Here is a 450,710-nt window from a genome sequence, read left to right on the forward strand (position 1 = left end):
GCCGCAAAGGCCAGCCCGATCTCGGAGGCTGCCCCGGTCAGCGGCACAGACTGTCCCAGCACGATGCGGCGCGCGGCGCCTGCCGGCTGGGCCAGGGCGGCGGGGCCGGCCAGCGCGCCCAGGGTCAGCGCCAGTCCGGCGCGGTGGAAGTGGCGACGATGCAGATTCATGGGATCTCCAGGAGGGGCGTCAGCAGGAAACGACTTCGCAATAAGCGTGCCGGATGGGCGCGATGGCCAAGTGCGAGACGATAGTCCAATCCGGCCCGCCCTGCCAGAGCCGGGCCTTGCCAATCTGCCATCGGGGCATGCCGTTTGTGCATCGGCCGCCGGTTCGATCCGCCAGGGGGGCGGGTCAGACGCGGCGAAACACCAGGTCCCAGACGCCGTGGCCCAGCCGCAGACCGCGGTTTTCAAACTTGGTCAGCGGCCGGTAGTCGGGTTTTGGGGCAAAACCGTCCGCGCGGTCGGCGGCGGTGTTCACCAGCAGCGGCTCGGCGCCCAGCACATCACGCATCTGCTCGGCGTAGGGCTGCCAGTCGGTGGCGCAGTGCAGGATGCCGCCGGGCCGCAGGCGCGTGGCCAGCCGGGCCACCAGCGGGGGCTGGATCAGGCGGCGTTTGTGGTGCTTTTTCTTGTGCCAGGGGTCGGGAAAGAAGATGTGGATGCCGTCCAGCGAGGCTTCGGCCAGCATGTGATCGACCACCTCCACCGCGTCATGGGCCAGGATGCGGATATTGCCCAGGCCCTGTTCGCCGATCCGTTTGAGCAGCGCGCCCACGCCGGGCTCGTGCACCTCGCAGCACAGGAAGTTGTCCCCGGGGCGGACCGCGGCGATATGGGCCGTGGCATCACCCATCCCAAAACCGATTTCCAGGATCAGCGGCGCCACGCGGCCGAACGCGGCGGCCGCATCGAAGGTCTGGCCAGGGGTGTACGGCAGAAGAAACTGCGGCCCCAGCACCTCCAGCGCCCGCTCCTGGCCCGGGCCCATGCGCCCGGCACGCAGCACATAGGTCTTGATCTGGCGCAGATGGGTGCCCTCGGCCGGGCCGGGGCGGGGGTGGGCGTGGCGGGGATCGGTCATGGCGCAGCGAAGGGCACGCAGAATGTGGCCCAGAGTGGGGCCGTCGGGACGGCGGGGCGCCGATTGTAGGGTTTGCCGGCGCCCGTGCCGGTCGCGGGGCGGGCCCCGGCCGATGCAGGGGCGTCCGGTCGGGTCAGGCGCGGCACCAGCGCGCCCGCCAGGCCGCCGTCCAGAACGCCAGGGCTTCGGCCACGGTGCTGCCGGCCGCCGGTGGCAAGGTCAGCGTGGCGGCGGCGGCGTTCAAGGCAGCCTGCGGATCGCCGGTGTCCACGGCGGGCGCGCCATGCTGTTTGGAGAGTTTTTCGCCGTCGGCGGCCCGTACCAGCGGCGTGTGCAGGTAGCGCGGCGTGGCCAGGCCCAGGGCACGCTGCAGCAGGATCTGCCGGGGGGTGTTGTCGGCCAGGTCTTCGCCGCGCACCACATCGGTGATGCCCTGCTCGGCATCGTCGACGACCACCGCCAGCTGATAGGCCCACAGACCGTCAGCCCGGCGCAGCACGAAGTCGCCCACCTCGGCGCCAACGTTCTGCGAGCCGGGCCCCAGGCGCCGGTCGAACCAGGTGACCGGCGCGGCGCTCCGGGTCACCGGGATTTCACTTTCGATAGCTGAAAGTGACCTTTTTACGCTGGGTACGGGCAGTTCTGACAGGAAAACGTCGGACCGCAGGCGCCAGGCCCGCGCCGAGCCCCCCCGCAAACCGTCGCGGCAGGTGCCGGGGTAGACCAGCTCGGCGTGGCGACCCCGCTGGACGCCGCGGCGCGCCCACTCGGCTTCGATGTCCTTGCGGGTACACCCGCACGGGTAGGCCAGGCCGGCGGCGGCCAGCTGGTCCAGTGCCTGCTGGTAGAGCGGGTGGCGGCGCGACTGCCACTGCGGCGGCGCGTCGGGCATCAGCCCGCAATCGGCCAGCTGGCGCAGGATGACCCGGTCCGCCCCGGGAGCGCAGCGCGGCGGATCGATGTCTTCGATCCGTACCAGCCAGCACCCCCGGTGGGCCCGCGCGTCCAGCCAGCTGGCCAGGGCCGCCACCAGCGAGCCGGCATGCAGTGGACCGGTGGGAGAGGGCGCGAAGCGGCCCCGGTAGGGCGAGGGCCCGGCCTGCGCCGTTTCGGCGCCTGGCGCGCTGCTGGCCACGGCGCTACAGGGTGGCCAGCGCCAGTTCCAGGCCGGAGACGAAAGCGTTTTCGACGCGGTGGCCCAGGCACCAGTCGCCACACAGGCCGATGCCGGCGCGGCGATCCCACAGGTGGGACGGGCCCAGGGCTTGCTGGGTCTTGGCGTAGCGCCAGCGGTGCACTTCGGCATGGCCCGGTTCGGCACGGATGCCGGTGACCTCGGCGAAGGCTTTCAGCAGCTTGCCCTGGACCCGCTCCGGGGTATCTTCCAGGTGTTGCTGCGACCATTCGGAGCTGGCCTGCACCGTCCAGCGTTCGATCGGCTCGCGCCGGGGTTTGGACGACTCCCGTGCCAGCCAGGCCACGCGGTGGTGGGTGCTGCGGGCAGCGTTCCATTGCGGGCCGAAGCCGGTGCGTCCGCCCTGGGCCGCGTTGGGGTAGGCGAGCATCAAGGTCCAGCACGGCGCCATGGTCACACCGGCCAGCTGGGTGACCCAAGCGGGAGCCAGCGACGACGCGCCCAGCAACGCCGCTGCCTGTGGCGCGGGGATGGCCAGCAACACCTGGTCGAAACCGGCATGCACATGCACCGCGCCATCCGCGGCCTGGGTGTGCAACTGCCAGCGACCGCGCGCCAGCGGATCGGCCTGGATGCGGGTGACCTGGGTCTGCAGCTGCACCGCGCCGGATTGTTCCAGCGGCGCGGCCCATTGATGGACCAGCGTACTCATGCCGGGGATGGGCACCCAGTGGGGCTCGCGAGAGGGGGGCGCGGCCTCCAGCAGGCGGCCGGCGGGGTCCAGCACCCGCACGGCGTTGGCGCTCCAGGCGCGGCACAGGCCGGGGGTGGTGGCCAGCGCGCGCTCCAGCCGGGCGTCGCGGACGGTGAAATACTGGGCGCCGTGGTCGAAGGAGCCAAAGGGCGAACGCCGCGTGGCCATGCGGCCGCCGTAGCCGCGGCTCTTTTCGAACAGCGTCACCGCATGACCGGCCTGGGCCAGAGTGCGCGCGCAGGCGATGCCGGCCATGCCGGCACCAACGATCGCGACACGGCGGTTCGGGGGGGGCGGTTTTTTCATCAGGTTGCTCCGTCGCGCATGCCGATCACGCGCCATGGCATGCACTCTACACCCGCCGCGCAACCGGTTGCCCGAGCCGCAACAAGGCGGCGCGGGTCGCGGGCTGGTCCAGCCGCTGCAGCCACCACTGCAGCGCCCGGCCGGCGGCGACCCCCCGCCCGCTGCGCCAGGCGTAACTCAGTGGCGCCTCGCGCGAAGGGCGCTGTACCGCGCGGACCACCAGCCGCCCGCTTTCAATGTACGGCCGGGCCAGGGGCTCGGGCAGGAAACCGCCGCCCAGTCCCCGCAACTGCGCGTCAAGCTTGGCGTCCATGGTCGATACGGTGAGCACATCCTGGCCCGCGAGCAGGCCCACAGTAATGCCACCACCCACGGGCACCGAATCGGCCACGGCCACGGCGCGGTGGCGCTGGATCAGCTCATCGCCCAAAGGTTCGGGGGCCGTTGCCAGCGGGTGGTGTGGCGCCACGGCGTAAACAAAGGCCACCCGCCCCAGCGGCTGGTGGACGATGCCGGCCAGCGTGCTGGTGTCCAGCCCGACACCGATGGCCAGGTCTGCCATGCCCGAGGTCAGGGCTTGCAGCGTGCCCGACAGGGTTTCGTCGCGCAGGCGCAAGCGCGTGGGCGGTCGCAGGGCCAGGAAATCCGCACACAGTTCCATGATCACCGGCTGGGCAATGATGCTGTCCACCGCCACGGTGAACTGCGACTCCCAGCCGGTGGCTACCCGTCGCACGCGGTTGGCCACCGCTTCCATCTCGGCCAGCAGGCGCTCGCCTTCGCGCAGCAACTCGCGACCCGCCTCGGTAGGGCGCGCCTGGCGGGCGCTGCGGTCGAACAGCAGCACGTCCAGCGCCTCTTCGATCTGGCGCACCCGGTAGGTCAGTGCACTGGGCACCACACCCAGCTGGCGGGCTGCGGCGGCAAAGCTGCCAGCCTGGGCGATGGCCTGCAGCAGTGTCAGCGCCTCCGGGCTCAGGACGTCGCGGGGTGATTGCACGGTCATTGTTTGATCATTCAAAATTTTCGAATGATGCCATCAAAACCCCAGCACCACCCGTGGCGCCCGGACGCCTACAGTCAGGACATCGGCAGCGGCCTTCACCGCATGTCCCCCACCCACCGGAGTTTTCACCATGCTTACCCTGCGCAAAGCCAGCGACCGCGGCCATGCCAACCACGGATGGCTCGACTCGTGGCACAGCTTCTCGTTTGCCGAATACTTCGACCCGGCGCACAGGGGCTGGGGCAACCTGCGCGTCATCAACGAAGACCGCATTGCCCCCGGCACCGGCTTTGGCACCCACGGCCATCGCGACATGGAAATCATCAGCTATGTGCTGCAGGGCAACCTGGCGCACAAGGACAGCATGGGCAATGTCAAGGGCATTCCACCCGGTGATGTGCAGCGCATGAGCGCCGGCACCGGCGTGATGCACAGCGAGTTCAACCACGCCGTTGGCCAGACCACCCATTTCCTCCAGATCTGGATCGAGCCTTCGGCCCGGGGCATTCCCCCCGGCTATGAGCAGCAGGCCGTGCCGCCCGCTGGCAAACGCGGCGCACTGTCCCTGGTGGCGGCGCCACCGGGCAAGGGCGGTGTGGTGGCGATGCATGCCGATGCCTGGCTCTACGCCGGACTGTTCGACGGGGATGAAAGTGCCACGCTGGCGCTCAATCCGGCACGCAAGGGCTATGTGCACCTGATCCGCGGCGCGCTGGATGTCAACGGCCAGGCCCTGTCCGCCGGCGACGCCCTTTACGTGGCCGGCGAAACCCAACTGCAGTTCAGCGCCGGCCGTGACGCCGAGGTGCTGGTGTTCGATCTGGCGCCCTGACCGCGCCTGCCGTCCGCGTTCCCTCCGGTTTTCCTGTGTTTTCTGTTCACCCATCCTTGAGGAGCTTGTCATGACCCGTATCGCAGTTGTTTTCCATTCCGGCTACGGCCACACCCTTCGTATGGCCCAGGCTGTGGCCGACGGCGCCGGCGCCGAACTGGTGCCCATCGATGCCGACGGCAACCTGCCGGACGGTGGCTGGGACCAGCTCAACGCCGCGGACGCCATCATCATGGGCAGCCCCACCTACATGGGCACCGTGAGCTGGCAGTTCAAGAAGTTTGCCGACGCCTCCAGCAAAGCCTGGTTCACCCAGGCATGGAAAGACAAGCTGTTTGCCGGCTTCACCAACAGCGCGACCATGAACGGCGACAAGTTGTCCACGCTGCATTACCTGTTCACCCTGGCCATGCAGCACAGCGGCCTCTGGGTGGGCACCGGCATGATGCCCAGCAACAGCAAGGCCGCCCAGCGCAACGACCTGAACTACGTGGGCTCCTTCAGCGGCGCCATGGCGCAAAGCCCGTCCGACGCCAGCGCCGCCGAAATGCTGCCCGGCGACCTGGAAACCGCACGCCAGTTCGGCGCCCGGGTGGCCGCCACCGCCGCCCGACTCAAGGGCTGACCGCCCGCGCCGGGCGCCGTGCACGCGCCGCGCCCGGGCGCTACCATGGACGCATGAAAATTTTTGCGCTCCTGCCGCTGGTGGACTGGCTGGCCCTGGCGGCTTTTTTTGGCCTGTGGATCGGCTACGCCTGGTTTGCCCGTTTCTGGGGCCAGCGCCAGCGCTCGCTGATCATCACGACCAACCGCTGGCGCAGCGAGTGGATGCTGCAGGCCACCGCGCGCGACCCGCGCATGCTCGACGGCCTGATCACCCAGAACCTGTCGCAGACGCCGGCATTCTTTTCGTCTACGTCCATCATCATCATCGGCGGTCTGTTTGCCGTGCTCGGCACCACCGACAAGGCGGCCGAGCTGGTGCGCGAAATTCCCTTCGCCCAGCCCACGCCGCTGCTGGTGTTCGAGTTCAAGGTCCTGGTGCTGGTGGCAATTTTTGTCTATGCGTTCTTCCGCTTCTCCTGGTCCATGCGGCAATACACCTTTGTGGCGCTGCTGATCGGCGCCATGCCGCCTCCCGAAGCCTTTGCCAGTGGCCAGGCCGACGCGGCCGCCTGGGCCCGCCGCGCCGGCGCTCTGGTGGGCTCGGCCGCGGAAACCTTCAACGACGGGCTGCGTGCCTACTATTTTTCCTTTGCCGCCATGGCCTGGATTTTTTCCCCGCTGGCCATGACCGGCGCGGCCGTGCTGGTGGCCGCCGTGCTGTACAGCCGCGAATTCCGCTCCGACGTGCTGCAGGTGCTGCGCGAATGAGGTTTTGAGGTCCAATCGGGCAATACCCAGCGTAAAAAGGTCATTTTTCGCTATGAATATCGAAGTCGAATGCGGCCGTCGGGTTTGCCCCGGGGGTCGACTGTGGGCCGCTGTCCAGGTTCTATGGCGACATGCAGGCACTGTATGACCGCATCGGCGGCACCTACGCCACCACCCGCCGCGCCGACCCGGCCATTGCCCAGGCGCTGGCGCGAGCGCTGGGCCTGACGCCCGGCGGCGCCTATCTGGACCTGGGCTGTGGCACGGGCAATTACACCCTCGCCCTCAGCCGCCTGGGCGGAACGTGGACTGCCATTGACGTTTCCATTCGCATGCTCACGCAGGCGCGGCCGCAGTCCGATGACATTGCCTGGGTGCAGGCGGGCGCGCAGGCACTGCCGTTTCCCGACGCCGCTTTCGATGGCGCCATCTGCACCTTGGCCATTCACCACTTCGCCCGTCTGGAGGCACCGCTTGCCGAGGTGCATCGCACGTTGCGTCCCGGCGCCCCGTTTGTCATTTTCACCGGCCTGGCCGAGCAGATGCGGCAGTACTGGCTGTGTCATTACTTCCCGGAAATGATGGCCCGCTCCATGGCCCGGATGCCGACCGGGCCACGCCTCTGTGAGGCGCTGCGCCAGGCCGGCTTTGCCGCCATCGCCCTCACACCCTTTTCGGTGACCGACTCGCTGCAGGACCTGTTTCTGTATTCCGGCAAACACCGGCCCGCCCTCTACCTGGACGGGGCCATCCGCGCCAACATCAGCTCGTTTGCCAATCTGGCCCCGCCGGACGAGTTGCGCAGCGGGCTGGAACGCCTCGCTGCCGATCTGGACCGTGGCGCTTTCGCCGCCGTCCAGGCCCGGTACGCCAGCGACGCGGGGGACTACGCCTTCATCACCGCCAGGTCCAGCGCAACTTGTTGATGTGAAACAAATTTCTGTCGCCGGGCTTTGCAAGAATCCGGTGGTTCACCCGGTTTCACGGTGCCGCGGCCAGCAAGCCGGTTCGCCAGCGCCCACCCGCCCTTCGCCGATCCCATGACGCCTGACGCCCTGATCCATATCGTCGCCCTGTGTGTGGTGCTGGCCTGCGCCGAAACCCTGCACGGCATCGCCCGCATCAAGCTGCTGATCCCGCGCCTGGGCAAAGAGCGGGCGATCAAGCTCAGCGCCGTGACCGGCACGCTGCTGGCTTTTGTGCTGTGCTGGCTGCTGGTGCCCGGCATCGGCCTGCAGGGCGCCGGCGCGCACGCCGCCCTGGGGCCGGTGCTGGCCGTTTTCATGGCCAGCTTCGACATCGCGATCGGCAAATGGCTGATGCACAAGCCCTGGCACAAGATCCGCCCCGACTTTGACCCCCGCACCGGCAATTACCTGCTCTACGGCCTGATCGCCCTGTGTGGCATCCCGCTGGCCGTCTGGGCGCTGCGCGGTGTCGCCTGACCGGCCGGTGGGGCGGTTGGTGGCGGGAAATCTGGCCAAAACTGACCATACCCAGCGGTAAAAGGTCGTTTTACGCTATATATTTGATACCGCCGGGGCAGCCGTTTCCCCTGCCCACGCGGTCACCGGCGCCCACCCGGCCTCCTACAATGCAGCCATGTTCATTCACCTGCGCCTGCATTCCGAGTTTTCTGTGGTGGATGGCACCACCCGTATTGACGACGTGGTCAAGGCCGCTGCGGCGGACCGGCAGCCTGCCCTGGCGCTGACCGATCTGTCCAACCTGTTCGGGGCGGTCAAGTTCTACAAAGAGGCGCGTGGCAAGGGGGTCAAGCCCGTGCTGGGGGCCGAGATTTTTCTCGAGGGCCTGGGCGCAGACACGGGCGCCACCTCGCGGGTGTTGCTGCTGGTGCAAAACAGCCAGGGCTATCTGAACCTGTGCGAGCTGCTGGCCCGGGCCTGGACGGGGCAGGTGCACAAGGCCCAGGCGGTGGTCAAACTGGCCTGGCTGCGCGAGCGGGCCGAGGGCCTGATCCTGCTGTCGGGCGCACAGGCGGGGCCGGTGGGTCAGGCCCTGGTGCAGGGCGATGCGGCCCGCGCCGCCGAGGCCGCGCTGGCACTGGCCGGGCTGTTTCCGCACCGTTTCTACCTGGAACTGCAGCGCGCCGGCCGCCCCGATGACGAAACCCAGGTGGCGGGCGCGGTGCAACTGGCCGCGCGGCTGAAGCTGCCGGTGGTGGCCACCCAGCCGGTGCAGTTTCTGCAGCCGGAGGACTACGAGGCCCACGAGGCGCGGGTCTGTATTTCCGAAGGCGAAATTCTGGCCAATCCGCGGCGGGTGCGCCGCTTCACGCGCGAGCAGTACTTCAAAAGCGCCGCGCAGATGGCCGCGCTGTTTGCCGACGTGCCCAGCGCACTGGCCAACACGGTGGAGATTGCCCGCCGCTGCAGCCTGACCCTGGTGCTGGGCAAGCCGCAGCTGCCCAACTTCCCGATCCCGCCGGTCGACGGGCGCGTGATGTCGGTGGACGAGTATTTCCGCCACGTCTCCTTCGAAGGCCTGGAAGAGCGCCTGCGCCACCTCTACCCCGACCCGGCGCGACGCGAAGCCGAGCGGCCGCGCTATGTGGAGCGGCTGGAGTTCGAACTCGCCACCATCCTGAAGATGGGTTTTCCGGGCTACTTCCTGATCGTGGGCGACTTCATCCAGTGGGCCAAGGCCAACGGCTGCCCGGTGGGGCCGGGGCGGGGCTCGGGCGCGGGCTCGCTGGTGGCCTATGCGCTCAAGATCACCGACCTGGACCCGCTGGAATACGCGCTGCTGTTCGAGCGTTTCCTGAACCCCGAGCGGGTGTCCATGCCCGACTTCGACATCGACTTCTGCCAGGCCAACCGCGACCGCGTCATCGACTACGTCAAGCAGAAATACGGCAAGGACGCGGTCAGCCAGATCGCCACCTTCGGCACCATGGCCGCCAAGGCGGCCATCCGCGACGTCGGCCGGGTCATGGACATGAGCTACACCTTCTGCGACGGCATCTCCAAGCTGGTTCCGGCCAAGCCGGGGCAGACCTACACCCTGGCCTACCCGCCCAAGCCGAAAAAGGAGGGCGACAAGGCCAACTACGCGCTGGAGCTGGAGCCGCTGCTGGCAGAACGGGTCGAGAAAGAAGAAGACGTGCGCACCGTCATCGAGATGGCGCAGAAACTCGAAGGCATGACGCGCAACATCGGCATGCATGCCGGCGGCGTGCTGATTGCCCCGGGCAAGCTCACCGACTTCTGCCCGCTGTACCAGCAGCCCGGCAGCGACTCGGCGGTGAGCCAGTACGACAAGGACGACGTGGAGGCCATCGGCCTGGTCAAGTTCGACTTCCTGGGCCTGGCCACGCTGACCATTCTGGAGATCGCGCGTGAGCTGATCCGCAAGCGCCATCCCGGGCAGGAGAACTTTGCCTTCGAAAACGTGGCGCTGGACGACGCTGCCACCTACAAGCTGTTTGCCGATGGCCGCACCGAGGCGGTGTTCCAGTTTGAAAGTCGCGGCATGCAAGGCATGCTCAAGGACGCCCGGCCCACCCGGCTGGAAGACCTGATCGCCCTGAACGCGCTCTACCGCCCCGGCCCGATGGACCTGATCCCCAGCTTTGTGGCGCGCAAGCACGGCCGCGAGCCGGTGGAGTACCCGCACCCGGCGGTGGCCGAGATGTTGTCCGAAACCTACGGCATCATGGTCTACCAGGAACAGGTGATGCAGACCGCGCAGATTCTGGGCGGCTACACCCTGGGCGGCGCCGACCTGCTGCGCCGCGCCATGGGCAAGAAAAAGCCCGAGGAAATGGCCAAGGAACGGGTGAAGTTCCGCGCCGGCGCGCTGGCTACCCATGGCATGCCCGAGGCCAAAGCCGACGAAATCTTCGACCTGATGGAGAAATTCGCCGGCTACGGCTTCAACAAGTCGCACGCCGCCGCCTATTCGCTGCTGGCCTATCACACCGGCTGGCTCAAGGTCCACTACACGGCCGAGTTCTTCTGCGCCAACATGACGGTGGAGATGGACGACACCGACAAACTCAAGGTGCTGTTCGAGGATGCGCTGAAATTCGGCCTGCGTTTTGACCCGCCGGACGTCAACCGCGGAAGTTACCGTTTCGAGCCGGTATCGGACGCCGTCATCCGTTACGGGCTCGGCGCCGTCAAAGGCACCGGGCAGCAGGCCATCGAGGCCATTGTGCGCGCCCGCGACGCCGGCGGCCCGTTTGCCAGCCTGTTCGACTTCGTGCGCCGGGTGGACCGGACGCGGCTGAACAAGCGCACGGTGGAGGCGCTGATCAAGGCGGGCGCGTTCGACTCCTTGCAGCGCAACCGTGCGGCGCTGCTGGCCTCTGTCGACCTGGCCTTCGAATTTGCGTTGGCCGCCGAAGCCCATGCCAACCAGGGAGGGCTGTTCGACCTGGACGACGACGCCCACGGCTCCAGCACCCAGGAGCCGGCGCTGGTGGACACCACGCCCTGGGGCATCAAGGAGCAGCTGGGTTTTGAGAAGACGGCGATCGGCTTTTACCTCTCCGGCCACCTGTTTGACGAAGTGGTGCGCGAGGTGCGGCAGTTTGTGCGCCGCCCCATTGCCGATCTGAGCGACAGCCGCGAGCCGCAACTGCTGGCCGGCATTGTGGGTGAGCTGCGTGTCATCAACGGCCAGCGCGGCCGGCTGGCGCTGTTCAAGCTGGACGACAAGTCGGGCACGATCGACGCCCGCGCCGACGAGGCGCTGTTCGATGCCCACCGCGCCCAGCTCAAGGACGACGAACTGGTGGTGGTCATGGGCAAGCTGATGCCCGACCGCTTCTCCGGCGGACTGCAGCTGACGGTGCAGCAGGTGTGGGACCTGCCCGCCGCGCGCTGCCGCTTCGGAAAACACATCCGGGTCGCCGTCAACGGCCGCGCGCCGGACGTGGCCCGCCTGCTGGCCGACCATCCACCCCGCCGTGTCAGCACCGAGGCGGGCGACCTGTTGCGTGGTCTGCCGGTGCGACTGGCGCTGACCCGCCCCGCCAGCGCGGAGCTGCCCGACGTGCAGGCCGAACTGGAGCTGGGCGAACACGCCCGCTGTTACCCCAGCGACGACGCCCTGGCCGCCTGGATCGCCCAGGCCCATCAGGGCCAGGCGCAGGTCGTCTACGAAAGCTGAACGGCGCCCGGGCGCTGCAACCCCAACCGGAGAATCCACCCATGACCCACGCGTTCAAGATCGCGCTGATTCCCGGTGACGGCATCGGCAAGGAAGTGCTGCCCGAGGGGGCGCGTGTGCTCGATGCCGCCGCCCAGCGCTTTGGCCTGGCGCTGCACTACACCCCGATCGACTGGGCCAGCTGCGACTGGTACCAGCAGCACGGCCAGATGATGCCGGACGACTGGAAGGCGCAGCTGCAGGGGCAGGACGCGCTGTTTTTTGGCGCCGTGGGCTGGCCCGCGACCGTGCCGGACCATGTGTCGCTGTGGGGCTCGCTGCTGAAATTCCGGCGCGAATTCGACCAGTACATCAACCTGCGCCCGGTGCGCCTGTTCGACGGTGTGCCGTGCCCGCTGGCGGGGCGCAAGGCCGGTGACATCGACTACCTGGTGGTGCGCGAAAACACCGAAGGCGAATACACCAACCTGGGCGGCGTGATGTACGCCGGCACCGAGCGCGAGATCGTGATCCAGGAGTCGGTCTACTCCCGCCATGGCACCGACCGGGTGCTGAAGTACGCCTTCGAGCTGGCCCGCAGGCGCGAGCGCAAGCACCTGACGGTGGCCACCAAGAGCAACGGCATCGCCATCAGCATGCCCTGGTGGGACGGCCGCGCCGATGCGGTTGGCCGCGGCTACCCCGAGGTGACGGTGGACAAGCAGCACATCGACATCCTGAGCGCGCGTTTTGTGCTGCAGCCGGGGCGCTTTGACGTGGTGGTGGCGTCCAACCTGTTCGGCGACATCCTGTCCGACCTCGGCCCGGCCACCACCGGCACCATCGGCCTGGCCCCGTCGGCCAACCTGAACCCCGAGCGCAACTTCCCCTCGCTGTTCGAGCCGGTGCACGGCTCCGCGCCCGACATCGCCGGCAAAGGCATCGCCAATCCGGTGGCCATGATCTGGTCCGGCGCGCTGATGCTGCAGTTCCTCGGCTGCCAGGCCGCCCATGACGCCATCGTCAAAGCCATTGAAGACGTCATTGTCCGCGGCCCGCGCACCCCCGACCTGGGCGGCAACGCCACCACGGTGGAGATGGGCGAGGCGATTGCGCGGGCGGTGGCGCAGGGGACCGGGTCGCCCTGAAGCGGTCGGAGGCGGCCTGGCGGCGGGAAAACCGGCTCGGGGCAACGATTTCTGGCCATAACCGGCCATACCCAGCGTAAAAAGGTCGTTTTTTGCTATCGATATGATAGTATTTGTGGCGCCTGTGGTGTCACGGCAGTGGCCCTGGGCGGGGGCCGGGCGCCGCCAGCAACGCGCGCGCCGCATCAATGCGCTGCGGCAGGGGCACGCCGGGGTCGTTCATGACGGCGAGGAGGAAGTCGCGCGGGTCAGTGTAGGGGCCGGCAGATGCTCCCGACGCGTCGGCGGGGGCGACCGGCGCCGGCATCGTGCCCCAGGCAGGCGGGGGGCAGGCGATTGGCGGGTTCGCGGGCGGGTTGGCAGGCGGCGCCGGTGGGCGCAGGCTTGCGTGCACACGGACCAGGTCGGCGGCGGGGGTGGGTGTCAGCCGCATCAGCAGGTCGGCCTGCGCGTCGTCGCCCGGGGCAAGGTCCAGCCAGGGTTCGTCGTCGAACAGGGGCGCCAGGTCGGGCGCGACAAAGGCAGACCAGTGGCCGGTTTCGGCGTGCCGGCAGGGAACCCGGCGGGGGGAGGCCGGTGCCGCGGGGGCGCCGGCCGGAAGGCAAGCGCCGCCGGACTCGGCCGGGTCACACGCCACCCGCTGGCGCGGCAAGGGCACCACATAGCGGGCAAGCAGCGCCTGCGCGAATGCGGCGCGCTGATCGGCGGCCAGCGGCTGCGCCAGCAGGAACCACAGCTGAACGCCATCGCGCCCGTTGACGGCAATGGCGGGGGCGGGCAGGCCCCAGTCCGCCTGCACACCGCGCCACAAGGGGGCCAGGGCAGTCCACGGGGCCGGGCCGGTCAACTCCACCACCAGCATGCGGGCGGGGTCGTCCCCGGTCAGGCGTTGCCATTCGGTGTGCAGGCGGGTCATGGTCGGGGCGGTCGGCGGTGGGTCTGGGGTCGGGGGTGCAATCTACCGCATGTCAACAAAAAAAGGCCCCGAAGGGCCTTCTTTCTGGCATGGGCAGGCGGCTTACATGCGCTCGAAAATTGCCGCGATGCCCTGGCCGCCGCCGATGCACATCGTGACCAGCGCGAAGCGGCCGTTGGTGCGCTGCAGTTCGTACAGGGCCTTGACGGTGATGACCGCGCCGGTGGCGCCGATGGGGTGGCCCAGCGAAATGCCCGAGCCATTGGGGTTGACTTTGGCCGGGTCGGCGCCCAGACCGCGGGTGACGGCGCAGGCCTGCGCGGCGAAGGCTTCGTTGGCTTCGATCACGTCCATCTGGTCCAGCGACAGGCCGGTGCGCTGCAGCGCCAGCTTGGACGCCGAGATCGGGCCCACCCCCATGATCTTGGGCTCCAGGCCGGTGTGGGCGTAACCCACCAGGCGGGCCAGCGGCTTGGCGCCGCGGGCCTTGGCCACACCGGCTTCCATCAGCAGCACCGCGGCGGCGGCGTCATTGATGCCGCTGGCATTGCCGGCGGTGACGGTGCCGTTTTCCTTGACGAACACCGGCTTCATTTTCTGGAAGTCTTCCAGCTTGGCACCGGGGCGGAAATGCTCGTCCTTGTCAAAGGCGACCTCGCCCTTGCGGGTCTTGAGCATCACCGGCAGGATCTGGCCGGCGAAGCGGTTCTCGGCCCAGGCGCGCTCGGCGCGCTGGTGGCTTTCCAGCGCCAGGGCGTCCTGGTCTTCGCGGGTGATGTTGAATTCCTTGGCCACGTTCTCGGCCGTCACACCCATGTGGATGGTGTGGAAGGGGTCGTGCAGCGCGCCCACCATCATGTCCACCATCTTGGTGTCGCCCATGCGGGCGCCGAAACGGGTGGCCAGGCTGGCGTAGGGGGCGCGGCTCATGTTTTCGGCGCCGCCGCCGATGGCCACGTCGCAGTCGCCCAGCAAAATGGACTGGCTGGCCGACACGATGGCCTGCAGGCCGGAACCGCACAGGCGGTTGACGTTGAAGGCCGGCGTTTCCTTGGCGCAACCGCCATTGACCGCCGCGACGCGGCTGAGGTACATGTCCTTGGGCTCGGTGTTGACGACGTGGCCGAACACCACATGGCCGACGTCGGCGCCGTCCACACCGGCGCGCGCCAGCGATTCGCGCACCACCATGGCGGCCAGTTCGGTGGTGGGGATGTCCTTCAGGCTGCCGCCAAAAGTACCAATGGCGGTGCGCACACCGCTGACAACAACAACTTCACGGCTCATGGTCTGTCTCCAGGTTTGTGGGTGGTGAAAACCCTTATTGTCATACGAAACGGTGACTCGGGGCTGACAGTTTGCGGACCGGATACGCTTCGCCAGACACGGTTCTGTCATCAATCCGTCACGGGCGCCCGGCAGACTGCGGCGGCATGAAACCTGAAGATTCTCCCCCCACCGCAGCGGATGAGTCGATCGACGCCGCCCTGATGGACCGCATCCACCGCGACCTGATCGACGGCTACGACGAAGAGCTGGAGCTGGAATTCGAAGACCGCACCCTGGCCCAGCTGGCCGGTGACACCTCGCCGGATTTCACCCTGGAAAGCCGCGAGACCCGCCGCCACTATTTTCGCGAGCTGTTCCGCCTGCAGGCGGAGCTGGTGAAGCTGCAGGACTGGGTGGTGGCCAGCGGCCACAAGGTGGTGATCATCTTCGAGGGCCGCGACGCGGCGGGCAAGGGCGGTGTCATCAAGCGCATCACCCAGCGCCTGAACCCGCGTGTGTGCCGGGTGGCCGCGCTGCCCGCGCCCAACAACCGCGAGCGCACGCAGTGGTACTTCCAGCGCTACGTGTCGCACCTGCCGGCGGCCGGCGAGATGGTGCTGTTCGACCGCAGCTGGTACAACCGCGCCGGCGTGGAGCGGGTGATGGGGTTCTGCTCGGAGGACGACGTGGAGGCCTTTTTCCGCGACGTGCCGGAGTTCGAGAAGATGCTCGTCCGCTCGGGCATCCAGCTCATCAAATACTGGTTCTCGATTTCGGACGACGAACAGAACCTGCGCTTCCTGGGCCGCATCCACGACCCGCTCAAGCAATGGAAACTTAGCCCGATGGATCTGGAAAGCCGCCGCCGGTGGGAGGACTACACCCGCGCCAAGGAGGCGATGCTGGAGCGGACCCATATGCCCGACGCACCGTGGTGGATCGTGCCCGCCGACGACAAGAAAAAGGCGCGCCTGAACTGCATCGCCCACCTGCTGGGTCAGATGGACTACCAGGAGGTCGAGCGCGCCCCCGTGGTGCTGCCCCCGCGCGAACGCCACGAAGACTATGTGCGGCACCCGGTGCCGGCGGAAATCATCGTGCCGCAGGTGTACTGAGACCGGGCCGCTCGGGCCGATTCCGGCGATCAATCCTGATTTGATAGCGTAAAAGCACCTTTTTACGCTGGGTATCGCCACTTTTGACCGGAAAACCGGCCCAAACGGCCATCGCGGGCCGGCCCGGGCTCAGTCGCGCACGTCGGCCACCGGGTTGACGCCGAAATCCGCTCGGTTCAGGAAGGCCAGCACCCGCGCAGCGGCGTCGTCGGGGGTGGCCAGCTGGCCTTTTTCCTTCATGCCGGTGAACGCGGCACGGTCCGGAAAGACGGCCGGATCGGCGCCGCGCAGCTGCACTTGCATGTCGGTCTCGATCACGCCGGGGGCGAGCGAGCAGACCTTGGCACCGTGGGGCTTGAGGGCTTCATCCAGGGCCAGGCAGCGGGTGAAGTGGTCCAGGCCGGCCTTGGCCGCGCAGTAGGCGGCTTGCGACGCCATCGCGCGCCGGCCCAGGCCCGAGGAGATGTTCAGCACCTTGCGCGGCCCGCTCCAGTGCGCCGTGGCGCCCAGAAAGGCGGCCGTGAGCGCCATCGGCGCCTCCAGCCCGACCCGCAGCGCCCGGGCCAGATCGGCCGGCTCGGCGTCGGACAGCGGGCCGATGCGCGCGATGACCCCGGCGTTGTTGATCAGTGTGGCGCTGGCAAAGGTGTCCGGCGCCTGCTGCCCCAGCCAGTGGCCCAGCTGCGCGGCAGCGGCGGGGGCATCGGCCAGGTCGGTCGGCCATTGCAACAGGGTCGCGCCCCGGGCAGCGGCTTCGTCCGCCAGGGCGTGGTTGACCTGTCGGGACAGACCAACCACAGTGTGACCGGCGGCCAGCAGCTGGCGGGCCATGGCCAGGCCCATGCCGCGCGAGGCGCCGGTGAGGAGGGTGAGGGACGGTTTCATGGCGTGATGGTACCCAAGCGGCGTGGTGGATGGCGCAAGCGCTGCACCGGCTCAGAACGGTGGCGGGCTGTCGAACACCAGGGGCTCGCCCGTTGCCGGGTGGAACAGGGCCAGTCGCCGGGCATGCAGCAGCAGGCGCGGCGCCGCCGCCAGGGCAGCGGCTGGTGCATACAGCGGATCGCCCAGGATGGGGTGGCCCAATGCCAGCAGATGCACGCGCAGCTGGTGCGAGCGGCCGGTGACCGGCTCCAGCAGCACGCGGGTGGTGCCGGCTTGCGGATCGTGGCCGAGCACCCGCCAGCGGGTGCGGCTGGGTTTGCCGATGGTGTGATCGACGATGCTGCGCGGGCGGTTGGGCCAGTCGACGATCAGTGGCAGGTCGATCAGGTTCCAGCGGTCGTCGGTCACCGCCGGCTCCAGGCGGCCCGAAACGACAGCCTCATACTGTTTGTGCACCTGGCGCTTTTCGAACGCCAGGTTGAGCGCCCGCTGCGCCGGGGCGCCTCGTGCCAGCACGATCAGGCCGGAGGTTGCCATGTCCAGCCGGTGGACCACCCGCGCATCGGGAAATTCCGCCTGGGCGCGGGCGGCCAGGCAGTCCTGTTTGTCGTCACCTCGGCCGGGCACGGCGAGCAGGCCGGCCGGTTTGTCAAACACCAGCAGCGCCGCATCGGCATGGACCAGCGCCAGGCCCGGCGGCGCCGGCGGCCCGAGCGACCAGGGGGCAGGCTCGCGCGCGGCTGCCATGTTCAGGCGGCCAGTGCGGCCCGCAGTTCCTGCGCGTCGACGCTGCGGGCGGCACCGAATCCCGCCACCTGGCGCGCCCCCTGGGGCTGCAGCAGCACAAAGCGGAAGTCGCCCAGTTCGGTCATCGGCGCGGCTTCCGGAAAACGATCCAGATACGTGCTGCGGGCGGCCTGCCAGTCGGCGCTGCCGCGTTCGGGCGTGTGGGCGAGCACGTCGAGGGTGACCCGTTGCAGCGCGTGGACCGGTTCGCCCGCGACCTCGGCGGCCATGACCAGCAGCGAGGCGCGCGGCTGGGCTTGCAGGTTGCCGGTGTGTGCCGCCAGGCCACTCAGGTGCACCACCAGCGCGCCGCCGCCGCTCCAGACCGCGTAGGGCACCATCGAGACAAACGGCTGCGCCGGATCGGCGGCATCCAGGGTGCCCAGTGCCGCGACGCGACGGCTGTGCAGGAGGGTGCGCAGTTCGCGCGCAAGGCGGCTTTCGTGGGACATGCTCAGCGGGACATCGTCAACGGGGTGGGCGCAGCGGGGTGGGGCAGCGGGCGGCTGCGATTGTGGCACCGCTGCGGCGCCCGCACCCCAACCGGCAGGCCCATGGGGCGGTGCCGCACCGGCCGGAGCGGTATCGCGGGCGCTTTTATGTCATTTTGGTCCATACCCAGCGTGAAAAGGTCGTATCCCGCTATCAAATGCGAAGTTTTCGCACCTCGGGGATCAATGCGCCGGGGCACCGGCACGCACCTGGTGAACCTGCAGCGTGGTCACGGGCGGCCCCTGGTTGCCCCATTGGGTGCGCAGATGGGTAAGCACGGCAGCGATTTCCGCGTCACTCAAGGTCAGGATGAATGGCGGCATGCCGTGCGGTTGCGGGTTGCCGGCGGTGGCGGGCAGGTAGCCACCGTAAAGCACGGTTTGCACCAGGTTCGGCGTGGCTGCCGGCAGTGTCACGGCGCGGTTGCCTGCCAGCGCCGGCCAGGCGCCGGGGTGTCCCTGGCCGCTGGTGCCGTGGCAGTCCGCGCAGTGCCGTTCGTACAGCCGCGCGCCGTTGGCCGCCACCGTGGGCTCGACCGGTGGGTGCGGCGCCAATCCGGCAAGTGCCGCGGCTGGCGCCGGGGCGGTGCTGCCACCCGGCGCCTGCAGATACACCGCCATCGCGCGCAAGTCGGCTTCGGGCAGATGGCTGGTCCCCAGGCGAACCACATCACCCATGGGCCCCCGGGTGCTGCCCCGGGCCGAGATGCCGTCGCGCAGCAGGGCCACGATGTCGGTGACCGCCCAGCCCCCCAGCCCGGCTTCGGCCGGGTCGTACAGGCTGGGCGCGTACCAGGTGTGCTGGGGCAGCAGACCGCCGGCGAGGTCGCCGCCGGCTCGCTGCCCGCCCAGCGCGTCGCGGCTGCCATGGCAGCTGCCGCAATGCGCCAGGCCATGGACCAGGTAGGCGCCCCGGTTCCATTCGGCGCTGCGGGTGGGCTCGGGCGGCAGCGCACCGGGGCGGAAATACAACGCCCGCCAGACCGCCAGCGCCGGCTGGGTGCCCAAAGGCCAGCGCAGGCTGTGCTCCGGTCGTGCCTGATGCACGGGCGGCAGCCTGCGCAGGTAGGCAAACAGGGCGTCGCTGTCGGCCCGGCTGACGCGGGTGAAATGGGTGTACGGAAACGCGGGCACCAGCAGCCGGCCATCCCGGGACTTGCCCCAGTGCAGTGCGCGCCAGAAATCATCGGCGCTCCAGCGACCGAGCCCGGTGTCCGGCTCGGGCGTCAGGTTGCCGGCCCATACCGCGCCGAAGGGGGTCTGGACCGCGCGGCCACCCGCAAACGGCGCACCGCCCCGGGCGGTATGACAGGCCAGGCAATTGCCGGCGCGGGCCAGCACGGCGCCGTGGGCCACCTGGGCCGCCGGGTCGGCCACCGGACCGGAGGCCAGGAGCGGCGTGGCCGCCTCCCGCACCCCCCACGACCAGACGGCCAATGCCACCAGGCTGAGCGTGGCCAAAAGGAGGGCCGCCCGGCGAGCCCGTGCCGGCACCCTCATGGCGGCCCCTGCGTGGCGACACGGTCGCTGCCACAGGCGGGGCGGGCCGCAGTCGCCGGTGGGGGGCTTTTCGCCGCCGGTGCGGCAGGGACCGGGACCGGCTGGGCCGCGAGCCAGGCGGCCACGGCAGCAAGGTCGGCCGGCGCCAGACGTTCGACCACCTCACGCATGCAGTCGGGCGCATGGGCCCGCCGCTGACCGGAGCGCCAGGCGCCCAGCTGGGCGTTCAGGTAGTCCTGCGGCAGCCCCAGCAGGCCGGGTGTGGCCGGCAACATGCCGGTCAGGCGCTCGCCGTGGCAGTGGGTACAGGCGGGTACGCCCCGCTGCGGCTCGCCTTGCACCGCAATACGGCGGCCGTGTGCCAGCACCGAGTCGGACACCACCGGCCGGGCTGGCGGCGGATACGGCACCTGCAGGTCGGCAAAGTACCGGGCAATCTCCATCAGGTAACGGTCGGTCAGGGGTTCGACCAGGGTGGACATGAGTCCATAGTGGCGCCGCCCGTCGCGAAAATTCAGCAACTGGTGGTAGAGATAGCCCGCCGGCTTGCCGGCCAGCCGGGGGTAATAGCCATCCGGTCCCGCGCGGCCTTGCTCGCCATGGCAGGCAGTGCAGGCCTTGACACGGGCCGCCAGAGTGTCTGCGCCCAGGCTGGCCCCCCACAGGGGCCTGCCGGCCAGGAAACCGGCCAGGGCGCAGAACAGCGCGACCCGGTACAGGGTCATCATGGTCCGGAACGTCAAGCCTGGCCCAGCGAGACGCCGATTTCCCGGGCGGTCGTCAGCAAGGGGTGATCCAGGGGGATGCGTCGGTTGCGTCCGGCCACGGCATCCAGCGCAATGCTGCTCATGGCGCCGCCCTGCAGGGTCACCATGTGGTCGAACCGGCCTGCGGCCACCAGATGGGCGGCATGGTTGCCGAACTGGGTGGCCAGCACGCGGTCAAACGGCGTGGGCGATCCACCACGCTGCACATGGCCCAGCACGGTTGATCGCACCTCGCTTTTCAGATGCGGTTGCAGTGCTTCGCGCAACGCGTGGGCGACGCCACCCAGCCGGATCGGGTCCGGGCTGTCAGCGATGTGCCGCTCGATGGTCAGTGATCCACCCGCCGGCTTGGCCCCTTCGCCGATGCAGATCACGGTGAAACGTTCGCGGTGCTCGCGCGCGCGGCAGACGTCAATCACCGCCTGGAGGTCGTAGTCCAGTTCGGGCAGCAGGATGATGTCGGCGGCGCCGGCAAGCCCCGCTTCCAGCGCAATCCAGCCGGCGTAGCGGCCCATGGTTTCGACAATCATGACCCGGCCATGGCTCTGGCCGGTCGTCTGGACCCGTTCCAGGGCTTCGGTGACGGTGGCAACGGCCGTGTCGAAACCGAAACTCTGCTCACAGCCTTCAATGTCGTTGTCGATGGTCTTGGGCACGCCCACCATGGGCAGCCCATGCTGCGACATGCCATGGGCAATCTGCATGGTGCCGTCGCCGCCGATGGCCACCACCGCGTCAAGCCCCCAGTGTCGAGCCCAGCCCAGGGCCGCTTCGGTACTGGCGGCGCTGGCCAGCGGATTGGCCTTGTTGCTGGTGCCGAGGATGGTGCCGCCGGAGAACAGGATGCCACTGACGGCACCCCAGTCCAGTGGTCGGCCGCGACCCTCGACCAGACCCTGGAAACCGTCGGCGATGCCTATCACCTCGGCCTGGCAGCGTCCGAGCAATGACTTGGTGACGGCGCGGATTACCGCATTGAGGCCCGGACAGTCGCCGCCGCCAGTGAGCAGACCGATACGCATGAAATTCTCCGTAGCCGATGCAAGGGCTCCAAGCATACTGCCGCGCCGGCTGCATCCGGCATGAGCGGCGACAATGGCGGCGTGCGGGCACCTACGGTGCCCCGACTTTTGTGTTCCGTCCTGCCGCCGGCCGGGCGGGTTGCCTTTCCAGAGCTTGTGCCTGCACCGACCGTGTCCCCCGATTCGCCCGACCCCTTGCCGCCGCCTGCCCGGCGGGGCCTGATCCTGCTGGCGCCGATGGAAGGGCTGCTCGATCACCGCTTGCGCGCCGTGCTGACCCGGGTGGGGGGTGTGGATCGCTGTGTGTCGGAGTTCATCCGGATCACTGATCAGCTGTTGCCCGAACGGGTATTTCTGCGCATCGTGCCGGAATTGCGCTCCGGCTCACGCACGGGGGCCGGTGTTCCGGTGCGGCCACAGTTGCTGGGATCGGATCCGGCCTGCCTGGCGGACAACGCTGCCCGCCTGGCCGGGTTGGCGCCCGAGGGGATCGATCTGAACTTCGGTTGCCCGGCGCGGACGGTGAACCATCATCGCGGCGGCGCCATCCTGCTCGACGAACCGGAACTGGTCGGCCGCATTGTCGCGGCGGTGCGCCGCGCGGTGCCGCCCTCGGTACCGGTATCGGCCAAGATGCGGCTGGGCTTTCAGGATGGCTCGCGAACCCTGGAATGCGCACTGGCCATCGCCGAGGCGGGCGCGCAGGAGCTGGTGGTGCATGCCCGCACCCGTGCCGATGGGTACCGGCCACCGGCCTATTGGGACCGGATCGCCGCAGTGGTCGAGGCGGTGGCGCTTCCCGTCGTCGCCAACGGCGAAATCTGGTCGGTGGCCGATGCGCTGCGCTGCCGTCGCGAATCCGGCTGCCACAACCTGATGCTGGGGCGCGGGCTGGTCGCCGATCCCGCTCTGGCGCTGGCGTTGCGCGCCCACGATACGGGCGGGTTATCCGAGAGCCTGTCCTGGCACGACTTGCTGGATCTGATGGCGGACTACTGGCAGCGCGTGGCGGTGGGTGTGGAAGCGCGGCACCGCCCGGGACGGCTCAAGCAATGGCTGTTCTTGTTGCAGCGGCGCTATCCGGACGCGGCACGGGCCTTCGACACGCTGCGCCGGGTCGGTGACCCCCGGGACATCGCGGCCTGGCTGGCGGCCGAGGCGCGCGCGGGACATTGATCGGCGGCGGAGCTGTGAGCGTCCGTCAAACCTGTTTCAGTGTGTTTCCGGTAAGCAAATGCGACGCAATGTAGTGGCAGACTGATTTTTGTCAGTCGTTTGCCGCTTTTTGTCAGAGTCGTCAGAAAGTGTAGAGCGGGCTGACAAGAAACGTTACTGCCAATTTGTCATGCGTGCCGCGTCCCGTACCCTGCAGATCTGCTCCGAGGAAGCACTCGCCGGGGCGGGTATTGCCTTGCAGGCCTGTATCGACCGGGTCATTGTGCTGCTGCGCGCCGAAGAGGCCGCAGCGCAGAAGATTGCAGTCCGCAATGAATTGGCGCTGGCCTGGCTGGCCCTGCAAAAAGGGCGTGACGAGTTGCGCCAGGCGTATGTGGATTCGTTGGGGCGTGTGCTGGAGCGGACACTGCGCAATCCGGCCAAGACCGGTTTCGGCGGTTCCGATTTCGGTGCTCTCGATGCACCCGTCAGCGCACCGGGCGAGTTGACCCTGGTCGGGCACCATCAGGTCGAAAAAGACTTGGCGGTGCGCCGCCTGCTGCAGCAGGTCGCGCCGCTGGTTGATGCGCAGGTCGGCGAACTGGACGGACTGGTCAGTGGCGCGCTGGGGCTGGACGGTATCGACCCGGAGCGCAATCCGTTCCGCCCTGAACTGTTTGTGCCGGTATTGCAGAGCCTGCTGGATGATCAGCCGCTGGACCCCGGCCTGCGGGCGCACTGGAGCCGCCATCTGGGCGGCGCGTTCGGGCGTGAGTTGGGCGCCGTGCTGACCCGCATCGCGGAGGTGTTGTCCGAACGGGGTGTCGAAGCGCCCGGATACCGCACCCGCCGTGCCGACGACAGCGGTATGGCGCGCCCATTCGACTCCGGTCGCGGCGGCGCAGTGGACGCCGGCCGGCAGGAAAGCGGCGGACTGCCAGGCGGCGTTTCCGCTGCCGCGGGCCATGGCGGTGATGGCGCGGGGGGCGAGGCGGCGCGGGGCGGCTCGGCATCGGCTGCCGCAACGGACCCCGCCCGTGCGATTGACCCGGTCCAGGGGTTCGGCCACTGGGTGCGCAATCTGCTGCAAGGGGCACTCGGGCATCTTCCGGGGCGGCTCGCGCCGGACTATCACCAGCGGGCGCAGGCTGAATATGAGCGCCTGCTGGACCACACCGAGCCGGCGGGCGATACCCGCGCGGGGGAGGTGCCGGACTACCGCGAACTGCCGCCGGTGAACCGGCCCGCCCGGGTGGTCAGCACACGTGATGAACTCGATCGCCATCGTTGGGGTCAACTGGCCCATGCCCGCGAGCGCGCCCTGGTCCGTGCCGACCTGCGCCAGCAGGTCAGCGATGTCGCCCAGGCCACCGCACTGGAGTGTGTCCATCGTCTGGTCGATCAGGTCGGGCAGGATGAGCGCTTGCTTGCACCGGTGCGCGAGGCGATGGTGGCGCTGGAGCCTTCGCTGGTTCGCCTGGCGATGGCCGATCCGCAGTTTCTGGCCGACACACAGCATCCGGGTCGGCAGATGCTGGAACGCATTGCCCAGCGCAGTCTGCGTTACAACGACGAATACGGCGCCGCGTTTGCCGATTTCATGTTGCCGGTCTCCCAGGCCATTGCCCGACTTTCGGAGCAGCCGGTCGAATCGGCTCAGCCCATTGCCCGCTGCCTGGAGGGGCTGGAGCAGGGGTGGGCCGAGGAGGATGAAGCCGAAAACCGGCGCCGCTTGCGCGCCCAGGCGGCCGTGCAGTTTGCCGAGGAGCGCCAGCGTCTGGCCGACTCCATCGCCTTTGAACTGAGTCAGCGCACCGACCTGGCGGGCGTTCCCGGCCCGGTGCTGGATTTCCTGTACGAGCGCTGGGCGCTGGTGATGGCCCACGCGCGCCTGATTGACGAGCGCGGGCTGATGGACCCGGGCGGCTATGGGGTGCTGGTTTCCTCCCTGCTGTGGAGCGCCAAGCGTGAATTCACACTGCGCCAGCCCGGTCAGTTGATCGAGATGATTCCGTCCTTGCTGGGGAAGATCAATGAAGGACTGGACCTGATCGGTGCAGATACCCTGGAGCGGACCAGCTTCCTGGATCAGCTGATGGAGTTGCACAAGCCGGTCCTGGACCTGACCCGGCGGCGGGGTCGGCGCGAACCGGGCTCCCATCCTCCCCCCGCAGCCCCGGCGGAATCCGTGGTGCCGCCCCGCGTAACGCCCGGTATCCCCGGGACGCCCTGGCTGTCGGCGGCAGAGCGCGAGGTCGCCGGTTTCAGCCCGGAACCGGACAGTGCGGGCGTTCCGCTCGACTCGGTCGGTTCCCCGGCGCCTTCCCCGGTGACGGTGGCCCATGCCGGGGCACCGGATTCCGCGCCTGCCTCGCTTGACCTCCCGGCGGCGGGCGTGTCCGATCCTTTGGCCCCCCCCGAAATCGCTGATCCCCAGGGGCAGGTGCTCGCGGCGATGCGCACCGGCGACTGGGTTGACCTCCAGATGGGCGGCGAGTGGTTGCGGGCGCAGTTGCAATGGCGAAGCGAGAAAGCCAGCCTTTTCCTGTTTGTCAGCCATGGGGGGCGCGCGCACACCATGACCCGGCGCAGTTGCCTGCGCCTGCTGTCGTCTGGCCGGCTGCGCGGTGTCCGCAGTGGCCCGGTGGTGGAGACGGCTCTGGACGCTGTTCTGGCGCAGGCCGAAGCCGCGCCCTGAGTGATGGGCCGGCGACCTGCCCGCCGGCGCAGCCGCCATGGGCCGCCCTCTGCCCGGCCTTCAGTCGTCGTGGGCCGTGGAGTCGGCGGGGGCACCCTGCATGACCAGCTTGTCGCGAACCCTCTTGTACAGCAACTCGATGGTTTGTATCTCGGGTCGGGGGCTCGTCGCGGTCCATTCGAGCTCAAAGCGCACTACCGTACCGTTCAGTTCGGTGCTCAGCTGTGCGGGTTCTCCCAGCCGTGACCGCAACAAGGCACGGGCCTGTTTCGAATCGCGGCCGGGCAGGAGAAGGGCATACTCGTTGGAGCCCACCCGTGCAGCGATGGCTGCGCCACCGGAACGGGCGGCAATGACGCGCAACGTGCGCCCCATCAGCCGAACGGCAGCCTGGCGACCCAAGAGTCGCTCCGCGCCGGCGCGGTCACGGTAGCGTACCAGGGCGATGGCGATCGGCTCTTCGCTGCGCACATGCTGTGACATCAGGTCGCGCCCGTTGGCCAGCAAGCCGGCTGCGTTGTAAAGGCCCGAAGATTCATCACTGAGGCTGGCTTCGATCTGGGCCACGCTCTGATGCACCGGGCGGGCCAGGATCATCGACACGATCGGCCAGACCAGCACGATTCCCAACGATGCCAGGGCAGATTGGAGGCTGGCTCCCGAAATGCCCAGCAAGGCGGTTGTCGCGCCGAATTGCAACAGGCAGATCAGCAGGATGGCAATGGCCCAGCGCCGCTCGGCGATGAGCGCATAGCCGGCGGCCAGCACCACCGGCCAGAAGCGAAAGAGGCTGTGCGATGCGGCGCCGTCCAGCGACAGTTGCACGGCCGTCAGTCCCACCAGCAGAATGCTGGCGCGCAGCATCATCATGGCGGTGTGCTGGGCCGGGTACTGCCGGCACCAGCCTCCGATCGCCAAAGCCAGCAGGGCCAGAACCCAGGGTGCGTACTGGCCGGGAAGCTCCAGGGTGGCGACCCAGGCGGTCGAAAGGGCCAGCCCCCAGGCAATCACGTATTCCTGCCGGCGGATGCGCAATGGAACACGGGTGTGCCGTTCGGCGGCGGCGAGTACCTCGCTGCTCACGGCGGCCGGAGTCAGCCCGCGTTGCAGTTTGGCCCACCCGGACATGGCCGGCGTACTCGCCCGGCGGATTTTTTTCTTGTCGTCGCTCATGGAGGGCGCAAGTGTACCGGGCCGTGGTACCGGGCCGTGGGGCGGGCCGGCCGCCCGCGGCCAGCATCCGACCGGGCGTCAGTTGAGGCGCTGGCGAAGCTCGCGCTTGAGCAGCTTGCCGCTGGGGTTCTTGGGCAGGCTGTCGGCAAACACCACGCGCTTGGGCGCCTTGAAGCCGGCCATGTGGGTCGTGCAGTGGGTGATCACCTCGTCCTCGGTCAGGGTCTGCCCGGCCTTCACCACGATCACCGCGGTCACGGCTTCGACCCACTTCGGATCCGGCAGGCCGATCACCGCGACTTCGCTGACCTGTGGCAGGCGGTAGATCATCTCTTCGACCTCGCGGCTGGCGACGTTTTCGCCGCCGGTCTTGATCATGTCCTTCTTGCGGTCCACCACGCTGATGTAGCCCTCGGCATCGATGGTGGCCAGGTCGCCGCTGTGGAACCAGTCGCCGCTGAAGGCGGCCGCCGTCTTGTCAGGATCGTTGAAATAGCCCAGCATCAGGTGGGGCGACCGGTGCACGATCTCGCCCACCTCGCCCACGGCCACTTCCTGCATGGCATCGTTCACCACCCGGGTTTCGACATTGATCACCGCCTTGCCGCAGGAGCCGGGTTTGCGCAGCTGGTCCTGCGGGCCGAGCATGGTGGCCAGCGGCGCGATTTCGGTCTGGCCGTACAGGTTCCACAGCCGCACCCTGGGCAGCCGCGCTGCCAGCTCCTGCAGCACCGCCACCGGCATGATCGAGGCGCCGTAATACCCCTTGGCCAGCGCCGACAGGTCGGTGGTGTCGAACTGCGGCGAACGCAGCAGCGCAATCCAGACCGTGGGCGGGGCGAAGAAGCTGGTGATGCGGTGGCGGCTCATCAGCGCCAGCAGGTGGTCCGGCACCGGTTTGCCGGTGATGACGTTGGTCGAGCCGATGTAGATGGCGGGCCCGAAGAACACATCCAGCTGGGCGCAGTGGTACAGCGGCAGCGCGTGCAGCGCCAGGTCGCTCTCGGCGATTTCGGCGTTGATCACGCAGCTGACGTACTGCCACAGCACGGCGTCGTGCGTCAGCATCGCGCCTTTGGGCATGGATTCGGTGCCGCTGGTGTAGACGATCTGGGCCAGGTCGGTGCTGGTCAGTGTGATCTCGGGCAGGGGCTCGGTGCAGGCGGCCAGTTCGTCGAACCGGGCCATGCCGGAGGCCGGCTCGCTGGGGTCCTCGGAGGGCAGCCAGACGAAATCTTGCACGGCGGTGTCCAGGGCGGCGGCCGCACGGGCGAGGTCCCCCAGGCCGCTGTCGGTGGCCAGCGTGCGGGCGCCCGCATGGCGCAGGATGTAGGCCACTTCGTCGGCCTTGAGCATGAAGTTGATCGGCACCAGCACCGCACCCAGCCGGGCCAGCGCAAAACGCAGCGCGGCAAACCCGTGCGAATTGCGGGCCAGCACCGCCACGCGGTCGCCCTGGCGCACGCCGCGCCCGGCCAGGCCCGCCGCCAGGCGCGTGACCAGGGCGTCAAACTCGGCATAGGACCAGGAGGTGTCGCCACAGACGATGGCGGTCTTGGCCGGCAGGCGCAGCGCGGTGCGGCGCAAGGCGTCGGCGATGGTCTGGCGGCGGACGATGGGGTGCATGGCGGTTTCTCTGCGATCAAAAGCGGCTGTTTTAGCGTGAAGCGGGGCGGACGTGAACACACGGTTTCACCGATAGCCGGGCTGCGACGGTTTTCAGGCAAACAGGGATTCGAACCCGTCGATGGGTTCAAAGCGTTGCGCGCGAAAACGCAGCCGTGTCGGGCCGGGCAGGGCGCGTTCGGCCACCGGGTGGCGCGGGTCGCCGGGGTAGCACAGGATGCGGTCCTCGCCCTGGGTGAACGAGGCGGGCTGGATCACCGGCGGGCGGCGCGCGCGGGCCGCGCCCAGCACACTGTCCACCCGCTGGTGGCGCGCCAGGTGCGCCAGGCTCATGATCTGCGGCGCTGCCATGGTGATCAGGCCGTCGCGGTACTGCTCCAGCGCGGTGCGCGGCGGCAGCCACACGCTGTGGGTGGTTTCAAAGTTGTCGTGGCGGGCGGTCTGGTCGGACGGAACCGCGGCGACAAAAAAGCGCGTGTCGAAGCGCTTGTTCATCATGGTCGGCACGTGCGGCGTCACCCAGCGCGACCACGGGGCCACGTCGCGGGTGCGAAGGCGCAGGCCCATGGCCGCCAGCAGCGCTGCAAAGGACTGGCCGCCGCGCAGCCGGGCCGCGGCGGCGTCGGCGTCCACCGCCGATGCCGTGTAAGCGTCTTCCGCAAACAGGATGCCCGACTCTTCGAACGCCTCGCGCAGCGCCGCCACGTAGAGACTGGCCGCGGTGGTGGCGTCCAGCTCCGGCTCGCCCAGCGCCTGGTGCAGCGCGTCCGGGGCCTGGTCCAGGTGGGCGGCCATGTCCAGCCGCGCGTCGTCTGCGTCCAGCTTGCCGCCAGGGAAGACGTAGGCACCGCCCAGCACGTCGGATTCGCCGTGGCGGCGCATCAGGAACACCTCCAGCCCGCCGGGGGCGTCGCGCAGAAGGACCACGGTGGCGGCGGGGCGCGCGGGCGGGGGCGACGAGGGTGATTCCGTAGCGACCATGGTGGACATGATGGGCGGCGTCCTTGCGGTAAATTGCGGTAGGTATCCTGTGCTTCAGGCTACCAGAATAAAGGCTGAAGGCTCCCACCCGCAGTTGCGCGGGACCTCGGAGAAAGGACAGGGTCATGAAGCATGCTCGTTGGCTGCCCTCCCGGCGCGGCGTATTGGCCCTGCTGGCGGGCGGGGCTTTGGTGTCCTGCGGGCGCAAACGCGCCAGGGCGCGCCCGGTGCCGAAGGGCGCCTTGGTGATCGCGCTGGGCGATTCGCTGACCTTTGGCACCGGCGCCACCCCCGACACCGCGTATCCGGCCGAACTGGCCCGCCTGACCGGCTGGGAGGTGGTCAACGCCGGCGTGCCGGGCGACACCGCCGCCCAGGCGCGTGAGCGCCTGCCCGCGCTGCTGGACACCGCCGGGGCACAGTTGCTGATCCTGAGTATTGGTGGCAACGACTTCCTGCGCCGCCTGCCCGAGGCCGAGACCCGCGCCCACATCGAAGCCCTCTGCGACACCGCCCTGGCCCGTGGCCTGCAGGTGATGCTGCTGGCCGTGCCGCGGCCCTCGCTGTCCGCCGCCATCGGCTCGCTGACCGACCACCCGATGTACGCCGACATCGCTGCCGCGCGCGCGGTGGTGCTGCAGCGCGAAGGCTGGTCCGAGGTGCTGGCCGACGCCGAGCTGCGCTCGGACGCGATCCATGCCAACGCGCGCGGTTACGCCCAGCAGGCGCGCAACATCGTGGCCACCGCCCGCGCGGCCGGGCTGCTGCCACTGTCCTGACTCCTTCCACCTCACGAGACCACCCCCATGTCCACCATCGCACCGCCGGCCAATCCCGAAGCCGATCCGCGCGTCAAAGCCGTTTTTGACGACATCCGCGCCACCCGCCGCACCGATTTCATCAACAACATGTGGCGTTACCTGGCGTTCGATCCGACGCTGCTGGAGCAGACCTGGGCCGAGGTCAAACGCGTCATGGCCACGCCGTCGGCCATCGATCCGCTGACCAAGGAGATGGTCTACATCACGGCGTCCATCCTGAACGGCTGCAGCTACTGTGTGCATTCCCACACCGCCGCCGCCACCGCCAAGGGCATGACGGCGGCCCAGCACGCCGAACTGCTGTCCATCATTGCCCTGGCCGCCAAGACCAACCAGCTCGCCACCGGCCTGCAGGTGCCGGTGGACGCGGCGTTCGAGCGCGGTTGATCGGCAAATCGCTGCTGAGCGGCCAGTTGACGGCGTTAAAAAAGATAGCAAACAACGACCATTTCACGCTGGGTAAACAGCAAAAAAGGTGAGGAAACGGCGTGCTGCGGCACTGCCGCCGGAAAGCCAGCCGCCCATCCCCCTTTGCACTCCCCTTCGTTTGAACACGCGGCCAGATCGGCTGTTCAGGCTCCCTCTTTCGCCCCGGCGGGGGCGAGAGAGGGCGGGGGGAGAGAGGGGGGAAAGTGAGGAAGCCGCCGGGAAGGCAATTCCACCCGTTCAGCGTGAAATGGGCCTTTCCCCGATCCATGCCGCGCTGATTCCACCCCCTATCCCCCCCGCCCCTTTCCACCCTCGCCAGGGCGGAAAGGGGAGCCGAACAGCCGATCTGGCCTTGTCATTGAACAAGGGGGAGTGCACGCGCCAAGGGCGGCAGAGGAAGCGCGCTACTGCATCAATAGCAAACCATCACCTCTCCATGCTGGGTATCGGCTGTTTTGGGCCGGAATTTCGGCGATGGCGGTGTTGGCGGCGGTGGTGAGCGTTCTTGCTCCGCCCGGGACTGCTCGCCTACGCCCCCGGCCCGGCCAGCGTCACGTCGTCGTCCGCAACCGCCACACAGGCCAGAAAACAGCCATCGGCCTTTTCGTCGGCCGACAGGCCGGGCCAGGGGATGGTGTGGCGCACCCGGCCCGCGGCCAGGCGGCCGATGCAGGTGCGGCAGGTGCCGTTTCGGCACGAGGCCGGCCAGGGCAGGCCGGCGGCTTCCAGCGCGGCGAGCACGGTCTGGCCGGGCGCGAGCGTCAGGTCCGGGTGGCCAGGCCAGTGCAGCAGGGGCGGGGCAGGGTTGTCCGAGGCGGGGCCGTCACAATCGGGGGCTTTCATGCCTGCAACATACCGCAGGCGGCAGGACGAAGCGCAACAACAAGGCGGACGATGGCGATTCAGTGGTTTCCCGGGCACATGCACCTCACACGCAAGGCGATTGCCGAGCGGGTGAAAGAGATCGACGTGGTGATCGAGATGCTCGACGCCCGCCTGCCGGGCTCCAGCGCCAACCCGCTGCTGACCGAGCTGACGGCGGGCCGGCCCACGCTCAAGATTCTCAGCAAGCAGGATCTGGCGGACCCGGCGCGCACCGAGGCTTGGCTGGCGCACTACAACGCCCGGCCCGGCACCCGCGCCATCGCGCTGGAGGCGGGCGCGGCCACGCCGGTGAAGGCGCTGATCGCGGCCTGCAAGGCACTGGCGCCCGGACGCGGCGGGCTGGCCAAACCGATGCGGGTGCTGATCTGCGGCATCCCGAACGTGGGCAAGTCCACGCTGATCAACGCGCTGGTGGGCCGCAAGGTGGCCAAGACGGGTGACGAAGCCGGCATCACCAAGATGGAGCAGCGCCTGACGCTGGCGGATGACTTCTACCTGTACGACACCCCCGGCATGTTGTGGCCGCGCATCGCCGTGCCGCAAAGCGGCTTTCGCCTCGCGGCCAGCGGCGCCATCGGCCGCAACGCCTACGACGATGACCTGGTCGCGCTGGAGCTGCTCGATTACCTGCGCCAGCACTACCCGGCCGGTCTGCAGGCGCGCTTCAAACTGCCGCTGACGCCCGAGGCGATTGCCGCGCTCAAGGACGACGCCTTGCTCGAAGCCATCGGGCAGCGCCGCGGCGCCCTGCTGGGCAAAGGCCGGGTGAACCTGCAAAAGGCCGCCGAAATCGTGATGACGGACTACCGCGCGGGCGAGATCGGCCGCATCACGCTGGAGACGCCGGAGGAATTTGCCGCCTGGACCGAAGCCGGCCAGCGCGCCGACGCCGAGCGCGCGGCGAAGAAAGAGGCGCGGGCGCGGCGGGGCAAGCCGGGGGGCAAGGGGCCGGTCGCTGACGGCGAACCGGTCGAATAAGCCCTTCTACGGGCTCCGTGCCAAGCAAGTCGGTCGCTGACGGGGCGATGCGGCGCAATGACCCCGGCGCCGTCCTGCGTAGGTCTGCCCGTTTGGCAGGCAGTGTGAAGAAAATCCTGTCGAATCAAGCACTTGGCGCAGCCTTACCGTGCTGGCCCGTACTTTTCCACACCCTTGTCCACGGCCAGGCGGGATAACCGCTGGGTCATTCCACCTCGCCGCCGAAGCGCTCGATCAGGTTGTCGATGTAACGCTCGATCAGTTGTTCGAACTCGACATTGACCACCGGTTCGACCAAGGGTTTCATCAGCGCGGGCAGATCCACGGTGATCTCGGCTTCGATATCGAGACGAATCGCCGTGGACCCCCGCTTGCCCTTGATGGCCCAGCTGCCGCCCACCAGGGCATTGCCTATGCCTTCGACCGGTGTCCAGATCACCGAGCCTTTGGCGCGGTTGCTCGCATACCGGCTCGCATAGATCGTCTGGATATGAATCTGTTCGGTGCCCACCTTGGCCATGTCCCAGCGGTAGACGCCGCTGCCCAGGTCGGTGAGCTGCTCCACTTTGGGAAAGTGGCTGGCCGACAGCGGCACGTCGGCGAGCACGGCAAAGACATCGGCCGCTTTGGCGCGGACCTCGAATTCGTAGCCCAGGTCGACGGGGACAGTGATGGACATGGGGTATTCCTTTTGCGGCGTTGCTGGCCGCGACTGTAATGGCTGCGGCGATAGGATACCGAGGGTAAACCCGAGTTGTGTCGCTTGGGCGACGAAGTGACAATCAAAAAAGCACGAGCGTTCGTTTTTGATCGGGTGGTATCGACCGGTCTTGCCGTGTTCCCATTTACGACCCGAGGAGACCGACATGTTCCACCGCCTTTCACCCGTCACTAACCGCACGACCCGTCGCCTGTTGGCCGCAACCGCCTTGTTGGCTGGTGTGGCAGGTGCCTTGCACGCCACCAACTATTCGTTGTGGATCAACGGTCGCACCGGCGGCGGACAGCCCGGCAACCATGCCGACTTCACCTATTGGGGACCATCCGGCACCGCCGGCGGAGTGAACAAAAAATCGGTCAACTGGGATGGTTTCAACCGCGTTGCCGACCAGAACTATCGCATTCGCGACGCGCTCGATTGTTATTGCACCGGCAACAACTGGTGCTACATCGCCGCCCACAGTGCCGGCAACTTGCAGATCGGGTACGCCCTGTCCTTGTACGGCGGCACGGCGCGCCAGAAGAAAAACGCCACTCCCAACGCCAGTGGTGTCTGCGGCAACACCGACGGCACCACCCAGACCGGCTGGAACATCAAGTGGGTGAACGTGGCCGCGGGTGCGGGTGGCGGCAGTGAACTGGCCAACGTGGGCAGCTGGGCAGTGTCCGATCCGCTTACCTCCGACCTCAAGACCGCAACGGCCCGTGCCATGTACGACCACAACCAGACCCGGGCCAAATGGTTCTATATGTATGCCGGGGCTGCCGGCACACTTTACTCGGCCGTGTTGCCGGGGCAGGATGACGAGGCCGTGGCCTATCACTCGGCCGGGGGGGTGTCGGGCAGTGGTGGAGCGGGCTTCTGCAACCCGTCCGACTGGTTCTGCAACGACCTGACCCTGGGGACGGCCGCCAACGAGGGCGGACGCGCCAAATGGTCTTTCCACTCGGTGGTTTTCCGCGATGACACCGAATCGTTCAACCACTACACCAACGGCAACTGGGGTGGTGTGGTGTCCAAGGTGCGCGCCGACATGGCGGCCAATGCCAACTGATCGCCTTCGCCGGGCGGCATCGGTTTGACGCGCGCGAACACCTGGCTTTTGGGCGGCGCCGTGGCGCTGCTCCTGGGAGCCAGTGCCGCCTTCCTGCTGGCGGACGCCGGTGCGGTTGACACGTCGGGCAAGGCAGCCTCTGGCGCTGCTGGCTCCAGCGGGGCAGCGGCCGGCGCTGCGGCGACGGCGGGCGGACCGGGCGGATCGGGGCCCCGGGGTGGTCCCGCTGCGCCCTTCAGTGCCGAAGGGCAATTGCAACGGCAGGCGCAACTGGCCATGTGGCAAGGCCGCTATGAGCGGGCCGAGCAGGTCTACCTCGCCTACCGCGACGCGACGCGGTATCCGCATGATTCCCGCCCGATCGCGGAGCACCCCGATCAGGTTCGGCCGTTTGCGCCGGTGGCCGAAGAAGTGTCCTTGCGCAAGCCCAATGGCGAACCGGTGCGGGGCGTGCGCCTGCGCACCACCCAGGAACGGGTTTTCCTCAGTGGCGCCGAGACCGTGCGCTTTACCGTCGAAGGGGTCAATGAAGAGGGACGCGCCATGCCGCTGCTGGTTACCCGGGCTGCGGCGCAATCGGTGCCGGACACCCGAACACCGGTCCCCCTGATCTCGGCCGGGCTGACTTTTGTCGACAACGGCTCCGGCGCCGACCAGCAAGCCGGTGACGGTGTGCATTCGGCGCAACTGAGCCCTTCGCAGCAAGGTTTCAGCGCCTACGCGGGCACCATCCGCGTACTCGCGCAGGTCACGGCGGGCGGCGAGTCGGGTGTCGCGCATTTCGACGTGATCTACACACCGGGTGTGCCAGCCACCTGGGCGGGTTTCCGGGAGGCGGTCGAAAACGGTTCACTCAACTTTTACCTCAAAGTCAATGTCAGCCGCCCGGGCCGCTATGTCGCATCCGCCCGGGTGGATGACGCGAATGGCAACCCATTTGCGCTGCTGCAGTTCAATGAAGAGGTTGCAGCCGGACCTCAGGAGTTCCGGCTGCAGGTCTTCGGCGCGCTGCTGCGCGACAAGGCCCCGGTCTTTCCGCTGGGACTGCGGGACGTTGAAGGTTTCCTGCTGTTGCCCGACCAGTTCCCCGACCGGGTCATGATGGCCCGGCAGGTTGGCACCGTCTACCGCAGCGCGTCCTATGCGCTGAGTCGCTTCTCGACCGACGAATGGCGCAGTGAGGAAAGAGACCGACACCTGGCTGAATACGCCAGGGACGCCGAGGCGGCCAAGACGCAGGTGCAGCGACTGCAGGGCCGCTGATGGTCTGCGCGAACGGGTCAGGCCATCGAATGCAGTCCGATCGTGTTGCCTTCGGTGTCGCCGACGATGGCGATGAAGCCGTAGGGACCGATGCTCATTTTGGGCTGGAACACCTGCCCGCCGTGCTCGGCAGCACGCGCGGCCTCCACTGCGCAGTCCGCACAGGAAAAGTACACCAGGGTGCCGCCAGCGCCGGGTTTCATCATGTCATCGCACACCAAAGCACCCGCCGACCCCATGCCTTCGGGGTTCATGCTGAATGCACACATCTTCATGGGGGGGCTCCCCGGCGGTGCGGCCAAGTCTTCCATAGGCCGCTGAAAGACCGCGGCATAGAATTTTTTTGCGCGTTCGAAGTCGGCAACATAGATCTCAAACCAGCCGACTGCGTTGGATGCAGAACTCATGGGAGCCTCCTGACAGATACCGGCCACGTTGCCGGTCGCAGGCAGTGTAGGGCGACGTCCTTCCAGGGGCAAGCGACGCGGCGAAATTGGGCGGCGGGCCGGGGCGCGTACCATAGTGGCCGAACGATGGCTTGACGAGGAGAACCGATGACAGAGCCACAGAAGGCCAGCACAGACTGGCGCGAGCAGAGCGGTGCCGACGATGAGGCTCGGTACGCCGGGTATGGCCGGCAGTTTGCGCAGTTGCAAGCACGCAAATCCCGAAAATGGGGTGTCGGGCGCGCATTGCACCGCAAGCAGCTCACCGCAGCGCGTGGCACCCTCACGGTGGGCAATGGCCTGCCAGAGTGGGCGGCGCAAGGTTTGTTCTCCCATTCCGGTTCTTACGAAACTTGGGTTCGGCTGTCCAATGGCGGCATGGACCGCGCCAGTGACCGCATTCCGGACATCCGGGGTTTGGGCCTGCGGGTATTGGGCGTGCGCGGCGAGTCGGCGCTCGGCGGACCGGCGGTGGCGCAATGCTTTACCTTGATCAACCATGAGGCCTTTGCCTTTGCGCGCAGCGATGAATTTGTGGACTTCGCGATGGCCGCCAGTGAAGGTGGCGGCGCGTTGTTGCGGTATCTGGTCCGACGATACGGCCTTTTCGGCGGCAGCGCACGGATGCTGCAGCTGGCCAAGACGGTAGGGAAGGCTTTCGGCGGTTTTGCCACGGAGCCGCTGTTCAGTGCGGTTCCCATGGCCAACGGTCCTTACGCGGTGCGGGTTCGGCTCCTGCCCGACGCGGCCAATGGCGAGCATCGGGCCGGCGCCGCGGCTGACTGGGGCGGGGATTTTGCCGCCCGCCTGGCGGCAGGCCCGTTGCAATGGGACCTGCAGTTGCAACCCTTCGTGAGCGAAAACCTCACCCCGATCGAAGACGCGTCGGTCAACTGGCCCACACCGTATCGGACGGTGGCGCGACTGACCCTGCCGCGCCAGAACACCGCCTCCGAAGAAGGCCGCCAACTGCTGGCGGACGCCGAAGCCGCCGTGTTCGACCCGTGGCAAGCCCTGGCCGCGCACCGGCCGCTGGGCGATGTGCAGCGAGCCCGCAAGGTGGTCTACTTCGAAAGTCAGAAGGGCCGTGGCGCGGCCTGAACCCGATCGAAAGCCGGTGAGTCCCGCGCCGGTGGCCGCATGGGCCTACGATGGCGGCATGAACGCACCAACCGCCCTCTCCGCCGCTCCCCGCCTCGACGTCCTGCCCCGCGACCTGTCGGCCTACCGCGCCGGCAACACCGGTGTGCCCTATGTGCACCGGTTCGAGTCCGGCCGGCCGGGGCCGAACCTGCTGGTCAACGCGCTGACCCATGGCAACGAGTTCTGCGGCATGGTCGCGGCCTGTGACCTGCTCGACCGCGGCGTGCGCCCGCGCATCGGCTCACTCACCGTCAGTTTTGCCAACGTGGCGGCCTACGAGAGCTTTGATGCGGCACGCCCCTTCGACAGCCGCCAGCTGGTGCACAACCTCAACCGCGTCTGGTCCCCCGAATGGCTGGACGGGCCCGACGACAGCCCCGAGCTGCGCCGCGCGCGTGAACTGCGTCCCGTGGTCGCCGCGGCCGATGTGCTGCTCGACCTGCACTCCACCAGCCAGGACGTGGTGCCGTTCTGGGTCTATCCCGGTTTTGCCCGCAACGGCGCGCTGGCGCAGGCCGTGGGCCTGCCGGCGGTGCATCTGGTGATGCCGGGCGGCCTGGGGTCGGGCACGCCGGTGATCCAGTTCGGCCCTTTCGGCGAACCGGACGGCACCGGCATCGGCCTGGTGGCCGAATGCGGCCAGCATTTCCTGCAGGCCACGGCCGACACCGCCCGGGCCGTCACGCAACGCTTTCTGGCGCAGCTGGGCCTGATCGACGCCGACCCCGCCTGGGCAGCGCCCGCGCCGCCGCGCCGCTACGAGCTGCTGCGCACGGTGGTCATCCGCACGCCGGACTTCGCCTTCACCCGCCCGAGCATCGGCTTTGAAACCTTTGCCGAGGGCGAGCTGATCGCCACCGACGGGCCGGACGAGATTCGCGCCCCGTGCGCGAACTGCACCATCCTCATGCCCGCGCGGGTGGTGGTGCCCGGGCGCGAAGGCGTGTATCTCGCCCGGCCGCTCGACTGACGGCCGCCGCGCCTGCCGCCATGTGCACCAACTACACCCCCAGCGCCCGCGACCGCCTGCGCGCCGCGCGGCTGGGCGTGGACCACCTGCCGCCGCAGGACTGGCCGGCCGAGGTGTTTCCCGGCTTTGAGGCGCCCATCGTGGTGCGCGCCGGCGCGGCCGGCGACACGGCCCGTGGCGTGCGCTGTGATCTGGCCCGCTTCGGCCTGGTGCCGCACTGGGCGGCCGACGCGGCCAAGGCGCGCGCGCTGTCGCGCCACACGCTGAACGCCCGCAGCGAAACCGCCGCCCTCAAGCCCAGCTTCCGGGGCGCCTGGCGCCAGCGCCACTTTGCGCTGGTGCCGATGGAAGCGTTTTTCGAACCCTGCTGGGAAGACGCCGCCGCGCACGGTGGGCGCAGCGTGCGTTGGCGCATGGCGGCGGCCGACGGCGAACTGCTCACGGCCGCCGGCCTGTGGGACCGCTGGACCGACCCGGCCAGCGGCGAAATCGTCACCAGTTTCACGCTGCTCACCGTCAACGCCGACGGCCACGCCGTGATGGGGCGCATGCACCGCCCCGGTGACGAAAAGCGCATGCCGGTGTTCATCCCGCCCGCCGACCGCAGCGCCTGGCTGCATGCCAGCGCCGACGACGCCCACCACTGGATGCGTGCGTTGCCGGCCGCAGAGCTGTCCGCCGCGCCCGCGCCGCTGCCGCCACGCCCCACCCGGGCGCCGCGCGCCGCACAGCGGCAGACCGCGCCGCCCAAGGCTCCGCCCGCGCCCGACACCCCCGACCTGTTCGGCCCCTGAAACCCTTTGCAAAGCCCACCGCCATGTCCCGCCTGCCGCCCCTGCCGCCCGACACCACGCCCGAGCTCAAGGCCCACTTCGACTTCTTCCTCGGCACCCTGGGCTTCACGCCCAACAGCGTGCTGACCATGCAGCGCCGCCCGCGCCTGGTGCAGGCTTTTGCGCAGCTCAATGCCGCGGTGATGGACCCGGCCGGTGAGGTGGACCTGGGGTTTCGCCGCCTGATCGGCCACATCGCCAGCCATGCCGCCGGCTGCCACTACTGCGAGGCCCACACGCTGCTGGGGGCACAGAATTTCGGGGTCAGCGAAGCCAAGCTGGCGGACATCTGGGCTTACGCCCACAGCCCGCACTACAGCGAGGCCGAGCGGGTGGCGCTCGATTTCGCCCTGGCCGCCGCCAGTGTCCCCAACGCGGTGACGGACGAACTGTTCGCGCGCCTGCGCAGCCACTGGAGCGAGGGGCAGATCGTCGAAATCCTCGGTGTGGTGGCGATGTTCGGTTTCCTGAACCGATGGAACGACAGCATGGCCACGCCGCTGGAGGCCGTGCCGCGCGCGGTGGCGGACAAGGCGGTCGGCGCCCAGGGCTGGACGCCCGGCCACCACGCCTGAATCACGCGGCGCTCAAGCCGGCTGGTCGAGCCAGGCGCCCACGCGGTGGTGAAAATCGTCGGGCTGGTCCAGCATCACCCAGTGGCCGGTGCGCATCGGCACCACCGCGCTGCCGGCCTGGGCGGCCAGGCGCTCCAGCCACGCGGGCGACTGGAACTGGAACGGCTTGCGTTTGCCGTAGAAATACAGCACCGGACAGGCCGGCCGCACCGGCGCCAGGCCGCGCAAACCGCCCTTGAGCCCGAACCAGGCCATGGCATAGGGGTAGTTCATCATCCACGACACCTGTTGCGACGGTGCGGGGCAGCGCATGGCCCGCGCCATCCACCGCGTCATGCGGTTGCCCAGCCCGGCGCTGAGCCGCCCGATCTGCCAGGCCAGCGCCAGCCAGACCTGGTAGGCCAGCACCATCAGCTTGGCTTTCACGGGCAGCGCGCGCGCCAGCGCACCGGAGTTGTGGTCGCCAATGTCCACCGCCACGATGCGGGCCACGCGGCCAGGGTGGCGCATGGCGTATTCGTAGCCGAAGACACAGCCCCAGTCGTGCTGCAACAGCGTCACCGGCTGGTCGGGACTTACCGCATCGGCCACGGCGGCGATCAGCGCCGTCATGTCCGCCACGGACGTCGGGCGTGGCGGCAAGCCCGGGTCAAAGCCGGGCAGCGTGAAGCGCACGCAGCGGTGCCGATCCTGCAGCGCCGCCACGGTGGCGTCCCACAGCCGGTGGGTGTCAGGCCAGCCGTGCAGCATCAGGACGGTGGACGGCCCCGTGCCGTCCAGATGGATGTCGATGCCCTGGACGGGTCGCTGCGTGCGGAACGGCGTGGTCACGGAGAAGCCTTTCAGTGCGGGTTCAATGGCGCATCGTACGAATGCTCGCAACGCGGCGACCAACGCAAGGCCGCTTTATCCTTGTTATGGCTGATACCCAGCGTAAAAAGGTCATTTCTCGCTACGAAAAACAGACCGTTTGGCGGAATCTGCGCGCAGCCCCTGCACCAGGCCGCCCGCCGCAATGCCGGCCAGTGCCCACAGCAGGCTCCCGTTGCCGGCGCCCAGGCCGGCGATGGCCGGGCCGGGGCAGACACCGCACAGGCCCCAGCCGATGCCGAACAGCGCCGCGCCGGTGGCGGTGTCACGGTTCCAGGCGCTGGGGTGTTGGCCGAAGCTGCCGCCCAGCAGCGGTCGGGTCATCAGGCGCGGCGCGAGGGTGTAGGCCACCAGCGTCACCACCACGGCGCCGCCCATCACCAGCATCAGGCCCCAGTCCTGAAAGCGCAGGAAGCTCAGCACCACCTCCGGCCGGATCATGGTGGACAGCGACAGGCCGAAGCCGAACAGGGCGCCGGCGACCAGCACGACGAGCAATTTCGCTGCGCTCATTTGGAAACCTCCGTGCTGCGCACTGCGGTGCGAGCTTGCTTGGGGCGGCCCGGCGCGGCGCTCATGCCATCCACCGTGCGGTCAGGTTGGCGGTGAGGAAGGCAGTGGCCATGAAGGTCAGCACCGCCAGCAGCGAGGGCCATTGCATCGAGCCCAGCCCGCAGATGCCGTGGCCGGAGGTGCAGCCGTTGCCCAGGCGGGCGCCGTAGCCCACCAGAAAACCGCCCGCCACCAGCTGCCACACCGGCACTGCCGTGGTTTCGGGCACACCGCCCCCGAAGGCCAGCCACCACACCAGCGCGCCCAGCACCAGCCCGGCCGCGTACACCAGGCGCCAGGTGCGCGAGGCGGTGAAGCGCTCTTGCTGGAAGAACGGCCGCCGCACCACAAACGACCAGGTGGAGGAAAACACCGTGCTCATGCCGCCGATCAGGCCGGTGAACACAAACAGCAGCGCCACACCGGCGCCGATCAGCAGGCCGCCCAGCAGGTAGTGCTGCCAGCCCAGGGGGAAAAGGGAAAGGGTCAAGTCCATGCCGGTGATTATCCCGGCAGGGCCGATCAGGACTTGATGTAGGCCTCCAGCTGCTCGATGGTGGCCTCCTGGTCGGCGATGATGTCGTCCAGGATGTCCCGGATCGACAGCATGCCCACCGGCTGGTCACCATCGACCACCGGCAAGTGCCGGATGCGGCGGCTGCTCATCAGCGCCATGCATTCGCGCGAGCGAGACCGCGGGCTGACGACCACCACATCCCGGGTCATGATGTCCGACACCCGGATATCGCGCGAGTTCTTGCCCTGCAGCGCCACCTTGCGGGTGTAGTCGCGTTCCGAAACGATGCCGGCCAGACGGCCGCCATCGACCACCAGCAAGGCGCCGACTTCGTGTTCGGCCAGCACCTGCAGGGCTTCGAACACGGTGGCATCGGGGGTGATGGTACGCAGGGGGTGGCTATGGAGCTTGAGCAGATCGGCGACGGATTTCATGGTGATTCCTCGGGTACGGTGGCGGCGTCTGAGCGGGAAATGGGTCTCTGGTGGATTCAGGTGCCGTTGCCTGCCATGGTACGGCCTTTGGGCCCTGACGAAACAACGGGGCAACCCGATTGTGGCGTCCATGCCGCAATGGCCCTCGGGCCTGGCAGCGCCAGGGGATGCCGCTGTGGCGTGGCTGTTCCGGCTGCGCCGCGCAATCGCAGCGTCAGGCGGAAGCCACGTCCGACAAGGTGTAGCTGACCATCTCGCTTTCAATCCGGCCGAAGAACTCGTCGGCTTCGTCCTCGTCGTCGGTGGTGGACCAGGTGTCCTCGGGGTCGGTGGCAAACAGCGGCTCCACCGCGATGTCCAGATACCGGCCGTCGGGCAGCTTGAGCACCGGTGTGCCTTCCGAGGTGTCGACCACGGCCCAGTCGTCGGGCACGGTCAGCTCCAGCTGCAGCGTGATGGTGAGTTTTTTCATGGGGTTTCCGTCGGGGGTGAGGTTTCTGGGGTCTTTTCGATCATACCCAGCGTGAAAAGGTGCTTGTTTGCTATTGAATCAGGATTTTTCGATCACCCGCTGCCACACCAGCAGCAGGTTGTTGGCCGGCATGGCGTGGCGCTCGGCCAGGACCAGGCCGGCACGGGCGGCTTCGGCGACCACGTCTTCGCGCCGGCGCAGTCCCCAGGCGGGGTTTTCGGCGCGCAGGCTGGCGTCGAACGCGCGGTTGCCCTCGCTGGTCGGCACGCCGTCTTCCAGATACGGCCCGTAGGTGACCAGCCGCCCGCCCGGTGCCAGGTGCCGCGCCGCGCCCGCCATCAGGCCGGCGCAGCAGGCCCAGGGGGCGATGTGCAGCATGTTGGCGTTGTAGACCAGGTCAAACCGTGGCGGCGGGTCCAGATCGGGAAACCAGGCCTGGGCCGTCACGTCCAGCCGCCGCGGCGGCGCCACGTTGGCCACGCCGGCCCGCGCCACCCAGGCGGCGATGCTGGCAAAGCCGCGGTCCTGCCAGTCGGTCGGCTGCCAGTGCCAGCCGGGCAGGGCAGCGCCAAACCAGGCCACATGCTGGCCGGTGCCCGACGACACCTCCAGCGCACGCCCCTGCGCGGGCAGCCGTGCCCGCAGCACGGCGGCAATCGGCGCGCGGTTGCGCTCGGCGGCGGGACTGAAGGCGGGTTCGAAGTTGGATGGATCGGCTGGGTCGGACATGGGGCGGGGCGGATCGGGTGGTGGCGCTCAGGCCGGATGATGACGGATCGGCACCGCACGCGGGCGCTTGCGTACCATGGCGTCATGAACGCCCCCGCCTGACCGGTGTCGGGGATCGGGGGCCGGAGATCTGGATCTTTTCAGCCCTTTCCCATCGTCAAAAGGTCATTGTCTGCTATGAAAACAGGAATTGATACCCTCCGCCACAACGCCAACACCGCTGTGCCGCTGGATGTCGCGCCCGAGGTCCACGCCGCGCTGGACGCCCGCCGCCCGGTGGTGGCGCTGGAGTCGACCATCATTTCCCACGGCATGCCCTGGCCGCAGAACGTGGCGACCGCGTTGCACGTCGAGGCCGAGGTGCGCGCCCATGGGGCGGTGCCGGCCACGGTCGCCGTGCTGGACGGCCGGCTGAAGGCGGGGCTGTCCGACGCCGACATTGAACGCCTGGGTCGCGCCGGCCCGGCCGTGCCCAAGCTCAGCCGGCGCGACCTGGCGCTGGCCCTGGCGCGTGGCCAGACCGGCGCCACCACGGTGGCGGCGACCATGATCGTGGCGGCCCGGGCGGGCATCCGGGTGTTTGCCACCGGCGGCATCGGTGGTGTGCACCGCGGCGCGGGCGAGAGCTTCGACATCTCGGCCGACCTGCTGGAGCTCGCGCACACGCCGGTGGCGGTGGTGTGTGCGGGCGTGAAGTCGATCCTGGACATCGGCCTGACGCTGGAAGTGCTGGAAACCCAGGGTGTGCCGGTGATCGGCTACGGCACCGACCGGCTGCCCGCGTTTTTCGCCCGCGACAGCGGCTTTGGCGTCGACGCGCGGCTGGACACACCCGCGCAGGTGGCGCAGGTGCTGCAGGCCCAGTGGGCCCTGGGCCTGGCGGGCGTGCTGATCGCCCAGCCGGTGCCCGAGGCGCACGCGCTCCCGCGCGAGCGGGTGGACGCCGCCATCGCAGCGGCGCTGGCCGACGCATCGGCGCAGGGCGTCACCGGCAAGGCGGTCACGCCGTTCGTGCTGGCGCGGGTGAATGAGCTGACGGGCGGCAACAGCCTGGCCGCGAACATCGCGCTGATCCTGAACAACGCCCGGCTGGCGGCGGCGGTGGCGGGCGAACTGGCGCGGCTCGCTGGCTGATGGCTACAGGCCGCGCATCCAGGCCGGGCGCAGCGGGGCGGCCTGCGGTGCGGCGATGGCGGCGCGCACCTGGGCCAGCAGGCGGTCTTTTTCGGCACCCAGCGTGCCCTTGAGCACCAGCCAGTTGGAGGCGTGGTCGCTGCGGAACACGGTGCGGCGCAGCTCCAGCGCCTGCAGAAAGGTCTCCATCTCGCGGAACAGCGCGGGCAGGTCCAGCGGCTCCCATTCGGGGAAGTTGGCCCGAAAACGTGCCTCGCCCTGCGGAAAACTCACCACCAGCGTCGCCAGGAACTCCGGCTGCGTGGCATTGGCCAGCCGGGCGGACTGCTCGGCGTGCGCGCGTGACAGCGTCGGCCCGCCCAGGCCGTTGAGCAGCATCACCGAGCGGGTGATGCCGGCGGAGCCCAGCTTGTCCAGCGCGTCGCGGGTGCTTTCGAAGGTCTCTCCCTTGTTCACCTTGCGCAGCACCTCGTCGTCGCCGGACTCCGCGCCCACATAGGCCAGCGACAGGCCGGCCTCGCGCAGCGCGGTCAGGTCGGCCACCGATTTGCCGCGCACGTTGCGCGGCAGGCAGTAGCTGGAGATACGCCGCACGCCCGGCAGGTGGGTGCGGATGGCGTCCAGCACCGTCATCAGGCGCCGGGTGGACAGCACCATCGCGTCGCCATCCCCCAGGAAGACGCGCTGCACGCGGCTGCCGTACAGCTCGCCCAGGCGGCGGATGGCGGTGAGCGTCTCGTCCTCGTCCCGCAGCGCGAATGTCTTCTGCGGCGCGGTGTACATCTCGCAGTAGGTGCAGCGGTTCCACGAGCAGCCGTTGGTGACGGGCAGGATCACCGAGTCCGCCTCGCTGGGCGGGCGGAACACCGGTTCGATGTAGCGGATGGGGAAGGTGGCGGCCATGGCAGTGGCCATTGTGCCGTGGCGCAGCGCGCTACACCGCCTGCGGGTCTTGTTCCGGGGTGGCTGGTTTGGCAATCAGTCGCACCGCATAGTGTTCGCTGCCGGTCGCCCAGGCGAACAGGCGGTCGATGTTGGGGTGTTTGCCGGGGTGGGCGCGCGCGTCGGCGGTGTGCTCGGCATACCACTCCAGCCCCTGGGCGGCCGCTTCTGGCGAAAGGTTGCCGCCGTATTGCAGTGCCAGCGCGTGGTAAACGGCCAGCGATCCGGCCTGGCCGGGCCGGTTTTCGATGGTCGCGACCACCTGACCGTTGGAATCCAGCAACTCCAAAGCCTTCAGGTGAGAAACGAATGGCAAAGTATTCAAAATTTCGACAAATGTCATGAGGGTGTCCCTTCAGGAATCGGCTCGGCATGGTAGGGTATGCCACTTTGGAATGTGAACCGGCCTGTTGTCTGAATCCGATGCACTCCGACCTTTCGGCTACACCCGTCTCCCGCCCCGGTGAACCCTGGGGCGTTGCCGAGCGCCGCGCCTGGCGCCAGCGCCAGCGCGTGCAGCGCCGGTATGCCGACGATGTGCTGAAGCCCCTTCTGGCCCTGATTCCCCGCTTCGAAGCCGTTCCCTACGGAGAACTGGCGGTCGGGATCGAGCGTTTCGAACTGCTGGCCATGCGCAATGGCCCCTGGTGCCCGGGTCGCCCGGGTGTTCTGGTGACCGGTGGTGTGCACGGCTATGAAACCAGTGGTGTGATGGGTGCGCTGCGTTTCCTGCAGACCCAGGCGGAGCAGCTGTCGGCCGGTGTCAACCTGCTGGTGGTGCCCTGTGTCAGCCCGTGGTCGTATGAGCGGGTCCAGCGCTGGAACGCCGACGCCCTGGACCCCAACCGGTCATTTCTGCCTGACAGCCCCGCGCGCGAAGTGGCCGCGCTGCAGCGGCTGGTGTCGCTGTGGGCGGGGCAGTTCACGCTGCACATTGACCTGCACGAAACCACCGACACGGACGAGTCCGAATTTCGCCCGGCCCTGGCTGCCCGCGACGGCAAGCCCTTTGAACCTGGTCTCATCCCGGATGGCTTCTATCTGGTGGATGACGCCGAAAACCCCCAGCCGGCGCTGCAGGCGGCCATCATCGACGCCGTTTCTCGGGTCACCCACATTGCCGAGCCTGACCACAAAGGGCAGATCATCGGCTGTCCGGTGGTGGCGCCGGGGGTCATTCGTTACCCGGTCAAAGACTGGGGTCTGTGCACGTCGGTGACCGGTGCGCGCTACACCAGCATCACCGAGGTCTACCCCGACAGTGCGCGCACCAACCCTGAGCAATGCATTGCCGCCCAGGTGGCAGCGGTCTGCGCGGCGGTGGCTTTTGTGTCCGACAGCGCCCGCCGATGACGCGAGCGCTCAGGCTGCGGCGGCGCAGGCCAGCGGCTGCTCGGCCAGGGCCTGGCCCAGCAGGTCGAACACCACGCGGAACCGCCGCGCCGTGTGCAACTCGCGGTGCGTGACCAGCCAGATCGGGAACCGCACCACGGGCAGGTCGTCCAGTACCCGCACCACCTCCGGAAAAGCGCCCGCGATGTCGTCCATCATGACCCCGATGCCCAGGCCCTGGCGCACCATTTGCCAGGCCACCACCGAGTTGTCGGTCAGCACCGTGCAGTGGCGTGGCGACAGGGGCAGGCCATGGCCGTGCAGATACGCCAGAAACTGCCCACTCCGGTCCGCGCCGACAAAACGGTGCGACAGGGCCTGCTGGGCCGAGTGCGGATGGCCGTGTTCTGCCACCCAGCGGCGGGCCGCGTAAAAGCCGGCGGTGGCGTCGCGCACCAGGCGGCCGATCAGGTCGGGCTGCTCGGGGCGCACATGGCGGATGGCAATGTCCGCCTCGCGCCGGCGCAGGTCGCTCAGCCGGTTGGACGCCACGACCTCGACCACGATGCCCGGCGCCACCGCACCGATTCGGGCAATCAGGGGCGGCAGCACCCAGGTGGCCACGGCATCACTGGCCGACACCGACACCAGTCCCTCCACCGCCTGCGACTGCCCGGTGGCCGCCAGGGCCAGATCGTCGGCGGCGGCGCCCATGGTGCGCGCATGGTCCAGCAGGCTGAGCCCCGCGTCGGTCGGCCGCAGGGTGCGGCCCACCCGTTCGAACAAGGTCACCCCCAACTGCTGCTCCAGCGCGGCAATCTGGCGGCTGAGAGTCGGCTGTGTCAGCCCCAGCGTGCGCGCCGCGCCGGAAAGGCTGCCCCGTTGGGCCGTTTCCAGAAAAGCGTGCAGGTGGTTCCAGTCCATGGTGCGAAAAGACGTATGAAATGCCTGCAAATTTACCGCTTATCTGCCAATCGATGCATGGTTACCATGGCGTCCATGACTTGTTACCTCACCGGTTTCTCTCGATGAACGCTCCAATTCCTGCTTCGGGTGCGACCCGTTCCGCGCCCCATGCGGCCGCCAAGGCCCGCTTCTGGGACCGTGTCGCCCGTCGCTACGCGGCCGCCGCCATCAGTGACCTGCCCGGTTACGAGCGCAGCGTGGAGCGCACCCGCGCCTTGCTCACACCCGGCGACGCGGTGCTGGAACTGGGCTGTGGCACCGGTTCGACCGCCCTGCGTCTGGCCTCGGCCTGCGGGCCGTACCTGGCCACCGACATCTCGCCGCGCATGATCGAAATTGCCGGGCAACGGCTGGCGGCCAGCCCGCAACCGCAACTGCGCTTTGTTGTGGACGATGCCGATGTGGCGCAGCCCGCGCTGGACGGCCCGTTCGATGCCGTGCTGGCCTTCAACATCCTGCACCTGCTCGACGACCTGGACGCCGCCGTTGGGCGCTGCGCCCGGGTGTTGCGCCCGGGCGGGCTGCTCATCTCCAAAACCCCGTGCCTGCGCGAAATGAACCCCTTGATACCGTACCTGGCGCTGCCGCTGATGCGGGCGCTGCGCCTGGCGCCCCCGGTGCAAAGCCTGGCGGAAGCGGATATCACCGCCGCCTGCCGGCGCCAGGGGTTGGAGGTTTTGACCGTCGAGCGCCACGCCAGCAGGGGGCGCGACGTGCGGCCTTTTGTGGTCGCCCGCAGGCCGATCGCGGCCGGCCAGGCCGGGGCGGCGGCTCAGGCCTGCCAGACACCGAAGCCGGCGGAGCGCAAGTCGATCGCGATGTCGATTTCCCGCTCCTGAGCATCCCGGTAGGGCATCGGGTTGAAGCCCTCGTACAGGTCGGGCAGCAGGCGCAGACCGTAGCGGAACACATAGCGGTTGGACTGGATGCCGGCCTTGTGCTTGTCAAAGCGCACATCCGGGTCCAGGCCGGTCATGCCCACGTAGACACAGGGTTTGCCGTCCACGTAGCCCGGGTTGCAGCGGCGAAAGCGGGCTTCGCGCAGCACATCGGGGTGCAGTTCGATCACGTAGACATGGTGGTGCGGGCGAGGCATGTGGCGGACAGACTACGGCGCGTGCCCCCATTGTGGCGTCTCCAGCTGCCGGGGGAGTGCCGGCAGGGGGCCTGAGCACCGGTTATGGCATAAAAATGGCCGTTACCCAGCGTGAAAAGGTCACCTTGCGCTACTGTAAATATAGCGTCCGGACCCTCCGCGCACGACCTTGCCGCAGGTCAAGCCACGGGCGGTGCCACTTGGTGCATCATGCGCGCCAGGGAAGAACCAACAACATTCGAGCCATGGCTACCTTGATCCCCGCGCTCGGCGCCTGTGTGGCGCGCATGACCAGCGGCGAGCGCCGCACCGCCGAGCGGCTGGAAGAAAAACTCGACGCCGACTACCTGCTCTGGTACGACGTGCCGGTCGGGCCCCGCTACCAGCACCCGGATTTTGTGGTGATGCACCCGCGCCGCGGCATCCTGATCCTGGAGGTGAAGGACTGGCGCCTGTCCACCCTCATCCAGGCCAACAAACAGACCTGGGACATCCACACCGAGACCGGCCCCAAAACCGTGCCCAACCCGCTGGAGCAGGCGCGCCAGTACGCGCACCAGGTGGTGGACGCGCTGGAGCGCGACCCGCAGCTGGTGCAGCCCGGCGGGCGCCACCAGGGCAAGCTGGCGTTTCCGTGGAGCTATGGCGTGGTGCTGCCCAACATCACCCGCGCGCAGTTCGACCGGGCCGAACTCGGCCACGCCATCGAGCCGCACCGGGTGCTCTGCCAGGACGAAATGGGCGAGGCCGTGGCGCCGGAAGACCTGCAAAGCCGCCTGTGGGGCATGTTCCCCTACCTGATGGGCGGCGTGATGTCGCTGCCGCAGCTGGACCGCGTGCGCTGGATCATGTTCCCCGAGGTGCGCGTGCCGGTGCAGGGCGCGCTGTTCGAGGCGCAAGCCGGCGGCGAGGCCGACGCCGAGCTGCCCAGTCTGATGCGGGTGATGGACCTGCAGCAGGAGCAGCTGGCGAGATCCCTGGGCGACGGCCACCGCGTCATCCACGGTGTGGCCGGCTCCGGCAAGACCATGCTGCTGGGCTACCGGGCCGAGCACCTGGCCAAGGCGGCCACCGCCGCCAAACCCGTCCTGATCCTCTGCTACAACGAGCCGCTGGCCGTGCAGCTGGCCAGCGTGATGGCCGCCCGGGGCCTGGCCGGGCGGGTGCATGCGGTGCACTTTCACAAATGGTGCCGGGAGCAGCTGGTGGCCTTCGGGCAGGAACTGCCCCGACAGAATCTGCCCAAGGACCAGTTCTTTGCCGACATGGTGCAGCGCGTCATCTCCGGCGTGGAGCGCCGCCAGATTCCCAGCGGGCAATACCAGGCCGTGCTGATCGACGAAGGCCACGACTTTGCGCCCGAGTGGCTCAAACTCGTTGTGCAGATGGTGGACCCGGCCACCAACAGCCTGCTGGTGCTGTACGACGACGCGCAAAGCATCTATGAGCGCGCGCAGAAGAAAAATTTCAGCTTCAAGAGCGTCGGCATCCAGGCGCAGGGCCGCACCACCATCCTCAAGATCAACTACCGCAACACCCGGCAGATCCTGCAGACCGCCAGCCTCGTCGCAGCTGATTTCTTGACCGCCGAAGACCACGACGACGACGGCGTGCCCCTGCTCAAGCCCGTGAGCTGCGGGCGCGAGGGCGAAGCGCCCCTCATCATCCGCCTGCCCACGCTGCGCGAAGAAGCCTGGCAAGTGGCCGACCTGCTGGCCGCCGCGCACCAGGAGGGCCACGCCTGGGGCGACATGGCGGTGCTGTGCCCCACCCATGAGATCCGCGACCTCTGCGCCCGCGCGCTGGCGCAGCGCCAGCTGCCGCTGGAAAACCGAATTCGCACCGGCGACTTCGACCCCGCCAGCGACAAGATCAAGGTGATGACCCTGCACGCCAGCAAAGGGCTGGAGTTTCCGGTGGTGGCGCTGGTGGGTGTGGGCCAGATGCCCGCAGCCGGCGAAGACGAAAAAGAGGCCGCCCGGCTGATCTACGTGGGCGCGACGCGCGCCTCGCACCGGCTGATTCTGGGCGTGGGCGGGGAGGGGCGGTTCGGGCAGCGGCTGGGCGGTGAATTGGGCTGATCAAGGGCTTCCCTGGCGCACCAAAGCCACTCTGACGCGCATTCTTTCATTTGCGCTTCAAGTGCGAAGCGTAAATATCTAAAATACGCTTCATGTGGATCTGGCAAGCCCCCGAATGGCCGCAATTTCAGGTAGACGCGCAAGCGCTGCAGCCCGCGCTGGCGGCGGCGCGGCTGGCGCAGGGGCGCATGCTGGGGGTGGTCAGCGGCCTGCAGCTGGTGGACTTGGGCGAGCTGCAACTGGCCGAATGGGCTGACGAGGCCGTCGCCACCGCACAGATCGAGGGCGAGGCGCTGCAGATCAACTCGGTGCGCGCCTCAGCCGCGCGCCGGCTCGGCCTGACGCAAAGCGGCCGGGCGGTGCTGCAACAGCGTGAGCCGCGCGTCGAAGCCACACTGGACGTCATCGAAGCCGCCGTACAGCACTGGTCCGAGCCGCTGAGCGCCGAGCGCCTGTTTGGCTGGCATGCGGCGCTGTTTCCCACCGGGCGCAGCGGCATCACCCCCATCGTGGCGGGCGGCTGGCGCGAGCACCCCGAGCCCATGCAGATCGTCACGCCCCGGCTGGGCCAGCCGGATGTGGTGCATTACCAGGCCCCTGATTCGCGCGACGTGCCCGCGCAGATGGCGGGCCTGATCGGCTGGTTCAACGACGCCGCTGTGGCCAGCCGCCTGGACGGCCTGGTGCGTGCCGCCATCGCCCACCTGTGGCTGGAAGCCATCCACCCCTTTGAAGACGGCAACGGCCGCATCGGCCGCGCGCTGGCCGACCTGGCCATGGCGCAAGACCTGCGCAGCGGGCAGCGGGTGTTCAGCCTGTCACGCCAGATGTGGCTGGACCGCGCCGGCTACTACCGCGAACTGCAGGCCGCCACCAGCCAGCCGGCACTGGACGTGACCCCTTGGGTGCGCTGGTTTGTGGGCTGTGTGGAGCAAGCCTGCCTGGCCACCGTGGCGCAGGTGCAGGGCGCGGCCCGGAAAAGCGCCTTCTGGGCCGCGCTGCACGCCGCCCACCCGCAACTCACGGCCAGCCAGCGCAAGGTGCTGCACAAGCTCTACGAGGCTGTCCCCGATGGCTTCATCGGCGGCATGAGCACCGAGAGATACACCGCCATCGCCCAGGTCTCGCGCGCCACCGCGTATCGCGAACTGACCGACCTGGTGGCGCTGGGCGCCCTGGTGAAGCGTGGGCAGGGCCGGGGGACGCGCTATGCGCTGGCCGGAGTGCTGGAAGGCGTCGGGGGTTGAAATTTCGTCACTGTTCAGGCCCCCAGTCTGACTCCCTCTCCCTCTGGGAGAGGGCGGGGGAGAGGGCGTTCCCAGTCCCAACAGCACCGCCTGTGGCAAGGCTGCCGGCCCTCACCCTGACCCTCTCCCCGAGGGAGAGGGAATAGAGCCGCAATGCCTCAGCGTCCTGAGTCGTGACCAGATTTCAAGCCAGATTGGCCGATACCCATCGAGAGACGGTCATTTCTCGCTATAAAAAGAGGAATAAATTCAGCCTTCTGGCCGCCAACAAGCCAGCTGAAAATCCTGAGGCCAGAGGAAATAGGGGCCGTCGGGTAGGGCGCTCGGTTGGGTGGACGGGTTCATGTCGCTGGCCTTCCTGGTTCCACTCAGGCCCAGGCCGCCCGTGGCGACTGCAACGCCTGAGCCCAAGCCGTCAGGTGCTTCCACAGCGTCTTGGGCGGTGTGTGCGTGCGCTCTGCCACTTCCGCCACACCGGCCACGATCAGTGGCAACGGCGCCTCGTCCAGCAGCGTCGCCACCTGCGGCACCAGCGCGGGGGGCAGGGTGCCGGCCACCAGCGCGTCGGACAGTGCGCCGGGCGACAGCGCCTGCCTGTAGCTCACGCTGGCCGTCTGGCTCAGCAAGGCCAGCGCGTGCGCCTGCGGCGGCCGTTGCTGCGCGGCCAGATCCAGGCCCAGCAGGTTCAGCAGCGCCAACAGCTTGGCTGCGCCCAGGTCCACCAGAGAGCCGTTTTCCAGTTGGTTGATGGTGGCGCGCGACAACCCGGCCAGCCGAGCCAGCCGCGCCTGCGAAAGGCCCAGCGCCTCCCGCCGGGCTTGCACGAGTTGACCGATGTCCGCGAGGTTCATGGGCTGGAGTGGAGCACTAGGGCGAAAAAATGTCAAACATGTTCGACATGTTTGAACGCTTGGACCCGACGAGTGACAGCATCAACGTGTGATGCGCTGTTTGGGGTGCTGAGGGTGCCGGGGGCCGAAATTTCAAGCCAAATTCGCCAATTCCCATCGTGGGATGGTCACTGGGTGCTATCAAAATTATACCGATATTTGATCCGGGGTCGCATCACAACCGCTTGCCATCGCTGCCGAAGTTCGTGCAGCTGAAGCAAATTGGAGTCTGACCCTGATTTCCCCCTCGACCCCAATGCCCTTCGCTTGCTGCAAGAGCTATCGGACGTACTTCATTCTGAGTCCCGTTTTATACAGTTGACCTACTCTCCACCAACCGGCAAAGCCAGGTCTATCTTCAAACATCCGGATTGCCTTCATCTGCCGAAGAGATTCACGTACGGATAGCTCAGTAAACGATGTCCGCTTTACAAGATCTTCAACAAGCTGATCATATTCAAAGGGGGTACTTAGGCCATCAAAAGCCGATACAAATTTTGATACCTTTGCTTGGTCGTCTTCTCTTGGTTGGGTAGATTTGTTGTATGTGAGTGCTAAGAGAAATGTGAGTTCTTGCTTTGTTTCATTTATGAACTCGCTAGAAGCTTCGTCATAAGCATTGTTTAGAAGTGAAGAAATGATTCTTCCATCCTCTGTCATTGGTGCGTTGCTCTGATTCGCCAGATTGTCTAATTTCTGCAAAAAAGATAAGTACAGCCGAGGATAAAATGTTGCTTTGTTGGTGTCGTCTCCGCCGGCATCTGAAAAATACAGACGAAGGAAAGTTGCAGTGGAAAGATTGTTTCTTCTAATTCTTGATGGAAAGATTCTTAGAAGTAGCTCCATTGCCTCCTGTTCCGGTAGGGTGCTTCGTTGAATTTCTGAAGTCTTTTTCAGAATATCATTGCATACCTCTTTGAATCTTGAGTTTATCCATGGCAGATATGGAAGTCTGGATACGGCAAAATTCAATATGGAGGTTGAACTCCACTTTAGGCGTAGCAATCTTCCTTCCATTTGCTGCTCAACGTTTTGGATAGAGTCTGATGCTAGATCTTCACGCACAAAGGCTCGAATCGTGAGCCGTGACGACATTTGGGGATCGTTTTGAATGGATGCCATCGCTTCGAACAACCCGCTCACGAATGATTTAATTTTATCTGCAGGGACAAGGTTTTCTAATCCATCCACAAGCAGTGAATGTTTCTTATCAAGGCCTAGAATCGTTTTTTTTGCCTTGAGAGGATTGGATAGACTGCTTATCTTTTCAGGCGATTCTAGGGCCGTTGTGACCATCTCCTTAACGGTTTGTCCAGTCGACAGTCCTTGAACAGCAAGATGAATAAGGGACCACCAAAAGTTGGAGGCGTTTCCATTGCATTTGGATAGCCAGGAATTAGCTTCCACAGACTGACTCCGCATCGCAGGTTGGGTAGTCTCATCGCTAGCGACGAGGACAGGCGTTCCAAGTGCGCGGACTGCTACCTCGCGAAGTAGTCTGGTTTTGCCAGTCCCCTTTCTACCTAGAATGTACGAATACGGATTTCCGTCCACAAATAGTCGCTCTACATCCGGTATATGGATGAATTGCCCTTGATCTTTTGCTCCGGAGACTGATAAGAACAAGTCTTGAGAGGCAATTGATTGGCCGGTGCTTCCTATTTGGGTGCTCCTTCTCCCAAGCGGTAGCCCCAAGACTTCTCGAAGTCTATTGAGTGACGCGATATTGTCTGATTGGAGTTTTGTGACATCTGGCAGGTTGGGTTCGAGCATTGCTCGATCTAGATACCAATCTATCCAGTTTTCTGACATTTCGCCTGCAGATGTGTTGAATTCCTCAGAATTTGATGAGTGCTTGTTTCTCTCTTCTACGGTAAAGGCTAGTTCTGAGAGTAAAGCTTCGCGAATTCTTGCGCTATTGCCATGAAAATTTTGTTCGGTCTTTTGATTGGTATCTAATGAAAATGAAACGTATGCGCCGGGGAGTTCGGGTGAACTGGAAAAAATTGACCTAATTACACGCTTTAGATCGGAGGGAATAGTCGATAGATTTGAATCAGTTCGCGCGAAAACTACTGATGGTCCAGGTAATTCGTGAAGTATGGGAAGTACTGAGGAGGCAATTCCAGTGCGGTGATCTACAAAAATAACATCATATTTGTGATCAGGTCCATCAATGAATGAGTCTAGATGACGAGCTGCACGCTCGTACATTCTCACGTCCATAGGGGCTGTCGCAACTAGTAGGGCAAAATCTAAGTCAAATGATTCGCCTCGGGGACGGCAGGGAATAACATCAATCCGTCCGCCGTTTTTTCCTGAATAGGCACCGCCTATGGGTTTGATTTCCGATCCCCAGCCGCAAACCCCCATAAGAGACTGATTGAAATCTTCGGCGAAAACGCCCAAGAGGTTGTCAATTGATGGCGCCTCGATATCGGCGTCGACAATCAATACATCATATCCATCGTCAGCCATTAATTTTGCCAAGAGGCCTAACACAGAGGATCTCGCTTGACCTCCTTTGTAACCATAAAAATGGATGTACTGATGTGTTGATTTTTGGGTCTTCTTTGATCGACTTTTACTTTCTTCTTCAAGGAAACTTGATACCCATGAATTTTGTGACCTATGCTGTGTCCACGCGGTTTTCTCTAACGCCTCATCTTTTGAAAGCGTGTTTATTACGACAGGGAGCCCGGCCACAGATGCTTCAATGTCATAATTTTCTATTCCGCTTGTCTCTGTAAGCTTTCGGGATAACAGCTCGCGCCGCTCATCAATTGAGAGTGTTGCAAATTGGTTGTTGATTACATCAATATGAAGTGTCGGTGCAATGTAGTTTATTTGTATTGTGAATTGGCTCGGCGCACCTCTTGTTTCTCCAAGTTTTCTTAGATGTGCAATCGTTTGGGATACTGATTTCATATTTGCACTCCAAATGTTGCGCCATTGGCTCTTAGTTGCGAAATTAAGTTTTTGCTTGTAAATAGGAGGTCGTAAAGGCGTGAGTCGACCGTTTCTGAATGTCCACCCCAATCACCGGTGCAGCGCGTGTATCTCATGTATGGGTAGCTATATGTTGGCACTGGTCCTGGAGTATTGTTCTGTCTCGTGCATGTCACATTCGACAAGCCGGTTCTCAGCTGGGTTTCAAGGGAGTTTAGTTGTGCGGAAATCGCTGTATGACCGAGTGCTGCAACTGTCTGAGATAGTTTGGCAAGCATTTCAGGAATGTCATGGCCACCTTGCCCGCTTTTGTATCCCCCATCCTTGAGTGCTAACTCAATTGCGACAAGTGCGGAATATGCGTCATAGAGGGCGTGGGGTTTAGTAATTTGAAGAAACGCTCTTATGTTGGTCTTGTGTGTCACTCAGCTGCTCCCTACTTTCGCTTTTACTTCCCCCAAGAATCCTTCAATCCCGTCACCCGGTTGAACACCACCTTGCCGCCCACGCCGTGGTCCTGGCGGTCGGCCACAAAGTAGCCAAATCGCTCGAACTGGAACTTGTCGTCCGGCTTTGCGGCGGCCAGGGACGGCTCCACGTAGGCGCTCACCACCTTCAGGCTGTCGGGGTTCAGGGCTTCGATGAAGTCTTTCCCGCCGGCGTCGGGGTGCGGGTCTTTGAACAGGCGGTCGTACAGGCGCACTTCGGCCGGCACGCCATCGGCCACGCCCACCCAGGTGATGGCGGCTTTGGCTTTGACGCTGTCGGCTCCGGGGGTGCCGCTTTTGGTGCCGGCAATGACCTTGGCGTGCACTTCGGTGACCTTGCCGTCGGCGTCTTTGGCGCCGGCGCCGGTGCATTCGATCACGTAGCCGCCTTTCAGGCGCACCACGTTGCCGGGGAACAGGCGCTTGTAGCCCTTGGGCGGCACTTCTTCGAAGTCTTCGCGCTCGATCCACACCTCGCGGCCGATCTTGAACACGCGCTCGGGCGGCGGGGTCTGCCCCTCGGCCAGGGCGCTGTGGGGCAGGGCGGGCTGCGTGCAGTCTTCCAGGTAGGCGTCGCTGCCAAAGACGTCGCCCCAGTTGGTCAGCACCAGTTTCACCGGGTCCAGCACGGCCATGCCGCGGTGGGCCTTGTTCTCCAGGTCTTCGCGCAGGCAGCCTTCCAGCGTGCTGTAGTCGATCCAGCTGTCGGATTTGGTCACGCCGATGCGCTCGGCAAAGAGCTGGATGGCTTCGGGCGTGTAGCCGCGCCGGCGCAGGCCCACGATGGTGGGCATGCGGGGGTCGTCCCAGCCGCTGACCTTGTGGTCGTACACCAGCTGGGCCAGCTTGCGCTTGCTGGTGATGACATACGTCAGGTTCAGCCGCGCAAATTCATACTGCCGCGGCGGCGGAACTGCCAGCAGGCCGCCGATGACCCGCCCATCGGACAACGTGACCGTTTCCGAGAGGCGCTCCAACAGCCAGTCGTAGAACGGGCGCTGGTCTTCAAACTCCAGCGTGCAGATGCTGTGGGTGATCTGCTCCAGCGCGTCTTCGATCGGGTGGGCGTAGGTGTACATCGGGTAGATGCACCATTTGTCGCCGGTGTTGTGGTGGGTGGCGCGGCGGATGCGGTAGATGGCCGGGTCGCGCAGGTTGATGTTGGGGCTGGCCATGTCGATCTTGGCGCGCAGCACCATGGAGCCGTCTTCGTGCCGGCCGTCGCGCATTTCGCGAAAGCGCGCCAGGTTGTCGGCCGGGGTGCGGCTGCGGAAGGGGCTGTCCACGCCGGGCTTGCCGAAATCGCCGCGGTTGGCGCGCATTTCTTCGGCGGTCTGCTCGTCCACGTAAGCGTGGCCGGCTTCGATCAGGTATTCCGCCGCGCGGTACATGAAGTCGAAGTAGTCGCTGGCCTGGTAGAGGTGGTGCTCGGTCTGGCCGTTGAAGGCCGAGTCCCAGCTGAAGCCCAGCCACTGCACCGCGTCGAGGATGGAGTTGACGTATTCGGTGTCTTCCTTCTCGGGGTTGGTGTCGTCAAAGCGCATGTGGCACACGCCGCCGTAGTCGCGCGCCAGGCCAAAGTTCAGGCAGATGCTTTTGGCGTGGCCCACGTGCAGGTAGCCGTTGGGCTCGGGCGGAAAACGCGTGCGGATTTTGGCCGGGTCGGGCTGGCCCGCGGCGTGGTGGGCGGCGTCGCCGGGGCTGCCGGCCCAACGGCGGGCGGCGTAGGTTCCTTGATCCAGATCACGTTCGATGACCTGGCGCAAAAAATTGCTGACTTTTGAATTAACGGCGGTGGAAGGCGTGTTGTCGGGCGAACTCATTTGTTGATTTTAGGCGGCGCCAGCCCTTGCGGACGCTGTCACGCTACGGCACAGTTTCATCCCAGAGAGGACCACCATGCTCAGCCGCGACACCATTCCAGACCCCAGTGACACCCGATGGGGCGAAACCGTGCTTCCCGACGACGGCGGCGTGCCCCGAGGCGCCGTGGCGTTGCGCCAAGTCGATCTGGAGACGGCCGTGCTTGCGGGTGTGCTCAACCGCGAGCAGGCCGAGACGCTGTGGCTGCGCCTGGCATCGCCCGACTTTGCCGCGCACAAGGCCTCGGCCCAGCCCTTGCCGATGCCATCCACCGCTGGCGGCGTCCTCAAGCCGTGGCTGTTCGGGCTGGGTGGTCTGGTGGTGGGTGCCTTGCTCGCCTTTTTGCTACGCTGAGCGCGCGGTTACAACTCGCAACGATCTTCACCAGCCGGAAGGCAACGCCGGGCGTGTCTGGCGCGTTGGAACAGGGCAGGCAAGTGCCGCGCCCCGCAAGGGTCGGTCCGCGGGGTCGCCTGCACCCACCGACAACGCAGCAGGAGATCGTCATGAATCGCTTTTCACCATTCGTCCGCGCCGGTGTGGCTGCGGCAGGACTCTGGCTCAGCGGGGCCGCCATGGCATCGCCACCGGTGGCCTGGTCCATTGGCGTGCAAGGCCAGGGGGTGCACGTCACCGCCACCAGCGGGCGGCCGGTGCTGGCCTACCCGATGCCGGTCCATGCGTGGCCCGTACCGGTGCATGCCGTGCCCGCACCGGTGTGGGTGGCGCCACCGCGCCCCTATGGCTCGGCGTGGGGATACGCCTACCCGGGCCGGCACCCGCATGCGGTGCGCCACAGCCGCGACCTGAACCGTGACGGCATTCCCGACCGTCGCCAGGACGCCAACCGCGACGGCGTGCCCGACGCCCGGCAGGACCGCAACCGTGACGGCTGGCCAGACTGGACGGCAGTGCCCGTTCCGGCGCCCCGGCCGTATTACTACCGGCACTGAAGCAGGCTTACCAGGCGTCGGACCGGACCAGCGACTCCCATTGCTGGGTCTTGGCGCTGATTCCGTACACGCCGATGACGCCGTAGCGCTGCTCGCCTTTGGCGTCGAACTTCATGGAACCGGTCACTGGCGCGTAGCCGTCAATGCGGCGCAGCGCCTCGACGATGGCGTTCGGCTCGGCGGATTCGGCCCGCTTGATGGCCGAGGCCAGCACATGGGTCGCGTCGTAGCTGTAGTGGCCGCCGTAGGCCGGATCGATCTTGAATGCCGTGCGGTAAGCCTCCAGAAACTTCGCGCTGGCCGGAAACTCGCTGGCGTCCAGAACGGGCGAGGTGGCGTACAGCCCGGCAAGTTTGCCGGCGCCTTTGAGCATGGCGGTGGTCTTGATGGTGTCGCCGCCGAGCACACTCACCTGGGTGTGACCGACTTTGACCAGCGCGTCGATCAGCGCCAGGACCTGGAAATCGTTCAGGGTCGAGACGATGCCGTCGATGCCGCCGTCCTTGAGTTTGGCCGCCAGTTCGTCGAAGGCGGTGGTTTTGTCGTCGAAGCTCTGGCGCAACGAGACGACTTTCTTGCCCGTCAGCTGGGCCGCGGCCAGGTCGGCCAGGCCTTTGCCGTAGGGTGTGCCGTCGTCCACCACGGCGAACTTGCTGGCGCGCAGCTGCCCGGCGGCAAATGAGCCCATGGCCTTGGCCTGCAGGTTGTCATTGGCCACCAGGCGGAAGGTGGTGGGCAGGTTCAGCTCGGTGAATTTGGGGTTGGTGCTGATCGCCAGTTGCGCAATGCCCTTGGCGGCGTACATCGGGGCGGTTTCGATGCTGACACCGGAGTTCAGGTGCCCGATGACGGCAACCACACCGGCGTCGATCAGCTTCTGGGCAACCTCTTTGCCGGTGGCGGCATTGGCGCGGTCGTCGACCGCCACAATCTCCAGCGTGACGGGTTTGCCCTTGATCTTGAAGCCCTGGCGGTTGAGCTCGTCGACGGCGAGCTTGACGCCGTTGTGCATGTCCTGGCCCAGCGCGGCGAGGTTGCCGGACAGGGGCTGCGCCACACCGATGTGGACGACGGAGGGTGTGCGGTCGCAGCCCGCCAGCAGACCGGCTGCGGCAAGTGCTCCAAGGGCCAGGATGCTTTTGGCAGTCTGGCGGCGGGTGGTGAGGTGCATGGTGAGCTCCGTCGGGTTGGGGTAGCGCAATGTAGGTTTCGCGACGCCACCCGTCCTTCGGGTTTTCACCAGAAGTTATGGAAGTTCATGTCTCATCAGTCTGACTGATGGTATTTGGCCGCAGGAGGGGCGGACAAGGCCGCCGCCGTCTACCAGGCCTTGAACAGATGGGCGTACAGCCGGCTGACGGCCACCGGCTCGCGCAGGCCGTGCAGCGTCAGGCTCAGGCGTCCGGCCTCGTCGCGGGTGACGGTGTCGATGGCGGTGGCGCGCACCACGGCGCCGCGGTGAACCTGCCAGAAAACGGCCGTGTCCAGTTGGGGCAACAGCTCTTTGAGCGGGGTGCGGATCAGGTATTCGGCCCCGGCGGTGAGCACCCGCACGTATTTGTCGGCGGCTTCGAACAGCAGCACCTCGTCCACCGGCACCATGCGCACGCTGGCGCCCGCGCTGCCGGGCAGGCTGGCGGGGATGAGCGTCAGGCGGGCGGGCGCGGCGTGGTCGGGCGCCCGGCCCGCTGCGGCGCCGGTCAGCCCCTCGGCTGCCAGCAGGCCCCGCAGACGGCTCATCAAGGGCGCCATTTCCGCTTCATTTTCAATAGCAGATGGTGACCTTTTTACGCTGGGTATGGCGAGTTTTTGCAGCTTTTCCACCGTTTTGGCCAGCCGGGCGGCCTGCACCGGCTTGAGCAGGTAGTCCACCGCCTGCGTTTCAAAGGCCTGGACGGCGTAGTCGTCGTAGGCGGTGACAAACACCAGGGCGGGAAACGGGCCGTCACGGCTGTCCCAGGCGTCGGCCAGCGCGGCGGCGGCGTCCAGGCCGGACTGTCCCGGCATGCGGATGTCAAAAAACAGCACCTGCGGGCGCCGCGCCAGCGCTTCGCGCACGGCGCTGAGGCCGTCGCCCACGGTGGCGACGATCTGCAGCGCCGGCCAGGCGCGGGCCAGCTCGGCCTGCAGCGCGGCGGCCAGCAGCGGTTCGTCTTCGGCGATCAGGGCGGTGGTGGGGGTGTTGCTGTCGTCGGTCATGGCGGTTTTCAGCTGCGCAGGCGCCTCCACAGGCGCGGCTCCTGGGTGGCGGCAGCCATCAGCCCGCCCATGGCCGCGCCCTGGATGCCCAGACTGCTCACGTCTTGCCCGGCCAGCAACAGGCCCGGCACCGGGCTGCGGGCGTGCAGCGCGGGCGCCATCAACCGCTCGGCCGACAGGCGCAGGCCGTACATCGCGCCCTGCGCGGCGCGTGCGTAGGCGGCGTGGCTCAGCGGGGTGCCCAGTTCGTGGAACACCACCCGCTCGCGCAGCGCAGGGAACAGCTCGCCGAACTGGCGCAGCAGGCTTTCGGCAATCCAGGCCTTGGTGGCCTCGTAGTCTTCGGGACGGTGGCCCAGCGCACTCTCCTGCCAGCGGCGAAAGAAGGCCCAGCTGGCCGGCGCCAGCACTTCGGCGGTGTGGCCGCCACGGTGGGCCGGGTCGTTGAGCGCGCCAAACGAAACAAACAGCGAGGGCGCGTCCCCCTCGGTCGGGTCGTCCCACTCCAGCTGCTGCGGCCCCTGGCGGTAAATCCAGTGGTTGGCGCCGTCCACACCGGCGTCGCGCAGCGAACCTTCGAAGCCGAGAAACAGCGCCAGGTAGCTGCCGCTGGGCGGCAGGGCGGTGATGGCGGCCTGCCAGTCGGGGGCGGTCTGCGCCGGCAGGGCGCGGACGGTGTTGGCCGCACCCATGGCGGAAACCACGGTGTCGGCGGTCAGCCTCTCGCCGCTGTCCAGCTCTACGCCGCGGGCATGGCCGCCGTCCACCACGATGCGGCGCACCGTCGCGCCGGTGCGCAGGGCGCCGCCGGCGGCGGTGACGGTGGCGCCCAGGCTTTCGCTCAGGCGCTGGGGGCCGCCCTCGGGATACCAGGCACCCCATTCATAGCTGCCCAGCACCAGCGCGTGCACCACCAGCGGCGCCTCCTGCGGGGCCAGGCCGTAGTCGCCGCCGCGCGCGGCCAGCAGGTCGCGCAGCACCGGGCTGCGGATGCCGGACAGCGCCTCGGCCACGGTCACGCTCGCGGCCCGCTGCAGGCTGGCGCCGCGCACCCAGCGCATCACGGTGGCGGCGGGGCCGGGCAGGCCGTGCAGCGGCAGGATCTGCATCGCTGTGCGCTGGGCGTCTTTCCAGGCGGCGTCGTAGCGGGCCAGGCCCTCGGCCTCGTCCGGGAAGCGCTCGGCCAGCCGCGCCAGGTTGTCTGCCTGCGGGTGGCCGAAGTCGAAGCGCAGTTCGCTCCCCTGCGGCCCGGCGCCCAACAGGCGCACCGCATCGAAGGGGTTGGGCAGAGGGGCAAAGCGCAGGCTGCCGTCGCCCAGCCACTGCAGCAGGCGGCGGAAGTGCCCCGCCGGGCCGGGCGCGTCGGCGCAGCCGCCGATGTAGTGCAGCCCGGTGCCGAAGGTGAAGCCCTGGCGCGAGAAGGTCTGCGTCATGCCGCCGAGCGTGGTGTGCTGCTCCAGCACGGTGACGCGGTGGCCGCAGCGGGCCAGGGCGGCGGCGGCGGTCAGGCCGCCGATGCCCGAGCCGATGACAAGGGTGTGGTGGGTCATGGTGGGGCTCCTTGCCCGTCGGGGCATGGGGTGGAAGAAACGGGGACTCTCAGCTGCTCCAGTGGCAGACCGATACGCACCGTGGTGCCCTGGCCGGGCTGGCTGTCGACCCGCACCTGGCCGCTGCCGCCGGTGACACCGGCGACACGCTCGCGCACCTGGCCGAGGCCGAAACCGCTGTCGGCGCGGCCGGGGGCCGGGGCGGCCGGTTCAAACCCGGCGCCGCTGTCCCGCACGGTCAGCCACAGCCAGTCGCCGTCCTGGCGGGCCGACACGACGAGATCGCCGCCGTCCACATGGGGCTCCAGCCCGTGGCGGATGGCGTTTTCCACCAGCGGCTGCAGCAGCAGCGGCGGCACCGGCTGCCCGCGCAGCGCGGCGGGCAGGTCGAGCCGGGCGCGCAGGCGCGGGCCCATGCGCACCGCCATCAGCGCCAGGTAGTCGTCCAGCCGCTGGAACTCCAGCGCCAGGGTGTGGGCGTGGCTGTCGGTGCGCGAGGCGGCCAGCGTGGCGCGCAGGTAGTCGTTGAGCCGGTCGAGCATGTCGACCGCGCGGTCGGGGTCGAGCCGGATCAGCACCCGCAGGTTGGCCAGGGTGTTGAACAGCATGTGCGGCTCCAGCTGGCTTTCCAGCAGCTTGAGGCGCGCTTCGGTGGCCAGGCGCTCCAGCGCGTGGGCCTTTTCCCGATGATAGAAAAAGAAGACGAATCCGGCACTGATGGCAACCGATCCGAGCAAAAAGCGCCAGAAGCGTGCGGGCGACAAACTCATCAGGTCCCAGGTGGAGTGTCCCGCGACCGCATCGCCGATGCTTGTGCCGATGGCATAGCCCACCACGATGGCGAGCAGCAGGTAGGCGACCGCGCGAAAGTTGAAGGTCCAGAAATGGGGTGGCTCGGCATGCAGCCAGCGGCGCAGCACGATCCGCATCGGGTCCATCAGGAACCAGATCGCGGTGCTGATGGCGTAGCTGTAGACCAGCGACAGGCCGATCGGGTGCTGCTCCGGGCTCAGGAACCGCTGGGACAGCGCGATCAGCGCCGCCACGCCCCAGACGATCAGGGCCCGGCGCTGCACACCGGCTCGGCAGTCGGCGGGCAGCCAGCGCAGCCACCAGGGGCCTGTGGTGTGGTTCATGGCAGGGGCAACAGGTGTTGGCGGTGGAACGCAACGATTCTGGCATGGGCGGCCTCGCGGGCCTGCGGATCGAACCCCGGCTGGGGCAGGCCGCCGCGCACCTGTTGCGCCGCCACCTCGCGCGCCACGCTGTCGGGCCAGGGCCAGAGCACGTCGAAATGGCCGGCGCCGGGCAGCTCGGCCAGGCGTGAGCAGGTGGTGCAATGCTGCAGCAGGTGCTCCGAGTGGAAGCGCGGCACCAGCACCTCGTCGCGGTCGGCACTCACCACGCCGACCGGAATGCGGATCGCGGCCAGGCTCTCGCGGCTGAAGATCACCGCCAGCGGCACGGCCAGCGAAACGGCGGCCACCCGGCGGTCGGGTCGCGGGTCAGGCAGTTCCGCGACGCCGCCGTGCCAGCCGGTCAGGTCGCCGGGCAGGAAGAGTTCGGGCACGCCGCGCGCCCGCTCGTACGCCGCCTGGCGGCCGGCACGGGCGGCGCCGTCCCTGGCGCCCTGGAAACAGAAGCCCTCGTCGTCGGTGGCGTGTTGCTGGCAGTGGCGCACCAGGTTCAGCATGCGCCAGCGCCCGCCGGCGAGGGCGATGCCGGTCACGCCGCCGGCCGACATGCCGTGGACACCCACCTTGTCCAGCGCCAGGCGGCCCGACCAGGCCGGGTCGCGCGCCAGGGCGTCGATGAGCCGGGTCACTTCCGGCGGGCGGCGGCGGAACGAATCAGGGCCGGCCAGGCGCTGGTCGCGGAAGTTGTCGCCCTCGTGCAGCGGCTGGGCCACGACAAAACCGGCCTGCGCCAGACGGGCGGCCAGCGCGTGGTCGGCGAAGGCGCTGCCGCCGGTGCCGTGCGAAATGACGACCAGGCGGTGCAGGCCCTCGCGGGGCGGTGCATCGGGGGCGACCACCAACGTGAACGGGCCGGACGTGACGGTTCGCGCCGTTACCGCGGTCGGGTACACCAGGGTGACGGGCATGGGGCCGCCGCGCCAGTCGGTCATGCCGATCTGGGCCAAGGCGGCCTGGGCGAAGGTCAGCAACATCAGGCCGGCGGCGAGCATACGGCTGCCTGCGAAGGAAAGAACGGTCATGAGGGCACTCCTTGAGAATCGGCGACGGTTCTCACCACGGGTCGCGGGACAGTCGCGCCCGTTCCTGCTCCAGCAGCCGCTGATGCAAGGCGGCGCCAGGCGATGCCAGCAGAACCACGGCGCCGTGAATCGCCAGTCCCAGCCCCCATCCCAACAACGGGAACACGGCCCAGTGCCGCCCGGAAGCGAATGCCACGGCGGCCAGGCCAAGGTTGACGACAACATACACGGTGGCGTGGATGATCCAGCCCATGCGCAGGCCGGCGCGGCGGCGCGCCTGGCGTTCCAGATCGGGGGTAAGGGTGTTGGTCATGGTGAACTCCGGTGGGATGAGACGACAGGGGAGAAAGTGACTTTCAGAGCAGGCCCAGCCACTGGCCCCAGACCAGCTGGCCGAGAAAGCGCGAGGGCAGCAGCGTGAAGAGACCGGCGCCGATGCAGGCCTGGAAATACAGGCCGCGCATGGCTTTGCGGTGGCCGGCGATGTTTTTCTGTGCCAGAAACCAGAATGCCCCGAACAGGCCAAAAAGGGTAACCGGCACCAGCAGGTGAATGGGGGTGTAGCCGGCGATATTGGGCAGGCGGTAATCCCGGATGGCGAGCGCCGACAGGGCGGAGGCCACCATCAGCGTCACCCAGGCGTAGCCGGCGGCGCGGTGCAGGCGCGGGTGGGCGGCACCGGCGCGTCGTGCCCACAGGGCCACCGGGCCCAGCACCAGCGCGCCCAGCGAGGCGCTGAGGTGGATGGCAACGGCGGGGGGCAGGGTGGAGAAGGTGGTCATCGAGCGCTCCTTTTCAGCAATGGACTGGACTGTGCCGTTGGACCCGCCGCTCCACCACCGCGATGCGACCGACTGCGTTGGCGCGGCGTGAAATGGCGCTGGCCGGGGTGAAATGCGGACGCTTGGCGTGGACGGCACCGTAGCGGCGTGCGGCTTCGCCAGCTTTGCCGGGGCTTTACACGGTCATCACCGTCCGGCGGGAGGCCCTTCCTACAATGGCTGTCATGAGCATGAACAAGACGACCTGGATCGCTGGCGCCGTGGTGCTGGCCCTGGCGGGCGGTGGCGCCTGGTGGTGGATGCAGCGCAGCGGGGCGGACGCGGTGCAGTACCGCACCAGCAAGATCGAGCGGGGGCCGATTTCGGCCACCGTGTCGGCCAGCGGGGCGGTGAACCCGGTGACGCAGGTGTCGGTGGGCACGCAGGTCAGCGGCCAGATCCGCGACCTGTATGTGGACTTCAATTCCGAGGTCAGGGCCGGCCAGCTGATCGCCCAGATCGACCCGGAAACCTTCGAATACCGGGTGCGCCAGTCACAGGCCGATGTGGATGCCGCCCGCGCGGCGGTGCTGACCGCCCAGGCCAATGCCGCCGCCAGCCGGGCCAGCGTGTCGCGCGCCGAGGTCGATCTGGCCGAGGCCCGGCGTGATCTGGAGCGCAAACTGAGCCTGGTGGAAAAGCAGTTCATTGCCCAGAGCGAGGCCGACAAGGCCCGGGCGCTGGTCAACACGACGACCGAATCGCTCAAGTCCGCCCAGGCGCAGGCGGGCGTGACCGAGGCCCAGATCAAGAGCGCGCAGGCCACGGTGGCCCAGCGCGAGGCCGCGCTGGCACAGGCCCGCATCGACCTGCAACGCACCCGCATCACCTCGCCGGTGAACGGCATCGTGATCAAGCGGGCTATTGAAAAGGGCCAGACGGTGGCGGCCAGCCTGCAGTCGCCCGAGCTGTTCGTCATCGCGCAGAACCTGCAGGACATGCAGGTGGACGCCAGCATCGACGAATCCGACGTGGGGCGCATCCGCACCGGCCAGAAAGCCAGCTTCACCGTGGACGCCTTCCCCGGCCAGACCTTCGAGGGCGAGGTGCGCCAGGTGCGCAAGGCGGCACAGAACGTGGCCAACGTGGTGACCTATGTGGCGGTGATCGGCTTTTCCAACACCGGCTCTCGCCTGCTGCCCGGCATGACGGCCAACGTGCGGGTGGTGACCGACACGCGCGAGAACGTGCTCAAGGTGCCCAATGCCGCCCTGCGGGTGCGCATTGCCGGCATCGAGCCGGCGGCCCCGGCCGCGTCGGGCGCCGCACCGGCAGCTTCAGCCACGCAGACCGGGCGTGCCGGTGGCTTCAGCTGGCTGTCCGAGGCGCAGGCCCAGCCGGCCGGCGGCGGGCTGGCCACGCTCAAGGACCGTCTCACCGCCGAACTGGGCCTGAGCACCGAGCAGCAGGGCAAGCTGGACGCCCTCCTGACCGAGCTGCGCCCGCGCTTCATGGCGCTGCGCGAGATGGGCGAAGACGAACGTGCCGCCGCCCGTGAAAAACTCACCGGCGAACTGCGCGCCCGGGTGACCGCCCTGCTGACCCCGGCCCAGCGGGAAAAATACCTGGCGCTGCAGGCCCAGAACGCCGGGGGTGGCCGCACGGAGACTCCTAAAACAATAGCAAACAATGACCGTTCCACCATGGGTAATGGCCAAAAAGACTCAAAAAGTGGCGGAGCAGGGCCTTCCGGGGCGGCTGCGGCGGTGGCGGCGGCTTCCAGGCCCGGCGTGACCGCCTCGGCTGCCGCCGCGACGCCACCGGCCGTGGCGACCGCGCCGGCGGCCGGTGGCGCGACCGCCGTGCCGGCACCCCCGCCCGGCGCGGGGGGCGGCGGCCCGCTGGCCGAATTCCGCAACCGGCTGGTGGCCGAGCTGGCGCTGACGGCGCCGCAGATCGAAAAGGTGGACGCCATCTTTGCCGACGCCCGGCCCAAGTACGGCACGCTGCGCGACCTGCCGGCCGAGGAACGCCCCAAGGCCCGCGAACGCATCACCGCGGAGGTGCGTGCCCGTATCCAGGACATCCTGACGCCGGAGCAGAAACCCAAATACGCCGCGCTGGTGGCCCAGGCCGCCAGCCGCCAGAGCACCCGCGGGCGCATCTACCTGATGGGGGAGGACGGCAAACCGGTGGCCTACAACGTGCGCCTGGGCATCACCGACGGCACCAGCACCGAACTTCTGGTGGCGCCGGGCTCCCCCGACGCCGCCGCGCTGAAAGAAGGCGCCGCCGTGATCACCGGCACGCTGTCGGCGGGCGCCTCGGGCGCAGGCGGCGCGGCGCCGCGCCCGGCCAGCACCGGCCCGCGGATGCCGTTCTGAGCGGGGCGACCACCATGGCCCTGATTGTTGCCGCCGACCTGGTCAAGACCTACACCATGGGCGACCAGACGGTGCACGCGCTGCGCGGGGTGTCGCTCAGCATCGATGAAGGCGACTTCGTGGCCATCATGGGCGCGTCCGGCTCGGGCAAGTCCACGCTCATGAACATCCTGGGCTGCCTGGACCGGCCGACCAGCGGCCGCTACTGGCTGGCCGGTGAGGAGGTGGAAGACATGGCGCCCGATGCGCTGGCCTCCATCCGCAACCGGCGCATCGGGTTTGTGTTCCAGCAGTTCAACCTGCTGCCGCGCACCAGCGCGCTCGAAAACGTCGAGCTGCCCATGGTGTATGCCGGTGTGAAACCCGCCGAGCGGCGCACCCGCGCCCAGGCCGCCCTGGACCGCGTGGGGCTGGGCGCGCGCGGCGGCCACACCCCGTCGGAGCTGTCGGGCGGCCAGCAGCAGCGGGTGGCGATTGCCCGCGCGCTGGTGAACCAGCCCTCACTGATCCTGGCCGACGAGCCCACCGGCGCGCTGGACTCGAAAACCAGCGAAGACATCATGCGACTGCTGACCGACCTGAACCACCAGGGCATGACCGTGGTGCTGGTCACCCACGAAAACGACATCGCCGCCTGGGCACGGCGCCGGCTGGTGTTCCGCGACGGCGCCATCGTCGAGGACGTGCGCCAGCCGGGGCATGCCGAGCCGGCGGCATCGGCGCCGACGGCGGAGGCCCGGGCATGAGCTGGCTGGCCCCGTTGCGGATTGCGCTGCGCGCGCTGGCGGCCAACAAGCTGCGCTCGGTGCTGACCATGCTGGGCATCATCATTGGTGTGGCGGCGGTGATCACCATGATTGCCGTGGGCAGCGGTGCCACGCGCCGCGTGCAGGAGCAGATGAAGGGCCTGGGCTCGAACATCATGCTGGTGATTCCCGGTGGCATCACCGCCGGCGGGGTGCGCCTGGGTGCCCAGACCGGCCAGGGCCTGACCGAGGAAGACGCGCTGGCCATCGCCCGCGAGGTGCCCGAGGTGCAGGTGGCCGCGCCTAGTTCCCGCACCGGCGCGCAGGTGGTGGCGGGCAACACCAACTGGAGCACCAGCATCTTTGGCACCACCAACGACTACCTGGAGGCGCGCGAATGGCCGCTGGCGGCCGGGCGCGGCTTTGACGCCGCCGACCTGCAAGGCTCGGCCAAGGTGGCCATCATCGGCCAGACGGTGGCGCGCGAGCTGTTCGGCGACGCCGACCCGCTGGACCAGGTGATCCGGGTCAAAAAAGTGCCGGTGACGGTGATCGGCCTGCTGGACAAAAAAGGCCAGAACTCCATGGGCCAGGACCAGGACGATGTGGTGATCGTGCCCATCTCCACCTACCGCAACCGCATCCAGGGCGGCACGGCCGGCAAACTCAAGCGCATCGGCTCGATCAGCGTCAAGGTGCGCGAAGGCCAGGACATGAAGGTGGCCGAGGAAGGCATCAAGGAACTGCTGCGCCAGCGCTTCAAGGTGCAGCCGGGGGCGGAGGACCCGTTTTCCATCCGCAACCTGACCGAAATCCTGCAGGCGCAGGAGGCCTCCAGCCGCATCATGACGATGCTGCTGGCGGCGGTGGCCGGCATCAGCCTGGTGATCGGCGGCATCGGCATCATGAACATCATGCTGGTGAGCGTGACCGAGCGCACCCGCGAGATCGGGCTGCGCATGGCCGTGGGCGCGCGCGGGCGCGACATCCTGGCGCAGTTCCTGATCGAGGCCGTCACGCTGAGCCTGATCGGCGGCGCCATCGGTGTCGCCCTGGGTGCGGTGGCGACCTGGGCCGTGGGCGCCTTCGCCGGCTGGCAGGTCAGCATGACGCTGTCGTCGGTCGCACTGGCGGCGGGTTTTTCGGCCTTTGTCGGGATCTTTTTCGGTTTCTACCCGGCGCGCCGGGCCTCGCAGCTGCTTCCCATCGAGGCTTTGCGACACGAATAGGCGGGCCCCGCCGGGGATGTTGCGGCGACAGCGATAATCGCCGGCTGTTTTGTCAGCCGGGAGCGGGTGTGGATTTTGTTGTACTGATCAAGGCCGCCATCATGGGGGTGGTCGAAGGGCTGACCGAGTTTTTGCCCATCTCGTCCACCGGGCATCTGATCCTGGCGGGGGCCTTGCTGGGTTTCGACGACGACAAAGCCAAAGTGTTTGACATCGCCATCCAGACCGGGGCGATCCTGGCGGTCATCATCGTCTATTGGCAAAAGCTGCGCGATACCGTGGTGGCCCTGCCCACCAGCGATCAGGCGCGACGCTTCACGATGAATGTGGCGATCGCCTTCTTTCCGGCCGTGGTTCTTGGGCTGCTGTTTGGCAAGGCGATCAAGGCGCACCTGTTCACGCCGGTGGTGGTCGCCAGCGCATTCATCGTCGGTGGTTTCATCATCCTGTGGGCGGAGAAGCGACCGCAGAGCCAGGCGCGCATCCAGAATGTGGACGACATGACGCCGCTGGACGCCATCAAGGTGGGGCTGGTGCAGTGTCTGGCGATGATTCCCGGCACCAGCCGCAGTGGCGCGACCATCATCGGCGGCATGTTGCTGGGCCTGTCTCGCCGTGCCGCGACCGATTTTTCGTTCTTCCTGGCGATTCCGACCCTGGTCGGCGCGGGGGCTTACAGCCTCTACAAGGAGCGGGCGCTCTTGTCGATGGCGGACCTGCCGATGTTCGGGGTCGGGCTGCTGTTTTCGTTTCTCAGCGCCTGGCTGTGTGTGCGCTGGCTGTTGCGCTACATCTCGACGCACAGTTTTGTGCCGTTTGCCTGGTATCGCATCGCGTTCGGCCTGGTAGTGCTGATCACCGCCTGGACGGGCGTCATCAGCTGGAAGGGCTGACGGTTTGATGGGCGGTGCGCTCTCCACAACGAGCGGCGGCCGGTTTTTCACCCGATCGCGCACCAAAGCTGGTAGATTGGCGGCATGAACCCGACGCCCCGTTTCCTCTCGATCTTCCTGTTCGCCCGGTTTCCCGGCGTGCGAGTCGTACTGGCCCTGCTGTTCGTGGCGGTTTTGTCCGGTTGTGCGAATGTCATCTCGGCCAAGGTCACGTCCTTCAATGATTGGCCGGCCGATGCGGCCGGCGGTACTTTTGCCATGGCGCCGCACAGTGGCAAGGGCTCGGAACTGGAGCAGCGAACCTGGGACAACCACGTCGCGGCCGAGCTGCGGCGCCTGGGCCTGGTTCCGGTGGCCGCCGGTCAGACTCCCCGTTTCTGGGTAGACACCACGGCAACCCGCGAGTCCCGGGTCAAACACGCGCGCGAGCCCATCTACCAGCAGGACACGGTCTATGTGCCGCCTTACCGGGACGCCGCGGGTAACGTCATTGCAGGTCACTGGGCGCCCGACCCGTTCGGCCCGCGCTGGGTGGGTGACCGTGATGTGGCCTACACGGTGCAGGTGAGCAGTGTGCGGGTGCGGATCCACGAAAGCGCTTCGACGCCGGGCGTTCGCGCCCGTTCGGTGTTTGATGCCACGGCCGCGCACCAGGGCGGTGAGTCGCGGGAGCTGCCTCAGCTGGTGCCGTTCCTTGTCAAGGCGATCTTTGACCGGTTCCCCGGTGCGAACGGTCAGGTGCGTGAGTTGCAATTTGACGTGGAAACCGGTCAGCCGGTGCGGCGCTGAGCAACCGGCGGGGCGGGCCCGCCCGGTTCAGGCCTGCAGGTTGCGCAGGCTGGCTTCGATGGCCGCTGCCGTCGCCAGCGGTTTCTCCATGGGGAAAAGATGGGTGCCGTCGAGCATCATGCAGCGGCCCCGGATCAGGCGATGGGTCATTTCCATGCCGACCTGGCGCATCTCCTCGGAGCGGATGCCGCCAATGAAGGCCACCGGGCATTTGAGTGGGTGACGGCGCAACAAGCCGTCCAGATTGTCGGGCAGGGTGTTGTAGATGGCGGTTTCCACCTCGCGCTTGAAATGCAGGATGCGTTCGCCCTGGTCATCGACCGTTCCGTGGTCGATGTAGTCGGCCAGCACCGCCGGGTCCCAGGCAGCAAAGGCGCGTTTGCCCTGGAAATGCGCGAGCGCGGCATCGCGGTCGGGCCAGCGGTCCCGCCGGGCGCGGCTGACGCGGCCGGGTGAAATCGAGCCGACCAGCTGGGTGCGTTTCATCACCCCCAGTGTGGTGGCCTTCCAGCCGCCAAGCACCGGTGAATCGATCAGCAGCACACCGCGGGCCAGCTCCGGGTGGCGAGCCGCACACATCAGGCTGAGAAACCCTCCCAGCGAGTGCCCGACCAGGAAGGGCGCGGGCGCACCGGCTTTGATGCCGGCGCGAACAAAATCGGCCAGCTGCTGCACCAGATGGGGCCAGTTGTCGGTGACCGGATAGCGGCTGTCGTGGCCGAAACGGTCGACCGCCCGCACAGAGTAGCCGCGATGGCGCAGGTCGCGGAAAAGGATGCGGTAGGTGCTGGCCGCGAAGCTGTTGGCGTGGGAGAAAACGATCGGGGTCATGGGCTCAGATCAGGCGTTCCTGCGGCGATGAAATCTTGCGCAGGGCGCGGCTGCGCCGGCCATTGACCATCAGGGGAACCTCGGTGGCGCCGCCGTCCCACACCGGATGCTCGATGCTGTCGAACACCTCGCGCAGTCGCTGCCCCCAGGTGTCGTGCAGCATCCGGAAGTAGGGGTTGGTCTCGTCAATGCAGACGATCCGGTCCGAGGCCAGCCGGCCTTCCTCGTAGACCACCAGGTCCATCGGCAGGCCGACCGACAGGTTGGACTTGAGGGTGGAGTCCATCGATACCAGCGCACATTTGGCGGCCTCGTCCAGGGGGGTCTCCGGGGTCAACACCCGGTCCAGCACAGGTTTGCCATATTTGGACTCGCCGATCTGGAAGTAGGGCGTCTCGGGCGTGGCCTCGATGAAGTTGCCGGGCGAATAGACCTGAAACAGGCGCATGGCCTCGCCTTTAATCTGGCCGCCGAAGATCAGCGAGACGTTGAAGTCCACACCGGCGGCCTTGAGCGCCGCGCCGTCGCGCTGGAAGATGTGGCGCACGGCGCTGCCCAGCACCCGGGCGGCGTCGAACATGCTTTTGGCGTTCCAGATGGTGATCGGCTCGCCGCCTTCGTGGTCGGTGATCTGCTCGACCTGCAGGATTTCGCGCACCGACTGGGAAATGGACAGGTTGCCGGCCGACAGCAGCACCATGAAACGGTCGCCCGGCTTTTCGTAGACGATCATCTTGCGAAAGGTGCTGATCTGGTCCAGGCCGGCGTTGGTGCGCGAGTCGGAGAGGAAAACAAGGCCGGCGTTGAGCTTGATGGCGACGCAGTAGGTCATGGTTGTTGCAGTCTTTTGAGGGAGTAGAGGGCTTCGAGTGCTTCGCGGGGCGAGAGCACATCGGGATCGATCTCGGCCAGGCGGCGCTCCACCGGGCTGGGCGGGGGCGTATCGCTGGCTGGAGGCGGCGCAAACAGGTCGACCTGGGCGCGGCTTTCGCTGGCGCCGGATTCGAGCGCGGCCAGCACGTGGCGGGCGTGGTGGAGCACGGCGGCCGGCATGCCGGCCAGGCGGGCGACCTGGATGCCGTAGCTGCGGCTGGCCGGGCCGGGCTGGATTTCATGCAGGAACACGATGTCGTGCCCCGATTCGGCCGCGCTGACATGAACGTTCACCGCCGCGTGGTGCGTGGCGGGAAACTCGGTCAGCTCGAAATAGTGGGTGGCGAACAGCGCGAACGCCTGCGTGCGGTCGTGCAGCTGGGTGGCGATGCCGCTGGCCAGCGCCAGGCCGTCGAAGGTGCTGGTGCCGCGGCCGATTTCGTCCATCAGCACCAGGCTGTGGGGCGTGGCGCTGTGCAGGATCTGCGCGGCCTCGGTCATCTCCAGCATGAAGGTGGACTGGGCATTGGCCAGGTCGTCGGCCGCGCCGATGCGGGTGTGAATGGCATCGATGGGGCCGAGGCGGCAGGCGCTGGCGGGAACAAAACTGCCCATGCTGGCCAGGAGCACGATCAGTGCCACCTGGCGCATGTAGGTGCTTTTGCCGCCCATGTTGGGCCCGGTGATGATTTGCAGGCGCTGTTTGGGCCCGAGCACCGTGTCGTTGGCGATGAAGGCGCCGCCGGACAGCTCGGCCAGGCGCGCTTCCACCACCGGGTGGCGCCCGCCGCGGATTTCGATGCACGGCTCGCGCACGAAGGTGGGCGCACACCAGTTCAGCGTGAGCGAACGCTCGGCCAGCGCGCACAGCGCATCCAGCGCCGCCAGCGCCTGGGCCAGGCGGGTGAGGGCCGGCACAAAAGACTGCAGGTGGTCCAGCAACTGTTCGTACAGCCATTTTTCGCGCGCCAGCGCCCGCTCCTGGGCCGACAGGGCCTTGTCTTCGAAGGCCTTGAGTTCCGGCGTGATGAAGCGCTCGGCGTTCTTCAGCGTCTGGCGGCGGCGGTAGTCGTCGGGCACCTTGTCCAGCTGGCCCTGGGTGACTTCGATGTAGAAGCCGTGCACCTTGTTGAACTGCACCCGCAGGTTGGCGATGCCGGAGCGGGCTTTCTCCCGGGTTTCGAGATCGAGCAGAAAGGCGTCGCAGTTCGTCTGGATGGCGCGCAGCTCGTCGAGTTCGGCATCCAGTCCGGGGGCGATCACGCCGCCGTCGCGGACCAGCGCGGCGGGCTCCTCCATCAGCGCCTGGGCCAGCAGGCCGGCACAGCCCGGCGGCGGGGTCAGCTGGGCACAAATCTGAGCCAAAAGTGGCTCTTCCCAGCGTGAAATGGTGATAGTTTGCTCGGCTTTTTGTAGCGTCTGGCGCAACGCCACCAGCTCGCGCGGTCGCACCTGGCGCAGTGCGATGCGGGCGGTGATGCGCTCCACGTCGCTGCTGCCCTTGAGCTGGGTGCGCAACACCTGCCACGGGCCGCCGCCGCCGTCGCCGCGCAACGCCGCCACCGCCAGTTGCCGCGCCGCTGCCACACCGCGTTCGCGCGGGGGCGCCAGCAGCCAGCTTTTCAGCGCACGGCTGCCCATGCCGGTCATGCAGGTGTCCAGCAGCGAAAACAGCGTCGGCGCCTCCTCGCCCTTCAGGGTCTGCACCAGCTCCAGGTTGCGCCGGGTGGTGGGGGGCAGGTCGATGTGCTCGCCCCGCCGCTCGACGCGGATGCCCTGCAGATGCGTCAGCGCGCGGCCCTGGGTGTGCTCGGCATAGGCCAGCAGGGCCGAGGCGGCGGCATGCGCCTGGGGCAGATCGTCGGCGGACCAGGCGCCCAGGCTGGCGACCTGCAGCGACTCCAGCAGTCTGCGCCGGCCCAGATCGGCGTCGAACTGCCACGAGGGCCGGGTGGTGCAGGACGGGCCGGTGCCGCCCGCGCGGCGCAGCGTGTTCAGGCGCTGCTCGAAACTGTGGGTGACGCCGCCACTGGCCAGCATCTCGCTCGGTCCGATGCGCTGCAGCCAGTCGCCCAGCTCGTCCAGCGGGCATTCCGCCAGATGCAGTTCACCGCGGGTCACGCTCAGCCAGGCCAGGCCGCAGGTGGCGCGCGGCCCCTGGTGCACCGCCAGCAGCAGCGTTTCCGTTTTTTCAGACAGCAGTTCGGCATCGGTCAGCGTGCCGGGCGTGACCACCCGAACCACTTTTCGTTCCACCGGGCCTTTGGCCGTGGCCACATCGCCGACCTGCTCGCAGATGGCCACCGATTCGCCCAGGCGGATCAGCCGGGCCAGGTAGTTTTCCACGGCATGAAACGGAACCCCGGCCATGACCACCGGCTGCCCGGCCGACTGGCCGCGCCGGGTCAGTGTGATGTCCAGCAGCCGCGCGGCCTTTTCGGCGTCGGCCCAGAACAGCTCGTAGAAATCCCCCATGCGGTAAAACACCAGCGTGTCCGGGAAATCCGCCTTGATGGCCAGGTACTGGGCCATCATGGGCGTATGCCCGCAAGCGGAAGACGGGGCCGGCGAAGAATCGGCAGGGGTGGTCAAGGCAGGTGGGGCAGTGATCGGCGGGTGACCGGACGTCCGGTGCGGACGTGCGGCCAAAAGACAAGGCCGATTTTCACCGAAATGCCCGGCTGCCCCGGGCCGGCCTCAGGATGATGGGCTGCCGTCACGGCGGCGCAACTCCAGCTGCCGGCGGCTGTTGGTGTTGATGACCCGCAGTTCGGCCAGGGTTTCGTCGATTTTCGCCCGCTTCGCCTCAAGGTCTCGTATGGCGGTGTCGGTCCGGGCGATGACATAGTCCAATTGCTGGGCCCGCCCCTCACCCCGGTCGCCGTAGAGGTCGAGGTAGTGTTTGATCTCCGACAGGGGCGAACCGATTTCTTTCGCGCGCAGTATCAGCGCGAGCCTGGCGCGGTCGCGGCGGGTGTAGACCCGCGCCCCGTTGACCCGCATGGGTGCGAGAAGGCCTTTGTCCTCATAGAAGCGCAACGCCCGCAAGGTGATGCCGAACGCCTTGCACAGCTCGGTGATGCCGAACAGCTCGGTGGTGGCGTTTTCCTGGTGGGACGCGACGAACGCACGGGCATCCGCCGGCCCCAGGCTGTGCTCCTGGGAGCCCGCCTCGGGGTCGTCCAGCGACGCACTGGCACCAGTCGCGGTCATGGATGTGGCCCGTAGGTCAGATCACCCGCTGCAGACGGAGCGCGACGCTCATGTCGCCACTCACCTTGAGTTTGCCCATCATGAACCCGGTGGCCGGGTCCAGATCGCCTTCGAGCATGGCGGTCAGGTTCTCCAGCGTGATGCCGACGGTGCAATCGGCTTCCTTGTTGTCATTGCTGACTGAATTGGGCGTGCTTTTGCCGTCCACATACACGGTTCCGTCATTGCCGCAGTCGAACTTGAGGCTGGCGTTGAGGCCGCTGTCGCTGCCCACTTTCGCGCGGATGGCTTGGGTGCATTCGTCGAGGGTCATGGTGGGTTCCTGTTCGGGTGAAGTCTGATGGAAAGCGAGAAACGGCGCGATCCTACCGTTTGCACATTCCGCAAAGCATAGGTAAATTCCCTAATAGGTATTTGGTTGACGTTAACGTCACCTTCGTTTCCAATGCAGCACATTCAACCGAAAGGGATCCGTTCGCATGCCTGTCATCCGTTCCAAGATCAATCCCCGCAGCGAGGCCTTCGCCGCCAACGCCACCCGCATGGGCGAGCTGCTGGCCGAGGTCCAGCGGCTGGAGAACCTGGTCATCGCCGAATCCGAATCGAAACGCGACAAGTTCGACAAGCGCGGCCAGCTGCTGCCGCGCGAACGCGTCGCGCGCCTGCTGGACCGCGGCACGCCGTTTCTGGAACTGAGCCGGCTGGCCGGCCTGAACATGCACGACGACGACGGCAAGAAGGCGGTGCTCGGGGGTGGCTCCATCGTCGGTATCGGCGTGGTGGCCGGTCGCCGATGCCTGATCTCCGCCAGCGACAGCGCCGTCAAAGGCGGAACCGTCGCCCCCATGGGCCTGAAAAAGGCGTTGCGGGCCCAGGGCATCGCGGTGGAAAACAAGCTGCCCGTCATCTACCTGGTGGAAAGCGGCGGCGCCAACCTGATGTACCAGGCCGAAATCTTTGTCGACGGCGGGCGCAGCTTTGCGAACCAGGCGCGCATGTCGGCCGCCGGCATCCCGCAGATTTCGGTGGTGCACGGCTCCAGCACCGCGGGCGGTGCCTACCTGCCGGGCCTGTCGGACTATGTGATCCTGGTGCGCGGACGTTCCAGCATCTACCTGGCCGGGCCGCCGCTGGTCAAGGCCGCCATCGGCGAAGACTGCACCGACGAAGAACTCGGCGGGGCCGAGACCCACGCCCAGGTCACCGGCCTGGGCGAATACCTGACCGAGGACGACGCCCATGCGATCGCGATGACGCGCGAAGTGATGGACAAGCTGCGCTGGGACACGGTGCAACCGCCCACCGGTTTTGCGGAACCCCTGTTCGACGAGCAGGAACTGATGGGCATCGTGCCGGCTGACGACCGCGAGCCCTACGACGTGCGCGAGATCATCGCGCGCCTGGTCGACGGCTCGGATTTCCTGGAGTTCAAGGCCGGCTATGCCAGCGAGACGATGTGCGGCCACGCCCGCATCCACAGCCACCTGGTGGGCATCCTGGGCAACAACGGCCCGATCCAGCCCAGCGGCTCCACCAAGGCCGCGCAATTCATCCAGCTGTGCGACCAGAGCGGCACGCCGCTGGTCTTCCTGCAGAACACCACCGGCTACATGGTGGGATCGGTGGCCGAGCGCAGCGGCGCGATCAAGCATGGCTCCAAGATGATCCAGGCGGTGGCCAACGCGCGGGTGCCCAAGTTCACCATCGTGATGGGTGGCTCGTTCGGCGCCGGCAACTACGGCATGTGCGGCCGCGGCTTCGACCCCCGCTTCATCTTCGCCTGGCCCACGGCGCGCACGGCGGTGATGGGCGGCGCGCAAGCCGCCAAGGTGATGGACATCGTCAACCGCGCCAAGATCGAACGCATGGGCATGCCGGTGAATGACGAGGCCTTGCAGGCCATGTCGGACGGCCTGCGCCAGCGCCTCGACAAGGAGAGCGCGGCCCTGTTCGGCACCGCCCGGCTGTGGGACGACGGGATCATCGACCCGCGCGACACCCGCCGCATCCTGGGCCTGTGCCTGGCGATGGCCGCCGAAGCCGAAGGCCGCGCACTCCATCCCAACACCTTTGGCGTGGCTCGCCTGTAGCCCGCCGATCCGGCCCGTTTTTCCGATTCCAACCCGAGACTGCCCCATGAAATTCACCGCCGAGCACAACCAGATCTCAGACACCGTTCGCAAGTTCGTCGCCAACGAAATCAACCCGTTCACCAAGGAATGGGAAAAAGCCGGGCAGTTTCCGGCCCGTGAGCTGTTCAAGAAGCTGGGCGACCTGGGCCTGCTGGGCATCAAGTACCCCACCGAATTCGGCGGCATGGGGCTCGATTTCAGCTATTCGATGGTGATGGCCGAGGCGCTGGGCGACTGCAACGTCGGCGGCGTGCCGATGGCCATCGGCGTGCAGACCGACATGTGCACGCCGGCGCTGGCGCGCTTCGGTTCGGATGAATTGCGCAAGGAGTTCCTGGCCCCTGCCATCGCGGGCGACAGGGTCGGATGCCTGGGCGTCAGCGAAGTCACCGGGGGCTCGGATGTGGCAGCGCTCAAGACCACCGCCCGCAAGGAGGGCGACGACTACGTCATCAACGGCTCCAAGATGTGGATCACCAACGGCATGCAGGCCGACTGGTGCTGCCTGCTGGCTAACACCAGCGAAGGGCCCGCCCACAAGAACAAGTCGCTGATCATGGTGCCGATGGACGCGCCGGGCATCACGCGCCAGAAGATCGAGAAGATCGGCATGCATTCCAGTGATACCGCGCAGCTGTTTTTCGACAACGTGCGCGTACCCCGGCGCAACGTCATTGGCCAGGAGGGCATGGGCTTCATGCTCCAGATGCTGCAGTTCCAGGAAGAGCGCCTGTACGGCGCTGCGGGCTCCTTGCGCTCGCTCGACAACCTGATCGACCAGACCATCGAGTACACCCGCCAGCGCCAGACCTTCGGCCAGCCCATCCTGAACAACCAGGTGGTGCATTTCCGCCTGGCCGAACTGCGCACCGAGGTCGAGGCGCTGCGGTCGCTGACCTATCGCGCGGTGGAGTCCTACGTGTCGGGCAAGGACGTGACCAAGCTGGCCTCGATGGCCAAGCTCAAGGCCGGCCGCCTGACCCGCGAGGTGGCCGACAGCTGCCTGCAGTACTGGGGCGGCATGGGCTTCACCGCCGACAACCCGATTTCGCAGTCGTACCGCGACGGTCGGCTGATCTCAATCGGCGGCGGCGCCGACGAGATCATGCTGGGCATCATCTGCAAGCTCGAAGGCACGCTGCCGGGCAAGCAAGGCTGAGGCGGGAGCGAATCGCCATGACATTCGAAACCCTCATCGCGCAGCGCCAGGGGTCGGTGCTCGGCCTCACGCTGAACCGCCCCGAGTCCCGCAACGCCATGTCGCTGGCCATGGTGGGCGAGCTGCAGCAGGCGCTGGCGCAGGCCGAGCAGACCGTCGGGGCGGCCGACGCCGTGCGCGTCGTGGTGCTGCGCGGCGCCGGCGGCCACTTCTGCTCCGGCGGCGACCTCAAGGACATGGCGGCCGCGCGCATGCGCGCCCTGCAGGGCGGTACCGACGGATCCGACCCGATCGCCGAGGTCAATGCCCGCTTCGGCCACCTGTGCGCCGCCTTTGCCAATTCCCCGCTGGCCATCGTCGCGCTGCTGGAAGGCACGGTGATGGGCGGCGGCTTCGGCCTGGCCTGCGTGGCCGATGTGGCCATCGCCACGGAGACCGCGAGCTTCCGCCTGCCCGAGACCTCGCTGGGCGTCGTGCCCGCGCAGATCGCGCCGTTCCTGGTGGAGCGGCTGGGCTATTCGCAGGCCAAGCGGCTGGCGGTCACCGGCGGCCGGCTCGACGCCGCGGCGGCGCTGCGGATCGGGCTGGTGCACCAGCAGGTGGAGGCCGCCCAGCTGCAAGCAGCGCTGGACGCGGTGCTCGCCGACATCCTCGCCTGCGGTCCGGGTGCCCTGGCCGCCACCAAGGCCTTGATGGCCAAGGCCCGGCTGCAAACGCCCGCCTCGCTGATCGACGAGGCCGCCGCCATCTTTTCCCGCGCCGCCCAGGGGGCCGAGGCCATGGAGGGCATGGGCGCATTCCTGCAGAAGCGCAAACCGAACTGGGTGCCGGGATGAGTTGTTCAAAGACAAGGCCTTGCGGGCGGCGTTTGGGCGACACAGCAATTTGCTCCGTGGACGCACCTCAGCCAGAGGCTACGGCTCTTCAATCCGTCCAAGCCTGCGCAGGCAGGCTCGGAGCCGCGGATTTCAGCCCCGCCCGCTGCGCGGGCTCCTCCTCTACCTGCGCAAATCGCTGTGTCACCCAAACGCTGACGAAGGTATTCGATGTTTAACAAAATTCTGATTGCCAACCGGGGCGAAATCGCCTGCCGCGTCATTCGCACCGCGCGCAAACTCGGCTATGCCACCGTGGCGGTTTACAGCGACGCCGACCGTGACGCACCCCATGTGGCGCTGGCCGACGAGGCGGTGCATATCGGCCCCTCCCCGGCGGCCGAGTCCTACCTGAAGTTCGACGCCATCCTGGACGCCGCGCGCCAGACCGGGGCCGACGCGCTGCACCCCGGTTACGGCTTCCTGAGCGAGAACGCGGCCTTTGCCCAGGCCTGCATGGATGCCGGTCTGGTGTTCATCGGCCCACCGCCGTCCGCGATCGAAGCCATGGGCGACAAGGCCCTGGCCAAGAAACGCATGCTGGCCGCCGGCGTGCCCTGCGCGCCGGGCTACCTGGGCGAAGACCAGAGCGATGCCACCCTCATTGCAGAGGCGAAAAAACTGGGTTATCCCCTGCTGGTCAAGGCGGTGGCCGGCGGGGGCGGGCGTGGCATGCGTCTGGTGCGCGCCGACGACGAATTGCAGGGCGCCATCGACGGGGCCCGGCGCGAGGCCACCAGCGCTTTTGGCGACGGCACCCTGATGCTGGAGCGCCTGATCGACAACGGCCGCCACATCGAAATCCAGGTGTTCGCCGACGCCCACGGCCACGCGGTGTACCTGGGCGAGCGCGACTGCACGGCACAACGGCGCCGGCAGAAGGTGATCGAGGAGGCCCCGTCGCCGGTGGTCTCGCCGGCCATGCGCGAGGCCATGGGGCGCGATGCCGTGGCGGCTGCGCTGGCGGTGGGCTACCGGGGGGCCGGCACGGTGGAGTTCATCGTCGACGCCGACCTGAAGCACTATTTCCTGGAAATGAACACCCGCCTGCAGGTGGAACACCCGGTGACCGAGTGCGTCACCGGCTACGACCTGGTGGAGTGGCAGCTGCAGGTGGCGGCCGGTGACCCGCTACCCGCCCGGCAGGAGGATGTCCGCATGACCGGCCACGCCATCGAAGCCCGCCTGTATGTGGAAGACCCCTACAGCGGCTTCGCCCCCCAGACCGGCACGGTGCTGTGGTGGAAGCCTGAAGCCGCCGTGCAGGGCGGCGTCGAAAGCGGTCACATCGCCAGTGGCGTTCGCATCGATCACGGCATTCGCGAAGGCGCGGTGGTGTCGCCGTTCTACGACCCGATGGTGGCCAAGGTGATCGTGCACGGGCGCGACCGCACCGATGCCATCCGCCGCCTGCGCGCCGCGCTGGCGCAGGCGCCCCTGCTGGGCCTGAAGAACAACGGGCGTTTCCTCAGCGACCTGGTGGATCACTCGGCTTTCCGGAAGGCCGAGATGACCACCACCTTGATCGATCAGTGGCTCGATGCCGGTGAGGCCTTGCTCACGACGCCCGTCGCCGACGACGACGCCTGGCGCGTGGCGGCCATCGCCTTCGCCTCGCAGCACGGCGACAGCTGGCGTGCCAACAGCGTGTCCGCCTACGGCTTCAGCCTGCGGTGCGGTGAGCAGACCCGCGCGGTGCGCGTCCGGCCCGACCACGCCGGGGGTGTCTCTGTCACGCTGGACGGTGCCACCGAAGCGGCCCGCGTGCTGTCGTACGCGGACGGCGCCTTGCGCTTCGCGTTGCACGGAGTGCAGCAGAGCGCCGTGGCCTTGATCGCCGGCGCGCAGGTGCATCTGGCCTGGCGGGGACACAGTTTCGTCTTCGAGGAAGTGTCGCCCTTCCCCAGCGCCGATGCATTGCAGGATGCGAGCCGCGCGCTGTCTCCGGTGGCGGGCAAGGTCACGCACGTGCCGGTGGCTGCCGGCGACCCCGTGACCGAAGGACAGCAACTGGTGTGCGTCGAAGCCATGAAGATGGAAATGTGGCTCTGCGCCCAGGCGGCCGGAACGGTCAAGGCGCTGCACGCCAAGGCCGGCGACCAGGTGGAATCCGGCGCGCTGCTGGTGGAACTCGACATCAACCCAACGAAGGAATCATGATGGAAAAAGCCATCCTCACCTGCGCGCTCACCGGCGTGCTCACCAACCCGAAGCAGCACCCGGTGCCGGTGACCCCGGCGCAGATGGCGGCCGAGGCGCGCGACGCGTTCAACGCGGGCGCGTCCATCATGCACGTGCACCTGCGCATGCAGGAGGAAGGCTTCGGCCACATGCCCTCCTGGGACCCGGACGTGGCGGAGACCATCGTCAACGCGATCCGCGAAGCCTGTCCCGGCGTGATCATCAACCTGACCACCGGCGTGGTCGGCAAGGACATCTCCGGCCCGCTGGCGTGCATCCGCCGGGTCAAGCCCGAAATCGCCGCCTGCAACGCCGGCAGCCTCAACTACCTGAAGATCAAGGAGAACGGCGAGTGGGCCTGGCCGCCCATGGTGTTCGACAACCCGGTGGCCAAGGTCCAGCAGTTCCTGGACGTGATGGGCGAATGTGGCACCCACCCCGAGTTCGAATGCTTCGACGTCGGCATCGTGCGCTGCGTCACCATGTATCTCAAGGCTGGCATGCTCAAGCCGGAAATGGGCACGCCCGAGTACAACCTGGTCATGGGCGTGGCGTCGGGCATGCCCTGTGACGCCGACTTGCTGCGCCTGATGCCGCAGTGGATGGCCCCGGGCAGCATCTGGCAGGCCACCCTGATCGGACGCCAGGAGATCTGGCCGGTGCATCAGGCGACGGCGGACCTCGGGGGCATGTTGCGCACCGGCCTGGAGGACACCTTCTACCTGCCGGACGGATCGCGCGCGTCGGGCAACGGGGTGCTGATCGAGGCGCTGGCCACCTGTGCCCGAAACGCCGGCCGTGCCATCGCCAGCCCGACCGAGGCGCGTTCGATGCTGGGTCTTTCCCAGCAGGCCACGGCCTGACGGTATCGCGGGAATCGACCATGCCTTACCAATCCATCTTTGCGTCGGCGCTGTTCAAGGACCAGGTCATCGTCGTCACCGGCGGCGGTTCCGGCATCGGCCGCTGCACCGCGCATGAACTCGCGGCACTGGGCGCACGCGTCGTGCTGGTGGGCCGCAAGCCCGAGAAGCTGCAGGCCGTCGCGGCGGAAATCGCCGAGGATGGCGGCCAGGCCAGCGCGCAGGTCTGCGACATCCGGCAGGAAGACGCGGTGCGCAGCCTGGTCACGGCCGTGCTGGCCGAACACGGCCGCATCGACGGCCTGGTCAACAACGCCGGCGGCCAGTTCATGACCCCGCTCGAAGCCATCAGCGCCAAGGGCTGGGAGGCCGTGGTCAACACCAACCTCACCGGCGGCTTTCTGGTGGCGCGCGAGTGCTTCACCCAGTGCATGTCGCGCCAGGGCGGCGCCATCGTCAACATCGTGGCCGACATGTGGGGCTCGATGCCGGGCATGGGCCACAGCGGCGCGGCGCGCGCGGGCATGGTCAGCTTCACCGAAACCGCCGCGGCCGAATGGGGGCCGCGCGGCGTGCGGGTCAACGCGGTGGCGCCCGGCTATGTGGCGTCCAGCGGCATGGACAACTACCCCGCGGCGATGGCCCCGATGATCCGCGAAATGGCCAGGACCCTGCCCATCGGCCGCTTCGCCACCGAGGCCGAAATCTCCGCCGGCATCGTCTACCTGCTGAGCCCGGCGGCCAGCTTCGTCAACGGCAGCACGCTGCGCATCGACGCCGGTCGGCCGCAGGTGCGCCTGGGATGGCCGATGCGTCCAGCCGACGAAAAGACTCGCGAGCGCGCCGCCATCCGGCCCTTCGAAGGCTTTCACCGGGCCACGCTGCCCAGGCTGTTTGCCGACCCCACCAACTGAGAACCCCGATGTCCGACGCCACGATCACCCACGAAGACCTGCAGCTGCTGGCCGAAACCGCCGAACGGTTCGCGAAGACCGAAATCGCCCCCAACCTCGAAGCCTGGGAGAAAGCCGGTGAACTGCCGCGCAGCCTGCACCGCCGCGCCGCCGAACTCGGCCTGCTGGGCCTGGGCTACCCCGAAGCGCTGGGCGGCACCCCCGCGCCCTGGGCGCCGCGCAACGTGCTGGCGGCCACGCTGGCCCGTCATGGCGCCAGCGGCGGCCTGATGGCCAGCCTGTTCAGCCACAACATCGGCCTGCCGCCGATCCAGCGCCACGGCAGCGCGACGCTGCAAGCCGAGGTGATTCCGGGCGTGCTGCGCGGCGAGCAGATCGCGGCGCTGGGCATCACCGAGCCCGGTGGCGGCACCGACGTGGCGTCCTTGCGCACCACGGCCGTGCGCGACGGCGACGAGTACGTGGTCAACGGCGAAAAGATCTTCATCACCTCGGGCATGCGCGCCGACTGGATCACCACCGCGGTGCGCACCGACCCCAAGGTCAAGGGCCCGATGGCCGTGTCGATGCTGGTGATTCCCGGAAACGCGCCCGGGGTGTCGCGCAGCCGGCTGGACAAGATGGGCTGGCACTGCTCCGACACCGCGCACCTGCGCTTCGACAACGTGCGGGTGCCGGCGCGCTACCTGGTGGGCGAGGAAGGCCAGGGCTTCAAGATGATCCTGACCAACTTCAACGGCGAGCGCCTGTCGATGGCGGCGATGTCGCTGGGATTCTCGGAGCGCTGCTACGACGACGCGCTGGACTGGGCGCGCCAGCGCAAGACCTTCGGCATGGCCATCATCGACCACCAGGTGATCCGCCACAAGCTGATGGACATGAAGATGCGCATCGAATCCACCCGCGCCTGGCTGGACGCGGTGACCGCGCGCGCCGACAGCGGCGACAAGGCGGCCAAAGGTGCCGAGTGGGTGGCCCAGGTCTGCCTGCTGAAGAACCACGCCACCCAGACGATGCAGTTCTGCGCCGACGCCGCCGTTCAGATTCTCGGCGGCATGGGCTTCATGCAGGGCACGGCGGCCGAGCGCATCTACCGCGAGGTCAAGGTGATGATGATCGGCGGCGGCACCGAGGAAATCATGAAGGAGCTGGCCTCGCGCCAGTTGGGCCTGTGAGCACGCCCAGACCTCGCCGCAGCCACGTGACGCGGCACCAGAACGAAGGGCCGCCCGATCGGCTGCATTCCCTGCTGGAGCTGCGGGCCTTTGCCGAGTTCGCCAGCCTGCCGCTGGCCTGGCCGCTGCTGCGCCAGGCGCCACAGGGAGACGGTCATCCGGTGCTGCTGGTGCCCGGCTTCATGGCCTCGGATGCGGCCCTGTTTGTGCTCAAAGCCTACCTGCAGCGTAAAGGCTACGAAGTGCACACCTGGGGTCTGGGTCGCAACCTTGGCTTTCGCAGCAAGCTGGCCACCGCCTTGCCGCAGAAGATCCGGTACCTGCACCACGTCACCGGGCGCAAAGTCAGCCTGGTGGGCTGGAGTCTGGGCGGGGTTTTTTCGCTCTACGGCGCCCAGCATGCACCGGATTGTGTGCGCAACATCATCACCCTGGGCAGTCCCGTCACGGTGGACAACGCAGGCAACCAGTCGCCGCCCCTGGTGCGGGCCCTGTACCGGCTGATTTCCCATCGCCTGGGCGCTTCCGCGCACCTGATGCAGCCGCGGGCCAAGGCCCTGCGGGAGCGACGTCGGCCGGCGATCCCCACGACCTGCATCTACTCCCTGACGGACGGGGTTGTTCCGCCGCAGGAGGCCACGGTCGATGGCGATGCGCGGCTTCACGAGAACCTGCGCGTACCGGGCAGCCACTGCGGACTGGTTTTCAACGGCATTGTGCTGTCCATCATCGCCGACCGGCTGGCCCAGCCGGAAGGAGACTGGAAGCCCTTCGCCCCCGGAGGCCTGCTGGAAACCACATTGGACTGGATCGCCGGTCCGGCCTCTGCCGTGACCTACCCGGCCCGGTTCTGACCGCCCGGAGACGCCCATGCGACAACTCAGCGAACACGACGCAGCCTACATCTACTCGGACACGGCCCACGCCAATTCCAACGTCACGCTGGTCCACATTTACGACCAGTCTACCGCGCCCGGCGGTGTCGTGCGGTTCCGCCAGATTCAGGCCCATGTCGAAAGCCGGCTCGACCGGCTCGCCTTCTTGCGGCAGAAAGTGGTGCAAGTGCCGCTGAACCTGGACTATCCCTACTGGGTCGAAGACGACCATTTCGACCTGGACCACCACATCCGGCACATCGCCCTGCCCAAACCGGGCGACTGGCGCCAGTTCTGCATCCAGAGCGCGCGTATCCATGCCCGTCCGCTTGATCTCGGGCGACCCCTGTGGGAGATGTACGTCATCGAAGGGCTGGACAGCTTTCTGGACCTGCCGGCGGGCAGCTTTGCCATCCTGCTCAAGATTCACCACGCGGCCATCGATGTCGAAAACGGCAACGAAATCACCCGCCTGCTGCACGACCTGACGCCCGAGGTCAGCCCGCCCCAGCCGACCGCGCCCTGGTTTCCGGAGGACCCACCCAGTGATCTGACCCTGCTGTGGCGCGCCGGCTTCAACCTCGCGACCTGGCCGATGCGCTTGAAACAGCCGATCGACAGCGCCTGGAGCGCCATCAAGACCACCGCGCAGGCCGTTGTCCGGGAATATCGTGGCGAGGCCCCCGCGTTTCCGGTCACGCGGTTCAACACCGAGGTTTCGTCCCAGCGGGTGTTTGAAACCCGGCGTTTCTCCCTCGACGAGTTCAAGCAGATCCGTTCGCTGGTCGCCGATTGCACGGTGCATGACGTGGTGCTGGCCGTCTGTGCCGGCGGCATGCGCCGTTATCTCGAACTGCAGGACGAACTTCCTCCGACCAGTCTGGTGGCCGCCGTTCCGATGGCCGTACACAGCGAACGCGCGGGCCTGACCTCGCCGCGCCTGTCCTGGGTCCGGGTCGGCCTGCACACCCATGTCGAAGACCCGGTGGCGCGTCTGACTGCCATTCACGCCAGCAGCACGGCCAAATCCCAGGCCCGCCAGGCGCTGAGCGCCCGCGAACTCAGCGCGCTGGCGGAACAGTCGCCGTCACTGGCCATCGCCGCCACCAGCAAGATGCTGCGTTCGGCCTCGGCCCTGCTGGGCGAGTGGGCGCCGCTGGCCAACTGTGCCATCACCAATGTGCCCGGTTCGCGCGAGCCCTTGTATCTGCAAGGGGCCAGGCTGACCTACCTGTCGGCCATCATGCCGGTGCACGACGGCATGGGGCTGGTGTTCTCTGTCACCGGCTACGGCAACACCATTGTGGTGTCGTTCACCGCCTGCGCCGAGCAGGTGCCCGACCCCGAGGTGCTGGCCCAGTGCATTCGCGACAGTTTCCAGGACTATCTGGCGCTGGCCCGTCGGGCGTTGCCGCGTCGCCCGGCCGACGACAAGCCGCCGACGAAGAAAAGGCCGCCCCGTTCCCGGGCGGCCGAACCGGCCAGCCCGGGCCCCGTCGCCACCGCGGCCCGAGGGCGCAAAGCCGCGCGCGCAACGCCGGGCTGAGGTCTCGCAGGCCCCTGGCACGCCCCGAAAAGCGGGTTTTCCGCGAATCTATGGTGGTTTTGGCCATTACCCAGCGGGAAAAGGTCGTTCGTAGCTATAAATAATATAGCGAATTTCGCCCGCCGATGCCGGTCCCAACCGGCCCCGACGGGCCGGCTTCCGACCCTGCCGCGGCGGCGGTCAGATCCAGACCACCTTTTTCCCGGCACCCACCCAGCGGTCGTAGTTGCGGGCAAACAGGTCTTCGATCCGGTTGCGTTTGACCTTCATGGTCGGCGTCAGGATTTCGTTGTCGACCGACCAGGGCTCGGCGGTGATGACCAGGCAGTCCAGTTGCTCGTGCGGGTCAAGCTGTGCGTTCACCGCGTCCAGATGTTCGGCCAGCGAAGCCTCCAGTGCGCTGCGCCCGTCGGCGCTGGCGGCCTTGGCCGTTGCCTCCGGGTTGAGCATCAGCAGTGCCAGCGGCTGGCCCAGATTGGCGCCGGTCACACAGCAGGCCTCAATGGCGGGATGGGTCGAAAGCCGGTTTTCGATCGGCGCCGGTGCGACGTATTTGCCTTTGCCGGTCTTGAACAAGTCCTTGACGCGACCGGTGATCGTCAGGTTGCCCTCGGCGTCCACGGTGCCTTTGTCGCCGGTCTTGAGCCAGCCGTCGGCGGTGAACGTGGCGGCGGTCACCTCGGGATTCTTGTAATAGCCCAGCATCAGGCAATCGCCTTTCATCTGAATCTCGCCGCTGCCCGCTTCGATCCGGCAGGAAACGCCATCGTAGGTGGTGCCCACGGACCCGGGCCGGGGTTTGCCGCGCAGGGTGGAGTGCGACAGGCCGCAGTTTTCGGTCATGCCATAGACCTCCACAATGTCCAGACCCAGGCTGCGATACCAGTGGAGCAGGGCAGGGGGCATGGGCGCCGCCCCGCCGGCGGCAAACTGCACCTGGTCCAGCCCCAGGCCGGAAAGCACTTTCTTGCGGACGATGCCGCCAATGACCGGAAGTTTCAGCAGCAAGGCCATTTTTGCCGGGGGCAACTTGGCCTGCACACCCTGCTGGAACTTGACCCACAGGCGAGGCACCGAGAAGAACACCGTCGGTCTTGCCCGCTGGATGTCGGAAACAAAGGTGTCCAGACTTTCGGCGAAGAACGCCTGCATCCCCGTGGCCAGCAGGCCATGCTCGACCAGCATGCGCTCGGCCACGTGCGCCAGCGGCAGGTAGCTGAGCATGCGGCCGCTGGAATCGAGCGGAACACGTTTGAGGCCCGAACTGATCGACCAGGCGAAGGTGCCAAAGCTGTGCATCACCCCTTTGGGCGTCCCCGTCGTGCCCGAGGTGTAGATCAGCGAGCACAACTCGTCGGCGTCCCGCACCGGGCTGTCGGCCAGCGGCGGTGTGCGCGCCAGGATGTCGTCCCAGGACCGGGCACCGTCGACCGGCGGCGCCAGTGGCAGGGCAATCAGCGGCAGCCCCTCGGGCACCCCTGGCTTCATGCTGTGCCACAGATCGAGCTTGCCGACAAACAGCAGCCGCGATTCGCTGTGTTCGAGAATCTGGCGTACCGAGTTCGCCGCCAGCGTGGGGTACAGCGGCACCGAAACATGGCCGGCCATCCAGATCGCCCAGTCGGCCATCATCCAGTGGGCGCTGTTTTTCGCCAGCAGCGCGATACGCGAGCCCGCCGGCAGGCCCAGACCCATCAGGTAGGCGGCCATGCGCCGCACCTCGTCCACCGCCTGTTTCCAGGTCCATTCGCGCACCACGCCGCCGCCCATGGGTTGCGTGAAGACGGTTTTGTCCGGAGCCTGCCGCTCCCAGTGATAAATGCGCTGCAGCGCCAGCGTTTCGGGCAATGCGGGAGAGGCCATGTTCAGTGCTCCGGGTCAGGAAAACCCCCGCCGGGAACCGGCGAGGCCTCTGACTCTAGTGGCGCAGGCTTTCGCCCCGCCACAGGGCTTTCCCGCCTCCCCGGGGCCGCCCGCTCGCGCCGGCGGCGGTGTGGCGCCGATTGAACCGGTGCCGGCGGGCTGCCTGTGGGCTCCGCCGGGCGTGTTTACTCGGTCGCCGGGTCGGCTGACAGCGACAGGGGCTGGGACGTGGCCGCGCTGACCGCCACCTTGTCGGCCACACCGGCAAACTTGCTGTACTTGCCCAGCAGGGCGACCAGTTGACCGTAGATGCGCGGCGCGCCGGCCAGGCACTCGTTCTGGTGCAGGAAGTCGGATTCACCGGTGAAGTTGCCCACCAGACCCCCCGCTTCGGTCACCAGCAACGAACCGGCCGCCACATCCCAGGGCTGCAGCCCGGTCTCGAAAAAACCGTCGGCGAAGCCGGCGGCCACATAGGCCAGGTCCAGCGCGGCCGCGCCAGGACGGCGCAAACCCGCCGTGCGCTGCATGACGTCGCTCATCATGGCCAGATACAGCGGGAAGTTGTCGCCCTTGCGGAAGGGAAAACCGGTCGAGATCAGGCATTCCTGCAGCCGGGTGCGTTTGGAGACCCGGATGCGGCGTTCGTTCAGATAGGCCCCGCGGCCCCGGGTCGCGGTGAACAGGTCATTGCGCGTCGGGTCGTAGATCACGGCCTGTTCCACCCGCCCCGCCACCGCCAGCGCGATGCTGACGCAGTAGACCGGGAAGCCGTGGATGAAGTTGGTGGTGCCGTCCAGCGGGTCGATGATCCAGATATGGTCGGAATGGGGGTTGCCGCGCGACTGCCCGGATTCCTCCGCCAGAATGCCATGGTTCGGATAGGCCGTCAGCAGGGTCTCGATGATGGCCTCTTCGCTGGCGTGGTCCACTTCGGTGACAAAGTCGTTGACCTGCTTTTGCGAAATCCGGACGGCCTCGACGTCGAGGGCGGCGCGGTTGATGATCGCGCCAGCGGCGCGGGCGGCCTTGATGGCCACGTTGAGCATGGGATGCAGGTTGGACGACATATTGTGAGGAAGAGCGAAACGGCAGATCCGGCGGCGCCGTCGATGCGGGCAGCGACAATGTGGATTTTAACCGGCCACCGATGAAAACCCGTTTTGTCCTGATCGAACCCAGCCACGCCGGCAACGTGGGCGCGGTCGCCCGCGCGATGAAGGTCATGGGATTTGACGATCTGGTGCTGGTTGCTCCCCGCTGGCCCAATGTGCTGCGCCGCGACGAGGCGATCCAGCGCGCCAGCGGCGCGGTCGATGTGCTGGCGGCCGCCCGGGTGGTGCCGCGGCTGGACGATGCGCTGGACGGCATCACCCACCTGTGCGCCACGGCCATGACACCGCGGGATTTCGGCCCGCCCACCCGCGCCCCCCGGGCCCATTTCGGCGAGTTGCTGGGCCGGGCAGGCCATGCACACGGCGAGCCGGGTGTGGCCTTTCTGTTCGGTCCGGAGCGGTATGGCCTGAGCAATGACGACGTCTACCGCTGCCACGTCGCGCTGTCGATTCCTACCAATCCCGCCTTCGGTTCGCTCAATCTGGCGGCGGCGGCGCAGGTCATCGCTTACGAATGGCGCCAGGCCCTGGGTGGGTTTGGGGTCGACACGCCCGCCGATGCGCCGGACCGTGCCGACGCGCAAGCCATCGCCGGTCTGCTGGCGCATTGGCACCAGGCGCTGGTGGCGATCGGGTTTCTGGACCCGCAGGCGCCCAAAAAACTGATGCCTCGGCTCAACCAGCTGCTGCTGCGTGCCCAACCCACGGTGACGGAAATCCACATCCTCCGTGGCATCGCGCGCAATCTGTTGCGTCTTCGCCCCCATCCGGGCGAACAAGCGCACAAAAACGACCCGGTCTGACGACGTCCCTGCACCGTGTCACCGATTGTTACCGGATAATCGCGCTTCATTCGGTTTTCCCCGGAGTGTGAATCGTGGTTCGTTTCCTCAAACAGCTTGTGCTGGGGCTGACACTGGCCCTGCTGGCGCCCGTGATGGCGCTGGCGCAAACCTGCGCGCCGCCCAGCGCGTTCCAGACATCCATCCCGGCCGGGGTCATCAACGACTATTACCAGGGTAGTGGGCAGCCCACGCTCAATCCCGGCTCCACGGCCATTACCCTGGGCACCCGCGATACGCGCGGCGCGACCACCACCCTGGCCGTGGGTGACCTGCTGATGATCATCCAGATTCAGGACGGCAGCTACAACACCGCGAACAACAGCACCTACGGCAATGGCAGCGGCTCCGGCAACGGCTCCACCAGCCTGGGCAGCGTCGGGCGCTATGAATGGGTACGCATTACCGGCGGCACCTTCCCCAACATCACTTTCACCCCGGCGCTGACCAACCAGTATTTTGATTCCGACGCCACCGCGTCGGCCAACCAGCGGCGCTACCAGGTCGTTCGTGTGCCGCAGTACACCAGTGGCACGGCGGCCGGGGTGGTCGCCCCGCCTTGGAACGGGCGGACCGGCGGGGTCGTGGCCATGGATGTGCGGGGTGCGCTGACGCTCGGCAGCGGTCCGGTCGACGGCGGTGTATTCAACCGGGCCGTTTTTGTCGGAGGAAAGGGATTTCGGGGCGGGCTGGGTTTGGGCTCAGCCACCGATGTGGCGGGCACGACGACCGCCATCGCCACCTGGCGCATGACCTCTACATTGGCTGCGCCCTTTTCCCCCCATGCCTCCAAGGGTGAAGGCATCCACGGCACGCCGCGCCATGTCGCGGTCAAGAACAACAACTGGGGCTTCCAGGGAACCAATGCACTGACGGCGGTGGGTAACCTTGGTAGCGTTTCGCAGGCCGTTGAGGGATATCCTGACGGCAGTTATGCTCGCGGAGCTCCAGGCAATGCCGGCGGCGGAGGAAACGACTCCGATATCGGTGGGACGAACCAGAACAATTCGGGCGGCGGCGGCGGTGGCAACTATGGCGCCGGTGGCATCGGCGGCCGGCCCTGGAATGATCCCCTGATCGATATTGGCGGACGCGGTGGCGCCAGTTACGCGGGTTCCCTCGCCTTCAACCGCATATTCATGGGCGGTGGCGGGGGGGCTGGCAGTACCAACAACGAAACGTCTGACAACGTTTCTTACACCAATCAAGGCATCAACTGCACCCTGACTCTGGGTCGTTGTTCTTCTGGCGCCGCCGGTGGCGGAATTGTGGTGATTCGTGCCCGTTCCGTCGATGGGTCCGGAACCATCGATGCGCGGGGTGCGCATGGCTACAACGTACAGAACGATTCCGGCGGCGGCGCCGGGGCCGGCGGTTCGGTGGTGCTCGAAACTGTTGTCGGCGGCAATGCCTCGATTGATGTATCCGGCGGTGACGGCGGCAATGCGTGGGCGGGCTCGGGCGGTTGGCCCGGCGGACGCCATGGCCCGGGTGGCGCGGGCGGCGGCGGCTTCATTGCGTATGCGCCCAACACCATGGCGATCAGTGCCGCGTTCGCCGGGGGAACCCCCGGTGAAACCATGAACGATGCCGGCTTTGAAGAGTATTACGGCGGCACCGGCTTCAACGGGGGGCTGACCACCTTCCAGACGCCCAATACCCCCGGCGTTCCACAGGCGGCGCTGTGTGATCCGAACCTGCAATTGCGCAAGTCGGATGGTGTGACCTCGCTCACCTCACCGGGTACCACCACTTTCACGTTTACCGTGACCAACAGCGGCGCCAGCGCCACATCGGGCACGATCTCGCTGGCGGACAGCATCCCGACCGGCCTGTCGGTGGCCACCGGTACGCTGACCCTGGGCGGCGCCAATGCGGCCCAGTGGACCTGCAATGCGCCGACCACCCAGACGTTCAGCTGCACGTCGACAACGTCGATTACCGGCTTCGGCACGTCGATCTTCACCATCCCGATGGCGATCAACGGGGCGAACGGCCTGTCGGTGATCAACCGGGCGCAGGTCAGCGGGGGCGGCGACCCGAACAAAACCACCACGGCAACCCCGGTGACGGCGGCCACCTGTACGTCCAACGACACCCCGCTGGGCGGGTGTGCCGTGGACGCCGGCACCATTGTCGCGCCCAGCCTGTCGCTGACCAAGACGGACGGCACCACCACCGTGGTGCCGGGGCAGACCCTGACCTACACCCTGGTGGTGACCAACGGTGGGGCAACCCCCACCACCGGCACCATCACGATTGCCGATCTGCTGCCAACGGGGCTGACGTTCAACGGCGCTTCGCCGTTCATCATGAACAGTTTCACCTGTTCGACCGTCACCGGCCCCGGTATCCTGTGCAACCGCACGGTGACACTGGCCGCCAGTGCCGCGGCGACCGTGACGTTCTCCGTGGTGGTGGCCGCCGCGCCGCCGTCGGCGCTGACCAACCGCGCCCGGGTGGGTGGCGGCGGAGACCCGGCGCCCGGAAAGACGACACGGCCGACCACCACCACGGCGGCTGTCTGCCCGGCGCCCGTGTCCCCGGCCACCGAGGCGGTGGATGACGCGCTCGGTTGCGCCAGCGACTCGGATGCGGTGCTTTACGCGCGCCTGGACATGACCAAAGACGACGGCCAGGTGTTTGTCAACCGCGGGGGGTCGACCACCTACCGCTTCACCATCCGCAACGTCGGCACGGCAGCGACGGTGGGTACCTTGACCTTCGGCGATATTCTGCCGACGCTGGGCACCGGCTCCATCACCTTCACCACGGCGGGTACCTTCAACCCTCCGGGACCGAACGGCGCCAACTGGACCTGCACGCGCAATACTTTCACCTACACCTATTGCATTTCCACCACCTCGATTCCGGCGGGGGAGTCCTCGTCGTTTGACCTGGGTGTCACCGTCAACGCGACTGTGCCGCTGGGCACGCAGACCCTGAACCGGTCGCGGGTGGTGGGCGGAGGCGATCTGGTGGCCGGAACCCTCAATACCGCGACCTTTACCGATATCACCAGTTGCAATGCGGACGGCAGCCCCCACACCGGCTGCGCCATCGACCTCAATACGGTCCAGGGCGCCCCAGAGGTGCGGATGACCAAGAGCCACCCCGACCCGCAGGCCCGATCGCCGGGTGATGCATTTGCCTTCACGCTGAACGTGACCAACACCGGTGGCGCGGCGGCGGCGGCGAATACCGTGCGGGTGGTCGATGTGTTGCCGGCCGGGTTGACCTTCGGAACCATCACACCGTCGGCGCCATTTACGTGTGGGGCGCCCGTCGGGCAGGCGGTCAGTTGTACGAACACGGCTGGCGCGCTGAACACGGCCACCTCCGTGAACATTACGGTCAACGTCACCGTTGCGGCCGGTGCGACCAATACCCTGGTCAACCGGGCACGGGTGACTGCCAGTGCGGACCCGCAGAACAACACCCAGACCACCACCGTGACGGCCGCCTTGTGTGAAGCCACCGATGTGCCGTTCCTCGGTTGTGCGGGTGATCCCGTGCCACTGAACAGTGATGTGCGCACGCTCAAGGAGCAGCGAGCCTTGCCGGCCGGAAGCTTCCAGACCACCTTGCTCGGGGTGAATCTGGCGCAGACCGTGCAGTTCCGCATCAGCGCGATCAATGGTGGTCCGTCCGCGGTGTCGACAGTCACCTTCAGTGACCTGATTCCGTTCAACTTCACCAGCCTGAGCGTGGGCACGGCGACCATCGGGGGGTCGGTGGCGGGCTGTACCGCGACACTCGCGGGCAGTTTGCTGCAGGGCACGGCAACCGGCATGGCATCGGGTTCGACCTGTTCGGTGGTGGTTCAGGGCGTGGCCACCACCAACACCAACGGGGTCACCAATACCGTGGCGATATCGATCCCCAGTGGAATATCGGACACCAATACCGCCAATAACACGGCGACCGTGGTGACGGCGGTCGGATCGGCCAATCTGTCGGTCAGCAAAACCAACAACACCACCACCCTGGTGGCGGGTAGCACAACAAGCTACACCATCACGATCTCGAACCTCGGCCCGTCGGCGGCGGACAACACCCGTGTCTTCGACCCGGTGGCGCCGGGGCTGTCCTGTGTCACCGATCCGATCTGTACGGCGTCGGGATTGGCCACCTGTCCGGGCGGGTTGACCATCGGGCAATTGCAGAACACCACACCCCCACAAGGGGTGGCGATTCCGACCTTGCCATCGGGTGGTGGAATTACCCTGAATCTGACCTGCACCGTGACTGCAACCGGCCAGTAGCGCCGCCCGCGCGCCGGCCGGGATGGTCCTGCCGGACAGCCGGATGCCCCGGGTCCCCGCCCGGGGTTTTTTTCGACTCTACACTTGGCGCATGTTTGCCCGCCTTCGCTCCGACATTCAGTGCATCCTCGATCGTGATCCTGCCGCGCGCAGCACCTGGGAGGTCATTACCTGTTATCCCGGCCTGCACGCGATCTGGCTGCACCGGCCGGCGCATTGGTGCTGGAACCACGGCTTGAAATGGCCGGGGCGTTTCATCTCGCATGTCGCGCGCTGGTTGACCGGGATCGAAATCCATCCTGGCGCCCGCATCGGCGATCGGGTTTTTTTCGACCATGCGATGGGTGTGGTGGTGGGCGAGACCGCCGAGATCGGTGACGGTTGCACCATCTACCAGGGGGTCACGCTGGGCGGGACGTCACTGTACAAAGGGACCAAACGCCACCCCACCCTGGGCAAGGATGTGGTTGTCAGCGCCGGTGCCAAGGTGCTGGGCGGCTTTGAGGTCGGCGACGGGGCCAAGATCGGCAGCAATGCGGTGGTGATCAAGCCGGTACCGCCCGGTGCCACGGCGGTGGGCATACCGGCCCGCATCATCCCGTCCAAAGAAGGCGCCAGCGCGGACGTGACCGTGGCCGAACCGAAATTCACCGCCTATGGCATCACGCAGGACGACGACCCGGTCAGTCAGGCATTGCGGGGACTGATCAGTGGGGCCGCGGCACAGGACCACCAGATCGCCTTGTTGTGGCAGACGATCGACCGATTGCTTGCCGAGCGCACGCAAAGCGGGCCCATGCCGCAGGACGCGGCCCGGCAGGAATGTTTTCCGGCCGAGCGGCTCAACGACCTCGTCGGGAAGTGACCAGCGGCGGCAGCAGGTCACCCGATTCGGGGTGGGCGGGCTTCTGTCGGGGTGGGGTGGGGCGGGACATGGCCGCCAGAAGGTCCAGGGACATCGGCTCGGTCGCTGCGTACTCCGGCGAATCGGCCGCGGCAGGTGAAGGCGCCTTTGCTGGTCTTCCGGTCGGGTGCATGCGGTCCAGATCGGCCAGCGTCATCGGCCGGGTGGGAGCAAACTCCGCCGGGCCCCGCGCCGCCGCTGCGGCGGCCTGTCGCGGATTCATCTGGACGGTGGGCTGGAAGGCCACCGCTTGCGGCGCCATCTGGACGGTGGGCTGAAATGTCGCCGGCTCCGGTGGGGCGGCGGCCGGACGAGACAGCGCCGCGTGGAGCTTCTGCTCCAGGCTGCCCATTTCCGACGTCAACGATTCATTGATCGCCGAGATTTTGCGCAGCTTTTCGGTGGTCACCCTCAGCTTCTGGCTGACCCGCTGCAAGATCACACTCAGCAGCTTGGCAGAAACGGCGGGCTTTTCCGCCATCAGCTTTTCGAGGTGTTCCTGGCCCATCAACGCGGCATACATCTCGGACGCCGCGGTACAGGTCGCCGAGCGGGGCTCGCCGTCGAACATGCCCAGCTCGCCGATCAGATCGCCAGGCCCCAGCAAAGTGACCAGCAGCGGCTCGTTGGCGTTGTCGGTTTCCGTCTCTACCGCCGCTTCGCCCTGGAGAATCAGCATCATCTGGTTGCTGCTGGACGAGCCCTGCTGGGTGAGCACAGCGCCTTCCTTGATGCGCACGGGCTTCATGCAGGTGACGACCGCCAGGGCCTCGTCGTGGCTCAGTTCGCTGAAGGCTTTGCGTCCGCGCAGCAACGCGGCAACATCATTTCGGCTGAATCGCCGTTTGTCGGTGAGGTAGCTGTCCATGGTGACTCAGGATCCCGATGCGGCAAGGGGTTGGAGGACAAACATCGAGTCGGAAATCGAAATGCCCCAGTTCATGTGGATATCCAGCTGGTACAGGCCCAGATCGAGTTCCTGGCCGCTGTCGGTGCGCGCCGTCAGGCGGGCAAAGTACATGCCCGGTTTGATTTCGGTTGGCAGCTGGAGGTTGGGCGCGGTGGCCTCGGCTTTGCCCACGACCTGGTTGAGCGCCCGGTCGTGGGCCAGAACCATGGCGTAGCCCCGGATTGCGGTCGCCGCGATCCCGGAATAGGCGGGTTCGAAACGCAGGCTGGTCTGCCCATTGCGCAGGCTCATGGATGAGCTGACCACACGGGCGCTGACCGCAGGCGGCTGCGGGGCGGGTGCGGGTGCCGGCGGTGCATCGGCGATCGCTACCGTGCGGCTTGCGTCGAAGCCTTCGAGTCCGTTGGGGTCAATCCGGCGGACGCGAACGTGCCAGGTGCCATTGGGGATGCCGGACAGGTCAACGGCGGGCGTGGTGGTGCGCAGGTCGCCCATGATTCGCTCGAACTTCTCATCCTGAGCAACCTGAACCCGATACGCCTGCGCATCACCCAAGGCCGGCAGGCCCCAGACGGGCGTCGGGCGGCGTACCTGGCTGGCGGCGGCGGTCAGGTCGGGTGCGGACAGCAGGGCGACCACGCGGACCTCCTTGCGTGTCGGGTCGACAACGGCGCCCGTGCCGGCCGGAAGGTCGGCACCACTGGCTTGTACCGGGTTGTCGGCGCGAACCAGGCCTTCCAGAACTTCCGAGCGACTGCTTCGGCCGACCGACTCGTCATAAGCCACACGAAAACGGGTGCCGCGGACGCCGACCAGGGCGGTCGGTGTCTCGACCTGGAGCGGGGTGGCGCGCCGGCTGAGTTTGGAGGCCAGCGTCTCGACCGAACCTTGAACGAGGCGCACGGTACCGGAGAACCAGGTGCTGGAGCCGCCGGCAGAACCATCGCGCATGCGGTATTCCCGTTGCCGGGCGAGCTCGGCGACGCTGCCGGGCAACAGTTGCACCCGGCTGCCGTCAGCCAGTTCGACCACGGCGGAACTGTTGGGGCCGGTGGTGATGCGGCTGGCCTCGCCAAGGCTCTGGCCGGCCTGGGCGCGGCTGCCGGCGACTTGAACGTCCCCGGCGGCCGCCACGACCTTCGCTTCCAAGGGCTGCGACTTGAGCATGCGGACCGGAACCTGCACGGTCTGGCCCGGTTTGATGACGTTCGGGTCCGGCATGCCGTTCAGCCGCGCGATGGCTTTCCAGTCAGCGGGTTGCACCAGCATGTCTTTGGTCACGCGGATCAATTTGTCGCCCTTTTGAACCGTGTAGGACAGTGTGGGTTCACTGGCCATCGCCACGACCGGTACAAAAAGCAGAGCAAAAAGTGACCAGTTGACGCTGGGTTTCAATTGAAAATGCATAGAAAGCCGTTCAGAAACGCTTTTTTGTTTATGTCAGCTCCCTGGCCGGATGGCGCTCTTGGGCCGGAATGCCTTGCAGACCGCCTCATCGGTGACCAGATACGGACCGCCGATCAGGTCAATACAGTAGGGGACCGCTGCAAAAATACCCGGCACAGTTTGCCCATGGGCTGTCATTTTGACACCTTCGAGCGTTTCTTGAATACTTTTTGGTTGCCCCGGCAGGTTGATGATCAGACTTTTGTGACGAATGACGGCTGTTTGTCGCGAAAGAATCGCGGTGGGCACGAAATTCAGCGAAATCTGCCGCATTTGTTCTCCGAAGCCGGGCATTTCACGGTGCGCCACGGCCTGTGTGGCTTCGGGAGTGACGTCCCGCGGGGACGGGCCCGTACCGCCGGTCGTCAGGATCAGCGCGCAGTCGCGGTTGTCAACGAGGTCAATCAAGGTGGCGCTGATCTGCGCCTGCTCGTCCGGGATCAGCTGCAGGACAAATTCGATGGGGTTGCGCACGGCGCGCTCCAGCCACGCCTGCAAGGCAGGAAGGCCTTTGTCTTCATAGACGCCGGCCGAAGCGCGGTCGCTGATGGAGACCAGGCCGATTCGGACGGGTTCAAGGGGCTGGCTCATGGTCGAAAAAGATGGTGGGTTCAGTGGTCGGGGCGCAGGCCTGGCGCTCATTGCGCGTCGGCGGGCTGGTCAGCGGCGGCGGCCGCGGTGGTGCGCAGCTGCTCTCGCACCAGCTGGAACAATTCACGGAAGGCACGACTCTGGCGAGGCGCCAGGCCGCGGGATTGCTGATCCCGGTCGGCCGGCGGGGCATCCTTGCGCGCCTGGCGGATCAGGGCCCGAAGCTGCTGGGCATCACTTTCGGGGTGCTGTTCCAGCCAGACTGCCAGCGCCGCATCGTCGGCGATCAGACGCTCGCGCCAGTGTTCTGCGGCATGAAGCGCCGCCGTTTCGGCGGCCGAACCCCGGTGTTGTTCGTCCAGGGCGGCGCGAATGGCCTCCATTGTTTCGGCATCGAGCCGGCGCATGAGTTTGCCGATGAACTGCATCTGCCGGCGACGCCCCTCGAAATGGGTGATTCCGCGCGCTTGTGCCAGCGCTTCGGTGAGGGTGTCGGGCAGTTCCAGACGGGCCAGCAGCTCGGCCCGCAGATCCAGCAAGGCTTCGCCCAGGGCCTGGCGATCGGCACTTTCGCGCTTGAGCTCGGTTTTGCTGGGTTCGTCACCGCCTTTGAGCTCGCGTTTGAACTCAAGATCAAGTTCGCTGCCTTCGGCAACAAACTGGCCGCGGACGAAGTAGCCACGCTTCGGTTTTCGGGACATAAAAAAGGGGGCGCTCACGGTGCGGAGGGGGCAAGTATCATAGCCGCCACGATGAAAAATGCCCCGCAACCGACCTCAGCCTCCCATGGCTTCAGTTTTTCCCGCCGCCATTTCGAGGGCCTTGTCGACGAAGCCCTGGCCCATGCCCGCCGGCTGGGCGCGACCGATGCCGGTGCCGAGGCCTCCGAAGGCTGCGGTCTGTCCGTGAGTGTGCGTAAAGGCGCGGTCGAGACGGTCGAGCGCAACCGGGACAAATCCCTGGGTGTCACCGTCTACGTCGGACACCGACGCGGCAACGCCAGCACCTCGGATTTTTCCTCCAGCGCCATTGCCCAGACGGTGCAGGCGGCCTATGACATTGCGCGCTTTACCGCCGAAGACCCGGTGGCCGGACTGCCGGAGGAGGAGCTGGTGGAGCGTCAGCCGTGCGACCTGGATCTGTTTCATCCGTGGGCCATCACCAGCGAGGACGCCGTGGTGTTGGCCCAGCGGTGCGAGGCGGCGGCTTTCGCGACCGATCGCCGCATCACCAACAGCGAAGGCGCTGCGGTTTCGGTGCAGCAAAGCCATTTCTTCAGCGCCCATACCCACGGATTCCGCGGTGGCTATGCCAGCTCGCGACACACGCTGTCGGTTGCGCCCATCGCCGGCCGGGGCGCGGGCATGCAGCGTGACGCCTGGTACAGCTCGATGCGCGACCCCCGGGGACTGGCCGCACCCGAGGCCGTGGGCCGGTATGCGGCTGAACGCGCGCTCAGCCGTCTCAAAGCCCGCAAGATTGCCACCACGGAATGTCCGGTGCTCTTCGAATCACCGCTCGCGGCGGGTTTGTTGGGCAGTTTTGTCCAGGCGGTCAGCGGAGGCGCGCTGTACCGGCGCAGCAGCTTCTTGCTCGACAGCCTGGGCAAGCGGGTATTTCCGGCGCATCTGGATGTGGATGAAGACCCGTTCGAGCCCGCCGGAAAGGGCAGTGTGCCGTTCGATGATGAAGGTGTGCGCGTGGCGCCGCGCCGGATCGTGGACGCCGGCCGGGTGGCCGGATACTTCCTTTCAACCTATTCTGCCCGCAAACTGGGCATGACCACGACCGGCAACGCCGGGGGCTCGCACAACCTGCGGCTGACTTCGCGGCGCACGCGGCCTGGCGATGACCTGGACGCGATGCTGAAGAAGCTGGGCACCGGCCTGTTCGTGATCGAACTGATGGGCCAGGGGGTGAACTACGTGACCGGCGACTATTCCCGCGGCGCCAGCGGCTTCTGGGTGGAAAACGGCGAAATCGCCTTTCCGGTCGAAGAGATCACCATCGCCGGCAACCTCAAGACCATGTTCAAGGGCATCGAGGCGGTCGGGGCCGACGCCTACAACTACGGCGCCAAGACCGTGGGTTCCATCCTGATCAACCCGATGAAGGTGGCCGGCTCCTGAAAACCCGCACGTCGCGCAGTGGCGCGCGGCCGGTTTCGCTGTTCGTTGCTCAGGGGTTCAGCGCAGCCTTGACGGCGGCGGAAACCTGGCCCATGTCGGCCTTGCCGGCCAGCCGGGTCTTGACGGCGCCCATCACCTTGCCCATGTCGCCCGGGCCGGCGGCGCCGAGTTCGGCGACGATGGCGCGGACCTCGGCAGCAATGTCTTCGGCTGACAAGCGGGCGGGCAGATAGGCCTCCAGCACCTTCATTTCGGCGCTTTCCCGGTCAACCAGGTCTTGCCGGCCGGCCTGGCCGAACGCGGCGATGCTGTCCTTGCGCTGCTTGATCAGCTTGTCGACGATGGCCACCACGGCCACGTCGTCCAGCGTGATGCGCTCGTCCACTTCCTTCTGTTTGATCGCCGCCTGCAGGAGGCGGATGGTGCCCAGGCGCTCGGTGTCTTTGGCGCGCATGGCGGTCTTCATGTCGTCGGTGATCTGGTCCTTGAGGCTCATGGCAGGGTTCCGGTGGCAAAAAAGGAGGGCGAAAAAACGAAACCCGCGCCTGGCGTCCCGAGCGCGGGTTGGGGAGCACAGGAAGGCAGGGCCCTCCGCTGCACCGCTGCGAGATCAGTACAGCTTCTTGGGCAGCTGCATGCTGCGCACGCGCTTGTAATGGCGCTTGACGGCAGCGGCCTTCTTGCGCTTGCGCTCAGCGGTGGGCTTTTCGTAGAACTCGCGGGCGCGCAGGTCAGTCAGCAGGCCCAGCTTTTCAATGGTGCGCTTGAAGCGGCGCAGGGCCACATCGAAGGGCTCGTTCTCTTTAACACGGATCGTCGTCATCAGGTAATGATTTCCAAAATGTGCCGTCAGAGGGTGGCCGGGAAGATCGGGCCCGGACGCCATGACAGCGAAGTTCCCCGCCTGTAACTAGTATTGGCCGGCGGGGTCATGCCAGCAAAGCCTCAAATTATAGCTTTGAAGGCACGGTTGACAACCGCAAGGGCGCGGATTCGACGGCAGGCGCCGTCGACAGGGGTAATGCCTGTGCGCAGGCCTGGGCGCTGGCCCAGGCCCACTGGAAGTTGTAACCACCCAGCCAGCCAGTGACGTCCACCACCTCGCCGATGAAATACAGGCCGGGCTGGGTGGACTCCATCGTCTGCGACGACAGGTCGCGGGTGTCCACACCGCCGAGGGTCACCTCGGCCTTTTTGTAGCCTTCGGTGCCGGTGGGCACCAGTTCCCAGCGGGACAGCCGTTCGGCCAGCCGGGCCAGCGCCTTGTCGCTGCATTCGGCCACCGGGCGCTGCCAGTCGGGGTCCTGCGCGACCCAGGCTTCGGCCAGGCGCGCCGGCACCCACTGCGCCAGTTCGTTCACCAGCAGTTTGCGCGAGCGGCGTTTGGCATCCGCCAGCTGTGCAGGCAGGTCGATCTCGGGCGCGAGGTTGATCTGGATCGGGGTGCCGGGCTGCCAGTAGCTCGACATCTGCAGCACGGCCGGCCCGGACAGGCCGCGGTGGGTGAACAGCAGGTCTTCGGCGAAGGTGATGCGGTGCTTTTTCTCCCCGGTGCTGATCAGCACCGGCAGCGACAGGCCGGCCAGATCCGCGTAGGGTGCCCAGGCGGCGCCGTCGAAGGTCAGCGGCACCAGGCCCGGGCGGGGCGGGACCACACGCAGACCGAACTGTGCCGCCACGCGGTGCCCGAAATCGCTGGCGCCGATGGCGGGAATGGACAGGCCGCCGGTGGCCATGACCACCGATCGGGCACCGATCACTCCTTGATCGGTCATCAATTGATAGCAAACGTCGACCTTTTCACGCTGGGTAGCAGGCAAAAAGGCGATGGAACGGACGGCGCAGGGTTGCCAGCGCGTCACGCCGCCGGTCGCGCACCCGGCCAGCAGCATGTCGATCAGATCGGCGGCCGAGTGGTCGCAGAACAGCTGGCCCTTGTGCTTCTCGTGAAAGGCGATGCCGTGTTGTTGCACCAGCGCGATGAAGTCCTGCGGGGTGTAGCGCGAGAGTGCCGAGCGGCAGAAGTTCGGGTTGGCGCTGATGAAATGTTTGTGCGGCTGGCGCACATCGATGTCGCGGTTCGTGAAGTTGGCCCGTCCGCCGCCGGAAATGCGCACTTTCTCGGCCACTTTTTCGCTGTGGTCCAGCAGCAGCACCCTCAGCCCGCGCTGGCCGGCCGCGCCGGCGCAAAACAGGCCGGCCGCACCGGCACCCACGATCACCACATCGAAACTCAGCATGGCGCGCAGTGTATGCGGGCCAGCCGCCCGGGCCCCGGGCGGCGGGGGTGGCGGCGGCTCAGGCGGCGCGCCGCTCGCAGGTCGGGTGCACCGCCGCGATGCCGCGCACCACGTCGCCGACCACGATCACCGACGGGCTGCCCAGCTGCTCGGCCACCAGGGTGGCGTGCAGGCGTTCCAGTGTGGTGGTGGCGTGGCGCTGTGTGGGCAGGGTGGCGCTCTGGATCACGGCCACGGGGGTGTCGGCGGCAAGGCCGGTCAGCAGGTCCTGCTGGATGCGCGCGGCGCCGCTGACCCCCATGTAGATCACCAGTGTCAGGCGGGCGTCTCGGGCGGTGGCCGCCAGTTGCTGCCAGTCGGTGCCGGCGTCGCCGGGTTTGGCATGGCCGGTGACGAACACCACGCCGTGGGCATGGTCGCGGTGGGTGAGCGGCGCGCCCAGCGATGTCAGCGCCGCCAGGCCGGCGGTGATGCCGTTGACCACCTGCACCGGAATGCCCTGCGCACGCAGGTGTTCCACCTCTTCCCCGCCGCGGCCGAAGATGAACGGATCGCCCCCTTTGAGACGCACCACCACCTCGCCCTCACGGGCCGCCATCACCATCAGCTTTTCGATGAAGGCCTGCGGCGTGCTCTTGCAGCCGCCGCGCTTCCCGACATGGATGATGCGGGCGCCGGGCCGGGCGTGCACCAGCACGGCGTCGTTGACCAGGTCGTCGACCAGCAGCACGGTGGCGGCGGCAATGGCCCGGACGGCCTTGAGGGTGAGCAGTTCCGGATCGCCCGGTCCGGCGCCGACAAGGGCGACGGTGCCGGGCAGGAACTCGGACGGTTGGGGCGCGGGCTGGGGGGCGGGCTGGTTCATGTCGGTGGGACGGCCGGCTGGCCGCAGGTCTCCGTGGTGTTGTGCTGACGCCGTTCTTGCAGGATGTGTGCCACCTGATGTGCGATCGGAACGGGAACCGGGCGACGCCCGTCCAGCACGTCGCGGATGTACGCGGCGGTGGCGTCGGCCGAGATGTCGCGGGGCAGCTCCGGCACGCTGGCCAGCGGGCCGTCCTGCGCGGGCCGCAGCAGGTGGCGCTGCCCGTTGCGGAACGCGTCCATCTGCGGCGTGCGGCGGGCATCGGCCACCGGCTCGCCTTCGGTGCCGCGCAGCAGCAGCGCGTGGGCGCCGACCAGGGCAAAGCTGTCGGCCATCGAGACCGCGTACTCCGGGTGCGTGTAGCTGCCCACGATCAGCGCCGCGCCCTCGCAGGGGTTCATCAGCTTGACCAGGCTGTGGGCCGGGTTGCGCAGGCCCACGGTGCGGCGCACGTCCAGCAGGTGTTTCAGGCCGGGGCAGAGCGTCCCGGTGGGGACAAAGGCACACCGGCCCGGGGCCAGGGGCGCCACACCGGTGGCGGCCGGTTGACCGAGCGCGGCGAACACCGCCTCGCTGGTGATGCGCCGGTCTTCGGTGGCGGCGCCGTGCACCAGCACCGGCACGCCCTCGCGGGCCAGCAGCAGCGCCAGCAGCGGGGTCAGCACCGGGAGTTTGCGTGCGCCGTTGTAGCTGGGCAGCACCACGGTGACGGCGCCGTTGTCCGGCAGGCGGCGCAGGCGTGTGTGGGTGGCGTCCAGGAAACCGGCCATCTCGGCCGGGGTTTCGCCCTTGATGCGCATCGCCAGACAGAAGGCGCCGGTTTCCAGGTCGGTGACGGCGCCGTCCAGCACCTGGCCGAACAGGTCGGCCGCCTGTTCGCGGGTCAGTGCCCGGGCACCGTCCTTGCCGCGGCCGATCTCCTTGAGGTAGTGGCTGATTCCCATGACGGCAATTGTGGCGCAGCTCTGATGACTTCGGGTTATATGGCAAATGCTCCGGCGCCGGTCGTGGCGGGTTCGGCGGCCCGAACCAGGCGGCGCAGCTCCGGCAGGCAGGAGCCGCAATTGGTGCCGCATTTCAGCTGTTCCTGCACGGCAGCCAGGCGCTGGTCTTCGCTGCCGGCGCAGTGGGCCAGCGTGGACTGGATGGTGTCTTCGGCCACGTTGAAACAGGTGCAGACCTGGCGGCCGCGCGCGGCCACCGTCACCGGCGCCCGGGCGCCCGGGGCCAGCAGCAGGCGCCCGTAGGCCTGCGCCGGCAGCTCGTCCTGCAGCACGGTGCGAATCCAGGCCTCGGCGCGGGTGTCGCCCGCCAGCACGAAGGCTTCCAGCCGGGTGTCACCCGCGACGCGGGCCAGCCGCATGGCGCGGCGCTGGCCCTGTTTGCGGTCGGCATAACGCAGCACCTCGGTGCCGGACAGGCCCAGCAACTGTTCGATGCGGGCGAGCAGGTCGTCGGGCGGGGCCTCGTAGGCCGCCGCGCGCAGCAGCACACCGCTGCGCTCGCGCCCGAACGGCACGCAGGTGGCAAACGCAAATGCCGGCATCAGTGCGCGCAGCGCGTCGCGCACCGCCAGCGCCTGGGTGTCGGGCAGCCAGGCCAGTGCCAGCAGCGACCAGGGAAGCTCGGCCTTCAGGACCTTGACCGCCGTGTGCTTGAGCTCGGGCTGCTTCGAGCTGGGACAGAACGCCGGTGTGGTGAGGGTGTTGACCCCGGCCAGCGGCGCGCCGGTGCTGCTGCGCCCGCCCAGGTACTCGCCCCCCCAGTGCATGGCCATGAAGGCCTGCCCGGGGGCGAGCTCGCCGCTGCTGTGCGCCGGGACGATCAGGGAGCCGTGCCGGCTGGTGACATGCACCAGGTCGCCCTCGGCCAGGCTGCGGGCGGCCATGTCGGCGGCGTTCAGCTGCAGGGCCGGCTCGGCCACGTGGCCGAACAGGCGGCCGAGCGTGCCGGTGCGGGTCATGCCGTGCCACTGGTCACGCAGGCGGCCGGTGGTCAGGGCCAGCGGGTAGCGCGCGTCGACGGGCTCGGCCACCGGGCGCCAGGCCTCGGCCACAAAGCGGGCGCGCCCGTCGGCGGTGGGAAACACCGCGTCGGTGTACAGACGCGCGCGGCCCTCGGTGGCCCCGTCCGGGCAGGGCCAGGGCTGGGGCGAATGCTCCAGCCGCGCATAGCTCAGGCCGGTGATGTCCAGGTCGCGGCCGCGGGTGGACTCGCGGTGCTCGTTCCAGATGGCTTCCGGGCTGGCGTAGGGGAACAGCGTGGGTTGCCCCGGCCGCAGCAGGGGTTCGAGCCGGCGCGCGAGGTCCACGGCAATCGACCAGTCGTGGCGCGGCCCGTCCGTCAACGTGCCGGGGGGGCTTACGGCGGCGCGCACGCGCGAAATGCAGCGCTCGCTGTTGGTGACGGTGCCGTCCTTCTCGCCCCAGGTGGAGGCGGGCAGCAGCAGATCGGCAAAGTCGCAGGTGGCGGCGGTGGCAAAGGCCTCCTGCACCACGACGAACTCGGCCCGCTGCAACGCGCGGCGCACGGTGGCCTGGTCGGGCAGGCTTTGCGCCGGGTTGGTGCAGGCGATCCACAGCGCCTTGATCTCCCCGTCGGCGGCAGCCTGGAACATCTCGATCGCGGTCTTGCCGGGCGTGGCGGGCACGTCGGGCACCCCCCACAGCGCCGCCACTTCGGCCCGGTGCGCCGGGTTGGCCAGGTCGCGGTGGGCCGACAGGAGGTTGGCCAGACCGCCGACCTCGCGCCCGCCCATCGCGTTGGGCTGGCCGGTCAGCGAGAAAGGGCCCGCCCCCGGGCGCCCGATCTGCCCGGTGGCCAGGTGCAGGTTGATGAGGGCGGCGTTCTTGGCCGTGCCGCTGCTGCTCTGGTTCAGACCCTGACAGTACAGGCTGAGCGTCGGGGCGCGCGGCCCGCCGGGTGGATTCGTGGTCCCCGCGAACCAGCGGGCGGCGGTGGCGAGGTCTTCAGGGGCGATGCCGCAGACCTGGGCCACTCGCTCGGGGGGGCAATGGCGAACCAGGCTTTCGAGCGCGTCGAAGCCGCTGGTGTGGGTGGCGATCCAGGCCGGATCGGTCCGGCCCTCGCGCAGCATCAGGTGCAGCAGGCCGTGAAACAGCATCACGTCGGTGCCGGGGTGGATGCGCAGGTGCAGGTCGGCGATCTCGGCCGTGTCGGTGCGGCGCGGGTCGACCACCACGATCTTCAGCGCCGGATTCGCGCGTTTGGCATCCTCGATGCGCCGGAACAGGATGGGGTGCGCCCAGGCGGCGTTGCTGCCGGCGATGAACAGGCACTGCGCGTGGTTCAGGTCGTCGTAGCAGGCGGGGGGCGCGTCGGCGCCCAGTGTGGCTTTGTAGCCGGCCACCGCGCTGCTCATGCACAGGCGGGAGTTGGTGTCGATGTTGTTGGTGCCGATCAGGCCCTTGGTCAGCTTGTTGAAGACGTAATAGTCCTCGGTCAGCAACTGGCCGCTGACGTAGAAACCCACCGCATCGGGGCCGTGCTCAGCGATGGTCGCTGCGAAGCGCCGGCTGGCGAGGTTCAGCGCCTCGTCCCAGGACAGGGGTTCGGTCGCGGCGCCGCGCTGCAGCCGCTGCATCGGGCGCAGCAGGCGGGTCTGCCGCGTCACCGCGGCCGACGCCGTCTGCGCCAGCGTGGCGCCCTTGGTGCACAGCCGCCCGAAATTGGCCGGATGCGCCGGGTCGCCGCGCACCCCGGTGATCTGGGTGCCGTCGGATTCGATGATCACGCCACAACCCACCCCGCAGTAGGGGCAGGTGGAGCGGGTTTCGTGCAGCGTCATGCTTTTCTGCAGACAGGCCCGGCCACCGGGCGGGTCAGGTCGGTGGCGTGGCTGGCGAGCTCATCGGTGCGCAGCGACACCACACCGTCGTCCACTTTCACCGCAAAGCGCGGTGTGCAGCCTTCGTCCGGTGCCTGTGCCAGACCGTCGGACAGGCCGATGGTCCAGTTGTGCAGCGGGCAGGCGACGCGGTTGCCGAACACGATGCCTTGGCTCAGCGGGCCGCCCTTGTGCGGGCAGCGGTCCAGCAGCGCATAGACCTCGCCCTGGTCGTTGCGGAACACGGCCACGTCCAGCCCGTTGTCGCGGCGCACGCGGCGCGAACCCAGCACGGGAATGTCCTCGACCCGGCAGACGGCTTTCCATTCAGACATGAAATACTTTCAAGTTAATAGCAAACTATGACCATTTGACGATGGGTAATGGCACTTTTCGTTCGATATTCAGCTCTTGATGGCCGAATACAGCCCGGTCACGCGGTCCATCACGGCCAGCAGGTTCTCGCTGGCCACAAACACGTCCGACAGCGGCTTGCCGCTGGTGCCGGGCTGGAGGCGCTTGAGCGCGTTGTCAAAGAACACCCACTGGCCGTCGGCGAGTTGCAACTCTTCGCGGATGCGCTGCGTGGCTTCCGGCGCGTTGCGCAGCACCTCGGTGGCGGCCAGGAATTCGGTGCGGGCCTTGCTGATTTCGGCGGTGGCGGTGGCGGCGTCCACCGGCAGCGTGGCGGCCAGGTAAAACTTGGCCATGCGCTGGCTCAGCATGCGCTGGCGCCCGGCAATGTTCACCAGCTTGCCCACCGGCTTGCCCGACGCCGTTTCATATTGCACCGTGCCCTGGTGCGCCAGCGCCAGCACCCGGGCGTCAGCGGCCAGCACGGCAGCGGCGCCGCCTTTGCCCGGCACGCTGCCCACCAGCGTGGCCTTGTAGTCGCTCCAGGCGGATTCCAGCTTGTTGTAGGTGTCGCGAATCTCGGGCGTGGGGGCAAAGGCCTTGAGTTCCACCAGCTGGCGGTCGAACAGCGCCATGGAGCGGTCGAGCACCGGGCGGGCCGTGTTCGGCTCCACCTCGTGCACCAGGGCCAGCCAGGCCTTGCCCATGCGCTGGCTCAGCATGCGCTGGCGGCCGGCCTTGTTGATGGCGTCGTTCAGGTCGGTGACTTGGGCGAATGCCGAGAAAGGCAGGGCGGCGCTGGCGGCCAGCGCGGTCAGGACATGACGGCGTTGCATGGTGAGACTCCTCAGGCGTTGACGGGGGTGAACTGGCGGGTGTCGACGGCGGCCTTGTCGAACTCGAACCAGGGGTCGGGCTCGCCGTCGAGGGCGGCCTGCAGCCGCGCCCACAGGGCCTGGCGGCCCTCGGCGTCCTCCAGGATGCGCTTTTTCACATGGTCCATGCCGACACGGCCCACGTAGTGCACGGTGCGCTCCAGGTACCAGCCTTCTTCGCGGTACAGCTGCATGAAGGCGCCGGTGTACTCCAGCACCTCCTCGGCGGTTTTCAGCTTGACCAGGAAGTGCGCCACCTCGGTCTTGATGCCGCCGTTGCCGGCGATGTGCATCTCCCAGCCGCTGTCCACGCCGATGATGCCGACGTCCTTGATGCCGGCCTCGGCGCAGTTGCGCGGGCAGCCCGAGACGGCGAACTTCACCTTGTGCGGCGCGTACATGCGCCACATGGCGCGCTCCAGGTCCTTGCCCATCTGGGTGCTGTCCTGCGTGCCCATGCGGCACCACTCGCTGCCCACGCAGGTCTTCACCGTGCGCAGCGCCTTGGCGTAGGCGTGGCCGCTGGGCATGCCGATGTCGCGCCAGACGGCCTGCAGGTCTTCCTTTTTCACGCCCAGCAGGTCGATGCGCTGGCCGCCGGTGACCTTGACGGTGGGGATCTGGTACTTGTCCACCGCGTCGGCGATGCGGCGCAGCTCATCCGCCGTGGTTTCCCCGCCCCACATGCGCGGGATCACGCTGTAGGTGCCGTCCTTCTGGATGTTGGCGTGGCTGCGTTCGTTGATGAAGCGGCTTTGCGGGTCGTCCCTGGCCTCCTTGGGCCAGGTGCTGATCAGGTAGTAGTTGACGGCCGGGCGGCAGGTTGCGCAGCCGTTGGGCGTTTTCCAGTCCATGAAGCGGAACACGTCGGCGATGGTCAAGAGCTTTGACGACCGGATCGCGTCGCGCACCGCCTGGTGGCCGTGGTCGGTGCAGCCGCACATGGGCTTCATCGTCGGCGTGGCCGAGTAGTCGCCGCCGGCGGTGGCCATCAGCAACTGCTCCACCAGGCCGGTGCAGGAGCCGCAGCTGGCGCTGGCCTTGGTGTGCTTGCGCACCTCGTCCAGCGTGAACAGGCCTTTTTCCTTGATGGTCTTGCAGATCGTGCCCTTGGTGACGCCGTTGCAGCCGCAGACCTCGTCGGTATCCTGCATGGCGGCGGCCTTGTTGTGGCCCTCGTGGCCGGCGTCGCCGATGTTCGATTCGCCGAACATCAGCTTGTCGCGCAGGTCGTGCACGCTGCGGCCTTCGCGCAGCAGCTTGAAATACCAGCTGCCGTCCACCGTGTCGCCGTACAGGCAGGCGCCGACCAGCTTGTCGTCCTGGATGACCAGCTTTTTATAGACGCCGCCGAACGGGTCGCTCAGGACGATCTCTTCCGTGCCCGCGCCACCCTGGAAGTTGCCGGCCGAGAACAGGTCGATGCCGGTGACCTTGAGCTTGGTGGAGGTCAGCGAGCCGGTGTAGCGCCCGATGCCGAACTGCGCCAGGTGGTTGGCCGCCACCTTGCCCTGCTCGAACAGCGGCGCCACCAGGCCGTAGGCGATGCCTCGGTGCGCGGCGCATTCCCCCACGGCGTAGACACGTGCGTCGGTCACGGTCTGCAGGGTGTCGCTGACCACAATGCCGCGGTTCACGTGCAGGCGCATCTGTTCGGCCAGCGCGGTGTTGGGGCGGATGCCCACGGCCATGACCACCAGATCGGTCGGGATCTCGCTGCCGTCCTTGAACTGCAGCGCCATCACCCGCCCGGCCTTGCCGCCGTCTGCATCGCCGATCAGCGCCTGGGTCTGGCCGCCCATGATGAAGCGCAGGCCACGCTCTTCCAGCGACTTCTGCAGCAGCTTGCCGGCCACCTCGTCCAGCTGACGCTCCATCAGCGTGGGCATCACGTGGATCACCGTCACCTGCATGCCGCGCTTCATCAGGCCGTTGGCCGCTTCCAGGCCCAGCAGGCCGCCACCGATGACCACGGCGCGGGTGTACTTCTGGCTGGCCTCGATCATGGCGTTGGTGTCGGCGATGTCGCGGTAGGCGATCACGCCCTCCAGATCCTTGCCCGGAATCGGCAGGATGAACGGGTTGGAGCCGGTGGCCAGCAGCAGGCGGTCGTATGCCGCGCTCAGGGTTTCGCCGGCGGCGTTGCGGGCGTGCACCATCCGGCGCACGCGGTCCACATCGGTCACCGTCCAGCCGGCGTGCAGCGTGATGCCGTGCTCCTGGTACCAGGACCAGTCGTTGAGCACGATCTCGTCCAGCGTCTGCTCGCCCGCCAGCACCGGCGACAGCAGGATGCGGTTGTAGTTGGGGTGCGGCTCGGCGCCGAACACCGTGATGTCGTAGAGGTCGGGCGCGATCTTCAGCAACTCTTCCAGCGTGCGCACGCCCGCCATGCCGTTGCCGATCATCACCAGTCGCGGTTTCATGCCTGGGGGGGCGGTCATGTCCATGGTCGGGCCTCCTTATGCGGCTTTCTCGACATGCGCCTGTCGCGTGTACAGGAAATCGATCACGGCCTTGCGGCAGTGCAGGTAGTCGGGGCTGTCGGCCAATTCGACGCGGTTGCGCGGCCTGGGCAAGGGGACCGACAGCACTTCGCCGATGGTGGCGGCGGGTCCGTTGGTCATCATCACGATCTTGTCGGACAGCAGCACGGCCTCGTCCACGTCGTGGGTCACCATCACCACCGTGCTGTGGGTGCGGGCGACGATCTCCAGCAACTCGTCCTGCAGCTTGGCGCGGGTCAGGGCGTCCAGTGCGCCGAAGGGTTCATCCATCAGCAGCACTTTGGGCTCCATGGCCAGGGCGCGGGCGATGCCGACCCGCTGTTTCATGCCGCCCGATATCTCGCCAGGGCGCTTCTGGGCCGCATGGGTCAGGCCCACCAGGGCCAGCGCCGCATCGGTGCGAGCGCGCAACTGGGCTTTGGTCTCCGAGGGTGCGCCCGTACTCTTGTTGGCAGCACCGAAGACCCGCTCCACACCCAGGTAGACGTTTTCAAAGCAGGTCAGCCAGGGCAGCAGGGAGTGGTTCTGAAACACCACGGCGCGCTCGGGGCCGGGGCCGGCGATTTCCCGGTTGGCGCACAGCAGGGCACCCGCGGTCGGCGTTGTCAGGCCGGCGATCAGGTTCAGCAGCGTGGACTTGCCGCAGCCCGAGTGGCCGATGAGCGCAACGAACTCGCCTTTCGCGATCGTCAGGTCGATGTTGCGCAGTGCCTGGAACGGCCCCTTTTTTGTCTTGAAGGTCTGTTCCACACCCTGGATTTCTATGAATCGGGTGGTCAGCGATTCGCTCATGATTTCACCTCGTCGAATGTGAAGGCGGAGGCCAGCTTGATGAGGGCGAATTCGAGAATCAGCCCGACGATGCCGATCACGAAGATGGCGATGATGATGTTCTTGACGTTCAGGTTGTTCCACTCGTCCCAGACCCAGAAGCCGATGCCCACGCCACCGGTCAGCATCTCGGCCGCCACGATCACCAGCCAGGCGGTGCCCACCGCCAGGCGAACGCCGGTCAGCATGTAGGGCAGCACGGCGGGGAACAGGATCTTCGTCAGGATCTTCCACTCTGACAGCTGCAGCACGCGGGCCACGTTCATGTAGTCCTGCGGCACGCGCTGCACACCCACGGCGGTGTTGATGATCATCGGCCAGATCGAGCAGATGAAGATGGTCCAGATCGCGGCCGGGTTGGCACCCTTGAACACCAGCAGGCCGATCGGCAGCCAGGCCAGCGGCGAGACCGGGCGCAGCAGGCTGATCAGCGGGTTGAACATGCGGCTGAGGAACTCGAAGCGGCCAATGGCAAAGCCGGCTGGAATCCCCACCAGCGCCGCCAGCCCGAAACCCAGCGCGACACGCTGCAGGGACATCAGGACATTCCAGCCCACCCCCTGGTCATTCGGGCCTTTGCGATAGAAAGGGTCGCTGAACACCTCCACCGCCTGTTTCCAGGTTTCCAGCGGGCTGGGGATGCTGCTGGCGGTAGAGATGGAGACCAGCGCCCACAGCCCGATCAGCAGTCCCAGACCGAGCGCCGGCGGCAGTGCCACAAGCCAGAAATCGCGCGCCAGGCCGCGGCCGGCGACGACCGGGGCAGGGGTGGCCTGGGGAGAGGCAGATTTTTCGCTTTTTGGCATGGTACCCAGCGTATTTTGGTGCTTTTCAGCTATCGATTCGGGATTGAAAGACGGGGTGGGCGGGGGGTCGAAAGGCCCATGAAAGACGGCGCTGACCATGGTGTGCTCCGGTGGATTGACAGGCCTCAGGCCCGGACCTTGAACGAATCGGCGTATTTCTTCGGGTCTTTGCCGTCCCAGACCACACCGTCGATCAGCTTGCTGCCGCGCATGTCGCTCTTGGGCAGCGGCGCCTTGGCGGCGCTGGCAGCCTGTTTGTAGAGGTCGATCTGGTTGATCTGCCGCGCCACCGCCAGGTAGTCGGGGTGGTCCTTGATCAGCCCCCAGCGCTTGTGCTGCGTCAGGAACCACATGCCGTCGGACAGGTAGGGGAAGTTCACCGCGCCGTCGTTGAAGAACTTCATGTGGTTGGGGTCGTCCCAGGTTTTGCCCAGGCCGTTCTGGTAGCGGCCCAGGATGCGCTGGTTGATGGCGTCCACGCTGGTGTTCACATACGCCTTGTCGGCGATGGTTTCGGCCATCTTCATCTTGTTCTGTAGCCCGGTGTCGATCCACTTGCCGGCTTCGATGATGGCTGCCGTCACGGCGCGGGCGGTGTTCGGATACTTCTTCACGAAGTCGGCCGTGGTGCCCAGCACTTTTTCGGGGTGGTCTTTCCAGACGTCCTGGGTGGTGACAGCGGTCACGCCGATGCCGTCGATGATGGCGCGGTGGTTCCAGGGTTCACCCACGCAGAAGCCGTCCATGTTGCCGACCCGCATGTTCGCCACCATCTGCGGCGGCGGCACGGTGATGACCTTGGCGTCCTTCATCGGGTTGATGCCGGCGCTGGCCAGCCAGTAGTACAGCCACATCGCATGGGTGCCGGTGGGGAAGGTCTGGGCGAAGGTGTACTCGCGCTTTTCGCTGGCCATCAGCTTGGCCAGACCCGCACCGTCCACCGCGCCCTTGTCGGACAGCTTTTTGGACAGCGTGATGGCCTGGCCGTTGTTGTTGAGGGTCATCAGCACGGCCATGTCCTTCTTGGGGCCGGCAATCCCCAGGTGCACGCCATAGACCAGGCCGTACAGCACGTGGGCAAAGTCCAGCTCGCCGTTGACCAGCTTGTCGCGCACGCCGGCCCAGCTGGCTTCCTTGGTCGGGATGATCTTGACGCCGTATTTCTGGTCGATGCCCAGCACCGAGGCCATCACCACACTGGCGCAGTCGGTCAGCGGGATGAAGCCGATCTTCACTTCCTTCTTCTCCGGCGCGTCCGAGCCTGCGGCCCAGGCGCCATGGTGGCCAAGAGTGGAGAAAAGGGCGGCGGTCCCGGCGGCGCCGGCCGTGCGCAGTACGTCGCGGCGGGACAGCGCGGGAACGTGGGGGGTCGGTTGGCTCATTTCAGGCTCCTTCGAAGTGAAAAACAAATCCAAAAAACGAAACGGCGCCCATCTCCAGCTCGGCGGATGCCGCCGGGAAATGGACGCCGTTGTCCTGTGTCGGGTCAGACCCGAGGAACCCGGCCGTCATTGGCCTGATTCCACGGGGTAAGTTAAGCAGGTTGCGTGCCAGTACCCTTCATTCCCCGAAATGCTGTTTCACGTCCCATTCGGGTCCTGGAGTGCCCCCCGGCGCCCCCATCGGTGGCCGTCAAAAGGGCTCCCTGGCTCATCTTGGTGCGGGCGCCGGTGTCGACTCCCGGTTTTTGTGCGTTGCAGCATGATTGCGACCGGCCGCGGCGCGGAGGTGCTCGCGCGGGATTCAGGCCTTGGGTGAGGGCAGCAGATCGGCCGAGGTCAGCAGGGCATCGGCGACGTCGACCAGGCGGCGCTTCTGGTTCATGGCCATCTGGCGGAGGGTTTTGTGGGCTTCCTCCTCCCCCATGTTGCGGCGCGCCATCAGCAATCCTTTGGCCCGCTCGATCAGTTTGCGTTCGTTCAGGCTGGAGCGCACGGTGCTGAGTTCGTCACTCATGGACTGCAGGCGGCTGGACTGCTCACGCAGCAGTTCCAGCGTGGAACGCTGCAGCGACGGGTTGTAGGGCTGGTCGGGCGTGTCGGCACTGGCGCTGCCGTTGTCTTCAAAGAAGGCAAGGAGGTCGCCGACGTCGCTCGGAGGCGTCGTCTGCTTTTCCAGGATGGCCAGTTCCGCCTCCGCCGCGCGAATGCGGGCGTCGCAGCCGGCCAGAAGCTCGGCGCCGAGTTGCTCTTCCACGCGGCGCAGGGCGTCCATGCGTTGCGTTGCGGTTCCGAACCATTCCGCACTGTGCTGTTCGTCCAGGGGCACTCCCGGCGTGGCGGTGCACAGAATGCGGCGCAATCGCTCCAGCGGGGCCAGGGTGCTCGGGTCCTGCGCTTCATGCCAGGCCGGCAGAACCTTGTTGGGGGCAAATTCGGCGAACACCCGCAGGCAGCGTTCCTGGGCGTCAATGAAGTGCAGCAGGCGCTGCTGCTCCGAAGTCCGCTCGCAGGCCGATGCAAACAGCAACACGCCCGAGGCGCGTTCCCGGCCCGCATATTCCTTGCCTTGCATCAGGTTGAACAGCGCCACCAGCAGCCGTGACAGCCCCGGATCGCCGGCGCTGTCGGCTGCCTCAAAGACGGTTCCCAGCAGACCGGCAATCAGGCTGACATAGGCGCGGGTTGCCCGGGCGGGTGTCCAGGCCAGCGTGTCGACACATTCGCGCAGGCGCGGCAGCGCGTCCAGCCCCTGCAGCACCCAGGCAATACGGCTGAACAGGCGCGCGCTGTGGCCGGCCAGGGAGGCTTCGGTATCCAGGCGGTCGAACAAGGCACGCAACTGGGTGGCGCAGCGGTCCGTTTCCCGGGCCTGCAACGGGCGCTCTGTGGTGAAGCCGGTGCCGCCGGAACCCAGATACAGGTTGGAAAGCCCCCGCTCGCGCTGGAGTGCATGGATCAGGCGGCCGGTGGCGTCGACCAGGGCGCAGTTCAGCGCCAGTTGCTGCAACTCGGAGATTTCGCTGCGGCGCGCCGCCACGAGGAAACTCAGACCGCTTTTCATCGGAACAGGCAGGAACAGGGGCTCATGTGGACGTGAAAGCAAGTTGGGTGCCACAGACGAAGACGGGAGACTGCGGCGCTTAAACTCGCCGCATGCTGATCCTGGGTATCGAATCTTCCTGCGACGAAACCGGCGTGGCGCTGGTTGAATCCTCCGGCCCCGGTGTGCCGGTGCTGCTGGGGCATGCGCTGCACAGCCAGATCGAGATGCACCAGGCCTACGGCGGTGTGGTGCCCGAGCTGGCCAGTCGTGACCATATCCGGCGCGTCCTGCCCCTGACCCGGCAGGTCCTTGCCCGGTCCGATCGTGATCTGGCGGCCGTCGACGTGGTTGCCTACACACGGGGGCCCGGTCTGGCCGGTGCGCTGCTGGTCGGTGCCGGTGTGGCCTGCGCCCTGGGCGCAGCGCTGGACCGTCCGGTGCTGGGGGTGCACCACCTGGAGGGGCATCTGCTTTCGCCCTTCCTGAGCGCCGATCCGCCCCAATTCCCCTTTGTGGCCCTGCTGGTCTCCGGCGGGCATACCCAGCTGATGCGGGTCGACGCGGTGGGTGACTACAGGCTGCTGGGCGAAACCATCGACGACGCGGCGGGCGAGGCTTTTGACAAGTCCGCCAAGCTGCTCGGTCTGGGTTATCCCGGCGGGCCGGCGCTGGCGCGTCTGGCCGAACAGGGCGATCCGGCATCGTTCCGTCTGCCCAGGCCCCTGCTGCGCAGCGGCGATCTGGACTTTTCGTTCGCCGGCCTGAAAACCGCGGTGCTGACCCAGGTGAAGAAGCTCGGCGACGAACTGGCGAGCCACAGGGCGGATCTCGCGGCCTCGACCCAGGCGGCCATTGTGGACGTGCTCTGCCGCAAATCGATGACGGCGCTCGAGCAGACGGGGCTGGCACGCCTGGTGGTGGCCGGCGGTGTCGGGGCGAATCGCGAACTGCGTCGCCAGCTGGACGCGGCCTGCGCAACGCGGGGGGTGCGGGTGCACTACCCGGAACTGCATCTGTGCACCGACAACGGGGCCATGATCGCACTGGCCGCCGCCATGCGGCTGCAGGCAGGCATCCAGCTTCCCAACCGGCGTTATTCATTCGATGTCCTGCCGCGTTGGCCCCTGAATGCCATCGCTGACGGCAAAATCGGCCCATATCCAGCGTAAAAAGGTCTTTGTTTGCTATCGATTTCGTAGATATCGCCGGTGAAATCGGAATCTCCGCTTCGTTCGGCGGGCATTGCCGGGGTCTCCGGCGAGGCCGATACACTGCGCATCGTTTTTCAACTCCATGAAACCGGTTGCCGGTTCACGTCATCTATGGTTCCTCTGAACAACTCACGTCGCCGGGCGCTGCAAACCTTGGCGGCGCTGCCACTGGGGTGGTCGGCCGCTTATGCCCAGGGCGTAGCGCCCGTCCGCCTCGCCTTGATCGAAGGTCTCAGCGGCGCGTTTGCCAACACCGGCGAGGCGGTCTGGCGAAACCTGGTCTGGGCGGTGGAGCGGGTCAATGCGCGTGGGGGGGTGCGGATTGGCGGCGTGAGCCGTCCGCTGCAGCTCGACCGGTATGACAGCAAAGGCCAGAGTGAAGACGCCCTGTCGGCGCTGCGCTCGGCCATCGACGACGGTGCTGGCTTCGTGTTGCAAGGCAATTCGTCGGCAACCGCGGCGGCACTGATCGATGCGATCGGCAAACACAACGAGCGCGAGCCCGGACGACGGGTGCTGTTCCTGAACTATTCGGCGGTCGATCCGGTGCTGACCAATGAACGATGCAGCTTCTGGCATTTTCGCTTCGATGCCCATGCCGACATGCGCATGGCGGCCCTGATGGAATTGCTGCGTGACGACAAGGGCGTTCGCAGTGCCTATCTGATCGGACAGGACTACAGCTTCGGTCAGGCGGTTTTGCGCGAGGCGCGCCGCCAGCTGGCGGCGCAGCGCCCCGACGTGGCCGTAGTGGGCGACGAGCTCCACCCCTTGGGCCGTGTCAAGGACTTTTTGCCTTATGCCACGAAGATCAAGAGCAGCGGCGCGCAGGCCGTCATCACCGGAAACTGGGGTAATGACCTGACCTTGCTGGTTCGCGCGGCCCGCGAAGTAGGGTTTGATGGCAAGTTCTACACCTTCTACGGTAACGCCCTCGGGGCGCCGGCCGCCATCGGCGAAGCGGGTATCGGCAAGGTCATTGCCGTCGCCGACTGGCTGCCCAATTTGCCGACCGCCGGCAGCGAGACCTTCTACCAGGCTTTCCGGCAGCGGTTTCCGCGCCCCCAGGACGACTACGTGCACATGCGCATGCAACTGATGCTGGAGGCGCTGGCGCAATCCATCGAAAAAGCGGCCAGTGTCGAGGCGCTGGCGGTCGCCCGCGAACTGGAGAAAAGCCAGGTCAGCCTTGCCGGCCAGAGCGGACGCATGCGGGCCGCGGACCATCAGTTCCAGCAATCGCTGGTGGTCGGCGTGATGGATCGGGTCGGCAGCCCGGGCGTGAAGTTCGATGTCGAAGGTTCGGGCTATGGGTTCCGGGTGGTGCGCCGCATCACGGCGGAGCAGGCCGAACTGGGCCACAGTTGCCGCATGGTTCGGCCCGGTTGAGTCAGGCTGTCGCCGCTCAGGACGCGTAGCCGAGGCAGGCGCCCGCGTTCGGGCGTCCCTTGCATTCGCGCTGCAGGCGCCGTTCCCGCTCGCGGGTGGTCTCGCCGCTGCCCTTGTCGAAGCGCACTTTGCCGGCGGCCTTGGCTTTGTCCTTCTGCTTCGATGTTTTGGCCGGTTTCTCGGCCCCCGGATCCTTGGCGGCGACCGCTGGCGGAGCCAGCACCAGGCTGGCGGCCAGGACCAGTCCGGTGAGAATTGGTCGGAAAGGGTGGGTAATGACCATCGGGAACTCCTCGCAAAGTGGTGCGGGCCAATGGTACGCCGGGCGTTGTGGCCAACGCAATGGCACATCGAGCCGCCCGCCGGCCCTGCCGGCAGGATATAATCTGCGGGTTTTGCAGTTCGCAAGGCACACGCGGCCGGTTGTTCCACTGGCCTGCGCAAGTCAATTCAACCCACAGGAAACACAATGATCGCATCCTCCGTCAAGGCCGAGGTCGTCAAGGCCAATGCGCGCGCCGCCAATGACACGGGTAGCCCCGAAGTCCAGGTCGCGTTGCTGACTGCCCGTATCAATGAGCTGACGCCTCATTTCAAACAACATGCCAAAGATCACCACGGCCGTCGCGGCCTGTTGCGCATGGTCAGCCGCCGTCGCAAGCTGCTGGACTACCTCAAGGACAAGGACGCCGACCGTTACGTCGCGCTGATCGCCAAGCTGGGCCTGCGCAAGTAAGCGCACCATGATCCGAAGCGCCTGAGTTGGTTCGCTGGCTCAGGCGCTTTTTACTTCGGAGTTTGATCGGACGAACCCGCGCTGTGTCATTCCACAAGAAATCAGCGATTTTTTCTGGAATGGCATCGTGTTCAGCCCGTCGGATTCCGGGCCTCCAGGGCGGCCTCTTGCCCTTGTTTCATCAGGAAAATTGAACATGTCGCTTTTCAACAAGGTCACCAAGACGTTCCAGTGGGGCCAGCACACGGTCACCATGGAAACCGGCGAGATCGCCCGGCAGGCCACCGGCGCCGTGCTGGTCAACATCGACGACACCGTGGTGCTTGCCACCGTGGTGGCCTCCAAAGGCGCCAAACCGGGACAGGATTTCTTCCCGCTGACCGTCGACTACATCGAGAAGACCTACGCCGCCGGCAAGATTCCGGGCAGCTTCTTCAAGCGCGAAGCCAAGCCCAGCGAACTCGAAACCCTGACCAGCCGCCTGATCGACCGTCCGATCCGTCCGCTGTTCCCCGAGGGGTTTTTCAATGAAGTGCATGTGGTCATTCACACGCTGTCGCTCAATCCCGAGGTGGATGCGGACATCGCCGCCATGATCGGCACGTCGGCCGCGCTGGCGGTTTCCGGTATCCCGTTCAACGGCCCGATCGGCGCGGCGCGCGTGGGTTATGTCAACGGGGAATACGTGCTCAACCCAGGCCAGACCGCCCGCAAGAACAGTCAGATGGATCTGGTGGTGGCGGGTACCGAAACCGCTGTCCTCATGGTGGAGTCCGAGGCCCTGCAGCTTCCGGAGGAAGTCATGCTGGGTGCCGTGGTCTTCGGACACGAACAAGGCAAGGTTGCCATCAATGCCATACACGAACTGGTGCGCGACGCCGGCAAACCGGTCTGGGACTGGCAGCCGCCGGCCAAGGACGAGGCCCTGATCGCCAAGGTCACGGCATTGGCCGAGGACAAATTGCGCGCGGCCTACCAGATCCGCAACAAGCAGGCACGCACCCATGCCTGCCGCGAGGCCTATGCCGTGGTCATGGCCGATCTGAAGGAAGCCGGCGTCGAATTCGATGCGGTCAAGGTCGAAGGCATGCTGTTCGATATCGAGGCCCGCATTGTTCGCAGCCAGATCCTCGCCGGCGAGCCGCGCATCGACGGCCGCGACACGCGTACCGTGCGTCCGATCGAAATCCGCAACTCCGTGTTGCCCCGCACGCATGGTTCGGCGCTGTTCACGCGGGGCGAAACCCAGGCGCTCGTCGTGTCCACGCTGGGCACCGAGCGCGACGCCCAGCGCATCGATGCGCTGGCCGGGGAGTTTGAAGACCGCTTCCTGTTCCACTACAACATGCCTCCCTTTGCCACCGGCGAGGTGGGTCGCATGGGTTCGACCAAGCGTCGGGAGGTGGGCCACGGCCGTCTGGCCAAGCGGGCCCTGGTGGCCTGTCTGCCGACGAAGGAAGAGTTCCCCTACACCATCCGCGTGGTGTCGGAGATTACCGAATCCAATGGTTCGTCGTCCATGGCCTCCGTCTGCGGTGGCTGCCTGTCGATGATGGACGCGGGTGTGCCGATGAAGGCCCATGTGGCCGGTATCGCCATGGGCCTGATCAAGGAAGACAACCGCTTTGCCGTGCTGACCGACATCCTGGGCGATGAAGATCATCTGGGCGACATGGACTTCAAGGTGGCAGGCACCACCAACGGCATCACCGCCCTGCAGATGGACATCAAGATCCAGGGCATCACCAAGGAAATCATGCAGGTGGCCCTGGCTCAGGCCAAGGAGGCGCGCATGCACATCCTGGGCAAGATGCAGGAAGCCATGGGCGAGGCCAAGACCGAGGTCTCCAGCTTCGCGCCCAAGCTCTACACCATGAAGATCAACCCGGAGAAGATCCGTGACGTGATCGGCAAGGGTGGCGCCACCATCCGTGCGCTGACCGAGGAAACCGGCACCCAGATCAATATCGAGGAAGATGGCACGATCACGATCGCTTCGACCGACGGCGCCAAGGCCGACGAAGCCAAGCGCCGTATCGAGCAGATCACGGCAGAAGTCGAAATTGGCAAGGTCTACGAAGGCCCGGTGACCAAGATCCTTGATTTCGGTGCGCTGATCAACCTGCTGCCCGGCAAAGACGGACTGCTGCACATCAGCCAGATTGCCCATGAACGGGTGGAAAAGGTGACCGACTACCTCAAGGAAGGCCAGGTCGTGCGCGTCAAGGTGCTGGAAACCGATGACAAGGGCCGCGTCAAGCTGTCCATGAAAGCTCTGCTCGACCGCAATGCCCCGGCCGGCGAACCGCAGCAGCAACAGCAGCAGTAAAGTACTATTGTTTTTATAGCTGAAAGCGACCTTTCTACGCTGGGTATTGATGGAAATCGTCATGAAAGTCATCGAAATCAGCTCCCCCGGGGCGCCGGATGTCCTGGTGGCGGCCGAACGGCCGCTTCCGGTCCCCGGTGCCGGTGAGGTGTTGATTCGCGTGGCGGCAAGTGGGGTCAACCGGCCCGACGTACTCCAGCGCAAAGGGGCGTATCCACCGCCGCCGGGTGCGTCGGACATTCCGGGGCTGGAGGTGGCGGGAGTGATTGAATCCGGTGACGCCGCCGCCATGGCCGCGGCGGGCATCGGTATCGGCGACCTTGTCTGCGCATTGGTTGCCGGTGGCGGTTATGCGCAGTATTGCGTGGCACCGGTCGCGCAGTGCCTGCCTGTTCCCGCCGGCCTGGACGCGGTAGCGGCGGCCTCGCTGCCAGAGACCTTTTTTACGGTCTGGAGCAACCTGTTTGACCGTGCCCGTTTGCAGGCGGGCGAGTCCTTGCTGGTGCAGGGCGGCAGCAGCGGCATTGGCGTGACGGCGATCCAGATGGCCAAGGCTGCGGGTGTGACGGTCATCGTCACGGCGGGCAGCGATGAGAAATGCGCCGCCTGCCTGGCACTGGGCGCGGATTTCGCCATCAACTATCGCAGCGCCGACTTTGCCGAGGAAGTGCGTCGAATCACGGCGGGCCGCGGTGTGGACGTCATCCTGGACATGGTGGCGGGCGACTACGTCTCCCGCGAAGTGCAGTGCATGGCCGACGATGGTCGCCTGGTGATCATTGCGGTCCAGGGCGGGGTGGCCAGTTCCTTTGACGCCGGTCTGGTTCTGCGCAAACGACTGACCATTACCGGTTCCACGCTGCGGGCACGCTCGGTGGCGTTCAAAGGGGCAATCGCTCAGGCCTTGCGCGCCAGGGTTTGGCCGTGGCTGGAGCAAGGGCGTATCCGTCCCGTGCTCCATGGCGTGTTTCCGGCGATTGAGACCGCCATTGACGGTTCGCCCACTGGCGCAGCGCGTGCCCATGCGCTGATGGAAAGCAACGCCCATGTGGGCAAGATTGTTTTGCGATGGAGTTGAGCATGAAGAGAAAACTGATTGCCGGCAACTGGAAGATGAACGGCAGCCTTGCCGCCAACGAGGCACTCGTTGCGCAACTGTTGGCCGAGGCCTGTGTGGTGTCTTGTGATGCGGCCTTGTGTGTGCCTGCGCCTTACCTGGCGCAGGTTCGTGCCCTTCTGGGGGAGGACTCGCCGTTCTCGCTGGGCGCCCAAAACGTGTCCCAGCATGAGAACGGGGCATTCACCGGTGATGTATCGGCGACCATGCTCAAGGATTTCGGGGTCCGCTATGTCATCGTCGGACACAGTGAACGCCGCTTGCACCAGGGTGAAAGTGACACCCATGTGGCGATCAAGGTTCGCCGCGCCCTCGCCGAGGGCATCACGCCGATTGTCTGCGTTGGTGAATCGTTGGCCGAACGCGAGGGCGGCATGACCGAACTGGTGGTGAAACGCCAGCTGGCATCGGTGATCCACCTGAACGGGCATTGCATCAGTGAGATCGTTGTTGCCTACGAGCCGATCTGGGCCATTGGCACCGGGAAGACCGCCACGCCGCAGCAGGCTCAGGATGTGCATGCGGTCTTGAGGGCGCAGCTGAAAGCGGCCAGTGACCACGCTGACCGGATTCCGATCCTTTATGGCGGCAGCATGAATGCGGCCAATGCGGCCGATTTGCTGGCGCAACCGGATATTGACGGCGGGCTGATCGGTGGCGCATCGTTGAAGGCACCTGACTTCCTGACCATCCTGAAGGCGGCCAGCTGACCGGCCCTTGATTGAAATTTCAAAGAGAAAAGCAGATGAACGTACTTTTGAACATATTGCTGGGCATCCAGCTGACCACTGCGGTGGCAATGATCGGGCTGATTCTTGTCCAGCACGGCAAGGGCGCCGACATGGGAGCCGCATTTGGCAGCGGCGGCTCTGGCAGCCTGTTCGGCGCCACGGGCAGTGCCAACTTCCTCTCGCGCATGACGGCCGCCCTGGCGACCGCATTCTTCGTCTGCACACTGTTGCTGGCTTACTTCGGCAATGTTCGTCCGACCTCGTCGGGAAGCGTGCTTGAGAAAGCGCCCGTCACAGCGCCCGCCGTGCCGCCGTCTCCTGCATCGCAAATTCCAGGTTCGGCCAACAATGCCGGCAGCAACGTTGCAGTGCCACCGGCACCAGCTGCCTCGGGTGCCGCCCAGATCCCGACCAAGTAATCGAAAATCCCGCTTGCCCGATGTCAAAAACCGGGGTGTTTCAGGGTAAACTCTTAGCTTGATCGTAGGGGTGGCCGGGTTCGGAAATACGAGCCGCCCACGAGTCAACAGACTGCCGTCGTGGTGAAATTGGTAGACACGCTATCTTGAGGGGGTAGTGGCGAAAGCTGTGCGAGTTCGAGTCTCGCCGACGGCACCAGAAATAATGATCCGCGCTGCTCTCCGCAGGGATGGGCCGGTGCGCAAACGAGTACCACGAGCCTGTCATGATGAGCCTTGACCAGTACCTGCCTGTCCTCCTCTTCATTCTGGTCGGTATTGCAGTGGGTGTGCTGCCCCAGGTTCTCGGCTATGTACTCGGTCCGAATCGTCCGGATCCGGAAAAAAACTCCCCCTATGAATGCGGTTTTGAGGCGTTCGAAGACGCGCGCATGAAGTTTGACGTCCGCTACTACCTGGTAGCGATTCTGTTCATTCTTTTCGACCTGGAAATTGCGTTTCTTTTCCCTTGGGCCGTCGCACTCAAGGAAGTCGGCCTTGCCGGCTTTGTCGCCGTGGTGATTTTCCTCACGATTCTCGTGGTTGGTTTTGTGTACGAATGGAAGAAGGGCGCACTCGACTGGGAGTGAGCGTTTCATCGCAAGGACTTCGCAATGATTGAAGGTGTACTCAAAGAAGGCTTTGTCACCACGAGTTATGACACCGTGGTCAACTGGGCCAAAACCGGTTCGCTGTGGCCGATGACTTTCGGCTTGGCCTGCTGTGCTGTCGAAATGATGCACGCAGCGGCAGCCCGTTACGACATTGGGCGGTTCGGGGCGGAGGTCTTCCGCGCAAGCCCCCGACAGAGTGACCTGATGATTGTTGCTGGCACGCTGTGCAACAAGATGGCGCCGGCGTTGCGCAAGGTTTATGACCAGATGAGTGAACCGCGCTGGGTTCTCTCAATGGGCTCGTGCGCCAACGGTGGTGGCTACTACCACTACAGCTATTCCGTGGTGCGGGGGTGTGACCGAGTTGTTCCGGTTGACGTTTATGTGCCCGGATGTCCTCCTACGGCGGAGGCGTTGATATACGGAATCATTCAGCTGCAGCAGAAGATTCGCCGCACCCAAACCATCGCTCGCGCCTGAGGAGCCGTAATGTCCGTTTTTGCAGTTCAGCCGGAGGAAGTGCTTGACCGTGTTCGGCATGCCTTGGGGGATGCCCTGATTCAGGCCACGGTCAGCCGCGGCGAAGTTACGGTGGTCGTGGCGGCGGTGGCCTATCGCGACGCCATGGTCAAGCTGCGCGATGACGCGAATTGTCGTTTCGAGCAACTGATTGACCTGTGCGGTGTTGACTATTCTTCCTACGGTGATGGTGTCTGGGAAGGAGGGCGGTTTGCGGTCGTCTCCCATCTGCTGTCGGTCAGCCTCAACCAGCGGGTGCGCGTGCGGGTCTTCTGCCCGGACGATGATTTCCCGGTTGTTGATTCGCTTGTCGACATCTGGAGCGGTGCCAACTGGTATGAGCGCGAGGCTTTCGATCTTTTCGGGATCGTCTTCGAGGGCCACGCGGATTTGCGACGCATCCTGACCGATTACGGATTTGTCGGGCATCCCTTCCGCAAGGACTTTCCGTTGTCCGGTCATGTCGAAATGCGCTACGACAGTGAACGTCGACGTGTCATCTATGAGCCGGTATCGATTGAACCGCGCGAAATCACCCCTCGTGTCATTCGGGAAGACCAATACGGAGGCCTTCACTGAGGCTTCGGCCGGTGGTGTTCAAACATGGCTGAGATCAAGAACTACACACTCAATTTCGGGCCGCAGCACCCTGCGGCGCACGGTGTTTTGCGCCTGGTACTGGAACTCGACGGGGAGGTGGTGCAAAGAGCCGATCCGCATATTGGTCTGCTGCACCGCGCGACTGAAAAACTCGCCGAGCACAAGACCTACATCCAGTCGCTGCCCTACATGGATCGGCTGGACTATGTGTCCATGATGTGCAACGAGCATGCCTATTGCCTGGCAATCGAGAAATTGCTGGGAATCGAAGTGCCGATTCGTGCCCAGTACATCCGGGTCATGTTCTCCGAGATCACACGCCTGCTCAACCACCTCATGTGGTTGGGCTCACATGGCAACGACTGCGGTAGTTCGACGATTCTGATCTATACCTTCCGCGAGCGCGAAGATCTTTTTGACATGTATGAGGCGGTTTCCGGGGCCCGCATGCATGCCGCCTATTTCCGCCCTGGCGGCGTGTACCGCGACTTGCCGGAAACCATGCCCCAGTACACCGTCAGCAAGATTCGTAACGCAAAGGCTTTGAATGCCTTGAACGAAAACCGGCGCGGCAGCTTGCTCGATTTCATCGAGGACTTCACCCGCCGCTTCCCTGCATACGTTGACGAGTACGAGACGTTGCTGACCGACAACCGCATCTGGAAGCAACGAACGGTGGGCATCGGCGTCGTGACCGCAGAGCGGGCTCTGAACCTGGGGCTGTCGGGTCCGATGCTTCGTGGGTCGGGAATAGCGTGGGATCTTCGCAAGACGCAGCCGTACGACACCTATTCCAGCGTCGACTTCGATATTCCGGTCGGAAAGACTGGTGACAGCTATGACCGCTATCTTGTCCGGGTGGCGGAAATGCGCGAGTCCAATCGGATCATCAAACAATGTGTGGACTGGCTACGGGCGAATCCGGGGCCGGTGATCACGGATAACCACAAGGTTGCTCCGCCCGCCCGTGAGGCCATGAAATCCAATATGGAAGGGTTGATTCACCACTTCAAGCTTTTCACGGAAGGCTTTCATGTTCCCCCTGGCGAAGCCTACGCCGCTGTGGAGCACCCGAAAGGTGAGTTTGGCATATACCTGGTCAGCGATGGTGCCAACAAGCCCTATCGCCTGAAGATTCGTGCCCCTGGCTTCGCCCACCTGTCCGCGTTGGACGAGCTGGCCAAGGGGCATATGTTGGCGGACGCGGTGGCGATCATCGGTACGCTGGACATTGTGTTTGGAGAGATTGACCGATGATCACCGAAGCGACCAGGGCCCGTTTTGCGGCCGAGGTGGCCAAGTTCCCGCCGGAGCAAAAGCAGTCGGCTGTGATGGCCTGCTTGTCGATTGTTCAGCAGGAACAGGGCTGGGTCAGCCCCGGCAGTGAGAAGGAAGTGGCGGACTACCTTGGCATGCCCGTGATGGCCGTGCATGAGGTGACGACGTTCTACAACATGTACAACCAGGCACCGGTCGGGAAGTTCAAGGTCAACGTTTGCACCAATCTTCCTTGCCAGTTGCGTGGCGGTGCCCAGACGCTGGAGCGGCTCTGCAACACCTTGAATGTGCGCGTCGGTGAAACAACGGCCGACGGCCTGTTTACGGTCCAGCCCAGCGAATGCTTGGGTGCGTGTGCGGATGCGCCAGTGCTTTTGGTCAATGATCGTGCCATGTGCAGTTTCATGGGCGCAGAGCGGCTTGACCGGTTGATTGATGGCCTGCGCAACTCGGAGAGCCAGGCATGAACGTGCAGTCTTTTCTGAACACTTTTCAGGCCAGCGGTCTGGAGACCTGCTTTCACGGTCGCCATATCAATCCGCAGATCTATGCCGGACTCAATGGGGAAAACTGGCGGCTCAAGGACTATGAGGCCCGTGGCGGGTATCAGGCTTTGCGCCGCATTCTCGGGCGAGATGGCGGTGAAGGAATGACGCAGGATCAGGTCATCGCAACGGTCAAAGAGTCCGCCCTTCGCGGGCGCGGCGGTGCCGGTTTCCCCACTGGCCTGAAGTGGAGCTTCATGCCCCGCCAGTTCCCGGGACAAAAGTATCTGGTTTGCAACTCCGATGAAGGCGAGCCGGGGACCTGCAAAGACCGTGACATCATGGAATACAACCCCCACATCGTTATCGAAGGAATGGCGATTGCCGCCTATGCGATGGGGATTTCGGTAGGGTACAACTACATTCACGGCGAAATCTTCCACACCTACGACCGGTTTGAAGAAGCACTTCGGGAGGCCCGAAGCGCCGGCTATCTTGGCGATGGGATCATGGGCAGCGCGTTCAACTTTCAGCTGCACGCCTCGCATGGCTTTGGCGCCTACATTTGCGGTGAAGAGACCGCATTGTTGGAGTCGCTGGAAGGCAAGAAGGGTCAGCCTCGATTCAAGCCGCCGTTTCCAGCCAGCTTCGGCCTGTATGGCAAGCCGACGACCATCAACAACACCGAAACCTTTGCGGCGGTGCCCTGGATCATTCGCCATGGTGGTCAGGCTTACCTCGAATGTGGAAAGCCCAACAACGGTGGCACCAAGATATTTTCGGTCAGTGGTGATGTTGAGAAGCCCGGCAATTTTGAGGTGCCGATGGGTACACCGTTCTCCACATTGCTGGAACTGGCCGGTGGTGTGCGAACGGGCCGCAAACTCAAGGCGGTGATTCCGGGAGGATCATCGGCGCCCGTTCTGCCCGCTTCGATCATGATGGACTGCACGATGGACTATGACTCGATCGCCAAAGCGGGTTCCATGTTGGGTTCGGGCGCCGTCATCGTGATGGACGACAGCCGGTGCATGGTCAAGTCCTTACAGCGCTTGTCTTATTTCTACATGCACGAATCTTGCGGCCAATGTACACCCTGCCGTGAGGGTACCGGCTGGCTCTGGCGCGTCGTCGATCGCATCGAAAACGGGCACGGAAAGCCCAGCGACCTGGCCCTGCTCGATAACGTGGCGGAAAACATCATGGGGCGGACCATCTGCGCCCTCGGCGATGCCGCTGCCATGCCCGTGCGCGGCATGATCAAGCATTTCCGGCACGAGTTTGAGCATCACATCGAACACAAGACCTGTGTGGTCCCGGCATACGTCTGACAAGAGCAGCATGATGGTTGAAATAGAACTTGACGGCCGGAAGGTCGAGGTCCCGGCAGGCAGCATGGTCATGCATGCGGCCGAGAAGGCGGGTACCTACATTCCCCATTTCTGCTACCACAAGAAGCTGAGCATCGCAGCCAATTGCCGGATGTGCCTTGTGGACGTCGAAAAGGCGCCAAAGCCGATGCCCGCGTGCGCGACGCCCGTCACGCAGGGCATGATCGTTCGCACGAAAAGTGACCGAGCCATCAAAGCCCAGCAATCGGTCATGGAGTTTCTCCTGATCAACCATCCGCTGGACTGCCCGATCTGCGACCAGGGCGGCGAATGCCAGTTGCAGGATCTGGCCGTCGGATATGGTGGCACCGGCTCGCGGTATGAAGAAGAAAAGCGCGTGGTCTTCCACAAGGACATCGGCCCATTGATATCCATGGAAGAGATGAGCCGCTGCATCCACTGCACGCGCTGTGTGCGCTTCGGCCAGGAAGTCGCCGGTGCGATGGAACTCGGGATGTCCCATCGCGGTGAACATGCCGAAATCGAGACATTCCTTGGTGAGACCGTCGACTCGGAACTGTCGGGCAACATGATCGACCTGTGCCCGGTCGGCGCGTTGACCAGCAAACCTTTCCGGTACAGCGCGCGGACATGGGAAATGTCCCGCCGCAAGTCGGTCAGTCCACACGATTCGACTGGTGCAAACCTGATTGTGCAGGTCAAGAACAACGCCGTCATGCGTGTGGTTCCCCTGGAAAATGAAGCCATCAACGAATGCTGGATTGCTGACCGCGACCGCTTTTCGTATGAGGCCCTCAACAGCGAGCAACGCCTTGACCGTCCCATGCTCAAACAAGGTGGCGTCTGGCAAGAGGTTGACTGGCAGACGGCGCTGGAATACGTTGCCAATGGGCTGTCTCGTCTTGTCTCCGAGCATGGGGCTTCAGCGATAGGCGCTTTGGTCAGCCCCCACTCGACGCTCGAGGAGCTGTACCTCGCCGCGCAGCTGGTGCGTGGGCTCGGGAGCGACAACATTGACCACCGCCTTCGCCATGCCGAGTTCGCGAATGACGCCGGGGTACATTGGCTCGGCACCAGCATCGCGTCGTTGTCAACGCTGCAAAGCGCGTTGATTGTCGGCTCCAACCTGCGCAAGGACCATCCGCTTTTTGCCCAGCGAATCCGCCAGGCATCCCGGCACGGATGCGCTGTGTCGGCGGTGACATCGGCAGCTTTGTTGAAGCGACCGGATGCGTGGGCCCTTCCGGTGAATGCCATGCTGGGTACGCCGAGTCAGTGGTTGGACCTTCTTGCCGGCGTGGCAACAGCGATTGCTGAAGTCAAAGGCGTCGTGAGTCCGTTGGCCGGCACCGTGACCGAAGCGAGCCGCCTGGCGGCACAGTCGCTCATGGCCGGTGAACGCAAAGCCGTGTTGTTGGGCAACGCGGCTGCCCACCACGCCCAAGCCTCGTCGATCCTGGCACTTGCCGGATGGATTGCGCAGGAGACAGGGGCAACGGTAGGTTACCTGACCGAGGCGGCGAACACCGTCGGGGCGCAATGGGTACAGGCGCATCCGGTTCAAGGCGGCGCCCATGCCGCTGCCATTCTCGGGGGCGCCGTCAAAGGAGTCCTCCTGTTGGGCGTGGAGCCGGGGGTGGATACGGCAAAGGACGCAAAGGGGCTCGCGTCATGTGACATGGTGGTGACCCTCAGTCCGTTCAAGACGAATCTGGATATCAGCGATGTCCTGTTGCCTATCGCGCCATTTACCGAAACATCGGGCAGTTTCGTCAATGCCGAGGGGATCTGCCAGAGTTTTCATGCCGTAGTCCGTCCCCGAGGCGAGACCCGGCCTGCGTGGAAAGTGTTACGGGTGCTCGGCAGCTTGCTGAAGCTGCCCGGTTTCGACTTTGAGACATCTCAGGATGTTCTGGCAAAGGCCCGCGCTAAGCCTTTGCAGCTCGATAACCGGTCCTCGGGGCCTGTGCAATCGCCGCATGTGGTCCCTGATCCGGTCGTTGCGTCGATCTATCAACTCGACGGGCTTGTACGACGTGCCCCGGCGCTGCAGGCGACAGCCGACGCGCGAGAGGAGGCAGGCGCATGATTGACGCACTCTACAACGGCGGTCTCGGACTGATTGGCGCCACGTGGTGGGCCAATGCGGCGTGGCCCGTGATCTGGAACCTCCTGAAGATTGTGGCTGTGCTCGCGCCCCTGATGGGTGCTGTGGCCTATCTCACCTTGTGGGAGCGCAAGTTCCTCGGATTCATGCAGGTGCGTTATGGGCCGAACCGTGTTGGCCCTGCCGGTCTGTTGCAGCCGATTGCTGACGCGCTGAAGCTGTTGACCAAAGAATTGATCCAGCCGTCCGCAGCCTCGAAGGGACTGTTCATACTCGGTCCGATCATGGCCATCATGCCCGCCCTGGCGGCGTGGGTGGCGATTCCGTTCGGCCCCGACATGGCATTGGCCAACGTCAACGCCGGTCTGTTGCTGATCATGGCCATCACCTCGATTGAGGTGTATGGGGTGATCATTGCCGGCTGGGCCTCCAACTCCAAGTACGCTTTCCTTGGCGCCTTGCGCGCATCGGCGCAAATGGTCAGCTACGAAATCGCGATGGGTTTCTGTTTCCTGGTGGTGCTGATGGTCTCCGGCAGCATGAACCTTTCGGAAATTGTGGCGTCGCAAGGGCGGGGGATGGCTGCCGAACAAGGACTGAACTTCCTTTCCTGGAACTGGCTGCCACTGTTGCCCATTTTTCTGGTGTACCTGATTTCGGGTGTCGCTGAGACCAATCGGCATCCTTTCGACGTCGTCGAAGGCGAGGCGGAAATCGTCGCCGGGCATATGGTCGAGTATTCCGGTATGGGATTTGCCATCTTCTTCCTGGCCGAATACGCCAGCATGTGGCTGGTTTCCATCCTGGCGGTCCTCATGTTCCTGGGCGGGTGGCTGCCGCCAATTGACAGCGCTCTGTTCAACTGGATTCCAGGATGGATCTGGCTGGGTTTGAAGACCTTTGTGGTGGTTTCCATGTTCATCTGGATTCGGGCGACCTTCCCCCGCTTCCGGTACGACCAGATCATGCGCCTGGGCTGGAAAATCTTCATTCCGGTCACACTGATCTGGCTGCTGATCGTGGGGGCCTGGATGCATACCCCTTGGAACATCTGGCATTGAACGGGTAAATCCTATGTCGACTGTTGTAGCTGCCCCATTCTCGTTCGGTGATTTCTTCAAGAGTTTCCTCCTGGTGGAACTCTTCAAAGGCATGGCGCTCACCGGGCGTTACGCTTTCCGCCGCAAGGTGACGGTCCAGTTCCCGGAGGAGAAGACCCCTCTTTCACCCCGATTCCGTGGATTGCACGCCCTGCGCCGCTATGAAAACGGCGAAGAGCGTTGCATCGCCTGCAAACTATGCGAGGCCGTCTGCCCCGCGATGGCTATCACCATCGAATCCGATGTTCGCGACGATGGCACTCGCCGCACCACCCGGTATGACATCGATCTGACCAAGTGCATCTTCTGCGGTTTCTGTGAGGAAAGCTGTCCGGTCGATTCGATCGTCGAAACCCATATTTTCGAATATCACGGCGAAAAGCGGGGCGACCTGTACTTCACCAAAGACATGCTGTTGGCCGTTGGCGACCGCTACGAATCAGAAATCGCCGCGGCGAAGGCAGCCGATGCGCCGTACCGCTGATGCCCCAGCCGACTGAACCAATGCCTATAAAGAGACTTCATTCATGGACGTGAAGACCGGCTTCTTTTACCTGTTCTCGGTGGTGCTGCTGTTTGCCGCCTTCCGGGTCATTACAGCCCGCAATCCGGTACATGCCGTGCTGTACCTGATGCTCGCTTTTTCGCAGGCGTCTGCCGTATGGCTGTTGCTCAAGGCGGAGTTTCTCGCCATTACGCTGGTCCTTGTCTACCTGGGCGCGGTCATGGTGTTGTTCCTGTTTGTCGTGATGATGCTCGATATCAACGTTGACAGCATGCGCAAGGGTTTCTGGAAACATTTCCCGCTGGCGGGGGGACTGGGCGCATTGGTCGCGCTTGAGATGGCCGCAGTGCTCCTGACCGGTTTTGACCAGGCACGTATTCCCACCGTGGTGAACCTGTCACCAGCAGGCGTGCCTATGGGCAACAGCAAGGCGCTTGGGGTACTGCTCTATACCGAATATCTCTATCCGGTCCAGATCGCCGCTTCCATTTTGCTCGTGGCGATGATCGCTGCCATTGCACTGACTTTGCGTTCGCGCAAAGACTCCAAGGCCATCGACCCCGGCATCCAGGTCCGGACCCGCGCATCCGACCGGCTCGAAATGGTCAAGGTGCCTGCCACCGTTGCGGCACCCAAGACGGAGTCAAAAGAATGACGCTGACACTCGGACACTTTCTGACGCTGGGGGCGATCCTCTTCGCCCTGGCGGTGATTGGCATCTTCCTCAACCGCAAGAACCTGATTGTTCTGCTGATGGCGATCGAGTTGATGCTTCTGGCCGTCAACATGAACTTCGTGGCGTTCTCCCATTACCTGGGCGACATGCACGGACAGGTTTTCGTTTTCTTCATTCTTACGGTGGCGGCGGCCGAATCGGCCATCGGCCTGGCGATCCTGGTCTTGTTGTTCCGTAACAAGTCCAGCATCAACGTGGATGAACTCAACACGCTCAAGGGTTAACAGAACATGAGTCAAACCCTCTCGGCCGCCACGTTGTTGGCGGTTCCCCTGGCGCCGCTCGTCGGTTCGGCCGTCGCCGGATTGCTGGGTACCGCGTTTGCCGGCAATCTCATTGGCCGCCGGGCGTCCCATACCGCCACCATTCTTGGCGTGTTCGTGGCCTTTGTTCTTTCCGCGATGACGCTGTGGGACGTCATGCACGGAGCCCGTTTCAACCAGACCATCTACGAATGGATGGTGGTGGGCGGCCTCAAGATGGAGATCGGCTTTCTTGTCGACGGCCTGACGGCCATGATGATGGTGGTGGTGACCTTTGTTTCGCTGATGGTCCACCTCTACACCATCGGCTACATGCAAGAAGACGAAGGCTACAACCGCTTCTTTGCCTACATTTCGCTGTTCACCTTCTCCATGCTCATGCTGGTCATGAGCAACAACCTTTTGCAGCTGTTTTTTGGCTGGGAAGCGGTAGGCCTGGTGTCCTACCTCCTGATCGGATTCTGGTTCAACAAACCCACGGCCATTTTTGCCAACATGAAGGCCTTTCTGGTCAACCGGGTCGGCGACTTCGGCTTCATTCTGGGCATTGGCCTCATAGCCGCCTATACCGGCACGCTGAACTACGGCGAAGCCTTCGCCAAGGCTGCGGAAATCGGAAAACTGGGTTTCCCAGGGACCGACTGGTCGCTCGTGACCGTGATCTGTATCTGCCTCTTTATCGGCGCGATGGGCAAGTCGGCGCAGTTCCCGCTGCATGTCTGGCTGCCTGACTCGATGGAAGGCCCCACGCCCATTTCGGCGCTGATCCATGCCGCCACGATGGTGACTGCCGGCATTTTCATGGTCGCCCGGATGTCGCCGTACTTTGAGTTGAGCGACACCGCACTGAACCTGATCCTCATCGTCGGGGCGATCACGGCGCTGTTCATGGGCTTCCTGGGCATCATCCAGAACGACATCAAGCGGGTGGTCGCCTATTCCACGCTGTCCCAACTCGGCTACATGACGGTGGCGCTTGGTGCCTCGGCCTACTCGGTTGCCGTTTTCCACCTCATGACGCATGCGTTCTTCAAGGCGCTGCTGTTCCTGGGTGCCGGCTCGGTCATCATGGGCATGCACCACAACCAGGATATCCGCTGGATGGGCGGGGTGCGCAAGTACATGCCGATCACCTGGATGACCTCCTTGCTCGGTTCGCTGGCCCTGATCGGGACCCCGTTCTTCTCGGGCTTCTACTCGAAAGACGAGATCATCATGGCCCTGCATGCCAGCCAGTTGCCGGCAGCCGGCGTGGCCTACTTTGCCGTCGTCGTCGGTGTTTTCGTCACAGCGTTCTACTCGTTCCGGATGTATTTCCTGGTGTTCCACGGCAAGGAGCGGTACGACCAGAATCCAGACGCACACCATGACGACCACCATGCCGATGACCACCATGGGGCCCACGACCACAGCCCCCATGAGTCGCCCTGGGTGGTGACGCTACCCCTCATCCTGCTGGCCATTCCGTCGGTGCTGATCGGATATTTCACCATCCAGCCCCTGCTGTTCGGTGAGTTCCTCAAAGACGCCATCTACGTCAATCACGAAATCCATACCGCAATGGAAACGCTGCGGCGCGACTTCCACGGAGCCTTCGCCCTGGCGCTTCACGGCTTTGTCACCTTGCCATTCTGGCTGGCTGCCGGGGGCGTGGCCACGGCGTACTACTTCTACATGGTCAACCCGGCACTGCCGGCCCGCATCAAGTCAGCCGTCGAACCCCTCTATCGCGTGCTGGAAAACAAGTACTACCTGGACTGGTTCAACGAGAACATTCTCGCCCGGGGCGCACGCATGCTGGGAACGGGTTTGTGGAAGGGTGGTGACCGTGCCCTGATCGACGGTCTGGTGGTCAACGGTTCGTGGCGCGTCGTGGGCTGGGTTTCCGGCGTCGTGCGCTGGTTGCAGTCGGGATACCTGTACCAGTACGCGCTGGTCATGATTCTGGGCATTTTTGTCCTCATGACGTACTTTGTCTGGCTCAACAAGTAGGAGTAAGAAGAAAAATGGGATTGTTGAGCCTTGCCATCTGGACGCCCATCGCCTTTGGCGTGGTGCTGCTGGCCCTGGGACGGGATGATCAGGCGCGCGCGGTCCGCTGGATCGCGTTGATCGGTGCCATAGCCGGACTGTTGGTGACGATACCGCTGTACACCGGTTTCCAGATCGGAACCTCCGCGATGCAGTTCGTGGAAAAAGTCTCCTGGATCGAACGCTTCAATGTGCATTACCACCTGGGTGTGGACGGGATTTCGTTCTGGTTCATTCCGCTGACCGCGTTCATCAACCTGGTCGTTGTCATCGCTGGCTGGGAGGTCATCACCACCCGGGTCAACCAGTACATGGCGGCATTCCTGATCCTGAGCGGCCTGATGATCGGGGTCTTCGCCTCGCTCGACGCCATTCTGTTCTACGTGTTCTTTGAAGCAACACTGATACCGATGTACCTGATCATCGGCATCTGGGGCGGTCCGAACAAGATTTACGCGGCATTCAAGTTCTTCCTGTACACCTTGCTGGGCTCGCTGCTCACGCTGGTTGCGCTGATCTTCCTCTACACCAAGTCCGGCGGCAGCTTCGACATCCTGACCTGGCACAAGCTGCCTCTGTCCAGCACGGCCCAGACGCTGATCTTCTTTGCGTTCTTTGCCGCGTTCGCCGTCAAGGTGCCCATGTGGCCGGTGCACACCTGGCTTCCCGATGTGCACGTGGAAGCGCCGACCGGCGGCTCAGCCGTGCTGGCCGCCATCATGCTCAAACTCGGGGCCTACGGTTTCCTGCGTTTTTCCATGCCCATCGCACCCGATGCCGCCCGCGAATTCGCCTGGCTGATGATTGCCCTGTCGCTCATTGCGGTGGTCTATGTCGGCCTGGTTGCCATGGTCCAGCAGGACATGAAAAACCTCGTCGCCTACTCTTCGGTGGCGCATATGGGTTTCGTCACATTGGGTTTTTTCATCTTCAACCCGCTCGGTGTCTCCGGCGGTCTGGTGCAGATGATCGCGCACGGCTTTGTCTCCGGTGCCATGTTCCTGTGCATCGGCGTGCTCTATGACCGGGTCCACTCCCGCGAGATCGCCAGTTACGGCGGCGTGGTCAACACCATGCCCCGATTTGCCGCGTTTGCGCTGCTGTTTGCCATGGCCAACTGCGGATTGCCGGGAACCGCCGGATTCGTGGGCGAGTGGATGGTCATTCTCGGCGCCGTCAAGGCGAACTTCTGGGTCGGTTTCCTTGCGGCCACTGCCTTGATCTTCGGCGCGGCCTATACGCTGTGGATGTTCAAGCGGGTGTATCTCGGTCCCGTGACCAATGATGACGTTCGCGGCCTCACCGACATCAACGGGCGCGAATTCCTTGTGCTGGCGTTGTTGGGCGCCGCCACCCTGTACATGGGCGTCTACCCGAAACCCTTTACCGACGTGATGGACGCCTCGGTGCTCGACCTGCTCAAGCACGTGGCCGCGACCAAACTGAACTGAAGCAAGCGACATCATGGACAAAATCAGCCTGATCACCGTCTACCCGGAGATCATTCTTCTGGTGATGGCCTGTGCCATCGCGCTCATCGACCTGTTTGTGCGCAGCCCGCGGCGCGGCCCCACCTACCTCCTGACCATGGCAACGCTGCTGAGTGTGGCGGCCATTCAGGCCGTCTATGCCAGCGGCAACCAGACCCTGTATGGCTTTGGCAACCTGGTCGTCAGCGACCCCATGGCCAACTGGCTCAAATGTTTCGCTGCATTGGCCATGGCCGCCACGCTGGTCTACGCCCGCCCGTATGCGGCCGATCGCGACATGCTGCGCGGCGGTGAACTCTTCACCCTGGGTCTGTTCTCGCTGCTGGGCATCTTCATCATGATCTCGGGCAACCATTTCCTGGTGATCTACCTGGGCCTGGAACTGCTCACGCTGTCAAGCTACGCGCTGGTGGCGCTGCGCCGCGACAATGCGGTCGCCACCGAAGCGGCCATGAAGTACTTTGTGCTCGGTGCTCTGGCCTCGGGCTTCCTGCTGTACGGCATGTCCATGATCTACGGTGCGACCGGCTCGCTGGAAATCGGCGAAGTGTTCAAGGCCATCAGCACCGGCCAGATCAAGCACCAGGTGCTGGTGTTCGGTCTGGTCTTTGTGGTTGCCGGGCTGGCGTTCAAGCTGGGCGTGGTGCCTTTCCACATGTGGATACCGGACGTCTATCACGGCGCACCGACGGCCGTCACGCTCATGATCGGTGGCGCGCCCAAACTCGCCGCGTTCGCCATTGCTATCCGCTTGCTGGTCGAAGGCATGTTGCCCCTGGCGTTCGACTGGCAGCAGATGCTCGGCATCCTGGCAATCGCATCGCTCCTGATCGGCAACCTCGCGGCGATCGCCCAGACCAACCTCAAACGCATGCTGGCGTACTCGACCATCGCACAGATGGGTTTTGTCCTGCTGGGCCTGCTGTCCGGTGTGGTCAACGGCAACACGCTCTCCGCTGCCAACGCCTACAGTTCCGCCATGTTCTACACCGTCAGCTATGTGCTGACCACCCTGGCATCGTTCGGCATCATCCTGCTGCTGGCCCGTGACGGCTTCGAAAGCGAAGAAATCAGCGATCTGGCCGGCCTCAACCAGCGCAGCCCTTTGTATGCCGGCGTCATGGCCGTCTGCCTGTTCTCGCTCGCCGGCATTCCGCCGCTGGTCGGGTTCCACGCCAAACTGTCTGTCCTGCAGGCCCTGGTGGCGTCGGGCCAGGCCACCTATATCGCCCTGGCCGTGTTTGCCGTCATGATGTCGCTGATCGGCGCTTTCTACTACCTGCGCGTGGTCAAGGTCATGTACTTTGACGATCCGGTCACGGCCACCACCGTCTCGGCTGGCCTGGACGTCCGGGCGGTGCTGTCGCTCAACGGCGCATTGATTCTTGTCCTTGGCATCCTGCCCGGCGGCCTGATGGCGCTGTGCGCCCAGGCCATCGTCAAGATGCTGCAGACCTGACCGGCGCCCGCCGATCGTCGTCAGCGTCCTTCTTCGCCGGCAACTCACTGCACAGCATGAACACCAGCCTTGCGGTCTTTTCGGTCATCGTGCTGGCTGCCCTGGCGGCCAATCTCCCGTTCGTGACCCGCCGCTTTCTCGGCGTGCGCGCCATGCCCCAGGGCAAAACCGTGCTGCACCACCTGATCGAGTTGGTGGTCCTGTACGCCGTGGTCGGGTTGGTCGGCATGCTGCTTGAACGGCAGATCGGTCAGAACGCGCCCCAGCGCTGGGAGTTCTATGCCGTCACCGGCGCGCTGTTCCTCACGCTGGCCTTTCCCGGGTTTGTGTACCGCTACCTGATGCGTCACCCCCGCCGCTGAGCCCCCGCGGCCCCGCATGACCCGCAACGACGAACCCGGCGCTGCCCGCCCCGAAGCGGCAGACCCCCACCTGACCGAATCCCCGCTGCACGGCGAGACCGTCTTCCACGGTCGCCTGCTGCATGTCTGCCGCGATACCGTGCGCCTGCCCGACGGCGGCGAGGCCACCCGCGAATACGTGCGCCATCCCGGCGCGGTGCTGGTTGTCGGCCTGCTGGACGATCCCGACACCGGCGCCGGAGCGCGCGTGGTGGTCGAGCGCCAGTACCGCTACCCGGTCCGCCAGGTCATGCTGGAACTGCCCGCCGGCAAGATTGACCCCCGCGAGCCCCCGTGGGCCTGTGCGGTCCGCGAACTGGCCGAAGAAACCGGTTACCAGGCCCGCCAGTGGGCCCGCGCCGGGTTGATTCACCCCTGTGTCGGTTACTCCGACGAAATCATCGAAATCTGGTTTGCCCGCCACCTCACCGCCGGCCCCGCCCGGCTGGACCCCGGCGAATTCCTGGACGTCGGCACGGCCAGCCTGGCCGAACTGGACGCCGCCCTGGCCAGCGGCCAGCTGACCGACGGAAAAAGCGTTGCGGCCTTGCTGTGGCTGCACCGGCTGCACCGCGGCGAGTGGCACCCCGATTGGCAGGCCGCGCCGGTCGCCACGCTTGCCGATGAGCCGCACCCCCCGGCCTGACACCACCGATCGCCCGGCGCCACACGGCAGGGCGGATAATCACCGCACCATGAAGGTTCTGAATCTGGAATGCGCCAACGGGCACCTCTTCGAAGGCTGGTTTGCCTCCGAAGAGGACTTCCACGCCCAGATCAGCCGCCAGCTCCTGACCTGCCCGGTCTGTGGCGAGTTGCATGTTGAGCGTCGCCCCTCCGCCCCACGCCTGAACCTGGGCGCCGGCCGCTCCGAAGCATCCCCGCCCGATCGTCGTCGGCCGGATCACCCGCCCGCCGGACCGGACAGTCCGACCCTCATGCACCCCGGCCCCGGGGGCGAGCCCACCCGCGAAGGCTTGCAGGCTGCCTGGATGCAAATGGTGCGCCGTGTGCTCGAACAGACCGAAGACGTCGGCCCCCGCTTTGCCGACGAGGCCCGCCGCATCCATCACGGCGACGCCCCCGACCGCGCCATTCGGGGCCAGGCCAGTGCCCGGCAGGCGGCCGAGCTGGCGGAAGAGGGCATCGACGTCCTTCCCCTGCCCATTCCCGACGCGCTCAAAACTCCGCTGCAATAGCGCTACCGCCTGCGCTGCCGTCCGCGCCGCCTACCGCGCCGCCCATCGCATCCAGCACACACCGTGCGGCGGCCAGATCCTCCAGCGCCGTCCCCACCGATTTGAACAGCGTCACGTCCGCCGCCGACTGGCGCACAAGCCTCTCCCGCCGCAACACCTCGGCCAGTTCAGCCCGCACATGGCTGCGGTCGATCACCCCCCGCTGCATCGGCTGCACCAGATCACCGGCTTCGCTGAGCGCGCCGGCATAGGTGTCCACCACCACTCGCGCGCGCGCCACCGCGGCATCGTCCACCTCCCGCATGGCGGGTTTGAAGCCGCCCACCAGATCCAGGTGCGTGCCTTCGGCCAGCCAGTCGCCCCGCACCAGCGGTTCGGTCGACGTGGTGGCGCAGGAAATCAGATTCGCCTGCCGGCTGGCGGCCTCCAGCGAGGCCACGCTGTCGAATTCGATGGACGGTCCGGGGTGAAGCGCCGCCAGGCGGCCGACCAGGGCGCGCGCACGCTCGGGCCGCCGCCCCCAGACCAGCACGCGCGCAATCCCCGGCACCAGCGCCACATGCGCGCGCACCAGCCACTCGGCCAGCCGCCCGGTGCCCACCATCAGCAAGGTCGTGGGTAAGGGCGCACACAGCGCCCGGGCGGCCAGCGCCGAGGTGGCCGCCGTGCGGCGCAGCGTCAGCGCCTCGCCATCCATCACGGCGCGCACCGCTCCGGTGGCGCGGTCCAGTGCCACCACCGTGGCCTGCACCGTGTGCGCGGCGCCGGGCATCACCGTCACCAGTTTGGTCAGGATCAGCTCGTTGTCCCACGCCGGCATCAGCAACAATGTGTCCTGATCCGACAGCGCATGGGCGTGCCGCACCGGCACACAGGCGCCGGCAACAAAGGCTGCCTCCAGGGCGGCAGCACAGGCATCCCAGGGGAGGGCGGCATGCACCGCATCAGCAGAAAAGACGTGCACCATGCGTGACAGTGTACAAACCGCTTCGCCGCCCGCCGGCGCCGTCACCGCGCCGGTGCTGATCGTCGGCGGCGGGGTCATGGGTTGCGCCACCGCGTATTTCCTGGCGGCCGGGCACGGCATCGCCGCCACCGTGGTCGAGCGCGACCCCACCTACACCCAGGCATCCAGCGCGCTGTCGGCCAGCTCGATCCGCCAGCAGTTCAGCACACCAGTGAACATCGCCCTGTCGCGCTGGAGCTTTGACTTCCTGCAGCGTGCGCCGGAGCTCCTGGCCGTGGGCGACGACGCCCCGCCGATCTCCCTCGTCGAGCGCGGCTACCTCTACCTCGCCTCCGCAAACGGCCTGTCCGCTCTGCAGGACAACCACCGCGTCCAGTGCGCGCAGGGCGCCGACATCCGCTGGCTGGCGCCGGCCGCGCTGGCGGCGCAGTACCCGTGGCTGTCCACCGAAGGCATCGCGGCCGCCACCTGGGGTGCACACGGGGAGGGCTGGTTCGACGGGCCCGCGCTGCACCAGGCCTTGCGCCGCAAGGCCGCCGCGCTGGGCGTGCGGTTTGTGCACGACGAGATTGCCACCCTCCAGCCGCTGCCCGGCCCGGCCTGGCACCTGCAGGGCCGATCCGGCGCGCGTTACCACGCGCCGCAGGTGGTGCTGGCCACCGGCGCGCACATCAACCGGTTGACACACACGCTGGGGGTGCCGCTGCCGGTGTCGGCCAAAAAGCGCGATGTGTTTGTCTTCGACGCCCCGGCGCGGCTGGACGGCTGCCCGCTGGTCATCGACCCCAGCGGCCTGTGGTTCCGCCCCGAAGGCCAGCCGCAGCCCGGGGGCGGCCAGCGCTTTCTGTGTGGCCTGCCGCCGCGCACCCGGCCGGGCCAGCCCGCCGACCCCGACGACGCCCCCCTGCACGCCATCGACCACGGCCTGTTCGACGACGTGGCCTGGCCCGCACTGGCCGCCCGTGTGCCCGCGTTCGAGGCGCTGCGGCTGCGCAGCGCCTGGGCGGGCTACTACGAGATGAACACCTTCGACCACAACGGCCTGGTCGGCCCCCTGCCCGGACACGAACACCTGTGGGTCGCGGCCGGCTTTTCCGGCCACGGCATGCAGCACGCGCCCGCCATCGGGCATGCCCTGGCCCGCCTGGTGGCCGGTCAACCCGCCCCCGAAGTGGCGGCCCTCGCACTGGAACGGATCGCCCGCAATGAACCCATTGTGGAAAAGAACGTCATTTGAAACCCCGCCACGCGGCGCCGTCGCTCGCCCCAACGAACCATGAAAACAATAGCAAGAACCAACCATTTGACGCTGGGTACCAGCCAAAATGTCCGAAAAACGGGCAAGACCGGGACCCCGCAATTGACGGGTTTCATCCGCCGCGCCACCGGCGCTTTGCTGGTGCTGTTTTGCACCAGCGCGTGCACCCAGACCCATTCCGACGCCGGACCACAGGGATTCGGCACCGCAGGACCGCAGCCCCCGGCTCTGGAGCTCGTCAAAACCATCCGGGTGCGTTCTTCCGATGCGCCAGAGTACGCCCACATGAAATGGAGCCCCTTTTCCCTGGCCTGGAGTCCCGATGGCAAAAAAATCGCCTACACATCGACCGGCATGCGGCGATTCGGGGTGATCGATATTGAAACCGGAAGCAATACTGAAATTGTCAGCGAATACAGGGGGGGCGCCGATGTTCTATGGTCGCCGACGCTGAATTATCTGGTGATCCTGCACGCCACGGCCTTTATCGTTTTCGACATGTCAGTGCACCCTTTTCGTCGACTGTATAACGTCGAAAACAATACTTCAGAAAACTGGCTGTATGCCGGATCAGGCGCGCATAACACCGGCGGTGCCGGCATTGTTAACGTGCTGGGTAAAGACCAGTTGGTGATTGCAGGATCTACAAGTTGGCGAGTAAACGGAAAAAGTCCACATGTTGCGGTATATGACCTCGCTAGTGGTGCGCGTTTGGAGAAATTCAATTATCAATTCCGAAACGAGCCCTATCAAGAAACGCATGCGGTACGACCAGACGGCACGCCTCGTTTCGGGGTGCTGAAGGCAGTTGTCGGCTTGAGCAGCAAACAAGAAATTCTGGTTACGGTTTATGCCATGCGTGATTTTGATAAACCACGCGCCTTAGTACCAGGGGACGAACGGTCTCTCACCTATTACGAAAAAGTCGTCTGGACAGTCAACCTTCACACGAAAAAAATTATTTGTGATCTGAAAGGGCAGCAGGACACCTATGAATTGGATGGCACCCGGATAAGGCATGTTGATCATTATTTGAGCAGTGGTTTTAACGGCGCGCATGTGCTGTATTCAGGCCCCTTTTCGCAAAGTCTCGTTGATGTCGAACATTGCCTGCCGTTACATGCAATGCCGGAAAATTCAGAGATTTTACCGGTACGTGCAGGCGAAAAAAGAAACCGAGTGAAAAGCTATGCGAGTCAGTTAACGATTTCGCCGGACGGGCGTTATATATTTGGATTCGACTATAACGGTGTTGATCCGAAAAATGCTCCCTTCAGGCTTTGGAACTTTCAAGACGGCAAACTCATTCATGATGCATACTGGCATTTTAATGGTGGCATTGCTCAAGCGGCTTTCAGTCCGGATTCCCGCTATCTGGCATGGGCCACGACAGATTCGATAAATATCTATCGCGTCAAACAATAAAGACCTGAATCGTGATTTGAAAGGAGGGGAAAAGTCATGGACACTCGCGCAGACCATCGCCGGTTGCGGCCGGCTTTTGGCCCATTTCGGTTGCTCCTCCAGGTGATCGCGATCGCCGCGTTGGCTTCGTCGCTGGTCGCTTGTGCGGTCGGGCCGCGGCAGGTATGGCAGCAATTCACGTTCAGCGGTGACTTTGACGGCTGGGATCGCACCATTGACCTGCTGGCCTATGAGTACGGCACAAACGACCGTATGACGAAAAACAGTGTGGATAAGCCGCGCGGGCCGGTCTGGAAAGATGGTTCGAGTATCGCGCCCACCACCAACATCAACGGCCCCATGCCCGTCGGCGAATTCCTGTATGTGCGCTGGCGCGTCAAGGCCACGGGTCAGCTCTACGAAGAGCGGGTCGATCTGCGCGAGCGCCTGCCCGCCGACATGAAAGACCACGGCCTGACCTTTGTGATCGACGGCCCACGGCTCTACGTCTACGTCATCACTCCCAGGCCCAAGCCCTACTACGAGGCGCCACCGCTCAACCGCAGCTGGCACTCCAAATCCTATGTCACCTACGAAATTTTCCCCACCCTCACCAAACCCTGAAGGACCGCAGCCATGGGAACCGCAGTCATTGGAGCACTGAGCACCAACCGTCTGGCCCGCCTGCCCGCCGCGGCCGAAATCCACAAGGGCCGGCGCAGCGTCGTGCAAGACCTGCTCAGCCCGGTGCAGACGGTGGCGGCCGAGGCGGGGCGGGAGCGGTAAACGCTATGAGTGTCATAGCAAACAACGACCTTTTGACGCTGGGTATGGGGCGAAGAAAAAACTGGTGACTGCCCGGTGGCAGGCCGCCGACCACCGATTCTCACAGTCGTTGTCCATTAATACATTGAAGATGCAAGGCGTACCTCAACCGTCAAACAGATGACTGCCTCATAAATATTCGACATGGCAGAAACAGCCGATGCCTGAAATGAGACTTCAAATTTCAGGAGATTGCAATGAATAAAAAGGAAAAAATGTGCAAAATCTGAGAAATTGTCTATCTGTTAATAATGTATTTGTTGGTATTTTATTCGCAATTTTCGTATTTCAATCGCGTGCACAACCTGCGCCGGATCGAAATTCCATCGATTACAGGGCGACCACCCGAGGCAAATTGGAGGCAGCACGGCAAGTTATAAAGTCGATGATTGATGACGACTTCAAAATAGCGCAACACTTCGGAAAACGTCCTCCCCCTTGGGTTATAGCAGACGATCAGGCAGGCTATGACTGTGGTTCGATAAAGGTAATTGCAAGGGCGATTGAGGTAGAGCAGCCATATTTCAATAACCCGGATGCTACACCTGCCAATCAGCGGATCGCTATCGTTCCCGTTCGCGCGGAGATACTGATGATTGAAACGAATGGTGAGGAAGGCGGTAAAAAATCACCGATGAATTTTAAAGTTGGCGGAGATTGTGGGTTTGAATATGAGCGATGGTCTTTTGTCAACAGGCGGTACGAAAAAATACCCGGATTCCGTAGTCGTAACCATGACGAAGAATTTGTCAATTGGGGAGAGAGTGTTTCGGAAGTTGGTCGGCGGCCAAAACGTTTTATAGCCGTCGATTTCGACAAGCGGTATGTGCGCTTTGTAACACGTGTGCGAGTTTCTTCACCAGTGCCCTATCAGCTGAGTCCTCAATTCCCGGTTCATTTTAACGCGCAACATTCACTAAGTTTAATGATTAAATCTGACAGTGAAAGATCGGCGCTCTTGGAGCTTGGAAGATCAGATAGAGATCCATCTGCATTTGGTTTGGAACTTGCCAATGATCTAACTCGAATAAGTCGCCAGCGAATTGATACCAGATGGAAAATAGAAAAAATTGAAAGAGCGCTTGAGCGCCTGAAAGATATTAATCCCTTCGAAGAAATTCGCCCATGAGTGCGCAATAAAAAGCCCTAAACAACAGTTATCGCTTTTCGGCGGCGAATTTTGTGAACGTAGATGTGGCAGGATACAACAGAGGCCAATGAACCAATGATGGTCGATTTAAATTCGGTTGCTCCGGTTTCTTCCAATACGTGTTCAGCAATTGTGTCTTTCAGGTGCCCGAATATTTGGCAATGCGGTGGGAAAGCGCTGAAACGCTCGGAGAATCGAATCCACTCCAGCATTCATAGCAAACAACGACCTGTTGACGCTGGGTATGGGGCAAAGAGACCGTGAAAAGCGCTTTGAACGGCGTTTGGGCGCCAGTCAGGGCGGCAAAGCGGGGCGCCTGGCGGCTTGTCTTGCGGACGGGGCATCAGGAAAGGGAACCAGGATGAAAAAAACCATAGCAAGGAATGACCGAATGACGCTGGGAACTGGCAAAAGAGGCTTGAAACCATTGCCACTGGCCCCCCTGGGGCGCCTGATGCCGGTGCTGGGTCTGGCGGCGGTCCTCGGGCCGCTGGCCGTACAGGCGCAGGGCACTGCGGCGCCAGCGGCCGTTGCGGTGTCGGCACCCGCTGCCAGCTCGGTCACGCCCACTTCGGCCACGCCCACTGCGGCGACGACCGCCAAGTGGGGCGAGGGCGTGCTGGAGCGGGAGTTTCTGATCAAACTGCGCACGTTTCTGGAAACCGATCCGTTTGATTTCAAGGCCATGAATGCGCTCCTGGGCAACATGGAAGTTGTGCCCAAGGACGGTCCGTATCCCGACGGTTCCTGGGTATTCAGAACCGTGAGGACCAGAGAGCCCTTGGGCGGCGAGTACGGCAATCGAGGCCCCGGGGGAGCCAACTTTGCCTGGAACCACCTTCGGACGGGGTCGTACCTGAGACTGGAGTTCGTCAAGATGCCCCCCGCCGGCAAACGCGACGGGGATGGGTTGCCGTGCATGACGCCGGAGCTCATCAAGGAGGTGTTCGCCGCCAAATGGGTTGGAACGACGACATACACCGATTTCTCGCCCATGTATCCGGGCCGCTTGCCCTACCCCATTCCCGCGAATCAGATCTTCCGATGGCTGCCCGATACGCCGGAACAGGTTTTCTTGGTTTACCAACTGAATGAGATCTGCGTGCCTGGCCTGACCGCTGAATTCAAGAAGCTTCCACCCCATCCCGCCGTTCGGTAATTGGAGAAACCTGCATGCCTACACCGATGACCAGTAACTCCCCTGCGCTTGCTGCCATGGTTGCGCAACACGGTGCAGACGGTGGCGGCAGCGGCGGGGCGGAAGCGGTGATTGCTATGGTGTTCATAGCAATCAATGACCTTTTGACGCTGGGTATGGGGCAAAAAGACCGTGAAAGGCGCTTGGAGTGGCGTTTGGGCGTCGTCCGGGCGGCTCGGCGCTGCCGGACGCCCCATCTGTTCCGGCCCAATCAACCGAAGAGATTGAAATTGATATGAGAAAAAGAGCGGTAAACGACGTTTTGACGCTGGATACGTTCGGAATCGGCGCTCAATTGCAGGGTGCGAGCCAGGCGCCCGCCCCCACGTCCACGGGCGGCTCCATCCGAGTCCTGTTCGTGGCGCTTTTCTTGATGTACTGCGGCGGGATCGTGAACGCACAGACCGGATCCGTTGGCGCGCCAAAAACCTACGACGACGCCATCAAGGCCGACTATGAGGCCCTGCGCGGCGACATTTATGCCAAGCAAGGCTACCCCCGGGAGCAAAGCGCCGCGATGTTGGACCCACAGGTACGTCAGTTGCTCGATGCCGCGCTGCGCCTGTACCGGGAGCCCGGACTGTTCACCAACCGCGCCAAGGCGTTGGAACTGCTGGGCGTGACGCAGACCAGCCGGCGCTGGAGCGACACGCCACCGGTGGAGGGCGGCCACCGGGCGTTTGTGGACACCTTCGCCAGAGACGGTCTCTTTGCGCGTCCCGCTTGGACGGGGGAATACCGCTACAACGGCAAAAGGGAAGGGCGTTTGGATGGCTGGCACGCTTTCATTCTCATCAAGGTAGACCCCAGGCAGGAATGCCAGAACAGCCGCGCCGTGGAGGGATATCTGGATCTGGTTCTGGACCCCGGGATCAAGGGGTTCGCCCATCCCGTGACGGAGCGGCTGCGTCGGCATGAGGTGCCGTTCGCACGCCCTTCTGCGAAAGAACTGACGCCCGTCACTCCCTTGCTCTTGCTGACTTTCACAGATGGCTGTCTGGCCGAGCTGGGCTTGGTCAAAATCTTCTCCTTCAAGGACATCACCGATGAGCACGCTCACGATTGACAACGCGATCTTCTCGACCCTGCGCGCAGACCCGGGCGTCAACCCGGCGGCCCTGCAACGCTTCGTGGCCATCGCCGACAGCCATCCGGTGTGGAATGCCGCGCCCTCAGCCGTTCCTCACCCAGCCGCCGGTCGCGAAGCCGGCTCTTCGTCGCCGGTGAACTGCAAGGCCGCCAGCCGGGCGTAGGGGCCGCCGGCGGCGACCAGTTCGGCGTGGGTGCCGGTTTCGACGATGCGGCCGTGGTCCAGCACCACGATGCGGTCGGCACGTTTGACGGTGGCCAGGCGGTGGGCGATGACCATGGTGGTGCGGCTGCGCATGGCGGCATCCAGGGCGGCCTGCACCATGCGTTCGCTTTCGGCGTCGAGCGCGCTGGTGGCTTCGTCCAGCAGCAGGATGGGGGCGTCGCACAGCATGGCGCGGGCAATCGCCACCCGCTGACGCTGCCCGCCGGACAGGCGCAGGCCGCGCTCGCCGACAAAGGTGTCGTAGCCCTCGGGCAGGGCGCTGATGAAGTCGTCGGCAAAGGCGGCGCGGGCGGCGGCGCGCACGGCCTCGTCGCTGGCGTCCGGGCGGCCGTAGCGGATGTTGTCGCGCACCGAGGCGGAAAAGATGGTGCCGTCCTGCGCCACCAGCGCCATCTGCGCGCGCAGCACGGCGGGTGGCAGATCGGCGACGAGCTGGCCGCCCAGCCGGATCTGGCCCTGCTGCGGCCGGTAAAAGCGCTGCAGCAGCTGGAACACCGTGGTTTTGCCGGCGCCGCTGGCGCCCACCAGGGCCACGGTTTCGCCGGCCCGCACGGTGAGCGAAAAATCGGCCAGCGCCGCCTGCGCCGGGCGCGAGGGGTAGTGGAAGCGCACCGCGTCGAAGCGGATCACCGGGCCGTCACGCGGCAGCAGCAGCGCCGGGGCGGGTGCGGATGCCGGCCTGTCGGGGGCCGGCGCGTCGTCTTCCACCGGCGCGTGCAGCAACTCCATCAGCCGTTCGGTGGCGCCGGCGGCGCGCAGCAGGTCGCCGTAGACCTCGCCCAGCACGGCCACCGCGCCGGCAAAAATGGCCACGTACAGCGCGGCCTGGCCCAGGTCGCCGGCCGACAGGGTGCCGGCCAGCACGGCCTGGGTGCCCTGGTACAGGCCCCACAGGATCAGCGCCGCGTTGGCGATGATGATGAAGGCGATCAGCGCCGCGCGGGCGCGGCTGCGGCGCACGGCGGTGCCGAAGGCGCGTTCGCTGGCGTCGGCAAAGCGGCGGCTTTCGCGCGCCTCGGCGCGGTGGCTTTGCACCACGGTGACGGCGTTGAGCACTTCGGCCGCGATGGCGCTGGAGTCGGCCACGCGGTCCTGGCTGGCGCGCGACAGGCGCCGCACCCGGCGGCCGAACCAGGTGGCCGGCAGCACCACCAGGCCCACCACCAGCAGCACCTGCACCATCACCGCCGGGTGGCTCCACACCAGCATGCCCAGCGCGCCCAGGCCCATGACGGCGTTGCGCAGGCCCATGGACAGCGATGAGCCGACCACGGTCTGCACCAGTGTGGTGTCGGCGGTCAGGCGGCTGAGCACCTCACCGGTCTGGGTGGTCTCGAAAAACGCCGGGTTCTGGCGCAGCATGCGGTCGTAGACGGCGTTGCGCAGGTCGGCGGTGATGCGCTCGCCCAGCCAGCTGACCAGATAGAAGCGCACCGCCGAAAACAGGCCCAGCGCCACGGCCACACCAAACAGCGCTGCAAAGTGGCCGCGCAGCGCCAGCACCTGCGCGCCCCGGTCGGTGGGCGCCAGGCCCTGGTCGATCAGCTGGCGCAGCACCACCGGAAAGGCCAGCGTGGCCGCCGCCGCCAGCAGCAGGAACACGCCGGCCAGCGCGATGCGGGCGCGGTAGGGCCGCAGGAAGGGCAGCAGGCCGCCCAGCGCACGGGGTGCGGCGGTGGGCGGGGAGGCAGTGGATACGGAGGCGGACGGGGCGGGCGCGGCGGCGCAGCGGGTAGCAGGCTCGGACATGGTCCGAGCGTAGCAGTGTTGCCGCCGGCGGGGGAGGTCAGCCCACGTTGTTGGCGAACAGGCGGCGCACCAGCAGGTCCTTGAAGCTGTGGGCGTCGTCCAGGCCCAGGCGCTCCAGGTAGGCCTTGGGCACCGGCTTTTCTTCGAACAGCGCGCGCACCGCCATCAGCAGGAATTCGCTGGGGTGGTGGCTGGCGTGTTTGAGTTTCTTGAGCGCGCGCACCATGCGCAGCTCGTCGTCGGTCAGGTCGGTGCCGAAGGGGAAGTCGGGCAGCAGGCCGGCTTCGGTCCAGGGGTGCAGCTTGGCTTCCAGCACCTCGGGCAGGTTCTGGCGGTATTGCTCGGGGATTTCATAGTCCTTGGCCAGCTTGCCGTGGTCCTTGGCCTGTTTCAGCAGTTCGTCCTGGAAGCGCGAATCGGCAATACACAGCATGCGCTTGATGCATTCGCTGTCGCTGCGGCCGCGCAGGTCGGCCACGCCGTATTCGGTGATGACGATGTCGCGCAGGTGGCGCGGGATGGTGATGTGCCCGTAACTGAAGACGATGGAGCTGCGCAGGCCGTCCTTGTTGTCGTGGGTGGCGCGCAGCATCATGATCAGCCGCGCATCGGGCAACGCATGGGCCATGGCCACAAAGTTGTACTGCCCGCCCACGCCGCTGACCACCTGGCCGGATTCGAAGGCGTCGCTCACCATCGCGCCGCCCAGCGTGGCGATCATGGTGGTGTTCATGAACCGGGCCTTGGCCCGCTGGGCGCGTTTGAGATCCTCGCTGCCATACAACTGATTGATGAAGTCGATGCGCGTCATGTCGATGTGCGCCAGCTCCTGCGGCGGCATCGTGCGCAGCCGCTCGTAGAAGTCGCGCGGGCCGATGAAAAAGCCCCCGGTCATGAAGATGCCGCCCTGCAGCCGCGCGCCCAGCAGGATCTTGCAGACGGCGTCGAACTGCGCCTCGCCGCGCAGGTCGTTGGGCAGCGGCACGCCGTCGAACACCAGGTGGTCGCCCTTGAGGGCCACCCCCGGCTTGAAGATGCCAAAGCGGGTGAGGAAGTCCAGGTCGGCCTGCGTCAGCGGCGAGTGGATGCGCCCGGCGTCCAGCAGGGCCTTCAGCGTGGCGGGGGTGACCTTGGCGTCGGCGATGGCGCCGGTGTTCAGCAGGGTCTGCAGCGTCACGTCGTTGAACACTTCGCGGCGGATGATGCCGGCCTCGATCAGGCGCAGGAAACCGTTGACGAACATTTCCGAGCAGCCGTACAGGCCCTGGTCGAAGCGGCCCAGGCTGCGGCCGTCCAGGCCGTCCGGGCACAGCGTCTCCAGAATGGTGCGGTATTCGGCGCCGTGGCGGTCGCGCACGATCAGGGACTGGCCGATGGCGTCACCCAGCGAGCCGATGCCGATCTGCAGCGTGCCGCCGTCCTCGACAAAACTCGATGCATGCAGGCCGATGGCGTAGTCGGCCGCGGTGACCTTGTTGTTGGGCGGCGCAAAAATGGTGTGCGTGCCGGCCGGGTCGGTGACCACCACGTCGAAGAAGTCGGGCGACACGTCGGCGGTGTTGGGCATGAAGGGCATCTTGTGGTTGATGACACCCACGGCAATGATCGGCGTCTTGCGGGCGCGGAATTTCTCCATCACCTCCAGCACCACGTCGGGGTTGCTCGACAGGCTCAGGCGCAGGCCGCCTTCGGTTTCGCGCGCCGCCACCGCCTGGGCCATGACGTTCATGCCCATCAGTTCCATGTCGCGGGCGACGAAGGTGTAGTTGGTCGAGATGTAGTTCTGCTGCGCCGGCTCATTGCCCAGGTAGTCGCCGGTCTTCATGAAGAACTCGCAGACCTCGATGTTGGGCGGCAGTCCGGGGCCCCGCAGGTCCTTGACGTATTCCAGATCGGGATAGTCCTCGAACACCCGCTCCACCAGCGGGTCCAGGAAATGCTGTTCCAGCTCGGACTTGCCCACCGGGCGTTCCAGCGAGAGCGCGGTGATGATGCGCAGCTTGCGCGCCGGGTTGGCCTTGATGCGCCGGTACAGCGTGTTCACGAACGGGTTGGGCTTGCCGATGGCCAGCGGAATGCCCAGCACAATTTCGCCGGGAATCTTGTCGAGCACGTAGTCGACGGCAGCGTCGATGGAATCAATGCGGATGGCAGCAGTCATGGTCGGTTGTCTCCGGGGTTTCAAGGGTGGAAGGATTCCGTCTCACGACCAATGTAGAGCGCACCGCGCGGGTGCATCTTGCTCTGAATCAAGTTTTTCTGGTCCTGGAGTGCGCTCACAAGCGCAGGGGCGCGGCGTAACCGGTCATTTCCAGATAACCCAGCCCCACCGGCTGGCCGTTGGAGTCGACCAGTTCGCTCAGCCCTTCCCAGTACAGGGCGCCGGTGGACGCGCGGCTGTCCATCTCCTGGGCGTCCAGCAGGGCGCGCACGGTATAGAAGTCGGCAGGGGTGCGCACGATCCATTCCACCGGGTAGCGCGCGCGGGACAGCGGGCTGGTCCAGAAGCGCTGCGGGGAGAACTCCACCTCGCCCGGCCCGGCAATGAAGGTCTGCACGCCGCGGCTGTTGCGGGTGCGAAAGGAGCCGCCGCTCCACAGCGTGCTGCCGTCGCGCCGGCGCAGGCGAAAGGCGGTCAATGCGCTGCCGTCGTGGTAGTTCATGCCGATCCAGTCCCAGCCCACGGCCTCGGGGTGCAGCAGGGCCTCGCTCCATTCATGGTCCAGCCAGGCCTTGCCGGTCACGGCAAAGCGTTCGGACTGAAAGCCCAGCTCGCCGCGCGCGGCCAGTTGCGGCAGGCTGTAGTAATAGCTGGCCTGCTCGGGCTGCGGCCCCTTGCGCGACAGGCCCTCGCGCCCCTGCAGCAGCAGCGCCTGGGTGGGCTCGAACCGCAGGTCCATGGCCAGCGCGTCGCCGCGGATGCGGGCATGGTAGTGGCCGCTGGCCGGGTCGCGGCGCAGGCTCCAGCCGTCCACCAGCAGGTCGGTGTCCTGGGTGGCCGCGCGCGCGCCGCCCGGGCCTTCGCGGGCGATGCGCTGGTCGTGCCACAGGCGTTGGCCGGCCAGGTCGGTGATGGCCGCATGGGCGAACAGCAGCTGCCGGGCGGCCAGCCGCGACTTCAGCGCCTGGGTGCCGTCCACCCGCGAGCGGAAAAACGTGACCTGAAAGCCGAACCGCCGCCCGCCCGATTCGGCATGGCCGGTGATGTACCACCACTCGGTGCGCAGCTCGGGGTGGGCGCCGTGGTCGCGCGGAAACACCAGCCGGCGCGGGGGCAGGGCGGCGGCGCCGGTGGGCAGCCCGGCCGCCGTCAGGGCGGCGAGCGCCGCCGGGGCGCCGAGCACCAGGGCCCGGCGCAGGCCATGGACCGGGCGGGCGGGCTGCGTCATGGCGGGGCGGTTGCCGGGCGCCGGCTCAATCGAGCCCGGCCTCCAGCGCCGCTTCGGCCGCCTGGCAGTCGCCGAAGCGGGCCTCTGTCCAGGCGCTGTTGTGGTAGGTGGGCAGGTAGCGCTCGCCCGAATCACACAGCAGCGAGGCGATGGAGCCGGTCTGGCCGGCCTTTTGCATCTGGCGGGCCAGATCGACCATCACCGCGAAGTTGGTGCCGGTGGACGGACCCACCCGCCGTCCCAGCCGGCGCGACAGCACCCGCATGGCCGCCAGGGACAAGCCGTCGCTCACCGGCACCAGGCGGTCCACCACGGTGCGGATGAAGCTGGGCTCCACCCGCGGGCGGCCGATGCCTTCGATGCGTGAACCGGGCGCGGTCAGGCTGGCGTCGCCGCTGGCATGGTAGGCGGCGAACACCGAACCTTCGGGGTCGGCGACACACAACTGGGTGGCATGTCGCTGGTAGCGCAGGTAGCGTCCGATGGTGGCGCTGGTGCCCCCGGTGCCGGCGCCCACCACGATCCAGCGCGGCACCGGGTGGCGCTCGCGGCTCATCTGGGAAAACAGGCTTTCGGCAATGTTGTTGCTGCCGCGCCAGTCGGTGGCGCGTTCGGCGTAGGTGAACTGGTCCATGTAATGCCCCCCGGTGCGCCGGGCCACGGCCATGGCCTCGTCATAGACCAGGCTGGCGTTGTCCACCAGGTGGCAGTGTCCGCCATGAAATTCGATCTGCGCGATTTTTTCCGCCGAGGTGCTGCGCGGCATCACGGCAACAAAGGGCAGGCCGATCAGGCGGGCGAAATAGGCTTCGCTGACGGCGGTGGAACCGCTGGACGCCTCGACCACGGTCGAGCCCGGGTGCAGCCAGCCGTTGGACAGCGCATACAGGAACAGCGATCGCGCCAGGCGGTGCTTGAGGCTGCCGCTGGGGTGGGTCGATTCATCCTTGAGGTACAGGTCGATGCCGTGGCGGGCCAGGCCGGGCAGTTCCAGTGCCAGCAGGTGGGTGTCGGCGCTGCGCTGGTAGTCGGCTTCGATGCGGTGGATGGCCCGGTGAACCCAGGCGGTGTCGGCAGAGGGGGTGTGCATGTCCGCATTGTGACCCGGTGTCGCCCGGCTGTGTGCCAGGCCGAGTGTCGGGCGGGCCGGGTTTACCAGTCTTCTTTCACCGCCATGACGGCCGACGCACTGGCGGCGCTGCGACCGGCCAGCCAGGCCGTCAGCGTGCCGGCGGCGGCCACGGCGGCACACAGGGCCGCGAGCCGCGCCCAGGGCGGCGCCATCTCCATCGTCCAGTGAAAGCTTTGCGGATTGACCACATGCACCAGCACCACACTGACGGCCAGCCCCAGCGCCAGCCCGGCGGCTGCCCCGAGGAGGCTCCAGGCCGCGCCTTCCAGCGCCACCAGCCGCAGCACCTGCGCGCGGGTCAGCCCCAGATGGCGCAGCAGGCCGAATTCCTTGCGCCGCGCCAGCACCTGCGCGGCGAAGCTGGCCGCCACGCCGAACAGGCCGATGCCGATGGCCACCGCCTGCAGCCAGACGGTGACGGCAAAGCTGCGGTCGAAGATCTGCAGCGAGGCCTCGCGCACCTGCGCGGCGGCGGCAAACTCCAGCGGCAGTTCGCCGCTGGCGCTGGCCTGTGCGGCCAGCGCGCGCACCCGGGCCTGCACCGCCTGCGCATCGGCCCCCGGCGCCAGCCAGATCGCCAGGTCGTTGATGCGGGCGTCGCCGGTCAGCCGCTCGTAGTCGGCCCGGCGGATCACGATGGCGCCGTTGGCCCGGGCATAGTCGCGCCAGACGCCAGCTATGAAAAATGGAGCTGAAGAAGACCTTTTCTCGCTGGGTAGGGCCTCAAATGCCCTGGAAAGCGGCTCCAGCGGCTGTCCCGGGGTCCAGGCCATGCGCCGTTGCAGCGTTTCGCTGATCCAGACCGGTATCTGGCCTGCCGGCGGGCTGTGCGCGGGCCCGAGTAGCGGCAGCTCGGTGGCCGGCTCGCCCAGGTCGCGGGCCAGAAGGGTGACCGGCGGTTGACCGGCGCTCAGCTCCAGGCTGCGCAGGCGCTGCACCTGCACCGTGCGCACTCCGGGCAGCGTCGCCACCTGCGCTGCCAGGCCGGGGGGCAAGAAAGCGGCGTCGGCGGCCTGCGCGCTGCGGGCAGTGCGGGCGTACAGGTCGGCGGGCAGCACCCGGTCCAGCCACTGCGAGACCGAGCCGCGAAAGCTCGCCACCATCACCGTGAGCGCCACCGCCAGCGCCAGGGCGGCCACCACACCGCCCACGGCCACCGTGGCGGAATGGCGGGAGCGCCGGGTACGGGCCAGCGCCAGCAAGGCCAGCACTCCCTGGCCGGCGGACGGCATCAGTGCGCGGCACAAGGCCCAGACCAGCGGCGGCAGGGTGGCGATGCCACCCACCAGCAACAGGCCGACCGACAGGTAGGCCGCCAGCGGCAGATCGCCCAGCGGCGGCAGCAGCGCCATGACGGCCCCCAGGGCCATCAGCGCCGGCCCGCGCCAGGCGTGCTCGCCCGAGGCGGCGCCCGGCTCGGCCACCAGTCCCTGACCCTTGAGTGTGCGCGCCGGCGGCAGGCGGGCGGCCGTCCGTGCCGGCCACCAGCCGCCCGCCAGCGCGGCGGTCAGCCCCAGGGCGCCGTAGGCCAGCAGGCCGGATAGCGTCCACCGCAGGGTCGGGCTGACCCCTGCGAAGAAGCCGCCCCCCAGATCGCCCCCCAGCTGGCGCAGCGCCAGCTGGGCCAGCGCGAGCCCGCCGGCCAGCCCGATCAGCGTGCCGACCACGCCCAGCAGCGCCGACTCGGCCAGCACCAGCCGCAGCCGCCCGACCGGGGTGAGCCCCAGCACACCCAGCAGCGCCAGTTGCGGCGCCCGGCGCGCCACGCCCAGCGACAGCACCGAAAACACCAGATAGGCGCCGGTGAACAGGGCGACCAGCGCCAGCACCGTCAGATTGACCCGGTAGGCGCGGGAGATCTGGGTCAATCGCTCGCCGGCGGACTGCGCATCGGCCACCTGCACGGTGGGCGGCAGCGCCAGATCGCGCACCAAGGCGGCCCGGTCCGCGCCGGGCTGCAGCCGCAGGTCGATGCGGGTGAGCAGGCCAACGCGGCCCAGCAGGTCTTGGGCGGCGCCGATGTCCATCACCAGCAGGGGCGGTCCGCCGGCGGTGACCTGTCCGCGCAGGCGGATGGTGCGCACGCCGTCGGGTGTTTGCAGGCGCAGCGTGCCACCGGGTCCGGCCAGCGCTCGGGCGGCCGGGTTGGCAAAGCCGCTGTCGGGGGCGAACAAGGCCAGGCGGTCGGCGTCGGCATCGGGCAGCGGCATCAGCGCGGGGGCGGTGCGCGCCACCACCAGCGCGTCCACGCCCAGCACCCGAAGGCTCTGGCGCGTGCCCGCGCCGTCCGGCGCGAGCGCGTAGGTGGCCACCTCCAGCACCGGGCTGGCCGAGCGCACATCCGGGTGGGCCGCCAGGTGGTCCAGCAGGCGGTCGTCGAAACCGGCGCCCCGGTCGCGCAGCTCCACATCGGGTTCGCCGTTCACGGCGCGGGTGGCGCCGGCAAATTCCTCCAGCGCCGACTGGTTGATCAGGTGCACCGCCCAGGCCAGCGCCACCCCCACGGCGACCGCGACCACGGCGGTGAGGCTGCGCCAGGGGTTGTGGCGCAGTTCGGGCCAGGCCCAGGAGAGCAGCAGCAAACGCATGGCGGCCATTGTCGCGTCCGGCGCGATCGGCGGTGCCCGCGGCGCCACGGCGTCCCTGCGGGCAAGGGGTTGATCTGGCGCAAAAAGTGGGCACACCGCTCTTGAAGGAAAGCGGCCGGCCTCCATATCGTATTCATGGCGGCAACGCCTTGTTCAACCCCTCGGAAAGGAGAAACCCATGAACTCTCTGGTCAATCGCGCAAGCCTGTTCGACGATTTCTTCAAGGACTTCGCGCCCGGCTTTTATGTCCGTCCGCTGCATGGCGACCCGCTGCCGACCCCCGCGCAGATTCGTGTGGACGTCAAGGAGTCCGACAAGGCTTACACCGTGCACGCGGAAGTGCCCGGTGTCAGCAAGGACGAAATCCACGTCAGCATCGACGGCAACGTGGTGACCTTGCGTGCCGAAATCAAGCAGGCCGACACCCAGACCAGCGATGAAAAAGTGCTGCGCAGCGAGCGCTACTACGGCGCCGTGGCCCGCAGCTTCCAGCTCGCGTCAGACATCGATCAGGCGCAGGCCAAGGCAAAGTACGAAAACGGCGTGCTGACGCTGACCCTGCCCAAGAAGGCCGCGGGCGGCTCGCAGCGGCTGGCGATCGAATAAGCACCCTTGTCGTGATGGACGAAGGCGGCGGGCTGTGAAGCCCGTCGCCTTTTCTCTGCCGCAGCCGTCCGCTGCTGATCGGGTCTGGCATCATGACCGCATCCAATTCCAAAGGGGTGCGTGATGCCTGCTCGACGCCGGGTTTTCGGGGTTTTCCGCCGTGTTTCGGTCTGGTTGGCGGGCCTCGCCGTCGTGGCGCCGGTCGCCTGGGCCCAGCCCCTGAGCCTGGCCAGCGATCCGGCCGTGATGGCCCGCGTGGCGCTGGGCGAACTGCGGCACGGTCAGGCGGCCGCGGGCGTGTGGCGGGATGGCAAGGCCGCCCAGGCGCTGGTGTCGGCGGGCGACCCGGTGCCCGCCGCCGAGCCGGGCGCGGGCGCGCCGCCGCTGTTCGAGATCGGCTCCATCAGCAAGGTGTTCACCGGGCTGCTGCTGGCCCAGGCGGTCGAGCGCGGCGACCTGCGCCTGGACGACCGGCTGGGCGACGTGCTCGCGGGCAAAGTGGCTTTCAGCTCGCCTGCTGTCGCGTCGATTACGCTGCGCCAGCTCGTCACCCACAGCTCCTGCCTGCCGCGCCTGCCGCCGGATTTCCGCGAGGCCGGCCCGCCCGAGAGCCCCTACCGCCGCTACGACCGGCCCCGGATGTGGGCCGCGCTGGCGTCCCTGCAACTGGCGCAGGCGCCCCCGTGCGAGGCCCGCTACAGCAACCTGGGCTTCGGCGTGCTCGGCGAAATCCTGTCGGAGCGCTCTGGCAAGCCCTGGAGCGAGCTGGTGCGCGAGCGCATCACGGCGCCGCTGGGCATGACCGACACGGTGCAGCACCTGGGTGAGCAGGCGCCGCGCCTGGCCCCGGGCTTTGACGGGCGCCAGCCCACCACACCCTGGGACATGTTGGCCTTTGCCGGGGCCGGGGCCTTGCGCTCCACCGTGCCCGACCTGCTGCGGTTCAGCCGGGCGGTGCTGGCCGGGCGTAACGGGCCGCTGGGCCCGGCGGCCGAACGCATGCTGACGCCGCTGGGGCGCATCGACACGGGCGAGATCGGCTACGGCGTCTGGATTCGCGGGCCGAAAGAGCGGCGCAGCTATTTCCACGAAGGCTGGACCAGCGGCTACCGCTCGGTCTGGATGGTCCTGCCCGCGACGCAGGAGGCGCTGGTGTTGCTCACCAGCAATGGCCAGGCCCAGCCCTGGCGGGTGCGCAATGCCATCGCCGGCAGCTACTACCCGGTGGCGGCAACACCGTTCACGCTCCCGGCGGATCAGCTGGCGGCCTACGCGGGCCTCTACCGCTCCAGCGTCGGCGGCACCATCACCGTGGTGGCGCAGGACGGCGTGCTGTACCGCCGGCCCGTCAACGTGGCCTATCGCCCGCTGAGCCCGGCGGGCCCGGACCGCTTTGTGGATCGGGAGCAGGGCCTGAGCTACCAGTTCGCCCGCCAGGACGGCCAGCCGGCTTCGGCCACGGTCACCCAGGGCGGCGGCGAGCAGACGCTGACCCGTATCGATGCCCACGCACCGACACTGGCCGTGCTGCCAGACGCCGTGGCAGCCGGCTATGCCGGGCGTTTTGTGGCCCGACGGGTGTTCGGCGCCGACCTGGTGCTGGACGTGCGCGCGAGCGACGGCCAGCTGGCGGTGCAGTCGGGCAACTTCCCGCGGGTGCCGGTGTTCCCCATGCCGGGGCGGCCGGACCGTTTTGCCTACGAGGTGGTCAGGGCCGAGCTGCAGTTCGAGCGCGACACCAGCGGCCGGGTGGTGGCGCTGGTGCTGCACCAGAACGGCGAGCACCGGGCCGAGCGCGTGGCGGACTGAAGGGCGACGGCGGCCCGGTGCCTGCCCCCGGCGCCGACGGCGGGCGCCGCCCGGCCCGATCAGGCCCGGATGCCGTCGGCCGTCAGATGCAGCACCCGGTCCGCCCGGGCGGCGGCCGCTTCCGAGTGGGTCACCAGCACCAGGGCACTGCCGTGTTCACGCGTCTGCGCCAGCAGCAGGTCCAGGATGCGGGCGGCCGTGCCGGGGTCCAGGTTGCCGGTGGGTTCGTCGGCCAGCAAAAGGGCCGGGCGGTGCACCAGGGCGCGGGCAATGGCCACGCGCTGCAACTGGCCGCCGCTGAGCTGCTGCGGCAGCCGGCCGCCCAGGCCCGCCAGACCCACCGCATCCAGCATCGCCGCCACCCGCGCGGCGTCCGGGCGGCCCAGCAGCAGCAGCGGCAGGCCCACGTTCTGCGCCACATCCAGGTGCGGCAACACGTGGAAGGCCTGAAAAACAAAGCCGGTTTGTTCGCGCCGCAGCAGGGCGCGGCCGGTTTCATCCAGCGCGCCGATGTCGACGCCGCCCAGGCTCACGGTGCCGCGGTCCCAGTCGTCCAGGCCGGCCAGGCAGTTGAGCAGCGTGGATTTGCCCACGCCCGACTCGCCGACGATGGCGACAAATTCGCCCGGCGCCACCTGCAGCGACACCTGTTCGAACACGGTGCTGTCACCGTAGCGTTTGGCCAGGCCGCGGACCTGCACCAGGCTCACGCTGCGTGTCCCTGCAGCAGCGTCGCCACCCGGTCCAGCACGGTGTCCAGGGCCTGCGGCGCATCACAGGCCACCACGGTGCGCGCCGGCATGCTGCGCAGCCAGGTCAGCTGGCGTTTGGCCAGCTGGCGGGTGGCGAAGATGCCGCGGTCGCGCAGCTCGGCCAGCGGCAGCGTGCCGTCCAGCGCCTCCCAGGCCTGGCGGTAGCCCACGCAGCGCATCGCGGGCAGTTCGGCGTGCAGATCGCCGCGCGCGCGCAGCGCCAGCACCTCGTCCAGAAAGCCCGCCGCCAGCATGGCGTCAAAGCGCCGGGCGATGCGCTCATGCAGCCAGGCCCGGTCTTGCGGTTCCAGGGAAAAAAGGGCGATACCCAGCGCAGAAAGGTCGCTTTTTGCTCCTGTGTTTGAAGTGTGAAACGCCGACATCGGCCGCCCCGACACCCGCCACACCTCCAGCGCGCGCTGGATGCGCTGGCTGTCGGCCGGTGCCAGCCGCGCCGCCGTGACCGGGTCCACCCGGGCCAGCTCGGCGTGCAGCGCGGGCCAGCCCCGGGTGGCCGCTTCGGCTTCGAGGGCGGCGCGCACCGCCGGGTCGGCCGCGGGCATGTCGTCCAGGCCGTCGAACAGCGCCTTGAAATACAGCATGGTGCCGCCCACCAGCAGCGGCAGACGGCCGCGCCCGCGAATGGCGTCGATCAGCGCCTCGGCGTCGCGCACGAATTCGGCCGCGCTGTAGGCCTGTTGCGGGTCGCGGATGTCGATCAGGTGGTGCGGCACGGCGGCCCGCTCGGCGGCGCTGGGTTTGGCGGTGCCGATGTCCATGCCGCGGTAGACCAGGGCCGAGTCGACGCTGATGATCTCTGCCGGCCAGCGCGCGGCGATGGCCAGCGCGGCGGCGGTTTTGCCGGCGGCGGTGGGGCCCGCCAGGCACAGGGCACGCAGAGGCGGCGCGTTTTCAGGCGCTTGTGGTGTCGCCATCGCGTTGCACCAGGGTCCAGGCGGTCAGGGCGATCACCGCGCACCAGAAGGCGATACCCCAGACCATGGGGAACACGGTTCCGTTCATCGCGCGGCCCAGCCAGCCGCCGGTGAGAAACGCGGCCACCATCATCAGAAAACCGTTGACCGCCGAAGCCGTGCCAGCCATCTGCGGAAACGGGCCCACCGCGCCGCTCTGGCCACAGGGTTGATGCACACCGTGGCCCAGCATGAACAGGTAAAACGGCCCCATCACCGCCCACGGCCCGTACCAGGGCTGGCCGGCGCCGGCATGGGCCAGGATCAGCAGCAACAGGCCGGAGGCCAGCGTCAGTCCCCCGGCGACCGCCACGGTGTGGCGCAGCCCCAGCCGGGTGAGCAGCCGCCGGCAGATGAAGGTGCCGGCGATGTACGACGCCGACATCGAAAACATCAGCAGGCCGTAGCCGGTGCGGCTCAGCCCCATGACCTCGATGAACACGAACGACGATGTGGCCAGAAAGGTGAACAGCCCGCCGTAGGACGCGATAGTGAGCAGCGACCAGGCTCGGAAAGTGCGGTCACGCAGAATCTGCACCCAGCTGCGCGCCAACTGGCCCAGGTGCAGCGAGCGGCGATGGGCCGGCGCAACGGTTTCTTCCAGGCGCAGCGCAACAAACGCCAGCGTGACGGTGCCAAACGCGGCCAGGGCGCCCAGGGCGACACGCCAGCCCGCCCAATCGGTCAGCAAGCCCCCCAGCGGCGCACTGATGCAGGCAATCACCCCCAGGCCGGTCAGCCCCTTGGACATCACCCGCGCGCCTTCGGCCGGCTGGTACAGGTCGCGCACCAGTGCGCGGGCCGTCATCACCCCCGCGCCCATGGCCACACCCTGAACCGCACGCCAGGCGATCAGGGCCTCGATCGATGGCGACCAGGTGCTGCCCAGGGAGGCCAGCACATAGGCCGCTGTTCCGCCCATCAGGATCGGCCGGCGGCCGAACCGGTCAGACAATGGGCCCCACACCAGTTGCGAGATGCCGAAGGCCAGCAGCAGTGCGGTCAGCGTCAGCTGCGCCTGCGGCATGCCGGCGCCGAAACCCTGGGTGATCGAGGGCAGGGCCGGCAGGTACAGATCGGTGGTGACCGGTTGCAGCCCGAGCAGCAGGGACAGCAGCAGGACAACGGTCAGCGCGGACATTCCGGCATGCCGTGCGGCTGACCGGACACTCAAGGGGGACGACATCCGTCCGAGGGTATCAGAACCGGCTGGCTGAAGCAGTCGTGGGTGTGCTGCCTGCATTCACGCCGAACAAGGCAACCAGCGCAGCGCGGTATTGCGCCTGCCCCATGGCGTTGGCGTTGTGGTGCGACGCGCCTTCGACCAGCTCGAAGCGTTTGGGTTCGGCGGCGGCGTCATACAAGCGCCGGCCCAGCGCGGGCGCGATGGTGCGGTCGTCGCTGCCGTGCACCACCAGCAGCGGCGAGCCAATCTGGGCCACCCGCTCCACGGCCGCAAAGCGCTGCGTGATCAGGGGCCCCACCGGCAGCCAACCCCAGCGATAGGACGCCACCACGTCGGGAATGGACGTGAAGGTGCCTTCCACCAGGGTGCCGGCCTCGTCACCGACCTGCGCGGCCAGGCTGATGGCGATCGCGCCGCCCAGCGAGTGGCCGAAGATGTAACGCGGCCGGTCGGGGTACTGCCGGGCCAGCCAGTCCCAGGCGGCGCGGGCGTCTTCGGCGGCCATGGCCTCCGACGGCAGGATGTTGGTGCTTTTGCCAAAGCCCCGGTAGTCGACGGCGAGCACGGAGAACCCCAGCTCCTGCATGCGCCGCATGCGAAAAGCCGAGCCCACCACGTTGAAGCGCGCGCCGTGCAGGTACAGCAGCACCGGCGCTTTCGGGTCGTGTCCGAAGCGCTCGTGCGGGCTCCACAGGCCGTGCAGCCGCACCGGCGCGCCGGTTTCGCGCGAGGAAAAGTCGATCCAGACGTCGGCCATGCCCTGCGCGGCTTCTTCACCCCGCCACCAGCTGCGGTCGGAAGGCTGGAAGATCCATTGGCGCTGCCGCTCGTCCAGGCTGGCGCAGCCGGCCAGCAGCATCAGCGCGGCGAAGAGGGCAAGAAGATGTCGTACGGGGGCCATGGGAATGGGTGATTCCGCCGTCCGGGCGAAAGTTCCGCGCGCTCCTTCAGCGCCCGCGCAGGAACAGGCCGTCGAGCTCGGCCATGGTCAGCTGGCGCCAGGTGGGGCGGCCGTGGTTGCACTGGTCGGAGCGCTCGGTGGCTTCCATCTGGCGCAGCAGGGCGTCCATCTCGGGCAGCGTCAGGCGCCGGTGGGCGCGCACGGCACCGTGGCAGGCCATGGTGGCCAGCAGTTCGTTGCGGGCGCGCTGCACCACGGTGCTGGCGTCGTGCTGGGCGAGTTCCGCCAGCACGCTGCGGGCCAGCTCCACCGCGTCACCCTGGGCCAGCGTCACCGGCACGGCCCGCACCGCCAGGGTGCGCGGCGAAAACGGGGTGATCTCCAGGCCCAGCAGCGCCAGGGTGTGGGTGGCGGCCTCGGCCGTGGCCACTTCTTCCGGGGTGGCGGCGAAGGTGGCGGGAATCAGCAGCGGCTGGCTGGCCAGCGGCGCGGCGTCCAGCTGGTGTTTCAGGCGCTCGTACAGGATGCGTTCGTGGGCGGCGTGCATGTCCACCAGCACCAGCCCGTGCCGGTTTTCGGCCAGGATGTACACGCCATGCACCTGCGCCACGGCGCGGCCGAGCGGCCAGTCGGCGGGGGGGCTGGCGGCTGCTTCGGGCGGGAAGGGCGGTGTCGCCTCACCGGCGCTGGCGGCGGGTGTCGCGCCCGCCCAGGGCGGCTGCGCCGCGCCGGTGGCGGTGTCAGCCGGGGCGTCGCCGCGGGGCGGGCCCCACAAAGCGTCCAGATCCGAGACCCGGTGGCCGCTGGTGGGTCCCAGATTGATAGCAGACTGTGACCATTTGACGCTGGGTATCGGCAATTTTTGTTCCGAAACCGGTGTTTCGGGGCCGCTGGCGGCCGGCGCCACCGTGCCGGGCGGGCCGGCGGGGCGGTCCATGCCGGTGGTGGCGGCCAGCGCCTGGGCCCGGGGCACCGCCAGGGCGTTTTCGATGGCATGGCGCACCGCCTGGTGCACCTCGCGGCTGTCGCGAAAACGCACCTCGATCTTGGTCGGGTGCACGTTCACGTCCACCCGGGTCGGGTCGATCGTCAGGTACAGCACATAGACCGGCTGTTTCTGGCCGTGCAGCACGTCTTCGTAGGCGCTGCGCGCGGCGTGGGTGACCACCTTGTCGCGCACAAAACGGCCGTTGACATAGGCAAACTGCTGGTCGGCGCGCGAGCGGGCGGCGTCCGGCAGGCCGGCGCGGCCACTCACCCGCAGCGGGCCGGCCCAGTGGTCCACCGCGATGGAGCCGGTGATGAAATCCTCGCCCAGCACATCGGCCAGGCGGCGGGTCAGGGCGTCCGGGCCCTGATGGGCGCGCCACTGCTCGGCCAGCTTGCCCTCGTGCCAGATGGCAAACCCCACGTCGGGCCGGGCCAGCGCGTGGCGGCGCACGGCCTCGATGCAGTGGGCCAGTTCGGTGGCGTCGGTTTTGAGGAATTTGCGCCGCGCCGGGGTGGAAAAAAACAGCTCCTTCACCTCCACCGTGGTGCCGGTGGCGCGGGCGGCGGGGCGCAGCTCGCCGCTGCGGCCGTCGAGCAGGAAGGCGCTGGCTTCGCCGTCGGTGCGCGACAGCAGCGACAGCTCGGACACCGAATGGATGGCGGCCAGCGCTTCGCCGCGAAAGCCCATCGTGGCCACCGACTCCAGATCGTGCAGGTTGCCGATCTTGCTGGTGGCGTGGCGCTTGAGGGCCACCGGCAGCTCGGCGCGGGGAATGCCGCCGCCGTCGTCTTCCACCGCCACCAGCCGCACACCGCCGGCCAGCAGCCGCACGGTGATCTGGGTGGCACCGGCGTCCAGCGCGTTGTCCACCAGCTCGCGCACCACGGCGGCCGGCCGCTCGATGACCTCGCCGGCGGCAATCTGGCTGATCAGCTCGTCGGGCAGTTCGCGGATCGGGCGGCGGGCGGCGGGTTCGGCTTGGACTTGGCTCACGCGGGGATTCTAGGCGGCGGCGCGGCCCGCCGCGGCGCGCCGGGGATAATTGCCGCCCATGGAAATCGCCGCCTTTCTGATTGACTTCATCTTGCACGTGGACAAACACCTGCAAGCCTTTGTGCAGGCCTACGGTGCCTGGGTGTACGCTCTGCTGTTCCTGATCATCTTTGTCGAAACCGGACTGGTGGTGATGCCATTTCTGCCCGGTGACTCGCTGCTGTTTGTGGTCGGCGCGTTGTGTGGGGCGGGCCTGCTGGACGTGCAACTGGCCATCGGCCTGATGCTCGCCGCGGCGATTCTGGGCGATCAGGTCAACTACACCATCGGACGGTATTTCGGGCCCAAGGTATTCCAGTGGGAGAACTCGCGCTTTTTCAACCGCCGCGCCTTCGATCAGGCCCACCAGTTCTATGAGACCTACGGCGGTATCACCATCATCCTGGCCCGCTTCATGCCGTTCGTCCGCACCTTTGCGCCCTTTGTGGCCGGTGTGGCGGAAATGACCCGCAGCAAGTTCACCGCCTACAACGTGATCGGAGCGTTCATCTGGGTGGTCGGGCTGACGCTGGCCGGCTACTGGTTCGGCAATCTGCCCTGGGTGCAGGCCAACCTGAGCAAGATCATCTGGGCGCTGATTCTCATCCCTGGTTTGATCGCCTTGTTCGGCGCCTGGAAAGGCAGCGGGCGCGCCAGCGCCTGACCCCGACGGCTGCCCGCGATGGAATCCCCCGACGCGGTACCGCAGCAAACGGCAGCCCACCCGGCCTTTGCCCCCACCCGCGTGCACGCCCGCCGCCTCCGCGAGGTCTATCGCTCGGCCGGCTGGCCCTGCCAGGACCTGGTGGAGGTGGAGCTGCTGGCCGCCGGTCTGCTGCAGCGCGTCACGGCCGCCAGCGGCCATGAAACCCTGCGGGTCACCGACGCCGGCCTCCGGCTGATCGCCGCCTCGCTGCAGACCAACCGCGCGGCGCGCTCGGCGCACGAAGCGCTGGTGGACACCGTCGCCCGCGAAATGACCCGCGCCGGGCGCCTGGCCTGGACCGGCCTGACCCTGCGCGCCTGGGTGGCGGACCCCGGCGCGCCCCTGCCCGACGACACCCGCCCGGTGCCGCCGCCTGAGCCCGCCGACGCGCCGGCGCCCCTGGACCCGTTGGCGCCGCCGCACCCCCCCGCCGGCCAGTGGGTGCTGGCCATGCCCGATGTGTTTTCCATCCGCCGCACCACGGTGGAGGCCTACCTGCACCCGGTGGTGCACGAGATCAAGGTGCGCCGCGCCGACCTGCTGGGCGACCTGAAAAAACCCGCCAAACGCGCCGCCTACCTCGACATGGGCGGTGAGTGCTGGTATGTGCTGGGCACCGACGCCCGCGGGCGCCCGATCGGCCAGCCGGACGACATTCCGCCCGAATGCGGCGTGATGCTGGCCGCCGGGGCGGTGCTGACCGTGGCCCGCCCCGCGCCGCGCCGACCGGTGGAGCGGCTGCCGCTGGCGGTCTGGATGGCACTGGCCCAGAGCACACCGTGCCGCTTCGACGACGGCGCCCAGGCCCCGCTGACCCCCTGTGATGCCCCCTGACACGCCAGGCGCCCTGTCCGGCGCCGCCCCGCTGGCGGTGGTGGCGGTGCGCGCGCTGTGTGAATTCACCGCCCGCCACGGGGACCTGGACCTGCGCTTCACCCCGTCACCCACCGGCGCCGAGGGGGTGGAGGGACACGGCGCCGTCACCGCGCGGCGCGGCCCGGGCTACCAGCGCGAGGTGCCGGTGTCAGCCGACTTCGGCACGCTGCGGGTGCGCGGCCGCGCCGACGGCTGGGACCCGGCCGCCCACCGGCTGGAGGAGATCAAGACCCACCGCGGCGACCTGGCCCGCCAGAGCGCCAACCAGCGCGCGCTGCACTGGGCCCAGGCGCGGGTCTACGGCTGGCTGATCTGCCAGGCCAACCGGCTGGAGCAGGTGGAACTGGCGCTGGTGTACTTCAACATCGACACCCGGGCCGAAACGGTGCTGACCGAGACCGCTGACGCGCCCGCGCTGCGGGCGTTTTTCGAAGACCAGTGCCGCCGGTATCTGGCCTGGGCTGCGCAGGAGGCGCCGCACCGCGCGGCGCGCGACGCGGCGCTTGCGGCGCTGGCGTTTCCGCGGCCCGCCTTCCGCGCCGGCCAGCGCGATCTGGCCGGCGCCGTCTACCGCGTGGCCCGGGCCGGCCGGGTGCTGATGGCGCAGGCGCCCACCGGCATCGGCAAGACGCTGGGCACCTTGTACCCGCTGCTGCGCGCCATGCCGCCCGACCCGCGCAAGGCCGACGGCAGCGCCCCGGGGCTGGACCGGGTGTTTTATCTCGCGGCCAAAACCCCGGGCCGGCGCCTGGCGCTGGATGCCCTGGCCTCGCTGCGCGAGCGCCCGGGCCAGGCGCCGCTGCCGTTGCGGGTGCTGGAGCTCACCGCCCGCGACAAGGCCTGCGAACACCCGGACAAAGCCTGCCACGGCGAATCCTGCCCGCTGGCGCGAGGCTTCTGGGACCGGCTGCCCACCGCCCGCCAGGCCGCCGTGGACGCCGTGCAGGGTGCTGGTGGCACCTTGCTGGACAAGGCCGCGCTGCGCACCCTGGCGCTGGCGCACAGCGTCTGCCCCTATTACCTGGCGCAGGAACTCAGCCGCTGGGCCGATGTGGTGGTGGGCGACTACAACTACTGGTTCGACAGCGCGGCACTGCTGCACGCGCTCACCGTGCAGGAGGGCTGGCGCGCCGGCCTGCTGGTGGACGAGGCGCACAACCTGACCGAGCGCGCCCGCGCCATGTACAGCGCCAGCCTGGACAGCGGCGAGCTGCGCCGCCTGCGGGTGGTGGCGCCACCGGCCCTGCGCCGCCCGCTGGAGCGCCTCTCGCGCCGCCTCGGTGACCTGCGCCGGAGCCTGGCCGGGACGTACCAGGCCTTTGACGCGCTGCCGGACGGCCTGGTGGACACCCTGCACACCACGGTGGCGGCGCTCAGCGACCTGCTGGCCGAACACCCCACGCTGCCGGCCGCGGTGGCGCAGGCCGGGGCGGACCTGCAGGGCTTTTACTTCGACGCGCTGGCCTTTCTGCGCCTGGCCGAGAGCTTCGGGCCGCACGCCCTGGTCGACGCCACGCTGGCCTGGCCACCCGAGCCCGGGCGCCGTCCGCCGCCGCTGCGGCTGACGCTGCGCAACCTGGTGCCGGCGCCGCATCTCGCGCCCCGCTGGGCGGCCGCCCACACGGCCGTGCTGTTTTCCGCCACGCTCAGCCCGCGCGAGTGGCATGCCGACCTGCTGGGCCTGCCGGAGCGCAGCGCCTGGCTGGACGTGCCATCCCCCTTCGCGGCGGGGCAGCTGACGGTGCATGTCGCCACCGGCCTGTCCACCCGCTGGCAGGACCGCGCCGCCTCCTGCGCGCCCATCGTGGCGGTGCTGGCGCGCCAGTTCGGGCAGGCGCCGGGGCAGTACCTGGCGTTTTTCAGCAGCTACGAATACCTGCAGCAGGTGTTTGACGCGCTGGCGGCGGCACACCCCGACATCCCCGCCTTTGCCCAGCAGCGCGCGATGGACGAGCCGGCCCGAGAGGCGTTTCTGGCCCGCTTCACGCCCGGCGGACGCGGCATCGGCTTTGCGGTGCTGGGCGGCGCCTTTGCCGAAGGCATCGACCTGCCCGGTGACCGGCTCATCGGCGCCTTCGTCGCCACCCTGGGTCTGCCCCAGGTCAACCCGGTGAACGAGCAGATGCGCCAGCGCCTGGAGGCCCGTTTCCCCGGCCGTGGCTACGACTACACCTACCTCTACCCCGGCCTGCAGAAGGTGGTGCAGGCCGCCGGCCGTGTCATCCGCACCCCCGACGACCGCGGCACCCTCTGGCTGCTGGACCAGCGCTTCGCCCGCCGCGAGGTGCGTGCGCTGCTGCCGGGGTGGTGGGGCGGGGCGGCGCCAGGGGCTGCGGAAGGCCCGGACGCCTGAGTTTTCAGCTTTTTTGGGCTATACCCATCGTGGAATGGTCGTTGTTTGCTACAAAAACAGGACTCTTGCAGCCCTGTTCTGATCGCTGAATCGGCCGCCGGGCCGGCACGCGGGCGTATTGGGCCGCCGGACGTCAAGGCTTTTGGACGCCTCGTACGATGGGGCAGTCGAACGCCCGTCGGGGCGATCCGCCCCGTCCACCACAGGAGAACCCCATGTCCGTTGACCGTCGCCGCTGGTTGCAGGCCGCTGCGCTGGCGTCCTGCTCACCGATTTTGCCCGTCCGCGCCGCCGGCAACCCCGCGGACGGGGTAACCGCAGCGCTGCGCCAGGGCGGGGTGGTGATCGCTTTCCGTCACGCCGATGCGCCGGGCACCTTCGATCCGCCCGGCATGCGGCTGGATGACTGCCGCACGCAGCGCAACCTGGGCGAGGCGGGTCGGGCGCAGGCGCAGCGGCTGGGGCGCTGGTTTGCCGAGCAGCGGCTGGTGCCGGAGCAGGTGCTCTCCAGCCCGTGGTGCCGCTGCCGCGACACGGCCACGCTGGCCTTTGGCCGGGGCGCGGTGTGGGCGCCGCTGGGCTCGCCGCACGGCAGCGACCCGGCGGCCCGCGCCGCACAGGGGGCGGCCTTGCGCCAGGCGCTGGCCGCGCGGCGGGGCCGCAGCGGCTTTGATGTCTGGGTGACCCACATGTTCGTCCTGGCGGACCTGACCGGCGAGAACAGCGACGCGGCCCAGGGCCTGGTGCTGCGCTCGGGCACCGACGGCCGGGTGCAGGTGCTGGCGCGGCTGGCGCCTCCACCTGCGACCTGATCCGGCGGCGGGTCCCGCCGGGCTTTCCCGAGCCTGAATGCGCGCCGTCGAGCGCAAAAAAAAGGCCGCCTGAGGCGACCTTGCGGGATCCGGCCCGGGGCGGCGTGGCAGCCCCCCGGCGCAACGGAAGGGTCAATGCCAGAAAACGCTGGCGCGGTTGGCGTACCAGTTGTCCAGTTCCTGTTCGACCGCCGATTCGATGCGGTTGCGGCGGATTTTCATGGTCGGGGTGAGGAAACCGTTTTCAATGGACCACGGTTCGCGCGCGATCACGATCATCTTGAGCTGTTCGTAGTCGGCCACCTGGTTGTTGACGGACTTGAGCAACTGGGCCATTTCCTGCTCCACTTCCTGCCGTACCGCGGCGTCGGTGGTGCGGGGGCGCAGCGCTTCGGCCAGCACCACCATGGCGTAGGCCGAGGGCTGGCCGACGCCGGACACCAGCGACAGCTCCACCATCGGATGGGCGTTGATGATGTTTTCGATCGGCGCCGGAGCGACGTACTTGCCTTTGGAGGTCTTGAACAGCTCCTTGACGCGGCCGGTAATCTTCAGCAGTCCGTCCTTGCGGCGCTCACCGCGGTCGCCGGTGCGGAAGAACCCGTCTTCGGTGAAGGCTTCGGCCGTCAGGTCGGGGCGCTTGTAGTAGCCGACCATCTGGCCGGGCGACTTGATCAGGATTTCACCCTCGTCACTGATACGCACCTGCACGCCCGGCAGCGGCACGCCCACGCAGCCGGGCGCGTTGATCGCCTCGGTGGAGTTGTGCGAATAGGCAAAGTCTTCGGTCATGGCGTAGCCCTCGATCAGGTTCAGACCGAGGCGGCGGTACCAGGCGATCAGCTCGGCCGGAATGGGCGCCGAGCCGCTGCCGGCCAGCAGCACGTGGTTCAGGCCCAGGCCGGTCAGCACCTTCTTGGCGACGATGCGGCCCAGGATCGGGATCGACAGCAGGCGATCGAGTTTCTTGGGCGGCATCTTGGTGAAAACGCCTTGCTGGAACTTCAGCCACAGGCGGGGCACCGAGATGAAGGTGGTCGGCCGGGCGCGCTGCAGATCCTGCAGGAAGGTGTCCAGCGATTCGGCGAAGTACACATGGGTCTGGCCGTCGACCAGCGACGCGCATTCCACCCAGGCGCGCTCGAACACGTGGGCCAGCGGCAGGTAGGACAGGATGCGGTTTTCTTCCGGCCGGCCGATGCGCGAGACGATGTCTTTGGTGATCTCTTCCGAGGCACGGGTGACGCGGCCGAAGGAATGCATCACGCCCTTGGGGGTTCCGGTGGAGCCCGAGGTGTAGATGATCATGGCCAGGTCGTCGGCGTTGCGGTTGGGGCGACCTTGCATCGGCTCGGTGCGGCCGGTGATGGAATCCCAGGTGTCGTAGTCGGTCGGCGGCGCCAGCGGGAACGCAATGCAGGGCAGGTGGTCGGAGACGGCAGGCTTCTGGTCTTGCCAGGTGTCGAGTTTGCCGACAAACAGCAGGCTGGCGCCACTGTGGTCGAGCACAAAGCGGATGGTGTCGGCCGTTTCGGTCGGGAAAATGGCCACCGTGGTGTGGCCGGACATCCAGATGGCCAGTTCGGCCATGAAGAAATGGGCACAGTTCTTGGACAGGATGGCAATGCGTGAGCCCGGCTCCAGGTTGCGGCTCTTGAGGTAGGCGGCCATGCGACGCGCTTCGTCGACGGTCTGGGACCAGGTGTAGTCGCTGACCTGACCGCCTCCGGTGGGCTGGGTGAGGTAGACCTGGTTGGCGCGGTTGGTTTCGTGCTCGTAGACGTAGTCGAGAATCAGTTTGTTGCTCATGCTCTATTCCTTGGATTCGCCCGTGCAGATGCGTGGGGCCCCAAATGTCGCCGCTTACGCGCCCGGATGGTCTCCGGAATAACCCCTAAGTAGAGGGTTGACTCCAGAACATAGCTTTTTCGCGTGCGATCGAAGGGTTTTGGGCCGAAATTGGGGCGATTGGCGGCTCAGTCCTCGTCCCAGTCTTTCCAGTTCACCGGATGGGTGGCGCGATAGAGGTTCACGGCGGCGCCCACCGTCGGCGAAAAACGCGCTTCGGTCAGATCGGGGGTCAGACCGTAGTGGAACAGGCGGTCCCTGACCGGTCCTTTGAGGCCGGCCAGGTGCAGCTGCACCTGGCGCTGGCGCAATTCGGCCATCAGCTCGCCCAGGGATTCCGCGGCGGTGGTGTCAATGTCGGTCATGGCGTCCGCCGCCACCACCAGCCAGACCGTGGGTGTCGGTGCCTCGTCCAGGGCCTGAAGTGCCCGTTCGCGAAACACCTCGGCATTGGCAAAGAACAGCGGCGCGTCCCACCGGAACAGCACCAGCCCGGGAACCGTGCGCCCGGTGGGGTGGCGCAACGCGTCATGGAAGCCTTTGCGTCCGTCCACCCGCACCAGCACCGCCGAGTAGGGGTGCCAGGTGTTCCAGATCAGCACCATCAGCGAGAGCCCGATCCCCAGCCCGATCCCTTCCAGCACGCCCAGCAGAACGACTCCGGCGAAACACACCAGTGCCAGCAGGAATTCCACCCGGCGTTGCCGGCGCAGTGCCCACAGCCCCTTGGGGTCGGCAAACGACAGACAGGCCACGATCACCACCGCGCTGAGCAGCGCAATCGGCATCGCTTGCAGCAGGCCCGGAGCCAGCACCAGCACCGCAACAATGCCCGCCGCCCCGAAGACGCCGGTCAGCTGGGTGCGGGCGCCGGCCGCCTCGGCCACCGGCGTACGCGACGAACTGCTGCTGACCGGAAAGCCCTGGAACAGCCCGGCGGCGGCGTTGGCCAGACCCAGCGCAACCATTTCCTGGTTCTGGTCAACCCGGCTGCCATCGCGCGCGGCCAGGGTGCGCGACAGCACGCTGGTATCGGCCAGGGACAGCAGCGCAATGATGAGCGCGCCCGGTGCCAGCGCCACCACGTCGTGCCAGCCGATGCCAGGCCAGGCGGGCAGCGGCAGGCCGCGCGGGATCGTCCCCAGAATCGGCAGATCAGCGTCGCCGTGCCGCAGCAGCAGCGCCGACAGCGCGGTGGCCGCGACCACCACCAGCAGCACGGCCGGCCAGCGCGGGCGCCATCGGCGCAGCAGCAGCAAGGCGACCAGGCTGCCCAGCCCGAACGCCACGGCGGTTGGACTGACCAGACCGTCGCGCACGATGGCGACCAGTGCGACGACCCGATCCGGGATACTGCCTGACACGCCCCGCGCGCCCATCAGACCGGGCAACTGGCTGATGATCACCGTGAAGGCAATGGCGTTCATGAAACCCAGCCGGATCGGTTTGGACAGCAGGTCGGCCACCATGCCCAGCCGGGCCAGGCCCAGCAGCACCTGAAACGCCGCCGTCAGCAGCGCCAGCGCCCCGGCCAGCGCCAGCGCCTGGCCGGGCGAACCCGCTGACAAGGGCACGATGATGGCTGCAATGACCGCCGCCAGGGTGGAGTCGGGGCCCAGCACCAGCACCCGGCTGGGGCCGAACAGGGCGTAGGCCAACAGCGGCAGCACGGTGGCATACAGGCCATGGATCGGCGGCAGGCCCGACGCCTGGGCGTAGCCCATGCCCACCGGGATCAGCACCGCCGTCAGCACCAGGCCGGCGAGCAGATCGTGACCCAGCCACTCGCGCCGGTAGCCGCGCATCAGCCGCAGCGCCGGAACCCAGCGGGCCCAGTGCGCAGCAGACGCCGGCGATGGGGGGGGTGGGGAACTGCCGTTCATCGCGTTTACTATCAAAAGCGTAGCTAAAAGCGACCTTTTTACGCTGGCTATTGCCAGATTCTGCCCCAAAACGGGCGGCGCGGGGTGCCGGGGGCCCTAACGAGCCGTCGGACACAGCGCCAGCAGCCGGCTGGCCAGCCGGCCGTAGATGCCCTCCGGTCCGTAGTCAGCCGCCGGAGGTGCGCCCGGACCGGGCTCGGGTGTGAAAACAGCGGTCAGACGGTCCAGCAGCCAGGGCTGGCCCAGGCACTCGTCGTCCTGCACCACCACAATGATCCGGGTCACCGCCGCATCCAGCACCAGCGCACGGCAGTGCGCCGCCAGGCCGCGCACGGCCAGTCGTCGTGTCTGGCCGTCGGGCAGCACGATCTGGTCCGCCAGGGCGATGTGGGCGCTGTGGCCGGCCCGGGCATGGGCCTTCTGGCGTTCGCGCGCCGCGGCCACCGCACCATCGCCGCCGACGAATGCCTCCACGGGCAGCCGGCCGTCGCTGCCGCCCATGAGATGCTGGATGAACAGCGGCAAGTGCCGGCGCGAAGTCTCTCCACCACCCAGCAGGGGGGCGAAATTGACTTCGTTGATGACAGCACCGTTGTGGTGCCACGGCTGACTGATGTCCGTTGTGACGAGGTCGATCCCCGCTACCTCCAGATTCAGCAGCCGTGCGGCGCGGATCGCGATGTCGGCGTTGTCGCGGTGGGTCTGGCGCGTCACATCCTCGTCATGCCGGCCCCAGGTGGCCGATTCGGCCGGACGCAGCGCCACGGTGGAGCCGGGCGCCGGAACTTCGTCGGGGGTGTGTCCGGCGGCCGACAAGGTCTCCAGCGCCAGGTGGTCAAGCACATAGTCGCCCGCGGCGCGGTCCCACGGTGCCAGGCGCGCGCGCCGTTCAGCGGCGGCCTGCACAAGGGCGGCAATCGACCGCTGGCCGTCACCCACCACCGACAGGGGGCCGCGTCGCACGACGTACAGCACGGCGCCGAACGCCACCAGTACCCGGTGGCAGAGTCCTGGCACCTGCTTTTCCACCAGAACCGGGCTGCCGCCGGCCCGCCGGGCCGTCTCCATGGCCAGGTGAACCTGGGCCGCATGGCGAATGTCGACCGTCACGCCGTCGCCGCCTTCACAGCGCAGTGGTTTGATGACGACCGGCCATCCCATCGCCTGGGCCGCGGCAAGGGCTTGTTCCGGGCTATCCACCAGGGCATGGACCGGCGCTGGGAGGCCGGCGTCGCGCAATACCCGTGCCGTCCAGTTTTTGTCCCCGGTGAGCTTGGCGCCGATGGCGCTGTCGCGGTCGGTGGTGCTGCGGTCGAGCCGCCGCGCCCGGCTGCCCCAACCCAGCTGAAAGACGCCGCCGTTGAGGTGCAGCAAGGGCACATCGGCCTGCCACGCCGCCTGAAGCACCGGGAAGGTCGAGGCCGCACCCGGGGCCATCGGCATCAGGGCCGCGACCGGGCCGCGCCACACGGCGTCCTGCAGCGCGCTGACCTGATCCGGATCAAACGGTGTCACGGCGCGGTCCATCACCCAGCCGCGGGCCAGATCCAGGGCCCGTTCATACAGTCTGCTGTCCAGGTAGTCCACCTGGGGCAGAGCGCATTGCAGGGGCCAGCCGGGCCCGGCGGCGGGCGGCAGGAGCTCCACGACCGTTGCCGGGCCGAAAGCGGGTACGCGCGCCAGCCTCAGCAGCGCGCCGGCCAGGCGGACGGTCAGTTGCGCGAAGCCCGCGGCCTGTTCCCGGGCGGATGCGTCGCCGGTTGGCATCGGTCTCGCCGCGCCTGCCGGATCGGCGGCTTCTTCAGGGTCCGGTGCCTCGCTGGTGAATACGGCGTCAGCCCAGGCGCGGGCCTGCGCGAGCTGGGCCCCGGGCGGAATGTGCAGCGTGCAGCGCAGCCGTCGGTGGTAAAGGGCGGGAAGCGGGGGGGCGTCGGTCATGGAGGTCGTCGTCGTTCGCCAGTCAGGCTGTCGAGTGTAGGACGACCCGGGAGGGCACCCGGTCGATGGACCCCGACGGGCCCACCCGCGGGCTCAGAGGCGGCGAGGCTCAGAGACTACGGTGCGGCATTTCAGGGCCACGCACTGCGGCGGCCGGTCAGAGCCCGTTTCAGACGCCCGCCGGGGCGGCGGTTGCAGTCGGCTCGGCCGGGAAAGCGGCAGGTGCCGCCGTCGGCTGCGGTGTGGCGTACATCTCGGCCATTTGCAGGGAGACGTCGAACAGGCGGGCCTTGCCCAGGTAATACCGGTCGACGCGCCATTCACCCAGAATACGCAGCGCGAGGTCAAAACGCGGCTGGTCCAATTGATAGAGGTCGGTGACGTGAAAGTCACTTTCCATCTCCAGCGCAAGCACCAGCTTGGCAAGTACCACCGCGCTGGGGTCGGCCGGATTGCGTTCGATGTATTGACGGGCTTCTTTGACGGCGCGCATAGAGACTCCGGTTGGGTATGGGGTTAACCCTAGCACTCTTGTGTGTCAATTGGATGAAATGGACCGGAAGTCTTGATCTGCAGCAAGACGATGGCACTTTGGAAAGCGCTTTCACCGGTTTGCAATCTGGCCGCGCGACACTTGGCACAGAAGAAACACCACCACAAGGAAAACGCTCATGCCACTGAGCAAATCGCGCGCCGTTGAATCCCTGGGCGCCGACAGCTTGCTGATGCCGGCGTGGATCAAGGCTGCGCTGGCGGCCAACGACCGGATCAAGCTTTTGCTGAGCCTGCTTCAGGCCGCGCGCAGCCACGCGCAGGACCCGGCATCGCCGTGCCCGGACTGGGGTCATGAGCTGGCTCAGGCCGGCATGCAGGACCTTGTCTGGCCACGCGCTCTGGTGAGCAAAGCCTATCTGGACGGCGACCGCCTGATGGTGCCAGGCTCCGAAGAGCTGTTGCAGACACTGGCCCAGGATCTGCGCACCATGGCACGGCCGCTGGGCGATGCACCCACGCCGGCCGATCGCGAAGACGGGTCAGCCATTCCGCAGCGAAGTGCCGACTGGGTGCAGCGGCTGAAGCGACTGGAAGCGGTCGCAGCCCAGGGGCTGGATGTCCGGGCGATCACGGAGCTGACCCATGGCGACCGCGCGGCGGGCGACAGCCTGCACCTGCTGGTCATGGACCTTCACAAGGCCATCAACCGGCGCTCGGCCGAACTGGCCACCGAGGATATCGACGGCGCCCATGTCTGGCAGATCCGGGCGACCGATCGCGAATGGGTCGAATCGTTCATGGCAGGCCTCAACGGCACGGCGCCGCTCAAGTTTGACCACCCGGGCCTGGACACGGCCGTCACCCGCGACGGCGAGCAGTTGCTGATCCAGAACGACATCGGCACCAACGACGCTCATGTGGTGGTGATTGCCGTGCGTCAGCGCGAGATCACCGTGACCTATTCGGACCTGCATCCGCCGCGCCACGCTTTCTTTCGCCACCGGCTGGCGTTGGCGGGCTTTGGCTGGCAGGTTGACGAGCCCGTGCGCACCCCCGGCTTGAACGAGGGTCGGCCGTATGTGGTGGGGGTGGCCCGGCTGCAGGCCGTATCGAAAGCGCAGTTGCGCGCGGCGCTGCGGCATGTCGGCGGACAGCTGGTGTTTCTGGTCGACTGGAACCGGGCTCGCAAGCGCTTGCAGTGGTTTGTGCGCAAATCGGTGGCCGTGGACATTCTCGGTCGCGCCGCCGATCGGGGGTGCGGCCACATGGCCTGGCTGCTCGCGGGGGGCGAAAAGGTGGTGCATTCGGCCATGCAGGCGGTTGACCCGGATCTGTTTCGTATCGGCGAACGGCTTGACGAACTGATCGGCGAGGCTCCGGCGGCCGATTTCCTGGTCGACCTGCTGGACGTTTCCGCGCGCACGCTGCTGGAGGGACGCCCGCGGGAGATGGTGACCGATCAGGCACGCATGATGCTGGCGCGGACCTTGCGCGAACGCGCCTTCGAGTTTGACCTGCTGGCCGACCATGCCGCCTATACCCATGCGCTGGCCTCGGCCCTGTGTGATGCGCTGGACCGCCTGGGGCAGGGCGCGGATCCGTCCGAAACGACCGCGGCGGTGGACCGCGCCAAAGGCTGGGAGCACCGCGCCGATGAACTGCTGACCAATGTTCGCCAGCGCGCGTTGCGGCATTCGCGCTGGCGGCCGTTGGCGCAGCTGCTGGAACACAGCGATGACGTGGCCGATGCGATCGAAGAGGCGGTTTTTCTGGTCGACCTGACCTGTCGCGAGCCGGCGGTGTCCGTGCCGGCGGCGGTGCGCAGCCAGCTGGCCGAGCTGGGGCAGGCCACCTTTGCTGCGGTGCAGGATCTGGTGCGGGTGGTTGAAATCGGCCGGCATGTCAGCGAGTTCAGCGACCAGCGCGACAGCGAGGCCTTCCTTCAGGCCCTGTGGCGCATGTTGCGGGCCGAGCGCCAGTGCGATGAGCTGGCACGCCAGACCCGCCGCACCGCGCTGGCCTTGTGCCATGACCGGCCGTCCACCCTGATGCTGGTGACCGAGATTGGCACCACGATTGAAAAGGCGACCGATGCCCTGTTGGCGGCAGGATATGCCTTGCGCCAGCTGGTCGTCGACAAGTCGGAGCTTTCCCCATGAACAGTCCCCAACCCTGGCCGGCCCATGTGGTGCTGATTGGTGCGCCAGACCGCCCCGATGACGCCGAGGAGGCCCTGGACCGCAGCAGCGTCGGTGCCAAGGCGGCCAACCTCGCCCGGATGGCCCAGCTGGGTCTGCCGGTGCCTGCGGCGCTGGTGCTGGGCACCGCCTATTCGCGGGTTGGTACCGAGCAGATTCGCAACGCCCTGGCGGCCACCCTTCCCAGCCTGGAGTCACTGACCGGCGCCGTGCTGGGCGAGCCGTCGCGTCCGCTGATCGTGTCGGTGCGCTCCGGCGCGCCGGTGTCCATGCCGGGGATGCTGGAGACGCTGCTCAATATCGGGCTTTGCGACGCCACGGTGTCGGGTCTTTTGCGGCGCACCGGCAACCCGCGCCTGGTGTGGGATTCGTACCGGCGGCTGGTGGCGTCGTACGCCGAAACCGTGATGGGCCTCGATCCGGCCCCGTTTGATGCGGAACTGGCGCGGGCGTTGGACGGGCGCGTGGAGAGTGATCTGGACTTTTCTGAACTGCGCGACCTGACGCGCAGCTTCCGTAGCATCTATCGCAGCCTGGCGAATGTGGATTTCCCGCAGTCCGCACGGGACCAGCTGCACGGCGCGGTGCTGGCGGTGCACCGCTCCTGGCAGGCCGACAAGGCGCAGGCTTACCGCGCGCGGCATGGTATCGACGAAAGCCTGGGCACGGCGGTGATCGTGCAGGTCATGGTGTTTGGCAACGCGGGTGGCCGCTCCGGTGCCGGTGTCGGTTTCACCCGCGATCCGACGACAGGGGATCCCCGGCCCTGGGTGGACTACCTGGCCAACGCGCAGGGGGAGGATGTGGTGTCGGGCCGGCGCAATGCCCATGGTCACCAACGCCTGGCGGCCGCCGCACCGCATGCCTGGGCTGAACTCCTGCAGGGTTGCCAGCGGCTGGAGCAGGCTTTCGGCGACATGCAGGATTTCGAGTTCACGGTGGAGGACGGCCGCCTGTTTTGGCTGCAGACCCGCGCGGGAAAACGCACGCTGCTGGCAACCGCCCGCATTGCGCTGGATCTGCTGCACGAAGGCGTGATTGACGGCCCGACAGCGCGTTCGCGTACCGATGCCGTCGATAGCGAGCAGTTGGGTGTGATGCGGCTGACTGAGACCACCGCCGATGCCCCGGCGGGTTCGGACGCGCGGCGTCCGCTGGCGCAGGCCCATGTGGCCAGTCCCGGAGTGGCCGCAGGTGAACTGGTGCTCGACAGCGAGGCCGCCATTCGCCGGGTGGCGCAAGGCGCGCCGGTGGTGCTGGTGCGCGCCGACGCGGAAACGCGCGACATCGCTGCCGTCGACATTGCCCAGGGTCTGCTGACCCAGCGCGGAGCACGAACCTCGCACGCGGCAGTGGTTGCCCGGCAACTGGGCAAGACCTGCCTGGTGGCTTGCGAGGGACTGCGGATCGACCTGCCGGCACGGTGCATCTGGCTGGGCGACATGCGGATCGACGAAGGATCACCGATCACGCTCTGCGGCGACGACGGCACCGTGTGGCCGGGCCTGCTGGCCGGACGGCTGGTTCCGGACATTGCGCTGCAGGAGCGGCTTGCGCGCCTGCGGGAAGGCACGTCATGAATCCCGGGCTGCACGGCAAGCGGGGCCTGATCCTCGGGATCGCCAATGAGCACAGCATTGCCTATGGTTTCGCGCGACTGGCCCGGCAACAGGGGGCCCGGCTGGTGGGTTCCTGTGTCAACGAGCGGGCCTATGCCGCCGTCGTCGGGCTGACGCAGGCGCTGGACATGCCCTTGCAGGTGTGCAACGTCGAGTCGGACAGCCAGCTGGAATCGGCCGTTCTGGGCGCGGTTGACGCCTTGGGCGGTCTGGATTTCGTTGTCCATTCGATTGCCTGGGCGCCCACCGTCGATCTGCATGCGCCGGTCATGGAAACCAGCGCCGCGGGGTTCGCCCGGGCCATGGACCTTTCCTGCCATTCTTTCGCCCGGCTCGCCCGCATTTGCGCGCCGCACATGGCCGGCGGCAGCATGGTCACGATGAGTTATCTGGGGGCAAGCCGGGCGGTGCCCCACTACGGCCTGATGGGGCCGGTGAAGGCCGCGCTGGAGGCGCTGGTGCGCTATCTTGCCCGCGAGCTGGGTCCGTCGGGCTTGCGGGTGCATGCGGTTTCGCCCGGGCCCATTCCGACGCGCGCCGCCAGTGGCATCGACCATTTCGATGACCTGCTTGACGATGCCCGCAGGCGGGCACCCCTGGGCCGGCTGGTCAGCCTCGACGAAATCGCCCATCTCACCGCCTTCCTGTGCAGCGACGCGTCGGCCGGAATGACCGGTCAGACGATCTACGTCGATGCCGGATACCACGCCATCGCTTGACTCTACCTTCCCCACCATGTCGATACCGCTTGAAAACGTCCTGAACCAGGACGGCGCCCTCATTGAAAATCACGTCTTCGATGAAATCACCCTGGGCCAGGAGGCCCGGTCGGTTCGAACGCTGACACTGGACGATATCCGGGCATTTGCTGCGGTATCGGGAGACACCAACCCGGCGCATCTGGACGCCGGCTACGCCGAAAGCACGCCGTTTCACGGGGTCATCGCCCACGGGATGTGGGGCGGATCATTGATCTCGGCCGTCCTGGGCACCCAGTTTCCCGGACCGGGGACGATTTACCTGGAGCAGGCCTTGCATTTCCGCCGACCGGTCCGGGTAGGCGATACCTTGACGACCTCGGTGCGCGTGGTGGCCAAGGACGCCGAGCGCAAACAGGTCACGCTGGACTGCGACATCACCAACCAGCAAGGCGATCAGGTGTTGCGTGGCAGCGCCCGGGTGCTTGCCCCGACCCGCAAGGTGCGCCACCGTTTGCGCGCCGCGCCGACCATCCAGCTGTTCGACCCCCAGGCGCGTCTGCAGGAGCTGATCGCGCTGTCGGCCGGACTGGCCGTCACCCGCTGCGCCGTGGTTCATCCGTGTGACGCTGCGTCCCTGCAGGGTGCGCTGGAATGCGCCCGGCTGGGCATCATGCATCCGCTGCTGGTTGGACCGCCGGCAAGGATTGCCCAGGTTGCCGAAGAGGCGGAGCTGGACCTGGGCGGATGCGAGATCGAGCCCGTGGCCCACAGTCATGCCGCGGCGCAGCGAGCGGCGGAGCTGGCCGCATCGGGCGCGGTCGACAGCCTGATGAAAGGCAGCCTGCATACCGACGAGCTGATGCATGCGGTGCTCGCGCAACGCGGCCTGCGCACCGGGCGGCGCTGCTCGCATGTGTTCCGCTTCGATGTGCCCAGTTATCACAAGCCTTTGCTGCTCACGGACGCGGCGCTGAACATTGCGCCCAGCCTCGCGGAGAAGGTCGATATCGTCCAGAACGCGATCGAGTTCTCGTGTCTGCTGGGCACGACCCGACCCAAGGTGGCGATCCTTTCGGCGGTCGAGACGGTCAGTCCTTCGCTGCCGTCTTCGCTGGACGCGGCGGCGCTGTGCAAGATGGCCGACCGGGGCCAGATCGTCGGCGGTGTGCTGGACGGCCCTTTGGGTTTCGACAACGCGATCTCTGAAGCGGCCGCACGGATCAAAGGCATCGATTCGCCGGTGGCCGGCGACGCCGATGTGCTGCTGGTGCCTGATCTGGAGTCCGGCAACATGCTGGCCAAGCAGCTGGAGTATCTGGGCGGTGCCATGTCCTGCGGGGTCGTCCTGGGCGCCAAGGTTCCGATTGCCCTGACCAGCCGCGCCGACGGAACACGGTCGCGCATCGGTTCAGCGGTGCTGGCGCGACTGGTTGCCCACCATAACCGCATGGTGGGACGCTGACGGATGGGCGGCGCAGCGGCGATTCTGACCGTCAATGCGGGCTCGTCGACCCTGAAGTTCGCCTTGTTCGACGACACCGGCCAGCGGGTGGCGGGCGGGTCGGTCGAAGGGCGTGGCACGGCGGAGCCGGCAGTGCTGTGCTGGACGGTTCCGCCGGCATCGCAGCCGGTGGTGCTGCCCGGCGTGGGCTTTGACCTTGAACGCGCGCTCCAGGCGCTGTTGCGGCAGTTGCACCTGCGCGGGATGCTGAGCGGTTTGCGGGTGGCCGTACATCGTGTGGTGCATGGCGGGGCGCGATTCAGCGGGCCGGTCTGTATCGATGCCGACGTCATGGTCGAGCTGCGCCGGCTGGCCCCTTTGGCGCCCCTGCACCAGAACGCCAATCTGCGCGGTGTCGAAGTGTTGGGCCAGGCGCTGCCGGGGCTGATCCAGTTTGCCGCGTTCGATACCGCTTTTTTCTCTGCCTTGCCGGAGGTCGAGACCCTGTTGCCACTGCCGCAGGAGGTTCGCGCACACGGGGTGCGGCGTTACGGCTTCCATGGCCTGGCGTATGAGCATCTGATGGCGAGCCTGCGCGCGCGCAGTGTCCGCAGCCAGGGCCGCGTGCTGCTGGCCCATCTGGGCAGCGGCTGCAGCATGGCCGCGGTCTGCGACGGTCAGCCCGTGGCCACGTCGATGGGTTTCTCGGCGCTGGACGGCCTGATGATGGCAACCCGCAGTGGCAGCCTGGACCCGGGTGTCCTGCTCCATTTGCTTGATCAGGGATGGACGGGCTCGTCGTTGCGCGATCTGCTGTATCGGCGCAGCGGACTGCTTGGGGTGTCCGGCCTGAGTGGCGACTGGCGCAGCCTGCAGGGAAGCCAATCGCCGCGCGCGCGCCAGGCCCTGGCGCTTTTCACCCATCGTGCGACGCGCGAAATGGGGGCGCTGGTCGCCTGCCTTCGCGGCCTGGACCTGCTGGTCTTCTCGGGGGGGATCGGACAACACGACGCGCCCTTGCGGGCCGCATTGGGACAGACACTGGACTTTCTGGGAGTGCGTATCGATGCCGCCCGAAATGGCGCGGCCCAGGGGGGCGACGCCGTGCGGATTGATGGCGACGACAGTGGCGTCGAAGTCTGGGTCATCCCGGCCGACGAAGAGCAGGTGCTGTCGCGGGTCGGTCTGGCGGCGTTGCCGGTTGCTGGCGCGCGCGCCTGAGTGCCGGGGCGGGTGCTCAGGCGCTGCGGCGGCGTGCCAGTGGCGGGTTGCGGGCGAAGTAGGCCAGGATGCCCCGGTGCAGGGCGTCTGCCATCTGTTCCTGGAAGGCTTCGCTGCGCAAGCGCTCTTCTTCGTCGGGGTTGCTGATGAAGGCGGTCTCCACCAGAACGCTGGGGATGTCCGGCGCACGCAATACCGCGAATCCGGCCTGTTCGACCTGGGGCTTGTGCAGTTTGCCGACACTGCCCATCGCCTGCAGCAGTTTGGAGCCGAGCTGCAGACTGTCATTGATCTGGGCGGTGGTGCTCATGTCCAGCAGGGCGCGGCGCAACTGCGCGTCGGCGGCAGGCGGGTTGATTCCGCCGATGGCGTCGGCGGCGTTCTCCTTGTTGGCCAGCCAGCGAGCGGCGCTGCTCGACGCGGCGCCCTGGCTCAGCACGAACACACTGGCGCCTTGGGGGCGGGGGGTGAAGAAAGCGTCCGCATGGATGCTGACGAACAGGTCAGCGTCGACGCGACGGGCTTTCTGGACGCGCACATGCAGCGGCACAAAAAAGTCGGCATCGCGGGTCAGAAAGGCGCGCAGGGGACTGCCCCGCACGGAAGAACGGTTGATGCGTCCCTGCAAACGGCGCGCGATCTGCAACACGACATCCTTCTCGCGGGTGCCGCCCGGTCCGATGGCGCCAGGGTCTTCGCCGCCATGCCCGGGATCGAGCGCGACAACAATCAGGCGGTCCACGGTCCCTTCGAGTACCGATTTCTGGCCTTTTTGGCCCATACCCAGCGAATTTTGGTCGCTTTTAGCTATGCTTTCTATAGTCTCCGGAAGCGGCTTGGCGGCCTCCGGACGGCGGGCGGTGATCGGTGGGGGCGCGGGTGGCGGGGCAACGGACGCAGGGGGTGGCTCGATGCGGCCGGGTGGCGCCATGGCGCTGTGCCGCGCCACCCACTCGCCCAGCGGATCGGTGGCCGGCTCCGGCGTGGCAGGGGAGTCCGGCACGGGGCGGACGCCGCCGGGGCCGGCGTCGCGCAGCCGCTCTGCGATCAGCTGGGCCAGCGGGTCGGGCGGCGACACGGGGTACAGGTCAAACACCAACCGGTGCTGGTACGCGGCAATCGGCGGCAGGCTGAACACCTGGGGCCGGATGTCCTGCTTCAGGTCGATCACCAGACGCACCACGCCGGGCGTGTTCTGGCCGACGCGGATGCCCGCAATGTTGGGGTCGTCCGGCCGAACCTGCGCGACCAGTTCGCGCAGCGGCGGATTCAGTTCGATGCCTTCAATGTCCACTGCCAGGCGGGGCGGTGTCGTGACCGGAAAGACCCGTGCGGTCAGGGCGGTGTCGGACTCCAGGGTGACGCGGGTGTAGTCAGGCGCCGGCCAGACCCGCACGGCAACAATGCTGGCGCCCCACGCCAGTTCGATACGGCCCAGAACCAGCACCACGGCGCCCGCCTGCAGCCAGTCGCGCCGCTGGATCATGCGGCCTCCAGCAGCGCAGTTCCGGCGGGGCTGTGGGCGGTCAGCGTCACCTGCCGGGAATCGTCCGGGTCTGCGTCCAGGGCAATGGTGAGGTCAGCCCGGGGCAAGACCCCGGCGGCTTTGTCCGGCCATTCGGCCAGCTTCAGCCCGGGGCTGGCAAACAGGTCGCGAAAGCCGGCGTCTTCCCATTCGCGCGGATCGTCGAAACGGTAGAAGTCGAAGTGCCAGATCGACAGCGGCCCCTGGGGTCCGTTCACTTCATGGGGTTCGACCACGGCGTAGGTTGGACTCTTGATGCGGCCGCTCACGCCCAGCGCACGCAGCAGATGCCTGACCAGGGTGGTTTTTCCCGCACCCAGGTCGCCCTGCAGGGCGATGAAGGCATTGCGCACGGCGGGACAGGCCGCCAGACGGGCCGCACTGGTGGCCGTGGCCGCTTCATCTGGCCAGACCAGGTGGCGGCGCAGCGCCGCGGCACCGGGGCCTGAGCCGGTTTCTACAATCGGTGAATGGCGGCGATCGGTGGTCAGAGCAGCAGTCCTGTAGCGGTGTCCAGTATCCGGGCCTGGGCACGGGAGCTGGGATTTTCCCAAATCGGCGTTACCGGTGTGGACCTGAGGTCTGCCGAGCCCGGATTGCTCGCGTGGTTGGCAGCCGGGTTTCACGGCAGCATGGACTATATGGCCGCACATGGCCTGCGGCGCGCCCGCCCCGCCGAACTGGTGCCCGGCACGGTCAGTGTGATCACTGCGCGCATGGACTATCTGCCCCGCGAGGCACCGGCGGACTGGCTCCAAGGCGAATGGCAGCGCCTGGCGGCGCCGCACGAGGCGGTGGTTTCGGTCTACGCCCGCGGCCGGGACTATCACAAGGTGCTGCGCGCGCGGCTGCAGCAGCTGGCGGACCGGATCGCCGATCAGGTGGGGCCGTTCGGTCACCGGGTGTTCACCGATTCGGCGCCCATGCTGGAAGTCGAGCTGGCGAGCCGCAGCGGCATTGGCTGGCGCGGCAAACACACACTGGCGCTCAGCCGCGACGGTGGGTCCGTGTTTTTCCTGGGCGAAATCTGTGTCGATCTGGCGTTGCCGCCGACACCGGCCACGACCGCGCACTGTGGATCCTGTCAGGCCTGCATCGACGTGTGCCCGACACAGGCCATCGTGGCGCCGTACCGCCTGGACGCGCGCCGCTGCATTTCTTATCTGACGATAGAGCACCCCGGCCCGATCCCGGTCGAGCTGCGGCCACGGCTGGGCAACCGCATCTACGGCTGCGATGACTGCCAGCTGGCCTGTCCTTGGAACAAGTTTGCCGGCCGCAGCCCCTTGCCCGACTTTGATCCCCGTCCCGGTCTGGGCGATGCGGCGCTGGTTGCGCTGCTGGGCTGGTCCGAAGCCGAATTCCTGCGCCGGACCGAGGGCAACCCGATACGGCGTATCGGCCATGTGCGCTGGCTGCGCAATCTGGCGGTGGCGGCAGGCAATGCGCTGGCTGCCTCTTGCGACGGTACGGGCCGGGCGGCGCGGTCATCGGACTTGTTTCGGGCGCTGGCTGGATGGCGCGATCATCCGCAGGCTCTGGTGCGCGAGCATGTCCTGTGGGCGCTCGGGCAGGGCGGCGGTCGGCCCCCGCCGGCAGACACGGCTGCGGGCGCTACGATCGCGACATGAGCGGAATCGACAATTTCCGGGGTGGCTGGGCGGCGACCTGGACGCGCTGGGCGGGTTTGGGCGGCGAAATGCGGCGGGGAGGACGCGATGCCGCGTCGTTGTTGCTCCTGGCCATTTCGCCCTCCAGCTATCGGTCTCCCTATCGCAGCGAAATGGCGCGCCAGATCTACCTGGGCACGGCGCCCGTGTTGCTGTGGTTCACCTTGCTGGTGTCGCTGCTCAGTCTCGTGCTGATTCGCATTGTGGTCGTGACGGCGGCCAGCTACGGGCTTTCGCAATATGCGCTCGAAATGGTGGTGCGGGTGCTGGTGCTGGAACTGATACCGCTGTCGGCGGCACTGTTTGTGGCAGTGCGGTTGAGTCTGCCGGGGTTTTCCGGGGTTGCGTCCTTGCATGCCAGGGGGGAATTCGAGCGTCTGCGGCAGCGCGGGCTGGATCCGTTGCGGATGCTGGTGGTGCCCCGGGTGGTGGGCTGCCTTTTCGCAGTGCCGGCGCTGGCTGTGGTCAGTGGCGTGACGGCACTGGTGCTGGCCTATCTGGTGGTGCACGGGCCGACGCCATGGGCTTTCGACTCCTACACCCGGCGCGTCGGCCATGTCTTCAGTCCGGTGGTGTCGGTGGTGTTTGCCCTGAAAACCGTCGGGCTGAGCCTGGTCGTGGCCCTGGTGCCGTTTGTATCGGCGTTGCGCCCGCGGGACGCGGGCCCGCGCAGGCCCCGCGCGGCACTGAATCCGCAACTGCGCAATCTGGTCCTGATGTTTGTGCTCATCCTGCTGGTCGAACTGCTCTCGCTGGTGGGCAATTACTATTGAGTCCATGAGCAGCCCCGTTCCTGAAACCCCTGGCGATCCGCCCGCTGGCCTGGAGTGGCGCGCCATGGTCCTCGTGGCGTTCATGGCCGTGCTGGCGACCGCTTCGGTGGCCTACCTGCTGTATGCGCGGGGCTTCTTCGAGCCGACCCAGAAGCTGGTGCTGATTGCCGATGATTCCGAGGGCATCACCGTGGGTATGGACGTCACGTTCTCCGGATTTCCGATCGGCCGGGTCAATCGCATCGAACTGGGCGCGGACGGCAATGTCCGCATTCGGGTCGAAGTGCCCAAGAAAGATGCCCGGTGGCTGCGCACCAGCAGCGTATTCACGGTGGAACGGGGCATGGTCGGCGGCACCAAACTGCGGGCATTCACCGGTCTGCTCGACGATCCGCCCTTACCGGACGGGGCCGAGCGTCGCGTGTTGCGTGGCGACGCCATGGCCGAGTTGCCCACGCTGGTGAGTGCCATCAAGGATTTGCTGGCCAATCTGCAGGCCATGACCTCGGCCGATTCGGCCATCAACGCCAGCCTGGCCAATGTCCAGGCGGTGACCGAGAAGATGCGCGGACCCCGCGGAGCCCTGGGCGCGGTGTTCGGCAATGAGGCCGACGCCCGCAAGGTGGTGCTGCTCCTTGAACGGACCAACGCGCTGCTGGCGCGGGTCGATGGCCTGGCCCTGAAGGCAGACAGTCTGGTCGGAAAAGCCGAGCGGCAGGTGTTCGGCGACCAGGGGCTGGTCACCGAGGCACGTGCCACGGCCGTGCAACTCGGTGGCTTGCTGGGCGAGGCACGCGCCAGCCTGCGGCGCGTGGATGCGCTGCTGGTCGATGCCCAGGCCATCAGCGGCCAGGCCCGCGTAGCCACCGAGGACCTGGGGGCGTTGCGCGCCGAAGTGGACGCCAGCCTGCGCAAGGTCGACCACCTGGTCAATGAAATCAACCGCAAATGGCCGTTCGCCCGCGACACGGAGATTCGCCTGCCATGATCGGATGCCGCGTTGCCCGAATCTCCGTCCGTCCGGCGGTTTGTATCGCCGTGGCTGCGGTGGTGGCCGGGTGCGCAGGCGGTCCGCCGCCGGCCGCGTGGCAGTTGCAGGCGCAGGGTGCCGGTGAACGCGCCATTGCCGCGGCCTTGCGCGGCGACACCCGCATCGCGGAAGTTGAAGCCGCGCAGCAACGGCAGGCCGTGGCACGCACCGGTCAGCCGGCCTTGCTGGCGCGCGTGGCTTTGCAGCATTGTGCGGTGCGTCGCGCCAGCCTCGACTGGGCACCGTGTGAACGCTTCGACGCCTTGCGGGAAGATGCCGGACCGGCCGAGCGCGCCTACGCCAGTTACCTGAGCGGGCGGGTGGATGCCGGTCAGATTCCCTTGCTGCCGGCCTGGCACCGCCCGGCGGCGCAGCGTCTGCTGGATTCGCGGCCGGTGGCACCGGCCGATATTGCGTTGCTGACGGCCATCGACGACCCGCTGGCCCGCCTGGTGGCCGCCGCTGTCTGGTTTCACGCCGGGCAGGGGCATCCGCAGGTTCTGGCGCTGGCCACCGAGACGGCCTCGGCCCAGGGTTGGAGCCGGCCGCTGCTGGCCTGGCTGGAGGTTCAGGCCCGCGTCGCCGATCAGGCAGGTGATGCCTTGTCGGCACAGGCGCTGCGCCGTCGCATGGCGCTGGTATCGGGGACCCGCTGACCGGAGCCCCGCACAGTGGACAGGGTCCGCTGCGGTTTCTCAGCGCCCGGGTGATAGCCCGTGAACGCCACGACTTCAGTGGCGGTGCAGTACACCTAGCGCCAAGGGCAGACTGGCCAGCGCCAGCAGCGTCGACAGTGTCACCAGCGCCGCGACGTACGCGCCGTTGTAGCCCATGCGGGCAGCGAGCACATAGCAACTGGACGCGGTTGGCATTGCCGAAAAAGCCAGCAGCACGGCGGTTTCCGTCGGCGACAGCCCGAACAGCCGGGCCAGCGCCCAGGCAGCCAGCGGCATCAGGGCGTGTTTTATCGCCAGAACCGACACCCCCAGTACCTTGCCCTTGGCCAGCGTGCCCAGTTGCATGCCGGCGCCGGCCGCCATCAGCCCCAGGGCCAGCGAGGCGGAACCGATGCGGGTCACCGTGGGTTCGGCCCACTCCGGCAGGCGAAAGCCCGCAAGATTGGCCGCCAGACCGGATGCCGTGGCCAGAATCAAGGGGTTGCGCACCATTTCGCGGCCGAAATGGGTGCCGGAATGCCGCGCCATGGGCCAGACCGCGCCCATGTTGAACAGGGGCACACAACAGCCGATCAATACCGCGATCAGCAGCAGCCCCTGCGCGCCGGCAATTCGCTCCGCGAGTGCCAGCGTAATGAAGGAGTTGAAACGAAACGCAATCTGGGCGCTGGCGGCATGGTCACGCCGGTCGATATGCCGGCCCAGCAGCGGCAGGTGGGGCAGGCTGTAGGCCAGCGCGATTGCCAGCACCCCGAGCGTGACCCCGGCGCCGATGAGGCCCGAAGCGGCCTTCAGGTCCAGCGGACTCTTGACGATCGAATGGAAAAGCAGCACCGGAAAAAGAAAAAAATACACCAGGCTCTCGACCTGTTGCCAGACCGTACGGTTCAGCGCCGTGTAGCGGCAGACCAGATAGCCGCACAGGATGAGGGAGAAGTCGGGGATCAGCAGTTGGGCGTAGTTCACCCCGCCGAGAATAGCGGCTGTTGACGCGGCTTGCGCGGGTTTGCCCTTATGGGTTAGCCACAATGGGTGCGCAGGCACCAAGCCGCTACGATGCCCCCGTTTCCTTCAACTCAGGAGTTTTTTCCGATGAAACGTCGTCAATGGATGGTTCTGGCCGCCTCGGTCGCGGCGGTGGGGTCTGCGTTTGCCCAGGCATATCCCAACAAACCGGTGCGTCTGCAGGTGCCGTTTGCCCCTGGTGGTACGACCGACATCATCGCGCGGGTCATTGCCGAGCCCCTCGGCAAGGCCCTGGGCCAGAACGTGATCGTTGAGAACAAGGCCGGCGGCGGCGGTGTGGTCGGTGCGACGGAAACCGTGCGGGCGGCTCCCGACGGTTACAACCTGGGCATGGCCACAGTGTCAACGACCGCGGCCAATCCGGCAATCAACGCCAAGATTCCGTACAACCCGCTGACCGATTTCACGCCCATCATCAATATCGCGGCCACCCCCAATGTGATTGCCGTTCACCCGAGCTTCCCGGCCAAGGACTACAAGGGTTTTCTGGCGGAGATCAAGAAGAATCCGGGCAAGTATTCCTATTCTTCTTCGGGCACCGGCGGCATCGGCCACCTGCAGACCGAGCTGTTCAAGAGCCTCACCGGAACCTTCATCACCCACATTCCCTACCGTGGCGCCGGTCCGGCGCTCAACGATACGGTGGCTGGCCAGGTTCCGATCATTTTCGACAATCTGCCGTCGGCCCTGCCGCACATTCGCGCCGGCAAGCTCGTGCCCATCGTTGTCGCTGCACCGCAGCAGCTGGCGCAGTTGCCGGGCATACCCACCTTCAAGGATGTCGGTCTGGAGCCTGTGAACCGCATGGCCTACTATGGCATTCTGGGGCCCAAGGGTTTGCCGAAAGAGGTAATTGACAAGGTCAGCGCCGGAACCCGCAAGGCCCTGGAGGACCCCGCGGTACGCAAACGGATCGAGGATACCGGTTCGCTCATCATTGCCAACACCCCCGAGCAGTTTGCGGCTCAGATCAAGGCGGAGTTCGAGGTCTACAAGAAGGTGGTGGACCAGCAGAAACTCAAGCTGGACTGATCGCGCCGGGTACCGGTGCCTGCGGCTGAAGGCCGTGGAACCCGCCGGCCGCCGCAGGCCCCGGCGGTTTTTTTGCCGGCATGAATACACTGCCACATGCCTGATACCCATGTTGCCGCGATCGACCGGTTCATTGACGCCCTGTGGCTCGAAGATGGCCTGTCGCCGCGCACCCTGGAAGCCTACCGGCGCGACCTTACGCTGTATGCCCAGTGGCTGCAAACGCACCGCCGGGCTGCGCTGGACGCCACGACGGAGGCGGATCTGCACGCCTATTTCGCAGCGCGCCATGCGCAAACCCGTGCCACGTCGGCCAACCGCCGGCTGACGGTTTTCAAACGCTACTTTCGTTGGGCCCTGCGCGAGTCGCTGATTGCGGCCGACCCGACCTTGCGACTGCTGACCGCACGCCAGCCGTTGCGGGTGCCCAAGGTGCTGAGCGAGGCGCAGGTCGATAGCCTGCTGTCGGCGCCCGATGTCGGCACCTCGCTGGGCCTGCGCGACCGCGCCATGCTGGAGTTGATGTATGCCAGCGGGTTGCGCGTGTCCGAACTGGTGGGGTTGCGTACGTTCCAGGTCGGCCTGGCCGAAGGGGTGGTGCGCGTGACCGGCAAGGGGGGCAAGGAGCGGCTGGTGCCGTTCGGTGAAGTGGCCCATGACTGGCTTCATCGTTACCTGGCCCAGTCGCGCCCGGTCTTGCTGGGGGCGCGCCAGTCCGAATCGCTGTTCGTCACCACCAGTGGCCCGAAACCCGGGTCCGGCATGACCCGGATCATGTTCTGGCAGATCGTGCGCCGTTACGCGGCTCAGGCGGGTATCACGGCACCCTTGTCGCCGCACACCTTGCGCCATGCCTTCGCGACCCACCTGCTCAACCATGGCGCCGACCTGCGCGCGGTGCAGATGCTGCTGGGTCACGCCGACATCTCGACCACCACGATCTACACCCATGTGGCCCGGGAGCGCCTCAAAGCCCTGCACGCGCAGCACCATCCGCGCGGCTGACCGGCGCGCCTCCAGCCCGTTGCCGTGCCAACGCGGTTCGTTCGCCCTTACGCTCCGAGCAAGAGTTCCAGCTCGACCGGCGTAAACCCGGCAGCCTGGCGCGCCGGGGTGTTGAACGGCGGCCGCAGTCGGGGCGCGCGGTAGTCGCGGGCCAGCGTGGCATAGTGGGTGAGCGGGTCCAGGTTCTGGCGGTCACACAACCAGCGGTACCAGTGGTTGCCGATCGCGACATGGCCAATTTCGTCGCGCAGGATGATGTCCAGCAAGGCGTGGGCCTGCAACGCATCCGGGGCGCGGCAGCGTCCGTCGCGGCCGGGTTCGGCGGCTTTGCGCAGACGTGCCTGGATCAGGGGTGTGGCATCCAGGCCGCGCGCTTCCAGCGTGCGCGGCACCAGCGCCATGCGGGCAACGATGTCGTGGCGGGTTTTCTCGGCCATTTCCCACAGGCCGTCATGGGCCTCGAAGTCGCCATACCGAAAGCCCAGTCCCTGAAGGTGCTCGTGCAGGATGCGAAAGTGGTACGCCTCCTCGGCGGCGACGCGGGACCAGTCGTGGTAGTAGGCCGGCGGCATGTCGCCAAAGCGCCATACGGCGTCCAGCGCGAGATTGATGGCGTTGAACTCGATATGGCAGATGGCGTGAATGAGTGCGGCGCGACCCTCGCGGGTATGGGGCGAACGCAAGGGCACACGCGCCGGCTCAACCAGGCGGGGCAGCACCGGCCGCCCGGGCACGCCGGCGGGTTCCTTCAGGGGGCCGGGCGCTATTGGCAGGATAGCAAACTCCGACCCGATTGCGCTGGCCAGGGCCAGTTTCTCTTCGGGGTCGGGATTTCGGAGGGCGTCCAGCGCCCGCGATCGGAGCTCCATCCCTACAATTGTAAGTTTTGCATCCGGTGACAAGGGGATTCCTGATGGCGGTGTACGAGTTGGACGGCGTGGCGCCGCAGATTGATGAGACGGCCTGGGTGGCCGACAGTGCGCAGGTGATCGGCCGCGTGCAATTGGGCGCGCAGGCCAGTGTCTGGTTCGGCACGGTGGTGCGCGGCGATACGGAGTCGATTTCCATCGGCACCGGAAGCAACATTCAGGATGCCTGTGTACTGCATGCGGACGTAGGCAAACCCCTGGTGGTGGGCGCCGACGTGACGGTGGGGCACCAGGTGATGCTGCACGGTTGCACTATCGGGGACGAATCGCTGATCGGTATCGGGGCGGTGGTACTCAATGGCGCGAAAATCGGGCGCAATTGCCTCGTCGGCGCCGGCTCCCTGGTCACTGAAGGCAAGGAGTTCCCTGACGGATCGATGATCATGGGCACGCCGGCCAAAGTGGTTCGCCCTCTTACGCCCGAGCAGATCGAAGGCCTGCGCTGGAGCGCCCGCCATTACCGCGAGAACGCCAGCCGTTTTCACACCGGTTTGCGCCGGATCGACTGAAGGCGGGTACGGTGTCTGAATTGCACAAATTTCTGTTCGAAGGCCTGCCGGTGCGCGGCATGCTTGTCCGTCTGACGGACAGCTGGCAGGAGATACTGCGTCGCCGCGCGGGCAACCCGGGCCTGGGTACCTATCCGCCGCCGGTACGGGACTTGCTGGGTGAAATGGCTGCAGCCGCGGTGCTGATGCAGGGCAATATCAAGTTCAATGGCGCACTGGTGCTGCAGGTATTCGGCGACGGGCCGGTGAAGGTGGCGGTGGCCGAGGTGCAAAGCAGCCTGGGTCTGCGCGCGACCGCGTCGCTGCAAGGAGTCGTGGCGCCCGACGCCACACTCAGCCAGATGCTCAACCGCCACGGCACGGGACGTTGCGCGATCACCCTCGACCCGCAGGACCGCTTGCCCGGACAGCAGCCGTACCAGGGTGTGGTGCCGCTGCACGGCGACCATGGCGAACCGCTGGAAAGTCTGGCCCAGGTGCTGGAGCACTACATGCTGCAGTCCGAACAGCTGGACACCACACTGGTGCTCGCAGCCGACGCGACGATGGCGGCGGGCTTGCTGATTCAGCGTCTGCCGGTCCACGGCGAGGGCAATCTGGCCGGTTCGGACGCCGCCCGCCAGCACAATGAAGACGCCATCGGCCGCAATGAGGATTACCGACGCATCGCCATTCTGGCCAAGAGCCTGCAGCGCAAGGAACTGCTGACGCTGGATGCAGACACCATCTTGCACCGCTTGTTCTGGGAGGAGCCTGTGCAGCGTTTCGAGCCGCTGGTTGGCGAAGGTGGTCCGTACTTTGCCTGCACCTGCAGTCGTGAACGGGTGGCGCGCATGGTCCAGGGGCTGGGCCGCGACGAAGTCGAGTCGCTGTTGGCCGAGCGCGGACAGATCGAAGTGGGGTGCGACTTCTGTGGCCAGCAGTACCACTTCGATCCGGTCGACGCGGCCCTGCTGTTCCAGGCCCCGGTGACCCCCAATCCGGGTCGCGGGCTCCACTGAGCCGTCTCCGGCGCAGACCGGCGCGGCAGGTCGACGGCGCCCCTGGGCCCCTCGATGGCTGCCTCAATCGCCGTGGGTCAGGGCGCGGAACAGGCGCCGCTCGCAGTCCGGATCGCCGCAGCATTCACACAGCGACTGCCAGGGGCGGCCCGCGGCGGCCGGCGAACGATTTTTTTCCTCGAATTGGTCGATACCCAGCGCAGAAAGGTCACATTTAGCTATAGTAAATATAGCGGAAAGCGCCGCCTCCAGTCGCAGGTTTCCTTCGCCGTAGATTACACGGAACGGCAATCCGGCGTCCGCCAGGAGTGTGCGCAGGCGCTGGTCGACCGGCCCGCGCCATTGCGGGCCGTCGCGTTGCAGGCCATCCGCCACCCATGGCAGGTCCAGCGCGGTGAGCAGTGTCAGGTGATACAGGCCTTGGTGTTGCAAACCGCCAGGGGTCAGGCTGTGGTCGCCGAAATACAGTTCGCTGTAGGCGGCGGTCTGCAAAGGGGTGGTGTCAGCGACCACAACATGACCGGCGGGCGCGGCAAGCACGGCGTTGGCCTGCTCCTGGGCGATCAGTTGCTGCTCGCCGCAGGACGGCGTGCGTCCGTGTCGGTCGCACCAGCGGCGCAAGGCTTCATCCACCAGTGTCAGCGGCTGGCCGAGCCGGCGCAGCGTGCGGGCAATGTCCCCGGCCAGGGTCGTTTTGCCGGTGCTTTCCGCGCCCAGTACGGCGATGCGCAGTCCACCGGGCAGGGGTGGAGCGGGTGCGCAGCTTTCGCTCATGGCACCTTCGGGGCGCGTTCGATCAGCGTCTGCCAGGCACGCCAGCCCACCAGCGACAGGAAGGTGAAAACCAGGTACAGCAGCGCAGTGAGCCAGAGCGCCTTGTAGACGAAAAGGCCCACGCTGGACAGGTTGACGACCACCCAGAAGGGCCAGTTTTCCAGCAATTTACGTCCCAGCAGCACCTGCGCGACGATGCTCAGCGCCGTGGGGAAAGCATCCAGCCAGGGGACATCCGAGTCGGTGAAGTGGTCCAGCAGCAGCCCGATCAACAGCCACAGCACCGCGGCGGACAGCAGGGCGGTCTGGCGACCGGAGGGTGAGAGGTGTCGCACGGTCAGTGCGGCACCGCTTGCGGTCGTGCCGCGCAGCCACTGCCACCAGCCCCAGGCCGCCATGGCGGCGAAAAAGACCTGCAGGCTCGCCTCCCCGTACAGGCGGTAACGGGCAAACAGCAGGCCATACAGCAAAGAACTGATCGCCGCCAGGGGCCAGCCCCAGTGGATGACCCGAATGTTGCAGGCAACCATGCCCAAGGCCAGTGCGAACGCCAGCACCTCCAGCCAGGTGGTCGGTGCGCCCCACAAGCTGAAGGCAGTGGCAAAAAGGGTGTCCGACATCGGGGGGCTCAGCTCCGGACGCCGGTGGCCCGCCGGTGGGCGGGCCGGTCAGCGCCGTGCATAGTGCACAAAGACTTCGTCGGGCTTGAGCATGCCCAGTTCCATGCGCGCCTTCTCTTCGACCATCTGCATGCCGGTTTTGAGGTCTTCCACTTCGGCTGCCAGTTGGGCGTTGCTGGTGGCCAACGCGGCATTGGCGGCCTGACGGGCGGCCAGCTGTTCTTGCAACTGGGCGATTTCACGCAGATTGCCCCGGCCGATCCACAGCTGCGCGTGGAATGCGACCAGCAGTCCGACGAGCAGGAGGGCGACCAGCCGAGCGGCCATGGAAGAAGCAGCCGACGACCGACGGCTCAGCGCAGGTTGTAGAAGGCTGCGCGACCCGGATACTCCGCGATCTCGCCCAGGTCTTCCTCAATGCGCAGCAGCTGGTTGTATTTGGCCATGCGGTCGGACCGGCTCATCGACCCGGTCTTGATCTGGCCGGCGTTCAAGCCGACGGCAATGTCGGCGATGGTGGCGTCTTCGGTCTCCCCCGAGCGGTGGCTGATGACTGCCGTGTAGCCGGCCCGTTTGGCCATTTCGATACAGGCGAAAGTCTCAGTGAGGGTGCCGATCTGGTTGATCTTGATCAGGATCGAGTTGGCAATGCCTTTTTCGATGCCCTCCTTGAAGATTCTGGTGTTGGTGACGAACAGGTCATCGCCCACGATCTGGACCGCCTTGCCGAGCCGGTCGGTCAGGACTTTCCAGCCATCCCAGTCGCCCTCGGCCATGCCGTCCTCGATGCTGATGATGGGGTACTTGTCAACCCAGGTCGCCAGGATGTTGGTCCATTCCTCGGCCGAAAGCACCAGGCCTTCGCCCTCGAGGTGGTATTTGCCGTCCTTGTAGAACTCGCTGGCTGCGCAGTCCAGGCCGATGGCGATCTGCTCGCCGGCGGTATAGCCGGCGTTGGTGATGGCTTCGAGGATCATCTGGATCGCGGCTTCATGGCTGGCGACGTTGGGTGCGAAGCCACCTTCGTCGCCGACCGCGATGCTCATGCCCTTGTCGTGGATGATTTTCTTGAGCGCGTGGAACACCTCCGCCCCCCAGCGCACCGCTTCGCGGAAGCTCGGCGCGCCGACCGGGATGATCATGAATTCCTGCAGATCCAGATTGTTGTTGGCATGCGCGCCACCGTTGATGACGTTCATCATCGGCACCGGCAACTGGCAGCTGTTCATGCCGCCGAAGTAGCGGTACAGCGGCAGCCCGGACTCTTCGGCGGCGGCGCGGGCTACGGCCATCGAGACGGCCAGCATGGCATTGGCGCCCAGTCGGCTCTTGTTGTCGGTACCGTCCAGGTCGATCAGCGTCTTGTCCAGGAAGGCCTGTTCCGCGGCGTCCAGGCCCAGCACGGCCTCGGAAATCTCGGTGTTGATATGTTCTACCGCCTTGAGCACGCCTTTGCCCAGGTAGCGGCTCTTGTCGCCGTCACGCAGCTCGATCGCTTCGCGCGAACCGGTGGACGCCCCCGAAGGAACGGCGGCGCGACCCATGGTGCCCGATTCGAGCAAGACGTCACATTCGACGGTGGGGTTGCCTCGGCTGTCCAGCACTTCGCGGCCGACGATATCAACAATAGCGCTCATGTTTGCCTTTCGGTTTCTATGGTTTGGATTCAGTTCACGGGGGCGTCCACGCCCTCGACCAGGATCATGTTGAAAAACGTGGTGGCGCCTTCGCGTTTGGCCCGGGCCGCCCGATAGGCTTCGCCGTCGTAAAACGCTTTGGCCTGTTCAAAACTCGGGAAACGCAACATCGCAACCCGCGCGGGTTGCCAGTTGCCTTCCATGACCTCGAAGCGTCCTCCGCGCACCAGGTATTCGCCCCCGGCGGCGGCCACGGCGGCCGGCGCCGCAGCCATGTACTGCTTGTATTGCTCGACGTCAGAGATCGACATGTCGACGATGATGTAGGCGGCAGGCATGGCGGCTCCGGTCGGTGTCAGATGAATCGGTCTTCCAGGAAACCGGCCGCTTTGGTCGTGCGGTCCAGGCTCACCAGGATTTCGAGGAGGGCTCGCATGTGGTGCAGCGGCACGGCGTTGGGTCCGTCGGACCAAGCCTGGGTCGGTGTCGGATGGGTTTCCATGAACAGGCCAGCCACGCCTGCAGCCACGCCGGCGCGGGCGAGCACCGGCACCATGTCGCGCGCTCCGCCGCTGGCGGCCCCCAGACCGCCCGGCTTCTGTACCGAGTGGGTGACATCGAACACCACTGGCGCACCGGACTTGCGCATTTCGGCCAGGCTGCTCATGTCGGCGACCAGATTGTTGTAGCCGAAGCTGACCCCCCGCTCGCAGGCCAGGAAGCGATCTTCCGAAAGGCCGGCTTCGCGTGCGGCCGCCCGGGCTTTGTCGATGACGTTTTTCATGTCCCAGGGCGCGAGAAACTGCCCTTTCTTGATATTGACCGGTTTGCCCGACTGGGCGACAGCGCGGATGAAATCGGTCTGCCGGCACAGGAAAGCCGGGGTTTGCAATACGTCGACCACGGAGGCCACCTCGGCCACCTGGGCCGTCTCGTGCACATCGGTCAGGACGGGCAGGCCGGTCTGTCGGCGAACTTCCTCAAGAATTTTCAGACCTGCGTCCATGCCGACACCGCGTGCGCTGGTGCCGGATGAGCGGTTGGCTTTGTCGAACGAGCCTTTGTAGATCAGCGCGACACCCAATGCGGCGCAGGTTTCCTTCAGATGTCCCGCGACATCGAGTGACATCTGCAGGCCCTCGATCGAGCAAGTCCCCGCAATCAGGAAGAATGGCTGGTCAAGTCCGACCTCAAAACCACAGAGTTTCATGGAGTTCCCACGCGGGTCAGCGGGTAAGCCGCACGGCGCACCCGAGGAGGGCAGGCTTGACCGCAGCGGCCTGTCCGGGCGTTGTTCATGCCACCGCCTTCAGGCTCTTGCCAGTCGCCTGGTGGTCCATCGCAGCCTTGATGAAAGCATTGAACAGCGGGTGGCCGTTCCATGGCGTGGACTTGAATTCGGGGTGGAATTGCACACCGACGAACCACGGATGCACATCCTGCGGCAGTTCAACGATTTCGGTCAGTTGTTCGCGTTGGGTCAATGCCGATATCACCAGGCCGGCGGCGCGCAGGCGGTCCAGGTAATGGACATTGGCTTCGTAGCGGTGGCGGTGGCGTTCGGTGACGACGTCGCCGTAAATGCGGTGCGCCAGGGTTCCGGGTGCGACGTCGGAGCTTTGAGCGCCCAGACGCATGGTGCCGCCCAGGTCAGAGCCGGCGTCACGTTTCTGGATGGTGCCGTCAGAGTCTTTCCATTCCGTGATCAATGCGATCACCGGATGGGGTGTTTCCGGCTCGAATTCGGTGCTGTTCGCATCCGCCAGGCCGGCAACATGGCGGGCGTATTCGATGGTGGCTACCTGCATGCCCAGGCAGATACCAAGGTAAGGCACTTTGCTTTCCCGGGCAAACCGGGCGGTGGCCACTTTGCCCTCGACACCCCGTTTGCCAAACCCGCCTGGCACCAGAATCGCATCGAAACGTGCCAACTGGGCCACTGACGCCTCGGAAATGGTCTCCGAGTCGACGTGCTCGATCTTCACGCGCACATGGTTCTTCATGCCGGCGTGGCGCAGGGCTTCGTTGACCGACTTGTAGCTGTCCGACAGGTCGACATACTTGCCCACCATGGCGATGGTGACCTCGCCGCGCGGATGTTCGGTCTCGAATACCAGATCGTCCCAGCGTCTGAGGCTGGCCGGCGGGGTGTTCAGGCGCAGGCGGTCACAGATCAGGCCATCCAGGCCCTGTTCATGCAGCATCCGGGGCACCTTGTAGATGGTGTCCACGTCCCACATCGAGATCACGCCCCAGCTCTGCACGTTGGTGAACAGCGAAATCTTTTCGCGTTCGTCATCGGGAATGCGGCGGTCGGCGCGGCACAGCAGGGCATCCGGCTGGATGCCGATTTCGCGTAGCTTCTGCACTGTGTGTTGGGTCGGTTTGGTCTTGAGCTCGCCCGCGGCTGCGATCCATGGTACGTAAGTCAGGTGAACAAACGCGCTGTTGTTCGGGCCCAGGCGCAGGCTCAGCTGGCGAACCGCTTCGAGAAACGGCAGGGATTCGATATCACCCACGGTTCCGCCGATTTCGACGATGGCCACGTCGACGGCATCCGGGGTGCCGAAGCCGGCTCCCCGTTTGACGTATTCCTGGATTTCATTGGTGATATGGGGGATGACCTGGACTGTCTTGCCCAGGTAGTCGCCCCGGCGCTCCTTTTCGAGCACGGACTGGTAGATGCGCCCGGTCGTGAAGTTGTTGGCCCGCCGCATCCGCGTTTCGATGAAACGCTCATAGTGACCGAGATCGAGATCGGTTTCGGCGCCATCGTCGGTGACAAACACCTCACCATGCTGGAAGGGAGACATCGTCCCGGGATCAACGTTGATGTAGGGATCGAGCTTGATGAGGGTGACTTTGAGGCCTCGCGACTCAAGAATCGCAGCGAGGGAGGCTGAGGCGATTCCCTTGCCCAGGGAAGACACCACACCGCCGGTGACGAAGACAAATTTGGTCATGTCAGGGTCGGGAGGCCGGCTCCCGGGAGGTGGTAAACGGGAATTATAAAGGGCGGCCTGTCGACGCCACGGGAGATGGACCGTGCGGGGGCAGGGCAAGGTATAGTGCCCGCCATGAAAAACCTGTCCGGCAAACAGATTGTGTTGGGGCTCAGCGGCGGAGTGGCGTGCTACAAGGCGGCGGAACTGTGCCGTGCGTTGGTCAAGGAAGGTGCCACGGTTCAGGTGGTCATGACGGATGCGGCCGAGCATTTCATCACGGCGGTGACGATGCAGGCGCTGTCGGGTCAGCCGGTGTACGGCTCGCAGTGGGACACCCGCCAGCCCAACAACATGCCCCACATCAACCTCACCCGCGAAGCCGACGCCATTCTCGTGGCACCGGCCAGCGCCGATTTCCTGGCCAAGGTGGCGCAAGGTCGCGCCGACGAACTGCTCAGCCTGTTGTGCCTGGCACGTCCGGCGCAGCGGGTGCCGCTGTTGCTGGCGCCCGCGATGAACCGCGAGATGTGGGCCCATCCTGCGACACAACGCAACGTCGCGCAGTTGCGGGCCGACGGGGCAGTGGTGCTGGACGTCGGTCGCGGCGATCAGGCCTGTGGAGAAACGGGCGACGGCCGCATGCTGGAAGCGCATGAGCTTTGCGACGAACTGATCTCCTTTTTCGCGCCCAAGCCTTTGTCCGGTCGACGTGTCCTGGTGACGGCGGGCCCGACCTATGAGGCAATCGACCCGGTGCGCGGGATCACCAATCGGTCCAGCGGCAAGATGGGCTTTGCCATCGCCCGGGCCGCCCGTGAGGCCGGCGCGGCCGTCACCCTGGTCGCCGGACCGGTGCATTTGCCGACGCCACGGGGCGTCCACCGCGTCGATGTGGTTTCGGCGCGTGACATGCAGGCCGCAGTGGCCGCCGCAATTGCCCAGGCCGATGTTTTCATCGCGACCGCCGCCGTTGCCGACTGGCGCCCGGCGCAGTCCGCCGAGCAGAAGATCAAGAAAGATGGGTCGGGTCAGACACCGCAGCTGCACTTTGCCGAAAACCCCGACATCCTGGCCGAAGTGGCACAGTCGGAGCGCGCGCGTTCGGGCGCGCTGTACTGCGTGGGCTTCGCCGCCGAAAGCCACGACTTGCTGGCCCATGCGCGCGCCAAGAGGGAGCGCAAAGGGGTTCCCTTGCTGGTGGGCAACATCGGACCCGCCACCTTTGGCCAGGACGACAACGCGCTGTTGCTGGTGGACGCGCAGGGTGCCACCGAACTGCCTCGGGCATCCAAACATGAGCTTGCTCGTCAATTGATAGCAGAAATCGACCGGAGAACGCCGGGTGTCGCCGGAAAATCATGAAAATTGACCTCAAGATCCTCGATTCGCGTCTGGCGGGGCATTTGCCCGAATACGCCACGCCCGGCAGTGCGGGGCTGGACCTGCGTGCCTGCCTGGACGAGCCCTTGACGCTGGCACCCAACGCCTGGCAACTCGTCCCCACGGGCCTGGCCATCCATCTGGCGGACCCAGGTTATGCCGCGCTGATCCTGCCGCGGTCGGGCCTGGGGCACAAACATGGCATTGTGCTGGGCAACCTGGTGGGGCTGATCGACAGTGACTACCAGGGCCAGTTGATGGTCAGCGCCTGGAACCGCAGTGACCTTGCCTTCACGTTGCAGCCCATGGAGCGTCTGGCGCAGCTTGTCATTGTGCCGGTGGTGCAGGCACAGTTCACGGTGGTGCAGGAATTCGCCGTCGCCAGCAGCCGTGGTGAAGGTGGCTACGGCTCGACCGGAAAGCACTGACCCGGACGGGAGTGGCTCCGGGTGACCTTTGGAGCTATCGAAAAGCTAGCTAGAGGCGACCTTTTCACGCTGGGTATGGGCTGGAATCAGCCTTAGTGCACCGTGTGATCCGGCGGCAGGCCGTGTGGGTCGACCTCGACGCGAAAAAAGCCGGTGCCACAGCTGCCGCGGCCGACTTCCTCCTCGGTGGCCTCGCGCACGCCCTCCACGCGCAGGTGCAGCCGGATGGCAATGCCGGCCAGCGGGTGGTTGCCGTCAAGCACGATGTGTTCCGGGTAGATTTCAGTCACCGTGTAGAGCCGGTCCTTGGGCGCGTCGGGGTTGGTGCCCACGGGCAGGGCGTGGCCCTCGATGGTCTGGCCTTCTTCCAGTTCGGCAGGGAACAGGCGCCTCGGTTCCAGGAAGACGAGTTGGTCGTCGAAGTCGCCGAAAGCCTGCTCCGGCTCCAGGTGCAGGTCGACGGTTGCACCGGCGCCGTGGCCTTGCAGGGCCGCCTCGATGGTCGGCAACAGATCGTCGCCGCCAACCAGAAACTCGACCGGTTCATCGAGTACGTCCAAGGTCTCGCCCAAAGTGTCCTTGAGCGTCCAGGTGAGTGCCACCACGCAGTGTTCGGTAATGTCCATGGGAGAATTGTCCCATGGACATTACCCAAGCGACGGCCTTGCTGGGCGGCCTCACGCCCCAGCAGTTCATGAAGCGTCACTGGCAGAAAAAGCCGTTGCTGGTTCGCCAGGCCGTGCCCGGCTTTCGCGCTCTGCTGGACCGTCCCGCATTGTTTGCTCTGGCCGAGAGTGACACCGTCGAATCCCGTTTCGTCGGGCAAGTTGCGCAGGGCTGGCAGTTCAGGCGCGGTCCTTTTCCCCGGCGCAGTCTGCCCGCACTGAAGCAGCCGAAATGGACTCTGCTGGTGCAAGGCGTTGACTTGCACCACGACGGGGTACACCAGCTGATGCAGCAGTTCCGTTTTGTGCCGGATGCGCGGCTCGACGACGTGATGATCAGCTACGCAACCGACGGCGGGGGGGTCGGCCCCCATTTCGACAGCTATGACGTTTTCCTGCTGCAAGCCCACGGACGCCGGCGATGGCGCATTGGACGGCAGAAGGATCTCAGCCTCGTCGAGGGCCTGCCCCTGAAAATTCTTGCCCGTTTTGTGCCCGAGGAAGAGTTCGTGCTGGAGCCGGGCGACATGTTGTACCTGCCACCGCGCTGGGCGCATGACGGTATTGCCGAAGGAGAGTGCATGACGTACTCGATCGGCTTTCGCCAGCCCAACCGCGGCGAACTCGCGCGCGAACTGTTGATGCGCCTGGCCGAAGACGCCGACGATGCGGCTGGCCCGGCGGCCTACCGTGACCCGGGGCAGCCCGCCGTGGAAGCGCCGGGCGCGATCCCGCCTGCCATGCTGGACTTCGCGCGAGATGCCTTGCAGGCGGTGTTGGACGATCCGGTGGAACTGCAATGCCTGCTGGGCGAGTATCTGTCGGAACCCAAGCCGAATGTCTGGTTCGAGTCGGCGGCGGGCGCCGCAGGCGTCCCGGTGGAGCGCGGCGTGGTGCTCGACCGTCGTACCCGCATGCTCTATGACGAACGGCATGTATTCATCAACGGCGAAAGTTTTCGGGCCGGGGGGCGCGACGCCCAACTCATGCGCCAGTTGACCGACCACCGGCGACTGGATGCCCGCGCGGTGCGCGGCGCCAGTGTCTGTGCCCGCGATCTGCTGGGTCAATGGATCGCGGCGGGGTGGGCCCATGGCGCTGATTGACGAGGGTTCGAACGCGGCTCGGCCGCTGCCCTGGCCTTCCGGGCGCTTCGATGGCAGAGAGTCGTTTCAGTCGGTGATCCGCCGCGCGGTGGAGTCGGCCGCGCTGGAAGGGTGGCCTGAAATCATTCTCAGCGATGCCACTTTTGAAGACTGGCCGTTGGCGGAACGGGTCGTTGTGGACCGGTTGTCGGCCTGGTCCCGGAGCGGGCGACGCATGGTGCTGGTTGCGCGCGATTGGGGCCATGTCAGTCGCCATTTCGCCCGCCTGGTGAACTGGCGGCGGCAGTGGGCCCATATCCTGGATTGCCGGCGTTGCGCCAATCTGGACCCAATGGAGTTCCCCAGCGCGATCTGGTCGGCGGGCTGGATGATGCAGCGACTGGATCTGGACAATAGTCGGGGCGTCTACGGCGGTGACCCCCAGCGGCGCCTCCTCGTGCACGAAACGCTACAGGAAGTCCTGCGGCAGTCCTCGCCTGGTTTTCCCAGCCACACCCTGGGCTTGTAACCCGATTCGGAAAGTGTGACTGTTCGGGACGGGTGGGTGCAACCGGCAATTGCCTAAGGGTTTGCCAGAATTGCGTAAGGCTTGCTATAATTTCGGGTTGAGTAGATTGCCTGTAATGGCGGCGCTCGTTTGCTGCAGCGCGAAGCTGTTGCGACAGTTTTCCCGAATCCCCCTCGTTTTGACCTACCAAAGGAAATTCATCATGAACAAGACGCTCGTCCTGTCCGCCCTGATCGCTGCCGCCGCTCTTGCCGCTTGCGGCAAGAAGGAAGAACCCGCTCCTGCCCCGGCACCGGCTCCCGCCGCTGCCCCGGCTCCGGCTCCGGCTGCTGCTCCGGCCGCTGACGCTGCTGCTGCCGCCGCTTCCGGCGCTGTCGCTGCTGCATCTGGCGCTGCTGCTGCTGCCGCTCCGGCTGCTGCTGCCGCTGCTTCGGCTGCCGGCGCTGCGGTTGACGCTGCCAAGGCTGCTGGCGATTCCGCCAAGGCTGCCGCTGGCGCTGCGGTCGACGCTGCCAAGGCCGCTGCCTCTGCCGTCAAGAAGTAATTGCTGCGCTGGCTCCTGCCAGCTGCCAGAGAAAGCCGCCGCGAGGCGGCTTTTTCTTTTTGGGCTTTCGAAAGGAATGCCGCAGGTATGTCTGAGACGCGAACCTGCCGGAAGCGGGCACGGCAGAGTGTTGATTGACTTCTGCGCTGGTGCCCGGACGGGTACGAACGAACATCCGGGTGGAACCACCGGCGCTTTTCGTCGCGCACCATTCATCCGGCCGGAAGCCAGTCGGTACCTCGTCGCGCAGCGGCAACCACGATCTCCTCGGGCGTGCGTCCGCAGGCCGCCCCGAGGCCTGCCTGGGCCAAGCGCGGTTCATTGTTGCGTTCACTGAGATGGGCCGCGACCACGACGCCAAGGCTTTTGTGATTCAAGGTGGCCAAGGCCGTCGCAGCCTGGGCGTTGCTGAGATGGCCCCGGTCGCCACCGACCCGCCGTTTCAGAAACGGCGGGTAGGGCGAACGCTGCAACAGATCGGTGTCGTGGTTGCTCTCCAGCAACAGCGCGGTGCAACCTTCCAGGGCCGCAAGCACGGCGCCCGGCACATGGCCAAGGTCGGTCACCACGCCCAGGTGCGCCTGGCCATCGCTGCAGCGGATCTGCAAGGGCTCCAGGGTATCGTGGGGTACGGCAAACGGTCGGCACATCATGGCGCCAAGCTCGAAATCCTCGCCGGCCCTTGCCGTCCGACGCAAGATGCCGAGGTCCGGGCAGCCCATGCCACGCCAGGTACCTTCGCTCATCCAGACGGGCACCGGGTGATGTCGAACCAGCGACTTCACACAGCCGGTATGGTCGCCATGCTCGTGGGTGATGAAGATGGCGTCCAGCTCGGCGATTGCGACGCCAGCTGCCTGCAGGGCCGCGTCCAGCGCACGGCGCCCCAGGCCGCAGTCGATCAACAACCGGGTGGTTTGCCTGCCGGCACGCGCCTCAACCAGAGTGGCATTGCCGCTGCTGCCGCTGGCCAGGCTTCGGAACCGGAGCATGAACGGGCTCTGCGCCGCCAGGACCGCCGAAAGCCCTCAGGATTGCCTGCTATTTCAGTTCGTCAACAATCAACTGCAGGATGCGCTGCGCACTGGCGCTGGAATCGGGGGCGCCAGCGGCGCTCTGGACGGTCACCGTGCTGGCGTCCGCGGCGCTGCGCACGGCAATGCGGTACCGAACGGGGGGATTTTCCTTGGCAGATGCGCCGAACAGTTTGCCGAAGAAGCCAGGCTCCTTGCGGTCGGCAGTCGGTTCAACGTAGCGCACGAAGTAGATTCCCTGTCCCCGATCACGGTCTTCGACAGTGAAGCCGGTTCGGTCAAGCGCCAGGCCGACGCGGCGCCAGGCCCGATCGAAACCTTCGTCAATCTGGACCGCTGGCTGGTTGTTGACCGAGGTGACGCGACTGGTGGGCTTGACGGCGCCGGCGGCCACCAGGGCGCGGCTCTGCTCCTGGGCGACGCCGAGTTTGACCATCAGACGCCGCAGGAATTCGGCTTCCAGTTCCGGGTCGGCCGGACGCGGCTGCCAGACGGTCTGATCTTTTTCTTTGGTGCTGTAGGTTTCGATCATGCCGCGGTGGCTGATGAAAATTTCGGTGCCGCCGCTGCCGCTGCGCTCCAGTCGGGTCCTGAACTTGTCGCGTTCGCCGGTTGAATACAGGTTATCGAACACCTTGCCCAGGGTGCTGCGAATGATGTCCTGGGGAATCTTGGCGCGGTTCTCCGCCCAGTCGGTTTCCATGATGCCCAGGTTGGACTGGTCCACGGCGAGCAAGAAGCCGTTTTCCTGCCAGAAATCGCGTACCGGCCCCCACAGTTGGTCCGCTGGACGGTTGACAACAAGCCAGCGCTGGTTTCCAGAGCGCTCGATGCGGACGTCACCGACCGCCACCGATGCGACCTGGGCTGCCGTTGTCGGCGCCGCAGCGGCCTGGCCTGCCTGGAACCCGCTGGCGGTGACCGGACGGCCGGGAACAACATAGCGGCTGTCGCGGGAAAGCTGCGTCAGGTCGGGCGGGACTTCCAGCGTGGGTGCCTTGCCCGCACTCTTGTAGTCGATCCGGTCGCCCTCCAGGATGGAGCAGGCGCTCAGACTGCCCAACACGGTGGCCAAGGCCAGCAGGCGCAGCACGGTGGCGGGGTGGGCGTTTGATTTGTTAAGCATCATGGGGCGCAGTCCTGGTTAGCGGGTCACAGTCTCACAGCAGCCGGGCGGCCGTCAAGGCCGACTCCACCACCGGTGCAAGCGCCGGTGACAGCGGCGTCATCGGCAGGCGCAGGGCTCCACCACACAGCCCCATGCGGGCCATGGCCCATTTCACGGGAATCGGATTGGCCTCGACAAAAAGGTTGCGGTGTACAGGCATCAGGCGCAGCTGGATTTCCATGGCACGGCGCACATCGCCCGCCAGCGCCGCGACACACAGCTCATGCATCAGGCGAGGGGCAATGTTGGCCGTCACACTGATATTGCCTTGGCCCCCGCACAGCATCAGGGCCACGGCGGTCGGGTCATCACCGGAATAGATCGCGAAACCCGCGGGTACATCGCGGATCAGCCACTGAGCCCTTTCGATGTTGCCGGTGGCTTCCTTGATGCCGATGATTCCGGGCACCTGCGCCAGACGCAAAACCGTGTCGTGGTGCATGTCGGCGACCGAGCGGCCGGGGACGTTGTAGAGCACCACCGGCAGATCTCCCGTGGCTTCGGCAATGGCCTTGAAGTGCTGGAATTGACCTTCCTGGGTGGGCTTGTTGTAGTAGGGGACGACCTGCAACTGGCAGTCGGCTCCCACCGCCCTGGCAAATCGGGCCAGTTCAATGGCCTCGGCGGTCGAGTTGGCGCCGCAACCGGCCATGATCGGGACCCGTTTGGCCGCCTGCTCAACCGAAACCCGAATGATCTCGCAATGCTCCTGGACGTTGACCGTCGGCGATTCGCCGGTCGTACCGACCACGCCGATGCAATCGGTGCCTTCGGCAATGTGCCAGTCGATGAGCTTGCGTAGGCCAGGGTAGTCGACGCTGCCGTCTTCATGCATCGGGGTCACAAGGGCGACGATGCTGCCAGTGATGGGTGTCATGTCCGTGATCTTGAACGGTAAAGGAGGATTCTAACGTCCGCCGTTCGGCGGCGGACTCATTGCGCGAGGGGGTAGCGGGCAGGCGCCGCAGTCGGCGCCGACGGTTTTCGCCGCACCGCCGCAATGCGCTGGACAAAGCGGGCGGGCCCGTCGAGAAAACCGTCTTCGTAGGCGACGATCCGCAAAGACGCGCACTGTGTCAGCAACTCGCCCGGTTGCAAGAGAAACTCGGCCCGCGCCGGCCGCCCTACGGTTTCGTTGCCACTGGCGAAGGTTTCGTACAGAAGAACTCCACCCGGCGCCAGACAGGCGATCAGCGTCGGAAACAGGGGCCGCCACAGGTAGTTGGTCACCACCAGGGCGTCGAACTCGCGGCCGGCAAATGGCCACGGGCCGGACTCCAGATCGGCCACAACCCATTCGGCGGCGCTGTCACCCAGACTCGCACGGGCCTGCTCCAGCGCGGCCGGATCCCGGTCGACGCCGCTCAGGTGCAGGCCCCTGCCGGACAGCCAGCGCAGATGACGTCCCCGTCCGCAGGCCAGGTCCAGCACCCGGGCGCCCTCCGGCAAAAGGGGGGTCCACCGGCACACCCAGGGGGACGGCGCTTCCGTGCCGTGGCGATCGCAAACCGATCGCACGCCGACGACTGACGGGTCATCAATTGCTCTGCTTACCATAGCACTAGGCGACCATATGACGATGGGTTCTGGCCGAAAATGACCGGAAAGCAGCGATTTTGTGCCGTGCCGGCAAGGCCAGTCGCCGGCGAGCCCTTGCAGGTTGCCGCTGGCTGTGGTGTGAAGCCGATGGCGCTCAAAAGCAGCTCCACAGCTGGTCCGCCAGGTTCACCAGAAACTCGGGCCGGGAATAGAGCGCGAAAACGCCCAGCAACGCGGCAAGGGCCAGGGCGTAGGCCAGGAATTTGTATCGATTTGCCATGGTCAGGTCGCCCCGCCGACGCCACGCGGATACCGCACGATGGCGGCTTCTTTTACCGGCAGGTTGATCAGCGCAGCAAAAATGCCCAGGGCAATCGCGATAACCCAGACGATGTCGTAGCTGCCCGTCTTGTCGTACAGCACGCCGCCGAGCCATACGCCCATGAAACTGCCGATCTGGTGGCTGAAAAACACGAAACCGCCCAGCATCGAGAAATGGGCCACGCCAAAAATCTGCGCCACCGCCGCGTTGGTCGGCGGCACGGTGGACAGCCACAGCAACCCCATGACGCTGGAAAAGAGGTACACACTGGCGGGTGTCAGCGGCGCAAGCAGAAAGGTGGTAATGGCCACTGATCGGGCGATATAGATGAAGGCCAGAATATGGCGCTTGGCCATTTTCTGCCCGAGCACACCCGCCGCGTAAGTGCCAAACACGTTGAACAGCCCGATCAGCGCCAGCGCGTAACTCGCCACCTGGGGCGAAAGGCCTTTGTCTTTCAGGTAGCTGGGCATGTGCACCCCAATGAACACCACCTGGAAGCCGCAAACGAAGTAGCCCGCCATCAGCAGCTGAAAACTGGGGTATCGGAATGCCTCCCGCAAGGCTTGCACGATGGTCTGGTCTCGGTGCACCGTGCCACCGCCGGCAAACGCCGGTTCCCGAAGGCCCCAGGCCAGCGGGATGATGAGCAGGGCGGCCAAACCCAGCAGGACCAGGGCCTGCTGCCAACCGAACTGGGCAATCAGCAGCCCCTCGACCGGCACCATCAGAAACTGGCCGAACGAGCCTGCCGCCGCCGCAACCCCCATGGCCCAGGACCGCCGCTCCGCACTGACGTTGCGGCCGATCACGCCATAGATCACGGCGTAGGTGGTTCCGGCCTGGGCGATGCCGATCAGCACACCGGCGGTGGCTGCAAAAAGCATGGGGGTCGGAGCATGGGCCATCCCCAGCAGGCCCAAAGCGTAAAGAACTGCCCCGGCGACAATCACCCGGAAGGCGCCGAAACGGTCGGCCACCATGCCGGCAAAAATGCCGGCGAAGCCCCACACCAGGTTCTGGATTGCCAGCGCGAACGCGAATGTCTCGCGTGTCCAGCCTTGGGCCTGCGTGACCGGCTGCAACCACAGGCCGAAGCCATGGCGAATCCCCATGGACAGCGTGACGATGACGGCGCCACAGGCCAGGAGCTGGACCATGGGCAGGGAACGGTGCGAATCAGTCATCGCGCAACTGTACTGGAGGCCCGACTTTCCTGCAGACCGCAGCGGAGGCTTTGCGATGAATTGCGCCGCGCCGATTGATGCGCCTGGCGCATCAGCGCCCTGAGGTGACGGTCGGGCTGTATGGACATACAGAAAAGTCGGCTGCCGCGCGTACAATCCGCGGCCATGGCAGTCAAACCCACCAGCGAATATTCCGAAGGCTCGATCCGGGTGCTGAAGGGCCTGGAGCCCGTCAAACAGCGCCCGGGAATGTATACCCGCACCGACAACCCGCTGCATGTCATACAGGAAGTGCTGGACAACGCCGCCGACGAGGCGCTCGCCGGCTTTGGCAAAAAGGTCAAGGTCGTCGTCCATGCCGATGGTTCGGTGAGTGTCGAAGACGACGGCCGTGGCATTCCGTTCGGAATGCACCCGGAGGAGAACGCTCCGGTGATCGAGCTGGTGTTCACCCGACTGCACGCGGGCGGCAAGTTCGACAAAGGCAAGGGGGGGGCCTACAGCTTCTCCGGTGGCCTGCACGGGGTGGGGGTATCGGTTACCAATGCGCTGGCGACCCGCCTGGAAGCAACCAGCTACCGCGACGGGCAAGTTGCCCGGCTGGTGTTTTCCGGTGGTGATGTCATCGAACCGCTGCAGGTGCGGCCCAGCAACGGCAGCGCCGAAGGCGATCGCCGTCAGGGCACCACAGTGCGGGTCTGGCCGGATGCGCGGTATTTCGAGTCCGCGACCTTGCCCCTGGCTGAACTGACCCACCTTCTGCGCAGCAAGGCGGTGCTGATGCCGGGAGTCATGGTGTCCCTTACCCATGAAAAGACCCGCGAAACCCAAAGCTGGCAGTACAAAGGCGGCTTGGCCGACTATCTGGTGCAAAGCCTGGCGGCTGATCCGCTGATCCCCTTGTTCGATGGGCAAGCCTACGCCGACGGTACCAGCGACAGTTTTGCCGATGGCGAAGGTGCGGCCTGGGCGGTGGCCTTCACCGAAGAGGGGGGCGTGATCCGCGAAAGCTACGTCAACCTGATTCCCACCAGCGCCGGTGGCACCCATGACAGCGGCCTGCGCGACGGTCTTTTCCAGGCCGTCAAAGGGTTCATCGATCTGCATTCCCTGCTGCCCAAGGGCGTCAAACTCATGCCGGAGGACGTTTTTGCCCGCGCCAGTTATGTGCTGTCGGCCAAAGTGCTGGACCCGCAATTTCAGGGTCAGATCAAAGAGCGACTGAACTCCCGCGATGCGGTACGTCTGGTCTCCGGTTTCGTGCGGCCGGCGCTCGAGTTGTGGCTGAACGAGCATGTCGAACACGGGCGCAAACTCGCTGAACTGGTCATCAAGGCAGCCCAGACGCGGCAGCGGGCCGGGCAGAAGGTGGAAAAGCGCAAGGGCTCGGGCGTGGCGGTGTTGCCGGGCAAACTGACCGACTGCGAAAGCCGGGACATCCGTCACAACGAAGTTTTCCTGGTTGAGGGCGACTCGGCTGGCGGCAGCGCCAAGATGGGGCGCGACAAGGAGTGCCAGGCCGTCTTGCCATTGCGCGGCAAAGTCCTCAACACCTGGGAGGTGGAGCGGGATCGCCTGTTCGCCAACACGGAAATACACGATATCGCCGTGGCGATCGGTGTCGATCCGCACGGTCCGCAGGACAGCGTCGATTTTTCCGGCCTGCGCTACGGCAAGGTGTGCATCCTGTCGGACGCCGATGTGGATGGCTCACACATCCAGGTTCTGCTGCTCACCTTGTTCTTCCGCCATTTTCCCCGCCTGATCGAGGCCGGCCATGTGTTCGTGGCCCGGCCACCGCTGTACCGGGTCGACGCGCCGGCACGCGGGAAGAAACCCGCCGCCAAGCTGTATGCGCTGGATGAAGCGGAATTGGGCGCGATTCTGGACAAGCTGCGCAAGGACGGCGTACGGGAAGGCGCCTGGAGCATCAGCCGCTTCAAGGGCTTGGGCGAAATGAGTGCCGAGCAGCTGTGGGAGACCACCCTGAACCCGGACACCAGACGCCTGCTGCCGGTGCGAGTCGGCGAGGGGGAACTGGCCCGGACTGAAGCGCTGATGACCCAGTTGATGGGCAAGGGGGAAGCGGCTGCCCGGCGGGAGTTGATGGAGGTTCACGGCGATGCCGTGGAAATTGACATCTGAGCGGCACGCCTGCCGCGGTGGGTGGGTTTTCCTCGGGGTCTGGCTGCTGATGAGCTCGGGGCTGTCCCGTGCCGACGTCTGGGCCTTTGTCGACGAGAGGGGCGTTCCCCGTTTTGCGGCGGAACGCCTTGACAGCCGCTACGAACTGTTCTGGCGTGCCGCGCCGGCAGCTGTGGTGCCGGGATTGCCCGGCGCGTCGGTGCCAGCCCCGGTGGCCAGCGCACCGGCAGTCGAGCCCGAATCGGAGAACTCACCCCTGCGGGCCCAGAACCGCCTGCTGGCTTATCTGGACATTGCGCCCGGTTACAAGGCGGTGCGCTACCTGCTGCGGGAAGCGTCGGATCGTCATGGCCTGGACTACGCCCTGCTGAAAGCGGTGATTGCAACCGAATCCGGATTCGACCCCCAAGCCGTCTCGCCGCGCGGCGCAATCGGGCTGATGCAACTGATGCCGGCCACCGCGCAGCGTTTTGGCGTTGCCGCCGACCGCGCCGGCTCGGTCGAATCCAAGCTGACCGATCCACGAATCAACATCGGCGCGGGCGCGCGCTATCTGCAATACCTGCTGCGGCGCTATCCCGGACAGACCGAACTGGTGCTGGCCTCCTACAACGCGGGTGAGGGCGCGGTAGCGCGCGCCGGCAACCGCATTCCCGAGTACCCTGAAACCCGCAACTATGTGCAAACGGTGATGCAGCTGTATGGCCTGTTGAAACCGCCTGTGCCGGCTCCTGCCGCGCCGTCACCGGTCGCAGCGGCTCCTGCGCCAGCGGCCCCCGCGCCGGTCCCCGGTGGCGCCCGTGGGCGCAGCACGATGCTGCCCCCGCTGACCGTACCACCACCCGCCGCCCGCCCGGCCTCGGCATCGGGCGGTGAAGCCATTTTTTTCTGACGCCATGAATGACACCCTGTTCCCGCCGCCGCAGGCGGTCGACCCCGATGACTCGCTCAGCCTGGGGGCCTATGCCCAGCGGGCCTATCTGGAATACGCCTTGTCGGTTGTCAAAGGTCGGGCGTTGCCGGATGTGGCCGACGGCCAGAAGCCGGTACAGCGGCGCATCCTGTACAGCATGGCCCGCATGGGCCTGGGTTTTGGCGGCGCCAATGGCACGGCCGGCGCGAAGCCGGTCAAAAGCGCCCGGGTGGTCGGGGACGTGCTTGGCCGTTTTCACCCCCATGGCGACCAGGCCGCCTATGACGCCCTGGTGCGGATGGCCCAGGACTTCGCCCAGCGCTACCCGCTGATCGACGGCCAGGGCAACTTCGGCAGCCGTGACGGCGACGGCGCTGCGGCCATGCGTTACACCGAGGCGCGGCTGTCACGGATTGCCCGCCTGCTGCTGGACGAGATCGACGAAGGCACGGTCGACTTCCAGCCCAACTACGACGGATCGACACAGGAGCCGCGCCAGCTCCCGGCGCGTCTGCCGTTCACCTTGCTCAATGGGGCCAGCGGCATTGCGGTCGGACTCGCGACCGAAATCCCCAGCCACAACCTGCGCGAGGTGGCCGACGCCTGTGTCGCGCTGATTCGCGATCCCGAATTGCCCGATGAGGCCCTGGCCCTCATCCTTCCGGGGCCCGATTTTCCCGGCGGCGGGCAGATCATCAGCAGCGCTGCGGATATCGCCGAAGCCTATCGGTGCGGACGCGGCAGTCTCAAGGTACGGGCGCGCTGGACCATCGAAGAACTTGCGCGGGGGCAGTGGCAGCTGGTGGTCAACGAGCTTCCGCCGGGGGTCTCCAACCAGAGGGTGCTGGAAGAAATCGAGGAAATCACCAACCCCAAGGTGAAAACCGGCAAGAAGGCCCTCACGGCTGACCAGACCCAGCTCAAAGCGGCGATGCTGGCCGTGCTCGACGGGGTTCGCGACGAATCCAGCCGGGAGGCGGCGGTGCGCCTGGTATTCGAACCCAAGAGCAGCCGGATCGACAGTGCGGAGCTGATTCGCTCGCTGTTGGCCCATACCAGCCTGGAGACGTCGGTTTCCATCAATCTGACCATGGTCGGCATCGATGGCAAGCCGGTCCTCAAGTCGGGGCGGCAGATGTTGCTCGAATGGATCGTCTTCCGCCAGGGAACGATAGAGCGCCGCTCCCGCCACCGCCTGCAGAAGGTGCTTGACCGCATCCACATTCTTGAAGGGCGGCAGCTGGTGCTGCTGAACATCGACGAGGTCATTGCGATCATTCGCCAGTCCGATGAACCCAAGGCCGCACTGATCGAGCGGTTTGCGCTGTCCGAGCGCCAGGCAGAAGACATTCTGGAAATCCGCCTGCGGCAACTCGCCCGCCTGGAGGCGATCCGCATCGAACAGGAGCTGGCCGAGTTGCGGGAGGAGCAGCTGCGCCTGGAGGAGGTGCTGGGCAGCCCGGCGGCGCTGCGTCGCCTGATGATCCGCGAGATCGAACAGGACGCCCGACAGTTCGCCGATGCGCGGCGCACGCGGATTCAGGAAGAGAAGAGGACGGTTGCCGAAATCCGGGTGGTCGACGAGCCGGTCACGGTGGTCGTATCGGTCAAAGGGTGGGCTCGGGCCCGGCAAGGCCACGGGCACGACACGGCCACGTTTGCTTTCAAGTCCGGCGATGCGCTTTATGCAACCTTCGAATGCCGCACGGTCGATACCTTGCTGGCCTTTGGCTCCAATGGACGGGTCTACAGCGTGCCGGTTTCCGCGCTGCCCGGCGGGCGCGGCGACGGGCAGCCGATCACCACCTTGATCGAACAGGAAGCCGGGACCCAGCTGGTCCATTACTTTGCCGGCCCGGCCGGTGCCGTGCTGCTGCTGTCCGGTTCGGCGGGCTACGGTTTCCTGGCGACGGTGGAGGCCATGACCTCGCGGCCCAAAGCGGGCAAAGCCTTCGTCAGCCTCGGTGCGGGGGAATCGCTGTGCGCGCCATCGCCGGTGTCCGGCGGCAGTGGCAGTGTGCCGCTGCCGCCGGCGACCCATGTCGCCTGCGCCTCCACCGGCGGCCGGATCCTGACCTTCGAGATGACCGAACTGAAGTTGCAGCCCAGTGGCGGGCGGGGGCTGATCCTGATTGATCTGGAGGCCAAGGACAGCCTGGCCGGGGCGGCAGCCTACACGCGCAGCGTGCGCATCGAAGGCATCGGTCGCGGCGGCAAGGAGCGTGATGAAACCCTGGAAATCCGCAGCCTGAACAACGCCCGCGGGGGGCGCGCGCGCAAGGGCAAGGCGGCCGATCTGGGGTTCAAACCGACCCGGGTCGTCCGGGTGGAGTGATCCCGCTCGCGCCCACGGGGGCCGGCGGGGCCAAAATCAGCGTTTTAGGGTAAGAAATGCCGATACCCAGCGTAAAAAGGTCACTTTGCGCTATGAATAACGAAGTGATCGCGGCGCGCCGTCAGGCCACTTCGGCGATCAGTTCGATCTCCACACACGCACCCAGCGGGATCTGCGCCACGCCGAAGGCGCTGCGCGCGTGGGCGCCACGCTCCCCGAACACCTGAGCCAGCAGCTCCGAGCATCCGTTGGTGACCAGGTGCTGTTCGGTGTAGTGGCTGGTGCTGTTGACCAGGCTCATGACCTTGACGATGCGGGTGACCTTGTTGAGGTCGCCGACGGCAGCCTGCAAGGTACCCAGCAGGTCAATGGCCACCGCGCGGGCCGCCGCTTTGCCTTCGTCGGTGCTGATGCCGGCACCGAGCTGGCCGGCCCAGGCTTTGCCGTCTTTCTTCGCAATATGGCCGGACAGAAAGACAAGATTGCCGGTGCGCACAAACGGCACATAGGCGGCCGCCGGCACGGCGACGGGCGGAAGGGTGATGTCCAGTTGCTGCAGGGTGTCGTAGATGTTGGTCATGTCTGGTCCTCGGGGATGGATGTCAGGGCTGTCTCGGCACGGTCGGTTTCGGCGGCGGCGCTGGCAGCCGGCACTTCGGGTGCCCCTTCATCGACCGGTGCTACCGTGACAGCGACGGAGAGTGTATGCCGTGCGCCACCGTGGATGACACCGCGAATGGGCGAGATATCCGCGTAGTCGCGACCGATCGCCAGCGTGACGTAGTCTTCGCCGGGTGTGCCCCAACCATGGCGATTGTTGGTCGGGTCGAGGTCATACCAGCCCGCACCTTCGCCGGCGCCTGGCAGGTCGGGCAGGTAGACCTGTGCCCAGGCATGGGACGCGTCCGCACCGGTCAGGCGGGGCTGGCCCGGCGGCGGCTCGGTCAGCAGGTAGCCGCTGACATACCGGGCGGCCAGCCCCCAGGCGCGCAGGCAGGCGATCAGGATGTGGGCAAAGTCCTGGCATACGCCACGGCGCCGGGCGAGGGCCTCGACGGCCGGCGTGCCGATGTCGGTGCTGGCAGTGACGTAGCGGCAATCGCGGTGAATCCGCTGCATCAGCTCGATGGCGGCGGTGTGTAAAGGGCGCTGCGGGCTCAGACTGGGCTGTGCATAGGTGACGAAGTCCTGGTGGCGCGGTATGTGGGGTGAGGCGAAGCAGAACTCGCTTTCCGGATCCCAGTCGGCGCCGACCCGGTAGCGCAGAAGTTCGCGAACCGCCTCCCAGGTCATCTGACTGTCGCAGGACGGCGGCGGTCGGGTCTCCACGGTGCTTTCCGCGGTCACGGTCAGGGTGGAATGACTCTGGTTCAGCGAAAACCAGCTGCGGCGGTTGCCATAAACGTCGGCCCGTTCGCTGATCTGCGCCGGGGCCGGTTCGATCTGCAGGCGGCTTGCCAGGACTTTCTGGCGGCGGGTGTCCACCGGCAGCAGGCAGGCCAGATGGTGCGAGGTCTCGACCACCGGCTGATAGTTGTACCGGGAAACGTGGGTGACCCGCAGTTGCATCAGGCCCCCAGGCTTTCGCCTGCCTCATGAGTGTGGGTGAAGTACCGCAGGCTGACTTCGTCGGAAAGGCGCCAGGCCGCAGCATGGCAGGCGTCCAGCAGCTCGCGCAGTGCCGGGCGGGCGGCGCTGCCGTCACACAGGGCGTCCAGTGACCAGTTGCCCGGATCAGGCACCAGCTGCGCCAGGGCGCCCGTCTCGTGGCTGGCGCTGCCGGCCAGCCGGGACAGCCGGGCACGCAATGTCTGCACCACCCAGCCGAGCGAACGGGGGTTTTCGCGGCTGAGCACCAGCAGATCGGCCAGCGCCGCAATCTCCCGGCTCTGCTGGTATTGCGCATGAAAAGTGATGGTGGTGTCGAACAGCGCCACCAGGGCTTCGAAGCCGCCCGCTTCTTGCACCGCGCCGGTATCGAGCGCGACCCGCAGGGCGTGGGCCAGAAAGCCCAGGCGTTCGACCTGTCGCCCCACCGACAGCAGGCGCCAACCGTCGTCCCGCGTCATGCGATCGGTTTGTGCTCCCGTCATGGCGGCCAGATCGGCGCTCACCGATTCGAGCAGCCGCAGGGCTTCCACGGTCGAGAACGCCGCTTCGCCGCCGGTTTCGCCACTGCGATTGAAAAACTCGCGCTCGGCGCGCTGGATGAGATTCCAGTGTTCTTGCGAGAGACGCTCGCGCAGCGCCGAGGCCGCCTGGCGGACGGCGGCGAGATTGCTGCCCACGCTGGTGGTGTTGTGGCGGTCCGCCAGCCCGGCGACCAGTGCCCGCTCGAACACCCGGCGCCCCTGGGCGGCCCCGGGTGTTCCCGGCGCGACGAGGCGGTTGTCCTGGGCCATGCGGGTCAGCCAGTCCAGCAGCGGCGCGCAGGACAGGTCTTCACCGTTGAGTGTTTCCAGCGCCAGACGGCACAGCCGCAGGCAGTTTTCGGTGCGTTCGGTGTAGCGACCGAGCCAGAACAGGTTTTCGGCCGCGCGGCTGGTCACAAGGCGCTTGCGTTGTGAAATGGACGCCGGTGACAGGTGCGGCTGCAGCAGGGTGGTGCGGTCGACCGCCCCGGTCGTCAGGACCCAGGCATCGGCGCTGCTGCCGCCGCGCTGCATGGAGGCGATCCCGGCGTCGGCGCCGACAATGCGTACCAGTCCGCCCGGCAGAACCCTCCAGGAACGCGGGCCGTCGGCCAGCGCGAACACCCGCAACATGGCCGAGCGCGGCGCGATACCGGGTGTGTCCCCCTCGGTCCGCCAGGTTGGCATCTGCGACAGGGGCAGTGCCCGCTGCACGGTGTATTCGTCGCCCTGGCGCAGGATGCGCCCGGCCCACTCGTCCAGTTTGCGACGGGGCAACTGACGGCCAAGTACGGCCTCGAAGCTGTTGTGACTCGCCCATCCCGGGTAGGTTGGCTTGATGACGGATTCGCCCAGTCGCGGGAGGACCTGGTCGAGCACCGCACGCTCACCGCACCACCAGGTGGGCAGTGCGGGCAGTCGCAAGGTCTCACCGAGCAGGTGGTCCGCCAGCGCGGGCAGGAAGCCCAGCAAGGCGCTGGATTCGAGAAACGCGGAGCCCGGCGCGTTCGCCATCACCACATGACCGCTGCGAACCGCTTGCAGCAGGCCGGCGACGCCGAGCGTGGAGTCGGGGCGCAGTTCGAGGGGGTCCAACCAGGCGTCGTCCACCCGTTTGATCAGGCCGTGAATCGGCTCCAGGCCGCGCAGGGTGCGCAGATAAAGATGATCGTCCCGCACCGTCAGGTCGGTCCCTTGCACCAGCGAAATGCCCAGGTAACGGGCCAGGTAGGCGTGCTCGAAATAGGTTTCGTTGTACGGGCCCGGCGTCAGCAGCGCAATATGGGCGTCGGCACCGGCGGGGCTCATGGCCTTGATTCCGTCGATCAGGGCGCGGTAGGTCCCGGCCAGCCGCTGCACGGACATGGCCTCGAATGCCTGGGGAAACAGGCGCGAGATGGACAGTCGGTTTTCCAGGAGGTAACCCAGGCCCGAGGGGGCTTGCGTTCGCTGCGAGACCACCCACCAGTGTCCGTCCGGGCCGCGCGCCAGATCAAACGCCACGATGGGCAAAAAGGTTCCACCGGCCGGTTCGACGCCGTGCATGGAGCGCAGGTAGCCCGGGTGACCCCGAACCAGCGCGGTGGGCAACAGCCCGGCCCGAACCAGCGCGCGGGGGCCGTAGACGTCGGCCATGACCGCCTCCAGAACCTGGACCCGCTGCAGCACCCCGGCCTCGATCTGGCGCCAGCTGTCGGCTGCCACGATCAGCGGAAACAGATCCAGCGACCACGGCCGCTGCGGGTTGTCCTCATCGGCGTAGACGTTGTAGCTGACACCGTTGTCGCGAATTTGCCGCGCCAGGTGACGCGTGCGACGGTCCAGATCGTCAAAACCGTCGGCGCCCAGGTGCTCGAAGAAGGTCTGCCATGCGGGCGCAAAAGCTTGCGGACCGGGGGCTGCACGGGCACTGCCTTTCGGCTCGCGGCCCGCCGGCGCGGCGCAGCCGCGCATTTCATCGAAATGTCCGGGCTCCGCCGCGCGAGCCAGTGCGGCTGCGCGCTCCAGCACGTGGGCAGCAGGGCGGTCGGTCGCGTCGGTCAGGTCGGGTTGTTCCATCGGGTCGGTATTGTCACACCCGGTGGGGCCGCCATGCCCCGGGACTTACCCCTCAGCGGCGAAGGTCCAGTGTGAACGGGAATTCGCGGCTGCCCGGCAGATCGATGGTGGCCGGCGGCACCTCCATCCGCCCGGGGGTGTGACCCATGCGGAAGAAGCGCGCCAGGCGGCGGCTTTCGGCTTCGTACGAGTTGACCGGAAAGCTGTCGTAGTTGCGTCCGCCGGGGTGAGCGACATGGTATTGGCAGCCTCCCAGCGAGCGCTTCATCCAGGTGTCGACGATGTCAAAGGTCAGCGGCGCGTGCACGCCGATGCTCGGATGCAGGCTGGACGGCGGGTTCCAGGCCTTGTAGCGGACTCCGGCGACATACTCGCCCGCAGTTCCGGTGGACTGCAGCGGCAGCGGCTCGCCGTTGCAGGTGATCACATAGCGGCTCTGGTTGAGTCCGGTGACGCGTACCTCGATGCGCTCCAGCGAAGAGTCGACATACCGGACGGTGGTGCCGGCCGAGCCTTCCTCGCCCATCACGTGCCAGGGCTCCAGGGCATTGCGCAGCGTCAGCTCGATGCCCATGCTCTGCACCTCGCCCACCAGCGGGAAGCGGAACTCGAAATGGGGTGCGAACCAGGCGTCGTCGAAGGCAAACCCGGCCTGACGCATTTCGGCCATCACGTCGGCGAAATCCATCTTGACGAAGGTGGGCAGCAGGAAACGGTCATGCAGCTCGGTGCCCCAGCGGGTCACGGGTGCCCGGTAGGGTTCGTTCCAGAACCGGGCCACCAGCGCACGCAGCAGCAGCTGCTGCGCAATGCTCATGCGGGCGTGCGGCGGCATCTCGAAGGCACGCAGTTCCAGCAGGCCCAGGCGCCCCGTGCTGCTGTCCGGTGAATACAGCTTGTCGATGCAGAACTCGCTGCGGTGGGTATTGCCGGTGACATCCACCAGGATGTTGCGCAGGGTGCGGTCGACCAGCCAGGGCGGCATGTCGGTGCCGAACCGGTCGCGGTTTGCGTGGATTTCCTTCAGGGCAATCTCCAGTTCGTACAACTGGTCATTGCGGGCTTCGTCCACGCGCGGGGCCTGGCTGGTGGGGCCGATGAACATGCCGCTGAAGAGGTAGCTCAGCGAGGGATGGTTGTGCCAGTACAGCAGCAGGCTGGCGAGCAGCTCAGGGCGGCGCAGGAACGGGCTGTCTGCCGGTGTGGCGCCACCAAGCACGAAATGGTTGCCGCCGCCGGTGCCGGTGTGGCGGCCGTCGGTCATGAACTTTTCGGCCGAAAGACGTGTCTGGAAGGCCGCGTCGTAGAGGAACTCGGTGTGCTGCACCAGTTCGCCCCAGTTGTGGGCCGGATGGATGTTGACCTCGATCACACCGGGGTCCGGGGTCACTTGCAGCAGCTTCAGGCGGGCATCGCGCGGTGGCGGATAGCCTTCCAGCACGATCTGGACGCCCAGTTCACTGGCGGTGGATTCGACGGCGGCCAGCAGGTCCAGATAGTCCTCCAGACGGGCCAATGGCGGCATGAAAACGTAGAGCACGCCGCTTTTTCCGCCATGCTCCCGCTCGGCTTTCGGGCCGTTGGCCCGCATGGGGTCCCGCGCCTCCACGCACAGCGCGGTTCGGGTAATCCAGTGGGCGGATTCGTGACGCAGGGGGGTGCGGGTGGTATCTCCGGTCAGGCGGGCATGGGAGGGTTGGCCTTCGCCGTGCAAGTTGGCCTGTTCAGGGTCGGTCCAGGGGCTGCCGGCCCCGTGTTCGTGGCCCTGTGCCTGGATGGCTATGGTGCCGCCTTCGGCGAAACCGCCGCCCGGTGTATGGGCCGCGTAGCCTTCGGGGCCCGCATGCAGCCGGTTGTACTGTGCCCGAACGGTTGCCGCCGCGGGCAGCGCGTCCCGTGCTGCAAACGGGTCCTGTTCAATCAAGTACGGGTAGTCCCCCTGGCTGACCCAGGGCAGGGAGTCCAGGGGGAGGCGATACCCCATCGGCGAATCGCCGGGGATCAGGTACATGCGCTCGTCGCGGAAAAACCAGGGACCGGTGCTCCAGCGGGGGCCGGAGAGCGACGGTCCCGCCGTCTCCGGGGCCTGCAGGGGCAAGACATAGCCGACCACCGAGTCCAGCCGCTGGCTGAATACGCGCCGCAGACGGGTCCGTTCCATCTCGTCGTCGAGGCGGGAGTCGAAAGGGTCCACATTGACCGGCAGCCGGCGCTCGCGCCACAGGTAGTACCAGGTGTCCTCATAGCCCGGTTCGATGTAACGGTCGGTCAGCCCCAGCTTGCGCGACAGCGTGTGCACGAAGCGGCTGGCGTCTTCGCTGGTGTAGTGCGCGGCCTCGCGCTCGTCGGCGAAGAGGGTCGGGTCCTGCCAGATCGGCTGGCCGTCATTGCGCCAGAAGATCGACAAGGCCCAGCGCGGCAGCTGTTCGCCGGGATACCACTTGCCCTGCCCGAAATGCAGGAATCCCCCGCGGCCGTACTCCGCGCGCAGGCGGTGGACCAGCTCGGTGGCGAAGCCGCGTTTGGTCGGACCCAGCGCGTCGGTGTTCCACTCCGGCGCGTCGCGGTCGTCCACGGCCACGTAGGTGGGCTCGCCGCCCATGGTGAGGCGCACGTCACCGGCCTGCAGCTTCTCATCCACCGCCGCACCCAGGGCCATGACGTCGTTCCACTGCTCGTCGGTGTAGGGTTGGGTGACGCGGGGCGACTCGTAAATGCGGCTGACCACCATGTCGTGGCCGAACTCGACCTCACACTTGTCGACCCCGCCTTCCACCGGCGCGGCGCTGGACGGCTGGGGGGTGCAGGCCAGCGGGATGTGGCCTTCGCCGGCCATCAGGCCGGAGGTCGGGTCCAGCCCGATCCAGCCGGCGCCGGGCAGGTAGACCTCACACCACGCGTGCAGGTCGGTGAAGTCGACCTCGGTGCCGCTGGGGCCGTCCAGGCTCTTGACGTCGGGCTTGAGCTGGATCAGGTAACCCGACACGAAGCGCGCGGCCAGGCCGCAATGGCGCAGCAGCTGCACCAGCAGCCAGCCGGAATCGCGGCAGGAGCCGCTGGCTTTTTCCAGCGTCTCCTCCGGCGTCTGGACGCCGGGTTCCATGCGGATCAGGTATCTGATGTCGCCTTGCAGCTGCTGGTTCAGCTTGACCAGGAAATCGATGGTGCGCGCCCGGCTGCGGTCGATGGTGTCCAGGTAGGCCTGCACCCGGGGGGTGACCGGTTCGGTGACCAGGTAGGGCGCGAGCTCCTGCTTCGTGGCCTCGCTGTAACCAAACGGGAAGTGCTCGGCGTCGGGCTCCAGGAAGAAATCGAAGGGGTTGTAGACCGCCATTTCCACCACCAGGTCCACCGTGACCTTGAATTCGGTGGTCTTTTCCGGGAATACGAGGCGCGCCTGGTAGTTGGCAAACGGGTCCTGCTGCCAGTTGATGAAGTGCTGCGCGGGTTCGATCTTCAGCGAGTAGGAGATCACGTTGCTGCGGCAGTGCGGCGCCGGGCGCAGGCGGATCACCTGCGGGCCGAGGTTGACCGGGCGGTCGTAGCGGTAGTGGGTGACGTGATGCAGGGCGGCGTGAATGGACATGGCGGGTGAGGGCGGCCGGGGGGTCGCAAGCAGGGAAAACAGTGACCTCGATGCTAGCAAGACCCGGGCCATGCCGGCGGCTTGTTCGCATGCCGGTTTAGCATGGCGGGATGTTTGCCACCGGCCTGTCCTCCCCCGCCTTGATGGCGGGCCGACCGTTTGGTCTGGTGTCTGCCGTCGCCGGGCTGCTTGCGGGTACCGGCGTCCAGTTGCACCAGGCGGCGTTGTGGCCGCTGGCGTGGTACGGGCTGGTGGCCGCGGGGGCCGTGCTGGTGGCGCTTGCGCTGCGATGGCGGGTTCGCCAGGGCCGCTCACCGGCCGGGATGGCCCTGATGGTGGCGGCGCTGGCGGCCAGCGTCGGTTTTGCGCTGGCTGGCAGTCGGGCGGTGGCCGTCATGGCGCAGGGACTGCAACCGGCCCTGGAAGGGCGCGATCTGCGGGTGCGGGGCGTGATTGCGTCGGTGCCGCAGTTTCATGATGCCGGTGCGCGGTTTCGCTTTCAGGTCGAAGAGGCTCGGGCAGACGGCGTTGCGGTGGCGGTTCCGTCGCAGGTGTTGCTGGGGTGGTGGGGCGGTGTCGCGGTGGACGAGGACGGACTGCGCCTGCAACGCCAGCCCGGGCCCTTGCGGGCGGGCGACCGCTGGGCGCTGACCGTCCGCCTCAAAGCCCCGCATGGGCATCGCAACCCCTACGGCTTCGATTACGAACAATGGCTCTGGGATCAGGGCTTGCGTGCCACCGGCACAGTGCGCGCGGGACCGTCCGACGCGGCGCAATGGCTGGGTGACAGCGGTCAATACCCGTTGCAGCGGCTGCGGCAGGACGTGCGGGACGCGATCACCGCCCGGCTGGCCTCCGCGCCGGTCGGCATGGCAGCGCAGGAGCATGGCGTGGGCCCGGAACGGATTGCCGGGGTGGTGGCTGCGCTGGTGACCGGCGACCAGGCCTCCATCGCCCGGGCTGACTGGGATGTGTTCCGGGCCACCGGCGTGGCGCATCTGATGAGCATCTCCGGCTTGCACATTACCTTGTTCGCCTGGCTGGCCGCGCTGGTGGTGGGGGCCGCATGGCGCGCCAGTGCGCGGGCGGGGTGGCGCCTGTGCCTGTGGTTCCCGGCGCCGGATGCGGCGCGCTGCGGGGGGCTGGTCTGTGCGGCGGCCTATGCGGTATTCAGCGGCTGGGGGGTGCCGGCGCAGCGTACGACGCTGATGCTGGCCACCGTGGTGGTGCTGCGGCTGGGCGGGCGGCACTGGCCGTGGCCCCTGGTCTGGATGATGGTGGCCGCGGTGCTCACCCTGGCAGACCCCTGGGCCCTGCTGGCGCCCGGGTTCTGGCTGAGTTTCGTCGCGGTGGGTCTTCTCTTTGCTACGGATAACAGAGCAAAAAACGACCGTTTTGCGCTGGGTATTGGCAGTTTTCATTCCAAAACTGTCCTTTTGGTGCGCGAGCAGCTCATTTTGACCGTGGCGCTGGCGCCGCTGACGCTGCTGTTGTTCGGTCAGGTGTCGCTGGCCGGACTGGTGGCCAATCTGGTGGCGGTGCCCTGGGTGACCTTGGTAGTTACCCCGCTGGCTTTGGGCGGATTGCTCTGGGGCGGCCTGTGGGATGGTGCGGCGGCGGCCCTGCACCCGCTGGCCGCGATGCTGCAGGTGATGGCGCAATGGCCGCTGGCGGTACTCTGGCTGCCCCAGGCGCCGCTCTGGGCCGGGATCGGTGCCCTCGCCGGCGCTGCGCTGCTGGTGCTGCCCGTGCCCTGGCGCCTGCGGGCGCTGGGTTTGCCGCTGGTGCTCCCGGTGCTGTTGTGGTCGCCGCCGCGCCCGGCTCCGGGCAGCTTTGACCTGCTCGCGGCCGATATCGGGCAAGGCAATGCGGTGCTCGTACGCACCGCCCAGCGGTCCCTGGTCTACGACGCGGGGCCCCGCTATTCGGCGGAAAGTGACGCGGGCCACCGGGTTCTGGTGCCACTGCTGCGTGCCCTGGGTGAACGGATCGACCGCCTGGTGCTCAGTCACGGCGACGCGGACCACATCGGTGGGGCGGCGCCGGTTCTGGCGCAGCAGAACGAGGCGGATCTCCTCAGTTCCCTGCCAGCCGACCATGCGCTCAACCGGCTGCGCGCCGGCCAACGTTGTGTGGCCGGGCAACGCTGGGAATGGGACGGGGTTCGTTTCCAGATATTGCATCCCCGGGATGAAGACTATGAACGGGTGCGCCGGACCAATGCGCTCAGCTGTGTGCTGCGCATCGAAGCGCAAGGTCGGGTTGCCCTGCTGACCGGCGACATCGAAGCGGCACAGGAGCAGCGTCTGGCCGAAAGCGCTGGCGCACTGCGGGCCGATGTCCTGCTGGTTCCCCATCACGGGAGCAAAACTTCGTCGACTTCCGCGTTTGTCCAGGCCGTGTCGCCACGCTGGGCCTTGGTGCAGGCCGGCTACCGCAACCGATTCGGTCATCCCGCCGCCGACGTCGTGGCCCGCTACCGGGCGGTGGGGAGCACGGTCTCGCTCTCGTCCGAGTGCGGCGCGGCGCACTGGAGCTCCGCCCTGCCGGACCAGTTGCGCTGTCATCGCGATCAAGTGCGGCGATACTGGCACCATCGCTGAGGCGATTGCGGGCGGTTGCCCGGGCTGGGGGCCCCCTGGCGCGCTTATTGCTTTGTCTGGCTGCAGGAGTTTCGCCATGTTGAAGTTTGATGAGATGTATGAGGACCTCGGGTCTTTGGCGCGCGCGGGCGGCCGGTGGGCCGATGCGCAGTCCGGGCTCAGACCCCATTACGTGGCTTATGCCCGCTGGCTGGCCAATCAACCCGAGGCCACCATGCGTGCCCGCCGGGACGAAGCGGAGATGATTTTCCGCCGTGTCGGCATCACGTTTGCCGTGTACGGTGCCAAGGACGAGGATGGCGCGGGCACCGAGCGCCTGATTCCGTTCGACCTGATTCCACGCATTGTTCCGGCGCATGAATGGCGCACCATGGAAAAAGGCCTGGTTCAACGCGTCACCGCGCTGAACCGATTCATCCATGACGTCTACCATGACCAGGAGATTCTCCGGGCCGGTGTGGTGCCCCGCGAGCAGATTGAGGGCAACGCCCAGTTTCGCCCGGAGATGATGGGCGTGAAAGTGCCCAACAGCATCTATTCGCATATCAGCGGCATCGACATCGTGCGCGCCCCCGACGCCCAGGGCAAGGGCGAGTACTACGTGCTCGAAGACAACCTGCGGGTGCCCAGTGGGGTGAGCTACATGCTGGAAGACCGCAAGATGATGATGCGGCTGTTTCCTGAGCTGTTCAGCCAGAACCCCGTGGCCCCCGTCGCCCACTACCCCGACTTGCTGCTGGAGACCTTGCGTGCCAGCGCCCCGGCCACGACCGCCGAGCCTGCCGTCGTGGTGCTCACTCCGGGCATGTACAACAGTGCCTATTTCGAACATGCTTTTCTGGCGCAGCAGATGGGTGTGGAACTGGTTGAAGGGCAGGACCTGTTCGTCAAGGACGACTTTGTCTACATGCGTACCACCCGCGGCCCCAAGCGGGTCGATGTGATCTACCGGCGTGTGGATGACGACTTCCTTGATCCTCAGGTCTTCCGTCCCACTTCGACGCTGGGCTGTGCCGGCCTGATGGACGCCTACCGCGCCGGCAACGTCGCCATCTGCAATGCCGTGGGCACGGGCGTGGCCGACGACAAGTCGATCTATCCCTACGTGCCCAAGATGATCGAGTTCTACCTCGGCGAAAAACCGATCCTGAACAACGTGCCGACCTGGATGTGCCGAAACCCCGATGACCTGAAGTACGTCATGGCCAACCTCAAGGACCTGGTGGTCAAGGAAGTCCATGGAGCCGGCGGCTATGGCATGCTGGTCGGCCCGGCCTCGACCAGGGCGGAGATCGAGGACTTCGGCAAGGCGGTTCTGGCCAACCCGTCGGGCTATATCGCCCAGCCGACACTGAGCCTGTCGAGCTGCCCCACGTTTGTGGAATCGGGCATTGCCCCGCGCCATATCGACCTGCGGCCCTTTGTGCTGTCGGGCAAGAGTGTGCAGATGGTGCCGGGCGGCCTGACACGGGTCGCCTTGAAGGAAGGCTCGCTGGTGGTGAATTCGTCGCAGGGCGGCGGCACCAAAGACACCTGGATTCTGGAAGCTTGAGGACCGCACGATGCTGAGCCGTACCGCCGATCACCTGTTCTGGATGTCCCGCTACACCGAGCGGGCCGAGAACACCGCCCGCATGCTCAATGTCAGCTATGAGACCTCGCTGTTGCCGCAGTCGGCGGCGGTTGCGCAAGTCGGCTGGCAGGGCATCTTGTCCATCAGCGAGTTGCTGCCGTCCTATCAGGCACTCTATGGTGACGTGACGCCTCAAGCGGTGATGGAATTCATGGTCAAGGACCCTGACAACCCGTCGTCCATCGTCTCCTGTCTGCGCGCCGCGCGCGAAAACGCACGGGCGGTACGGGGCACCCTGACCACCGAGGTCTGGGAGACACAGAACCAGACCTGGCTGGAGCTGAACCGGTTGCTGCGCGAAGGCGCCTTCGAACGGGATCCGGGGGCTTTCTTCGAGTGGGTCAAGTTCCGCTCGCACCTGTCACGCGGCGTCACGGTGGGTACCATGCTGATGGACGAGGCGCTGTATTTCATGCGGCTGGGCACGTTTCTGGAGCGGTCGGACAACACCGCGCGACTCGTCGATGTGAAGTTCCATGCCTTGGAAAGCGACTTCTTCGGCGTTGCCAGCGCCAAGGACCAGGAGCTCGACTTTTACCACTGGAGCGCGATCCTGCGCAGCGTGAGCGGATTCGAGATCTATCGCAAGGTCTATCGCGACGTCATCAAACCCGAGCGCGTGGCCGAACTGCTGATGCTGCGCGCGGACATGCCCCGTTCGCTGCATGCCAGCATGAATGAAGTGGTCTCCAACCTGCGTCTGGTATCCGAAGATGGCCAGGGCGAGACGCTTCGCCATGCCGGGCGGTTGCGTGCCGACCTGCAATTCGGACGCATCGACGAGATCCTCGCCACCGGCCTGCATGCCTTCCTGACCCAGTTCCTCGATCGGGTCAACAATCTGGGCGGCCGTATCAGCCGGGAGTTTCTCGTTCCGGCAGGGGCCTGACCGCGAAGCTGGCGGGCTCGCTGCAGGTCCGGACCGGGCGGCCGGCCTGAGACAATCGGCGCATGACTGAAGAAACTTCCTCGCCCGCCACGGACGTGGCTGCGGCGCTGCCGCCCGGTTGGCTGCAGATTGACTCTCTGGATATGGATGCCCAGGGGATCGCCCGGCGTCCTGACGGCAAAGTGGTGTTTGTCGAGGGGGCGCTGACCGGGGAACTGGTGAGCGCCCATGTCCACCGCAAGAAAAACAACTGGGAGGCGGCTTCGCTGGTCGCCGTGCACCGCGAATCGAGCCAGCGAGTGCGCCCGGACTGCCCCCATTTCGGCTTGCATGCGGGCGCGTGTGGCGGGTGCAAGATGCAGCATCTGCATCCGGCCGCCCAGGTGGCTGTCAAGCAGCGGGTGCTGGAAGACAACCTGTGGCATCTGGGCAAGGTGAAGGCCGAAACCGTGCTGCGTCCCATCGAGGGGCCCACCTGGGGCTACCGCTACCGGGCCCGCCTGTCGGTCCGCTACGTGCACAAGAAGGGGGAAGTGCTGATCGGCTTTCACGAACGCAAAAGCCGCTATGTGGCCGACATGCGCACCTGTGCGGTGCTGTTGCCGCAAGTCAGCACCATGTTGGTGCCGCTGCGCGCGCTGATCGGGAGCATGGATGCGCGCGAGACCTGTCCGCAGATCGAACTGGCGGCCGGCGACAGTGTCACGGCTCTGGTTCTCCGGCATCTGGAACCCTTGTCGGAAGACGATCGTGCCCGCCTGCGCCAGTTCGGGCTGAGGTACGGGGTCCAATGGTGGCTGCAGCCCAAAGGCCCGGATTCGGTGCGTTTGCTCGATGAAGGTGGCCCGCCCCTGACGTACACGCTGCCGGATTTCGGCGTCACCATGCCGTTCAAGCCCACGGACTTCACCCAGGTCAATCCGCACATCAACCGCGTTCTGGTAACCCGGGCGCTGCGCCTGTTGCAGGTGCAGCCGACCGAGCGGGTCATTGACTGGTTCTGCGGCCTGGGCAATTTCACGCTCCCGCTGGCGACCCAGGCCCGGGAAGTGCTGGGTATCGAAGGCAGCGAGACGCTGGTGGAGCGTTCGCGGACCAATTTCGAGTCAAATCGGTCGATACCCAGCGTAAAAAGGTCTTTTTGCGCTACGAAATTCGAAGCAAGAAACCTGTTCGAAATGACGCCGGCCATGCTGGTTGCCGATGGCGTGGCCGACAAATGGCTGGTTGATCCGCCGCGAGAGGGCGCCTTCGCGCTGGTCAAGGCACTGGCCGACCTGCATCAGGCAAGTCAGGGCTGTGGCGGCACCGACGGCGTTGTGGTCCCGCCGGTCGGTGCGGACTCGTGGCGGCCGCCGCAGCGCATCGTCTATGTCAGCTGCAACCCGGCGACGCTGGCGCGTGACGCGGGGCTGCTGGTTCATCAGGCCGGTTATCGCTGCACGGCGGCAGGGGTGGTCAACATGTTTCCCCATACGGCCCACGTTGAGAGCATGGCGGTGTTCGAGCGCGTTTGAGCGTCTGTCACGGTGAGTCACTGCCCACCGGGCAGGCGTCGCGCGTTCGCCAGTGCGGCAGCGAGGTCGTCCGGACGCATGGGTTTGGCGAGGTAGTCGTCCATGCCGGCCGCCAGGCAGGCGTTGCGGTCACCCTGGGGGCCGCCGGCGGTCAGGGCAATGATCCATGGCTGCTCCCGGGCGGGCAGCAGAACGCGCAAGGCGCGGGTGGCCGACAGCCCGTCGGTGTCGGGCATCTGCGCATCCATCAGGATCACATCGAACGGCCGCCCGGCCTGGGCCGCCGCCTGTGTTGCCGCCAGGGCCGCTTTGCCGGTTGCCGCCACCGTGCATTCATGGCCCAGGCGGTCCAGGATGAAACGGGTGACGCGCAGGCTGACCGGGTTGTCTTCGGCCAGCAGGATCTTCAGCGGCCGGGTGGGCGCCTGGTCGGTCACTGCTGTCGGGACGGGCGCTTGCTGCGGCGGCAGGAGGCCGGCCAGATCGAGGAGGGCCTCGGCCAGCGCGCGGGCCTTGACCGGACGGCGAATGGCACGGCAGGGCACCAGGGGCTGGAGGTCCTGCCGGTGGCCGGGCTGGGTCAGCAGCAGCAGCGGCCATGCCCGGCTGCGGGGGTGATTGCGCAGCCAGTGGGCGAGTGGCGGGGCATCCGGCGCTCGGTCCAGGGCCGTATCCAGCACCACCAGATCGCAGCGGCCGCCCGCGTCCAGCCAGCGGTGGACGTCCTGGGCCGACGAAAATACGGTGCTCTTCAGGGACCATCGCCCGACCAGTTCGGCCAGGTGGCCGGCATGCCCGGCATGGTTGTCGACGATCAGCAGCCGCCAGCCGGCGAGGCGGGAAAGATCCGGCTGCCGCTCGGCTGGCGCATCCTGTGCGGCCATCAGGGGAATCAGCACACTGAACACGGAGCCTTCGCCCGGGTCGGATCGGACACTGATCGTGCCGCCCATCAGGTGGACCAGTCGCTGGCAGATGGCCAGTCCCAGCCCGGTGCCTCCGTACTGGCGGGTGGTGGACATGTCGACCTGGCTGAAAACCTGGAACAGGCGGTCCATGCGGTCGTGCGGGATGCCAATCCCGGTGTCGCTCACATCGAAGCGTACCCAGGTTTGGGCCGCCGCGGTCGGCCCGGAGATCCGGCGGGCCGAAAGGACAATTTCACCGCGGGGTGTGAACTTCACCGCGTTGGCGACCAGATTGACAAGGACCTGGCGCAAGCGGACCGGGTCGGCCAGCATCCTCAGGGGCAGTGCCGGGTCGATGCGGTAGTACAGGGCCAGCGCCTTCTCGCCGGCGGGCGCCGACAGAAGGTCCAGAACACCTTCGAGGCATTCAGCGATATCGACCGGCAATTGCTCCAGTTCGAGGTGACCTCCGTCAATTTTCGAGAAATCCAGAATGTCGTTGATCAGTGTCAGCAACTGGTTGCCGCTGGCGCGAATGGTTCGCACGAAATCCTGTTGCTCCTCATCAAGGCGGGTTTCCGCCAGAAGGTCACTCATGCCGATCACCGCGTTCATCGGGGTGCGGATTTCATGGCTCATGTTGGCCAGAAACTGTGCCTTGGCCCGCGCGCCCGCCTCGGCGGCATCGCGCGCGGCCAGCAAGGCGGCCTCACTGCGTTTGCGGTCGGTGATGTCACGGGAAACGCCCAGGACACCGACGGCGCGCCCGCTGGCATCGCGCATCGCCACTTTGACCACTTCGAAATGCCGGGGCAAGCCGGTGCGGGGTCCGCGCTGCATTTCCTCGAACACGATCGGATGGTGTGACTGCAGCACGGCGCGATCCTGCTCATTGAAGCGTGCCAGCATGTCGTCCGGGAACAGGTCGGCGGCGGTTCGTCCCAGGATTTCTGCCTCGGTTCGCCGGGCGTGCAGGCAGAAACGCTGGTTGGCAAGCTGGTAGACACCGGCCGTGTCTTTGAGCCAGACACGGTCCGGCAGGGTGTTGACCAAGGTTCGCAGCCGCAGGTTGCTGTGCTCCAGGGTTTCCCGGGCGCGCACGCTGTCGGTGACGTCGGTGAACGTGCGGACCACCCCGCCGTCGCTTTGCCGCTTGGAGCGCACCTCCAGCGTCCGGCCATCGGTGGTGGTGCGCCAGTACACGGCCGGCATCTCGTCGCCGGTGCGGTCGGGGTACCGGGAAACCCAGGCGCGTGCCTCGGGGCTGATGAACGACAGATCGGGGCCGAAGTCGCCTCGCTCGATCTGCAGACGGATCAGATCGCGCACATACGGAAACTGCTCCATCCAGTTGTCGGGCAGTTTCAGCAGTTCGCGGTGTCGCCGGTTGGAGAGGATGGCGCGGCCCTTGGCATCGATGACCAGCAAGCCCTGGTCCATGGAATCGAGCGCCAGCGCCAGTTCCTTTTGCGCCTGGGCAAGCGCCTGCTCCGCAACGACGTAATCGGTGACGTCCGAATAGGTGCGAACCGAGGCGCCGTCGGCCAGTTCCACGGAGTTGACTTCAATGACGCGTCCGGACCGTGTCCGCCGCAGGTAGCGCGGGGGCAAAGAGCCGTCCGGCGGAATCGGCGGGTTCAATGGCAGGTGGGCCAGCGCAGCCGGCGCAGTCCCTTCCAGCTCCCGGAAATCGCCACGCTGCGTCATGGCGTCGAGCAATTCGCGCATGGACGGACGCTGGTCCAGCCAGGCGGGCTCCAGGTCCAGCAAGGTCGCAAAATTCTGGTTGTAGAAGACGACGCGTTGTTGACTGTCCACCATGGCGATGCCGCGTCCGGCGTTGTCGAGCACAATTTGCAAGGCCTGCTGGACCGCCACGTGAGAGCTGATGTCGTGGAAGGTGCGCACGGCGCCACCGTCGGGCAAAGGGGCCGTGCGGACCTCCAGTGTGCGTCCGTCCGGGGTGCGGCGTCGGTATCGCTGGGGGCCGGCAAGGGCGGCACCGCTGCTGGCCTGCACGATATAGCCCCGCGCCATCGCTTCCACATACGTGAGGTCAGGGCCGAAGTCTCCGCGCGCGATCTGCATCCGGACCAGTTCTTCCTGCGTCGGCTGGCGGTCCATCAGGGCGTCGGGCAAGTCGAGCATCTCGCGGTGTCGACGGTTCGACACCAGGGTGCGGCCATCGGCCGCGATCAGGGCAAATCCCTCTGCCATGCTGTCGAGCGCTATGCCCAGCGCAGCTGCCTTTTCACGGGCGTCACGCTGTGTTTCCACAAAGCGGCTGACGTCGGCGTACGTCCGGATGACGCTGCCATCCGGCAGTCGCCGGGTCTCGACCTCCAGGGTTGCGCCGGTCGCCGTACGGCGCTGGTAGCGTTCGACCGCCAGCATCCCCGCGGGCGTTTCCATCCCGGGCAGGGTGTTGATGCCGGCATCTTTCAGTGCCTGCATCTCGGGGCCGAAATCGCCGCGGGCGATCTGGAAGCGGAGGATGTCGCTGCCGTGCGGGCGTGACCGCAGCAGGGATTCGGGGAGATCCAGCAATTCCAGCAGGGCTCGGTTGTACAGGGTGACGATTCCCTCGGCCGTCATGCGCAGGATGCCCTTGCCCGCATTGTCCAGAGCCACTTGCAGGGACAGTGCGTTCTCCCGCTCGGCGGTGATGTCTTCTACGGTGCCTTCGTAGTAAAGGATTTTCCCGTCCGCGTCACGCACGCAATGGGCGTTCTCGCGGATCCAGATGCGTTGACGGCTCTTGTGCCGGTAGACCTCCGAGACAAAGTCGCGGACCTGACCGGTACGTTCCATTTCAGCGATGAACTGATCGCGCCGGCCGGGATCGACGTACCAGGCCTGGTTGATGTCCTTGACCGCCGCCAGCATTTCGGCCTCATTGGCGTAGCCATTCAAATGCACCAGCGCAGCATTCGCACGCAGCTGACGCCCATCGGGATGAGAGCGGTAGGCCCCTATCGGCAGCAACTCGAACAAAGTGGCAAAACGGTGGTCGTCCATGACGTTTGCATCCTACCGTAGGCGGGCCGAAAAAAAGGGGCCATGAAGGCCCCTGGGGATCGCGCGAACCAGGCGTCAGTCGTTGCTGCCGCCGGCCAGGCCCAGCAAGGCCAGCAGGCTCTGGAAGACGTTGAAGATGTCCAGGTACAGCGCGAGGGTGGCGCTGATGTAGTTTGTTTCACCGCCGTCGATGATCTGCTTGAGGTCGTAGAGCATGTAGGCGCTGAAAATGCCGATGGCCATGACCGAGATCACCATCATGCCGACCGTGGAGCCGACGAAGACATTGATCACACCGCCGATGAGCACGGCCAGGGCGCCGACAAACAGCCATTTGCCCATGCCGCTGAGGTCTTTCTTGATCACGCTGGCCAGACTGGCCATGACGAAGAACACGCCGGCAGTACCGGCAAATGCCGTCATGACCAGTTCCGATCCGTTCTTGAAGCCCAGCACCATGGCGATCAGGCGCGACAGCATCAGGCCCATGAAGAACGTGAAGGCGAGCAAGACCGGCACACCGGCCGCCGAGTTCTTGGTCTTCTCGATGGCGTACATGAAGGCGAAGGCGCCACCCAGGAACACGACCAGGCCCAGGCCTCCGCCCAGCGATCGGGTAATCCCGGTCGCCACGCCCAGCCAGGCGCCGAGAACCGTGGGGATCAGACTCAGCGCCAGCAGCCAATAGGTGTTGCGCAGGACGCGATTGCGTTGAACCAGGGACTGGCCATCGCCGTACCCGGTCGCAGGAGAGAGGGTTTGCAGTGGTTCGTTCATGGATTGAAACTCCGGTTGGGCCGCACATTGCGGCAGGGGAAGTGTACAGAAAGGCATCCTGGCTGCAATGTCCGGGGCAGGATTTCCGTCTCCCGGTAGGTATTTGACACCCCGGGGTCAATCGGCTTTTGCCTTGAACGACGGTAAACCGGCAGGAAACCCGGTCTATCCTTTCACGCACTGCAACTTGTAATCCGGAAAAACATGAAAGCCAGACCTTTTCTTGAATCGCGTGACATCAAGGCCATGGCGGCTGCCGCCGAGGCAGAGGCCCTTGCGCAGGGTTGGGCGGTCACGATCGCCATCGTCGACGACGGCGGCCACCTGTTGCATCTGCAACGCCTGGATGGCGCGCCCCCCATTTCCGCCGCCATTGCGCCTGCCAAAGCCCAAACCGCCGCGTTGGGGCGACGCGAAAGCAAGGTGTATGAGGACATGATCAATGGCGGGCGATACTCGTTTCTCAGCGCACCGTCTTTGTCAGGCCTGCTCGAAGGGGGAGTGCCGGTGGTCGTCGAGGGTCACTGCATTGGCGCCGTTGGGGTCAGTGGTGTGAAATCCAGTGAAGACGCGCAGATTGCGCGGGCCGCCATCGCGGCGCTCGGGTCCTGACCTGGAAAAATGGCCTGGCTTGGGTTGCGTGCCCTGGCTGGCCCAACGACCCGTCGGGAAGGGTCGACCCACGATGAAGGCTACTTGGTCAGGATCAGTTTGCCTGCGCGCGTGGCTGCAAGCCGGTAGAAGGCGCCGTTGTGGCTGATGGTGACGGCGGGCGCGCCAGCCAGCAGGGTGGAACTGTCAATCGCACGCGCCGGTGCACGGGTGCTCTGGGGCAGGGCAGTCATGCCGCTTCGAGCGCCGGATTCGCTGAGGGAGGGTGTCGCTTTCATTTAAAGAATGATAACGATTTGCATTGAGATTTGCAATAGGCTTTGGGTGTCGGCGAACTGCCTCATGCCGATCGGACGCTGGCCGTAGCTTCGGTTTCGGCGTTCGCGGCGCCCAAAAGAGGCAGGTGCCAGATCGACTTGCGGGGATCGAGCTGATCCAGCGTACGGTGCATGCGCTCCAGGAGGCGTTCGACATCGGTGTCGTCCGCCCGTTCGCTGTCCTGACTGTGTTCCGGCAGGGGCACTGTGACAACCCGGAAACGCGGGGCGAGATGGGTGGGCAGCGGCTCCGCTTGGCCGAGACCGCGGGCGACCACATGTTGCGCGAAATTGCCGAGATCCGAGGGGCGAAACGGCGCTTCGAGCAGCATGGCAAATCGGGTTTCCGAAATCCGGCACACCGTGTCGATGTCGCGAACCATTTCCGAGAGGATGGAGGCCGCCACCACCAGGGCCCGATCCGCCATGACGCGGCCTTCCGTAGTCTGAATCTCCCGGTGATTGGCGAGATCGACCAGTACCAGGGCGAAGGTCTGGCGGCCGCGACGGGCCCGCCGCAAGGTATCGCGCAGCCGCAGCAGGAGAACCGGGACAATGGTCAGGCCCGTCAATGGATCCGTGCTGTCGATCACCCGCATCCGTGCCCGGTTTTCGTTGAAGTCCTTGGCGCGTCTGTGCAGGATGTACAGCAGCAGCGGGATTTCAATGGCCGAGCCGAGCAGCACCGCGTATTGGGTTGCCCAGCTGTCGGGAATGGCGCCCGCGCTGCGCAAGGCCGGAAACGGATACGCCAGGTGCAGCGGCAGAAAGCCCAGCGCTGTCCAGCCGGCATAGGTCTCGCCTTTACGCCAGGCCCAGAGACAGACCCCCATGCTCAGGAGCACCGACAGCAGGCCGTAGAGGTTCAGCAGCTTGAAAGCGGTCGGGCTCGCCCACAGGAAATAGAGGACCGGATACAGGAAACCCGTGATCGACCACGCGGTGACAAACCGGTTGAGCGGTCGGCTCAGTCGCTGCAGCGAACTGACTTCGCGGACGAACCAGATTCCTGCTGCCGTCATCCACAGCATGAACAGCGCCGGGGCCATGTCATTCCAGCGGGCCCAATCGGGCCAGAAAAACAGGCCGCCCATTCCCGTGAATGCGACCTGAAAACCCAGCATGCAGAACACATAGGTCACATAGGCGACGAAAACGCGATCGGCGTACAGGCGAACATGCACCCAGCCCAGGAACAGAACCAGCAGGCCGAAGCCCAGGTAGGCGCCCAGTCCGAGTACCGTGCGATCCCGCGACGCTTTCAGGTCACGTGCATCGAGCAGCCGGATGCTCGGGCTCAGCGGCGCCGGATGGTTTTCGATGCGCAGCCATGCCGTCGTCGCGGTCGGATCGACACGGAAAACGGGCAGCCGGTCCGGGTTGCTCCAGCTCGAAACCGGTCGTTGATCGCCGGCGCTCTGCGATTGCCAGACGCCGTCGCGGCCGAGCTGGTGGAAATCGACCCGGTTGAAGAACGCGCCGCCCTGCAGCACGATGAACCACTGCTGATCGCTGGGCAGGACGGCAAAGTCCCAACGCATCCACAACGCGCGACTGCCGCCGTCCAAACTGGTGGGGCGATCAAGACGCTGCAGCCGGGTAACGGGCAGCGATGTCACCTCGGATACGGTGGCCGTACCGGACGGGTCGACCCAGATCAATGCCTGGGTTGTGACCACATCGCCCGAGCGCATGCCCCAGACGTTTCCGAACGACAGCGCCAGCGACAGAGCGAACGCGACGGTGAAAGCGATTCGCGAAACCGTGCTGTCTTTCATGGCCGGAAACCATATCACGGTCGGCCGGAATTCTCAATCCGATAGCACCGCAGCACCTTTTTGCGCTGGCTTATTGGGCTTTTGGCTCGGTAATGAAGCCGATCTTGCGCAGACCTGCCTGTTGCGCCGCCGCCATGGCCTGGGCGACGCGCTCGTACGGGACTTTCCGGTCGCCGCGAATATGCAAGTCGGGCTGTGGTTCACGGGAAGCATGCTGGCGCAATGCCGCTGGCAGGGACTCGTCACTGACCGGGATTTCGTCCAGCCAGTAGGCGCCTTGCGCATCGACCGACAGCCGCACGGTCTGGGGTTTGCTCTGCTCCCGCGCGCTGGAGGCGCGCGGCAGATCAACCTGGACCGCGTGTTTCAAGACGGGCACGGTGATGATGAAGATGATCAGCAACACCAGCATGACGTCGACCAGCGGCGTCATGTTGATCTCGTTCATCACCTCGTCGGGTTCGTCCTGGGTTCCGAAGGCCATGGTGTCCTCAGGCTTTCTTCATGGGGACGACCTTGCCGTCGCTGCCGCTGACGCGGGCGCCGGTGACCAGGTAGGCGTGCAGGTCATGGGCAAAGCGGTTGAGCTTGACCAGGACCGCCTTGTTGCCCCGCACCAGCGCGTTGTAGCCCAGCACGGCCGGAATGGCGACCGCCAGGCCCAGGGCGGTCATGATCAGCGCTTCGCCGATCGGGCCGGCCACCTTGTCGATGGTGGCTGCGCCGGCGGCGCCGATCCCCATCAGCGCGTGGTAGATGCCCCAGACGGTGCCGAACAGGCCGACGAACGGGGCGGTGGAGCCGACCGAAGCCAGCACGGCCAGTCCCGATTGCAGTGTTGCGGTGGTGTCGTCAATGGAGTTGCGCAGGCAGCGGGTCACCCAGTCGCTCACGTCCAGGCTGTCATGCAGCTGGGCACGGGTGGCGCGGTGATGGGCTGCGGCTTCGCGTCCGTCGACGGCGAGCTGGTGGAAGGGGTTGTTGTCGGCCGGGCCGAGGCGGGCCATGCCCTGGGCAAAGTCTTCGGCATGCCAGAACGTCTCGGTGGCGGCGGCCAGTTTCTTGTATCGGACGACATCCAGCGCCTTCACCAGGATGACGATCCAGGACGCCAGCGACATGCCCAGCAGCAGCAGGAACACCGCGCGGGTGACCCAGTCGCCCTGGGTCCAGACGCCGATGAGGCCGAGTTGAGATTCCATGACTTGATTACTCCAGAACAAAATTGATCGGTATGTTGAACCACATCGCCTCCGGCACCCCGTCGCGCTTGCCGGGCACATAGCGCCAGCGCTGCACCGTGGCCAGCGCCGCCTGGTCCAGGCGGTCGAAGCCGCTGGAGGTGCGGATTTCTGCCTTCTGGGCGGTGCCGTCGGTGCCGATCAGCACACGAACCACCACCTTGCCCTGCTCGCCCAGGCGCTTGCTCAACGGCGGGTAGGCGGGCCGGGGATTGGCCAGGTAGTCGGCGTCGCTGGACGGCAGCACGATGCGCGGCGGTGCCGGCGGTGCGGGGGGCGCGGCGGGGGCGAGCGCGACGGGCGTCGTGATCGGTGGCGCAAGCGGTTGCGGGGTCAGGACACCGATGGGCGCCTGCGGTGCCGGGGTCGGGTCGGCAATGGCCAGCGGCTGGGGCGCCGGGGGGGCAACCGGCTGGCGAGCGGCAGGGCGCACGGCCGGGGTGATCTGGGGCTGTGGCCGTGGCTGCGGCGGGGGCGGGGCGGGCGGCGGCGCCGGCGCGATGATTTCGCTCAGGATTTGCGCCGGGACGATGATCTCCACCGCACGGCGCAGCAGGCCCGTCTGCAGGGCCCACAGCAGCGCGGCGTGAAACAGCACCACGCCACCGGCGATGACGACGTTGCGGTTCATTGGGTGGGAGAGGAAAGGCGGGGAAAGGGCAGAAATCATAGATCAGCGTGTGGTGCGCCCTGTTCCACTTCCCAGGAACACCCAGCCCACCGCAACCGTCACCGCGATGACCGTGGCCGGGAAAACATGCAGGTAGCACATCCTGGCGGGCGCTTTGCGTTCAGAATTTGAGGCTGGCGGTCAGTTGGAACAGACGCCCGGCACCTGGTACGTAGTGGCCGGAATACAGCTGGTCCGCGTAAAGCTTGTTGGTCAGGTTGCTGATGTTGGCTTTCAGCGTGACGCTCTGGCTGACCGTGTACTCGGCCATCAGGTCGGCGGTGACGAAGCTCGGCACGGTCCAGCCCGGGTTCCGGTTGGGGGTTTGCTCCCCGCGGAAATTGAAGCCACCGCCGATGCGCCACAGGGGGGTGATCTGGTAGGTGGTCCAGAAGGTGCCGCTGTGTTTGGGTGTGAGCGAGGGGCGGCCGGTTTCACCGCCGGTAACCGGTGTGTCGATGTGGGCCTCGGGCAGCCACATGTAAGAGCCGAAGATTTCCCATTTTGGTGTTAGCCGGCCGGTAATGTCGACTTCGGCGCCGGCCACGTGCCGCCTGCCCGACAGCGTGGTCAGGTTCACCAGCGGGTCGGTGTTGCGCTCGTGCAGTTTGGTGGAGCGGAACAGCGCAAAGCGGGTGGTGAAGCGTTTGTCCGCCGAGTCGACGCGCCCGCCGAGTTCAACGTTGATCGCCTGCTCGGGCGGGGTATCGACGTTGGAGGCGCTCAGCGAGTAGGCGTCGCCCGAAGTGTTGAAGGAGTTTGCCAATGACAGGTGGTATGTCTGCCGGTCATCGGGCTGGAACAGCACGCCCAGGCGCTTGCTCAGTTCGCTGACCTTCATCCGGTAGGTGGTGGTGGAGACCGGGCTGACCGCGTTGTTCGGAACGGCGTAGGCGGAGTATTCGCCTGTCAGCCGGTCGTAGCGCAAACCGGCCAGCAGCTTCCAGTGGGGAGCGACGGTGACCAGGTCCTGCACGTACAGGCCCACCCCGCGGGACTGGTACCGGTTGGCGTCGCGCAAGCTTCGGCTGCTTTCGTCAACCCAGTTGGCGGTGCTCTGCCCACCAATGGTGATCGTCGGTTTCGTCGGGACAAGACCGCCCTGGGTTGCGCTGAGCGCCGCATAGACGGCTTTCTCCTCGAAGGCATAGTCCGCGCCTACCAGGAGCTGATGTTCCACGCCCAGTGCGCGGAACTTCCCACTGAAGTCAGTCTGGGCATAGAGGTTGTCCATGTCCTGGATTTTGAGTTGGGTTCCTCGGGTCAGCACGGTGGCCGGACCAAACGTGGCGAGGCTGGCGCCAACCCCGCCCGGCTGGCTGGCCGCAGCGGCCAGGCGGACGGTGCTGGCGCGCTGGTCGCGCTCGTAGGCGCCGCGGCGCACCTGGGTCTTGAGTTCGCCGCCGCCGTCCAGCCGGCGCAGGTGGGTGAAGGTGGCGTAGGTGGCCTTGCCGGCGTTTTCGTCGCTGGCCATACCGTAGTAGGCCGTGGGGTCCAGCGGCAAGACGGTGGTGGCGCTGGCCGCAGAGCCGTTGGGGTTGGCCGTGGTCTGAGGGGCCGTCGGTCGGATCCAGGGCATGCCGTAGTTCATGCCGTTGCGGTTGTCCAGGTGGTACAGGCTGGCCGAGAATTCGTCGCGCTCGCCGATGCCCCAACGGTAGGTGCCCGCGACGCCTTTCTTCTCGATCCGGCTGCCGGCGCCGTTGTTGTCGGCGGTGGTGCTCATGGCGTTCAGGCGCAGGGCGGCACTCTCGCCGGTCTTGATGTTGAAGTCACCCACCGCGCGGCGGTACTGGTGGCTGCCCAGGGTGACGTCCACCTGGTGTTCGTCCATCAGCCGTGGCACCTTGTTGACCATGTTCACGGCGCCGCCGGTGGAGCCGCGGCCGAACAGCATCGAGGCGGAGCCGCGCAGCAGCTCCATGCGGTCGAGGTTGAAGGTGTCACGGTCGTAGAAGGCCGGGTCGCGCATGCCGTCGACAAAGACATCGCCGGTGGCCTGCAGCGGAAAGCCTCGCAGGCGGATGTCTTCCTCGCCGCCCTCGGCCGCCAGGAAGGTGATGCCGGCGGTGTTTTTCAGCGCCTCTTTCATGGTGTCCAGGTTGCGGTCGTCCATCAGCCGCTCGGTGACCACGGTGACCGATTGCGGAATGTCGCGCAGTTCCTGGTTGCCTTTGCCAATTGTCGAATGGGTGGCGCGCACCGCATCCTTTCCCTCGGGTGCTTCCGCTTTCTCCCTGACGGTAACGGTTTGCATAGTGGCCCGGGCGGTGTCGGTCTGGGCGTGGGCGAACCCGCCGAGTGAGCCCGCGAGCATTAACGCTCCCAGCGGCAGGGTGGGTGCATTTACTCCCAAGTGAGGAGCGTCAGGTGACTTCTTTGCGGCGGGTATGCGGGATTGAGACTTGGGTTTCGCGGAGCGTGACATGGGATGCTGGCCTGGTGGAGTGGTCGGCTGGCTTCCCTTTGGCTGCTGCGTTTTGCGGTAACGGGGTGGCTGGCTGGAGTCACAATAATATACGAATACGAGCGATTCGCATTACGCTACAGAAAGAATAACAGGCCTGTGTCGTGAATGGGCCACAGAGCCTTCGCGGAGGGTCTTCAGTACGCGATCCGCTCGGGCCGGACGTCCTGCAAGATGGTGGTGGCGATCTCTTCGATGCTTTTGGTTGTGGTTGAAAGCCACCGGATACCGCTGCGTCGCATCATGCTCTCGGCCTCGGAGACCTCCATGCGGCAGTTCTCCAGACTGGCATAGCGGGAGTTGGGCCGTCTTTCGTTACGTATCTCTGACAAGCGTTCGGGCTGAATGCTCAGGCCGAAGATCTTGCGGCGATAGGGAAGCAGAGCCGGGGGCAGCTGGCGGCGCTCGAAATCCTCGGGAATCAGCGGGTAATTGGCCGCTTTCAGGCCGTATTGCATTGCCAGGTACAGGCTGGTCGGAGTCTTGCCACTGCGGCTGACGCCGATGAGGATGATGTCGGCCCCCTCCAGGTCTTTGTGGGACTGGCCGTCGTCGTGCGAGAGACTGAAATTGATCGCCTCGATCCGATCCTGATATTCCTTGCTCTTGCTGGCGTCGCTGAAGCGACCGACCCGGTGATGGGATTTGATACCCAGTTCTTCTTCCAGCGGCGTGACGAACGTACCGAACATGTCCAGCAGCATGCCTCTGCAGCCGTCCTGTATCACCCGTAACACCTCCATATTCACCAGGGTGGTGAACACGATAGGTTTGCGGCCTTCGACATCCAGGGTGTGATTGATTTGCCGCACCGCCTGGTGCGCCTTGTCCGCCGTATCGATGAAGGGCAGGCGCACGAACCTGGGTTTGAACTCGAACTGGGCGAGCATCGCCGTGCCGAAGGTCTCCGCGGTGATGCCAGTGCCATCGGAAATGAAGAACACGGTTCGGTTGGGCATGGCAGTGTGCATGGGTGGGTTCAAGAAGATTCACGAGACTCCAGCACCGATTTCATCATCAACGATCGGAGCCGTGTCAACGCCGGACAGGGTGCCATCCTACAATCGTCGGCGCTGTGAACATTCGCCCCTTGCCCGGTGCACGACCCAGAACAGAACAACAGGTCACCCGCTGGCGCATGGAGCCCCCGGTTTTTCATCCTTAGGAGTCTTCCATGTCCAACCTGTTCGAGCCGACCGCTCTGGTCGTGCCCTTTGAAAAACTTCGAATGACCGACGTCGAGGTCGTCGGCGGCAAAAATGCCAGCCTGGGTGAAATGATCTCGCAGCTGCCCGAGGGCGTGAAAGTTCCCACCGGCTTTGCCACAACGGCCCATGCCTTCCGGGAATTCCTCAAGGCCGACGGCCTGGACGACCGTATCAACGCCCGATTGGCGGCACTGGATACCGACGATGTGCGAGCCCTCGCAGAAGCCGGGGCAGCGATCCGGGCAATGGTGGAGAACCAGCCCTTTCCCGCAGCGCTCGAGGTTGCGATTCGCGAAGAGTTCTCTCGACTGTCCGGTGACAACCCCGACGCTTCCTTTGCGGTGCGCTCGTCGGCGACAGCGGAAGATTTGCCTGACGCGTCGTTCGCTGGACAGCAGGAAACTTTCCTTAACGTGCATGGCATTGACGACGTGCTGCACAAGACCAAAGAAGTTTTCGCTTCCCTCTACAACGACAGGGCCATCAGCTACCGGGTGCACAAAGGCTTTGCACACTCCGAGGTTGCGCTCTCGGCGGGAGTGCAGCGCATGGTGCGCTCCGATCTCGGGGCCGCCGGAGTCATGTTCACGATTGACACCGAATCCGGATTCGAGGACGTTGTTTTCATCACCAGCAGTTACGGTCTGGGAGAAACCGTTGTTCAGGGGGCCGTCAATCCCGACGAGTTCTATGTGCACAAACCGATGCTCGCTGCGGGAAAACACGCGGTGATCCGGCGCAACCTGGGCAGCAAACTGGTCGAAATGGTGTTCGCCACGCCGCAAGAAAAGGCGGCGACGCGAAAGCTTGTCAAGACCGTGGACGTGCCGGTGGAACTGCGTAACCGCTACAGCCTGACCGAGGCGGAAGTCGAACAACTGGCCCGTTACGCCATCGTGATCGAACAGCACTACGGCCGGCCGATGGATATCGAGTGGGGCAAGGATGGCACCGACGGCCAGTTGTACATCCTCCAGGCCCGCCCCGAAACGGTAAAGAGCCAAAGCGTGGGCAAAGTGGAAACGCGTTACCGGCTCAAGGGCAAGGGGGCGGTCCTGGCGTCCGGACGGGCTATCGGTCAGAAGGTCGGTGCCGGCCCGGTTCGTCTGGTCCATAGCACGTCGGAAATGGACAAGGTGCAGCCTGGCGATGTGCTTGTGACCGACATGACCGATCCCAACTGGGAGCCGGTGATGAAACGCGCCAGCGCGATCGTGACCAATCGTGGCGGCCGTACCTGCCATGCGGCCATCATTGCCCGAGAACTCGGCATTCCGGCGGTAGTTGGCTGCGGTAGCGCAACGGAAAGCCTGAAAGACGGTACGCTGGTGACGGTCAGTTGCGCGGAAGGCGATACCGGGCACATTTACGACGGGCTGCTTGAAACCGAGGTCACCGAAGTTCGCCGGGGCGAGATGCCGGACGTGAATGTCAAGGTCATGATGAACGTCGGCAATCCGCAGTTGGCCTTCGATTTCGCCCAATTGCCCAATGCCGGTGTGGGACTGGCACGCCTGGAATTCATCATCAATAACAACATTGGCGTTCACCCCAAAGCCATCCTCGATTACCCGGCTATCGACGCCGATTTGAAGAAGGCCGTGGAGTCGGTTGCCCGAGGCCACGCTTCACCGCGGTCTTTTTATGTGGACAAGGTGGCGGAGGGCGTGGCAACGATTGCGGCGGCGTTTTGGCCCAAGCCCGTCATTGTTCGCCTGTCGGACTTCAAGTCCAACGAGTACCGCAAACTGGTGGGCGGCAGTCGGTATGAACCGGATGAAGAAAACCCGATGCTGGGTTTCCGCGGTGCGGCCCGTTATATCAGCGAGGAATTTGCGGAAGCCTTTGCCATGGAATGCGAAGCACTGAAGAGGGTGCGTGAGGAAATGGGCCTGACCAATGTCCAGGTGATGGTGCCTTTCGTGCGGACACTGGAACAGGCACGCCGCGTGACAGAACTGTTGGCCACCAAGGGCCTGCGACGTGGCGAGAATGACCTCAAACTGATCATGATGTGCGAGATTCCCAGCAATGCCATTCTTGCGGACCGATTCCTTGAGCATTTCGACGGCTTTTCTATCGGTTCGAACGACTTGACGCAGCTGACGTTGGGCCTGGACCGCGATTCGGGCCTGGAGTTGCTTGCGCAGGATTTCGACGAACGCGATCCTGCAGTCATGGCGTTGATTCAGCAGGCCATCCGTACGTGCCGTGCCCACGGAAAGTACATTGGCATCTGCGGTCAAGGTCCCAGCGACCATCCGGATTTCGCCCAGTGGCTGGTCGAGCAGGGGATCAGTTCCATCTCTCTGAACCCGGACAGTGTGGTGGCAACCTGGCAACTCCTTGCGGGAAGCCGATAGGGTCCTGCAGCCGTTGCGCAAGCCCCTGCCAGACCGCTCATGCACGATACAGCGCCCGTCGAAAATCAGCCCCGGCGGGTCCTTTGGCTGAAAGGCGGCCTGCTGGTGGTTTGGTTGATTGCCGCTTTTGGCGGAACCTTCTTCGCCAGGGAGCTTCAGTTCCTAGTTGGTGACTGGCTGGTCAGCTACTGGTTTGCTGCACAAGGCGCCGTCCTGCTGTTTCTGATCCTGGTCGTGGTCTATGCCTGGGTCATGAACCGGTGGGAAGCTGACAGTGCTGACCATGAGGGGGTGAAGCATGAGCGGTGACCCGGCGTCAACTGGCGACCGGGCTTACCGGCGCCGTATCGGGCGCAACCTGCTGCTCTTTACGGCAGGGTTTCTGGTCTTCTTCGGGGGCCTGGCCTATGCCGAGCAAAAGGGCTTCTCGCGAACGCTGATCGGTCCAATCCTGCTGTTCGCCACCGTGATGATGTACGCCGTGGTCGGGCTCTTTTCGCGGACAACGGACACCGAGGAATATTACGTCGCTGGCCGACGGATTCCCGCGGTCTATAACGGCATGGCGACGGCCGCTGACTGGATGAGCGCCGCTTCCTTCATCAGTCTCGCGGGCGCGCTGTATCTTCAGGGCTATGGCGGAACGGCAAACCAGACGGGGGGACTCGCCTATGTGCTGGGTTGGACGGGTGGCTTTGTTCTGGTGGCATTGCTGATCGCGCCCCACCTGCGCCGTCTTGAGCTCTATACCCTGCCGGACTTCTTCGCGGTTCGTTACGGTGGACGCTGGCCTCGTCTGCTTGCCGCGGGGGCGGTGGTTCTGTGTTCTTTTCCGTACGTCGTCGCGCAGATCTACGGTGTCGGTCTGATTGCCTCGCGGCTCACCGGGGTGCAGTTCGAAATCGGAATTCTCCTGGGCCTGGGAGGCGTGCTGGTGTGCTCGTTTCTGGGTGGAATGCGGGCGGTGACCTGGACGCAGGTGGCCCAATACATCGTCCTGTTGCTCGCATTTCTGATACCGGTTTCGTGGCTCGCCTACAAACAGCTGGGCAACCCGCTCGCTCCCGCCGTCTACGGTGAGCAGATCCAGAAGATCGCTCTCATCGAGCAGTTGCTGATTCATGCGCCGGCCGAGCAGGAGGTTCGCGCGATTTTTGAAGAACAGGCAAGAACCTATCGCGCGAAGCTGGAGGATGTCGATATGGCACTGGCCCGTGAGCGGGAGTTGCTGGAAGAGCGTATCTCCATGCTCAAGAAGCAGGGTGCTGATTTCTCCCTGGTGGCCCTCGCGCGTCGGGAATTGGATGCGCTGCCCAAAGATGCCGAGACAGCGCGGCGCCAGTGGACCCAGGCCATGTTTGAAAGCGCCGAGCGCGCCCAGCCTCTGGGGGGATTGCCTTTGCATAGCCAGGCGTTTGCGGGGAATCCGAACGGAACGGCAGCTGAAGCGGAGACTTACAACCGGGCGCGTTTGAACTTTGTCGCTTTGATGTTCTGCCTGATGGTCGGGACGGCTGCACTGCCCCATCTGCTGACACGTTTCTACACCACGCCAACCGTTGCCGAAGCACGGACATCCGTGGCCTGGTCTCTGTTTTTCATAGCGTTGCTTTACATCAGCGCGCCCGCGTTGGCGGCACTGGTGAAGTTCGAGGTCATGCAGGGTTTGGTGGGAACCAGTTTCGAAAACTTGCCGCGATGGATCGGCCAATGGAGTCGGGTTGACCCGGGGCTGATATCGGTGGTCGACATCAATGGCGATCGGGTTGTGCAGTTCGGCGAAATCCGATTGAGCGCGGACATGATCATGCTGGCTACCCCGGAGCTTGGCGGCTTGCCTTTTGTGGTTTCCGGGTTGGTCGCGGCCGGTGGCCTCGCAGCGGCGTTGTCGACGGCTGATGGCCTGTTGCTGACCATCAGCAACGCGATCATCCGGGACATGGCGGCCAGCAATGGCGCCGAGCCCATCCAGAAAGAGAACCGAGTCATCATTTCGAAGTTTGCGTTACTGGCCGTTGCGATGGTGGCTGCGTTGGTGGCGGCTTCGAAGCCTGCGGAGATTCTTGCACTGGTGACCGCCGCGTTTTCGTTGGCGGCCTCTGCGCTGTTCCCCGCGATGGTTCTCGGCATTTACTGGCGGCGCGCATCCGGAAGCGCCGCGGTGGCGGGAATGGCTGTGGGATTGGCCGTGACCATGTACTACATGGTCAGCAATTTTGGCCTGCTCGGGAACGTGCTAGGCGTTGAAATTTCATCCGGGCTCTGGTTTGGCATTCATCCGGTTTCAGCGGGGGTTTTTGGTGTTCCGGCCGGGATGGCCGTGATCCTGGCGATCAGTCTTGTCGAAGGACGGTTCGTTCGACGGGCCTGATTGGATGAACGGGCTATAATCTAAGGCTTACCTTGCCGCACCCCGTCTGACGCTGGGGGCGGCTGTCTTTTCCCCGAAAGGGTATCCATAAGGAGTCTGAATGCGTCACTATGAAATCGTGCTGTTGATCCATCCGGATCAGAGCGAACAAGTTCCCGCCATGCTCGAGCGTTACAAGGGCATGATCACGGCTGGCGGTGGTGCTGTGCACCGAGTGGAAGACTGGGGCCGCCGTCAACTGGCCTACCAGATCAACAAGCTGGCGAAAGCGCACTACCTTTGCATCAACATCGAGGCGGACCTGGCTGTCATGGCCGAACTGGAGCACGCGTTCCGTTTCAATGACGCGGTATTGCGTCACCTGACAGTGCAGAAAAAGAAAGCGGACACCGGCCCGTCTTCGATGATGAAGACCGTCGAGCGCGAAGAGGCGCGCAAAGCCAACCAAGCCGATTTTGCCGCCTGACGTGTGGGCTGCCGGCTCAGCGTGAACCAGATCCACCTTACGGCCAATATCGTTGCGCAGGATGCGCTGCGATTTACACCGGCCGGAGTTCCCGCCGTGGACTTGCGCCTTTCGCATGAATCCTCCCAAGAGGAAGCCGGCGCAATCCGGCACGTAAGGCTGGTTTTGCGGGCTGTCGCCTTCGGATTGTTGGCCGAACGTTTGTCGCGAGTTTCGTTGCAGCAGGCGTGGCGGTTCACCGGATTTCTGGCGAGCAGCCCCTCGGGTCGGTCGGCCGTTTTGCACATTCAAGAGTTTCAACCAGTTTAGTTTCAGGAGGCCCCATGGCCACGTTCAAAAAATTCAACAAGGACAAGCGTCCTAAGCGCAACACCCAGTCCCTGCTGTTCAAGCGCAAGCGCTTCTGCCGTTTCACCGTCACCGGCGTCGAGGAAATCGACTACAAAGACGTCGACACCCTGCGCGATTTCATTGCCGAGAACGGCAAGATCATCCCCGCGCGTCTCACCGGCACCCGTGCCATTTTCCAGCGTCAGTTGAACACCGCGATCAAGCGGGCGCGCTTCCTGGCACTTGTGCCCTACAGCGACCAGCACCGCGTCTGAGGAGTACGACCATGCAAATCATTCTTCTTGAAAAGGTCGTCAACGTCGGTAACCTCGGCGATATCGTCAAGGTCAAGGACGGCTATGCCCGCAACTTCCTGATCCCTACCGGCCTTGCCCGTCGCGCAACCGAAGCCAACAAGGCGGAGTTTGAAGCTCGCCGTGTCGAGCTCGAGAAATCGGCCGCTGCCAAGTTCGCGCAAGCTCAGGCGCAAGGCGAAAAGCTCGCGGGCCTGAATGTCAAGGTGACCCAGAAGGCTGGCGTGGATGGCCGCCTGTTCGGTTCTGTCACCAATCATGACATCGCTGAAGAGCTCAACAAACAAGGGTACGGCGTGGTCAAATCCCAGGTCCGCATGCCAAATGGACCGATCAAACACGTCGGTGAGAGCTCGGTCAACGTAGCGCTCCATACCGATGTGGTGGTTGAAGTCAGCGTAACCGTCTACGGCGAAACCTCCTGACCTTACTTTGGGCCTTGCCGCCCGCCAGAGCCGCCAGCCTCGCTGGCGGCTTTTTCGTTTCCGGGGGGCTGCGTCGAGTTGTACCCGGCAGTCCGCACTTCCTGCACAGCTTATCAACAGACTTGTCCGGTGACGAACGAACCGACAGTCGCTAGCATGCCCGCTTTGAACTGATCCGCGCCTATGTCCAGTCTTTCGCCTTTTGAGCCTCTGAGCCCGTACGACGATGCGGAGATGGATGCACAGGTGTCGCGTCTCCGGGTCCCACCCCATTCCAACGAAGCCGAGTCGAGTGTCCTGGGGGGCCTGCTGCTGGACAACGGCGCATGGGATCGTGTCGGAGACCTGCTGGTTGACAGCGATTTCTATCGTTATGAGCATCGCCTGGTGTACGCAGCCATTGGCGCCCTCATCAACAGTTCCCGTCCGGCCGACGTGATCACTGTTCATGAACATCTGCGCAACCAGGGTAAGGCAGACGAAGTGGGGGGCTTGCCTTATCTCAACGCATTGGCTCAGTATGTTCCCAGCGCCAGCAACATCCGCCGTTACGCGGAAATCGTTCGGGAGCGGGCAATTCTGCGCAAGCTGGTGACTGCGAGTGATGAAATCTCCACAACCGCGTTCAATCCGCAGGGCAAGCCGGTCGATCGCATCCTGGATGAGGCGGAGCAGAAAATCTTCAATATCGGCGAGGAAGGCTCCCGGATGAAACAGGGGTTCCAATCGATGGACTCCCTGGTGGTGCAGTTGCTCGACCGAGTGCAGGAGATGGCCGACAACCCGAACGACATTACCGGAGTACCCACGGGCTTTCACGATCTGGATCGCATGACCTCAGGATTCCAGGCGGGTGACATGATTGTGCTGGCGGCTCGTCCGTCCATGGGGAAAACCGCCTTCGCCATCAACATTGCCGAACATGTTGCCTTGAACGAAGGCCTGCCGGTTGCCGTGTTCTCGATGGAAATGGGTGCGGCGCAACTGGCTGTTCGAATTGTCGGGTCGATCGGTCGCATTGATCAGGGGCATCTTCGAACGGGAAAACTCAGCGACGAAGAATGGCCCCGCCTGACCGAGGCAATCGAGAAGCTGCGTACCGTGTCGCTGCATATCGACGAATCCCCCGGGCTGAGCAGCAGCGAATTGCGGGCCAATGCCCGCCGGTTGGCGCGCCAATGCGGCAAGCTGGGCCTGATTGTGGTCGACTACCTGCAATTGATGAGTGGTTCGTCGTCGGACGGCGAAAACCGAGCAACCGAACTGGGCGAAATCTCACGCGGCCTGAAAATGCTCGCCAAAGAATTGCAGTGCCCGGTGATCGCCCTGTCACAGCTCAACCGAAGTGTCGAAACCCGAACCGACAAGCGGCCGATGATGAGCGACTTGCGCGAATCCGGAGCGATCGAGCAGGATGCCGACATCATCATGTTCATCTACCGGGACGACTATTACAACAAGGATTCACGCGAACCCGGTGTGGCCGAGATCATCATTGGCAAACAGCGCAATGGGCCAACGGGGACGGTGAAACTCGCTTTCCTCAAGCCGCTGACCCGTTTCGAAAGTCTGGCCAGCGGCGCCGGCGACGACTTCTGAGTGGCGCATCGGCACGGGCTCGGGCAGAGGTCGCGTGCCCTCTGACACGCCCCTGCCCGGCGCGGGAGTATCTGGGCACTGTCGCGGCCGCTGCTCGCCGCCGCCGTTTTTTACAGCACCTCGCTGGCGAAATCGGCCAGACGTGAACGTTCGCCGCGCGCCAGCGTGATGTGTCCGCTGTGGGGCCAGCCCTTGAACCGGTCAACGGCATACGTGAGGCCGGAGGAACCCTCGGTCAGGTACGGTGTGTCGATCTGGGCTAGATTTCCCATGCAGACGATTTTGGTGCCCGGCCCCGCCCGGGTGATCAGGGTCTTGATCTGTTTCGGAGTGAGGTTCTGGGCCTCGTCGATGATCACGAACTTGTTGAGAAAGGTCCGACCCCGCATGAAATTCATGCTTTTGATCTTGATGCGACTTCGGATCAGCTCGTTGGTCGCTGCACGCCCCCACTCGCCGGCACCGCCGCCGTCGCCCTTCGCAAGAAACTCCAGGTTGTCATCCAGTGCCCCCATCCAGGGGCCCATCTTTTCTTCTTCGGTTCCAGGCAGGAAGCCGATGTCTTCGCCCACGCTGACGGTGGCACGGGTCATGATGATTTCGGTATAGCGGCGTTCGTCCAGTACCTGGGTCAGGCCGGATGCAAGGGCCATCAAGGTTTTGCCGGTGCCCGCAGTGCCGGTCAGGGTGACGAAATCCACCTCCGGGTCCATCAGCAGATTCATGGCGAAATTCTGCTCCCGGTTCCTGGCGGCCACGCCCCATACCGCTTGTTTGAGGTGGGTGAAGTCCTTGAGCGTTTTCAGCACCGCCGTCTTTCCGCGGATTTCAGTCACCCGTGCGTACAGTGTCGGCTCGCCGGGCGCTTCCAGGAAGACAAACTGGTTGATCAGCAGGTTGGGTACCACCGGCCCGCTGATGCGGTAGAACGTGTGCACCCCTTGTTGCCAGCTTTCCACCTGTTTTCCATGGCGGGCCCAGAAGTCCGGCGGCAAGGGCAGTGCCCCCGAATACAGCAAATCGCCGTCTTCCAGCGCCTTGTCGTTCTGGTAGTCCTCAGCAGCCAGACCCAAGGCACGGGCTTTGACTCGCATATTGATGTCTTTTGACACCAGAACAACGTCCCGTCCGTCATGGTGTTCGCGCAAGGCTTCGACGACACCCAGAATCTGGTTGTCGGCTTTGCCTTGGGGAAGGCTGGTTGGCAGGGCGTAGTTCAGTGGCTGCGTCTGGAAAAACAGCTTGCCACCGGCCTCGCGATGACCGGTTGCGCGCAGAGGCAAACCGGCCGCAATATCCGCCCCTTGACTGCCCGCAAGGCCGTCCAGCATGCGGCTGGCCTGCCGTGCATTGCGGGCGACTTCCGTCATCCCTTTTTTGTGGCCGTCGAGTTCCTCCAGCACGATCATGGGCAGGAAGATGTCGTGCTCTTCGAAATTGAACAGGCACATCGGATCGTGCATCAACACATTGGTGTCCAGCACAAACAGCTTTGTCTTGGCGCCTGCAGCGGCTGTGCCGGCCTTTCGCGGCGCGGGACGGGTTCTCCGCCGGGCGGACGCGGCCCCGTGGGCCTCTTCGGGCGGCCGTGCTGCCGGACCTGCCGCTGAAAGCTCAGCTGGATCGGAAGGTGCGACAGTCTTTTCCGCTACAACGACGGGCAAAGGCGGAGATCGGTCAGCAACAGCGGGGCGTGTGGCACTGCCGCGACCAGTGTTCCTGATTTTTTTCGTGGGCGCTACGGAGGTCGCGGGGCGCTCAGACGATCCTTCGGGTTCGGCCCGTGAACGGGCGCTTGCGTGAACGTCTGCCGAAGCGGGCGCCTGGCTCGCAAATGCGGCAGGTGTTACGGTGTCGGCCCGTTTTCTGGGCGGAGGAGGCAGGGGCATGGTCTATCAGGAGGGGGCGGCCGTCGTTACGGTTGATGCCGCCCAAAAAAAAGCCGCCTGGAGAGCGAGGCGGCTGGCTGGATGGGAAGCTTTGCGGTCAACCGGTTGCATGAAACCATTATGCCGTAGCGGTGTGACGGCAACCGCAACACGGGGGGGCGAACAAATTCAGGCTGCTTTCTTCAGGACCTTGACGGCCTTAAGAACCTCTTCGACGTGCCCCGGCACCTTCAATCCGCGCCATTCCTGCTTGAGGGTGCCGTCAGCGCCGATCAGGAAGGTGCTCCGTTCGATTCCTTTGACCTTCTTGCCATACATGATCTTGTTCTTGACCACGCCGAACATGTGACACATTTTCTCTTCGGTGTCGGCAATCAACTCGAAAGGCAGTTCCAGCTTGGCTTTGAAATCATCGTGGGATTTCATGTTGTCGCGCGAGACACCGAAAACCACGGCGCCCGCCTTGACGAAATCCTTGTATTTGTCCCGGAACTGCATGGCCTCGGTCGTACAGCCCGGGGTGTTGTCCTTGGGATAGAAATAGAGGATGACGGTCTGTCCGTGGTGGGAGGTATTGGAGACCTTGACACCGCCGGTCGCGTTCGCTTCGAATTCGGGGATGGGCTTGTTGACAACAATCGCCATGGATGCAAGTCTCTTCTAGGGTGTGGCCGAGTGGCGAACCGGCAACCGGCCCCGTGACAGGAAGGGCCGTCGATAGCGCCGCAACCGACTATTTTACCCCTTTTCCGAGGGGTTTCCGTCAGTCTCAAGCAAGATCGCGGCGACAACCCTCCGGCCCTCGCTGGCCAGGATGTTGTAGGTGCGACAGGCCGCGGGTGAATCCATGGTTTCTACACCGATGCGGCGCGCGACCAGTGCTTGCAGCCAGACGGGCTGCGGAAACCGCAGGCGCAGCCCACTGCCGAACAGGACAATTTCCGCGTCCTGAGCAGAAAGGGCGGTGAAACTTTCGGCGCACAGGCTCCCGAACTGGTGCCAGGGCCAGGGTTCAATGCGGCCGTTGGCATTCACGATCAGGCTGGACGCGTACCGTTGCCCGTTGACTGCCAGCCACCCCGGGCCATAGGCATTGATGGCCGGGGCGTCAAAGCGGTCCGGTTGGAGTTTCATGGCGTCGGCGAGGCCCGTGGGGCCGCGAGGAGAGGTTGGAACTGTGGTCAAATTATAGGTTTTCACCCGTGACAGCGCCCCCGGGAGGGACTTTGAAAACCGTTCACAAATCCGCCAAGCTTGCCAATGTGCTCTATGACGTTCGCGGCCCGATCGTCGAGGCGGCCAAGCAGATGGAGGATGAAGGCCAGAAGATCATCAAGCTCAATATCGGCAACCTCGCGCCGTTCGGCTTTGATGCGCCAGAAGAAATCCAGCAGGACATGATCCGCAACCTGCCCAATTCGGCCGGTTACTCCGACAGCAAGGGCATTTTTGCCGCGCGCAAGGCGGTCATGCATTACACCCAGCAGCAGCAGGTTCAGGGTGTCACGCTGGAAGATATCTACCTGGGCAACGGAGCCAGCGAATTGATCGTGATGGCCGCCAATGCCCTGCTTGACAACGGCGATGAACTGCTGGTGCCGTCGCCAGACTACCCACTGTGGACCGCGGCAACCAGCCTGTCGGGCGGCGCGCCAGTCCATTACCGCTGCGACGAAGGCAACGGCTGGCAGCCGGATCTGGCCGACATGCGCGCGAAGATCACGCCCCGGACCAAGGGGATCGTGGTGATCAACCCCAACAATCCGACCGGCGTGCTCTACAGCGACGAGTTGCTGCGGGGCATTGTTGCGCTGGCACGCGAGTTCGGCCTGGTCCTGCTGGCCGACGAGGTCTACGACAAAGTGCTGTATGACGGCGTTCGGCATACGGCCATGGCCAGTTTGTCGACCGATGTGCTGACGCTGACCTTCAACTCGCTGTCCAAGGCCTACCGTTCCTGTGGCTACCGCGCCGGGTGGATGGTGGTCTCCGGCCCGAAGGAGATCGCGCGGGACTTCATCGAAGGCCTGAACATGCTGGCCAACCTCAAGCTGGGCTCCAACGTGCCCGGGCAGTGGGCGATCCAGACCGCCCTGGGCGGCTACCAGAGCATCAATGACCTGGTCAAGGAAGGCGGCCGGCTGCGCCGCCAGCGCGATCTGGCCTACGAGCTGATCACCGCGATTCCGGGGGTCAGCTGTGTCAAACCGCAGGCGGCGCTGTACATGTTTCCGCGCCTGGACCCGCAGATCTATCCGATTGACGACGACCGTCAGTTCTTCATGGAAGTGCTGCGGGCAACGCGGGTGATGCTGGTGCAGGGCTCGGGCTTCAACTACCCGGACAACCAGCACTTTCGCATCGTGTTCCTGCCGCACGAGGATGACCTGCGGGAAGCCATCGGCCGCCTGGCCCGCTTCCTGGAGGCGTACCGCAAGCGTCACGGCACCTGATGCCGAATCGTTTTTGATAGCAAACAACCACCTTTTTACGCTGGGTATTGGCGTTTTTCGAGGAAAACCGGGTATGAAACCGATTCAAGTAGGTCTTCTGGGCATTGGCACCGTCGGCAGCGGCACGTTCAACGTGCTGCGCCGCAACCAGGAAGAGATCCGCCGCCGAGCGGGCCGCGGCATTGCCATCACCATGGTCGCCGACCTGGATGTCGCACGTGCCCAGGTCGTCGTCGGCCCGGATGTGACGGTGGTGAATGACGCACGCGCCGTGATTGCCAACCCCGACATCGACATCGTGATCGAACTGATCGGCGGCTACGGCATTGCCAGGGCGCTGGTGCTGGAAGCCATCGCGGCGGGCAAACATGTGGTCACCGCCAACAAGGCGCTGCTGGCGGTGCATGGCACAGAAATCTTCGCGGCGGCGTCGGCCAAAGGTGTCATGGTCGCGTTTGAAGCGGCCGTGGCCGGCGGCATACCCATCATCAAGGCGCTGCGCGAGGGGCTCACCGCCAATCGCGTTGAATGGGTGGCCGGGATCATCAATGGCACGACCAACTTCATCCTGTCCGAAATGCGCGACAAGGGTCTGGATTTCGATGTGGTGCTTAAGGAAGCGCAGCGCCTGGGCTACGCCGAGACGGACCCCACCTTCGATATCGAAGGGGTGGACGCCGCCCACAAAGCCACGATCATGAGCGCCATTGCCTTCGGCATTCCGGTGCAGTTCGACAAAGCGTATGTCGAAGGAATTACCCGACTCGCCGCTGCCGACATCCGCTATGCCGAGCAACTCGGCTACCGCATCAAGCTGCTGGGTGTGGCCAAACGGCGGGATGCGGGCGTCGAACTGCGTGTGCACCCGACGCTGGTGCCGGCCAAACGCCTCATCGCCAATGTCGAAGGGGCCATGAACGCGGTCATGGTCCACGGCGACGCGGTAGGCACCACGCTCTACTACGGCAAGGGCGCAGGCTCCGAGCCGACCGCCAGCGCCGTCATCGCCGATTTGGTGGACGTCACCCGCCTGCACACCGCCGACCCGCAAAACCGCGTGCCACACCTGGCGTTTCAGGCCGATTCGCTGAGCGGCTTGCCCGTGCTGCCCATGGCCGAGGTGGTCACCAGCTACTACCTGCGTCTGCGGGTGGCTGACCAGGCGGGCGTGCTCGCCCAGGTGACCGGTATCGTGGCCCGGGCCGGCGTCAGCATTGACGCGGTCCTTCAGCGCGAAGCGGCCGAAATCGGCGGCGAGGGCGCCACCTCCACCGACCTGATCATGCTCACCCATGAGACCCGCGAGGGCACCCTGAACGCGGTGCTTGCCGAGCTGCAGGCCTTGCCCACCGTGCTGGCGCCGATTGTCCGCATCCGCAAGGAAGAGCTCAACTGATGCTGTACCTGTCCACGCGCGGCGATCCGGGCCGCAAACATTTCTGCGAAATCCTGCTTGAAGGCCTGGCGCCCGACGGTGGCCTGTACTTGCCCGAGGCCTATCCGCAGGTCGACGGCGCGCTGGCCGCCTGGCGGACCGTCTGGCAGACGCGGGGCTATGCGGCGCTGGCATTTGAAATCCTGTCGCTGTACATCGACGACATCCCGGCGGCGGATCTCAAGGCGATCTGCGACAAGACCTACACCGAGGCCGTGTTCGGCACGCCGCAGATCGTCCCGCTCAAGCCGCTGGAGCCGGGCCTGACGCTCGAAGCCCTGTCCAATGGCCCCACGCTGGCCTTCAAGGACATGGCGATGCAGCTGCTGGGCAACCTGTTCGAATACGAACTGGGCCGCCGCGGCGAGCAGCTCAACATCCTGGGGGCCACCAGCGGCGACACCGGCAGCGCGGCCGAATACGCCATGCGCGGCAAAAAGGGCGTGCGGGTCTTCATGACCAGCCCGCACGGGCGCATGAGCCCGTTCCAGCAGGCACAGATGTTCAGCCTGATGGACGAGAACATCCACAACATCGCGATCGAGGGCGTGTTCGACGACTGCCAGGACATCGTCAAGGCGGTGTCCAACGACCTCGAATTCAAGCGCCGCTACAGGATCGGCACCGTCAACTCCATCAACTGGGCCCGCCTGCTGGCGCAGGTGGTGTACTACTTCGCCGGCTACTTTCAGGCCACGTCCGACAACACGCAGCAGGTCTCCTTCACCGTGCCGTCCGGCAATTTCGGCAACGTCTGCGCCGGCCACGTGGCCCGCATGATGGGACTGCCGATCAGACAGCTGGTGGTGGCGACGAATGAGAACGACGTGCTCGACGAGTTCTTCCGCACCGGTGTCTACCGCGTGCGGGGCAGCGCCGACACGCACGAAACCTCCAGCCCGTCGATGGACATTTCCAAGGCCAGCAACTTCGAGCGTTTTGTGTTCGACCTGCTCGGGCGCGACGGCGCGCGGACCAAGGCGCTGTTTGGCGACGCCCTCAACCAGGCCGGCCGTTTCGACCTGAGCGCGTACCCGGCGTTTGCCGACGCCGCCGCGCGCTACGGATTTGTCAGCGGCAAGAGCACCCATGCCGACCGGCTGGCCACCATCCGTGACACCTGGGAGCGCTTTGGCGTGATGATCGACACCCACACCGCCGACGGCGTGAAGGTGGCGCGCGCGCATCTGGATGCCGCGGTGCCGATGATCGTGCTGGAGACCGCGCTGCCGATCAAGTTCGCCGCGACCATCGTCGAGGCGCTGGGCCGCGAGCCCGACCGGCCGGCCCAGTTTGCCGGTATCGAGGCGCTGCCCAAGCGGGTGTCGGTGATGCCGGCCGATGCGCAGGCGGTCAAAGCCCTGATTGCGCGGGTTTGTGGTTGAAATTGCCCCATACCCATCGCAAAAAGGTCGTTGTTTGCTATGAAGTTTGAATATTCCGGAGTCTTCTGATGCGGGTGGTCGGACTGGCCGGCCGCTCTGGAGCCGGCAAAACCACGGTGGCCGAGGCGGTCATCGCCCGCCTGCGCCAGCGGGGCCTTCGGGTTTCGGTCGTCAAACACGCCCACCATGAATTCGAGATTGACACGCCTGGCAAAGACACCTGGCGCCATCGTCAGGCCGGTGCGTTCGAGGTGGTGATTGCGTCGGACCAGCGTCTGGCCTTGCTGCGCGAATTCGAGCGGACAGCCAGCTTGTCCGTTCACCACCTGATCGCCGAACTCTACGAGGGCGTGGACTGGGTGATCGTCGAAGGCTTCAAGGACGGCGATCTGCCGAAAATCGAGGTCATTCGTCCGAGCACCGGACAACCGGCGCAGTACGACGAAGATCCGTTTGTCCTGGCCGTGGCCACCGACGATGCCGCTGCGCTGCCCTGGCCGACGGACCGCCCGGTCCTGAACCTCAACGACCCGGAGGGGCTGACCGCCTGGCTCATCGACAATCAGGACCGTTTCGACTACCTGCCCGAGCGTTATCTGCCATGACAGCACCCCCGCCGCCCCGCGCACCGTTGATGCCCCTGGACGAGGCGCGACGCGCCGTGCTGGAGGGCCTGTTGCCACTGGCGACGACCGAAACCGTGGCCACGGTGAACGCCAAGGGCCGTTTTCTGGCGCAGGACCTGGTCAGTCCGCTGCAGGTGCCCCCCCAGGACAACAGCTCCATGGATGGTTATGCCCTGTGTGCCGCCGACGTGCGTGAGGCCCGGATGGTGCTGCGGGTATCTCAGCGGGTGCCGGCCGGAACGGCGCCCCATGCCCTGGAGCCGGGTACCGCGGCACGCATTTTCACTGGCGCACCGATTCCGCCCGGTGCCGATACCGTGGTCATGCAGGAGGACACGGAACCGGTGGGCGGCGATGTCCATGGGGTGCGGCTGCTGTCCGTGCCCCAGGCCGGACAGTGGATTCGGCGTGCCGGGGAAGATGTCACCCGGGGCGCGGTAGTCCTGCGCCGCGGGCAGCGCATCGGCCCGGCGGAAGCGGGTCTGGCCGCCAGTCTCGGCCGGGCGGATTTGCCGGTCGTCGCCCGGCCCCGCGTGGCCCTGTTTTCCACCGGCGACGAACTCGTCATGCCGGGCGAGCGGGCGCCTGAGCAGATGCCCGCAGGTGCCATCTACAACAGCAACCGGTTCATGCTGCGCGCGCTGCTGGAGCAGCTGGGTTGCGCCGTCAGCGATCTGGGCATCGTTCCGGACCGACGCGAAGCCACGGTCGACGCCTTGCGCCAGGCGGCGCAGGGGCATGACCTGATTGTCACCAGTGGCGGCGTCTCTGTCGGCGAAGAAGACCATATCAAGCCCGCCGTGTTGCAGCTTGGCCGCCTCAACCTGTGGCAGATCGCCATGAAACCGGGCAAGCCCCTGGCATTCGGCGCGGTGCGCCGCTCGGACGCGGCTGATGACAGCTGCCATTTCATGGGGCTGCCCGGAAATCCGGTTTCCAGCTTCGTGACTTTCCTGCTGCTGGTGCGACCATTTCTGCTGCGCCTTTCCGGTGTGGCGGACCCGCTCGCCCTCGACGCCGCCCGGGCACTGCAGCTGCGCGCGGACTTCGACCTGCCCCGGCCGGACCGGCGGCGCGAGTTCCTGCGCGTACGGCGCAACACGAGCGGCGGTCTCGACCTGTTTCCCAACCAGAGCTCAGGGGTGCTGACCTCCGCCGTCTGGGGTGACGGGCTGGTGGACAACCCCGCGGGAACCGCCATTCGGCGGGGCGATCTGGTCAGTTACTTTTCTTTCTCGGACTTGCTGGCATGAACGTCGAATTGCGCTACTTCGCCTCCATCCGCGAGACCATCGGCTCCGGTCGCGAATCGGTCGATACGACCGCCCCCACACTGGCGGCACTGCGCGACGAGCTGATCGCCCGCGGTGGCGCCTATGCCCAGGCCCTGGCCCGCGGGCGGGCCGTCCGGGTGTCGCTCAACCAGACCATGGTCGACGAGACAGCAACGCTCCCGGCAGGAGCAGAGGTCGCCTTCTTCCCGCCGGTGACCGGAGGTTGACGATGATCGCCCGCGTCAGCATACAGACCGAGGACTTCGACCTCTCCACCGAAGTGGCCCGGTTGCGTGCCGACGACAAAGGCGTCGGCGCGGTCTGCGCCTTTGTTGGCACCGTGCGCGACCGCAACAGTGCTCCCACGCTCCCTGCGGCACCTGGGTCGCTGCCCCCCGAGGGGGCTGGCTCGCCTTCCGGCGGTCCGGCGGCGAAACCCGACAGTCCGCCGGTCCTGACCATGGAGCTGGAGCATTACCCCGGCATGACCGAAAAAGCCATCGAGGCCATGATCGACGAGGCCGGCCGCCGTTTCGATATCTTCGGCGCCCGTGTCGTTCACCGTGTGGGCCTGCTGCAGCCCCTGGACCAGATCGTGCTCGTGGCCGTGACATCCGCGCACCGGGGTCAAAGCTTCCAGGCCTGCGAGTTCCTGATGGACTACCTCAAAACCCAGGCGCCGTTCTGGAAAAAAGAGCAGACACCCGATGGGGCGCGCTGGGTCGATGCGCGAGTCAGCGACGATGCGGCGCTGGCCAAATGGGGCGTTTCGTCGCGAAACGCCTGACCGGATGCTGCAGATGCAGCGGGTGATGCGCGTCGCTTGATTCCCTGCCAGGGCCCTGCGGGACGCTTGATGAGGATCAAGCCAATCGCGGCGGTGTCTGCGCAGGCACTTGAAAAGGCGTCCTGTAGCGCCACATGGCCTGCAGTTCAAGCTTTTCGGAGTGCCTTTCATGCGACTCGACAAACTCACCACCAAGTTCCAGGAAGCCCTGGGCGAAGCACAGTCCCTGGCGCTCGGCGCCGACCATGCCTACATCGAACCGGTTCACCTGCTGGCCGCCATGCTGCGCCAGTCCGACGGGCCCACGCCCTTGCTGCAGCGGGCGGGCGTCAATGTTCCCGGCCTGCAAAAAGCCGCGGACGAGGCGGTCAAGCGCCTGCCGCAGGTGCAGGGGCAGGAGCAGGTCCAGCCCGGTCGCGACCTGATCACGCTGCTGCAGGCCACGGAAAAAGAGGCCATCAAACGCGGTGACCAGTTCATCGCCAGCGAACTGTTCCTGCTGGCGGTGGCGGACGCCAAAGGCGAAGCGGGGCGCCTGGCCAAGGAAAACGGCTTGACCCGCAAGAGCCTGGAGGCCGCCATCGAAGCCGTTCGCGGTGGCCAGGGCGTGGACAGCGTCGACGCGGAAGGCCAGCGCGAGGCGCTGAAGAAGTACTGTCTGGACCTGACCGAGCGCGCCCGCATGGGCAAGCTGGACCCGGTGATCGGCCGCGACGACGAAATCCGCCGCGCCATCCAGGTGCTGCAGCGCCGCAGCAAGAACAACCCGGTGCTGATCGGCGAGCCCGGTGTCGGCAAGACGGCCATCGTCGAGGGGCTGGCCCAGCGCATCGTGGCCGGCGAGGTGCCGGAGTCGCTCAAGGGCAAGCGGGTGCTGAGCCTGGACATGGCCGCTTTGCTCGCCGGCGCCAAGTTCCGCGGTGAATTCGAGGAGCGCCTGAAGAACGTGCTCAAGGAGCTGGCCAAGGAAGAAGGCCAGACCATCGTGTTCATCGATGAACTGCACACCATGGTGGGCGCCGGCAAGGCCGAGGGCGCGATGGATGCCGGCAACATGCTCAAGCCCGCGCTCGCCCGTGGCGAACTGCACTGTGTGGGCGCCACCACGCTGGACGAATACCGCAAGTACATCGAAAAAGATGCCGCGCTGGAGCGCCGCTTCCAGAAAATCCTGGTCGGCGAGCCCACGGTGGAGGCCACCATCGCCATCCTGCGCGGCCTCAAGGAGCGCTACGAGGTGCACCACGGCGTGGACATCACCGACCCGGCCATCGTGGCCGCCGCCGAGCTCAGCCACCGCTATATCACCGACCGCTTCCTGCCCGACAAGGCCATCGACCTGATCGACGAGGCGGCCAGCAAGATCAAGATCGAGCTCGATTCCAAGCCCGAGGTCATGGACAAGCTGGATCGCCGCCTGATCCAGCTGCAGATCGAACGCGAAGCCGTGAAGAAGGAAAAGGACGACGCCTCGCAAAAGCGCTTCGAGCTGATCAACGAGGAAATCACCCGCCTGCAGAAAGAAATCGCCGATCTGGACGAAATCTGGAAAACCGAAAAAGCCACCGCCCAGGGCAGCGCCCAGGTGCGCGAGGACATCGAAAAACTCAAGCTCCAGATCGACGAGCTCACCCGCAAGGGCGACTTCAACAAGGTGGCCGAGCTGCAGTACGGCAAACTGCCCGAGCTGGACAAGCGGCTGAAAGAAGCGCAGGCCAAGGAATCGGCCAAGGGCGGCGAGGGCGCTGGTCCCAAACTGTTGCGCACCCAGGTGGGTGCCGAAGAAATTGCCGAGGTGGTCAGCCGCGCCACCGGCATCCCGGTGTCCAAGATGATGCAGGGCGAGCGCGAGAAACTGCTGCAGATGGAAAGCCGCCTGCACGAACGGGTGGTCGGCCAGGACGAAGCCATCGCCGCGGTGGCCAACGCCATCCGCCGCTCGCGCTCGGGCCTGTCCGATCCGAACCGTCCGACGGGCTCCTTCCTGTTCCTCGGCCCCACCGGCGTCGGCAAGACCGAGCTGTGCAAGGCGCTGGCGGGCTTCCTGTTCGACAGCGAGGAACACCTGGTGCGCATCGACATGAGCGAGTTCATGGAGAAGCACTCGGTGGCCCGCCTGATCGGCGCGCCGCCCGGGTATGTGGGCTATGAGGAGGGCGGCTACCTGACCGAAGCCGTGCGCCGCAAACCCTACAGCGTGCTGCTGCTGGACGAGGTGGAGAAGGCCCACCCGGACGTGTTCAACGTGCTCTTGCAGGTGCTGGACGACGGCCGCCTGACCGACGGTCAGGGCCGCACCGTGGACTTCAAGAACACCGTGATCGTGATGACCAGCAACATCGGCTCGCCGCTGATCCAGGCGATGGTCGGGCAGCCCTATGACGACGTGAAAGACGCGGTCTGGGGCGAGCTCAAGAACCACTTCCGCCCGGAGTTCCTGAACCGTATCGACGAAACCGTGGTGTTCCACGCGCTGGATGCGAAACACATCGAGTCGATTGCGGGCATACAACTCAAGGCCTTGCAGGCACGCCTGGAGAAACTGGAACTGCACCTGCAGGTGGCGCCGGCGGCGCTGGCCGAGCTGGCCAAGGTGGGGTTCGACCCGGTGTTCGGTGCGCGGCCGCTCAAGCGCGCCATCCAGCAGCGCATCGAAAACCCGTTGTCCAAGCTGCTGCTGGAAGGCCGCTATGCGCCCAAGTCGTTGATCCCGGTGGATGTGGACCCGGTGCGCAACCCCGGTGTGTTCGTGTTCGGTGAGGCGCAGGCCACGGCCTGATCGGTCGCGAGGGCGGCCCGGTCGTTGCCACACGGCGCGGCCGGGCCGATTTTTTTGATGCGCCGAGGCGCTGATCCTTGCCGGGTGGGTGGTCGCGGTGACGATTCCGTCGCCGACGTCGATGGGTTTCTACGTATTCGTTACAACTTTACCTCGGGTTAACATTGACGAAGATCAATGAACCGGTGGAAGTCATCCAGGGTCTGGTTCGCCCGACAAGGGCGGTTCTTTGCCGGCACACGGGGCGTTGGTCTTTTTTGTTGCGGAGCTTCCGCGTCCATGAAATTTCAAAGAGACAACACATGACCAAGACCAAACTCTCGATGGCCGTCGGGCTCGCCATCGTTGCCGCAGGCGCGAATGCCCAGTCCTCCGTAACGCTGTTCGGCGTCGCCGATCTGGGCATTCTCAGTGCGCGGGCGTCCGGCGTGGCCGGCGTCAACTCCGTGATTACGGACGGCAACACCTCCACCCGTTTCGGACTGCGCGGTACGGAAGATCTCGGTGGCGGTCTCAAGGCCCAGTTCTGGATCGAAGGCGCTGTCAGCATGGACACCGGCGCGAGCGGCACCACCAGTGTCGACAACATCGCGTCCAGCGCCAATGGCCTGTTTGCCCGCCGTTCCACGCTGGGGCTTCAGGGCAATTTCGGTGAAGTGCGCATGGGGCGCGACTACACCCCGACCTTCAACAACCTCACGACCGCCGTCCATCCCTTCGGAACCAACGGTGTGGGCAATGCCGGCCAGCTGTTCTACCCGGTCGCTGCCGGTGGCACGACCCCGCGGACCCATGTTCGCGCGTCCAACAGCATTGCCTACCTGACGCCGAACCTTGGTGGCTTCAGTGCTCACGTCATGTGGGCCAATGCCGGCGCTGCTGCAGCCGCCGGTACCGACAACGGTCGCTACGTGGGCGCGCGCCTGGCCTACCGGGCCAAGGATTTCACCGTTTCCGCCGCGACGGGCAAGACGGAATACGCCACCGGCGACTACACCCAGAGCAATATTGGTGCGACCTATCGTATGGGCCCGGCTCGTCTGTCCTACCTGTGGGGACAGAACAAGGTGGGTGTGACCAGCACCAAGGCCAACATGATCGGTGTGCAGTACCAGATCGGCAAAGGCGAGGTGCGTGCCGCCTTCACGACGCTCAAGGCCAAAGGTGTGGCCAACGATGCGACGCAACTGGCTGTGGGATATGTGCACAGCCTGTCCAAGCGCACCGCGCTGTACACCGCCTATTCGAATGTGGACAACAAGGGCGTTGGCACCCGTTTCTCCGTGGGTGGCGGCTTGCGCCCGACCACACCCGGCGGCAACAGCAGTGGTCTGGAGTTCGGCGTTCGCCACAGCTTCTGACGACAGCGCCATTCATTGCCGGTTTTTCTCTTCAAAGCCCGCCGTCCGGCGGGCTTTTTTTTGGGGAGTGTGCTCTACGCGCGCCGGGGGATGGCGGCCTATCATGAAATGATGACCAAAACCTCCCGTTCCCTGCCCATGCACGCCCTGTTCGACGCCCAATACCAGGCCAGTCGCGCCCAGGTGGACGTGCCGCTGGCGGTGCGGCGTGACCGCCTGCACCGCATCAAACGCATCCTGGACGAAGACGGCGCCGCGCTGGCGGCGGCGGTGCAAGCCGACTTCGGTGTGCGCTCGCCCGCCATGACCGAGGTCGCCGATGTATTCATCATCCGCAGCCTGCTCAGCCATCTGAGCAAGCACCTGGCCCGGTGGATGAAACCGGTCAAGGTCGCCACGCCGGTCTACCTGGCGCCCGCCACGGCCCATATCCACCGCCAGCCGCTGGGGGTGGTGGGCATCATTTCCCCGTGGAACTACCCCATCCAGATGGCGCTTGCGCCGGCGGCCACGGCGCTGGCCGCCGGAAACCGCGTGCTGCTCAAACCCAGCGAGATGACGCCGCGTACCTCCGCGCTGCTGGCCGACCGCATTCACCATCACTTTGCCGCGGACGAGTTCGCCGTCATTGAAGGTGACGCGGCGGTGGCCGCACAGTTTGCCGGGCTGCCGTTCGACCACCTGTTCTTCACCGGGTCCACCGCCATCGGGCGCAAGGTGGCCGCCGAAGCGGCAGGCAACCTCACGCCCACCACACTGGAGCTGGGCGGAAAGTCCCCCTGCATCATCGACCGCAGCTGCAATCTGGACGATGCCGCCGTCAAGATTGCCCACGGCAAACTGCTCAACGCCGGCCAGACCTGCATCGCGCCCGACTACCTGCTGCTGCCGCGCGGGCGCGAAATGGCGTTCGAGCCGGCTTTTGCCGCTGCGGTGGCGCGCCTGTTCCCGCGAATCGTCGGCAACCCCGACTACGCCAGCATCCAGAACGACCGCCACTTTGCCCGCCAGCAGGAGTTGCTGGCCGACGCCCGGGCCAAAGGTGCCACCTTGCGCACCATCGACCCGCGTCCGGGCACCGATTCGTCACTCGCGGGCAGCCAGCGGCAGATGCCGCCGGTGCTTGTTTATGGCGCCGAGCCTGGCATGCGGATCATGGAAGAGGAGATCTTCGGGCCCATCCTGCCGGTGGTGCTGTACGACACGGTCAGCGAGGTGATCGAAACCATCAATTCCCGCCCGCGCCCGCTGGCCCTGTACTGGTTTGGCGACGACGAAAAAGTGTTGGGCCGCATTCTGAGCCAGACCGTCAGCGGGGGCGTGACGGTCAACGACACGCTGCTGCACATCGCGCACGAGAACCTGCCCTTCGGCGGTGTGGGCGACAGCGGCTGGGGTGCCTACCACGGCCACACCGGTTTTCTGCGCTTCACCCACGAGAAGAGTGTCTTCACCCAGTCCCGGCTGGGCGTGGGGCACCTGTTCTATCCCCCCTACGGCCTGCGTTTCGACCAGGTCATCGGCATGCTGCGGCGCATGCTCTGAGGGGCACCCGGGCGGCCGGCCGGTCGGCCGTCCGGCGCAACGCGGTGACGCAATGACCGCCGCAATCCCCCGAAATGCGGGCTGTGGCACCATCGCGGCCATGGAATTGATCGGGGGTGTTAAACCATGATGACCTTGGGCATGTTTCTCGCGGGCCTGGTGGCCCTGGTGGCGGGTGCCGAGCTGCTGGTGCGCGGTGCGTCCAAGCTGGCCTTGTCGTTCGGCATTTCCCCGCTGGTGGTGGGCCTGACCATCGTGGCCTTCGGCACCAGCGCGCCGGAGGTGGCGGTGTCGGTCGGCGCGGTGATGGACGGGCGCACCGACATCGCCATCGGCAACGTGGTGGGCAGCAACGTCTTCAATGTGCTGTTCATCCTGGGGCTGTCGGCGGTGATCACGCCGCTGGTGGTCAACGTGCAGCTGATCCGCCAGGAGGTGCCGATCATGGTCGGCGCGTCGCTGCTGCTGCTGGCCCTGACGCTGGATGGCGGGCTGGGCGCGCTGGAAAGCGCACTGCTGCTCGGGCTGCTGCTCGCCTACACCGTGTTCCTGGTGCGCCAGTCGCGCGCCGAGACCCAGGCCGCTCAGGATGAATTTGCCGCCGAAGCCCCAACGGCCGAGCCCGGCGCCTGGGATTCGCGCCTGCCGGTGCAGCTGGCGCTGATCGCCGTCGGCCTGGGGCTGCTCGTACTGGGCTCGCAATGGCTGGTCGACGCCGCGGTGGTGTTCGCCAAGGCATTGGGTGTGAGCGATCTGGTCATCGGCCTGACCATCGTCGCGGCCGGCACCTCCATGCCGGAGGTGGCCACGTCGATCACCGCCGCCATCAAGGGTGAACGCGACATTGCCGTGGGCAACGTGGTGGGCAGCAACACCTTCAACATCCTCGGCTGCCTCGGACTTTCCGGGCTGTTCGCGGGCTCGGGCGGGTTGGTCATGTCGCCGGCGCTGCTGAACTTCGACATCTGGGTCATGATTGCCGTGGCGCTGGCCTGTCTGCCGGTGTTCCTCACCGGGCGCGAGATTGCCCGCTGGGAAGGCGCGGTGTTCCTGCTGTACTACGCGGCCTATGTCGCCTACCTGATCCTGGCGGCGCAGCAGCATGACGCGCTGGGCCCGTTCTCGGCCGTGATGATGGGTTTTGTGGTGCCGATCACGGTGGTCACTCTGGTGGTGGCGCTGCTGGGCCGGTCGGTGACCAAGGCCGGCGGCCCTGGCGGGCCGGTCTGATCGGGCGCCGGGCCGGCGAAGGCCGTTGACGCGCGGTTTATTGGCAAAAAGTGCCCGTACCCAGCGTAAACAGGTCACTTTCCGCTATGGGTTTGGGATCGAACAGGCGGACGCACGGGCCGCGGTTCAGATTTCGGCCATCACAAAATCGGCCTTGCCGACCCCGCACTCGGGGCATCGCCAGTCGGCGGGCACGTCGGCCCAGGGGGTTCCCGGCGCAATGCCGTCCTCGGGCCGGCCCGACGCTTCGTCGTAAAAAAAGCCACACACCACACACAGATACGTTTTCATGGAAATGCCTCAGTAAAAAAAGGGAAGGAGATGGACCGGTCCGGCATGCCAGGTCAGACAGCGTTCAGTCGTCGTCATGGTGCTTGCCGTGTTTGCCGCCCCGGTCGACCGCCGACACGGCGGACGGCAGCAAGCCGCTCGGTGACTGCTGCCATTCCCAGCTCCAGTAAGCCAGCACGGCCACCAGCAGCAGCGCGGCCAGCCAGACCCGGTTGTGTTGCACCAGATCGGGGCCGGGGCCGTCCACCCGGCCGGTGATCATCGGCAGGGCCTGGTTTTTGCGCCGCAGCACACTCAGGGCGGCGATCAGGGCCAGATGGGCCAGCACCACGGCCAGCAGCGCCTCGCCGAAGAACTCGTGGATCTCCTCCAGCCAGTCACCGCCGAACGCGCCACCCCATTCGTGAAAGGTGGCGATGCCGCTGACCGTCAGCGGCAGCACCAGCGCCAGCAAGGCGGCGACCGCCAGCGCCATCAGCAGGTTCTGGCCCTGGCGCCAGTTCACCGCCGGCCCGCCTGCCAGCGCGGCGGGCAGCGACTTCAGCCACGCGGGCGCGCCGGTCAGTTTGCGCCACAGCAGACCCAGCCCGGCCTGGCGCGGTCCGAACAGGCCGTACAGCACACGAAACACCAGCAGGCCGGCCAGGGTGTAACCCAGGGTGACGTGCAGCATGCGCCAGCGTTCGCCGTCGGCAGTGAGGTAGGCGCCCAGAAAGCTCAGGGCAAACAGCCAGTGGAACAGGCGGGTGGGCGCGTCGACGATGCGGCGTCCGGCTCCGGAGGGGCGGGCGGGCGCGGCCGTAGCGGCCGAAAAAGCGGGGTTCGAGGTCATGGGAGTTCTCCGTGAGTCAATCAATGGTTCCAGGCGCCGCGCAGGCGCGCGTCCAGCCCGGTGGGGTATCGCAGGCTGTCGTCTTCATAGTCGCCCTGGTCGGCGCGGCTGTGGCAGGCCGCGCAGTTGGCGGCGCTTTTCACGCTGGCATGGGTCCACACCGCCGGTTCAATGCGGCGGTGCTTGCGCTCGAACCAGGCCGAGCGGGTGATGCGGTCCTGCGGCGGCGCCTCGCTGACGCGCTTATAGGTACCGGCGTTGGACTGCAACCAGGTCGACAACTGCTTCACGGTGGCCGCATCCAGCGCGGCGTCGGTGCCGTAGTGTTTGTCCAGTCCGGTCATGATGCGCTGCCAGCTGGCGGCCGGCAGCATCCCGGGCGGGTAGGCGGTGTGGCAGGACGCGCATTCCTGGCGGTAGGCCGGCGGCATGTCGCGCGGCAGCAGCCGTCCGCTGTCGGCCTGGGCGCCGGGCGCGAGGATCATCAGGGCCGCCGTCAGCGGCAGCAGGTGGCGGCGGGAGCGGTGAAAACGCATGGGATTCTCCGGTTTGGGGGTGGACAGGGCCTGCCCGGCTCACTTCAGGTTGGCCAGATACGCCAGCACATCGGCTTTCTCGGCGGCGCTGCACTCGCGGCTCAAGACGTCCTTGCAGTTGCGGCGCAGCCATTTGTCCACCCGGGCGGTGTCGGTCAGGGCCTTCGGGTTGAAGGCCGGGGCCAGCACCTCGATGGCCTTGCCGGTGCTGGCATGTTTGCCGGCGCCGGTGGGCGGTGCGCCATGGCAGGACGCGCACGACCATTCGCCGCCCTGGCGGCTGGTAAAGAAAACCTGGCCGCGTGCGGCGTTGGCCGGCGCGCCGGCCTGTACGCTCCAGTAGGACACCAGCTGGGCCGGCGTGGTGTCGGCCGCACGGCTGGCCAGCGGCAGCAAGGCGGCCAGCACGGCGGCGGTCAAATGCCGGCTTGTCCGGCGGCGCAAGGGTGGAAACAGGGTCATCGGTCAGGCTCCAGGGAAGGTCGATGCCCGCAGTGTGGAAAAAGCCGCTTGAACCGACGCTGAAGCGCCCGTTCATCCCCGGTTCAGATTCGCGGGGGACAATGACCGGCCATGCTCAAACCGATCCGCACCACACGCCTGGCCCCGGGCCTGCTGCTGGCCCTGGCCCTGGCCGGCGCGCCAGCCCGGGCCGACAGCGACCACGACCGCGCCCGCGCCGCCGTGGTGGCCGGGCAGGTGCTGCCGCTGGGCACCGTGCTGGAGCGGCTGGCCCGTGAGCATCCCGGACAGGTGCTCAAGGTCGAACTGGAATCCGAGCACGGCCGCTGGATCTACGAGGTGCGCCTGCTGCAAAGCGGCGGGCGCCTGACCAAGCTGTACCTTGACGCCGCGACCGGCGAGACACTCGCCCGGCGCGACAAAGAGCGTGACCGGGAACGCCATGGCGCGGAGCGCCGCTGATGCCGCACCCCGGTCGCCCCCATTCACCACACCACCGCCCGATCCCCGATGCGAATCCTGCTGGTTGAAGACGATGCCACGCTGCGTGCCCAGCTGCGCACCGCCCTGGTCGAAGCCGCCTATGTGGTCGATGAGGCCGACAACGGCCGCGACGCCCACTTCCTGGGCGATACCGAGCCGTTTGACGCCGTCGTGCTGGACCTCGGCCTGCCGCAGCTCGACGGCCTGAGCGTGCTGCGCCGCTGGCGAGACGCCGGGCGCACCCTGCCGGTGCTGATCCTCACCGCGCGCGACGCGTGGAACGAAAAAGTGGCCGGCATCGACGCCGGCGCCGACGACTACCTGACCAAACCCTTCCACATGGAAGAGCTGCTGGCCCGGGTGCGCGCGCTGATCCGGCGCGCCAGCGGCCAGGCCTCGCCGGTGCTGCGCTGCGGCGCGGTGACGCTGGACACCCGCTCCGGCCGCGTCACGGTCGATGGCCAGCCGGTCACGCTGACCAGCCACGAATACAAGGTGCTGGACTACCTGATGCACCGCCCCGGCACCGTGGTCTCGCGCACCGAACTGACCGAACACATCTACGCCCAGGACCACGACCGCGACTCCAACACCATCGAGGTGTTTGTGGGCCGTCTGCGCAAGAAGCTGCCCGGCGAACTGATCGAGACCGTGCGCGGCCTGGGCTACCGGCTGGTGGCGCCGCCATGCGGCTGATCGCCCCCAGCTCGCTGCGCCTGCGCCTGCTGGCCGCCACGGTGGTCACGCTGGCGCTGGCGCTTGCCGGCGCGCAGGTCTGGCTCGCCGGCCTGTTCCGCGACGAAGTGCTGCGCCAGCTTGACACGGCGCTGGTGCGCCAGGTGGACCAGCTCAGCGCCCGGCTCGACCTGGACACCGCCGGGCAGCCGCGCATCGACCCGGCCGGCCTGAGCGACCCGCGCTGGGACCAGCCCTATTCCGGCCTGTACTGGCAGATCGACCGCCTGGGCGCCGACGGCAGCCGCCTGCCTGGGGTGCTGCGCGCACGTTCGCTGTGGGACACCCAGCTGGTCTTGCCCGCTGACACCCTGGCCGACGGGGCGCTGCACTGGCACGAAGCCGCCGGCCCGCAAGGGCAGGTGTTGCGGGTGGTCGAGCGCGCTCTGGTGCTGCCCGAGCAGCCGCACACCCGATGGCGCCTGATGGTCGCCGCCGACCTGGGCGAAACGCAGGGTGCGACGAAACGCTTCAGCGGCGTGCTGGCGGCCTCGCTGGCCGGACTGGGCCTGCTGCTGGCGCTGGCGGCGCTGGCGCAGGTGGCCGTCGGGCTGGCGCCCCTCAAGGCCTTGCAGCGTGCCCTGGAGACGCTTCGCGACGGCCGCAGCAGCCGGCTGGACGGACGTTTTCCCGCCGAACTGCAGCCGCTGGTGCAGGATTTCAACGGCGTGCTGGAACGGCACGACGCCGTGCTGGCCCGTGCCCGCACCCAGGCCGGCAATCTGGCCCACGCCCTCAAGACGCCGCTGGCGGTGCTGGGCAATGCGGCAGCCGCGGCCCCCCCGGGCCCGCTGGCCCAGGCCGTGACCGAGCAGGTGCAAGTCGCCAACCGGCAGGTTCACTGGCACCTGGCCCGTGCCCGCGCCGCGGCGGCGCTCGGCCAGCCCGGACAGCGCACGCGGGTGGCGCCCGTCGCGGCCGGATTGCTGCGGGTGATGGGGCGGGTCCATGCCGGACGGGGGCTCGTCGTCGAGGCAAAGGACCTGGCGCCCGACCTGGCCTTTGCCGGCGAAGAGCAGGACCTGCAGGAAATGCTGGGCAACCTGCTGGACAACGCCTGCCGCAACGCCCGGTTTTCCGTCACCGTTCAGGCCCGCCGGCGCGACCGGCATCTGCTGATCGACATCGACGACGACGGCCCCGGCATCGCACCCGCGCAGCGCGAAGCCGTGCTGCAGCGCGGTGTGCGGCTGGACGAATCCACCCCCGGCAGCGGCCTGGGCCTGGCCATCGTGGTGGAGCTGGCGCAGCTTTATGGCGGCACCCTGGCACTGGACGCCAACCCCGCAGGCGGCCTGCGGGCCAGCCTGCGCCTGCCGGCGGTGCCGGACCCGTCCCCCTGAAACCCGGGCTCCCGCCCACCCCCCCAAGGAACCCCGTGAAAATCCTCCGTACCGCCTTTTGGGCCGCCCTCGTGCGGTCCGGCCCGGCCGCGTGCGCCGCGCTGGTCACCCTGGGCGCCGCCGGCTTCGTCGGCAGCGCCGCCGCCAGTTCACCCGACGAAAAGGTGGTCTGCACCCAGTCGCCGCGCTCGGCCTGGATGAGCGAGGCCAAGGCCCGCGCGCTGTTCGGCACCGAAGCCTTCACGCTGGTGAAGTTCAAGATTTCGCGCGGCAACTGCTACGAGTTCTACGCCATCGCCCAGGACGGCAGCGTGGTCGAAGCCTATGTCGACCCGGTCAGCGGCGAGCGTGTGCGCTACAACCGCGTCTCCGTCACCCGCACCGAGCAGACCCAGACCCGCTACGAAAGCCAGAAAGCCCGCTGAGCGGCGCCACGGCACGTTTTATGGTCTTTTTGGCCGGTACCCAGCGTGAAATGGTCATGGTGTGCTATGAAGTCAGGACTTACCGGACTGCGCGTGGCACCCCCTGCCGCGGTGTCAGGGATGCAGGGCAGGTTCTTTTCTCCAACCGCCGTTGTCCCCACGCCGGCTGACGCGGCACTCAGTACATCGCCGCGAACTTCTCGATCAGCGGCGTCGGCCCGGCCACGATCAGGTGGTCGCCGGGCTTGATCTCGGTGTCGGGTTTGGCGTAGATGAAGTCCTGGTGGCGGCGCTTGATGCCCACCACGGTGATGCCGTGCTTCTTGCGCACGTTCGACACCGCCAGGGTCTTGTTGTGGGTCTCCATCGGCGCGCGGGTCTTGGCGATGGCGAAGCCGTCGTCAAATTCGATGAAGTCCATCATCTTGCCGGTCACCAGGTGCGCCACCCGCTCGCCCATGTCGGCTTCGGGGTAGATCACGTGGTGCGCGCCCACCCGCTCGGCGATGCGCCCGTGCTGCGGGCTGTTGGCCTTGGCCCAGATGTCCTTCAGGCCCATCTGCGCCAGGTTCAGCACCGTCAGCACACTGGCTTCCAGATTGGCGCCGATGCTCACCACCGCGTGCGAGAAGTCGGTCACCGACAGCTGCTGCAAGGCCACCAGATCGGTCGAGTCGGCCTTGACCACATGGGGCAGTTCGTGCGCCAGGTCCTGCACCACCTCCTCGCGGGCATCCATGGCCAGGACCTCATGTCCGGCGGCCACCAGCGAGCGCGCCACAGCGGCGCCAAAACGTCCCAGTCCGATGACGACCACGCTGTCGCCTTTGGGTGTATTCGATTTAGCCAACAATGGGTTTCTCCTCGGGGTAACGGTAGGCCCTGGGCACCTGGTTGATCGCCAGCGCCAGCGCCAATGTGACCACACCGACGCGGCCGGCGTACATCAGCACAATGATCACGCCCTGGGCGCCGGGCGCCAGATCGGCCGTGATGCCGGTGGACAAGCCCACCGTGGCAAAGGCCGACACCACCTCAAACAGCAGCTTTTCCAGCGGCACGCCGTCCGCCAGCGGGATGATGGCCAGCAGCCCCAGCGACACCGCCGCACCGCTGAGCACCAGGATCGACAGCGCCTGGCGCTGCACCGGGGTGCCGATACGCCGACCGCGCAGCTCCACGTCGGCCCGGCCGCGGATTTCGCTCCAGACGATCAGCAGCAGCAGGAACACCGTGGTCACTTTCACACCACCGGCCGTGCCCGCACTGCCGCCGCCGATGAACATCAGCACGCAATGCAGCATCAGCGATTCGAGCTCCAGCGCGCCGATGTCCACCGCGTTGAAGCCGGCCGTGCGCGCCGCCACCGACGTGAACAGCGCCGCCAGCCACTGGTCCGCAAAACCCAGCGGGCCCAGCGTCTTGGGGTTGTCGCGCTCCACCGCCCACAGCGCCAGCGTGCCGCCCACCACCAGCGCCACCGAGCCCCAGACCGTGAGCGTGGTGTGGATCGACCAGCGCGCGTGCCGCTTGCGCCGGTTGGCCCACAGCTCGGTGATGACCGGAAACCCCAGCCCGCCCACCACGATGGCCAGCATCAGCGGCCCCAGCACCCAGGCGTCGGTCACGTGGCGCATCACGCTGTCGGGCCAGGTGGAAAACCCCGCGTTGTTGTAGGCCGAGACCGAATGGAACGCGCCCAGCCACAGCGCCTCGGCCCAGCCGATGTCCATCTTTTGGGCAAAACGAACCGCCAGCCACAGCGCCACCAGGCCCTCGACCAGCACCGTCACCACCAGCACCATGCGCGCCACCGAGCGCACGTCGCCCAGCGACAGCGCGTGGGTTTCCGACTGCAGCAGCAGCCGGGTGCGCAGCTTCAGGTGCCCGCCGATCAGCAGGCCCATCAGCGTGGCCGAGGTCATCATCCCGAAGCCGCCCAGCTGGAACAGCGCCATCACCAGCCCCTGGCCCAGCGGGCTCCAGTAGGTGCCGGTGTCCACCACCACCAGCCCGGTCACACACACCGCCGACGTGGCGGTGAACAGGGCGGTGAGCCACGGCGCACTCTGGCCGCTGGCGCTGGCCCAGGGCAGCATCAGCAGCGCCGTGCCCACCGCAATGGTGGCCAGAAAGGCCAGCGCCAGCACGGCGGCCGGGTGGGTGGGCAGGTGGCTCTTCATCAGCGGGGATTGATCGGTGAGACGGCGCAGTTTAAACGCTGGCGGGGGTGGGGGATGGTACCGGACGATGGTTTCCGCCCCGCAACGGCGCCCCGGTGGGTTTTCATGGTCTTTTTGGCCAATACCCAGCGTCAAATGGTCATTGTCTGCTCTTGAAAAAAGAGCAATCAGGCGCCTTCAGACGCATCCGCTGCCACACACACCGCCACCAGCAGCCGTTTCCAGGGTGGCGCCTCGCCGTCAAAGGCCACGATCCGGGCGCTCAGGGCCTGGCCGCCGTCCAGCCGCGCGGCCAGCGCGGCGTTGTCGGCGCGGGGCGCATAACCCAGCGTGGTGCCGGCGCCGTCGATCCGCACCGCCAGCGGGTCGTGCGGGTTGTCGGCCTCGCGCACCAGGCTCAGGGGGCCGCCGGGCAGCAGCCGGGCCGACACGCTGGCGCCGCCGTGGTGGGCAAAGCCCGCCACATGAATCCGCACGATTTCGCCCGGCAGCGGGCGGTTTTCCGGGCGGGCGCGGTGGCGGGCCAGCACCACGGCCAGCTCGCGCTCTTCCGCCAGGCCCAGCGGCCCGACCGGGCGGCGCTCCCACCAGCCCACCGCCCGCGGGCGGCAGGTGGCGTGCTCCCAGGCGCGGGCCCGGGCGCCGTCCCGAAAGCTGTCGTTGATGTATTCCAGCACCCGCACGGCCAGTGCCTGCATCGCGGCGCTGCTGGCGGTGTTGCCCCGGCCGCGCAACTGCCGCAGCGCATACCGCGGCGTGCGGCCCACCAGGTCCTGCACCACATACAGCGCCGTGCCGCGCTCGCCGTCCTGCAGCGACAGCGCCAACACCCGGGCGCCGTCGTCCTCGCACATCCCCCAGTAGTCCCCCACGCAGTGGTGCATGGCGTCGCCTTCATCGGCCAGGGCGCTGGGGGTCAGCAGTTCCCGGGCGGTGGCGTCGCCCAGCAGCAGGGTTCCGAGCACGTCGGGCAGGGTTTCCTCGCGTTCGTCCGCGCGCACGGTGGCGCGGGGCGTGGCGTGCCAGCGGGCCGACGCCCGCAGCAGCGACCGCAGGCCGCGTTCGCGCAGCCAGGCCAGCCCGAGCGTCGTGTGGGTCACGCCCGCGTCCGGGCCGGCGTGGGTCACCGCCGCGCGCAAAAAGTCCTCGGCGTCGGACACGGCGGCCGGCAGCGGCGTGAAGGCGTCGGCGCAGGCGCGCCACACCGGTGTCCAGCCGGGGCGAAAGATGTCGGGCGCCGCCGCCGTCAGCCGCTCGCGCCCGCCCACCAGGCTTTCCAGCGCCGGCAGCGCCGGCACATACGGGTCGATCTCGTCCCAGCCGGCCGGGCGCTGCTCGGGCGTCAGCGCGTCCATCAGACGCAGAAACTCGTCGTGCGGCATGGCGGTGCTGCCCCCCATCTGGCGGCACAAAGGCCCGCGCACCAGGCCGCGCGACACCCCGTGGTGTGCCGCCAGCACCCCCGTCAGGTCGCGCCCGTGGTCGATGGCGGCCAGCACCGCGTCGTCGTGGGCGCGCCAGGCGTGGCGTTTGCCGCCCTGGCATTCCAGCTGGTGGTGGGCCGTCAGCAGCACCGGCGCCACCAGCAGCGGAAACCGGGTGATCGCCTGCAGCCGCCGCCGGCGCTGCTCGGGCGGCAGCGCCGCCAGACGGGTGACATTGCGCACCGAACCCCAGGTGCGCTGCGCCTGCAGCGAGGCCAGCACCTGCAGCACCTCCATGTCCAGACCCACCGCGAAGCCCAGCACCGCGGCGTGCGCAGGGCCCCAGCGCCCCAGCCGGGGCATGGGCACCGCCGGCGCCGCATACATCGGAATGGCGAATTCAAACGCCGGGTGGTTGATCGTCAGCAGCAGGCCGCGCGGGTCGGCCGCCGCCGCCTCGGCCAGCGGGGCCAGCACCGCGTCGTCCCGAAACGAAGCCGCCGGCAGGCGAAACGCCCGCACCTGACCGTCCGCCAGGTGCAGCCACAGCCGCGCCTGCCCGTCGTTCTCACCCAGGTCGTCAGCCGAGAGCCACAGCGCGGCGCGGATCAGGCTCATGGGGCTGGCGCCGGGTGGCGTGGCGCCGGTGGGCAACCGGTCAGCGCGGCTTGGAACGGGCATGGTTGGGGGCCGGGCACGTACTTGTGAAACACGGTGGCCATGAGCGTCTGGCGGGGGCATGCCCTGCTCCAGCGATCTCTACCGCTTTTCAGTGGTTGTGCAGCTTTTCCTGCAGCCAGACCTTGATGAGCGACTGATACGGCACATCGCGGGCATTCGCAGCCACCTTGATGGAGTCCAGCAAATGCTGCGGCAGGCGCAGTGAGATCGTCCGGGTGGTGGGTTTCAGGTTCGGCAGCGTGACGCTTCTGGCCTTTGTCCAGTCCAGGTGCTCCGTCGAGTCGTGCGTTTCCCAGTACGCCCGCTCCTGTGCTTCGGTGTCGAATTTCGGGATGGCTTCAGGCGGCTTGTTCATCAATGGTTCGCTCCTTCCGGTGCATGTCTCGGGCAGAAATCGCACGAATCACCTGTCTTTTTCAAACGACACGACCTTTCAGAGGCAGGGTGCAGACGTTCTGCAACCGTCCAATGCCCCTTTCTGGATCTTCAGCGATCGAATTCAGCGCTCGGCTAGCCGACCCGTCACGTACTTGTGCAGAACGCTGGCAATGAGCGTCTGGTAAGGCATGCCCTGTTCCAGCGCCTTGACCTGAATGTCCTGCAGGTCACCAGACGACAGACGGATGTTCACCCGCTTGTCCTTCACCGCAGTGGCGCGCGCCGCCGCCTTGAACTTGGCCAGTTCGGCCTTGGTGGCGACCGACTTCAGCGCGCCTGCGTCAAATGCGGCCAGCAGGTCGGCTTCGTATGCATCAGTCTTCGGCATGGGGATCGTCCTGTTTCAAATAGCTGCGGGTGGCCTTGCGGCTGGGAATGACGGTTTTGAGGAAATAGTGATCGGCTTGTTCCACAAACGGCACCAGGTATACATACCCCTCAGACAGAACCACCAGCACCCGCTGGTTGGGAAATTTGTCCGGGTTGGGGTGGGCCAGTATGTCGAGCAGGCCACCAGCCTCCACCGCCACCACCATTTGCTCGAAAGTGATGCCCCGTTCGCGCTGAAGCTGATCATTTTTTTCCGGCCCCCAGCGAAAAGGTTTCATGGACGCGAGTTTAAACGAGTGTGTGCCTTTTGTCACCAGACGGATCATCGGGCCGGAAGCCTCACCCCCGCCACGCATCCCCCTCGCGCCGGGCGCGGCCCAGGGCTTCGAGGGTTTCCAGGATGCGGGGCAGGCCTTTTTTCCAGGGGCCTTTGCCTTTGAAGGCGGACTCAACAGCGGGCAGGGGCAGGGCGGCCGGGCTGGCGGCCAGCAGTTGGGCGACGGCGCGCACCTGCTCGGGCAGGGTGGCGGGCCAGGGCTGGGCGGTTTTGGCGGGTGCGGGGGCGCCGCTGGCGGCCTCCCCGGCGTCGGGCTCGGACCCTGGCGCCGGGGAAACGGCCTCTGGGGCCGGATTTATGCCGAAATCAGCCTGTACCCAGCGTGAAAAGGTCGCTTTATGCTCTGGATTTGGGAGTAAATCCGGCGCTTCCCGGCCGTCGGCCGGCGGTTCAGACGGGTTTGCGGTCGCTTCGGCCGCTGCGGCGGCCTCCGCCGCCTCGCGCGCGGCGCGGCGCGCCGGGTCCTGGAAGTCGGGGCGCAGCCAGCGGATGGTGCCGGCGGCTTCCTCGGCGGCGCGGCGGGCGTTGAGGGCCACCAGGCGCTCCAGCACCGCCTCGGTCCAGGCGGCGCGCGCGGCCTCGTCGCCCCAGGGCACGGGGCCGAGGTCGCTCCAGCCGTAGGCGGCCAGCACGGCGGCGTCCAGCTCGTCGTGCAGGCTGCGCAGCACGCTGACCAGGCCTTGTTCGTGCAAGACCCTTTCCTTGGGTGAAAACGCCTCGCCGCGACGCAGCTTGTCGAGCAGGTTGTAGAGGCCGGTGAGGGTGAGGCCGTTGGCGGGCGGTTTGACGGATTGGGACGGGGCGTTTTGTGCTTCGGGGGTGGCTGACGGCGGGTCCGCCGGGGTCGTGCGGGCGGCGGGGGTGGCTGGCGGCGTGTCAGCCGGCGGCTGCGGCGGCCTCATAGGCGCTGCGCTTGCCAAATCGGCCACCCCAGCCCCCGGCTGCCCCGCCGCCAGCGGGACCGTCGCGGTGGCGCGGACCGCCGTGGCAGGCTCCTGGCCGAGCACGCGCTTGCGGTGGGCGTCGAGCTGTTCGGCGAGGTGGCGGATGCGGTCGGTCAGCTCGGGGGTGAGGCCGGTGTCGTCGGCGGGGAAGGGGAAGGTTTCGAAGCAGGTTGTTTTGACATAGACGGGTCGATCTTCCAACGTGCTTCCCGCCGCCAGCACCCAATCGACATGGACCTGGCTGGACAGCACGCCCAGCCAGGCGGCATCGTCGGAGGCGATCAGGATCAGCTTGTTGTCGGGCAGCACGCTGGCGTCGAGGAACTGGAAGGTACGGTGTTTCGCGGTTTCGACGGTGGCGATGTAGCGGGGTAGGCCGAGCAATCCTTCTCGCAGGTCTTCACGCAAGCGCCGATGGAGCCACCAGTTGGTTCGCAACTTTTCGTCGCGGTTGACATCACGTTCGGGTTTTACCCGCTCCATGACCCATTGGAAAACTGCGGGGTACCGTTTACGTACCGCCTCGGCGCTCAAACCGAACAGATCGATGACCATTGCGTCGCGCGGCGTGGCCATCAGGTCACGCCCGTTGCGGTATTCGCGGATGTGGTGCTCCAGACCGGGAACTCCGCCCAGCCCCATCCCGGCCGCTTCGTCGCGGCTGATGATGAATCCGGCCCCACCCAATTCGAACCCCCTATTTGAGACGCCAGAGTTGGACCGAAGCGATACCGCCCCTGCCACGTTCGCCCCGAGACGCAAGTCAGCGTGCAAAAGACCGCGCCGCTCCGCCAGGCTCACCGTTACCTCGCCATCTTCGCCGTTGCGTTCGTCGGTCACCGTCAGCAGGCGCCCGGGCTGGGCTTCGACAGGCTCAGCCCGAACGGGGTGGGACTGGCCGACCGTCATGGCAATACGAACCGCCGCGCCATTGGCGCTGTCCACCCACGGGTGATCGGGAATGGCGTACACCAGCGACAGCGTTTGTAGGCCGGGGCGGGGGGTGCCGGGGGCCGATTTCTGCGCATTTGGCAGCATGAGGTCCCCGGCATGCCCCGCCCCGGCCGCCACCGGCGCTTCCGCAACCCCGGACTTGCCCGCATTCACCGCACCCCCGACCGGCACGGCCGTCACCGGCGCCCCCTCCAGCGCGGCCTGCACCACCCGCCGGTTGAAGGTCTGGCGCAGGCTGTTGGTGGTGATGAAACCAAACCGCCGCGCAAAACCCATTCGCACCAGGCACGCCGCGTGGTGCCACCAGTACATGACGAAATCCGCGCTCTCGGGCACGTCGGGCCAGGTGGCGCGCAGGGTCTGCGCGTAGCCGTCGCCCAACGCGCCGCGCATGGCACCCGCACCGATGAACGGTGGGTTCCCCACAATGAAATCCGCCGCCGGCCACGCGGCGGGGCGCGGGTTCACGTAGCGCCACTGCGGCACCTGCGCGGCCTCGTCGGGCACGTCCTCGCCCGTCACGGGGTGCTTCTTGAACGTGGTGCCGTCCCAGCGGGTGATGACCTGGCCAGCTTCGTCCGTGGCCAGCTCGGCGCGGTCGTAGGCCAGCACGGCGTCGCGGTGTTCGATGTTGCCGTAGTCGTGCACCACGGGCTCGGCCACGCTGGCCAGGCCGCGGGTGCGCACATGCCACTGCAGCCAGCCGATCCACAGCACCAGCTCGGCCAGCGCGGCGGCGCGCTCGTTCAGCTCGATGCCGCGCAGCTGCTGCAGCGTGACGGTCTCGCCCTCCAGGCCCAGGTGCTCTTGCGTCTGGCCCAGGGCTTCGAGCTGGTTCATCACCTCGCCCTCCAGGCGCTTGAGGTGCTCCAGCGTCACATACAGAAAGTTTCCGCTGCCGCAGGCCGGATCGAGCACGCGGGTGGTGCAGAGCTGGTGGTGAAAACGGCGAATCTCGGCCCGGGCTTCTTCCAGCTTGGCCTCGCGCTTCTTGCCATCGAGTTCATCAGCCTCGCGCGCCAGCACGATGGCGGCGGCCTGGGCGTTGGCCCAGTCGGCGCGCAGGGGCTCCACCACGGTGGGCAGCACCAGGCGCTCCACATACGCGCGTGGCGTGTAGTGCGCGCCTAGGGCGTGGCGCTCGGTGGGGTCGAGCGCGCGCTCCAGCAGGGTGCCGAAGATGGCGGGCTCCACCTCGGTCCAGTTGGCGCGGCCGGCACGCAGCAGGCCGTCGATCTGCGCGGTGGTCAGCGGCAGCACGTAGCCGTCGGCCGCCGCGCCCTTGAACAGCTTGCCGTTGAAGCGCAGCACGTCGGCGGCGATGGCCGCGTTGAAGCCGCCCGCGTCCATGCCGGCCCAGAAGATCCTGAGCATCTGCGCCAGCGTGGCGGGCTGCTCGCGGTGCTGGCGCAGCAGGTGCACGAAGCTGCCCAGCCCCTCGGGCCCGCTTTTGGGCAGCAGGCCCACGTCCTCGGCAAACATGCTGAACAGGCAGCGCGTCAGGAAGCCGGCCACATGGTGCGGCGTGTGGCCGGCGGCCTCCAGGCTTTTGGCCAGCTCGGCCAGCTCGGCGGCCACTGCGCGCGTGACGCGGGCGCTGGCGCGGCTGGGGTCCAGGCTGAGCGGGTCGGTCCACAGGGCCTTGAGCCGCGCGCGGATGGCGGGGTCGGCCAGCTGCTCCAGCCGGATGCGGTGGCTGCGCGGGTCGGGGAACGGGGTGTAGGTGGCGCCGGAGCGGGTGAACTCGGCGTACAGCTCGATGACGTGGCCCACGTCCACCACTACCACGAAGGGCGGCCGGCCTTCGGCGGCGGGCAGGGCGCGGGCGTAGTTCTCGGCCTGGGTGCGGGCGCGCAGCAGGGCGTCGTCAAAGGCCCGGGTGGGCGCGGCGCCGCCGGCCTGCGACGGGATGCCGGCTTTCAACTTCTTGCTTTCCCACACGAAGTGGCCGCGCAGGTAGCAGTCGATGCGCCCGGCGCTGGTGCTGCCGTCGCCGTGGATGAAGGTGATGGGCCGTTCGAACTGGTAGTCGGCATCGTGGCGGGGCGGGTCCACACCGAGCAGCGCGCACAGCTCGATGACGAAGCTTTGTGCGGTGGCCAGTTCGGAGGCGGCGATGGTCTGCCAGCGGCTGATGAAGGCGGCGGTCGCCGCCGTGGCGGCGCTTGTTGCGGCGTCGGCCGCGCCGGGGGTGTTTTCGGTGGCTGCTCCCATGCGGCGCATCATAACGGGCGGGCTCTGATTGGCCTGACGGTATGAAAAGCATAGCGTAATGCGACCTTTTCATGCTGGGTATGGGCTATTTCGGTGCAAATTTCGGCGGTGCGGGGCCTGGGGCCGTGCCTGGGCGGCCGGACATTTGTAACAATGGGTTCCCATGGACCGGATGACCACGCCCCCCCGACTTGCCGATGGCCGCGGGGGCCCGCCATGAGGGCGCCGCGCAGACGGTGGGAAACGGGTGGGAAGGTGGGGCGCTCCCACCTGTTCGGGTGGGGTTGCCAGCGCGCCGCGGAACTATCGTGTCGGACATGTCACCCGCCGCGCTGCCCCGTCGCCCCGTCCGCCTGCGCGGCGATGTGCGCGGCCACAAGCGCGGCCCGATGCGCGGTCCGATGCGCGGGGCAGGGCGCGCTGGCCGGGGGGCGTGGCTGATGGACGGCGCCACCCTGCGCGATCCGCAGCGGGCGACGCTGGTGTTTGTCGATGTGGTCGAGTCGGTGCGCCATATCCAGCGGGCGGAGGCGCAGTCGGTGTTGCGCCTGCGCGCGCTGCTGCTGCGTTGCGCCGAGCGGGTGGTCAGCGACCAGGGTGAGGTGATCGAGCGCCTGGGCGACGGGCTGGTGCTGCGGTTTCAATCGGTGGCGGATGCGGTGCGTTGTGTGCCGGCGCTGCACCGCCTGGCGCTCGAAGAAGGGCGCAGCCAGCCGGAGGACGCGCGGTTTCAGCTGCGCGCCGGTGTGCATTGCGCGGCGGTCTGGAGCGATGCCGACGGGCTGTACGGCCTGGGCGTGAGCCTGACGGCCCGGGTCGCGGCAATCGGCGGGCCGGGCGACACGGTGTTGACCGCAGCGGCGCGCGACCAGCTGGTCGTGGGGCTGGATGCCGACGTGCAGGACCTGGGCGCGTGTTATCTCAAACATCTGGACGAGCCCGTGCGGCTGTTTCGCCTGCGCGCCGCGCAGCCCTTGTCCGCCGGCCTGGCCGGGGCGATTGCCGCGCGCATGCGCACCCGCCCGACGCTGGCGGTGCTGCCGTTCGGCCTCGGGCCGGGCGGCGGGGGCGGCGGCGCGGTGGCGGGCCCCGGGGTGGGCGACATCGTGCGCCATCAGCTGACGGGGCAACTGGGGCGCTCGCCGATGCTGCATGTGATTTCGGCCCTGTCGACGGCGGGCTTCGGCGCGGCGGGGTCCGACCGGGCGGCCGCCTGGCGGCTGCTGGGGGCCGACTATCTGGTGCAGGGCGAAGTGCGGGGGGGCGGCGGCAGCCTGGCCGATGCCGACCCGATCGAGGTGCGGCTGCAGCTGTGGCGGGCGGGGACCGGCGAGCCGGTATTGCAGCAGGCGGTGGCCGGCACCGCACGCGAGCTGCTGTCGCCCCACAGCGAGCTGCTGGCCCGCCTGGCGCTGACCATCAGCGGCGGGGTGCTGACGGTCGAGCAGCGCCTGGCCCGGGGCACCGCCGCCTTGCCCAACCTGGCCAGCCATACGCTCTATCTCAGTGCGGTCGATCTGCTGCACCGCTTTGCCGTGGCCGACTTCGAGCGCGCGCGGCAGATGCTGCTGGCGCTGGCCGACCGGGCGCCGCGCCACCCCGAACCGCTGGCCTGGCTGGCGCGCTGGCATGTCTTTCGTGTGGTGCAGGGCTGGACGGACGACAGCGCCCGCGACAGCACCGAGGCATTGGCCTACAGCGAGCGGGCGCTGGACCGCGACCCGGAGTCGGCGCTGGCGCTGACCATGGCGGGCTCGGTGTACGCCGGGGTCAGGCGCGATCCGGGGCGTGCGCAGGACTTTTATCGCCAGGCGCTGGCGATCAACCCCAACGATTCGATGGCCTGGGTCATGAGCAGTGTGGCCCAGGGCTTTCTGGCCGCGCGCGAACCGGCGCTGGCCGCCAGTGAAACCGCCCTGGGGCTGGCGCCGCTGGACCCGCTGCGTTATTACTACGACTCGCTGTCGGCCACCACGGCGCTGATGAGTGGCGAGACGGTCCGGGCGCTGGAGCTGGCCGAGCGGGCCGTCAGCGCCAACGCCTGCCACGGCTCGGCCTATCGTGTCCTGGCGGCGGCCAAGGTACTGACCGGCGCGGTGGACGAAGCGCGCCAGGTGATCGACCGCATGCTGGCGATCGAGCCGCATTTCACGGTGCAGGCCTACCGCAACCGGGTGGGTGTGGACAGTGATCGCGCCCGCGAGGTGGCCGAGGCCTTGCGGCTGGCCGGCTTGCCGGAGCGGTGAGGGAAAACGAGGGTTGCCGGCACGGTGTCGGCGCTTTTTTTTGTTGGCTGAAAGGGGCGATGACATGAGCGCGTTGCAAGGGATTCAGGGCATCCAGGGCATTCAGGGGATACAGGGCATCCAGGGGATCCAGGGCATTCAAGGGATTCAAGGCATCCAGGGCATCGCGGGTATCAGCCCGGCGGCAAGCCTGCTGCCGGGTGCCGACCCCGGCTTTTCCGTGGGCCTGATGACCAACCGCGAAGCCGTGATGCAGCCGCACGGCGACGATGCCCTGGCGTTTGATCCGGCCCGCGCGCTGTGGGGCGCAGCATCCGCCACCGACATGCCGCCGGTGGATGACAGCACGCGGCTGACCCGCTGGTCGGCCGAGATACGGCACGAAAACCTGCTGGCCGAACTGATCGAGCCGCTGCGCTTTGTGGTCAGCGCAAAAGAAGAGCGGATCAGCATCTTTCACCTGCAGACCGACCTGAGCGGGCTGGCGAACGGGAAGGCGGTGCAGTCCACCCCGTACCTGCTCTACAGCCTGCAGCGGCCCAGGCACGCGCATTTCGTGCGGCAGCTGAATGCGGTCAACCGCTGGGCCGAGTTGCGGCCCGAGCGGGCGCAAGAGATCCTCACCCAGATCGGGGTGCCGCTGCAGTACTGGAGCGCCGTGCTCGACCTCAACCCCACCACCCACCCGCACACGCTGCAACTGGTGTCGCTGGCGCTGGCGCTGGCCTCGTACCTGAACCAGCCGACCAAACACCACCTGGCCTGCCCGCGGCCGGTGGACTATTCGCCGGGCATCCAGCCCATCATCAACGCCCGGCGTTTTGCCGCCTTTCCGAGCGGCCATGCCACCGAGGCCTTTGTGGTCGCCCGCATGTTGCAGATGGTCACCGGTCAGCGCCGGGTCGGGGCGGATACAGAACCGACCGCCCTGGAAACCCAGTTGCAGCGCCTGGCGGCGCGGATATCGAACAACCGGGTGATTGCCGGTGTGCATTTCCCCATCGACGCCACCGCGGGGCAGCTGGTGGCAGAGACGGTGTGTGAGTATGTGCAGCACCGCTGCGCGGATGTGGATGCCTTTGGGCGGCGGACCGGGTGGGATGTGCGGCACTTCAACGGCCACAGCGACACCTTGACCGACGATTACCTTGACAAAGCCTTTGACCGCAGCGAATTGTTTAGGGCCGTCGGTGGCACGTCGGGGCATCTGACGACCTCGCACGCTGCACAGCGCATTGCCGGCCTGCGTCGCAGCGCGGTGGTGGATGGCACGGGCACCGGGCTGTTGCCGACGGTCTGGCGCCTGGCCCGGGCCGAGTGGTCGTGAGGCCGCCATGCCCGGCAACACTTCCCCCGCCCTGCGCGCCGGTTGGCTGGATATCCCGCAGTGGACCGCAGTCTTTGCGGACTACGACATCGATCCCTATGTGCTGTGGGCGCTTGCGACGGAATTCCGCGGCTTCGGACGCGGCGGCCAGTTCCCCGGTGTGCTGAACCTGATCGCCGAGCTGGAGACGCCCCTGGGCGAAAAGGATTCGGGAGCGTTCTTTGAATCACTGAACCGATCGAACCAGCACCCGCTGAAGGGCTATGTCCCGGCGGCCTACTTCGCCCCGTACCCCGGCAACAATCCGGCGGGCACCCGTTATGTCACCTTGCGGCTGGATGTCGCGGCGGCCGTGGGCGCGAGCGCCGGTGGCGGCGAGCCGGTGCCTGCGGCGGGCCGGCAAGAGGCGGAACTGAGCGCCGCCGAGCGCAAGCGGATCGGGCAAGTCATCGCAAAGCGCTTGCTGCAGCTGATCCGGCAATCCCCCATTCGGCGCGTGCAGCTGGGGCATGCGCGGGGTGACTTCTGCCCGGACCGGGCCCCGGAAGGAGCCGCTTTCCCCGGCCCCGTCCGCGAGGTGCCAGAGGTTCTGCTGGCCTCGGTGGAAGATACCTGCCCCTTCTTTCATGCGGCCTTGCGCGCGGACCCTGTGACCTGCGCAACCCGCGTGGCGGTGCTGTGGGACCAGTCGGTCATCGCGCCCCAGCCCCGTGCGGTGCCCCACGGCTTTCCTTACGGCACGCAATGGTTCCAGTCCGATCTGAACGCCCTGGCCACGGCGCTGAACGCCGGAACCGACGAGCAGGACCTGGCCGACGCCTGGGAACGCGCCGCCGTCGCCAACGGGCGGTTTGCCTCGCTGCGTCCGCGCGCCAGCCATGGTGCGGCGGTGCTGGGTCTGCTGGCCGGGCGCCGCGCCGCGCCGGCCTTGCCGATGGGCGGGGTGTTGCCCGGCGAGGGGGAGAGTTGGCAGCCCACCGTCTGTGCCGGTGACGACGCCGCGGCCGCTGCCCCGCTGGCGGTGGTGCAACTGCCCCGCGAGCAGACCCAGGTGTCATCCGGCCGCTGGCTGGCGCCCCACTTGCTGGATGCGTTGCGGTATCTGCTGGGCTGGGCCTGGAGTTTTCGGGCCGACACCGCGGCTGGCGAGGCGCCGCCGCCGCTGGTGGTGAACGTCAGCTATGGCTCGCAGACCGGGCCCCATGACGGAACCGGCATTCTGGAATGCGCCATGGACGAAATGTGCGACCACTACGGCGCGGACCTGGCCCTGGTGCTGGCGGCGGGGAACAGCCATGGCAGCGAACGCGACGCGGACGATGACTCGCGGATCCTGCCGGGCGGTATTCACGGCCGCGCGACCTTGCCCGAGGGAGGGAAAGCGCGATTCGGATTGCGGGTTCCGCCGGACAAACAGCATGAAACGGCGCTGGAGCTGTGGTTCGATCGCCGCCTCGCCGACGGTGAGCAGCTTGTCGTGCGCCTGTGGAAGCCGGGCAGCAGCACCCCAGGCGGCGACCTGTCGGTGTCCTTGCCGGGTTCGCGCTGGCTTTCGGATGGATCCGGCAAGGTCATTGCCGGGGTCATGGCGCTGAACCGGGTGCCGCAGTCCACCACCAAGGCCATGGCGCTGGTGATGGTGGCGGCAACGCAGATGTCCACCCGCCACCCCGAGGCGCTGGCCGGCGAGTGGCAGCTTGAAGTGGAAGTCACCCGGCTGTCGCAATCGCCACTCGCCTTGGACCTGTGGGTGGAACGCGACGATACCGTGGTCGGCGCCTCGCGCGGGCAGCAGGCGCGGTTGCGGGTGCGGTCGGGCGGCGAGCTGACCGACGAGGCCACCTTCACGCACGTCGCCCACGGCGCCCGGCCTGTTGTGGTGACGGCGTTGCGCGCGCGGGATCACGCCGGTACAACCGCGGCGGCGCGGCCCAGTGTCTATTCGTCTGCGGGGCGCCCACACAACCCGCAGCGCTTTGCCGATTTTTCCGCGCTGGTCGATCCCTTGCGGTGGGCGCACGGCATGCGGGTCATGGGCAACCACAGCGGGGTCATGGTGCGGGCCAATGGAACCAGCCTGGCCGCACCGCAGGCGGCGCGGTGGCTGGCGAACCAGCTGGCCGCCGGCAAGTCGCTCACGTGGGTGCGCGGGCAAATCGGGGCCAGCGGACCGACCGCGCGGGTGGGAAAGGTCGTGCCATGACCCGATCGACCGCGCGGATCACGCTGCGCCAGCTCAGCCAGCTGGGTTTGCCCGGGCCGCTGGTGCTGCCCTCGCTGCTGCCGGTCTTGCGGGAGGTGGTCCGTGCCGACCATGCCGCGTTTTTCTTCTGCGATGCCGGTGGCAACATCACCAACCTGTATGCCGAGCGCCTGTTGCCTCCCGATGTGCAGGCCCGCTACCACGACAAACACAACGACGCGCAGTTTCGCCGGCACTATCTGGCGCGTGTGGCGGCAGCAAGCGCGGTCAGCCGCCGCAGTGTTTCTGACGCCGAGCGGCAGCTTGACTATTACCGCGAAGTCCTCAAGCCCCTGGAGGTCGAGCATTTCCTGTACGCCATCGTGCGGGCCGGCTCGCGGGTGATCGGGCAGCTCAGCCTGTACCGTGGTGCCGGCTCCGGGCCGTTCACGGACAGCGATGCAGAGCACTTGCTGGAGGTCTTGCACTACCTCGGAGCGGCGCTGGCGACGCCCAGCCCGTCGGTGGAAGCGGCCACGCTGGCGCAATCGGTGGAAGAGGGGCTGGCGGTTTTCGATTCCGCCGGGCAGGTGCTTTTTGCCGATGCAGCCTGGGGTCGCCTGGTCCGCATGGCCGAGGGCAATGCCATCACACCGGCCACGGCGCTGCATGAAACGCGTTCGCTGCCACGCTTTGTCGCCGCCGTGCTGGAGGCGGTCGAGGCGTCGCCGAACGCGCTGCACCGCACCGATTCCGCCTGGGGCAGTTTTGCCTTTCGACGGCACCAGCTGGAGGGCGCCCAGGGCCAGCTGGCGCGGGGCCTGATCGTTTCCCGCCTGTCCGCCGAGCCATTGCGACTGACGGCCAGCGCCGCCGACCTGGGGCTTTCCCCCAAACAGCGCCAGGTGGCATTGCTGCTGGCGCAAGGTTTGAGCAATGTGGCCATCGCCCGGGAGCTGCACGTCACCCCGAACACGGCGAGTTATCACGTCAAACAGGTATTCGCGCGGCTGAACGTGCACGACCGCGCCGCCGTGGGCCGAGCCCTGCAGGCCGCCGCGCTGCGCTGAAGCCGGCAGCGAGCGTTGCTCCGGCCTGTGCCGCAGTCCGCGCGCGCCGGACCGGGCGACGGTGGGAGCCGGATTCGCAGTATGAAAACGAGAGCATTACAAGACGCTTTTGCGCTGGATATCGCCGGTTTTTATGTAAAGAGTGGCAGCTGGCCCGCTGTCAGGGGCCACCCGCCTGGAGGGGCTGTCGGCATACGCTTGACCGACATCAAGAACCCGGCGAATGCCACTCGGCCTAACCGCCTGCCGGTCTAGACTGCGCCGTTGATGAGAAACGCAAGCCGATTGCCCGCAGAGACGAACGGACCTCTGGTTCGCCCGTGGCTCGCACGCCTGCACCCGGCATTGTTCGGCATGCCCCTGGGACTGCTTGGTCTGGCCGGCGCGTGGTCGCGGTTCGGTCGCACCGGTGTGGAGGAGGCACTCGCGGTCGCCGACGCACTGCTTCACGCCGCCCTTGCGCTCCTGGCTTTGCTGTTGGTTTTGTGGCTGGCCAAGCTCGCGCGCCACGGCACGGTGCTGATGCAGGAGTGGCGCCATCCCGTGCAAGGAGCCTTGCTGGCCCTGCTGCCGGTGGCGACGATGATGGCGGTGGCCTTGGTCGCCGTGCGCTGGCCGGCCTGGCAACCAGCGCTGCTTCCGTTGGCGATTCTGGTGCTGGCGGGCCAGGCTGTGATGGCCTGGCATGTGGTCGCCGACCTCTCCACAGGCCGCACACCGCCGGAATGGATAACGCCTGCGTTGTATCTGCCGACCGTGCCGGGCGGTTTTGTGGGTGCCATGGCGCTGCAAGCATTGGGGCAACACGGTTGGGCGGCATTGCTGATGGGCATGGGGTTCGGAGCCTGGGCACTCCTGGAGATGCGTATCCTGAACCGCTTGTTTGCCGGCCCCTTGCCTCTTGCCTTGCGGCCGACACTGGGGATCGAGATGGCGCCAGCGAGTGTGGGGTCGTTGGCCGTTGTTACCTTGTGGCCGTCATTGCCCGCGGACGCGATGATGGTGATGCTGGGGGTGGCCAGCGGGCCGGTGCTGGCGGTGCTGACCCGCTGGCGATACTGGAGCGAGGTGCCCTTCAACGCCGGATTCTGGTCGTTCTCGTTTCCTTTGGCGGCGTTTTCCGGCACCACGGTCGAGGCTGTACACCGTGGCAGCTGGCCGCCGGTTGTCGCGCAGATTGCTCTGGGGGTGGCCAGTCTGGTCATTGTCTATTTGCTGGTGCGCACCGTCGCGCTGCTTTTGCGCGGGCAGTTGCTGCCACCTTCGTGAGCCCCCTCCACACCGGGGCAGAGCCGGCGGCGGTGATGATGAAAGGCGTGCCAGCGGGTGGCGATTCGCAACGTGCCCCGGATCAGTTTCCTTGCGCGGACGGGCTCGTCAACAGCACGTTTCGGCGAATCCCCCTACCATTGGCCAATGACCATCGCTACCCAAAGCCACCCCGCGCCGCCGCGCGAAATCCCCCTGCGCCAGGACGCCACCGTCATCGGATTGGTGGGTCTGGCCCATGCCAGCTCGCACTTCGGCCATTTGTTGTTGCCGCCGCTGTTTCCGGTGTTCATGAAGGAATACGGCCTCAGCTATTCCCAGCTGGGCTTTCTGATGACGGTGTTTTTTGTCGTCTCCGGTGCGGGACAGGCAACGGCGGGTTTTGTTGTCGACCGGCTGGGTGCGCGGCGGGTTCTGTTTGTTTCGTTGACGCTGTTTCTGATGGCCTGTCTGGCGGCGGCGGTTTCCACCAGTTACGCCGGCCTGATGTTGGTGGCGGTTCTGGCGGGGTTGGGCAACTGCGCTTTTCACCCCGTGGACTTCACGATCCTGAACCAGCGGGTTTCGGCGCCCCGCCTGGGTTATGCGTTCAGTGCCCACGGACTGACGGGCAACCTCGGCTGGGCGTTGGCACCGGTATTCCTGGTGGGCATCGGCGCGCTCGCGGGCTGGCGGATGGCCTATGGGGCTGCGGCGGGCCTGTACGCGGTGGTTTTGGTGGTGATGTGGGTGCACCGCGAACGTCTGCGTACCGAGGTGGTGACGCGCGCGCCGGACGCGGCGCCTGGCAGTGACCTGGCATTCATGAAACTGCCGGTGGTGTGGTGGTGTTTCGGCTTCTTTTTGCTGTCAACCATGACGCTGGCGGTGGTGCAGAGCTTTTCCGTGGCCATCCTCAAGGCGCTGCACGGTGTGAGCTTCGAGGCGGCGACGCTGACGCTGACAGCCTACATGCTCTGCGGTGCGTTGGGCATGCTGGTCGGTGGGTATGTCGCAGCGCGGATGCCAAACCGCAGCGATCGGGTCGTGGCCTTGTGCATGACGGCCGCGGCCGCATTGCTGGCCTTGTGCGCCACGGGTCTGCTCGGTGGCCAGGGAACCATGGCGGTGCTGGCCGCAACCGGTTTTGCGGTGGGTATCGGCGGCCCGAGCCGCGACATGATGATCAAGAAGGCGACCCCGAAAGGCGCGACCGGACGGGTGTACGGCCTGGTCTATTCGGGGCTGGATGTGGGCTTTGCGGTTTCGCCGCTGGTTTTTGGCCTGTTCATGGACCGGGGCTGGTACGCCGCCACACTGGCCGGCGCGGCACTGGTGCTGTTGCTCAGTGTCGGCGCGGCTCTCGGGGTAGGACGGCGCACGCCTGGTGCGAGGGCGAGTCAATAGCGGCGCGCATCGTTGCCGTCGTGCGGACCATCCTCTCGGGGACGCGCGCCGGAACGGGGGTCACCCGGACGGGGCTCGGTGGCGGAGTCCGGCCCAGGTGGCCGGTGGGGCGGGCGCCGGTCTGTGACCGGACTGCCGTGCGGCTCCGATGCCCGGGCGCGCGGGGGGACGGCCGGGCTTGCACCGCCGGACGCCGGGCTCCCGGCGGGTGATGGCGGGTGGGGGACACCCACGCGCGGGGGGCGCTCGCGTGGTGCGCGGTGAGGCAGTGCCGGGGCGGGGGTGATGTCCGTTCCCTCTTGCACCTGCGGTGGCGGGTGCGGTACGGCTGGTTGTGGCGGCCCCACAGGCCTCGATGGCGGCACCACGATTGCAGGCGGCGGGACGAGCCCCGGTGGAGCGGGGGGGTGTGGTCGCGGCCGTACTGCCGGAGGCGGATGCTGGGGTGCCGGCGCCGGAGCGGGAGCCAGGTACGGCGGCGGACGGCGGTCAACCGGCGGCGCCGGATGGATGGGGCGCAGAGGATGAGTGGGTGGCGCAATCACCGGCGGGTTGCCGGGGCGTGACCAATAGCCCGGATGGAAGCGATGGCGGCCGCCGTAGAAATCGACACGTGGCGCAATCCAGACCGGGGCCTGCGCGAACGGGCCCGTCCAGCGCCCGGGAACCCAGACCCAGCGGGAGTCCCAGTTCCAGTAACCGCCGACCCAGATCCAGCCGGCGCCTGGCATTGGCGCGACGACCTCTCCCAAAGGCCCAGGCGGCGGGCCCGGCACCCAGACTGGCGCGGGTCCATCGACGGGCGCCGGAACCACGATACCAGGAACGGGATAGGTTGTTGCGGGGTAGCCGGGCGAAATCACGGTGCCCGGCGGATAGGTCGGGTAGGTACTCACCGCCCCGGTGCCATAGATGACGCGCGGCGGCAGCGAGCTCATGTCCGGTTCGGTGACGGCACAGCCGCTGAGCAGCGCAACCAGGGCGCAGCAGGCGGTTGTGGCGGTGAAATACCTCGATCGGACAGGGGGCATGGGAATTCTCCTGATCTCACAACGCCGCCCGAGGGCGACGGGCTGACCGCGAGGTGTAACCAGCTGTAAGTCGACTGACGGTTTCACCTCGCGGCACAATCCTGACATGAACCAAACACTGGCGGGCCACCTGTTGGTCGAATGTCTCATTGCCCAGGGCGTCAGCCATGCTTTCGGAGTCCCCGGCGAAAGCTATCTGGCGGTTCTGGATGGCTTTCATGTCCATGCGGACCGCATCCGATTCATTACCTGCCGCCAGGAGGGCGGTGCGGCGTTCATGGCCGAAGCGCAGGGCAAGCTGACCGGGCGGCCGGGGGTGTGTTTTGTGACGCGTGGACCGGGCGCCACCAATGCGTCCATTGGTGTGCACACCGCGTTTCAGGATTCCACGCCGATGGTGCTTTTTGTCGGCGATGTGGCGTCCGACCAGCGCGATCGGGAGGCGTTTCAGGAGGTTGATTTCCTGAGTTTTTTCGGGCCGAGCACCAAGGCGTTCGCCAAACGGGTCGAGCGCATCGACGACGCACGGCGCCTGCCTGAATATGTGGCCCGCGCATTTGCCACCGCCATGAACGGCCGCCCCGGGCCGGTGGTTCTGGTGCTGCCGGAGGATATGTTGACCCAGACGGTCGCAGCCAGCCCGCTGGCACGGGTGGAGCCGGTGCAGGCGTGGAGCGACCCGGGGGGGCTGCGCCAGCTGCGCGAAATGCTGATGCGGGCGCAACGCCCCTTCGTGATCGTCGGTGGAGGTGGCTGGACGCCGCAGGCGGCTCAGGCCTTACAGCGATTCGTCGAGAACTGGCAACTGCCGGTGGGCAACGCCTTTCGTTTCCAGGACCTGTTTGACAACCGCCACCCGCAGTATTCGGGCGACGTGGGTATTGGCATCAACCCCCGTCTGGCGCAGCGTATTCGCGACAGCGACCTGGTGATCGCCCTGGGTGCCCGCCTGGGTGAGATGACCACCGGGGGCTACACGCTGCTGGAGGCACCGCGGCCGCGCCAGAAGCTGGTCCACATCCATGGCAGTGCCGAAGAACTGGGCCGCGTCTACCAGGCCGATCTGGCCCTGTGCGCGACCATGAACGCCGCCGCCCGCAGCCTGGAGGTGTTGACCGCGCCCGCCACCGTTGCGTGGGCCGACTGGACGGCGCAGGCCCATGCGGACTATGAGGGAAACCTCCAGCCGCAGTCCTTGCCGGGGGATGTCGACATGCCGGCCCTGATTGCGACACTGCAGCGGCACCTGCCCGCAGACGCCGTTCTGACCAATGGCGCAGGCAATTTCGCCAGCTGGCTGCACCGGTTCTATCGGTACGCTGGCCTCGCCAAGGGGCACAAGACGCAGCTGGCACCCACCAACGGGGCCATGGGCTACGGCGTTCCCGCCGGGATCGCCGCCAACTTGTTGACCGGGCGGCTGGCTTTCACGATCGCGGGCGACGGTGATTTTCTGATGAACGGGCAAGAGCTGGCCACCGCGATGCAGCATGGCGCCAGGAGCATCATCCTGCTGCTCAACAATGGCATGTACGGCACGATCCGCATGCACCAGGAGCGCGAGTACCCGTTGCATGTGAGTGGGTCCACGTTGCGTAACCCCGACTTTGCCGCGCTGGCGCAGGCTTTCGGGTACGCCGGTGTCCGGATCACCCGCACGCAACAGTTCGAGCCCGAACTGATCGCCGCACTGGCGCGGCCGCACGGGACTCTGATCGAAGTCGCGCTCGATCCGGAGGTGATCACCACGCGGGGAACCCTGTCGGCGATTCGCCAGGCGTCACTTCAAAAGTGATAGCTTGAAGTGACGTTTTTTCGCTGGGTATTGGCCTTTTGGGCCTGAAAAATCGAAAAAGCCGGTCAAAACCGGCTTTTTGACGACCCGGGCGTTGATGCCCCGGGCGAGACAGGCTCACTTGAGGTGGGCGTTGATCATCTTTGTCATTTCGAACATCGACGCCTGCGCCTTCTTGAAAATTTCCTTCAACTTGGCGTCGGCGTTGATCATGCGCTTGTTGACTTCATCCTGAAGTTTGTTCTTCTTGATGTATTCCCACACCCGCTTGGTCACTTCGGTGCGCGGATACGGTCCTTTGCCGATGATCGCGGCCAGCGCGTCGCTGGGGGTCATGGCCTTCATGAAGGCAGCGTTGGGGGAGCGTTTGGCCGCGGCCTTCTTGGCAGGAGCGGCTGCTTTCTTCGCGGGGGCTGCAGCTTTCTTGGCAGGAGCTGCAGCCTTCTTGGCGGGAGCAGCAGCTTTCTTGGCCGGTGCAGCCGCCTTCTTCGCGGGCGCCGCAGCCTTCTTGGCCGGTGCAGCCTTCTTCGCCGGTGCGGCAGCCTTCTTGGCCGGTGCGGCAGCCTTCTTGGCCGGTGCGGCCGCCTTCTTGGCCGGTGCGGCCGCCTTGGCCGGAGCTTTCTTTGCAGTTGCCATGTCTGTCAGTCCTCTTGAGTCGGAGTGGATCAAATGGGTGCCTGCAACAGAAGCGCGTTACAGGGTGCGGTCATGCTACCGACTTTCACAGTGGTTTCCAAGGGCGCTGAGCGCTTTTTCGGCGCTTTTCGTTGCTCTTTTGCTCATCTTTCTGCAGGGCGACCATTGCCTTGGGCCCATCACCGCTCGCAGCGGGGCTTTGTGCGGTGGACAATTGCATCATGTCGCGTGCTATGGCGGCCCGTTTTGGTTTGGATCGATTGGAGTTGACGATGGCTTTGAAGTTTTCGACCTGTGATTTCTGTGATGCCTACAAGAACGATGCGAGTGGGGCATTCCGGGTTCTGCCACCGGTTTTCCGGGATTTCGGTGGGGTGCGCCAGTTCTGCGGGCCCGTGGTGACCGTGAAGTGTTTCGAGGACAACAGTTGGGTGAAGGCCGCCGTGGATTCACCCGGCGAGGGACGCGTTCTGGTTGTCGATGGTGGGGGGTCGCTGCGGCGCGCCCTCCTGGGCGGGAATCTGGGGCAGGCTGCCGCCCGCAACGGTTGGGCTGGTGTGGTGATTGATGGGTGCGTTCGCGATGTTGCTGAACTGGCGGGGCAGCCTGTGGGCATCCGGGCGTTGGCGTCGATGCCTCTTCCGACAGAGAAGCGTCAGGAGGGTCAGCGGGATGTGCCGATTCAGGTGCAGGGTGTCTGGCTGCGACCGGGCGACTGGCTGTATGCGGACGCCGATGGCATGGTGGTCAGTGCCTCATCGTTGCTGTGAGGTGTTCGCCGCGCGTACTGGCGCCGTGGCCAGCAACACGCCGGTCAGTGCGAGGGCGAAAGCGGCCCATTGAACGCCCTGGAGGCTTTCGCCCAGGAAAACCACCCCGGTCAGCGCAGCGCTGATAGGCAGGAACACGGTAAAAATGCCGGCCTGCGCGGCCGGGACCGAGCGGAGGCCGGTCATCCATAACCAGACAGTCCACATGCAGGCCGCCAGCGAGTAGAAGAGGAGCAGGGCCCAGGTGGTATTGGAGAGGCTGGCGAAGTCGAAGCCCCAGGCGGTATAGAGCCCCAGGGGCGTGGCGAGCGCGAAACCCCACAGATTGATCACCGAGGTTATCCGACGGGGGCCCAGCCGGCCGGTCAGCCGTTTGCCGATGACCGAGTAGGCCGCCTCGCAGAAAGCGGCCCCCAGCAACATGAGGTACCCCAGCCAGACCGCTGATGCGCCGGATGACGAATCGGTGGCGGCGTGGGTTTTTCCGGTCAGGCTCATGAGTGCGATACCCGCGATCGCAAAGGCCACCGCAAGCCATCCCCGCAAACTGACCTGCTCGCGCAGGAAAACCCAGCTGAGCAAGGCAACGATCGCCGGAATAGCGGCCATGATGACTCCGGCCGTAACGGCGTTGGTCAACGCGACCCCATGGATCATCAGGAGGGTGAAAAGGAAGTTGCCCAGCAGTGATTCGAGGAAAAGCAGGAACCGGGTCTGACCGTCCATAGGCAGCTCGTCGGCGGGTTTCTTCAACCAGTGCAGCATGGCCACTGCGCCGATGCCAAAGCGAAGCCACGCCAGCAGAAAGACGGGAAGGGCCGCCGCCAGCGGCTTCGACAGGGCCACGTAACTCCCTACAAGTGACATGCTCAATCCCAGGCACAGGTAGGCTACGGGCCTGCTGGGAACGGTTCGATTTACTAGACTCAAGGACATTGCCCGTTCTGATGGATTGCCGATCATGCACCAGGAAACCGCCGCGCCCGACTGCCGCCACGTGTTCGTCTATGGAACCCTGCGCTGCGGTGATGACAACGACATCACCCGACTGGCTCCGGCGCCGTTGTTTGTCGGCCCCGCCCAAGTGCGCGGGACGCTTTTTCATCTCGGCGCCTACCCGGGGCTTTTGCTGGATGGGGGCGGGCAGGTGCATGGCGAGGTGTATGCCATCACCGCAGAGCTGGAAGCAAAACTGGACGAAATTGAAGAGCTCTATCCTCAGCAGCGCGATGAATACCGCAAGCGATTGATCCCGGTTGTGGTGCACGGCTCCTCCTTGTTGTGCATCGTGTACGAGATCAACCCAACCTATGTCCAGGGCAGGCCGGTACTGGCGGGGGGGGACTGGGTCGCGGAGCGCCATTCAATATAGACCGTCCGTTTTTGGATTGATGGTTGTATTTTTGCATTGTGGAACGGGCGCTTGTTGCGATGCGGCAATTTTTCTCAATACGGAAATCGAAGTTTTACAATGCGGAAACTATCGCGTAAGTTATTGATTTGTATAACCTTAGAAAAAGTCTTCTATAAGACATAAGAGTTGTCATAAGTCTTATAGAAGAGTTAAAGTAAAGGGGTTGGTATCGGGCTTGCAAGAGTAGGCAGGCCGAAACAGTTTCAACTCAACCCTTGGAGGTTTTCATGACGCAAAAATCCACCCCTTTGAGCCGCGCCGAACAAATCGCCGCGCTGGAAAAAGATTGGGCGACCAATCCCCGTTGGAAGCTGGTCAAGCGCGGCTATTCCGCTGCCGACGTGGTTCGCCTGCGCGGCAGCCTGCAGCCCGAGTACACGCTTGCCCAGCGTGGTGCCGAGAAGTTGTGGGAAAAGGTCAACGGCGGCGCCAAGAAAGGCTACGTGAACGCGTTTGGTGCGATTACCGCCGGGCAGGCCATGCAACAGGCCAAAGCAGGCCTGGAGGCGGTCTACCTGTCCGGGTGGCAGGTGGCGGCGGACGGCAACACCAGCGAGACCATGTATCCGGACCAGTCGCTGTACGCCTACGACTCGGTGCCGACGATGGTTCGTCGCATCAACAACACGTTCAAGCGTGCAGACGAAATCCAGTGGAGCCGCGGTATCGAACCGGGCAGCAAGGACTTCATCGACTACTTCCTGCCCATCGTGGCCGACGCTGAAGCCGGCTTCGGTGGCGTGCTGAACGCCTTCGAGCTGATGAAGAACATGATCGCCGCCGGTGCGGCCGGTGTGCATTTCGAAGACCAGCTCGCGGCTGTCAAGAAGTGCGGACACATGGGTGGCAAAGTGCTGGTTCCGACGCAAGAGGCCTGCGAGAAACTGATCGCCGCCCGTTTTGCCGCTGACGTGATGGGCGTGCCAACCATCGTGTTGGCGCGCACCGATGCCGAAGCAGCCAATCTGATCACGTCGGACCATGATGCCAACGACAAGCCTTTCCTCACAGGCGAGCGCACCCAGGAAGGTTTCTACCGTGTCAAGAACGGCCTGGAGCAGGCCATCAGCCGTGGCGTCGCTTACGCGCCCTATGCCGACCTCGTATGGTGCGAAACGGGTGTGCCCGACATCGGGTTCGCTCGGGAGTTCGCGCAGGCGGTGCATGCAGCATGCCCCGGAAAACTGCTGTCTTACAACTGCTCGCCGTCGTTCAACTGGAAGAAGAACCTCAACGACAGCCAGATCGCCGCTTTCCAGGAAGATCTGTCGGCACTCGGCTACAAGTACCAGTTCATCACCTTGGCCGGTATCCACATCAACTGGTTCAACACCTTCCAGTTTGCCCACGCCTACGCACGTGGCGAAGGCATGAAGCACTACACCGAAATGGTGCAAGAGCCTGAGTTTGCCGCACGTGAAAAGGGCTACACCTTCGTGTCGCACCAGCAGGAAGTCGGCGCAGGCTACTTTGACGATGTGACCACCGTGATTCAGGGCGGCTCGTCCTCTGTGAAGGCCCTGACGGGTTCCACCGAAGAAGAGCAGTTCCACTGATCTGACCCTCCTCCGTGGCCCAGGTGGCCGCAGAGACGACAAGCCCGGGCTTTGCCCGGGCTTTTTTGTGGGAAAATCGATCGACTGTGAAGAGAAAAAGAGCGAGAAAGGCACCTTGGTTATGACACCGCGAACTACGGAGAACATCTCCTCGGCCTTGTGAGGTCAGCAGATCGCGCCTGCCTCATTTTTCTTCCCTCCAGCGCGGCCACAGCCGCGTTTTTTTTTGTTTCCTGGGGTTTCCATGCTCAACATTACGCTTCCCGACGGTTCCCTGAGACAGTATCCGGGCCCGGTGACCGTTGCCGAAGTCGCGGCCTCCATAGGCTCGGGGCTCGCCAAGGCGGCGTTGGCCGGCAAGATCAACGGTAAAGTGGTGGATACCAGCTTCGTGATTGCGGTTGACAGCCCACTGTCCATCATTACTGCGAAGGACGCAGACGGCCTTGACGTCATTCGGCATTCCACCGCTCACCTGCTCGCTTATGCGGTCAAGGAGCTTTTTCCCGAAGCGCAGGTCACCATCGGACCGGTAATCGAGAACGGGTTCTACTACGATTTCTCTTACAAGCGACCTTTTACGCCCGAAGACCTGACATCCATCGAGAAGAAGATGACCGAACTGGCGAACAAGGATGAGCCGGTTTTGCGCCGCGTTCTTCCGCGCGACGAGGCAGTGGCTTACTTCAAGGGTCTCGGGGAACACTACAAGGCCGAGATCATCGCCAGCATCCCGAACAACGAGGATGTGTCGCTCTACCGCGAAGGCAAGTTTGAAGACCTGTGCCGCGGCCCCCATGTTCCCAGCACGGGCAAGCTCAAGCACTTCAAGCTAATGAAGGTGGCTGGTGCCTACTGGCGTGGCGACCACCGCAACGAGATGCTGCAACGCATCTACGGCACCGCCTGGGCCAGCAAGGATGAGCTACAGCAATACCTGACCATGCTGGAAGAGGCTGAGAAGCGCGATCACCGGCGATTAGGCCGGGAGCTGGATCTGTTCCACATCGACGAGCACTCGCCTGGCACGGTGTTCTGGCATCCTAAAGGCTGGACGGTCTGGCAAGAGGTCGAACAGTACATGCGCCGTGTCTATCGCGAGAACGGCTACCAGGAGGTCAAAGGCCCGCAGATCCTCGACCAGGGGCTCTGGGAGAAGACCGGCCACTGGGACAAGTACCGGGAGAACATGTTTGTGACCGAATCCGAGAAGCGCGACTACGCGCTCAAGCCGATGAACTGTCCGGGTCACATCATTATTTTCAAACAGGGTATCAAGAGTTACCGGGACCTGCCGTTGCGGTTTGGCGAATTTGGGCAGTGCCACCGCAATGAACCTTCAGGTGGTTTGCATGGCATCATGCGCGTGCGGGCATTTACGCAGGACGACGGCCACATTTTTTGCACTGAGGACCAGATTCAGTCCGAGGTGGTGGCTTTCACTACGCTCTTGCAAAAGGTCTACAAGGATTTCGGCTTCACCGACATCATCTACAAGCTTTCCACCCGGCCGGAAAAACGCATTGGCAGCGACGAAAGCTGGGACCGGGCGGAAGCAGCGTTGGCCAATGGGTTGAAAGCTTCAGGGTGCGAATTCGAGTATCTGCCGGGAGAGGGGGCCTTCTATGGACCCAAGATCGAATACACACTGAAGGATGCGCTCGGTCGCCCTTGGCAGTGCGGCACGATCCAGGTCGACCCCAACTTGCCCGAGCGTCTGGATGCTGAGTTTGTCGGTGAAGACGGAGCGCGTCATCGACCCATTTTGCTGCACCGCGCGATTGTCGGTAGCCTTGAGCGATTCATTGGAATTCTTATCGAGCAGCATGCCGGGGCGTTGCCTTTGTGGCTTGCTCCGGTACAGGTTGTTGTGTTGAACATTACCGATGCGCAGGGTGAATATGTTCAAAACGTGGTGAAAACGTTGCAGAATCAAGGGCTTAGGGTGGCGTGCGACCTCCGGAACGAGAAAATCACGTATAAAATACGGGAGCACTCGTTACGGAAGGTGCCCTATATCCTTGTCGTTGGAGCGAAAGAGATGGAATCGGGGTCCGTGGCGGTGCGTGCCCGCGGCAACATTGATCTTGGTCTGATGTCCCTTGATGCATTTGGTCAAAAGGCGGCGTCGGATTTGCTACTGAAGACATAACTCCGGGTTGGTTGAGCTTCCGCCATTGGCGGAACCGTGTTTTTGCTTTGATTTTTTTGAAGGAACTTCGTCATCGCTACCGAATTTCGTGACCGTCGCCAGCGTGAAGAGCGCAAGCATCGTCTTAACCGGGAGATCATGGCTCCCGAAGTCCGGCTTTCAGGCCCTGAGAATGAGCCTCTCGGGATTGTCGGCTTGGCCGATGCTCTTAGAATGGCAGGTGAACTGGATGTTGATCTGGTTGAGATCGCGGCAACTGCATCGCCACCTGTTTGCCGGTTGATGGACTATGGCAAGTTCAAGTACCAGGAGCAAAAGAGAGCGGCGGAGGCGAAAGCCAAGCAGACCGTCATCGAGATCAAAGAGGTGAAATTTCGCCCGGGCACGGATGATGGTGACTACAACATCAAATTGCGTAACATCCGCCGGTTTCTGGCGGACGGTGACAAGTGCAAGGTAACCCTGCGGTTTCGCGGGCGAGAGATTACTCATCAGGATTTGGGAATGGCTTTGTTGAACCGGATTCGGGACGATCTAGCCGATACCATTCTGATCGAACAATTTCCGAAACTTGAAGGGCGGCAGATGATCATGATGATCGCTCCTGCCCGAAAGAAGGCGGGTAAGGTCGGGGCTGAGTCTGCTGGCCAGGCCTCTGCTTCCTGAGCAAGTTGGGATCGAATTTGCTGCTTTGCCACTGGCGGTAGCACTGTCGTTGATTGTTTCAGCGATCAGGCCTTCAGCGTAAGCGGTTGGCCTTCGGGCTTGTGGGAACAGGCCTGAAAAAGTGGCTCGGGGCCATCAAGGCTGCAAGTTGTTTGCGGACGCCTCACGAGCACAATTAAAAGGAGCATTCATATGCCCAAAATGAAGACCAAAAGCAGCGCGAAGAAGCGGTTTCGCGTTCGTCCCGGTGGCACCGTCAAGCGCGGTCAAGCCTTCAAGCGTCACATCCTGACCAAGAAGACCACCAAGAACAAGCGCCATTTGCGTGGTGCGGTGGCTGTTCATGAGACCAACATGGGTCACATGGCGCAGATGCTGCCCGGCATGGGCATTTGATCAACGACGAACTAGGAGCAACACATGCCTCGCGTCAAACGTGGTGTAACGGCACGCGCCCGTCACAAAAAAGTTCTCGCCCTTGCCAAGGGTTTCCGCGGCCGTCGCGGTAATGTCTTCCGCATTGCCAAGCAGGCGGTGATGAAGGCCGGTCAATACGCCTACCGTGACCGCCGCACCAAGAAGCGCGTCTTCCGGCAGCTTTGGATTGCGCGTATCAATGCCGGCGCACGCGCATGCGGCATGACGTACAGCCAGTTCGCCAACGGCCTGAAAAAGGCAGAAATTGAAATCGATCGCAAGGTTCTGGCTGATCTCGCAGTAAATGACGTAGCTGCCTTCAACAGCATCGTGGAGCAAGTCAAGGCCAAGCTGGCGGCTTGATCCAAGACTGCTGTCGCTGGTTTCGGCTGGCGATAGAAACGTCGCTCAGAGGGGTTGAGGCTTGAGGGGTTCCCTCGTTGCTCTCAACCCTTTTTTCGTTTTTACCAATCCTGAACACACATGAACGAGTTGGACGCACTGGTTGCCGGCGCCCGGGAGAGTTTCGCTCTAGCGGCCACTCCGGCCGATCTGGAGAACGCCAAAGCCCGGTATCTTGGCAAGACGGGCCGAATTACCGAACTGATGAAGGGTTTGGCGGCCTTGTCCGTCGCGGAAAAAAAGACTCATGGCGCCGCCATCAACTTGGCCAAGCAGGCTATTGAGGATGCGCTCGGCAACCGCCGCCAGGCACTGGCAGATGCCGAACTCGAAACCCAACTCAAAGCGGAGGCGCTTGACGTAACCCTGCCGGGCCGTCAGCGTGGTCAAGGAGGGCTCCACCCGGTAAGCCTGACATTGGAGCGAATCGAAGCGATTTTTTGTTCGCAAGGCTTCGAGGTAGCGGAAGGCCCCGAAATCGAGTCCGACTGGTTCAATTTCACGGCATTGAATACGCCTGAGGATCATCCAGCGCGCTCAATGCACGACACGTTTTACGTGGAAGGAGGCAGCGAGAAGGCCCCGAACCTGCTGCGCACTCACACCAGTCCGATGCAAATCCGCCACGCAGTGCAACATGTCAAATGCTACCGTGCCGCGCTCGACGCGGGCTTGTCGATGCCCGAGATTCGCGTAATCGCGCCGGGACGCACCTACCGCGTCGATAGCGATGCGACGCATTCGCCGATGTTTCACCAGTGCGAAGGCCTTTGGATTGGCGAGAACGTGAGTTTCAAGGATCTGAAAGTCGTGTTTACCGATTTCTGCCGCACTTTTTTTGAGAGTGAGGATTTGGTGCTGCGTTTTCGCCCCAGCTTTTTCCCTTTTACCGAACCCAGTGCCGAGATTGATATCCAGTTTCAGCGAGGTCCAATGGCTGGCCGGTGGCTGGAGGTTGCTGGTTCCGGTCAGGTCCATCCGAACGTGGTTCGCAACATGGGTCTGGACCCTGAGCGCTATATAGGTTTTGCTTTCGGTATGGGTCCCGATCGATTGACCATGTTGCGTTACGGCGTGAATGACCTGCGACTTTTCTTCGACGGCGACGTGCGTTTCCTCAGCCAGTTTCGATAAGCAAATACCATGCAATTTCCTGAATCTTGGTTGCGACTGTTCTGCAACCCTCCCTTGAGCAGCCAACAATTGGCCGACACGCTGACGATGGCAGGCCTGGAAGTGGAAGAACTGCGCCCCTTCGCGCCTCCTTTCCGTGGTGTGGTGGTTGGTCGGATCCTGAGCGTCGGACAGCACCCCAATGCCGACCGCCTGCGTGTGTGCCGGGTGGAAATAGGGCATGGCGATGTTCTGACCATCGTCTGCGGAGCTCCCAATGCGCGAGTGGGCATCAAGGTGCCCTGTGCTACCGTGGGTGCCCTGCTTCCTCCGGCTGAAGACGGCAAGCCGATAGCGATCACGCAAGGACAACTGCGCGGTGTCGAGAGTCAGGGAATGTTGTGCTCTGCCAAGGAATTGCAGATATCCGATGAGAGCACTGGCCTGCTGGAACTGGGTGAGGACGCGGTAGTCGGCCGCAACATCCGTGAACAGCTCGGCTTGGATGACATGCTGTTCACGCTCAAGCTTACGCCCAATCTGGCGCACTGCTTGAGTGTCTACGGCATTGCGCGTGAAGTTTCGGCTCTGACCAATACGCCGTTGGTTCAACCCTCTTTTCCGAAGACAATCGTCCAGGTTAAAGATCGATTGCCCGTGCACGTGCGGGCGCCCGACCTGTGCGGTCGTTTCAGCGGGCGCGTGGTGCGCGGTGTAAACACCAATGTCAAGACCCCCGCATGGATGGTCGAGCGTCTAGCTGGCTGTGGGCAACGCAGCATCTCGCCGCTGGTGGACATCTCGAACTATGTGATGTTCGAGCTGGGACGCCCATCGCACATTTTCGATCTCGACAAGATTCATGGAGATCTTGAGGTGCGATGGGGTCGTGCTGGAGAACAGCTCAAACTCCTCAACGGCAATACTGTTTCAGTAGATGCTGAGGTCGGGGTCATTGCCGATAACGAGCAGGTCGAGTCATTGGCCGGCATCATGGGCGGAGATGCTACGGCAGTGTCCGAGCATACGAAGAACATTTTCATAGAAGCCGCCTTTTGGTGGCCCAAGGCAATTGCTGGCCGTTCGCGCCGATACAACTTCAGCACCGATGCAGGCCATCGGTTTGAGCGGGGTGTGGATCCGACGACCACCGTTGAGCATGTCGAACGAATCACTCAACTCGTGCTTGAGATCTGCGGCGGCCAGGCTGGTCCCCTGGATGACCACGTTCTCTCGCTGCCCGAGGGTAAGCCGGTCATGCTGCGTGTGGCACGCGCCTGCAAAGTGATCGGCATGCCCGTCACCCAAGAGCAATGTGCGGGCGCGCTGCGCCGCCTGGGTCTCGACGTCAAAGAAGGTGATGGCACTGTGACTGTGGCGCCGCCGGCGTTCCGCTTTGACCTGCAGATAGAAGAAGACTTGATCGAGGAGGTCGCGCGGGTCGTCGGCTACGATCTCCTGCCTACGAATCCACCGTTGGCGCCCATCACTGCCAAGCTGCGCACGGAGTCCCAGCGAGGACCGTTTGCTGTGCGCCGCCACTTGGCTCAACTGGGCTATCAGGAAACCATTAATTTCAGTTTCGTCGAAGAACGCTGGGAGCGCGATCTCGCCGGAAACTCCGAACCGATCAAGCTCCTGAACCCGATTTCAAGTCAGATGAGCGTGATGCGCTCGTCCTTGCTAGGAAGTTTGCTGGCGGTACTCAAATTCAACCTTGATCGCAAGGCCGACCGCGTACGCCTCTTTGAACTGGGTCGTGTGTTCCGCAAGGACGCTTCGGTAAAGGACAGCGACACCACTGTGAAGGGGTTTGACCAGCCGATGCGAGTTGCCGGTTTGGCCCATGGTGGAGTGGATCGTCTCCAGTGGGGGAGCTCGGAGCGAAGCGCAGACTTCTTTGACGTAAAAGGGGATGTTCAGGCGCTGCTGGAACCCCTCCAAGCCACATTCTGCGCCGCACAGCACCCCGCCATGCACCCTGGCCGGTGCGCCAGCGTCTGGCTGGGCGAGCGTTGTATCGGGCATGTCGGCGAGCTGCATCCCAAATGGCGCCAAGGGTACGACCTTGTCCATGCGCCAGTCATGTTCGAACTGGCGCTGGATGCCGTGCTACAGCGTGCCGTACCAGTTTTTCACCCTGTCAGCCGTTTCCAGGTGGCCGAGCGCGATATTGCCATGGTTGTCGAAGAATCCGTTTCACATCAAGACGTTATGGGAACGATACAAGGTTCGGATATCGGAATCTTGCGCGGTGCAGTGTTGTTCGACATCTATCGTCCTGCGAAATCGACGGCTGGCCTCGGTGTGGGTGGGGCAATTGCGCCGAACGAAAAAAGCCTGGCCATTCGTCTGACCTTGGGACGCGATACGTCGACCTTGACTGACGAGGAGATAGACTCTGCGATCCAATCGGTTGTGTTGTCATTGTGCGTACGACATGGCGCTCGGCTTCGTTGATCGAATCCGCCACGAGAACGGAACTCAGGAGATAGCGTAAATGGAACTTGCCGTTGAAAGCCTGGAGGCTCCCGCTCTGACGAAAGCACAGCTGGCGGAACTGTTGTTCGATCAGATCGGATTGAACAAGCGCGAATCAAAAGACATGATTGACGCCTTTTTCACCCTGATCAGTGATCGGCTGATCGCCGGTGAGGATGTCAAGATCTCCGGATTTGGCAATTTTCAGATACGCATCAAGGCGCCTCGTCCTGGCAGGAACCCCCGGACGGGCCAATTGATACCCATCGAAGCGCGTCGAGTCGCGACGTTTCATGCGAGCCAGAAGCTTAAGGAGCAACTGCAGGCGACGTCGCCTACCTGATCCCCCTGAGTACAACGCTCGTACCGAAAAGCAGAATGAGTACGTAATTATTAAAGTACCCCTTGGCATCCGCCGCTAGTTGCAGTAACCTCGCAAGTTAATTGTGCAATTAGTTGTTTTCAATGGAGAAATCGCTTCCCGCCATTCCTGCCAAGCGGTACTTCACCATTGGTGAAGTCGGTGACTTGTGCGGTGTCAAGCCTCATGTGCTTCGTTATTGGGAGCAGGAGTTCACCCAGCTCCGGCCCGTCAAGCGACGTGGCAATCGACGCTACTACCAGCATCATGAGGTACTCATGATTCGTCGTATCCGCGAGCTCCTTTATGACCAGGGCTTCACAATCAGCGGTGCGCGCAACCGTTTACAGGAGACGGTTTCAACCAACTTCTTTGAAGGTTCTTTGCCCAGCGCTGTCGAGGACGTTGAGGTTGAGGCTACGCAAAGTGAACAAATGCCTCAATTTCAAACCGGCAAAGCGGTCGAAGCTTATGCCCCCCCCAAGGTTGGCCTGGGGACGATGCGAGCGGAATTATTTGCGTTGAAGCACATCCTCACAGTTGATGCGATTCCTTAACGGTTATAATTTAGGGCTTGTCGGCGTGTAGCGCAGCCTGGTAGCGCACTTGCATGGGGTGCAAGGGGTCGCGAGTTCGAATCCCGCCACGCCGACCATTCCGTAACGGGTTGCAGCTGTAAATGGCTGCAACCCGTTTCCGTTTCTGGGTGTCGTGGGGGCAGTTTTCAATCGATCGGAGTAGGTTCGAGGAGTTTCGATGGGTCACGAACAGTTGATCAACCAGATTGAGACGTTGCCGCTGTTGCCTGGGGTCTATCGATTCTTTGATGGAGAAGGTGAGCTACTCTACGTCGGCAAGGCGATCAACCTCCGTCGACGAGTCGCGAGTTACTTTCAAAAGGACCACGGCGGAACACGTGTGGGCCAAATGGTTGGGCGCATTCAAAGCCTCGAAACGACCGTAGTTCGTTCCGAGGCCGAGGCCCTATTGCTTGAAAACAACCTTATCAAGGCGCTCGGTCCCAAATTCAATATTCTGTTCCGGGACGACAAGAGCTACCCTTATCTGAAGATTTCGGACATTGACTCCCAAAGCTTGGGTCAGGCGAGCAAGCCTCTCGCCGAGGCCTCTCGGTTCCCTCGGGTTGCCTACTATCGAGGGCCGCAGCGAAAAGGATCGCGCTATTTCGGACCTTACCCTTCGGCTTGGGCGGTAAAGGAGACGATCCAACTGCTTCAAAAGGTATTTCAACTGCGAACCTGTGAGGACGCTGTCTTTTCCAATCGCACAAGACCTTGCCTTTTGGCTCAGATCCAACGTTGCACCGCACCGTGCGTTGGTTGGATATCTGCGGCGGACTACGCGCGCGACGTCGACATGGCGATCCGTTTTCTGGAGGGAGAAGCCGATGCTGTGCACTCGGACATCGAAGCGCAAATGAAAGCGTTCGCAGCGAAATTGGACTTTGAAAAGGCCGCGGTACTGAGAAACCGGATGCAGGCCATTTCGCGCGTCCTTCACCAGCAGTGTGTTGAAACCGGGGATGTCTCGGACTGTGATGTGCTGGCAGTTGCCGTGGAAGGCGGTCGCGCGTGCGTCAACCTGGCGGTTGTCCGTGGTGGCCGACATTTGGGCGATAGACCCTACTTTCCCGTTCACCTTGAAGGACTGACTGACGACGGAAACGAGCGTGAAGCTGATGATTCCTGTCTCTTGACGGTGGAGAGCCAAATTCTCGAGGCCTTCTTGGTACAGCACTATGTCGACAACTTGGCTCCGCCGGTGTTGATCACCAGTGCGCCAGTTGCACCTCACCTCCTGGAGGCGCTTGGCAGCCATCAGCATTCGCGAATCCATCTGGTGACTCAGCCACGCGAGCATCGAAAAATCTGGCTTGAAATGGCCTTGCAGAACGCGAGGTTGCAGCTGGTTCGTCTTTTGGCATCCGAGGGTGCTCAGGAGCAGCGGACTAAATCGCTGTTGAGTGCATTGAACTGGGTGGTGGATGATCCGGAGTCGTTTCGGATCGAATGTTTCGATGTCTCTCATTCATCGGGAGAGGCAACCCAAGCCAGCTGTGTCGTTTTCCACCATCACCAACTGCAGCACAAAGAGTACCGACGCTACACCATCGAGGGCATTACCCCAGGGGATGATTTTGCGGCCATTAAGCAGGCACTCACCCGTCGATACTCGCTGTTCATGGAGATGATGCAGTGCGACAAGGACCCGAGTGCCGGGTTCGACGAGCCGCGTCGTAAGGCCGAAGGGCGATCGGCAGATGCTGCGCGCGTGTTCCCAAACCTGATTTTGATTGATGGTGGCCGCGGGCAAGTCTCTTCGGCGCGAGAGGCTATTGCGGCCCTTGGCCTGGATACGACGGTCATCGTGGGGGTCGAGAAGGGTGAGGGCAGACGAGTCGGCTTGGAGGAATTGGTTTTTTCCGATGGCCGTGAGAAGCTGGCGTTACCCAAAGACTCGGCTGCGCTGCTGTTGGTAGCGCAGATACGGGATGAAGCCCATCGATTCGCGATCACTGGTATGCGTGCCCGCCGGGCGAAAGCCAGGACGGGGAGCAGCAAACTGGAAGACATCCCCGGCGTCGGCCCGGCGAAAAGGGCTCGTCTGTTGCAGCGTTTTGGTGGTATTCGCGGTGTTGCCAGTGCCAGCGTTGATGATTTGACGCAAGTGCAGGGTGTATCGCGAACCCTTGCCGAGCAGATATTTCATCACTTGCGCTGAGTATCGGTTCTTGCGTGTGCGCCGTGCCACAATCGCCCCATGTTCCTGACCATACCGACGATCATGACGTGGACGCGAATCGTCGCGATCCCGTTGATCGTTGGCGTTTTCTACCTGCCGCTGGCCCAGGAGTCGCGGAATCTCATCGCGACTGTGCTCTTTGTGGTCTTTGCGTGGACAGACTGGCTGGATGGGTATTTGGCGCGGCGACTCAATCAGACCTCCGCTTTCGGTGCTTTCCTTGATCCGGTTGCTGACAAGTTTCTCGTCTGCGCGTGCGTACTTGTTCTCGTGCATCTGAACCGCACGGATGTATTTGTTGCACTCATCATCATCGGAAGAGAGATCGCCATTTCCGCTTTGCGCGAGTGGATGGCGCAAATCGGTGCGAGCCGGAGTGTCGCTGTTCACATGCTCGGGAAGGTGAAGACAACGGTCCAGATGATCGCGATACCGTTCCTTCTTTTTGACGGGACATTGTTCGGTGTGATCAATACCCGTTTCTGGGGCGCAATCCTGATATGGGTCGCCGCATTCTTGACAGTGTGGTCGATGGTCTACTACCTGCAAAAGGCCTTGCCAGAAATCCGAGCGCGGGTGAAATGAACGCGGTCGGCCCGAAGTTCTCGTGGCTTTGGACGATGCCAGTGGTGTTCGTGCTTATCTGGAGCACCGGGTTTATCGTTGCTCGCTACGCAATGCCATACGCGCCACCGTTTGGTTTCCTTGTTATCCGGTATGCCCTTTCGATTATGTGCTTCATCGCGTGGTTATCGATCACCCGAGTAGCCTGGCCGGCGAGCGGGCGGCAGGTCCTGCATCTGGGAGTCACTGGAGTGCTTATGCACGCTGGCTATCTGGGCGGCGTATGGCTTGCCGTCAAGTCTGGCATGGGTGCAGGTCTGTCGTCATTGATCGTGGGTGTTCAACCGGTTCTCACTGCGATCTGGCTCGCACTGGTTGGGAGCAACCATAAAGTCAGTGCTCGGCAATGGTGCGGTCTGCTGTTGGGGTTTTCCGGAGTGGTCATGGTCATGTCGAGGAAGTTTGTGGCCCCTTCACCGGGCGACAACGTGACATTTTTCAATGTGACCTGTGCGCTGTGCGCACTGTTTTCAATCACAGCGGGTACCCTGTATCAGAAGCACTTCGTCAAACCCTGTGATGTGCGTTCGGCAAATCTGATTCAGTTGGCCTTCGCATTGGTGATCAGCTTGCCGTTTGCTTTGTTCGAAGCTGAAAAGATCAAGTGGAATCAATCGCTGGTCGGGGCGATGGCCTGGTCGGTCATCGGTCTGACGCTGGGCGGAAGCTCTTTGCTGTACCTGCTCATACAGCGCGGGGCCGCCGCATCGGTTGCCAGCCTCATGTATCTTGTTCCCCCAACGACGGCAGCGATTGCATGGGTGGTTTTCGACGAGCCGGTGACTGTATTGACGATACTCGGCACCGTCGTGACGGCAGTGGGTGTTGGCTTGGTCGTTCGACCCCGGGAGACACAGGCTTCGTGAGTTTTCGTCGATCCCGTCGATTCGAGGCATTGTTCGAGACAGGCAATGCTGGTGCGGAACATCTGGGCGGTGGCAGTTCCGAAAGCCAAGGACATGACTCAAACCTGAGACTTCGATGAGATCGGACCCTTTTGCCGGGTTGCCTGACAGTGCACAAATCCGACTAGAATCGGGCAAGTGGAGCAGGAATGCTCCCCGGGGTTATCGGCGCGGAGCGTGAGCTGTCAGCGGGTCCGAGCTTCCGCAGAATAATCTATCGTACATATCCAATAGACCAGAGACATGCCATGAACAAGACCGAACTGATCGAACATATTGCCGTCAGCGCCGACATCTCCAAGGCAGCCGCATCGCGTGCTTTGGAGTCCATGATCGACGGCGTCAAGAAGACACTCAAGAAGGGCGGTTCGGTATCGCTGGTTGGTTTTGGTACATTTGCGGTGACAAAGCGTGCGGCTCGCACTGGACGCAACCCGCGCACCGGCACCGCGATTAAAATCAAGGCTGCCAAGGTTCCGAAGTTCCGTCCGGGCAAAGGTCTCAAGGACGCGATCAACTGAGCATCGGTTTCAGTGGGTGCTTAGCTCAGTTGGTAGAGCGGCGCCCTTACAAGGCGTAGGTCGGCGGTTCGAGACCGTCAGCACCCACCACTGACCATAAGGCGAACACTCGGTTCGCCTTTTTCGTTTTGTCGTAGAAAGTAGTTGCAGCATGTTTGATTTCGTTCGCAAGCACACCAGAATCATGCAATTTCTGTTGTTCTTGCTGATCGTGCCGTCTTTTGTCCTCTTCGGCATCGACGGGTACAGTCGTTTCAACGAAAAAGGTCCGGTGGTTGCGAAGGTTGCCGGGCGCGACATCACGCAATCGGAATGGGATGCCGCGCACCGCAGTGAGGCAGAACGAATTCGTCAGTCGATGCCGTCGCTTGATCCCAAGCTGCTGGACTCCCCGGAAGCCCGCTACGCCACTTTGGAGCGGTTGATTCGAGAAAGTGTGCTGGCCGCCGCCGCTACCGACCTGAAACTGACCACCAGTGACACGCGTCTGGCGCGCGAACTCCAGGAGAACCCGACCATTGCGTCGTTGCGCGACTCGGAAGGTCGACTCGATATGGAACGGTACCGCCGTCTTGTTGCGAGTCAGGGCATGACGCCGGAAATGTTTGAAGCCCAGGTTCGGGCCGACCTCTCAACACGGCAGGTACTGCAGGGCTTGACAGGCTCGACGATCAGTTCGGCGACCCAAGCGCGTGTCGCCCTTGACGCGCTGCTCGAGCGGCGGGAGGTCCATGTGGTGCGCTGGAATCCGTCGGATTTTGCCGGGCGGGTGACCATCACCGACGCTGATCTTGAGGCGAGTTACCGACGCAACGAAGCCCGCTATCAGGCTCCTGAACAGGCTGATATTGAGTATCTTGTTCTTGACGTCGACACAATCAAAAAGTCGATTGCTGTCAGCGAAGCGGATCTGAAGGCCTACTACGAACAGAATTCGGAGCGGCTTTCCGGCCAAGAGGAAAGGCGTGCCAGTCATATCCTGATTTCCGCCCCCCGCACGTCTGCGGAGAGCGAGCGGCAAAAGGCCAAGGCAAAAGCAGAGGAATTGCTCGCCCAGGCCCGAAAGGCACCCGACACTTTTGCAGAACTGGCACGGAAAAACTCCCAGGACCCCGGTTCTGCCGGCAAAGGCGGTGATCTTGACTTTTTCGTACGAGGCGCCATGGTCAAGCCTTTTGAAGATGCGGCTTTTGCGCTGAAAAAGGGCGAATTCAGCTCTGTGGTTGAGACCGAGTACGGCTATCACATCATCCGACTTACCGATATCAAAGCGCCTCAGACCAGAGGCTTCAATGAAATGAAGGCGGAGTTGGAGGAGCAGGTCCGCAAGCAACAAGCCCAACGCAAGTTCCAGGAGTCCGCCGAGGCGTTCAGCAACGGTGTCTATGAGCAGTCCGACAGTCTCAAGCCGGTTGCTGAACGCCTGAAGCTGGAGATTCGTACGGCAAACGGCGTAACGAGGGCGGGCGTCGCGGGAGCGGCGGGCCCTTTGACAAATCAGAAATTCCTCGCGGCGCTGTTTTCAGCCGAGTCTGTGGATAAAAAGCGCAATACCGAGGCCGTCGAGACCGCGTCCAATCAGCTTGTTTCTGGCCGGATTCTGAAGTACCAACCAGCGAAGACTCGTCCGTTTGCCGAGGTCAAGGACCAGGTTCGGGCTGCTTTCCTGATTGAAAAGGGTGCCGAGCTTGCGCGCCAGGAGGGCGAGGCCCAACTCGCGAAGTGGCGTGCAAAGGATGAAGAAACCGGCGGACTCCCGGCCGCGGTGGTCGTTTCTCGGGATCAGACCGGGAATCTGCCACCGGAGGTGTTGGAGGCGGCGCTCAAAGCGGACCCGGCCAGACTGCCAGGATGGCTGGGAATCGATCTGGGCGAAAAGGGCTACGCGGTTGTCCGTGTCAACAAGGTGATTCCCCGGCCGACACCGGACGCCGAGGCACTTCGTCAGGAAACCCGGCAGTATGCACAGTTGTGGGCTGGGCTGGAGGGAAAGGCCTATTACAACTTGCTCAAGGAACGATACAAAGTCCAGATTCTGGCGGCCAAGCCAGCCGTCCGAACGGTTGAAGAAGCTGGTTCCAAGACCGCGAAGTGAATGTACTGAGGGTATAATTTCAGGCTTCGGTGGCTGTAGCTCAGTTGGTAGAGTCCCAGATTGTGATTCTGGTCGTCGTGGGTTCGAGTCCCATCAGCCACCCCAAATCTGAAGGCCCTTCGTTGATCGAAGGGCTTTTTTTTGGCCCGATTTGATCATTGTGCGCAACCCTTGCGCCGAATCAAACATGCTGTGTTCGCAAAGGGCCTCAGCACTCGCACAATCGCGCCTATGAGCAGGGAACTACTGATTGCGGGTGGCGGTATTGGCGGAATGGCTGCGGCGTTGGCCTGCGCGCGGGTGGGCTGGGTGGTCGATCTTCATGAAAGGTCCGATGCTTTTGGTGAGGTCGGCGCGGGAATTCAGCTTGGCCCCAATGTGGTGCGCGTGTTGGAGGGGTGGGGCTTGACCGGTGCCTTGGAGCGTTTTGCGGCCTTTCCTCCTCATCTGGCGATCCGGGATGCCCTCAATGGCCGCGAGCTTGGCCGACTGGATCTGGGTGAGTCGGTGGTTCGGAGATACGGAGCGCGATACGCCACGATTCACCGCGCCGACATGCACTCGCTTTTGTTGCAGGCTTTGCAGGACACAACATCCACGAGGATTCATCTGTCGAACTGGATCAGCAGTTTTGAATTGGCCGGAGATCGGGTTGTGGGGTCCACCATCACGGGGATGCAGTACAGCGCAGATGCGCTGATCGGTGCCGACGGGCTGTGGAGCCGAGTCCGTGAGGTGATGCTGGGGGACGGTACGCCACGCTTCTCCGGGCATCTGGCTTATCGGGCGCTGGTGGCGCAGTCTGACCTACCCGCTTCACTGCGCAGCCAGCATGTCACTTCTTGGCTCGGTCCCCGTTTCCATGTGGTGCAGTACCCGGTGAAGGCAGGGCGCATGCTGAACGTCGTGGCGGTTGTGCATGGGCGCATTGACCAGGACCTGGACCATTGGGACCACGGGGCCAATGCGGCAGACCTGCAGGCGGCACTGTTTTCGGCCTGCGCTCCCCTGAGGCAGTTGATCGCCGCCGTTCCGGCGTGGCGCCTTTGGGCTTTGTGCGATCGTCCCCCAGTCGGCTCTGCGCAAGAAATGGCCTTGGGTCGGGTGGCCCTGTTGGGTGATGCGGCGCATCCCATGCGGCCGTATCTTGCTCAAGGGGCCGGCATGGCCATCGAAGATGCGGCGGTTCTGGCGCAATCTCTGGAGGCGGCCCCGGGCGACGTTCCCTCTGCATTGGAAGCCTACGCCAAGCGGCGCTGGCAGCGATGTGCTCGCGTACAGGCCCGCTCGGCCCGAAACGGGCGAATTTTTCACGCCCGCGGTCCGATGAAGTGGGGCCGCGACTGGACAATTGCTGCGTTCGGTCGTTGGGTTCTCGACGTCCCTTGGCTTTACCGCGGTTATACCGCCTCGTAGTCATCGCTATATTAGTGATAGCTAAAAGGGACTAATTTACGCTGGGTACTGACCTGTTTTGCCTATAAATTGGTTCGCAGACGCCAGATCTCGGGGAAAAGCACCACATCCAGCATTTTGCGCAAGTAGCTGACGCCACCAGTGCCGCCCGTTCCGCGTTTGACCCCGATCACCCGCTCCACCGTCGTCAGGTGTCGGAAGCGCCACAGGCGGAAAGCATCCTCCAGGTCCGTCAATTCTTCTCCGAGCTGGTAGAGCGCCCAATGGCGGTCCGGATCTCGGTACACCGTCAGCCAGGCTTGCTCTACGCCGTCATCGGACTGGTACGGCAGGGTCCAGTCTCGTTCCAGATGCGAGGCCGGCACCGCGATGCCCCGCCGGGCCAGCAGGCGCAGGCATTCGTCATACAGGGACGGTGCTTCATAGGCGGCCTGGACCATTGCTGCCCGTTCGGGGTTGTGGGCGTGGGGCAGCAGCATGGCGGCGTTCTTGTTGCCCATGGCGAATTCGATGCAGCGGTACTGGAAGCTCTGGAATCCGCTGGAATGGCCCAGATAGGGCCGGATGGCGCTGTATTCCGGCGGTGTCATGGTGGCCAGCACGTCCCAGGCGTGGACCAGCTGTTCCATGATCTTGGAGACGCGGGCCATCTGTTTGAATGCGGGGTTGAGTCGGTCTGCCGCGATGTTGCCGATCGCTGCCTGCAGTTCATGCAGCATCAGTTTCATCCACAACTCGCTGGTCTGATGCTGGACGATGAACAGCATCTCGTCGTGCGCGGGCGACAGCGGCTTCTGCGCGTTCAGGATGGAGTCCAGCTGCAGGTAGTCGCCGTAACTCATGTCGCGGCTGAAATCGAGGCGGGCCTTTTCGTCGCGCACGATGGTTTCGGTGTCCGAACGGGACGCCGGGGCGGTATAGGGGCAGGTCATGGACGCTCCTCAGGTCACGGCATGTTTCTGGTTGAACTCGGGGCGGCGCCACTCGCCCGATTCGAGCACCTGCTTCAGCTGTTCGACAGCGTTCCACACATCGGCAAAGCCGATGTACAGGGGCGTGAAGCCGAAGCGCAGGATGTCTTTGTGACATTCGCCGTCACCCGCCCGGTAATCGCCGATCACGCCACGCGCGATGAGCGCCTGCACGATCGCATAGGCGCCCTGGTTGCGGGTGAGGCTGACCTGCGAACCGCGCAATGCGTGCACGCGCGGTGTCGCCAGTCCCAGATCATGTCCTTCGCAGCGCTCTTCCACCAGTTGAATGAACAGGTCAGTCAGTGCGAGCGACTTGGCCCGCAGTGCCTCCATGCCACCCAGCGGCGCGGCATCGAGCACGGTGTCGACTCCACATTCCAGTGCGGCCAGGCTGATGACGGGCTGCGTGCCACACTGGTAGCGTGCGATGCCCGGCGCGGGCTGGTAATCGGGCGTGAAGGCGAAAGGCGCAACATGGCCCCACCAGCCGGCCAGTGGCTGCCAGAAGCGGTCTGCGTGATGCGGATTGACCCAAACGAAGGCAGGCGCACCCGGGCCACCGTTGAGATATTTGTAGCCACAGCCGACGGCGAAGTCCGCCTTGGTGGCTGTCAGGTTCACTGGCACTGCGCCAGCACTGTGCGCGAGATCCCACACGGTCAGAATGCCTTCCGCATGGGCGGCGGCGGTTACGGCCGCCATGTCGTGCATGGCGCCGGTGCGGTAGTTCACATGGGTCAGCATCAGGATCGCAACCTCGGCGGTCAGCGACGCGGCGATCGCCTCGGGCTCGACCAGCACCAGTTCCAGGCCGTGCTGCTTGCACAGCGCCTCGGCGATGTAGAGGTCGGTCGGGAAATTGCTGCGCTCGCTCACGATGCGTTTGCGCTGCGGCGCATCGGTGGCGGCGATGTTCATGGCTGCGTTGAGCACCTTGAACAGGTTGACCGAGGTGCTGTCGGTCGCGACCACCTCGCCAGGGCCGGCGCCGATCAGGCGCGCAATCTTGTCGCCCACCTTGCCCGGCATCTGGAACCAGCCGTGCTTGTTCCAGCTTTGAATGAGGTCGGAGCCCCACTCTTGTGTGACGACCTGGGCGATGCGTCCGGGGGCGCTACGCGGCATCACGCCCAAAGAGTTGCCGTCAAGGTAAATGAGGTTTTCCGGAAGGTCGAACTTGTTGCGCAACCCGCGCAGGGGGTCAATGGCGTCCCTGTGCAGGCAGTCAGCCAGTGTTGTCATGGGATTTGTCTCCTCGGGTTCAGAGTTCACGCAGCACGGCGCGTACCGGACTGGCATCGGCAGTCGTCAGTTTCAGGGGCAGGGCGATCAGCTCGTAGTCGCCCTCGGGCACCTTGTCGAGCAACAAGTTCTCCAGCACGCGCAGGCCACGCCGGCGCAGCACCTGGTGGCTGTCCAGAGTCTTGCTATCGGCAGGGTCGACACTTGCGCTGTCGAAACCAATCAGCACGACGCCACGGTCGGCCAGCATGGTGATGGTCTCGGGCGCAAAAGCGGGCAGGGCGGTGTCGAATCGGTCCTGTGGCATACGGTCGTAGGCGCGCACCAGTACGCGCGGGGGCAGCCCGGTCATCGCATGGACCAGGTGTTGCGGCCTTATCAGTGGCCCGCAGGCGATGGCGTGAATGACACGGCAGGGTCCGATGAATGACTGAAGGTCTACCGTGCCGATGGCTGCGCCGTCCGGGTCGTAATGCAGCGGTCCGTCAGCATGGGCGCCCACGTGGGGGCTGAGCGTGATGGCACTGACGTTGACCGGGCAGCCCGGCCCGATCGTGGCGACCCAGTGCTGAGAATAGGCGGTGTCGCCCGGGAACACCGGCGACTGGGCATGGATGGGCGGGGATATGTCCCAGAGCTTTTTCATGGTCGGGCAAAGTTAGCACCGCCGAAAATGCCGTGGTGTCGGTAATTTCCAACGCCGCGAAAAAATACTTCAGGCGTCAAGCAACTCCCGCTCAGCCCAAGTTCGGCAGGCGGGCTACCAACACCTTGAGTGCCCGGTCTGGTGACACGTCGGCGAACGCGGCCGGATTGTCCAGACGCTGCAGAACCTCCAACCCCGGTGCCTCCTTAGCCACCAGATCGCGCAGGAACTGCTCGGGAATTTCGGGTGCGTTCATGCAAAGCAGGGCGTGAGCGCCGGGGCGCATCAGGTCCGGAAGCCGGCGCACCAGGCGCGGCCAATCCTTGTTCGCCACGAAGCTGCCTTTCTGGTAGCTTGGCGGGTCGGCAATGACAAGGTCGTAAGGCCCGATGCGCGCGACCTTGCCCCAGGAATTGAACAAATCGTGCGCCAGAAACCTCGCGCCGCTGTCGAAGCCGTTGATCCGGTGGTTCTGCTGGCCAGTGACCAAGGCGGCACGTGCCATGTCGACATTGACCACTTCCCGGGCGCCGCCTTGCATCGCGGCTACCGAAAATGCGCAGGTGTAGGAAAAGAGGTTGAGCACCTTGGCGTTCCGGCTATGGGCTCGCACCCAGCGCCGGCCTTCCGCCATGTCCAGGAAAAGGCCGTGGTTCTGGCCACGCAGCAGGCTGATACGGTAGAAGGTGTTGTCCTCGGTCACGACGTGTGACTCGGGTACGCCACCGGCAAGCACTGTCGTCTCGCTGCGCCCTGCAAATCGGGTCTGCAATACCGCGTTCAGCGGCTCGCCCGGAGTCGTTTGGTCGTGGCGCCTGCGCAGGGCATCGGTCAGCGCGGCCTGTTCTTCGGCCGTCACAGGCCCGAATCTGGTAACCACCCAGACCGGTGGAAAGGCATCCAGGGTCCAGGCTTCGCTGCCAGGAAACAGGCCGCCACGTCCGTGGAACACTCTTCGTGCCTCCGGCGGCATGGTGGCGTTGGCGATAGCGGCAAGCAGGGCGTGCATACGAGGCCGATTCAACGGTTGGTTTCGGGACCGACATCGGGGAGTCCGTGGCGGGTACGGGCCTTCTCGCACGCATAGCTGCCTACCTGCAACTCGTGACATGGCGCAGGGCGACGGTGGTAGATCGTGCATGCGACCGAATCGCCGACGGTGCCGGTGAGGGCGACACAGCGGATGGGTACTTCGCCGGTTCCGCGCATGCGGCAGGTACTGCCGTTCACGGTTTCGGTGAAGACGGCGGGGACACTGCCACCGGCATCGTCGAGTTGGTACACCGAGAACTCCACGCGGTAGGCCGCGCAGCAGGCTCCGCAGGTCATGCAGGCGGACATGATGTTCAGAGTGCGGCCAGTCCGTGGCGGCGGCGGGCCTGCGCGCAGGCTTCCCCACCTTCCGGAAACTCGCGACAGGGGCTGGGGCGCCACTCGTAGATGCCACAGGTCGCCCTCACACCGACGGAGCCGCACAATGCGGCGCAGCGTGGTCGACCGTAGTCAGTGCCGCGAAGGCGGGCAATGCCCTCAGAGATCGAAACCCAAAGGCCGTCAGGTACGCTGCCACCTTCCGACTCGGTCTCGAACACCGAGAAGTCCACGCGGAAGCTCGCGCAGCAGGCGCCGCAGGTGATGCAGACGTTCACGGAGTCAATCAGGCCACCTGGCCCAGCAGCAGGTACTCCATTAGTGCTTTCTGGACATGCATCCGGTTTTCGGCTTCGTCCCACACCACGCTCTGCGGGCCATCGATGACTTCTGCTGTCACCTCCTCGCCGCGGTGGGCCGGAAGGCAATGCATGAACAGCGCGTCGGGCTTGGCCACGGCCATCATGTCGGTGTCCACACACCATTGCCTGAAGGCGGCGCGGCGCACCTCGTTCTCGGCTTCGTAGCCCATGCTTGTCCACACGTCCGTCGTCACCAGGTCGGCGCCCTGGCAAGCTGCCTTGGGGTCACTGAAGACCCGGTAGCAGCCAGGGTTGGATATCCCGGCGAGTTGGGCATCGACTTCGTAGCCGCTGGGCGTGCTCACATGGACGGTGAAGTCCAGCAGTTCGGCCGCTTGCAGCCAGGTGTTGGCCATGTTGTTGCCGTCGCCGACCCAAGCGACCACTTTGCCTTTGATGGCGTCCAGCGGATTGCCGCCAGGAGCCGGGCGGTATTCGGTCAGAGTGAACAGGTCAGCGAGGATCTGGCAGGGGTGGAATTCGTTGGTCAGGCCATTGATGACCGGTACGCGAGAGAACTGGGCAAATTTCTCGATCTTGTCCTGACCAAAGGTGCGAATCATCACGATATCGACCATGCGGCTGATGACCCGCGCGCTGTCTTCGATGGGTTCGGCACGGCCGAGCTGGCTGTCACCGGTGGTCAGGTGCACCACAGAGCCACCCATCTGGTACATGCCCGCCTCGAAGCTCACGCGGGTGCGCGTGCTGGCCTTCTCGAAGATCATCGCCAGGGTGCGGTCAACCAGAGGGTGGTGCTTTTCGTATTGTTTGAATTTCCGTTTGATGAGAGCGGAGCGTTCGAGCAGGTAACCGTATTCCCGCACCGACAGGTCGTTGAACTTCAGATAGTGACGAATGCTCATGGCGCAGGGTTACCTTCGGCAAGAAACTCGCAGACCAGGGGCGCCAGAATGTCGACGACTTCCTGGGCTTCGGTGCTGGTCATGATCAGCGGTGGAACCAGCCGGATGACCGAGTCGGCCGTGACGCTGATCAGCAGGCCAGCCTGCGCCGCCCGCAGGGTCAGGGCGGCACAGGGCCGGTCCAGTTCGATTCCCAGCATCAGACCCTGGCCCCGGATTTCGCGAACGCCGGAAACCTTGCCCAAACGGGCGTCGAGCCAGGCGCGCATCTGCGCGCCCACGGCCGCCGCGTTGGCGATCAAGCCGTCTTCCTCCATGATGCGAATGGTCTCAACGCCAGCGCGCATCGCAAGGGGGTTGCCGCCAAAAGTCGTGCCGTGATTGCCCGGCTGGAAAATATGGGCCGCCCGGGGCCCCGCCACTACGGCACCCACCGGCACGCCCGACCCCAGCCCTTTCGCCAGCGGCATGACGTCCGGAACAATACCCGCCCATTGGTGGGCGAACCATTTCCCGGTCCTTCCCATGCCACATTGGACCTCGTCGATCATGAGCAACCAGTCGCGTTCGTCACACAATTGCCGGATCTGCCGCAGGTACTCGGCCCGCATGGGGTTGACACCCCCTTCACCCTGTATGGTTTCGAAGAAAACCGCAACCACATTCGGATTTCCTTCAGTTGCCTTCTTCAGCGCCGCGATGTCATTCAGAGGCACCCGGATAAACCCCTCCACCAGGGGTCCGAAGCCTTTTTGGACTTTTTCGTTTCCGGTGGCGCTCAGTGTGGCGATCGAGCGGCCGTGGAAGGCCTTTTCGTAGACCACAATTTCAGGGCGTTCGATGCCCTTGTCATGGCCGAACTTGCGCGCCAGCTTCAATGCGGCTTCGTTGGCTTCCAAGCCGGTAGAGCAAAAAAACACGTTGGTCATGGACGACAACTCGACGAGTTTCGCGGCCAGAGTCTCGGCGTGAGGAACGTGGTAATAGTTGCAGCTATGAATCAGCTTCGCCACCTGATCCTGAAGCGCGGGGACCAGTTTCGGGTGGTTGTGCCCCAGCGTGTTGACCGCTATCCCGGCCAATGCGTCAAGGTACGACTTGCCGTTGACGTCCCACACCCGGCACCCCTGCCCATGGCTGAGAGCGATAGGCAGACGGCCATAGGTGTTCATGGTGTGCGGAGAGGCGGCTTCGATCACGGTAGTCATTCGGGGCTCCAGTCAAAAGGCAAGCGGCCCGGTTTTCGGGCCAGCCAAGGGCGATTTTAGGCCTTTGAGCGTGCCGGTTTCGTGAATATGGTGCATGACACTGATGCTTCCGGCGTGCCGCAAGTCTTATATAAGATAGAATGATTGTGCGGCGCAACATGTCGTTTCAGGTTCTGCGCATTCCATCCAACCGACCAGACATTTGATGGGCTCTCTCACCGCCAGACAGGTCTTTATCCAGGGGATCACGCTGGACGGGCGTACGTTTCGGCCTAGCGATTGGGCTGAGCGGCTGGCGGGTGTCATGAGTCAGTTTCGTCCCGGCGGGGCACGCCCCGGAAGTCATTTGGGTTACTCGCCATGGTGTGTGCCGACGACACTGGGTAGCGTCAAATGCGTGGTGGTGCACAGCGATCTGCAGGCGCATGAGCCAATGGCCTGGGATTTCGTCATGAACTTTGCCAGAGACAACCAGCTTCAGACGGTCGAGGCGTGTCTGGTGCCCGAAAGTTCGCCGCCGGCCTCGGTTTGAAGCGGGCTTGTCGCCCAACCAAAGAAAAAACCGCCGAGAAGGCGGTTTTTCTTTTTTGCTGACAGCGCACCCGTTACAAACGGCGTGGCCGTTTCGGCCACGGGCGATTGAAGCCTGGGGTGATCAGGCTACGGCCAAGGCTTTGACCTTGGCGGAGAGGCGGCTCTTGTCGCGAGCGGCTTTGTTCTTGTGGAAGATGCCCTTGTCGGCGACCGTGTCGACGACCGCCTGCATTTTCCCGAAAAGCTCGGTGGCTTTGGCTTTGTCACCTGCCAGCACGGCTTTTTCCACGTTCTTGACCGCGGTGCGGTAACGTGAACGCAGCGAACTGTTTGCTGCATTGATCTTGACGTCCTGGCGGACGCGTTTGCGGCCCGACGCGAGGCGCGGGTTCTTTTTCTTCGGTTTTCCAGATGCCATTATTCAGATTCCTAGTGTCTGTGGATGTTGTCAGCAAAGCTAAACATTATAGCTTTTCTGATCCGGGACGAACCTGAGCGCCGGGCAGGCTCAAGTAGCGGGCTACACTTGGACGGTGTCACTGCTCAAATCCGCCTCGACCGTTTCGCTCTGGACGCTCGCTTCGCGTGTGACCGGGCTTGCGCGGGAACTCCTGATTGCCTCCGCATTCGGGGCCAGTGCCATGACGGACGCGTTCAACGTCGCGTTTCGGATACCCAATCTGTTTCGGCGGTTTTTTGCCGAAGGCGCGTTCAGCCAGGCGTTTGTGCCGGCTCTGGCGGCAACCCGGGCCGAGCACGGTGACGAGGCAACACGGCAATTGGTCAATCACGTAGCGTCGATCCTGTCGGCGGCTTTGCTGTGTTTGTGTGTGATCGGTGTGGCGGGTGCCCCGGTACTCGTGTGGCTGATGGCCAGTGGACTCAAAACCGACCCGCGTGGCTTCGAGGCTGCGGTGTTCATGACGCGTTGGATGTTTCCCTACATCGCGTTCATGTCCTTGGTGGCGCTGTCTGCCGGAATTCTGAACACCTGGCGTCGATTTGCCGTGCCGGCGGCGACACCAGTCCTGCTGAATCTGGCCATGATTGGTGCGGCATGGCTGGGCGCACCGCTGTTTCTCCGCTGGGGAATCGAGCCCATCTACGCGCTCGCGGCTGGCGTCATGCTGGGCGGGGTACTGCAGCTGGGGCTCCAGATTCCGGCTTTGTTGAAACTGGGCGTATTGCCGCGACCGACGCTGGCTATCGGCGGGCTGCGGGGCGCGGTTGCTGACTCGGGCACACGGCGTGTGCTGTCGCTCATGGCGCCTGCTTTGCTGGGGGTCGGTGTTGCCCAGCTATCGCTGATCGTCAATACCCAGATCGCTTCGCACCTGGCGGCGGGTAGTGTGAGCTGGATTACCTATGCCGACCGGCTGATGGAGTTCCCCACTGCAATGCTGGGGGTTGCCCTTGGGGTGGTCCTGATGCCCCAGTTGGCGGCTGCACGGGCCGCGGCAGATGCCGTCCAATACTCTGACCTGCTGGACTGGGGGTTGCGTCTTGTCGTATTGCTGGCGGCGCCGTGTGCGGTGGCTTTGCTGACGTTTGCAACGCCCTTGGTTTCTACACTGTTTCACTACGGAGCATTTACGGCTCGCGACGTTACCCAGACCGCTCTGGCGCTCAAAGGGTGGGGTGCCGGGCTGCTCGGCCTGATTGCCATCAAGGTTCTGGCGCCGGGATATTTTGCCCAGATGGATACGCGCACCCCTGTGAAAATTGCGCTGGTTGTGCTGGTGCTGACGCAGGTTTTCAACTGGCTGCTGGTGCCTCATCTGCAACATGCCGCGCTGACGCTATCGATTGGCCTGGGGGCATTGATCAACGCCGCCTGGCTGGGCGTGGGCCTTTACCGTCGTGGCAGCTACCAGCCACGGCCCGGCTGGCTGGTTTTCTCCGCACAGGTTTTTGCCGCCTGCGCGTTGTTGACGGTGTTTTTGCTGTGGACCGCGGGCAAATGGGACTGGGTTGGACTGCGCGGGCAGCCATGGCATCGGATCGGCCTGATGGCGGCCGTCGTCGTCGCCGCGATGGCCCTCTATGCGGGTGCGCTGTTGGCTGCAGGCGTGCGGCTGCGGCAGTTCCTGCGCCGCTGAGGGTGTCGCACCCGCCACCGCGGCTGTTGCGACTGGCGCAATGCCGCCCCAGGGGTTGTTTTCGTTCTTTTTGGGTCGTTTTCTGCCGATACCCAGCGTCAAAAGGTCGTTGTACGCTATTAAAATAATAGTATCGGAATGCCGGTCCACCGACGTTTTGGGCGGGTCAATCGATGATCACGGCGTCTCGGCCGGCGCGCGGTTGAATGCTGCCGATCACATGGACCGACTCCCCTTCGGCGCGCAGGGTGGCTGCGCAGTCCTGAGCCGCTTCCGGGTCCACAACAAGGATCATCCCGATACCGTTGTTGAATGTACGGTTCATCTCCCGGTCATCAATGGCGGCCGTGCGTTGCAGCCAGGCAAACAGTTCGCTGCGCGGCCAGCTTCCGTGGCGAAGGTGAGCGGACAGGCCTTCGGGCAGGACTCGTGGGATGTTTTCCAGCAACCCGCCGCCGGTGATGTGCGCCAGCGCCTTGATCGCGGGGGGCGTGCCGCTGACGCGGTTGTGGCGTTCCAACGCCCGCAGAATGGAGCGGACGTACAAGCGGGTCGGCTCCATGATCGCCTGTCGGAACGGCTTGCCGTCGAGCTCCATGGGGCATTTGTCGCCGGCACGTTCGATACAGCGACGCACGAGAGAGAACCCGTTCGAGTGGACGCCACTGGATGACAAGCCCAGCACGACATCACCCGGGCGGACGCCGGCACCCGTAAGGATTTCGGATTTCTCCACCGCGCCCACGGCGAATCCGGCGAGGTCGTATTCGCCCGGCGGGTACATGCCCGGCATTTCGGCCGTTTCCCCGCCGATCAGGGCACATCCCGATAGCTCGCAGCCACGTGCGATACCCCCCACGACGGAGGCAGCGGTGTCAACGTCGAGCTTTCCACAGGCGAAGTAGTCCAGAAAGAACAGCGGCTCGGCACCCTGAACCAGCACATCGTTGACACTCATTGCCACGAGATCGATACCCACGGTGTCGTGCCGGCCCCAGTCGAATGCAAGCTTGAGTTTCGTGCCAACACCGTCAGTTCCACTCACAAGAACCGGTTCGCGGTAGCGTTTGGGTACCTCAAAGAGCGCCCCAAAGCCACCGATGCCGGCCAGAACGCCTTCGCGCATGGTCCGCCGGGCCAGCGGTTTGATGCGTTCCACCAGGGCGTCACCGGCGTCAATATCGACACCGGCGTCTTTGTAGGAGAGGGGATTCAGGGTCATCGTGTAGCCGCAAGCGTGCGGGGTGGCGTGTGTTTTCGGTCCGGCGAAGGGCCGGGCGTCTAGAATTCGTGCCTCATTCTAAGGGTTTGCCCTCGCCCCCACATCAGTCGCATGCAGTTCACCGCCACCCAGAAGCGGGCCTTTGCCTGGCTTGCAATTGCCGCCCTGTGCGGCCTGCTGCTTTGGTGGCTGGGGCCGGTGCTGACGCCTTTTGTGGTGGCTGCCGTACTGGCCTATGCACTCAACCCCGTGGTCAACTGGATCGATGGGGTATTGGGGGGCAGAATGCCGCGGGTTGTCGGGGTGCTGCTGGTCGAGACCCTGTTTCTGCTGGCGCTGACAGGCTTGCTTCTGATGCTGGTGCCTATACTGGCCAAAGAGATACCGCTGATGCGCGAACAGGTGCCGCTCCTTCTGGATCGGATGAATGCAGCGCTACAGCCGGCGCTGGCCCAAATGGGTATCGGCTTCGCCCTGGACGTGGACAGCCTCAAGGCGTTTGTTCTGAAGTACCTCAACGCCAATGTCGAGGATGCCCTTGGCTCGGTTCTTACTTCGCTGAAACTCGGCGGCAGCGTGGCGCTTGCCATTGTTGGCAATGCGGTGCTGATTCCGGTGGTCCTGTTTTACCTTTTGCTTGATTGGGACGCCTTCGTCCGACGAATCGTGGAACTGGTGCCCCCTGCAGTTCGGCCTGCCTACGACAGCTTCATGGACGAGGCTGACGCTGTGCTCGGGCAGTACTTGCGCGGCCAACTGCTCGTGATGCTGGTGCTTGCGGTCTACTACAGCCTCTTTCTCGCGCTGTTCGGTTTGGATCTGTCCTTGCCGATCGGTGTGTTTACCGGTCTGGCGATATTCGTACCTTATGTGGGCTTCGGTATTGGACTGGTCCTTGCCTTTTTGTCGGGTCTGTTGCAGTTCGCCGCAGTCAAGGCGGTGCTGATGGTGGCCGTTGTCTATGGTCTGGGGCAAGTCATGGAAAGTCTGTACCTGACCCCGCGCCTTCTGGGTGACCGTATCGGACTGCACCCGCTGGCGGTGATTTTCATGCTCCTCGCTTTCGGTCAGCTGTTCGGTTTCGTCGGTGTCCTCATCGCATTGCCGGTCAGCGCCGTATTGCTGGTTGCCTTGCGCCGGCTGGAGTCGACCTATCGCGCCAGCCCACTTTACCGGGGCCGCAGCAGCGGATGAGTGGACATTCCATGAAGCAGCTCATACTGGACATCGGCCTGGGCGTGGAGTCGACCCTGAACAGCTTCGCACCGGGCGAAAATGAAGCCGTTCTTGCCCACTTGCGTTTATGGGTCGGCAGTCCGACCCGATCACCTGTTCCAACCTACCTGTGGGGTGGATCGGGCAGCGGAAAAACGCACCTGCTGAAAGCCGTTCGTCACGCATTGACCGACCGCGGAGTGCGGGTAGGCTGGTTGGATGCGACCGCGTCGGACGCCGGAGAGTTCGATGATTCGTGGGGTGCTGTCATGATGGACGATGTCGATCGTCTGGATTCCACCGGGCAGCAGGTGGCATTCAACTGGTTTGTCAATGCGTTGTCGCCGTCTTCGGGAGAAGCCCGTTGGGTGTTGGCCTGTGGCGCGATGCCACCGGCCGATCTGGCCTTGCGCGACGATCTTCGTTCCCGGCTGGGCTGGGGCCATGTTTTCCAGTTGCATCCCCCTTCGGAGTCGGAGCGTCGGGCGGTATTGCGAAAAGCCGCCGATGCCCGCGGGATGTTTCTTGCGGACGAGGTTATCGACTACATACTGGGTCGGTTTCCCCGGGATCTCGGCAGTTTGATGGCGCTGCTGGATCGGCTCGATCGCTTCGCACTGCAAAACAAGCGTAACGTGACCCTGCCCTTGCTCAGGGCGATGCTGGAGAGTGAATGAATCTGGTTTTGTTTGACCTGGATTACACCTTGCTCCCGATTGATTCAGACCACTCATGGGGAGAATTCACAACCCGAATCGGCTGGACTGACCCGGTCGAGTTTCGCCGCATGAACGACGAATTCTTCGCGCAGTACCAGGCCGGGGTGCTGGATGTTCATGAGTACATACGGTTCGCTACCGGACCGATCCGGAGTCGGGGCGCTCAGGCCGCTGCACGGGCTCATGAGGCGTTCATGCGGGAGGTCATTTTTCCGGCCATCAAGCCGCAGGCACTCGAACTGGTGCAGTCTCATCGCAACGCGGGCGATGAACTGGTGATCGTGACGGCGACCAACGAGTTCATTACGCGGCCGATTGCGGATGCTTTCGGCGTCGATCATCTGATTGCGGTGGAACTGGAGCGGGACCCAAGCGGCTGGTTCACCGGGGAGATCCAGGGCATTGCATCGTTTCGGGGTGGCAAAGTCGACCGGGTTGGGCAGTGGCTGGCTCAACGTGGGCTCGGCTGGTCAGACGTTTCCAGCACTTTTTACTCCGACTCCACCAATGATCTGCCTTTGCTTGAGAAGGTTGACACCGCGGTGGCCACCAATCCGGCGCCCGCGCTGCGCGAAATAGCTCAGGCTCGGGGATGGCGGGTCCTGGATCTATTTGGCAATTGAAGCAGCGTTCTCCGACGCGGCCTCTGCCGCCAACGCGCTGCGAGAATGGGCGGTATCGAAAGAACACATGATCAAAAAACTCATCGACAAGCTGCTCGGCAAGCCCTCAGGGCGGTCTCGTAAGCCTGATTTCGGGCGCCGTGTCGAAATACCGCCGAGCGTTCACCGGATCAATCCCGAACTGGTTGACGAACGTGCGGTTACGGTCACTCGTACATTGCGCCAGGCAGGGTATGAGGCCTATGTCGTCGGTGGGGCCGTTCGGGACCTGTTGCTCGGACTTCGCCCGAAAGACTTCGATGTCGCAACCAACGCAACACCGGAGCAGGTCAAGTCTTTGTTTAGGCGAGCGTTCATCATCGGGCGGCGCTTTCGGATTGTTCATGTCGTTTTCGGCCGCGGGCGCGACCATGAGGTGATTGAAGTTTCCACCTTCCGGGCCTATATGGACGCGGCCGCCGCCGAAGCAGTGACTGGAAACGAGAAAACGGGCAAACAAGCACTGGCCGGCATGCAGCATGCCGTCGACACCTCCGGGCGGGTGCTTCGTGACAATGTCTGGGGCCCTCAGGATGAAGATGCGACACGACGGGACTTCACCGTCAACGCGCTCTACTACGAGCCAGAGTCGCAGATCCTGGTGGATTACCACCGGGGTATCGATGATTCGGCGGGCAGGCTTTTGCGTCTGATCGGTGACCCGGTCGCCCGGTACCGGGAGGATCCGGTGCGCATCTTGCGGGCAGTCCGGTTCGCTGCGAAGCTGGCGCCGCTCGGCTTCCGACTGGAGCCGCGATCGGCCAAGCCGCTGGTCTCCATGCGCGGCCTCCTGTCCGACGTGCCGCAAAGCCGCTTGTTTGACGAAATGCTCAAGCTCCTTCAAACCGGCCATGGTGTCGGCAGTGTGGCGCAGTTGCAGGCACTCGGACTGGGGCAGGGCGTGTACCCTTTGCTCGATCTGATTGTGGAGCGCTCAGCGCATCCGTTTATCGCGGCAGCGCTGTCCGACACCGACCGGCGGGTCGGCGAGAGCAAACCCGTTGCCCCGAGTTTTCTGCTCGCGTGTGTGCTCTGGCCGGACGTTCAGACGGGCTGGCAGCAACGGATTTCTGCGGGCGAACACACCCACCCGGCCATGCAATCGGCGATTGATGTCGTCTTTGACGAACGTATCGGCGATGTCAGTGGACGCGGCAGACTCGGTGCCGACATGCGGGAAATCTGGATGATGCAGTTGCGCTTTGACCGGCGAATCGGCACAACGCCGTACAGCTTGGTCGAGCAGCCACGTTTTCGGGCTGGCTTCGACTTTCTGCGTTTGCGCGCGGACGTCGGTGAGGTTGATGTTGCCCTGGCCGACTGGTGGCAGGAATTCAGCGTCGGCGATGACTCAGTGCGCGAAGACTTGATCCAGCAGATTCGGGATTCGAACGGACGCAAGCCCCGCCGGGTTCGCGATACGCGAGGCGGCTCCGGCGAAACGAAGGCCCGCGAGGCGGGTTCTTCGCCACTTGCCGACGAAATGCCTTCGCGCTTGCCCATGTCTTCTGAAATAGGATCCGAACCAGAAGGCGCAACGCCCGTCCGTAGACGTCGGCGCAGGCGCCGTCGTACGGGAGGCGATCCTTCCGTACCGCCGGAGGGATCCTGATCGGTCGTCCCGGGTGCGCGAATCCTGTCGACGCGTACGTCGGGCTGGGTTCCAATCTGGGCGATTCGATAGGCCAATTGCGCGCCGCACTGGATGAACTGCGCCGACTGCCGTTGTCACGGCTGGTGAGGCATTCGGGGTTCTATCGTACGGCGCCAGTTGACGCCGGCGGCCCTGATTTTGTGAATGCCGTTGCGCTGCTGGAAACCGGTCTTGCTGCCCCTGACCTTCTGCGGCATCTTCAGTCCGTTGAGCAAAAGGCGGGGCGCGTGCGGCCTTACCCGAACGCGCCGCGCACTCTGGATCTGGATTTGCTGGTCTACGGATCGGCGACTATTCAGAGTCCGTCACTCACCGTTCCCCATCCTCGCATGAATGCTCGCGCTTTTGTGTTGGTGCCGATGGCTGAAATTGCGCCAGATCGGGTCGCGCCGGATGCCCTCCTTGCAGTCGAGGCGCAGACCATCCAGCGTCTCCTCTGAGCGAACCAGTACAGGTTTTGCCGGCGCCGGGGTCTGCCAACGCGACGCCTGGCGGTTCCGGCGCGGCTCAGACATTCTCTGGGCGTCGGTTTCCTCCGACACGCCCGCTACTGTGAAATCCTGCGGGCTTCCTCAATCTGGTATTCGAAGTACCGTTGGAACCCGTAGACGATGCTGCCCATCAGGATGGTGGTCCCGATAAGAAGCGATGCGACGATCGCACCCACGGTGAGCCAGCTGGTGTTTCCCGCCGGTGCATCCGCAGCCGCTGTCGGGTTGAAACGGCGGTTCCAACCTTCGCTTGTCATGAGACCGTAGATGATTGCATTCAGCGCGCAACCCGCGATCACAAAGCCGAGCAGGGGAATCAGTATCCAGCTGAGCTGATCGTCCAGGCCGAACTGCTGCACACGGGTGACGCCATAAAGGCCAAGCGCGGTAGGAATCGGAAGTAGCCAGCCAATGAGGTCGGACAGTCCGAACAGATAGAAACGATGTAGGCCGAGCGGACCGCCGAAAAAGGTCAACCAGGCTGCAATGGTCTTGCTTTTCATGATGTTCAAGCCCCCGGAGGTGTGGAGTCGCCCGGGCCAAGTGCCTTCTCCATCAGCACCACATCAAGCCAGCGATCGAATTTCCAGCCGCAGGCGCGCAGGACACCGACGTCACGGAAGCCAACCGTTCGGTGAACTCCGATCGAGCCGGCATTTGACGAATCTCCGATCACAGCAATGAGTTTGCGAATGCCTGCGCGTTGAGCCTGAGCGCACAACTCAGCCAGTAGCAGGCGACCCAGACCTTTCCCGTTGACGTTCGGGGCAAGATAGATGGAATCTTCTGCGGAATACCGATAGGCCGGTCGCGGCTTGAACCAGTTGCAGTAGGCATAGCCAACGACCTGTCCTGCGTCTTCCGCGACCAGCCATGGCAGTCCTTTGGAAAGTACATCTTCGCGGCGGGTCCGCATGTCGATGAGCGAGGGTGGATCAATTTCGAAGGTCCCGGTACCGTGGCAGACATGGTGGGCGTAGATTTCGGTGATCGCCGGCACATCGCCGTCACCGCTGGGTCGAATCATCAGCATAGATTGGGGGGTTATAATGCTCGGTTTTCAGTGTGTCGCTGGCCGGGTGGCCATGTCGCGTGTCTCAAACGCTGAGAAAAACTCACTTCCACCCACAGGATAAATCATGGTTGTCATTCGTCTCGCTCGTGGCGGCGCCAAAGGCCGTCCCTTCTTCAATATTGTCGTGGCCGACAAACGAGTCCGTCGCGACGGGCGTTTCATCGAGCGTATCGGTTTCTACAATCCGACGGCAGTCGAAGGGGAAGAAGGCCTTCGCATTGCACAGGATCGCCTGACGTACTGGCGCGGTGTCGGCGCCCAGCCTTCTCCCACGGTAGAACGTCTCATCAAGCAAGCCGCTGCCAAGGCAGCCTGATCCGCTTGGCTGAGCCGGTCGATTTTCACCGCCCCGCCGAAATGCCGGCGGATGCGGTGGAGGTGGGGCGAATTCTGGACGCTTGGGGCGTCAAAGGCTGGTTCAAGGTTCAAGCCCACAGCGCCTCTGCAGAGGCGCTTTTTTCGTCCCGCCGCTGGTTCTTGCGGGCTTCAGAGCGTGGGTCTCCGGCGTTTGCAGGTGCCCGCGAAATGGTGATTGCGCAGGTGCGTGAGCACGGTGGCAATCTGGTGGCCAGTTCAGAGGCAATTGCCGAACGAGGAGCCGCCGAGGCTTTGCGAGGATGCCGAATCTTCATCTCCCGTTCTGCGTTTCCCAAGCCAGGTCCGGATGAGTTCTATTGGATTGACCTGATAGGACTTGCGGTCGTCAACCGCGAAGGCGTTTGCCTGGGCGAAGTCAAGGATTTGCTCGCCACGGGCCCCCAAACCGTGCTGGTCCTCCATGCGGCGGAAAACGGTCAAATGATGGAGCGCTTGATTCCCTTTGTTTCGGCCTATGTCGATTCGGTGGATCTGACGGGGCGTCGGATCGTCGTGGATTGGCAACCCGATTTCTGAACGTGCCTGGTCAGAGCGCCTTCCCGACCCACTTCCGCAGAGTCCTCGATGCGTTTTGACGTCCTGACCTTGTTTCCAGAAATGTGGGAACCATTTCTACGCTGCGGCGTAACCCGCCGGGCGTACGAGTCCCGTTCGGTCGACGTGCGGCTGTGGAATCCGAGGGACTTCGCTGAAGGACCTTATCGGCGCATTGATGACCGCCCGTTTGGCGGCGGGCCGGGAATGGTCATGTTGGCTGAGCCGCTGTACTTGTGCCTGGAGCGCGTCCGTGCCGATCGGACAGATTCTGCTCCGGTGGTGCTTTTTTCTCCGGCCGGTGACGTGCTCCGTCATGCCGAGGTGGCGCGTTGGGCGCACAGCCGAGGGGCCATTTTGCTGTGCGGACGGTACGAGGGAATAGACCAACGGTTCATTGATCGCTTTGTCGACGTGCAGGTCAGCCTGGGCGACTTCGTTCTTTCGGGAGGAGAGTTGGCTGCGATGGCGCTCATTGATGCGGTCGCACGTTTGCAGCCGGGCGTGCTCGGTGACGAGAACAGTCACGCGCAAGACAGTTTCAACCCTGCGGTCGACGGCTTGCTCGATTGCCCCCATTTCACACGGCCAGAGCGTTGGCGCGAGGCATGTGTGCCGGCGGTTTTGCTGTCGGGTCACCACGAGCAGATCGCGGTATGGCGCCGACAGCAACGACTGTTGCTGACGCATTCGCGAAGACCTGAACTGATTGAGGCCGCGCGAGCGGCGGGGCGGCTCAGCGCAGGGGATGAGCGCTATCTCCAAGGCCTTGGGTAGCCATCCAGCCCTTTCGGGGCTTGTTATAATGCAAGGCTTTGCGATCCTCTGCCGGCCGCGGCAATTCCAGGAACAGCCATGAATGGCTGCTTCGCCGCCCCTAGCGTAGCGCGTGCATGATCGATTGAGGACCCCATGAATCTGATCCAGACCCTTGAACAGGAAGAGATTGCCCGCCTTGGCAAGAGCATTCCTGAATTCTCGCCCGGTGACACCGTCATCGTGAGCGTCAATGTCGTTGAAGGCAACCGCAAGCGGGTGCAGGCCTACGAAGGCGTGGTGATTGCCAAGCGCAATCGCGGCCTCAACAGCGGCTTTACCGTTCGGAAAATCTCCAACGGCGAAGGTGTGGAACGTACGTTTCAGACGTACAGCCCCCTGATTGCCAGCATTGAAGTCAAGCGGCGCGGCGATGTCCGCCGCGCCAAGCTCTACTACCTGCGCGATCGTAGTGGCAAGTCGGCCCGTATCAAGGAAAAGCTCCCCCAGCGAAGCAAGCCCGCACAGGCCTGATTCCTTGCCCAGCATCGGGTTGAAGCCGCCAGTCGCAATGCGCCTGGCGGCTTTTTTCTTTGCCTGATGCGGCCTACCGCAGAACCTCCATGGAACACAGAGCAGTCCGTCATTTGCCATCGTTTGACCCCAAGGCGGTCCCGGTTGTCGGGGTCGACCGCCATTTGCCGACCGTTCCGGCCTGGGCTTTGACGGAAGATGCGCTTCGGCAACGATTTGCAGGACCGCCTCCATGGAGTCCGGAGTTCGTGCGTGAGCGGCCCTTCTCCGACCGGGCGCCCGCGGAAGCCGCGGTCCTCATCCCAATCGTCCTGGCCAGAGATGGCAAAGGGCTGCCGAATGTGCTGTTGACTGAAAGAACCACCCATCTGTCCAGCCATTCCGGGCAAATAGCCTTTCCGGGCGGCAAGGTCGATGAAACCGACGCCAGCATGGCCGATGCGGCTTTGCGCGAGGCTTGGGAGGAGGTTGGTCTTGCTGCCGAATTTGTCGACGTTCTGGGTACCTTGCCGGTCTACCAAACCGGCTCCGCTTACCTTGTCACCCCGGTGGTCGCACTGGTGCGGGAGGGATTTGCGCTCAGGCCGAATCCGCATGAAGTATCTTCGGTGTTTGAGATCCCCTTGGATTTTCTGATGAATCCATCGAACCATCGCCATCACGTGGTCGAATGGCAGGGTGATCGGCGCGAATGGCTATCGATTCCCTATGAGCAACGTCTTCCCGGTGGCGAGAGGGTGGAGCGGTTCGTCTGGGGTGCGACCGCCGGGATGCTGCGAAACCTGTACCGCTTTCTTGTGGCATGACGGGCGCCGGCCGAAGCTTCGAATCCAGGGTCGCTATCATTCCCCAATGAGTTTTTTCGCAATTCTGTTTGCGTTGCTGATCGAGCAGATTCGTCCCGTTGGACGGGGCAATCTGATCCATGGGGTCGTTCGTCGCTGGGTGGCCGTCGCGACGCGCAATTTCGATACAGGCAGTCGTTCCCACGGTTGGTTTGTCATGGCGCTCGCCGTCGGAGGTCCCACCGCGGTGGCAGCGGGCGTGCATTGGCTGCTGCTTGCTGCGATCGGGTGGCCCGCTGCCATGCTGTGGACCACCGTGTTGCTGTACTACACGCTGGGGTTTCGTCACTTCAGTCACCATTTCACTGGCCTTCGGGACGCCTTGCTTTCCGGGGATGAAGGATTGGCCCGCCAGTTGCTCGCTCGGTGGCAACGAGTGGATGTGTCGCAGTTGCCCCGCAACGAAATCGTTCGCCATGTCATTCGGTATTCCGTGCTCGCCGCCCATCGACACGTGTTCGGTGTGCTTGCCTGCTATGCCTGTCTGGCATTGCTGGGGTTCGGGCCGGCGGGTGCCGTTTTATATCGTGTGGCCGAATTTGCTCCACGCTATTGGAAGCATCGGGCGCGGCAGGCCGGCCAGGCTGTCAGTGACGGTCTGCGCACGGCGGCAGCACAGTTTTGGCATGTTCTTGACTGGCTTCCGGCCCGATTTACCGCCCTGGGGTTTGCCGTGGTGGGCAGTTTCGAAGACGCCATTGACGCCTGGCGTGCGCATAGCGCTGCAGAGCCACAGGACACCGACGGCCTGATCATTGCAGCAACGTCGGGGGCGCTGGGCATCGCTCTGGCTGGCCAGCCGCTGGCGCCATTGACCGAGACGGGGCCTTTCGACATGTCCCGCCTGGCGGCGACGGTCCCGGATCGGGCGCTTCGTGAGCCGGTAACGGAGCACCTGGCTCAGGTGGTGGGGTTGGTCTGGCGAACTGTCGTGATGTGGATGGTTCTACTGGGCATCCTGACATTGGGAAGTCTGCTCGGATAAAGCGATCAGACCTCCGCTGTCAATAACGTGGGCGGGCCAGCTCAGCAAACAGTTCGGCGTAGATCCGGTAGCGGCGTGCATCAAGATGACGATTGCTACCCTCGGGGCCGGGGTCATCCAGTGCCGCCCGCACGCCACAACCGGGTTCATGAAGGTGCGTGCAGTTGTAGTAGCGGCATTGGGATGCCAGCGCATGGACATCCGGCATCAGACCCGCGAGCGCCGTCGGATCGATATGCTGCAGCCCGAATTCCTGAAAGCCGGGGGAGTCGATGAGTGCCGTGCTCCGCCCGGAATCGATCCAGTACCAGGTCGTGCTGGTGGTGGTGTGCTTGCCCGAGTTGAGCGCGTGCGAAATTTCGGCGGTCAGTGCCCCCGCAGCGGGCACAAGGCGGTTGATCAATGTGCTCTTGCCGACACCGGAAGGGCCCAGCACAAGAGTGACCTTTCTATCAATGCGGGGTGCCAGCTCCGCCATTCCGGCGTCGTCTGTGGACAGCACGGACATGGGGATCACTGCGTACCCGATCTCGCGGTAGGGCGCAAGGCGGTTCCAGGCCAGCTCGAACGGCTCCGCCAGGTCCCGCTTGTTCAGGACAATGATCGGCTGGATGTTTTGGGCTTCGGCTGCAACCAGTGCCCGGGCCAGTTGCATCTCGGAGAACACAGGCCGTGCGGCCAGCAAAATGATGACCTGATCGAGATTTGCTGCGAATGACTTGGTTCGCACTTCGTCTTGCCGGTAGAAAAGGTTGCGCCTGGGCTCAATGGACTCGATCGTCCCTTCATCGTGTGTGGCTTGCCAAAGCACGCGGTCGCCGACAACGACCAGGTTCTTTTTCCCCCGTGGGTGGCAGACAACGCGGTGTCCGCTCGGCGTTTCGACCAGGCAATGGCGACCATACGCGGCTACCACCAGGCCGGTCTCCCGTGGGTCTGACACGAACATCGCCTGACGGTCGCCACGGCTCATGACGGTTCAGCGTTCAGAAGCCGGTCGGTCTGGCGAGCGCATTCGAAGTCCAGCTGCGAAAGTCCCGGCGGCTCATGGGTCCACCAGCGCACGGTGCAGATGGCTCCGTCGATACGTGCTTGCGGATGATGATCGAGACGGTTTGCCAGCGTCTCCAGGGCGCGCAGGAACGCTTCCGCCTGGGCTTCGGCGGCAAAAACCACCGCCCGCTGCAATGCCGGAAATTCCATTGAACGGTCGAGCTGCCACAAGGGCGCAGTCGGCAATAGCGATTCTATTTCTATAGCGTCAAGTGACCTTTTCACGCTGGGTATTGGCTCTTTTCGCGTCACAACCGTCCCTTCAGGCGCGTAGGCGGGCCAGTCGCTCCGCGGCGGGCGGATGCGAATAGTAAAAGCGCACGTACCACGGATCCGGTGTCAAGGTTGAGGCGTTGTCCTGGTAGAGCTTGAGCAAAGCGCTGCCCAAGTCGGCTCCGCTGGTGTGGGTGACGGCGAAAGCGTCGGCCTCGAATTCATGGCGGCGCGAAAGCGCAGAAAAAATCGGACTGACAAAGAACGTGAAAACCGGCGCTGCCATGAGGAACAGAAGCAAAGCGAGCGCGTCATTGGGCGTTCCGTTCAGATTGGGCGTGACACCCAGCCCCGTGTAAAACCACACTTGGGTCGAAAGCCACCCCAGCAAGGCCAGACCCAGCAAACTGCTGACAAACGCGGCGGCGATGCGCTGCGGGATATGGCGCCTGCGAAAGTGGCCCAACTCGTGCGCCAGCACGGCATCAACCTCGGCGGGTGACAGCTGTTGCAACAAGGTGTCAAAGAAGACTACCCGGCGGGCCGCGCCGAAACCGGTGAAATAGGCGTTGGCATGGGCGCTACGGCGGCTTCCATCCATGACGTAGAAGCCACTGGCCTTGAAGCCACAGCGGGCCATCAGCGCGGTCACGCGGGCCCGCAGACTCTCATCGTCGAGGGGCTGGAAGCGGTTGAACAGTGGCGCGATGAAGGTCGGGTAGACCACCAGCAACACCAGGTTGAACGTCATCCAGACCAGCCAGGTCCATAGCCACCAGGCGCTGCCGGCTGCGTTCATCAACCAGAGTACCAGGGCGAGAAGGGGCAGGCCCAAACCGGCGCCGAGCAACGCTCCCTTGAGCTGGTCGCTGACCCACAGGGCGAACGGAGTCCGGTTGAATCCGTACCGCTGTTCCAGAACAAAGGTCTGATACAGGCTGGCCGGCAACCCGATCAGAGCGGAAATCAGGGCGAAAGCGGCCACCAGGGCGATCTGGCGGGACAGGCCCGACCAGCCGCTCAGCAGCATCTGTAGCAATTGATTGAGCAGGTCAAGACCACCCAGCAGTGTCCAGGCAACCAATACCGCAGTACCCAAGAGGGTTTCCACCAGACCGAATCGAAGTTTCGCCAGGGTGTAGTCGGCGGCCTTCTGATGGGCTTGCAGCGTCACGCGCCCGGCAAAGGGTGCCGGAACCGCGGCGCGGTGGTGCGCGACATGCCGAACCTGGCGTGTGTTGAGCCACAGTTGTGCAAACAGACCCGCCAGCAAAAAGAACACAAAAACCAGAGTGGTCAGCAGGGAAGGAGACAGGGATTCGGACATGGGTGGCGAGTGTAGGCTCAAAGCTGGAGACCAGCCCTGGATAAACGACAATTCCCGGCATGAACGAAACAAGTACTTCCGTTGCCCCGGTCTTGGCCAAATCCGACCTCAATCTGGTCTGGATTGACTGTGAAATGACCGGTCTGGACCCCGAAAAAGAACGTCTCATCGAAATCGCTGTCGTTGTGACAGGTCCTGACCTGGAGCCGCGGGTGGAAGGCCCGGTGCTGGTGATACACCAGCCCGAGTCCATTCTCAACGCGATGGACGCATGGAACAAGGGCACCCACGGCCGCAGCGGACTGATCGACAAGGTTCGAGCCTCTACCGTGACCGAGGCCGAAGCGGAGGCCCGGATTCTGGAGTTTCTGAAGCCTCTGGTGCCCAAGGGCACCTCACCGCTGTGCGGCAACAGCATAGGGCAGGATCGGCGCTTCCTGGTGCGCTATATGCCCAAACTGGAGGCCTTTCTTCATTACCGAAATGTTGACGTCAGCACTCTTAAGGAGCTTGCCCGACGCTGGCGCCCTGACGTGTTCAGCGCGTTCAAGAAACATCAGAAGCACACCGCGTTGGCCGATGTGCAGGAATCGATCGAGGAACTGGTCCATTACCGGGCGCAGTTTCTGCGGGTTTCGGGCCCGGCGACAGAAGACGGCCCGGGTTAACCCGCAGGAAAAATCGCTTTGTGCGATAATGCAAGGCTGCACCGGGTAACCTGTGCTTCGTACATCGCCCCTCACACTGTTGACTCACCGATAAGAGTCACTCGACTGGGCAGGCCCATCGGCCTTGCCAGCAGCACCGAGCTCCGTTTGATGGTTGATGTTTTTTAACCATTGACGGAGTCCCCGCAGACTATGCGGGCCCGTGCCTGGGGTTTTCTACCATGACCGACACGCTTGCCGTGCAGGGCGACTTTGCGCCTGCCGATATTTCTTCCCTTCCCGCTGGCACCTTGCCCATGGCGCCAGCAGCGCCGAACGGTTTTGTGCGCCTGGGCCTTGCGCCCGAACTGGTTCGGGCCGTTGCCGATCTGGGCTATACCGCACCGACCGCTGTGCAGGAGCGCACGATTCCGTTGGCCCTGCCGTCCGACGACGGCGATCACCATGGGTACAACGACCTCATGGTGTCCAGCCAGACGGGCAGCGGGAAAACCGCCGCCTTTCTGCTGCCCATGCTGCACACCTTGATCTGCCAGCTGGCCCAAGAGGAAGCCAGCGAGCGCGCCGAATTCGAGCGGCTGACGGCGGACGCCTTGGCGCGTGGCGAAGCCGCGCCCAAGAGGCCGCGCCGCAAGGACCCGACCAACCCGCGCCATTTCAAAGCCGCCACACCGGGCGCGCTGGTGCTGTGCCCCACGCGCGAGCTGGCGCAGCAGGTGGCGCACGACGCCATCGAACTGGTCAAACACTGCCGTGGCCTGCGCATCGCCAACATCGTGGGCGGCATGCCGTACCAGTTGCAGATTGCCAAGCTGCAGAACGCCAATCTGGTCGTGGCCACACCGGGCCGATTGCTGGACCTGCAGCGCTCGATGCAGATCAAGCTGGACCAGGTTCGATTTCTCGTCGTGGACGAGGCCGACCGCATGCTCGACCTGGGCTTTTCGGACGATCTGGCCGAAATCAACCAGCTCACCAGCCAGCGCCAGCAGACCATGATGTTCAGCGCAACATTCGCGCCGCGCATCCAGCAACTGGCCATGCGCGTCATGCACGACAACGGTTCGGCGGTGAAGAAAGTGCAGATCGACTCGCCGCAGGAGAAACACGCCAACATCAAGCAGGTGCTGTTCTGGGCCGACAACGCAGCGCACAAACGCAAGATGCTGGACCACTGGCTGCGCGATGCCTCGATTGATCAGGCGATTGTGTTTGCCAGCACCCAGATCGAGTGCGATGGCCTGGCCAGCGACCTGCAGCAAGAAGGCTTCTCTGCCGTGGCCCTGCATGGCGCCCTCAGCCAGGGCCTGCGCAATCGCCGCCTGATGGCGCTTCGTAATGGCCAGGTACAGATCCTGGTGGCCACCGATGTTGCGGCGCGCGGGATTGACGTACCGACGATCACCCATGTGTTCAACTTCGGCCTGCCGATGAAGGCGGAGGATTACACCCATCGCATTGGGCGCACCGGACGGGCGGGTCGCGACGGCCTGGCAGTCTCGTTTGCCGAGTTTCGCGACCGGCGTCGGGTCTTTGACATCGAAACCTTCACCCACCAGCACTTCAAGGCCGAAGTCATTCCGGGCTTGGAGCCGACGCAGCGCTTTCCCGCCTCTGCACCGGCCGGCCGCTTTGGCAAGTCGGGATTCGAAGGCCGGGGACAGCGTGCCAGCGCACCACGCGACAAGCGCCCGCGTCCGGATAGCGAGCGCTTTGCCCGCGGCCCGCGTCAGGTAGGCGCCGACGGCTTTCGCTCCGATTCGGGTTTTGAAGGCCAGCCAGACCGCCGCCGTGAGCATGCTGCCGGGGGGCGCAGTGATGGCTTCGCCCCGCGCAGCGGCGATTGGGGTACTCGCAAGCCGGCACATGGTCGTCCTGCGCCGGCCAAGGCTGGGCACACCGGCAAGCCCTTCACGCCACGCAGCGAAGGCCAGGCACGGACCAACCACGGCGCCAAGGTACTCAAGATCACCCGCGGCTGATCGGTTTTGAACCATCGCGGGACCGGCAGGGCGCTGGTTGCCATCGGCGCCGGTGGCAGGCGGCCTGCAAGGGCCGCTGCTTTGGCTTTCTGACCCCTTTCGCGACTGCCGCCCCATCGCGAGCAAAAAGAAAAAGGCCCTGCAAAAATTTGCAGGGCCTTTTTGTTTTTTTGGCTCCCCGACCTGGGCTCGAACCAGGGACCTACGGATTAACAGTCCGGCGCTCTACCGACTGAGCTATCGGGGAACAAGCCTTGGATTATAGAGCGATTTTCGGCACTTTTTCAAGGGTGCTGCAAAAACTTCGCGGCGCCCTGGTCTGTCGGTTGTCCTGTTTCAGAACCCAGCGTGCAGCCCCAGTCGCACGGTCCGTGGTGCGGCCGGGAACAGATAGATATGGCTGTACTGGTACGGCGACTCCACGAAGCCGCGGCGGTTGGCCACGTTGTCAACCGACAGGCTCCAGGTGGCCCGCTGTCCCAGCAGCCGGGTTTCGTACCGCAATGCGGTGTCCAGGCGTGTCCACGACGGCAACATGACCGATTCGTCTCGCAACACGGCGCGGCGGCCTTCATGCGAGAGCGCGCCTTCCACGCTAAGGCCCGGGACCGCAGCCAGGCGGTAGCGAACTTGCGCACGCAGGGTCCAGCCTGGGACGTTGGTCGGGCGTTTGCCATTCAGGCCCGGGTTGATGACGGCATGGCGGCGTTCAGCGTCCAGCCATGTGGTGCTGCCATTCAGGTGCCAGGGACCGGCCTGCCACCCGCCCGCCAGTTCCAGACCTCGGTGGCGCACGTCGCCGTCGGCCTGTCGGGTGCAGGTGCCGACCAGGTCGCAACTGCCGGCGTCACCCCACAGCGGGCGGGTGATGTCGAAGACGGTGGCGCTCCAGCTCCAGCGGTCTCGCTGGCTCTTGATGCCGATCTCTTTCTGGCGGCTGCGCAAGGCGGCCAGCGGCTGACCGGCGTTGGTGTAGCGGCTGCGGCCCGGGGCCACTTCGGACTCCACCCCTTCGCCGACACTCGCGTACAGCATCGTGGCTGGGTCCAGCTGCCAGGTCGCGGCGAGCCAGGGGGTGGAGATGGCGCGCGTGTACGCCGTGGCGCGGCTGCTGTCGGTGCGAACGCTTTCGCGATGCAGCCGGGTATGGCGCAGCCCCAGCCAGGTCTGGAAGGCCGGGCTCCACTGGATCGCGTCATAGGCGAAGAACTCGGTGCTGCGCTCGGTGCGGTTGGTGTAGGGATCGCCGAAGGTCGGATCGGGCGGCAGCACGGGCAGGGTGAACAGGTTGCCGGTGCCGACAGCCGAATTGTTGTCGGCCTGCGGCTCGCCGCGGTCGATGAAGCGGCTGGCCAGCACTCCGAATGACAGGTGGTGTCGCACCGCGCCGGTATCGAGCTGGCCGATGGCCCGGATCTGGGCGGCATGGGTGCGGCGGCGCTCGTTGGTGCTGCGGAAATCATAGAGGTCGAAGTCGCCGTTCGGGCAGTAGCGGTCGGCGTAGTAGGCACCCGTGCCGGCGTCAAAGCAGCCGTAGGGATAGGCCAGGCGGTCCTGGCTCTTCAGCCGCTGGGTGCCGATCTGGGCCTGCCACCGCCACTGGCTGTTGATGGCCTGCTGAATGCCGAGGCTGCCGCTCAGGTTGTCGAACACGTTGGCCTGGGACCAGGGCTGGGTGTTGATGTTGATGAACGGGTTGGGCGCCGGCAGCGTGCTGCCGGTCAGGCTCAGGCCCGGCACGCTGGGCTGGCGGCGGCGCGAGGTCTCCCATTCACCCTCGATCACCGTGTCGGGCGAGACGCGCCAGTCCATGGCCAGGGCCAGCAGGTGGCGTGAGCCGTCTGCCCCAGACGCGTGGCTGCGGATGTTTTCGGCCGCCAGGTTCAGCCGGTAGCCGAAACGCCGGTTCTCGCCGAAGCGGCCGCCGAGGTCGGCATGGGCCAGCAGGCCGCCCCGGTGGTTGGTTTCCAGGCGCAGCGTGCGCAGTGGTTTCTCCGTGGGCCGTTTGATGACCAGGTTGACCAGGCCACCCGGGGCACTGGTACCGGCCTGGATGCCGCTGGTGCCTTTGAGAAACTCGACCCGCTCTCGGTTTTCCAGCGGCAGGCTGGTCTCGGCGCTGATGGGCAGGCCGTCGCGGCGCCAGTTGCTGGTCTGGTCGATGACAAAGCCGCGCATGCTGGCGTAGTCCCAGTAGCCGACGGCGTTGTAGGCGTCGGAGACGGAGGCGTCCAGTCGGTACAGGTCGGACAGGCGGCGCGCGCCGGTGTCGGCGATGGTGGCGGCATCGATGACGGTGGCGGCAAAGGGGCTGCGCTCCAGCGGCTGGTCACCGAAGCCGGTGACGTCGGCCAGCGGTGCCGCGCTGCGTTCGCTGACCGTGACGGGCTTGAGGCTGGCATCGGCGCCGGCCGTTTGGGCGGACACGTTGCCTGCTGCAAAAAATAGAGCAAACAATGACCATTCCACGCTGGATATGGCGGTTTTTTTCTTGAAAAATGGCGGTTGATGTGCCATGACGTGCTTTCGACGAAATGGCAGGTCGGCTTGCCGGGACTTGAGGCGCCCTGGAGAGAGCGGGCGCCGTCCTGAAGCTTGCTTCCCTGCGCGAGGATTACCTCAATCAGGTTCAAAGGGACTTTCTCAGTCGCGGCGGCAAAACCGCAACACCCCTAGCGAATGGCGCGACCGGGGCCGCGCCGGTGCGTATTGTAAAGAGTCAGCCGGCGACCGGCGCCACCCCCAGCAGCCGGTGCAGGCGCGGGCTGGTGGTGGTGTATTGCAGCAGCAGGGGCTGATCGGGTCGCAGCCGGGCGGCGGCGTCGTAGGCCGCCAGCGTGCATTCATGGAAGCCGCACACCAGCAGCTTGCGTTTGCCGGGGTAGGTGTTGATGTCGCCCACGGCGTAGATGCCGGGCTCGGCGGTGGCAAACGCCTCGGTGTTCACCCGCAGCTGTTTGCGCTCCATCGCCAGGCCCCAGTGCGCCAGCGGACCCAGCCGGGGCGACAGGCCCAGTGCCAGCAGCAGGCGGCTGAGTTGCAGCGGCACCACCTGGCCGTCGGGGGTGGCCAGTTGCAGCGCGCACAGGCGCCCGTCGGCCTGCTCGATGCCGACCGGCTGGCCGATCACCACCTCGACGGCGCCGCTGGCGCGGGCGTCGGCCAGTGCGGCCAAGGCGCCGGCATCCGCGTCGAAGTGGTCGCGCCGGTGCACCAGGCGGACGCGGCGGGCGCGGCCCGGGCCAGGCCGGGCGCAGGCCAGCGCCCAGTCGATGGCGCTGGCTTCGCTGCCCAGGACCACCACGTCCTCGCCGGCCGTGGCGGCGGGCTCCGGCTGGTGGTGAAACAGCTGGGTGCCGTCAAAAGCGGCCAGGCCGTCGAGTTTGAGCGTGCGGGGCTGAAAGGCACCCACACCGGCCGCGATGAACACGGTTCGGGTGAGCAGGGCCGTGCCGCGTGAGGTGGTCAGCAGCAGCCGGCCGTCGGCCTGGCGCTCCAGTGTGGTGACTTCCTGCCCGAGGTGCATCGGCACCTGGAACGGCGCGATCTGGCGCAGCAGCGAGGCGGTCAGTTCGCGCCCGGTGCAGACCGGCACGCCGGGCACGTCGTAAATCGGTTTGTCGGGGTAGAGCTCAGCCGGCTGGCCGCCGGGGGCGGGCAATGCGTCTACCAGGTGAGTGCGGATTTCCAGCAAGCCCAGCTGGAACACCTGGAATAGCCCGACCGGCCCGGCACCGATGACCACGGCATCGGTTTCGAGCGGCGCCGCCATGTGTGGTGCGCCGCCGGTTGCGCTGGGCCCGGACATCGGCCGACTCAGCGGACCAGCTCCTTGAGCTTGCCGGTCTTGTCTTTCCACTCGTCGGCGTCGGGCAGGGCGGCCTTGCGTTTGGTGATGCTCTTCCAATTGGGCAACAGGGCCAGTTCGGCGTTCAGCGCGGTCATGTGGCGCTGGTCCTTGGGCAGGTCTTCTTCGGCGTAGATGGCGTTGACCGGGCACTCCGGAATACAGACCGCGCAGTCGATGCACTCGTCCGGGTCGATGGTGAGGAAGTTGGGGCCTTCGCGGAAGCAGTCCACGGGGCAGACATCGACGCAATCGGTGTACTTGCAGCGGATGCAGGATTCGGTGACGACGTGGGTCATGTTGGCTCGGTAACGTGATGGAGAAAGGGGCGACGCGGAAAGCCCGCGCGCGGCCTCCGGGGAATCCCGGATTTTATGGGTTTCCGGGGCGCACGCTCACAGATTAGCCGGCACGGCCCCGTGGAGAATTGATTTGTGTCAGTTGTGGCTGGCCGCTGGTCGGTTCACCAGCACCGCGCCGGCGGTTTTGTGCGAGGCGGTGTCCACCAGGATCAGCGCGCCCAGCACCCGCGAGCGCTCGAACGCCACCGCGGGCAGCGCCTCCTGCAGCAGCAGCTCCACATGGCCGATGGCGTTGGGTTCGAGCTGGCTGGCGTCACTTTCGGCCAGGGTGTGGATGTCCAGCCGGTGCACGATGCGGCGCACCTTGGCCTTGACCCAGCGATGGCCGTGCAGCGCCCAGTACACGCGGCCGGCCACCAGCGGCTCGTCGTCCATCCACGCGATGGTGGTGGCCAGCTCGTGCTGCCCAGGGTAGGGCGACACAGGGGCGGGGGTGTCGAAGTCGTCGTCGACGGCCCCTGAGGCCGCGTTCGCGGTGGGGGCCTCCAGAATCCAGTCACCGCGGGAGACATCCACCTCGCGGTCCAGGATGATGCCGGCGCTGTGGCCGGCGGGGATGCTTTTCGGGCACCGGGCGTGGTCCAGCACCTCGGCCACGGTGGCGAGCTGGCCGCTGGGGAAGATCTGGACGGCATCGCCGACCGACACGCGCCCGACGGCGACACGGCCCCAGAACACGCGGCGGCCTTTGGAGGTGTCGGCAGAACCCGAGAACTTCTCCACCCACTGCACCGGAAACGCCAGCGGCGCGGCGCTTTCCGATGGCGTGCCCGGAAGCGTTTCCAGTATCTGCAGCAGCGTGGGGCCGTTGTAACCGCACCAGCCGGCGTGTTCGTGTCCGACATCGACCACGTTCCAGCCCTCGAGCGCCGAAATCGGCACCACGGCGGTCACGGCGATGCCGGCGCTGGCGGCAAACGAACGCAGTGCCGCTTCGATGTGGCGGAAGGCCAGCGCCGGGTCGGCCACCGCGTCGAGCTTGTTGACCGTGAACACGATGGACGGCACGCGCAGCAGGTTGCACAGCAGCGAATGGCGGCGGGTCTGCACCAGCAGTTCCAGCGCCGGGTTGCGCCAGTCGAGTTTGGTGGCGTCCACCAGCACCACGGCGGCGTCGGCGCTGGATGCGGCCGTGACCATGTTGCGGGTGTACTGCTCGTGGCCGGGCGCGTCACCGATGATGAACTTGCGGTCTTCGGTGGCGAAGTAACGGTAGGCCACGTCGATGGTGATGCCCTGTTCGCGCTCGGCGGAGAGGCCGTCGGTCAGCAGCGCGAGGTCGGTCTCTCCCTGGCGCTGCACGCCCGCCAGGTGGTCCTGCAGCACGGCCTTGCTGTCCACCAGCAGGCGGCCGATCAAGGTGCTCTTGCCGTCGTCCACCGAGCCGCAGGTGATGAACTTCAGGGCGATTTTGGTGTCTTTTTGGCCATTACCCAGCGTGGAATGGTCATTGTTTGCTATCAATTCTGAGCTATGTGTCATGTTCAAACCTTTTGGGGAGGCGGGTCTTCGGCCCAGAGATACCGCGGAACCGGCTTTGCCGGGCCGCTGGTATCGCCCCCTGCAAGGGGGGAGGAGGCCACACGCAGTGGGCAAGCCTGGGGGTGGGCCTAGAAATACCCATCCTTTTTGCGCTTTTCCATGGAGGCGTCGCTGGTCTTGTCGTCCATGCGGGTGGCGCCGCGTTCGCTGACGTCGGCCGCCAGCGTTTCGATGACGATGTCGCCGGGCGTGGCGGCCAGGCTCTCGACCGGGCAGGTGCAGGTGATGTCGCCCACGGTGCGGAAGCGCACGTCGCGGATCTGCACCGTTTCGCCGTCCTTCGGCGGGGTGAGGTCAGTCACCGGCACCAGCAGGCCGCGGCGGTCCACCACTTCGCGTTTGTGGGTGTAGTAGATCGAGGGCAGGCCGATCTGCTCACGCTCGATGTACTGCCACACGTCCAGCTCGGTCCAGTTGCTGATCGGGAACACACGGAAGTGCTCGCCGGGCGCCAGGCGGGTGTTGAACAGGGTCCACAGCTCGGGCCGCTGGGCCTTGGGCTGCCACTGGCCGAAGCTGTCGCGGTGGCTGAAGATGCGTTCCTTGGCGCGGGCCTTTTCCTCGTCGCGGCGGGCGCCGCCGATCAGTGCGTCGAAGCGGAACTCCTCGATGGCTTCCAGCAGCGTGACCGACTGGTGCACGTTGCGGCTTTCGCCCGGGTGCGCCAGGCGCACCGTGCCGCGCGCCATGGAGTCTTCGACACTGCGCACGATCAGCTCGGCCTGCAGTTCCTGGGCGCGCTGGTCGCGGAAATCGGTTACTTCAGGGAAGTTGTGGCCGGTGTCGATCATCAGCAGCGGGTAGGGCAGGCGCCCCGCGCCAAAGGCCTTTTCGGCGCACTTGAGCATCACCAGCGAGTCCTTGCCGCCGGAGAACAGCAGGGCGGGACGTTCGAAGCTCGCGGCCACCTCGCGCAGGATGAAGATGGTTTCCTCTTCGAGCGCGTCCAGGTGGGCGTTGCTCAGGTGGTGGCCTTGGCTCATGTCGGTGGCTTTCAGCAGTTCGGGTTCGGTGCGGGCGTTCATGGTTCGTTCAGCGTTCAGCGTTGGGGGTTGGGCGTTGGGCGTCGGGGTTCATCGCTCAACGCTGATCACGGAACGCTCAACCGCCCCTTTCACATGCAGGCCGCATTCCTTGGCGGCTTCGTCTTCCCACCACCAGCGGCCGGCGCGGAAGTCCTCGCCCACGGCGATGGCGCGGGTGCAGGGCGCGCAGCCGATGCTGGGCATGAAGCGGTCGTGCAGCGGGTTGAAGTCCACCCCGTGCTGCGCGATGTAGTGCCAGACGTCGGCCCAGCTCCAGGCGGCCAGCGGATTGAACTTGCGCAGGCCCTTGGTGGGCACGTCGCTGTCGTCGATGAACGGCACCTCGGCGCGCGCGCCCGACTGCTCGCGGCGCAGCCCGGTGATCCAGGCGCTTTTTCCGGCCAGGGCGCGCGCCAGCGGCTCCATCTTGCGGATGCCGCAGCAGGCCTTGCGCAGCGCGATGCTCTTGTACATCGCGTCGGCCCCTTCGCGGGCGACGAACTGCACCACCGCCTCCCCGACCGGACGGTAGACGGTCAGCGGCGCGTGCGGGTGCGCCGCCTGCTGCGCCTGCAGGCGCTGCAGCAACGCCCGTGTTTCGGCGTGCAGCGCGCCGGTTTCCAGCACGAACACGCCGATCGGCAACGCATGGGTGTTGATCAGGTGGGTGATCACCATGTCTTCAGCGCCCAGGCTGCTGGCCTGCGTGGCAGCGCCGGTGGCGGCGGCCTGGCGCAGCAGCGCGACGGTTTCGGCCACGCGGTCGTCAAATCCGGCCGTGGCGCGGGCGTACAGGCCGATGGCGGACGCCTGCGCGGGCGTACCCGGCAGGGCGCTCAGGGCGTCTGTGCTCATGCGGCCTCCACGGCGAACAGCGGGGCGGGGGTGACGGCGTCGCCCTGGTAGAAAGCGGCAAAGCGCTCGAACTGGCGCTGCGCGGCCGCCGCGTCCACCCCCTCGCGCAGCACCGCGCTGGAAAAGCCGCTGCGGGCCATCTGCACCAGCTGGTCGATCAGCACGTCGCCGGTGGCGCGGATGTCGCCGGCAAAGCCCAGCCGGCGGCGCAGCAGGAACGCCTGGCTGTAGGCGCGGCCGTCGGTGAATTTGGGGAATTGCAGCACCACGCAGTCGATGCCGCGCAGGTCCAGGCGGCGCGGATCGACCGTGTTGTCGATTTCAAGGCTTTTTTGGCCATTACCCAGCGTGGAATGGTCTTCTTTAGCTATTAATTTCATATCGATTTCGTCGGTTTCCAGCCCGGTTCAGACCGGTTCGGCCACTTCGGTTTCGTCGGTCGGGTGCCGGGCGGCGTTGGCGGCGGCCTTGAAGGGGTCCAGCCCCACGCGGCGCAGCGTGTCGATGAAGGTCTCGCGCCCGCGCCGCTCGGCCCGGTAGGTGTCGAGCACCGCCTCGATCACGTCCGGCACCTCGGCGGCCGAGAACGAGGGGCCGACCACCTTGCCGGCGCCCGCGGGGCCCGACAGCGCCGAGCCGTCCGAGCCGCCCAGCGTCACCTGGTACCACTCGCGACCGTCCTTGTCCACGCCCAGGATGCCGATGTGGCCGCTGTGGTGGTGGCCGCAAGAGTTGATGCAGCCGCTGATGTGCAGATCGATTTCGCCCAGATCGTGCAGCTCGTCCAGGTCCTGGTAGCGCTCGGTGATCGCGGCGGCCAGCGGCAGCGAGCGGGCATTGGCCAGCGCGCAGAAGTCCCCGCCGGGGCAGGCGATCATGTCGGTCAGCAGCCGGATGTTCGGGCGGGCCAGGCCCAGGCGGCGCGCGTCGCGCCACAGGTCGGACAACGCGTCGCAGCGCACCCAGGGCAGCAGCAGATTCTGGTCGTGGGTGACACGGGCCTCGCCGGCGCTGTAGCGGTCGGCCAGCTCGGCCACGGCGTCCAGCTGATCCGCCGTGGCGTCACCGGGCGCCTGGCCCAGGCGCTTGAACGACAGCGTCACGGCGCGCAGATCGGGGTTGCGGTGGGGGGCCACGTTCTGCTGCAGCCAGCGGCCGAATTCGACGTCGTCTTCGGCCGCCGCCCGCAGGATGCGCGCCACCTTGTCGTCGGCACAGGCGGCGCTGGCCACCGCCGGCGGCACAAAGCTGGCCTGAACCCGGGCCAGTTCGCGGTCGGGAATGGTGTGCTGGCCGCCGTCACGCAGCAGGATGTCCTGGTATTCCGCCTCGACCTCGTCGATGTAGCGCGGGCCCTCGGCCTTGACCAGGATCTTGATGCGCGCCTTGTACAGGTTGTCGCGCCGGCCCCAGCGGTTGTAGACCCGCACCACGGCTTCCAGGTAGTTGATGATCTGGTTCCATGGCAGGAACTCGCGCACCACCGTGCCGGTGATCGGGGTGCGGCCCATGCCACCGCCCACCAGCACCCGAAAGCCCAGTTCGCCCGCGTCATTGCGCACCAGGTTCAGCCCGACGTCATGCCAGGCGGTGGCGGCGCGGTCTTCGGCGGCACCGGTGATGGCGATCTTGAACTTGCGCGGCAGGAAAGCGAACTCGGGGTGCAGCGTGCTCCACTGGCGCAGGATTTCGGCGAACGGGCGCGGATCGGCCACTTCGTCCACCGCGATGCCGGCGCGCTCGTCGCTGGTGATGTTGCGGATGCAGTTGCCGCTGGTCTGGATGCCGTGCAGGTGGACACTGGCCAGCAGGTCCATCACGTCGGCGCTGCGCTCCAGCGGGATCCAGTTGAACTGGACGTTCTGGCGCGTGGTGAAGTGGGCGTAGCCGCTCTTCAGGCGCGCGGCCGGGGCACTGCCCGCGCGGGTGTCGATGCGGTCCTGCGTGGCCTGGGCCTCGGCCAGCAGCTCGGGGCTGGGGCGGTCGTAGTCGCGGGCCAGCGTGGCCAGCACCCGCAGCTGGGCGCTGGAGAGCTCGCCGTAGGGCACGGCCACCCGCAGCATCGGTGCATAGCGCTGCACATACCAGCCGTTTTGCAGGCGCAGCGGGCGGAACTCGTCAGTGCTGAGTTGGCCGGACTGCCAGCGTTCCAGCTGATCACGGTATTGGGCTGCGCGCAGCCTCACGAACTGTCGGTCGAAGTCGGTGTAGGAATACATGGGGAAAACGAAGGAGAGGAATCAGATCAGCACCAGCTTCATGCCGGCCCAGGCCAGCAGCAGCGACAACACGGAACGGATTGCCCGTTCGGGGACGCGCGTTACCAGGTGCGAACCCAGCCAGATGCCTGGGAGCGATCCGGCCAGCAGCTTGGCCAGCAGGGGCCAATCGACCGAACCGAGGGACGCATGGCCGAGACCGGCCACCAGGGTCAGCGGCACGGCATAGGCAATGTCGGCGCCCACAATGCGGGGCAAGGGCAACAGCGGATACAGCAACAGCAACACCGAGACACCGATCGCACCGGCGCCGACCGAGGTCAGGGTGACCAGCACGCCGATGGCAGCACCGAACAGCAGCGGCAAGCTCCAGTGGCGTGGACGGGTTGCCAGTTCCTCCTGGCCGGCCGGGAGCGTGCGCGGCAGTTGGCGGCCGCGGACCGCCTTGTACAGGGTGGCGGCGGCCGTCAGAAGCAGCGCCACACCCAGCGTGGTGGTCATCACCCGCTGGACCGCCGCCTCGGCGGGCCCGACAACATGCAGCACCGCCAGCGTCAGCAGCGCCGCCGGAATGCTGCCCGCCGACAGGTGGGCCACCACACGCCACGGAACCAGGCGCTGGCGCGCCAGGTTCACCGTGCCGCCCATCTTGGTGAAGGCCGCAAACAGCAGATCGGTGCCCACGGCCAGATACGGTTTGACGCCGAAGAAAAAAATCAGGATGGGTGTCATGAGTGAACCGCCGCCGACACCGGTGACACCGACGACAAGCCCGACAAAAAAGCCGGCGAAAACGAAAGCAAAGTCATGCATGGCCGCGACTGTAGGTCGTCTTTATGCCAATGCGAACGATTTTTTAGTTGTTGATATATTACTTTGCTGAATAAGAGGCCGGTGCCTGAGGGTCAACCGCTGTGCTGTCACCCGCGTTGTCACCTGTGCGACAAGGTTGTTGCGGCGGCTGGTAGAGTACGCAGCTGTTTTTTGGAGATGCCATGAAGTCGATTGTTTTTGGTGCGCTGGCCTTTTCCGCCCTGGCCGTATCGGCCCAGGGTGTTCCGATACGGATCGGCGAGGTCAACAGTTACTCCACCATTCCTCAGTTCACCCAGCCGTACCGCCAGGGCTGGCAATTGGCCGTTGAAGAGATCAATGCCGCCGGCGGTTTGCTGGGCCGCAAGATTGAAGTGATTGCGCGCGACGATGCGGGTCGTCCGGAAGAGGCTTTGCGCCACGCGGTAGAACTCACCGCCAAGGAGAAAGTCGACGTCCTCGCCGGCGGTTTTCTTTCCAATGTGGGTTTGGCACTGGCCGACCACGCGGCCAAGAACCGTCGGCTGTTCGTTGCCAGCGAGCCATTGACCGACGCCATCGTCTGGGACAAGGGCAACCGTTACACCTTCCGGCTGCGGGCCAGCACCTATATGCAGGCGGCCATGCTGGTGGAAGAGGCGGCCAAGCTCCCGGCCAAGCGCTGGGCGACCATTGCGCCGAACTACGAATATGGCCAGAGCGCGGTGGCCAGTTTCAAGGAACTGCTCAAAGCCAAACGGCCGGATGTCGAATTCGTCGCCGAGCAATGGCCGGCGCTGGGCAAGATCGACGCGGGCAGTGCCCTCACGGCCGTGATGGCGAACCGGCCAGATGCGATCTTCAATGTCACGTTCGCGGCCGATCTGGCCAAACTGGTTCGGGAGGGCAACCAGCGCGGCGTGTTCCCGCGGGTGCCGGTGGTGTCCATGTTGTCGGGCGAGCCGGAGTATCTGGATGTACTCAAGGACGAAACCCCCAAGGGCTGGATCGTGACCGGCTACCCCTGGGACCAGATCGACACGCGCGAGCATGCGTCGTTTGCCGCGAACTACTACAAGCGCTTCAATGAGAACCCCAAACTGGGCTCCGTGGTGGGGTATGCCACCATGCAGGCGATCTTCGAAGCGATTCGGAAGGCGAAGACCACGGACAACGAAAAGCTCGTGACGGCGATGCGCGGCCTGAAATTCAGCACCCCGTTCGGTCCGGCCGAGTTTCGCGCCATCGACCAGCAGTCCACCATGGGCGCCTACGTCGGCAAGCTGGACCAGCGCGGCGGCAAGGGCACGATGGTGCAGTGGCGCTACGCGGACGGCAAGAACTACCTGCCCACCGACGCCTATGTGAAGGCACGCCGGCCAGAGGAGGCGCGCAAGTAGGCGGACGGGACAGTCGCCGGGGCCCGCCTTCGAAGTCGCAGGCGATTTCGGGCGGACGAAACGACAAGCAGCAAAAAGGGCCCTGATTTCAGGGCCCTTTTTGTTCATTCTGGCGGAGCAGGCGGGATTCGAACCCGCGGTGGGCTATTAACCCACACACGCTTTCCAGGCGTGCGACTTAAACCACTCATCCACCGCTCCAGAGCCTGCCATTGTAGCAGGCTGGACGTGCTGGTCGATGACTTGGGCCGTGCCTGCGAGGCGGGCGGTGTCAGGTGCCCACGCGGGTGGACTGGACCATTTTCATTGCAGAGCCGATAAGGCTGGAAACTTCGGACATGTTGCCGGGCACGATCAATGTGGTGGTGGCATCGGCGGCAACCCGGGCATAGGCTTCCACCGCCTTTTCGGCCACTTTGAGTTGGACCGCCTGCTCCCCGCCGGGCAGGCGAATGGCGGCAGCCACGCGCTCGATGGCCTGGGCCGTCGCATCGGCGACGGCCTTGATGGACTCCGCCTCGCCCTGGGCTTTGTTGATGACCGCCTGCTTTTCGCCCTCGGAGCGGGCGATGAAGGCCTCGCGCTCGCCGGTGGCGATGTTGATCTGCTCCTGGCGGCGACCTTCGGATGCGGCGATCAGGGCGCGCTTTTCCCGCTCTGCGGTGATTTGCGCCTGCATGGCATGCAGGATCTCCTTCGGGGGCGTCAGGTCCTTGATTTCGTAGCGCAGTACCTTGACCCCCCAGTTCAATGCGGCTTCGTCAATGGCCTGCACCACCTGGGCGTTGATGATGTCGCGCTCCTCGAAGGTTTTGTCCAGTTCCAGCTTGCCGATCACACTGCGCAGTGAAGTCTGCGCCAGTTGCGTGACGGCCACAATGTAATTGGATGACCCATAGCTGGCGCGCATCGGGTCCGTCACCTGGAAATAGAGAATGCCGTCGACCTGCAACTGGGTGTTGTCCCGCGTGATGCAGACCTGGCTGGGCACGTCCAGCGGGATTTCCTTGAGGCTGTGCCGGTAGGCGACCTTGTCGATGAAGGGCACGAGGAAGTTCAGACCCGGTGCGAGTGACGTGTGGTACTTGCCCAAGCGCTCGACCACCCAGGCGTTCTGCTGGGGAACGACCTTCACGGACCGCGTGACAAAAATGACGGCAATGACAAACAGGACGATCGCTATTTCCATGGGGGTCTCCGGGTTTCGGTGAAGAATGTGGCAGCGCGACTTGCAATGGGGCAGGGCGCGCGTTATTCGGGCTCCACCAGCAGGCGGTTGCCGACCAGTTCGGCCACACGGTGCAGCCCGGGGCTGGGGGACACACCTGGCCGGTGGATGGCGGTCCAGCTGGCGCCACGGTATTTGACCGTAGCGGTGCCGTCCGGCGCCCAAGCGTCAATCTGCACGACCTCGCCGATGTCGAGATTGACACTGCGCAAGGTCCGGGCTGATATCCCGGCCCCGGCTTTTCGCTTGTAAAGGTGCCAGGCAACAACCGCACTCACCCCGACCCCGGCAGCGACAATCAGTTGAACACTCAGCGAGGCCCCCGCATGGGCGGCGATCGCACCAGCGCAAAGTCCCAACGCCAGCATCAGCAGGTAGAAGGTGCCGGTGACCAGTTCCAGTGCCACTACGCCTCCGGCCACCAGCCACCAGAGCGTCGCATGTGCCATAGGGTCCTCCTTTGTCCGTGAATTGCCACATTTTGGCCGGTTTGCGCGTCAACGCAATGAAACCGACGTCGCTATTCCTTACACTTCGCGCCTGTTTGTCTGCCGCCAGGCCGGTGCCTGGTGGCTTTTCGGAGTCTGGCCATGAAGTTTCGTTTCCCCATCGTCATCATCGACGAGGACTATCGCTCCGAAAACACCTCGGGCCTGAGCATCCGCGCGCTGGCCGAGGCGATCGAGAAAGAGGGCTTCGAGGTGCTGGGCGTCACCAGCTATGGCGACCTGTCTCAGTTCGCCCAGCAGCAATCGCGCGCCAGTGCGTTCATCCTGTCGATCGACGATGAGGAGTTCACGCCTGGCCCCGAGCTGGACCCGGCGGTGCTGAGCCTGCGCGAGTTCATCGGCGAAGTGCGGCGCAAGAACACCGATGTACCGATCTACATCTACGGCGAAACCAAGACCAGCCGGCACCTGCCCAACGACATCCTGCGCGAGCTGCACGGCTTCATCCACATGTTCGAGGACACGCCGGAGTTCGTGTCGCGCCACATCATCCGCGAGGCCAAGAGTTACCTGGAGGGCATCCAGCCGCCGTTCTTCAAGGCGCTGCTCGACTACGCCGAGGACGGCTCCTACTCGTGGCATTGCCCGGGCCACTCGGGTGGTGTGGCCTTTCTGAAGAGCCCGATCGGGCAGATGTACCACCAGTTCTACGGCGAGAACATGCTGCGCGCCGACGTGTGCAACGCGGTGGAAGAGCTCGGCCAGCTGCTGGACCACAACGGGGCGATTGGCGAGAGCGAGCGCAATGCCGCGCGCATCTTCAACGCCGACCACTGCTTCTTCGTGACCAACGGCACGTCCACCTCCAACAAGATGGTGTGGCACCACACGGTGGCGCCGGGTGACGTGGTGGTGGTGGACCGCAACTGCCACAAGTCCAACCTGCACGCCATCATCATGACCGGAGCGATCCCGGTGTTCCTCAAGCCCACGCGCAACCACTACGGCATCATCGGCCCGATCCCGCAGAGCGAGTTCGAGCCGGCGGCCATCAAAGCCAAGATCCGCGCCAACCCGCTGCTCAAGGGCGTGGATCCGGAGTCCGTGCGTCCGCGCATCCTGACGCTGACGCAGTCCACCTACGACGGCGTGCTCTACAACACCGAAACCATCAAAGGCATGGTGGACGGCTACGTGGACAACCTGCACTTCGACGAGGCCTGGCTGCCGCACGCGGCCTTCCACCCGTTCTACGGGCCCTACCACGCGATGGGCAAGAAACGTGCGCGGCCCAAGGACACCATGGTGTATTCCACCCAGTCCATTCACAAGCTGCTGGCGGGCATCAGCCAGGCCAGCCATGTGCTGGTGCAGGATTCTCAGAACCACCGGCTCGACCGCGCCTTGTTCAACGAGGCCTATCTGATGCACACCTCGACCTCGCCGCAGTACAGCATCATCGCCAGCTGCGACGTGGCCGCCGCGATGATGGAACCGCCCGGCGGCACCGCGATGGTGGAGGAGAGCATCCTGGAGGCGCTGGATTTCCGCCGCGCCATGCGCAAGGTGGACGAGGAATACGGCAGCGACTGGTGGTTCAAGGTCTGGGGCCCGGACGCGCTGGTGGACGAGGGCATCGGCCGGGCCGACGACTGGATCATCCGCGGCGACCGGCGCGGCCGCAAGGGCAGCCAGTGGCACGGCTTCGGCAAGCTGGCCGACGGCTTCAACATGCTGGACCCGATCAAGGCCACCATTGTCACGCCGGGGCTGAACCTGAACGGCACGTTCGAGAAGACCGGCATCCCGGCCTCCATCGTCACCAAGTTCCTCGCCGAGCACGGGGTGGTGGTGGAGAAGACCGGCCTGTACAGCTTCTTCATCATGTTCACCATCGGCATCACCAAAGGCCGCTGGAACACGCTGCTGACGGCGCTGCAGCAGTTCAAGGACGACTACGACAAGAACCAGGCCATGTGGCGCATCATGCCGGAGTTCTGCCAGAAGTTCCCGCGCTACGAGCGCATGGGGCTGCGCGACCTGTGCCAGTTTGTGCACGAGATGTACGCCCGCCACGACATCGCGCGCCTGACCACCGAGATGTACCTGTCCGAGCTGGCGCCCGCGATGAAGCCGGCCGACGCCTATGCCCACATCGCGCACCGCAAGACCGAGCGGGTGGAGATCGACCACCTGGAAGGGCGCGTCACGGTGGGTCTGGTCACGCCGTACCCGCCGGGCATTCCGCTGCTGATCCCGGGCGAAGTGTTCAACCGCAAGATCGTCGATTACCTGAAATTCTCGCGCGAGTTCAACCGCCAGTGCCCGGGCTTCGAGTCCGATATTCACGGTCTGGTCGAAGAGCGCGGGCCGGACGGGTCCAGGCGGTACTTTGCCGATTGTGTGCGCTGACGGTCTGCTCCGGTTCGGGCGGGTCAGGCGTCAGTCGCGGACTTGCATCTACAGCAGGGCAGCCGGGCGCAGATAGTTGGCAAAGCGTGGCACCCCCGATTCCGTCGTGCCGCGGTAACGGAAAGTGATCCAGCTGCCCACGGGTGGCGGGTTGGTGCGCTGAGCGTCCGTCAGACCGGTACCGATGCGGAAGGAAACCCCTTCGGCGGTACGAACCTGAAGAGCGCCGATGCGCCCGGCATGGCGGCCACGGCCCGGCAGGTGGCCGATCACCTCGGCTTCCGCATCGGTCGAGGTCTTGAGTTTGCGCAGGTCATCGCTGCGTCCCGGGCGGTAGTGACCATCGCCGTGGTGCAGCATCAGACCTTCTCCACCCTGCGCTACCAGTTCGTTCAGGCGGGATTGCAAGGTCTTTGTGTCCGCCAGCAGCTCGTGGGGCGCGGCCTGGACCCAGCGTTGTCCCAGCCCGGAGGTCAGGCGGGCACAGGCCGCCAGGCGTTCGTGGAAGGGGCCCCCATGGGCAGGCAGATCAAAAACCATGTAGCGGACGCCGTGCCATGCGGTGTCAACCGCCCGGCGTTGCCGGATCGTTCCTGCGGTCTGCTCGAAACGCCCTCTGCCGCACCACAGTTCACCGTCGAGCGGGGTTTCGGGCCAGTTGGCGGTAAACCAGTCGGGAACGGCAATCGGGTTGCCCAGGCGGGTCAGAAGACTGCGGCCATCCCACCAGGCTCGTACCCCGTCATATTTTTCACTGACCCACCAGCCAAGCGGACTGGCCTTGTCGGACCACTCTTTGGCATGCATCATTGCCGGTTGTGTTGCTGAAGTGGAAGCGCGGGCATGTGAGTGGGTCGCGGCAAACCCGACCAATGTCAAGGCCATTCGCCTGGAACACGGTAGGAAATAATCCGAAAAAGATAGCATCAATCGACCTTTTTGCGCTGGGTATTGATCATTTTTGCTTGAAATCCGTCGAAAAACCTCGTCACCCCGGTGCCTGCAGGCCGTAACGGACGGTCAGGGCGCTGCCGTAAGGCACGCGGCCGAAAGCGGCGATTCTCGCGTACCTGTGGGTTGAAGAAAAATCGGCCAGAATTGGCGCATGCGGATTGTGCTGTTATGGCTGTCGGGATGCCTGTGTCTGCCAGTGTGGGCTGCGCATGCGTACGCGCAGTTCGGTGATATCAAGTATCCGGCTGGTTTCCCCCACTTTGACTATGTGAATGTGAATGCGCCGCGTGGCGGGGAAATTCGGCTGGTGCCGCCGACGCGACTGTCCAACTTCGACAAGTACAACCCGTTTACCCTCAAAGGCAGCGCGCCTCCGGGCCTCGGTGCGCTGGTTTTCGAGACTTTGCTGACGGGCAATTTCGAGGAGCCCACGACGGCCTACGGCCTGCTGGCCGAGGATGTGGCGGTGGCTGCCGATCAACTTTCGGTCGTTTTTCGCCTGAACCCTCTGGCGCGGTTTCACAATGGGGACCCGGTCCTGGCAGCTGACGTCAAACATTCGTTCGATCGCCTCACGAGCAAAGAGGCTGCCCCACAATACCGGACCTATTTCGGCGATGTGCGGGCGGTTACGGTGCTCGGTGAACGTTCCGTCCGGTTTGATTTCGTCCGAGCGAATGCCGAACTGCCTCTTATTGCCGGCAGTCTGCCGGTGTTCAGCCGGCAATGGGGCCGTGTCGATGGTCGAGCGAAACCGTTCGACCAGATCGTTACCGACATGCCGATCGGTAGCGGCCCTTACCGGATCGGCAAGGTGAACTTCGGCAGGGACATTTCGTACGAGCGGGACCCTTCCTACTGGGGCCGCGAGCTGAACGTTCGCCGCGGGCAGTTCAATTTCGACCGCGTCACTTACAAGATCTACAAAGACAACACCGCACAGCTGGAGGCATTCAAGGCGGGCGAGTTCGACTACATCCAGGCCTTCATTGCCCGCGAGTGGGCGCGTGCCTATACCGGCAAGGCGTTCGATTCTGGACGGCTGATCAAGAAGGAGCTGGCCCACGGCAATGCCGGGGACTTCCAGGGCTTCCAATTCAATTTGCGCCGACCCAAGTTCGCGGATCCGCGGGTGCGCGAGGCGATTGGTCTGGCAATGGATTACGAATGGATGAACCGTCAGCTGTTCTATGGTGCCTATGCCCGGGTTCGCGGCTACTTCGTGGGCAGCGATTTCGAGGCCAAAGGTTTACCCGGGCCCGACGAGCTGTTGCTGCTGGAGCCTTTGCGCGCGAAACTGCCCCCGGCAGTCTTCACGGACCCGGTGCCGATGCCACCGGTCAGTCATCTCGACCCGAGCCAAGGTCCTACGCTGCGCGACAACCTGCGACGGGCACGGGATCTGCTGCAACAGGCGGGATGGACCTACCGGAACGGCGCCTTGCGCAACGCAGCGGGCGAGGCGTTCACGATCGAGTTCCTCGACAACTCCGGCTCCATGGGCCGAGTCGTCACGCCGTTTGCCCGTAACCTGGAAAAGCTGGGGATCACGGTTCAGACCAAGGTCATCGACTTTGCGATCTTGCAAAAGCGCCTTGATGTCTTTGATTTCGAGGTCATCAGCAGTCGTTCGGTGGGCAGCGAAGCACCGGGTGTCGAACTGCTGGACCGTTTTGGCTCGAAGGCGGCCGAAATCGAAGGGTCGGGCAATGTGACGGGCCTGAAAGATCCGGCCGTTGATGCGCTGTTGCAGCGCGTGGTTTCCGCACGCAGCCGCCCCGAGTTGGTAAGCGCTCTGCGGGCGTTAGACCGGGTATTGCGCTTCGGGCACTACGTGGTGCCACATTGGTACAGCAGCGTTCATCGCGTTGCGTGGCGCGCTGGCCTTTTCGAGCGGCCAACGGTAACGCCCCGTTTTTACCAGCCTGAAGCCTGGATCATTGCCACCTGGTGGTCGGCTTCGCGGCGCTGACGGAATATGGCACTCTACATTCTCAAGCGCGTTTTGCTGATGATCCCGACGCTGTTCGGCGTGTTGTTGCTGACCTTTGTTGTCATTCAGTTCGTTCCCGGTGGTCCGGTAGAGCAGATGGTCTCGCAGCTGCAAGGGCGAGATACCGGTGGCGAGGGCGCGGCAGTGACGGGTGCCGGCTACCGGGGGCGTCAGGGTGTCGATGCAGCCCGTATCGCGGAGATTCGCCAGCTCTATGGGTTTGACAAGCCGGCGCCAGAGCGCTTTTGGCAGATGTTGAACCAGTTTGTTCGGTTTGACCTCGGCAAGAGCTTCTTCTACCCCAAAGATGTCTGGAGCCTGGTGAAAGAGAAGCTGCCTGTTTCGATCAGTCTTGGTTTGTGGACGTTTTTTCTCAGTTATCTGATATCGATCCCGCTTGGCATTGCCAAGGCCGTGCGGGCCGGCACGCGGTTTGATCGGGTGACCAGCCTGATCGTGCTGGTTGGTTACGCGATACCGGGTTTCGTGCTCGGTGTGGCCTTGCTGGTCATCTTCGGCGGCCAATTGCAGTGGTTTCCTCTGCGGGGGCTGACTTCAAGCAACTGGGACCAGTTATCGCTGGGAGCCAAGGTGGTCGACTATCTGTGGCATATCACGCTGCCTGTGACAGCCAGCGTTCTGGGTGCATTCGCCGTGACGACCATGCTGACCAAGAACGCCTTTCTCGAAGAAATTCGCAAGCAGTACGTTCTGACCGCCCGGGCAAAAGGGCTTGATGAGCGCCGGGTGTTGTGGAAGCATGTGATGCGCAATGCGCTGATTCCGATCGTGACGGGGTTTCCCGCCGCTTTCGTCGGAGCGTTCTTTTCCGGATCTCTGCTGATCGAGACGCTGTTTTCGCTGGATGGCCTGGGCCTGTTGTCCTATGAATCGGTCATGCGCCGCGATTACCCCGTTGTCATGGGAACCTTGTATCTGTTCACATTGATCGGTCTGGTAGCCAAACTGATCAGCGATCTGTGTTACGTGTGGGTGGACCCCCGGGTGAAGTTCGACTGATGGGTGCTGCACCGTTATCCCCGAGTCGGCGCGCCTGGCAGCGATTTCGACGCAACCGGCTGGGCTTTTGGAGCCTGGTGTTGTTTGTTGCGCTGTTTGTGCTGAGTTTGTTTGCCGAACTGGTGTCAAATGACAAACCCATCGTCGTTCGCTATGAAGGACAGTGGGTGTTGCCGATTCTGAGCGCCTATCCGGAGACCCGGTTCGGCGGTGATTTCGACACACCGACCGATTACCTCGATCCGTTTATCCGGCAACAACTGGAAAAGCCGGGAAACTGGGCGCTTTTTCCGGTCAACCGCTACCACCATTCGACGCTGAACTATTTTGCCTCGCAGCCCAACCCCGCGCCACCGTCGTCCGAGAACTGGCTGGGGACGGATGATCGGGGCCGGGATGTGCTGGCGCGCCTGCTCTACGGATTTCGCCTCTCGGTCCTGTTTGCGTTGGCGTTGACGGTCATCGGAACCGTGCTGGGAATTCTCACTGGTGCACTGCAAGGCTATTTCGGTGGTCGAACCGACCTTGCCTTTCAACGGTTCATCGAAATCTGGGGCTCTATGCCGGAGTTGTATCTGCTGATCATTTTTGCGGCGGTTTTCGACCCCAGCATGGGTTTGTTGCTGGTGCTGTTGAGCCTGTTTGGCTGGATGGGTTTGAGTGACTATGTGCGGGCGGAGTTCTTGCGCAACAGGCAGCTTGACTACGTTCGTGCAGCCCGGGCCCTGGGCCTTGGCCATGGACAGATCATCTGGCGGCATGTTCTGCCCAACAGCATGACCCCAGTCGTCACCTTCTTGCCGTTTCGCATGAGTGGCGCGATCCTGGCGCTGACTTCGCTGGACTTTCTCGGGCTCGGTGTTCCACCCGGTACGCCTTCTTTGGGCGAGTTGCTGTCGCAAGGCAAGAACAACATTGATGCCTGGTGGATCTCTCTTTCCACCTTTGTGGTCCTGGTCGTAACCCTGATGCTTCTGACTTTCATGGGTGATGCGTTGCGCGATGCCCTGGACCCACGGAAGGCCGTGGAATGATTGCATCGCAGCCGCCGCAGACGCCATCGGCGCCCCTGCTCACGGTCCACAATCTCAGGGTCTCATTTGCTTCGACCGAAGTCGTCCGAGGGGTCAGCTTCTCGATCGCGTGTGGGGAGCGCATTGCCCTTGTGGGCGAGTCGGGCTCGGGAAAGACGGTGACGGCGCTGGCCTTGTTGCGGCTCGTGCCCCAGGCGAACGTGTCCGGTAACGTGTATTTCGCCGAGCGGTCGTTGTTGGACCTCGATGATGCGGCGTTGCGCGCAATCCGCGGCAACGAGATCGGTTTCGTATTTCAGGAGCCCATGACCGCGCTCAACCCGCTCTTCACCGTCGGCGACCAGATCGCCGAAGTCCTGGAGTTGAAGTGTGGTCAGAGCCGGCAACAGGCAACGCAAGGTGCGGTCGCCCTGCTTGAGCAAACCGGCATCGCCGAACCAGAACGCCGCGCGCGAGCCTATCCGCACCAGTTGTCGGGAGGGCAGCGGCAACGGGCCATGATTGCCATGGCATTGGCGGCGCGCCCTCGACTGTTGATTGCGGACGAGCCGACAACCGCGCTTGATGCGACGGTGCGGAGTCAAATTCTGCAACTGCTGGCCGATTTGCAGCGGCAAATGGGAATGGCCATTCTTCTCATCAGTCACGATCTCAATCTGGTGCGACGGTTTGCCGATCGTGTGGTTGTCATGGAGTCGGGTGAGATTGTCGAGGAAGGGCCGGTGGATCAAGTCCTCAGCGCGCCACAAAATGCCTACACGCGCCAACTTGTCGACAGCCGGCCGGGGCGCCGACCTGAATACGAAACCCCAGCAACTGCTGGACAGAAGCCGTGCCTCTCGGCGACAGACTTGCGTGTGCACTACCCCATCCCGCTCGGTGGCTTCCAGGGGTGGTTTCGAAAAGGGCGTTTCACTGCGCTGCATTCTGCGAGTTTTGCGCTTGAAGAGGGTCGCACCTTAGGGGTAATCGGGGAGTCGGGTTCAGGAAAATCCACATTGGCGCTGGCCGTGCTGGGTCTTCAGCCGTTTTCCGGAAGCGTTATGGTTTGTGGCAAAGCCTGGCGGGGCAATCTGTCACAGGATCGCAGCCTTCGGCGAATCATTCAGGTGGTGTTTCAGGATCCGTTTTCTTCGCTGTCTCCGCGAATGACGTTGGAGGAAATCGTTGGCGAGGGCTTGCGATTGCATGCGCCCGAGCTGGCGCCTGACGAGCGACGGCGGCGCGTGATGGCCATGCTGTCGGACGTAGGATTGCCGATGACAGAGCCCGCTGGATTGCGGCGGTATCCCCATGAATTCTCCGGTGGCCAGCGACAGCGGATCGCCATCGCCCGTGCCTTGATCGTCGAGCCGAAAGTGCTGGTTCTGGATGAGCCGACCAGCGCACTGGATATGACCGTCCAGCGACAGGTCATTGATCTGTTGCAGCGTCTTCAGGCCGAGAGAGGGCTTGCTTACCTGCTGATTACCCACGATGTGGATGTCGTCCGGGCCATGGCACATGACGTCGTTGTGCTGAAAGACGGCAAGGTTGTCGAAATCGGCCCCGCCGATCGGGTACTTTCCGCGCCCGCTGACCCCTACACGCAGGCTCTGGTCTCGGCGTCCGGCTCTCTCTGACCCCTTGGCGCTTTGGCCGGAGTCAGGTCCGAGATCGAGTCAGAAACCCTTTTCTGACGGGCATTTTCAGATTACAATTGATGATTGACGACCAAACGGGCGGAAATTCACCGCCCGTTTCTTTTTGGTCGGGCCGTTTATATCGTCAGATGGGGGTTTTATTTCGGGCGTGGCATTGCAAAAGACAGTCGAGCAGACCGTTTCCGGACTGGGTCTCGAACTTGTGGAGATAGAGCGCTCCGCAGGGGGGCTATTGCGCATCACGATCGATCACCCCTGGCAGCCGGATCAGCCGGAGCGTTTTGTTACCGTCGAGGACTGCGAGTCCGTAACCCGGCAACTGCAATTCGCGCTGGAAGTGGAGTCTGTCGAATATCGTCGGCTGGAGGTTTCGTCGCCGGGTATCGACAGGCCGTTGCGCACCGAGAAGGACTTTGCCCGATTCACGGGCTCGGTCATTGATATCACCCTTAAAGCCCCCGTTGGTAGAGGGCTTGCCGAGGGTGCGTCGGGTGTGGCGGCCAATCGAAAGAAGTTCCGTGGCACGCTGGAGCAAGTCGGACTTGCCTGGCAGATTGTGTGGTCTGACGAACCGGTCATCAAGCCGGGGCAGCGTGTGAGCCGAAAGCGCCCGCCGCCCGTCATGCAGGCGCTGGGTTTTACGCTTGACGAGCTCAGGGAGGCTCGTTTGGCGTCCATAGTGGATTTCAAAGGACGGACGGGTCAGGCTCCCGTTGCAAATCCGTGAAGTTGGGTTTTCTGGATAGGAGTGTCAGAACATGAATCGCGAAATGTTGATGCTGGTCGATGCCATCTCGCGTGAGAAGAGTGTCGAGCGTGATGTCGTTTTCGGTGCCGTCGAGGCAGCCCTCGCGCAGGCTACCAAGAAGCTGTACAAGGGCGAGGTCGACATTCGCGTTGCCGTGGATCGTGACAGCGGCGACTATGAAACATTCCGACGCTGGCTTGTCGTTCCGGATGAGGCCGGCCTTCAGAATCCGGACGCCGAAGAGCTGTTGATGGATGCCCGCGACCGCATCGCTGATGTCGAAGAGGGCGAGTTCATTGAAGAGCAGGTTGAATCGGTTCCGATCGGCCGTATCGGCGCCATGGCGGCCAAGCAGGTGATCCTTCAGAAGATTCGGGACGCCGAACGCGAGATGCTCCTGAACGATTTCATGAGCCGGGGCGACAAGATTTTCGTTGGCACGGTCAAGCGGATGGACAAGGGCGACATCATCGTCGAGTCGGGGCGTGTCGAAGGTCGACTCCGTCGCAGCGAGATGATTCCCAAGGAAAACCTGCGTAACGGAGACCGGGTTCGCGCAATGATCATGGAGGTCGATCCCACCTTGCGCGGTGCACCCATCATCCTCTCACGTTCTGCTCCGGCATTCATGATGGAGTTGTTTCGTCAGGAAGTTCCGGAAATCGAACAAGGGCTCCTGGAGATCAAGAACTGCGCGCGCGATCCCGGTTCGCGGGCGAAGATCGCCGTTTTGTCGCACGATAAGCGTGTAGATCCGATTGGAACCTGTGTCGGCGTGCGCGGTTCTCGAGTCAATGCGGTAACCAATGAACTGGCTGGCGAGAGGGTCGACATTGTGCTGTGGAGCGATGATCCGGCCCAGTTCGTCATTGGCGCCTTGGCGCCAGCAAACGTCTCGTCGATTGTTGTTGACGAGGAGAAGCATGCCATGGACGTTGTTGTCGACGAGGAGAACCTTGCGATCGCAATCGGCCGTGGCGGACAGAATGTGCGGCTTGCTTCGGACCTCACCGGATGGAAAATCAACATCATGGATGCGGCCGAGTCGGCGCAAAAGGCCGCTGAGGAAACCACTACGACCCGCACGTTGTTCATGGAGAAGCTGGATGTCGACCAGGAAATTGCCGACATCCTCATCGAGGAAGGGTTTACCAGCCTCGAAGAAGTTGCTTACGTTCCTCTGCAGGAAATGCTCGAGATTGAGAGCTTCGACGAAGACACTGTCAACGAATTGCGCATTCGTGCCAAGGACGCTTTGCTCACGATGGAAATCGCCCGGGAAGAAAGTGTCGAAGAGGTCTCTCAGGACTTGCGTTCGCTGGAAGGATTGACTCCCGAGCTGATTACTCAGCTGGCGCAGTCGGGTGTTCACACCCGCGATGAACTTGCCGACCTGGCGGTCGACGAACTCACGGACATTACCGGACAGACCCCGGAAGATGCCACGACATTGATCATGAAGGCACGTGAACACTGGTTTGCGGGTCAGGAGTAATGGCCGAAGAGGCTCACACAAAATATGTCCAGCAATACAGTTGCCGAGTTCGCATCCGAGCTCAAGAAATCTCCCGAAATCCTGCTTGATCAGCTTCGATCGGCGGGTGTTGCCAAGCACGCTGTGTCCGATCAGCTCACGGACTCCGACAAGCACAAACTGCTCAGCTATCTGCAGGCCAGTCATGGCACGGCTTCGACCGAGCGAAAGAAGATTACCCTGGTGAAGAAAAGCACCACGGAGATCAAGCAGGCCGATGCGTCCGGTAAAGCCAGAACGATTCAAGTCGAAGTGCGCAAGAAGCGGACGTTCATTAAGCGTGACGAAACAGGTGAAATATCTGGCGAGTCGGAGGGGGAGGCCGCGGCTGAGCAAGCTACCGACAGGAGTTTGCTGGAGCTTGCCGAATTGCAGCGTCGTGAAGAAGAGGCCCGGCGTCAGGCCGAGCTGCTTCGTCGTCAGGAAGAAGACCTGGCCGAGCGCCGCCGCCAACGGGAAGAGCAAGAGGCACGTGAAGCCGAAGAAGCTCGGATTCGTGCCGAAAACGAGCGTATCGCGCGGGAGCGCGTATTGGCCGAAGAGGCGGCGGCCGGGAAAGCAGATGCTGGCGACGCAGTGCCTCCTCCGGTTGAAGCCGATTCAGACGAAGTTCTGCGCAAGCAAGCCGCCGAAAGAGAAACTGAAAAACTGGCCAGGCAGGCCGAGGAGAAGGCCCGAGCGACGGCGGATGCAGATCGCGCCGCACACGATCTGCAAGAGCGCAGACGCAAGGCGCAGGAAGAAGCGGAAGCGATTCGCAAGATGATGAGTGCACCTAAACGGGTACTTGTCGCGAAGAAGCCGGAGGAACCCAAGCCTGTCAAGGCGGACGAGGTGAAAACTCCGGTAAAAGGTACCCTGCACAAGCCGGCCGCTCCGGCGCGCCCAGCGGGCGGTGCGCCTGTGGCTCCTGCTCCCGGCCCGGGCGGCAAGAAGGAAGTGAAATCCGAGAACCTCTCGTCGAGCTGGGCTGGAGATCCTGCCAAGAAGAAGGCGATCCCGACCAGAGGGGATACGAGCGGGGGTGTTGGTCGCAATAACTGGCGCTCCGGCGCGAAAGGTCGCCGCAGTGGCGATCGTGATCGACATGAAGTCATGGTGGCGACGCCCACCGAGCAGCGAACCATTGAAGTGCATGTGCCCGAGACCATTACGGTTTCCGAACTTGCACACAAGATGTCGCTCAAAGCGTCCGAGGTGATCAAGCAGTTGATGAAGCTCGGTCAGATGGTCACCATCAATCAGTCCCTGGATCAGGATACCGCGATGATTGTGGTGGAAGAGCTGGGACACAAGGCGGTGGTGGCGGCTTTGGACGATCCTGAAGCATTCACTGACGAAGAGGTCTCACAGCAGGACGCCGAAGCGGTCTCGCGGGCACCGGTGGTAACCGTCATGGGTCACGTCGATCACGGGAAAACGTCCTTGCTGGACTACATCCGCCGGGCCAAGGTTGCCGCCGGCGAGGCAGGCGGGATTACTCAGCATATCGGGGCCTACCACGTCGAAACCCCACGTGGAATGATTTCGTTCCTCGATACGCCGGGTCACGAAGCGTTTACGGCCATGCGGGCTCGCGGTGCCAAAGCCACGGACATCGTCATTTTGGTGGTTGCAGCCGATGATGGCGTGATGCCGCAGACCAAGGAAGCGATCAAACATGCCAAGGCGGCGGGTGTGCCCATCGTCGTGGCCATCAACAAGATCGACAAGCCGGATGCCAACCCCGACCGGGTCAAGCAAGAGCTGGTTGCCGAGCAGGTTGTTCCGGAAGAGTACGGTGGCGAGTCACCCTTCATCTCTGTTTCGGCCAAGACAGGCCAGGGGGTAGACGAACTTCTGGAGAACGTATTGCTGCAGGCGGAAGTTCTGGAGCTCAAGGCACCGGTTGAGGCAATGGCCAAAGGACTGGTCATTGAAGCGCGTCTGGACAAAGGTCGTGGTCCGGTGGCGACGGTACTGGTCCAGTCAGGAACCCTGGCGACCGGCGATGTGGTCCTGGCTGGACAGACTTACGGCCGGGTGCGGGCCATGCTCGACGAGAACGGGCGACCGATCAAGTCTGCCGGGCCATCGATTCCGGTCGAGATTCAAGGTTTGACCGAGGTGCCGCAGGCTGGCGACGAATTCATGGTGCTCGCGGACGAGCGTCGCGCACGGGAGATTTCGACCTACCGCGCCGGCAAATTCCGCAACACGAAACTGGCGAAACAGCAGGCAGCGAAGCTGGAGAACATGTTCGCCGACATGACAGCTGGCGAAGTCAAGACATTGCCAGTGATCATCAAGGCCGATGTGCAGGGCTCGCAGGAAGCCCTGTCTGCCTCGCTGCTGAAGCTCTCCACCGAGGAAATCCGGGTCCAACTGGTCTATGCCGGAGTCGGCGGCATCAGCGAGTCGGATATCAACCTGGGCATTGCCTCCAAGGCGATTGTGATTGGCTTCAACGTTCGAGCCGACGCCAATGCCCGTAAGCTGGCCGAAACGAGCGGTGTTCAGGTTCACTACTACAACATCATTTACGACGCAGTCGATGAATTGAAAGCTGCGATGTCGGGGATGTTGGCTCCCGAGCAGAAGGAAGAGGTCATAGGCATGGCGGAAATCCGCACTGTTTTCGTGGCCTCGAAGATCGGCACGGTTGCCGGAAGTTATGTCACGCAAGGTCAGGTCACCCGCAGCTGCCGCTTCCGCCTGTTGCGCGACAACGTGGTGATCTACACCGGCGAGCTGGAGTCGCTCAAGCGCATGAAAGATGACGTCCGCGAGGTGCGTGAAGGTTTCGAGTGCGGTATCAAACTCAAGAACTACAACGATATCGCCGTGGGTGACCAGCTCGAGTTCTTCGAGATCAAGGAAATCGCGCGGACGCTCTGAACACCATGCGCAAATCCGGTAGTGTTCCCAATCGGGGTTTCCGTGTCGCCGACCAGATCCAGCGCGATCTGGCGGAACTCGTCGCGCGCGAACTCAAGGACCCCCGAGTCGGCTTGATCACCATCAATGCCGTGGAGGTCACACCGGATTACGCACACGCAAAAGTCTTCTTCAGCCTTTTGACAGGCGATCCTGAGGAAACCGTGCAGGGCCTCAATGCGGCGGCCGGTTTCTTGCGCAATGGCTTGTTCAAGCGCTTGCATATCCACACCGTACCGACATTGCACTTCGTTTTCGACCGCACCATCGAACGGGCTGCCGACATGAATGCGCTGATCGCGAAAGCGGTGGCTTCCCGATCCAAGGACAGCGACTGAGATGAAAGCTGCTCCTCGTGCGCGGGTGCAGCGTCGCCCCGTGCATGGGGTGTTGCTGCTGGACAAGCCGCTGGGCCTTTCCAGCAATCAGGCTTTGCAAAAAGTAAAGTGGCTTTTGCGCGCGGAGAAGGCGGGTCACACCGGAACGCTTGATCCGATGGCGACCGGTGTTCTCCCGTTGTGCTTCGGCGCGGCCACCAAATTCAGCCAGCTTCATCTGGATGCCGACAAAACGTACGAGACGCTCATCCGATTGGGAGAGACCACCAGCACGGCCGACGCCGAAGGGGTTGTTCTCACCACTCGACCGGTCGGTTGTTCGTTGGGTGAGGTCGTTGAAGTCCTAGATAGATTCACCGGCCCTATTGCACAGGTTCCACCGATGTACAGCGCGTTGAAGAAAGACGGCAAGGCGCTTTACGAATATGCCCGAAGCGGTGAGACGGTGGAGCGCGATGCTCGGTCGGTCACTATCCATGATCTGCAGCTCGTTCACGCCGATCTGGAAAGTGCTGTGCCAAGCTTGCGCCTGCGTGTACGTTGCTCCAAAGGCACTTACATTCGCACGCTCGGCGAGGACATCGGCGAAGCGCTTGGTTGCGGAGGCCACCTGCGGGAACTGCGGCGAATTCAAACCGGACCCTTCGAGCTGTCGCAATGCTGGACATTGGCCGACCTCGAAAAGACTCCCGAGGTCGAACGGCTAAAACGGCTCATGAACGTCGAATCGTTGCTTGGTGACCATCAGGTTGTCACGCTCGATCAGGACAATGCCGGTCGTTTCCTTTCGGGGATGCGCCGTCGTGGATCGTGGCCGGACAATCAGAAAGTTGCCGTTTTCGGGCCCGATCCCATATCAGGGAACCCATCCGTTCTCCTGGGCAGCGGCCAAACCCGATCGGGTGAACTGATCCCGGGCCGCCTGCTCAGTCCTCTTGAAATTCAGCAAATACATCATTCATCACCATGAACCGCCCAATCCGAAACATTGCCATCATTGCCCACGTTGACCACGGCAAGACCACCATGGTCGACCAGTTGTTGCGGCAATCCGGAACCTTTGCCGAGCACGAAAAGGTTGTCGATACGGTCATGGACAGCAACGCCATCGAGCGCGAACGGGGCATCACCATCCTGGCCAAGAACTGCGCTGTGAGCTGGGAAGGTACCCACATCAATATCGTCGACACGCCGGGCCACGCCGACTTCGGTGGGGAAGTCGAACGCGCCTTGTCAATGGTGGACGGCGTCTTGCTGTTGATCGATGCACAGGAAGGACCGATGCCCCAAACCCGGTTTGTCACCAAGAAAGCCCTGGCGCTCGGGCTGAAACCGATTGTTGTTGTCAACAAGGTGGACAAGCCCGGCGCCAATTGCGACAAGGTCATCAACGCCGCCTTCGACCTGTTCGACAAACTGGGGGCTACCGACGAACAACTCGACTTTCCGGTCGTTTATGCCTCTGGTATCAATGGCTGGAGTTCGCTGCAGGAGGGTGAGCCCGGCGAACAGTGGGGCCCGGACATGTCGGCACTCTTCAATACGGTTCTGCGCCATGTCCCCGCCCATGCAGGCGACCCCGATGCCTCGCTGCAGTTGCAGATTTCGGCCCTCGACTACTCGACCTTCGTCGGGCGCATCGGTGTCGGTCGGATCAATGCCGGACGCTTGCGGCCTTCCATGGATGTTCTGGTGATGGAAGGGCCGGATGGCAAATCATGGAAAGGTCGCATCAATCAGGTTCACACCTTCCAGGGACTGGACCGGGTGCAGGCGGCTGAAGCCCGCCCGGGCGACATTGTGCTGATCAACGGCATTGAAGATATCGGCATCGGGGTCACGATCACCGACGTTGCCAATCCCGCGCCGTTGCCAATGCTGCGCGTAGACGAGCCGACCCTGACCATGAATTTCTGCGTCAACACCAGTCCGCTGGCAGGGCGCGAGGGCAAGTTCGTTACCAGTCGCCAGATCTGGGACCGGCTCCAGAAAGAACTTCAATCCAACGTGGCTTTGCGGGTCAGAGAGACCGACGAAGATGGAATTTTTGAAGTGTCCGGGCGGGGTGAGTTGCACCTGACCATCCTGCTGGAGAACATGCGCCGCGAAGGATACGAGCTTGCCGTATCCAAGCCACGCGTGGTCTTCAAGGATATTGACGGCGAACGCTGCGAGCCGATCGAACTCGTGACTGCCGATATCGAAGAAGGCCATCAGGGCGGCGTGATGCAAGCGTTGGGCGAGCGCAAAGGGGAACTCGTCAACATGGACCCTGACGGACGGGGACGGGTCCGCCTGGAGTACCGAATTCCAGCCCGCGGCCTGATCGGCTTCACCAACGAGTTCCTGAACCTGACCCGGGGATCGGGCCTGATATCGAACATCTTCGATGGGTACGAGCCGCATAAAGGCGATGTTGCCAATCGCAAGAACGGTGTGCTGATCAGCATGGATGACGGCGAAATCTTCAACTATGCCTTGGGCAAGCTCGATGATCGCGGACGTATGTTCGTGCGCGCCAACGACCCCGTGTACGAAGGGATGATCGTTGGGGTGCACAACCGCGAGAACGATCTGGTGGTCAATGCCACGAGGACCAAGCAGCTGACCAACTTCCGTGTTTCGGGCAAAGAAGATGCGATCAAGATCACGCCGCCTATCCAGTTGACTCTGGAATACGGCGTCGAATTCATTGAAGACGACGAACTGGTGGAGATTACCCCGAAGAGCATTCGCTTGCGCAAGCGCTTCCTCAAGGAGCACGAGCGCAAGAGGGCGCAGCGGGATGGGGCTTGATGTCCGCACTCCCCATTTCGAAATAGAGCGATGAAGCTGACACATACCCAGGCCGTCTGGGGCATGGTCGCTGTTGCGGCCATGTGGTCGATCGCCGGAGTTGTCACCCGTCAACTGGAAAGCGCAGCCCGGTTTGAAGTGACGTTCTGGCGCAGTCTGTTCACGATGTTGTCGTTGCTGGTGATCCTGCCGCTGTGGAAGGGGCATGATGCGCTGAGCAAGCTGCCATGGCGTAACCGCCTGTTCTGGATATCCGGTCTGTGCTGGTCGGTCATGTTTACCGCCTTTATGGTCGCGCTGACCATGACCACAGTAGCCAACGTCTTGATCACCCTGGCGCTCGGCCCCTTCATTACGGCCCTGATGGCGCGGGTGTTTATCGGACATGCGCTGCCGGGTCGAACGTGGGTGGCAATTGTGGTTGCCGGATGCGGCATCGGCTGGATGTTCGGCGCGCAGTTCAGTCTCGGCGGGTCCCAGGCCATGACGGGATTCCTGGTCGCCCTGTGCGTTCCGATCGCGGGCGCAACCCAGTGGACCTTGGTCCAGCATAGCCACGGGAGTGGTCAGCCCACGGATCTGGTTTCCTCCGTCCTCCTAGGCGCCATGCTGTCCACCGCGTTCACGTTGCCTTGGGCAATGCCATTTGTCGCATCCGGCTCCGATATTGCGTGGCTGGCGCTTCTGGGCTTGGTGCAACTGGCGATTCCGTGCACACTGTCTGTCGTCTGTGCGCGGGTCCTCAAGGCCCCTGAAGTGGCGCTTCTGGCCCTCCTCGAAGTCTTGTTCGGCATCGGCCTGGCATGGCTGGGGGCCGGTGAGGAGCCAGGAGGAACGGTGTTGGCCGGTGGCGCGTTGGTGGTCGGCGCGCTGGTGATGAACGAACTGCTGGGCTGGAGGCAAAGAAATGGCTGAAACATCGATCCGCGCGGAAGTTCGCGGCCGCATGGGCCTCATCACCCTCAATCGGCCGGCTGCGCTCAATGCGCTTTCCCTGGAGATGATTCGGGGATTGACCGGCGCCTTGCTCGAATGGGCTCAGGACCCGCAAGTTCTTGCGGTTGCCATTCGTGGGCAAGGGAAAGAAGGCCCGTTCGGCGCGTTCTGTGCGGGAGGTGATATCCGCTTTTTCCATCGGGCGGCAACCCAAGGAGATCCGGCCCTGGAGGACTTTTTCACCGAGGAGTACGCCCTCAATCACCTGATCCACACCTACTCCAAGCCTTACATTGCATTCATGGACGGGGTTGTGATGGGTGGCGGCATGGGAATCAGCCAAGGGGCAAGTCTGCGGGTAGTGACCGAACGCACGCGTATGGCGATGCCCGAGACCGCCATCGGTTTGTTTCCGGATGTCGGGGGCGGCTTTTTTCTCAGCCGGTGTCCGGGCCGGATCGGGGAGTACCTGGCGCTGACCGGCCAGGTCATCGCAGCGCGCGACGCGGTCCGCGCGCACCTCGCTGATGGCTACATGCTGTCCGGGCAACTCGGACCGATCTGGGAGACACTGGCACAGACACCGTTCGAAACGGGCGAGGCGGTAGAGCATTGGATTGCTACGCGTTTCATAGCTAATGGTGACGCTTTTACGCTGGATGTCGGCAAAATCGACTCGATATTTGCCGCCGACACCGTCTCGGACATCCTTGTGCGACTGCAAGACGATGGCAGCGACTGGGCGAAAACCACGGGCGAGTTGTTACGCAAGCGTTCGCCCCTGATGTTGCATGTGGTGCTCGAGCAAGTCCGACGTGCCCGGCTCATGGGACTGGCCGATGACCTGCGCATGGAGCGCGATCTGGTTCGCCACTGCTTCAATACCGCGCATCTGGGTCGGCCCGGTCCCGCCAGCGAAACCGTCGAAGGAGTGCGGGCACTGGCAATTGACAAGGACCATTCGCCACGCTGGAGTCCTGCGCGCGTTGAGGACGTCACAGCCGACATGGTGCAGCCCTTCTTTGAAAGCCCTTGGCCGGCGCACGCACACCCGCTGCGCCAGTTGCGCTGATTGCGGCTTCGGTCAGCGGTTGCGGGACTTCATCGCCCGCTCGATCTCGCGTTTGCCTTCCCGATCCTTGATGGTGTCGCGCTTGTCGTGCTCCGCCTTCCCCTTGGCGAGAGCGATTTCGCATTTGACACGGCCATTCTTCCAGTGCAGATTGACCGGAATCAAGGTGTATCCTTTTTGCTCGACCTTCCCGATCAGGCGGCGGATTTCGCCCTTTTTCATCAATAGCTTGCGTGTGCGTGCCGCCTCGGGGTTTACATGGGTGGATGCCGATCGCAAGGGGTTGATCAGGCAGCCAATGACAAACAATTCGCCATCGCGTATGACCACATAGCCGTCTGTCAGTTGTACTTTGCCCTCTCGGATGGCTTTGACCTCCCAGCCCTCCAGGACCAGTCCGGCCTCGAACTGTTCCTCAAAAAAATAGTTGAATGACGCCTTCTTGTTTTCGGCGATTCGCCCGGTATGGGCGGGGTTGGTGGGCTTTTTCTGGGCCATGGCTGTCAGTTGGGGGCAGGATTCGGGCCCGCAAGGGCCAGAGGCAGACGATGGCCGGTGGAAACATACAATCAGCCCGCGCGAGAGCGTGCATTCTATGAAAAACGTCCACAAGTCCGTTCTGATCTGGTACAGCCCTTCGGAGATGTTTGCCTTGGTGACTGATGTCGGGCGGTACCCGGAGTTTTTGCCCTGGTGTGACCACGGACGAATTGTCGAGCAGGACGATGCCGGGGTTGTCGCTGAAGTGGGCATCAGCATCAGTGGTGTCCGCCAGGTTTTCACCACGCGGAACCACCATCAAGCCGACCGGCAGGTCGCCATGGCTCTGGTCAAGGGGCCGTTCTCCAAACTGGACGGCGTCTGGGATTTCATCGCACTCGGTGATGGCTCGCAACGCGCCTGTCGCGTGGAGTTGCGCCTCAACTACGGGTTTTCCAGTCCGGCACTCGCGGCGGTTGTCGGGCCGGTGTTCGACCGAATCGCCGCCAGCCTGGTGGACGCGTTCGTCAAACGGGCTGAACAGGTCTATGGCTGATCCCGAGTCCCGGGATCGGGTGCGAATCACCGTGGCTTATTCGCCCCGGGCCCGGGAAACCGTAGAGGTTGAACTGGAACTGCCTTCCGGAGCGACCGTGGCTGATGCCTTGCACGCCGGTGACCTGTGCTCCCTGTGGCCGGAGGCCTCTGCCTCGGCGAGTGCGGGCTTGGCGGTCTGGGGGCGTCGCGCCCGGCTGGACCAGTGCCTGCAAGATCACGACAGGGTGGAACTGTGCCGGCCTTTGATCGTTGACCCGAAGGTTGCGCGGCGCGAACGGTTTCAGCGCCAAGGGAGCCGCGGGACAGGTTTATTCGCTCGACGGCGTCCCGGCTCCAAGCCCGGGTACTGAGCCGGATTCAGGGCTGGCATTCGGTCGCGATGACCCCGTCAACGCGCTGGGCTTCGGCGGCACGTCCGGCTTCGTCCAGAAAGACGTGCTCGCCCTTGTCGTTCAGGCGGCCCAGGCGAACGCCAGAGTCGAGCGTTCGTTTGGCCTGCCGCGCCCGCTGACAGTTGTCGGCGCGAGTTTTCTGGAATTTTTCTTCTTCTGCTTTCTGTTTTGCCTCAGCCTCGGCTTCCGCCTGTTTCTTCTTTTCCTGCAGTGCGGCGTCCTTGCCGGAGACCCGCGGTGTGGCCGCGGAGGCCGGCGCACTGGCCGGTGCAGCCACCGACGGGGCGGCGGCCGGTCGTGCAAATCCGCCCGGGCGCTTCAGTATGTTTTTCTCCGGCACGTCTGGTGGCGGTGCCTGGTCGCTGAACACTTTGCGGCCGCTGCCGTCCAGCCATTGCCATTGGGCCGATGCCGTCAGGCTGAAACAGGCCAGAGCAGCAGCAATGAGGGTTGCAGACAAGGTTTTCATCCGGCCAGTGTAGCGCGGCCGGACCCGAAAAGTGCCGGATTGCGTGCTTGCACTGCCTGTCGGGGCCGCGGAAAAGTGCCGGTTTGCAGGTGCGTTTCCACAAGACGGACGGGTACAATTCGGTTTTTGGAGCTCTCTCTCATGCGCCTTCTTGGAAAAGCGCTCACCTTCGACGATGTGTTGCTGGTGCCGGCGTACTCCCAGGTCCTTCCCAAGGACACATCCCTCTCAACCCAATTCACCCGCAACATTCGCCTGAACCTCCCCCTGGTTTCGGCGGCCATGGACACGGTCACGGAGGCTCGCCTCGCGATTGCCATTGCCCAGGAAGGCGGCATCGGCATCGTGCACAAGAACCTCACGCCGGCCGAGCAGGCGGCCCAGGTCGCCCGGGTGAAGCGCTACGAAAGCGGACTCTTGCGGGACCCCGTTGTCATCACGCCCAACACGCCCGTGCGAGAGGTCGTTGCGCTGTCCGAGCAACTCGGGGTTTCCGGTTTTCCGGTCTGCGATGGTGGCAAGGTGGTTGGCATTGTGACCGGGCGCGACTTGCGCTTCGAAACCCGCTATGACCAGGCCGTGCGCGAGATCATGACCCCGAAAGAGCGCCTGGTCACCGTTCCCGAAGGCACTACGCCCGAGCAGGCCAAGGCTTTGCTGAACAAGCACCGCCTGGAGCGTTTACTGGTGGTCAATGATGCCTTCGAACTGCGCGGCCTGATCACGGTGAAGGACATCACCAAGCAGCTCAACTTCCCCAACGCCGCGCGGGACCCCTCCGGTCGACTGCGGGTCGGCGCTGCCGTGGGTGTGGGCGAAGGAACCGAAGCGCGGGTGGCCGCACTGGTCAAGGCGGGGGTCGATGCCATTGTTGTCGATACCGCCCATGGCCACAGCAAGGGGGTGATCGAGCGCGTGCGGTGGGTCAAGCGCAGTTACCCCGACATCGAAGTCATCGGCGGCAACATCGCCACCGGGGCCGCCGCGCTGGCGCTGGTCGAGGCGGGCGCCGACGCGGTCAAGGTGGGCATCGGCCCCGGTTCCATCTGCACCACCCGGATCGTCGCGGGCGTTGGCGTGCCGCAGATCATGGCCATTGACAACGTGGCCACCGCCCTCAAGGGCACCGGCGTGCCGCTGATTGCCGACGGCGGCATCCGCTACAGCGGCGACATCGCCAAGGCCATCGCGGCCGGCGCCGGCACGGTCATGATGGGGGGCATGTTTGCCGGCACCGAAGAGGCGCCCGGCGAGGTCATCCTGTACCAGGGGCGCAGCTACAAGAGCTACCGGGGCATGGGCAGCATCGGCGCCATGCAGCAAGGCAGCGCCGACCGCTACTTCCAGGAGTCGAGCACCGGCAACCCCAACGCCGACAAGCTGGTGCCCGAGGGCATCGAAGGGCGCGTGCCCTACAAGGGCTCGGTGGTGGCCATCATCTACCAGATGGCCGGCGGCCTGCGTGCCAGCATGGGCTATTGCGGTTGCAGCACGATTGCCGACATGCACGAGCGGGCGGAATTCGTCGAGATCACCGCCGCCGGCATCCGCGAAAGCCACGTGCACGATGTGCAGATCACCAAGGAAGCGCCCAACTACCGGGCGGACTGAGCGCGCCTGGCGATTCCGGGCTGCCGCAGGGCGGCCCTTTTTCTTTTCACCCGATTGCAGGCCATGCAGCACTCCAAGATCCTCATCCTCGACTTCGGTTCCCAGGTCACGCAACTGATCGCACGCCGCGTGCGCGAGGCGCACGTGTACTGCGAAGTCCACCCCTGCGATGTCAGCAGCGAATGGGTGCGCGAACACGCCGCCGACGGCCAGCTTAGGGGCGTCATCCTCTCGGGCAGTCATGCCAGCGTCTACGAGGTCGACGACAAGGCCCCTGACGCCGTGTTCGAGCTGGGGGTGCCTGTGCTGGGCATCTGTTATGGCATGCAGACCATGGCGCAGCAGCTGGGCGGCAAGGTCGAGGCGGGGCACACCCGCGAATTCGGCTACGCCGAGGTGCGCGCCCGTGGCCACACCGCCTTGCTCAAGGGCATCGAAGACTTCCACACGCCCGAAGGTCACGGCATGCTCAAGGTCTGGATGAGCCATGGCGACAAGGTCACCGAGATGCCGCCGGGGTTCAAGCTCATGGCCTCGACCCCCGCGTGCCCGATCGCGGGCATGGCCGATGAAGCGCGGCATTTCTACGCGGTGCAGTTCCACCCCGAAGTCACCCACACGGTGCAGGGCCGGGCGCTGCTGGAACGCTTTGTGCTCGACATCTGCGGCGCCCGCCCCGACTGGATCATGCGAGACCACATCGAAGAGGCCGTGCAGAAAATCCGCGAGCAGGTGGGCGACGAAGAGGTCATTCTGGGTCTGTCCGGTGGCGTCGATTCGTCGGTCGCCGCCGCGCTGATCCACCGCGCCATTGGCGACCAGCTCACGTGTGTTTTTGTGGATCACGGCCTGCTGCGACTGCACGAAGGCGACATGGTGATGGACATGTTCGCCGGCAAGCTGCACGCCAAGGTGATCCGCGTCGATGCCGCCGACCTGTTCCTCGGCGAACTGGCCGGCGTGAGCGAGCCCGAACAGAAACGCAAGATCATCGGCTGCCTGTTCGTCGACGTCTTCAAGGCCGAAGCCGCGAAGCTCAAGGCCGGAACCGGCGGCCACAAAGGCGCCAGCTTTTTGGCCCAGGGCACCATCTACCCGGACGTCATCGAATCCGGCGGCGCCAAGAGCAAGAAGGCCGTCACCATCAAGAGCCACCACAACGTGGGCGGCCTGCCCGAGCAGCTCGGCCTGAAACTGCTGGAGCCGCTGCGCGACCTGTTCAAGGACGAGGTGCGTGAACTCGGCGTGGCCTTGGGCCTGCCGCACGACATGGTCTACCGCCACCCGTTCCCGGGCCCGGGCCTGGGTGTGCGCATCCTCGGCGAGGTCAAGAAGGACTACGCCGACCTGCTGCGCCGTGCCGACGCCATCTTCATCGAAGAGCTGCGCTCCACGATCGAGCCGAACTCCGGCAAGAGCTGGTACGACCTCACCAGCCAGGCCTTCACCGTGTTCCTGCCGGTCAAGAGCGTCGGCGTGATGGGCGACGGCCGCACCTACGACTACGTGGTGGCCCTGCGCGCGGTGCAGACCAGCGACTTCATGACCGCTGACTGGGCGGAGCTGCCCTATGCCTTGCTCAAGAAGGTGTCGAGCCGCATCATCAACGAGGTGCGCGGCATCAACCGCGTGACCTACGACGTCAGTTCAAAACCGCCCGCGACGATTGAGTGGGAATGACGGGGCTATGTTGGACTTCTTTGGTCATACCTCGACGTAATCCAATCCGCTTATGGCCGGAAACGATTTCCTGAAAGAACACAGAACTTACAAGCTGCTTCAAGCTTGTATGCATGGGTGAAACAGACGTATGAGATGGTCTAGTCAAGAGACAGTTGATCGGCAGCGGTGAGCCGCTCTCTGAACGAGTCTCTGAAAAGGCCTCTGATCCACGAAGAGGCAGGATCATTGGTGAGCCGGGCGCTGTAAACCAATACGTGTTTCATCGCGGGCACATCAAAAGGTGTCCGGCGTGCCGCAAGTTCAAAGCGTTGCATCGCGTCTGCGAGGACAACGGTGGGAAGGGTGGCAATCATATTGCCTTGGGTCAGCAGCGGTGCAACCGCTCCAAACGTCGGCACGGTCAAGCCTATTCTTCGCTCAATGCCCACCTCTTTTGCCGCCAGTGTGACTGGACTGCGCACATGATCACCAGTACCAACCACCAAATGCGGCCATGCAGACCATGACCTCTTGCCCCATTTACTCAGTGCAGGATGCCCGGTACGCATGAAACAGGCCCACTGAAATTCGCCAATCACTTCGGCGGCCACTCCGTCCGGGCGCTTGACGGCGTCGGGCAACAAAGCTAGATCGACCAAACCCTCAGCAACATCGAGCAGGGTGCTGGATTTGGGTGTTTCCCATTCCACGACCACATGGGGCGCTTGTTGCTGTATGCGCTGCATCAGCATGGGAAAAAGGTTCATGGCCACATCTGGTACTGCCAGGCGAAACCGTCGGGTGGAGGTTGGTGCATCAAAGGCTTCGCGCGGACTCAGCACACGCTCAATGCTGCGCAGGATGGGGCCTACCTCATGCACAAGTTCCAGCGCATAAGGACTGGGTCGCATGCGCCCGCCCACCTTTACCAGGAGCGGGTCACCTAGTTGTTCGCGCAAGCGCCCAAGCGCATGACTGACCGCAGACTGCGTTCGACCAAGCTGCTCAGCCGTCTTGGAAACGCTGCCTTGCTGCATGAGGGTTTCAAAAAGCAGCAACAGGTTCAGGTCAATTCTTTTTAAATCGATTTTGTGCATTGTAGATGAAAAATATCTGATTGATTCATATGAAATTCAATCATAAATTGGGCATCCAATCAATTTTTATGGAGCAAGATATGTCCAAGTCCAAACAACTTTTGCTGGCGGCCACATTGGCCAGCACCTGCGCACTACCCTGGGCAGCCCACGCGCAGAGCCTGAGTCCCGAACAAGGGCGGGCGGCAGTTGCGCCGTTTTACGACGCCCTCAACGCGGCACCTGGTAAAGACGCCACCGCGCTGGTCATGCAAGCAACCACAACGGAATGGGTGTCGTGCAGCGGCCAAGATGACTGCAAGCCGCGCGACAAAGTCGCTCCCGCAATCGCTGGATTCAGCAAAGCCATTCCCGACTTGAAGTGGGAGATTAAAGAGTTGTTGGTCAGCGGCAATCGCGTGGTGGTGCGTGGCGAGGCTTCGGGCACGCCCGCCGGCGCCTTTATGGGTGTGGCGCATGGTGGCAAGAGCTTCCGCATCATGTCTATCGACATTCACACGGTAGAAAACGGCAAGCTCTCCCGCGCCTACCACGTGGAGGACTGGATGAGCGCGGTTCGACAGTTGACAGCCAAATAAACGCAAAAGGGAGAAAAAGCATGCCCACAAGCGCACACACGAAGCGTTCGCTCATTCGCATCCTCGCCGCGCTAGTTTTGGTCGGAACAGGGCTGGTTGCATGCAGCCAAGTTTCTGCGCGCCGCGCCGCTCCGGAGTTTGACCTGACAAAGTCGGGCCGCTCCGAAGTAAGCGGCTACACGGCGCAAGGCGTCACGGTTCGGGAAGCGACGTATCTTGGCCGCAACGCGGTAACGGTTGAACTGGCCGACGACGTACAGCAACGTATGCTTCGCGGTGAGGCTGGCGTTGGTAACGGCCCCACCTTTGCCATTACCGACGTCGCATTTACCGACGGAACCATTGAAGTCGACGTGGCGGGCGAAATCAACGGCAAAGGCGCCCCCGATGTGCGGGGCTTTGTGGGTCTCGCGTTTCATCTCTCACCGGCTGCGGATACCTATGAGGCGGTGTACCTTCGCATGTCGAATGGCACGTTGAATGTCCCGCCACCGCCAGCCCCCCGCAACGTGCGCGCTGTGCAATATGTGGCGCATCCTGATTTCCACTTCAACGTCTCGCGCGAAAAGTTTCCTGGGCGCTACGAAGCTGCAGCGCCGGTCGCACTCGGACGCTGGCATCGGCTGCGACTTCAGATTCAGGGGCCGCGCATTGAGGCCTTTGTTGACGGGGTTCGCGTGCTGGACGTCAGCGACGCCAAGTACGCTGGACGCAAAGGGCGCATCGGCCTGTGGGTGGACGATGGAACTCGAGGCTATTTCTCTGGGCTTCGGGTCTCAGCGCCATAACGGCATAAGGCGAAAGTTGCAACGTCTTTGAAACCAATTTTCGCCCGCCCAAATTTGATTCAAACCCAAAGGAGTCAACACCATGAAACCGCTTGCCTTACGTACACTCGCCATTGCTGCGGTCGCTCTGACAAATTTTGCGACTGCTCACGCACAGAGCGCGACCGACAAGGACGCGCACCTTCTGCAGCACCAGATGAAAGGCCACTGGAAGAGCATTGCCTGTGAGCTACGGCCCCAGTCGGGTAAGCCCGGCGAGCCGGTTCAATCATCGTGGGTGACACGTGATTTCACGTTCGATGGCACCGGAAAATTCAAGGCGACCATCGTGACCTATGCCGATCAATTCTGTGGAGTGCCGATGAACGAATTCAATTTCAGCGGTCATGCAGAAATGGGCGGCACCAGCCGCGCTGCGGCGGGCGCACGCGAGATCACCTATGTGCTGGACGAGTCGCTCAACATCACACCACGAGCCCAGATGGTGGTGGACATGATGGCGCAGCTTCCGCCCAAAGCCTGTGGAGACGAGCCGTACAGATTGAATGTGGCTCAGAGCATTCTCAAGAAATCGTGTGTATTGCTCAACAACATCGATTCTGGACAAGTGGTGAAAGACCACGACTTGATCTACCTGCATGGCCAAGGGCGCTACCAGATGCTTTTTATGGGTGCCAAGCACGTCGATGGGTCTGGCTTTTACAAACCTGAAAATCGTCCCAAGAGCGGTCTGCAAGTTCCCCTGGTGCGCGTGGGTAAATAAACGCCAATGAACATTGGCTTGTCGCTACGCCTGACTGCGATCACGTTGCGGTGTCATCCCTCACGGAGTTGGCTGCCACGCATGGTTTTGCGCCGCGCATTGACAGCAGTTATGGTCTGGCAGTAGCTAACAGCGCGCTGAGGCATTGTGCCCAAGGCAAGCCTCGCGGCAAGGTCATTGTAGAAATTTGAGCAATGTAATGGCCGATAACATGCGCAGATTGGTTGTGCTTGCTCGACGGTAAAGCTGACGGTGTGGACGACCTTGGATTGTCTGTTGGCGTCGTCTCACTCAATGCAACACGAAACGAAGACTTTGAAGTCTTCGCTCGGGTTGACAATTGAGTGGGAATGAACTTGGCCGGTGGTGCGGAGAACCAAGCGATCCGGCGCTGTATGGGCCGGGTCGGCCTGCCCAAGCCGCGGCAGGAAGGAGCGACCCCATGAAAGGCATCTTCGGACTGGTGGGCCTGCTGGTGGCCCTGGCCATCGTCGGGGTGGTGGTCAAGAAACAGCTCGACACCTCCTCGCAGCGGGTTCCGGCGCTGGCGCCGCCCGTTCCTGGCGGCGCGGCCTCTGCGCCTGCGACCACGGTGCGCGAGCAAAGCCAGCAGGTGCAACAGCAGTACAAGCAGGCGGTGGAGGGGCTGATACAGCAGCCACGGCCGATGCCCGACGAAAAATAGAAGCTGCCGCGCCGGATTTATGGCTAAACCGGGTCTTTCCCAGCGCGAAATAGTGTATTGATGCTACCGTTTTGGTAGCGTGTCGGTGAGATCGAAAGATGGCGCTCTGGTCGTTTCTCCCGCCCCGGGTCCGGTTTTGCGCTTGCGGGTAGCATCGCGACATGCGTGAATGGTTCCAGAAAAGAATTCCCACCGAAGAGAGCCTGAAGTCCAAACCCGGCCTGCGCTGGCTGGGCCCGCTGTTGCGTCGGCGCTGGCTGTGGCACCTGAACCGCCGCACCGTGTCGATTGGGGTGGGTGTGGGCGTGTTTTTCGGTTTTCTGATCCCGATCATGCAGATCGCCGGCGCGGCCATCTTCGCGGTGGTGCTGCGGGCCAACCTGCCGGTGGCGGCCGTTTCCACTCTGGTGTCGAACCCGTTCACCTATGTGCCCATTGGTCTGATGGCCTACAAGACCGGCATGGCCTTGATGGGCGAGGCGCTGGATCCCCAGGCGCTGGAGGCGCTGGCCAGCGGCTCGGGAGCCGAGGCGAAGGCGCAGGTCGAGACCAGTTGGGCCGATACGATTGCCGAGGTGGGCAAGCCCTTGTTCCTGGGCCTGGCGGTGTTTGCGGTGGTGGGCGGGCTCAGTTCCGGGTTGCTGGTCTATCTGATCTGGACGGTCGCGGCAAGGTCCCGACGGCGACGGCGATTGCTGGAATTCCGGGACCGGATGAACCGGACCTGAAGGCCTGCGCCGAGCTGCCGGACCGCCCGGTGATTGGCGCCCAAAGCGCCTTTGCGGGTCGATTGCAAGCATAATAGCCCAATACCCAGCGTAAAAAGGTCGTTGTTTGCTATGCTTTCAGGATTGATCGGGCGTCTGCCATGACCGTCATCGGGGCTCCCGACGGGCACTGGATGCGCTTGGCGCTGGCCGAGGCCCTGGCGGCCGCCGTGGACGGCGAGGTTCCGGTGGGCGCGGTGGTGGTGAAGGACGGTATCGTCATCGGCCGGGGGCGCAACGCGCCCATTGGCACCCACGATCCCAGCGCCCACGCCGAAATGCGGGCGCTGCGGGCGGCAGCGCGGCACCTGGGCAACTACCGGCTGGACGGCTGCACGCTGTACGTGACGCTGGAGCCCTGCGCCATGTGCAGCGGCGCGATGCTGCATGCCCGCCTGGCGCGGGTGGTGTACGGCACGCCCGATCCCAAGACCGGCGCCGCCGGCTCGGTGCTGAACCTCTTCGCCGAACCGCGGCTGAACCACCAGACCCGCGTCGACGCGCTGGCCGATCCTCATCTGGCTGCCGAATGCGCGGCGCTGCTGACCCGTTTTTTCAAGGAGCGACGCATGCCTGCCCCGTTTCCCCTGCGCGACGATGCGCTGCGCACACCCGATGCCGCCTTCGACGCTCTGCCCGGCTACCCCTGGGCGCCGCATTACCTTAACGATCTGCCAGCCCTGAGCGGCCTGCGCCTGCATTACCTGGATGAAGGGCCCCGCGAGGCGCCGCGCACCTGGCTGTGCCTGCACGGCAACCCGGCCTGGAGCTACCTGTACCGCAAGATGATTCCGGTCATGCTCGATGCAGGCGACCGCGTGGTGGCGCCCGACCTGATCGGCTTCGGCCGGAGCGACAAGCCAAAAAAAGACAGCTTTCACGCCTTCAGCGCGCACCGCCAGGTGTTGCTGGAGTTCATCGAGCGGCTCGACCTGAAGAACGTGGTGCTGGTGGTGCAGGACTGGGGCGGGCTGCTTGGGCTGACGCTGCCGATGGCGGCGCCGCAGCGCTACCGGGGTCTGCTGGTCATGAACACCACGCTGGGCACCGGCGATTCGCCGCTGTCGCCCGGTTTTCTCGCGTGGCGGGAGATGTGCGCGAAGAACCCCGAGTTCGGCGTCGGCCGCCTGTTCGCGCGCGGCAACCCGCAGATGAGCGCCGAGGAGTGCGCCGCGTACGACGCGCCGTTCCCCGATCGGGGCCACCGCGCCGCCTTGCGCGCCTTTCCGCCCATGGTGCCGGATGCGCCGGATGCCGATGGCGCGGCCGTCTCGCGGCAGGCGCGCGACTTCTGGCGCGATGACTGGACCGGCCAGACCCTGATGGCCATCGGCGCGCAGGACCCGGTGCTGGGCGAGCCGGTGATGCGGGCGTTGCGCGCGGTGATCCGCAACTGTCCCGAGCCGATGGTGCTGCCGCAGGCCGGGCATTTTGTGCAGGAGCACGGTGAAGCCATTGCGCGCTCGGCGGTGGCACACTTCGGTACCGACGGATTCCGTCCGACCGCGATAGTCTGAGTCGGCATGAGCCGTGGCCATCGCGCCTGCGGCCCGACGCCCGATCACCGAAAGCCTGTCATGAGCCATATCTATATCTACTCTCCAGCCGGCGCGGTGCGCGACAAGGCCGCTTTCCGTCGTGGTGTGAAGCGCCTCACGGCTTTGGGCCATGCGGTGGAAGTCGACGAAGCCGCTTTGGCGAGCCATCAACGGTTTGCCGGTGACGACGCCACGCGGCTCGCCGCCATCGGGCGCGCCGCCGACAGTGGGGCCGATGTCGCACTGATCACCCGGGGTGGCTATGGCCTGACCCGGATCCTGCCAGCGCTGCCGTACAAATCCATCACACGATCGAGCGAACGCGGCATGCGCTGGGTGGGGATGAGTGACTTCACCGCATTGCAGCTGGCGGTGCTGGCGCGCACCGGGGCCGTGACCTGGGCCGGCCCGGCATTGGTGGGAGATCTCGGGACCGAGGACGAACCGGACGACATCATGATGGCCTGCCTCGACGACCTGTTGCGCGGCCAGGGGGAGGGAACCGGCTGGCGCCTGCCGGCCGAGCGGCGTCCGAAGACTCCTGATTCGATAGCAAAGAGCGACCTTTCTGCGAACGGTAACGAGGAAAAAGGCATCCGAAATGCCCGGTTGTGGGGCGGAAACCTGTCGGTGCTTGTTTCGCTGCTGGGTACCCCGTTCTGGCCGGAGGTACCTGGCGGCATCCTCTTTCTGGAAGACACCAACGAGCACCCGTACCGGATCGAGCGCATGTTGACGCAGTTGCTCCATGCGGGGGTGCTGGGTCGCCAGAAGGCGGTGCTGCTGGGCCAGTTCGATCCTTACCGGCTGGTGCCCCATGACCGCGGTTTCCGGCTCGCCAGTGTGGTCGACTGGTTGCGCCAGCAGATCAAGGCGCCGGTGCTGACCGGGCTTCCTTATGGCCATGTGCCCACCAAGGTGCTGCTGCCGGTGGGGTCGACCGTCGATCTGGTCGTCCAGGGCCGTGAAGCCTTGCTGGTCTGGGGCGATGTCTGAGCCGGCCGTGCGCGGCCGCCGCTTGGGCCCGGCCGGTGCGGCGTCCGTCGTATTGCCACAACGGCTTTGTCGACTCTGGTCGACTCGTCGGGTTGCTCTGGGGCAGTGCCGGAAGCGACAGGCGCTTTTCGTTAGACTCGGGTGCAGTCTTTTTGCCTATTGCATCCTGTTGCCCGCATGAGCGTGTCCTCCACCGTTGTCTTTGCAGACCTGACCGGCAGCACCGGCGTGTTTGAAGCGCTGGGCAACGAGAAGGCGACGCAGGCCATCACCCGGCTGACACAGCTCATTGGCGAGACCTGTGTGCTGCACCGGGGCCGGGTGGTCAAGAACCTCGGCGACGGCGTGCTGGCTTTGTTCGGCGATGCCGACTCGGCCGTGCGCGCGGTGGTCCAGTTGCAACGCGACCACAATACCCGCATCCAGAACTGGCCTCCCAAACTGCGCATGCAATTGCGGGTGGGTGTTGCCGTCGGGCCGGTCGTCGAGGTCGATGGGGACACCTTCGGCGACCCGGTGAATCTGGCGGCGAGGCTGTCGGATCTGTGTGGTGATGCCGAAATCTGGTTGTCCGGTGTGGCCCGCGCAGACCTGGAAGTCCCGCCCGGCGCCCGACTGCGTGACCTCGGTCCGGTATCGATCCGTGGTCTGTCCGAGCCGCGCGAGGTGTTGCAGGTGGAGTGGCAGGACAACGAGCCCACCGACATGCTCACGGTGCCCGCCCCGCTGGGCATGCCACCGCCGCGTACGGACCCGATGCTGGGGCATATTGAACTGAGCTGGCTGGATGTGCATGCCGCGTTCACTTCCGGGCAGATGCCGATTCACCTGGGGCGGCATGCCGAGTTTGCGGTGTCGGACCAGCGGGTGTCACGCCAGCACGCCCGCATCGACTGGACAAAGAACACCTTTGTCCTGACCGACCTGAGCAGCTACGGAACCTGGGTGCGATTTGCCTCCGGTGACGCCGAAATCGCACTGCGCCGACAGTATTGTGTGCTGGTGGGCGAAGGGGAAATTGCGCTGGGCGCCCCGTTTACCGATTTTTCCGCACCCATTGTGCGTTTCCAGCTCGGGCGCTCGGGGGTCACGCTCAGCCACCAGCGCCGCTGAACGCCCGCCCGGTGCCGGTTGCGGGCCTGGGGGCCCCACCGGCGGCCGGTTCAAGCGGCGAATTGGCTGGCGTTGCGGCCCTTGAAAGGGGCGTAGAAGGCCTTGATGGATTCCATGTCCCGCTCGACATCGCCGGTCGGATGAAAGACCGGGCCCAGACCGGCGCGCTTTTCGGCGTAGTCCATATAGGCCATCACGATGGGCACGCCCGCGCCCAGGGCGATATGGTAGAAGCCGGTTTTCCAGTAACGGGTCTTGCTACGGGTGCCCTCGGGGGGGACCACCAGTTGCAACGGGCCGGCAGCGGCGCGGATGGCTTCGACCGACGCGGCCACCAGATTGTTGGACTTTGACCGGTCGACCGCGATTCCGCCCAGCCAGCGCATGAAGGCGCCAAAGGGCACCCGGAAGATGCTTTCCTTGCCCATCCAGTACAGGTTCAGCCGCAGCGCAAAGCCGGTCATCAGCGTATAGGGCAGATCCCAATTGCTGGTGTGGGGGGCGGCGATCAGCACCGCCTTGTCGGCGCCTGGCGGCAGCTCCCCCTCGATTTTCCAGCCCTTCAGGCGCAGGATGAACAGGGACAGGCCGCGCAGCAGCGTGTTGACAACAGGGGTGGTGAAAATGGTGCGGTGCATGTCCCGACTGTACGCGATGGCCTTCTTGAGGTCGGTCAAGACGACGGGCAAACTCGCCGGTATGCTACAGCCCGGTCCGAGCCATGCCGCGCGACGGGTGGTCGCCTGCGGTCAACGGCCCATCGGGGAGAATCATTCATGCATCAGCCCACGCGGCATCCGCGGCCGTCCATCTATTACCACTACACCGTGCACGAGCCCTGGCTGCCGGCGCGTTACCCCGGCCAGCCCCGCAGCAAGGTGGTGATCGCCGGGTCCGGCCCGGCCGGCATGGTCACCGCGCTGGAGCTGGCACGGCACGGCGTGGCCAGTGTGGTTCTCACGGCGGAGCTGCAGTTTTCCCAGGGCAGCCGGGCCATCGTCTTCACCCGCCGGTCGCTGGAAATCCTGCAGCAGGTCGGTGTTGCCGACCGGCTGAGCGCCATGGGGTTGCCGTGGCGTTTCGGCAATTCGGTCTACCGCGGGCGCCGCGTGTTTCGCATGGAGGCCCCCCACGATGTCCACGACCGCTTCTTTCCCATGCTCAACATCCAGCAGCAATACCTGGAAGAGTTTCTCTATGAAGCTTGCGCTGCGCAGCCGTTGATCGATTTTCGCTGGGGCAACAAGCTGGTCAAGGTCAACCGGCGCGCCGACCACGCGCTGCTGCTGGTCGATACCCCCAAAGGCACCTACGAGCTGGAGACCGACTGGCTGGTCGATGCCACCGGGGGCCGCTCGGCCGTCCGCTCGGAGCTGGGTCTGAGCATGGAAGGTGCCAGCTACGAGGGCTTGTTTGTCATTGCCGATATCCGGGTCGATCTGCCGCTGCCGACCGAACGTCTGGCGTTTTTCGACCCGGACTGGAACCGGGGCAATACCGTGTTGATGCACCGCGAACCCCACGGCATCTGGCGGGTGGACTACCAGCTCAAGCCGGGCGAGTCGCCGGAAAAGGCGCTTCTGCCGGAGGCGCTGAAACGGCGAATCGACGCCCAACTGGGCATGATCGGCTACGCCGGCATCAGCTGGGAGCTGGACTGGTGCTCGGTCTATTCGGCGCGGGCCATGACCTTGCCCGACTACGTGCACGGGCCGGTGCTGTTTGTCGGTGATTCGGCCCATCTGTTGCCGATCTTTGGCGTGCGGGGCGCCAACACCGGCTTTCAGGACGCCCAGTCGCTGGGCTGGCAACTGGCGCATGTGGTCAAGGGTCTGGCGAGCAAAAGGCAACTGGACAACTACAGCGCCGAGCGGGTCGGGGCGGCGCGCGAGATCATCGAGGAGTCCGGAAAAAGCACCCGTTTCATGACGCCCCCGAGCGATGGCTTTCGTCTGCTGCGCAATGCGGTCCTGTCCTTGTCGCTCAGTCAGCCCTTTGTTCGGCCGCTGTTCCACTGGCGGACCTCGCGCCCCCACGAGTACGCCCGATCGTCGCTGAATTGTCCCGGTGACGACAACGCGCTGTTCACCGACGGGCCGGCCCATGGCGCGCCGCCCCGCAATGTTCGTCTGGGTCCGGACGATTTTCTGCTGGACCATCTCGGCGGCGGGTTTGATCTGCTGCTTTTCACCGCCGCCGATGCGCTCCCAGAGCCGATTCGGGCGGTGGTCACGGAGGCCCGTGCCCGGGGTCTGGTGATACGGGTCAGCGCCGTCGGAACGGCCGGGCCGGTGGACGGAGCCGACCAGTGTTTCGCCGACAACGACGGGGCCTTCCGGCAGCGCTGGGGGGTACCGGCCAGCGGTGCTGCCTATCTGCTGCGCCCCGACCAGCATGTCTGCGCGCGCTGGATGACACTGGACGCAGGCCGTCTGCAAGCCGCGCTCCAGCAGGCCCTTGTGCAATAAGCCGACAGGATCCGCCCCACCATGACCAAAACCCACAGCCTCAGCCTGCCGGACCTGGAATCGGTCTACGACCAGCTGGCCCTTGCCATCGACACCGCCGGTCCGGAAAAGGCCGAGCTCTTTCTGGCCAAACTCGCGTTGCTCAATGCCCAGGCCCTGGGGGATGCTGCGGTGTTTTCCCGCCAGATCGACGCCGCCCTGAAAGACCTTTGAATCCACGCCGGCCGGGGGCACACCGTACACTGCGCGCTGCCGTGTACCCGCCATGAACGCCCCCGTCGACGTCTCCTTTTTTCCGCGCGCCGCCAAGCCGCTGGCCAGCTACCGCCCCTACTGGGCGAAACGCTTCGGCACGGCGCCGTTCCTGCCGATGAGCCGGGAGGAGATGGTGCAGCTGGGCTGGGACAGCTGCGACATCGTGCTGGTGACCGGCGACGCCTACGTGGACCACCCCAGTTTCGGCATGGCGGTGATCGGCCGGGTGCTGGAGGCGCAGGGCTTTCGCGTAGGCATCATCGCCCAGCCGGACTGGCACAGCGCCGAGCCGTTCAAGGCGCTGGGCAAACCCAACCTGTTCTGGGGCGTCACCGCGGGGAACATGGATTCCATGATCAACCGCTACACGGCCGACCGCAAGATCCGCAGCGACGACGCCTACACCCCCGGTGATGTGGGCGGCAAACGGCCCGACCGGGCGGCGATTGTCTACAGCCAGCGCTGCCGCGAAGCCTTTTCCGACGTGCCGATCGTGCTGGGCGGCATCGAGGGCAGCCTGCGCCGCATCGCGCATTACGACTACTGGAGCGACAAGGTGCGCCGCTCCATCGTGGTGGACGCCAAATGCGACCTGCTGCTGTACGGCAACGCCGAACGCGCGCTGGTCGAGGTGGCGCACCGGCTGGCGGCCAAGGTGCCGGTGCAGGACATCACCGACGTGCGCGGCACGGCGTTTGTGCGTCGCAGCTCGCCGCATGCACCGGACACCGAATGGACCGAGATCGACTCCACTGAGGTGGATCAGCCCGGCCCGGTGGAAAGCCACCTCAACCCCTACCAGACCACGGCGGAGCAGGCGGCGGAACGGGGCGGAACCTGCGATCCGTCGAATACTCCTGATTCAGTAGCAAACAATGACCTTTCCACGGTGGGTATCGGCCAAAAAGGCTTGAAATCGGTCGAGACACCGGTGTTTTTCGCTCCCAATCCGGCGCTGCGGAGCAAACGCCCGCCGCGCGAGCGCACCGTGATCCGCCTGCCGAGCTACGAGCAGGTCAAGATGGATGCGGTGCTCTATGCCCACGCCAACCGCGTGCTGCACCTGGAAACCAACCCCGGCAACGCCCGCGCGCTGGTGCAGGCGCACGGGGAGGGCACCACCGCGCGCGACGTCTGGCTCAACCCGCCACCGATTCCGCTGACCACCGCCGAAATGGACTGGGTGTTCGGCCTGCCCTATGCCCGCAGCCCGCACCCGGCCTACGCCGATGCCCAGGGCAGCCATGACGGCGCGACCAAGATTCCCGCGTGGGAGATGATCCGCTTCTCGGTCAACATCATGCGCGGCTGCTTTGGCGGCTGCACCTTCTGCTCCATCACCGAGCACGAGGGCCGCATCATCCAGAGCCGCAGCGAAGACTCGGTGATCCAGGAAATCGAGGACATCCGCGACAAGGTCCAGGGCTTCACCGGCGCCATTTCCGATCTCGGCGGCCCCACGGCCAACATGTACCGGCTGGGCTGCCGCACACCGGAAATTGAGGCCGCCTGCCGCAAACCGAGCTGCGTCTACCCCGGCATCTGCCAGAACCTGACCACCGACCATGGCCCGCTGATTTCGATGTACCGGCGCGCCCGGGCGCTGAAGGGCGTGAAGAAAATCCTGATCGGCTCCGGCCTGCGCTACGACCTGGCGGTGAAAAGCCCGGAGTATGTGAAAGAGCTGGTGCAGCACCATGTCGGCGGCTACCTGAAGATCGCGCCGGAGCACACCGAATCCGGCCCGCTGTCCAAGATGATGAAGCCGGGCATCGGCAGCTACGACCGCTTCAAGAGCCTGTTCGACAAGTTCAGCGCCGAGGCGGGCAAGAAGCAGTTCCTGATTCCGTATTTCATCGCCGCCCACCCGGGCACCACCGACGAAGACATGATGAACCTGGCGGTGTGGCTGAAGAAAAACGGCTTCCGCGCCGACCAGGTGCAGACCTTCTACCCCAGCCCCATGGCCACCGCGACGGCGATGTACCACACCGGCCTGAACACGCTCACCGGCGTGCACCGGGATGAACGCGGCGAAACCGTGGACGTGGTGCGCGGCGAGCGGCGCCGGCGCCTGCACAAGGCCTTCCTGCGCTACCACGACCCGGCCAACTGGCCACTGCTGCGCGAGGCGCTCAAGACCATGGGCCGGGCCGACCTGATCGGCAACGGCAAGCAGCACCTGATCCCGACCTGGCAGCCGCTGAACGACGACGGCTACCAGAGCGCGCGGCGCAAGAACAGCACACCGGCACCGGCCAAAGCGGCGCCGGTGAAGCCGGTCAAGGGCCGCCTGCTGACCCAGCACACCGGCCTGCCGCCCCGTTCCGCGGGTGGCAGCCGCCCCGGCAGCCCGGTGGGCGGCGGCAAACGCGGCGGGCGCTGAACGGCGGGCCGTGCCGGTTCAGCGGCTGGCGGCTTTGGCGGGTGCTGAGGCCCGGGCCGCGGGCTTGGGCGCGGAGGCGGCGCTTGCCTTGTTGTCGGCGGCAGCGGGGGTGATGCCCAGACGCCGCGAAACCGATTGTTCCAGGACGGCGAGTTTGGCCTGAACGGCCGGGCGGGTCTCGGCCACCAGTTTCTCGCCGAGCGCTTTTTGCATGTCACCGCCCAGTTGTTCGAATTTGGACCAGGCCGACGATTCCAGCACGGCGATGATCTGGCGCAGCTCGTCCTCGGTGAACTTCTCGCGCAGGATCGGCCCCACGGTCGACGGTGCCAGCTGGACCGCCTTTTCGCGCACGATCGGGGCAACCTCTTCGGCGTAGGTGCGCGCGTCGGCCCGGATATCCCGGGCGACTGCCTCCCGGCGTTCGGCCGGCACCCGTCCTGGCAACGCTGCGCCGGCCTGCTCCAGCAACTGGGCGGCCGGCTGCTCGGCAAGCGATTGTGCAAGGCTCTCGATCGCAGGTTTCTGCAGCGTGAGGATTTTGCCGATCAGTTCGTCTTTGGCGCCGCCTTGGGCGAACGCTGTTCCGGTAACCAACAGCAGGGACAGGAGGAGAGGGGGGTAAGGTTTGTGCATGCGGCATCTTACCCTGCGGTGGTGTGGCTCCGATCAGGCGTCCGCGCGGCGCGCCGCCGCCTCCGGTGCGCCGCGCTTCAGGCCATGGTGTGCAGCGGAATGTCCATCTCCAGCGCCAATGTGTCGAGCTGTTTGCGGGTGCGGGCCAGCAGGAATCGGGCGATGGCATCGTGCGTGGCTTGTTCGAACAGGGTCAACAGCGAGGGCATGGCCACGCCGGCGGCCGCACACAGAGCGGCCGCGAAATGCGGCTCCAGGGCGGCCACGGCCACGCGCCCGTCTTTGCACGGGTAGACCCGGTAGCCGGCATGGGCGCCACCGACGGCGCCGCTCGGCTGGGTCAGCCCCCAGGTACGTGGCAGGGCCAGCCAGGCGGCGGCGTCGCTCAGCGCCACCTGCTGAAAGCTCCCTTTGCCACTGGTTTTCTGTGCCAGCACGGCCTTGAGGGCGGCTTCGCTGGCCATCAGGGCGCCACCCATATCGGCAAACAGCGTCGGCGGCAGATCCAGCCCGGTCACCAGACCGGCGTCGGCCAGATAGGTCAGGTCGTGCCCGGGCTCTTCGGCGCGCCCGCCGGGGGCGCCCACAATGGCCACGACAGACAGCGCGGGATAGCGGCGCCGCAAAGCCTTCCAGCCCAGGCCGAGTTTTTCCAGGGCAGACGGGCGGAACGAGGTCAGCAGAACGTCGGTGCGGGCCAGTTCCTTGTGCAGGCTCGCCTGGCCTTTTTCCGTTTTCAGGTCGACCGTGATGACCCGGATGCCGGTGTGCATGGTGTCATAGGCGCCGCGGTTGTACTGCCCCATCGGATCGCCCGATGCGCCACGGGGTCCGGGGGGTTCAGCCTTCAGGCAAGTCGCGCCCATGGCCTTGAGACGCATCATTGCCGCCGGCCCGGGCAGGTTGAGCGCCAGGCTGAGCACGCGGACGCCGCGCAGCGGCTTCAGTGTCTTCAGCGGGGCGGATGAGGTAGGGGCAGGGCGGCGGGGTGTAGTCATTGCGGTGTACTATGAAAAGAATAGCTGAAAGCGACCTTTTTGCGCTGGGTATTGGCCATTTTGACCAGAAAACCAGTGGGCAGGCCTCCACGGACGCGACAAGGGGGCCAAGAGGGCCCCCATTATTGCGTCGCGCGGCCCGCGGGCGGGCGGTGGTGTGTGGTCAGAACGGCAGGCCGACGTAGTTTTCGGCCAGCGAGCCCTGGGCTTTTTCCGACGAGAACAGGTAGGCCAGCTCGGTGTCCTGCAGCTTCTGGTCGTAGGCCAGGCTGTCGGGGAAGGTGTGCAGCATGGTCGTCATCCACCACGAGAAACGCTGCGCCTTCCACACCCGCGCCAGCGCCTTGGCCGAGTAGTTGTCCAGGCCCGAGTCGTCACCGTTCTTGTAGTGGGCGACCATGGCGTGGTAGAGGTAGTAGATGTCTGACGCGGCGCTGTTCAGGCCCCGGGCGCCGGTGGGCGGCACGATGTGGGCGGCGTCACCGGCGAGGAACAGGTTGCCGTAGCGCATCGGCTCGGCCACGAAGGAGCGCAGCGGCGCGATGGATTTTTCGATCGACGGCCCGGTGATCAGGCGCTCGGCCACGTCGGCGGGCAGGCGGCGCTTGAGTTCGTCCCAGAATTTCTCGTCGGACCAGTCCTCCACCGAGTCGGACAGCGGCACCTGGATGTAGTAGCGGGAGAGCACCTGCGAGCGCAGCGAACACAGCGCAAAGCCGCGTTCGTGCTTGGCGTAGATCAGCTCGGGCGACACCGGCTTGGTGCGCGAGAGCACGCCCAGCCAGCCGAAGGGGTAGACCTTTTCGTATTCCTTGAGCACGTCGCGCGGAATGGACTTGCGGCTGACGCCGTGAAAGCCGTCGGCGCCGATCACATAGTCGCAGTCGATGCGCACGATCTCGTCGCCCATGCGGTAGGTCACGTAGGGGTTGGCGCTTTTGAGGTCGTGCGGCTGCACGTCTTCGGCGTTGTGGATGACCTTGCCGTTCATCCGGTCGCGCGCTTCGTACAGGTCGCGCGTCAGTTCGGTCTGGCCGTAGACGACGACCGAGCTGCCGCCGCTGTATTTGTGCAGGTCCACGCGACGCATGGCGCCGTTGTCGGAGATGAAAAAGCCTTCGTGGATCTCGCCTTCCCGGTCCATGCGCTCGCCGCACTGGGCTTCGCGCATCAGCTCGGCAAAACCGTGCTCCAGCACGCCGGCACGGATGCGCGAAAGCACGTATTCACGACTCTGGCGCTCCAGCACGACGGTGGCTATGCCCTTGAGGTGCAAGAGCTGGGACAGCATGAGGCCGGACGGGCCGCCGCCGATGATGGCTACCTGGGTGCGCATGGGAAAGTCTCCTGGGGTGTTGTGGAACGGTTGCAGAGAACTGTACGGACGTGCTCTCCGCAGCGCCACCACTTGGTGCGGTCATTGTGCGATGATCGTGCACTTCGCGCGATCACCGCGCAACACTTGATCCGAGGCCACACATGGACATCGCCAAGGCCGATTTCATCGAGGGCATGGCCAAGGGGCTGGCGGTGCTGGAGAGTTTTGACACCGAACGCCAGCGCCTGAACGCCACGCTCGCCGCCCAGCGCGCGGGCCTCACCCGCGCCGCCGCGCGCCGGCATCTGCTGACGCTGGCGCACCTCGGGTATCTGGAAACCGACGGCAGTTATTTCTGGCTGGCGCCCAAGGTGCTGCGGTTTTCCGGCAGTTACCTCGCGTCCGCCCGCTTGCCGCGGGTGCTGCAGCCGACGCTGAACCGGCTGGCCGCGCAGACGCAGGAGTCGTTTTCGGCGGTGGTGCTGGACGGCGCCGAGGTGGTGATCGTGGCGCGCAGCGGCCAGCTGCGCCTGCTGGCCTACGGCCTGCACCTGGGCGCGCGGCTGCCGGCGCACGCCACCTCCACCGGGCGGGTGCTGCTGGCCGCGCTGCCGCCGGCGGCGTTCGAGACCTGGATGGGCGGCGGGCCGGATGGCGAGCGCCCGTTGCCGCGCCTGACCGCCCGCACGGTGGTCGAACCTGGCGCGTTCCGGGCGCTGATCGAGCAGGTGCGGCGCGACGACTGGTGCGTTGCCAGCGAGGAACACGAACTGGGCATCCACGCGCTGGCGGTGCCGGTGCGCAACATGCAGGGCCACACCGTCGCCGCGCTGAACGTGGTGGCCCCCCCGGCCCGCCTGGAGCCTGCGGCGATGCAGCGCGACCTGCTGCCGCTGCTGCTGGACGCGGCGCGGGAACTGCGGCCGCTGGTGTGAGGGGTGCCGGCAGGGGTGCGCCGACGCAGACTGCAAAGGTCCGCTCAGACCCCAAGGTGTTGGGCGAGGCGTTCGGGCTCGGACAGGAGCTCGTCGGAGCTGCCCGCAAACACCACTTCACCCTTGACCAGAATCACGTTGCGGTCGGTGATCTGGGTGACGTGACGCCAGTTCTTGTCCACGATGATGCTGCTGATGCCGCTTTGCCGGATCAGCCCGCAGATGCGCCAGATCTCGCGCGCGATCAGCGGGGCCAGGCCTTCGGTGGCTTCGTCCAGGATCAGTACGTCGGGGTTGGTCATGAGCGCGCGGCCGATGGTCAGCATCTGCTGCTCGCCGCCGCTCAGTTGCTGGCCGCCGTGGTTCAGCCGCTCGGCAAGGCGGGGAAATGTCTCCAGCACCCGTTCGTAAGTCCAGTCCCGTTGGCCGCCGGTACCCGGACGCGCCGCCATGCGCAGGTTTTCTGACACGCTGAGGTTGCCAAAAATTCCACGCCCTTCGGGCACGTAGGCGATGCCGCTTTGGGCGACTTCGAACACCGCCAGATCGCGGGCCGGGCGTCCTTTGATCTCGACCGACCCGGCGCGAGGTCGCACGATGCCCATGATGCTTTTCAGCAGCGTGCTTTTGCCCATGCCGTTGCGACCCATCAGGCCGATGGTCTCCCCCCGGTCGACGTGGAAATTCACTCCGCGCAGGATGTGGCTCTGTCCGTAATAGCTGTGGATGCCTTGCACCTCAATCAGTCGCTCGCCCATGTCAGTGCGCCTCCCCGAGATAGGCGGCCTGTACCGTCACGTCAGCGCGCACGGCTGCCGGTGTATCGCTGGCGATGACCTGGCCGTTGACCATCACCGTGAGGTGATCGGCGACCGCAAACACGGCGTCCATATCGTGTTCCACCAGCATCATCGCGTGGTCGGCCTTCAAGCCCAGCAGCAACTGCACCATGCGTTCCGCCTCCATCGTGCCCATGCCGGCCAATGGCTCGTCGAGCAGCAGCACCTGGGGCTCGGTCGCCAGGGTCATGGCGATCTCGAGCTGGCGCTGTTCACCATGGCTGGCAGCGCCGGCGATCGTGTTGCGACGACTGCCGAGAAGTGCCAGCTCCAAGGCCTTTTCGGCGCGCTCATTGACGACGGCGCGGGTTGCCGCGCGGGTCAGCCAGGCCAGTGGATTGAACGCGAACGGCTGGTTGCGCGATTGCGCGGCGAGGCGGATGTTCTCCCAGACCGTGAATGCCGGAAAGATATTGGTTTTCTGGTAGCTGCGGCCCAGTCTCTGTCGGGAGATGCGTTCCGGGTTCCAGCCGGTAATGTCCTGTCCGGCAAGGGTGACGGTTCCCTCGGTCGGGGGCAGGTCGCCGGACAGCAGGTTGGTCAGCGTCGATTTGCCCGCGCCGTTGGGGCCGATGACACCGTGGATACGGCCTTGCCACAGATCCAGGTTGACCTGGTTCACGGCTGCCAGGCCACCGAACCGTTTGGTCAGTTGCCGGGCTGTCAGGACCAGCCCGGGCATTGTTCCGGGGTGGTTTGGCGTCCATGCCTGGATCTCACCGGTCGCGGTGGCCGTCACAGCTTCAGTCATCGCCGGTCTCCTTGCGCTGCAGCCATCGCGCCAGCAGACCCAGAATGCCCCGCGGCGCCAGGATGACGATGGCGACAATGAACAACCCCATCCATAGCTGCCAGTGTTTGCCCGTGCGGAAGGAGCCGATGTCGGGCAGGTCCTTGAACAGGTGCAGCAGGTATTCGAAGGCGAAGGCTCCGACGATGGCACCGGCAAAGTTTCCCATGCCGCCCAGGATCACCATCATGATCGCGTGGGCGCTCATGTGAAAGCCCATCAACTCCGGGTTCATGAACCCGGTCTGGGCAGCCCACAGATAGCCAGCCAGACCCGCCAGTGCTCCCGCCAGTGTGAAGGCTGCGAGCTTGTGCGAAAAGCTGGCAAAACCCAGAGCCCGCATCCGGTGCTCGTTGGCACGGATGCCCGCCAGCGCCCGGCCGAAGGGAGAAAACAGCAGCCTGCGCAGGAAGGCGTAGGTCGCCACCAGACAGGCCAGGGTGAACCAGAAGAAAACCCGTTTGTCTTCCAGGTCGAACAGTCCGGCATCGGGCTTGAAATTGAGGTACAAGCCATCGGAGCCGCCCAGCGCCTTGATGTCAAAGAACAGGAAATACACCATTTGCGCAAACGCCATGGTGACCATGATGAAGTAGATGCCGTGCGTGCGGACGACAAAAAAGCCGATCAGCAGGGCCGCCAGCGCGGACGCCCCTACAGCAAGCGGCAAAGTCCACCACAGGCTGACCGCCTGGCCCGAAGGCGTCATGAAGGCGAGGGCATAGCCGGCGAGGCCAAAGAACGCGGCGTGGCCGAGAGACACCAGGCCGGTGACACCTTGCAGCAAGTCCAGACTCATCGCGAAGATGGCCATGATCATCATGCTGGTGACCAGCCCGATGGTGTAGTCGGCGCCGAACACCGGCACGGCCGCGAGGCCGATCAGGGCGACGGCCAGCATCAGCGTGAGGCTGCGCGGCAGGGTTTCCAGTTGGGCTTTGGGGGCGCTCATGGTCGTTTGTTCAGGCTTTGAAGAGGCCTTCGGGCTTGTACAGAAGGACCAGGGCCATCAGCATGTAGACCAGCATGCCGGAAACCTGCGGCAGGAGTACCTTGCCGAACGTGTCGACGAACCCGACCAGCAGTGCGGCGATCAGCGCGCCGCGTACCGAACCGATGCCGCCGATCACCACCACAACAAAACACATGATCAGCACACTGCCCCCCATGTTGGGGTAGACGCTGGAGATGGGGGCGGCAATCATCCCGGCAACCGTTGCCAGGCCGACACCCAAAGCGAAAACCAGTGCGTGGATCAGGCGGATGTTGACGCCGAGCGCTTCCGTCATTTCATGGTTGAAGGCGCCGGCACGGATTTTCATGCCCAGTTTGGTCCGTGAAATCAGCAGATACAGGCCAATGGCCAGCACGATACACAGTCCGCTCATGAACAACCGGTAGACCGGGTAGGAGAGGGTGTCGGTCAACGGAATGGACGCCGCTAGAAGCGCTGGCATGGCGACACCATGGACATCGTCGCCCCACAGGATGGAGCGCATCTCTTCAAAGATATAGATCAATCCAAAAGTCAGCAGCACCTGGTCCAGATGGTCGCGGTGATAGAAGTGCCGTATCAGCACTTTCTCCAGCAACAATCCAAAGGCCACGGCAAGCAGGGTGCCAACAACGATCGCCAGGGCGAAACTCCCCAGACGGGCTGCCAGCGACCAGGCCAGATAGGCCCCGAGCATGTAAAAGCTGCCGTGGGCGAGATTGACAACACCCATGATCCCAAAGATCAGCGTCAGGCCGGCCGCCAACATGAACAGCAACAGGCCGTACTGCACACTGTTGAGCAGCTGGATCAGAAAACTGGCGAAATCCATCGCATGTTCCAGAAAAAGGGCGGTGTGGCCAGGAGGCCGACACCACCCATGCGGCAGTGAGAAGGCCGTCAGGTCGCCATGCGGCAACCGGCCCCTGAATCGGACACGGCTTTTGCCGCAATTCCGATCACCTTGTTTTCTTTGCCTTCGACCTGGCGCAAGTAAATGTCCTGCACCGGATTGTTGGCCTTGCTGAGTTTGAATTTGCCGCGCGGGCTGTCAATGGTGGCGTTTTGCATCGCCGCATACAGCTCTTTCTTCTTCGTGAGGTCACCCTTGACTGCATTGGCACCTTGCAGGAGCAACAGGCCGCTGTCATACCCTTGCACGGAGTAGACGTCAGGTTGCATCTTGAATGTCTTGGCATATTCCAGACGGAACTGCTTGTTGCGTGGGGTATCCAGCGAATCGCTGTAGTGCAGTGTGGTGAGGATGCCGTTGGCCGCCTCGCCTGCGGCGTCCAGCACGCCCTCGGTCAGGAATCCGGAGCCATACAGCGGGATGGTGCGGTTGAGGCCTGCCGCGGCGTAGTCCCGAATGAACTTGGCGGCCCCCGCACCGGCAAAGAAACAGGCAACAGCGTCCGGCTTGAGTGCGGCGATCTCGGTCAGAAGGGCCTGGAATTCGACGTTGGGGAACGGAAGTCCAAGTTTTTTGACGATCTGTCCTCCTGCGGCGGTGTAGCTCTTCTCGAAGCCTTCAAAGGCTTCGTCGCCAGCGGCATAGCTCCAGGTGATCCAGACAGCTTTCTTGTGGCCGCGGTCGACCATGACTTTGCCCAGGCCGAGAGTCGGCTGAGAGTTCGTGAAGCTGGCGCGAAAGACATTGGGCGCACATTGTTCGCGGGTGGCGACGTGGACGCCCGCATTGGGGATGATGTTCAGCACGCCGGACTCGCGGGCTACGCGGTGGATGCCCATCTGGACCCCCGAATGGACCGTACCGATCAGCACGTCCACTTTGTCGCGCTGCACCAGGCGTTGGGCATTTTCAACGCCTTTCGCCGGGTTGGATTCGTCGTCCACCTTGAACCACTCCACTTCGCGACCGCCGAGCTTTCCACCCTGTTCATTGAGTGCCATGCGGAATCCGTTCTCGATCGCAACACCCAGTTGGGCAAATGCGCCGGTGTACGGCAGCATCAATCCGACCCGGATCTTGTTGCCTTGGGCGCGCGCCAGTTCAGGCAAGAGCAATCCGGATGATGCAGCCCCGATGAGAGCGGCACTACGGGAGAGTACGAGGCGACGAGTGGTCATGAAAATCTCCGGTTGTTTAGGTCTAAAGTAAATCTAACCCAAGTGCGGCAATTGCCGCTCCTGACAAACCCTAGCCGGGCTGGGTTTTGGCGCAAGGCGCTTATGGGAAATCCGACAGGATTTGCCTGCAAGAACACGCACTATATTGCACATTCGCCAAGTTGCTAGCAGGGTAAACACCGATCTTCGAAAGGTCGGTGATATAGAAACGATAGCTAGAAGCGACCAAAATACGCTGGATATTGGCGAAAAGACGGCTTTTTTGGGTGGGGCTGCATCTCGACTCGGCGCGCCCGGAGTGTGGCCTGAAGACTTGTGGCCTGCCCGGAGGGACTCGAACCCCCGACCTACGGCTTAGAAGGCCGTTGCTCTATCCAGTTGAGCTACGGGCAGATGGATAAAAGGCCCACCGAGGTGGGCCCTTGTTCCTTGGTCGGAGCGGCGGGATTCGAACTCGCGACCCTCTGCTCCCAAAGCAGATGCGCTACCAGGCTGCGCTACGCTCCGACGAATCCCGCATTCTACCCGAATCGACCATTGGATCGGTCAGGCCCGCCTCCGGGGGGCGGTCAGCAACCCCGGGTCACCGGAACGGCTGCATCGCGCCCGAATGTGCCGTACTTGCCCAGTTCCCATTTGGCGATGGCGTTCCGATGCACTTCGTCCGGGCCGTCCGCAAAACGAAGCGTACGGGCGCCGACGTAAGCACTGGCGAGTGGAAAATCCTGGCACAAGCCGCCACCGCCATGGACCTGAATGGCCCAGTCGATGACCTCGCAGGCCATGCTGGGTGCAACGACCTTGATCATCGCGATCTCCGAACGGGCTACCTTGTTGCCGGCAACGTCCATCATCCAGGCCGCCTTCAGTGTGAGCAGTCGCGCCATGTCGATCTTGCACCGGGCTTCTGCGATGCGCTCTTGCGTGACGGTCTGTGCGGCGACCGGTTTGCCGAATGCCACCCGCCCGAGGGCACGTCGGCACATCAATTCCAGCGCTCGTTCGGCCAGGCCGATCAAACGCATGCAGTGGTGGATACGACCGGGCCCGAGGCGCCCTTGCGCGATCTCGAAACCGCGACCTTCGCCGAGCAAGATATTCTCGGCAGGCACTCGGACGTTCTCGAAGAGGACCTCCATGTGGCCGTGGGGCGCGTCGTCGTACCCCATCACCGTCAAGGGCCGCACGACCGTGATTCCCGCAGTGTCTGCGGGGACCACAATCATGCTTTGCTGAGCGTGTTTAGGTGCTTCCGGGTCCGTTTTGCCCATTGTGATGTAGACCGCACAGCGTGGGTCACCGGCACCCGATGTCCACCATTTGCGGCCGTTGATGATGTATTCGTCGCCCTGGCGCTCGATGCGGGTGGCGATGTTGGTGGCATCGGACGAGGCGACATCGGGTTCCGTCATGGCAAAAGCCGAGCGGATATTCCCCTGGAGCAAGGGCGAGAGCCAGCGCGCCTTGATTGCTTCGCTGCCGTAGCGGGCAATCGTTTCCATGTTGCCGGTATCCGGCGCTGAACAGTTGAAAACCTCGGACGCCCAGGTCACCCGCCCCATGATTTCCGCCAGTGGCGCATACTCCAGGTTGGTAAGCCCGGCGCCGTGGTACCCCGACGCCTCAGCTGTGTCCGTCGGCAGGAACAGATTCCACAGACCGGCGTCACGGGCCTTGGGCTTGAGTTCTTCGATGACCTGAAGCGGGCTCCATCGGCGGCCGGCTGCGGTGTTTGCCGCCAATTCATCTTCGTAGGCCCTCTCGCTCGGGTAGACATGGTCGTCCATGAACCGCTGCAGGCGCGCCTGCAGCTCTCGGGTGCGAGGCGAATATTCAAAGTCCATCGGTTTCTCCGGTTGAAATGGGTCGGGTCAGGCCTTGCTGGCAAACTGCCAGGCCAATGCAGCCATGGGGCGGGCCCCTGCACCCGATGCGCGGGCCTGTGCGCTGGAGGCCGTGCCGGTTTCGACCCGTTTGGCGATGCCCTGCAGGATGGCCGCAATGCGAAACAGGTTGTAGGCCAGATAGAAGTTCCAGTCGGTGCGCAAATCGTCAGGGGCGGCCAGGCCGGTACGGTCGCAGTAGAGGCGGATGTACTCGTCTTCGACGGGAATACCCAGGCTGTGATGGTCCAGCCCACCGATGCCACGAAAGGCCCCCGGCGGGATATGCCATGCCATGCAGTGATAGGCAAAATCCGCCAGGGGGTGCCCCAGCGTGGATAGCTCCCAGTCCAGCACGGCCAGGACACGGGCTTCCTGCGGGTGAAAAATGAGGTTGTCGAGCCGGTAGTCTCCGTGGACCACGCTGACAAGTGAGTCGTCGCGGGCCCGGGGCGGGATATTCGCCGGCAACCAAGCCATCAGCTGGTCCATCTCGTCGATGGGTTGTGTGACGGATGCAAGATATTGCTTGGACCACCTGCCGATCTGTCGTTCGAAATAATTGCCTGGCTTGCCGAACGTAGCCAGGCCAATGTCCGCCGGGCGAATCTTGTGCAATTCCGCCAGGACCCGGTTCATCTCTAGATAGATTTCGCGACGCTGCGTGGGCAGCATTCCAGGCAACGACTGGTCCCACAGAACGCGACCCGATACGAACTCCATGATGTAGAACGCACGACCGATGACGCTTTCGTCCTCGCACAAGGCGAGCATTCGCGCAACTGGCACCGCCGTTGCACAAAGCGCATGCATGACCGCAAATTCCCGCTCGATGGCATGGGCCGAGGGCAGCAATTTGGCGACCGGCCCCGGTTTCGCACGCATGACGTACGACTGAGTCGGAGTCAACAACTTGTACGTCGGATTGGACTGCCCACCCCTGAACATCTCCACCGTAAGGGGGCCCTCGAAGCCGGGAACACGGCCCTTGAGCCAGCCTTCGAGGCGTTCGATGTCTACGGCATGCTGACTGGTGACGGGCCGGGTCCCGATGAAATGGTCGAATTCACTCATGTTTCTTTGTCCGCAGGTTGGAACGCCTGATCGTTCAGGACTCTTGATCGATGAGACGCATCAGTGCGTCCCGGTCTCGAATCACGAGTCCGCCCGCCTCGATGCGGATTGCCTGCTCGCGCTCCATCGCTTTGAGTTCCTGATTGACCCGTTGCCGGGATGCTCCCAGAAGTTGGGCCAGTTCCTCCTGGGCCAGTTGCAGTCCGATTCGTGTTTCGTCGCCGTGGGCCAGGCTGGGAATGCCATAGCTGCGCGCCAGATGTAAAAGCTGTTTGGCCAGTCGAGCGCGCAAGGGCAGCGTGTTGAGGTCTTCCACCAGGCCATAAAGTTGGCGAATGCGTCGGGCATGAAGTCGCAGCATGGCGTCGTACAACTCGACATGCAGTGCCAGAATCTTCTTGAAATCGGCTTTTGCTACGCACAGAATGGTTGTGTCTCCATGGGCATAGGCATCGTGGGTGCGTCGGTCGCCGTCGAAGATCGACACATCGCCGAACCAGATACCTGGCTCTACATACGTCAACGTGATCTGCTTTCCCGACACGGTGGTGGAACTCACCCGAACCGCGCCTTTTGCGCACGCGATCCATTGCTCCGGTGGCTCGCCTCGTGCAGCAATCAATTCGCCGTCTTTGAATCGTTTGACGTAGGCGCATCGCAGAATGTCGTGCCGCAGGGAAGGGGAAAGAGCCGAGAACCAGCGACCGTTGTTGATCGCCTCGCGTTCGTCGATCGTAAGAATGGGATCGTCCATGGCGTGTCTTTTGTGTGACTGGTTGCAGGGGAATTGTCGTGTGCGGGACGGCGGCGGTGCACTGCGGCTGTCGCATGGGCGTCTGTGCTGGGCCGGTCGCTGGCCAGGCAGGCCGGTACCCGGCCGAATTCCTGCCCCGTGTTACCGGTAAGACGGCGGGGTTTTGCTCAGAAAGGACGCGATTCCGATTCCTGCATTGGGATGATGCAGGTTCCTGACAAAGTGGTCGCGTTCCCGATTGAGGTGGGCGGACAATGTGCTGCTGTCGGCCTCGGACAACAGTTCCTTGATGCTGGCCAGAGCGTTGGGTGCCCGCTTGTTGAGTCGCTCGCACAGTGCCAGTGCGTCGGTCAGCGCATTGCCGGCGTCGCTGATAACGTTGACGACACCCAATTGGGCCAATCGCTCGGCACTAATTCGGTCCCCGCACAGGAGTAATTCGGTCGCGAGCTGGCGAGGGATGGCCCGGGACAGGCTCCAACTGGCTCCGCCGTCGGGAGACAAAGCGATATTGACGTAGGCCATGACGAAAGCGGCATTTCGCGCGGCGACGATGAAATCACATGCCAGCGCCAACGAGAAGCCGGCGCCAGCTGCGGCGCCTTCGACCGCGGCGACAACTGGTTTCGGAAAAGTCCGAATGGTTTCGATCCAGTTATGCAGGCCGTCGATACTGCGCGCCTGGTGGTCGGGGGGGAGTTGTCGATTGGCCTGGAGGCGTTGAAGGTTGCCGCCGGCGCTGAAAACGGGTCCTTGCCCGGTCACGATCACCGAACCGATTTCCGGGTTGGACTCCGCAGAGCCGAGCGCTTCGACACCCGCCGCATAGATCTCGGGCCCCAGGGCATTTCGGTGTTCGGGATTGCTGATGGTCAGGACCATGGTCCTGCCTTCCGTGGTGCTCTGCAGTTCGGCTGTCATGGTCTCAGTCCTCGGTGTGCAAGAGCGAAAGTCCCAAGGCACCCCGGCGCCGCAGCCAGGGGCTAGGTCGGTAGCGTGGATCACCGTAAACGGTCTGCAGGTTGAACAGGACTTCAAGAATGCTTGCGGGGCCGCAGGCGTCACCAAGCGCCAGGGGGCCTTGAGGATAGCCAAGGCCCCGTGTAACCGCCGTGTCCAGATCGTTCGGACTGCAGACGCCTTGTTGGCACATGTCCGAAGCAATATTGACAATGGTCGCGATTACCCTCTGGGTGACGAAGCCTCCGCTGTCCCGGATGACACTGACGGCTTTGCCGTCGCGTGCGAACAGCGCGTGCGCGGCAGATACCCAGTCACTGCGTGAGGCCGGGTTTCGCGCCAGAACACGACGACGGGTGGTACTGTCGGGCAGCAACAGGTCGATCCCGATGGTTCGCGCCGGATCAAGCCGGTCGACCGCAGCGACGGTGGTGACGTCGAAGCCGAGCGGGGCGACCAGGATGAGAGCCTCGGTCGAGGGCGAAGCCGCCGTTTCGATGCGGGCGCCCAGTCCTTTGAGCAACTGCAACAGTTCCTGACGGCGCGCAGCACGTGGTGACACCCAGACCGGCGGAATCGATTCCACGGCCGGGGTTTGGGCTTCTGGCGGTATCTGCGCCACGCCATTGACATACCGGTAAAAGCCTTCGCCGACTTTTCGGCCCAACAGACCGCCGGCAAGCCGCTGCGCGGTGATCACGCTGGGGCGATATCGGGGCTCTTCGAAATATTGGTGGTAGATCGACTCGATGACCGGATGGGAAACGTCGAGCGCAGTGAGGTCAAACAGTTCGAAGGGACCCAGCCGGAACCCCGCCTGATCTCTCAATATTCGATCGATGGTGGGAACGTCGCTGACCCGTTCGCCCAGGATGCGCAGAGCTTCGGTGCTGTAGCCGCGGCCGGCATGATTGACGATAAAGCCGGGCGTATCGCCTGCGCGAACCGGTGCATGGCCGATGGCTTGGGCGAAGCGTGTGAGTGCAGCACAGGTCTCTTCGCTGGTCCGAAGTCCGGCGATGACCTCGACGACTTTCATCAGGGGAACGGGGTTGAAAAAATGGTAGCCCGCAAATCGCTCGGGCCGCTTCAGCACCGAAGCGATCTGAGTGACCGAAAGTGAGGAGGTATTGGTCGCGAGGACGGCTGTATCCGAAACGATGTCTTCCAACTGGCGAAACAGCTGCTGTTTGATATCGACACGTTCGACGACAGCTTCAATGACGAGGTCGCAACCTTGCAGGTCAGCCAGTTTGTCAGCAATGCCCAAGCGGCTTCTGTAGGTTTCCCGGTCGGTATCGGTCAGCTTGCCTCTTTCCCTTAACCGTTCCCACGTATCGCCCAAGGCACTGATGGCTGCTTCACAAACAGAACGCTGAGTGTCGTGCAGCCAGACGAAACAGCCGGACTGCGCGGCAATTTGGGCGATGCCTCGTCCCATAGCGCCGGCGCCGATGATGGCGATGTTGGAAAAGGGTGTCGGATTCATGGGTTTGATTATGCGGCCAGCCGAAAACGCGCAAGGGCTGTGTCAAAATGTTCGGATAACAAGTTACAAACTGCCTTGCGAAACTATCTCATTGGATCGGCTCTGACTCTGACGGCACTGGGCAGTAGTGCTTTGGGTCTCGGGCGCGTGCAGGGTGCCGCCTGGATTGGTAAACCGTTGTCGGTAACGGTCCCGGTTCGGCTGGAAATCCCCGAGGAGCCCTCCGCGCTTTGTCCAGAGGTCGAGGTGTTTCAGGGGGATACACGTGTCAATCCGGACCGGGTTACCGTGGTGGTGGGTGGACGAAACCCTCGCGAGCCGGTCCTTCAGGTGCGTGCGGCGGTTCTCGTCGAAGAGCCAGTCGTAACTTTGTATGTGCGGGTGGGTTGCGCGAATCGAACATCACGCCGCTACGTTTTGCTGGCAGAGCCGGAGCCGGAGCAGGATTCGGCAGTTCCGGTTCCTCCAGCGGCGGCGTCACCGCCTCTCGTTCGACCGGTCGCGCCCGTGCCGGCAAATGCATCCGGATCGGTTGCTTCGGCTGGTGCCGGCGTAGCGTCCGGAGCGCCGGGTTCGAATCGGCGAGACGCCTCGTCGGGTGCAGACCCGAGGTCTCAAGGCCGACAGACCGCCACGGTAGCCAGGCCGGTGGACGTGCTCGATTCAACCGGTAGTACACCGAAGCCTCGAGCGGTCGTGCGCGTTCCGGACGCCACGCCGCCCAAGATGCTTCTTGGAAGGTCCCGATTGAAGCTCGATCCGGTTGAGCTTCTTGTCGAACGTGACCCGGTCCTGCGTTCTACCCGCGAGTTGGGTCAGGTTCCCGGCGAAGCGGATCCGCGTCGCAGTGAGATGGCAGCACTTTGGAAGGCACTGAACGCAAGTCCCGAAGATATTCTGAAGGCGGAGCAGCGGCTGGTCAGCATGCAGACCACTTTGTCAGCGATAGAAACCCAGCATCGACAGCAATCTCGCCTCGTCGGCGAATTGCGGGCCGAGCTGGAAAAAGCCAAGGAAACGAACAGCCGCTCCCAGATTATTCTTGCCGTGATGGGGTTCCTGACGGCGCTTGCTGCGCTGTTGGCGGGTTTTGTCTGGTATCGGGCGCGCAAGCGCTCCGAATCGGCTTGGTGGAATGTCGAGGATGATGCGGCGTCAAAGGAAGAGAGTGATCCAGTACCTGCTCCTGTCTTCCCACGGCCAGAAGCCAACTTAGGGTCACGGAAAAGCGAGATTCGTACGCAGGAGCCGATTGGCGCGTCAGGTACAGGGACGACACCACTCGTCGTCCCCATCTCTCCGGCGACCCCCGCACCGACAACTGAAACATTGCGCGTATTGGGCGCTCGAAACGAGGCCCCATCAGTCGAAGTGCCGGAATTCGTACCCAGTGAAGGAGGGGCTTCCAGGGCAGTCAACGTTGACGAGCTTGTGGACGTACAGCAAGAGGCGGACTTCTTTGTCTCCTTGGGCGATTTTGACAAAGCGATCGAAGTTCTGACCAACCATATAGCGGAGAACTCGCAGACCAGTGCGTTGGCCTACCTTGACTTGCTGAAGATCTACCATCTTCAGGGACGTCGGGAAGATTACGAAGCGGTACGCATGGACTTCAATCGCGTATTCAATGCCGAGGCACCAGCGTTTGACGCCTACGATCAGGTGGGTCGCGGACTCGAAGCCTATGGCTCAGCGATCAGTCGCATCGTTACGTTGTGGCCGTCGCCCAAAGTGCTCGCGGTAATTGAAGAGTCGATATTCCGCAAGCCCGGCAGGGGAGCCCAGGCTTTTGATCTTGAGGCCTATCGCGAGCTCATGCTGTTGCACGCCATAGCCAAGGAAATTGCTGGCGAGGTTGAATCCAATACCTCGCCGACACCATTGCTTGCGGACGAACCCATTCGGCTTGAACCGTTGCCCTATCGGCCGAAATTCGAGAATACGAATATCCATCCGTTGTCGGCAACTTCAGAGGATTCGCAATCGGTTTCGCCTGTCCTGGTCGAACCGGCAACGCCCGCGCCAACGCCAACGCCAACGCCAAAGCCCATGGCGCCAATGCAGCCAGGCGTTGTTGCAGCACCAGTCGAAGTTGCGATGCCGAGGGTTCCGAAATCTTCGAAAATTGGTCTTGATATTGACTTGTCTGCATTCTCTGGACCGGAGGAGGCCCCCTCCAACGCGCGAGTTTCATTGCCAGACCTGCCACCGATTCCCCCGCGAGATGCGACCGTGGCGTCGAGCGCTGGCTCGGCTACACCGTCCATAGGAAACCTGATCGACTTTGATTTGTTGGACGAGTCCCTGCCCAAAGGGCAGCGAAAGTAATTTACTGTGATGTGGCCGCTACGACGGCTACCGTCGAACCTGTAGCGATCCGGGATTGACAATGTTCGTGGGAGTTCCGCGTACAAAGTTGACAACGTTGTCAAATGCAGCGCCGAAGTATTGCTCGTAGCTGTCCAGCTCGACGTAGCCAATATGGGGTGTGCAGATGCAGTTCTCGAGCCGCAGCAGCGCGTGTCCCTGCAATATTGGCTCGCTTTCGAACACATCAACAGCAGCCATCCCCGGTCTTCCTCGGTTCAAGGCGCTGATGAGGCTGTCCGGTTCCAGGATCTCCGCGCGCGACGTGTTGATCAGTAGCGAAGTGGGTTTCATTCTCGCAAGATCTTCTCCAGTCACCAAGGACCGAGTGGCTTCCGCCAGTCGCAAGTGGAGGGTCAAGACGTCGCTCTGTTCAAAAAGGTGCTCTCGACATTCAAAAGTCGCCAGCCCATCTGCCTGGGCTTTGTTCCGGGAACTCTCACTGCCCCATACCTGAACCTTCATTCCGAATGCCTTGCCATAGCCTGCAACCAACTGACCGATTCGTCCGTAACCCCAAACCCCGAGCGTGCGGTTGCGCAGAACGGTGCCCAACGAAAAGTTGCTTGGCATGCTCGCGGTTTTGAGACCGGATTGTTGCCAGGCGCCATGCTTGAGATGGGCCACATATTGGGGAAGCCGACGCGATGCAGCCATCATCAAAGCCCAGGTCAGTTCCGCGGGAGCATAGGGTGAACCGACCCCTTCAGCGACTGCAATGCCGCGCTCAGTACAGGCGTTGATGTCGATATGAGAACCGGCCCGTCCGGTTTGGGAAATTAGTTTCAGTCGCGGAAGCTTCTCCACCAGTTGTCGCGTGATATGGGTCCTCTCCCGGATCAGCACGATGATGTCGGCATCCTTCAAGCGTATCGACAATTGGCCCAACCCCTTGACAGTATTGGTGTAGACCTTGGCGGGGTATTCGTCCAGCTTGGCGGCACAAGCCAACTTTCGGACCGCGTCTTGATAATCGTCGAGAATCACAATGTTCATGGACAGCATTGTGCCTTTGCCAATTCATGGCAGTCTCCCCACGATGAGATCCGGGACAAAAAGGGGTCGGTCGGGTGTTACCGGTTCGCGTTGCGAGCGTCTGTCATTCGCTCGAGTTCAGCGCAAACATCGGCCATTCGTCCGGAAATCACCATTCGACCTGCAAGCGAATGGTCGGGACCATCGGCGAAGCGGACTATGCGCAAGGCACGAGCGCTGTTGCCTCGGACGCCCGGCCCTCCGTCACAATTCTCAGCGGTTTTCGGAATTGCGACCGGCGCAGGAAAGATGACGGATGCCGCCGGGACGCGTTGACCGGAGCATGCTGAATGCTCGCGACCGCAACCTGAGCCACTCGGTAGTTTTATAGATGTAAACAGGCCGGAAAAAAAGCCGGCAAAAGCCATCGCAACAGTTCCCATGTGAACCCTTCCTGGAGAGACAGGTTGAACATAGGCAGGATTGCTGAAGAAGGCTGACCACCCAGGGAAGAGTGCCAGTTCGGCCTCATCGCCCGCCACCTGAGAGTCAGAAACAAGATGTCAGAACATCAAGCTGTTTCGAATCAGACCAACCGCAAGGCCTTCGATCTCAAACGGCTCTTCGGCCTGAACCACGATGGTCGGATAGTCGGGGTTTTCGGCATGTAGTTCGACTCTGCCGCCTTGATACCAGTAGCGCTTGACGGTTACCTCATCCCCCAAGCGCGCAACAACGATCTGTCCGTTTCTGGCCTCGCGGCGTGTCTGTACGGCCAACAGGTCACCATCGATAATTCCAGCGTCTCGCATTGACATGCCTCGAACCCGGAGAAGATAGTCCGGCCGATTCGGGAAAAGACTGCTTTCGACATGGTAGGCTTGATCGACATGTTCCTGGGCGAGGATCGGCGATCCTGCTGCCACCCGCCCGATCAGCGGCAAGACCAGTTGCGAAAGCCCCGGGAGCGGCAGGTTGAACTGGTTGCGGCGAGACTCCGCAAGAGAGCGTAAAGTCTGGCTGCGCAGGCGAATGCCGCGCGATGTTCCACTGACTAGTTCAATGGCCCCTTTGCGCGCCAGTGCCTGCAGGTGCTCTTCCGCTGCGTTTGCAGACTTGAAACCCAGTTCGTTGGCAATTTCAGCCCGGGTGGGAGGGGCGCCTGTCCTCGCCATGGTGTTTTCGATGAGTTCGAGAATCTGTTGCTGGCGTGCGGTCAGTTTGGGAATATCGGTCATGACAGGCTCCTGCGTCGTTTCAGGTCACTTGAGCTGGAAGTTCATACAGTTACTGTAGTTTTACACAGTTTAAAAATTTATGCAAGCAAGTGCGAAGAAAGTTGTGGTGTTGGGTACCGGCGGGACGATTGCGGGCGTTGCCAGGGACCGGGGGGATACGCTGGGATACACCGCCGGGGTCATACCGATACGGGATTTGCTGGCGAACGTCGCGGTAAGCGCTGATTTGGAACTTGTTGCCGAGCAGGTGATGCAACTTGACAGCAAAGACATGAATGAGTCGGCGTGGTGTGCCATTTTGCAACGCTGTCGTTTCTGGTTGGCGCAGGACGATGTGGGCGCGCTGGTAATTACCCATGGAACTGATACGTTGGAAGAGACGGCGTTTTTTCTCGATGCGGCCTTGCCACCAGACAAGCCCGTGGTCTTGACCTGTGCGATGCGTCCCGCGTCGGCGCTTGTTCCCGACGGGCCGCAAAATCTAGCGGACGCCATTGTTCTGGCCAAGGGCCTTGGTGAGGGCGGCGTGTATGTTGTCTGTGCCGGCCTTGTTCATCAGGCGTGTGATGTGCAGAAGGTTCACACCGATCGACTGGACGCGTTTGACTCGGGCGATCCCGGCCCATGGGGTGCCATCGTCGCGGGGCAGATTCGGAAATACGGCAGAGGGCATGGCCCGAAGGTAACGATCGATCCCGACATCGTTGAACGCACGGCGCCCCAGAACTGGCCGCGGGTCGAAATCGTCTTCAACCATACGGGAGCCGATGGGGCACTGATTGCTGCAATGTTGGAACCGGCTGCGGACAGTCGCAAGGTTGCCGGAATCGTTGTCGCGGCGACAGGTAACGGCACGGTTTCCAATGGGTTGGAGTCGGCGCTGCTGGCAGCACAGGGACGAGGGGTGCGTGTCGTCCGGTCAACGCGCTGTGCGCGGGGCAGTGTGACTCCAGTACCTGGCGCAAGAGTCCCCGACTCGCGAGGTCTAAGCCCCGTCAAGGCCCGGATCGCTCTGATGCTGGAATTGATGGGCGGTCACTGGTCGATACCTCAGTAATGGAAAAGCCTCGCAAGGCGAGGCTTCGGTCTGCCTGATTCATCAGGGGTTCTGGCCCATCGGGTTCGGGCCAATGGAGACCTTAGCTCTTAACTGGAAAGTGCGGTCAGTGCTCTGCCGGTAATTTCGTCAACAGAACCGGTACCACTGATGGCCCGGTACCGTGGCGCCGCAGCCGGATCGGTGGCAGCCCATTGACTGTAGTAATCGACCAGCGGTCGGGTCTGTGCGCTGTACACTTCCAGCCGCTTGCGGACGGTCTCCTCTTTGTCGTCTTCCCGCTGAACCAGCGGCTCGCCGGTCAGATCATCAATCCCTTCCACCTTGGGAGGGTTGAACCGGACATGGTAGGTCCGTCCCGATGGCGGGTGGGAGCGACGACCACTCATGCGCTCGATGATCGCGTCAAACGGAACGTCGATTTCGAGAACATAGTCAAGCTTCACGCCCGCGGCCCGCATCGCGTCGGCTTGCGGAATGGTTCGTGGAAAGCCATCAAAGAGGAAGCCATTGGCACAATCGGCTTGCGCAATGCGTTCCTTGACGAGATTGATGATCAGATCGTCACTGACCAGTCCGCCGGACTCCATGACGGCCTTCGCCTGCAAACCCAGAGCCGTTCCCGCTTTTACCGCTGCACGCAACATGTCGCCCGTCGAGATCTGCGGAATGCCGTACTTTTGGCAAATGAAGGTGGCTTGAGTGCCTTTACCCGCTCCGGGTGCGCCCAACAGGATCAGTTTCATCGGAATCCTCAGAAAAAGGGAGGTGTTTCGGTAGCGATATCAAGTCGGCCTGCAACCGCTCGAAGGGCTACCGTTCGAAAGCAACCGTCGAGAATAGCACGGGGAGGCCTTATGAAGCCTTACATTGATCCGGCCACGTGGCCCGGACTCGGTCCAGATCCTCCGGGGTGTCGACGCCGCCAGCCGGTGCGTGGTCGACCACGTGCACGGCAATACGGTACCCATGCCACAACGCGCGCAGTTGCTCCAGGGACTCCAGGGTTTCGAGGGGAGAGGGCTGTAGTCGAGGATAACTTTTCAGAAACCCGACCCGATAGCCATATATGCCGATATGGCGCAAAGGGGCGGGCGTTGTCAGCCGGGCGACGCCTCCGATATTGCCATCCCGCCACCAGGGAATCGGCGCGCGGCTGAAGTACATCGCGTTGCCAACGGCATCCAGCACAACTTTGACCACGTTCGGATTGGACAGATCATGCTGCGAGTCGATCGGATGTGCCGCGGTACTCATGGCCACCTGGCCGCCAGGAGGGAGCAAACAGGCCACTGAGTCGATGAGCGCAGGTTCTATCAGTGGCTCGTCACCCTGGACGTTGACAACACATTCTTCCTCGCCAAGCCCCAGCAGGGCGCTGGCTTGCGCGAGCCGGTCACTGCCGCTGAGGTGATCAACGTTCGTGAGAATGGCTTCAAACCCGTGACGCTTGCAGGCTTGCACCACCGTGGAATCATCAGCTGCGACGATGACACGCTTCGCACCCGAAAGCGATGCTCGTTCAGCAACACGCACGACCATCGGCGCGCCGTGTATGTCAGCCAAGGGTTTTCCGGGGAGCCTGCTGGAGGCCAGTCGAGCCGGAATGAGAACGGTAAACGTCATCGTCGCTCAGGGTAGCGACGGCCGTGGCGGGAGCGCGGCCAGTTCCTCTTCCGTCACCGTCCGCGCCTCGCCTTCCAGCATCACCGGTATGCCATCCCGGATCGGATAGGCCAGTCGGGCGCTGCGTGAAATCAGCTCCTGGCGGGTCAGGTCGTAATCCAACGGGCCTTTGGTGATCGGGCAAACCAGCAGCTCAAGCAGTCGAGTGTCCATGGCCCAATGATACCGGCCGCTCGCCCCGGTTGAGATCCAGCGCGCTGTCAAACGTTTCCAGAAAACCTGGTTCCAGATGCAAATTCAGCCGTGCTGCCCATACCTCCGGATGATGAGCCCAGATTTTGGTCGCGTCCTTTTCGGTACAAATCCAGTCGGTGGTTCCCTGCGGCGCGGCGGGGAGTTCCTTCAGGCTGGCATGGTCGGCAAGCGCAATGCATCGCCCTGGTCGCAGCCCCGCCTGTTCCAGCATGGCAAAGAAGGCCTGCGGATTGGCAATTGCGGCCACGGCGCAGGTCTGTCGACCCGCCAGGTCACCCAGCGGCAGACGCGTGCCATCGGCGCGGAGCAATTCGGGGTCGAGGGTGCGATGCATCTGAAAGCTGGCCGGCCCTCTTGGCCCTTGGCTGCCAGCGTGCAGAAACAGCCGCGGCACAGTGGTCGTCCAACGTGACGGCCACGGCTCCCGCAGCGGCCCCGCTGGCAACAGCAGGCCATTGCCGATGCCGGCGCTTCCGAAAACACACACTTCAAGGTGACGCCCCAAGGCAAGGTCCTGCATCCCGTCATCACAGAGCAGGATCTCGGTTTGGGGAAACTCTGCCAGAAGCGCCTTTGCCGCCTCAGCGCGATCCGGTCCGACCCAAACCGGTACTCCGGTGCGCCGAAAAATCAGCAGAGGTTCGTCGCCGACTTCATCAGCAAGGCTGTCGGCTTCAAGCTTTCGCTGGTCACGGCCACGGCGCCCGTAGCCACGGCTGATCACGCCGACCGCGATGCCGCGCGAGCGCAAGTGCTCAGCCAGTGCGATGACAACCGGGGTCTTGCCGCCGCCGCCGACGACCACGTTTCCGACCACCACCACCGTGACTGGCAGGCGTGTCGTTTTCAGTACGCCACAGCGATACAGTGACTGCCTCAGCGCAACCAGCGCGCCAAAAACCATCGAGACCGGGCGCAGCAGGGCGCTCGCGATTCCGCGGCGCTGCCAGACCGACAGCAGACGAATCTGCCACTGCGGACGGGCGTCTGACGCCTCCATGCGAAGGTCAGCGCGCAGCGGCTTGCCCCGCCGTCTGGGTCGCAAAAGTCAGCTGGGACAGGCCCGCGCGTCGCGATGCCTCCATCACGGTGATGACCGACTGGTGCGTAGCGGCGGCGTCCGCGCTGATGATGACGACCGTGTCTTTCGCCGCATAAGGGGCCATCTGTGCGGCCAACTCGGCGGCGCTACTGCCTGTCGTCGGCTTTCTGTTGATGCTCACCCGTCCGTCAGCCGAAACCGCCACGATGATTTCTTTCGGGTAGTCCCGCTGGGCCTGGGTGTCAGCGACGGGGAGTCGCAACTGCATCTCGGTAAATTTGCTGTACGTTGTCGACAGCATCAGAAAAATCAGTACGACAAGCAGGACGTCGATGAACGGAATCAGGTTGATTTCCGGTTCGTCGCGCGAAGTTCCTCGAAAGTTCAGCTTTCTCATCGGGTCGCCTCAGGCACTTGGGAGGCCGGCTCAGCGCCGAATCTCGGCCAGATGGCGGGCAAACCGTTCGCCGGAAAGCTCCAGGGTCAACAGGTAACCGTCCACTCGGGCCCGGAAATAGCGCCAGAAAATCAGCGCCGGGATCGCGACAATCAGTCCGAAAGCAGTGTTGTACAACGCGACCGAAATGCCATGAGCGAGCTGCGCCGGATTTCCGCCGGGTGCCCCCCCGCCGGTCGGCGCCTGCGAGCCAAAAATTTCGATCATGCCGATCACGGTGCCCAGCAGTCCCAGCAACGGGGCGGCCGACGCAATCGTCGCCAGTGCGCTCAGGTAGCGCTCCAGCGAATGCGCAGCCTTTCGACCGGCGGCCTCCAGGGCTGCGCGAATGTCTTCGTCAGAACTGGTCGGATCGCGCACCAGAGTCCGGATGCCTGCGGCAAGCACTTCACCCAGCGCCGAGTTTTGCGCCAACTGGTTGACGACTTCGGTCGACGGCAGTCCCTGGCGTGACACGGCAATGGCCTCGTCCAGAAGATTCGGTGGCGCCACCCGGGTGGTCTTGAGGCTGACCAGCCGCTCGGCGATCAATGCCAGGGCCACGACAGAGCAGGCAATCAGGGGCCAGATCGGCCAGCCGGCGGCTTGTATGATCGAAAGCAAGAATATGTCTCCGCGTCAGGATCGAAAAGTTCTGCAGTCCAGAACCTGCGGGTCGATTATGGCGCAGTCAGCCCCGGTGCCCGGCCCGAGTTCCCGGCGCTCTTGCCCTGGTTCCTTTTTATGCTTGCACGCCCCTCGTCTGGTATGGATTCGCCGCTTTGGTCGGTGGGGACACTGTGCCGCGCCATCGGCGAGCAGCTGGATGCACGTTTCAACCCGGTTCGGGTCGCGGGCGAGCTGATGGGCTTCACCCGCGCGGCCAGCGGGCACTGCTATTTCACGCTGCGGGATGCGCAAGGACAACTGCGTTGCGCGATGTTCCGCCGAGCGGCGGATCAGCTGCTTTTCTCTCCGCGTGATGGCGATCGGGTCGAGGTCGCGGGGCGTCTGGGCGTCTATGAGGCCCGTGGCGATCTGCAGCTGGTGGTCGAGCGCATGGACAAGGCCGGGCAGGGCGAGCTGTTGGAGCAATTCCTGCGCCTGAAGGCGGCGCTGGAATCACAAGGCCTGTTCGACCCCGGGCGCAAACGCGCCCTGCCCGCATTGCCGCGCCGGATCGGTGTGGTGGCGTCGGCGGGCTCCGCAGCGTGGCACGACATCATGACGGCGTTGCGCCGGCGGGCTCCCCATGTGCCGGTGGTGCTTTCGCCGGCTTTGGTGCAAGGCGCCGAAGCACCTGCCGATCTGGTCCGTGCATTGACACGCTTGTACGATTTGGCTGCGCTGTCGCATTCGAACGAGCCACCTGTTGAGACCATCATCCTGGCTCGGGGCGGGGGCGCGCCGGAAGACCTGTGGGCCTTCAACGACGAAATGCTGGCCCGATGCATTGTGCGCAGCCCGGTACCGCTGGTTTGTGGCGTCGGACACGAAACCGATTTCACCATCGCGGATTTTGTCGCCGATGTGCGCGCGCCGACGCCAACCGCTGCGGCTGAACTCGCCGCCATACCGCGGCAGACCTGGATTGCCGACCTTGCCCAGCGGGAACAGCGCCTGCAAACAGCGGTAGGCCGCTATCTCGACTCTCAGGCACAGCGACTGGACCTCGCCGTCCTTCGCCTGGGACGCCCATCGCTTCACCTGTCGAGGCAGCGGATGCAGCTGGCCCGCCTGGAGCAACGAACCCGGCATGCGGCCCAATTGCGGCTCGATCGGCTGCAGGGCGCCCTGGAGCAGCACGCCCGGCAATGGCCCGGCACCGTGCAACGGGCCGTCGAACGGCAGCAGGGGCGTCTGGAGCGCCTTGATGTGCGCCTGCGGAGTCTGGACCCCCGCCGCACCCTTGAGCAGGGATATGCCTGGCTGTCCGCTGTCGATGGTCAGCCGCTGACCCGGGCGGCCGCGATCGCCCCGGGCCAAGCCGTACGCGCCACCCTTGCCGATGGGATGGTTGAATTGACAGCCGGCGAGCGACGGCAAAGATAAATTCCTACAATCCGCCGCTGAACGCTGCGACCTGTCGCCCACTGCAAACCACAACCCTCGAGGACACCATGGAACATACGCTCCCGCCCCTTCCTTACGATATTGACGCGCTGGCACCGCACTACAGCCGGGAAACCCTGGAGTTTCACCACGGCAAGCACCACAACGCCTATGTGGTCAATCTGAACAATCTGCAAAAAGGTACGGAGTTCGAGAGCAAAACGCTCGAAGAAATCATCAAGACCTCCAGTGGCGGCATCTACAACAACTCGGCCCAGATCTGGAACCACACCTTCTTCTGGAACTGCATGAAACCCGCCGGCGGCGGCGAGCCCGGCGGCGCGCTGGCTGCGGCCATCAACGCCAAATGGGGCAGCTACGCCGCTTTCCGCGAAGCGTTCGTCAAGTCGGCCGTCGGCAACTTCGGCTCCGGCTGGACCTGGCTGGTCAAGAAGCCTGATGGCAGCGTCGACATCGTCAACACCGGTGCCGCCGGCACGCCGCTGACCACCGCCGACACCGCTCTGCTGACCGTCGACGTCTGGGAGCATGCCTACTACATCGACTACCGCAATCTGCGGCAGAAGTTCGTCGAAACCTTCCTCGACAAACTGGTCAACTGGGAATTCGCCCAGGCCAACTTCGCCTGAGACCGCTCGTTTGCAAACGAAAAGCCGGCCCGCGGGCCGGCTTTTTCATGAATTTACTGCCTTTTCGGTCACTACCCAGCGAAAAAAGGTGCATTCTAGCTATAAATAATATAGCGAATCAGCGCAGGCTGAACGGCCCGCCAGTGAGTTTTGCGCCCGCTTTGACGCCTTTCTTATCGAACCAGCCCTGATTCATCTCCAGAACAAACCGCACGGGCGCCTTGGAACAATGGCTTTCGGTACTCTGCGGCTTCATGTCCGCGAGATTGACGATCGTCCCGTCGTCCGCAATGAACGCAGCGGTCAGCGGTATCAGGGTGTTTTTCATCCAGAAACACTGAACCCCTGGCTGCTCGAAAACGAACAACATGCCCTCATGCTGCGGCATTTCGCGGCGCCACATCAGGCCGATCTGGCGTTGTTCGGGCGTCTGGGCAACCTGGGCATCGATGCGGTGCATGCCGGCGCCCAGGCTGACCCGTTGCAATTGCATCTGCGGGCTTTCCTGGGCTCGGGCGAAGCCGCCCAAGACCTGAAACGACAACAAAACCAAGGTCAATCCAAGGCGCAGACGCAATCTCATGGGAAGCTCCAGGGGAGAAGTGGGGTTTCGCGACGGGCGATTTCGACGGGCCAAGAAAAAATGCCCGCAACAGCGGGCATTTTTACTCAGATCGGCTGATTACTTGGCCGCTTCTTTCTTGGCCTTTTTGGCTTTTTTGGCCTTCTTGGCCTTCTTTTCAGCGGCGGCAGCCGGTTTGGCTTCGGCGGCCGGGGCAGCAGCCGGGGCGGCAGCGGCAGGCTTGGCAGCCGGGGCGGCAGCCGGGGCGGCAGCCTGTGCAAATGCGCCGACGGCGAAGAATCCGGCAACCAGGGCGGCAAGCAGCTTGTTCATGTGAAAAATCCTCAAAATGTTGGAAAGTGTGCCGGGCGGTTTCGCTCCGGTGAGTGTGTAACGAAACTTCACACTTTTGGTTGACAGGCAGCGGCCGCCATTTTTGCCAGTGCTGCCCATAGAATCACAAAACCCAAGCCAGTCGCCTGTTGAGGCCTGATGGCTTTTTTTCGGAGACGTTCCATGTATCAGCACATCACTGTTCCCGCGCAAGGCCAGAAAATCACCGTCAATGCGGACATGTCGCTCAATGTCCCTGACGAACCGATCATCCCGTTCATCGAAGGCGACGGCACCGGTGTGGATATCACGCCGGTGATGATCAAGGTAGTCGATGCCGCGGTTGCCAAAGCCTATGGTGGCAAGCGCAAGATTCACTGGATGGAGGTCTACGCGGGCGAGAAGTCGACGCGCGTCTATGGCCCGGATGTCTGGTTGCCCGAAGAAACGCTGGCGGTCCTCAAGGAGTACGTGGTCTCCATCAAGGGGCCGCTGACGACTCCGGTGGGCGGCGGCATCCGGTCGTTGAACGTCGCCTTGCGCCAGGAACTGGACCTGTATGTCTGCCTGCGGCCGGTGCAGTATTTCCGCGGGGTTCCCAGTCCCCTGAAAGAGCCCGAAAAGACCAACATGGTCATCTTCCGGGAAAACTCGGAAGACATCTACGCCGGCATCGAATACGAAGCAGAGTCCGACAAAGCCAAGAAACTCATCCGTTTCCTCACCGAGGAGATGGGCGTGACCAAGATTCGCTTCCCGGCCACGTCCGGCATCGGCGTCAAGCCGGTGTCGCGCGAAGGAACCGAACGGCTGGTGCGCAAGGCGCTTCAGTATGCCGTCGACAACAACCGGCCCAATGTGACCATAGTCCACAAGGGCAACATCATGAAATACACCGAAGGCGGCTTCCGGGATTGGGCCTATGCGCTGGCGCAGCGTGAATTTGGCGCCGAACTGATCGACGGCGGACCGTGGTGCAAGTTCCGCAATCCCAAGACCGGCAAGGACATCATCGTCAAGGACAGTATTGCCGACGCATTCCTGCAGCAGATTCTTTTGCGGCCGGCGGAGTACAGCGTGATCGCCACACTCAACCTCAATGGCGACTACATCTCCGACGCATTGGCCGCGCAGGTCGGCGGCATCGGCATCGCACCGGGAGCCAACCTGTCCGATTCCGTGGCTTGTTTCGAGGCGACCCACGGCACCGCGCCCAAATATGCGGGCAAGGACTACGTCAATCCGGGCTCGGAGATCCTCTCGGCGGAGATGATGCTGCGTCACATGGGCTGGACCGAAGCGGCCGACCGCATCATCAACAGCATGGAGCAGTCCATCCTCTCCAAGAAGGTGACCTACGACTTCGCACGCCTGATGGACGGGGCCGTGCAGGTCAGCTGCTCGGGCTTCGGCAAAGTCATGATCGAAAACATGTAGCCGGTGATTCGACCCGGGGCCGCCTGAGCGCAAAGCGCAGCGCAGGCCCCCACCGCAGGAGAGTCACTCAGGCCGCGGAGGAGGGCTCGCCGGCGGGGGGCGCCTGGGCACCCGTATCGGAGGATCCCGCCTGGATGTTCAGTGCCATGCGGCCCTTGGGGCCTTCGCCCAGCTCGAAATGGACCCGTTCGCCTTCCTTGAGGGTCTTGAAGCCCTCCATGGCGATCGCGGAGAAATGGGCGAACGCATCCGGGCCACCTCCGTCGGGTTCAATGAAACCGAAGCCTTTGGCATCGTTGAACCACTTGACCGTACCGCTTGCCATAACGCTGTCTCCTGCTTGTTCTGGTCGCCATCGATGATTTGCCGATTGCGCGGAAAGTTTGCGGGAATCCCCCTTGATTTGTCAACGGGCATAGGCCTGTCAGCGCAGGGGCAGGCGTGGCTCGATAGAATGAAAACCATGGCCAGCCAGAAACCGCGAAACCCGACTGCGCCGCGCGAGCGCAACCGTCCCGCGCGGGGAGATGACAGTGGCGTCGTCGTGATGGAACGGCGCCCCCAGCGCGTCAAACCACCACGCCTGTACCAGGTCCTGATGCTCAACGACGACTTCACCCCCATGGAGTTCGTGGTGGTGGTGATTCAGGAGTTCTTTGGCAAAGACCGCGAAACCGCGACGCAGATCATGCTCAAGATCCATCTCGACGGCAAAGGTGTCTGCGGGGTGTACTCCCGCGATGTGGCGCAGTCGAAAGTCGAGCAAGTGCTGGATGCCGCGCGGCAAGCCGGTCACCCGCTACAGTGTGTATGCGAACCGGTGGATGGTTGAAACGCCAGCCATTCGCCCCATATGGTTTTTTTAGCAAGGCAAAGGAAAGCCCATGATTGCCCAGGAATTGGAAGTCAGCCTCCACATGGCGTTTGTGGAGGCCCGACAGCAGCGCCACGAGTTCATCACCGTGGAGCATCTGCTGCTCGCCTTGCTCGACAACCCCAGCGCTGCCGAGGTGCTGCGGGCCTGTTCAGCCAACATTGAAGATCTGCGCAAATCGCTCAGCACCTTCATTGCCGACAACACCCCCCAGGTCGCCGGCACGGAGGAAGTCGACACCCAGCCCACGCTGGGTTTCCAGCGCGTCATCCAGCGCGCCATCATGCATGTGCAAAGCACCGGCAACGGCAAAAAGGAAGTCACCGGGGCCAACGTGCTGGTGGCCATCTTCGGCGAGAAAGATTCCCACGCCGTCTACTACCTGCACCAGCAGGGCGTGACCCGGCTGGACGTGGTCAACTTCATCGCCCACGGCATTCGCAAGAGCGATGGCGGCGACGCCGCCAAGGGCCCGGAGGCGGCGCCGCCCGCCTCGGAGTCCGAAGAAGGCTCCGGCTCCGAGCGCAACGAAAAGGCGTCGCCCCTGGAGCAATACACCCAAAACCTCAACCAGGCCGCCAAAGACGGCAAGATCGACCCGCTGATCGGCCGCGAGTACGAGGTCGAGCGCGTCATCCAGATCCTGTGCCGCCGCCGCAAGAACAACCCGCTGCTGGTCGGCGAAGCCGGCGTGGGCAAGACGGCCATTGCCGAGGGCCTGGCCTGGCGCATCACCCAGGGCGACGTTCCTGAGATCCTGGCCGAGTCCAATGTGTATTCGCTGGACATGGGCGCTCTGCTGGCGGGCACCAAATACCGCGGCGATTTCGAACAGCGCCTCAAGGGGGTGCTCAAGAGCCTCAAGGACAAGCCCAACGCGATTTTGTTCATCGACGAAATCCACACGCTGATCGGCGCGGGCGCGGCCTCGGGCGGCACGCTGGACGCGTCCAACCTGCTCAAGCCGGCGCTCAGCTCCGGCGCGATGAAGTGCATCGGCGCCACCACCTTCACCGAATACCGCGGCATCTTCGAAAAAGACGCCGCGCTGTCGCGCCGCTTCCAGAAGGTGGACGTGGTCGAGCCCACGGTGCCCGAAACGGTGGAAATCCTCAAAGGCCTCAAGAGCCGCTTTGAAGAGCACCACAACGTCAAGTACGCCAGTGCCGCGCTGCAGGCCGCCGCCGAGCTGTCGGCCAAGTACATCAACGACCGCCACCTGCCCGACAAGGCCATCGACGTCATCGACGAGGCGGGCGCCGCGCAGCGCATCCTGGTGGCCTCCAAGCGCAAAAAGACCATCGGCAAGCACGAAATCGAAGAAATCGTCGCCAAGATCGCCCGCATTCCGCCGGCCAACGTCTCCAACGATGACCGCAGCAAGCTGCAAACCCTGGAGCGCGACCTCAAGAGCGTGGTGTTCGGCCAGGACAAAGCCCTGGAAGTGCTGGCCAGTGCCGTCAAGATGTCCCGCTCCGGCCTGGGCAAAGGCGACAAGCCCATTGGCTCCTTCCTGTTCAGCGGCCCCACCGGCGTTGGCAAGACCGAAGCGGCCAAACAGCTGGCCTACATCATGGGCATCGAGCTGATCCGCTTTGACATGTCCGAATACATGGAGCGCCACGCCGTCAGCCGCCTGATCGGCGCGCCACCCGGCTATGTGGGCTTTGACCAGGGCGGCCTGCTGACCGAGGCCATCACCAAAAAGCCGCATGCCGTGCTGCTGCTGGACGAAATCGAAAAGGCCCACCCGGACATCTTCAACGTGCTGCTGCAGGTCATGGACCACGGCACGCTGACCGACAACAACGGCCGCAAGGCGGATTTCCGCAACGTCATCATCATCATGACGACCAACGCCGGCGCCGAAACCATGAACAAGGCCACCATCGGCTTCACCAATCCGCGGGTCGCCGGTGACGAAATGGCCGACATCAAGCGCCTGTTCACCCCCGAGTTCCGCAACCGGCTCGACGCCACGGTCAGCTTCAAGGCGCTGGACGAAGTGGTCATCCTGCGCGTGGTGGACAAATTCCTGCTGCAGCTGGAGACCCAGCTGGCGGAGAAGAAGGTCGAAGTCACCTTCACCGACAAGCTGCGCAAGTTCCTCGCCAAGAAAGGCTTCGACCCGCTCATGGGCGCGCGCCCCATGCAGCGCCTGATCCAGGACACCATCCGCAAGGCGCTGGCCGACGAACTGCTGTTCGGCCGCCTCACGGAAGGCGGGCGGCTATTGGTGGACCTGGACGAAAAGGACGAGGTGCTGCTGGACATCGAACCCCTGCCCAAGAAAGAAGGCAAAGGCACCCGCCAGGAGCCGGCCGAGCCCGAGCAGGCCACGGCGGGCTGAGACCCCACGCTCCCACCCCTGAAAAACGCCGGCCCTGTGCTGGCGCTTTTTTTCGCTTCCCGGTGTGCCTTTTCCGTTTCCCTTCTATATAAAAACAATAGCGAATAATGACCATTTCACGCTGGGTATGGGCCAAAAATTGCCCGAAAATCTGCCCGCGGCCTGTGGTGGGCCTGCTATCCTGCCGCCCATGAGCCTCTCCACCCCTGCGGCTGCCACCGCGCCGCTGCCCGCCACCCACACCTTTGTCTGGCACGACTACGAAACCTTCGGTGCCGACCCCCGGCGCGACCGGCCAGCGCAGTTTGCGGCCATCCGCACCGATGCCGGGCTGCGCGAAATCGGTGAGCCCGTCATGGCCTACTGCCAGCCCGCCACCGACTACCTGCCCGACCCCGACGCCTGCCTGATCACCGGCATCACCCCGCAGGAATGCCTGGCCAAGGGCGAGCCCGAGGCCACGTTTGCCACCCGCATCGAGCGCCTGCTGGCCGAGCCCGGCACCATCGGTGTGGGCTACAACACCATCCGGTTTGACGACGAATTCACCCGCCACCTGTTCTGGCGCAACCTGATCGACCCCTACGCCCGCGAGTGGCAAAACGGCTGCGGCCGCTGGGATTTGCTCGATGTGGTGCGCGCCACCTGGGCGCTGCGCCCCGAAGGCATCACCTGGCCCGAGCGGCCCGATGGCAGCGGCCCCAGCTTCAGGCTGGAGCACCTCACCGCCGCCAACGGCCTGGCGCACGAGGCCGCGCACGACGCGCTGTCGGACGTGCGCGCCACCGTGGCGCTGGCCCGGCTGATCCGCGACCGACAGCCCAAACTGTTCGACTTCTGCTTTGCCCTGCACCGCAAAGACCGCGTGGCGCAGGAGCTGGGCCTGCCCTGCGCGCCGGCACACGCGCGGCCGTTTGTGCACATCTCGGGAATGTTCCCCACCGAGCGCGGCTGCATCGCCATCATGTGGCCGCTGGCCAGCCACCCCACCAACAAGAACGAACTGATCGCCTGGGACCTGGCGCACGACCCCGGCGAACTCGCCAGCCTGGACGTGGCCACGCTGCGCCAGCGCCTGTTCACCCGCAGCGCCGACCTGCCCGAGGGCGTGGCCCGCCTGCCGGTGAAAACCATCCACCTGAACAAATCACCCGTCGTCATCGGCAACCTGAAGGTGCTGACGCCGGCGGTGCGGCAGCGCTGGGCCATCGACATCGACCGCCAGCTGGCCCACGCCGCGATCGCCCGCGACCTGCCGGACATGAGCGCGATCTGGCCCGAGGTCTTTCGCCGCCCGGCGCCCGAAGGCCCCACCGACGTGGAGCACGACCTGTACGGTGGCTTTGTCGGCAACGCCGACCGCCGCCGCCTGAACCAGCTGCGCACCCTGACCCCGCCCGAACTGGCCCGCGCCCGCACCGGCTTTGACGACCCGCGCCTGGCCGAACTGCTGCTGCGCTGGCGCGCCCGCAACCACCCCGACACCCTGAACGCCGACGAAGCCGCCCACTGGCAAGCCCTGCGCGAAGCCCGCCTGCTGGCGGGCGAGGGCGGCGCCCGCACCCTGGCGCAGCTGCAGGAGCGCCTGGACGCCCTGGCCGAACAGGCGATGGAGCAGGGCGACGAACGCGCCGAAGCCATCCTGGGCGCGCTGGCCGACTGGGCGGAGCACCTGGGCGCGGATGTGGGGTGAGCGGGACGCCTGCGATACGCCGCACGAGTGGAGGTGACGACCTGCCATCCACTGGCGTTGCTCGGTTAATGTATCTACAATAACATTGTGCTGATCACCTGCGACCCCGAAAAGCGCGAGAGGACCTTGGCTGACCGCGGCCTCGACTTTGAAGATGCACGTGTCGTTTTTGAAGGGGTGCATTTCGAAGTCGAAGATACCCGCCAGGACTACGGTGAACGGCGGCTGATCTGTTATGGCTTTTTGGGTGATCGGATGGTGGTTGTCGGATACACACCGCGTGGCGCGGCTCGCCACGTTTTCAGCATGAGGAAAGCCAATGACCGCGAGCAAGCGCGCATCGCCCCCCTCCTTGGGTTCTGATCTCACACGCGTGGCCGCCCACGCCATTCAGCAGGCGGAATACGAAGAACTTCCGGAGCTGACCGACGACATGCTCGTTCGAGGCACGGTCAACAAGGGCGGGCGTCCCCGGTCGCCGAATCCGAAGCGGTTGATCTCGATTCGCCTCACCGAAGATGTCATTCAGCGCTGGCGGTCCACCGGGCCGGGCTGGCAGACACGCATGGCCGAAGCACTGGCCCGCTCCGCGCCGGCCGGCGGCTGAGCATCGCGACCGCCGACCACGCTGAATCCACGCGGGGTGCAGCAAAGGATGGCGCATGTGGGGTGAGCGGGACGCCGGTCTGCCGCCTCCCATTGGTTGCATGCGATGTTTTCAGCCAAAAACGGCCAATACCCATCGTGAAAAGGTCATTGTTTGCTATGAAAACAGGACTGTTTTCGGCACCATCCGGGCTGCAGGCAGGGTGTCGTCGTGGCCCGCCAGCGCATCCAGCGGGCTGGCCGTGCCGCCGGCCGCTACCTTGAGCACATGGGTGCAAATCATGGTGGTGCTGACATCGCTGTGGCCCAGCAGTTCCTGAACGGTGCGGATGTCGGTGCCGGCCTGCAGAAGGTGGGTGGCGAAGGAATGGCGCAGGGTGTGCACCGAGACCGGTTTGGCAATGCCCGCCTGTATCACCGCCTTTTTCAGTTGCCGGTTCAGTCTTTCTTCAAACAAGTGGTGACGGCGCTCAATGCCCGTTTGCGGGTCCACAGACAGCTTGGCCGATGGAAACACCCAAAACCAGGCCCAACTCTCACCCGCTCTGGGGTACTTGCGCTCCAGCGCATGAGGCAGATACACGCCGCCGCGTCCGCTGGCCCGGTCCTGACCCCAAACGGCGCGAACCTGAACCAGCCGTGCCCGCAACCGGGAAACCAGTGCCCTGGGCAGCATCACCACGCGGTCTTTGTCGCCCTTGCCGCTGCGCACAATGATCGCGTGGCGGTCGAAATCCACATCCTTGACCCGTAAACCCAAGGCTTCGCGCAGGCGCAGTCCACTGCCATAGAGCAAGGCCGCCAACAGTGCCTCGGTACCCGCCATGTGGGAAAGCAACGACTGAACCTCCTGCACCGTCAACACCACTGGAATCCGCTTGCGCTCCGGCGGTCGACCAATCTGTTGCATCCAAGGCAACTCGATGCCCAGTACCTGCCGATACAAGAACAACAGTGCATTGAGCGCTTGCCGATGGGTTGCGGGCGAAACCTGCTTCTCGGTCGCCAACATCGTCAAAAGCCCTCGACCTCAGCTTGCCCCATGTCGCGCGGATGCCGAAATCCGCCGACGCTGCGTGCAGCCCACAAAACAAACGCTTTGGCCCAATAGACATAAGCCTTCTCGGTCTGTAGGCTGTAGTGCAGGTAGCGAACCCGTTCGCGCACCTGATCGAGCAGCTTGATATCAAACACTTTTTGGGGGTGCCGTGCGACTTTGTTTAACGACCACGGTTGTGGGTATCCGGTGTTTGGTCAGATAAACCACAAGTTAGGTCTTCCCCAATGAACGCGGTTGGCTTTCCCCAGGTTCTCGCATTTATTGCTAGCGTGTTTGGTCTATTGCTTGTGGGCATATATGCCGCTACGCTGCCGAAGGCCGTGGCAGGTTCGTCCCGTGTATATGCCATGTTTCTGTGTGGTGGTGTATGGGCGTTATTCGTGTCTTTTGCTTGGGGTGCTGCTGGGTACTCTAGTGGCCAATCATTCTTGGCGTCAGCGCTAGCGCCGCTGGAGCTAGTGATTAGGGCATTTCCAATGCTTCTTAAGGCACTGTAGAGTATGTCTTTCTTCTCGACTCGTAAGGTTAGACCTAACCGGTTTGTCGAATGGACCCACAACGGCGGCCAGCGTGGTCGCCATTCTTCAATGCTGAGTGCGCCGTTGCGGCCCATTCACGGCCGACGTTAGGCGTCTGAAAAAACGAGCACTTGCTCCGCCGTCGCAATGAAGAAGCAGATCATCCTAAACGGCGTCATCGTCGGCTCAATTGAGTCAAGTGGGAATGATGAGGCCGACATCCTGGCCATGCGTGAGTATCTAGACCAACATGGCCTGCGAAAAGAGGTCACCCGATACCAAGCCACGTTCAATGCTGCATACTCCTTTGCCAACACGTCAGCCTACCTCTACGAGCGAGACTTGCGGCGGCGCCCTCGAAACGGCGCGAGCGTAGTGCCCTTCATAGTCAATGCCGCGTTTGGCATTGAGCTCTACTTCAAAGCACTGGCCCAAAAGCATGGCATTTCACTCACTGGGCATCGCCTAACCAAACTGAACAAGGCTCTACCAGCCGTTGCTCGATCGGAGATCCAACACGTGATCCCGAAATGTTCCAAAGATCGGGACCTTCCTGGACCACCGGACTTCGATGGCTACGTCCAACAATTGGACAACACATTTGTCGAATGGCGTTACTACTTCGAGAAGGATCGCACCGGCCGCGTTTCAGTCGAGCCAACGATTTTCGTAATGCAAGTCCTTCATGAAGCCTGCCGCAAACAAGCAGACGCCTAACCCCTCGGTCAAGGCGAGCCCCAACAGCTGCGCGTGTAAGGCCCGGAACGGCCATATCATTCATCGTCCGCTCCGGGGCCTTACACGCTCCGCTGTAGGGCCCGCCTTACCTCGAACGTTAGGCCTCACATTCAAAGGACTCTTCATGCCATCCAGATTCTTACCCTCTCTCGCCGCGGCCGCCGTACTGACCGGTTGCGCGGTGGGCCAAACGACCATGGACAGGGATCCACCGGATCTGCGGTCCCTTGGTGAGGATGCGATCCTTGTCTTGAAGCTCCAGCCAGAGTACAGAGTTCACATCATCTCTGGAACCAAAACCACTGACGGCTGGGCGTCAGACGAGACGCCAATGAGCAGTGCAGTCGTCGTCAACACCTTTCCGAAGAGAGAGTACATAGTTGCGCGGGTCAAAGGTACGCGGTCAAACCAAGTCTACGGACTCTCGGCTGTCTTGCCGGCGGGAATCGGTGTGGCGGTGCCTCACTTCAAGGCCTGCACAGGTGACTTAACACCGACCTTTGAGGTGCCGCCGGGACAGGTGACGTACGTGGGCAGTGTGCTCGTCACGGGGAAGGGAGACGTCGTTCAACCCGGTCCGAGTGAAGACTTGTCCCGTGTAAGGGCTCAGCTATCTGTCGATTTCCCTGCAGCATCGTCCGCGATGGAGTTCAGGCCACTGAAGATGACGCGTCTCAGCAAGGCACTTTGCGCAAGCCCGAAGATTGTCGTTCCGGTGCCGGTTGTCCGGTGAGGCCTAACTTAGCGCTCAACCGGACCCGCCACGGCAAGGCGCCCCGCGCTGGTGGTGGGGGCTTCGCCCATTCTCCACCACCAGCGCGGGGCGCCTTGCCGCGTCGTGCCGGTTAGCTCTACGTTAGGCGTCCTACCCAGCATCTATGGGGCTCAAGCTTTCATTCAATCTGTTCGCTGCCCAGCCGGCCAGCGCTGTAGCGGAAGCCCTCCGCCTGTACTACCGCCAGCACTGGCAACGGTCGGTGCAGATCTATCAAAGCATGTACGGCAACGATGTCTACGAGACCCTGGAGATCTACGACTGTCCGCCGCACTGGACGGTAGTAGACATTGATCTCGAACCCGAGGACTGGATTCGCCAGCGCCACTTGTTTGTCTCGCAGGCGCTCAGTTGTCCAGGCTTCTACCTTTTCGAGTACGACGGGGACTACTGGGGATACGAGTTCTTCGACTCAGGCGTGGTAATAGATCGCTTCAAGTCCGACGCGAGCAGGAACTTCCACTTCGAGGGGATGACCTGCGCCGGGGACGCGAGGAAACTCGCCGCGCGGCTTCCGTTTCTCAATCTGCAGAACATAGAGCCCTACCTTGTCCGCCTACCCGACATAGAAAGCACACCCGAAGCGGAGTACGACGACTTCCAGACCCAAACTGACGTCCCGCCGCGACCAGGAGACAGGTACCGAAGATGGGACGAGGGAGCTATGCTGAACTTCCTGAGAGCTTTGGGCGTAGCCGGCGACTTCACAGGAAAGTGGGGAAGATTTGAACTCGCGCATCCGCTCCACGCAGCAATTGACGCAATGGACTTTATTCCCGGCGCGAAGGACGCCTAACCACTCGTTCAACCGGACCTGCTACGGCAGGCACCGTAAGGCCGGGCTGAGGCACGTGGTGCATCATCTCAGCCCGGCCTTACGGTGCCTGCCTCTGCGGGCCGGTTAACTCGAACGTTAAGTCTCACGATCCATGGAACTTCACACCGACGTGACGAGCGCGGACATTGTTCTGGCTCGGGTGGCTATGGCCTTAAGGCCTAGCTTCGTGTTCTGGTTTAACTGGGCGATTGCGCTGGCCATGCCCGCCATTTTGTCGCCCGAGTTGCTGAAGGCGGGTGGTTTCGCCTTATTCGTTTTCGCGTTGCTCGTTCTACTTGTATTCTGCTTTATGACGCTGATTGGCCTGGTTGTCGGCGCAATCGAAGTTGTGATGGCAAAGAAGTCGGCGCGAGGTGTTCTCGGGCATCACGTGCTTCGACTGACAGAGGAGGGACTTGTCGAGGAGACTGAGTTCAATCGCACCATCCATCCTTGGCATAGTTTTGATCGAATTGTCCGGTTTGCTGGACTGACCTTGGTGCGCGCGGGTGCGGCATGGCACGTTATCCCAAAACGAGCGCTGAGGAGCCAAGATGGGGAGGCCTTCATGCGTGCCCTGCGAGAGCACGTTCCCCTGGCTGCGCGATAAGACTTAACATGCCAGTTGACGCGGACTTCCTCGCGGCACGCTGTCGCGTGCCTTTGGGCCGCCGGTCACTTCTACGTTATGCCTCAAATGCAGCAACATGCCGCATTCCTAAATGACTAATTTGAGTGCATGGAATGAAACTTGAAAAACTTGCAAAGGAAATGGCGAGTGATCTAACCCACCTCTTTGCCTCCTCGTTTGCTTCTTCCGAAGGAGTAGATGAAGGAGCCTTAATTGGGGATTTGGTTGCTAAGTTGAGCGCCAGCATCGATGACACTGAGATTATCTGCTTCGGCGCAGTTGAGAATGAACAGCTTGTCGGAGCCATATTCTTCACTAGGCTTCAATTTCCAGATGGGGCACCGATTTACATGCTTGCGCCAGTTGCAGTATCTGTAGGCCGTCAAAAGTCGGGGATCGGTCAGGCACTAATCAGGCATGGGCTGAATGAATTGGCCAGCAATGGTGCCTTGGTGGCTGTAACCTATGGCGATCCGTCTTACTACGGAAAAGTGGGGTTCCTGCCGCTCACAGAGGACGTCCTCAAGGCCCCACTAGATTTATCCATGCCTCATGGGTGGCTTGGGCAGCCTCTTTCCAAAGAGCCAATTAAGGCACGCTCCGAACGTCCAGGTTGCGTCGAGGCGTTCCGCAATCCAGCGTACTGGTAACTGAGTCATGAGGCATAACCATTCCGTCGAGTGGGACCGCCCACAAGCTCCGCTTGTGGTTTCCCTTCGCGGCTTCGCCGCTACGGCGGCCCCTCACGTCAAACGTTAGACGGCTCATGCAACGTGCCGTCCGCGTCACCCTCATGCTCGTCGCACTGAGCCTGCTCCTTGCGCCGATCCACATCTTGCTTGCGTGGCCGCGGCTGCCCACTTCTCTCTTCGGCTGGGTCGTCCTGCTCTTCCTTACCGTCCCTCTAGCCGTGCTCGGCGAGTGGTTGCTTCAGTACCGCGACATCCGTTTTCTACGCCCAATCGACAGTCTCGCAACGCGGGTCGCGTCCTCGCCATACCGTCTCCCTGTCGCGGTCGCTTGTGTGGTCGTCGTCGGCGCTGCTGCATTCGCGCTTCTGTTTGTTCTCGTTGCCCCATGATCATCCCTGCACACCGCTCGCTTCGGCCGCCGTCTAACCCTTCGTGTATGGACTCCCCCACAAAGGCAAGAAACTGATTGATGTTTTGGCTGTTGGGGAAACGCCTGCAGTCGACTATCCGGCATCTATGACCGGCCCCCTTATCCCCGTACCAAGCGCAACTTCCCGCCGGCCACCGCCCCTTTGGCCTTTTTAGGCAGGTTTTCAGGCTAAAAGCCCCAATACCCAGCGAAAAAAGGTCATTGTTTGCTATGAAAACTGGACTAGTTTCAGGGTCGCCCGGGCCCGGTGCGGTCTTCCACCCGGGGCCGCGCCGGGACTCGTACCCGCGGCAGGCCGTCAACCATCCACACCGAGCCCAACGCGGTACGGAAACAGCCGGGGCGATGCAACTATGGGGTGCCGGGTTTCGGGGGTGCTTTAGACCTGCGAATTTGCCCAGTAAAAGGCTTGCAATCCGTTGATGTACAACAATTTTCTGGCGGATTCCGCGCCCAGAATATCCTGCGCGGTCCAGCTTATCCGGCAGAATTTGCGGGATACATTGCGTTGTGCAGCTATGAGGTTCCTATGATGCGCATTCCAATCTTTTTTTTAGTCGGCGCGCTAATGTCCGTTGTCGTAGAGGCCCATACGAGTTACGAGGCCGACCTCGTTTGCCCGATCGGTGGTGAGAAATTCAAAGCGGTGCTTGCTGGCTCTGGGACAAGCTATGGCAAGTTTCTCGATCTAAAACCATATGGCCCTATCGCAGCACCTTGGCCTCTTGCCAAATGCCCAGCCAATGGCTTTGTCATGTTTCAGGACAAGTTTTCTGATACCGAACTTAGTCGCCTCGAAACATTCGTCGCGTCTACTCAGTATCAGGAATTGAAGAAAACTCACACCAACTACTACCTTGCTGCGTCGCTTCAACGGCAAATTGACGCTCCACTCTCTCAATTAGCCTCAACCCTGCTACAAGCCACTTGGGAGGCTCCCGGCGGCCTCTATTCCGTCTATGCCGCTGAAGCACTGGAGGCCTATCTTGCTTTACTGAAAGTCGAACCAACGGACAGCAAGAGTTGGGTAACTTATCAGCTAATTGCCGGTGAGCTGGAGCGACGCTTGGGGAAATTCGAGGCCGCTGCGAACCGATTTTCTGTTTTGAAAGAGAACCCCAGTCTCAATTCATTCGTAAAAGGAATAATAGAATTTCAGCTCCAACTAATCTCGGAGCAAAACTTGACGTCTCAGCCAATTCCCAGCGGCAAGAAGTGATGGTGCAGCGCTGCCCAACCCATCATTCCACCGGACGCTGCGCGATAAAGCCGCGCAGTGCCGGTGAATTCATTCGTTAGCCGTCTTATGCCACTCGCCGCAGAACTTGATGAGCTCACGACCTGGGTAAAGCGCCTACCATCTATTGGGATGCAGACACTGGGTAGTGCCAGCGCGCCCATGTATACCCTCGACTTCGTCATGATTGGGGCGGTTAAGCGATCCTTGAGTTTGGCGAGCGGTATGCTGAGTATGGTGCAAGCACAGAATATGGTTTGCTCTCGTGCAATCCTTCGAATGCAACTCGACACCGTCAGTCGCCTACTTGCGTATACCTACGTTAAGGAACCTGAAGCAATGGCTAAAGCCTTGATTGGTGGCACACCGATTAAGAAGTTCAAGAGTCGCGACGGCAAGGCTCTGGTAGACGGATATTTGATTGATCAAATGACCAAAGCCCATCCGTGGGCGCGCAAAGTCTATGACTTCACCTCTGGTTACGTCCACTTCTCTGAACGGCAGTTTTTTGATTCGATTCATTCCGTCGGCAGCGATCAGGAGCGCACCATACAGTTACAGGTCAGTCACATAGACAACAAATTTCCCGAGTTCAGTTGGGAGGAAACTGTTGCCTGCTTCAACGAACTGCTCAAAATAATTGAGAGCCTGCTTGGGAGTTATTCATCTCAAAAAACGGCTAACCCATCATTCAACACGGACTGGCGCGATAAGGCCGCGCCAGCCGGTTAATTCAGACGTTAGGGCACATATGTTGCCGGACTCCACTACGTCTTGCTCGAATTGCGGTCGCCCGCTGTCCGCGCCAACTGCGATTTGCCTTTTCTGTGAGGGTGAGTTGTCGCCCGAGCCAGTCACCGGCCGTTATCGTTGTCCGGGTTGCGGCGGTAGCTTCAATGCTCCTCTACAGGCTGCTTGGCCACCCAGTGCGAATTGGTATCGCCCGCAGACATTGAAACCACAGTGCCCACACTGTCGGTCATTTCTCCTTGATCGAAAGGTGTTGCCTCTAACGTGGGTCGATTGGTTGGCTGCTGTGAGTCTTGTGGCAGCTGTTCAAATCTTCCATCTCAAAGCTGGTATCGCCTGGACGGTACTGCTGGCGCTTGTTGCCATCCAGTTGTGGCGCTGGAGGCAAGCTATATCCTCGGTACGCAACGATGCGGAACGTTATGCAATCGAAAGAAATGTGCCCTAACCGCTCGTTCCAGGGGACCGCCGAGAAGCTGCGCTTCTCGGTTCCCTCCGCGCTTCGCGCTCCGGCGGCCCCTGAACTCAAACGTTAACTGCTTAAAGCCATGCGTAACCGAAACGTGAACGGACCAATTGAGCTGTCGCAAAACAGATGGGTTCGGCGGTCAGGTCACCTCTCGTTGGCAATAAGTCTTTTCCTGGTGGCGTTCTTTAGCCTAGCGAACGCTGGCATAACGAAATACGTGCCTTTATTGGGGGCGACAGGCGTTTCCGTGATCGGCATATATGCCGCTACCCTATTGCGGGAACACGCCGACAGGCTGGATATAAATGGAAAGTTTGCAGGCCAAACTGTCATCCGATGTGCTATAGCCCTACCTTTGCTTTTGACCGTCGCATTCGCAATACTGCTGGGCATTCAACTCTCATGAATCCTTTCACGATGCTGTGTGCTGAAGTTAACAGGTCGGCCCACGCGGACACACAACATAAGGTTGCCGCGTTGCGGCGTGTGTTGTGCGCCTTTGGCCTAGGACGTTAGGCAGCGCAAATCGCCCGCCTCTTGACCTCCCGATAGTCATCCATACAATGTATGTATGCGATTCGACTGGGATCCAGCCAAGGCTGCCTCAAACCTCAAAAAGCACCAGGTTTCGTTCGAGGAAGCCAAGACGGTCTTCTTCGATGACTTTGCTGTGCAGTTCTTCGATGATGAACACTCCCAAGACGAGGAGCGCTTCATCATGCTCGGGATGAGGTCAACCGCCCGACTGCTGGTTGTGTGTCACTGCGAGCGCGCCGAGGGAGAAGTGATTCGGATCATCTCGGCACGCAAGGCCACGCGGGGTGAAGCCGCGTTCTACAAGGGGGGCTGATATGAAGGCTGAATACGACTTCTCGAAGATGAAGGCTCGGAAGAATCCGTATGCCTCGAAGCTAAAGAAGCCTGTGACCATGCGTCTCTCAGAAGACGTGGTTGAGTATTTCAAAGGCATGGCTGATGAGGCTGGTGTTCCATACCAGAGCCTCATCAATCTATATCTGCGCGACTGTTTGGCGCAGAACCGGCGCGTTCAGATTAAGTGGCCCAGCGCTGCCTAACCCCTCGTTCAACCCCCGACGCGCTACGGCAGCCGGTGTAAGCCCGGTCCGCGTCAGGCGTAGGCAGCTCCGAGAGCAGGCCGCGGATGCGGTTGAGTTTGGCGGTGCGTTGCTCCACAAAGCCCTGGCGGGCACGGTGTACGAGCAGTTGGCCCTGTTGCTCGGTGCTTTTGATCGGCACGAAACGCATGTTGGGCCGGGTGACGGCTTCGCAGATGGCGGCGGCGTCGGCCGCGTCGTTCTTGCCGCGCTTGCCCGAGAGCCGGTAAGGGATGACGAACTTGGGCGCTATCAGGCGCACGGTGTGGCCGAACTTCTGGAACTCGCGAGCCCAGTGGTGGGCGCCGGAGCAGGCTTCCATGCCGATGAGGCAGGCGGGCAGCGAGGCGACAAGTTCAAGCAGTTTGCCGCGTGCAACGCTGGGCCGCACCAGCGCGGGCTTGCGTGTGGCGTCCACGCCATCGACGGCAAAGACATTCTTGGCGAGATCGATGCCGATGGTGACAATGGTCATGACTTCCCCTTCCACAAAACGAGTGAGTTGATGAGAGATCGCACTTCCCATCGTGGCACCTGGATGCCGTACCCCGCAACTGCGCGGATCACTCGGGACGGGGAAGTCCCTTTCATTCGTTAGCTTTCACTGGCAGCATAGCAACACTCACGGAGAAAACATGGGCGACACGATCTGGGTGCGTAGAAAGTCTCGGGTAGGCACAGAGGATTCGGGGGACGACTTCGATCACTCGCTCTTCTCTAAGGCGTCTGAGGAATTGGACAGGCTCGCCGAAACACTTGGCGTACGCAAGCTATCAGATTTCATCGATACCACCGACATGCAGTACAACCTGTCGGATGATGACTTGCCTGAATCGTGGATTGTCGAGAACGAGAAATGGTTTGCTCCCGCTGATGCGCTTCCCTCACTTTCGAAGATTGTTGAGTGCCTGAGGTCGGGTGAGGTGAAGGGCATCAAGGAAAAGCTACGGCCCGAGCTGCTAGAGGAACTTGAAGATTGCCTAAGCAAAGTCACCGAAGCAGAGCGCGACAGCGATCTGTTCCACTTCTGCCTAGTCATGTAAGCTGGTCGAAGATGTCGCGATGAAAGCTAACAAGCTAGTCAACGCCGACGCCCAAGGGCGTCCGGACCCTGCGAGACCTTCTCTCCTTGTTCGCGGGTTGCTCGCACGTTAGACCTCATGGGTGAGACCGCGCGAATTCCCTGCGCCTGCTGCGGAATCATGATGCTCGCAGAAACGGGCGCAAAGACCGGGGGAGTCTGCATGCGATGCTTCGGCACGCAACGAGAAGATTCTCGGACCAAGCAGGCCGCTTCGCGGGCGCCAACGAGCAGAACCAAGAAGTTTGCATTGGCATTGACCAAACTAGACCTTGAGACATTTTCGATATGGGCGCGATGCAGTGACGATGACGACAAGGTCCGACCTGCGTCGGCACGCTCCCTCAAATCAGAGGTCGAGTTCGTGGTGGCTGCGAACTTCACGTTTGCAGATAACTCCCATCACTTCGGAGGAGCGGAGGTCATCCTCAGGAGCGGCGGACCTACCGTGTCGGCACCGTTTCTACTTCGTACTAGCGAGCGCATCAACTTCGAGGACCACACTTCTGCATACACCTTTTCGAAGATGACGCCGAAGTTGGCCGAGGAACTGCGTCGCAAGTTCCTTCAGAACTTGGCGCGGCTAGAGCGGCAGATCGGTCGACCGCTTTCGCAAGTCTTTCCACTGCAATACGAGTTGCGAACGATTCCTCCCACAGTGGGAGAGTTGCCTGCGCCAACGTTCCGGCTGCGGACTATTGTGGAAAATGAGGTCTAACATGCCGGTCAAGTCCGACACCCAACGGCAAGGCGCCGCACAGTGCATTGGCGCATCATGCACCGCGCGGCGCCTTGCCGTTGGGCGCGGCTTACCTTCACGTTAAGGCTCGCATTCGAGATGTTGCCGGCACTCAAGCGAAAAGCGGGCGAGGCGCTTCTAGTTGCTGCGGACGTCGCTGGCATTGTCGCGTCCCTAGCGGGCGCGTCGATCGTCGCGTTCTTGGGCAAGGTAATGCTTGCGGTCGTCCTCTTCGCGGTGGCTCTCGGCTTCTTCCTACGCCTCTCGGCCCGGAGAAAGGTAAAGTTCGCCGCCCCACATTCTTATCCCGCATGGACAAGGCCTGCCTCGGCGTTGCTTGCTTTCGTTGAGGTGGCGCTACTCGTGGAGGCAACGAATCTGCCCGTTCGGTTCATTCAACCCGGCTTCGAGCCGTGGCACTGGGCGCTTGTCGTCGCTGCATTTGTGGTTGCATACTCGCTGCACATGCGCCTGTTTCGCGCGTTGGTGGGGCAGAAGAATGTCGCGACGCAGCCTTAACAAACAAGTCGACACGGACGCTTTGCGGCGTCCGGTCGCTGCACTCCCTCCTGGCGCAAGTCGCCGGTCACACGCACGTCAGACCGCGCTAATAGTGGTAGCGCAATTGGGCAATCAGCATTGAATCGCCATCCATCCTGTAAACCATGCGGTGCTCGTCGGTGATTCTTCGAGACCAGTATCCAGCCAGCGCATGCTTCTAAGGTTCAGGCTTGCCGATTCCGGCAAAAGGTTCGCGCTGCACCTCTTTGATCAGTTTGTTGATGCGCTCAACCATGCGTTTGTCTTGTTGTTGCCAGTAAAGGTAGTCATCCCATGCGGTAGCCGCCTGGGGAGTCCATGTCCGCCCCTTCAAAGCAGGCGTGCAGGCCACGGCCACATACAAGCCATCGACCGCACGCTTTCCGCGGGCGGCTCGCCGTCGCCTGGGGGCCGTACCCCGCAACTGCGCGGATCACTCGGGACGGGGGCGTCCCTTTCATTCGTTAGACTGCGCAGATGCCTGGTGGCGATGCCTTCCTTCCCCTACGGTGATCGCAATGTTGACAACCCCTGAGAACACGCAGCTCAAACTCGCACACCGCATCTTCCGTTCACCACCAGCGCGCTTGCTGCTGCTCGGCTTCATTCTGGTGATTTTTATGTCCCTGAACGCGGATGTGATGACCAGCTATGCCGGCGAGCCGGTCAAAGCGGTTCTGCACATCGTTGCGTTGGCCATCGCCGGTTTCGCGGTGTATGCCGGCTACGCATACTTTTTTGAAAAGCGTGCCGTATCGGAACTCGCCTTGCCGGGCATGGGGCCGCAACTCGGTTTCGGCCTGCTGATGGGGGCAGGCTTGTACGCAGCCTGTGAAGTGATCCTGATGGCCCTGGGCATCTACCGTATCGTTGGCTTGAATCCGCTGAGCTACATGGTTCCGGCGATTGCCATGGCGCTGAGTTCGAGCATCTATGAGGAGCTCTTGTTCCGGGGCGTGCTGTTCGGCGCGGTCGAGCAGTGGCTTGGCAGCTGGGCAGCCCTGGTGGTGTCTTCCCTAGTGTTTGGCCTGACCCACCTGATCAACCCGCAGGGCACGTTGGAAGGTGCGCTGTTCATCGCGGTCGAGGCCGGCATCTTGCTGGCCGCAGCCTACATGCTGACACGCCGGCTGTGGATGAGCATCGGCTTCCACATGGCGTGGAACTACACGCAGTCGGCCATTTTTTCCGGCATCGTCTCCGGCAACGATGCGCAGCCCGGCCTGATCCGGTCCACGGTGAACGGTCCCGACTGGCTGACCGGCGGCAGCTTTGGCGTTGAATCCTCCGTGCTTGCGCTGCTCCTGTGCACCACGACCGGTATCGTGATGCTGGTCATGGCGGTAAAGCGCGGAAAGATCGTGCCACCCGTCTGGAGGCGCCCGGCCCCGCTGAATGCCCATCACAAGGCGGGCTGACCCGAACGGTTACCCGATACGCATGAGGCGATGCCCCCAGCTTTCCGCCCTGAAACGCCTTCAGCCACGGGCGGCTGCGTGATAGCGCCACGCAGCGCCCGCCAGGCGCACCGTGGCGATCAATGCACTGCATCCGCCTCACCCTCCACCGCCGGAAGAAGACCCCATGACCGAAAACCCATCTGATTCCAACGCCTCGCCGCAGGCGAAGCTGGCGGCGCCCGGGGCGGGCTTGCCGTTTTTGCAGGCGCTGGCCTTGCGGCATGTGCTGTTTCCCGCGTTTTGCCGCAAGACATCGTGGGACGAGGCGCTGGCGCTGTTTCTGCGCGAGGGCGAAACGGTCGCGGCAGCGGCGCAATCGCTTTCGGACCAGGCCTTGCAGACCCGTGTCCTCATTCGCGCGCCGATGGGCATCGAGGACAGTTCGCGTTACTGGTCGGCTGCGATGGTGCTGGAGCATCTGATCGAGGTCGGCTCCCGGGTGGCGACCGGTGTCGTCGAACTGACGCACAGCCGGGCGGTGTCGGTGAAGGCCGATATTGCGGACGTGAAACCCAAAGGCCGCAACGGCACGGACATCGTCGCCGCCTACCGGGCGTTTCTGGCCGATTACCAGGACAAGCTGCTGCGCCAGACCGGCCACCGCGACGCACGCGGCACCGCGCCCCATCCGTGGTTCGGCGACCTGACCGCGCAGCGCTGGGTGTGCCTGGGCGCGATTCACCAGCAAATTCACCGCCGCCAGATGCAGCGCATCATCGCCGGCTTGCCGCAGGGCTGATCGCGGCCCGCTGGCCCGGATCGCAGGCACTTTCCCCGACCCCTGCGGGCCTGCGGAGACGTCTTCTTGGCCAAATAGGGCCATACCCAGCGTGAAAAGGTCGTTTTCTGCTATGAAACCAGGATCGAATTTCGTCGCTTTCGGCCCGGCAGGCGCGTTCCGCCACCGCGCGGGCGGTTGAGCGAAATCGCCCGGTCGGGCCTCCGGGCAGGGGGGCACCCGGTCACTGACCTTGACCGAGGGCGTAGCCGGCCTCACCGTCGAAGGTGCACAGGTGTTCGGTCTTGATGAAATCCAGACCGTCACTGATCAGGTTGTGCAGCAGGTCGACCACTTCGGCGTGGCTGACGGTTCGTGGATTTCCGGCGGCATCGGTGCCGACGAAGCGGCAGCGCCAGTGGTCGGTGCAGAACGTCTCCGGAAAACCGCCGGGCCATACCTTGACCCCCCGGTTGGTGATCATCTGTAGCGTGAAGCCGGCGGGGCGGGGCTGGTGGGCCAGCGTGGCCAGTCGTCCGGCCAGGAACTCGGCGCTCACGCCCGCCGCGTGGACGAACACGTCAACGCCCACCATCGCCTTGGCGGCTGCGGGTCTGCGCGGCGGGGTCGCGGGGGCAGACCGCGGGGTCTCGGGCGCCAGCGCGTAGCGCACCGGCTTGAAGTGGGCCGGCTTGCGCCCCAGCCGTTCGATGATGGCGTCGGCGAAATCCATGCTGCCGAAGGGCCGGTAGGCGTTTGGCGAACCGCCTGTCCCGCGCAGGTCTGCGGTGAACACGCCGTCTTCGATGGTGGCCAGCCAGGCATTGTGGATGCGGGTCGCCACCTCGGGTTGGCGGATGTGCACCAGCATCATCACCGCGGCCAGCAGCAGGCCGCTGGGGTTGGCGATGCCTTTGCCGGCGATGTCGGGCGCGCTTCCGTGGATCGCCTCGAACATCGCGACATGCTCGCCGATATTGGCGCTGCCGGCCAGCCCCACCGATCCGGTCATTTCCGCGGCGATGTCGCTGATGATGTCACCGTAGAGATTGCCGGTGACGATCACATCGAAGCGTTCGGGCTGGGTGGCCAGCCGGGCCGCGCCGATATCGATGATGTAGTGTTCGGACTCGATCTCCGGGTACTGGAGCTTGATTTCGTCGAACACGCGGTGGAAAAGACCGTCGGTCATTTTCATGATGTTGTCTTTGGTCATGCACGTCACCTTCCGGCGCCCGTGGGCGCGCGCGTACTCGAAGGCGTAACGGATGATCTTTTCGCAACCGGGCCGGGTGATGAGTTTGAGGCATTGAAACACCTCATCGGTCTGCCGGTGCTCGATGCCGGCGTAGAGGTCTTCCTCGTTCTCCCGGATGATGACCACGTCCATCGTCGGATGTTTGGCGTTGACGAAGGGGTGGTAGCTCACACAGGGCCGGATGTTGGCGTACAGGCCCAGCGTCTTGCGGATGGTCACGTTCAGGCTTTTGTATCCCCCGCCTTGCGGGGTGGTGATGGGGGCCTTGAGGAACACCCGGGTGCGCCGCAGGCTCTCCCAGCTTTGCGGCGCGATGCCGGCGGTGCTGCCGGCGCGGTAGAGCTTCTCGCCGATCTCGATGGTTTCGGGGGCGATCCGTGCGCCGGCCGCCCGCAGCACCTTCAAGGTGGCTTCCATGATCTCTGGGCCGATGCCGTCGCCGTAGGCCACGGTAATCGGCACGGCCAGCGGCTGCCCGGTTTCGGCGACCAGGTTGGCGTCGGAAAGCAGATGCTCGGGGGTGTCGTGTTTCATGGATCAACTCCTCTGGGATGTGAACGGAACGCCAGTGTGCGAGGGATGATGCATTGAGTAAAATTCTTTGTATTCATAAATTACATAGCTCTTGATCTATGAATCTGGAGCGCTGACCTGCCATGCCGACGCCGCTGCAACGCCTGCTTCGCACTTCGCCACAACAGCTACGGGCGTTCGAGGCCACGGCGCGGCTGTTGTCGGTCACGCAAGCGGCCCGCGCCCTGCATGTCAGCCAGCCCACGGTCAGCGTGCAGCTCAAGCAGTTGGCCGAACTGGTGGGGGAGCCGCTGTTCGAGCCGGCGGGCCGGGGGCTGCGCCTGACGCGCGCCGGCGAGGCCTTGCAGGAAACGGTGCGTGAAATCAATGCGTCGTGGCAGGCGTTCGAAAACCGTTTGGGCGAACTGCGCACGTTGCTGAAAGGCCGACTGAAACTGGCCGCGGTGACCACCGCCGAGTACTTTGTGCCGGATCTGCTGGGGCCTTTCGGGGCGCTGCATCCCGGCGTCGATATCGAACTGGCGGTGGAAAACCGTGACCGGGTGATCACCCGTTTGCACCAGCGGGCGGACGATCTGGCGGTGATGATGTTGCCCCCCGACGAGCTGCCGCTGCAGAGCCTGCCCTTTCTTGACAACGCCCTGGTGGTCATCGCCCCGTGGGGGCACCGGCTGCTGGCGTCGCGGCAGCCGGTGTCCCTGCGGGAGCTGGCGGACGAGCGATGGCTGATGCGCGAACAGGGCAGCGGAACGCGCTGGGTCACGGAGCAGCATTTTGTCTCGCGAGGCTTTCGCCCCCGCATCGCCATGAGCCTGGGCAGCAACGAGGCGTTGAAGCACGCCGTGGGGGCCGGACTCGGACTGGCCGTGATCTCGCGTCTGGCCATCGCGCCCCAGCCGGACGCGCCCTGGGTGGTGTTGCCGGTGGAGGGGTTTCCGGTGATACGGCCGTGGCTGCTGGTGTGGCGCACGGACCTGCCCCTGGCGGCACCGGCGCGCCAGTTTGTGCGTTACCTGGAAGACCGGCAAGGCGCCGCGCCAAACCCGGGCGGGCTGGGCGCGCCTTAGGCGCCGCGCTGCGCCAGGACGTCGTCCGCGTGCGCCAGTGCCAGCGGAACTTCCTGCGCCAGAAAGTCCCACACGGCGCGGATGCGCGGGCTGGAGTGCAGTTCGCGATGCGCGGTCAGCCACAGCGGCAGCTCGGGCAGCGGCAGGTCGGCGAGCAATTGCACCACGCCGGGCGCGGCGGCGGCCAGGTAACGCGCCATGAAGCCGACGCCGATGGCGGCCTCGACGGCTTTGGCGTAGACCACAAAGTCGTCGCTGCGGAAGGCGAATCGCTGCGGGCTGACCGGCGCGCCCATGGCGGCAAACCCCCGGATCAGGTCGGTTTCGCGGTCCTGTCCCACCAGGCGGTGCGCGGACAGGTCGGTGATCGAGGTCGGGGTGCCGTGCCGGTGCAGGTAGTCGGCGTGGGCGCAGGCGGTCATGCGCACGGCGGCGATGCGCCGGGCGATCAGGCTGCCTTGTTCGGGCCGGACCATCCGCAGCGCGATGTCGGCCTCGCGCTCGAGCAGGTTGCTGATGGCATTGGTGGCCACCAGCTCGATCTGGATCTGCGGCCAGGCATGGGCCAGCCGTGCGATCAGCGGGGGCAGCAACACGGTGGCGACCGGCTGGCTGGCCGTCAGCCGTACCGTGCCGGCAACCGTGGTCTGGCTGGCTTGCAGGCTGCGCTCCAGCGCCGCGGCTTCTTCGGCCATGCGGCGGGCGTGGGGCAGCAGGCTGCGGGCATTGTCGGTCGCACGCAGGCCGCGCGCCGTGCGCTCGAACAGCACCATGCCGCACTGACGTTCCAGCTCCGCCAGCTGGCGGCCCACCGTGGGTTGGCTCAGGCCCAGGTGCCGTGCCGCGGCCAGCAGGCTGCCATGGTCGGCCAGCGCCAGCAGGGTCGGGAAAAGATGCCAGTTGACGTTGGGCTTCATGGAAGGGTTTGGGTGCTGAGGGGGAGCGGATCGGCTATTCAATAATGAATAGTTCGATTGCATGAGTCGCCAATTGTGCAGAGTCAGGAGGGTTTGCACAATGACATCGAAGGCAGACGACGGCCGTTTGCCCCGGCGAAATCCGAAAGGGAAAACCCATGCAACGACGTTTTTTTGTTCGACTGATCGGCGGTGGAGTGGTAACAGCCGCCGCCGCGCCCGCCTTGACGGCGTGTTCGTCCGACCTCCCGGCGGAGGCGCTGGCGGCCTGGCAGGGACCCGGCAATCCGCCTCCGCCCGGCACTGACCCGCGCCGATGGCTGCTGGCCCACGCCATCCTGGCGCCGCATTCGCACAACCTGCAAAGCTGGCTGGTTGATCTGCGCGAGCCCGGCGTGATCACGCTGTCGGTGGACCGGGGGCGCCTGTTGCCGGAAACCGACCCGTTTTCCCGCCAGATGATGATGAGCCAGGGGACTTTTCTGGAGCTGCTGGATCAGGCGGCCCGGGCCATCGGGCTGCGGGCGGAGATCACGCTGTTTCCCGACGGGGTGCCGCCGCCGGACCGCCTGACGGACCAGCCGACGGCGCGCATCCGCTTGTTGGCGCAGGCTGGGGTCACCCCCGACCCGCTGTTTGCCCAGATCTTCCGGCGCCGCACCAACCGCGAGGCCTACGAATCGCGCGAGCCGGACGCCCAGGCGCTGCGCACCATTGCCGAGAGCGTCACCGGCCATGAAAGCGGCCGTGGATTGCGCCTGGACTGGACGGGTGCGGCGCGTGGCGAGGCCTTGCGCCAGCACCGCGAGATTGCGATGGCCGCCTGGAAAATCGAGATGGATACCCCCCGCACCATTTTGGAGTCGTACCGCTGGCTGCGCATCGGCCCGAAAGAGATTGCGCAGCACCGCGATGGCATCTCCATCAACAGCCCGCTGGTGCGGGCGCTGACGGCCGTGGGCCTGTTTGACCGCAGCGTGGCGCCCAAGCCGGGTGATTCGGCCGTTGCCGGGCAGATACGGACTTTCAACGAACGCATCGCCAGCACCCCGCTGTTCTTCACCCTGGTCAGCGCCGATAACCTCCGCCCCACCCAGGTGGCCGCCGGACGCGCTTATGTGCGGGCGCAGCTTGCGGCCACGGCCCTGGGGATTTCCATGCATCCGCTGCAGCAGGCGCTGCAGGAATACCCCGAACAGGCGGCGGGGTACCGCCAGATTCACCAGCTGGCTGGGGCCACGGCGCCCGGCGAAACGGTGCAGATGTGGGCGCGGGTGGGCTTTGCGCCGCCCGTCTCCCCGGCGCCGCGGCGGGGCGTAGAGGCGCATCTGACGGCCCGCTGAGGCGGCCCGCACCCGCCGCTGGCGCGCGGCGGGGCAGGGGACTGGCGGAAAACCGGCTTCCTGCGTCACAATCAGGCGATTTCGGGGCGTACCCAGCGCAAAAAGGTCGCTTGTTGCTATGAAAATTGATGTTTCGACCCCCCCCGGGCCGGCTGCCCGCGCTGGCGTGTCTGCTTGTGGCGCGCATGCAGCCGACTGGCGCAGCAGGGGGCACGTGATGGCCCGGCGCGATTTTTTGCGACGGGGCGCCGCCCTGGCCATGCTGGGCCCATCCGCCGGGGCATGGGCGCAGCCTGCGGCTTCGGCCACCTCGGCCAGTGGATCGGCTCGGCGGGTGGTGGTGATCGGCGCCGGTCTGGCCGGCCTGGCCGCGGCCCGCAGCCTGCGGCAACTGGGCTGGGCGGTGACGGTGCTGGAGGCGCGCGAACGAATCGGTGGCCGAATCTGGACCAGCACCCAGTGGGCCGACATGCCGCTGGACCTGGGTGCCACCTGGATTCATGGGGTGCGCGGCAACCCGCTGACCGAACTGGCGGACGTGGCGGGCGCGTCACGCCGTATCACCCGCTACGACCGGGTGGCCAGTTATGCCACCGAAGGCCATTTGCTGACCGATGCCGAATCGGCGCGGCTGGAGGGTTTGCGGCAGCAGGTTTTCGGCGCCCTACGCCGCGCGCAGGATGCGGACGCCGACCGTTCGGTGCGTCAGGTGGTCGCCCCGCTGCTGCAGGCCCACCCTTTGGGATCGGAGGGCCGGCGTTTCGTGGAGTTCGTGCTCAGCGGCGATATCGAGCAGGAGTACGGCGGCAGCGCCGCCCGCCTGTCCGCGCACTGGTTTGACAGCGCGCGCGCCCTCAAGGGCGATGACGCGCTGTTCACCGAAGGTTTCGGGGTGCTGACGCGGCACTTGGCCAGCGGGCTGGCGATCGAGACCGGACAGGTGGTGCGCGCAGTGCGCTGGGGCGGCCCCCAGGTGCGGGTGTTCACCGATCGCAGCGAGTTCGGGGCCGACCGGGTGGTGGTGACAGTGCCGCTGGGGGTGCTCCAGGCGAATGCGATTGACTTCGCGCCGGCGCTTCCAGCGGAAAAGCGCGCGGCGATCGAGCGCCTGGGCATGGGTGTGCTCAACAAGTGTTACCTGCGGTTCGGGCGGGTCTTCTGGCCGCCGGAGGTGGACTGGATGGAGCATGTGTCGGCGCAGCCCGGCCAGTGGACGGAGTGGGTCAGCCTTCGGCGCGCCACGGGGTGGCCGGTGCTCCTGGGCTTCAATGCGGCCGAGCGGGGCCGCGAGATCGAGGCGTGGAGCGACCGCGACATCGTTGCCAGCGCCATGGCGACGTTGCGCACCCTGTTCGGCAACGCGGTTCCCGAGCCGGTGGACTACCAGATCACCCGCTGGGCGGCCGACCCTTTTGCGCGCGGCAGCTATTCGTTCCACGCGCTTGGGTCCAGCCCCGCCATGCGCGATCAGCTGGCCGCGCCCCTGGCCGGGCGGGTCTTCTTTGCCGGCGAAGCGACCGCAAAAGCCGATTTCGGCACCGCCCACGGCGCCTACCTGTCAGGTCTGCGGGCCGCGCAGGCTGCGCAGGCTTCCCGTGGTTGATGACGATGATTCCTTTGTGGCGTCTTGACCCTCGCCGGCGCCAGGGGCTGCGCGCGTTCGTGGCATTGGCCCTCGCCCTGGTGGGCACGCGCCCACGGGCGCAGTCAGCCGCACTCCCGTTGGACGCTCGCCGGTTCGGGGCGATGGGGGACGGGCAGACCGATGACAGCCAGTCGCTGGGGGCGGCGTTCGAGCAGGCGGTGTCCCGGGGTATTCCCCTGGTGCTGCGCGGGCACTACCGCATCAGCCGCCCGCTGCTTGGCTACTCCAGCGCGCGGCCCGCGGGCACCTTGCATCTGGTGTGCGATGGTCCGGTGCGGATCGCTGTGGATCCGCAGGCACAGCCGTTCGCCGACGTGGTGTATGTCCATACCGAAGCGGCCTGTGATTGCAGCATCCGGGGTGGCTCTCTGACGATTGACGGGGCACACCGGGCTGCGCGGGGGATCACGGTACGTCATAACGGCGAAGCGGGCGGCTCGGTGGCGATCACGGCCCCGCTGGTGCTGCGCAATTTTTTCGAGCGGGCGGAGCGTGAGACCCGCGAGAATCAGGCGCTCGCGGTGATCGGTGACTTTCGGCGGGTGGAGATTCTTGGCTGCCGGGTTGAATCGGTCCGGCGGACCAATCCGGTGGGCGGTGCCAGCAAAGGCATTGCGGTCAGCGGGTTTTCTGGTTCGGTGTTGATCGAGGATGTGTGGGTGCAGGATGTGCGGGTGCCCGGCATCGGCAGCCATGACGCCGACGGCATCGCGGTCTTCAGCCGCCGGGCGGCGTCGGTGTACGGGGCGCGTAGCGGCCGTGCCATGGTGCGGGGCTGCACCTTTGTCGATTGTCAGGGTCGAAGTCTCAAGTCGCAATGTTCGGACACCACGGTGATCGATCCGGTTGTGCGGCGCAGCCGGGCCGTGTCGATCACACACTCGGTGGAATTTGACTTCCAGCTGGGTAATGGGCGTGTGGTCAATCCTACCTATGACTATCAACGCAACGGAGTTCGCAGTCCATTGGGCGCGTCGCACAGTTGTATCGCGTTTCAGCAGAATCTGGATGATCAATCGATGCAATCGCAGGCACTGGGCGGGCTACTGCAGACAGAGGTTCCCGTGCCTCGGTACCTGGCCTTGATTCATCGACCATCTTCCCGATCCAGTGAAACCGTCGTCGATGGCCTGCAGATACGCGCCGGCAATGGGCTGGCGGGTAGTGCTTTCTCGCGCGCGGTGGTCGAGCTGCGCGCGGATTCCGTGGCGTCCATGACCGCGCCCGTGCGGTTGCGGGTCAGCGGCATCGCCGGGCCGCTGCAGTGCCCGGTGGTGGGATACACGGACCTTAAGGACCCGGTGACGCGGATGGATTTCCTGGTTGCGGTGACGGATTGTCATAACAGTCTGGCGGACGGGCGCCGGAACCCAGCCCTGGCGAACCTGAGCGGCGCCCGCATGGCCTGCCCCGATGGGTTTCAGGGAAAAAACAACGTCGGCTTTGATCCCCCGGTGGCCGATTGCCCGCTGCCGGGTGACGCCGTGTCCCGCGTGCCGCCGGCGGACTGGATCTCCGCGCCCCGTGCCGGCCGGGCGGCCAGCGGTTCATGATCGCCGCGTTGTTCACCATCGCCGTCCTGCACTGGGCCGTGTTGCTCGTGCCGGGTTTCAATTTTGTGCTGATCGGCCAGCTGGCGGCCGGGGGCGCGCGGCGCGCGGCGCTGGCGGCGGTTGTGGGCATGACCACAGGAACGCTGATGTGGGCCCTGCTGGCGGTTGCGGGGGTCGGGGCGGTGTTCAGCACCCACCCGGTGCTGCGGCAGGTGGCGCAGGTGGCGGGGGGGATTTATCTGCTGGTGTTGGCGCGTAATCTGTGGCGGTCCGGTGGGTCGGCGCCTTCGGTACCCGATCGGGTGGTG

General features: G+C 64.8%; 411 protein-coding genes, 8 tRNA genes, 6 pseudogenes and 1 riboswitch (2 of these 426 only partly in view). Of the genes and pseudogenes, 234 read left to right on the plus strand and 191 right to left on the minus strand.

The genetic code is table 11. The features are described 5' to 3' along the window. The 5 genes from AC2EBU_RS00275 to AC2EBU_RS00295 all read right to left on the minus strand — a co-directional run. On the minus strand, positions 1-170 hold the 5' end (the start) of the coding sequence (locus AC2EBU_RS00275; protein WP_484608389.1) for an ABC transporter substrate-binding protein. 982 nt of this gene lie to the left of the window's left edge; the window shows 170 of its 1,152 coding nt (coding positions 1-170); the start codon lies at positions 168-170; its stop codon lies off the left edge, out of view. 184 nt (positions 171-354) lie between these two features. Next, positions 355-1,086 carry a tRNA (guanosine(46)-N7)-methyltransferase TrmB gene (gene trmB / locus AC2EBU_RS00280; RefSeq protein ID WP_484608390.1) on the minus strand — a complete coding sequence of 244 codons (732 nt, stop codon included), beginning with the start codon at positions 1,084-1,086 and terminating at the stop codon, positions 355-357. 133 nt (positions 1,087-1,219) lie between these two features. Then, positions 1,220-2,221 carry a tRNA glutamyl-Q(34) synthetase GluQRS gene (gluQRS, locus tag AC2EBU_RS00285; RefSeq protein ID WP_484608391.1) on the minus strand — a complete coding sequence of 334 codons (1,002 nt, stop codon included), beginning with the start codon at positions 2,219-2,221 and terminating at the stop codon, positions 1,220-1,222. A 4-nt stretch (positions 2,222-2,225) separates the two neighbouring features. Beyond that, complete coding sequence (locus AC2EBU_RS00290) at positions 2,226-3,281, minus strand: NAD(P)/FAD-dependent oxidoreductase (protein WP_484608392.1); 1,056 nt, start codon at positions 3,279-3,281, stop codon at positions 2,226-2,228. Positions 3,282-3,327: 46 nt separating this feature from the next. After that, positions 3,328-4,287: a LysR family transcriptional regulator gene (locus tag AC2EBU_RS00295; RefSeq protein WP_484608393.1), complete on the minus strand. Its 960-nt coding sequence runs from the start codon at positions 4,285-4,287 to the stop codon at positions 3,328-3,330. A 130-nt stretch (positions 4,288-4,417) separates the two neighbouring features. Between AC2EBU_RS00295 and AC2EBU_RS00300 the strand changes: the two genes are divergently transcribed. From AC2EBU_RS00300 to AC2EBU_RS00330, 7 genes are all read left to right on the plus strand, one after another. After that, complete coding sequence (locus AC2EBU_RS00300; protein ID WP_484608394.1) at positions 4,418-5,119, plus strand: pirin family protein; 702 nt, start codon at positions 4,418-4,420, stop codon at positions 5,117-5,119. Positions 5,120-5,189: 70 nt separating this feature from the next. Continuing rightward, complete coding sequence (locus tag AC2EBU_RS00305) at positions 5,190-5,744, plus strand: flavodoxin family protein (RefSeq protein ID WP_484608395.1); 555 nt, start codon at positions 5,190-5,192, stop codon at positions 5,742-5,744. Between the two features lie 53 nt (positions 5,745-5,797). Continuing rightward, the gene (locus AC2EBU_RS00310) at positions 5,798-6,493 is read left to right on the plus strand and encodes a DUF599 domain-containing protein (protein ID WP_484608396.1); all 696 of its coding nucleotides are present in this window, start codon (positions 5,798-5,800) and stop codon (positions 6,491-6,493) included. 131 nt (positions 6,494-6,624) lie between these two features. Then, positions 6,625-7,419 carry a class I SAM-dependent methyltransferase gene (locus AC2EBU_RS00315; protein ID WP_484608397.1) on the plus strand — a complete coding sequence of 265 codons (795 nt, stop codon included), beginning with the start codon at positions 6,625-6,627 and terminating at the stop codon, positions 7,417-7,419. Between the two features lie 114 nt (positions 7,420-7,533). Beyond that, a complete protein-coding gene (locus AC2EBU_RS00320) occupies positions 7,534-7,938 on the plus strand; it encodes a hypothetical protein (protein WP_484608398.1) in 405 nt (134 codons plus the stop codon). A 157-nt stretch (positions 7,939-8,095) separates the two neighbouring features. Beyond that, positions 8,096-11,629 carry a DNA polymerase III subunit alpha gene (dnaE, locus tag AC2EBU_RS00325; RefSeq protein ID WP_484608399.1) on the plus strand — a complete coding sequence of 1,178 codons (3,534 nt, stop codon included), beginning with the start codon at positions 8,096-8,098 and terminating at the stop codon, positions 11,627-11,629. A gap of 41 nt (positions 11,630-11,670) precedes the next feature. Further along, complete coding sequence (locus AC2EBU_RS00330) at positions 11,671-12,756, plus strand: tartrate dehydrogenase (RefSeq protein WP_484608400.1); 1,086 nt, start codon at positions 11,671-11,673, stop codon at positions 12,754-12,756. A 130-nt stretch (positions 12,757-12,886) separates the two neighbouring features. Here AC2EBU_RS00330 and AC2EBU_RS00335 read toward each other — a convergent pair whose 3' ends face one another. Both AC2EBU_RS00335 and bktB read right to left on the minus strand, forming a co-directional pair. Then, a complete protein-coding gene (locus AC2EBU_RS00335) occupies positions 12,887-13,672 on the minus strand; it encodes a hypothetical protein (protein ID WP_484608401.1) in 786 nt (261 codons plus the stop codon). A gap of 102 nt (positions 13,673-13,774) precedes the next feature. After that, positions 13,775-14,959 (minus strand): beta-ketothiolase BktB, encoded by a 1,185-nt coding sequence (gene bktB / locus AC2EBU_RS00340; RefSeq protein WP_484608402.1) that lies wholly within the window; start codon positions 14,957-14,959, stop codon positions 13,775-13,777. 146 nt (positions 14,960-15,105) lie between these two features. Between bktB and ppk2 the strand changes: the two genes are divergently transcribed. After that, on the plus strand, positions 15,106-16,056 hold the full coding sequence (gene ppk2 / locus AC2EBU_RS00345) for a polyphosphate kinase 2 (RefSeq protein ID WP_484608403.1): 951 nt from the start codon (positions 15,106-15,108) through the stop codon (positions 16,054-16,056). Between the two features lie 129 nt (positions 16,057-16,185). Here ppk2 and AC2EBU_RS00350 read toward each other — a convergent pair whose 3' ends face one another. From AC2EBU_RS00350 to AC2EBU_RS00375, 6 genes are all read right to left on the minus strand, one after another. After that, on the minus strand, positions 16,186-16,941 hold the full coding sequence (locus tag AC2EBU_RS00350; RefSeq protein WP_484608404.1) for an SDR family NAD(P)-dependent oxidoreductase: 756 nt from the start codon (positions 16,939-16,941) through the stop codon (positions 16,186-16,188). Positions 16,942-16,992: 51 nt separating this feature from the next. Continuing rightward, the gene (locus AC2EBU_RS00355; RefSeq protein ID WP_484608405.1) at positions 16,993-17,688 is read right to left on the minus strand and encodes a pseudouridine synthase; all 696 of its coding nucleotides are present in this window, start codon (positions 17,686-17,688) and stop codon (positions 16,993-16,995) included. A 2-nt stretch (positions 17,689-17,690) separates the two neighbouring features. Beyond that, a complete protein-coding gene (locus AC2EBU_RS00360; RefSeq protein ID WP_484608406.1) occupies positions 17,691-18,179 on the minus strand; it encodes a HugZ family pyridoxamine 5'-phosphate oxidase in 489 nt (162 codons plus the stop codon). Positions 18,180-18,401: 222 nt separating this feature from the next. Then, positions 18,402-19,718 (minus strand): c-type cytochrome, encoded by a 1,317-nt coding sequence (locus tag AC2EBU_RS00365; RefSeq protein WP_484608407.1) that lies wholly within the window; start codon positions 19,716-19,718, stop codon positions 18,402-18,404. Then, positions 19,715-20,446 (minus strand): c-type cytochrome, encoded by a 732-nt coding sequence (locus AC2EBU_RS00370; protein ID WP_484608408.1) that lies wholly within the window; start codon positions 20,444-20,446, stop codon positions 19,715-19,717. The genes AC2EBU_RS00365 and AC2EBU_RS00370 overlap by 4 nt, the downstream gene beginning before the upstream one ends. A gap of 11 nt (positions 20,447-20,457) precedes the next feature. Beyond that, entirely contained in the window at positions 20,458-21,507 is a 1,050-nt protein-coding gene (locus AC2EBU_RS00375; protein ID WP_484608409.1) for a 6-phosphofructokinase, read from the minus strand. A 237-nt stretch (positions 21,508-21,744) separates the two neighbouring features. On the opposite strand from AC2EBU_RS00375, the gene AC2EBU_RS00380 reads away from it, so the two are divergent. Both AC2EBU_RS00380 and AC2EBU_RS00385 read left to right on the plus strand, forming a co-directional pair. Next, positions 21,745-22,683 (plus strand): tRNA dihydrouridine synthase, encoded by a 939-nt coding sequence (locus AC2EBU_RS00380; RefSeq protein WP_484610083.1) that lies wholly within the window; start codon positions 21,745-21,747, stop codon positions 22,681-22,683. A gap of 169 nt (positions 22,684-22,852) precedes the next feature. Continuing rightward, the gene (locus AC2EBU_RS00385; protein WP_484608410.1) at positions 22,853-25,360 is read left to right on the plus strand and encodes a DUF1631 family protein; all 2,508 of its coding nucleotides are present in this window, start codon (positions 22,853-22,855) and stop codon (positions 25,358-25,360) included. 60 nt (positions 25,361-25,420) lie between these two features. On the opposite strand, the gene AC2EBU_RS00390 is transcribed toward AC2EBU_RS00385, so the two are convergent. The 3 genes from AC2EBU_RS00390 to AC2EBU_RS00400 form a co-directional block, all read right to left on the minus strand. Further along, positions 25,421-26,533, minus strand: a complete 1,113-nt coding sequence (locus AC2EBU_RS00390) for a hypothetical protein (protein ID WP_484608411.1) — start codon at positions 26,531-26,533, stop codon at positions 25,421-25,423. Positions 26,534-26,611: 78 nt separating this feature from the next. Then, positions 26,612-28,159 carry an acyl-CoA synthetase gene (locus tag AC2EBU_RS00395; protein WP_484608412.1) on the minus strand — a complete coding sequence of 516 codons (1,548 nt, stop codon included), beginning with the start codon at positions 28,157-28,159 and terminating at the stop codon, positions 26,612-26,614. Positions 28,160-28,252: 93 nt separating this feature from the next. Then, positions 28,253-29,149 carry an NUDIX hydrolase gene (locus AC2EBU_RS00400; RefSeq protein WP_484608413.1) on the minus strand — a complete coding sequence of 299 codons (897 nt, stop codon included), beginning with the start codon at positions 29,147-29,149 and terminating at the stop codon, positions 28,253-28,255. 116 nt (positions 29,150-29,265) lie between these two features. On the opposite strand from AC2EBU_RS00400, the gene AC2EBU_RS00405 reads away from it, so the two are divergent. Together AC2EBU_RS00405 and AC2EBU_RS00410 are read left to right on the plus strand one after the other, a co-directional pair. Further along, a complete protein-coding gene (locus tag AC2EBU_RS00405; RefSeq protein WP_484608414.1) occupies positions 29,266-29,919 on the plus strand; it encodes a GDSL-type esterase/lipase family protein in 654 nt (217 codons plus the stop codon). A 27-nt stretch (positions 29,920-29,946) separates the two neighbouring features. Further along, a complete protein-coding gene (locus AC2EBU_RS00410; RefSeq protein ID WP_484608415.1) occupies positions 29,947-30,348 on the plus strand; it encodes a carboxymuconolactone decarboxylase family protein in 402 nt (133 codons plus the stop codon). Between the two features lie 570 nt (positions 30,349-30,918). Here the strand turns inward: AC2EBU_RS00410 and AC2EBU_RS00415 are convergent. Next, complete coding sequence (locus AC2EBU_RS00415; protein ID WP_484608416.1) at positions 30,919-31,233, minus strand: 2Fe-2S iron-sulfur cluster-binding protein; 315 nt, start codon at positions 31,231-31,233, stop codon at positions 30,919-30,921. A gap of 51 nt (positions 31,234-31,284) precedes the next feature. Here AC2EBU_RS00415 and ylqF point away from each other — a divergent pair, with 51 nt between their 5' ends. After that, a complete protein-coding gene (gene ylqF / locus AC2EBU_RS00420; RefSeq protein WP_484608417.1) occupies positions 31,285-32,253 on the plus strand; it encodes a ribosome biogenesis GTPase YlqF in 969 nt (322 codons plus the stop codon). 205 nt (positions 32,254-32,458) lie between these two features. Here the strand turns inward: ylqF and AC2EBU_RS00425 are convergent, their stop codons facing one another. Beyond that, positions 32,459-32,932 carry an SRPBCC family protein gene (locus AC2EBU_RS00425; protein ID WP_484608418.1) on the minus strand — a complete coding sequence of 158 codons (474 nt, stop codon included), beginning with the start codon at positions 32,930-32,932 and terminating at the stop codon, positions 32,459-32,461. A gap of 187 nt (positions 32,933-33,119) precedes the next feature. On the opposite strand from AC2EBU_RS00425, the gene AC2EBU_RS00430 reads away from it, so the two are divergent. After that, positions 33,120-34,028 carry a hypothetical protein gene (locus AC2EBU_RS00430; RefSeq protein ID WP_484608419.1) on the plus strand — a complete coding sequence of 303 codons (909 nt, stop codon included), beginning with the start codon at positions 33,120-33,122 and terminating at the stop codon, positions 34,026-34,028. 60 nt (positions 34,029-34,088) lie between these two features. Then, complete coding sequence (locus tag AC2EBU_RS00435) at positions 34,089-35,291, plus strand: hypothetical protein (protein ID WP_484608420.1); 1,203 nt, start codon at positions 34,089-34,091, stop codon at positions 35,289-35,291. Positions 35,292-35,308: 17 nt separating this feature from the next. Here AC2EBU_RS00435 and AC2EBU_RS00440 read toward each other — a convergent pair whose 3' ends face one another. Then, positions 35,309-35,698: a VOC family protein gene (locus tag AC2EBU_RS00440; RefSeq protein WP_484608421.1), complete on the minus strand. Its 390-nt coding sequence runs from the start codon at positions 35,696-35,698 to the stop codon at positions 35,309-35,311. A gap of 147 nt (positions 35,699-35,845) precedes the next feature. Between AC2EBU_RS00440 and AC2EBU_RS00445 the strand changes: the two genes are divergently transcribed. The 4 genes from AC2EBU_RS00445 to AC2EBU_RS00460 are packed head-to-tail and all read left to right on the plus strand — an operon-like array spanning position 35,846 to position 39,258. Then, positions 35,846-36,838, plus strand: coding sequence for a catalase family protein (locus tag AC2EBU_RS00445; protein ID WP_484608422.1), 993 nt, complete (start codon positions 35,846-35,848; stop codon positions 36,836-36,838). Positions 36,839-36,896: 58 nt separating this feature from the next. Beyond that, positions 36,897-37,850: a M14 family metallopeptidase gene (locus tag AC2EBU_RS00450; RefSeq protein WP_484608423.1), complete on the plus strand. Its 954-nt coding sequence runs from the start codon at positions 36,897-36,899 to the stop codon at positions 37,848-37,850. Between the two features lie 20 nt (positions 37,851-37,870). Then, a complete protein-coding gene (locus tag AC2EBU_RS00455; protein WP_484608424.1) occupies positions 37,871-38,644 on the plus strand; it encodes an SOS response-associated peptidase in 774 nt (257 codons plus the stop codon). 23 nt (positions 38,645-38,667) lie between these two features. After that, positions 38,668-39,258, plus strand: a complete 591-nt coding sequence (locus AC2EBU_RS00460) for a carboxymuconolactone decarboxylase family protein (RefSeq protein ID WP_484608425.1) — start codon at positions 38,668-38,670, stop codon at positions 39,256-39,258. 12 nt (positions 39,259-39,270) lie between these two features. On the opposite strand, the gene AC2EBU_RS00465 is transcribed toward AC2EBU_RS00460, so the two are convergent. The 6 genes from AC2EBU_RS00465 to AC2EBU_RS00490 all read right to left on the minus strand — a co-directional run bounded on the left by AC2EBU_RS00465 (position 39,271) and on the right by AC2EBU_RS00490 (position 42,832). Continuing rightward, complete coding sequence (locus AC2EBU_RS00465; RefSeq protein WP_484608426.1) at positions 39,271-40,089, minus strand: alpha/beta fold hydrolase; 819 nt, start codon at positions 40,087-40,089, stop codon at positions 39,271-39,273. A 111-nt stretch (positions 40,090-40,200) separates the two neighbouring features. Then, entirely contained in the window at positions 40,201-40,641 is a 441-nt protein-coding gene (locus AC2EBU_RS00470; RefSeq protein ID WP_484608427.1) for a DUF6691 family protein, read from the minus strand. A 61-nt stretch (positions 40,642-40,702) separates the two neighbouring features. Continuing rightward, positions 40,703-41,176, minus strand: coding sequence for a YeeE/YedE family protein (locus AC2EBU_RS00475; protein WP_484608428.1), 474 nt, complete (start codon positions 41,174-41,176; stop codon positions 40,703-40,705). A gap of 26 nt (positions 41,177-41,202) precedes the next feature. After that, complete coding sequence (locus tag AC2EBU_RS00480) at positions 41,203-41,631, minus strand: CBS domain-containing protein (protein WP_484608429.1); 429 nt, start codon at positions 41,629-41,631, stop codon at positions 41,203-41,205. 214 nt (positions 41,632-41,845) lie between these two features. Further along, positions 41,846-42,103, minus strand: coding sequence for a hypothetical protein (locus AC2EBU_RS00485; RefSeq protein WP_484608430.1), 258 nt, complete (start codon positions 42,101-42,103; stop codon positions 41,846-41,848). A gap of 78 nt (positions 42,104-42,181) precedes the next feature. Further along, positions 42,182-42,832, minus strand: a complete 651-nt coding sequence (locus AC2EBU_RS00490; RefSeq protein WP_484608431.1) for a DUF938 domain-containing protein — start codon at positions 42,830-42,832, stop codon at positions 42,182-42,184. 177 nt (positions 42,833-43,009) lie between these two features. On the opposite strand from AC2EBU_RS00490, the gene AC2EBU_RS00495 reads away from it, so the two are divergent. After that, a complete protein-coding gene (locus tag AC2EBU_RS00495; RefSeq protein ID WP_484608432.1) occupies positions 43,010-43,966 on the plus strand; it encodes a pseudouridine-5'-phosphate glycosidase in 957 nt (318 codons plus the stop codon). A gap of 3 nt (positions 43,967-43,969) precedes the next feature. Here the strand turns inward: AC2EBU_RS00495 and AC2EBU_RS00500 are convergent, their stop codons facing one another. Both AC2EBU_RS00500 and AC2EBU_RS00505 read right to left on the minus strand, forming a co-directional pair. Next, a complete protein-coding gene (locus tag AC2EBU_RS00500; protein ID WP_484608433.1) occupies positions 43,970-44,869 on the minus strand; it encodes a radical SAM protein in 900 nt (299 codons plus the stop codon). Between the two features lie 31 nt (positions 44,870-44,900). Further along, positions 44,901-45,251 carry a DUF2322 family protein gene (locus tag AC2EBU_RS00505; RefSeq protein WP_484608434.1) on the minus strand — a complete coding sequence of 117 codons (351 nt, stop codon included), beginning with the start codon at positions 45,249-45,251 and terminating at the stop codon, positions 44,901-44,903. Between the two features lie 80 nt (positions 45,252-45,331). On the opposite strand from AC2EBU_RS00505, the gene AC2EBU_RS00510 reads away from it, so the two are divergent. Next, positions 45,332-46,261 (plus strand): M14 family metallopeptidase, encoded by a 930-nt coding sequence (locus tag AC2EBU_RS00510; RefSeq protein WP_484608435.1) that lies wholly within the window; start codon positions 45,332-45,334, stop codon positions 46,259-46,261. A 9-nt stretch (positions 46,262-46,270) separates the two neighbouring features. Here the strand turns inward: AC2EBU_RS00510 and AC2EBU_RS00515 are convergent, their stop codons facing one another. Continuing rightward, on the minus strand, positions 46,271-47,164 hold the full coding sequence (locus AC2EBU_RS00515; RefSeq protein ID WP_484608436.1) for a LysR family transcriptional regulator: 894 nt from the start codon (positions 47,162-47,164) through the stop codon (positions 46,271-46,273). 104 nt (positions 47,165-47,268) lie between these two features. On the opposite strand from AC2EBU_RS00515, the gene AC2EBU_RS00520 reads away from it, so the two are divergent. Continuing rightward, positions 47,269-48,045, plus strand: coding sequence for a class I SAM-dependent methyltransferase (locus AC2EBU_RS00520; RefSeq protein WP_484608437.1), 777 nt, complete (start codon positions 47,269-47,271; stop codon positions 48,043-48,045). Here the strand turns inward: AC2EBU_RS00520 and AC2EBU_RS00525 are convergent. Continuing rightward, a complete protein-coding gene (locus AC2EBU_RS00525) occupies positions 47,979-48,302 on the minus strand; it encodes a hypothetical protein (protein WP_484608438.1) in 324 nt (107 codons plus the stop codon). The genes AC2EBU_RS00520 and AC2EBU_RS00525 overlap by 67 nt on opposite strands. 245 nt (positions 48,303-48,547) lie before the next feature. Between AC2EBU_RS00525 and AC2EBU_RS00530 the strand changes: the two genes are divergently transcribed. Continuing rightward, entirely contained in the window at positions 48,548-50,383 is a 1,836-nt protein-coding gene (locus AC2EBU_RS00530) for a 3'-5' exonuclease (protein WP_484608439.1), read from the plus strand. Between the two features lie 92 nt (positions 50,384-50,475). Continuing rightward, a complete protein-coding gene (locus AC2EBU_RS00535; protein ID WP_484608440.1) occupies positions 50,476-51,630 on the plus strand; it encodes a DUF4172 domain-containing protein in 1,155 nt (384 codons plus the stop codon). A 368-nt stretch (positions 51,631-51,998) separates the two neighbouring features. Here AC2EBU_RS00535 and AC2EBU_RS00540 read toward each other — a convergent pair whose 3' ends face one another. The 4 genes from AC2EBU_RS00540 to AC2EBU_RS00555 form a co-directional block, all read right to left on the minus strand. After that, positions 51,999-52,481, minus strand: coding sequence for a helix-turn-helix transcriptional regulator (locus AC2EBU_RS00540; protein ID WP_484608441.1), 483 nt, complete (start codon positions 52,479-52,481; stop codon positions 51,999-52,001). Between the two features lie 318 nt (positions 52,482-52,799). Then, a complete protein-coding gene (locus AC2EBU_RS00545) occupies positions 52,800-55,448 on the minus strand; it encodes a MinD/ParA family ATP-binding protein (RefSeq protein WP_484608442.1) in 2,649 nt (882 codons plus the stop codon). Continuing rightward, positions 55,445-55,894: a hypothetical protein gene (locus AC2EBU_RS00550; RefSeq protein WP_484608443.1), complete on the minus strand. Its 450-nt coding sequence runs from the start codon at positions 55,892-55,894 to the stop codon at positions 55,445-55,447. The genes AC2EBU_RS00545 and AC2EBU_RS00550 overlap by 4 nt, the downstream gene beginning before the upstream one ends. Positions 55,895-55,917: 23 nt before the next feature. Then, on the minus strand, positions 55,918-57,780 hold the full coding sequence (locus tag AC2EBU_RS00555; RefSeq protein ID WP_484608444.1) for a glutamine--tRNA ligase/YqeY domain fusion protein: 1,863 nt from the start codon (positions 57,778-57,780) through the stop codon (positions 55,918-55,920). 76 nt (positions 57,781-57,856) lie between these two features. On the opposite strand from AC2EBU_RS00555, the gene AC2EBU_RS00560 reads away from it, so the two are divergent. Both AC2EBU_RS00560 and AC2EBU_RS00565 read left to right on the plus strand, forming a co-directional pair. Then, on the plus strand, positions 57,857-58,174 hold the full coding sequence (locus AC2EBU_RS00560) for a hypothetical protein (protein WP_484608445.1): 318 nt from the start codon (positions 57,857-57,859) through the stop codon (positions 58,172-58,174). A 152-nt stretch (positions 58,175-58,326) separates the two neighbouring features. Beyond that, positions 58,327-58,773 (plus strand): hypothetical protein, encoded by a 447-nt coding sequence (locus AC2EBU_RS00565; protein ID WP_484608446.1) that lies wholly within the window; start codon positions 58,327-58,329, stop codon positions 58,771-58,773. A 7-nt stretch (positions 58,774-58,780) separates the two neighbouring features. On the opposite strand, the gene AC2EBU_RS00570 is transcribed toward AC2EBU_RS00565, so the two are convergent. The 7 genes from AC2EBU_RS00570 to AC2EBU_RS00600 form a co-directional block, all read right to left on the minus strand. Continuing rightward, a complete protein-coding gene (locus tag AC2EBU_RS00570; RefSeq protein ID WP_484608447.1) occupies positions 58,781-59,944 on the minus strand; it encodes a branched-chain amino acid ABC transporter substrate-binding protein in 1,164 nt (387 codons plus the stop codon). A 149-nt stretch (positions 59,945-60,093) separates the two neighbouring features. Next, the gene (locus AC2EBU_RS00575) at positions 60,094-60,972 is read right to left on the minus strand and encodes a LytR/AlgR family response regulator transcription factor (RefSeq protein ID WP_484608448.1); all 879 of its coding nucleotides are present in this window, start codon (positions 60,970-60,972) and stop codon (positions 60,094-60,096) included. Between the two features lie 8 nt (positions 60,973-60,980). After that, the gene (locus tag AC2EBU_RS00580; RefSeq protein ID WP_484608449.1) at positions 60,981-62,522 is read right to left on the minus strand and encodes a phytoene desaturase family protein; all 1,542 of its coding nucleotides are present in this window, start codon (positions 62,520-62,522) and stop codon (positions 60,981-60,983) included. Continuing rightward, positions 62,519-63,658 (minus strand): sensor histidine kinase, encoded by a 1,140-nt coding sequence (locus AC2EBU_RS00585; protein WP_484608450.1) that lies wholly within the window; start codon positions 63,656-63,658, stop codon positions 62,519-62,521. The genes AC2EBU_RS00580 and AC2EBU_RS00585 overlap by 4 nt, the downstream gene beginning before the upstream one ends. Beyond that, positions 63,655-64,740, minus strand: a complete 1,086-nt coding sequence (locus AC2EBU_RS00590) for an alpha/beta hydrolase family protein (RefSeq protein ID WP_484608451.1) — start codon at positions 64,738-64,740, stop codon at positions 63,655-63,657. Before AC2EBU_RS00590 ends, AC2EBU_RS00585 begins: the two co-directional genes overlap by 4 nt. 31 nt (positions 64,741-64,771) lie before the next feature. Further along, a complete protein-coding gene (locus tag AC2EBU_RS00595; RefSeq protein ID WP_484608452.1) occupies positions 64,772-65,053 on the minus strand; it encodes a 2TM domain-containing protein in 282 nt (93 codons plus the stop codon). 43 nt (positions 65,054-65,096) lie between these two features. Next, positions 65,097-65,522, minus strand: coding sequence for a DUF2306 domain-containing protein (locus tag AC2EBU_RS00600; protein ID WP_484608453.1), 426 nt, complete (start codon positions 65,520-65,522; stop codon positions 65,097-65,099). Between the two features lie 224 nt (positions 65,523-65,746). On the opposite strand from AC2EBU_RS00600, the gene AC2EBU_RS00605 reads away from it, so the two are divergent. The 5 genes from AC2EBU_RS00605 to AC2EBU_RS00625 all read left to right on the plus strand — a co-directional run bounded on the left by AC2EBU_RS00605 (position 65,747) and on the right by AC2EBU_RS00625 (position 71,542). After that, positions 65,747-67,885, plus strand: a complete 2,139-nt coding sequence (locus tag AC2EBU_RS00605; protein WP_484608454.1) for a hypothetical protein — start codon at positions 65,747-65,749, stop codon at positions 67,883-67,885. Between the two features lie 14 nt (positions 67,886-67,899). Then, positions 67,900-68,631: an ABC transporter ATP-binding protein gene (locus tag AC2EBU_RS00610; RefSeq protein WP_484608455.1), complete on the plus strand. Its 732-nt coding sequence runs from the start codon at positions 67,900-67,902 to the stop codon at positions 68,629-68,631. Beyond that, positions 68,628-69,860 (plus strand): ABC transporter permease, encoded by a 1,233-nt coding sequence (locus AC2EBU_RS00615; RefSeq protein WP_484608456.1) that lies wholly within the window; start codon positions 68,628-68,630, stop codon positions 69,858-69,860. Before AC2EBU_RS00610 ends, AC2EBU_RS00615 begins: the two co-directional genes overlap by 4 nt. Before the next feature lie 68 nt (positions 69,861-69,928). Continuing rightward, positions 69,929-70,753, plus strand: coding sequence for an undecaprenyl-diphosphate phosphatase (locus AC2EBU_RS00620; protein ID WP_484608457.1), 825 nt, complete (start codon positions 69,929-69,931; stop codon positions 70,751-70,753). Positions 70,754-70,837: 84 nt separating this feature from the next. Beyond that, on the plus strand, positions 70,838-71,542 hold the full coding sequence (locus AC2EBU_RS00625) for a DUF4136 domain-containing protein (protein ID WP_484608458.1): 705 nt from the start codon (positions 70,838-70,840) through the stop codon (positions 71,540-71,542). A 27-nt stretch (positions 71,543-71,569) separates the two neighbouring features. On the opposite strand, the gene AC2EBU_RS00630 is transcribed toward AC2EBU_RS00625, so the two are convergent. From AC2EBU_RS00630 to AC2EBU_RS00650, 5 genes are all read right to left on the minus strand, one after another. Continuing rightward, the gene (locus AC2EBU_RS00630) at positions 71,570-72,373 is read right to left on the minus strand and encodes an alpha/beta fold hydrolase (protein ID WP_484608459.1); all 804 of its coding nucleotides are present in this window, start codon (positions 72,371-72,373) and stop codon (positions 71,570-71,572) included. Positions 72,374-72,377: 4 nt separating this feature from the next. Beyond that, a complete protein-coding gene (locus tag AC2EBU_RS00635) occupies positions 72,378-73,205 on the minus strand; it encodes a proteasome-type protease (protein WP_484608460.1) in 828 nt (275 codons plus the stop codon). Continuing rightward, the gene (mutS, locus tag AC2EBU_RS00640) at positions 73,202-75,781 is read right to left on the minus strand and encodes a DNA mismatch repair protein MutS (RefSeq protein ID WP_484608461.1); all 2,580 of its coding nucleotides are present in this window, start codon (positions 75,779-75,781) and stop codon (positions 73,202-73,204) included. Before mutS ends, AC2EBU_RS00635 begins: the two co-directional genes overlap by 4 nt. Before the next feature lie 162 nt (positions 75,782-75,943). After that, complete coding sequence (locus AC2EBU_RS00645) at positions 75,944-76,459, minus strand: MerR family transcriptional regulator (RefSeq protein ID WP_484608462.1); 516 nt, start codon at positions 76,457-76,459, stop codon at positions 75,944-75,946. Positions 76,460-76,475: 16 nt separating this feature from the next. After that, positions 76,476-76,772: an SCP2 sterol-binding domain-containing protein gene (locus AC2EBU_RS00650; protein ID WP_484608463.1), complete on the minus strand. Its 297-nt coding sequence runs from the start codon at positions 76,770-76,772 to the stop codon at positions 76,476-76,478. 166 nt (positions 76,773-76,938) lie between these two features. Here AC2EBU_RS00650 and AC2EBU_RS00655 point away from each other — a divergent pair, with 166 nt between their 5' ends. The 9 genes from AC2EBU_RS00655 to AC2EBU_RS00695 all read left to right on the plus strand — a co-directional run bounded on the left by AC2EBU_RS00655 (position 76,939) and on the right by AC2EBU_RS00695 (position 88,179). Continuing rightward, positions 76,939-78,549, plus strand: a complete 1,611-nt coding sequence (locus AC2EBU_RS00655) for an acyl-CoA carboxylase subunit beta (protein WP_484608464.1) — start codon at positions 76,939-76,941, stop codon at positions 78,547-78,549. 46 nt (positions 78,550-78,595) lie between these two features. Beyond that, entirely contained in the window at positions 78,596-79,750 is a 1,155-nt protein-coding gene (locus AC2EBU_RS00660) for an acyl-CoA dehydrogenase family protein (protein ID WP_484608465.1), read from the plus strand. 17 nt (positions 79,751-79,767) lie between these two features. Beyond that, positions 79,768-80,586 carry an enoyl-CoA hydratase/isomerase family protein gene (locus AC2EBU_RS00665; RefSeq protein WP_484608466.1) on the plus strand — a complete coding sequence of 273 codons (819 nt, stop codon included), beginning with the start codon at positions 79,768-79,770 and terminating at the stop codon, positions 80,584-80,586. A 210-nt stretch (positions 80,587-80,796) separates the two neighbouring features. Next, a complete protein-coding gene (locus tag AC2EBU_RS00670; protein ID WP_484608467.1) occupies positions 80,797-82,785 on the plus strand; it encodes an acetyl/propionyl/methylcrotonyl-CoA carboxylase subunit alpha in 1,989 nt (662 codons plus the stop codon). Continuing rightward, a complete protein-coding gene (locus AC2EBU_RS00675; protein WP_484608468.1) occupies positions 82,782-83,669 on the plus strand; it encodes a beta-keto acid cleavage family enzyme in 888 nt (295 codons plus the stop codon). Before AC2EBU_RS00670 ends, AC2EBU_RS00675 begins: the two co-directional genes overlap by 4 nt. Before the next feature lie 20 nt (positions 83,670-83,689). Beyond that, positions 83,690-84,583, plus strand: a complete 894-nt coding sequence (locus AC2EBU_RS00680) for an SDR family oxidoreductase (RefSeq protein WP_484608469.1) — start codon at positions 83,690-83,692, stop codon at positions 84,581-84,583. A gap of 8 nt (positions 84,584-84,591) precedes the next feature. Beyond that, on the plus strand, positions 84,592-85,758 hold the full coding sequence (locus AC2EBU_RS00685) for an acyl-CoA dehydrogenase family protein (RefSeq protein ID WP_484608470.1): 1,167 nt from the start codon (positions 84,592-84,594) through the stop codon (positions 85,756-85,758). Beyond that, positions 85,755-86,612, plus strand: a complete 858-nt coding sequence (locus AC2EBU_RS00690) for an esterase/lipase family protein (protein WP_484608471.1) — start codon at positions 85,755-85,757, stop codon at positions 86,610-86,612. Before AC2EBU_RS00685 ends, AC2EBU_RS00690 begins: the two co-directional genes overlap by 4 nt. A gap of 16 nt (positions 86,613-86,628) precedes the next feature. Continuing rightward, complete coding sequence (locus AC2EBU_RS00695) at positions 86,629-88,179, plus strand: wax ester/triacylglycerol synthase family O-acyltransferase (RefSeq protein WP_484608472.1); 1,551 nt, start codon at positions 86,629-86,631, stop codon at positions 88,177-88,179. Positions 88,180-88,359: 180 nt separating this feature from the next. Here the strand turns inward: AC2EBU_RS00695 and AC2EBU_RS00700 are convergent, their stop codons facing one another. Continuing rightward, entirely contained in the window at positions 88,360-90,042 is a 1,683-nt protein-coding gene (locus AC2EBU_RS00700) for an AMP-binding protein (protein WP_484608473.1), read from the minus strand. Positions 90,043-90,227: 185 nt separating this feature from the next. After that, positions 90,228-91,112: an inositol monophosphatase family protein gene (locus AC2EBU_RS00705; RefSeq protein ID WP_484608474.1), complete on the minus strand. Its 885-nt coding sequence runs from the start codon at positions 91,110-91,112 to the stop codon at positions 90,228-90,230. Positions 91,113-91,192: 80 nt separating this feature from the next. Between AC2EBU_RS00705 and AC2EBU_RS00710 the strand changes: the two genes are divergently transcribed. From AC2EBU_RS00710 to cysE, 3 genes are all read left to right on the plus strand, one after another. Then, positions 91,193-91,960, plus strand: coding sequence for an RNA methyltransferase (locus AC2EBU_RS00710; protein WP_484608475.1), 768 nt, complete (start codon positions 91,193-91,195; stop codon positions 91,958-91,960). A gap of 74 nt (positions 91,961-92,034) precedes the next feature. Then, on the plus strand, positions 92,035-96,264 hold the full coding sequence (locus AC2EBU_RS00715) for a hypothetical protein (RefSeq protein WP_484608476.1): 4,230 nt from the start codon (positions 92,035-92,037) through the stop codon (positions 96,262-96,264). 91 nt (positions 96,265-96,355) lie between these two features. Then, a complete protein-coding gene (cysE, locus tag AC2EBU_RS00720) occupies positions 96,356-97,129 on the plus strand; it encodes a serine O-acetyltransferase (RefSeq protein ID WP_484608477.1) in 774 nt (257 codons plus the stop codon). Here cysE and AC2EBU_RS00725 read toward each other — a convergent pair. From AC2EBU_RS00725 to yjgA, 4 genes are read right to left on the minus strand one after another with little or no spacing between them, the layout of a single operon-like run. Then, complete coding sequence (locus AC2EBU_RS00725) at positions 97,107-98,036, minus strand: Crp/Fnr family transcriptional regulator (protein ID WP_484608478.1); 930 nt, start codon at positions 98,034-98,036, stop codon at positions 97,107-97,109. The genes cysE and AC2EBU_RS00725 overlap by 23 nt on opposite strands. A 6-nt stretch (positions 98,037-98,042) precedes the next feature. Further along, positions 98,043-99,485, minus strand: a complete 1,443-nt coding sequence (locus AC2EBU_RS00730) for a FecR family protein (RefSeq protein WP_484608479.1) — start codon at positions 99,483-99,485, stop codon at positions 98,043-98,045. Positions 99,486-99,518: 33 nt separating this feature from the next. Then, a complete protein-coding gene (gene mog, locus AC2EBU_RS00735; RefSeq protein WP_484608480.1) occupies positions 99,519-100,115 on the minus strand; it encodes a molybdopterin adenylyltransferase in 597 nt (198 codons plus the stop codon). A 47-nt stretch (positions 100,116-100,162) separates the two neighbouring features. Continuing rightward, positions 100,163-100,816, minus strand: coding sequence for a ribosome biogenesis factor YjgA (gene yjgA, locus AC2EBU_RS00740; protein ID WP_484608481.1), 654 nt, complete (start codon positions 100,814-100,816; stop codon positions 100,163-100,165). A 51-nt stretch (positions 100,817-100,867) separates the two neighbouring features. Between yjgA and pmbA the strand changes: the two genes are divergently transcribed. Beyond that, complete coding sequence (gene pmbA / locus AC2EBU_RS00745; RefSeq protein ID WP_484608482.1) at positions 100,868-102,244, plus strand: metalloprotease PmbA; 1,377 nt, start codon at positions 100,868-100,870, stop codon at positions 102,242-102,244. Positions 102,245-102,293: 49 nt separating this feature from the next. On the opposite strand, the gene AC2EBU_RS00750 is transcribed toward pmbA, so the two are convergent. From AC2EBU_RS00750 to AC2EBU_RS00810, 13 genes and pseudogenes are all read right to left on the minus strand, one after another. Further along, entirely contained in the window at positions 102,294-102,740 is a 447-nt protein-coding gene (locus AC2EBU_RS00750; protein ID WP_484608483.1) for a GatB/YqeY domain-containing protein, read from the minus strand. Positions 102,741-102,854: 114 nt separating this feature from the next. Then, entirely contained in the window at positions 102,855-103,067 is a 213-nt protein-coding gene (rpsU, locus tag AC2EBU_RS00755) for a 30S ribosomal protein S21 (RefSeq protein WP_007833691.1), read from the minus strand. 127 nt (positions 103,068-103,194) lie between these two features. After that, positions 103,195-104,484, minus strand: coding sequence for a BaiN/RdsA family NAD(P)/FAD-dependent oxidoreductase (locus tag AC2EBU_RS00760; RefSeq protein WP_484608484.1), 1,290 nt, complete (start codon positions 104,482-104,484; stop codon positions 103,195-103,197). A 58-nt stretch (positions 104,485-104,542) separates the two neighbouring features. After that, the gene (gene cobA / locus AC2EBU_RS00765; RefSeq protein ID WP_484608485.1) at positions 104,543-105,349 is read right to left on the minus strand and encodes a uroporphyrinogen-III C-methyltransferase; all 807 of its coding nucleotides are present in this window, start codon (positions 105,347-105,349) and stop codon (positions 104,543-104,545) included. Further along, on the minus strand, positions 105,346-106,293 hold the full coding sequence (ybiB, locus tag AC2EBU_RS00770; RefSeq protein WP_484608486.1) for a DNA-binding protein YbiB: 948 nt from the start codon (positions 106,291-106,293) through the stop codon (positions 105,346-105,348). The genes cobA and ybiB overlap by 4 nt, the downstream gene beginning before the upstream one ends. Positions 106,294-106,328: 35 nt before the next feature. Continuing rightward, positions 106,329-109,151 carry a nitrate reductase gene (locus tag AC2EBU_RS00775; protein WP_484610084.1) on the minus strand — a complete coding sequence of 941 codons (2,823 nt, stop codon included), beginning with the start codon at positions 109,149-109,151 and terminating at the stop codon, positions 106,329-106,331. 2 nt (positions 109,152-109,153) lie between these two features. Then, the gene (gene nirD / locus AC2EBU_RS00780; RefSeq protein WP_484608487.1) at positions 109,154-109,531 is read right to left on the minus strand and encodes a nitrite reductase small subunit NirD; all 378 of its coding nucleotides are present in this window, start codon (positions 109,529-109,531) and stop codon (positions 109,154-109,156) included. Between the two features lie 69 nt (positions 109,532-109,600). After that, positions 109,601-110,386 (minus strand): type IV pili methyl-accepting chemotaxis transducer N-terminal domain-containing protein, encoded by a 786-nt coding sequence (locus AC2EBU_RS00785; protein WP_484608488.1) that lies wholly within the window; start codon positions 110,384-110,386, stop codon positions 109,601-109,603. An 11-nt stretch (positions 110,387-110,397) separates the two neighbouring features. Further along, complete coding sequence (gene nirB / locus AC2EBU_RS00790; protein ID WP_484608489.1) at positions 110,398-112,869, minus strand: nitrite reductase large subunit NirB; 2,472 nt, start codon at positions 112,867-112,869, stop codon at positions 110,398-110,400. Positions 112,870-112,887: 18 nt separating this feature from the next. Then, positions 112,888-113,724: an ABC transporter ATP-binding protein gene (locus AC2EBU_RS00795; protein WP_484608490.1), complete on the minus strand. Its 837-nt coding sequence runs from the start codon at positions 113,722-113,724 to the stop codon at positions 112,888-112,890. After that, positions 113,721-114,503 (minus strand): annotated as a pseudogene (gene ntrB, locus AC2EBU_RS00800) (nitrate ABC transporter permease); the annotation flags it as partial. The gene AC2EBU_RS00795 and the pseudogene ntrB, both read right to left, overlap by 4 nt. 191 nt (positions 114,504-114,694) lie before the next feature. Then, complete coding sequence (locus AC2EBU_RS00805) at positions 114,695-115,951, minus strand: CmpA/NrtA family ABC transporter substrate-binding protein (RefSeq protein WP_484608491.1); 1,257 nt, start codon at positions 115,949-115,951, stop codon at positions 114,695-114,697. A gap of 361 nt (positions 115,952-116,312) precedes the next feature. After that, positions 116,313-117,572, minus strand: a complete 1,260-nt coding sequence (locus AC2EBU_RS00810; RefSeq protein WP_484608492.1) for a nitrate- and nitrite sensing domain-containing protein — start codon at positions 117,570-117,572, stop codon at positions 116,313-116,315. Between the two features lie 92 nt (positions 117,573-117,664). Between AC2EBU_RS00810 and tsaD the strand changes: the two genes are divergently transcribed. Together tsaD and AC2EBU_RS00820 are read left to right on the plus strand one after the other, a co-directional pair. Further along, positions 117,665-118,723 (plus strand): tRNA (adenosine(37)-N6)-threonylcarbamoyltransferase complex transferase subunit TsaD, encoded by a 1,059-nt coding sequence (gene tsaD, locus AC2EBU_RS00815; RefSeq protein WP_484608493.1) that lies wholly within the window; start codon positions 117,665-117,667, stop codon positions 118,721-118,723. A 153-nt stretch (positions 118,724-118,876) separates the two neighbouring features. Continuing rightward, a complete protein-coding gene (locus tag AC2EBU_RS00820) occupies positions 118,877-120,154 on the plus strand; it encodes a branched-chain amino acid ABC transporter substrate-binding protein (protein WP_484608494.1) in 1,278 nt (425 codons plus the stop codon). Between the two features lie 16 nt (positions 120,155-120,170). Here AC2EBU_RS00820 and AC2EBU_RS00825 read toward each other — a convergent pair whose 3' ends face one another. Further along, complete coding sequence (locus AC2EBU_RS00825; RefSeq protein WP_484608495.1) at positions 120,171-120,437, minus strand: hypothetical protein; 267 nt, start codon at positions 120,435-120,437, stop codon at positions 120,171-120,173. A gap of 186 nt (positions 120,438-120,623) precedes the next feature. On the opposite strand from AC2EBU_RS00825, the gene rpsO reads away from it, so the two are divergent. The 23 genes from rpsO (at position 120,624) to AC2EBU_RS00940 (ending at position 141,664) form a co-directional block, all read left to right on the plus strand. Next, the gene (rpsO, locus tag AC2EBU_RS00830; protein ID WP_484608496.1) at positions 120,624-120,890 is read left to right on the plus strand and encodes a 30S ribosomal protein S15; all 267 of its coding nucleotides are present in this window, start codon (positions 120,624-120,626) and stop codon (positions 120,888-120,890) included. Between the two features lie 196 nt (positions 120,891-121,086). Then, positions 121,087-123,219, plus strand: coding sequence for a polyribonucleotide nucleotidyltransferase (gene pnp / locus AC2EBU_RS00835; protein WP_484608497.1), 2,133 nt, complete (start codon positions 121,087-121,089; stop codon positions 123,217-123,219). Between the two features lie 61 nt (positions 123,220-123,280). Then, positions 123,281-124,297: an NAD(P)H-quinone oxidoreductase gene (locus AC2EBU_RS00840; protein WP_484608498.1), complete on the plus strand. Its 1,017-nt coding sequence runs from the start codon at positions 123,281-123,283 to the stop codon at positions 124,295-124,297. A 2-nt stretch (positions 124,298-124,299) separates the two neighbouring features. Then, complete coding sequence (gene tpiA, locus AC2EBU_RS00845) at positions 124,300-125,046, plus strand: triose-phosphate isomerase (protein WP_484608499.1); 747 nt, start codon at positions 124,300-124,302, stop codon at positions 125,044-125,046. A 35-nt stretch (positions 125,047-125,081) separates the two neighbouring features. Then, positions 125,082-125,486 carry a preprotein translocase subunit SecG gene (gene secG, locus AC2EBU_RS00850; RefSeq protein WP_484608500.1) on the plus strand — a complete coding sequence of 135 codons (405 nt, stop codon included), beginning with the start codon at positions 125,082-125,084 and terminating at the stop codon, positions 125,484-125,486. Between the two features lie 114 nt (positions 125,487-125,600). Beyond that, positions 125,601-125,685: transfer RNA gene (locus AC2EBU_RS00855), tRNA-Leu, on the plus strand. Positions 125,686-125,755: 70 nt separating this feature from the next. Further along, a complete protein-coding gene (locus tag AC2EBU_RS00860; RefSeq protein ID WP_484610085.1) occupies positions 125,756-126,115 on the plus strand; it encodes an NADH-quinone oxidoreductase subunit A in 360 nt (119 codons plus the stop codon). A 24-nt stretch (positions 126,116-126,139) separates the two neighbouring features. Beyond that, entirely contained in the window at positions 126,140-126,619 is a 480-nt protein-coding gene (locus AC2EBU_RS00865; protein WP_484608501.1) for a NuoB/complex I 20 kDa subunit family protein, read from the plus strand. Between the two features lie 9 nt (positions 126,620-126,628). Next, positions 126,629-127,237 carry an NADH-quinone oxidoreductase subunit C gene (locus AC2EBU_RS00870; RefSeq protein WP_484608502.1) on the plus strand — a complete coding sequence of 203 codons (609 nt, stop codon included), beginning with the start codon at positions 126,629-126,631 and terminating at the stop codon, positions 127,235-127,237. 24 nt (positions 127,238-127,261) lie between these two features. Beyond that, entirely contained in the window at positions 127,262-128,515 is a 1,254-nt protein-coding gene (locus AC2EBU_RS00875; protein WP_484608503.1) for an NADH-quinone oxidoreductase subunit D, read from the plus strand. Then, positions 128,512-129,003, plus strand: a complete 492-nt coding sequence (locus AC2EBU_RS00880) for an NADH-quinone oxidoreductase subunit NuoE family protein (protein WP_484608504.1) — start codon at positions 128,512-128,514, stop codon at positions 129,001-129,003. The genes AC2EBU_RS00875 and AC2EBU_RS00880 overlap by 4 nt, the downstream gene beginning before the upstream one ends. Then, entirely contained in the window at positions 129,000-130,352 is a 1,353-nt protein-coding gene (gene nuoF / locus AC2EBU_RS00885; protein WP_484608505.1) for an NADH-quinone oxidoreductase subunit NuoF, read from the plus strand. Before AC2EBU_RS00880 ends, nuoF begins: the two co-directional genes overlap by 4 nt. A 13-nt stretch (positions 130,353-130,365) precedes the next feature. Then, positions 130,366-132,462, plus strand: a complete 2,097-nt coding sequence (gene nuoG, locus AC2EBU_RS00890; RefSeq protein WP_484610086.1) for an NADH-quinone oxidoreductase subunit NuoG — start codon at positions 130,366-130,368, stop codon at positions 132,460-132,462. Further along, the gene (gene nuoH, locus AC2EBU_RS00895; RefSeq protein WP_484608506.1) at positions 132,459-133,541 is read left to right on the plus strand and encodes an NADH-quinone oxidoreductase subunit NuoH; all 1,083 of its coding nucleotides are present in this window, start codon (positions 132,459-132,461) and stop codon (positions 133,539-133,541) included. Before nuoG ends, nuoH begins: the two co-directional genes overlap by 4 nt. 13 nt (positions 133,542-133,554) lie before the next feature. Further along, positions 133,555-134,064, plus strand: a complete 510-nt coding sequence (nuoI, locus tag AC2EBU_RS00900; RefSeq protein WP_484608507.1) for an NADH-quinone oxidoreductase subunit NuoI — start codon at positions 133,555-133,557, stop codon at positions 134,062-134,064. 43 nt (positions 134,065-134,107) lie between these two features. Further along, positions 134,108-134,740 carry an NADH-quinone oxidoreductase subunit J gene (locus AC2EBU_RS00905; protein ID WP_484608508.1) on the plus strand — a complete coding sequence of 211 codons (633 nt, stop codon included), beginning with the start codon at positions 134,108-134,110 and terminating at the stop codon, positions 134,738-134,740. Further along, positions 134,737-135,045, plus strand: a complete 309-nt coding sequence (gene nuoK, locus AC2EBU_RS00910; protein ID WP_484608509.1) for an NADH-quinone oxidoreductase subunit NuoK — start codon at positions 134,737-134,739, stop codon at positions 135,043-135,045. The genes AC2EBU_RS00905 and nuoK overlap by 4 nt, the downstream gene beginning before the upstream one ends. Positions 135,046-135,051: 6 nt before the next feature. Next, positions 135,052-137,076 (plus strand): NADH-quinone oxidoreductase subunit L, encoded by a 2,025-nt coding sequence (gene nuoL / locus AC2EBU_RS00915; protein ID WP_484608510.1) that lies wholly within the window; start codon positions 135,052-135,054, stop codon positions 137,074-137,076. A gap of 14 nt (positions 137,077-137,090) precedes the next feature. Continuing rightward, the gene (locus AC2EBU_RS00920) at positions 137,091-138,566 is read left to right on the plus strand and encodes an NADH-quinone oxidoreductase subunit M (RefSeq protein WP_484608511.1); all 1,476 of its coding nucleotides are present in this window, start codon (positions 137,091-137,093) and stop codon (positions 138,564-138,566) included. Between the two features lie 13 nt (positions 138,567-138,579). Then, the gene (gene nuoN, locus AC2EBU_RS00925) at positions 138,580-140,064 is read left to right on the plus strand and encodes an NADH-quinone oxidoreductase subunit NuoN (protein WP_484608512.1); all 1,485 of its coding nucleotides are present in this window, start codon (positions 138,580-138,582) and stop codon (positions 140,062-140,064) included. A gap of 56 nt (positions 140,065-140,120) precedes the next feature. Next, positions 140,121-140,426 carry a DUF2818 family protein gene (locus tag AC2EBU_RS00930; RefSeq protein WP_484608513.1) on the plus strand — a complete coding sequence of 102 codons (306 nt, stop codon included), beginning with the start codon at positions 140,121-140,123 and terminating at the stop codon, positions 140,424-140,426. Between the two features lie 16 nt (positions 140,427-140,442). Then, positions 140,443-141,111, plus strand: coding sequence for an NUDIX domain-containing protein (locus AC2EBU_RS00935; RefSeq protein WP_484608514.1), 669 nt, complete (start codon positions 140,443-140,445; stop codon positions 141,109-141,111). A gap of 49 nt (positions 141,112-141,160) precedes the next feature. After that, positions 141,161-141,664, plus strand: coding sequence for a DUF1178 family protein (locus tag AC2EBU_RS00940; RefSeq protein WP_484608515.1), 504 nt, complete (start codon positions 141,161-141,163; stop codon positions 141,662-141,664). Here the strand turns inward: AC2EBU_RS00940 and lhpI are convergent. Further along, a complete protein-coding gene (lhpI, locus tag AC2EBU_RS00945; protein ID WP_484608516.1) occupies positions 141,645-142,631 on the minus strand; it encodes a bifunctional Delta(1)-pyrroline-2-carboxylate/Delta(1)-piperideine-2-carboxylate reductase in 987 nt (328 codons plus the stop codon). The two genes, AC2EBU_RS00940 and lhpI, sit on opposite strands and share 20 nt — an antisense overlap. Between lhpI and AC2EBU_RS00950 the strand changes: the two genes are divergently transcribed. From AC2EBU_RS00950 to AC2EBU_RS00980, 7 genes are all read left to right on the plus strand, one after another. Next, positions 142,630-143,868, plus strand: a complete 1,239-nt coding sequence (locus tag AC2EBU_RS00950) for an NAD(P)/FAD-dependent oxidoreductase (RefSeq protein ID WP_484608517.1) — start codon at positions 142,630-142,632, stop codon at positions 143,866-143,868. The genes lhpI and AC2EBU_RS00950 overlap by 2 nt on opposite strands. A gap of 39 nt (positions 143,869-143,907) precedes the next feature. Further along, entirely contained in the window at positions 143,908-145,314 is a 1,407-nt protein-coding gene (locus tag AC2EBU_RS00955; RefSeq protein ID WP_484608518.1) for a hypothetical protein, read from the plus strand. A 36-nt stretch (positions 145,315-145,350) separates the two neighbouring features. Then, positions 145,351-145,917, plus strand: a complete 567-nt coding sequence (locus AC2EBU_RS00960; protein ID WP_484608519.1) for a hypothetical protein — start codon at positions 145,351-145,353, stop codon at positions 145,915-145,917. A gap of 12 nt (positions 145,918-145,929) precedes the next feature. After that, positions 145,930-146,079 (plus strand): hypothetical protein, encoded by a 150-nt coding sequence (locus AC2EBU_RS00965; protein WP_484608520.1) that lies wholly within the window; start codon positions 145,930-145,932, stop codon positions 146,077-146,079. Positions 146,080-146,335: 256 nt separating this feature from the next. Next, positions 146,336-147,247 (plus strand): hypothetical protein, encoded by a 912-nt coding sequence (locus tag AC2EBU_RS00970; RefSeq protein WP_484608521.1) that lies wholly within the window; start codon positions 146,336-146,338, stop codon positions 147,245-147,247. A 412-nt stretch (positions 147,248-147,659) separates the two neighbouring features. Next, positions 147,660-148,427 (plus strand): hypothetical protein, encoded by a 768-nt coding sequence (locus AC2EBU_RS00975; protein ID WP_484608522.1) that lies wholly within the window; start codon positions 147,660-147,662, stop codon positions 148,425-148,427. 187 nt (positions 148,428-148,614) lie between these two features. Beyond that, the gene (locus tag AC2EBU_RS00980; RefSeq protein WP_484608523.1) at positions 148,615-149,532 is read left to right on the plus strand and encodes a hypothetical protein; all 918 of its coding nucleotides are present in this window, start codon (positions 148,615-148,617) and stop codon (positions 149,530-149,532) included. 117 nt (positions 149,533-149,649) lie between these two features. Here the strand turns inward: AC2EBU_RS00980 and AC2EBU_RS00985 are convergent, their stop codons facing one another. From AC2EBU_RS00985 to AC2EBU_RS01005, 5 genes are all read right to left on the minus strand, one after another. Then, positions 149,650-151,530, minus strand: a complete 1,881-nt coding sequence (locus tag AC2EBU_RS00985; protein WP_484608524.1) for an ABC transporter transmembrane domain-containing protein — start codon at positions 151,528-151,530, stop codon at positions 149,650-149,652. A gap of 37 nt (positions 151,531-151,567) precedes the next feature. After that, positions 151,568-153,691, minus strand: coding sequence for an acetyl-CoA hydrolase/transferase C-terminal domain-containing protein (locus tag AC2EBU_RS00990; RefSeq protein ID WP_484608525.1), 2,124 nt, complete (start codon positions 153,689-153,691; stop codon positions 151,568-151,570). 115 nt (positions 153,692-153,806) lie between these two features. Continuing rightward, complete coding sequence (locus AC2EBU_RS00995; protein ID WP_484608526.1) at positions 153,807-154,919, minus strand: lipocalin-like domain-containing protein; 1,113 nt, start codon at positions 154,917-154,919, stop codon at positions 153,807-153,809. 25 nt (positions 154,920-154,944) lie between these two features. Continuing rightward, positions 154,945-156,009 (minus strand): PLP-dependent cysteine synthase family protein, encoded by a 1,065-nt coding sequence (locus AC2EBU_RS01000; protein ID WP_484608527.1) that lies wholly within the window; start codon positions 156,007-156,009, stop codon positions 154,945-154,947. 62 nt (positions 156,010-156,071) lie between these two features. Then, complete coding sequence (locus AC2EBU_RS01005) at positions 156,072-158,639, minus strand: ABC transporter permease (RefSeq protein WP_484608528.1); 2,568 nt, start codon at positions 158,637-158,639, stop codon at positions 156,072-156,074. Positions 158,640-158,817: 178 nt separating this feature from the next. On the opposite strand from AC2EBU_RS01005, the gene AC2EBU_RS01010 reads away from it, so the two are divergent. Together AC2EBU_RS01010 and AC2EBU_RS01015 are read left to right on the plus strand one after the other, a co-directional pair. Next, complete coding sequence (locus tag AC2EBU_RS01010) at positions 158,818-159,246, plus strand: Hsp20/alpha crystallin family protein (RefSeq protein WP_484608529.1); 429 nt, start codon at positions 158,818-158,820, stop codon at positions 159,244-159,246. 123 nt (positions 159,247-159,369) lie between these two features. Further along, positions 159,370-161,055, plus strand: coding sequence for a serine hydrolase domain-containing protein (locus AC2EBU_RS01015; RefSeq protein ID WP_484608530.1), 1,686 nt, complete (start codon positions 159,370-159,372; stop codon positions 161,053-161,055). 59 nt (positions 161,056-161,114) lie between these two features. Here the strand turns inward: AC2EBU_RS01015 and AC2EBU_RS01020 are convergent, their stop codons facing one another. The 5 genes from AC2EBU_RS01020 to mutL are packed head-to-tail and all read right to left on the minus strand — an operon-like array spanning position 161,115 to position 166,852. Further along, the gene (locus tag AC2EBU_RS01020; protein WP_484610087.1) at positions 161,115-161,759 is read right to left on the minus strand and encodes an ABC transporter ATP-binding protein; all 645 of its coding nucleotides are present in this window, start codon (positions 161,757-161,759) and stop codon (positions 161,115-161,117) included. A gap of 2 nt (positions 161,760-161,761) precedes the next feature. Beyond that, a complete protein-coding gene (gene miaA, locus AC2EBU_RS01025; RefSeq protein WP_484608531.1) occupies positions 161,762-162,742 on the minus strand; it encodes a tRNA (adenosine(37)-N6)-dimethylallyltransferase MiaA in 981 nt (326 codons plus the stop codon). After that, entirely contained in the window at positions 162,720-163,967 is a 1,248-nt protein-coding gene (locus AC2EBU_RS01030) for a multidrug effflux MFS transporter (protein WP_484608532.1), read from the minus strand. The genes miaA and AC2EBU_RS01030 overlap by 23 nt, the downstream gene beginning before the upstream one ends. 13 nt (positions 163,968-163,980) lie before the next feature. Continuing rightward, positions 163,981-164,868, minus strand: coding sequence for an alpha/beta hydrolase (locus AC2EBU_RS01035; protein WP_484608533.1), 888 nt, complete (start codon positions 164,866-164,868; stop codon positions 163,981-163,983). Between the two features lie 46 nt (positions 164,869-164,914). Further along, positions 164,915-166,852: a DNA mismatch repair endonuclease MutL gene (mutL, locus tag AC2EBU_RS01040; protein ID WP_484608534.1), complete on the minus strand. Its 1,938-nt coding sequence runs from the start codon at positions 166,850-166,852 to the stop codon at positions 164,915-164,917. 58 nt (positions 166,853-166,910) lie between these two features. On the opposite strand from mutL, the gene AC2EBU_RS01045 reads away from it, so the two are divergent. The 4 genes from AC2EBU_RS01045 (at position 166,911) to AC2EBU_RS01060 (ending at position 171,638) form a co-directional block, all read left to right on the plus strand. Then, the gene (locus tag AC2EBU_RS01045) at positions 166,911-167,555 is read left to right on the plus strand and encodes a DedA family protein (protein ID WP_484608535.1); all 645 of its coding nucleotides are present in this window, start codon (positions 166,911-166,913) and stop codon (positions 167,553-167,555) included. 18 nt (positions 167,556-167,573) lie between these two features. Then, a complete protein-coding gene (locus AC2EBU_RS01050) occupies positions 167,574-168,431 on the plus strand; it encodes a hypothetical protein (protein ID WP_484608536.1) in 858 nt (285 codons plus the stop codon). After that, positions 168,421-170,826: an ATP-dependent DNA helicase gene (locus AC2EBU_RS01055; protein ID WP_484608537.1), complete on the plus strand. Its 2,406-nt coding sequence runs from the start codon at positions 168,421-168,423 to the stop codon at positions 170,824-170,826. The genes AC2EBU_RS01050 and AC2EBU_RS01055 overlap by 11 nt, the downstream gene beginning before the upstream one ends. 215 nt (positions 170,827-171,041) lie before the next feature. Further along, positions 171,042-171,638: a histidine phosphatase family protein gene (locus tag AC2EBU_RS01060; RefSeq protein WP_484608538.1), complete on the plus strand. Its 597-nt coding sequence runs from the start codon at positions 171,042-171,044 to the stop codon at positions 171,636-171,638. Positions 171,639-171,770: 132 nt separating this feature from the next. Here AC2EBU_RS01060 and AC2EBU_RS01065 read toward each other — a convergent pair whose 3' ends face one another. The 4 genes from AC2EBU_RS01065 to AC2EBU_RS01080 all read right to left on the minus strand — a co-directional run bounded on the left by AC2EBU_RS01065 (position 171,771) and on the right by AC2EBU_RS01080 (position 177,800). Then, a complete protein-coding gene (locus AC2EBU_RS01065; RefSeq protein ID WP_484608539.1) occupies positions 171,771-173,447 on the minus strand; it encodes an AMP-binding protein in 1,677 nt (558 codons plus the stop codon). 167 nt (positions 173,448-173,614) lie between these two features. Next, positions 173,615-175,369: a SulP family inorganic anion transporter gene (locus AC2EBU_RS01070; RefSeq protein ID WP_484608540.1), complete on the minus strand. Its 1,755-nt coding sequence runs from the start codon at positions 175,367-175,369 to the stop codon at positions 173,615-173,617. Positions 175,370-175,465: 96 nt separating this feature from the next. Further along, positions 175,466-177,307, minus strand: a complete 1,842-nt coding sequence (locus AC2EBU_RS01075) for an ATP-binding protein (RefSeq protein WP_484608541.1) — start codon at positions 177,305-177,307, stop codon at positions 175,466-175,468. Between the two features lie 169 nt (positions 177,308-177,476). Then, on the minus strand, positions 177,477-177,800 hold the full coding sequence (locus AC2EBU_RS01080) for a hypothetical protein (protein WP_484608542.1): 324 nt from the start codon (positions 177,798-177,800) through the stop codon (positions 177,477-177,479). A gap of 178 nt (positions 177,801-177,978) precedes the next feature. Here AC2EBU_RS01080 and AC2EBU_RS01085 point away from each other — a divergent pair, with 178 nt between their 5' ends. Genes AC2EBU_RS01085 through AC2EBU_RS01105 form a run of 5 tightly spaced genes read left to right on the plus strand, consistent with a single transcriptional unit; the run spans position 177,979 to position 184,982 of the window. Next, complete coding sequence (locus AC2EBU_RS01085) at positions 177,979-179,961, plus strand: DUF47 domain-containing protein (protein WP_484608543.1); 1,983 nt, start codon at positions 177,979-177,981, stop codon at positions 179,959-179,961. Beyond that, complete coding sequence (locus AC2EBU_RS01090; RefSeq protein WP_484608544.1) at positions 179,958-181,580, plus strand: PEP/pyruvate-binding domain-containing protein; 1,623 nt, start codon at positions 179,958-179,960, stop codon at positions 181,578-181,580. Before AC2EBU_RS01085 ends, AC2EBU_RS01090 begins: the two co-directional genes overlap by 4 nt. Further along, on the plus strand, positions 181,577-182,338 hold the full coding sequence (locus AC2EBU_RS01095) for an enoyl-ACP reductase FabI (RefSeq protein WP_484608545.1): 762 nt from the start codon (positions 181,577-181,579) through the stop codon (positions 182,336-182,338). The genes AC2EBU_RS01090 and AC2EBU_RS01095 overlap by 4 nt, the downstream gene beginning before the upstream one ends. Positions 182,339-182,354: 16 nt before the next feature. Then, a complete protein-coding gene (locus AC2EBU_RS01100) occupies positions 182,355-183,782 on the plus strand; it encodes a bifunctional enoyl-CoA hydratase/phosphate acetyltransferase (protein ID WP_484608546.1) in 1,428 nt (475 codons plus the stop codon). 3 nt (positions 183,783-183,785) lie between these two features. Further along, on the plus strand, positions 183,786-184,982 hold the full coding sequence (locus AC2EBU_RS01105) for an acetate/propionate family kinase (protein WP_484608547.1): 1,197 nt from the start codon (positions 183,786-183,788) through the stop codon (positions 184,980-184,982). Positions 184,983-184,998: 16 nt separating this feature from the next. Here AC2EBU_RS01105 and AC2EBU_RS01110 read toward each other — a convergent pair whose 3' ends face one another. Beyond that, the gene (locus AC2EBU_RS01110; protein ID WP_484608548.1) at positions 184,999-186,468 is read right to left on the minus strand and encodes an N-acetylmuramoyl-L-alanine amidase; all 1,470 of its coding nucleotides are present in this window, start codon (positions 186,466-186,468) and stop codon (positions 184,999-185,001) included. Next, positions 186,465-186,998, minus strand: a complete 534-nt coding sequence (tsaE, locus tag AC2EBU_RS01115; protein WP_484610088.1) for a tRNA (adenosine(37)-N6)-threonylcarbamoyltransferase complex ATPase subunit type 1 TsaE — start codon at positions 186,996-186,998, stop codon at positions 186,465-186,467. The genes AC2EBU_RS01110 and tsaE overlap by 4 nt, the downstream gene beginning before the upstream one ends. On the opposite strand from tsaE, the gene queG reads away from it, so the two are divergent. From queG to AC2EBU_RS01135, 4 genes are read left to right on the plus strand one after another with little or no spacing between them, the layout of a single operon-like run. Further along, positions 186,978-188,138 carry a tRNA epoxyqueuosine(34) reductase QueG gene (gene queG / locus AC2EBU_RS01120; RefSeq protein ID WP_484608549.1) on the plus strand — a complete coding sequence of 387 codons (1,161 nt, stop codon included), beginning with the start codon at positions 186,978-186,980 and terminating at the stop codon, positions 188,136-188,138. The genes tsaE and queG overlap by 21 nt on opposite strands. Next, positions 188,135-188,950 carry an MlaE family ABC transporter permease gene (locus AC2EBU_RS01125; protein WP_484608550.1) on the plus strand — a complete coding sequence of 272 codons (816 nt, stop codon included), beginning with the start codon at positions 188,135-188,137 and terminating at the stop codon, positions 188,948-188,950. The genes queG and AC2EBU_RS01125 overlap by 4 nt, the downstream gene beginning before the upstream one ends. 4 nt (positions 188,951-188,954) lie before the next feature. Next, positions 188,955-189,938, plus strand: a complete 984-nt coding sequence (locus AC2EBU_RS01130) for an MlaD family protein (RefSeq protein ID WP_484608551.1) — start codon at positions 188,955-188,957, stop codon at positions 189,936-189,938. Further along, positions 189,935-190,636, plus strand: coding sequence for a hypothetical protein (locus AC2EBU_RS01135; protein WP_484608552.1), 702 nt, complete (start codon positions 189,935-189,937; stop codon positions 190,634-190,636). Before AC2EBU_RS01130 ends, AC2EBU_RS01135 begins: the two co-directional genes overlap by 4 nt. 75 nt (positions 190,637-190,711) lie before the next feature. Here AC2EBU_RS01135 and AC2EBU_RS01140 read toward each other — a convergent pair whose 3' ends face one another. Further along, entirely contained in the window at positions 190,712-191,623 is a 912-nt protein-coding gene (locus AC2EBU_RS01140; RefSeq protein WP_484608553.1) for an AEC family transporter, read from the minus strand. A gap of 126 nt (positions 191,624-191,749) precedes the next feature. On the opposite strand from AC2EBU_RS01140, the gene AC2EBU_RS01145 reads away from it, so the two are divergent. Together AC2EBU_RS01145 and xerD are read left to right on the plus strand one after the other, a co-directional pair. Beyond that, positions 191,750-192,715 (plus strand): tripartite tricarboxylate transporter substrate binding protein BugE, encoded by a 966-nt coding sequence (locus AC2EBU_RS01145; protein ID WP_484608554.1) that lies wholly within the window; start codon positions 191,750-191,752, stop codon positions 192,713-192,715. Between the two features lie 96 nt (positions 192,716-192,811). After that, a complete protein-coding gene (gene xerD / locus AC2EBU_RS01150; protein WP_484608555.1) occupies positions 192,812-193,720 on the plus strand; it encodes a site-specific tyrosine recombinase XerD in 909 nt (302 codons plus the stop codon). A 47-nt stretch (positions 193,721-193,767) separates the two neighbouring features. On the opposite strand, the gene AC2EBU_RS01155 is transcribed toward xerD, so the two are convergent. Continuing rightward, positions 193,768-194,589: a ferritin-like domain-containing protein gene (locus AC2EBU_RS01155; RefSeq protein WP_484608556.1), complete on the minus strand. Its 822-nt coding sequence runs from the start codon at positions 194,587-194,589 to the stop codon at positions 193,768-193,770. 44 nt (positions 194,590-194,633) lie between these two features. On the opposite strand from AC2EBU_RS01155, the gene AC2EBU_RS01160 reads away from it, so the two are divergent. Both AC2EBU_RS01160 and hslO read left to right on the plus strand, forming a co-directional pair. After that, entirely contained in the window at positions 194,634-195,158 is a 525-nt protein-coding gene (locus AC2EBU_RS01160; protein ID WP_484610089.1) for a gamma carbonic anhydrase family protein, read from the plus strand. 11 nt (positions 195,159-195,169) lie between these two features. After that, positions 195,170-196,159: an Hsp33 family molecular chaperone HslO gene (gene hslO, locus AC2EBU_RS01165; RefSeq protein ID WP_484608557.1), complete on the plus strand. Its 990-nt coding sequence runs from the start codon at positions 195,170-195,172 to the stop codon at positions 196,157-196,159. Positions 196,160-196,222: 63 nt separating this feature from the next. On the opposite strand, the gene AC2EBU_RS01170 is transcribed toward hslO, so the two are convergent. From AC2EBU_RS01170 to pyrG, 7 genes are all read right to left on the minus strand, one after another. Further along, a complete protein-coding gene (locus AC2EBU_RS01170; RefSeq protein WP_484608558.1) occupies positions 196,223-196,933 on the minus strand; it encodes an AAA family ATPase in 711 nt (236 codons plus the stop codon). Continuing rightward, positions 196,930-197,553, minus strand: a complete 624-nt coding sequence (gene pnuC / locus AC2EBU_RS01175) for a nicotinamide riboside transporter PnuC (protein WP_484608559.1) — start codon at positions 197,551-197,553, stop codon at positions 196,930-196,932. Before pnuC ends, AC2EBU_RS01170 begins: the two co-directional genes overlap by 4 nt. Before the next feature lie 48 nt (positions 197,554-197,601). Further along, positions 197,602-197,880, minus strand: coding sequence for a septum formation initiator family protein (locus AC2EBU_RS01180; RefSeq protein WP_484608560.1), 279 nt, complete (start codon positions 197,878-197,880; stop codon positions 197,602-197,604). Positions 197,881-197,906: 26 nt separating this feature from the next. After that, the gene (gene eno / locus AC2EBU_RS01185; RefSeq protein ID WP_484608561.1) at positions 197,907-199,190 is read right to left on the minus strand and encodes a phosphopyruvate hydratase; all 1,284 of its coding nucleotides are present in this window, start codon (positions 199,188-199,190) and stop codon (positions 197,907-197,909) included. A gap of 29 nt (positions 199,191-199,219) precedes the next feature. Continuing rightward, positions 199,220-199,528: a DUF1330 domain-containing protein gene (locus AC2EBU_RS01190; RefSeq protein ID WP_484608562.1), complete on the minus strand. Its 309-nt coding sequence runs from the start codon at positions 199,526-199,528 to the stop codon at positions 199,220-199,222. A 17-nt stretch (positions 199,529-199,545) separates the two neighbouring features. Next, positions 199,546-200,400: a 3-deoxy-8-phosphooctulonate synthase gene (gene kdsA, locus AC2EBU_RS01195; protein ID WP_484608563.1), complete on the minus strand. Its 855-nt coding sequence runs from the start codon at positions 200,398-200,400 to the stop codon at positions 199,546-199,548. 85 nt (positions 200,401-200,485) lie between these two features. After that, on the minus strand, positions 200,486-202,153 hold the full coding sequence (gene pyrG / locus AC2EBU_RS01200) for a CTP synthase (protein ID WP_484608564.1): 1,668 nt from the start codon (positions 202,151-202,153) through the stop codon (positions 200,486-200,488). A 114-nt stretch (positions 202,154-202,267) separates the two neighbouring features. Here pyrG and coaBC point away from each other — a divergent pair, with 114 nt between their 5' ends. Together coaBC and dut are read left to right on the plus strand one after the other, a co-directional pair. After that, the gene (gene coaBC / locus AC2EBU_RS01205) at positions 202,268-203,497 is read left to right on the plus strand and encodes a bifunctional phosphopantothenoylcysteine decarboxylase/phosphopantothenate--cysteine ligase CoaBC (RefSeq protein ID WP_484608565.1); all 1,230 of its coding nucleotides are present in this window, start codon (positions 202,268-202,270) and stop codon (positions 203,495-203,497) included. Continuing rightward, on the plus strand, positions 203,494-203,943 hold the full coding sequence (gene dut / locus AC2EBU_RS01210; RefSeq protein ID WP_484608566.1) for a dUTP diphosphatase: 450 nt from the start codon (positions 203,494-203,496) through the stop codon (positions 203,941-203,943). Before coaBC ends, dut begins: the two co-directional genes overlap by 4 nt. A 92-nt stretch (positions 203,944-204,035) precedes the next feature. Here the strand turns inward: dut and AC2EBU_RS01215 are convergent, their stop codons facing one another. Continuing rightward, positions 204,036-204,569 (minus strand): FKBP-type peptidyl-prolyl cis-trans isomerase, encoded by a 534-nt coding sequence (locus AC2EBU_RS01215; RefSeq protein ID WP_484608567.1) that lies wholly within the window; start codon positions 204,567-204,569, stop codon positions 204,036-204,038. 14 nt (positions 204,570-204,583) lie between these two features. Here AC2EBU_RS01215 and AC2EBU_RS01220 point away from each other — a divergent pair, with 14 nt between their 5' ends. The 3 genes from AC2EBU_RS01220 (at position 204,584) to AC2EBU_RS01230 (ending at position 206,766) form a co-directional block, all read left to right on the plus strand. Continuing rightward, a complete protein-coding gene (locus tag AC2EBU_RS01220; RefSeq protein WP_484608568.1) occupies positions 204,584-205,714 on the plus strand; it encodes a JmjC domain-containing protein in 1,131 nt (376 codons plus the stop codon). Then, on the plus strand, positions 205,701-206,222 hold the full coding sequence (locus AC2EBU_RS01225) for a hypothetical protein (RefSeq protein ID WP_484608569.1): 522 nt from the start codon (positions 205,701-205,703) through the stop codon (positions 206,220-206,222). The genes AC2EBU_RS01220 and AC2EBU_RS01225 overlap by 14 nt, the downstream gene beginning before the upstream one ends. A gap of 202 nt (positions 206,223-206,424) precedes the next feature. Continuing rightward, positions 206,425-206,766 (plus strand): hypothetical protein, encoded by a 342-nt coding sequence (locus tag AC2EBU_RS01230; protein WP_484608570.1) that lies wholly within the window; start codon positions 206,425-206,427, stop codon positions 206,764-206,766. A gap of 212 nt (positions 206,767-206,978) precedes the next feature. On the opposite strand, the gene AC2EBU_RS01235 is transcribed toward AC2EBU_RS01230, so the two are convergent. From AC2EBU_RS01235 to AC2EBU_RS01260, 6 genes are all read right to left on the minus strand, one after another. After that, positions 206,979-207,758, minus strand: a complete 780-nt coding sequence (locus AC2EBU_RS01235) for an MBL fold metallo-hydrolase (RefSeq protein WP_484608571.1) — start codon at positions 207,756-207,758, stop codon at positions 206,979-206,981. A gap of 49 nt (positions 207,759-207,807) precedes the next feature. After that, positions 207,808-208,929 carry an outer membrane protein assembly factor BamC gene (gene bamC, locus AC2EBU_RS01240; protein ID WP_484608572.1) on the minus strand — a complete coding sequence of 374 codons (1,122 nt, stop codon included), beginning with the start codon at positions 208,927-208,929 and terminating at the stop codon, positions 207,808-207,810. A gap of 31 nt (positions 208,930-208,960) precedes the next feature. Further along, entirely contained in the window at positions 208,961-209,845 is an 885-nt protein-coding gene (gene dapA / locus AC2EBU_RS01245; protein WP_484608573.1) for a 4-hydroxy-tetrahydrodipicolinate synthase, read from the minus strand. A 56-nt stretch (positions 209,846-209,901) separates the two neighbouring features. Then, positions 209,902-210,525 (minus strand): class I SAM-dependent methyltransferase, encoded by a 624-nt coding sequence (locus AC2EBU_RS01250; RefSeq protein WP_484608574.1) that lies wholly within the window; start codon positions 210,523-210,525, stop codon positions 209,902-209,904. Between the two features lie 136 nt (positions 210,526-210,661). Beyond that, positions 210,662-210,787: a hypothetical protein gene (locus tag AC2EBU_RS01255; protein WP_484608575.1), complete on the minus strand. Its 126-nt coding sequence runs from the start codon at positions 210,785-210,787 to the stop codon at positions 210,662-210,664. A 2-nt stretch (positions 210,788-210,789) separates the two neighbouring features. Next, complete coding sequence (locus tag AC2EBU_RS01260) at positions 210,790-212,016, minus strand: MFS transporter (RefSeq protein ID WP_484608576.1); 1,227 nt, start codon at positions 212,014-212,016, stop codon at positions 210,790-210,792. Positions 212,017-212,181: 165 nt separating this feature from the next. Here AC2EBU_RS01260 and AC2EBU_RS01265 point away from each other — a divergent pair, with 165 nt between their 5' ends. From AC2EBU_RS01265 to parC, 3 genes are read left to right on the plus strand one after another with little or no spacing between them, the layout of a single operon-like run. Continuing rightward, entirely contained in the window at positions 212,182-214,161 is a 1,980-nt protein-coding gene (locus AC2EBU_RS01265; RefSeq protein WP_484608577.1) for a DNA topoisomerase IV subunit B, read from the plus strand. Positions 214,162-214,210: 49 nt separating this feature from the next. Next, positions 214,211-215,053 (plus strand): lytic transglycosylase domain-containing protein, encoded by an 843-nt coding sequence (locus tag AC2EBU_RS01270; protein ID WP_484608578.1) that lies wholly within the window; start codon positions 214,211-214,213, stop codon positions 215,051-215,053. A gap of 4 nt (positions 215,054-215,057) precedes the next feature. Next, positions 215,058-217,409, plus strand: coding sequence for a DNA topoisomerase IV subunit A (gene parC, locus AC2EBU_RS01275; RefSeq protein WP_484608579.1), 2,352 nt, complete (start codon positions 215,058-215,060; stop codon positions 217,407-217,409). A gap of 121 nt (positions 217,410-217,530) precedes the next feature. On the opposite strand, the gene AC2EBU_RS01280 is transcribed toward parC, so the two are convergent. Genes AC2EBU_RS01280 through AC2EBU_RS01295 form a run of 4 tightly spaced genes read right to left on the minus strand, consistent with a single transcriptional unit; the run spans position 217,531 to position 225,185 of the window. Further along, on the minus strand, positions 217,531-217,989 hold the full coding sequence (locus AC2EBU_RS01280; RefSeq protein ID WP_484608580.1) for a RidA family protein: 459 nt from the start codon (positions 217,987-217,989) through the stop codon (positions 217,531-217,533). Then, entirely contained in the window at positions 217,986-218,978 is a 993-nt protein-coding gene (locus AC2EBU_RS01285; protein WP_484608581.1) for a transglutaminase family protein, read from the minus strand. The genes AC2EBU_RS01280 and AC2EBU_RS01285 overlap by 4 nt, the downstream gene beginning before the upstream one ends. Further along, complete coding sequence (locus AC2EBU_RS01290) at positions 218,978-221,599, minus strand: circularly permuted type 2 ATP-grasp protein (protein ID WP_484608582.1); 2,622 nt, start codon at positions 221,597-221,599, stop codon at positions 218,978-218,980. Before AC2EBU_RS01290 ends, AC2EBU_RS01285 begins: the two co-directional genes overlap by 1 nt. 52 nt (positions 221,600-221,651) lie before the next feature. Further along, positions 221,652-225,185: a transglutaminase family protein gene (locus AC2EBU_RS01295; protein ID WP_484608583.1), complete on the minus strand. Its 3,534-nt coding sequence runs from the start codon at positions 225,183-225,185 to the stop codon at positions 221,652-221,654. Between the two features lie 110 nt (positions 225,186-225,295). On the opposite strand from AC2EBU_RS01295, the gene AC2EBU_RS01300 reads away from it, so the two are divergent. From AC2EBU_RS01300 to rlmD, 4 genes are all read left to right on the plus strand, one after another. Beyond that, positions 225,296-227,788: a DNA internalization-related competence protein ComEC/Rec2 gene (locus AC2EBU_RS01300; RefSeq protein ID WP_484608584.1), complete on the plus strand. Its 2,493-nt coding sequence runs from the start codon at positions 225,296-225,298 to the stop codon at positions 227,786-227,788. Between the two features lie 76 nt (positions 227,789-227,864). Then, a complete protein-coding gene (locus AC2EBU_RS01305) occupies positions 227,865-229,340 on the plus strand; it encodes a circularly permuted type 2 ATP-grasp protein (RefSeq protein ID WP_484608585.1) in 1,476 nt (491 codons plus the stop codon). 10 nt (positions 229,341-229,350) lie between these two features. Further along, on the plus strand, positions 229,351-230,310 hold the full coding sequence (locus tag AC2EBU_RS01310; RefSeq protein ID WP_484608586.1) for an alpha-E domain-containing protein: 960 nt from the start codon (positions 229,351-229,353) through the stop codon (positions 230,308-230,310). Positions 230,311-230,372: 62 nt separating this feature from the next. Then, a complete protein-coding gene (gene rlmD, locus AC2EBU_RS01315) occupies positions 230,373-231,827 on the plus strand; it encodes a 23S rRNA (uracil(1939)-C(5))-methyltransferase RlmD (RefSeq protein WP_484608587.1) in 1,455 nt (484 codons plus the stop codon). Between the two features lie 17 nt (positions 231,828-231,844). On the opposite strand, the gene AC2EBU_RS01320 is transcribed toward rlmD, so the two are convergent. Next, complete coding sequence (locus AC2EBU_RS01320) at positions 231,845-235,753, minus strand: PAS-domain containing protein (protein ID WP_484608588.1); 3,909 nt, start codon at positions 235,751-235,753, stop codon at positions 231,845-231,847. Between the two features lie 75 nt (positions 235,754-235,828). Then, the gene (locus tag AC2EBU_RS01325) at positions 235,829-236,530 is read right to left on the minus strand and encodes a Bax inhibitor-1 family protein (RefSeq protein ID WP_484608589.1); all 702 of its coding nucleotides are present in this window, start codon (positions 236,528-236,530) and stop codon (positions 235,829-235,831) included. 204 nt (positions 236,531-236,734) lie between these two features. On the opposite strand from AC2EBU_RS01325, the gene AC2EBU_RS01330 reads away from it, so the two are divergent. Next, positions 236,735-237,142, plus strand: a complete 408-nt coding sequence (locus AC2EBU_RS01330; protein WP_484608590.1) for a GlcG/HbpS family heme-binding protein — start codon at positions 236,735-236,737, stop codon at positions 237,140-237,142. An 80-nt stretch (positions 237,143-237,222) separates the two neighbouring features. Here the strand turns inward: AC2EBU_RS01330 and hemP are convergent, their stop codons facing one another. The 7 genes from hemP to ppsR all read right to left on the minus strand — a co-directional run bounded on the left by hemP (position 237,223) and on the right by ppsR (position 244,574). Next, complete coding sequence (gene hemP, locus AC2EBU_RS01335) at positions 237,223-237,420, minus strand: hemin uptake protein HemP (protein WP_484608591.1); 198 nt, start codon at positions 237,418-237,420, stop codon at positions 237,223-237,225. 62 nt (positions 237,421-237,482) lie between these two features. Continuing rightward, the gene (locus AC2EBU_RS01340) at positions 237,483-239,237 is read right to left on the minus strand and encodes a sensor domain-containing diguanylate cyclase (protein ID WP_484608592.1); all 1,755 of its coding nucleotides are present in this window, start codon (positions 239,235-239,237) and stop codon (positions 237,483-237,485) included. 70 nt (positions 239,238-239,307) lie between these two features. Next, positions 239,308-239,721: an ExbD/TolR family protein gene (locus tag AC2EBU_RS01345; protein ID WP_484608593.1), complete on the minus strand. Its 414-nt coding sequence runs from the start codon at positions 239,719-239,721 to the stop codon at positions 239,308-239,310. A gap of 7 nt (positions 239,722-239,728) precedes the next feature. Next, a complete protein-coding gene (locus tag AC2EBU_RS01350; protein WP_484608594.1) occupies positions 239,729-240,439 on the minus strand; it encodes a MotA/TolQ/ExbB proton channel family protein in 711 nt (236 codons plus the stop codon). A 7-nt stretch (positions 240,440-240,446) separates the two neighbouring features. Then, entirely contained in the window at positions 240,447-241,109 is a 663-nt protein-coding gene (locus tag AC2EBU_RS01355) for an energy transducer TonB (RefSeq protein ID WP_484608595.1), read from the minus strand. 160 nt (positions 241,110-241,269) lie between these two features. After that, positions 241,270-243,405 (minus strand): TonB-dependent receptor, encoded by a 2,136-nt coding sequence (locus AC2EBU_RS01360; RefSeq protein ID WP_484608596.1) that lies wholly within the window; start codon positions 243,403-243,405, stop codon positions 241,270-241,272. 347 nt (positions 243,406-243,752) lie between these two features. Continuing rightward, positions 243,753-244,574, minus strand: coding sequence for a posphoenolpyruvate synthetase regulatory kinase/phosphorylase PpsR (gene ppsR / locus AC2EBU_RS01365; RefSeq protein WP_484608597.1), 822 nt, complete (start codon positions 244,572-244,574; stop codon positions 243,753-243,755). Positions 244,575-244,789: 215 nt separating this feature from the next. Here ppsR and ppsA point away from each other — a divergent pair, with 215 nt between their 5' ends. The 8 genes from ppsA (at position 244,790) to dnaB (ending at position 252,691) form a co-directional block, all read left to right on the plus strand. After that, the gene (gene ppsA, locus AC2EBU_RS01370; RefSeq protein WP_484608598.1) at positions 244,790-247,186 is read left to right on the plus strand and encodes a phosphoenolpyruvate synthase; all 2,397 of its coding nucleotides are present in this window, start codon (positions 244,790-244,792) and stop codon (positions 247,184-247,186) included. A gap of 39 nt (positions 247,187-247,225) precedes the next feature. Beyond that, positions 247,226-247,495, plus strand: a complete 270-nt coding sequence (locus tag AC2EBU_RS01375; RefSeq protein WP_484608599.1) for a DUF4212 domain-containing protein — start codon at positions 247,226-247,228, stop codon at positions 247,493-247,495. Continuing rightward, entirely contained in the window at positions 247,485-249,557 is a 2,073-nt protein-coding gene (locus tag AC2EBU_RS01380) for a VC_2705 family sodium/solute symporter (RefSeq protein ID WP_484608600.1), read from the plus strand. Before AC2EBU_RS01375 ends, AC2EBU_RS01380 begins: the two co-directional genes overlap by 11 nt. Positions 249,558-249,657: 100 nt before the next feature. Next, positions 249,658-250,023 carry a 30S ribosomal protein S6 gene (gene rpsF / locus AC2EBU_RS01385; RefSeq protein WP_484608601.1) on the plus strand — a complete coding sequence of 122 codons (366 nt, stop codon included), beginning with the start codon at positions 249,658-249,660 and terminating at the stop codon, positions 250,021-250,023. 21 nt (positions 250,024-250,044) lie between these two features. Beyond that, on the plus strand, positions 250,045-250,332 hold the full coding sequence (gene priB / locus AC2EBU_RS01390; protein ID WP_484608602.1) for a primosomal replication protein N: 288 nt from the start codon (positions 250,045-250,047) through the stop codon (positions 250,330-250,332). A gap of 14 nt (positions 250,333-250,346) precedes the next feature. Further along, on the plus strand, positions 250,347-250,628 hold the full coding sequence (gene rpsR / locus AC2EBU_RS01395) for a 30S ribosomal protein S18 (protein ID WP_484608603.1): 282 nt from the start codon (positions 250,347-250,349) through the stop codon (positions 250,626-250,628). 11 nt (positions 250,629-250,639) lie between these two features. Then, positions 250,640-251,092 (plus strand): 50S ribosomal protein L9, encoded by a 453-nt coding sequence (rplI, locus tag AC2EBU_RS01400; RefSeq protein WP_484608604.1) that lies wholly within the window; start codon positions 250,640-250,642, stop codon positions 251,090-251,092. 183 nt (positions 251,093-251,275) lie between these two features. Next, a complete protein-coding gene (gene dnaB, locus AC2EBU_RS01405; RefSeq protein WP_484608605.1) occupies positions 251,276-252,691 on the plus strand; it encodes a replicative DNA helicase in 1,416 nt (471 codons plus the stop codon). A 110-nt stretch (positions 252,692-252,801) separates the two neighbouring features. Here dnaB and AC2EBU_RS01410 read toward each other — a convergent pair whose 3' ends face one another. The 3 genes from AC2EBU_RS01410 to AC2EBU_RS01420 all read right to left on the minus strand — a co-directional run bounded on the left by AC2EBU_RS01410 (position 252,802) and on the right by AC2EBU_RS01420 (position 255,714). Next, the gene (locus AC2EBU_RS01410) at positions 252,802-254,580 is read right to left on the minus strand and encodes a PhoH family protein (protein ID WP_484608606.1); all 1,779 of its coding nucleotides are present in this window, start codon (positions 254,578-254,580) and stop codon (positions 252,802-252,804) included. Positions 254,581-254,748: 168 nt separating this feature from the next. Further along, entirely contained in the window at positions 254,749-255,225 is a 477-nt protein-coding gene (locus AC2EBU_RS01415) for a peroxiredoxin (protein WP_484608607.1), read from the minus strand. Positions 255,226-255,318: 93 nt separating this feature from the next. After that, complete coding sequence (locus AC2EBU_RS01420; RefSeq protein WP_484608608.1) at positions 255,319-255,714, minus strand: Mth938-like domain-containing protein; 396 nt, start codon at positions 255,712-255,714, stop codon at positions 255,319-255,321. Between the two features lie 92 nt (positions 255,715-255,806). On the opposite strand from AC2EBU_RS01420, the gene AC2EBU_RS01425 reads away from it, so the two are divergent. The 11 genes from AC2EBU_RS01425 (at position 255,807) to AC2EBU_RS01475 (ending at position 269,455) form a co-directional block, all read left to right on the plus strand. Next, positions 255,807-257,033, plus strand: coding sequence for a pyridoxal phosphate-dependent aminotransferase (locus tag AC2EBU_RS01425; RefSeq protein WP_484608609.1), 1,227 nt, complete (start codon positions 255,807-255,809; stop codon positions 257,031-257,033). Positions 257,034-257,106: 73 nt separating this feature from the next. Continuing rightward, a complete protein-coding gene (locus AC2EBU_RS01430; protein ID WP_484608610.1) occupies positions 257,107-258,429 on the plus strand; it encodes a homoserine dehydrogenase in 1,323 nt (440 codons plus the stop codon). Further along, positions 258,429-259,853 carry a threonine synthase gene (thrC, locus tag AC2EBU_RS01435; RefSeq protein WP_484608611.1) on the plus strand — a complete coding sequence of 475 codons (1,425 nt, stop codon included), beginning with the start codon at positions 258,429-258,431 and terminating at the stop codon, positions 259,851-259,853. The genes AC2EBU_RS01430 and thrC overlap by 1 nt, the downstream gene beginning before the upstream one ends. Positions 259,854-259,921: 68 nt before the next feature. After that, complete coding sequence (mobB, locus tag AC2EBU_RS01440; RefSeq protein WP_484608612.1) at positions 259,922-260,458, plus strand: molybdopterin-guanine dinucleotide biosynthesis protein B; 537 nt, start codon at positions 259,922-259,924, stop codon at positions 260,456-260,458. Further along, positions 260,455-261,732: a molybdopterin molybdotransferase MoeA gene (locus AC2EBU_RS01445; protein WP_484608613.1), complete on the plus strand. Its 1,278-nt coding sequence runs from the start codon at positions 260,455-260,457 to the stop codon at positions 261,730-261,732. Before mobB ends, AC2EBU_RS01445 begins: the two co-directional genes overlap by 4 nt. Further along, a complete protein-coding gene (locus AC2EBU_RS01450; protein WP_484608614.1) occupies positions 261,729-261,980 on the plus strand; it encodes a MoaD/ThiS family protein in 252 nt (83 codons plus the stop codon). Before AC2EBU_RS01445 ends, AC2EBU_RS01450 begins: the two co-directional genes overlap by 4 nt. Before the next feature lie 2 nt (positions 261,981-261,982). Further along, positions 261,983-262,540, plus strand: a complete 558-nt coding sequence (locus AC2EBU_RS01455) for a molybdenum cofactor biosynthesis protein MoaE (RefSeq protein WP_484608615.1) — start codon at positions 261,983-261,985, stop codon at positions 262,538-262,540. A 169-nt stretch (positions 262,541-262,709) separates the two neighbouring features. Then, on the plus strand, positions 262,710-265,319 hold the full coding sequence (gene clpB / locus AC2EBU_RS01460; RefSeq protein WP_484608616.1) for an ATP-dependent chaperone ClpB: 2,610 nt from the start codon (positions 262,710-262,712) through the stop codon (positions 265,317-265,319). A gap of 302 nt (positions 265,320-265,621) precedes the next feature. After that, the gene (locus AC2EBU_RS01465) at positions 265,622-266,680 is read left to right on the plus strand and encodes a porin (RefSeq protein ID WP_484608617.1); all 1,059 of its coding nucleotides are present in this window, start codon (positions 265,622-265,624) and stop codon (positions 266,678-266,680) included. Between the two features lie 111 nt (positions 266,681-266,791). Beyond that, positions 266,792-268,225: a coniferyl aldehyde dehydrogenase gene (locus tag AC2EBU_RS01470; protein ID WP_484608618.1), complete on the plus strand. Its 1,434-nt coding sequence runs from the start codon at positions 266,792-266,794 to the stop codon at positions 268,223-268,225. Positions 268,226-268,351: 126 nt separating this feature from the next. After that, entirely contained in the window at positions 268,352-269,455 is a 1,104-nt protein-coding gene (locus tag AC2EBU_RS01475; RefSeq protein WP_484608619.1) for a calcium/sodium antiporter, read from the plus strand. Positions 269,456-269,581: 126 nt separating this feature from the next. Here AC2EBU_RS01475 and AC2EBU_RS01480 read toward each other — a convergent pair whose 3' ends face one another. From AC2EBU_RS01480 to AC2EBU_RS01495, 4 genes are all read right to left on the minus strand, one after another. Then, complete coding sequence (locus AC2EBU_RS01480; protein WP_484608620.1) at positions 269,582-269,746, minus strand: rubredoxin; 165 nt, start codon at positions 269,744-269,746, stop codon at positions 269,582-269,584. Between the two features lie 64 nt (positions 269,747-269,810). Then, entirely contained in the window at positions 269,811-270,578 is a 768-nt protein-coding gene (locus AC2EBU_RS01485; protein WP_484608621.1) for a cytochrome b/b6 domain-containing protein, read from the minus strand. A gap of 20 nt (positions 270,579-270,598) precedes the next feature. Next, positions 270,599-271,063 carry a diheme cytochrome c gene (locus tag AC2EBU_RS01490; protein ID WP_484610090.1) on the minus strand — a complete coding sequence of 155 codons (465 nt, stop codon included), beginning with the start codon at positions 271,061-271,063 and terminating at the stop codon, positions 270,599-270,601. A gap of 90 nt (positions 271,064-271,153) precedes the next feature. After that, positions 271,154-271,576 carry a DUF1924 domain-containing protein gene (locus AC2EBU_RS01495; RefSeq protein ID WP_484608622.1) on the minus strand — a complete coding sequence of 141 codons (423 nt, stop codon included), beginning with the start codon at positions 271,574-271,576 and terminating at the stop codon, positions 271,154-271,156. 111 nt (positions 271,577-271,687) lie between these two features. Here AC2EBU_RS01495 and AC2EBU_RS01500 point away from each other — a divergent pair, with 111 nt between their 5' ends. Genes AC2EBU_RS01500 through AC2EBU_RS01515 form a run of 4 tightly spaced genes read left to right on the plus strand, consistent with a single transcriptional unit; the run spans position 271,688 to position 274,562 of the window. Then, entirely contained in the window at positions 271,688-272,038 is a 351-nt protein-coding gene (locus AC2EBU_RS01500) for a PepSY domain-containing protein (RefSeq protein ID WP_484608623.1), read from the plus strand. A gap of 48 nt (positions 272,039-272,086) precedes the next feature. Next, positions 272,087-272,755, plus strand: coding sequence for a response regulator (locus AC2EBU_RS01505; RefSeq protein ID WP_484608624.1), 669 nt, complete (start codon positions 272,087-272,089; stop codon positions 272,753-272,755). Beyond that, on the plus strand, positions 272,746-274,137 hold the full coding sequence (locus AC2EBU_RS01510) for a sensor histidine kinase (RefSeq protein ID WP_484608625.1): 1,392 nt from the start codon (positions 272,746-272,748) through the stop codon (positions 274,135-274,137). Before AC2EBU_RS01505 ends, AC2EBU_RS01510 begins: the two co-directional genes overlap by 10 nt. A 35-nt stretch (positions 274,138-274,172) precedes the next feature. Then, the gene (locus tag AC2EBU_RS01515) at positions 274,173-274,562 is read left to right on the plus strand and encodes a PepSY domain-containing protein (RefSeq protein ID WP_484608626.1); all 390 of its coding nucleotides are present in this window, start codon (positions 274,173-274,175) and stop codon (positions 274,560-274,562) included. A 178-nt stretch (positions 274,563-274,740) separates the two neighbouring features. On the opposite strand, the gene AC2EBU_RS01520 is transcribed toward AC2EBU_RS01515, so the two are convergent. The 7 genes from AC2EBU_RS01520 to AC2EBU_RS01550 all read right to left on the minus strand — a co-directional run bounded on the left by AC2EBU_RS01520 (position 274,741) and on the right by AC2EBU_RS01550 (position 284,067). Next, a complete protein-coding gene (locus AC2EBU_RS01520) occupies positions 274,741-275,412 on the minus strand; it encodes a potassium channel family protein (RefSeq protein ID WP_484608627.1) in 672 nt (223 codons plus the stop codon). Beyond that, positions 275,405-276,745 carry a TrkH family potassium uptake protein gene (locus tag AC2EBU_RS01525; RefSeq protein WP_484608628.1) on the minus strand — a complete coding sequence of 447 codons (1,341 nt, stop codon included), beginning with the start codon at positions 276,743-276,745 and terminating at the stop codon, positions 275,405-275,407. The genes AC2EBU_RS01520 and AC2EBU_RS01525 overlap by 8 nt, the downstream gene beginning before the upstream one ends. Before the next feature lie 167 nt (positions 276,746-276,912). Beyond that, positions 276,913-278,850, minus strand: a complete 1,938-nt coding sequence (locus AC2EBU_RS01530; RefSeq protein WP_484608629.1) for an HIRAN domain-containing protein — start codon at positions 278,848-278,850, stop codon at positions 276,913-276,915. Between the two features lie 88 nt (positions 278,851-278,938). Beyond that, positions 278,939-279,205: a BrnA antitoxin family protein gene (locus AC2EBU_RS01535; RefSeq protein WP_484608630.1), complete on the minus strand. Its 267-nt coding sequence runs from the start codon at positions 279,203-279,205 to the stop codon at positions 278,939-278,941. Positions 279,206-279,349: 144 nt separating this feature from the next. Continuing rightward, positions 279,350-279,616, minus strand: a complete 267-nt coding sequence (locus tag AC2EBU_RS01540; protein WP_484608631.1) for a CopG family antitoxin — start codon at positions 279,614-279,616, stop codon at positions 279,350-279,352. Next, the gene (locus AC2EBU_RS01545) at positions 279,603-279,944 is read right to left on the minus strand and encodes a BrnT family toxin (protein WP_484608632.1); all 342 of its coding nucleotides are present in this window, start codon (positions 279,942-279,944) and stop codon (positions 279,603-279,605) included. The genes AC2EBU_RS01540 and AC2EBU_RS01545 overlap by 14 nt, the downstream gene beginning before the upstream one ends. A gap of 13 nt (positions 279,945-279,957) precedes the next feature. Next, the gene (locus AC2EBU_RS01550; RefSeq protein WP_484608633.1) at positions 279,958-284,067 is read right to left on the minus strand and encodes a class I SAM-dependent DNA methyltransferase; all 4,110 of its coding nucleotides are present in this window, start codon (positions 284,065-284,067) and stop codon (positions 279,958-279,960) included. A 317-nt stretch (positions 284,068-284,384) separates the two neighbouring features. On the opposite strand from AC2EBU_RS01550, the gene AC2EBU_RS01555 reads away from it, so the two are divergent. The 7 genes from AC2EBU_RS01555 (at position 284,385) to AC2EBU_RS01585 (ending at position 296,373) form a co-directional block, all read left to right on the plus strand. Then, entirely contained in the window at positions 284,385-286,313 is a 1,929-nt protein-coding gene (locus tag AC2EBU_RS01555) for a hypothetical protein (RefSeq protein WP_484608634.1), read from the plus strand. Positions 286,314-286,377: 64 nt separating this feature from the next. After that, positions 286,378-287,640: a phosphatase PAP2 family protein gene (locus AC2EBU_RS01560; protein WP_484608635.1), complete on the plus strand. Its 1,263-nt coding sequence runs from the start codon at positions 286,378-286,380 to the stop codon at positions 287,638-287,640. Positions 287,641-287,647: 7 nt separating this feature from the next. Beyond that, positions 287,648-289,843 carry a S8/S53 family peptidase gene (locus AC2EBU_RS01565; protein ID WP_484608636.1) on the plus strand — a complete coding sequence of 732 codons (2,196 nt, stop codon included), beginning with the start codon at positions 287,648-287,650 and terminating at the stop codon, positions 289,841-289,843. Continuing rightward, entirely contained in the window at positions 289,840-290,892 is a 1,053-nt protein-coding gene (locus AC2EBU_RS01570; RefSeq protein ID WP_484608637.1) for a helix-turn-helix transcriptional regulator, read from the plus strand. The genes AC2EBU_RS01565 and AC2EBU_RS01570 overlap by 4 nt, the downstream gene beginning before the upstream one ends. A gap of 267 nt (positions 290,893-291,159) precedes the next feature. Beyond that, entirely contained in the window at positions 291,160-292,161 is a 1,002-nt protein-coding gene (locus tag AC2EBU_RS01575; protein ID WP_484608638.1) for an SLAC1 family transporter, read from the plus strand. 147 nt (positions 292,162-292,308) lie between these two features. Next, the gene (locus tag AC2EBU_RS01580; RefSeq protein WP_484608639.1) at positions 292,309-293,547 is read left to right on the plus strand and encodes an MFS transporter; all 1,239 of its coding nucleotides are present in this window, start codon (positions 292,309-292,311) and stop codon (positions 293,545-293,547) included. 1,137 nt (positions 293,548-294,684) lie between these two features. Beyond that, positions 294,685-296,373, plus strand: a complete 1,689-nt coding sequence (locus tag AC2EBU_RS01585) for a thiamine pyrophosphate-binding protein (protein ID WP_484608640.1) — start codon at positions 294,685-294,687, stop codon at positions 296,371-296,373. Positions 296,374-296,490: 117 nt separating this feature from the next. Here AC2EBU_RS01585 and AC2EBU_RS01590 read toward each other — a convergent pair whose 3' ends face one another. Continuing rightward, positions 296,491-297,009, minus strand: a complete 519-nt coding sequence (locus tag AC2EBU_RS01590) for an SWIB/MDM2 domain-containing protein (RefSeq protein WP_484608641.1) — start codon at positions 297,007-297,009, stop codon at positions 296,491-296,493. 272 nt (positions 297,010-297,281) lie between these two features. Between AC2EBU_RS01590 and rraA the strand changes: the two genes are divergently transcribed. After that, positions 297,282-297,779, plus strand: coding sequence for a ribonuclease E activity regulator RraA (rraA, locus tag AC2EBU_RS01595; RefSeq protein ID WP_484608642.1), 498 nt, complete (start codon positions 297,282-297,284; stop codon positions 297,777-297,779). Here rraA and AC2EBU_RS01600 read toward each other — a convergent pair. Then, entirely contained in the window at positions 297,765-298,646 is an 882-nt protein-coding gene (locus tag AC2EBU_RS01600; RefSeq protein WP_484608643.1) for a DMT family transporter, read from the minus strand. The two genes, rraA and AC2EBU_RS01600, sit on opposite strands and share 15 nt — an antisense overlap. 94 nt (positions 298,647-298,740) lie before the next feature. Between AC2EBU_RS01600 and AC2EBU_RS01605 the strand changes: the two genes are divergently transcribed. The 19 genes from AC2EBU_RS01605 to AC2EBU_RS01695 all read left to right on the plus strand — a co-directional run bounded on the left by AC2EBU_RS01605 (position 298,741) and on the right by AC2EBU_RS01695 (position 316,665). Beyond that, complete coding sequence (locus AC2EBU_RS01605) at positions 298,741-299,151, plus strand: gamma-glutamylcyclotransferase family protein (RefSeq protein WP_484608644.1); 411 nt, start codon at positions 298,741-298,743, stop codon at positions 299,149-299,151. A 269-nt stretch (positions 299,152-299,420) separates the two neighbouring features. Further along, positions 299,421-300,749: an isocitrate lyase gene (aceA, locus tag AC2EBU_RS01610; RefSeq protein WP_484608645.1), complete on the plus strand. Its 1,329-nt coding sequence runs from the start codon at positions 299,421-299,423 to the stop codon at positions 300,747-300,749. 244 nt (positions 300,750-300,993) lie between these two features. After that, complete coding sequence (thrS, locus tag AC2EBU_RS01615) at positions 300,994-302,901, plus strand: threonine--tRNA ligase (RefSeq protein ID WP_484608646.1); 1,908 nt, start codon at positions 300,994-300,996, stop codon at positions 302,899-302,901. 72 nt (positions 302,902-302,973) lie between these two features. Beyond that, a complete protein-coding gene (gene infC / locus AC2EBU_RS01620) occupies positions 302,974-303,567 on the plus strand; it encodes a translation initiation factor IF-3 (RefSeq protein ID WP_484610091.1) in 594 nt (197 codons plus the stop codon). A gap of 192 nt (positions 303,568-303,759) precedes the next feature. Beyond that, on the plus strand, positions 303,760-303,963 hold the full coding sequence (rpmI, locus tag AC2EBU_RS01625; protein ID WP_077595745.1) for a 50S ribosomal protein L35: 204 nt from the start codon (positions 303,760-303,762) through the stop codon (positions 303,961-303,963). 24 nt (positions 303,964-303,987) lie between these two features. Continuing rightward, positions 303,988-304,347 (plus strand): 50S ribosomal protein L20, encoded by a 360-nt coding sequence (gene rplT / locus AC2EBU_RS01630; protein WP_484608647.1) that lies wholly within the window; start codon positions 303,988-303,990, stop codon positions 304,345-304,347. 120 nt (positions 304,348-304,467) lie between these two features. Then, the gene (gene pheS, locus AC2EBU_RS01635) at positions 304,468-305,520 is read left to right on the plus strand and encodes a phenylalanine--tRNA ligase subunit alpha (RefSeq protein ID WP_484608648.1); all 1,053 of its coding nucleotides are present in this window, start codon (positions 304,468-304,470) and stop codon (positions 305,518-305,520) included. Between the two features lie 9 nt (positions 305,521-305,529). After that, the gene (gene pheT, locus AC2EBU_RS01640; protein ID WP_484608649.1) at positions 305,530-307,959 is read left to right on the plus strand and encodes a phenylalanine--tRNA ligase subunit beta; all 2,430 of its coding nucleotides are present in this window, start codon (positions 305,530-305,532) and stop codon (positions 307,957-307,959) included. Positions 307,960-307,999: 40 nt separating this feature from the next. Beyond that, positions 308,000-308,323 (plus strand): integration host factor subunit alpha, encoded by a 324-nt coding sequence (locus AC2EBU_RS01645; RefSeq protein ID WP_484608650.1) that lies wholly within the window; start codon positions 308,000-308,002, stop codon positions 308,321-308,323. A 122-nt stretch (positions 308,324-308,445) separates the two neighbouring features. Next, positions 308,446-308,898 carry a MerR family transcriptional regulator gene (locus AC2EBU_RS01650; RefSeq protein WP_484608651.1) on the plus strand — a complete coding sequence of 151 codons (453 nt, stop codon included), beginning with the start codon at positions 308,446-308,448 and terminating at the stop codon, positions 308,896-308,898. 21 nt (positions 308,899-308,919) lie between these two features. Further along, positions 308,920-308,996: transfer RNA gene (locus AC2EBU_RS01655), tRNA-Pro, on the plus strand. A 101-nt stretch (positions 308,997-309,097) separates the two neighbouring features. Then, positions 309,098-311,083: an excinuclease ABC subunit UvrC gene (gene uvrC, locus AC2EBU_RS01660; RefSeq protein WP_484608652.1), complete on the plus strand. Its 1,986-nt coding sequence runs from the start codon at positions 309,098-309,100 to the stop codon at positions 311,081-311,083. A gap of 39 nt (positions 311,084-311,122) precedes the next feature. Further along, positions 311,123-311,689: a CDP-diacylglycerol--glycerol-3-phosphate 3-phosphatidyltransferase gene (gene pgsA / locus AC2EBU_RS01665; RefSeq protein WP_484608653.1), complete on the plus strand. Its 567-nt coding sequence runs from the start codon at positions 311,123-311,125 to the stop codon at positions 311,687-311,689. Next, a complete protein-coding gene (locus tag AC2EBU_RS01670) occupies positions 311,686-312,594 on the plus strand; it encodes a DMT family transporter (RefSeq protein ID WP_484610092.1) in 909 nt (302 codons plus the stop codon). The genes pgsA and AC2EBU_RS01670 overlap by 4 nt, the downstream gene beginning before the upstream one ends. A gap of 188 nt (positions 312,595-312,782) precedes the next feature. Continuing rightward, positions 312,783-313,154, plus strand: a complete 372-nt coding sequence (locus AC2EBU_RS01675; RefSeq protein ID WP_484608654.1) for an HU family DNA-binding protein — start codon at positions 312,783-312,785, stop codon at positions 313,152-313,154. A 14-nt stretch (positions 313,155-313,168) separates the two neighbouring features. Then, positions 313,169-313,244: transfer RNA gene (locus tag AC2EBU_RS01680), tRNA-Val, on the plus strand. Positions 313,245-313,305: 61 nt separating this feature from the next. Then, a complete protein-coding gene (locus AC2EBU_RS01685; RefSeq protein WP_484608655.1) occupies positions 313,306-315,249 on the plus strand; it encodes a peptidylprolyl isomerase in 1,944 nt (647 codons plus the stop codon). Between the two features lie 29 nt (positions 315,250-315,278). Beyond that, positions 315,279-315,354: transfer RNA gene (locus AC2EBU_RS01690), tRNA-His, on the plus strand. 126 nt (positions 315,355-315,480) lie between these two features. Then, complete coding sequence (locus AC2EBU_RS01695; protein ID WP_484608656.1) at positions 315,481-316,665, plus strand: FAD-dependent monooxygenase; 1,185 nt, start codon at positions 315,481-315,483, stop codon at positions 316,663-316,665. Between the two features lie 62 nt (positions 316,666-316,727). Here AC2EBU_RS01695 and kynA read toward each other — a convergent pair whose 3' ends face one another. The 8 genes from kynA to AC2EBU_RS01735 all read right to left on the minus strand — a co-directional run bounded on the left by kynA (position 316,728) and on the right by AC2EBU_RS01735 (position 323,334). Next, positions 316,728-317,597 carry a tryptophan 2,3-dioxygenase gene (kynA, locus tag AC2EBU_RS01700; RefSeq protein WP_484608657.1) on the minus strand — a complete coding sequence of 290 codons (870 nt, stop codon included), beginning with the start codon at positions 317,595-317,597 and terminating at the stop codon, positions 316,728-316,730. A gap of 9 nt (positions 317,598-317,606) precedes the next feature. After that, on the minus strand, positions 317,607-318,881 hold the full coding sequence (gene kynU / locus AC2EBU_RS01705; RefSeq protein ID WP_484608658.1) for a kynureninase: 1,275 nt from the start codon (positions 318,879-318,881) through the stop codon (positions 317,607-317,609). A gap of 19 nt (positions 318,882-318,900) precedes the next feature. Next, complete coding sequence (kynB, locus tag AC2EBU_RS01710) at positions 318,901-319,527, minus strand: arylformamidase (RefSeq protein WP_484608659.1); 627 nt, start codon at positions 319,525-319,527, stop codon at positions 318,901-318,903. Positions 319,528-319,618: 91 nt separating this feature from the next. After that, positions 319,619-320,536 (minus strand): class I SAM-dependent methyltransferase, encoded by a 918-nt coding sequence (locus AC2EBU_RS01715; RefSeq protein ID WP_484608660.1) that lies wholly within the window; start codon positions 320,534-320,536, stop codon positions 319,619-319,621. Positions 320,537-320,547: 11 nt separating this feature from the next. After that, entirely contained in the window at positions 320,548-320,868 is a 321-nt protein-coding gene (locus AC2EBU_RS01720; protein WP_484608661.1) for a YkgJ family cysteine cluster protein, read from the minus strand. 5 nt (positions 320,869-320,873) lie between these two features. Beyond that, on the minus strand, positions 320,874-321,176 hold the full coding sequence (locus AC2EBU_RS01725; RefSeq protein ID WP_484608662.1) for a YkgJ family cysteine cluster protein: 303 nt from the start codon (positions 321,174-321,176) through the stop codon (positions 320,874-320,876). An 8-nt stretch (positions 321,177-321,184) separates the two neighbouring features. Then, on the minus strand, positions 321,185-322,120 hold the full coding sequence (gene argF / locus AC2EBU_RS01730; protein WP_484610093.1) for an ornithine carbamoyltransferase: 936 nt from the start codon (positions 322,118-322,120) through the stop codon (positions 321,185-321,187). Positions 322,121-322,122: 2 nt separating this feature from the next. Next, the gene (locus AC2EBU_RS01735; RefSeq protein ID WP_484608663.1) at positions 322,123-323,334 is read right to left on the minus strand and encodes an acetylornithine/succinylornithine family transaminase; all 1,212 of its coding nucleotides are present in this window, start codon (positions 323,332-323,334) and stop codon (positions 322,123-322,125) included. A 205-nt stretch (positions 323,335-323,539) separates the two neighbouring features. Here AC2EBU_RS01735 and AC2EBU_RS01740 point away from each other — a divergent pair, with 205 nt between their 5' ends. After that, on the plus strand, positions 323,540-323,866 hold the full coding sequence (locus AC2EBU_RS01740; RefSeq protein ID WP_484608664.1) for a DUF3579 domain-containing protein: 327 nt from the start codon (positions 323,540-323,542) through the stop codon (positions 323,864-323,866). 123 nt (positions 323,867-323,989) lie between these two features. On the opposite strand, the gene rpsT is transcribed toward AC2EBU_RS01740, so the two are convergent. After that, positions 323,990-324,286 (minus strand): 30S ribosomal protein S20, encoded by a 297-nt coding sequence (rpsT, locus tag AC2EBU_RS01745; RefSeq protein ID WP_484608665.1) that lies wholly within the window; start codon positions 324,284-324,286, stop codon positions 323,990-323,992. Between the two features lie 115 nt (positions 324,287-324,401). Between rpsT and murJ the strand changes: the two genes are divergently transcribed. Further along, positions 324,402-325,967 carry a murein biosynthesis integral membrane protein MurJ gene (gene murJ, locus AC2EBU_RS01750; RefSeq protein WP_484608666.1) on the plus strand — a complete coding sequence of 522 codons (1,566 nt, stop codon included), beginning with the start codon at positions 324,402-324,404 and terminating at the stop codon, positions 325,965-325,967. 166 nt (positions 325,968-326,133) lie between these two features. Here murJ and purM read toward each other — a convergent pair whose 3' ends face one another. After that, positions 326,134-327,189, minus strand: coding sequence for a phosphoribosylformylglycinamidine cyclo-ligase (gene purM / locus AC2EBU_RS01755; RefSeq protein WP_484608667.1), 1,056 nt, complete (start codon positions 327,187-327,189; stop codon positions 326,134-326,136). A 111-nt stretch (positions 327,190-327,300) separates the two neighbouring features. On the opposite strand from purM, the gene AC2EBU_RS01760 reads away from it, so the two are divergent. The 5 genes from AC2EBU_RS01760 to folK all read left to right on the plus strand — a co-directional run bounded on the left by AC2EBU_RS01760 (position 327,301) and on the right by folK (position 331,879). Continuing rightward, the gene (locus AC2EBU_RS01760; RefSeq protein ID WP_484608668.1) at positions 327,301-328,383 is read left to right on the plus strand and encodes an AI-2E family transporter; all 1,083 of its coding nucleotides are present in this window, start codon (positions 327,301-327,303) and stop codon (positions 328,381-328,383) included. Between the two features lie 11 nt (positions 328,384-328,394). Beyond that, positions 328,395-329,081, plus strand: a complete 687-nt coding sequence (hda, locus tag AC2EBU_RS01765; RefSeq protein WP_484608669.1) for a DnaA regulatory inactivator Hda — start codon at positions 328,395-328,397, stop codon at positions 329,079-329,081. After that, positions 329,078-329,746: an HAD family hydrolase gene (locus tag AC2EBU_RS01770; RefSeq protein WP_484608670.1), complete on the plus strand. Its 669-nt coding sequence runs from the start codon at positions 329,078-329,080 to the stop codon at positions 329,744-329,746. Before hda ends, AC2EBU_RS01770 begins: the two co-directional genes overlap by 4 nt. Positions 329,747-329,813: 67 nt before the next feature. Further along, positions 329,814-331,397 (plus strand): polynucleotide adenylyltransferase PcnB, encoded by a 1,584-nt coding sequence (gene pcnB, locus AC2EBU_RS01775; RefSeq protein WP_484608671.1) that lies wholly within the window; start codon positions 329,814-329,816, stop codon positions 331,395-331,397. A 44-nt stretch (positions 331,398-331,441) separates the two neighbouring features. After that, positions 331,442-331,879, plus strand: a complete 438-nt coding sequence (folK, locus tag AC2EBU_RS01780; protein ID WP_484610094.1) for a 2-amino-4-hydroxy-6-hydroxymethyldihydropteridine diphosphokinase — start codon at positions 331,442-331,444, stop codon at positions 331,877-331,879. A gap of 107 nt (positions 331,880-331,986) precedes the next feature. Here folK and AC2EBU_RS01785 read toward each other — a convergent pair whose 3' ends face one another. After that, on the minus strand, positions 331,987-332,433 hold the full coding sequence (locus tag AC2EBU_RS01785; protein ID WP_484608672.1) for a TM2 domain-containing protein: 447 nt from the start codon (positions 332,431-332,433) through the stop codon (positions 331,987-331,989). Between the two features lie 5 nt (positions 332,434-332,438). Beyond that, entirely contained in the window at positions 332,439-332,963 is a 525-nt protein-coding gene (locus AC2EBU_RS01790; protein ID WP_484608673.1) for a GNAT family N-acetyltransferase, read from the minus strand. A 106-nt stretch (positions 332,964-333,069) separates the two neighbouring features. Between AC2EBU_RS01790 and rpsP the strand changes: the two genes are divergently transcribed. From rpsP to AC2EBU_RS01820, 6 genes are all read left to right on the plus strand, one after another. Beyond that, positions 333,070-333,321, plus strand: coding sequence for a 30S ribosomal protein S16 (gene rpsP / locus AC2EBU_RS01795; protein ID WP_484608674.1), 252 nt, complete (start codon positions 333,070-333,072; stop codon positions 333,319-333,321). Between the two features lie 41 nt (positions 333,322-333,362). Beyond that, the gene (rimM, locus tag AC2EBU_RS01800; protein WP_484608675.1) at positions 333,363-333,899 is read left to right on the plus strand and encodes a ribosome maturation factor RimM; all 537 of its coding nucleotides are present in this window, start codon (positions 333,363-333,365) and stop codon (positions 333,897-333,899) included. A 48-nt stretch (positions 333,900-333,947) separates the two neighbouring features. After that, positions 333,948-334,694: a tRNA (guanosine(37)-N1)-methyltransferase TrmD gene (trmD, locus tag AC2EBU_RS01805; protein ID WP_484608676.1), complete on the plus strand. Its 747-nt coding sequence runs from the start codon at positions 333,948-333,950 to the stop codon at positions 334,692-334,694. A 135-nt stretch (positions 334,695-334,829) separates the two neighbouring features. Continuing rightward, positions 334,830-335,207, plus strand: a complete 378-nt coding sequence (rplS, locus tag AC2EBU_RS01810) for a 50S ribosomal protein L19 (protein ID WP_484608677.1) — start codon at positions 334,830-334,832, stop codon at positions 335,205-335,207. A gap of 89 nt (positions 335,208-335,296) precedes the next feature. After that, the gene (locus AC2EBU_RS01815) at positions 335,297-336,013 is read left to right on the plus strand and encodes a CoA pyrophosphatase (protein ID WP_484608678.1); all 717 of its coding nucleotides are present in this window, start codon (positions 335,297-335,299) and stop codon (positions 336,011-336,013) included. Positions 336,014-336,059: 46 nt separating this feature from the next. Continuing rightward, positions 336,060-337,037: a cobalamin biosynthesis protein gene (locus tag AC2EBU_RS01820; RefSeq protein WP_484608679.1), complete on the plus strand. Its 978-nt coding sequence runs from the start codon at positions 336,060-336,062 to the stop codon at positions 337,035-337,037. A gap of 19 nt (positions 337,038-337,056) precedes the next feature. On the opposite strand, the gene rsgA is transcribed toward AC2EBU_RS01820, so the two are convergent. From rsgA to AC2EBU_RS01835, 3 genes are read right to left on the minus strand one after another with little or no spacing between them, the layout of a single operon-like run. Next, the gene (rsgA, locus tag AC2EBU_RS01825) at positions 337,057-338,010 is read right to left on the minus strand and encodes a ribosome small subunit-dependent GTPase A (RefSeq protein WP_484608680.1); all 954 of its coding nucleotides are present in this window, start codon (positions 338,008-338,010) and stop codon (positions 337,057-337,059) included. After that, on the minus strand, positions 338,007-338,342 hold the full coding sequence (locus AC2EBU_RS01830; RefSeq protein WP_484608681.1) for a 4a-hydroxytetrahydrobiopterin dehydratase: 336 nt from the start codon (positions 338,340-338,342) through the stop codon (positions 338,007-338,009). Before AC2EBU_RS01830 ends, rsgA begins: the two co-directional genes overlap by 4 nt. 10 nt (positions 338,343-338,352) lie before the next feature. Then, the gene (locus tag AC2EBU_RS01835; protein ID WP_484608682.1) at positions 338,353-339,630 is read right to left on the minus strand and encodes a M48 family metallopeptidase; all 1,278 of its coding nucleotides are present in this window, start codon (positions 339,628-339,630) and stop codon (positions 338,353-338,355) included. A gap of 59 nt (positions 339,631-339,689) precedes the next feature. Between AC2EBU_RS01835 and orn the strand changes: the two genes are divergently transcribed. Both orn and AC2EBU_RS01845 read left to right on the plus strand, forming a co-directional pair. After that, positions 339,690-340,298 carry an oligoribonuclease gene (orn, locus tag AC2EBU_RS01840; protein WP_484608683.1) on the plus strand — a complete coding sequence of 203 codons (609 nt, stop codon included), beginning with the start codon at positions 339,690-339,692 and terminating at the stop codon, positions 340,296-340,298. 221 nt (positions 340,299-340,519) lie between these two features. Then, the gene (locus tag AC2EBU_RS01845; RefSeq protein WP_484608684.1) at positions 340,520-342,280 is read left to right on the plus strand and encodes a DEAD/DEAH box helicase; all 1,761 of its coding nucleotides are present in this window, start codon (positions 340,520-340,522) and stop codon (positions 342,278-342,280) included. A gap of 171 nt (positions 342,281-342,451) precedes the next feature. On the opposite strand, the gene AC2EBU_RS01850 is transcribed toward AC2EBU_RS01845, so the two are convergent. The 10 genes from AC2EBU_RS01850 to AC2EBU_RS01895 form a co-directional block, all read right to left on the minus strand. Continuing rightward, positions 342,452-342,527, minus strand: a tRNA-Asn gene (locus AC2EBU_RS01850). An 89-nt stretch (positions 342,528-342,616) separates the two neighbouring features. Beyond that, complete coding sequence (locus AC2EBU_RS01855; protein WP_484608685.1) at positions 342,617-344,707, minus strand: TonB-dependent siderophore receptor; 2,091 nt, start codon at positions 344,705-344,707, stop codon at positions 342,617-342,619. Positions 344,708-344,863: 156 nt separating this feature from the next. Continuing rightward, positions 344,864-344,964, minus strand: a riboswitch (TPP riboswitch). 35 nt (positions 344,965-344,999) lie between these two features. Then, a complete protein-coding gene (locus AC2EBU_RS01860; RefSeq protein ID WP_484608686.1) occupies positions 345,000-346,088 on the minus strand; it encodes an NAD(P)/FAD-dependent oxidoreductase in 1,089 nt (362 codons plus the stop codon). An 8-nt stretch (positions 346,089-346,096) separates the two neighbouring features. Beyond that, a complete protein-coding gene (gene fdxA, locus AC2EBU_RS01865; RefSeq protein WP_484608687.1) occupies positions 346,097-346,426 on the minus strand; it encodes a ferredoxin FdxA in 330 nt (109 codons plus the stop codon). A 138-nt stretch (positions 346,427-346,564) separates the two neighbouring features. Beyond that, positions 346,565-347,971, minus strand: coding sequence for a sulfate adenylyltransferase subunit 1 (locus AC2EBU_RS01870; RefSeq protein WP_484608688.1), 1,407 nt, complete (start codon positions 347,969-347,971; stop codon positions 346,565-346,567). Between the two features lie 128 nt (positions 347,972-348,099). Next, complete coding sequence (cysD, locus tag AC2EBU_RS01875; protein ID WP_484608689.1) at positions 348,100-349,056, minus strand: sulfate adenylyltransferase subunit CysD; 957 nt, start codon at positions 349,054-349,056, stop codon at positions 348,100-348,102. Positions 349,057-349,104: 48 nt separating this feature from the next. Next, the gene (locus AC2EBU_RS01880) at positions 349,105-349,911 is read right to left on the minus strand and encodes a phosphoadenylyl-sulfate reductase (protein WP_484608690.1); all 807 of its coding nucleotides are present in this window, start codon (positions 349,909-349,911) and stop codon (positions 349,105-349,107) included. After that, entirely contained in the window at positions 349,908-350,291 is a 384-nt protein-coding gene (locus AC2EBU_RS01885; protein ID WP_484608691.1) for a DUF934 domain-containing protein, read from the minus strand. The genes AC2EBU_RS01880 and AC2EBU_RS01885 overlap by 4 nt, the downstream gene beginning before the upstream one ends. A gap of 27 nt (positions 350,292-350,318) precedes the next feature. Continuing rightward, positions 350,319-352,130: a nitrite/sulfite reductase gene (locus AC2EBU_RS01890; RefSeq protein ID WP_484608692.1), complete on the minus strand. Its 1,812-nt coding sequence runs from the start codon at positions 352,128-352,130 to the stop codon at positions 350,319-350,321. A gap of 21 nt (positions 352,131-352,151) precedes the next feature. Further along, on the minus strand, positions 352,152-352,943 hold the full coding sequence (locus tag AC2EBU_RS01895) for a sulfite exporter TauE/SafE family protein (RefSeq protein ID WP_484608693.1): 792 nt from the start codon (positions 352,941-352,943) through the stop codon (positions 352,152-352,154). Positions 352,944-353,125: 182 nt separating this feature from the next. Between AC2EBU_RS01895 and AC2EBU_RS01900 the strand changes: the two genes are divergently transcribed. Beyond that, a complete protein-coding gene (locus AC2EBU_RS01900) occupies positions 353,126-354,322 on the plus strand; it encodes an ABC transporter substrate-binding protein (RefSeq protein WP_484608694.1) in 1,197 nt (398 codons plus the stop codon). Between the two features lie 110 nt (positions 354,323-354,432). Here AC2EBU_RS01900 and AC2EBU_RS01905 read toward each other — a convergent pair. From AC2EBU_RS01905 to AC2EBU_RS01915, 3 genes are all read right to left on the minus strand, one after another. Beyond that, positions 354,433-354,523: transfer RNA gene (locus AC2EBU_RS01905), tRNA-Ser, on the minus strand. A 70-nt stretch (positions 354,524-354,593) separates the two neighbouring features. Then, complete coding sequence (locus AC2EBU_RS01910; protein WP_484608695.1) at positions 354,594-355,511, minus strand: SPFH domain-containing protein; 918 nt, start codon at positions 355,509-355,511, stop codon at positions 354,594-354,596. Between the two features lie 62 nt (positions 355,512-355,573). Next, on the minus strand, positions 355,574-355,999 hold the full coding sequence (locus AC2EBU_RS01915) for an NfeD family protein (protein ID WP_484608696.1): 426 nt from the start codon (positions 355,997-355,999) through the stop codon (positions 355,574-355,576). A gap of 141 nt (positions 356,000-356,140) precedes the next feature. Between AC2EBU_RS01915 and AC2EBU_RS01920 the strand changes: the two genes are divergently transcribed. Then, positions 356,141-358,411, plus strand: a complete 2,271-nt coding sequence (locus tag AC2EBU_RS01920) for an Orn/Lys/Arg family decarboxylase (RefSeq protein WP_484608697.1) — start codon at positions 356,141-356,143, stop codon at positions 358,409-358,411. A 48-nt stretch (positions 358,412-358,459) separates the two neighbouring features. Here AC2EBU_RS01920 and AC2EBU_RS01925 read toward each other — a convergent pair whose 3' ends face one another. Then, on the minus strand, positions 358,460-359,338 hold the full coding sequence (locus tag AC2EBU_RS01925; protein WP_484608698.1) for a DNA ligase: 879 nt from the start codon (positions 359,336-359,338) through the stop codon (positions 358,460-358,462). Between the two features lie 178 nt (positions 359,339-359,516). Between AC2EBU_RS01925 and AC2EBU_RS01930 the strand changes: the two genes are divergently transcribed. The 13 genes and pseudogenes from AC2EBU_RS01930 (at position 359,517) to AC2EBU_RS01990 (ending at position 375,395) form a co-directional block, all read left to right on the plus strand. Then, positions 359,517-361,337, plus strand: a complete 1,821-nt coding sequence (locus tag AC2EBU_RS01930) for an extracellular solute-binding protein (protein WP_484608699.1) — start codon at positions 359,517-359,519, stop codon at positions 361,335-361,337. Positions 361,338-361,343: 6 nt separating this feature from the next. Then, positions 361,344-362,378 carry a microcin C ABC transporter permease YejB gene (locus tag AC2EBU_RS01935; RefSeq protein ID WP_484608700.1) on the plus strand — a complete coding sequence of 345 codons (1,035 nt, stop codon included), beginning with the start codon at positions 361,344-361,346 and terminating at the stop codon, positions 362,376-362,378. Beyond that, positions 362,378-363,412, plus strand: a complete 1,035-nt coding sequence (locus tag AC2EBU_RS01940) for an ABC transporter permease (RefSeq protein ID WP_484608701.1) — start codon at positions 362,378-362,380, stop codon at positions 363,410-363,412. The genes AC2EBU_RS01935 and AC2EBU_RS01940 overlap by 1 nt, the downstream gene beginning before the upstream one ends. After that, entirely contained in the window at positions 363,409-365,034 is a 1,626-nt protein-coding gene (locus AC2EBU_RS01945; RefSeq protein WP_484608702.1) for an ABC transporter ATP-binding protein, read from the plus strand. The genes AC2EBU_RS01940 and AC2EBU_RS01945 overlap by 4 nt, the downstream gene beginning before the upstream one ends. Before the next feature lie 169 nt (positions 365,035-365,203). Continuing rightward, a complete protein-coding gene (gene rimP, locus AC2EBU_RS01950) occupies positions 365,204-365,782 on the plus strand; it encodes a ribosome maturation factor RimP (RefSeq protein ID WP_484608703.1) in 579 nt (192 codons plus the stop codon). A 31-nt stretch (positions 365,783-365,813) separates the two neighbouring features. After that, positions 365,814-367,298 (plus strand): transcription termination factor NusA, encoded by a 1,485-nt coding sequence (gene nusA, locus AC2EBU_RS01955; RefSeq protein WP_484608704.1) that lies wholly within the window; start codon positions 365,814-365,816, stop codon positions 367,296-367,298. A gap of 24 nt (positions 367,299-367,322) precedes the next feature. After that, positions 367,323-367,898 (plus strand): annotated as a pseudogene (locus AC2EBU_RS01960) (translation initiation factor IF-2 associated domain-containing protein); the annotation flags it as partial. Positions 367,899-367,997: 99 nt separating this feature from the next. Further along, positions 367,998-370,214: pseudogene (infB, locus tag AC2EBU_RS01965) on the plus strand (translation initiation factor IF-2); the annotation flags it as partial. A 5-nt stretch (positions 370,215-370,219) separates the two neighbouring features. Continuing rightward, a complete protein-coding gene (gene rbfA / locus AC2EBU_RS01970) occupies positions 370,220-370,591 on the plus strand; it encodes a 30S ribosome-binding factor RbfA (RefSeq protein ID WP_484608705.1) in 372 nt (123 codons plus the stop codon). A 1-nt stretch (position 370,592) separates the two neighbouring features. Continuing rightward, positions 370,593-371,561 (plus strand): tRNA pseudouridine(55) synthase TruB, encoded by a 969-nt coding sequence (gene truB, locus AC2EBU_RS01975; protein WP_484608706.1) that lies wholly within the window; start codon positions 370,593-370,595, stop codon positions 371,559-371,561. After that, positions 371,558-373,387 carry a translational GTPase TypA gene (gene typA / locus AC2EBU_RS01980; protein WP_484608707.1) on the plus strand — a complete coding sequence of 610 codons (1,830 nt, stop codon included), beginning with the start codon at positions 371,558-371,560 and terminating at the stop codon, positions 373,385-373,387. Before truB ends, typA begins: the two co-directional genes overlap by 4 nt. A gap of 30 nt (positions 373,388-373,417) precedes the next feature. Further along, entirely contained in the window at positions 373,418-374,302 is an 885-nt protein-coding gene (locus tag AC2EBU_RS01985; RefSeq protein ID WP_484608708.1) for a DMT family transporter, read from the plus strand. Next, positions 374,295-375,395, plus strand: coding sequence for an enoyl-CoA hydratase/isomerase family protein (locus AC2EBU_RS01990; protein WP_484608709.1), 1,101 nt, complete (start codon positions 374,295-374,297; stop codon positions 375,393-375,395). The genes AC2EBU_RS01985 and AC2EBU_RS01990 overlap by 8 nt, the downstream gene beginning before the upstream one ends. Before the next feature lie 12 nt (positions 375,396-375,407). Here AC2EBU_RS01990 and smpB read toward each other — a convergent pair whose 3' ends face one another. Continuing rightward, positions 375,408-375,893 (minus strand): SsrA-binding protein SmpB, encoded by a 486-nt coding sequence (gene smpB, locus AC2EBU_RS01995; protein WP_484608710.1) that lies wholly within the window; start codon positions 375,891-375,893, stop codon positions 375,408-375,410. Between the two features lie 97 nt (positions 375,894-375,990). Here smpB and AC2EBU_RS02000 point away from each other — a divergent pair, with 97 nt between their 5' ends. Continuing rightward, on the plus strand, positions 375,991-376,431 hold the full coding sequence (locus AC2EBU_RS02000; RefSeq protein ID WP_484608711.1) for a type II toxin-antitoxin system RatA family toxin: 441 nt from the start codon (positions 375,991-375,993) through the stop codon (positions 376,429-376,431). Further along, positions 376,424-376,783, plus strand: a complete 360-nt coding sequence (locus AC2EBU_RS02005) for an RnfH family protein (protein ID WP_484608712.1) — start codon at positions 376,424-376,426, stop codon at positions 376,781-376,783. The genes AC2EBU_RS02000 and AC2EBU_RS02005 overlap by 8 nt, the downstream gene beginning before the upstream one ends. Positions 376,784-376,790: 7 nt before the next feature. Here AC2EBU_RS02005 and AC2EBU_RS02010 read toward each other — a convergent pair whose 3' ends face one another. Continuing rightward, complete coding sequence (locus AC2EBU_RS02010) at positions 376,791-377,294, minus strand: DUF4124 domain-containing protein (protein WP_484608713.1); 504 nt, start codon at positions 377,292-377,294, stop codon at positions 376,791-376,793. 141 nt (positions 377,295-377,435) lie between these two features. Between AC2EBU_RS02010 and guaB the strand changes: the two genes are divergently transcribed. Together guaB and guaA are read left to right on the plus strand one after the other, a co-directional pair. After that, positions 377,436-378,905 carry an IMP dehydrogenase gene (gene guaB, locus AC2EBU_RS02015; RefSeq protein WP_484608714.1) on the plus strand — a complete coding sequence of 490 codons (1,470 nt, stop codon included), beginning with the start codon at positions 377,436-377,438 and terminating at the stop codon, positions 378,903-378,905. A gap of 63 nt (positions 378,906-378,968) precedes the next feature. Further along, positions 378,969-380,585, plus strand: a complete 1,617-nt coding sequence (gene guaA, locus AC2EBU_RS02020) for a glutamine-hydrolyzing GMP synthase (protein ID WP_484608715.1) — start codon at positions 378,969-378,971, stop codon at positions 380,583-380,585. Between the two features lie 140 nt (positions 380,586-380,725). Here guaA and AC2EBU_RS02025 read toward each other — a convergent pair whose 3' ends face one another. Continuing rightward, on the minus strand, positions 380,726-381,664 hold the full coding sequence (locus AC2EBU_RS02025) for a LysR family transcriptional regulator (protein ID WP_484608716.1): 939 nt from the start codon (positions 381,662-381,664) through the stop codon (positions 380,726-380,728). A 29-nt stretch (positions 381,665-381,693) separates the two neighbouring features. Between AC2EBU_RS02025 and AC2EBU_RS02030 the strand changes: the two genes are divergently transcribed. The 8 genes from AC2EBU_RS02030 (at position 381,694) to AC2EBU_RS02065 (ending at position 388,892) form a co-directional block, all read left to right on the plus strand. Next, positions 381,694-382,242 carry an ester cyclase gene (locus tag AC2EBU_RS02030; protein WP_484608717.1) on the plus strand — a complete coding sequence of 183 codons (549 nt, stop codon included), beginning with the start codon at positions 381,694-381,696 and terminating at the stop codon, positions 382,240-382,242. A gap of 20 nt (positions 382,243-382,262) precedes the next feature. Then, complete coding sequence (locus tag AC2EBU_RS02035; protein WP_484608718.1) at positions 382,263-383,030, plus strand: 3-keto-alpha-glucoside-1,2-lyase-like domain-containing protein; 768 nt, start codon at positions 382,263-382,265, stop codon at positions 383,028-383,030. 82 nt (positions 383,031-383,112) lie between these two features. Further along, positions 383,113-383,793, plus strand: a complete 681-nt coding sequence (locus tag AC2EBU_RS02040) for a hypothetical protein (protein ID WP_484608719.1) — start codon at positions 383,113-383,115, stop codon at positions 383,791-383,793. A gap of 442 nt (positions 383,794-384,235) precedes the next feature. Further along, on the plus strand, positions 384,236-384,478 hold the full coding sequence (locus AC2EBU_RS02045; RefSeq protein WP_484608720.1) for a hypothetical protein: 243 nt from the start codon (positions 384,236-384,238) through the stop codon (positions 384,476-384,478). A gap of 161 nt (positions 384,479-384,639) precedes the next feature. After that, positions 384,640-385,206 carry a DUF2062 domain-containing protein gene (locus AC2EBU_RS02050; protein WP_484608721.1) on the plus strand — a complete coding sequence of 189 codons (567 nt, stop codon included), beginning with the start codon at positions 384,640-384,642 and terminating at the stop codon, positions 385,204-385,206. Between the two features lie 140 nt (positions 385,207-385,346). Further along, on the plus strand, positions 385,347-386,762 hold the full coding sequence (tadA, locus tag AC2EBU_RS02055; RefSeq protein ID WP_484608722.1) for a tRNA adenosine(34) deaminase TadA: 1,416 nt from the start codon (positions 385,347-385,349) through the stop codon (positions 386,760-386,762). Between the two features lie 60 nt (positions 386,763-386,822). After that, positions 386,823-387,779 carry an LD-carboxypeptidase gene (locus tag AC2EBU_RS02060; RefSeq protein ID WP_484608723.1) on the plus strand — a complete coding sequence of 319 codons (957 nt, stop codon included), beginning with the start codon at positions 386,823-386,825 and terminating at the stop codon, positions 387,777-387,779. Positions 387,780-387,956: 177 nt separating this feature from the next. Then, positions 387,957-388,892 (plus strand): FHA domain-containing protein, encoded by a 936-nt coding sequence (locus AC2EBU_RS02065; RefSeq protein WP_484608724.1) that lies wholly within the window; start codon positions 387,957-387,959, stop codon positions 388,890-388,892. Positions 388,893-388,942: 50 nt separating this feature from the next. On the opposite strand, the gene AC2EBU_RS02070 is transcribed toward AC2EBU_RS02065, so the two are convergent. Beyond that, positions 388,943-389,530 (minus strand): lysophospholipid acyltransferase family protein, encoded by a 588-nt coding sequence (locus tag AC2EBU_RS02070; RefSeq protein WP_484608725.1) that lies wholly within the window; start codon positions 389,528-389,530, stop codon positions 388,943-388,945. Between the two features lie 138 nt (positions 389,531-389,668). On the opposite strand from AC2EBU_RS02070, the gene AC2EBU_RS02075 reads away from it, so the two are divergent. The 3 genes from AC2EBU_RS02075 to AC2EBU_RS02085 are packed head-to-tail and all read left to right on the plus strand — an operon-like array spanning position 389,669 to position 394,001. Continuing rightward, positions 389,669-391,360, plus strand: coding sequence for an FAD-dependent monooxygenase (locus tag AC2EBU_RS02075; RefSeq protein WP_484608726.1), 1,692 nt, complete (start codon positions 389,669-389,671; stop codon positions 391,358-391,360). Positions 391,361-391,381: 21 nt separating this feature from the next. Further along, entirely contained in the window at positions 391,382-391,573 is a 192-nt protein-coding gene (locus AC2EBU_RS02080; protein ID WP_484608727.1) for a DUF2783 domain-containing protein, read from the plus strand. Between the two features lie 52 nt (positions 391,574-391,625). After that, positions 391,626-394,001, plus strand: coding sequence for a YgiQ family radical SAM protein (locus AC2EBU_RS02085; protein ID WP_484608728.1), 2,376 nt, complete (start codon positions 391,626-391,628; stop codon positions 393,999-394,001). Positions 394,002-394,019: 18 nt separating this feature from the next. Here AC2EBU_RS02085 and AC2EBU_RS02090 read toward each other — a convergent pair whose 3' ends face one another. The 3 genes from AC2EBU_RS02090 to pobA all read right to left on the minus strand — a co-directional run bounded on the left by AC2EBU_RS02090 (position 394,020) and on the right by pobA (position 396,971). Then, positions 394,020-394,637 carry a DUF2059 domain-containing protein gene (locus AC2EBU_RS02090; protein ID WP_484608729.1) on the minus strand — a complete coding sequence of 206 codons (618 nt, stop codon included), beginning with the start codon at positions 394,635-394,637 and terminating at the stop codon, positions 394,020-394,022. Positions 394,638-394,714: 77 nt separating this feature from the next. Beyond that, positions 394,715-395,635, minus strand: coding sequence for a CoA transferase (locus AC2EBU_RS02095; RefSeq protein ID WP_484608730.1), 921 nt, complete (start codon positions 395,633-395,635; stop codon positions 394,715-394,717). Between the two features lie 163 nt (positions 395,636-395,798). Further along, entirely contained in the window at positions 395,799-396,971 is a 1,173-nt protein-coding gene (pobA, locus tag AC2EBU_RS02100; protein ID WP_484608731.1) for a 4-hydroxybenzoate 3-monooxygenase, read from the minus strand. 143 nt (positions 396,972-397,114) lie between these two features. Between pobA and AC2EBU_RS02105 the strand changes: the two genes are divergently transcribed. Further along, positions 397,115-397,888 (plus strand): IclR family transcriptional regulator domain-containing protein, encoded by a 774-nt coding sequence (locus tag AC2EBU_RS02105; RefSeq protein ID WP_484608732.1) that lies wholly within the window; start codon positions 397,115-397,117, stop codon positions 397,886-397,888. A 44-nt stretch (positions 397,889-397,932) separates the two neighbouring features. Here the strand turns inward: AC2EBU_RS02105 and AC2EBU_RS02110 are convergent, their stop codons facing one another. The 12 genes from AC2EBU_RS02110 to AC2EBU_RS02165 form a co-directional block, all read right to left on the minus strand. Then, entirely contained in the window at positions 397,933-398,646 is a 714-nt protein-coding gene (locus AC2EBU_RS02110; RefSeq protein ID WP_484608733.1) for an ABC transporter ATP-binding protein, read from the minus strand. A gap of 1 nt (position 398,647) precedes the next feature. Next, complete coding sequence (locus AC2EBU_RS02115) at positions 398,648-399,409, minus strand: ABC transporter ATP-binding protein (protein WP_484610095.1); 762 nt, start codon at positions 399,407-399,409, stop codon at positions 398,648-398,650. Between the two features lie 61 nt (positions 399,410-399,470). Beyond that, the gene (locus AC2EBU_RS02120) at positions 399,471-400,469 is read right to left on the minus strand and encodes a branched-chain amino acid ABC transporter permease (RefSeq protein WP_484608734.1); all 999 of its coding nucleotides are present in this window, start codon (positions 400,467-400,469) and stop codon (positions 399,471-399,473) included. A 10-nt stretch (positions 400,470-400,479) separates the two neighbouring features. After that, positions 400,480-401,343 carry a branched-chain amino acid ABC transporter permease gene (locus tag AC2EBU_RS02125; protein WP_484608735.1) on the minus strand — a complete coding sequence of 288 codons (864 nt, stop codon included), beginning with the start codon at positions 401,341-401,343 and terminating at the stop codon, positions 400,480-400,482. A gap of 68 nt (positions 401,344-401,411) precedes the next feature. Continuing rightward, the gene (locus AC2EBU_RS02130) at positions 401,412-402,602 is read right to left on the minus strand and encodes an ABC transporter substrate-binding protein (RefSeq protein ID WP_484608736.1); all 1,191 of its coding nucleotides are present in this window, start codon (positions 402,600-402,602) and stop codon (positions 401,412-401,414) included. A gap of 316 nt (positions 402,603-402,918) precedes the next feature. Continuing rightward, positions 402,919-402,995, minus strand: a tRNA-Arg gene (locus AC2EBU_RS02135). A gap of 37 nt (positions 402,996-403,032) precedes the next feature. After that, positions 403,033-403,109: transfer RNA gene (locus AC2EBU_RS02140), tRNA-Pro, on the minus strand. 62 nt (positions 403,110-403,171) lie between these two features. Further along, complete coding sequence (locus AC2EBU_RS02145; RefSeq protein ID WP_484608737.1) at positions 403,172-404,446, minus strand: acyl-CoA dehydrogenase family protein; 1,275 nt, start codon at positions 404,444-404,446, stop codon at positions 403,172-403,174. Between the two features lie 27 nt (positions 404,447-404,473). Continuing rightward, positions 404,474-405,559: a phosphotransferase gene (locus AC2EBU_RS02150; protein WP_484608738.1), complete on the minus strand. Its 1,086-nt coding sequence runs from the start codon at positions 405,557-405,559 to the stop codon at positions 404,474-404,476. 34 nt (positions 405,560-405,593) lie between these two features. After that, complete coding sequence (locus AC2EBU_RS02155) at positions 405,594-406,313, minus strand: Crp/Fnr family transcriptional regulator (RefSeq protein WP_484608739.1); 720 nt, start codon at positions 406,311-406,313, stop codon at positions 405,594-405,596. Between the two features lie 141 nt (positions 406,314-406,454). Next, entirely contained in the window at positions 406,455-407,234 is a 780-nt protein-coding gene (locus tag AC2EBU_RS02160) for an oxepin-CoA hydrolase, alternative type (protein ID WP_484608740.1), read from the minus strand. A gap of 4 nt (positions 407,235-407,238) precedes the next feature. Beyond that, positions 407,239-408,762 (minus strand): 3-hydroxyacyl-CoA dehydrogenase, encoded by a 1,524-nt coding sequence (locus AC2EBU_RS02165; protein WP_484608741.1) that lies wholly within the window; start codon positions 408,760-408,762, stop codon positions 407,239-407,241. 747 nt (positions 408,763-409,509) lie between these two features. Between AC2EBU_RS02165 and AC2EBU_RS02170 the strand changes: the two genes are divergently transcribed. Then, a complete protein-coding gene (locus tag AC2EBU_RS02170; RefSeq protein ID WP_484608742.1) occupies positions 409,510-411,090 on the plus strand; it encodes a hypothetical protein in 1,581 nt (526 codons plus the stop codon). Between the two features lie 27 nt (positions 411,091-411,117). Here AC2EBU_RS02170 and AC2EBU_RS02175 read toward each other — a convergent pair whose 3' ends face one another. Then, entirely contained in the window at positions 411,118-412,125 is a 1,008-nt protein-coding gene (locus tag AC2EBU_RS02175; protein ID WP_484608743.1) for a D-2-hydroxyacid dehydrogenase family protein, read from the minus strand. 542 nt (positions 412,126-412,667) lie between these two features. Then, positions 412,668-413,342 (minus strand): transcriptional repressor LexA, encoded by a 675-nt coding sequence (lexA, locus tag AC2EBU_RS02180; RefSeq protein WP_484608744.1) that lies wholly within the window; start codon positions 413,340-413,342, stop codon positions 412,668-412,670. 79 nt (positions 413,343-413,421) lie between these two features. On the opposite strand from lexA, the gene AC2EBU_RS02185 reads away from it, so the two are divergent. Then, positions 413,422-414,399, plus strand: coding sequence for an asparaginase (locus AC2EBU_RS02185; RefSeq protein ID WP_484608745.1), 978 nt, complete (start codon positions 413,422-413,424; stop codon positions 414,397-414,399). A gap of 89 nt (positions 414,400-414,488) precedes the next feature. Here the strand turns inward: AC2EBU_RS02185 and adk are convergent, their stop codons facing one another. The 6 genes from adk to AC2EBU_RS02215 form a co-directional block, all read right to left on the minus strand. After that, a complete protein-coding gene (gene adk, locus AC2EBU_RS02190; protein WP_484608746.1) occupies positions 414,489-415,145 on the minus strand; it encodes an adenylate kinase in 657 nt (218 codons plus the stop codon). A gap of 109 nt (positions 415,146-415,254) precedes the next feature. Then, the gene (gene kdsB / locus AC2EBU_RS02195) at positions 415,255-416,025 is read right to left on the minus strand and encodes a 3-deoxy-manno-octulosonate cytidylyltransferase (RefSeq protein WP_484608747.1); all 771 of its coding nucleotides are present in this window, start codon (positions 416,023-416,025) and stop codon (positions 415,255-415,257) included. 6 nt (positions 416,026-416,031) lie between these two features. Next, positions 416,032-416,238 (minus strand): Trm112 family protein, encoded by a 207-nt coding sequence (locus AC2EBU_RS02200; RefSeq protein WP_484608748.1) that lies wholly within the window; start codon positions 416,236-416,238, stop codon positions 416,032-416,034. After that, on the minus strand, positions 416,219-417,280 hold the full coding sequence (lpxK, locus tag AC2EBU_RS02205; RefSeq protein ID WP_484608749.1) for a tetraacyldisaccharide 4'-kinase: 1,062 nt from the start codon (positions 417,278-417,280) through the stop codon (positions 416,219-416,221). The genes AC2EBU_RS02200 and lpxK overlap by 20 nt, the downstream gene beginning before the upstream one ends. 7 nt (positions 417,281-417,287) lie before the next feature. Further along, positions 417,288-417,710, minus strand: coding sequence for an ExbD/TolR family protein (locus AC2EBU_RS02210; protein ID WP_484610096.1), 423 nt, complete (start codon positions 417,708-417,710; stop codon positions 417,288-417,290). 39 nt (positions 417,711-417,749) lie between these two features. Then, on the minus strand, positions 417,750-418,382 hold the full coding sequence (locus AC2EBU_RS02215) for a MotA/TolQ/ExbB proton channel family protein (RefSeq protein WP_484608750.1): 633 nt from the start codon (positions 418,380-418,382) through the stop codon (positions 417,750-417,752). A 120-nt stretch (positions 418,383-418,502) separates the two neighbouring features. Here AC2EBU_RS02215 and xseA point away from each other — a divergent pair, with 120 nt between their 5' ends. Together xseA and AC2EBU_RS02225 are read left to right on the plus strand one after the other, a co-directional pair. Continuing rightward, positions 418,503-419,810, plus strand: a complete 1,308-nt coding sequence (gene xseA, locus AC2EBU_RS02220) for an exodeoxyribonuclease VII large subunit (RefSeq protein ID WP_484608751.1) — start codon at positions 418,503-418,505, stop codon at positions 419,808-419,810. Positions 419,811-419,878: 68 nt separating this feature from the next. Continuing rightward, positions 419,879-420,460 (plus strand): Fe-Mn family superoxide dismutase, encoded by a 582-nt coding sequence (locus tag AC2EBU_RS02225; protein WP_484608752.1) that lies wholly within the window; start codon positions 419,879-419,881, stop codon positions 420,458-420,460. Between the two features lie 118 nt (positions 420,461-420,578). Here the strand turns inward: AC2EBU_RS02225 and AC2EBU_RS02230 are convergent, their stop codons facing one another. Further along, complete coding sequence (locus tag AC2EBU_RS02230) at positions 420,579-421,043, minus strand: DUF192 domain-containing protein (protein ID WP_484608753.1); 465 nt, start codon at positions 421,041-421,043, stop codon at positions 420,579-420,581. Positions 421,044-421,142: 99 nt separating this feature from the next. Then, positions 421,143-421,355 (minus strand): hypothetical protein, encoded by a 213-nt coding sequence (locus AC2EBU_RS02235; protein WP_484610097.1) that lies wholly within the window; start codon positions 421,353-421,355, stop codon positions 421,143-421,145. A gap of 183 nt (positions 421,356-421,538) precedes the next feature. On the opposite strand from AC2EBU_RS02235, the gene icd reads away from it, so the two are divergent. After that, positions 421,539-422,792 (plus strand): NADP-dependent isocitrate dehydrogenase, encoded by a 1,254-nt coding sequence (gene icd / locus AC2EBU_RS02240; RefSeq protein WP_484608754.1) that lies wholly within the window; start codon positions 421,539-421,541, stop codon positions 422,790-422,792. Between the two features lie 67 nt (positions 422,793-422,859). Here the strand turns inward: icd and AC2EBU_RS02245 are convergent, their stop codons facing one another. Beyond that, positions 422,860-423,117 (minus strand): cold-shock protein, encoded by a 258-nt coding sequence (locus tag AC2EBU_RS02245; RefSeq protein ID WP_484608755.1) that lies wholly within the window; start codon positions 423,115-423,117, stop codon positions 422,860-422,862. A gap of 138 nt (positions 423,118-423,255) precedes the next feature. Between AC2EBU_RS02245 and clpS the strand changes: the two genes are divergently transcribed. The 5 genes from clpS to AC2EBU_RS02270 all read left to right on the plus strand — a co-directional run bounded on the left by clpS (position 423,256) and on the right by AC2EBU_RS02270 (position 428,316). Then, positions 423,256-423,624 (plus strand): ATP-dependent Clp protease adapter ClpS, encoded by a 369-nt coding sequence (gene clpS, locus AC2EBU_RS02250; RefSeq protein ID WP_484608756.1) that lies wholly within the window; start codon positions 423,256-423,258, stop codon positions 423,622-423,624. Positions 423,625-423,676: 52 nt separating this feature from the next. Then, positions 423,677-426,016: an ATP-dependent Clp protease ATP-binding subunit ClpA gene (gene clpA, locus AC2EBU_RS02255; RefSeq protein ID WP_484608757.1), complete on the plus strand. Its 2,340-nt coding sequence runs from the start codon at positions 423,677-423,679 to the stop codon at positions 426,014-426,016. A 190-nt stretch (positions 426,017-426,206) separates the two neighbouring features. Next, a complete protein-coding gene (gene sbcB, locus AC2EBU_RS02260) occupies positions 426,207-427,709 on the plus strand; it encodes an exodeoxyribonuclease I (protein ID WP_484608758.1) in 1,503 nt (500 codons plus the stop codon). A gap of 87 nt (positions 427,710-427,796) precedes the next feature. Beyond that, entirely contained in the window at positions 427,797-428,072 is a 276-nt protein-coding gene (locus AC2EBU_RS02265) for a BrnT family toxin (protein WP_484608759.1), read from the plus strand. Continuing rightward, positions 428,029-428,316, plus strand: a complete 288-nt coding sequence (locus AC2EBU_RS02270; protein ID WP_484608760.1) for a BrnA antitoxin family protein — start codon at positions 428,029-428,031, stop codon at positions 428,314-428,316. The genes AC2EBU_RS02265 and AC2EBU_RS02270 overlap by 44 nt, the downstream gene beginning before the upstream one ends. 156 nt (positions 428,317-428,472) lie before the next feature. On the opposite strand, the pseudogene AC2EBU_RS02275 reads toward AC2EBU_RS02270, so the two are convergent. After that, positions 428,473-429,509 (minus strand): annotated as a pseudogene (locus AC2EBU_RS02275) (integron integrase). A 531-nt stretch (positions 429,510-430,040) separates the two neighbouring features. Between AC2EBU_RS02275 and AC2EBU_RS02280 the strand changes: the two are divergent. From AC2EBU_RS02280 to AC2EBU_RS02325, 10 genes are all read left to right on the plus strand, one after another. Beyond that, entirely contained in the window at positions 430,041-430,610 is a 570-nt protein-coding gene (locus tag AC2EBU_RS02280) for a hypothetical protein (RefSeq protein ID WP_484608761.1), read from the plus strand. Between the two features lie 217 nt (positions 430,611-430,827). After that, positions 430,828-431,364, plus strand: a complete 537-nt coding sequence (locus AC2EBU_RS02285; protein ID WP_484608762.1) for a hypothetical protein — start codon at positions 430,828-430,830, stop codon at positions 431,362-431,364. A 145-nt stretch (positions 431,365-431,509) separates the two neighbouring features. Then, positions 431,510-432,202, plus strand: a complete 693-nt coding sequence (locus tag AC2EBU_RS02290) for a hypothetical protein (RefSeq protein ID WP_484608763.1) — start codon at positions 431,510-431,512, stop codon at positions 432,200-432,202. A 133-nt stretch (positions 432,203-432,335) separates the two neighbouring features. Then, a complete protein-coding gene (locus tag AC2EBU_RS02295) occupies positions 432,336-432,833 on the plus strand; it encodes a YcxB family protein (protein ID WP_484608764.1) in 498 nt (165 codons plus the stop codon). Positions 432,834-432,967: 134 nt separating this feature from the next. Next, the gene (locus AC2EBU_RS02300; protein WP_484608765.1) at positions 432,968-433,504 is read left to right on the plus strand and encodes a GNAT family N-acetyltransferase; all 537 of its coding nucleotides are present in this window, start codon (positions 432,968-432,970) and stop codon (positions 433,502-433,504) included. A gap of 116 nt (positions 433,505-433,620) precedes the next feature. After that, a complete protein-coding gene (locus AC2EBU_RS02305; RefSeq protein ID WP_484608766.1) occupies positions 433,621-433,935 on the plus strand; it encodes a hypothetical protein in 315 nt (104 codons plus the stop codon). A gap of 450 nt (positions 433,936-434,385) precedes the next feature. Next, positions 434,386-435,195 carry a hypothetical protein gene (locus AC2EBU_RS02310; protein WP_484608767.1) on the plus strand — a complete coding sequence of 270 codons (810 nt, stop codon included), beginning with the start codon at positions 434,386-434,388 and terminating at the stop codon, positions 435,193-435,195. A gap of 297 nt (positions 435,196-435,492) precedes the next feature. Next, positions 435,493-435,945 carry a hypothetical protein gene (locus AC2EBU_RS02315; RefSeq protein WP_484608768.1) on the plus strand — a complete coding sequence of 151 codons (453 nt, stop codon included), beginning with the start codon at positions 435,493-435,495 and terminating at the stop codon, positions 435,943-435,945. A gap of 1,058 nt (positions 435,946-437,003) precedes the next feature. Then, positions 437,004-437,282: a BrnT family toxin gene (locus tag AC2EBU_RS02320; protein WP_484608769.1), complete on the plus strand. Its 279-nt coding sequence runs from the start codon at positions 437,004-437,006 to the stop codon at positions 437,280-437,282. Position 437,283: 1 nt separating this feature from the next. After that, positions 437,284-437,508 carry a BrnA antitoxin family protein gene (locus AC2EBU_RS02325; RefSeq protein WP_484608770.1) on the plus strand — a complete coding sequence of 75 codons (225 nt, stop codon included), beginning with the start codon at positions 437,284-437,286 and terminating at the stop codon, positions 437,506-437,508. A gap of 67 nt (positions 437,509-437,575) precedes the next feature. Here the strand turns inward: AC2EBU_RS02325 and AC2EBU_RS02330 are convergent. Next, positions 437,576-438,022 (minus strand): annotated as a pseudogene (locus AC2EBU_RS02330) (IS110 family RNA-guided transposase); the annotation flags it as partial. 160 nt (positions 438,023-438,182) lie between these two features. Between AC2EBU_RS02330 and AC2EBU_RS02335 the strand changes: the two are divergent. The 3 genes from AC2EBU_RS02335 (at position 438,183) to AC2EBU_RS02345 (ending at position 439,886) form a co-directional block, all read left to right on the plus strand. After that, a complete protein-coding gene (locus AC2EBU_RS02335) occupies positions 438,183-438,590 on the plus strand; it encodes a hypothetical protein (RefSeq protein WP_484608771.1) in 408 nt (135 codons plus the stop codon). Between the two features lie 159 nt (positions 438,591-438,749). Further along, the gene (locus AC2EBU_RS02340; RefSeq protein WP_484608772.1) at positions 438,750-439,346 is read left to right on the plus strand and encodes a hypothetical protein; all 597 of its coding nucleotides are present in this window, start codon (positions 438,750-438,752) and stop codon (positions 439,344-439,346) included. 120 nt (positions 439,347-439,466) lie between these two features. Further along, positions 439,467-439,886, plus strand: coding sequence for a hypothetical protein (locus AC2EBU_RS02345; RefSeq protein ID WP_484608773.1), 420 nt, complete (start codon positions 439,467-439,469; stop codon positions 439,884-439,886). Positions 439,887-439,974: 88 nt separating this feature from the next. Here the strand turns inward: AC2EBU_RS02345 and AC2EBU_RS02350 are convergent. Further along, positions 439,975-440,265 (minus strand): annotated as a pseudogene (locus AC2EBU_RS02350) (Txe/YoeB family addiction module toxin). 160 nt (positions 440,266-440,425) lie between these two features. Here AC2EBU_RS02350 and AC2EBU_RS02355 point away from each other — a divergent pair. Next, positions 440,426-441,325 carry a CPBP family intramembrane glutamic endopeptidase gene (locus tag AC2EBU_RS02355; protein ID WP_484608774.1) on the plus strand — a complete coding sequence of 300 codons (900 nt, stop codon included), beginning with the start codon at positions 440,426-440,428 and terminating at the stop codon, positions 441,323-441,325. Positions 441,326-441,491: 166 nt separating this feature from the next. Beyond that, the gene (locus AC2EBU_RS02360; protein ID WP_484608775.1) at positions 441,492-442,106 is read left to right on the plus strand and encodes a hypothetical protein; all 615 of its coding nucleotides are present in this window, start codon (positions 441,492-441,494) and stop codon (positions 442,104-442,106) included. 223 nt (positions 442,107-442,329) lie between these two features. On the opposite strand, the gene AC2EBU_RS02365 is transcribed toward AC2EBU_RS02360, so the two are convergent. Beyond that, entirely contained in the window at positions 442,330-443,877 is a 1,548-nt protein-coding gene (locus AC2EBU_RS02365) for an NADP-dependent isocitrate dehydrogenase (RefSeq protein WP_484608776.1), read from the minus strand. Between the two features lie 122 nt (positions 443,878-443,999). On the opposite strand from AC2EBU_RS02365, the gene AC2EBU_RS02370 reads away from it, so the two are divergent. Continuing rightward, the gene (locus tag AC2EBU_RS02370) at positions 444,000-444,944 is read left to right on the plus strand and encodes a LysR family transcriptional regulator (protein ID WP_484608777.1); all 945 of its coding nucleotides are present in this window, start codon (positions 444,000-444,002) and stop codon (positions 444,942-444,944) included. On the opposite strand, the gene AC2EBU_RS02375 is transcribed toward AC2EBU_RS02370, so the two are convergent. Continuing rightward, positions 444,941-445,861 (minus strand): LysR family transcriptional regulator, encoded by a 921-nt coding sequence (locus AC2EBU_RS02375; protein ID WP_484608778.1) that lies wholly within the window; start codon positions 445,859-445,861, stop codon positions 444,941-444,943. The two genes, AC2EBU_RS02370 and AC2EBU_RS02375, sit on opposite strands and share 4 nt — an antisense overlap. A gap of 158 nt (positions 445,862-446,019) precedes the next feature. On the opposite strand from AC2EBU_RS02375, the gene AC2EBU_RS02380 reads away from it, so the two are divergent. The 4 genes from AC2EBU_RS02380 to AC2EBU_RS02395 all read left to right on the plus strand — a co-directional run. Beyond that, entirely contained in the window at positions 446,020-447,204 is a 1,185-nt protein-coding gene (locus AC2EBU_RS02380) for an Acg family FMN-binding oxidoreductase (protein ID WP_484608779.1), read from the plus strand. A 217-nt stretch (positions 447,205-447,421) separates the two neighbouring features. Continuing rightward, complete coding sequence (locus AC2EBU_RS02385) at positions 447,422-448,807, plus strand: flavin monoamine oxidase family protein (RefSeq protein WP_484608780.1); 1,386 nt, start codon at positions 447,422-447,424, stop codon at positions 448,805-448,807. Beyond that, positions 448,807-450,402, plus strand: a complete 1,596-nt coding sequence (locus tag AC2EBU_RS02390; RefSeq protein ID WP_484608781.1) for a hypothetical protein — start codon at positions 448,807-448,809, stop codon at positions 450,400-450,402. Before AC2EBU_RS02385 ends, AC2EBU_RS02390 begins: the two co-directional genes overlap by 1 nt. Next, positions 450,399-450,710, plus strand: partial view of a LysE family translocator gene (locus AC2EBU_RS02395; protein ID WP_484608782.1) — the beginning only. Its footprint extends 321 nt past the window's final position; the window shows 312 of its 633 coding nt (coding positions 1-312); the start codon lies at positions 450,399-450,401; its stop codon lies off the right edge, out of view. The genes AC2EBU_RS02390 and AC2EBU_RS02395 overlap by 4 nt, the downstream gene beginning before the upstream one ends.

It is taken from the genome of Curvibacter sp. T50 (assembly GCF_057219955.1).

Excerpts from the sequence above, each read along its gene's own strand:
- trmB (WP_484608390.1), bottom strand. The coding sequence starts at position 1,086 with ATGACCGATCCCCGCCACGCCCACCCCCGCCCCGGCCCGGCCGAGGGC.
- AC2EBU_RS00290 (WP_484608392.1), bottom strand. The coding sequence starts at position 3,281 with ATGAAAAAACCGCCCCCCCCGAACCGCCGTGTCGCGATCGTTGGTGCC.
- AC2EBU_RS00295 (WP_484608393.1), bottom strand. The coding sequence starts at position 4,287 with ATGACCGTGCAATCACCCCGCGACGTCCTGAGCCCGGAGGCGCTGACA.
- AC2EBU_RS00300 (WP_484608394.1), top strand. The coding sequence starts at position 4,418 with ATGCTTACCCTGCGCAAAGCCAGCGACCGCGGCCATGCCAACCACGGA.
- AC2EBU_RS00305 (WP_484608395.1), top strand. The coding sequence starts at position 5,190 with ATGACCCGTATCGCAGTTGTTTTCCATTCCGGCTACGGCCACACCCTT.
- AC2EBU_RS00310 (WP_484608396.1), top strand. The coding sequence starts at position 5,798 with ATGAAAATTTTTGCGCTCCTGCCGCTGGTGGACTGGCTGGCCCTGGCG.
- AC2EBU_RS00315 (WP_484608397.1), top strand. The coding sequence starts at position 6,625 with ATGCAGGCACTGTATGACCGCATCGGCGGCACCTACGCCACCACCCGC.
- AC2EBU_RS00320 (WP_484608398.1), top strand. The coding sequence starts at position 7,534 with ATGACGCCTGACGCCCTGATCCATATCGTCGCCCTGTGTGTGGTGCTG.
- dnaE (WP_484608399.1), top strand. The coding sequence starts at position 8,096 with ATGTTCATTCACCTGCGCCTGCATTCCGAGTTTTCTGTGGTGGATGGC.
- AC2EBU_RS00330 (WP_484608400.1), top strand. The coding sequence starts at position 11,671 with ATGACCCACGCGTTCAAGATCGCGCTGATTCCCGGTGACGGCATCGGC.
- AC2EBU_RS00335 (WP_484608401.1), bottom strand. The coding sequence starts at position 13,672 with ATGACCCGCCTGCACACCGAATGGCAACGCCTGACCGGGGACGACCCC.
- bktB (WP_484608402.1), bottom strand. The coding sequence starts at position 14,959 with ATGAGCCGTGAAGTTGTTGTTGTCAGCGGTGTGCGCACCGCCATTGGT.
- ppk2 (WP_484608403.1), top strand. The coding sequence starts at position 15,106 with ATGAAACCTGAAGATTCTCCCCCCACCGCAGCGGATGAGTCGATCGAC.
- AC2EBU_RS00350 (WP_484608404.1), bottom strand. The coding sequence starts at position 16,941 with ATGAAACCGTCCCTCACCCTCCTCACCGGCGCCTCGCGCGGCATGGGC.
- AC2EBU_RS00355 (WP_484608405.1), bottom strand. The coding sequence starts at position 17,688 with ATGGCAGCCGCGCGCGAGCCTGCCCCCTGGTCGCTCGGGCCGCCGGCG.
- AC2EBU_RS00360 (WP_484608406.1), bottom strand. The coding sequence starts at position 18,179 with ATGTCCCACGAAAGCCGCCTTGCGCGCGAACTGCGCACCCTCCTGCAC.
- AC2EBU_RS00365 (WP_484608407.1), bottom strand. The coding sequence starts at position 19,718 with ATGAGGGTGCCGGCACGGGCTCGCCGGGCGGCCCTCCTTTTGGCCACG.
- AC2EBU_RS00370 (WP_484608408.1), bottom strand. The coding sequence starts at position 20,446 with ATGATGACCCTGTACCGGGTCGCGCTGTTCTGCGCCCTGGCCGGTTTC.
- AC2EBU_RS00375 (WP_484608409.1), bottom strand. The coding sequence starts at position 21,507 with ATGCGTATCGGTCTGCTCACTGGCGGCGGCGACTGTCCGGGCCTCAAT.
- AC2EBU_RS00380 (WP_484610083.1), top strand. The coding sequence starts at position 21,745 with ATGGAAGGGCTGCTCGATCACCGCTTGCGCGCCGTGCTGACCCGGGTG.
- AC2EBU_RS00385 (WP_484608410.1), top strand. The coding sequence starts at position 22,853 with ATGCGTGCCGCGTCCCGTACCCTGCAGATCTGCTCCGAGGAAGCACTC.
- AC2EBU_RS00390 (WP_484608411.1), bottom strand. The coding sequence starts at position 26,533 with ATGAGCGACGACAAGAAAAAAATCCGCCGGGCGAGTACGCCGGCCATG.
- AC2EBU_RS00395 (WP_484608412.1), bottom strand. The coding sequence starts at position 28,159 with ATGCACCCCATCGTCCGCCGCCAGACCATCGCCGACGCCTTGCGCCGC.
- AC2EBU_RS00400 (WP_484608413.1), bottom strand. The coding sequence starts at position 29,149 with ATGTCCACCATGGTCGCTACGGAATCACCCTCGTCGCCCCCGCCCGCG.
- AC2EBU_RS00405 (WP_484608414.1), top strand. The coding sequence starts at position 29,266 with ATGAAGCATGCTCGTTGGCTGCCCTCCCGGCGCGGCGTATTGGCCCTG.
- AC2EBU_RS00410 (WP_484608415.1), top strand. The coding sequence starts at position 29,947 with ATGTCCACCATCGCACCGCCGGCCAATCCCGAAGCCGATCCGCGCGTC.
- AC2EBU_RS00415 (WP_484608416.1), bottom strand. The coding sequence starts at position 31,233 with ATGAAAGCCCCCGATTGTGACGGCCCCGCCTCGGACAACCCTGCCCCG.
- ylqF (WP_484608417.1), top strand. The coding sequence starts at position 31,285 with ATGGCGATTCAGTGGTTTCCCGGGCACATGCACCTCACACGCAAGGCG.
- AC2EBU_RS00425 (WP_484608418.1), bottom strand. The coding sequence starts at position 32,932 with ATGTCCATCACTGTCCCCGTCGACCTGGGCTACGAATTCGAGGTCCGC.
- AC2EBU_RS00430 (WP_484608419.1), top strand. The coding sequence starts at position 33,120 with ATGTTCCACCGCCTTTCACCCGTCACTAACCGCACGACCCGTCGCCTG.
- AC2EBU_RS00440 (WP_484608421.1), bottom strand. The coding sequence starts at position 35,698 with ATGAGTTCTGCATCCAACGCAGTCGGCTGGTTTGAGATCTATGTTGCC.
- AC2EBU_RS00445 (WP_484608422.1), top strand. The coding sequence starts at position 35,846 with ATGACAGAGCCACAGAAGGCCAGCACAGACTGGCGCGAGCAGAGCGGT.
- AC2EBU_RS00450 (WP_484608423.1), top strand. The coding sequence starts at position 36,897 with ATGAACGCACCAACCGCCCTCTCCGCCGCTCCCCGCCTCGACGTCCTG.
- AC2EBU_RS00455 (WP_484608424.1), top strand. The coding sequence starts at position 37,871 with ATGTGCACCAACTACACCCCCAGCGCCCGCGACCGCCTGCGCGCCGCG.
- AC2EBU_RS00460 (WP_484608425.1), top strand. The coding sequence starts at position 38,668 with ATGTCCCGCCTGCCGCCCCTGCCGCCCGACACCACGCCCGAGCTCAAG.
- AC2EBU_RS00470 (WP_484608427.1), bottom strand. The coding sequence starts at position 40,641 with ATGAGCGCAGCGAAATTGCTCGTCGTGCTGGTCGCCGGCGCCCTGTTC.
- AC2EBU_RS00475 (WP_484608428.1), bottom strand. The coding sequence starts at position 41,176 with ATGGACTTGACCCTTTCCCTTTTCCCCCTGGGCTGGCAGCACTACCTG.
- AC2EBU_RS00480 (WP_484608429.1), bottom strand. The coding sequence starts at position 41,631 with ATGAAATCCGTCGCCGATCTGCTCAAGCTCCATAGCCACCCCCTGCGT.
- AC2EBU_RS00485 (WP_484608430.1), bottom strand. The coding sequence starts at position 42,103 with ATGAAAAAACTCACCATCACGCTGCAGCTGGAGCTGACCGTGCCCGAC.
- AC2EBU_RS00490 (WP_484608431.1), bottom strand. The coding sequence starts at position 42,832 with ATGTCCGACCCAGCCGATCCATCCAACTTCGAACCCGCCTTCAGTCCC.
- AC2EBU_RS00495 (WP_484608432.1), top strand. The coding sequence starts at position 43,010 with ATGAAAACAGGAATTGATACCCTCCGCCACAACGCCAACACCGCTGTG.
- AC2EBU_RS00500 (WP_484608433.1), bottom strand. The coding sequence starts at position 44,869 with ATGGCCGCCACCTTCCCCATCCGCTACATCGAACCGGTGTTCCGCCCG.
- AC2EBU_RS00505 (WP_484608434.1), bottom strand. The coding sequence starts at position 45,251 with ATGACATTTGTCGAAATTTTGAATACTTTGCCATTCGTTTCTCACCTG.
- AC2EBU_RS00510 (WP_484608435.1), top strand. The coding sequence starts at position 45,332 with ATGCACTCCGACCTTTCGGCTACACCCGTCTCCCGCCCCGGTGAACCC.
- AC2EBU_RS00515 (WP_484608436.1), bottom strand. The coding sequence starts at position 47,164 with ATGGACTGGAACCACCTGCACGCTTTTCTGGAAACGGCCCAACGGGGC.
- AC2EBU_RS00520 (WP_484608437.1), top strand. The coding sequence starts at position 47,269 with ATGAACGCTCCAATTCCTGCTTCGGGTGCGACCCGTTCCGCGCCCCAT.
- AC2EBU_RS00525 (WP_484608438.1), bottom strand. The coding sequence starts at position 48,302 with ATGCCTCGCCCGCACCACCATGTCTACGTGATCGAACTGCACCCCGAT.
- AC2EBU_RS00530 (WP_484608439.1), top strand. The coding sequence starts at position 48,548 with ATGGCTACCTTGATCCCCGCGCTCGGCGCCTGTGTGGCGCGCATGACC.
- AC2EBU_RS00535 (WP_484608440.1), top strand. The coding sequence starts at position 50,476 with ATGTGGATCTGGCAAGCCCCCGAATGGCCGCAATTTCAGGTAGACGCG.
- AC2EBU_RS00540 (WP_484608441.1), bottom strand. The coding sequence starts at position 52,481 with ATGAACCTCGCGGACATCGGTCAACTCGTGCAAGCCCGGCGGGAGGCG.
- AC2EBU_RS00545 (WP_484608442.1), bottom strand. The coding sequence starts at position 55,448 with ATGAAATCAGTATCCCAAACGATTGCACATCTAAGAAAACTTGGAGAA.
- AC2EBU_RS00555 (WP_484608444.1), bottom strand. The coding sequence starts at position 57,780 with ATGAGTTCGCCCGACAACACGCCTTCCACCGCCGTTAATTCAAAAGTC.
- AC2EBU_RS00560 (WP_484608445.1), top strand. The coding sequence starts at position 57,857 with ATGCTCAGCCGCGACACCATTCCAGACCCCAGTGACACCCGATGGGGC.
- AC2EBU_RS00565 (WP_484608446.1), top strand. The coding sequence starts at position 58,327 with ATGAATCGCTTTTCACCATTCGTCCGCGCCGGTGTGGCTGCGGCAGGA.
- AC2EBU_RS00570 (WP_484608447.1), bottom strand. The coding sequence starts at position 59,944 with ATGCACCTCACCACCCGCCGCCAGACTGCCAAAAGCATCCTGGCCCTT.
- AC2EBU_RS00575 (WP_484608448.1), bottom strand. The coding sequence starts at position 60,972 with ATGACCGACGACAGCAACACCCCCACCACCGCCCTGATCGCCGAAGAC.
- AC2EBU_RS00580 (WP_484608449.1), bottom strand. The coding sequence starts at position 62,522 with ATGACCCACCACACCCTTGTCATCGGCTCGGGCATCGGCGGCCTGACC.
- AC2EBU_RS00585 (WP_484608450.1), bottom strand. The coding sequence starts at position 63,658 with ATGAACCACACCACAGGCCCCTGGTGGCTGCGCTGGCTGCCCGCCGAC.
- AC2EBU_RS00590 (WP_484608451.1), bottom strand. The coding sequence starts at position 64,740 with ATGACCGTTCTTTCCTTCGCAGGCAGCCGTATGCTCGCCGCCGGCCTG.
- AC2EBU_RS00595 (WP_484608452.1), bottom strand. The coding sequence starts at position 65,053 with ATGACCAACACCCTTACCCCCGATCTGGAACGCCAGGCGCGCCGCCGC.
- AC2EBU_RS00600 (WP_484608453.1), bottom strand. The coding sequence starts at position 65,522 with ATGACCACCTTCTCCACCCTGCCCCCCGCCGTTGCCATCCACCTCAGC.
- AC2EBU_RS00605 (WP_484608454.1), top strand. The coding sequence starts at position 65,747 with ATGAGCATGAACAAGACGACCTGGATCGCTGGCGCCGTGGTGCTGGCC.
- AC2EBU_RS00610 (WP_484608455.1), top strand. The coding sequence starts at position 67,900 with ATGGCCCTGATTGTTGCCGCCGACCTGGTCAAGACCTACACCATGGGC.
- AC2EBU_RS00615 (WP_484608456.1), top strand. The coding sequence starts at position 68,628 with ATGAGCTGGCTGGCCCCGTTGCGGATTGCGCTGCGCGCGCTGGCGGCC.
- AC2EBU_RS00625 (WP_484608458.1), top strand. The coding sequence starts at position 70,838 with ATGAACCCGACGCCCCGTTTCCTCTCGATCTTCCTGTTCGCCCGGTTT.
- AC2EBU_RS00630 (WP_484608459.1), bottom strand. The coding sequence starts at position 72,373 with ATGACCCCGATCGTTTTCTCCCACGCCAACAGCTTCGCGGCCAGCACC.
- AC2EBU_RS00635 (WP_484608460.1), bottom strand. The coding sequence starts at position 73,205 with ATGACCTACTGCGTCGCCATCAAGCTCAACGCCGGCCTTGTTTTCCTC.
- mutS (WP_484608461.1), bottom strand. The coding sequence starts at position 75,781 with ATGATGGCCCAGTACCTGGCCATCAAGGCGGATTTCCCGGACACGCTG.
- AC2EBU_RS00645 (WP_484608462.1), bottom strand. The coding sequence starts at position 76,459 with ATGACCGCGACTGGTGCCAGTGCGTCGCTGGACGACCCCGAGGCGGGC.
- AC2EBU_RS00650 (WP_484608463.1), bottom strand. The coding sequence starts at position 76,772 with ATGACCCTCGACGAATGCACCCAAGCCATCCGCGCGAAAGTGGGCAGC.
- AC2EBU_RS00655 (WP_484608464.1), top strand. The coding sequence starts at position 76,939 with ATGCCTGTCATCCGTTCCAAGATCAATCCCCGCAGCGAGGCCTTCGCC.
- AC2EBU_RS00660 (WP_484608465.1), top strand. The coding sequence starts at position 78,596 with ATGAAATTCACCGCCGAGCACAACCAGATCTCAGACACCGTTCGCAAG.
- AC2EBU_RS00665 (WP_484608466.1), top strand. The coding sequence starts at position 79,768 with ATGACATTCGAAACCCTCATCGCGCAGCGCCAGGGGTCGGTGCTCGGC.
- AC2EBU_RS00670 (WP_484608467.1), top strand. The coding sequence starts at position 80,797 with ATGTTTAACAAAATTCTGATTGCCAACCGGGGCGAAATCGCCTGCCGC.
- AC2EBU_RS00675 (WP_484608468.1), top strand. The coding sequence starts at position 82,782 with ATGATGGAAAAAGCCATCCTCACCTGCGCGCTCACCGGCGTGCTCACC.
- AC2EBU_RS00680 (WP_484608469.1), top strand. The coding sequence starts at position 83,690 with ATGCCTTACCAATCCATCTTTGCGTCGGCGCTGTTCAAGGACCAGGTC.
- AC2EBU_RS00685 (WP_484608470.1), top strand. The coding sequence starts at position 84,592 with ATGTCCGACGCCACGATCACCCACGAAGACCTGCAGCTGCTGGCCGAA.
- AC2EBU_RS00695 (WP_484608472.1), top strand. The coding sequence starts at position 86,629 with ATGCGACAACTCAGCGAACACGACGCAGCCTACATCTACTCGGACACG.
- AC2EBU_RS00700 (WP_484608473.1), bottom strand. The coding sequence starts at position 90,042 with ATGGCCTCTCCCGCATTGCCCGAAACGCTGGCGCTGCAGCGCATTTAT.
- AC2EBU_RS00705 (WP_484608474.1), bottom strand. The coding sequence starts at position 91,112 with ATGTCGTCCAACCTGCATCCCATGCTCAACGTGGCCATCAAGGCCGCC.
- AC2EBU_RS00710 (WP_484608475.1), top strand. The coding sequence starts at position 91,193 with ATGAAAACCCGTTTTGTCCTGATCGAACCCAGCCACGCCGGCAACGTG.
- cysE (WP_484608477.1), top strand. The coding sequence starts at position 96,356 with ATGTTTGCCCGCCTTCGCTCCGACATTCAGTGCATCCTCGATCGTGAT.
- AC2EBU_RS00725 (WP_484608478.1), bottom strand. The coding sequence starts at position 98,036 with ATGGACAGCTACCTCACCGACAAACGGCGATTCAGCCGAAATGATGTT.
- AC2EBU_RS00730 (WP_484608479.1), bottom strand. The coding sequence starts at position 99,485 with ATGCATTTTCAATTGAAACCCAGCGTCAACTGGTCACTTTTTGCTCTG.
- mog (WP_484608480.1), bottom strand. The coding sequence starts at position 100,115 with ATGAGCCAGCCCCTTGAACCCGTCCGAATCGGCCTGGTCTCCATCAGC.
- yjgA (WP_484608481.1), bottom strand. The coding sequence starts at position 100,816 with ATGTCCCGAAAACCGAAGCGTGGCTACTTCGTCCGCGGCCAGTTTGTT.
- pmbA (WP_484608482.1), top strand. The coding sequence starts at position 100,868 with ATGAAAAATGCCCCGCAACCGACCTCAGCCTCCCATGGCTTCAGTTTT.
- AC2EBU_RS00750 (WP_484608483.1), bottom strand. The coding sequence starts at position 102,740 with ATGAGCCTCAAGGACCAGATCACCGACGACATGAAGACCGCCATGCGC.
- rpsU (WP_007833691.1), bottom strand. The coding sequence starts at position 103,067 with ATGACGACGATCCGTGTTAAAGAGAACGAGCCCTTCGATGTGGCCCTG.
- AC2EBU_RS00760 (WP_484608484.1), bottom strand. The coding sequence starts at position 104,484 with ATGCTGAGTTTCGATGTGGTGATCGTGGGTGCCGGTGCGGCCGGCCTG.
- cobA (WP_484608485.1), bottom strand. The coding sequence starts at position 105,349 with ATGAACCAGCCCGCCCCCCAGCCCGCGCCCCAACCGTCCGAGTTCCTG.
- ybiB (WP_484608486.1), bottom strand. The coding sequence starts at position 106,293 with ATGGGAATCAGCCACTACCTCAAGGAGATCGGCCGCGGCAAGGACGGT.
- nirD (WP_484608487.1), bottom strand. The coding sequence starts at position 109,531 with ATGTCTGAATGGAAAGCCGTCTGCCGGGTCGAGGACATTCCCGTGCTG.
- AC2EBU_RS00785 (WP_484608488.1), bottom strand. The coding sequence starts at position 110,386 with ATGCAACGCCGTCATGTCCTGACCGCGCTGGCCGCCAGCGCCGCCCTG.
- nirB (WP_484608489.1), bottom strand. The coding sequence starts at position 112,869 with ATGACCGCCCCCCCAGGCATGAAACCGCGACTGGTGATGATCGGCAAC.
- AC2EBU_RS00795 (WP_484608490.1), bottom strand. The coding sequence starts at position 113,724 with ATGAGCGAATCGCTGACCACCCGATTCATAGAAATCCAGGGTGTGGAA.
- AC2EBU_RS00805 (WP_484608491.1), bottom strand. The coding sequence starts at position 115,951 with ATGAGCCAACCGACCCCCCACGTTCCCGCGCTGTCCCGCCGCGACGTA.
- AC2EBU_RS00810 (WP_484608492.1), bottom strand. The coding sequence starts at position 117,572 with ATGAAAAGCGGTCTGAGTTTCCTCGTGGCGGCGCGCCGCAGCGAAATC.
- tsaD (WP_484608493.1), top strand. The coding sequence starts at position 117,665 with ATGCTGATCCTGGGTATCGAATCTTCCTGCGACGAAACCGGCGTGGCG.
- AC2EBU_RS00820 (WP_484608494.1), top strand. The coding sequence starts at position 118,877 with ATGGTTCCTCTGAACAACTCACGTCGCCGGGCGCTGCAAACCTTGGCG.
- AC2EBU_RS00825 (WP_484608495.1), bottom strand. The coding sequence starts at position 120,437 with ATGGTCATTACCCACCCTTTCCGACCAATTCTCACCGGACTGGTCCTG.
- rpsO (WP_484608496.1), top strand. The coding sequence starts at position 120,624 with ATGATCGCATCCTCCGTCAAGGCCGAGGTCGTCAAGGCCAATGCGCGC.
- pnp (WP_484608497.1), top strand. The coding sequence starts at position 121,087 with ATGTCGCTTTTCAACAAGGTCACCAAGACGTTCCAGTGGGGCCAGCAC.
- AC2EBU_RS00840 (WP_484608498.1), top strand. The coding sequence starts at position 123,281 with ATGAAAGTCATCGAAATCAGCTCCCCCGGGGCGCCGGATGTCCTGGTG.
- tpiA (WP_484608499.1), top strand. The coding sequence starts at position 124,300 with ATGAAGAGAAAACTGATTGCCGGCAACTGGAAGATGAACGGCAGCCTT.
- secG (WP_484608500.1), top strand. The coding sequence starts at position 125,082 with ATGAACGTACTTTTGAACATATTGCTGGGCATCCAGCTGACCACTGCG.
- AC2EBU_RS00860 (WP_484610085.1), top strand. The coding sequence starts at position 125,756 with ATGAGCCTTGACCAGTACCTGCCTGTCCTCCTCTTCATTCTGGTCGGT.
- AC2EBU_RS00865 (WP_484608501.1), top strand. The coding sequence starts at position 126,140 with ATGATTGAAGGTGTACTCAAAGAAGGCTTTGTCACCACGAGTTATGAC.
- AC2EBU_RS00870 (WP_484608502.1), top strand. The coding sequence starts at position 126,629 with ATGTCCGTTTTTGCAGTTCAGCCGGAGGAAGTGCTTGACCGTGTTCGG.
- AC2EBU_RS00875 (WP_484608503.1), top strand. The coding sequence starts at position 127,262 with ATGGCTGAGATCAAGAACTACACACTCAATTTCGGGCCGCAGCACCCT.
- AC2EBU_RS00880 (WP_484608504.1), top strand. The coding sequence starts at position 128,512 with ATGATCACCGAAGCGACCAGGGCCCGTTTTGCGGCCGAGGTGGCCAAG.
- nuoF (WP_484608505.1), top strand. The coding sequence starts at position 129,000 with ATGAACGTGCAGTCTTTTCTGAACACTTTTCAGGCCAGCGGTCTGGAG.
- nuoG (WP_484610086.1), top strand. The coding sequence starts at position 130,366 with ATGGTTGAAATAGAACTTGACGGCCGGAAGGTCGAGGTCCCGGCAGGC.
- nuoH (WP_484608506.1), top strand. The coding sequence starts at position 132,459 with ATGATTGACGCACTCTACAACGGCGGTCTCGGACTGATTGGCGCCACG.
- nuoI (WP_484608507.1), top strand. The coding sequence starts at position 133,555 with ATGTCGACTGTTGTAGCTGCCCCATTCTCGTTCGGTGATTTCTTCAAG.
- AC2EBU_RS00905 (WP_484608508.1), top strand. The coding sequence starts at position 134,108 with ATGGACGTGAAGACCGGCTTCTTTTACCTGTTCTCGGTGGTGCTGCTG.
- nuoK (WP_484608509.1), top strand. The coding sequence starts at position 134,737 with ATGACGCTGACACTCGGACACTTTCTGACGCTGGGGGCGATCCTCTTC.
- nuoL (WP_484608510.1), top strand. The coding sequence starts at position 135,052 with ATGAGTCAAACCCTCTCGGCCGCCACGTTGTTGGCGGTTCCCCTGGCG.
- AC2EBU_RS00920 (WP_484608511.1), top strand. The coding sequence starts at position 137,091 with ATGGGATTGTTGAGCCTTGCCATCTGGACGCCCATCGCCTTTGGCGTG.
- nuoN (WP_484608512.1), top strand. The coding sequence starts at position 138,580 with ATGGACAAAATCAGCCTGATCACCGTCTACCCGGAGATCATTCTTCTG.
- AC2EBU_RS00930 (WP_484608513.1), top strand. The coding sequence starts at position 140,121 with ATGAACACCAGCCTTGCGGTCTTTTCGGTCATCGTGCTGGCTGCCCTG.
- AC2EBU_RS00935 (WP_484608514.1), top strand. The coding sequence starts at position 140,443 with ATGACCCGCAACGACGAACCCGGCGCTGCCCGCCCCGAAGCGGCAGAC.
- AC2EBU_RS00940 (WP_484608515.1), top strand. The coding sequence starts at position 141,161 with ATGAAGGTTCTGAATCTGGAATGCGCCAACGGGCACCTCTTCGAAGGC.
- AC2EBU_RS00950 (WP_484608517.1), top strand. The coding sequence starts at position 142,630 with ATGCGTGACAGTGTACAAACCGCTTCGCCGCCCGCCGGCGCCGTCACC.
- lhpI (WP_484608516.1), bottom strand. The coding sequence starts at position 142,631 with ATGGTGCACGTCTTTTCTGCTGATGCGGTGCATGCCGCCCTCCCCTGG.
- AC2EBU_RS00955 (WP_484608518.1), top strand. The coding sequence starts at position 143,908 with ATGAAAACAATAGCAAGAACCAACCATTTGACGCTGGGTACCAGCCAA.
- AC2EBU_RS00960 (WP_484608519.1), top strand. The coding sequence starts at position 145,351 with ATGGACACTCGCGCAGACCATCGCCGGTTGCGGCCGGCTTTTGGCCCA.
- AC2EBU_RS00965 (WP_484608520.1), top strand. The coding sequence starts at position 145,930 with ATGGGAACCGCAGTCATTGGAGCACTGAGCACCAACCGTCTGGCCCGC.
- AC2EBU_RS00975 (WP_484608522.1), top strand. The coding sequence starts at position 147,660 with ATGACGCTGGGAACTGGCAAAAGAGGCTTGAAACCATTGCCACTGGCC.
- AC2EBU_RS00985 (WP_484608524.1), bottom strand. The coding sequence starts at position 151,530 with ATGTCCGAGCCTGCTACCCGCTGCGCCGCCGCGCCCGCCCCGTCCGCC.
- AC2EBU_RS00990 (WP_484608525.1), bottom strand. The coding sequence starts at position 153,691 with ATGACTGCTGCCATCCGCATTGATTCCATCGACGCTGCCGTCGACTAC.
- AC2EBU_RS00995 (WP_484608526.1), bottom strand. The coding sequence starts at position 154,919 with ATGACGCAGCCCGCCCGCCCGGTCCATGGCCTGCGCCGGGCCCTGGTG.
- AC2EBU_RS01000 (WP_484608527.1), bottom strand. The coding sequence starts at position 156,009 with ATGCACACCCCCTCTGCCGACACCGCCTGGGTTCACCGGGCCATCCAC.
- AC2EBU_RS01005 (WP_484608528.1), bottom strand. The coding sequence starts at position 158,639 with ATGCGTTTGCTGCTGCTCTCCTGGGCCTGGCCCGAACTGCGCCACAAC.
- AC2EBU_RS01010 (WP_484608529.1), top strand. The coding sequence starts at position 158,818 with ATGAACTCTCTGGTCAATCGCGCAAGCCTGTTCGACGATTTCTTCAAG.
- AC2EBU_RS01015 (WP_484608530.1), top strand. The coding sequence starts at position 159,370 with ATGCCTGCTCGACGCCGGGTTTTCGGGGTTTTCCGCCGTGTTTCGGTC.
- miaA (WP_484608531.1), bottom strand. The coding sequence starts at position 162,742 with ATGGCGACACCACAAGCGCCTGAAAACGCGCCGCCTCTGCGTGCCCTG.
- AC2EBU_RS01030 (WP_484608532.1), bottom strand. The coding sequence starts at position 163,967 with ATGTCGTCCCCCTTGAGTGTCCGGTCAGCCGCACGGCATGCCGGAATG.
- AC2EBU_RS01035 (WP_484608533.1), bottom strand. The coding sequence starts at position 164,868 with ATGGCCCCCGTACGACATCTTCTTGCCCTCTTCGCCGCGCTGATGCTG.
- AC2EBU_RS01045 (WP_484608535.1), top strand. The coding sequence starts at position 166,911 with ATGGAAATCGCCGCCTTTCTGATTGACTTCATCTTGCACGTGGACAAA.
- AC2EBU_RS01050 (WP_484608536.1), top strand. The coding sequence starts at position 167,574 with ATGGAATCCCCCGACGCGGTACCGCAGCAAACGGCAGCCCACCCGGCC.
- AC2EBU_RS01055 (WP_484608537.1), top strand. The coding sequence starts at position 168,421 with ATGCCCCCTGACACGCCAGGCGCCCTGTCCGGCGCCGCCCCGCTGGCG.
- AC2EBU_RS01060 (WP_484608538.1), top strand. The coding sequence starts at position 171,042 with ATGTCCGTTGACCGTCGCCGCTGGTTGCAGGCCGCTGCGCTGGCGTCC.
- AC2EBU_RS01065 (WP_484608539.1), bottom strand. The coding sequence starts at position 173,447 with ATGAGCAACAAACTGATTCTCGACTACGTCTACGAGCACGAAACCAAC.
- AC2EBU_RS01070 (WP_484608540.1), bottom strand. The coding sequence starts at position 175,369 with ATGAACGGCAGTTCCCCACCCCCCCCATCGCCGGCGTCTGCTGCGCAC.
- AC2EBU_RS01075 (WP_484608541.1), bottom strand. The coding sequence starts at position 177,307 with ATGACCGACGCCCCCCCGCTTCCCGCCCTTTACCACCGACGGCTGCGC.
- AC2EBU_RS01080 (WP_484608542.1), bottom strand. The coding sequence starts at position 177,800 with ATGCGCGCCGTCAAAGAAGCCCGTCAATACATCGAACGCAATCCGGCC.
- AC2EBU_RS01085 (WP_484608543.1), top strand. The coding sequence starts at position 177,979 with ATGCCACTGAGCAAATCGCGCGCCGTTGAATCCCTGGGCGCCGACAGC.
- AC2EBU_RS01090 (WP_484608544.1), top strand. The coding sequence starts at position 179,958 with ATGAACAGTCCCCAACCCTGGCCGGCCCATGTGGTGCTGATTGGTGCG.
- AC2EBU_RS01095 (WP_484608545.1), top strand. The coding sequence starts at position 181,577 with ATGAATCCCGGGCTGCACGGCAAGCGGGGCCTGATCCTCGGGATCGCC.
- AC2EBU_RS01100 (WP_484608546.1), top strand. The coding sequence starts at position 182,355 with ATGTCGATACCGCTTGAAAACGTCCTGAACCAGGACGGCGCCCTCATT.
- AC2EBU_RS01105 (WP_484608547.1), top strand. The coding sequence starts at position 183,786 with ATGGGCGGCGCAGCGGCGATTCTGACCGTCAATGCGGGCTCGTCGACC.
- AC2EBU_RS01110 (WP_484608548.1), bottom strand. The coding sequence starts at position 186,468 with ATGATCCAGCGGCGCGACTGGCTGCAGGCGGGCGCCGTGGTGCTGGTT.
- queG (WP_484608549.1), top strand. The coding sequence starts at position 186,978 with ATGGCGGCGATCGGTGGTCAGAGCAGCAGTCCTGTAGCGGTGTCCAGT.
- AC2EBU_RS01125 (WP_484608550.1), top strand. The coding sequence starts at position 188,135 with ATGAGCGGAATCGACAATTTCCGGGGTGGCTGGGCGGCGACCTGGACG.
- AC2EBU_RS01130 (WP_484608551.1), top strand. The coding sequence starts at position 188,955 with ATGAGCAGCCCCGTTCCTGAAACCCCTGGCGATCCGCCCGCTGGCCTG.
- AC2EBU_RS01135 (WP_484608552.1), top strand. The coding sequence starts at position 189,935 with ATGATCGGATGCCGCGTTGCCCGAATCTCCGTCCGTCCGGCGGTTTGT.
- AC2EBU_RS01145 (WP_484608554.1), top strand. The coding sequence starts at position 191,750 with ATGAAACGTCGTCAATGGATGGTTCTGGCCGCCTCGGTCGCGGCGGTG.
- xerD (WP_484608555.1), top strand. The coding sequence starts at position 192,812 with ATGCCTGATACCCATGTTGCCGCGATCGACCGGTTCATTGACGCCCTG.
- AC2EBU_RS01155 (WP_484608556.1), bottom strand. The coding sequence starts at position 194,589 with ATGGAGCTCCGATCGCGGGCGCTGGACGCCCTCCGAAATCCCGACCCC.
- AC2EBU_RS01160 (WP_484610089.1), top strand. The coding sequence starts at position 194,634 with ATGGCGGTGTACGAGTTGGACGGCGTGGCGCCGCAGATTGATGAGACG.
- AC2EBU_RS01170 (WP_484608558.1), bottom strand. The coding sequence starts at position 196,933 with ATGAGCGAAAGCTGCGCACCCGCTCCACCCCTGCCCGGTGGACTGCGC.
- pnuC (WP_484608559.1), bottom strand. The coding sequence starts at position 197,553 with ATGTCGGACACCCTTTTTGCCACTGCCTTCAGCTTGTGGGGCGCACCG.
- AC2EBU_RS01180 (WP_484608560.1), bottom strand. The coding sequence starts at position 197,880 with ATGGCCGCTCGGCTGGTCGCCCTCCTGCTCGTCGGACTGCTGGTCGCA.
- eno (WP_484608561.1), bottom strand. The coding sequence starts at position 199,190 with ATGAGCGCTATTGTTGATATCGTCGGCCGCGAAGTGCTGGACAGCCGA.
- AC2EBU_RS01190 (WP_484608562.1), bottom strand. The coding sequence starts at position 199,528 with ATGCCTGCCGCCTACATCATCGTCGACATGTCGATCTCTGACGTCGAG.
- kdsA (WP_484608563.1), bottom strand. The coding sequence starts at position 200,400 with ATGAAACTCTGTGGTTTTGAGGTCGGACTTGACCAGCCATTCTTCCTG.
- pyrG (WP_484608564.1), bottom strand. The coding sequence starts at position 202,153 with ATGACCAAATTTGTCTTCGTCACCGGCGGTGTGGTGTCTTCCCTGGGC.
- coaBC (WP_484608565.1), top strand. The coding sequence starts at position 202,268 with ATGAAAAACCTGTCCGGCAAACAGATTGTGTTGGGGCTCAGCGGCGGA.
- dut (WP_484608566.1), top strand. The coding sequence starts at position 203,494 with ATGAAAATTGACCTCAAGATCCTCGATTCGCGTCTGGCGGGGCATTTG.
- AC2EBU_RS01215 (WP_484608567.1), bottom strand. The coding sequence starts at position 204,569 with ATGGACATTACCGAACACTGCGTGGTGGCACTCACCTGGACGCTCAAG.
- AC2EBU_RS01220 (WP_484608568.1), top strand. The coding sequence starts at position 204,584 with ATGGACATTACCCAAGCGACGGCCTTGCTGGGCGGCCTCACGCCCCAG.
- AC2EBU_RS01225 (WP_484608569.1), top strand. The coding sequence starts at position 205,701 with ATGGCGCTGATTGACGAGGGTTCGAACGCGGCTCGGCCGCTGCCCTGG.
- AC2EBU_RS01230 (WP_484608570.1), top strand. The coding sequence starts at position 206,425 with ATGAACAAGACGCTCGTCCTGTCCGCCCTGATCGCTGCCGCCGCTCTT.
- AC2EBU_RS01235 (WP_484608571.1), bottom strand. The coding sequence starts at position 207,758 with ATGCTCCGGTTCCGAAGCCTGGCCAGCGGCAGCAGCGGCAATGCCACT.
- bamC (WP_484608572.1), bottom strand. The coding sequence starts at position 208,929 with ATGATGCTTAACAAATCAAACGCCCACCCCGCCACCGTGCTGCGCCTG.
- dapA (WP_484608573.1), bottom strand. The coding sequence starts at position 209,845 with ATGACACCCATCACTGGCAGCATCGTCGCCCTTGTGACCCCGATGCAT.
- AC2EBU_RS01250 (WP_484608574.1), bottom strand. The coding sequence starts at position 210,525 with ATGGTAAGCAGAGCAATTGATGACCCGTCAGTCGTCGGCGTGCGATCG.
- AC2EBU_RS01255 (WP_484608575.1), bottom strand. The coding sequence starts at position 210,787 with ATGGCAAATCGATACAAATTCCTGGCCTACGCCCTGGCCCTTGCCGCG.
- AC2EBU_RS01260 (WP_484608576.1), bottom strand. The coding sequence starts at position 212,016 with ATGACTGATTCGCACCGTTCCCTGCCCATGGTCCAGCTCCTGGCCTGT.
- AC2EBU_RS01265 (WP_484608577.1), top strand. The coding sequence starts at position 212,182 with ATGGCAGTCAAACCCACCAGCGAATATTCCGAAGGCTCGATCCGGGTG.
- AC2EBU_RS01270 (WP_484608578.1), top strand. The coding sequence starts at position 214,211 with ATGAGCTCGGGGCTGTCCCGTGCCGACGTCTGGGCCTTTGTCGACGAG.
- parC (WP_484608579.1), top strand. The coding sequence starts at position 215,058 with ATGAATGACACCCTGTTCCCGCCGCCGCAGGCGGTCGACCCCGATGAC.
- AC2EBU_RS01280 (WP_484608580.1), bottom strand. The coding sequence starts at position 217,989 with ATGACCAACATCTACGACACCCTGCAGCAACTGGACATCACCCTTCCG.
- AC2EBU_RS01285 (WP_484608581.1), bottom strand. The coding sequence starts at position 218,978 with ATGCAACTGCGGGTCACCCACGTTTCCCGGTACAACTATCAGCCGGTG.
- AC2EBU_RS01290 (WP_484608582.1), bottom strand. The coding sequence starts at position 221,599 with ATGGAACAACCCGACCTGACCGACGCGACCGACCGCCCTGCTGCCCAC.
- AC2EBU_RS01295 (WP_484608583.1), bottom strand. The coding sequence starts at position 225,185 with ATGTCCATTCACGCCGCCCTGCATCACGTCACCCACTACCGCTACGAC.
- AC2EBU_RS01300 (WP_484608584.1), top strand. The coding sequence starts at position 225,296 with ATGTTTGCCACCGGCCTGTCCTCCCCCGCCTTGATGGCGGGCCGACCG.
- AC2EBU_RS01305 (WP_484608585.1), top strand. The coding sequence starts at position 227,865 with ATGTTGAAGTTTGATGAGATGTATGAGGACCTCGGGTCTTTGGCGCGC.
- AC2EBU_RS01310 (WP_484608586.1), top strand. The coding sequence starts at position 229,351 with ATGCTGAGCCGTACCGCCGATCACCTGTTCTGGATGTCCCGCTACACC.
- rlmD (WP_484608587.1), top strand. The coding sequence starts at position 230,373 with ATGACTGAAGAAACTTCCTCGCCCGCCACGGACGTGGCTGCGGCGCTG.
- AC2EBU_RS01320 (WP_484608588.1), bottom strand. The coding sequence starts at position 235,753 with ATGGACGACCACCGTTTTGCCACTTTGTTCGAGTTGCTGCCGATAGGG.
- AC2EBU_RS01325 (WP_484608589.1), bottom strand. The coding sequence starts at position 236,530 with ATGAACGAACCACTGCAAACCCTCTCTCCTGCGACCGGGTACGGCGAT.
- AC2EBU_RS01330 (WP_484608590.1), top strand. The coding sequence starts at position 236,735 with ATGAAAGCCAGACCTTTTCTTGAATCGCGTGACATCAAGGCCATGGCG.
- hemP (WP_484608591.1), bottom strand. The coding sequence starts at position 237,420 with ATGAAAGCGACACCCTCCCTCAGCGAATCCGGCGCTCGAAGCGGCATG.
- AC2EBU_RS01340 (WP_484608592.1), bottom strand. The coding sequence starts at position 239,237 with ATGAAAGACAGCACGGTTTCGCGAATCGCTTTCACCGTCGCGTTCGCT.
- AC2EBU_RS01345 (WP_484608593.1), bottom strand. The coding sequence starts at position 239,721 with ATGGCCTTCGGAACCCAGGACGAACCCGACGAGGTGATGAACGAGATC.
- AC2EBU_RS01350 (WP_484608594.1), bottom strand. The coding sequence starts at position 240,439 with ATGGAATCTCAACTCGGCCTCATCGGCGTCTGGACCCAGGGCGACTGG.
- AC2EBU_RS01355 (WP_484608595.1), bottom strand. The coding sequence starts at position 241,109 with ATGAACCGCAACGTCGTCATCGCCGGTGGCGTGGTGCTGTTTCACGCC.
- AC2EBU_RS01360 (WP_484608596.1), bottom strand. The coding sequence starts at position 243,405 with ATGCAAACCGTTACCGTCAGGGAGAAAGCGGAAGCACCCGAGGGAAAG.
- ppsR (WP_484608597.1), bottom strand. The coding sequence starts at position 244,574 with ATGCCCAACCGAACCGTGTTCTTCATTTCCGATGGCACTGGCATCACC.
- ppsA (WP_484608598.1), top strand. The coding sequence starts at position 244,790 with ATGTCCAACCTGTTCGAGCCGACCGCTCTGGTCGTGCCCTTTGAAAAA.
- AC2EBU_RS01375 (WP_484608599.1), top strand. The coding sequence starts at position 247,226 with ATGCACGATACAGCGCCCGTCGAAAATCAGCCCCGGCGGGTCCTTTGG.
- AC2EBU_RS01380 (WP_484608600.1), top strand. The coding sequence starts at position 247,485 with ATGAGCGGTGACCCGGCGTCAACTGGCGACCGGGCTTACCGGCGCCGT.
- rpsF (WP_484608601.1), top strand. The coding sequence starts at position 249,658 with ATGCGTCACTATGAAATCGTGCTGTTGATCCATCCGGATCAGAGCGAA.
- rpsR (WP_484608603.1), top strand. The coding sequence starts at position 250,347 with ATGGCCACGTTCAAAAAATTCAACAAGGACAAGCGTCCTAAGCGCAAC.
- rplI (WP_484608604.1), top strand. The coding sequence starts at position 250,640 with ATGCAAATCATTCTTCTTGAAAAGGTCGTCAACGTCGGTAACCTCGGC.
- dnaB (WP_484608605.1), top strand. The coding sequence starts at position 251,276 with ATGTCCAGTCTTTCGCCTTTTGAGCCTCTGAGCCCGTACGACGATGCG.
- AC2EBU_RS01410 (WP_484608606.1), bottom strand. The coding sequence starts at position 254,580 with ATGCCCCTGCCTCCTCCGCCCAGAAAACGGGCCGACACCGTAACACCT.
- AC2EBU_RS01415 (WP_484608607.1), bottom strand. The coding sequence starts at position 255,225 with ATGGCGATTGTTGTCAACAAGCCCATCCCCGAATTCGAAGCGAACGCG.
- AC2EBU_RS01420 (WP_484608608.1), bottom strand. The coding sequence starts at position 255,714 with ATGAAACTCCAACCGGACCGCTTTGACGCCCCGGCCATCAATGCCTAT.
- AC2EBU_RS01430 (WP_484608610.1), top strand. The coding sequence starts at position 257,107 with ATGAAACCGATTCAAGTAGGTCTTCTGGGCATTGGCACCGTCGGCAGC.
- thrC (WP_484608611.1), top strand. The coding sequence starts at position 258,429 with ATGCTGTACCTGTCCACGCGCGGCGATCCGGGCCGCAAACATTTCTGC.
- mobB (WP_484608612.1), top strand. The coding sequence starts at position 259,922 with ATGCGGGTGGTCGGACTGGCCGGCCGCTCTGGAGCCGGCAAAACCACG.
- AC2EBU_RS01445 (WP_484608613.1), top strand. The coding sequence starts at position 260,455 with ATGACAGCACCCCCGCCGCCCCGCGCACCGTTGATGCCCCTGGACGAG.
- AC2EBU_RS01450 (WP_484608614.1), top strand. The coding sequence starts at position 261,729 with ATGAACGTCGAATTGCGCTACTTCGCCTCCATCCGCGAGACCATCGGC.
- AC2EBU_RS01455 (WP_484608615.1), top strand. The coding sequence starts at position 261,983 with ATGATCGCCCGCGTCAGCATACAGACCGAGGACTTCGACCTCTCCACC.
- clpB (WP_484608616.1), top strand. The coding sequence starts at position 262,710 with ATGCGACTCGACAAACTCACCACCAAGTTCCAGGAAGCCCTGGGCGAA.
- AC2EBU_RS01465 (WP_484608617.1), top strand. The coding sequence starts at position 265,622 with ATGACCAAGACCAAACTCTCGATGGCCGTCGGGCTCGCCATCGTTGCC.
- AC2EBU_RS01470 (WP_484608618.1), top strand. The coding sequence starts at position 266,792 with ATGACCAAAACCTCCCGTTCCCTGCCCATGCACGCCCTGTTCGACGCC.
- AC2EBU_RS01475 (WP_484608619.1), top strand. The coding sequence starts at position 268,352 with ATGATGACCTTGGGCATGTTTCTCGCGGGCCTGGTGGCCCTGGTGGCG.
- AC2EBU_RS01480 (WP_484608620.1), bottom strand. The coding sequence starts at position 269,746 with ATGAAAACGTATCTGTGTGTGGTGTGTGGCTTTTTTTACGACGAAGCG.
- AC2EBU_RS01485 (WP_484608621.1), bottom strand. The coding sequence starts at position 270,578 with ATGACCTCGAACCCCGCTTTTTCGGCCGCTACGGCCGCGCCCGCCCGC.
- AC2EBU_RS01490 (WP_484610090.1), bottom strand. The coding sequence starts at position 271,063 with ATGATCCTCGCGCCCGGCGCCCAGGCCGACAGCGGACGGCTGCTGCCG.
- AC2EBU_RS01495 (WP_484608622.1), bottom strand. The coding sequence starts at position 271,576 with ATGACCCTGTTTCCACCCTTGCGCCGCCGGACAAGCCGGCATTTGACC.
- AC2EBU_RS01500 (WP_484608623.1), top strand. The coding sequence starts at position 271,688 with ATGCTCAAACCGATCCGCACCACACGCCTGGCCCCGGGCCTGCTGCTG.
- AC2EBU_RS01505 (WP_484608624.1), top strand. The coding sequence starts at position 272,087 with ATGCGAATCCTGCTGGTTGAAGACGATGCCACGCTGCGTGCCCAGCTG.
- AC2EBU_RS01510 (WP_484608625.1), top strand. The coding sequence starts at position 272,746 with ATGCGGCTGATCGCCCCCAGCTCGCTGCGCCTGCGCCTGCTGGCCGCC.
- AC2EBU_RS01525 (WP_484608628.1), bottom strand. The coding sequence starts at position 276,745 with ATGAAGAGCCACCTGCCCACCCACCCGGCCGCCGTGCTGGCGCTGGCC.
- AC2EBU_RS01530 (WP_484608629.1), bottom strand. The coding sequence starts at position 278,850 with ATGCCCGTTCCAAGCCGCGCTGACCGGTTGCCCACCGGCGCCACGCCA.
- AC2EBU_RS01535 (WP_484608630.1), bottom strand. The coding sequence starts at position 279,205 with ATGAACAAGCCGCCTGAAGCCATCCCGAAATTCGACACCGAAGCACAG.
- AC2EBU_RS01540 (WP_484608631.1), bottom strand. The coding sequence starts at position 279,616 with ATGCCGAAGACTGATGCATACGAAGCCGACCTGCTGGCCGCATTTGAC.
- AC2EBU_RS01545 (WP_484608632.1), bottom strand. The coding sequence starts at position 279,944 with ATGATCCGTCTGGTGACAAAAGGCACACACTCGTTTAAACTCGCGTCC.
- AC2EBU_RS01550 (WP_484608633.1), bottom strand. The coding sequence starts at position 284,067 with ATGGGAGCAGCCACCGAAAACACCCCCGGCGCGGCCGACGCCGCAACA.
- AC2EBU_RS01555 (WP_484608634.1), top strand. The coding sequence starts at position 284,385 with ATGTCACCCGCCGCGCTGCCCCGTCGCCCCGTCCGCCTGCGCGGCGAT.
- AC2EBU_RS01560 (WP_484608635.1), top strand. The coding sequence starts at position 286,378 with ATGAGCGCGTTGCAAGGGATTCAGGGCATCCAGGGCATTCAGGGGATA.
- AC2EBU_RS01565 (WP_484608636.1), top strand. The coding sequence starts at position 287,648 with ATGCCCGGCAACACTTCCCCCGCCCTGCGCGCCGGTTGGCTGGATATC.
- AC2EBU_RS01570 (WP_484608637.1), top strand. The coding sequence starts at position 289,840 with ATGACCCGATCGACCGCGCGGATCACGCTGCGCCAGCTCAGCCAGCTG.
- AC2EBU_RS01575 (WP_484608638.1), top strand. The coding sequence starts at position 291,160 with ATGAGAAACGCAAGCCGATTGCCCGCAGAGACGAACGGACCTCTGGTT.
- AC2EBU_RS01580 (WP_484608639.1), top strand. The coding sequence starts at position 292,309 with ATGACCATCGCTACCCAAAGCCACCCCGCGCCGCCGCGCGAAATCCCC.
- AC2EBU_RS01585 (WP_484608640.1), top strand. The coding sequence starts at position 294,685 with ATGAACCAAACACTGGCGGGCCACCTGTTGGTCGAATGTCTCATTGCC.
- AC2EBU_RS01590 (WP_484608641.1), bottom strand. The coding sequence starts at position 297,009 with ATGGCAACTGCAAAGAAAGCTCCGGCCAAGGCGGCCGCACCGGCCAAG.
- rraA (WP_484608642.1), top strand. The coding sequence starts at position 297,282 with ATGGCTTTGAAGTTTTCGACCTGTGATTTCTGTGATGCCTACAAGAAC.
- AC2EBU_RS01600 (WP_484608643.1), bottom strand. The coding sequence starts at position 298,646 with ATGTCACTTGTAGGGAGTTACGTGGCCCTGTCGAAGCCGCTGGCGGCG.
- AC2EBU_RS01605 (WP_484608644.1), top strand. The coding sequence starts at position 298,741 with ATGCACCAGGAAACCGCCGCGCCCGACTGCCGCCACGTGTTCGTCTAT.
- aceA (WP_484608645.1), top strand. The coding sequence starts at position 299,421 with ATGACGCAAAAATCCACCCCTTTGAGCCGCGCCGAACAAATCGCCGCG.
- thrS (WP_484608646.1), top strand. The coding sequence starts at position 300,994 with ATGCTCAACATTACGCTTCCCGACGGTTCCCTGAGACAGTATCCGGGC.
- rpmI (WP_077595745.1), top strand. The coding sequence starts at position 303,760 with ATGCCCAAAATGAAGACCAAAAGCAGCGCGAAGAAGCGGTTTCGCGTT.
- rplT (WP_484608647.1), top strand. The coding sequence starts at position 303,988 with ATGCCTCGCGTCAAACGTGGTGTAACGGCACGCGCCCGTCACAAAAAA.
- pheS (WP_484608648.1), top strand. The coding sequence starts at position 304,468 with ATGAACGAGTTGGACGCACTGGTTGCCGGCGCCCGGGAGAGTTTCGCT.
- pheT (WP_484608649.1), top strand. The coding sequence starts at position 305,530 with ATGCAATTTCCTGAATCTTGGTTGCGACTGTTCTGCAACCCTCCCTTG.
- AC2EBU_RS01645 (WP_484608650.1), top strand. The coding sequence starts at position 308,000 with ATGGAACTTGCCGTTGAAAGCCTGGAGGCTCCCGCTCTGACGAAAGCA.
- AC2EBU_RS01650 (WP_484608651.1), top strand. The coding sequence starts at position 308,446 with ATGGAGAAATCGCTTCCCGCCATTCCTGCCAAGCGGTACTTCACCATT.
- uvrC (WP_484608652.1), top strand. The coding sequence starts at position 309,098 with ATGGGTCACGAACAGTTGATCAACCAGATTGAGACGTTGCCGCTGTTG.
- pgsA (WP_484608653.1), top strand. The coding sequence starts at position 311,123 with ATGTTCCTGACCATACCGACGATCATGACGTGGACGCGAATCGTCGCG.
- AC2EBU_RS01670 (WP_484610092.1), top strand. The coding sequence starts at position 311,686 with ATGAACGCGGTCGGCCCGAAGTTCTCGTGGCTTTGGACGATGCCAGTG.
- AC2EBU_RS01675 (WP_484608654.1), top strand. The coding sequence starts at position 312,783 with ATGCTCCCCGGGGTTATCGGCGCGGAGCGTGAGCTGTCAGCGGGTCCG.
- AC2EBU_RS01685 (WP_484608655.1), top strand. The coding sequence starts at position 313,306 with ATGTTTGATTTCGTTCGCAAGCACACCAGAATCATGCAATTTCTGTTG.
- AC2EBU_RS01695 (WP_484608656.1), top strand. The coding sequence starts at position 315,481 with ATGAGCAGGGAACTACTGATTGCGGGTGGCGGTATTGGCGGAATGGCT.
- kynA (WP_484608657.1), bottom strand. The coding sequence starts at position 317,597 with ATGACCTGCCCCTATACCGCCCCGGCGTCCCGTTCGGACACCGAAACC.
- kynU (WP_484608658.1), bottom strand. The coding sequence starts at position 318,881 with ATGACAACACTGGCTGACTGCCTGCACAGGGACGCCATTGACCCCCTG.
- kynB (WP_484608659.1), bottom strand. The coding sequence starts at position 319,527 with ATGAAAAAGCTCTGGGACATATCCCCGCCCATCCATGCCCAGTCGCCG.
- AC2EBU_RS01715 (WP_484608660.1), bottom strand. The coding sequence starts at position 320,536 with ATGCACGCCCTGCTTGCCGCTATCGCCAACGCCACCATGCCGCCGGAG.
- AC2EBU_RS01720 (WP_484608661.1), bottom strand. The coding sequence starts at position 320,868 with ATGTCCGCCTGCATGACCTGCGGAGCCTGCTGCGCGGCCTACCGCGTG.
- AC2EBU_RS01735 (WP_484608663.1), bottom strand. The coding sequence starts at position 323,334 with ATGACTACCGTGATCGAAGCCGCCTCTCCGCACACCATGAACACCTAT.
- AC2EBU_RS01740 (WP_484608664.1), top strand. The coding sequence starts at position 323,540 with ATGGGCTCTCTCACCGCCAGACAGGTCTTTATCCAGGGGATCACGCTG.
- rpsT (WP_484608665.1), bottom strand. The coding sequence starts at position 324,286 with ATGGCATCTGGAAAACCGAAGAAAAAGAACCCGCGCCTCGCGTCGGGC.
- purM (WP_484608667.1), bottom strand. The coding sequence starts at position 327,189 with ATGACCCTGAATCCCCTCTCCTACAAAGACGCCGGTGTCGATATTGAC.
- AC2EBU_RS01760 (WP_484608668.1), top strand. The coding sequence starts at position 327,301 with ATGCAGTTCACCGCCACCCAGAAGCGGGCCTTTGCCTGGCTTGCAATT.
- hda (WP_484608669.1), top strand. The coding sequence starts at position 328,395 with ATGAAGCAGCTCATACTGGACATCGGCCTGGGCGTGGAGTCGACCCTG.
- AC2EBU_RS01770 (WP_484608670.1), top strand. The coding sequence starts at position 329,078 with ATGAATCTGGTTTTGTTTGACCTGGATTACACCTTGCTCCCGATTGAT.
- pcnB (WP_484608671.1), top strand. The coding sequence starts at position 329,814 with ATGATCAAAAAACTCATCGACAAGCTGCTCGGCAAGCCCTCAGGGCGG.
- AC2EBU_RS01785 (WP_484608672.1), bottom strand. The coding sequence starts at position 332,433 with ATGAAAAGCAAGACCATTGCAGCCTGGTTGACCTTTTTCGGCGGTCCG.
- AC2EBU_RS01790 (WP_484608673.1), bottom strand. The coding sequence starts at position 332,963 with ATGCTGATGATTCGACCCAGCGGTGACGGCGATGTGCCGGCGATCACC.
- rpsP (WP_484608674.1), top strand. The coding sequence starts at position 333,070 with ATGGTTGTCATTCGTCTCGCTCGTGGCGGCGCCAAAGGCCGTCCCTTC.
- rimM (WP_484608675.1), top strand. The coding sequence starts at position 333,363 with ATGCCGGCGGATGCGGTGGAGGTGGGGCGAATTCTGGACGCTTGGGGC.
- trmD (WP_484608676.1), top strand. The coding sequence starts at position 333,948 with ATGCGTTTTGACGTCCTGACCTTGTTTCCAGAAATGTGGGAACCATTT.
- rplS (WP_484608677.1), top strand. The coding sequence starts at position 334,830 with ATGAATCTGATCCAGACCCTTGAACAGGAAGAGATTGCCCGCCTTGGC.
- AC2EBU_RS01815 (WP_484608678.1), top strand. The coding sequence starts at position 335,297 with ATGGAACACAGAGCAGTCCGTCATTTGCCATCGTTTGACCCCAAGGCG.
- AC2EBU_RS01820 (WP_484608679.1), top strand. The coding sequence starts at position 336,060 with ATGAGTTTTTTCGCAATTCTGTTTGCGTTGCTGATCGAGCAGATTCGT.
- rsgA (WP_484608680.1), bottom strand. The coding sequence starts at position 338,010 with ATGAGCCGTGGCGACCGTCAGGCGATGTTCGTGTCAGACCCACGGGAG.
- AC2EBU_RS01835 (WP_484608682.1), bottom strand. The coding sequence starts at position 339,630 with ATGTCCGAATCCCTGTCTCCTTCCCTGCTGACCACTCTGGTTTTTGTG.
- orn (WP_484608683.1), top strand. The coding sequence starts at position 339,690 with ATGAACGAAACAAGTACTTCCGTTGCCCCGGTCTTGGCCAAATCCGAC.
- AC2EBU_RS01845 (WP_484608684.1), top strand. The coding sequence starts at position 340,520 with ATGACCGACACGCTTGCCGTGCAGGGCGACTTTGCGCCTGCCGATATT.
- AC2EBU_RS01860 (WP_484608686.1), bottom strand. The coding sequence starts at position 346,088 with ATGTCCGGGCCCAGCGCAACCGGCGGCGCACCACACATGGCGGCGCCG.
- fdxA (WP_484608687.1), bottom strand. The coding sequence starts at position 346,426 with ATGACCCACGTCGTCACCGAATCCTGCATCCGCTGCAAGTACACCGAT.
- AC2EBU_RS01870 (WP_484608688.1), bottom strand. The coding sequence starts at position 347,971 with ATGACACATAGCTCAGAATTGATAGCAAACAATGACCATTCCACGCTG.
- cysD (WP_484608689.1), bottom strand. The coding sequence starts at position 349,056 with ATGAACGCCCGCACCGAACCCGAACTGCTGAAAGCCACCGACATGAGC.
- AC2EBU_RS01880 (WP_484608690.1), bottom strand. The coding sequence starts at position 349,911 with ATGAGCACAGACGCCCTGAGCGCCCTGCCGGGTACGCCCGCGCAGGCG.
- AC2EBU_RS01885 (WP_484608691.1), bottom strand. The coding sequence starts at position 350,291 with ATGAAATTAATAGCTAAAGAAGACCATTCCACGCTGGGTAATGGCCAA.
- AC2EBU_RS01890 (WP_484608692.1), bottom strand. The coding sequence starts at position 352,130 with ATGTATTCCTACACCGACTTCGACCGACAGTTCGTGAGGCTGCGCGCA.
- AC2EBU_RS01895 (WP_484608693.1), bottom strand. The coding sequence starts at position 352,943 with ATGCATGACTTTGCTTTCGTTTTCGCCGGCTTTTTTGTCGGGCTTGTC.
- AC2EBU_RS01900 (WP_484608694.1), top strand. The coding sequence starts at position 353,126 with ATGAAGTCGATTGTTTTTGGTGCGCTGGCCTTTTCCGCCCTGGCCGTA.
- AC2EBU_RS01910 (WP_484608695.1), bottom strand. The coding sequence starts at position 355,511 with ATGGAAATAGCGATCGTCCTGTTTGTCATTGCCGTCATTTTTGTCACG.
- AC2EBU_RS01915 (WP_484608696.1), bottom strand. The coding sequence starts at position 355,999 with ATGGCACATGCGACGCTCTGGTGGCTGGTGGCCGGAGGCGTAGTGGCA.
- AC2EBU_RS01920 (WP_484608697.1), top strand. The coding sequence starts at position 356,141 with ATGAAGTTTCGTTTCCCCATCGTCATCATCGACGAGGACTATCGCTCC.
- AC2EBU_RS01925 (WP_484608698.1), bottom strand. The coding sequence starts at position 359,338 with ATGCTATCTTTTTCGGATTATTTCCTACCGTGTTCCAGGCGAATGGCC.
- AC2EBU_RS01930 (WP_484608699.1), top strand. The coding sequence starts at position 359,517 with ATGCGGATTGTGCTGTTATGGCTGTCGGGATGCCTGTGTCTGCCAGTG.
- AC2EBU_RS01935 (WP_484608700.1), top strand. The coding sequence starts at position 361,344 with ATGGCACTCTACATTCTCAAGCGCGTTTTGCTGATGATCCCGACGCTG.
- AC2EBU_RS01940 (WP_484608701.1), top strand. The coding sequence starts at position 362,378 with ATGGGTGCTGCACCGTTATCCCCGAGTCGGCGCGCCTGGCAGCGATTT.
- AC2EBU_RS01945 (WP_484608702.1), top strand. The coding sequence starts at position 363,409 with ATGATTGCATCGCAGCCGCCGCAGACGCCATCGGCGCCCCTGCTCACG.
- nusA (WP_484608704.1), top strand. The coding sequence starts at position 365,814 with ATGAATCGCGAAATGTTGATGCTGGTCGATGCCATCTCGCGTGAGAAG.
- rbfA (WP_484608705.1), top strand. The coding sequence starts at position 370,220 with ATGCGCAAATCCGGTAGTGTTCCCAATCGGGGTTTCCGTGTCGCCGAC.
- truB (WP_484608706.1), top strand. The coding sequence starts at position 370,593 with ATGAAAGCTGCTCCTCGTGCGCGGGTGCAGCGTCGCCCCGTGCATGGG.
- typA (WP_484608707.1), top strand. The coding sequence starts at position 371,558 with ATGAACCGCCCAATCCGAAACATTGCCATCATTGCCCACGTTGACCAC.
- AC2EBU_RS01985 (WP_484608708.1), top strand. The coding sequence starts at position 373,418 with ATGAAGCTGACACATACCCAGGCCGTCTGGGGCATGGTCGCTGTTGCG.
- AC2EBU_RS01990 (WP_484608709.1), top strand. The coding sequence starts at position 374,295 with ATGGCTGAAACATCGATCCGCGCGGAAGTTCGCGGCCGCATGGGCCTC.
- smpB (WP_484608710.1), bottom strand. The coding sequence starts at position 375,893 with ATGGCCCAGAAAAAGCCCACCAACCCCGCCCATACCGGGCGAATCGCC.
- AC2EBU_RS02000 (WP_484608711.1), top strand. The coding sequence starts at position 375,991 with ATGAAAAACGTCCACAAGTCCGTTCTGATCTGGTACAGCCCTTCGGAG.
- AC2EBU_RS02005 (WP_484608712.1), top strand. The coding sequence starts at position 376,424 with ATGGCTGATCCCGAGTCCCGGGATCGGGTGCGAATCACCGTGGCTTAT.
- AC2EBU_RS02010 (WP_484608713.1), bottom strand. The coding sequence starts at position 377,294 with ATGAAAACCTTGTCTGCAACCCTCATTGCTGCTGCTCTGGCCTGTTTC.
- guaB (WP_484608714.1), top strand. The coding sequence starts at position 377,436 with ATGCGCCTTCTTGGAAAAGCGCTCACCTTCGACGATGTGTTGCTGGTG.
- guaA (WP_484608715.1), top strand. The coding sequence starts at position 378,969 with ATGCAGCACTCCAAGATCCTCATCCTCGACTTCGGTTCCCAGGTCACG.
- AC2EBU_RS02025 (WP_484608716.1), bottom strand. The coding sequence starts at position 381,664 with ATGCACAAAATCGATTTAAAAAGAATTGACCTGAACCTGTTGCTGCTT.
- AC2EBU_RS02030 (WP_484608717.1), top strand. The coding sequence starts at position 381,694 with ATGAAATTCAATCATAAATTGGGCATCCAATCAATTTTTATGGAGCAA.
- AC2EBU_RS02035 (WP_484608718.1), top strand. The coding sequence starts at position 382,263 with ATGCCCACAAGCGCACACACGAAGCGTTCGCTCATTCGCATCCTCGCC.
- AC2EBU_RS02040 (WP_484608719.1), top strand. The coding sequence starts at position 383,113 with ATGAAACCGCTTGCCTTACGTACACTCGCCATTGCTGCGGTCGCTCTG.
- AC2EBU_RS02045 (WP_484608720.1), top strand. The coding sequence starts at position 384,236 with ATGAAAGGCATCTTCGGACTGGTGGGCCTGCTGGTGGCCCTGGCCATC.
- AC2EBU_RS02050 (WP_484608721.1), top strand. The coding sequence starts at position 384,640 with ATGCGTGAATGGTTCCAGAAAAGAATTCCCACCGAAGAGAGCCTGAAG.
- tadA (WP_484608722.1), top strand. The coding sequence starts at position 385,347 with ATGACCGTCATCGGGGCTCCCGACGGGCACTGGATGCGCTTGGCGCTG.
- AC2EBU_RS02060 (WP_484608723.1), top strand. The coding sequence starts at position 386,823 with ATGAGCCATATCTATATCTACTCTCCAGCCGGCGCGGTGCGCGACAAG.
- AC2EBU_RS02065 (WP_484608724.1), top strand. The coding sequence starts at position 387,957 with ATGAGCGTGTCCTCCACCGTTGTCTTTGCAGACCTGACCGGCAGCACC.
- AC2EBU_RS02070 (WP_484608725.1), bottom strand. The coding sequence starts at position 389,530 with ATGCACCGCACCATTTTCACCACCCCTGTTGTCAACACGCTGCTGCGC.
- AC2EBU_RS02075 (WP_484608726.1), top strand. The coding sequence starts at position 389,669 with ATGCATCAGCCCACGCGGCATCCGCGGCCGTCCATCTATTACCACTAC.
- AC2EBU_RS02080 (WP_484608727.1), top strand. The coding sequence starts at position 391,382 with ATGACCAAAACCCACAGCCTCAGCCTGCCGGACCTGGAATCGGTCTAC.
- AC2EBU_RS02085 (WP_484608728.1), top strand. The coding sequence starts at position 391,626 with ATGAACGCCCCCGTCGACGTCTCCTTTTTTCCGCGCGCCGCCAAGCCG.
- AC2EBU_RS02090 (WP_484608729.1), bottom strand. The coding sequence starts at position 394,637 with ATGCACAAACCTTACCCCCCTCTCCTCCTGTCCCTGCTGTTGGTTACC.
- AC2EBU_RS02095 (WP_484608730.1), bottom strand. The coding sequence starts at position 395,635 with ATGACTACACCCCGCCGCCCTGCCCCTACCTCATCCGCCCCGCTGAAG.
- pobA (WP_484608731.1), bottom strand. The coding sequence starts at position 396,971 with ATGCGCACCCAGGTAGCCATCATCGGCGGCGGCCCGTCCGGCCTCATG.
- AC2EBU_RS02105 (WP_484608732.1), top strand. The coding sequence starts at position 397,115 with ATGGACATCGCCAAGGCCGATTTCATCGAGGGCATGGCCAAGGGGCTG.
- AC2EBU_RS02110 (WP_484608733.1), bottom strand. The coding sequence starts at position 398,646 with ATGGGCGAGCGACTGATTGAGGTGCAAGGCATCCACAGCTATTACGGA.
- AC2EBU_RS02115 (WP_484610095.1), bottom strand. The coding sequence starts at position 399,409 with ATGCCCGGGCTGGTCCTGACAGCCCGGCAACTGACCAAACGGTTCGGT.
- AC2EBU_RS02120 (WP_484608734.1), bottom strand. The coding sequence starts at position 400,469 with ATGAGCGCCCCCAAAGCCCAACTGGAAACCCTGCCGCGCAGCCTCACG.
- AC2EBU_RS02125 (WP_484608735.1), bottom strand. The coding sequence starts at position 401,343 with ATGGATTTCGCCAGTTTTCTGATCCAGCTGCTCAACAGTGTGCAGTAC.
- AC2EBU_RS02130 (WP_484608736.1), bottom strand. The coding sequence starts at position 402,602 with ATGACCACTCGTCGCCTCGTACTCTCCCGTAGTGCCGCTCTCATCGGG.
- AC2EBU_RS02145 (WP_484608737.1), bottom strand. The coding sequence starts at position 404,446 with ATGGACTTTGAATATTCGCCTCGCACCCGAGAGCTGCAGGCGCGCCTG.
- AC2EBU_RS02150 (WP_484608738.1), bottom strand. The coding sequence starts at position 405,559 with ATGAGTGAATTCGACCATTTCATCGGGACCCGGCCCGTCACCAGTCAG.
- AC2EBU_RS02155 (WP_484608739.1), bottom strand. The coding sequence starts at position 406,313 with ATGGACGATCCCATTCTTACGATCGACGAACGCGAGGCGATCAACAAC.
- AC2EBU_RS02160 (WP_484608740.1), bottom strand. The coding sequence starts at position 407,234 with ATGACAGCCGAACTGCAGAGCACCACGGAAGGCAGGACCATGGTCCTG.
- AC2EBU_RS02165 (WP_484608741.1), bottom strand. The coding sequence starts at position 408,762 with ATGAATCCGACACCCTTTTCCAACATCGCCATCATCGGCGCCGGCGCT.
- AC2EBU_RS02175 (WP_484608743.1), bottom strand. The coding sequence starts at position 412,125 with ATGAACATTGTGATTCTCGACGATTATCAAGACGCGGTCCGAAAGTTG.
- lexA (WP_484608744.1), bottom strand. The coding sequence starts at position 413,342 with ATGACCGATATTCCCAAACTGACCGCACGCCAGCAACAGATTCTCGAA.
- AC2EBU_RS02185 (WP_484608745.1), top strand. The coding sequence starts at position 413,422 with ATGCAAGCAAGTGCGAAGAAAGTTGTGGTGTTGGGTACCGGCGGGACG.
- adk (WP_484608746.1), bottom strand. The coding sequence starts at position 415,145 with ATGAAACTGATCCTGTTGGGCGCACCCGGAGCGGGTAAAGGCACTCAA.
- kdsB (WP_484608747.1), bottom strand. The coding sequence starts at position 416,025 with ATGACGTTTACCGTTCTCATTCCGGCTCGACTGGCCTCCAGCAGGCTC.
- AC2EBU_RS02200 (WP_484608748.1), bottom strand. The coding sequence starts at position 416,238 with ATGGACACTCGACTGCTTGAGCTGCTGGTTTGCCCGATCACCAAAGGC.
- lpxK (WP_484608749.1), bottom strand. The coding sequence starts at position 417,280 with ATGGAGGCGTCAGACGCCCGTCCGCAGTGGCAGATTCGTCTGCTGTCG.
- xseA (WP_484608751.1), top strand. The coding sequence starts at position 418,503 with ATGCTTGCACGCCCCTCGTCTGGTATGGATTCGCCGCTTTGGTCGGTG.
- AC2EBU_RS02225 (WP_484608752.1), top strand. The coding sequence starts at position 419,879 with ATGGAACATACGCTCCCGCCCCTTCCTTACGATATTGACGCGCTGGCA.
- AC2EBU_RS02230 (WP_484608753.1), bottom strand. The coding sequence starts at position 421,043 with ATGAGATTGCGTCTGCGCCTTGGATTGACCTTGGTTTTGTTGTCGTTT.
- AC2EBU_RS02235 (WP_484610097.1), bottom strand. The coding sequence starts at position 421,355 with ATGAACAAGCTGCTTGCCGCCCTGGTTGCCGGATTCTTCGCCGTCGGC.
- icd (WP_484608754.1), top strand. The coding sequence starts at position 421,539 with ATGTATCAGCACATCACTGTTCCCGCGCAAGGCCAGAAAATCACCGTC.
- AC2EBU_RS02245 (WP_484608755.1), bottom strand. The coding sequence starts at position 423,117 with ATGGCAAGCGGTACGGTCAAGTGGTTCAACGATGCCAAAGGCTTCGGT.
- clpS (WP_484608756.1), top strand. The coding sequence starts at position 423,256 with ATGGCCAGCCAGAAACCGCGAAACCCGACTGCGCCGCGCGAGCGCAAC.
- clpA (WP_484608757.1), top strand. The coding sequence starts at position 423,677 with ATGATTGCCCAGGAATTGGAAGTCAGCCTCCACATGGCGTTTGTGGAG.
- sbcB (WP_484608758.1), top strand. The coding sequence starts at position 426,207 with ATGAGCCTCTCCACCCCTGCGGCTGCCACCGCGCCGCTGCCCGCCACC.
- AC2EBU_RS02270 (WP_484608760.1), top strand. The coding sequence starts at position 428,029 with ATGACCGCGAGCAAGCGCGCATCGCCCCCCTCCTTGGGTTCTGATCTC.
- AC2EBU_RS02280 (WP_484608761.1), top strand. The coding sequence starts at position 430,041 with ATGAAGAAGCAGATCATCCTAAACGGCGTCATCGTCGGCTCAATTGAG.
- AC2EBU_RS02285 (WP_484608762.1), top strand. The coding sequence starts at position 430,828 with ATGGACAGGGATCCACCGGATCTGCGGTCCCTTGGTGAGGATGCGATC.
- AC2EBU_RS02290 (WP_484608763.1), top strand. The coding sequence starts at position 431,510 with ATGGGGCTCAAGCTTTCATTCAATCTGTTCGCTGCCCAGCCGGCCAGC.
- AC2EBU_RS02295 (WP_484608764.1), top strand. The coding sequence starts at position 432,336 with ATGGAACTTCACACCGACGTGACGAGCGCGGACATTGTTCTGGCTCGG.
- AC2EBU_RS02300 (WP_484608765.1), top strand. The coding sequence starts at position 432,968 with ATGAAACTTGAAAAACTTGCAAAGGAAATGGCGAGTGATCTAACCCAC.
- AC2EBU_RS02305 (WP_484608766.1), top strand. The coding sequence starts at position 433,621 with ATGCAACGTGCCGTCCGCGTCACCCTCATGCTCGTCGCACTGAGCCTG.
- AC2EBU_RS02315 (WP_484608768.1), top strand. The coding sequence starts at position 435,493 with ATGCAACTCGACACCGTCAGTCGCCTACTTGCGTATACCTACGTTAAG.
- AC2EBU_RS02320 (WP_484608769.1), top strand. The coding sequence starts at position 437,004 with ATGCGATTCGACTGGGATCCAGCCAAGGCTGCCTCAAACCTCAAAAAG.
- AC2EBU_RS02325 (WP_484608770.1), top strand. The coding sequence starts at position 437,284 with ATGAAGGCTGAATACGACTTCTCGAAGATGAAGGCTCGGAAGAATCCG.
- AC2EBU_RS02335 (WP_484608771.1), top strand. The coding sequence starts at position 438,183 with ATGGGCGACACGATCTGGGTGCGTAGAAAGTCTCGGGTAGGCACAGAG.
- AC2EBU_RS02340 (WP_484608772.1), top strand. The coding sequence starts at position 438,750 with ATGATGCTCGCAGAAACGGGCGCAAAGACCGGGGGAGTCTGCATGCGA.
- AC2EBU_RS02345 (WP_484608773.1), top strand. The coding sequence starts at position 439,467 with ATGTTGCCGGCACTCAAGCGAAAAGCGGGCGAGGCGCTTCTAGTTGCT.
- AC2EBU_RS02355 (WP_484608774.1), top strand. The coding sequence starts at position 440,426 with ATGTTGACAACCCCTGAGAACACGCAGCTCAAACTCGCACACCGCATC.
- AC2EBU_RS02360 (WP_484608775.1), top strand. The coding sequence starts at position 441,492 with ATGACCGAAAACCCATCTGATTCCAACGCCTCGCCGCAGGCGAAGCTG.
- AC2EBU_RS02365 (WP_484608776.1), bottom strand. The coding sequence starts at position 443,877 with ATGAAACACGACACCCCCGAGCATCTGCTTTCCGACGCCAACCTGGTC.
- AC2EBU_RS02370 (WP_484608777.1), top strand. The coding sequence starts at position 444,000 with ATGCCGACGCCGCTGCAACGCCTGCTTCGCACTTCGCCACAACAGCTA.
- AC2EBU_RS02375 (WP_484608778.1), bottom strand. The coding sequence starts at position 445,861 with ATGAAGCCCAACGTCAACTGGCATCTTTTCCCGACCCTGCTGGCGCTG.
- AC2EBU_RS02380 (WP_484608779.1), top strand. The coding sequence starts at position 446,020 with ATGCAACGACGTTTTTTTGTTCGACTGATCGGCGGTGGAGTGGTAACA.
- AC2EBU_RS02385 (WP_484608780.1), top strand. The coding sequence starts at position 447,422 with ATGGCCCGGCGCGATTTTTTGCGACGGGGCGCCGCCCTGGCCATGCTG.
- AC2EBU_RS02390 (WP_484608781.1), top strand. The coding sequence starts at position 448,807 with ATGACGATGATTCCTTTGTGGCGTCTTGACCCTCGCCGGCGCCAGGGG.